Annotated in this window: 436 protein-coding genes and 2 tRNA genes (2 of these 438 only partly in view); 259 read left to right on the forward strand and 179 right to left on the reverse strand. The window is 72.0% G+C overall.

The genetic code is table 11. From position 1 onward, the window contains the following. From ACY3FI_RS00820 to ACY3FI_RS00855, 8 genes are all read left to right on the forward strand, one after another. Positions 1-19, forward strand: the end of a protein-coding gene (locus tag ACY3FI_RS00820; protein ID WP_462548822.1) for a PH domain-containing protein. 503 nt of this gene lie to the left of the window's left edge; only the last 19 of its 522 coding nucleotides appear in the window; the start codon falls outside the window, past its left edge; its stop codon occupies positions 17-19. Positions 20-27: 8 nt separating this feature from the next. Continuing rightward, entirely contained in the window at positions 28-1899 is a 1872-nt protein-coding gene (locus ACY3FI_RS00825) for a PH domain-containing protein (RefSeq protein WP_462548823.1), read from the forward strand. Beyond that, positions 1896-2588, forward strand: a complete 693-nt coding sequence (locus ACY3FI_RS00830) for a Rossmann-like and DUF2520 domain-containing protein (RefSeq protein WP_462548824.1) — start codon at positions 1896-1898, stop codon at positions 2586-2588. Before ACY3FI_RS00825 ends, ACY3FI_RS00830 begins: the two co-directional genes overlap by 4 nt. Before the next feature lie 87 nt (positions 2589-2675). Next, positions 2676-4178: a lysine--tRNA ligase gene (gene lysS / locus ACY3FI_RS00835; protein ID WP_462548825.1), complete on the forward strand. Its 1503-nt coding sequence runs from the start codon at positions 2676-2678 to the stop codon at positions 4176-4178. Between the two features lie 112 nt (positions 4179-4290). Continuing rightward, the gene (locus tag ACY3FI_RS00840) at positions 4291-4494 is read left to right on the forward strand and encodes a hypothetical protein (RefSeq protein WP_462548826.1); all 204 of its coding nucleotides are present in this window, start codon (positions 4291-4293) and stop codon (positions 4492-4494) included. A gap of 41 nt (positions 4495-4535) precedes the next feature. Further along, positions 4536-4721, forward strand: coding sequence for a hypothetical protein (locus ACY3FI_RS00845; RefSeq protein ID WP_462548827.1), 186 nt, complete (start codon positions 4536-4538; stop codon positions 4719-4721). A gap of 63 nt (positions 4722-4784) precedes the next feature. After that, on the forward strand, positions 4785-4916 hold the full coding sequence (locus ACY3FI_RS00850; protein WP_462548828.1) for a hypothetical protein: 132 nt from the start codon (positions 4785-4787) through the stop codon (positions 4914-4916). Positions 4917-5259: 343 nt separating this feature from the next. Continuing rightward, the gene (locus ACY3FI_RS00855) at positions 5260-6324 is read left to right on the forward strand and encodes a sigma-70 family RNA polymerase sigma factor (protein WP_462548829.1); all 1065 of its coding nucleotides are present in this window, start codon (positions 5260-5262) and stop codon (positions 6322-6324) included. Between the two features lie 137 nt (positions 6325-6461). Here ACY3FI_RS00855 and ACY3FI_RS00860 read toward each other — a convergent pair whose 3' ends face one another. After that, positions 6462-7394 (reverse strand): NAD(+)/NADH kinase, encoded by a 933-nt coding sequence (locus ACY3FI_RS00860; RefSeq protein ID WP_462548830.1) that lies wholly within the window; start codon positions 7392-7394, stop codon positions 6462-6464. Positions 7395-7549: 155 nt separating this feature from the next. On the opposite strand from ACY3FI_RS00860, the gene ACY3FI_RS00865 reads away from it, so the two are divergent. Further along, on the forward strand, positions 7550-10069 hold the full coding sequence (locus tag ACY3FI_RS00865) for an ATP-dependent Clp protease ATP-binding subunit (protein WP_462548831.1): 2520 nt from the start codon (positions 7550-7552) through the stop codon (positions 10067-10069). Positions 10070-10324: 255 nt separating this feature from the next. Here ACY3FI_RS00865 and ACY3FI_RS00870 read toward each other — a convergent pair whose 3' ends face one another. The 5 genes from ACY3FI_RS00870 to ACY3FI_RS00890 form a co-directional block, all read right to left on the reverse strand. Beyond that, positions 10325-11317, reverse strand: coding sequence for an alpha/beta hydrolase family protein (locus ACY3FI_RS00870; protein ID WP_462548832.1), 993 nt, complete (start codon positions 11315-11317; stop codon positions 10325-10327). Beyond that, positions 11314-12264 (reverse strand): hypothetical protein, encoded by a 951-nt coding sequence (locus ACY3FI_RS00875; RefSeq protein WP_462548833.1) that lies wholly within the window; start codon positions 12262-12264, stop codon positions 11314-11316. The genes ACY3FI_RS00870 and ACY3FI_RS00875 overlap by 4 nt, the downstream gene beginning before the upstream one ends. Beyond that, positions 12261-12734 carry a hypothetical protein gene (locus ACY3FI_RS00880; RefSeq protein WP_462548834.1) on the reverse strand — a complete coding sequence of 158 codons (474 nt, stop codon included), beginning with the start codon at positions 12732-12734 and terminating at the stop codon, positions 12261-12263. The genes ACY3FI_RS00875 and ACY3FI_RS00880 overlap by 4 nt, the downstream gene beginning before the upstream one ends. After that, positions 12731-13201 (reverse strand): hypothetical protein, encoded by a 471-nt coding sequence (locus ACY3FI_RS00885; protein WP_462548835.1) that lies wholly within the window; start codon positions 13199-13201, stop codon positions 12731-12733. Before ACY3FI_RS00885 ends, ACY3FI_RS00880 begins: the two co-directional genes overlap by 4 nt. Positions 13202-13365: 164 nt before the next feature. Beyond that, positions 13366-13818 (reverse strand): SRPBCC family protein, encoded by a 453-nt coding sequence (locus ACY3FI_RS00890; RefSeq protein WP_462548836.1) that lies wholly within the window; start codon positions 13816-13818, stop codon positions 13366-13368. Positions 13819-13969: 151 nt separating this feature from the next. Between ACY3FI_RS00890 and ACY3FI_RS00895 the strand changes: the two genes are divergently transcribed. Continuing rightward, entirely contained in the window at positions 13970-14515 is a 546-nt protein-coding gene (locus ACY3FI_RS00895) for an amino-acid N-acetyltransferase (RefSeq protein WP_462548837.1), read from the forward strand. A 64-nt stretch (positions 14516-14579) separates the two neighbouring features. After that, a complete protein-coding gene (locus ACY3FI_RS00900) occupies positions 14580-15311 on the forward strand; it encodes a hypothetical protein (protein ID WP_462548838.1) in 732 nt (243 codons plus the stop codon). Between the two features lie 215 nt (positions 15312-15526). On the opposite strand, the gene cspE is transcribed toward ACY3FI_RS00900, so the two are convergent. Beyond that, entirely contained in the window at positions 15527-15733 is a 207-nt protein-coding gene (gene cspE, locus ACY3FI_RS00905; RefSeq protein WP_462548839.1) for a transcription antiterminator/RNA stability regulator CspE, read from the reverse strand. Positions 15734-16034: 301 nt separating this feature from the next. On the opposite strand from cspE, the gene ACY3FI_RS00910 reads away from it, so the two are divergent. Beyond that, entirely contained in the window at positions 16035-16418 is a 384-nt protein-coding gene (locus ACY3FI_RS00910; RefSeq protein ID WP_462548840.1) for an SseB family protein, read from the forward strand. 151 nt (positions 16419-16569) lie between these two features. Here the strand turns inward: ACY3FI_RS00910 and radA are convergent, their stop codons facing one another. Together radA and ACY3FI_RS00920 are read right to left on the reverse strand one after the other, a co-directional pair. Then, a complete protein-coding gene (gene radA / locus ACY3FI_RS00915; RefSeq protein ID WP_462548841.1) occupies positions 16570-17931 on the reverse strand; it encodes a DNA repair protein RadA in 1362 nt (453 codons plus the stop codon). A gap of 9 nt (positions 17932-17940) precedes the next feature. Further along, on the reverse strand, positions 17941-18906 hold the full coding sequence (locus ACY3FI_RS00920) for an SGNH/GDSL hydrolase family protein (RefSeq protein WP_462548842.1): 966 nt from the start codon (positions 18904-18906) through the stop codon (positions 17941-17943). A gap of 141 nt (positions 18907-19047) precedes the next feature. On the opposite strand from ACY3FI_RS00920, the gene ACY3FI_RS00925 reads away from it, so the two are divergent. From ACY3FI_RS00925 to ACY3FI_RS00955, 7 genes are all read left to right on the forward strand, one after another. After that, positions 19048-19137, forward strand: a tRNA-Ser gene (locus ACY3FI_RS00925). A 1178-nt stretch (positions 19138-20315) separates the two neighbouring features. Next, complete coding sequence (locus ACY3FI_RS00930) at positions 20316-21236, forward strand: AAA family ATPase (protein WP_462548843.1); 921 nt, start codon at positions 20316-20318, stop codon at positions 21234-21236. A 286-nt stretch (positions 21237-21522) separates the two neighbouring features. After that, complete coding sequence (locus ACY3FI_RS00935) at positions 21523-23517, forward strand: S8 family peptidase (protein WP_462548844.1); 1995 nt, start codon at positions 21523-21525, stop codon at positions 23515-23517. Between the two features lie 40 nt (positions 23518-23557). Then, entirely contained in the window at positions 23558-24796 is a 1239-nt protein-coding gene (locus ACY3FI_RS00940; protein WP_462548845.1) for an AAA family ATPase, read from the forward strand. 206 nt (positions 24797-25002) lie between these two features. After that, entirely contained in the window at positions 25003-25281 is a 279-nt protein-coding gene (locus tag ACY3FI_RS00945) for a hypothetical protein (RefSeq protein WP_462548846.1), read from the forward strand. Positions 25282-25284: 3 nt separating this feature from the next. Next, positions 25285-26781, forward strand: a complete 1497-nt coding sequence (locus ACY3FI_RS00950; RefSeq protein ID WP_462548847.1) for a deoxyguanosinetriphosphate triphosphohydrolase family protein — start codon at positions 25285-25287, stop codon at positions 26779-26781. A 257-nt stretch (positions 26782-27038) separates the two neighbouring features. Then, on the forward strand, positions 27039-28259 hold the full coding sequence (locus ACY3FI_RS00955) for a hypothetical protein (protein ID WP_462548848.1): 1221 nt from the start codon (positions 27039-27041) through the stop codon (positions 28257-28259). A 212-nt stretch (positions 28260-28471) separates the two neighbouring features. Here ACY3FI_RS00955 and ACY3FI_RS00960 read toward each other — a convergent pair whose 3' ends face one another. The 3 genes from ACY3FI_RS00960 to ACY3FI_RS00970 all read right to left on the reverse strand — a co-directional run bounded on the left by ACY3FI_RS00960 (position 28472) and on the right by ACY3FI_RS00970 (position 30714). Next, positions 28472-28606, reverse strand: coding sequence for an Lsr2 dimerization domain-containing protein (locus ACY3FI_RS00960; protein WP_462550384.1), 135 nt, complete (start codon positions 28604-28606; stop codon positions 28472-28474). Between the two features lie 55 nt (positions 28607-28661). Further along, a complete protein-coding gene (locus tag ACY3FI_RS00965; protein WP_462548849.1) occupies positions 28662-29552 on the reverse strand; it encodes a hypothetical protein in 891 nt (296 codons plus the stop codon). Positions 29553-30246: 694 nt separating this feature from the next. Further along, positions 30247-30714, reverse strand: coding sequence for a hypothetical protein (locus tag ACY3FI_RS00970; RefSeq protein WP_462548850.1), 468 nt, complete (start codon positions 30712-30714; stop codon positions 30247-30249). A 59-nt stretch (positions 30715-30773) separates the two neighbouring features. On the opposite strand from ACY3FI_RS00970, the gene ACY3FI_RS00975 reads away from it, so the two are divergent. Then, the gene (locus ACY3FI_RS00975) at positions 30774-31484 is read left to right on the forward strand and encodes a hypothetical protein (protein WP_462548851.1); all 711 of its coding nucleotides are present in this window, start codon (positions 30774-30776) and stop codon (positions 31482-31484) included. 38 nt (positions 31485-31522) lie between these two features. Here the strand turns inward: ACY3FI_RS00975 and ACY3FI_RS00980 are convergent, their stop codons facing one another. Together ACY3FI_RS00980 and ACY3FI_RS00985 are read right to left on the reverse strand one after the other, a co-directional pair. After that, the gene (locus tag ACY3FI_RS00980) at positions 31523-32143 is read right to left on the reverse strand and encodes an Asp23/Gls24 family envelope stress response protein (RefSeq protein ID WP_462548852.1); all 621 of its coding nucleotides are present in this window, start codon (positions 32141-32143) and stop codon (positions 31523-31525) included. Continuing rightward, a complete protein-coding gene (locus ACY3FI_RS00985) occupies positions 32140-32697 on the reverse strand; it encodes an RNA polymerase sigma factor (RefSeq protein WP_462548853.1) in 558 nt (185 codons plus the stop codon). Before ACY3FI_RS00985 ends, ACY3FI_RS00980 begins: the two co-directional genes overlap by 4 nt. A gap of 138 nt (positions 32698-32835) precedes the next feature. On the opposite strand from ACY3FI_RS00985, the gene ACY3FI_RS00990 reads away from it, so the two are divergent. Continuing rightward, positions 32836-33069 carry a hypothetical protein gene (locus tag ACY3FI_RS00990; protein WP_462548854.1) on the forward strand — a complete coding sequence of 78 codons (234 nt, stop codon included), beginning with the start codon at positions 32836-32838 and terminating at the stop codon, positions 33067-33069. Beyond that, entirely contained in the window at positions 33066-33689 is a 624-nt protein-coding gene (locus ACY3FI_RS00995; RefSeq protein WP_462548855.1) for a hypothetical protein, read from the forward strand. Before ACY3FI_RS00990 ends, ACY3FI_RS00995 begins: the two co-directional genes overlap by 4 nt. Before the next feature lie 73 nt (positions 33690-33762). Here ACY3FI_RS00995 and ACY3FI_RS01000 read toward each other — a convergent pair whose 3' ends face one another. Next, entirely contained in the window at positions 33763-36564 is a 2802-nt protein-coding gene (locus tag ACY3FI_RS01000; RefSeq protein ID WP_462548856.1) for an invasin domain 3-containing protein, read from the reverse strand. 211 nt (positions 36565-36775) lie between these two features. Between ACY3FI_RS01000 and ACY3FI_RS01005 the strand changes: the two genes are divergently transcribed. From ACY3FI_RS01005 to ACY3FI_RS01040, 8 genes are all read left to right on the forward strand, one after another. Next, the gene (locus ACY3FI_RS01005; RefSeq protein ID WP_462548857.1) at positions 36776-37912 is read left to right on the forward strand and encodes a TRAFAC clade GTPase domain-containing protein; all 1137 of its coding nucleotides are present in this window, start codon (positions 36776-36778) and stop codon (positions 37910-37912) included. Next, on the forward strand, positions 37909-38253 hold the full coding sequence (locus ACY3FI_RS01010) for a hypothetical protein (RefSeq protein WP_462548858.1): 345 nt from the start codon (positions 37909-37911) through the stop codon (positions 38251-38253). Before ACY3FI_RS01005 ends, ACY3FI_RS01010 begins: the two co-directional genes overlap by 4 nt. A gap of 153 nt (positions 38254-38406) precedes the next feature. Then, positions 38407-41574 (forward strand): hypothetical protein, encoded by a 3168-nt coding sequence (locus ACY3FI_RS01015; RefSeq protein WP_462548860.1) that lies wholly within the window; start codon positions 38407-38409, stop codon positions 41572-41574. Next, the gene (locus ACY3FI_RS01020) at positions 41571-44216 is read left to right on the forward strand and encodes a hypothetical protein (protein ID WP_462548861.1); all 2646 of its coding nucleotides are present in this window, start codon (positions 41571-41573) and stop codon (positions 44214-44216) included. Before ACY3FI_RS01015 ends, ACY3FI_RS01020 begins: the two co-directional genes overlap by 4 nt. Further along, positions 44213-45088, forward strand: coding sequence for an ABC transporter ATP-binding protein (locus ACY3FI_RS01025; RefSeq protein ID WP_462548862.1), 876 nt, complete (start codon positions 44213-44215; stop codon positions 45086-45088). The genes ACY3FI_RS01020 and ACY3FI_RS01025 overlap by 4 nt, the downstream gene beginning before the upstream one ends. After that, the gene (locus tag ACY3FI_RS01030; RefSeq protein ID WP_462548863.1) at positions 45085-45753 is read left to right on the forward strand and encodes an ABC transporter ATP-binding protein; all 669 of its coding nucleotides are present in this window, start codon (positions 45085-45087) and stop codon (positions 45751-45753) included. Before ACY3FI_RS01025 ends, ACY3FI_RS01030 begins: the two co-directional genes overlap by 4 nt. Before the next feature lie 62 nt (positions 45754-45815). After that, entirely contained in the window at positions 45816-47030 is a 1215-nt protein-coding gene (locus tag ACY3FI_RS01035) for a glycoside hydrolase family 76 protein (protein ID WP_462548864.1), read from the forward strand. Between the two features lie 35 nt (positions 47031-47065). Next, positions 47066-48022, forward strand: coding sequence for an ROK family protein (locus ACY3FI_RS01040; protein WP_462548865.1), 957 nt, complete (start codon positions 47066-47068; stop codon positions 48020-48022). A gap of 77 nt (positions 48023-48099) precedes the next feature. On the opposite strand, the gene ACY3FI_RS01045 is transcribed toward ACY3FI_RS01040, so the two are convergent. Together ACY3FI_RS01045 and ACY3FI_RS01050 are read right to left on the reverse strand one after the other, a co-directional pair. Next, positions 48100-49872: a class I mannose-6-phosphate isomerase gene (locus ACY3FI_RS01045; protein ID WP_462548866.1), complete on the reverse strand. Its 1773-nt coding sequence runs from the start codon at positions 49870-49872 to the stop codon at positions 48100-48102. 67 nt (positions 49873-49939) lie between these two features. Beyond that, positions 49940-50986, reverse strand: coding sequence for a LacI family DNA-binding transcriptional regulator (locus tag ACY3FI_RS01050; RefSeq protein ID WP_462548867.1), 1047 nt, complete (start codon positions 50984-50986; stop codon positions 49940-49942). A 122-nt stretch (positions 50987-51108) separates the two neighbouring features. On the opposite strand from ACY3FI_RS01050, the gene ACY3FI_RS01055 reads away from it, so the two are divergent. The 4 genes from ACY3FI_RS01055 to ACY3FI_RS01070 all read left to right on the forward strand — a co-directional run bounded on the left by ACY3FI_RS01055 (position 51109) and on the right by ACY3FI_RS01070 (position 57408). Continuing rightward, on the forward strand, positions 51109-52380 hold the full coding sequence (locus ACY3FI_RS01055; RefSeq protein WP_462548868.1) for an ABC transporter substrate-binding protein: 1272 nt from the start codon (positions 51109-51111) through the stop codon (positions 52378-52380). After that, positions 52377-53327 (forward strand): carbohydrate ABC transporter permease, encoded by a 951-nt coding sequence (locus ACY3FI_RS01060; protein WP_462548869.1) that lies wholly within the window; start codon positions 52377-52379, stop codon positions 53325-53327. Before ACY3FI_RS01055 ends, ACY3FI_RS01060 begins: the two co-directional genes overlap by 4 nt. A gap of 12 nt (positions 53328-53339) precedes the next feature. Beyond that, the gene (locus tag ACY3FI_RS01065) at positions 53340-54158 is read left to right on the forward strand and encodes a carbohydrate ABC transporter permease (protein ID WP_462548870.1); all 819 of its coding nucleotides are present in this window, start codon (positions 53340-53342) and stop codon (positions 54156-54158) included. Positions 54159-54270: 112 nt separating this feature from the next. Next, positions 54271-57408, forward strand: a complete 3138-nt coding sequence (locus ACY3FI_RS01070) for a glycoside hydrolase family 38 N-terminal domain-containing protein (protein ID WP_462548871.1) — start codon at positions 54271-54273, stop codon at positions 57406-57408. 131 nt (positions 57409-57539) lie between these two features. On the opposite strand, the gene ACY3FI_RS01075 is transcribed toward ACY3FI_RS01070, so the two are convergent. After that, complete coding sequence (locus ACY3FI_RS01075; RefSeq protein ID WP_462548872.1) at positions 57540-57851, reverse strand: hypothetical protein; 312 nt, start codon at positions 57849-57851, stop codon at positions 57540-57542. 216 nt (positions 57852-58067) lie between these two features. On the opposite strand from ACY3FI_RS01075, the gene ACY3FI_RS01080 reads away from it, so the two are divergent. After that, positions 58068-58517: a MarR family winged helix-turn-helix transcriptional regulator gene (locus ACY3FI_RS01080; RefSeq protein WP_462548873.1), complete on the forward strand. Its 450-nt coding sequence runs from the start codon at positions 58068-58070 to the stop codon at positions 58515-58517. Between the two features lie 47 nt (positions 58518-58564). Next, on the forward strand, positions 58565-59602 hold the full coding sequence (locus ACY3FI_RS01085; protein ID WP_462548874.1) for a LacI family DNA-binding transcriptional regulator: 1038 nt from the start codon (positions 58565-58567) through the stop codon (positions 59600-59602). Between the two features lie 91 nt (positions 59603-59693). On the opposite strand, the gene ACY3FI_RS01090 is transcribed toward ACY3FI_RS01085, so the two are convergent. Genes ACY3FI_RS01090 through ACY3FI_RS01105 form a run of 4 tightly spaced genes read right to left on the reverse strand, consistent with a single transcriptional unit; the run spans position 59694 to position 65336 of the window. After that, a complete protein-coding gene (locus ACY3FI_RS01090) occupies positions 59694-62111 on the reverse strand; it encodes a glycoside hydrolase family 31 protein (protein WP_462548875.1) in 2418 nt (805 codons plus the stop codon). Further along, positions 62111-63013 carry a carbohydrate ABC transporter permease gene (locus ACY3FI_RS01095; RefSeq protein WP_462548876.1) on the reverse strand — a complete coding sequence of 301 codons (903 nt, stop codon included), beginning with the start codon at positions 63011-63013 and terminating at the stop codon, positions 62111-62113. The genes ACY3FI_RS01090 and ACY3FI_RS01095 overlap by 1 nt, the downstream gene beginning before the upstream one ends. After that, the gene (locus ACY3FI_RS01100; protein ID WP_462548877.1) at positions 63010-63993 is read right to left on the reverse strand and encodes a carbohydrate ABC transporter permease; all 984 of its coding nucleotides are present in this window, start codon (positions 63991-63993) and stop codon (positions 63010-63012) included. The genes ACY3FI_RS01095 and ACY3FI_RS01100 overlap by 4 nt, the downstream gene beginning before the upstream one ends. A 32-nt stretch (positions 63994-64025) precedes the next feature. Further along, positions 64026-65336 carry an ABC transporter substrate-binding protein gene (locus tag ACY3FI_RS01105; RefSeq protein ID WP_462548878.1) on the reverse strand — a complete coding sequence of 437 codons (1311 nt, stop codon included), beginning with the start codon at positions 65334-65336 and terminating at the stop codon, positions 64026-64028. A 246-nt stretch (positions 65337-65582) separates the two neighbouring features. Here ACY3FI_RS01105 and ACY3FI_RS01110 point away from each other — a divergent pair, with 246 nt between their 5' ends. Further along, positions 65583-65783 carry a hypothetical protein gene (locus ACY3FI_RS01110; protein WP_462548879.1) on the forward strand — a complete coding sequence of 67 codons (201 nt, stop codon included), beginning with the start codon at positions 65583-65585 and terminating at the stop codon, positions 65781-65783. Positions 65784-65850: 67 nt separating this feature from the next. Here ACY3FI_RS01110 and msrA read toward each other — a convergent pair whose 3' ends face one another. Next, positions 65851-66372, reverse strand: coding sequence for a peptide-methionine (S)-S-oxide reductase MsrA (msrA, locus tag ACY3FI_RS01115; RefSeq protein ID WP_462548880.1), 522 nt, complete (start codon positions 66370-66372; stop codon positions 65851-65853). Between the two features lie 196 nt (positions 66373-66568). Here msrA and ACY3FI_RS01120 point away from each other — a divergent pair, with 196 nt between their 5' ends. Beyond that, positions 66569-66829: a hypothetical protein gene (locus ACY3FI_RS01120; protein ID WP_462548882.1), complete on the forward strand. Its 261-nt coding sequence runs from the start codon at positions 66569-66571 to the stop codon at positions 66827-66829. A 96-nt stretch (positions 66830-66925) separates the two neighbouring features. On the opposite strand, the gene ACY3FI_RS01125 is transcribed toward ACY3FI_RS01120, so the two are convergent. Further along, positions 66926-67948, reverse strand: coding sequence for a LacI family DNA-binding transcriptional regulator (locus tag ACY3FI_RS01125; RefSeq protein ID WP_462548883.1), 1023 nt, complete (start codon positions 67946-67948; stop codon positions 66926-66928). A 351-nt stretch (positions 67949-68299) separates the two neighbouring features. On the opposite strand from ACY3FI_RS01125, the gene ACY3FI_RS01130 reads away from it, so the two are divergent. Genes ACY3FI_RS01130 through ACY3FI_RS01145 form a run of 4 tightly spaced genes read left to right on the forward strand, consistent with a single transcriptional unit; the run spans position 68300 to position 73593 of the window. Next, the gene (locus ACY3FI_RS01130) at positions 68300-70339 is read left to right on the forward strand and encodes a beta-galactosidase (protein WP_462548884.1); all 2040 of its coding nucleotides are present in this window, start codon (positions 68300-68302) and stop codon (positions 70337-70339) included. Then, a complete protein-coding gene (locus tag ACY3FI_RS01135) occupies positions 70336-71262 on the forward strand; it encodes a carbohydrate ABC transporter permease (RefSeq protein ID WP_462548885.1) in 927 nt (308 codons plus the stop codon). The genes ACY3FI_RS01130 and ACY3FI_RS01135 overlap by 4 nt, the downstream gene beginning before the upstream one ends. Then, positions 71259-72209, forward strand: coding sequence for a carbohydrate ABC transporter permease (locus ACY3FI_RS01140; RefSeq protein WP_462548886.1), 951 nt, complete (start codon positions 71259-71261; stop codon positions 72207-72209). The genes ACY3FI_RS01135 and ACY3FI_RS01140 overlap by 4 nt, the downstream gene beginning before the upstream one ends. A 46-nt stretch (positions 72210-72255) precedes the next feature. Continuing rightward, positions 72256-73593, forward strand: coding sequence for an ABC transporter substrate-binding protein (locus ACY3FI_RS01145; protein ID WP_462548887.1), 1338 nt, complete (start codon positions 72256-72258; stop codon positions 73591-73593). 196 nt (positions 73594-73789) lie between these two features. Here the strand turns inward: ACY3FI_RS01145 and ACY3FI_RS01150 are convergent, their stop codons facing one another. Then, a complete protein-coding gene (locus ACY3FI_RS01150; RefSeq protein WP_462548888.1) occupies positions 73790-74527 on the reverse strand; it encodes an SDR family NAD(P)-dependent oxidoreductase in 738 nt (245 codons plus the stop codon). A gap of 137 nt (positions 74528-74664) precedes the next feature. On the opposite strand from ACY3FI_RS01150, the gene ACY3FI_RS01155 reads away from it, so the two are divergent. Next, on the forward strand, positions 74665-75624 hold the full coding sequence (locus ACY3FI_RS01155) for an AraC family transcriptional regulator (RefSeq protein WP_462548889.1): 960 nt from the start codon (positions 74665-74667) through the stop codon (positions 75622-75624). Here ACY3FI_RS01155 and ACY3FI_RS01160 read toward each other — a convergent pair. Then, positions 75580-76116, reverse strand: coding sequence for a GNAT family N-acetyltransferase (locus ACY3FI_RS01160; protein WP_462548891.1), 537 nt, complete (start codon positions 76114-76116; stop codon positions 75580-75582). The two genes, ACY3FI_RS01155 and ACY3FI_RS01160, sit on opposite strands and share 45 nt — an antisense overlap. 150 nt (positions 76117-76266) lie before the next feature. Between ACY3FI_RS01160 and ACY3FI_RS01165 the strand changes: the two genes are divergently transcribed. The 3 genes from ACY3FI_RS01165 to ACY3FI_RS01175 all read left to right on the forward strand — a co-directional run bounded on the left by ACY3FI_RS01165 (position 76267) and on the right by ACY3FI_RS01175 (position 77998). Then, complete coding sequence (locus ACY3FI_RS01165; RefSeq protein ID WP_462548892.1) at positions 76267-76881, forward strand: GNAT family N-acetyltransferase; 615 nt, start codon at positions 76267-76269, stop codon at positions 76879-76881. Between the two features lie 84 nt (positions 76882-76965). Further along, entirely contained in the window at positions 76966-77427 is a 462-nt protein-coding gene (locus ACY3FI_RS01170; RefSeq protein ID WP_462548893.1) for a DUF4265 domain-containing protein, read from the forward strand. A gap of 157 nt (positions 77428-77584) precedes the next feature. Further along, on the forward strand, positions 77585-77998 hold the full coding sequence (locus ACY3FI_RS01175; RefSeq protein WP_462548894.1) for a hypothetical protein: 414 nt from the start codon (positions 77585-77587) through the stop codon (positions 77996-77998). A gap of 156 nt (positions 77999-78154) precedes the next feature. On the opposite strand, the gene ACY3FI_RS01180 is transcribed toward ACY3FI_RS01175, so the two are convergent. The 5 genes from ACY3FI_RS01180 to ACY3FI_RS01200 form a co-directional block, all read right to left on the reverse strand. After that, positions 78155-78976: an aldo/keto reductase gene (locus ACY3FI_RS01180; protein WP_462548896.1), complete on the reverse strand. Its 822-nt coding sequence runs from the start codon at positions 78974-78976 to the stop codon at positions 78155-78157. Between the two features lie 79 nt (positions 78977-79055). After that, positions 79056-80279, reverse strand: a complete 1224-nt coding sequence (locus tag ACY3FI_RS01185) for an MFS transporter (protein ID WP_462548897.1) — start codon at positions 80277-80279, stop codon at positions 79056-79058. Between the two features lie 61 nt (positions 80280-80340). Further along, positions 80341-81069, reverse strand: a complete 729-nt coding sequence (locus ACY3FI_RS01190) for a copper homeostasis protein CutC (protein ID WP_462548898.1) — start codon at positions 81067-81069, stop codon at positions 80341-80343. After that, complete coding sequence (locus tag ACY3FI_RS01195) at positions 81069-82586, reverse strand: M81 family metallopeptidase (protein ID WP_462548899.1); 1518 nt, start codon at positions 82584-82586, stop codon at positions 81069-81071. The genes ACY3FI_RS01190 and ACY3FI_RS01195 overlap by 1 nt, the downstream gene beginning before the upstream one ends. Then, positions 82579-83763: an ROK family protein gene (locus tag ACY3FI_RS01200; protein WP_462548900.1), complete on the reverse strand. Its 1185-nt coding sequence runs from the start codon at positions 83761-83763 to the stop codon at positions 82579-82581. Before ACY3FI_RS01200 ends, ACY3FI_RS01195 begins: the two co-directional genes overlap by 8 nt. Positions 83764-83978: 215 nt before the next feature. Between ACY3FI_RS01200 and ACY3FI_RS01205 the strand changes: the two genes are divergently transcribed. The 5 genes from ACY3FI_RS01205 (at position 83979) to ACY3FI_RS01225 (ending at position 90375) form a co-directional block, all read left to right on the forward strand. Further along, the gene (locus tag ACY3FI_RS01205; protein ID WP_462548901.1) at positions 83979-85772 is read left to right on the forward strand and encodes a peptide ABC transporter substrate-binding protein; all 1794 of its coding nucleotides are present in this window, start codon (positions 83979-83981) and stop codon (positions 85770-85772) included. A gap of 90 nt (positions 85773-85862) precedes the next feature. Next, a complete protein-coding gene (locus ACY3FI_RS01210) occupies positions 85863-86822 on the forward strand; it encodes an ABC transporter permease (RefSeq protein WP_462548902.1) in 960 nt (319 codons plus the stop codon). Then, entirely contained in the window at positions 86819-87712 is an 894-nt protein-coding gene (locus ACY3FI_RS01215; protein ID WP_462548903.1) for an ABC transporter permease, read from the forward strand. The genes ACY3FI_RS01210 and ACY3FI_RS01215 overlap by 4 nt, the downstream gene beginning before the upstream one ends. Then, complete coding sequence (locus tag ACY3FI_RS01220; RefSeq protein ID WP_462548904.1) at positions 87713-89455, forward strand: dipeptide ABC transporter ATP-binding protein; 1743 nt, start codon at positions 87713-87715, stop codon at positions 89453-89455. Then, positions 89452-90375 (forward strand): ROK family protein, encoded by a 924-nt coding sequence (locus tag ACY3FI_RS01225; RefSeq protein ID WP_462548905.1) that lies wholly within the window; start codon positions 89452-89454, stop codon positions 90373-90375. Before ACY3FI_RS01220 ends, ACY3FI_RS01225 begins: the two co-directional genes overlap by 4 nt. 156 nt (positions 90376-90531) lie before the next feature. On the opposite strand, the gene ACY3FI_RS01230 is transcribed toward ACY3FI_RS01225, so the two are convergent. Next, positions 90532-90993: a DUF4383 domain-containing protein gene (locus ACY3FI_RS01230; RefSeq protein WP_462548906.1), complete on the reverse strand. Its 462-nt coding sequence runs from the start codon at positions 90991-90993 to the stop codon at positions 90532-90534. A gap of 190 nt (positions 90994-91183) precedes the next feature. Here ACY3FI_RS01230 and ACY3FI_RS01235 point away from each other — a divergent pair, with 190 nt between their 5' ends. After that, positions 91184-92071 carry an SDR family oxidoreductase gene (locus ACY3FI_RS01235; protein ID WP_462548908.1) on the forward strand — a complete coding sequence of 296 codons (888 nt, stop codon included), beginning with the start codon at positions 91184-91186 and terminating at the stop codon, positions 92069-92071. A 73-nt stretch (positions 92072-92144) separates the two neighbouring features. Here ACY3FI_RS01235 and ACY3FI_RS01240 read toward each other — a convergent pair whose 3' ends face one another. After that, positions 92145-92501 (reverse strand): VOC family protein, encoded by a 357-nt coding sequence (locus tag ACY3FI_RS01240; RefSeq protein ID WP_462548909.1) that lies wholly within the window; start codon positions 92499-92501, stop codon positions 92145-92147. Between the two features lie 134 nt (positions 92502-92635). Here ACY3FI_RS01240 and ACY3FI_RS01245 point away from each other — a divergent pair, with 134 nt between their 5' ends. Continuing rightward, a complete protein-coding gene (locus ACY3FI_RS01245; RefSeq protein WP_462548911.1) occupies positions 92636-92932 on the forward strand; it encodes a Dabb family protein in 297 nt (98 codons plus the stop codon). Between the two features lie 2 nt (positions 92933-92934). On the opposite strand, the gene ACY3FI_RS01250 is transcribed toward ACY3FI_RS01245, so the two are convergent. After that, entirely contained in the window at positions 92935-93435 is a 501-nt protein-coding gene (locus tag ACY3FI_RS01250) for a MarR family winged helix-turn-helix transcriptional regulator (protein WP_462548912.1), read from the reverse strand. A 106-nt stretch (positions 93436-93541) separates the two neighbouring features. Between ACY3FI_RS01250 and pcp the strand changes: the two genes are divergently transcribed. Both pcp and ACY3FI_RS01260 read left to right on the forward strand, forming a co-directional pair. Then, entirely contained in the window at positions 93542-94189 is a 648-nt protein-coding gene (gene pcp, locus ACY3FI_RS01255; protein WP_462548913.1) for a pyroglutamyl-peptidase I, read from the forward strand. A 67-nt stretch (positions 94190-94256) separates the two neighbouring features. Beyond that, on the forward strand, positions 94257-94985 hold the full coding sequence (locus ACY3FI_RS01260; RefSeq protein ID WP_462548914.1) for a phosphatase PAP2 family protein: 729 nt from the start codon (positions 94257-94259) through the stop codon (positions 94983-94985). A gap of 155 nt (positions 94986-95140) precedes the next feature. Here ACY3FI_RS01260 and ACY3FI_RS01265 read toward each other — a convergent pair whose 3' ends face one another. Then, positions 95141-96379 (reverse strand): multidrug effflux MFS transporter, encoded by a 1239-nt coding sequence (locus tag ACY3FI_RS01265; protein WP_462548915.1) that lies wholly within the window; start codon positions 96377-96379, stop codon positions 95141-95143. A gap of 46 nt (positions 96380-96425) precedes the next feature. On the opposite strand from ACY3FI_RS01265, the gene ACY3FI_RS01270 reads away from it, so the two are divergent. Beyond that, complete coding sequence (locus ACY3FI_RS01270) at positions 96426-96869, forward strand: MarR family winged helix-turn-helix transcriptional regulator (protein WP_462548916.1); 444 nt, start codon at positions 96426-96428, stop codon at positions 96867-96869. Positions 96870-96980: 111 nt separating this feature from the next. On the opposite strand, the gene soxR is transcribed toward ACY3FI_RS01270, so the two are convergent. Further along, positions 96981-97448, reverse strand: coding sequence for a redox-sensitive transcriptional activator SoxR (soxR, locus tag ACY3FI_RS01275; RefSeq protein WP_462548917.1), 468 nt, complete (start codon positions 97446-97448; stop codon positions 96981-96983). A 189-nt stretch (positions 97449-97637) separates the two neighbouring features. Between soxR and ACY3FI_RS01280 the strand changes: the two genes are divergently transcribed. Then, positions 97638-98885, forward strand: coding sequence for an MFS transporter (locus ACY3FI_RS01280; protein ID WP_462548918.1), 1248 nt, complete (start codon positions 97638-97640; stop codon positions 98883-98885). A 7-nt stretch (positions 98886-98892) separates the two neighbouring features. On the opposite strand, the gene ACY3FI_RS01285 is transcribed toward ACY3FI_RS01280, so the two are convergent. The 7 genes from ACY3FI_RS01285 to ACY3FI_RS01315 form a co-directional block, all read right to left on the reverse strand. Continuing rightward, positions 98893-99249: a cation:proton antiporter gene (locus tag ACY3FI_RS01285; RefSeq protein WP_462548919.1), complete on the reverse strand. Its 357-nt coding sequence runs from the start codon at positions 99247-99249 to the stop codon at positions 98893-98895. After that, on the reverse strand, positions 99246-99587 hold the full coding sequence (locus ACY3FI_RS01290) for an MrpF/PhaF family protein (protein ID WP_462548920.1): 342 nt from the start codon (positions 99585-99587) through the stop codon (positions 99246-99248). The genes ACY3FI_RS01285 and ACY3FI_RS01290 overlap by 4 nt, the downstream gene beginning before the upstream one ends. Further along, positions 99584-100165 carry a Na+/H+ antiporter subunit E gene (locus ACY3FI_RS01295; protein WP_462548921.1) on the reverse strand — a complete coding sequence of 194 codons (582 nt, stop codon included), beginning with the start codon at positions 100163-100165 and terminating at the stop codon, positions 99584-99586. Before ACY3FI_RS01295 ends, ACY3FI_RS01290 begins: the two co-directional genes overlap by 4 nt. Continuing rightward, a complete protein-coding gene (locus tag ACY3FI_RS01300) occupies positions 100162-101880 on the reverse strand; it encodes a Na+/H+ antiporter subunit D (protein WP_462548922.1) in 1719 nt (572 codons plus the stop codon). The genes ACY3FI_RS01295 and ACY3FI_RS01300 overlap by 4 nt, the downstream gene beginning before the upstream one ends. Then, positions 101877-102347: a Na(+)/H(+) antiporter subunit C gene (locus ACY3FI_RS01305; protein WP_462548923.1), complete on the reverse strand. Its 471-nt coding sequence runs from the start codon at positions 102345-102347 to the stop codon at positions 101877-101879. Before ACY3FI_RS01305 ends, ACY3FI_RS01300 begins: the two co-directional genes overlap by 4 nt. Continuing rightward, complete coding sequence (locus ACY3FI_RS01310) at positions 102344-105256, reverse strand: Na+/H+ antiporter subunit A (RefSeq protein ID WP_462548925.1); 2913 nt, start codon at positions 105254-105256, stop codon at positions 102344-102346. Before ACY3FI_RS01310 ends, ACY3FI_RS01305 begins: the two co-directional genes overlap by 4 nt. 166 nt (positions 105257-105422) lie before the next feature. Further along, positions 105423-106178: an SDR family NAD(P)-dependent oxidoreductase gene (locus ACY3FI_RS01315; RefSeq protein ID WP_462550385.1), complete on the reverse strand. Its 756-nt coding sequence runs from the start codon at positions 106176-106178 to the stop codon at positions 105423-105425. A 59-nt stretch (positions 106179-106237) separates the two neighbouring features. Here ACY3FI_RS01315 and ACY3FI_RS01320 point away from each other — a divergent pair, with 59 nt between their 5' ends. From ACY3FI_RS01320 to ACY3FI_RS01340, 5 genes are all read left to right on the forward strand, one after another. Then, positions 106238-106957 carry an SDR family oxidoreductase gene (locus tag ACY3FI_RS01320; RefSeq protein WP_462548926.1) on the forward strand — a complete coding sequence of 240 codons (720 nt, stop codon included), beginning with the start codon at positions 106238-106240 and terminating at the stop codon, positions 106955-106957. Then, positions 106954-107622, forward strand: a complete 669-nt coding sequence (locus ACY3FI_RS01325; RefSeq protein WP_462548927.1) for a FadR/GntR family transcriptional regulator — start codon at positions 106954-106956, stop codon at positions 107620-107622. Before ACY3FI_RS01320 ends, ACY3FI_RS01325 begins: the two co-directional genes overlap by 4 nt. Positions 107623-107655: 33 nt before the next feature. After that, positions 107656-108525: an SMP-30/gluconolactonase/LRE family protein gene (locus ACY3FI_RS01330; protein ID WP_462548928.1), complete on the forward strand. Its 870-nt coding sequence runs from the start codon at positions 107656-107658 to the stop codon at positions 108523-108525. 23 nt (positions 108526-108548) lie between these two features. After that, entirely contained in the window at positions 108549-109700 is a 1152-nt protein-coding gene (gene rlmC, locus ACY3FI_RS01335) for a 23S rRNA (uracil(747)-C(5))-methyltransferase RlmC (protein WP_462548929.1), read from the forward strand. Between the two features lie 346 nt (positions 109701-110046). Next, a complete protein-coding gene (locus ACY3FI_RS01340; RefSeq protein WP_462548930.1) occupies positions 110047-110748 on the forward strand; it encodes a transglycosylase family protein in 702 nt (233 codons plus the stop codon). Between the two features lie 138 nt (positions 110749-110886). Here the strand turns inward: ACY3FI_RS01340 and ACY3FI_RS01345 are convergent, their stop codons facing one another. Together ACY3FI_RS01345 and ACY3FI_RS01350 are read right to left on the reverse strand one after the other, a co-directional pair. Further along, positions 110887-111966 (reverse strand): LCP family protein, encoded by a 1080-nt coding sequence (locus ACY3FI_RS01345; protein WP_462548931.1) that lies wholly within the window; start codon positions 111964-111966, stop codon positions 110887-110889. A gap of 63 nt (positions 111967-112029) precedes the next feature. Next, positions 112030-112455, reverse strand: coding sequence for a MarR family winged helix-turn-helix transcriptional regulator (locus ACY3FI_RS01350; RefSeq protein WP_462548932.1), 426 nt, complete (start codon positions 112453-112455; stop codon positions 112030-112032). A 77-nt stretch (positions 112456-112532) separates the two neighbouring features. On the opposite strand from ACY3FI_RS01350, the gene ACY3FI_RS01355 reads away from it, so the two are divergent. The 5 genes from ACY3FI_RS01355 to ACY3FI_RS01375 all read left to right on the forward strand — a co-directional run bounded on the left by ACY3FI_RS01355 (position 112533) and on the right by ACY3FI_RS01375 (position 118400). Then, a complete protein-coding gene (locus tag ACY3FI_RS01355) occupies positions 112533-114689 on the forward strand; it encodes an MMPL family transporter (protein ID WP_462548933.1) in 2157 nt (718 codons plus the stop codon). 12 nt (positions 114690-114701) lie between these two features. After that, positions 114702-115361 (forward strand): GntR family transcriptional regulator, encoded by a 660-nt coding sequence (locus tag ACY3FI_RS01360; protein ID WP_462548934.1) that lies wholly within the window; start codon positions 114702-114704, stop codon positions 115359-115361. Positions 115362-115425: 64 nt separating this feature from the next. Then, positions 115426-116964, forward strand: coding sequence for an LCP family protein (locus tag ACY3FI_RS01365; RefSeq protein WP_462548935.1), 1539 nt, complete (start codon positions 115426-115428; stop codon positions 116962-116964). Positions 116965-117018: 54 nt separating this feature from the next. Then, on the forward strand, positions 117019-117579 hold the full coding sequence (locus tag ACY3FI_RS01370; RefSeq protein ID WP_462548936.1) for a sigma-70 family RNA polymerase sigma factor: 561 nt from the start codon (positions 117019-117021) through the stop codon (positions 117577-117579). Positions 117580-117617: 38 nt separating this feature from the next. Continuing rightward, positions 117618-118400, forward strand: coding sequence for an endonuclease/exonuclease/phosphatase family protein (locus tag ACY3FI_RS01375; RefSeq protein WP_462548937.1), 783 nt, complete (start codon positions 117618-117620; stop codon positions 118398-118400). 24 nt (positions 118401-118424) lie between these two features. Here the strand turns inward: ACY3FI_RS01375 and ACY3FI_RS01380 are convergent, their stop codons facing one another. After that, a complete protein-coding gene (locus ACY3FI_RS01380) occupies positions 118425-119201 on the reverse strand; it encodes a hypothetical protein (RefSeq protein WP_462548938.1) in 777 nt (258 codons plus the stop codon). Between the two features lie 199 nt (positions 119202-119400). On the opposite strand from ACY3FI_RS01380, the gene ACY3FI_RS01385 reads away from it, so the two are divergent. Next, the gene (locus tag ACY3FI_RS01385; RefSeq protein ID WP_462548939.1) at positions 119401-120312 is read left to right on the forward strand and encodes an SDR family oxidoreductase; all 912 of its coding nucleotides are present in this window, start codon (positions 119401-119403) and stop codon (positions 120310-120312) included. Between the two features lie 82 nt (positions 120313-120394). Here the strand turns inward: ACY3FI_RS01385 and ACY3FI_RS01390 are convergent, their stop codons facing one another. Then, entirely contained in the window at positions 120395-120712 is a 318-nt protein-coding gene (locus tag ACY3FI_RS01390) for a hypothetical protein (RefSeq protein WP_462548940.1), read from the reverse strand. Positions 120713-120891: 179 nt separating this feature from the next. Here ACY3FI_RS01390 and ACY3FI_RS01395 point away from each other — a divergent pair, with 179 nt between their 5' ends. Continuing rightward, entirely contained in the window at positions 120892-121572 is a 681-nt protein-coding gene (locus ACY3FI_RS01395; protein WP_462548941.1) for a TetR/AcrR family transcriptional regulator, read from the forward strand. Between the two features lie 78 nt (positions 121573-121650). Next, positions 121651-121845, forward strand: a complete 195-nt coding sequence (locus tag ACY3FI_RS01400) for a DUF2795 domain-containing protein (RefSeq protein WP_462548942.1) — start codon at positions 121651-121653, stop codon at positions 121843-121845. 144 nt (positions 121846-121989) lie between these two features. Here ACY3FI_RS01400 and ACY3FI_RS01405 read toward each other — a convergent pair whose 3' ends face one another. The 4 genes from ACY3FI_RS01405 to ACY3FI_RS01420 form a co-directional block, all read right to left on the reverse strand. Then, positions 121990-123498, reverse strand: a complete 1509-nt coding sequence (locus ACY3FI_RS01405; protein ID WP_462548943.1) for a threonine/serine exporter family protein — start codon at positions 123496-123498, stop codon at positions 121990-121992. A 73-nt stretch (positions 123499-123571) separates the two neighbouring features. Then, complete coding sequence (locus ACY3FI_RS01410; protein ID WP_462548944.1) at positions 123572-123823, reverse strand: hypothetical protein; 252 nt, start codon at positions 123821-123823, stop codon at positions 123572-123574. Between the two features lie 26 nt (positions 123824-123849). Then, entirely contained in the window at positions 123850-124116 is a 267-nt protein-coding gene (locus ACY3FI_RS01415) for a hypothetical protein (protein ID WP_462548945.1), read from the reverse strand. A gap of 78 nt (positions 124117-124194) precedes the next feature. Further along, entirely contained in the window at positions 124195-124638 is a 444-nt protein-coding gene (locus ACY3FI_RS01420) for an OsmC family peroxiredoxin (protein WP_462548946.1), read from the reverse strand. A 162-nt stretch (positions 124639-124800) separates the two neighbouring features. Here ACY3FI_RS01420 and ACY3FI_RS01425 point away from each other — a divergent pair, with 162 nt between their 5' ends. Then, positions 124801-125844, forward strand: a complete 1044-nt coding sequence (locus ACY3FI_RS01425; RefSeq protein WP_462548947.1) for an NAD(P)-dependent alcohol dehydrogenase — start codon at positions 124801-124803, stop codon at positions 125842-125844. A gap of 156 nt (positions 125845-126000) precedes the next feature. Continuing rightward, the gene (locus ACY3FI_RS01430; protein ID WP_462548948.1) at positions 126001-126486 is read left to right on the forward strand and encodes a hypothetical protein; all 486 of its coding nucleotides are present in this window, start codon (positions 126001-126003) and stop codon (positions 126484-126486) included. Positions 126487-126495: 9 nt separating this feature from the next. On the opposite strand, the gene ACY3FI_RS01435 is transcribed toward ACY3FI_RS01430, so the two are convergent. Genes ACY3FI_RS01435 through ACY3FI_RS01460 form a run of 6 tightly spaced genes read right to left on the reverse strand, consistent with a single transcriptional unit; the run spans position 126496 to position 134285 of the window. Then, the gene (locus tag ACY3FI_RS01435) at positions 126496-127197 is read right to left on the reverse strand and encodes a GntR family transcriptional regulator (RefSeq protein ID WP_462548949.1); all 702 of its coding nucleotides are present in this window, start codon (positions 127195-127197) and stop codon (positions 126496-126498) included. 46 nt (positions 127198-127243) lie between these two features. After that, positions 127244-128896, reverse strand: coding sequence for a dipeptide ABC transporter ATP-binding protein (locus ACY3FI_RS01440; RefSeq protein ID WP_462548950.1), 1653 nt, complete (start codon positions 128894-128896; stop codon positions 127244-127246). Between the two features lie 10 nt (positions 128897-128906). Then, positions 128907-130802, reverse strand: a complete 1896-nt coding sequence (locus ACY3FI_RS01445) for a gamma-glutamyltransferase family protein (protein ID WP_462548951.1) — start codon at positions 130800-130802, stop codon at positions 128907-128909. Positions 130803-130804: 2 nt separating this feature from the next. Further along, on the reverse strand, positions 130805-131680 hold the full coding sequence (locus tag ACY3FI_RS01450) for an ABC transporter permease (protein WP_462548952.1): 876 nt from the start codon (positions 131678-131680) through the stop codon (positions 130805-130807). After that, positions 131677-132630 (reverse strand): ABC transporter permease, encoded by a 954-nt coding sequence (locus ACY3FI_RS01455; protein ID WP_462548953.1) that lies wholly within the window; start codon positions 132628-132630, stop codon positions 131677-131679. The genes ACY3FI_RS01450 and ACY3FI_RS01455 overlap by 4 nt, the downstream gene beginning before the upstream one ends. Further along, positions 132627-134285: an ABC transporter substrate-binding protein gene (locus ACY3FI_RS01460; RefSeq protein WP_462548954.1), complete on the reverse strand. Its 1659-nt coding sequence runs from the start codon at positions 134283-134285 to the stop codon at positions 132627-132629. Before ACY3FI_RS01460 ends, ACY3FI_RS01455 begins: the two co-directional genes overlap by 4 nt. Positions 134286-134616: 331 nt before the next feature. Here ACY3FI_RS01460 and ACY3FI_RS01465 point away from each other — a divergent pair, with 331 nt between their 5' ends. The 3 genes from ACY3FI_RS01465 (at position 134617) to ACY3FI_RS01475 (ending at position 137291) form a co-directional block, all read left to right on the forward strand. After that, on the forward strand, positions 134617-135798 hold the full coding sequence (locus tag ACY3FI_RS01465; RefSeq protein WP_462548955.1) for a peptidoglycan DD-metalloendopeptidase family protein: 1182 nt from the start codon (positions 134617-134619) through the stop codon (positions 135796-135798). 72 nt (positions 135799-135870) lie between these two features. Continuing rightward, positions 135871-136674, forward strand: a complete 804-nt coding sequence (locus ACY3FI_RS01470) for a sulfite exporter TauE/SafE family protein (RefSeq protein WP_462548956.1) — start codon at positions 135871-135873, stop codon at positions 136672-136674. Continuing rightward, complete coding sequence (locus ACY3FI_RS01475; RefSeq protein ID WP_462548957.1) at positions 136671-137291, forward strand: DNA alkylation repair protein; 621 nt, start codon at positions 136671-136673, stop codon at positions 137289-137291. Before ACY3FI_RS01470 ends, ACY3FI_RS01475 begins: the two co-directional genes overlap by 4 nt. Before the next feature lie 98 nt (positions 137292-137389). Here ACY3FI_RS01475 and ACY3FI_RS01480 read toward each other — a convergent pair whose 3' ends face one another. After that, on the reverse strand, positions 137390-137758 hold the full coding sequence (locus tag ACY3FI_RS01480; RefSeq protein ID WP_462548958.1) for a nuclear transport factor 2 family protein: 369 nt from the start codon (positions 137756-137758) through the stop codon (positions 137390-137392). Between the two features lie 22 nt (positions 137759-137780). On the opposite strand from ACY3FI_RS01480, the gene ACY3FI_RS01485 reads away from it, so the two are divergent. The 7 genes from ACY3FI_RS01485 to ACY3FI_RS01515 all read left to right on the forward strand — a co-directional run bounded on the left by ACY3FI_RS01485 (position 137781) and on the right by ACY3FI_RS01515 (position 143270). Further along, positions 137781-138674: an aminoglycoside phosphotransferase family protein gene (locus ACY3FI_RS01485; protein WP_462548959.1), complete on the forward strand. Its 894-nt coding sequence runs from the start codon at positions 137781-137783 to the stop codon at positions 138672-138674. A 101-nt stretch (positions 138675-138775) separates the two neighbouring features. After that, positions 138776-139966, forward strand: coding sequence for a zinc-dependent alcohol dehydrogenase (locus tag ACY3FI_RS01490; protein ID WP_462548960.1), 1191 nt, complete (start codon positions 138776-138778; stop codon positions 139964-139966). Between the two features lie 64 nt (positions 139967-140030). Continuing rightward, the gene (locus tag ACY3FI_RS01495) at positions 140031-141080 is read left to right on the forward strand and encodes an NAD-dependent epimerase/dehydratase family protein (protein ID WP_462548961.1); all 1050 of its coding nucleotides are present in this window, start codon (positions 140031-140033) and stop codon (positions 141078-141080) included. Positions 141081-141144: 64 nt separating this feature from the next. Further along, positions 141145-141549, forward strand: coding sequence for an SHOCT domain-containing protein (locus tag ACY3FI_RS01500; protein ID WP_462548962.1), 405 nt, complete (start codon positions 141145-141147; stop codon positions 141547-141549). Positions 141550-141611: 62 nt separating this feature from the next. Then, positions 141612-142124 carry a hypothetical protein gene (locus tag ACY3FI_RS01505; protein WP_462548963.1) on the forward strand — a complete coding sequence of 171 codons (513 nt, stop codon included), beginning with the start codon at positions 141612-141614 and terminating at the stop codon, positions 142122-142124. A 23-nt stretch (positions 142125-142147) separates the two neighbouring features. After that, entirely contained in the window at positions 142148-142588 is a 441-nt protein-coding gene (locus tag ACY3FI_RS01510) for a DUF6314 family protein (RefSeq protein WP_462550386.1), read from the forward strand. A 4-nt stretch (positions 142589-142592) separates the two neighbouring features. Then, positions 142593-143270: a pentapeptide repeat-containing protein gene (locus ACY3FI_RS01515; RefSeq protein WP_462548964.1), complete on the forward strand. Its 678-nt coding sequence runs from the start codon at positions 142593-142595 to the stop codon at positions 143268-143270. Between the two features lie 111 nt (positions 143271-143381). Here the strand turns inward: ACY3FI_RS01515 and ACY3FI_RS01520 are convergent, their stop codons facing one another. After that, entirely contained in the window at positions 143382-144353 is a 972-nt protein-coding gene (locus tag ACY3FI_RS01520; protein ID WP_462548965.1) for an NAD(P)/FAD-dependent oxidoreductase, read from the reverse strand. Between the two features lie 87 nt (positions 144354-144440). Between ACY3FI_RS01520 and ACY3FI_RS01525 the strand changes: the two genes are divergently transcribed. Beyond that, complete coding sequence (locus tag ACY3FI_RS01525) at positions 144441-145028, forward strand: helix-turn-helix domain-containing protein (RefSeq protein ID WP_462550387.1); 588 nt, start codon at positions 144441-144443, stop codon at positions 145026-145028. 12 nt (positions 145029-145040) lie between these two features. On the opposite strand, the gene ACY3FI_RS01530 is transcribed toward ACY3FI_RS01525, so the two are convergent. Further along, positions 145041-145808: a glycosyltransferase family 2 protein gene (locus tag ACY3FI_RS01530; RefSeq protein WP_462548966.1), complete on the reverse strand. Its 768-nt coding sequence runs from the start codon at positions 145806-145808 to the stop codon at positions 145041-145043. A gap of 215 nt (positions 145809-146023) precedes the next feature. Here ACY3FI_RS01530 and ACY3FI_RS01535 point away from each other — a divergent pair, with 215 nt between their 5' ends. The 9 genes from ACY3FI_RS01535 to ACY3FI_RS01575 all read left to right on the forward strand — a co-directional run bounded on the left by ACY3FI_RS01535 (position 146024) and on the right by ACY3FI_RS01575 (position 152785). Further along, the gene (locus tag ACY3FI_RS01535; protein ID WP_462548967.1) at positions 146024-147001 is read left to right on the forward strand and encodes a hypothetical protein; all 978 of its coding nucleotides are present in this window, start codon (positions 146024-146026) and stop codon (positions 146999-147001) included. Then, on the forward strand, positions 146998-147441 hold the full coding sequence (locus ACY3FI_RS01540) for a phage holin family protein (protein ID WP_462548968.1): 444 nt from the start codon (positions 146998-147000) through the stop codon (positions 147439-147441). Before ACY3FI_RS01535 ends, ACY3FI_RS01540 begins: the two co-directional genes overlap by 4 nt. Next, on the forward strand, positions 147438-148043 hold the full coding sequence (locus ACY3FI_RS01545) for a DUF3618 domain-containing protein (protein ID WP_462548969.1): 606 nt from the start codon (positions 147438-147440) through the stop codon (positions 148041-148043). The genes ACY3FI_RS01540 and ACY3FI_RS01545 overlap by 4 nt, the downstream gene beginning before the upstream one ends. 77 nt (positions 148044-148120) lie before the next feature. Continuing rightward, positions 148121-148546, forward strand: coding sequence for a MarR family winged helix-turn-helix transcriptional regulator (locus tag ACY3FI_RS01550; RefSeq protein ID WP_462548970.1), 426 nt, complete (start codon positions 148121-148123; stop codon positions 148544-148546). 28 nt (positions 148547-148574) lie between these two features. Further along, positions 148575-149216, forward strand: a complete 642-nt coding sequence (locus tag ACY3FI_RS01555) for an MBL fold metallo-hydrolase (RefSeq protein WP_462548971.1) — start codon at positions 148575-148577, stop codon at positions 149214-149216. 35 nt (positions 149217-149251) lie between these two features. Beyond that, positions 149252-149932: an HAD family hydrolase gene (locus tag ACY3FI_RS01560; protein WP_462548972.1), complete on the forward strand. Its 681-nt coding sequence runs from the start codon at positions 149252-149254 to the stop codon at positions 149930-149932. A gap of 35 nt (positions 149933-149967) precedes the next feature. Further along, entirely contained in the window at positions 149968-150450 is a 483-nt protein-coding gene (locus ACY3FI_RS01565; protein WP_462548973.1) for a GNAT family N-acetyltransferase, read from the forward strand. 47 nt (positions 150451-150497) lie between these two features. Continuing rightward, complete coding sequence (locus ACY3FI_RS01570) at positions 150498-151121, forward strand: TetR/AcrR family transcriptional regulator (RefSeq protein WP_462548974.1); 624 nt, start codon at positions 150498-150500, stop codon at positions 151119-151121. Next, entirely contained in the window at positions 151118-152785 is a 1668-nt protein-coding gene (locus tag ACY3FI_RS01575; protein WP_462548975.1) for an MDR family MFS transporter, read from the forward strand. Before ACY3FI_RS01570 ends, ACY3FI_RS01575 begins: the two co-directional genes overlap by 4 nt. A gap of 186 nt (positions 152786-152971) precedes the next feature. Here the strand turns inward: ACY3FI_RS01575 and ACY3FI_RS01580 are convergent, their stop codons facing one another. Beyond that, positions 152972-153970: a LacI family DNA-binding transcriptional regulator gene (locus ACY3FI_RS01580; protein ID WP_462548976.1), complete on the reverse strand. Its 999-nt coding sequence runs from the start codon at positions 153968-153970 to the stop codon at positions 152972-152974. A gap of 194 nt (positions 153971-154164) precedes the next feature. Here ACY3FI_RS01580 and uriH point away from each other — a divergent pair, with 194 nt between their 5' ends. The 6 genes from uriH (at position 154165) to ACY3FI_RS01610 (ending at position 159310) form a co-directional block, all read left to right on the forward strand. After that, positions 154165-155202, forward strand: a complete 1038-nt coding sequence (gene uriH / locus ACY3FI_RS01585) for a uridine-preferring nucleoside hydrolase UriH (RefSeq protein WP_462548977.1) — start codon at positions 154165-154167, stop codon at positions 155200-155202. A gap of 5 nt (positions 155203-155207) precedes the next feature. After that, positions 155208-156617 (forward strand): uridine transporter UriT, encoded by a 1410-nt coding sequence (gene uriT, locus ACY3FI_RS01590; RefSeq protein ID WP_462548978.1) that lies wholly within the window; start codon positions 155208-155210, stop codon positions 156615-156617. Next, the gene (locus ACY3FI_RS01595) at positions 156614-157471 is read left to right on the forward strand and encodes a ribokinase (protein WP_462548979.1); all 858 of its coding nucleotides are present in this window, start codon (positions 156614-156616) and stop codon (positions 157469-157471) included. Before uriT ends, ACY3FI_RS01595 begins: the two co-directional genes overlap by 4 nt. Positions 157472-157501: 30 nt before the next feature. After that, positions 157502-158437, forward strand: a complete 936-nt coding sequence (locus ACY3FI_RS01600; RefSeq protein ID WP_462548980.1) for a Ppx/GppA family phosphatase — start codon at positions 157502-157504, stop codon at positions 158435-158437. A gap of 96 nt (positions 158438-158533) precedes the next feature. Then, positions 158534-159088, forward strand: coding sequence for a hypothetical protein (locus ACY3FI_RS01605; protein ID WP_462548981.1), 555 nt, complete (start codon positions 158534-158536; stop codon positions 159086-159088). Between the two features lie 9 nt (positions 159089-159097). Next, positions 159098-159310 carry a hypothetical protein gene (locus ACY3FI_RS01610; RefSeq protein ID WP_462548982.1) on the forward strand — a complete coding sequence of 71 codons (213 nt, stop codon included), beginning with the start codon at positions 159098-159100 and terminating at the stop codon, positions 159308-159310. A gap of 96 nt (positions 159311-159406) precedes the next feature. Here ACY3FI_RS01610 and ACY3FI_RS01615 read toward each other — a convergent pair whose 3' ends face one another. Further along, positions 159407-159997 carry a putative antibiotic biosynthesis monooxygenase gene (locus ACY3FI_RS01615; RefSeq protein WP_462548983.1) on the reverse strand — a complete coding sequence of 197 codons (591 nt, stop codon included), beginning with the start codon at positions 159995-159997 and terminating at the stop codon, positions 159407-159409. Positions 159998-160073: 76 nt separating this feature from the next. On the opposite strand from ACY3FI_RS01615, the gene ACY3FI_RS01620 reads away from it, so the two are divergent. Then, complete coding sequence (locus ACY3FI_RS01620; protein WP_462548984.1) at positions 160074-160553, forward strand: DUF6328 family protein; 480 nt, start codon at positions 160074-160076, stop codon at positions 160551-160553. On the opposite strand, the gene ku is transcribed toward ACY3FI_RS01620, so the two are convergent. Next, the gene (ku, locus tag ACY3FI_RS01625) at positions 160550-161602 is read right to left on the reverse strand and encodes a non-homologous end joining protein Ku (RefSeq protein WP_462548985.1); all 1053 of its coding nucleotides are present in this window, start codon (positions 161600-161602) and stop codon (positions 160550-160552) included. The two genes, ACY3FI_RS01620 and ku, sit on opposite strands and share 4 nt — an antisense overlap. Before the next feature lie 92 nt (positions 161603-161694). On the opposite strand from ku, the gene ACY3FI_RS01630 reads away from it, so the two are divergent. The 4 genes from ACY3FI_RS01630 (at position 161695) to ACY3FI_RS01645 (ending at position 166001) form a co-directional block, all read left to right on the forward strand. After that, complete coding sequence (locus tag ACY3FI_RS01630; RefSeq protein ID WP_462548986.1) at positions 161695-162237, forward strand: hypothetical protein; 543 nt, start codon at positions 161695-161697, stop codon at positions 162235-162237. Between the two features lie 34 nt (positions 162238-162271). Beyond that, positions 162272-163162 (forward strand): SDR family oxidoreductase, encoded by an 891-nt coding sequence (locus ACY3FI_RS01635; protein WP_462548987.1) that lies wholly within the window; start codon positions 162272-162274, stop codon positions 163160-163162. A gap of 43 nt (positions 163163-163205) precedes the next feature. Continuing rightward, complete coding sequence (locus ACY3FI_RS01640) at positions 163206-165728, forward strand: ATP-dependent DNA ligase (RefSeq protein ID WP_462548988.1); 2523 nt, start codon at positions 163206-163208, stop codon at positions 165726-165728. 141 nt (positions 165729-165869) lie between these two features. Next, entirely contained in the window at positions 165870-166001 is a 132-nt protein-coding gene (locus tag ACY3FI_RS01645) for a hypothetical protein (RefSeq protein WP_462548989.1), read from the forward strand. Between the two features lie 69 nt (positions 166002-166070). Here ACY3FI_RS01645 and ACY3FI_RS01650 read toward each other — a convergent pair whose 3' ends face one another. From ACY3FI_RS01650 to ACY3FI_RS01685, 8 genes are all read right to left on the reverse strand, one after another. Beyond that, positions 166071-166247 carry a hypothetical protein gene (locus ACY3FI_RS01650; protein ID WP_462548990.1) on the reverse strand — a complete coding sequence of 59 codons (177 nt, stop codon included), beginning with the start codon at positions 166245-166247 and terminating at the stop codon, positions 166071-166073. A 10-nt stretch (positions 166248-166257) separates the two neighbouring features. Then, positions 166258-167331 carry a sugar phosphate isomerase/epimerase family protein gene (locus tag ACY3FI_RS01655; RefSeq protein WP_462548991.1) on the reverse strand — a complete coding sequence of 358 codons (1074 nt, stop codon included), beginning with the start codon at positions 167329-167331 and terminating at the stop codon, positions 166258-166260. A gap of 178 nt (positions 167332-167509) precedes the next feature. Then, on the reverse strand, positions 167510-168193 hold the full coding sequence (locus ACY3FI_RS01660; RefSeq protein WP_462548992.1) for a fumarylacetoacetate hydrolase family protein: 684 nt from the start codon (positions 168191-168193) through the stop codon (positions 167510-167512). A 46-nt stretch (positions 168194-168239) separates the two neighbouring features. Next, positions 168240-168455, reverse strand: a complete 216-nt coding sequence (locus tag ACY3FI_RS01665; RefSeq protein ID WP_462548994.1) for a hypothetical protein — start codon at positions 168453-168455, stop codon at positions 168240-168242. Further along, positions 168442-168633, reverse strand: a complete 192-nt coding sequence (locus tag ACY3FI_RS01670; protein WP_462548995.1) for a hypothetical protein — start codon at positions 168631-168633, stop codon at positions 168442-168444. The genes ACY3FI_RS01665 and ACY3FI_RS01670 overlap by 14 nt, the downstream gene beginning before the upstream one ends. A 258-nt stretch (positions 168634-168891) precedes the next feature. Further along, a complete protein-coding gene (locus tag ACY3FI_RS01675) occupies positions 168892-171363 on the reverse strand; it encodes a phosphoketolase family protein (protein ID WP_462548996.1) in 2472 nt (823 codons plus the stop codon). Positions 171364-171487: 124 nt separating this feature from the next. Continuing rightward, positions 171488-172090 carry a DnaJ family domain-containing protein gene (locus ACY3FI_RS01680; protein WP_462548997.1) on the reverse strand — a complete coding sequence of 201 codons (603 nt, stop codon included), beginning with the start codon at positions 172088-172090 and terminating at the stop codon, positions 171488-171490. A gap of 37 nt (positions 172091-172127) precedes the next feature. Beyond that, positions 172128-173945 carry a glycoside hydrolase family 15 protein gene (locus ACY3FI_RS01685; RefSeq protein WP_462548998.1) on the reverse strand — a complete coding sequence of 606 codons (1818 nt, stop codon included), beginning with the start codon at positions 173943-173945 and terminating at the stop codon, positions 172128-172130. A 514-nt stretch (positions 173946-174459) separates the two neighbouring features. Between ACY3FI_RS01685 and ACY3FI_RS01690 the strand changes: the two genes are divergently transcribed. Next, positions 174460-175587 carry an RtcB family protein gene (locus tag ACY3FI_RS01690; RefSeq protein WP_462550388.1) on the forward strand — a complete coding sequence of 376 codons (1128 nt, stop codon included), beginning with the start codon at positions 174460-174462 and terminating at the stop codon, positions 175585-175587. Positions 175588-175654: 67 nt separating this feature from the next. On the opposite strand, the gene ACY3FI_RS01695 is transcribed toward ACY3FI_RS01690, so the two are convergent. Together ACY3FI_RS01695 and ACY3FI_RS01700 are read right to left on the reverse strand one after the other, a co-directional pair. Then, positions 175655-176455, reverse strand: a complete 801-nt coding sequence (locus tag ACY3FI_RS01695) for an alpha/beta fold hydrolase (protein WP_462548999.1) — start codon at positions 176453-176455, stop codon at positions 175655-175657. Next, positions 176455-176979 (reverse strand): phenolic acid decarboxylase, encoded by a 525-nt coding sequence (locus ACY3FI_RS01700; protein WP_462549001.1) that lies wholly within the window; start codon positions 176977-176979, stop codon positions 176455-176457. The genes ACY3FI_RS01695 and ACY3FI_RS01700 overlap by 1 nt, the downstream gene beginning before the upstream one ends. Before the next feature lie 64 nt (positions 176980-177043). On the opposite strand from ACY3FI_RS01700, the gene ACY3FI_RS01705 reads away from it, so the two are divergent. From ACY3FI_RS01705 to ACY3FI_RS01720, 4 genes are all read left to right on the forward strand, one after another. Beyond that, on the forward strand, positions 177044-177517 hold the full coding sequence (locus ACY3FI_RS01705) for a MarR family winged helix-turn-helix transcriptional regulator (protein ID WP_462549002.1): 474 nt from the start codon (positions 177044-177046) through the stop codon (positions 177515-177517). Between the two features lie 147 nt (positions 177518-177664). Further along, entirely contained in the window at positions 177665-178498 is an 834-nt protein-coding gene (locus ACY3FI_RS01710; protein ID WP_462549004.1) for a DUF1206 domain-containing protein, read from the forward strand. A 171-nt stretch (positions 178499-178669) separates the two neighbouring features. Then, positions 178670-179545 (forward strand): SMP-30/gluconolactonase/LRE family protein, encoded by an 876-nt coding sequence (locus tag ACY3FI_RS01715; RefSeq protein WP_462549006.1) that lies wholly within the window; start codon positions 178670-178672, stop codon positions 179543-179545. A gap of 226 nt (positions 179546-179771) precedes the next feature. Continuing rightward, positions 179772-180857 carry an alpha/beta fold hydrolase gene (locus ACY3FI_RS01720; RefSeq protein ID WP_462549007.1) on the forward strand — a complete coding sequence of 362 codons (1086 nt, stop codon included), beginning with the start codon at positions 179772-179774 and terminating at the stop codon, positions 180855-180857. Between the two features lie 127 nt (positions 180858-180984). Here the strand turns inward: ACY3FI_RS01720 and ACY3FI_RS01725 are convergent, their stop codons facing one another. The 5 genes from ACY3FI_RS01725 to ACY3FI_RS01745 form a co-directional block, all read right to left on the reverse strand. Next, positions 180985-182178 (reverse strand): NAD(P)/FAD-dependent oxidoreductase, encoded by a 1194-nt coding sequence (locus tag ACY3FI_RS01725; RefSeq protein WP_462549008.1) that lies wholly within the window; start codon positions 182176-182178, stop codon positions 180985-180987. A gap of 8 nt (positions 182179-182186) precedes the next feature. Then, positions 182187-182987 (reverse strand): SDR family NAD(P)-dependent oxidoreductase, encoded by an 801-nt coding sequence (locus tag ACY3FI_RS01730; protein WP_462549009.1) that lies wholly within the window; start codon positions 182985-182987, stop codon positions 182187-182189. Positions 182988-182994: 7 nt separating this feature from the next. Beyond that, positions 182995-183501 carry a Dps family protein gene (locus ACY3FI_RS01735; protein WP_462549010.1) on the reverse strand — a complete coding sequence of 169 codons (507 nt, stop codon included), beginning with the start codon at positions 183499-183501 and terminating at the stop codon, positions 182995-182997. Positions 183502-183585: 84 nt separating this feature from the next. Further along, the gene (locus ACY3FI_RS01740) at positions 183586-184098 is read right to left on the reverse strand and encodes a MarR family winged helix-turn-helix transcriptional regulator (protein WP_462549011.1); all 513 of its coding nucleotides are present in this window, start codon (positions 184096-184098) and stop codon (positions 183586-183588) included. A gap of 132 nt (positions 184099-184230) precedes the next feature. After that, positions 184231-184788, reverse strand: coding sequence for an NAD(P)H-dependent oxidoreductase (locus tag ACY3FI_RS01745; protein ID WP_462549012.1), 558 nt, complete (start codon positions 184786-184788; stop codon positions 184231-184233). Between the two features lie 118 nt (positions 184789-184906). Here ACY3FI_RS01745 and ACY3FI_RS01750 point away from each other — a divergent pair, with 118 nt between their 5' ends. The 6 genes from ACY3FI_RS01750 to ACY3FI_RS01775 all read left to right on the forward strand — a co-directional run bounded on the left by ACY3FI_RS01750 (position 184907) and on the right by ACY3FI_RS01775 (position 191253). Next, the gene (locus ACY3FI_RS01750; protein ID WP_462549013.1) at positions 184907-186553 is read left to right on the forward strand and encodes a glycoside hydrolase family 13 protein; all 1647 of its coding nucleotides are present in this window, start codon (positions 184907-184909) and stop codon (positions 186551-186553) included. Between the two features lie 134 nt (positions 186554-186687). After that, positions 186688-188673, forward strand: coding sequence for a hypothetical protein (locus ACY3FI_RS01755; protein ID WP_462549014.1), 1986 nt, complete (start codon positions 186688-186690; stop codon positions 188671-188673). Positions 188674-188893: 220 nt separating this feature from the next. After that, positions 188894-189535 carry a hypothetical protein gene (locus ACY3FI_RS01760; protein ID WP_462549015.1) on the forward strand — a complete coding sequence of 214 codons (642 nt, stop codon included), beginning with the start codon at positions 188894-188896 and terminating at the stop codon, positions 189533-189535. Next, positions 189532-189795 (forward strand): hypothetical protein, encoded by a 264-nt coding sequence (locus ACY3FI_RS01765; RefSeq protein WP_462549016.1) that lies wholly within the window; start codon positions 189532-189534, stop codon positions 189793-189795. The genes ACY3FI_RS01760 and ACY3FI_RS01765 overlap by 4 nt, the downstream gene beginning before the upstream one ends. Before the next feature lie 134 nt (positions 189796-189929). Then, on the forward strand, positions 189930-190475 hold the full coding sequence (locus ACY3FI_RS01770) for an RNA polymerase sigma factor (protein WP_462549017.1): 546 nt from the start codon (positions 189930-189932) through the stop codon (positions 190473-190475). After that, the gene (locus ACY3FI_RS01775) at positions 190465-191253 is read left to right on the forward strand and encodes a hypothetical protein (protein WP_462549018.1); all 789 of its coding nucleotides are present in this window, start codon (positions 190465-190467) and stop codon (positions 191251-191253) included. Before ACY3FI_RS01770 ends, ACY3FI_RS01775 begins: the two co-directional genes overlap by 11 nt. A 56-nt stretch (positions 191254-191309) precedes the next feature. Here ACY3FI_RS01775 and ACY3FI_RS01780 read toward each other — a convergent pair whose 3' ends face one another. Further along, complete coding sequence (locus ACY3FI_RS01780) at positions 191310-192221, reverse strand: LysR family transcriptional regulator (RefSeq protein ID WP_462549019.1); 912 nt, start codon at positions 192219-192221, stop codon at positions 191310-191312. Between the two features lie 48 nt (positions 192222-192269). Here ACY3FI_RS01780 and ACY3FI_RS01785 point away from each other — a divergent pair, with 48 nt between their 5' ends. Both ACY3FI_RS01785 and ACY3FI_RS01790 read left to right on the forward strand, forming a co-directional pair. Beyond that, on the forward strand, positions 192270-193547 hold the full coding sequence (locus ACY3FI_RS01785; protein ID WP_462549020.1) for an MFS transporter: 1278 nt from the start codon (positions 192270-192272) through the stop codon (positions 193545-193547). 72 nt (positions 193548-193619) lie between these two features. Continuing rightward, on the forward strand, positions 193620-194225 hold the full coding sequence (locus tag ACY3FI_RS01790) for a hypothetical protein (RefSeq protein WP_462549021.1): 606 nt from the start codon (positions 193620-193622) through the stop codon (positions 194223-194225). A 6-nt stretch (positions 194226-194231) separates the two neighbouring features. Here the strand turns inward: ACY3FI_RS01790 and ACY3FI_RS01795 are convergent, their stop codons facing one another. After that, positions 194232-195158 carry a cation diffusion facilitator family transporter gene (locus ACY3FI_RS01795; RefSeq protein ID WP_462549022.1) on the reverse strand — a complete coding sequence of 309 codons (927 nt, stop codon included), beginning with the start codon at positions 195156-195158 and terminating at the stop codon, positions 194232-194234. Positions 195159-195381: 223 nt separating this feature from the next. On the opposite strand from ACY3FI_RS01795, the gene ACY3FI_RS01800 reads away from it, so the two are divergent. Continuing rightward, positions 195382-196374 (forward strand): epimerase, encoded by a 993-nt coding sequence (locus tag ACY3FI_RS01800; protein WP_462549023.1) that lies wholly within the window; start codon positions 195382-195384, stop codon positions 196372-196374. Here ACY3FI_RS01800 and ACY3FI_RS01805 read toward each other — a convergent pair. Beyond that, positions 196343-197401: an EamA family transporter gene (locus tag ACY3FI_RS01805; RefSeq protein ID WP_462549025.1), complete on the reverse strand. Its 1059-nt coding sequence runs from the start codon at positions 197399-197401 to the stop codon at positions 196343-196345. The genes ACY3FI_RS01800 and ACY3FI_RS01805 overlap by 32 nt on opposite strands. Positions 197402-197472: 71 nt before the next feature. Here ACY3FI_RS01805 and ACY3FI_RS01810 point away from each other — a divergent pair, with 71 nt between their 5' ends. Beyond that, entirely contained in the window at positions 197473-198387 is a 915-nt protein-coding gene (locus ACY3FI_RS01810) for a LysR family transcriptional regulator (protein ID WP_462549026.1), read from the forward strand. Between the two features lie 46 nt (positions 198388-198433). Here the strand turns inward: ACY3FI_RS01810 and purB are convergent, their stop codons facing one another. Genes purB through ACY3FI_RS01825 form a run of 3 tightly spaced genes read right to left on the reverse strand, consistent with a single transcriptional unit; the run spans position 198434 to position 200774 of the window. Next, positions 198434-199819 (reverse strand): adenylosuccinate lyase, encoded by a 1386-nt coding sequence (gene purB / locus ACY3FI_RS01815; RefSeq protein ID WP_462549027.1) that lies wholly within the window; start codon positions 199817-199819, stop codon positions 198434-198436. Beyond that, positions 199816-200328, reverse strand: a complete 513-nt coding sequence (locus ACY3FI_RS01820; RefSeq protein ID WP_462549028.1) for a low molecular weight protein-tyrosine-phosphatase — start codon at positions 200326-200328, stop codon at positions 199816-199818. Before ACY3FI_RS01820 ends, purB begins: the two co-directional genes overlap by 4 nt. 47 nt (positions 200329-200375) lie before the next feature. Further along, on the reverse strand, positions 200376-200774 hold the full coding sequence (locus ACY3FI_RS01825) for a phage holin family protein (protein ID WP_462549029.1): 399 nt from the start codon (positions 200772-200774) through the stop codon (positions 200376-200378). A 60-nt stretch (positions 200775-200834) separates the two neighbouring features. Here ACY3FI_RS01825 and ACY3FI_RS01830 point away from each other — a divergent pair, with 60 nt between their 5' ends. From ACY3FI_RS01830 to ACY3FI_RS01850, 5 genes are all read left to right on the forward strand, one after another. Further along, a complete protein-coding gene (locus ACY3FI_RS01830) occupies positions 200835-201914 on the forward strand; it encodes a histidinol-phosphate transaminase (protein WP_462549030.1) in 1080 nt (359 codons plus the stop codon). A 23-nt stretch (positions 201915-201937) separates the two neighbouring features. Beyond that, positions 201938-203071 (forward strand): thiamine pyrophosphate-dependent dehydrogenase E1 component subunit alpha, encoded by a 1134-nt coding sequence (locus ACY3FI_RS01835; RefSeq protein ID WP_462549031.1) that lies wholly within the window; start codon positions 201938-201940, stop codon positions 203069-203071. An 89-nt stretch (positions 203072-203160) separates the two neighbouring features. After that, the gene (locus ACY3FI_RS01840) at positions 203161-204120 is read left to right on the forward strand and encodes an alpha-ketoacid dehydrogenase subunit beta (protein WP_462550389.1); all 960 of its coding nucleotides are present in this window, start codon (positions 203161-203163) and stop codon (positions 204118-204120) included. Positions 204121-204183: 63 nt separating this feature from the next. Further along, positions 204184-205776, forward strand: a complete 1593-nt coding sequence (locus tag ACY3FI_RS01845; protein ID WP_462549032.1) for a dihydrolipoamide acetyltransferase family protein — start codon at positions 204184-204186, stop codon at positions 205774-205776. A 97-nt stretch (positions 205777-205873) separates the two neighbouring features. Beyond that, on the forward strand, positions 205874-206449 hold the full coding sequence (locus tag ACY3FI_RS01850) for a GNAT family N-acetyltransferase (protein ID WP_462549033.1): 576 nt from the start codon (positions 205874-205876) through the stop codon (positions 206447-206449). Positions 206450-206469: 20 nt separating this feature from the next. On the opposite strand, the gene ACY3FI_RS01855 is transcribed toward ACY3FI_RS01850, so the two are convergent. The 4 genes from ACY3FI_RS01855 to ACY3FI_RS01870 form a co-directional block, all read right to left on the reverse strand. Further along, on the reverse strand, positions 206470-207750 hold the full coding sequence (locus ACY3FI_RS01855; protein ID WP_462549034.1) for an alpha/beta hydrolase: 1281 nt from the start codon (positions 207748-207750) through the stop codon (positions 206470-206472). Further along, positions 207747-209843 carry a bifunctional lysylphosphatidylglycerol flippase/synthetase MprF gene (locus tag ACY3FI_RS01860; RefSeq protein WP_462549035.1) on the reverse strand — a complete coding sequence of 699 codons (2097 nt, stop codon included), beginning with the start codon at positions 209841-209843 and terminating at the stop codon, positions 207747-207749. Before ACY3FI_RS01860 ends, ACY3FI_RS01855 begins: the two co-directional genes overlap by 4 nt. 130 nt (positions 209844-209973) lie before the next feature. Next, positions 209974-211173 (reverse strand): sensor histidine kinase, encoded by a 1200-nt coding sequence (locus tag ACY3FI_RS01865; RefSeq protein WP_462549036.1) that lies wholly within the window; start codon positions 211171-211173, stop codon positions 209974-209976. After that, positions 211166-211798, reverse strand: a complete 633-nt coding sequence (locus ACY3FI_RS01870; protein ID WP_462549037.1) for a response regulator — start codon at positions 211796-211798, stop codon at positions 211166-211168. The genes ACY3FI_RS01865 and ACY3FI_RS01870 overlap by 8 nt, the downstream gene beginning before the upstream one ends. A 106-nt stretch (positions 211799-211904) precedes the next feature. On the opposite strand from ACY3FI_RS01870, the gene ACY3FI_RS01875 reads away from it, so the two are divergent. Further along, positions 211905-212639, forward strand: a complete 735-nt coding sequence (locus tag ACY3FI_RS01875; RefSeq protein ID WP_462549038.1) for a GntR family transcriptional regulator — start codon at positions 211905-211907, stop codon at positions 212637-212639. Between the two features lie 146 nt (positions 212640-212785). Here the strand turns inward: ACY3FI_RS01875 and ACY3FI_RS01880 are convergent, their stop codons facing one another. Further along, positions 212786-213238, reverse strand: a complete 453-nt coding sequence (locus ACY3FI_RS01880; protein WP_462549039.1) for a PTS sugar transporter subunit IIA — start codon at positions 213236-213238, stop codon at positions 212786-212788. Beyond that, on the reverse strand, positions 213235-213471 hold the full coding sequence (locus tag ACY3FI_RS01885; RefSeq protein ID WP_096900693.1) for a PTS sugar transporter subunit IIB: 237 nt from the start codon (positions 213469-213471) through the stop codon (positions 213235-213237). The genes ACY3FI_RS01880 and ACY3FI_RS01885 overlap by 4 nt, the downstream gene beginning before the upstream one ends. A gap of 176 nt (positions 213472-213647) precedes the next feature. Here ACY3FI_RS01885 and ACY3FI_RS01890 point away from each other — a divergent pair, with 176 nt between their 5' ends. The 12 genes from ACY3FI_RS01890 (at position 213648) to ACY3FI_RS01945 (ending at position 224509) form a co-directional block, all read left to right on the forward strand. Further along, a complete protein-coding gene (locus tag ACY3FI_RS01890) occupies positions 213648-214913 on the forward strand; it encodes a PTS transporter subunit EIIC (RefSeq protein ID WP_462549040.1) in 1266 nt (421 codons plus the stop codon). A gap of 180 nt (positions 214914-215093) precedes the next feature. Continuing rightward, entirely contained in the window at positions 215094-216008 is a 915-nt protein-coding gene (locus ACY3FI_RS01895; RefSeq protein ID WP_462549041.1) for a metal ABC transporter solute-binding protein, Zn/Mn family, read from the forward strand. Positions 216009-216064: 56 nt separating this feature from the next. Continuing rightward, a complete protein-coding gene (locus tag ACY3FI_RS01900; RefSeq protein WP_462549042.1) occupies positions 216065-216895 on the forward strand; it encodes a metal ABC transporter ATP-binding protein in 831 nt (276 codons plus the stop codon). Continuing rightward, entirely contained in the window at positions 216895-217839 is a 945-nt protein-coding gene (locus tag ACY3FI_RS01905; protein ID WP_462549043.1) for a metal ABC transporter permease, read from the forward strand. Before ACY3FI_RS01900 ends, ACY3FI_RS01905 begins: the two co-directional genes overlap by 1 nt. Continuing rightward, the gene (locus ACY3FI_RS01910) at positions 217836-218249 is read left to right on the forward strand and encodes a Fur family transcriptional regulator (RefSeq protein ID WP_462549044.1); all 414 of its coding nucleotides are present in this window, start codon (positions 217836-217838) and stop codon (positions 218247-218249) included. The genes ACY3FI_RS01905 and ACY3FI_RS01910 overlap by 4 nt, the downstream gene beginning before the upstream one ends. Before the next feature lie 10 nt (positions 218250-218259). Next, positions 218260-218955 (forward strand): alpha/beta fold hydrolase, encoded by a 696-nt coding sequence (locus ACY3FI_RS01915; protein ID WP_462549045.1) that lies wholly within the window; start codon positions 218260-218262, stop codon positions 218953-218955. Between the two features lie 680 nt (positions 218956-219635). After that, positions 219636-219872 carry a 50S ribosomal protein L28 gene (gene rpmB / locus ACY3FI_RS01920; RefSeq protein ID WP_022903747.1) on the forward strand — a complete coding sequence of 79 codons (237 nt, stop codon included), beginning with the start codon at positions 219636-219638 and terminating at the stop codon, positions 219870-219872. Next, positions 219872-220042, forward strand: a complete 171-nt coding sequence (gene rpmG / locus ACY3FI_RS01925; RefSeq protein WP_056123557.1) for a 50S ribosomal protein L33 — start codon at positions 219872-219874, stop codon at positions 220040-220042. The genes rpmB and rpmG overlap by 1 nt, the downstream gene beginning before the upstream one ends. Before the next feature lie 2 nt (positions 220043-220044). Then, positions 220045-220350 carry a 30S ribosomal protein S14 gene (gene rpsN / locus ACY3FI_RS01930; RefSeq protein ID WP_071293225.1) on the forward strand — a complete coding sequence of 102 codons (306 nt, stop codon included), beginning with the start codon at positions 220045-220047 and terminating at the stop codon, positions 220348-220350. 276 nt (positions 220351-220626) lie between these two features. Beyond that, a complete protein-coding gene (locus ACY3FI_RS01935) occupies positions 220627-220914 on the forward strand; it encodes an HU family DNA-binding protein (RefSeq protein WP_462549046.1) in 288 nt (95 codons plus the stop codon). Positions 220915-221108: 194 nt separating this feature from the next. Then, positions 221109-223196, forward strand: coding sequence for a bifunctional copper resistance protein CopD/cytochrome c oxidase assembly protein (locus ACY3FI_RS01940; protein ID WP_462549047.1), 2088 nt, complete (start codon positions 221109-221111; stop codon positions 223194-223196). Further along, positions 223193-224509 carry an ATP-dependent DNA helicase gene (locus tag ACY3FI_RS01945; protein ID WP_462549048.1) on the forward strand — a complete coding sequence of 439 codons (1317 nt, stop codon included), beginning with the start codon at positions 223193-223195 and terminating at the stop codon, positions 224507-224509. Before ACY3FI_RS01940 ends, ACY3FI_RS01945 begins: the two co-directional genes overlap by 4 nt. A 303-nt stretch (positions 224510-224812) precedes the next feature. On the opposite strand, the gene ACY3FI_RS01950 is transcribed toward ACY3FI_RS01945, so the two are convergent. Then, positions 224813-225334: a DUF4383 domain-containing protein gene (locus tag ACY3FI_RS01950; protein ID WP_462549049.1), complete on the reverse strand. Its 522-nt coding sequence runs from the start codon at positions 225332-225334 to the stop codon at positions 224813-224815. 169 nt (positions 225335-225503) lie between these two features. Here ACY3FI_RS01950 and ACY3FI_RS01955 point away from each other — a divergent pair, with 169 nt between their 5' ends. Then, entirely contained in the window at positions 225504-226406 is a 903-nt protein-coding gene (locus tag ACY3FI_RS01955) for a phosphatase PAP2 family protein (protein WP_462549050.1), read from the forward strand. A gap of 95 nt (positions 226407-226501) precedes the next feature. After that, entirely contained in the window at positions 226502-227641 is a 1140-nt protein-coding gene (locus ACY3FI_RS01960; protein ID WP_462549051.1) for a CE1758 family FMN-dependent luciferase-like monooxygenase, read from the forward strand. 91 nt (positions 227642-227732) lie between these two features. On the opposite strand, the gene ACY3FI_RS01965 is transcribed toward ACY3FI_RS01960, so the two are convergent. Next, complete coding sequence (locus ACY3FI_RS01965; protein ID WP_462549052.1) at positions 227733-228104, reverse strand: DMT family transporter; 372 nt, start codon at positions 228102-228104, stop codon at positions 227733-227735. Position 228105: 1 nt separating this feature from the next. After that, positions 228106-228420, reverse strand: a complete 315-nt coding sequence (locus ACY3FI_RS01970; protein ID WP_462549053.1) for a DMT family transporter — start codon at positions 228418-228420, stop codon at positions 228106-228108. Between the two features lie 97 nt (positions 228421-228517). Here ACY3FI_RS01970 and ACY3FI_RS01975 point away from each other — a divergent pair, with 97 nt between their 5' ends. From ACY3FI_RS01975 to ACY3FI_RS01990, 4 genes are all read left to right on the forward strand, one after another. Continuing rightward, positions 228518-229096, forward strand: coding sequence for a TetR/AcrR family transcriptional regulator (locus ACY3FI_RS01975; RefSeq protein ID WP_462549054.1), 579 nt, complete (start codon positions 228518-228520; stop codon positions 229094-229096). 63 nt (positions 229097-229159) lie between these two features. Then, positions 229160-230173 carry a permease gene (locus ACY3FI_RS01980; protein ID WP_462549055.1) on the forward strand — a complete coding sequence of 338 codons (1014 nt, stop codon included), beginning with the start codon at positions 229160-229162 and terminating at the stop codon, positions 230171-230173. Beyond that, positions 230160-230969, forward strand: coding sequence for a TIGR03943 family putative permease subunit (locus ACY3FI_RS01985; RefSeq protein WP_462549056.1), 810 nt, complete (start codon positions 230160-230162; stop codon positions 230967-230969). The genes ACY3FI_RS01980 and ACY3FI_RS01985 overlap by 14 nt, the downstream gene beginning before the upstream one ends. Further along, positions 230959-232371 carry a hypothetical protein gene (locus ACY3FI_RS01990; protein WP_462549057.1) on the forward strand — a complete coding sequence of 471 codons (1413 nt, stop codon included), beginning with the start codon at positions 230959-230961 and terminating at the stop codon, positions 232369-232371. The genes ACY3FI_RS01985 and ACY3FI_RS01990 overlap by 11 nt, the downstream gene beginning before the upstream one ends. Positions 232372-232393: 22 nt before the next feature. Here the strand turns inward: ACY3FI_RS01990 and ACY3FI_RS01995 are convergent, their stop codons facing one another. The 6 genes from ACY3FI_RS01995 to ACY3FI_RS02020 form a co-directional block, all read right to left on the reverse strand. After that, positions 232394-233350, reverse strand: coding sequence for a helix-turn-helix transcriptional regulator (locus tag ACY3FI_RS01995; RefSeq protein ID WP_462549058.1), 957 nt, complete (start codon positions 233348-233350; stop codon positions 232394-232396). Positions 233351-233548: 198 nt separating this feature from the next. After that, a complete protein-coding gene (locus ACY3FI_RS02000; protein ID WP_462549059.1) occupies positions 233549-234595 on the reverse strand; it encodes an NAD(P)-dependent alcohol dehydrogenase in 1047 nt (348 codons plus the stop codon). 158 nt (positions 234596-234753) lie between these two features. Continuing rightward, a complete protein-coding gene (locus ACY3FI_RS02005) occupies positions 234754-235794 on the reverse strand; it encodes a glycerate kinase (protein WP_462549060.1) in 1041 nt (346 codons plus the stop codon). Between the two features lie 77 nt (positions 235795-235871). Continuing rightward, on the reverse strand, positions 235872-237065 hold the full coding sequence (locus tag ACY3FI_RS02010; RefSeq protein ID WP_462549061.1) for an FAD-dependent oxidoreductase: 1194 nt from the start codon (positions 237063-237065) through the stop codon (positions 235872-235874). A 53-nt stretch (positions 237066-237118) separates the two neighbouring features. Next, positions 237119-238072, reverse strand: a complete 954-nt coding sequence (gene bla / locus ACY3FI_RS02015; protein ID WP_462549062.1) for a class A beta-lactamase — start codon at positions 238070-238072, stop codon at positions 237119-237121. 21 nt (positions 238073-238093) lie between these two features. Beyond that, positions 238094-238164 (reverse strand) — tRNA-Gly (locus tag ACY3FI_RS02020). Between the two features lie 168 nt (positions 238165-238332). On the opposite strand from ACY3FI_RS02020, the gene ACY3FI_RS02025 reads away from it, so the two are divergent. The 3 genes from ACY3FI_RS02025 (at position 238333) to ACY3FI_RS02035 (ending at position 242204) form a co-directional block, all read left to right on the forward strand. After that, a complete protein-coding gene (locus ACY3FI_RS02025; protein ID WP_462549063.1) occupies positions 238333-239403 on the forward strand; it encodes a DUF6177 family protein in 1071 nt (356 codons plus the stop codon). After that, the gene (locus ACY3FI_RS02030) at positions 239393-239740 is read left to right on the forward strand and encodes a hypothetical protein (protein WP_462549064.1); all 348 of its coding nucleotides are present in this window, start codon (positions 239393-239395) and stop codon (positions 239738-239740) included. Before ACY3FI_RS02025 ends, ACY3FI_RS02030 begins: the two co-directional genes overlap by 11 nt. A 181-nt stretch (positions 239741-239921) precedes the next feature. Beyond that, on the forward strand, positions 239922-242204 hold the full coding sequence (locus ACY3FI_RS02035) for an Ig-like domain repeat protein (RefSeq protein WP_462549065.1): 2283 nt from the start codon (positions 239922-239924) through the stop codon (positions 242202-242204). A gap of 81 nt (positions 242205-242285) precedes the next feature. Here ACY3FI_RS02035 and ACY3FI_RS02040 read toward each other — a convergent pair whose 3' ends face one another. Beyond that, complete coding sequence (locus ACY3FI_RS02040; protein ID WP_462549066.1) at positions 242286-244331, reverse strand: bifunctional copper resistance protein CopD/cytochrome c oxidase assembly protein; 2046 nt, start codon at positions 244329-244331, stop codon at positions 242286-242288. Positions 244332-244370: 39 nt separating this feature from the next. Continuing rightward, complete coding sequence (locus ACY3FI_RS02045; RefSeq protein WP_462549067.1) at positions 244371-245462, reverse strand: GNAT family N-acetyltransferase; 1092 nt, start codon at positions 245460-245462, stop codon at positions 244371-244373. Between the two features lie 100 nt (positions 245463-245562). On the opposite strand from ACY3FI_RS02045, the gene dcd reads away from it, so the two are divergent. From dcd to ACY3FI_RS02060, 3 genes are read left to right on the forward strand one after another with little or no spacing between them, the layout of a single operon-like run. Further along, positions 245563-246147 (forward strand): dCTP deaminase, encoded by a 585-nt coding sequence (gene dcd, locus ACY3FI_RS02050; protein WP_462549068.1) that lies wholly within the window; start codon positions 245563-245565, stop codon positions 246145-246147. A 48-nt stretch (positions 246148-246195) separates the two neighbouring features. Then, complete coding sequence (locus tag ACY3FI_RS02055) at positions 246196-246711, forward strand: helix-turn-helix domain-containing protein (RefSeq protein WP_462549069.1); 516 nt, start codon at positions 246196-246198, stop codon at positions 246709-246711. Beyond that, positions 246708-246914, forward strand: coding sequence for a ribonuclease HepT family protein (locus ACY3FI_RS02060; RefSeq protein ID WP_462549070.1), 207 nt, complete (start codon positions 246708-246710; stop codon positions 246912-246914). Before ACY3FI_RS02055 ends, ACY3FI_RS02060 begins: the two co-directional genes overlap by 4 nt. Before the next feature lie 153 nt (positions 246915-247067). On the opposite strand, the gene ACY3FI_RS02065 is transcribed toward ACY3FI_RS02060, so the two are convergent. From ACY3FI_RS02065 to idi, 6 genes are all read right to left on the reverse strand, one after another. Next, the gene (locus ACY3FI_RS02065; protein WP_462549071.1) at positions 247068-248156 is read right to left on the reverse strand and encodes a substrate-binding domain-containing protein; all 1089 of its coding nucleotides are present in this window, start codon (positions 248154-248156) and stop codon (positions 247068-247070) included. Between the two features lie 85 nt (positions 248157-248241). Beyond that, the gene (gene mmsB, locus ACY3FI_RS02070) at positions 248242-249531 is read right to left on the reverse strand and encodes a multiple monosaccharide ABC transporter permease (protein WP_462549072.1); all 1290 of its coding nucleotides are present in this window, start codon (positions 249529-249531) and stop codon (positions 248242-248244) included. Further along, positions 249528-251051 (reverse strand): multiple monosaccharide ABC transporter ATP-binding protein, encoded by a 1524-nt coding sequence (gene mmsA / locus ACY3FI_RS02075; protein WP_462549073.1) that lies wholly within the window; start codon positions 251049-251051, stop codon positions 249528-249530. The genes mmsB and mmsA overlap by 4 nt, the downstream gene beginning before the upstream one ends. A gap of 402 nt (positions 251052-251453) precedes the next feature. Beyond that, the gene (locus ACY3FI_RS02080; RefSeq protein WP_462549074.1) at positions 251454-252473 is read right to left on the reverse strand and encodes a LacI family DNA-binding transcriptional regulator; all 1020 of its coding nucleotides are present in this window, start codon (positions 252471-252473) and stop codon (positions 251454-251456) included. A 106-nt stretch (positions 252474-252579) separates the two neighbouring features. Beyond that, entirely contained in the window at positions 252580-253629 is a 1050-nt protein-coding gene (locus tag ACY3FI_RS02085) for a magnesium and cobalt transport protein CorA (RefSeq protein ID WP_462549075.1), read from the reverse strand. Between the two features lie 266 nt (positions 253630-253895). Beyond that, complete coding sequence (idi, locus tag ACY3FI_RS02090; protein WP_462549076.1) at positions 253896-254438, reverse strand: isopentenyl-diphosphate Delta-isomerase; 543 nt, start codon at positions 254436-254438, stop codon at positions 253896-253898. A gap of 21 nt (positions 254439-254459) precedes the next feature. On the opposite strand from idi, the gene ACY3FI_RS02095 reads away from it, so the two are divergent. The 7 genes from ACY3FI_RS02095 (at position 254460) to ACY3FI_RS02125 (ending at position 260865) form a co-directional block, all read left to right on the forward strand. Continuing rightward, a complete protein-coding gene (locus ACY3FI_RS02095; protein ID WP_462549077.1) occupies positions 254460-255518 on the forward strand; it encodes a polyprenyl synthetase family protein in 1059 nt (352 codons plus the stop codon). Then, positions 255515-256432, forward strand: coding sequence for a phytoene/squalene synthase family protein (locus ACY3FI_RS02100; RefSeq protein WP_462549078.1), 918 nt, complete (start codon positions 255515-255517; stop codon positions 256430-256432). The genes ACY3FI_RS02095 and ACY3FI_RS02100 overlap by 4 nt, the downstream gene beginning before the upstream one ends. Continuing rightward, entirely contained in the window at positions 256429-258087 is a 1659-nt protein-coding gene (gene crtI / locus ACY3FI_RS02105) for a phytoene desaturase family protein (protein ID WP_462549079.1), read from the forward strand. Before ACY3FI_RS02100 ends, crtI begins: the two co-directional genes overlap by 4 nt. Continuing rightward, positions 258087-258428 (forward strand): lycopene cyclase domain-containing protein, encoded by a 342-nt coding sequence (locus tag ACY3FI_RS02110; protein WP_462549080.1) that lies wholly within the window; start codon positions 258087-258089, stop codon positions 258426-258428. Before crtI ends, ACY3FI_RS02110 begins: the two co-directional genes overlap by 1 nt. Then, positions 258425-258817, forward strand: coding sequence for a lycopene cyclase domain-containing protein (locus ACY3FI_RS02115; protein WP_462549081.1), 393 nt, complete (start codon positions 258425-258427; stop codon positions 258815-258817). The genes ACY3FI_RS02110 and ACY3FI_RS02115 overlap by 4 nt, the downstream gene beginning before the upstream one ends. Further along, positions 258814-259740, forward strand: a complete 927-nt coding sequence (locus ACY3FI_RS02120) for a prenyltransferase (RefSeq protein WP_462549082.1) — start codon at positions 258814-258816, stop codon at positions 259738-259740. The genes ACY3FI_RS02115 and ACY3FI_RS02120 overlap by 4 nt, the downstream gene beginning before the upstream one ends. Positions 259741-259821: 81 nt before the next feature. Next, positions 259822-260865: a Gfo/Idh/MocA family protein gene (locus tag ACY3FI_RS02125; RefSeq protein ID WP_462549083.1), complete on the forward strand. Its 1044-nt coding sequence runs from the start codon at positions 259822-259824 to the stop codon at positions 260863-260865. 311 nt (positions 260866-261176) lie between these two features. Here ACY3FI_RS02125 and ACY3FI_RS02130 read toward each other — a convergent pair whose 3' ends face one another. After that, the gene (locus ACY3FI_RS02130; protein WP_462549084.1) at positions 261177-261917 is read right to left on the reverse strand and encodes an MBL fold metallo-hydrolase; all 741 of its coding nucleotides are present in this window, start codon (positions 261915-261917) and stop codon (positions 261177-261179) included. A gap of 63 nt (positions 261918-261980) precedes the next feature. Between ACY3FI_RS02130 and ACY3FI_RS02135 the strand changes: the two genes are divergently transcribed. The 4 genes from ACY3FI_RS02135 (at position 261981) to ACY3FI_RS02150 (ending at position 264905) form a co-directional block, all read left to right on the forward strand. Beyond that, complete coding sequence (locus ACY3FI_RS02135; protein WP_462549085.1) at positions 261981-262508, forward strand: hypothetical protein; 528 nt, start codon at positions 261981-261983, stop codon at positions 262506-262508. Positions 262509-262511: 3 nt separating this feature from the next. Next, complete coding sequence (locus ACY3FI_RS02140; RefSeq protein ID WP_462549086.1) at positions 262512-263576, forward strand: YihY/virulence factor BrkB family protein; 1065 nt, start codon at positions 262512-262514, stop codon at positions 263574-263576. Positions 263577-263618: 42 nt separating this feature from the next. Further along, positions 263619-264098 carry a DedA family protein gene (locus ACY3FI_RS02145; protein ID WP_462549087.1) on the forward strand — a complete coding sequence of 160 codons (480 nt, stop codon included), beginning with the start codon at positions 263619-263621 and terminating at the stop codon, positions 264096-264098. A 105-nt stretch (positions 264099-264203) separates the two neighbouring features. Then, positions 264204-264905, forward strand: coding sequence for an SDR family oxidoreductase (locus tag ACY3FI_RS02150; protein WP_462549088.1), 702 nt, complete (start codon positions 264204-264206; stop codon positions 264903-264905). A 23-nt stretch (positions 264906-264928) separates the two neighbouring features. Here the strand turns inward: ACY3FI_RS02150 and ACY3FI_RS02155 are convergent, their stop codons facing one another. Beyond that, entirely contained in the window at positions 264929-266503 is a 1575-nt protein-coding gene (locus ACY3FI_RS02155) for an ABC-F family ATP-binding cassette domain-containing protein (protein WP_462549089.1), read from the reverse strand. Between the two features lie 287 nt (positions 266504-266790). On the opposite strand from ACY3FI_RS02155, the gene ACY3FI_RS02160 reads away from it, so the two are divergent. Then, the gene (locus ACY3FI_RS02160) at positions 266791-267216 is read left to right on the forward strand and encodes a DUF3151 domain-containing protein (protein ID WP_462549090.1); all 426 of its coding nucleotides are present in this window, start codon (positions 266791-266793) and stop codon (positions 267214-267216) included. A 136-nt stretch (positions 267217-267352) separates the two neighbouring features. On the opposite strand, the gene ACY3FI_RS02165 is transcribed toward ACY3FI_RS02160, so the two are convergent. The 4 genes from ACY3FI_RS02165 to ACY3FI_RS02180 are packed head-to-tail and all read right to left on the reverse strand — an operon-like array spanning position 267353 to position 273784. Next, the gene (locus ACY3FI_RS02165) at positions 267353-270397 is read right to left on the reverse strand and encodes a glycoside hydrolase family 2 TIM barrel-domain containing protein (RefSeq protein ID WP_462549091.1); all 3045 of its coding nucleotides are present in this window, start codon (positions 270395-270397) and stop codon (positions 267353-267355) included. Continuing rightward, positions 270394-271329, reverse strand: coding sequence for a carbohydrate ABC transporter permease (locus ACY3FI_RS02170; RefSeq protein WP_462549092.1), 936 nt, complete (start codon positions 271327-271329; stop codon positions 270394-270396). The genes ACY3FI_RS02165 and ACY3FI_RS02170 overlap by 4 nt, the downstream gene beginning before the upstream one ends. Next, on the reverse strand, positions 271326-272423 hold the full coding sequence (locus tag ACY3FI_RS02175) for a carbohydrate ABC transporter permease (RefSeq protein ID WP_462549093.1): 1098 nt from the start codon (positions 272421-272423) through the stop codon (positions 271326-271328). The genes ACY3FI_RS02170 and ACY3FI_RS02175 overlap by 4 nt, the downstream gene beginning before the upstream one ends. Then, entirely contained in the window at positions 272420-273784 is a 1365-nt protein-coding gene (locus ACY3FI_RS02180; RefSeq protein WP_462549094.1) for an extracellular solute-binding protein, read from the reverse strand. The genes ACY3FI_RS02175 and ACY3FI_RS02180 overlap by 4 nt, the downstream gene beginning before the upstream one ends. 280 nt (positions 273785-274064) lie before the next feature. On the opposite strand from ACY3FI_RS02180, the gene ACY3FI_RS02185 reads away from it, so the two are divergent. Beyond that, positions 274065-274418: a hypothetical protein gene (locus ACY3FI_RS02185; RefSeq protein ID WP_462549095.1), complete on the forward strand. Its 354-nt coding sequence runs from the start codon at positions 274065-274067 to the stop codon at positions 274416-274418. Then, a complete protein-coding gene (locus tag ACY3FI_RS02190; RefSeq protein ID WP_462549096.1) occupies positions 274418-275584 on the forward strand; it encodes a baeRF2 domain-containing protein in 1167 nt (388 codons plus the stop codon). Before ACY3FI_RS02185 ends, ACY3FI_RS02190 begins: the two co-directional genes overlap by 1 nt. Positions 275585-275718: 134 nt before the next feature. Here ACY3FI_RS02190 and ACY3FI_RS02195 read toward each other — a convergent pair whose 3' ends face one another. Then, entirely contained in the window at positions 275719-276864 is a 1146-nt protein-coding gene (locus ACY3FI_RS02195; protein ID WP_462550390.1) for an MFS transporter, read from the reverse strand. A 111-nt stretch (positions 276865-276975) separates the two neighbouring features. Between ACY3FI_RS02195 and ACY3FI_RS02200 the strand changes: the two genes are divergently transcribed. After that, complete coding sequence (locus ACY3FI_RS02200) at positions 276976-277677, forward strand: GntR family transcriptional regulator (RefSeq protein WP_462549097.1); 702 nt, start codon at positions 276976-276978, stop codon at positions 277675-277677. Between the two features lie 249 nt (positions 277678-277926). Here ACY3FI_RS02200 and ACY3FI_RS02205 read toward each other — a convergent pair whose 3' ends face one another. Then, on the reverse strand, positions 277927-278082 hold the full coding sequence (locus ACY3FI_RS02205; RefSeq protein WP_462549098.1) for a hypothetical protein: 156 nt from the start codon (positions 278080-278082) through the stop codon (positions 277927-277929). Positions 278083-278305: 223 nt separating this feature from the next. Here ACY3FI_RS02205 and ACY3FI_RS02210 point away from each other — a divergent pair, with 223 nt between their 5' ends. The 7 genes from ACY3FI_RS02210 to ACY3FI_RS02240 all read left to right on the forward strand — a co-directional run bounded on the left by ACY3FI_RS02210 (position 278306) and on the right by ACY3FI_RS02240 (position 287258). Continuing rightward, the gene (locus tag ACY3FI_RS02210) at positions 278306-279409 is read left to right on the forward strand and encodes a LacI family DNA-binding transcriptional regulator (RefSeq protein WP_462549099.1); all 1104 of its coding nucleotides are present in this window, start codon (positions 278306-278308) and stop codon (positions 279407-279409) included. 258 nt (positions 279410-279667) lie between these two features. Further along, complete coding sequence (locus tag ACY3FI_RS02215; RefSeq protein WP_462549100.1) at positions 279668-281482, forward strand: ABC transporter substrate-binding protein; 1815 nt, start codon at positions 279668-279670, stop codon at positions 281480-281482. Next, complete coding sequence (locus tag ACY3FI_RS02220; RefSeq protein WP_462549101.1) at positions 281479-282459, forward strand: ABC transporter permease; 981 nt, start codon at positions 281479-281481, stop codon at positions 282457-282459. Before ACY3FI_RS02215 ends, ACY3FI_RS02220 begins: the two co-directional genes overlap by 4 nt. Beyond that, positions 282456-283403: an ABC transporter permease gene (locus tag ACY3FI_RS02225; protein ID WP_462549102.1), complete on the forward strand. Its 948-nt coding sequence runs from the start codon at positions 282456-282458 to the stop codon at positions 283401-283403. The genes ACY3FI_RS02220 and ACY3FI_RS02225 overlap by 4 nt, the downstream gene beginning before the upstream one ends. Further along, positions 283400-285184 carry an ABC transporter ATP-binding protein gene (locus ACY3FI_RS02230; RefSeq protein ID WP_462549103.1) on the forward strand — a complete coding sequence of 595 codons (1785 nt, stop codon included), beginning with the start codon at positions 283400-283402 and terminating at the stop codon, positions 285182-285184. The genes ACY3FI_RS02225 and ACY3FI_RS02230 overlap by 4 nt, the downstream gene beginning before the upstream one ends. Next, complete coding sequence (locus tag ACY3FI_RS02235) at positions 285181-286053, forward strand: alpha/beta fold hydrolase (RefSeq protein ID WP_462549104.1); 873 nt, start codon at positions 285181-285183, stop codon at positions 286051-286053. Before ACY3FI_RS02230 ends, ACY3FI_RS02235 begins: the two co-directional genes overlap by 4 nt. An 8-nt stretch (positions 286054-286061) precedes the next feature. After that, positions 286062-287258, forward strand: coding sequence for a glycoside hydrolase family 1 protein (locus ACY3FI_RS02240; protein WP_462550391.1), 1197 nt, complete (start codon positions 286062-286064; stop codon positions 287256-287258). 76 nt (positions 287259-287334) lie between these two features. Here the strand turns inward: ACY3FI_RS02240 and ACY3FI_RS02245 are convergent, their stop codons facing one another. Continuing rightward, positions 287335-288261: an ankyrin repeat domain-containing protein gene (locus ACY3FI_RS02245; protein WP_462549105.1), complete on the reverse strand. Its 927-nt coding sequence runs from the start codon at positions 288259-288261 to the stop codon at positions 287335-287337. A 97-nt stretch (positions 288262-288358) separates the two neighbouring features. Between ACY3FI_RS02245 and ACY3FI_RS02250 the strand changes: the two genes are divergently transcribed. Together ACY3FI_RS02250 and ACY3FI_RS02255 are read left to right on the forward strand one after the other, a co-directional pair. Further along, a complete protein-coding gene (locus ACY3FI_RS02250; RefSeq protein WP_462549106.1) occupies positions 288359-290020 on the forward strand; it encodes a hypothetical protein in 1662 nt (553 codons plus the stop codon). Continuing rightward, a complete protein-coding gene (locus ACY3FI_RS02255) occupies positions 290020-291156 on the forward strand; it encodes an acyltransferase family protein (protein WP_462549107.1) in 1137 nt (378 codons plus the stop codon). Before ACY3FI_RS02250 ends, ACY3FI_RS02255 begins: the two co-directional genes overlap by 1 nt. Here the strand turns inward: ACY3FI_RS02255 and ACY3FI_RS02260 are convergent. Genes ACY3FI_RS02260 through ACY3FI_RS02270 form a run of 3 tightly spaced genes read right to left on the reverse strand, consistent with a single transcriptional unit; the run spans position 291071 to position 294500 of the window. After that, positions 291071-291970, reverse strand: a complete 900-nt coding sequence (locus ACY3FI_RS02260) for a glycosyltransferase family 2 protein (RefSeq protein ID WP_462549108.1) — start codon at positions 291968-291970, stop codon at positions 291071-291073. The genes ACY3FI_RS02255 and ACY3FI_RS02260 overlap by 86 nt on opposite strands. Further along, the gene (locus tag ACY3FI_RS02265; protein ID WP_462549109.1) at positions 291967-293055 is read right to left on the reverse strand and encodes a polysaccharide pyruvyl transferase family protein; all 1089 of its coding nucleotides are present in this window, start codon (positions 293053-293055) and stop codon (positions 291967-291969) included. The genes ACY3FI_RS02260 and ACY3FI_RS02265 overlap by 4 nt, the downstream gene beginning before the upstream one ends. Beyond that, positions 293052-294500 (reverse strand): tyrosine-protein kinase domain-containing protein, encoded by a 1449-nt coding sequence (locus ACY3FI_RS02270; protein WP_462549110.1) that lies wholly within the window; start codon positions 294498-294500, stop codon positions 293052-293054. The genes ACY3FI_RS02265 and ACY3FI_RS02270 overlap by 4 nt, the downstream gene beginning before the upstream one ends. A gap of 75 nt (positions 294501-294575) precedes the next feature. Here ACY3FI_RS02270 and ACY3FI_RS02275 point away from each other — a divergent pair, with 75 nt between their 5' ends. From ACY3FI_RS02275 to ACY3FI_RS02285, 3 genes are read left to right on the forward strand one after another with little or no spacing between them, the layout of a single operon-like run. Beyond that, positions 294576-295958 carry a hypothetical protein gene (locus ACY3FI_RS02275; protein WP_462549111.1) on the forward strand — a complete coding sequence of 461 codons (1383 nt, stop codon included), beginning with the start codon at positions 294576-294578 and terminating at the stop codon, positions 295956-295958. Next, the gene (locus tag ACY3FI_RS02280) at positions 295943-296542 is read left to right on the forward strand and encodes an arsenate reductase/protein-tyrosine-phosphatase family protein (RefSeq protein ID WP_462549112.1); all 600 of its coding nucleotides are present in this window, start codon (positions 295943-295945) and stop codon (positions 296540-296542) included. Before ACY3FI_RS02275 ends, ACY3FI_RS02280 begins: the two co-directional genes overlap by 16 nt. Then, positions 296539-297681 carry a glycosyltransferase gene (locus ACY3FI_RS02285; RefSeq protein ID WP_462549113.1) on the forward strand — a complete coding sequence of 381 codons (1143 nt, stop codon included), beginning with the start codon at positions 296539-296541 and terminating at the stop codon, positions 297679-297681. The genes ACY3FI_RS02280 and ACY3FI_RS02285 overlap by 4 nt, the downstream gene beginning before the upstream one ends. A gap of 33 nt (positions 297682-297714) precedes the next feature. Here ACY3FI_RS02285 and ACY3FI_RS02290 read toward each other — a convergent pair whose 3' ends face one another. After that, complete coding sequence (locus tag ACY3FI_RS02290) at positions 297715-298836, reverse strand: glycosyltransferase (protein ID WP_462549114.1); 1122 nt, start codon at positions 298834-298836, stop codon at positions 297715-297717. Positions 298837-298897: 61 nt separating this feature from the next. Between ACY3FI_RS02290 and ACY3FI_RS02295 the strand changes: the two genes are divergently transcribed. From ACY3FI_RS02295 to ACY3FI_RS02305, 3 genes are read left to right on the forward strand one after another with little or no spacing between them, the layout of a single operon-like run. Further along, a complete protein-coding gene (locus ACY3FI_RS02295) occupies positions 298898-299344 on the forward strand; it encodes a DUF3060 domain-containing protein (protein WP_462549115.1) in 447 nt (148 codons plus the stop codon). A 28-nt stretch (positions 299345-299372) separates the two neighbouring features. After that, positions 299373-300896, forward strand: a complete 1524-nt coding sequence (locus ACY3FI_RS02300; protein WP_462549116.1) for an oligosaccharide flippase family protein — start codon at positions 299373-299375, stop codon at positions 300894-300896. Then, positions 300893-301762, forward strand: coding sequence for a glycosyltransferase family 2 protein (locus tag ACY3FI_RS02305; RefSeq protein ID WP_462549117.1), 870 nt, complete (start codon positions 300893-300895; stop codon positions 301760-301762). The genes ACY3FI_RS02300 and ACY3FI_RS02305 overlap by 4 nt, the downstream gene beginning before the upstream one ends. Before the next feature lie 18 nt (positions 301763-301780). Here ACY3FI_RS02305 and ACY3FI_RS02310 read toward each other — a convergent pair whose 3' ends face one another. After that, positions 301781-302926, reverse strand: coding sequence for a class I SAM-dependent methyltransferase (locus ACY3FI_RS02310; RefSeq protein WP_462549118.1), 1146 nt, complete (start codon positions 302924-302926; stop codon positions 301781-301783). A gap of 138 nt (positions 302927-303064) precedes the next feature. Between ACY3FI_RS02310 and ACY3FI_RS02315 the strand changes: the two genes are divergently transcribed. After that, positions 303065-305038, forward strand: a complete 1974-nt coding sequence (locus ACY3FI_RS02315) for an autotransporter outer membrane beta-barrel domain-containing protein (protein WP_462549119.1) — start codon at positions 303065-303067, stop codon at positions 305036-305038. Between the two features lie 64 nt (positions 305039-305102). On the opposite strand, the gene ACY3FI_RS02320 is transcribed toward ACY3FI_RS02315, so the two are convergent. From ACY3FI_RS02320 to dnaK, 4 genes are all read right to left on the reverse strand, one after another. Continuing rightward, positions 305103-305513, reverse strand: coding sequence for a heat shock protein transcriptional repressor HspR (locus ACY3FI_RS02320; protein WP_462550392.1), 411 nt, complete (start codon positions 305511-305513; stop codon positions 305103-305105). A 124-nt stretch (positions 305514-305637) separates the two neighbouring features. Beyond that, on the reverse strand, positions 305638-306639 hold the full coding sequence (locus tag ACY3FI_RS02325) for a DnaJ C-terminal domain-containing protein (RefSeq protein WP_462549120.1): 1002 nt from the start codon (positions 306637-306639) through the stop codon (positions 305638-305640). A 23-nt stretch (positions 306640-306662) separates the two neighbouring features. After that, the gene (locus tag ACY3FI_RS02330; protein ID WP_462549121.1) at positions 306663-307310 is read right to left on the reverse strand and encodes a nucleotide exchange factor GrpE; all 648 of its coding nucleotides are present in this window, start codon (positions 307308-307310) and stop codon (positions 306663-306665) included. Positions 307311-307312: 2 nt separating this feature from the next. Then, on the reverse strand, positions 307313-309175 hold the full coding sequence (gene dnaK / locus ACY3FI_RS02335) for a molecular chaperone DnaK (RefSeq protein WP_462549122.1): 1863 nt from the start codon (positions 309173-309175) through the stop codon (positions 307313-307315). Between the two features lie 247 nt (positions 309176-309422). On the opposite strand from dnaK, the gene ACY3FI_RS02340 reads away from it, so the two are divergent. Then, the gene (locus tag ACY3FI_RS02340) at positions 309423-312884 is read left to right on the forward strand and encodes an Ig-like domain-containing protein (protein ID WP_462549123.1); all 3462 of its coding nucleotides are present in this window, start codon (positions 309423-309425) and stop codon (positions 312882-312884) included. A 58-nt stretch (positions 312885-312942) separates the two neighbouring features. Here the strand turns inward: ACY3FI_RS02340 and ACY3FI_RS02345 are convergent, their stop codons facing one another. After that, positions 312943-313773 carry an aldo/keto reductase gene (locus ACY3FI_RS02345; RefSeq protein WP_462549124.1) on the reverse strand — a complete coding sequence of 277 codons (831 nt, stop codon included), beginning with the start codon at positions 313771-313773 and terminating at the stop codon, positions 312943-312945. Positions 313774-313818: 45 nt separating this feature from the next. After that, positions 313819-314217 (reverse strand): pilus assembly protein CpaE, encoded by a 399-nt coding sequence (locus ACY3FI_RS02350; RefSeq protein ID WP_462549125.1) that lies wholly within the window; start codon positions 314215-314217, stop codon positions 313819-313821. Between the two features lie 209 nt (positions 314218-314426). On the opposite strand from ACY3FI_RS02350, the gene ACY3FI_RS02355 reads away from it, so the two are divergent. From ACY3FI_RS02355 to tatA, 3 genes are all read left to right on the forward strand, one after another. Beyond that, positions 314427-317087: a glycoside hydrolase family 2 protein gene (locus ACY3FI_RS02355; protein WP_462549126.1), complete on the forward strand. Its 2661-nt coding sequence runs from the start codon at positions 314427-314429 to the stop codon at positions 317085-317087. 32 nt (positions 317088-317119) lie between these two features. Then, the gene (locus ACY3FI_RS02360) at positions 317120-318691 is read left to right on the forward strand and encodes a sugar transferase (RefSeq protein WP_462549127.1); all 1572 of its coding nucleotides are present in this window, start codon (positions 317120-317122) and stop codon (positions 318689-318691) included. 164 nt (positions 318692-318855) lie between these two features. After that, positions 318856-319134: a twin-arginine translocase TatA/TatE family subunit gene (gene tatA / locus ACY3FI_RS02365; RefSeq protein WP_462549128.1), complete on the forward strand. Its 279-nt coding sequence runs from the start codon at positions 318856-318858 to the stop codon at positions 319132-319134. 173 nt (positions 319135-319307) lie between these two features. On the opposite strand, the gene ACY3FI_RS02370 is transcribed toward tatA, so the two are convergent. Then, positions 319308-320489, reverse strand: a complete 1182-nt coding sequence (locus ACY3FI_RS02370; protein WP_462549129.1) for a heparan-alpha-glucosaminide N-acetyltransferase domain-containing protein — start codon at positions 320487-320489, stop codon at positions 319308-319310. A 96-nt stretch (positions 320490-320585) separates the two neighbouring features. Between ACY3FI_RS02370 and ACY3FI_RS02375 the strand changes: the two genes are divergently transcribed. The 16 genes from ACY3FI_RS02375 (at position 320586) to ACY3FI_RS02450 (ending at position 338552) form a co-directional block, all read left to right on the forward strand. Then, positions 320586-321980 carry an MFS transporter gene (locus ACY3FI_RS02375; RefSeq protein ID WP_462549130.1) on the forward strand — a complete coding sequence of 465 codons (1395 nt, stop codon included), beginning with the start codon at positions 320586-320588 and terminating at the stop codon, positions 321978-321980. Positions 321981-322033: 53 nt separating this feature from the next. Then, a complete protein-coding gene (locus ACY3FI_RS02380; RefSeq protein ID WP_462549131.1) occupies positions 322034-324202 on the forward strand; it encodes an ATP-dependent Clp protease ATP-binding subunit in 2169 nt (722 codons plus the stop codon). Positions 324203-324284: 82 nt separating this feature from the next. Beyond that, positions 324285-324836: a DUF2231 domain-containing protein gene (locus ACY3FI_RS02385; RefSeq protein WP_462549132.1), complete on the forward strand. Its 552-nt coding sequence runs from the start codon at positions 324285-324287 to the stop codon at positions 324834-324836. Between the two features lie 45 nt (positions 324837-324881). Then, positions 324882-325535, forward strand: a complete 654-nt coding sequence (locus ACY3FI_RS02390) for a response regulator transcription factor (RefSeq protein ID WP_462549133.1) — start codon at positions 324882-324884, stop codon at positions 325533-325535. A gap of 10 nt (positions 325536-325545) precedes the next feature. Further along, positions 325546-326763 (forward strand): sensor histidine kinase, encoded by a 1218-nt coding sequence (locus tag ACY3FI_RS02395; RefSeq protein ID WP_462549134.1) that lies wholly within the window; start codon positions 325546-325548, stop codon positions 326761-326763. A gap of 47 nt (positions 326764-326810) precedes the next feature. After that, the gene (locus ACY3FI_RS02400) at positions 326811-327317 is read left to right on the forward strand and encodes a hypothetical protein (protein ID WP_462549135.1); all 507 of its coding nucleotides are present in this window, start codon (positions 326811-326813) and stop codon (positions 327315-327317) included. 165 nt (positions 327318-327482) lie between these two features. Continuing rightward, positions 327483-327836 (forward strand): hypothetical protein, encoded by a 354-nt coding sequence (locus ACY3FI_RS02405; protein ID WP_462549137.1) that lies wholly within the window; start codon positions 327483-327485, stop codon positions 327834-327836. Continuing rightward, positions 327833-328885, forward strand: a complete 1053-nt coding sequence (locus tag ACY3FI_RS02410) for a peptidoglycan-binding protein (protein WP_462549138.1) — start codon at positions 327833-327835, stop codon at positions 328883-328885. The genes ACY3FI_RS02405 and ACY3FI_RS02410 overlap by 4 nt, the downstream gene beginning before the upstream one ends. Continuing rightward, positions 328882-329607, forward strand: coding sequence for an ABC transporter ATP-binding protein (locus tag ACY3FI_RS02415; protein WP_462549139.1), 726 nt, complete (start codon positions 328882-328884; stop codon positions 329605-329607). Before ACY3FI_RS02410 ends, ACY3FI_RS02415 begins: the two co-directional genes overlap by 4 nt. After that, on the forward strand, positions 329604-330815 hold the full coding sequence (locus ACY3FI_RS02420; protein ID WP_462549140.1) for an ABC transporter permease: 1212 nt from the start codon (positions 329604-329606) through the stop codon (positions 330813-330815). Before ACY3FI_RS02415 ends, ACY3FI_RS02420 begins: the two co-directional genes overlap by 4 nt. Positions 330816-331095: 280 nt before the next feature. Continuing rightward, positions 331096-332421, forward strand: a complete 1326-nt coding sequence (locus ACY3FI_RS02425) for a sugar ABC transporter substrate-binding protein (protein ID WP_462549141.1) — start codon at positions 331096-331098, stop codon at positions 332419-332421. A 2-nt stretch (positions 332422-332423) separates the two neighbouring features. Further along, a complete protein-coding gene (locus ACY3FI_RS02430) occupies positions 332424-333533 on the forward strand; it encodes a carbohydrate ABC transporter permease (RefSeq protein ID WP_462549142.1) in 1110 nt (369 codons plus the stop codon). Then, positions 333530-334393, forward strand: a complete 864-nt coding sequence (locus ACY3FI_RS02435) for a carbohydrate ABC transporter permease (RefSeq protein ID WP_462549143.1) — start codon at positions 333530-333532, stop codon at positions 334391-334393. Before ACY3FI_RS02430 ends, ACY3FI_RS02435 begins: the two co-directional genes overlap by 4 nt. 104 nt (positions 334394-334497) lie before the next feature. Continuing rightward, positions 334498-335286, forward strand: coding sequence for a DeoR/GlpR family DNA-binding transcription regulator (locus ACY3FI_RS02440; RefSeq protein WP_462549144.1), 789 nt, complete (start codon positions 334498-334500; stop codon positions 335284-335286). A 14-nt stretch (positions 335287-335300) separates the two neighbouring features. After that, positions 335301-336335, forward strand: a complete 1035-nt coding sequence (locus ACY3FI_RS02445; RefSeq protein ID WP_462549145.1) for a 1-phosphofructokinase family hexose kinase — start codon at positions 335301-335303, stop codon at positions 336333-336335. Between the two features lie 66 nt (positions 336336-336401). Beyond that, positions 336402-338552 (forward strand): PTS fructose transporter subunit IIABC, encoded by a 2151-nt coding sequence (locus ACY3FI_RS02450; RefSeq protein WP_462549146.1) that lies wholly within the window; start codon positions 336402-336404, stop codon positions 338550-338552. Between the two features lie 234 nt (positions 338553-338786). Here ACY3FI_RS02450 and ACY3FI_RS02455 read toward each other — a convergent pair whose 3' ends face one another. Further along, the gene (locus tag ACY3FI_RS02455) at positions 338787-340484 is read right to left on the reverse strand and encodes a beta-N-acetylhexosaminidase (RefSeq protein ID WP_462549147.1); all 1698 of its coding nucleotides are present in this window, start codon (positions 340482-340484) and stop codon (positions 338787-338789) included. 51 nt (positions 340485-340535) lie between these two features. On the opposite strand from ACY3FI_RS02455, the gene ACY3FI_RS02460 reads away from it, so the two are divergent. Beyond that, positions 340536-341678, forward strand: coding sequence for an ROK family transcriptional regulator (locus ACY3FI_RS02460; RefSeq protein ID WP_462549148.1), 1143 nt, complete (start codon positions 340536-340538; stop codon positions 341676-341678). 51 nt (positions 341679-341729) lie between these two features. Beyond that, positions 341730-342455, forward strand: a complete 726-nt coding sequence (locus tag ACY3FI_RS02465; protein WP_462549149.1) for a DedA family protein — start codon at positions 341730-341732, stop codon at positions 342453-342455. A 6-nt stretch (positions 342456-342461) separates the two neighbouring features. On the opposite strand, the gene ACY3FI_RS02470 is transcribed toward ACY3FI_RS02465, so the two are convergent. Continuing rightward, positions 342462-342665 (reverse strand): hypervirulence associated TUDOR domain-containing protein, encoded by a 204-nt coding sequence (locus ACY3FI_RS02470; protein WP_462549150.1) that lies wholly within the window; start codon positions 342663-342665, stop codon positions 342462-342464. A 221-nt stretch (positions 342666-342886) separates the two neighbouring features. Between ACY3FI_RS02470 and ACY3FI_RS02475 the strand changes: the two genes are divergently transcribed. Together ACY3FI_RS02475 and ACY3FI_RS02480 are read left to right on the forward strand one after the other, a co-directional pair. Continuing rightward, entirely contained in the window at positions 342887-343939 is a 1053-nt protein-coding gene (locus ACY3FI_RS02475; RefSeq protein ID WP_462549152.1) for a serine/threonine-protein kinase, read from the forward strand. 49 nt (positions 343940-343988) lie between these two features. Further along, positions 343989-344612, forward strand: coding sequence for a phosphoribosylanthranilate isomerase (locus ACY3FI_RS02480; RefSeq protein ID WP_462549153.1), 624 nt, complete (start codon positions 343989-343991; stop codon positions 344610-344612). A gap of 88 nt (positions 344613-344700) precedes the next feature. Here the strand turns inward: ACY3FI_RS02480 and ACY3FI_RS02485 are convergent, their stop codons facing one another. The 3 genes from ACY3FI_RS02485 to ACY3FI_RS02495 all read right to left on the reverse strand — a co-directional run bounded on the left by ACY3FI_RS02485 (position 344701) and on the right by ACY3FI_RS02495 (position 346559). Beyond that, the gene (locus tag ACY3FI_RS02485) at positions 344701-345459 is read right to left on the reverse strand and encodes an HAD-IIB family hydrolase (RefSeq protein WP_462549154.1); all 759 of its coding nucleotides are present in this window, start codon (positions 345457-345459) and stop codon (positions 344701-344703) included. 13 nt (positions 345460-345472) lie between these two features. Beyond that, positions 345473-345886, reverse strand: coding sequence for an acyl-CoA thioesterase (locus ACY3FI_RS02490; RefSeq protein ID WP_462549155.1), 414 nt, complete (start codon positions 345884-345886; stop codon positions 345473-345475). A 76-nt stretch (positions 345887-345962) separates the two neighbouring features. Further along, positions 345963-346559: a nitroreductase family protein gene (locus tag ACY3FI_RS02495; protein WP_462549156.1), complete on the reverse strand. Its 597-nt coding sequence runs from the start codon at positions 346557-346559 to the stop codon at positions 345963-345965. Positions 346560-346640: 81 nt separating this feature from the next. Between ACY3FI_RS02495 and ACY3FI_RS02500 the strand changes: the two genes are divergently transcribed. Next, a complete protein-coding gene (locus ACY3FI_RS02500) occupies positions 346641-347564 on the forward strand; it encodes an AEC family transporter (protein ID WP_462549157.1) in 924 nt (307 codons plus the stop codon). Between the two features lie 331 nt (positions 347565-347895). Here ACY3FI_RS02500 and ACY3FI_RS02505 read toward each other — a convergent pair whose 3' ends face one another. Then, positions 347896-348732, reverse strand: a complete 837-nt coding sequence (locus ACY3FI_RS02505) for an exodeoxyribonuclease III (RefSeq protein WP_462549159.1) — start codon at positions 348730-348732, stop codon at positions 347896-347898. Positions 348733-348860: 128 nt separating this feature from the next. Between ACY3FI_RS02505 and ACY3FI_RS02510 the strand changes: the two genes are divergently transcribed. Genes ACY3FI_RS02510 through ACY3FI_RS02530 form a run of 5 tightly spaced genes read left to right on the forward strand, consistent with a single transcriptional unit; the run spans position 348861 to position 351076 of the window. Then, positions 348861-349304: an Asp23/Gls24 family envelope stress response protein gene (locus tag ACY3FI_RS02510; protein ID WP_462549160.1), complete on the forward strand. Its 444-nt coding sequence runs from the start codon at positions 348861-348863 to the stop codon at positions 349302-349304. Further along, positions 349301-349492 (forward strand): DUF2273 domain-containing protein, encoded by a 192-nt coding sequence (locus tag ACY3FI_RS02515; RefSeq protein WP_462549161.1) that lies wholly within the window; start codon positions 349301-349303, stop codon positions 349490-349492. Before ACY3FI_RS02510 ends, ACY3FI_RS02515 begins: the two co-directional genes overlap by 4 nt. Further along, positions 349489-349830: a hypothetical protein gene (locus tag ACY3FI_RS02520; RefSeq protein WP_462549162.1), complete on the forward strand. Its 342-nt coding sequence runs from the start codon at positions 349489-349491 to the stop codon at positions 349828-349830. Before ACY3FI_RS02515 ends, ACY3FI_RS02520 begins: the two co-directional genes overlap by 4 nt. Then, the gene (locus ACY3FI_RS02525) at positions 349827-350486 is read left to right on the forward strand and encodes a hypothetical protein (protein ID WP_462549163.1); all 660 of its coding nucleotides are present in this window, start codon (positions 349827-349829) and stop codon (positions 350484-350486) included. Before ACY3FI_RS02520 ends, ACY3FI_RS02525 begins: the two co-directional genes overlap by 4 nt. Further along, complete coding sequence (locus ACY3FI_RS02530) at positions 350483-351076, forward strand: hypothetical protein (protein ID WP_462549164.1); 594 nt, start codon at positions 350483-350485, stop codon at positions 351074-351076. Before ACY3FI_RS02525 ends, ACY3FI_RS02530 begins: the two co-directional genes overlap by 4 nt. Positions 351077-351106: 30 nt before the next feature. Here ACY3FI_RS02530 and ACY3FI_RS02535 read toward each other — a convergent pair whose 3' ends face one another. Next, entirely contained in the window at positions 351107-352435 is a 1329-nt protein-coding gene (locus tag ACY3FI_RS02535) for a peptidoglycan DD-metalloendopeptidase family protein (RefSeq protein WP_462549165.1), read from the reverse strand. A gap of 104 nt (positions 352436-352539) precedes the next feature. Continuing rightward, positions 352540-354207: a hypothetical protein gene (locus ACY3FI_RS02540; protein ID WP_462549166.1), complete on the reverse strand. Its 1668-nt coding sequence runs from the start codon at positions 354205-354207 to the stop codon at positions 352540-352542. A gap of 86 nt (positions 354208-354293) precedes the next feature. Between ACY3FI_RS02540 and pyrE the strand changes: the two genes are divergently transcribed. Both pyrE and ACY3FI_RS02550 read left to right on the forward strand, forming a co-directional pair. Then, positions 354294-354845, forward strand: coding sequence for an orotate phosphoribosyltransferase (gene pyrE / locus ACY3FI_RS02545; protein ID WP_462549167.1), 552 nt, complete (start codon positions 354294-354296; stop codon positions 354843-354845). After that, positions 354842-357166 carry a septum formation family protein gene (locus ACY3FI_RS02550; protein ID WP_462549168.1) on the forward strand — a complete coding sequence of 775 codons (2325 nt, stop codon included), beginning with the start codon at positions 354842-354844 and terminating at the stop codon, positions 357164-357166. Before pyrE ends, ACY3FI_RS02550 begins: the two co-directional genes overlap by 4 nt. A gap of 80 nt (positions 357167-357246) precedes the next feature. Here ACY3FI_RS02550 and ACY3FI_RS02555 read toward each other — a convergent pair whose 3' ends face one another. Continuing rightward, on the reverse strand, positions 357247-358200 hold the full coding sequence (locus ACY3FI_RS02555) for an aldo/keto reductase (protein WP_462549169.1): 954 nt from the start codon (positions 358198-358200) through the stop codon (positions 357247-357249). 114 nt (positions 358201-358314) lie between these two features. On the opposite strand from ACY3FI_RS02555, the gene ACY3FI_RS02560 reads away from it, so the two are divergent. After that, positions 358315-358959 (forward strand): HEAT repeat domain-containing protein, encoded by a 645-nt coding sequence (locus tag ACY3FI_RS02560; RefSeq protein ID WP_462549170.1) that lies wholly within the window; start codon positions 358315-358317, stop codon positions 358957-358959. Positions 358960-359289: 330 nt separating this feature from the next. Beyond that, on the forward strand, positions 359290-360579 hold the full coding sequence (locus tag ACY3FI_RS02565; RefSeq protein WP_462549171.1) for a calcium:cation antiporter family protein: 1290 nt from the start codon (positions 359290-359292) through the stop codon (positions 360577-360579). Between the two features lie 172 nt (positions 360580-360751). Here the strand turns inward: ACY3FI_RS02565 and ACY3FI_RS02570 are convergent, their stop codons facing one another. Beyond that, positions 360752-361441 (reverse strand): metal-dependent transcriptional regulator, encoded by a 690-nt coding sequence (locus tag ACY3FI_RS02570; protein ID WP_462549172.1) that lies wholly within the window; start codon positions 361439-361441, stop codon positions 360752-360754. Between the two features lie 84 nt (positions 361442-361525). Here ACY3FI_RS02570 and ACY3FI_RS02575 point away from each other — a divergent pair, with 84 nt between their 5' ends. After that, positions 361526-362428, forward strand: coding sequence for a CPBP family intramembrane glutamic endopeptidase (locus ACY3FI_RS02575; protein ID WP_462549173.1), 903 nt, complete (start codon positions 361526-361528; stop codon positions 362426-362428). Here the strand turns inward: ACY3FI_RS02575 and ACY3FI_RS02580 are convergent. Continuing rightward, positions 362425-363222: an HAD-IIA family hydrolase gene (locus tag ACY3FI_RS02580; protein ID WP_462549174.1), complete on the reverse strand. Its 798-nt coding sequence runs from the start codon at positions 363220-363222 to the stop codon at positions 362425-362427. The two genes, ACY3FI_RS02575 and ACY3FI_RS02580, sit on opposite strands and share 4 nt — an antisense overlap. 102 nt (positions 363223-363324) lie before the next feature. Between ACY3FI_RS02580 and ACY3FI_RS02585 the strand changes: the two genes are divergently transcribed. From ACY3FI_RS02585 to ACY3FI_RS02595, 3 genes are all read left to right on the forward strand, one after another. Beyond that, positions 363325-363996, forward strand: coding sequence for a TetR/AcrR family transcriptional regulator C-terminal domain-containing protein (locus ACY3FI_RS02585; protein WP_462549175.1), 672 nt, complete (start codon positions 363325-363327; stop codon positions 363994-363996). 41 nt (positions 363997-364037) lie between these two features. After that, complete coding sequence (locus ACY3FI_RS02590; protein WP_462549176.1) at positions 364038-364694, forward strand: hypothetical protein; 657 nt, start codon at positions 364038-364040, stop codon at positions 364692-364694. Between the two features lie 196 nt (positions 364695-364890). Continuing rightward, positions 364891-365514, forward strand: a complete 624-nt coding sequence (locus tag ACY3FI_RS02595; protein ID WP_462550393.1) for a TrmH family RNA methyltransferase — start codon at positions 364891-364893, stop codon at positions 365512-365514. Positions 365515-365542: 28 nt separating this feature from the next. On the opposite strand, the gene ACY3FI_RS02600 is transcribed toward ACY3FI_RS02595, so the two are convergent. From ACY3FI_RS02600 to ACY3FI_RS02615, 4 genes are all read right to left on the reverse strand, one after another. Then, a complete protein-coding gene (locus tag ACY3FI_RS02600; RefSeq protein ID WP_462549177.1) occupies positions 365543-366550 on the reverse strand; it encodes a LacI family DNA-binding transcriptional regulator in 1008 nt (335 codons plus the stop codon). A gap of 86 nt (positions 366551-366636) precedes the next feature. Next, positions 366637-368871: a YhgE/Pip family protein gene (locus ACY3FI_RS02605; RefSeq protein WP_462549178.1), complete on the reverse strand. Its 2235-nt coding sequence runs from the start codon at positions 368869-368871 to the stop codon at positions 366637-366639. Then, positions 368868-369710, reverse strand: a complete 843-nt coding sequence (locus ACY3FI_RS02610; protein WP_462549179.1) for a hypothetical protein — start codon at positions 369708-369710, stop codon at positions 368868-368870. The genes ACY3FI_RS02605 and ACY3FI_RS02610 overlap by 4 nt, the downstream gene beginning before the upstream one ends. Next, complete coding sequence (locus ACY3FI_RS02615; RefSeq protein WP_462549180.1) at positions 369707-370357, reverse strand: TetR/AcrR family transcriptional regulator; 651 nt, start codon at positions 370355-370357, stop codon at positions 369707-369709. The genes ACY3FI_RS02610 and ACY3FI_RS02615 overlap by 4 nt, the downstream gene beginning before the upstream one ends. A 160-nt stretch (positions 370358-370517) precedes the next feature. On the opposite strand from ACY3FI_RS02615, the gene ACY3FI_RS02620 reads away from it, so the two are divergent. Next, positions 370518-374141, forward strand: coding sequence for a S8 family serine peptidase (locus ACY3FI_RS02620; RefSeq protein WP_462549181.1), 3624 nt, complete (start codon positions 370518-370520; stop codon positions 374139-374141). A 129-nt stretch (positions 374142-374270) separates the two neighbouring features. Further along, a complete protein-coding gene (locus ACY3FI_RS02625) occupies positions 374271-374441 on the forward strand; it encodes a hypothetical protein (RefSeq protein ID WP_462549182.1) in 171 nt (56 codons plus the stop codon). A 97-nt stretch (positions 374442-374538) separates the two neighbouring features. On the opposite strand, the gene ACY3FI_RS02630 is transcribed toward ACY3FI_RS02625, so the two are convergent. Beyond that, positions 374539-374712 carry an antitoxin gene (locus tag ACY3FI_RS02630; RefSeq protein ID WP_462549183.1) on the reverse strand — a complete coding sequence of 58 codons (174 nt, stop codon included), beginning with the start codon at positions 374710-374712 and terminating at the stop codon, positions 374539-374541. A 172-nt stretch (positions 374713-374884) separates the two neighbouring features. Here ACY3FI_RS02630 and ACY3FI_RS02635 point away from each other — a divergent pair, with 172 nt between their 5' ends. The 10 genes from ACY3FI_RS02635 (at position 374885) to ACY3FI_RS02680 (ending at position 384682) form a co-directional block, all read left to right on the forward strand. Then, complete coding sequence (locus ACY3FI_RS02635; RefSeq protein WP_462549184.1) at positions 374885-376183, forward strand: adenylosuccinate synthase; 1299 nt, start codon at positions 374885-374887, stop codon at positions 376181-376183. A 360-nt stretch (positions 376184-376543) separates the two neighbouring features. After that, positions 376544-377443, forward strand: a complete 900-nt coding sequence (locus ACY3FI_RS02640; protein ID WP_462549185.1) for an ABC transporter permease — start codon at positions 376544-376546, stop codon at positions 377441-377443. Position 377444: 1 nt separating this feature from the next. After that, a complete protein-coding gene (locus tag ACY3FI_RS02645; RefSeq protein WP_462549186.1) occupies positions 377445-378689 on the forward strand; it encodes an ABC transporter ATP-binding protein in 1245 nt (414 codons plus the stop codon). Positions 378690-378833: 144 nt separating this feature from the next. Next, positions 378834-379328 carry an acyltransferase gene (locus ACY3FI_RS02650; RefSeq protein WP_462549187.1) on the forward strand — a complete coding sequence of 165 codons (495 nt, stop codon included), beginning with the start codon at positions 378834-378836 and terminating at the stop codon, positions 379326-379328. Beyond that, positions 379325-380473: a DegT/DnrJ/EryC1/StrS family aminotransferase gene (locus ACY3FI_RS02655; protein WP_462549188.1), complete on the forward strand. Its 1149-nt coding sequence runs from the start codon at positions 379325-379327 to the stop codon at positions 380471-380473. Before ACY3FI_RS02650 ends, ACY3FI_RS02655 begins: the two co-directional genes overlap by 4 nt. After that, entirely contained in the window at positions 380470-382092 is a 1623-nt protein-coding gene (locus ACY3FI_RS02660; protein WP_462549189.1) for a glycosyltransferase family 2 protein, read from the forward strand. The genes ACY3FI_RS02655 and ACY3FI_RS02660 overlap by 4 nt, the downstream gene beginning before the upstream one ends. Then, a complete protein-coding gene (locus tag ACY3FI_RS02665; RefSeq protein ID WP_462549190.1) occupies positions 382023-382529 on the forward strand; it encodes a hypothetical protein in 507 nt (168 codons plus the stop codon). The genes ACY3FI_RS02660 and ACY3FI_RS02665 overlap by 70 nt, the downstream gene beginning before the upstream one ends. Continuing rightward, positions 382526-383656, forward strand: a complete 1131-nt coding sequence (locus ACY3FI_RS02670) for a glycosyltransferase family 4 protein (RefSeq protein WP_462549191.1) — start codon at positions 382526-382528, stop codon at positions 383654-383656. Before ACY3FI_RS02665 ends, ACY3FI_RS02670 begins: the two co-directional genes overlap by 4 nt. A 313-nt stretch (positions 383657-383969) precedes the next feature. After that, positions 383970-384299 carry a hypothetical protein gene (locus ACY3FI_RS02675; RefSeq protein ID WP_462549192.1) on the forward strand — a complete coding sequence of 110 codons (330 nt, stop codon included), beginning with the start codon at positions 383970-383972 and terminating at the stop codon, positions 384297-384299. A gap of 62 nt (positions 384300-384361) precedes the next feature. Continuing rightward, complete coding sequence (locus ACY3FI_RS02680) at positions 384362-384682, forward strand: hypothetical protein (protein WP_462549193.1); 321 nt, start codon at positions 384362-384364, stop codon at positions 384680-384682. Positions 384683-384758: 76 nt separating this feature from the next. On the opposite strand, the gene ACY3FI_RS02685 is transcribed toward ACY3FI_RS02680, so the two are convergent. From ACY3FI_RS02685 to ACY3FI_RS02695, 3 genes are read right to left on the reverse strand one after another with little or no spacing between them, the layout of a single operon-like run. After that, positions 384759-385490, reverse strand: coding sequence for an SOS response-associated peptidase (locus tag ACY3FI_RS02685; RefSeq protein WP_462549194.1), 732 nt, complete (start codon positions 385488-385490; stop codon positions 384759-384761). 39 nt (positions 385491-385529) lie between these two features. Further along, entirely contained in the window at positions 385530-386225 is a 696-nt protein-coding gene (locus ACY3FI_RS02690) for a hypothetical protein (RefSeq protein ID WP_462549195.1), read from the reverse strand. Beyond that, positions 386218-386829 carry a hypothetical protein gene (locus ACY3FI_RS02695; RefSeq protein WP_462549196.1) on the reverse strand — a complete coding sequence of 204 codons (612 nt, stop codon included), beginning with the start codon at positions 386827-386829 and terminating at the stop codon, positions 386218-386220. Before ACY3FI_RS02695 ends, ACY3FI_RS02690 begins: the two co-directional genes overlap by 8 nt. A gap of 139 nt (positions 386830-386968) precedes the next feature. Between ACY3FI_RS02695 and ACY3FI_RS02700 the strand changes: the two genes are divergently transcribed. Both ACY3FI_RS02700 and ACY3FI_RS02705 read left to right on the forward strand, forming a co-directional pair. Beyond that, a complete protein-coding gene (locus ACY3FI_RS02700; protein ID WP_462549197.1) occupies positions 386969-387394 on the forward strand; it encodes an organic hydroperoxide resistance protein in 426 nt (141 codons plus the stop codon). A 9-nt stretch (positions 387395-387403) separates the two neighbouring features. Then, complete coding sequence (locus ACY3FI_RS02705) at positions 387404-387790, forward strand: YchJ family protein (protein WP_462549198.1); 387 nt, start codon at positions 387404-387406, stop codon at positions 387788-387790. Between the two features lie 31 nt (positions 387791-387821). Here ACY3FI_RS02705 and ACY3FI_RS02710 read toward each other — a convergent pair whose 3' ends face one another. Then, on the reverse strand, positions 387822-388688 hold the full coding sequence (locus ACY3FI_RS02710; RefSeq protein WP_462549199.1) for a shikimate dehydrogenase family protein: 867 nt from the start codon (positions 388686-388688) through the stop codon (positions 387822-387824). 56 nt (positions 388689-388744) lie between these two features. On the opposite strand from ACY3FI_RS02710, the gene ACY3FI_RS02715 reads away from it, so the two are divergent. Continuing rightward, positions 388745-389755 carry an iron-siderophore ABC transporter substrate-binding protein gene (locus ACY3FI_RS02715; RefSeq protein ID WP_462549200.1) on the forward strand — a complete coding sequence of 337 codons (1011 nt, stop codon included), beginning with the start codon at positions 388745-388747 and terminating at the stop codon, positions 389753-389755. Positions 389756-389857: 102 nt separating this feature from the next. Here the strand turns inward: ACY3FI_RS02715 and ACY3FI_RS02720 are convergent, their stop codons facing one another. Next, on the reverse strand, positions 389858-390262 hold the full coding sequence (locus ACY3FI_RS02720) for a DUF1304 domain-containing protein (RefSeq protein WP_462549201.1): 405 nt from the start codon (positions 390260-390262) through the stop codon (positions 389858-389860). Between the two features lie 140 nt (positions 390263-390402). Between ACY3FI_RS02720 and ACY3FI_RS02725 the strand changes: the two genes are divergently transcribed. From ACY3FI_RS02725 to ACY3FI_RS02735, 3 genes are all read left to right on the forward strand, one after another. Then, on the forward strand, positions 390403-390726 hold the full coding sequence (locus tag ACY3FI_RS02725; RefSeq protein ID WP_462549202.1) for a chorismate mutase: 324 nt from the start codon (positions 390403-390405) through the stop codon (positions 390724-390726). Continuing rightward, a complete protein-coding gene (locus ACY3FI_RS02730) occupies positions 390723-391769 on the forward strand; it encodes a lactonase family protein (protein ID WP_462549203.1) in 1047 nt (348 codons plus the stop codon). The genes ACY3FI_RS02725 and ACY3FI_RS02730 overlap by 4 nt, the downstream gene beginning before the upstream one ends. 127 nt (positions 391770-391896) lie before the next feature. Continuing rightward, complete coding sequence (locus ACY3FI_RS02735) at positions 391897-392316, forward strand: GNAT family N-acetyltransferase (RefSeq protein WP_462549204.1); 420 nt, start codon at positions 391897-391899, stop codon at positions 392314-392316. Positions 392317-392320: 4 nt separating this feature from the next. Here the strand turns inward: ACY3FI_RS02735 and ACY3FI_RS02740 are convergent, their stop codons facing one another. The 4 genes from ACY3FI_RS02740 to purS all read right to left on the reverse strand — a co-directional run bounded on the left by ACY3FI_RS02740 (position 392321) and on the right by purS (position 396670). Then, positions 392321-393247 (reverse strand): 2-hydroxyacid dehydrogenase, encoded by a 927-nt coding sequence (locus tag ACY3FI_RS02740; RefSeq protein ID WP_462549205.1) that lies wholly within the window; start codon positions 393245-393247, stop codon positions 392321-392323. A 26-nt stretch (positions 393248-393273) separates the two neighbouring features. Next, on the reverse strand, positions 393274-395655 hold the full coding sequence (purL, locus tag ACY3FI_RS02745; RefSeq protein ID WP_462549206.1) for a phosphoribosylformylglycinamidine synthase subunit PurL: 2382 nt from the start codon (positions 395653-395655) through the stop codon (positions 393274-393276). A 62-nt stretch (positions 395656-395717) separates the two neighbouring features. Further along, positions 395718-396413, reverse strand: coding sequence for a phosphoribosylformylglycinamidine synthase subunit PurQ (gene purQ, locus ACY3FI_RS02750; protein ID WP_462550394.1), 696 nt, complete (start codon positions 396411-396413; stop codon positions 395718-395720). Between the two features lie 5 nt (positions 396414-396418). Continuing rightward, complete coding sequence (gene purS / locus ACY3FI_RS02755; protein WP_462549207.1) at positions 396419-396670, reverse strand: phosphoribosylformylglycinamidine synthase subunit PurS; 252 nt, start codon at positions 396668-396670, stop codon at positions 396419-396421. Positions 396671-396817: 147 nt separating this feature from the next. On the opposite strand from purS, the gene ACY3FI_RS02760 reads away from it, so the two are divergent. Both ACY3FI_RS02760 and ACY3FI_RS02765 read left to right on the forward strand, forming a co-directional pair. After that, complete coding sequence (locus ACY3FI_RS02760; protein WP_462549208.1) at positions 396818-397426, forward strand: PadR family transcriptional regulator; 609 nt, start codon at positions 396818-396820, stop codon at positions 397424-397426. Continuing rightward, on the forward strand, positions 397423-398958 hold the full coding sequence (locus ACY3FI_RS02765; RefSeq protein ID WP_462549209.1) for a DHA2 family efflux MFS transporter permease subunit: 1536 nt from the start codon (positions 397423-397425) through the stop codon (positions 398956-398958). Before ACY3FI_RS02760 ends, ACY3FI_RS02765 begins: the two co-directional genes overlap by 4 nt. Before the next feature lie 9 nt (positions 398959-398967). On the opposite strand, the gene ACY3FI_RS02770 is transcribed toward ACY3FI_RS02765, so the two are convergent. Beyond that, the gene (locus tag ACY3FI_RS02770; protein ID WP_462549210.1) at positions 398968-399786 is read right to left on the reverse strand and encodes a cytochrome c oxidase assembly protein; all 819 of its coding nucleotides are present in this window, start codon (positions 399784-399786) and stop codon (positions 398968-398970) included. A gap of 159 nt (positions 399787-399945) precedes the next feature. Next, entirely contained in the window at positions 399946-401241 is a 1296-nt protein-coding gene (locus ACY3FI_RS02775; RefSeq protein ID WP_462549211.1) for an acyltransferase family protein, read from the reverse strand. Between the two features lie 161 nt (positions 401242-401402). Here ACY3FI_RS02775 and ACY3FI_RS02780 point away from each other — a divergent pair, with 161 nt between their 5' ends. Further along, positions 401403-401867 (forward strand): Fur family transcriptional regulator, encoded by a 465-nt coding sequence (locus tag ACY3FI_RS02780; protein WP_462550395.1) that lies wholly within the window; start codon positions 401403-401405, stop codon positions 401865-401867. Between the two features lie 52 nt (positions 401868-401919). After that, entirely contained in the window at positions 401920-403437 is a 1518-nt protein-coding gene (locus tag ACY3FI_RS02785) for a catalase (protein ID WP_462549212.1), read from the forward strand. Positions 403438-403513: 76 nt separating this feature from the next. On the opposite strand, the gene ACY3FI_RS02790 is transcribed toward ACY3FI_RS02785, so the two are convergent. The 3 genes from ACY3FI_RS02790 to ACY3FI_RS02800 form a co-directional block, all read right to left on the reverse strand. Next, positions 403514-404080, reverse strand: coding sequence for a GNAT family N-acetyltransferase (locus ACY3FI_RS02790; RefSeq protein ID WP_462549213.1), 567 nt, complete (start codon positions 404078-404080; stop codon positions 403514-403516). A 163-nt stretch (positions 404081-404243) separates the two neighbouring features. Next, the gene (locus ACY3FI_RS02795; RefSeq protein WP_462549214.1) at positions 404244-405116 is read right to left on the reverse strand and encodes a VOC family protein; all 873 of its coding nucleotides are present in this window, start codon (positions 405114-405116) and stop codon (positions 404244-404246) included. 53 nt (positions 405117-405169) lie between these two features. Beyond that, positions 405170-405946, reverse strand: coding sequence for an SDR family oxidoreductase (locus ACY3FI_RS02800; RefSeq protein WP_462549215.1), 777 nt, complete (start codon positions 405944-405946; stop codon positions 405170-405172). A gap of 107 nt (positions 405947-406053) precedes the next feature. Here ACY3FI_RS02800 and ACY3FI_RS02805 point away from each other — a divergent pair, with 107 nt between their 5' ends. The 4 genes from ACY3FI_RS02805 (at position 406054) to ACY3FI_RS02820 (ending at position 409167) form a co-directional block, all read left to right on the forward strand. Further along, positions 406054-406617, forward strand: coding sequence for a hypothetical protein (locus tag ACY3FI_RS02805; RefSeq protein WP_462549216.1), 564 nt, complete (start codon positions 406054-406056; stop codon positions 406615-406617). Then, positions 406614-407228: a signal peptidase I gene (gene lepB, locus ACY3FI_RS02810; protein WP_462549217.1), complete on the forward strand. Its 615-nt coding sequence runs from the start codon at positions 406614-406616 to the stop codon at positions 407226-407228. Before ACY3FI_RS02805 ends, lepB begins: the two co-directional genes overlap by 4 nt. A gap of 166 nt (positions 407229-407394) precedes the next feature. Continuing rightward, positions 407395-408249: a helix-turn-helix transcriptional regulator gene (locus tag ACY3FI_RS02815; protein ID WP_462549218.1), complete on the forward strand. Its 855-nt coding sequence runs from the start codon at positions 407395-407397 to the stop codon at positions 408247-408249. 63 nt (positions 408250-408312) lie between these two features. Then, complete coding sequence (locus ACY3FI_RS02820) at positions 408313-409167, forward strand: helix-turn-helix domain-containing protein (protein ID WP_462549219.1); 855 nt, start codon at positions 408313-408315, stop codon at positions 409165-409167. 56 nt (positions 409168-409223) lie between these two features. Here ACY3FI_RS02820 and ACY3FI_RS02825 read toward each other — a convergent pair whose 3' ends face one another. Both ACY3FI_RS02825 and ACY3FI_RS02830 read right to left on the reverse strand, forming a co-directional pair. Next, positions 409224-409754, reverse strand: coding sequence for an MmyB family transcriptional regulator (locus ACY3FI_RS02825; protein ID WP_462549220.1), 531 nt, complete (start codon positions 409752-409754; stop codon positions 409224-409226). A gap of 118 nt (positions 409755-409872) precedes the next feature. Further along, a complete protein-coding gene (locus ACY3FI_RS02830; RefSeq protein WP_462549221.1) occupies positions 409873-410205 on the reverse strand; it encodes a hypothetical protein in 333 nt (110 codons plus the stop codon). 107 nt (positions 410206-410312) lie between these two features. Here ACY3FI_RS02830 and ACY3FI_RS02835 point away from each other — a divergent pair, with 107 nt between their 5' ends. Next, on the forward strand, positions 410313-411506 hold the full coding sequence (locus tag ACY3FI_RS02835) for a PP2C family protein-serine/threonine phosphatase (RefSeq protein ID WP_462549222.1): 1194 nt from the start codon (positions 410313-410315) through the stop codon (positions 411504-411506). A 5-nt stretch (positions 411507-411511) separates the two neighbouring features. Here ACY3FI_RS02835 and ACY3FI_RS02840 read toward each other — a convergent pair whose 3' ends face one another. Then, the gene (locus ACY3FI_RS02840) at positions 411512-412378 is read right to left on the reverse strand and encodes a phosphoribosylaminoimidazolesuccinocarboxamide synthase (protein WP_462549223.1); all 867 of its coding nucleotides are present in this window, start codon (positions 412376-412378) and stop codon (positions 411512-411514) included. Beyond that, positions 412375-413643, reverse strand: a complete 1269-nt coding sequence (purD, locus tag ACY3FI_RS02845; protein ID WP_462549224.1) for a phosphoribosylamine--glycine ligase — start codon at positions 413641-413643, stop codon at positions 412375-412377. The genes ACY3FI_RS02840 and purD overlap by 4 nt, the downstream gene beginning before the upstream one ends. Before the next feature lie 57 nt (positions 413644-413700). Between purD and ACY3FI_RS02850 the strand changes: the two genes are divergently transcribed. Continuing rightward, positions 413701-414063 (forward strand): sterol carrier family protein, encoded by a 363-nt coding sequence (locus ACY3FI_RS02850; RefSeq protein WP_462549225.1) that lies wholly within the window; start codon positions 413701-413703, stop codon positions 414061-414063. 267 nt (positions 414064-414330) lie between these two features. On the opposite strand, the gene ACY3FI_RS02855 is transcribed toward ACY3FI_RS02850, so the two are convergent. Further along, positions 414331-416910, reverse strand: a complete 2580-nt coding sequence (locus tag ACY3FI_RS02855; protein ID WP_462549226.1) for a helix-turn-helix transcriptional regulator — start codon at positions 416908-416910, stop codon at positions 414331-414333. Between the two features lie 106 nt (positions 416911-417016). On the opposite strand from ACY3FI_RS02855, the gene ACY3FI_RS02860 reads away from it, so the two are divergent. Continuing rightward, a complete protein-coding gene (locus tag ACY3FI_RS02860) occupies positions 417017-417406 on the forward strand; it encodes a hypothetical protein (RefSeq protein WP_462549227.1) in 390 nt (129 codons plus the stop codon). Positions 417407-417491: 85 nt separating this feature from the next. On the opposite strand, the gene purF is transcribed toward ACY3FI_RS02860, so the two are convergent. Then, positions 417492-418949, reverse strand: coding sequence for an amidophosphoribosyltransferase (purF, locus tag ACY3FI_RS02865; protein WP_462549228.1), 1458 nt, complete (start codon positions 418947-418949; stop codon positions 417492-417494). Positions 418950-419021: 72 nt separating this feature from the next. Between purF and purM the strand changes: the two genes are divergently transcribed. Next, entirely contained in the window at positions 419022-420119 is a 1098-nt protein-coding gene (gene purM / locus ACY3FI_RS02870) for a phosphoribosylformylglycinamidine cyclo-ligase (protein WP_462549229.1), read from the forward strand. A gap of 154 nt (positions 420120-420273) precedes the next feature. Here purM and ACY3FI_RS02875 read toward each other — a convergent pair whose 3' ends face one another. Beyond that, a complete protein-coding gene (locus ACY3FI_RS02875) occupies positions 420274-420486 on the reverse strand; it encodes a DUF3073 domain-containing protein (RefSeq protein WP_462549230.1) in 213 nt (70 codons plus the stop codon). A gap of 159 nt (positions 420487-420645) precedes the next feature. Between ACY3FI_RS02875 and ACY3FI_RS02880 the strand changes: the two genes are divergently transcribed. After that, positions 420646-421761 (forward strand): FAD-dependent oxidoreductase, encoded by a 1116-nt coding sequence (locus ACY3FI_RS02880; protein ID WP_462549231.1) that lies wholly within the window; start codon positions 420646-420648, stop codon positions 421759-421761. 89 nt (positions 421762-421850) lie between these two features. Here ACY3FI_RS02880 and ACY3FI_RS02885 read toward each other — a convergent pair whose 3' ends face one another. The 7 genes from ACY3FI_RS02885 to yczE all read right to left on the reverse strand — a co-directional run bounded on the left by ACY3FI_RS02885 (position 421851) and on the right by yczE (position 428023). Further along, positions 421851-422291: a DoxX family protein gene (locus tag ACY3FI_RS02885; RefSeq protein ID WP_462549232.1), complete on the reverse strand. Its 441-nt coding sequence runs from the start codon at positions 422289-422291 to the stop codon at positions 421851-421853. A gap of 119 nt (positions 422292-422410) precedes the next feature. After that, positions 422411-422677 carry a DUF3072 domain-containing protein gene (locus ACY3FI_RS02890; RefSeq protein ID WP_462549233.1) on the reverse strand — a complete coding sequence of 89 codons (267 nt, stop codon included), beginning with the start codon at positions 422675-422677 and terminating at the stop codon, positions 422411-422413. 42 nt (positions 422678-422719) lie between these two features. Next, positions 422720-423451: a hypothetical protein gene (locus tag ACY3FI_RS02895; protein WP_462549234.1), complete on the reverse strand. Its 732-nt coding sequence runs from the start codon at positions 423449-423451 to the stop codon at positions 422720-422722. A gap of 11 nt (positions 423452-423462) precedes the next feature. Further along, entirely contained in the window at positions 423463-425673 is a 2211-nt protein-coding gene (locus ACY3FI_RS02900) for an APC family permease (RefSeq protein ID WP_462549235.1), read from the reverse strand. A gap of 162 nt (positions 425674-425835) precedes the next feature. Beyond that, positions 425836-426417, reverse strand: a complete 582-nt coding sequence (locus tag ACY3FI_RS02905) for a PadR family transcriptional regulator (RefSeq protein WP_462549236.1) — start codon at positions 426415-426417, stop codon at positions 425836-425838. After that, entirely contained in the window at positions 426414-427250 is an 837-nt protein-coding gene (locus tag ACY3FI_RS02910; protein ID WP_462549237.1) for a DUF4097 family beta strand repeat-containing protein, read from the reverse strand. Before ACY3FI_RS02910 ends, ACY3FI_RS02905 begins: the two co-directional genes overlap by 4 nt. 110 nt (positions 427251-427360) lie before the next feature. Further along, positions 427361-428023 (reverse strand): membrane protein YczE, encoded by a 663-nt coding sequence (yczE, locus tag ACY3FI_RS02915; protein WP_462549238.1) that lies wholly within the window; start codon positions 428021-428023, stop codon positions 427361-427363. Between the two features lie 61 nt (positions 428024-428084). Between yczE and yczR the strand changes: the two genes are divergently transcribed. From yczR to ACY3FI_RS02930, 3 genes are all read left to right on the forward strand, one after another. Next, the gene (yczR, locus tag ACY3FI_RS02920; protein WP_462549239.1) at positions 428085-429527 is read left to right on the forward strand and encodes a MocR-like transcription factor YczR; all 1443 of its coding nucleotides are present in this window, start codon (positions 428085-428087) and stop codon (positions 429525-429527) included. Between the two features lie 80 nt (positions 429528-429607). Then, a complete protein-coding gene (locus ACY3FI_RS02925) occupies positions 429608-430264 on the forward strand; it encodes a DUF6518 family protein (RefSeq protein WP_462549240.1) in 657 nt (218 codons plus the stop codon). 64 nt (positions 430265-430328) lie between these two features. Continuing rightward, positions 430329-433856 (forward strand): efflux RND transporter permease subunit, encoded by a 3528-nt coding sequence (locus ACY3FI_RS02930; RefSeq protein ID WP_462549241.1) that lies wholly within the window; start codon positions 430329-430331, stop codon positions 433854-433856. On the opposite strand, the gene ACY3FI_RS02935 is transcribed toward ACY3FI_RS02930, so the two are convergent. Together ACY3FI_RS02935 and ACY3FI_RS02940 are read right to left on the reverse strand one after the other, a co-directional pair. Beyond that, entirely contained in the window at positions 433853-434191 is a 339-nt protein-coding gene (locus ACY3FI_RS02935; protein WP_462549242.1) for a hypothetical protein, read from the reverse strand. The two genes, ACY3FI_RS02930 and ACY3FI_RS02935, sit on opposite strands and share 4 nt — an antisense overlap. A 251-nt stretch (positions 434192-434442) precedes the next feature. Then, on the reverse strand, positions 434443-435573 hold the full coding sequence (locus ACY3FI_RS02940; RefSeq protein WP_462549243.1) for an alpha/beta hydrolase: 1131 nt from the start codon (positions 435571-435573) through the stop codon (positions 434443-434445). Positions 435574-435670: 97 nt separating this feature from the next. On the opposite strand from ACY3FI_RS02940, the gene ACY3FI_RS02945 reads away from it, so the two are divergent. Next, entirely contained in the window at positions 435671-436525 is an 855-nt protein-coding gene (locus tag ACY3FI_RS02945; protein ID WP_462549244.1) for a PPK2 family polyphosphate kinase, read from the forward strand. A 269-nt stretch (positions 436526-436794) separates the two neighbouring features. Continuing rightward, positions 436795-438912: a DEAD/DEAH box helicase gene (locus tag ACY3FI_RS02950; RefSeq protein ID WP_462549245.1), complete on the forward strand. Its 2118-nt coding sequence runs from the start codon at positions 436795-436797 to the stop codon at positions 438910-438912. 126 nt (positions 438913-439038) lie between these two features. On the opposite strand, the gene ACY3FI_RS02955 is transcribed toward ACY3FI_RS02950, so the two are convergent. Then, on the reverse strand, positions 439039-439548 hold the full coding sequence (locus ACY3FI_RS02955) for a mycothiol transferase (RefSeq protein ID WP_462549246.1): 510 nt from the start codon (positions 439546-439548) through the stop codon (positions 439039-439041). Positions 439549-439575: 27 nt separating this feature from the next. Further along, positions 439576-440109 carry a MarR family winged helix-turn-helix transcriptional regulator gene (locus ACY3FI_RS02960; protein WP_462549247.1) on the reverse strand — a complete coding sequence of 178 codons (534 nt, stop codon included), beginning with the start codon at positions 440107-440109 and terminating at the stop codon, positions 439576-439578. Between the two features lie 156 nt (positions 440110-440265). Here ACY3FI_RS02960 and ACY3FI_RS02965 point away from each other — a divergent pair, with 156 nt between their 5' ends. Together ACY3FI_RS02965 and ACY3FI_RS02970 are read left to right on the forward strand one after the other, a co-directional pair. Next, a complete protein-coding gene (locus tag ACY3FI_RS02965) occupies positions 440266-441429 on the forward strand; it encodes an exonuclease SbcCD subunit D (protein WP_462549248.1) in 1164 nt (387 codons plus the stop codon). Continuing rightward, on the forward strand, positions 441429-444404 hold the full coding sequence (locus ACY3FI_RS02970; RefSeq protein WP_462549249.1) for an AAA family ATPase: 2976 nt from the start codon (positions 441429-441431) through the stop codon (positions 444402-444404). The genes ACY3FI_RS02965 and ACY3FI_RS02970 overlap by 1 nt, the downstream gene beginning before the upstream one ends. A gap of 45 nt (positions 444405-444449) precedes the next feature. Here the strand turns inward: ACY3FI_RS02970 and ACY3FI_RS02975 are convergent, their stop codons facing one another. After that, a complete protein-coding gene (locus ACY3FI_RS02975; protein ID WP_462549250.1) occupies positions 444450-444626 on the reverse strand; it encodes a hypothetical protein in 177 nt (58 codons plus the stop codon). Further along, positions 444623-445429 (reverse strand): class E sortase, encoded by an 807-nt coding sequence (locus ACY3FI_RS02980; RefSeq protein ID WP_462549251.1) that lies wholly within the window; start codon positions 445427-445429, stop codon positions 444623-444625. Before ACY3FI_RS02980 ends, ACY3FI_RS02975 begins: the two co-directional genes overlap by 4 nt. A gap of 79 nt (positions 445430-445508) precedes the next feature. Here ACY3FI_RS02980 and ACY3FI_RS02985 point away from each other — a divergent pair, with 79 nt between their 5' ends. Beyond that, the gene (locus ACY3FI_RS02985) at positions 445509-445946 is read left to right on the forward strand and encodes a GNAT family acetyltransferase (protein WP_462549252.1); all 438 of its coding nucleotides are present in this window, start codon (positions 445509-445511) and stop codon (positions 445944-445946) included. Here the strand turns inward: ACY3FI_RS02985 and ACY3FI_RS02990 are convergent. After that, on the reverse strand, positions 445943-446917 hold the full coding sequence (locus ACY3FI_RS02990) for an EamA family transporter (RefSeq protein WP_462549254.1): 975 nt from the start codon (positions 446915-446917) through the stop codon (positions 445943-445945). The genes ACY3FI_RS02985 and ACY3FI_RS02990 overlap by 4 nt on opposite strands. Positions 446918-446953: 36 nt before the next feature. On the opposite strand from ACY3FI_RS02990, the gene ACY3FI_RS02995 reads away from it, so the two are divergent. The 3 genes from ACY3FI_RS02995 to ACY3FI_RS03005 all read left to right on the forward strand — a co-directional run. Further along, positions 446954-448084 (forward strand): CPBP family intramembrane glutamic endopeptidase, encoded by a 1131-nt coding sequence (locus ACY3FI_RS02995; protein WP_462549256.1) that lies wholly within the window; start codon positions 446954-446956, stop codon positions 448082-448084. A 9-nt stretch (positions 448085-448093) separates the two neighbouring features. Beyond that, on the forward strand, positions 448094-449941 hold the full coding sequence (gene recQ / locus ACY3FI_RS03000; protein WP_462549258.1) for a DNA helicase RecQ: 1848 nt from the start codon (positions 448094-448096) through the stop codon (positions 449939-449941). A gap of 75 nt (positions 449942-450016) precedes the next feature. Further along, a protein-coding gene (locus ACY3FI_RS03005) for a lysophospholipid acyltransferase family protein (RefSeq protein ID WP_462549260.1) crosses the window boundary here: on the forward strand, positions 450017-450107 show its beginning. It continues 653 nt past the right edge of the window; only the first 91 of its 744 coding nucleotides appear in the window; its start codon is at positions 450017-450019; its stop codon lies off the right edge, out of view.

The following is a 450107-nucleotide window of genomic DNA, read 5'->3' on the forward strand; positions in this document are numbered from 1 at the left end:
CCGGCGCGCCGGGCTCTAGGAAGCACCGTGACCTTCCGACCCGGACCGCCGCCGCCTGCACCGCCGCGGAAGGGCGACGCCGCCGCTGCCGCCCCGCTCACCGACGGCGAGTGGCACCGGCTGCACCCGCTGACGCCCCTGCTCAAGGGCGGCATCTTCCTCATCGTGGTCCTCGGCTACGTGCTGAACAGCCTGCGGGACCAGCTCGTCGAGTTCTTCATCCCGGGCAGCGGCCCGCAGGAGGACGGCGACCCGGTCCGCTACGTCTACGAACACGGCGTCGTCGGCTGGGTCCTGCTCGGCATCGTCGGGCTGCTCGTCGTGCTCATCGGCCTGTTCTGGCTGTCGTGGCGGATGCACGAGTTCCGGGTCACCGGCGAGATCGTCGAGGTCCGCTCCGGCGTGCTGTTCCGGACGAACCGGAAGGCCCGGCTCGACCGGATCCAGGGCATCAACATCTCGCGCCCGCTCGTCCCCCGCGTGTTCGGCACCGCCAAGCTCGAGATCGCGCAGGCCGGCAACGACGCGAACGTGCAGCTCGCCTACCTCGGGGTGAAGGCCGCCGACGACCTGCGGCAGCGCATCCTCGTGCTCGCCTCGGGGGCGCAGGACGACGAGCGGTCCGACCCGCGGGTCTCGCAGGGGATGCTGCAGGACCGCGTCGACGAGATCTTCTCGCCGGAGCTCGACCCGGCGGCGGTCCGGGCGACCCGCGTCGTGAAGGTGCACCCGGGGCGGCTCATCGCCTCGATGCTGCTCTCCGGCACGACCGTGTTCATCCTCGCCGCCATCGCCGCGATGGTCGTCTCCGTCGCCCTCACCGGCGAGTTCGGGATCCTGTTCGGCGTCTTCCCCGCGGTCCTCGGCGCCGGCGGGTACTACGTCCGGAAGTTCTCGCGGTCGCTGCAGTACACGATCGCCGACACCCGGGACGGCATCCGGATCGGCTTCGGCCTCGTGTCGACGTCGAACGAGACGCTGCCCCCGGGCCGTATCCACGCCGTGAGCGTCGCGCAGCCGCTGCTCTGGCGGCCGTTCGGCTGGTGGGACGTCCGCATCAACCGCGCGACGAACGCCCGCAACGGCGCCTCGAGCAACCAGCAGGTCTCGTCGATCGTGCTGCCCGTCGGCACCGCGGCCGACGTCCGCGAGGTGCTCGACATCATCCTGCCCGGCCTCGTCGGCACCGCGGTCGCCGGCCCGGCCGCGTCGGAGGAGCAGCTCCGGCAGGGCTCGGCCGAGGCGGTCGACGTCGTCGACGACAGCCTCACGACCACCGGGGACCGCGGCGGCTTCGTGCACTCGCCCGGTCGCGGCGCCTGGCTCCGACCGCTGTCGTTCCGCCGGAACGGGTACCGCTTCGTCCCCGGTGCCGTCCTGCTCCGCCTCGGTGCGGTGTGGTGGTCGCTCGTGGTCGTGCCGCTGCCGCGGGTGCAGAGCGTGAAGGTGTCGCAGGGGCCGCTGGAACGGGTGCTGCGCCTGGCGACCGTGCACGTGCAGACCGTCCAGGGTCCGGTGACGGCACGGATCGGCGCGATCGACGCGCTGGACGCGCAGCGGCTGTGGGCCGACGCGGCAGCGCGGGCGGTCGAGGCTGCCGCCGCCGACACGTCGCACCGGTGGCGCGAACGGGAGGCGCGGGGCGCGTCGGCCCCGTCGGCTCCCGTCCGGCAGACGGTCGGCGCCACCGCGTGGTCCGGGCCCGGCACCGCCAGGCCGGTCGCGACCGCGCCCGCCCCCGGCTCCTCCGCGCCGGTCGCGACGTCGTCCGCCGCCGGCGGCGACCCGGCGACCGACGGGCGCGACCGTGATCCGGGGGGTCGCACCGCGCCTCCCGGCCGACACGCGCACCGACCCGACGGCTGGACCGACGTGCCCGGCCCCGGAGCCGTCTCGTGAGGGCCGGACGACTCGGCGTCGGCGTGGTCGGCGCCGGGAAGGTCGGCCCGGTCCTCGGCGCCGCGCTCGCGAACGCCGAGCACGCCGTCGTCGGGGTGACCGCCGTGTCCGACGCTGGCCGTGACCGGGCCGAGGCGATGCTCCCCGGCGCGCCCGTCCTGGCGACCCCCGACCTCGTCGAGCGGAGCGAACTCGTGCTCCTCGCCGTGCCTGACGACCAGCTCGCCGGGCTCGTGCAGGGCCTCGCGGACGCCGGCATCTGGCAGCCCGGGCAGCTCGTCGTGCACACCAGCCCCGACCACGGCGTCGAGGTGCTCCGACCGGCCATGTCCGCCGGCGCGATCCCGCTCGCGATCCACCCCGCGATGGCCTTCACGGGTACGAGCGTCGACCTCGTCCGGCTCCGCGACGCGTACTGCGCCGTGACCGCCCCTGCGCCGGTGCTGCCCATCGCGCAGGCGCTCGTCGTCGAGATGGGGGCGGAGCCGTTCGTCGTCACCGAGCAGGACCGCCCGGCCTACGCGGACGCGGTGCGGGCGGCGGTGTCGTTCTCGACGGCCATCGTCGACCAGTCGGCGGGCACGCTGTCCGGCATCGGCGTGGAGCACCCGGGGCGGGTCCTCGGCGCGCTGGTCCGCTCCGCGGTGGACAACGCCCTCGCCGCGGCCGACGGCCAGGCCACGCTCTAGCCGGCCGTCCACAGGCGGCCCACGACGGGGTCCGGCGCCGGGTAGCATCTCCACATCCCCCACGACCCCATCGGAGCCGCACCAGCAATGAGCGAAGAGACCGCCGCCGACGTCCTGTCCGCCGAAGAGACCAGCGAGCAGCGACAGGTCCGGCTCGACAAGCGGGCGAAGCTCCTCGACGCGGGCATCGAGGCCTACCCGGCCGAGCTGCCGATCACCACGACGATCCCCGCGGTCCGCGCGCAGTACGCGCACCTCGAGACCGGCGAGGAGACGCAGGACGTCGTGGGCGTCGCGGGCCGCATCGTGTTCTCGCGCAACACCGGCAAGCTCTGCTTCGCGACCCTGCAGTCCGGCGACGGCGCACGCGTCCAGGCGATGGTCTCCCTCGCCGAGGTCGGCGACGAGTCCCTCGCGCGCTGGAAGGAGTTCGTCGACCTCGGCGACCACGTCTTCGTGCACGGCCGGGTCATCTCGTCGCGCCGCGGCGAGCTGTCGATCATGGTCGACGACTGGGCGATCGCGGCGAAGGCGATCCTGCCGCTGCCGAACCTGCACAACGAGCTGAACGAGGAGACGCGGGTCCGCCAGCGCTACCTCGACCTCATCGTGCGCGAGGAAGCGCGGGCGACCGTCCGGGCCCGCGCAGCGGTGATGTCCTCGCTCCGCCAGACCTTCACGGCGCACGAGTACCTCGAGGTCGAGACCCCGATGCTCCAGACGCAGCACGGCGGCGCCTCGGCGCGGCCCTTCGTCACGCACTCGAACGCCTTCGACACCGAGCTGTACCTCCGCATCGCGCCCGAGCTCTTCCTCAAGCGCGCGGTGGTCGGCGGCATCGACCGGGTGTTCGAGATCAACCGCAACTTCCGGAACGAGGGCGCGGACTCGTCGCACTCGCCGGAGTTCGCGATGGTCGAGGCCTACCAGGCGTACGGCAACTACGAGCAGATGGCGGACCTCACGCAGGAACTCGTGCAGAACGCCACGAAGGCCGTGACCGGCGGCTCGCTCGTCGTCACGCTGCCGGACGGGTCGGACTACGACCTCGGTGGCGACTGGGCGCGGATGGACATGTACGAGTCCCTCTCCGAGGCGTCGGGGCGCGAGATCACCCCGGAGACCCCGGTGTCCGAGCTGCAGGCGCTCGCCGAGGCCGAGGGCATCGAGGTCGCGCACGCCACCCACGGCAAGTACGTCGAGGAGCTCTGGGAGCACTTCAACTCGGACAAGCTCCACGCCCCGACGTTCGTGATGAACTTCCCGGTGGACACCTCGCCGCTCACCCGGCAGCACCGTACCCGTCCGGGCGTCGTCGAGAAGTGGGACCTCTACGTGCGGGGCTTCGAGCTCGCGACGGCGTACTCCGAGCTCGTCGACCCGGTCGTGCAGCGGGAGCGTTTCGTCGAGCAGGCCCGGCTCGCCGCGGGCGGGGACCCCGAGGCGATGCGCGTCGACGAGGAGTTCCTCCGCGCGCTCGAGCACGCGATGCCGCCGTCGGGCGGGATGGGCATGGGCGTCGACCGCCTGCTCATGGCGATCACCGGTCTCGGCATCCGCGAGACGATCCTCTTCCCCTTGGTCAAGTAGACCAACACCGCACGGGAGGCGCGGTGCCGGTCGGTCCTGCACCGCCCCTCCAGGCCGGTGCGGGTCCACCGCGCACATCCTGCCACCCGACGGCGCGGGTTAGGATGCTCCGGTGCCGCATGGAGTCGTGACCGGGATCATCTTCGCCCTGACGCCGACCGTCGTGGTCGGCCTCATCTTCTGGTTCGTGATGCGCGCCATCATGCGGGCGGACCGCACCGAGCGCTCCGCCTACGCGAAGGTCGAGGCCGAGGAGCGCGCCCGCTTCGAGCGCGAGCACGGCGTCCCCGCGCCGGCGCCGACCTCGGCGGAGTAGTCCGACACCACCCGTTCACCCGCGGCTGCCACGCTGCGGGCGTGATCCGTCCGACCGAACCAGCGGAGCCGTCGCGCGATCCGGCGGGTCCTGCCGCCGGCCCCGCCGGCGCCGACGGCCTTGCCGACCTCGACGCCGAGGACGCCTTCGGCCACCCGGCCGTCCCGGACCCGGCGCGCGACGACGCCGTGTGGCCGGACGGCGACGAGGACGACCTGGACGTCTGACCGTCCGACCACCGTCACCGCTCGTTCACCGGGGTGTCGCATCCCGCCGTCAGCATCGTCCCCATGTCCATCGCGCACATGTTCACGGGCCGCAGCCTCGTCGGCGACATCGAGAGCGAGTACGACGAGTTCGACCGTGACGCCGATCTCGAGGTCTCCAAGCGTCGCGAGGGGTGGCTCGAACCCTCCTGGTGAACCCCGTTCTCCCGTCCATCGGGGTACGGCGTCCGGATCGCACCGAACCGGAATGCCGTACCCCTTTTCGTTGTCCAGGGGGCGCGGTGACGCGGGGTACACCTTGCGACACCTGGTGGAAACACCATGGCAACACCGGAAACACGGCAGGAACCCCTTGCCTCCGGGCCTCCGGTCGCGGCAGACTGCTCCTGCGCCTGTACCCCGTGGGGGACGGTGTCGAGGGTGAATCACGGAGAAGCCTGAGAATCGATCCGATCGGTTTGTGGGGTACACCTCCGGACCGCTTTACTCGTCACCACCCCCCACCGAGGTCATCACCGTCGAACGCAGGGAGTCACCCATGACGATCACGACTGCAGCACCGAAGACGACGAGCACCACCGCCCGTCGCACCAAGAAGACCGCCGCCGCGAAGACCGCCGACGCACCCACTGCCACCACCACGCTCGACACCGAGGTCGAAGCCGACGAGCAGCTCGCCGGTGTGCGCGGCGCTTCGGTCGACCAGGTCGGCGACTACCTCCGCCACATCGGCCGGCTCGCCCTCCTCACCGCCGAGGAAGAGGCGGACATTGCCCGCCGCATCGAGGTCGGCCTCTTCGCCGAGGAGAAGCTGAACACCGAGACCGACATGCCGAAGAGCCTGCAGCGTGAACTGCGCTGGCTGGTCCGCGACGGTGAGCGCGCCAAGGAGCGCATGATCACGTCGAACCTGCGGCTCGTGGTCTCGATCGCCAAGCGCTACTCGCAGCGCGGCCTCCCCTTCATGGACGTCATCCAGGAGGGCAACCTCGGCCTCGTCCGCGCCGTCGAGAAGTTCGACTTCACGCAGGGCTACAAGTTCTCCACGTACGCCACGTGGTGGATCCGCCAGGCCATCTCGCGTGGCCTAGCCGACAAGGCACGCACGATCCGCATCCCGGTGCACACGGTCGAGCTCATCAACAAGATCTCGCGCACCGAGCGTGACCTGACGGTGGACCTCGGCCGCGCGCCGATGCCCGACGAGGTCGCCGCTGAGCTCAGCATGAGCGTCGAGGAGCTCGTCGACCTCAAGGGTCGTTCGCACGAGCCGGTGTCGATCCACACGGTCGTCGGCGACTCCGACGACAGCGAGCTCGGCGACTTCATCGAGGACGAGGACGCCGCGAGCCCCAACGAGCTCACCGAGACGACGCTCCTGCACCGCGACATCCGCTCCATCGTCGCCGAGCTGCCGAGCGACGAGGCGAACGTGATCCGCATGCGCTACGGCCTCGACGACGACAAGCCGATGACGCTCGACGAGATCTCGAAGATCGTGCACACGACCCGCCAGGCCGTCAGCCGGGTGGAGTCCCGTGCGAAGCTCCGCCTCTTCGCGAAGGCGGTCTCGCAGGACATGCAGCTGTACCTGACCGACTGACGTCGGCAGGAGACTTCGGTCGGCACGCTCGTGCCGACACGGGGAACCGGGTCGTCCTGTGGGAAGGCGGCTCGGTGGGGTGATGGGACGGCCCGTCCAGGCACTGCCTGGGCGGGCCATTCACATGCCCGGGCCCGTCACTGCTCGGCGTCGCGGTCGAGCCGCTGGCGCAGGTCCTGCGGGATGAGCTCGATCAGCTGGTCCGGCCGCACCGGCAGGTCGAGCAGGCTGAGCTTGACGCGACCCGTCCGGCCGTGCCGCTCCGCGTCGAGGCGGACCACGCTGCCGGCGTCCTTCCGGAGTCGCACGTCGATCTGCGCACCGGTGGCCACCTCGCCCACGACGAGACCGTCGACCTCGAGCGCCGCGCTCCGGGTGCCCTCGGCGATGTCGAACCGGTAGCGCTCGCGCGCTGCGAGCACCACCGAGCGGTCGATCCCGGCCATCGGCGCGACCGGCGTCACCACGGAGCCGGAGAGTGCGGGGGAGAGAACCGGGCCGCCCGCGGCGTAGTTGTACGCGGTGGACCCGGCGGGCGTCGCGGCGACGATGGCGTCCGCGCGGTAGTACCCGTACCCCAGCCCACCCACGCTGAGGTCCGCCGACACCTGCCCGGCACCGGGGCGTCGCACGACGGTGAGGTCGTTGAACGCCAGGTAGTCGGTGCGGGCGCCGCTCCAGGACAACCGGGCCTCGAGCGCGTGGTGCGGCTCCAGCTGGTAGTCGCCGGCGGACAGTCGTTCGAGCGCCGCTTCGAGTTCGGGCGGCTCGATCTCGACGAGGAACCCGACGTTGCCGTAGTTGACGCCGAGCACGGGCACCGGACGCTTCGCGACGAGCCGCATCGCGCCGAGCATGGTGCCGTCGCCGCCGAGTGCCACGACGAGGTCGACGCCGTCGATGAAGTCGTCGTCGCCGATGACGTCGATCATCCCGCCGAGGCGCTGGGCATCGGCCCGCCGGGCGACCAGCCGCCCGCGGCCGGAGGCGTTCCAGCGCTGCAGGGTCGTGACCGACTCCTGCACGTTCTTGGTGGGGTGGACGACGAGGCCGACGACGGGCTGCTCCATGTCCGGGATCGTACCGAGTCCCTCCCCAGAACCGCACTGTGCACGGGGCGCACAGGGGGTCACGCCCACGGCGAACAGGGGCAGACCACCGGGGGTGCGGTGGTTAGTCTCGATGTACGTCACCGGACTCCCACGGGTCCGGCAAGGGAGAGCACATGTTCGAGAGATTCACCGACCGAGCCCGTCGTGTTGTCGTCCTCGCTCAAGAAGAAGCGAAGATGCTCAACCACAACTACATCGGCACCGAGCACATCCTCCTCGGCCTCATCCACGAGGGCGAGGGCGTCGCCGCCAAGGCGCTGGAGTCGCTCGGCATCTCGCTCGATGCCGTCCGCGAGCAGGTCCAGGACATCATCGGGCAGGGCCAGCAGCAGCCGACCGGGCACATCCCGTTCACGCCGCGCGCCAAGAAGGTGCTCGAGCTGTCCCTGCGCGAGGCGCTGCAGCTCGGCCACAACTACATCGGGACCGAGCACATCCTGCTCGGCCTCATCCGCGAGGGCGAGGGCGTCGCCGCCCAGGTCCTCGTCAAGCTCGGCGCGGACCTGAACCGCGTCCGCCAGCAGGTCATCCAGCTCCTGTCCGGCTACCAGGGCAAGGAAGCGGTCGCCGTCGGCGGCGAGACGCAGCAGAACGCGCAGCAGGGTTCGCAGGTCCTCGACCAGTTCGGTCGCAACCTCACCCAGGCCGCCCGCGACGCCAAGCTCGACCCGGTGATCGGGCGCGAGAAGGAGATGGAGCGGGTCATGCAGATCCTCTCCCGTCGCTCCAAGAACAACCCCGTCCTGATCGGTGAGCCCGGCGTCGGCAAGACCGCCGTCGTCGAGGGCCTCGCCCAGGCGATCGTCAAGGGCGACGTGCCCGAGACGTTGAAGGACAAGCAGCTCTACTCGCTCGACCTCGGGTCGCTCATCGCCGGGTCCCGCTACCGCGGTGACTTCGAGGAGCGCCTCAAGAAGGTCACGAAGGAGATCCGCACCCGCGGCGACATCATCGTCTTCATCGACGAGATCCACACGCTCGTCGGTGCCGGTGCTGCCGAGGGCGCGATCGACGCCGCGTCGATCCTCAAGCCGCTCCTCGCCCGCGGTGAGCTCCAGACCATCGGTGCCACCACGCTCGACGAGTACCGCAAGCACTTCGAGAAGGACGCCGCACTCGAGCGTCGCTTCCAGCCGGTGCAGGTCAACGAGCCGTCGCTGCCGCACGCGATCAACATCCTCAAGGGCCTCCGCGACAAGTACGAGGCGTTCCACAAGGTGTCCATCACCGACGGTGCGATCGTCGCCGCGGCGAACCTCGCGGACCGCTACGTGCAGGACCGCTTCCTGCCCGACAAGGCCATCGACCTGATCGACGAGGCCGGCGCACGCCTCCGCCTGTCGATCCTGTCGGCACCGCCGGAGCTCCGCGAGTTCGACGAGAAGATCTCGACGGTCCGCGGGTCGAAGGAAGCCGCCATCGAGGAGCAGGACTTCGAGAAGGCCGCGAGCCTGCGCGACGAGGAGAAGAAGCTCCTCGGCGAGCGACTCCGCCTCGAGAAGCAGTGGCGTGCAGGTGACGTCGCCGCGTCCGGCACCGTCGACGAGGGCATCATCGCCGAGGTCCTGGCCCAGGCCACGGGCATCCCGGTGTTCAAGCTCACCGAAGAGGAGACCTCGCGTCTGGTCTTCATGGAGAAGGCACTGCACGAGCGCGTCATCGGTCAGGAGGAGGCCATCTCGGCCCTCTCGAAGACCATCCGCCGCACCCGTGCCGGTCTGAAGGACCCGAACCGCCCCTCGGGCTCGTTCATCTTCGCCGGCCCCACGGGCGTCGGGAAGACCGAGCTCGCCAAGGCCCTCGCCGAGTTCCTCTTCGACGACGAGGGTGCGCTGATCTCCCTCGACATGTCGGAGTTCGGTGAGAAGCACACCGTGTCGCGCCTGTTCGGTGCCCCTCCCGGGTTCGTCGGGTTCGAGGAGGGCGGCCAGCTCACCGAGAAGGTGCGCCGCAAGCCGTTCTCCGTGGTCCTGTTCGACGAGATCGAGAAGGCCCACCCGGACATCTTCAACTCGCTCCTGCAGGTCCTCGAAGAGGGTCGTCTGACCGATGGTCAGGGCCGCGTCGTCGACTTCAAGAACACCGTCATCATCATGACCACGAACCTCGGTTCGCAGGGCATCGCGGGTGGCCCGGTGGGCTTCCAGATCGAGGGTGACTCGGGCGTCGGCTACGACCGCATGCGCTCGAAGGTGAACGAGGAGCTGAAGAAGCACTTCAAGCCGGAGTTCCTGAACCGCGTCGACGACACGATCGTCTTCCCGCAGCTCTCGCAGTCCGAGCTGCTGCAGATCGTGGACCTCTTCGTGAAGCGCCTGTCGGACCGTCTGCTCGACCGCGACATGACGGTGGAGCTCACGCTCCCCGCCAAGGAGCAGCTCATCAAGGTCGGGTTCGACCCGGCACTCGGTGCGCGTCCGCTCCGCCGCGCGATGCAGCACGAGGTCGAGGACCAGCTGTCCGAGCACATCCTGCAGGGCGAGCTCAACGCCGGTGACCACGTGAAGGTCGACTTCGCCGACGGCGCGTTCCAGTTCGAGACCGGGCGTCAGCCGGGTCGCGAGGAGGTCCTCGCCGGAGCGCCGTCGCTCGAGAAGGCGCCGGAGGCGCCGACGGGCGAGATCGAGTCCTAGGACCCGACACGACACACGACGGGAGGCGCGGTGCCAGCTGGCACCGCGCCTCCCGTCCGTCGTCCACATGGATCTGCTGTGCGGCCTGTGGACACAGGACGCGCGTGGTGCACTCCGCCCCGTCCGCGGGGGTACGGTGATACGTGCGCGAGGGGTTCCCCCCAACACCTCGTGCACAGCGCTCGACCGGTTCCCCCCAACAGGTCGAGTCGCGCCGGCCCCGGTCTGCTTCGCAGCCCGGGGCCGTTGCCGTTCCTAGAGGGTGGCGGCGAAGTCGCGGACGGCCGACTCCCAGCGCTCCGGGTCCTCGTTCCACTCCAGGGTGTGCGGGGCGGTCCGGAACGTGACGACGGTCGCCGTGCTCTGCCGGGCGACCTCGGCCTCGGGCACGAGCGCGTCCGCGGTGGAGTGCACGAGCAGCACCGGAGTCGGGGACGTCCGCCACGACGTCACCGTCACGGGAGCCGGCGCGCCCGCCAGCCGGCAGAGTCCCGGGGTCGTGGCGATCCGAGCGGCGACCGAGCCGACGAACGACGGCAGGTGGGCGGCGCGGACTGCCCCGCGGAGCGCTGCCGCGACGTCGAGCAGCGGGGAGACCGCGACGATCCCGTCCACCGGGACCCGGGCAGCAGCGACCGAGCAGGCGAGCGCTCCGGCGGACCAGCCCTGCAGGACCACCCGGCGGGCACCGCGCGCCCGGGCGGCGCGGACGGCCTGCTCGATGCGGTCGACGGCGCCGGGGTCGAGCGAGCGCAGCGGCAGGTCGGTCGTGTCGAGGACCTCGGACGTCGCGCCGAGGGCACGCCAGACCCCGATGCCACGCAGCACCTGCCGCGGCCCGAGCGACTGCCCGTGCACGTGCACCACGTGCGTCTGGGCACCGGGTTCCGGTTCCGCGCCCGGGACGTCGTCGAGGCCGTCGTGCAGCAGGGCGTCCCACGTCCAGAGGCCGCTGTCCGCGCGGCGGTCGGCGCGGCGACGGACGACGTCGTCGGCGTCGGCGAGGACGTCGGTCACGCGGACGCGGGCGTCCTCTCGGCGCAGGTCGTACGTGCCCGGCAGGCGCGTGTCGCGCGTGTCGGTGAGCTCGACCTCGTCGTCCGTGGCCGATCGGACCGTGGCCGTCGCCCGGTACGGCGTCGGCATGACGAGCCGTCGTGCGACGAGGGCGCCGAGGCCGAGCGAGCCGGCCGCGCCGACCGCCGTCCCGATCGCCGTGCCGAGTCCGGTGGTGCGTGCGCCGGTCATGAGACCTCCCTGAGTCGTCCGGTGGTGAGCGTCGCGGCGGCGGGGACGTCCTGCCCGGCCTCCCGCGCGCGGTCCTCGACCTCGACGGACAGCCGGTGCAACCGGGCCCGCCACTGGCGACGCTGCCAGACGATGGTGAAGTACAGCCCCTCGTTGTGCGCGGCGGACTGCAGCCGGGCCAGTTCGGGTTCGAGGGAGCGGATGCGGCGGCGGGCGTCGCGCCACTCCCGGAGCTCGCGGACGGCGTCGGGCAGGACACCGCCGGCCGACCCGATCGCGAGCAGCGTCATCGCCGAGAGGAACACCGGGGCGTACAGGGCGCCGAGCACGCGCACGGCTCCGGTCGCGCCGGCGACGTGCACCGCGTCGAGCGCCACCGCGATGCCGGCGAGGAGCACCATCGCCGCAGCGCCCGCGACGAAGAACCAGTACATGCGGCCGAGGCCGTCGCCGCGGTGGAAGCTCCGCACTACCGCGATCGCCGAGCGGGCGATGACCAGGGCGATGTAGGTCATCTCCACCGCGGAGTAGAGCGCCGTCGGGAGCTGGTCGCCGTACTCGGCCATGAACGCCGCCGTGGGTCGGGGCGCGTCGATCAGCACGAACAGCACCACGAGGGCGACGAGCACCGCCGCGCAGCCGATGATCCGACTCGGGCGGAGCAGCCGGGCGGAGCGGGCGGCCGCCTCGACCGACTGTGCGAGCGCGAAGAGGCCGCAGACCATGAGGCACCGGCCGAGCAGGTCGGCCACGTTCGGCTCGTGCGTGACGACTGCGAGGAACCCCAGGACGGCGGGCTGGTTGATCGTCAACCCCACGGCGACGAAGGCGCAGCAAACCGTGAGCCACGCGACGCTCGACGACTGCGTCCGGACGAGCACGAGCCGGACGACGAGCACGGTCAGGAGGACCCAGACCGGCAGGGAACCCCAGACGTGCAGGGTCACCGGAAGATCCCGGACGGGCCGTCGGGATCGAGCAGGCCGATGCGCAGCGCGAGCTGGTCGGCGACGAGTTCCACCGTCTGCTCGTGCGGGGTGTCGAGCGACCGGGTGAACGCCGTCCGCCCGGTGAGCAGGCCGGTGTAGGCCTGGTGGTCGCACCCGTGGTCGTCGAGGAACACGTGCGCGACCTCGTGCAGCACACAGGCGACGCGCGAGCGCTCCGACAGGTCCGGCCGCGTCTCGAGCAGGGCGTGGTCGGTGCGTTGGATGAGCCGCGCCGACAGATCGCCGGGCAGCTCGGTGGTGCGGACCTCGATGCGCTTCCCCAGCACCGACTCCGCGCGGGCGAGCAGCTCGGGCAGCGTCAGTCGACGGGGGAGACCGAGCCGCTGCACCCGGCGTCGGGCCTCGCCCTGCCGGCGGAGGGCGCCGAACCGGTCCCGCAGGCCGCGGGGGCCGACCTCGACGGTCACCGGGTGCCGCCGTCGTCGAGCCCTCGGAGGTGCTCGGTGAAGTCGCGGATCTCAGCGGCGGAGGCGAACTCACCGAGGCGCCGGGTGGCGAACGCGACGACCTCGCGGCGCCGGAGCTCGAGGACGAGCTCGAGCTGCGCCTGCACGCGTTCCGGGACGTCGGTCGAGCCCGCTGCGTCGGTGAGGTACTCGGACGGGACGCCGAAGAACGCCGCGAGGGCCTCGAGCAAGCGCCGGTCGCGCACCGCCGGACCGTTGCCGCCGAGCATGTAGCCCCAGCGCGGACGGCTCAGCGTCGCGCCGTGTGCCTCGACCTCGGCGGCGATCTCCTTGTACGGCGGACGCTGCCCCGAGTTCGCCTCGACGACGTCCATGAGCAGCTGCAGCTTGCGCGACAGCTCCCGTCGGTGTGCGTCGTCGTCGTTGTACTCGATCACGTGGCCGCCCTTCACATCTGTCTCAGACATGGTAAAACTGAACCGGCGTCACGTCCGGTCGGAGACCACTCTGCCAGGACGAGCGCCGCGCGTCATGTCGGCATTTCGTGGGGGGATGCCGACCCGGCCGCACGACGGACGGGAGGCGCGGTGCCAGCTGGCACCGCGCCTCCCGTCCGGTCGTCGGTGGGGTCCTAGGCCTGGACCTCGCCTCGCCAACCCGGCTCGGTGGGCGCGTTCTCGACGCGCTCCTTGAAGTTCTGCAGGTCCTTCTTCACGGCGTGGCCTCCGACGCCCACGGCGGAGCCGAGCTTCTCGAGGAAGCCGGACGGCTCCCAGTCGATCTGCGCGGTGACGCGGGTCTCGGTGTCCGAGAGCTTGTGGAACGTGACGACACCGGCGTGGTCGGTCTCGCCGTCCTTGACGGTCCAGGCGACACGCTCGTCGGGGTGCTGCTCCGTGATGACGGCGCGGAACTCACGCTCCTGGCCGGCGACCTTGACGGTCCAGTCGGTGGTCTTGTCGTCCACCTGGACGATCTTCTCGACCTCGTCGAGGAAGGTCGGGAACTCCTCGAATCGGGTCCACTGGTCGTAGGCCTGGCGGACGGGGACGTTGACGTCGACGGTTTCGATGATCTGCGGCATGGGTCGGACGGTAGGCCGATGCGCCTGGACGGGTTCCAGGTGCGTGTCCCCCTGGCGCTGCGGCAGGGGGGCGTCGCCGGTGGTCGTCGGCTGCGGCAGGGGGGCGTCGCCGACGGTCATCCGCTGCGGGCGTCGCACTAGTGTGGGGACGATGACTGGACAGCACGGGAAGCACGCGTTCGACGAACGGGACGAACACGGCATCCTCGTCCGACCGGCCCTCGCCTCGGACGTGCCGCACATCCAGCGGCTCATCGCACCGTACGTCGATCGACGCATCCTGCTCGGCAAGGAGAACGTCGCGCTCTACGGCTCGATCCAGCAGTTCCGGATCGCCGAGGGGCCGGACGGCACGCCGATCGGCTGCGGCGCCCTCGCGGTCTTCTGGGACGACATCGCCGAGGTCCGCACCCTCGCGCTCGACGAACAGTGGATCCACAAGCGCGTCGGACACCGCCTGCTCGAAGGACTCGAACACGACGCTCGCGCGCTCGGGATCGCCCGGATCTTCTGCCTCACCTTCGAGGTCGACTTCTTCGCCAAGCACGGGTACCTCGAGATCGGCGAGAGCGTCGTGTCGCCCGACGTCTACGCGGAGCTCGTCCGGTCGTCCGACGAAGGGGTCGCGGAGTTCCTCGACCTCGCCCGGGTCAAGCCGAACACCCTCGGCAACACCCGCATGCTGAAGATCCTCTGACCCTTTCCGCCGGTGCTCGGCGGGGTACCCGGGTCAGGCGCGCCCCGCTGTCTACCCTGACCGCATGTCGTCGTTCCGTCACCCCGTCGGCCCCGAGCAGCCGAGCGTCTACTGGCGCCGCCGAGCGATCGTCATCGGCGTGCTGCTGCTCGTCGTCGTGGTGGTCGTGCTGATCGTCGTCGGGCGGGGGAGTGCGGCGACGCCGGGGGCTGCCGGGTCGTCGGCGCCGGCGGTTGGTGCTTCCGGGACTCCTGGCGCGTCGTCGTCCGCTGCGCCTGGTGTGTCCTCCGCCGGTGCGCCGTCGTCTGCCGCGTCGCCCCGAGCGACGCCGTCCGGCGGTGCGTCGGCCTCGGCCGGCGCCGGTGCTGGTGGGTCTGGTTCGTCCGCGGACGGTGCGACCTGCTCGAAGGACCAGATCGAACTGACTCCCGTCCTCGACAAGAGCTCCTACGGCCCCACCGAGGACCCGAAGATCGCGATGTCGATCACCAACAGCGGCTCGTCGTCGTGCCACATGGACCTCGGGTCCGCGCAGCAGGTGCTCACGATCAGCTCCGGCGAGGAGCAGTACTGGAGCTCGAAGGACTGCCAGACCGGCGGCACGAACCAGGACGTCACGATCAAGGCCGGGCAGACCCTGACCACGCCGTCGATCGAGTGGGACCGGACGCGGTCGTCGAAGGCCACGTGCGACAGCTCGCGGGCGTCGGTGACGGCCGGGGGTGCGAGCTACCACCTGTCGGTCGGGGTGGGGAACCTCGAGTCGACGAAGTCGGTGCAGTTCATCCTCGAGTAGCGGGGCTGGGGCTGGCGCTCACGGTGGCGCTGGCGTGGGGGCGGCGCTGGCGCCAGCGCTCGCGGTGCCGGAACCAGGTTCCGGACACAGCACCGCGCTTCTCCGCGGTTTTGTGTCCGTTCCACGGTGCTGGCGCGCCCTCGGACACCGGAGATCCGGAGATGCAGAACGGGCCCGCCGTCCGAAGACGACGAGCCCGTTCGAGCTGAGGGTGATCAGCCGAGGACGGTGATGTTCTCCGCCTGCGGGCCCTTACGGCCTTCGGTGATCTCGAACTCCACCTTCTGGTTCTCCTCCAGCGACTTGTAGCCGTTGCCGGCGATCGCGGAGAAGTGGGCGAAGACGTCAGCGCTGCCGTCGTCCGGCGCAATGAAGCCGAAGCCCTTTTCGTTGTTGAACCACTTGACGGTTCCAGTTGCCATGATGGCGTTCCTTGTCTTTCTTGCCAGGCGACGTACGTTGCCTGTCTTGCGAAGCGGCACTTGCTGCCGCCGATCCGCCGACGGATGCCGTCAGATCGTTGCGCGCCGCGGGCATGGGCCGGCGGAACGGGTTTCGGGGCCAGGCGGCCGGGGAAGGCCAGTGACCGATGGCGCTCGAGGTGCTGGGCACCGGAAGAACGATGGACTCCCGCCGAAGCGGTTGCCTCCAACTTACCGTGTCCTGGCCACAAGGGAAGAGCCGAGTCGCCGAACTGTGCACCGATCTGGTGAACTGGGGGTGATGGCAGACAAGGAACAGCGCTTCCGGAGCGAACAGCTCGAGGAGGCCCTCGCGCAGCAGGACGTCGCCGCGGTGGCGTTCGCGCTCCGCAACGACATCGTGATCGTCCCCCGGCTCGTGACCGGCAAGAAGGACATGCAGGTCCGGGTGTTCGGCCGCGAAGGCTCCGACAAGCGCATCCTGCTGCTGTTCTCGTCGGCGGACGCCTACACGGCGATGGTGCCGGACGAGAAGATCCGGCAGGTCATGGTCTACGACGGGCCGCGGCTCGAGGAGTTCCTCGCCGCGCACCTCGACTCGCTCGAGGGTGTGTTCTTCGACATCGCCGGCCCGCACACGATGCAGGCGACGCCGGCTGACCTGTTGGCCGCATTGCGCGCCTAGCGGACGAGCGCGTCGGTCTTCATCGGCGCGTCGGACCTTGGCGCGGTGTCGGCCTGTCTCGATCTCTCGGGCCGTCTCAGGACGTCGGCCGGCGGTGCTGCGTCGGGGCGGCGCCGGCCTGGAGGCGCGGCTCGCCTCCGGCAGGCACGCGTCAGAACGCGCGGTCCAGCTCCCGCTCGCGTTCCGACGTCGCGAGCGAGAACGCGACGCGCAACGCCTCGCGCAGATGCTCGGCATCCGCCCCGAGGACGGTCGTGAATCCGAGGCGCCCCGCTTCGGCAACCCGCTGCTTCGCACCGGTCGCGGGGCGGATCTCGCCCGCGAGGCTGATCTCACCGACGGCGGCGAGGGTGTGCGGGTACGGCCGGTCTCGTGCTGCGCTCGCCAGGGCCAGCGCGATCGCGAGGTCGGCGCCCGGTTCGGTGAGCTTCATCCCGCCCACGGTCGACACGTAGACGTCGGCATCGGAGAGCTTCAGGCCTGCTCGCCGTTCGAGGACCGCGAGCAGCATCGCGACGCGCGAGGAGTCGACGCCGTTCACGACTCGGCGCGGCTGTGGGGCCGAGCTCGGGACCACGAGGGCCTGCACCTCGACGGGGAGCGCCCGCCGTCCTTCGAGCGCGACGGTGACGCACGTGCCGGACACCGGCGCGTTGTTCTTCGACATGAACAGGCCGCTCGGGTCGGGGACCTCGTGGATGCCGTCGCCGGCCATGTCGAAGCAGCCGACCTCGTCGGTCGGACCGAAGCGGTTCTTGAGCGCTCGCACGAAGCGGAGCGCGGTCTGTCGATCGCCCTCGAAGTGGCAGACGACGTCGACCAGGTGTTCGAGCAACCGTGGACCGGCGATCGTGCCGTCCTTCGTGACGTGGCCGACGATGAGCACCGGGAGTGCGCGGTCCTTCGCGACCCGGATGAGCGTCGAGGCGACCTCGCGCACCTGGGACGTACCACCCGCGATGCCGTCGATCGAACTCGACGAGATGGTCTGGACCGAGTCGGCGATGAGGAGGTCGGGCCCGACCTGGTCGATCTGCCCGAGGATCACGCCGAGGTCGACCTCGCTCGCGAGGTAGAGGTCATCGTGCATCGCGCCGGTGCGCTCGGCGCGGAGCCGGACCTGGTCGACCGACTCTTCGGCGCTGACGTAGAGCACGCGCTTGCCCATGGCGGCTGCACGCGACGCGACCTCGAGCAGCAGGGTCGACTTGCCGACGCCGGGCTCACCGGACAGGAGCACGGCCGCGCCGGGCACGACGCCGCCGCCGAGGACGCGGTCGAACTCGCCGATGCCGGTCTGCCAGCGCTGGACCGCGGTGCCCCGGGCCTCGGTGATCGGCCGGGCGATCCGGTTGCCCGTGACCGCGACGGCCGACGTGCCCCGAGTGCTCGCCGTGGCCGCGGAGGAGTCCTCCACCGTGCCCCAGGACTGGCACTCGCCGCAGCGACCGACCCACTTGATGCTGGTCCACCCGCACTCCGTGCAGCGGAAGAGGGACTGGGTGCGCGCCATGACGTCAGGCTAGGCCGAGCGGCCGACATCACCCGCGTGATCGGTCGCGCCGTCGGGCAGCGGGACCGAGCCCGTCATCCGGTGGCGGAGTCGGTCGATCCGACCCGGGCGTGCGGCTTGGTCGAGCACCTCGGCACCCTCGAGGTCCTGCTCGGCGCGAGCACTCGCGACCGCCCCGGCGCCCGCGCCCAGCTCCTCGGCCTCGCGCTTGGACAGGTACTGGCGGATCGCGGCGACCGTGTCGACGCGGGCGTCCACAGCGGGCTCGAACGCGCTGGCCCAGATCTCGTACCCGCGGTCGTTCGGGTGGAACAGGTCGCCGTAGCTGTTGAAGAACGTGCGGCGGAGCCCGACGCGCTTCGTGATCGTGTGCAGCGGAGCGACCGTCAGGCCGAACTCGGCGGCGACGCGGTGCACGATCTCGTTCGCGACCGCCACCTTGCGCTCCCGGTCCGGCACGAACATGCACGGCAGTTCCGCGACGATCGCGTGCGAGGGCACCGCGCCGTAGATCGCGCGCAGGTTCCGCTCGAACTTGTCGGGGTGGAAGTCGGCGATGTCGTTCGCCCCGATCGACACGGTGCAGACGTCGGGTGTGTAGTGCTGCAGCCGCGGGAGCTGGTCCTTCTTCGCGCCCCACGTCGTCGAGCCGGACACGCTGAGGTTCACCACCCGGACCGACATCCGCGAGCGGTGCCGGATACGTCGCGCGAGCAGGCCGACGTAGCCGCGGTGCGGTTCCGACGCTCCGACGCCCTGCGCCGCCGAGTCGCCGATCGCGAGGTACGTGATCTGCCCCTCGTGCTGGAGCCGTTCGCGCCACCAGTCGGCATGCACGGGGAGCATGTCGACGACGCGTCTCGCCGCTGCCCGTTGACCGCGGACGCCCGCCCGGGCGCCGAAGGCCCCTCCGCCGAGGACGACGGCGCCGCCGATGACCGAGGTGAGCAGTGCGATGAGGGTGCGGGACTTCATGCCGTGCACGGTACGCGGGCTGGTGCGACGGACGGTCACCGCCTGCTGAGCTGGGGAGCGGGCAGTGGACCGGGCCGCCTGTGGAGGGGAGGCTGGTGCCGGTGGTGCGACGCGCCTCCCGGATCGTGTAAACTCTTTCCCGGTACCGTGTCCGAGCGGCCGAAGGATCATGTCTCGAAAACATGTGTGGGGGCAACTCCACCGTGGGTTCAAATCCCACCGGTACCGCCAGCGGGCCGTTTGCGAATCAGAGCAAATCTGTTTGCGAATCTCAGCCCCATAGAAGAGCCCCCAGCATCCGCTGGGGGCTCTTCTTGTTGTCACGTGTTGCCGCGGTTGGGTTACGGCTTCGGCGGGGTGCCGACGGTCGGGACCTTCTTGGCGTTGCGGCGGTAGTTGGACCAGCCGTTGCGGTCGCGGCTTCGGACCTTCTTCTCGACGGGCTTGGCCTTCTTCGGCTAGCAGCTGCACCGCACCGCCCGCAAACAGCAGATAGTCGGCGGGCCCGAACGCTGGCTCACCCGAACTGAGCTTCGCATCGAACGGAGGAGCCAGTGTCAGCAGAACAACCTCGACACCGACGAACGTCACCAGCGCCCACTTGCGCACCCAGCGCCACCCGACGTAGACCTCGCGGTACTCGCGCAACCGTCGAGCTTGGCGCTCGAGATCGGCCTCCAGCAATCGTTTCTCATCGCCTTCGGGAAGTCCGGACGCGATGGCGATATCTCCTCGGAGGCGGCGAGCCCAACGTACCGGCGGGTCGTACAGCGGCAGCACACCGAAGAGCAGCGTCGCAGCTGCCGCGGGGGTCACCAACCACCGAACTATATCCACGCAGCTCATCCTCCCCCGTCCCTCCGACTAGACCGCGAACCGGCTCGGTCAGAAGCCCGCCCTCTTCCAGCTATGTGCCGCCCCATGGCCGCCACGTCGGGGCGCCCCTCCGCGTTCCCCGCGCAGCTCTCTCGGCGGCGCTTCATCTCTGCTTCCTCGCCGATGCTCGGCCCAGCGGTGAGCGGCTCCCGCTCATCAGCAGTCGACATCACCGCAGTGGCGCTGACTTGTCGGAGGTTCGCCGCATAGTAGCCTTGCGAATCAGTACGAGCCGTTAGCGCATCACGCTCGCCTCCGAACGAGTTCGAGGGTGGCAGGAGCGCAGCAGACGTGGCAGGAGCCGTATCATCGAACATCTCTCAGAGGTCGCGAAGATCTTGGACGGCGCCGTACGTCACGACTCCGCGCAGGCCGTCAGCTACGCCACATTGCTCGTCGACAAGCTGCAAGCTGCCGGAGAGCACCGGCAGGCAAAGGTGCTGCGGAATGTCTTGAGCAAGTCCTCTGCGCGCGCTGTGGGTGGGGCTCATGCGAGCGCCCCACCATTCGACCGCGACTCCAAGCATGCGACCGTGAACGTCGAACACCCGCTCCGGTCGGATCTGCGCCCGATCATCATCGACGCCGCCGGCTCCGAGAACCTCAACGGATTCCTCAGCGCCATCCGCGAGCGGGATCGTCTGGCGGCTTATGGCATCGACATCCCAGCCCGGCTCCTCTTGCACGGCCCTCCGGGAACCGGCAAGACCTCCATGGCTCGAGCAGTAGCCGCCGAGCTCGAGCTGCCGCTGGTGACTACCCGCAGCGACGCCTTGGTGTCCTCGCTACTCGGGCAGACGGCGCGGAACATCAGAGACGTCTTCGACTACGCATCGCGTCAGCCCTGCGTGCTGTTCCTGGACGAGTTCGACGCCCTGGCGAAGAATCGGGCGGACGCGCGGGAAGTTGGGGAGCTGCAGCGCGTCGTCATCGCCTTGCTCGAGAACCTCGACGCTTTCGACACCAGCAGCGTGCTCGTCGGCGCGACCAACCACCCTCAGCTTCTCGATCCGGCAGTGTGGCGTCGATTCGCAACGACGATCGAGACGGTGTTGCCAGGCCCGGCGCAGCGTGAAGCGTTGTGGAAGCAGTCGCTGCACATGATCGCCGTCGACGAGGACGACTTTGCCGTGCTTGCGCGGCACTCGGCTGGGATGTCTGGAGCCACGATCCGCACCGTAGCAATGGACGTTGCCCGCACTGAAGTGCTCGCGATGACCCCAAAACTGAGGCTTCCACACGCCATGCGTAAGCTGGCACAATTCCAAGGACTCGGCGTCGCTGACGGAGTTGGGGATGAAGTGCGGATGCTTCGCAACCTGGACGCCGCAGTTTTCACGCACCGCAACATCAGTGACGTGCTGGGCATCAGCACCCGGCAGGTCATCAAGCATTTGAAGGAGGACGATGCCCGAGCGACGTCCAGCGCTCCTGCTGCCGTACGCGGAGCGTGAGCTTCGACCTCGACGTGTCAGCGGACGGACGGCAGACCCGCTCGTGCCAGTTGACCAAGCGCTTCGGCTTCGTCTGCAATCCGCGATTGGCGCCGCGGCGCGGGTTGCTGACGAGCAGCAGGCGAGTGCAGCATCTCCGCTCCCGATTCGACTGAGGCTCCGACCTCGCGCGCTCGCAAAGACAAAGCGGCCGTACTCGTTACTTGCCGACTTCGACCTCACTCCGATCGGTGCAACGACTCCCGGCACGCTGATCCTCCCGGGAACCGCGCGTCGACTAGAGGGATTGGCAGCGCGCATTGGACGGGCGCGCTCCCAGGTAGACATCTTCAGCATCTCCACGATTGATGAGATTGCGCCGTGGGACGTCGTTCACGATGCTTTCGGAGCCGAAACACGCGAGGACGCGGAGGAGCTTCTGCGCGTAGCGGCGCGGGATGAGCGTGCGCTTCGAGTGACGTTTTTCCCCTGGGTCGCTGACCGGTTCGCGCCCCACTCTGGCGATGCTGGGTCGGCGCGGCCGGCGCTCCCAGCGGGCGGGACAGTCGAAGAGCTTGTCGCATTCTTCCGTGAAGAGTTCGCCCTTGACGTGGTTGTCCCTCGCCTGCTGCAGGGGCAGCCCACGGTGTATCTGCGGGCTGGGCAGGCGCCTTCGCTGGAGGTGTTTGACCAGATGCGAGGCATCCGAACCGTTGCGCTTTCCCCGGAGTACTCGCCGTTCGATGATCAGACCCCGCAGATTGGCTACGCGGCGCATCACCTCGCCGACCACACCACCGTGGAGGTCCCAAGCACGGAGGACCCGGTCGTGGGCGTGCTCGACTCCGGTGTTTCAAGTCCGTGGTTAGAGCCGGGCGTTGCGGGGCGTTCCACTTCAGTCGCCGCCGCCGATGCCGATCCGTGGCACGGCACCTTCGTCGCTGGCCTGCTCATGGCCGGCGCACAGCTCAACGGTGATGCCTTGCCCTCGGATGTGGCACGTGTGTACGACGCGCATGTTCTGCCTCGCGGAACAATCGACGAAGGGGAACTGTACGAACGTGTCCGAGAGGCAGTCCTTTCCGCTGCCGACGTCAAGGTGTGGAATTGCTCGTTCGCAAGCCACGAGGAAGCGGACACCGAGTACGGCTCGTTCGCCCGGCAACTTGACGCCCTTTCGGATGAGGCCGGCGTGCTGTTCGTCCAAGCGGCCGGTAACTTCGGCGGCACAGTCCGCGAGTGGCCGCCCTGTCCGGGCAAGCAGTACCGAGACGGCCTGGCAAGCCCGGCAGAGGCGCTCCGCTCACTCACCGTGGGAGCACGCGCGCACAAGGGCGGCATCGTCCCGGAGGGTGCCCCAGCGTCCTACTCCCGCCGAGGGCCGAACTTCGCCGATCTGACGAAGCCAGAAGTGAGTCACGCCGGCGGCGATCGCGACGCCGCGGAACTCCTCGGCGGATTCGGGCTCCTGTCGCTCATCCCGACCGGGCACGTCGCGGAGTCCGTCGGTACCTCGTTCGCCGCACCAGCGGTGAGCGCCATCGCAGCGAACCTCTGGGCGCAACTCGAAGACGGTGCAGCGACGGAGCCCACCGCTGAACTCGTCAAGGGCTTGATCGTCCACTCGGCGTTCACGAACAGCTCCTCGGATCCCCTCGTCGGGCAAAGTGGCCAGTTCCGGCAGTACCACGGTTGGGGAACGCCGTCGCCGACACTCGATATCCTCGCCAACGAGCAGCACAGCCTCACCACTGTGCACCGAGTGTTGATGACGCCCGGCGTCAACTGGTACAAGCGACCCTTTCCCGTGCCGCCGCCTCTACTCGGCGCGGACGGAAAGTTCAGCGGGGAAGTGATCGTGACAATCAGTTACGCACCCCCGCTCAAGGTTGCGTTCGGCGCTGAAGCCATTCGCTACGACATCAGTGGAAGCTTTGGCGCGTTCCGCTTCGATGACGACGGAACGGAACAGTTCAAGCAACTCACGCGACCAGGACGGGCGCTCTCGAATTGGGAGGCACAGCAGAAGGCGGACGGAAAGTGGGCGCCGGTCAAGACACAGCGTGCGATCCACCCGTCCGGTGTCGCGGGTGGCGATTGGGCGCTCCGGCTTGAGATGACCGAACGCATGACGAACGAGATACAGCAGCAGCAGCAGGTATATGTCATTGTGACGTTCAAGTCCCTCGATCCGGCGGTTGATATCTACACGCCCGGCGTCGAGGCGTTCGAGCGCGTCAATATCGAGCATCGAGAACTCATCCGCAGCGCACAAATTCGGGTGGACGCCGCCTCAAGCTGACGGCACGAGGGAGCCCGCGGCCTGTGTAAGACTGAGAACCATGATCGAGGTGTCGCCAACGCAGGCGCGGCTGGTGACCCTGCACCGCATCTTCCGGCCGTCCTCACCCACCCATGACGCCAACCTCTTCCGCGGCCGTCGCCGCGAGATCGAGAAAGTCCTCGACGCGGCGTCACAAGACGGACGGCACGTCATCGTCTACGGGGAACGAGGGGTAGGAAAAACCTCCCTGTCCTACATCGTCCGCGAGATGTTCCAACAGACCCGGCCGGCAATCGCTGTCCGAGTTCAATGCTCACAGGGCGACACGTTCGGTAGCGTTTGGCGGACATTTGCTCGCGAACTTCGCCGTGCGACGCGAACCATGGATCCCGCTGCGCAGCGGTCGTTGGAAGCGGCCGTGCACGAAGTGGAACTCGCGCTGGAGTATCCGGACCCGTCAGAACCTGGACCACGGGAGGTCGCTGCGGCCGTCGAGAAGCTGTCTCAGCAGGTACCCCTGATGATCATCATCGATGAGTTCGACCGGTTGCAGGGTGGTGACCCGACGGTCCCGTTCTCGGATCTGATCAAGCAGCTCTCGGATGGGCTCGTGCCGGCGACACTCGTGCTCATCGGAGTCGCGGATGACATCACGCAACTCCTTGACGGGCATCAGTCGCTGAGTAGAAATCTCTTGCAGGTCGCAATGCCGCGAATGAGCATGGGCGAACTTGCGGCAATTGTGCTCGGCGGATATAGCGCCTATTCCGAAATCATGGGCGAAAAGCTGCAATGTGACCGTGATACGGCGCAGGCTATTGCCCGCATCTCCGATGGTTTCCCGTACTACACGCACCTGCTTGCCGGCGCGGCAGGCGCTGTCGCTATTCGCGCAGGGGACGACAGCATTACGCGGCGGACGGTTTTTGGCGCTCTGGTCCACGCTGTTGACGACGCCGATCATGCAATCCGGTCGAACTACACAGCTGCCGTCACCGGACGTGCTGACGCGCGGATCGGCCCGACGCTCCTTGCCTGCGCGCTGGCCGGCGCGGATGACCTGGGGTTGTTCTCGTCCACCGACGTCGCTCGCGCGCTGAGCGCCGTGCTCGGTGAACCGCGAAACGCTGGACACGTGAACAACCACTTACGACGGTTCGCCAGCGAGGGCATCGACGTCCTCGAGGAGCGTCGACTCGGAGAACGTCGTATCCGTTACCGGTTCCGCGACCCGATGATGAAGCCGTTCGTCGTCATCAAGGGTCTTGAAGACCAACTTATCCCGGAGACTTTTTAGGGACACGCCGCTACCCCGGTAGCGCGCCTCGCGCGCATCCCGTAGAATCTTAGAACCGCGAAGAGCGCGCGACGGCGCGCGGCGCATACAGTATTCCGACATGCAGGATGTGCTTCGCTGGCAACTGGCGGTTGTCCGCCGCATAGATTCAAAGTGTTCCGCTTTCAGGGTTCTCATCGGAGGGCTCTGCCACTAGAGGAGGGGCCATGACAGCGCTACTGACCGGACTTGCCGCAGCGGAAGTGCAGGAGCGCCTTGCCGGCGAGCAGGAGCGTCAGCAGTGGGGGAACACCGTCGAAGCTGCGCGCAAGGCGCTGCCGCAGGACGGTGAGCGTGTGCCCCTCGAGTCGTACCTTCGTACCGTCATGACCAGTGCACGCGTCGACTCGCTGACGGCAAAGCGAGCGCTCAGCCACCTGCGCGCCCGTGCGGAAGCGCAGTACACCTTCGGGCAGGGCGTATCTCGTCCGAGCTCGACGCGCTAGCGCGTGACGGAAACTGCTCCGCCGGCTGAGGCCGAGTGGGGGACGGAGCGTCCGGTACAGCTTCCGAACGATGACGAGGGCCCGACTGGGCGCTCAGCCGGGGAACGTGACGCGGACCGGGTGCTGTATGCACCGGAGTTCCGGCGTCTCGCGGGTGTCACGCAGGTGATTTCCCCGCAGGTCGACTTCGTGTTCCACGATCGGCTGACGCACTCGCTGAAGGTTGCGCAGGTGGCACTGCGTCTTTCCGAGCAGCTCCGGCAGAAGTTCCTATTGGAGCACCAGGCGTTCGACGAGAAGCAGCTGCTCCTCGACTCGTCCGTTTGCTACACGGCCGCACTCGCGCACGATCTCGGGCACCCGCCGTTCGGCCACGCTGCGGAGGTGGCGTTGCAGGAGATTCTCGAGGAGCGGCTCGGCGAGGGGAAGCACAATGGGCAACTGCTTGACGACTCGTTCGAGGGCAACGCGCAGACGTTCCGCATCGTCAGCAAGCTGAGCTTCCGCAAGGAGGGTGAGGACGGCCTGAACCTCAGCTGGCGGACCCTTGCGGCGATCAGTAAGTACCCGTGGCAGCACGGCAACGAGCGGACAACGAGCCACGGGAAGCCCAAGTGGGGTTACTACAACACCGAGGCCCCCTACGAGGCGCATCTCGCTCGGCTCGGTTACATCCGTCCCCACGGCGACGCTGAGGACATCTGGCAGTCGCTTGAGGCGCAGATCATGGACTGGGCCGACGACATCGCCTACGCGGTACATGATCTCGACGACTTTTACCGAACAGGCATGATCCCGCTCAATCTCCTCCGGCGAGCTGGCGGAGATCTCGTAACGGAACTCGACGACCTTGACGAGTCAGAAGACTGGAGAGAGGTCTACGAGAACGGCGTCGCAAGTGTCCGCAAGCACATCAAGTCGAACGAGATCAGCGATGAGCGGCTCAACGAACTGATCGAAGAACTCCGCGGATATCTTCGCGTTGGGAAGTTCGATGGGTCAGCGACCGCGCACGAGGACCTTCGTGACCTGTCAAGCGAGCTTATTCGTCAGCTCTCATCTGAATGCTCGGTGCAGATCCATCCCGTGAGTGGGAAGCCCTTCCTTCACGTCACTACCGAGGGGCGGGCAAAAGCCGCGTTCCTGAAGAGCATCACGCAGTTGTATGTGCTTGGGGACTCTTCGGTGGAATTGATGCAGGTTGGGCAGACTCGGGTCGTTCGGGAACTGTTTACAGAGCTGTGGACGATCGGCAAAAAGCACTACGCGACGCAGGGCGAGCGTCGCCGGCGACGACCGCTGCCGGCCCGTTTCCAGCACTACCTGACCAACAGCCTCCGATCCAAAGAGTTCGACGTCTACGGCGGGCAGGAGCGGAAACTTGCCCGAGCGACCGTTGACTTCATGTGCTCCCTGACCGACCGGCAAGCTTCGCTACTGCACCAGCGGCTGACTGGCGACAATGTCGGTTCCCTCCCAAATTACTGGATGCGCGTCTAGCGCATCGGTCCGACAGGCCGTTCTTCTGATAGTCGGTGCTCTTAGGGTCTGCTCACTTGGTCGGTCGAGCGGTCATCGCGGAGTTCAGTTCACTATGTCGCGACATCACTTTCTTGATTCAAGTTTTCACGGTGAAGCGCAGCCTCGAACATTCACGTGCGCTCCTATCAGTGCGTAGCTCGTCGTGAGTGCGCGGAGCAACCAATGCGGCGTCGGCGTGTAGCGCCGGTGCGAGCATGGCGCGGGCGCTTCCGACCATGGTGGAGTTCGCTCTGCTCTGGCAGTATGACGGAATGAGTTTGAGGCACTGGGTGGGCAGCGATCTGACGACGGTCTCTGCAGGCGGTGAGGCGCACTTCTGGTCTGGCTTCCTCGGGGGCGTCTGCATAGATTTGGGCTATACGAGAACCGGGGCTCAGATGGCGGCACGAGATCCGCGGGTTGTTGTCCTGACACATTCGGACGGCGATCATATCAACGGGGCGAAGCCGTTCTTCGAAGCGCAGTCGAGCGGCTCGGCTGCCGGCAGCGCGTGTGAGCTTTGGGTGCCGTACGAGTGGTCGGTACTCGTTGATGTGTTCAACAAGGTCGTGCACGACGGGGTGACAGACGAAGCAGTCCGGCGAACCGAGGCTTACGCTGAGCCGCTCGTTTCCTCGCAGAACGACGCGGGATTTGCTGAAGGGCGGAACGACCTCGACGCTTCCGACTCAAATGAGCCTGTGCCCTGGCCTGATATGAATCCATTTGTGCCAAGGACGGAAGATCCGGATGAGGAAGATGCGGCACCGGATAATGATGACGTTCGCCGCGTTGCCCTGGCGCTTGCCGCGGGGGCGGAGCTTGGTACCATCCAGGTGAGGGGCAGCCTGTCCGATATCGACGTAAGTAAGATCGCGAACGACATAGCCCGGAAGGCGATTCGACTCAGGAAGGTTCTTGGGGCTGCCGTCGACGCGAGCTGGACTATCCGCTGGTTCTCCGTTGACCACAAGCGCGCAGACAATTGGCTCAAGTCCGGAAAGCCGGGCCTGGTAACTATCAGCAACGCGCAGGAAGTTCGCGTTAGAAAAACGCAACCAAGTGCTGCCCTGTTGCTTCACGCGACGCAACTGACGATTCAAAATCGACGAGCACTCGCTCCGTACCTTTGGGCGAACGCTGGCAGGCGTGATGTCATCGTCTGGAGCGACGGCGATGGCGGAGGTGCTGAACATCTGGAGGGTTTCCCCTGGTCACGTATCGGGCTGATGACCGCGCCACATCACGGATCACATATGTCAGCGCACGACCCCATTTGGGACTCGCTCGAGGCGAGCGCCGAAGAGCCGGATATCGTCCGCACAGGTGGATTCTCATCCCAAACTATACGTGCCGTCTTACGGCCTCTGTCGCGCCGAAGAAGCCGCGCCACACACAAGGGGCCAGGGTATCAACTGGGAGACGTTGTGTGGCACGAGTGGGTCGGCTTTCGTTGAGGAGGGCCGGTCATCGGCGCGAGCGTACTCCTGGCGTTGCGCACGGACTTGTTTCGGTCACTGATCGCAAAGCTCGATGCGGGCGAACTAGTGGACAATCGTCCGGCCATTGGCTTGAAACGCGAATTGATTCAGCGAAATCAGAACCGTACCGTTCGCCGCGGCGCGTATCTGGCAGGATCGAAAACGACAGCAGCTAGCAGCACACGACGTCATCGACGATAACGGCGAAGCTCCACGATTTGGTAGCTCCTGCCATCGCGCGCGAACTGGACGGTGTGACCACCCGTTTCGATGACGTCACCGGAAAGATCGTCGACGAAGTGCGAAGTGACTGTTTGTGCTATGGACTAAGCATGACACAGCATCAAGCAGTACTGCCTGCAGCTCGGGGAGGCGCGTTCAACCTGCGCGTTCTGTCGGGGTGGTGAGGGTGGTTAGGCGCAGGACTATTGCCGCCACGACGTGTAACGCAAATTGTGCGTCGGGGCGTTGAGCTGACGCTGGCCCGTGGGCGTTCCCTCGGTTCGAGCGATCCGCTGTGATCCAGCCGCCAAGGCTCTTGAAGGCGCCGAGCAGACGTGCGTCATGCCCCTGGAGGAACCCTCGCTTGATTCCGTCAGAAAAAAGAGCACCGAGGTCGTTACCCTTCGTGCCAAGCGCCTGTAAGGCTGCTTGAAGCGCTGAACCCGCGCTGGTGATGCTTGCGCCGTAGTGGCCTGTTGAGAGCTCGGCAGACGCCTGGAGGTAGGCCTGCTCAGCCTGCTTGAAGCGCGGGTCAGCGGTCAACGCAGCCTCGAATGGTGCCACGATCGCTGTGTGAAGCGGTTCGTCGGATCGGTCGCGCAGCCGGCCGTCGACGAAAGCGTAGGCAACCCGTCCGCCGAGAAGTGCGTCGTTCGCAGCGCCGAGCACCTCAGAGGGATGGACCTGCGCGGGCGTACCCCACGGGTTCACTTCGCTTGGCTCGCTGGCGTTGACCTTTGCTAAAGCGAGTGCGGCAGCGTCCAAGACATCAGGCATCCAGTAATCGGATGCGTACGCGGTGACCGTCGAAGCGAAGGTGACAATTGCGTCGGGGTACTCGCTGTGGCGGGCAAGGACGTCGCGAACTTCCCGGCTGAAGGCGTGTCGTCGGCCGATGTCGGGGAACGCATCAGTGAAAGCTCCGGCGAGACGTTCTCGGGTGATCCTGGTGAAGGACCGCGTCCACGTCACGCCGTCACGATTCTCTTCCTCCGCCCGCTGTCGGAGAAACGCCGCTCGTGACGGAAGTGGGCTGGGTAGTTCCATGCATGTCCTGCTTTCGTTGATCGCTCGAGACTACTTGGGTCCTGGAGGACCAGGCCAAGGTCGTGCCTCGTCAAAGCCCCTCCTGCACGCTGTGCAAGCTGGCTCGAAAAAGCGAGAAGGTCGTTCGAGTCAGCGGTCCACAGCCCGCGGATAGATCCGGTTGGGCTGCCTGCAGCAGGATGCGGGCAACTAGTAGAGCTCAAGGGGCGCCGACTCCTCAGCTGAGGGAGGCGGTGGACCCCTCCGCCCAAGGATCAAGCCGCTTCGTTTCCCCCGCTAGAGGCTTCGCGTCTCCCGCGCGCGGGGTGAATCCGCTAACGCCCGCTCTCGCTAGCAGCGGCATGCGTGGTGGGCAGCTTGAACCGTATGACGCAACTAGCCGCTGACCGGGCCCTTTCGGGCCGGGGGGAACGCGAACAGTCGGCGGGGGAAACGCAGGTTGACGTTGCCGCCAGACAGCAGAAGCCGCATGGCAAGGAGTAAAAACGCAAGGAGCCCGCCAGCGCGAAGAACCCCAGATCCCCGTCATGACGGGAATCTGGGGCTCTTTCGCATTGCGGCCGTCTGTCTCGGCGACAGGCGTTGGCGGAGATTCTCGGAGCAGCTGCGGACGTGCTCAAGGACGACACCTTCGACAGGCGATCGGCCGGGACGATGACCGAGCGCCGGCTGTGAATCACCGCGTGATCGCTCGCTACGACAGGTCGAGGGAGCGCAGCACGTAGCCGTCGGGCACCGTGCCGCTGTCGCCGAAGTAGTGGAAGAAGATGTCCGCCGCCTCGTCAGCGTCGAACACCTCTGCCGGGTGCACAGGGTGGTCGGTGCCCGCGACGTGCACGATCTCGGTGAGCGGTTCGTCGACGTCGTGCGGTCGTCCGACGACGTAGTGGCGGAGCTCGCCGTTCTCGACGCGCTGGATCTCGACGCTCATGCGTTCCGCACTGCCGCCGGCCTGGATGTAGCGACTGTTCCAGTCGAGGTCCGAGTACCCGGGGGCGTCGGGCCATCCGGCCGAGTCCGGCACGAACCACAGCTGGTAGGCGAAGCGGCCTTCGCTCGTGCCGTCGAGAAGTCCGAGCATCCGGCGGATCTGGTCCCGGTAGGACCGGAACTCGTCTGTGAGCTCCGCGTTGCTGGCGCTGTTGACCGTGTTGATGAACACGCGGCCTCCTGTCTGCGGAGCGGATGAGCGGATGAGCGTCCGCATCGACGCTACGGGACTTGCTGCAGGATGACGGACGTCTTGCCGTCGAGGGTCACGTACGCCGGGTTGTCGTAGCTGACGAGCCCGTCGAAGAGTCCCTACTCCAGGCTTGGTCGAGGTCCGAGCACCCGGGGCCACCGGGCCATCCGGCCGAGTCCGGGACGAACCAGAGCTGGTACGCCCACTCCTCGTCGTTGTCGAGCTGGCCGAGGTTGAACCGGATCTGCTCGCGGAAGGTCCGGAAGCTGTCGGTCGGCCGCATGCTGCACGCGGAGTTGGTGGTCATGACGAACATCGGGGCGAGCCTCCGTTCTGCTCGATCATCCGGATGGCCTGGCACCATCGAGACCGCCCGGGTCATGCAGGCTGGCGGACGGGAGGCGCGTGGCGGGCCCGCCCCGCGCCTCCCGTCCGACCGTGGTCGCCTACAGGTCGTCGACCAGCCGCACACGCACGTCGATCAGGTCCGCACTCGCCGCGTCGACTCCGTCGACGACGTCGCGGATGCGCTCGCCCACCTCGCGGACGGTGTCGGTCGCGGGTCGCTCGTCGGAGACCGCGATGCCCGTGACGATCCGCAGTGCCGACCCGTGCCGGCCGACGTCGACGACCGCGTCCGGCTCGTGGAGCGCGAGGGCCGCGGCGGCGACCTCGGCGACGACGTGTGCGACCGGCCGCGGCCGGTAGACGGCGACGACGCCGGGGACGCCCCCGGACGGCCGTGGTGAGCGTCCGGGAGAGCTCGTCGTCGTTCACGGGGTGCTCCTCACGGCAGGAAGACGTCGTCGAAGTGGACGTCGATCGACTCGATGCGCAGGTCGGTGTGCCGTTCGAGGGCGACGCGGACGGCCTCGCGGAGCTCGTCGGCGGTCTCGTCGGCCGATGCGCCGTAGAGCAGGCTGGCGGTGAGGTCGACGCGGACGGGCGCACCCGGGGTGTCGATCTCGCCGTCGAGGACGCACCGGCCCATCACGACGGTGCGCAGGGCGTCGCCGGCCCGGCGGACGACGCCGCGGACGGCCGCCTCGGTGAGGGCGAGCCGGAGACGGGGGTCCGGGTGTGCGACGGGGACGTCGCGGCCCGACCGGACCTCGGCGCGGATCGCGTCGAGCAGCCGGTCGACCCAGGCCGTCTCGCGGCCCGCGTCGTCGTCGGCGCGCTGCTGCAGGGCGTCGGCGGAGAGTTCGCGGAGCCGCTGCATGTTCGACAGGGCGAGGCGGCATCCGGGGGACTGCTCGATGGTGGGGTCGGCGGGCGTGCGGCCGCGGTCGAGGTAGTCCGCGAGCTGCTCGATCGTGTGGCCGTCGAGGTCGTCGTCGGGCACGGAGCGGCCGTCGTCCGGCGCCGAGCGGTCGTCGTCGGGCACGGAGTGGTCGTCGATGCTCATCGCCACCCCTCCATCTCCGCCGCGAGGAACCGTCGTGCGCGGGCGAGGAGTCCCCGCACCGTCGAGGGCGGCAGTTCGAGCTCCTCGGCGATCTGCTGGTAGGACATGCCCGCGGTCTCCCGGAGGAGCCAGCACCGGCGCTGGTCGGTGGGCAGTCGGTCGAGCGCCGCCCACAGCGCGTCGTACTGCAGCCGCGTCTCGACGATACGCTCCGGCGTCCGGACGGCGTCGGCAGGATGCGCGACCTCGTCGACGTCGTCGTGGTGCCGTCGGGTGCGGAGCCGGTCGAGGGCCTTCCGCGTGGTGATCTGGAGCATCCAGGACCGGAAGCGCGCGGGTTCCTGCAGGTCGGCGAGCTTTCGCCAGGCGGTCAGGAACGACTCCTGCACGACGTCGTCCGACTCCACGTTCGACGCGAGGACCTGCTCGGCGTAGACGCGCATCAGCGGCCCGTGCCGTCGGGCGAGCACCTCGAAGGCGAGGACGTCGCCGTCCGCGGCACGGACCACGAGGGTCGCGTCGACCGCTCGTCCGAGTGGGTCGTCGTCGTCCATCCCCACCCTTCGCCCTCGGCCGTCCGACGCGGATCGGTCGGACCTCCGAGCATGCACTGCGCGGTCGGACACCGCCCGGGCGGCGTGTCGTCCGTCGTTTTGTGACGTTCTCGTCCCGATGGACGTCCACAAAGCGAGATGCACCACGACACGATCCCCGAACCCGACGGCACCACCCCCCGCCTGGAGCCCCTGGCCGACGACCCCGCGCCCAGCGCCGACACGGCAGCCCGCGACCTCTGCATGAGCGTCTTCGACCGCTGGCGCTGTGGTCGCGCCGACGGGCACGACGGACAGCACCGGGCCGAGGTCGGCGGCAGCACCGCCTCGTGGAACGACTCCGCGGCCGGGCGACGGCTGCGCGGCCGGTGAGGGTCGTCGGAACGGACGAGCGCACCGAACCGCTGTTCGTCCCGTGGAGTGCGACGAGCGTCGAGCAGGCGGCGGGGACCGCGATCCGACTCCGGCAGGACCGCGGACTCGGTGGTCTGGTCGTCGCGAACGGGAAGGCCCTCGTGCCGGAAGCACTGTCGGGGTGGCCGCACCGCACGCTCCGCACCCGGACCCCGATCCCGGCCGGCACCGTCCTCGCGGTGGTGCGGCCGAGCTACGAGCTCCTCGCCGGACTCCGCGTGCCGGTCGACTGCGTGGCAGTCGTCGCCGAGGACCCGTCCGCTCCGTTGGCCGGGTGGGCGCAGTTCGTCGGCGCCCGCGACGTGCAGAGCGGCGAGGTCCTCGGGTTCGAGATGAGCGAGGCGGTGGAGGAGGGGTTCGTCCGGCTCTTCGACGCGAGTCACGGCGGACTGCCCGACGAGCGGGCGGTGCGACGTGCGCGCACGGCCGTCGCGCACCTGCACGCCCTCGGGCTGTCGAGCGCGCAGATCATCGGGTACCCCCTGAGCGGCCGTCGGCCGTCGGGAGCGCGGGGTTACCACGGGCAGGCGCCGTTCAACACCCGGGCGATCCGGAAGCTGCGCACGCTGCTGCCCTGAGAGCCGTCACGACGCACGAGCCGGCGACGCGTTTCCCACCGGCACCGCACCTCCCGACCCGTGATCGCCCGTGTCAGACGGAGTGGCGGCGACGTGCTGCCCGCAGCACCAGACCGAGTGCGATCGCCAGGAACGCGAGGACGCCCGTCCCGGCGAGACCGCTCGCACCCGTGTAGGCAAGTCCTTCCCGCGCCGACGGCGTGGTCCGGTGCTCGACCGCGGGGGCGTCGGCGGTGCGCGGCGCTCCCGGCGTGGCGATCGGCGTGGGAGCGACGGGCTCGGTGGGCAGACCCGCGGCGGGCGGTGCGACCTCGGTCCCGGCCGGGACCTCGGTCGTCGCGTCGATCGACCCGAGGGATGCGGTCACGGTGGTGTCGACCCCGGCGGGGGCGGTCACCGAGACCTCGACCGTGCCGTCGTCGAGCTGACGGAGGGCTGAGAGCGTCGCTCGGCGGTCGGCGAGGCGGAACGTGGGCCGCTGTGCCGCGACGACGTTCCCGAACGCATCGGTGACGATGGCGGTGACCACCGTCCGGAAGGTCCCGTCACCCTGGTCGACGGGCGTGCCGACGACGAGGCGCAGGTCCGTCGGCGCACCGGCTTCCTGGTCGACCGTGACGGACCCCGATGCGTCCTCGTCGGTCACGCGGACCGTGACGGTGCCCGCGGTCGTGGACGACGTCATCGTGGAACGGTAGGTGCCCGGTCCGGTCGCTCGGACCGACGAGAAGGTCACCCGCGGGTCGGAGGCGCTGAGGGCGGGGGAGCGACCGTCGACGGGGTGGCCCCAGGCGTCGGTCACCGTCGCATCGAGGACCGTCGTGCTGGTGCCGTCGGCGTTGATGCGGTCGGGCGCGGCGGTGACGGTCACCGTGGCCGGGGCACCGACCGTCTGCTCGACGGGCTGGGTGTCGGTCGACCGGCCGCTGGCGGTCGGCGCGGTGACGCTGAGCGTGGACGTCCCGACCGTGGTGCTGGCGCGCACGACCGCCGTGTACGTGCCGTCACCGACCTCGCGTTCACCGGTGATGCGCTGCTCGCTGTCGTCGGTCGACCACGACACCGGCACATCGGCCAGGGGATGGCCGGCGGCGTCCTCCACGGTCGCCGACACCGGGGTCGAGGTGCGGCCGTCGGCGACCACGGTCACCGGCTGGCTGGTGATCCGGACCCGAGCAGGGGCACCCGGTACCTGACGGAACTTGACCGTCCCCGAAGCGGTGCCGACCGATGCGGTGAGGGTGACGGTCCCGAGGGTCCGGGACGGCGTCACGAGGGTCGTGTAGGTCCCGTCACTGTTGTCCTCGGAGCTCCCGACGACGGACTCGGGGTCACTCGAGGTGAGGGTCGGTCGGGCGCCGACGACCGGGTTACCGTTGGCGTCAACCACCGTGGTGACGACCTCGACCGGGTCGGAGGTGCCGTCGGCCGGGACTGTCTGGACGGAGACGGCGGGCGTGACGGACGTCGCCGCGCCGGCGACCTGCGTGAAGGTCGCAACGCCGGTCGCCGACGAGGCGCGATCGGTCGCGGTGATCCGCACCGGGCCCGCCGTGGTCGTCGCCCGGACGGTGGCGCGCCAGACGCCCTGCCCGGCGGCGGTCGGGGTCGAGACGGCGTTTCCGCTGTCGGACACGAGGGTCGGGATCCCGCTCGCCGAGGGGTTGCCGTACTGGTCCGTGGTCCTGACCTCGAGCACCGCGGTCGACGTGCCGTCGGCGGGGAGGGTACCGGGTGACACCGTGACCGCGAGCGCCTTCGTCGGGCCGGCGTCCTGCGAGACGTACACCGTCGCGGCGTAGCCGTACCGACCGTCGAAGACCTGCGCGGTCACGGCCACCGTGGTCGCCTTCGTCGTCGCGGTCATCGTCGCCGTGTAGAGGCCGTTCCCCCGGTCCGAGACCGGGCCGAACGAATTGCCGGCCGAGCTGGTGAACTTGACGTCCTCCCCGGTGGCCGGGGTGCCGGCGGCGTTCGTGAGCCGAGCGGTGGCGACCGTCGTGGAGGTGCCGTCAGCGGTGAGCCGCGACGGGCTGACCTGGAGGGAGATCCCGTTCAGCGGTGACCGGGTGTAGCTGATCCGGAGGTACGGGGAGGCGAGGTACGCGCCGATGCCGACGGTGGACCCGAGTGCCGTCGGGGTCACGAAGCTCGATCCGCCGGCGCCGGAACCCCAGGGGCTCCCGCCCCCGCCGCCGTAAAGGCCGCCGCCGCCGCCGGCCCCGGTCGCACCGGCACCGGCGTCCGTCCCGCCGTCACCGCCCTGCCCGAGCGTCCCGTCGGTGCCTCGCCCGTAGCCACCGCAGACGCCGCCGGCGCCACCTGCCGAGTCAGTACCCGGTCGGGCCATCGTGTCGATGTCGCAGCCCCGGGAGTTGCCCGGTGCTCCAGCGTCGCCACCGAGCGCCTCGCTCTGCCCGCCGCCGCCGCCCGCAGCGACCAGCACGCGCGAGGCGAGGTCGTCCGGCGCGCTGCGGAGATCGGTCGCGCCGCCGCCGCCGGCACCGTTGCTGTACTCGATCACGCCGCCGGCTCCACCGCCGTTGTAGCCGCCCGTCGCGCCCGATCCGTTCCCGCCGACCACCGCGGTGAAGGCCTGGCCGCCGGTGACGGGCAGGTCGGCCGTCACGAACCCACCTGCGCCGCCCCGGTTCTCCGCGAAGTAGTACTGGGCGCCGCTGCCGCCGAGCGCCTCGACGTGGATCGACTGCACGCCGGCGGGGACGACGAACTGGTGTGCGCCCGCAGTCGTGAACTCGACGGAAGCAGTGGTCGCGGATGCCGGTGCGGCGAGTCCGACGACCGCGGCTCCGGCGACGATCGTGACGGCGGTCGCGGCGGCGACGCCACGACGGAGGAGGTGCGGACGGGGCAACGGGGGCCTCTCGACGGACGCGGGCGAGCGGCGATCAGGGGGACCGGGCAAGGCGTCGAGTACTCGTGAGGATCCTAGGTGCGCTCGGACTCGACCATCGCTCGGTTCCCCCGAACTGGGTGGGTCCACCGTCCCTCCCGGACAGCCCGTCCCGCGCCTCCGGTCCGTCTCCGGGCAGCCCCTCTAAGTTCGAGGGATGAAGCAGTCGAGAGTGGCTCGGGAACAGTCGATCGCCGTGTTCGGTGAGGCCGGCAGCGGGAAGACGGTGTTGCTCTCGTCCTTCTACGGGTCGGCCCAGGAGGGCGCCTTCCGCGCGACGAGCCCGTACGACGTCGTCGCAGAGGACACCGCGCAGGGACGGCGCCTGCACCAGAACTTCCTCGGCATGAAGAACGCGGCGAAGACGCCGATCACCGACCGGTTCCGCGCGTCGCGGTACGTCTTCTCGATCAAGCGTCGCCCGTCCGCACCGGTGAAGGGGAAGCAGCAGAAGCGCGCCGCCGAGGAGCTCCGGCTGGTGTGGCACGACTACCCCGGCGAGTGGTTCGAGGAGGACCCCGCGAGCCAGGAGGAGCAGGACCGACGCACCGAGACGTTCCGGTCGCTGCTGGGGGCGGACGTGGCCGTCCTCCTGGTCGATGCGCAGCGGCTCATCGACAACGTCGGCGAGGAGGAGCGGTACCTCAAGGCGCTGCTTACGAACTACAGCACGCACCTCTCCCGACTCCGCGACGACATCGCAGAGGACGGCGGCCGGTTGGTCCGCTTCCCGCGCATCTGGCTCTTCGGCCTCTCGAAGGCGGACCTGTTGCCGGACCTCGACGTCGTCGCATTCCGGGACCTGATGGTCGAGAAGGTCGGTGCAGAGATGAACCGTCTGCAGGACGAACTGTCCGCCTTCGTCGAGGAGCCCGAGGCGTTCTCGCTCGGTGAGGACTTCGTGCTGCTCTCCTCCGCCCGCTTCGAACCCGGCCGGATCGACGTCGACCAGCAGATCGGGGTGCGGCTCGTGCTGCCCATCGCGGCGATGCTGCCGTTCTCACGGCACGTCCGGTGGGCCGGAGCACTGCACAAGGGCAGCAAGGTCGCGGACGAGCTCATGAAGCACGCGGGGCCCGTCCTCCTGCTGGTCATGCGCAAGGTGAAGCTCCCCGGACCGCTCAGGCTCGTCTCGATGTTCCTCCCGATGGTCGCCGACTCCGCGGTCCGGCGCGCGCGGACCGCGATCCACGACGTGCACGAGTCGGCGAAGGACCGGCACGACTTCCTCACCACGGTGCTCTCCGGCTTCCGCCTCGACCTCGACCGGGCGGTCGAGGAGCGCATCCTGCAGGAGAGCCCGAAGTGACGTTCGTCTGGGCGACGCGAGGACGGACCTGGGGGTTCCGCATCCTCCGGACGGGCGGGGTGCCGGATCCACTCGCCGTCTACGAGCGGGCCTTCGTCGGAGTCGGTGGGGACGCCGAGGCGTTCCATGCTGAGCCGACGACGATCGCCGTCCGATTCCCCGATCCGGAGGGGCGAACGGACCGCGCAGGCCGCGTCATCCCGCACGAGTTCGTCGTCCTCGATGCGGGACCGACGCGTCCGCGGACGCTGCTGGAGGCGCGGGACGTGCTGTGGGCCGCGGTCGCCGACGTCTACACCGCGAGCTGGGAGGCGCCGGCCGCCCCTCCGTCGTCGGAGTGACGCGAAGCCCGGGAGCGGGCCCGCCGCGCGGAGCCGCACCGGCCTGATCTCCGGCAGGTGTCGGCAACTGCAACACGATCGACACCGGCGCGCGCCCGTCGCCCACTACTGTCGGAACGTCGACGGAGAGCGGGGGGCGCAGGTGCGACGACGGTGAGGCCGCCACGACCACTCGCGCTCCGACGTGCCCTCGCCCGGCGCGCGCTCCTGAGCACCCTGGCCCTCGTGGTCGCCGCCGCGGTCGCCCTGCCGCTCCTCCTCCTCGGACTCGCCGACACCGCCGCAGCACGCGGCGCCGCCGCGGTCCTCGCCGCACAGCCCGCTCGCGCAGCCTCGCTCGTGGTCGCGCAGCAGCTCGACGACGACCCGGCCGCGCAGCGACGCAGCGTGGACGCGGCGCTCGCCACGCGCCTCCCGGCCGACAGCACCATGGTGACGTGGGCCGCCTCGGCGACCACGGCGGTGGAGGTGCGTGGCACCGCACGGGAGGCGCGGATCGCTGCCGCCCCGGACCTCCCGTCGGTCGCCCGGACCGTCCAGGGCACGTGGCCCGACCTGCGGACCGGCGCCGGTTCCGACCCCGTGCCGGCCGCGGTGCAGGCGGACGCCGCCCGGCGGCTCGGCCTGGCCGTCGGCGACACCGTCGTCGTGCCGGACACGCACGGCGGTACGACGCTCCGCGTGGTGGCGACGTGGCGCGCGACCGACCCGGGTGCCGCACGGTGGGCGGGTGCGTCGGACGTCGGCTCCGGTGTCGACGCCGGTGTCGCCGGTCCGGTCGTGGTGCCGGCCGACGCGATCGGCGAGGTCGTGGGGTCGGCGCGCGCGACGTGGACGATCGTGCCGCGCACCACGGGCGGCGCGTCGTCCGACCCCGACGGCCTCCGGGCAGGGCTCCGTGCGGTCGACGCGGCCACCGGGGCGGACTCGGGTGCGCTCGCCGGCGCGGACGTGACCGGGACGCTCGACGACACGCTCGTCCGGCTCGGATCCGCGGTCGCGACCGCCCGGGCGCTCGTCGGCATCGCGGTCGCCCTCGGCGCGGTGCTGGCGCTCGTCGCCGTCGGCGTGCTGCTCGGCAGGCTCCGCGACGCCCGCGCAGGCGAGACGACCCTGCTCACCGCACGTGGTGCGAGCAGGTCGCAACTCGTCCGGTGGGCCGCCGCGGAGGCGGGCGTCGTCGCCTGCGGCGCGGCACTCGTCGGCTGCGCGCTCGCGGTCGTGGGGTCGATGGTCGGTGGAGTCGTCCCCGGTGTGCTCGCGTGTGTGGTCGCGGTGCTCGGTGCGGTGGTGGTGACGGTCGGCGCCTCGATCCTGACGACCCTGCGTGGGACGACGTCCGCGGCGCCTGCCGGAGCCTGGACGACCGTCGTGTCGACCGGGCTGCTCGTCGCAGGCGCGGTGGTCGCGACGAGCAGGCTGTTCACGGTGGGGATCCTCGGCCGGGCGGCTGCCGGGCGACTCGTGGTCGACGTGGTCGCCGCCGTGTCCCCGGTCCTGACGGTGCTGGCAGCGGGACTCGTGACCGTGCTGCTGGTCGGGGCGCTCGCCGGTGTGGCGGCACGGGGAGTGGGGCGTCGGCGAGGGCTGGTCGGTGCGCTCGTCGTGCGGACGCTCGCCCGGGGCTGGGCGTCGACCGCGCCGGTGGTGGTGCTCGTGGCGACCGCGGTGGCGGTGGGCGGACTCGTCGTCGGCCTGCAGGACACGACCGCACGCACGGACCGGGCGACGGCGGACGTCCTCGTCGGTCCGGACGTGCGAGTGGTGACGGACGGCGACGACGCGGTCGGCACGGGGACCCGCGAGGGGTTGCCCGGCGTCGGCGGTGCGGCGACGGCTCGCGAAGCGCTGCCCGGTGCCGGCCGTGCGGCGACGGCCGCGGTGCCGGTGCTCGTGGACGAGGCGACGGCGGGGGACCAGCGTGTCCCCGTCGTCGCCCTGCCGGCCGGTGCCGCCGGTGGCCTGCTCGGGTCGTCGGGCACGGCGGTCGCCCGACCGACCGCGGGGTCCGCACGAGCGGGGACGGCGTTGCCGGACGGGACGACGCGCGTCGAGGTGTCGGTCGCCGTGGGGTCGGCGACCCTCGCCGGGTCCGCGGCGCCGCAGGCCGTGGGGGTGGTCCGGTCGGTGCTCTGGGTGTCGGATGCGGACGGGGTCGCGGTGCAGCTGCCGTTGGTCCGAGACGGGGCGGCGCCGTCTTCGTCTTCGTCCTCGTCTCCGTCCTCGTCCTCGCCGGACGGTGCGGGTGCGGGTGTGGGGCTCGGGGAGTCGGCGACGCTCGTCGCCACGCTGCCGGACGGTGATTCCGGCTGGCGGGTCCTCGCGGTCGAGCCCGCGCTGTCGTTCAGCGCCCGACCGCCGGAGGCCGACGCCGTGTTCGGCTCCGACCGCCTGCGGGTCCCGGTCTCCGTCTCGGTCCCGGGGCTCGACGGGGCTCCGGGACGGGCCGACCTCGAGGACCTCCGCGCCGCGCCCCGGATCCCGCTCGGCCCGACCACCGACGGGGACCGGCTGCCCGTCGTGCTCACGACCGCGCTGGCCGAGCGACTCGGCGTGCGGACGGGTTCGCCGGTCGACCTCGACCTCGCCTCGGTCTCCCGCACGCTCCACGTCCGCGTCGCCGGGACCGTCCCGCAGGTCGACGGCAGCGGCTCGACCTTCGCGGTGGCGACGGACCTGCCGACGTTGACCGACCTCATGGTCCTCGGCGGCCCGGCCGTGACCGACACCGCCGGCAGCGTGCCACGGGTCGACGAGGTATGGATCGCGACGTCCGATCCGGCGGCCACGCGAGCCGTCGTCGAGCGGAGCCTGCCGGTCTCCGGGAGCGTCCGCACCGCGGCGTCGGTCTCCTCGGCACCGGTGCTCGGTCCGGCGATCGGGGCGCTCGCCGTGGTCGCAGGTGCCGGTGCGCTCCTCGCCCTCGTGGTGTTCGCCGGTGCCACGGCCGGCGGCGGGACCGGTGCGTCCGGGTCGTCGCCCGCGCGCGGCCCGGCCCGCGGTGTCTCCGCGTTCCGGGCGCTCGGCGTCACACCGGGGCAGGCGGCGGCGGTCCGGACGGCGGAGCTCGCCGTCCCGGTGGTCGCCGCGGTGCTCGGCGGCGTGGTCGGCGGCATCGTCACCGTCGCCACGACCGCAGCCCCCTTCGCCATCGCCGCGGTCCCCGGGTCCGCCGGCCTCGTCACCGCACAGCCCGTGCCGATCGCGCTCGGGACCGCCGTCCTGCCGGTCGTGATGGTCGCCGGGAGCGCCGTCGTGGTCGCCCTCGCTGCGGCCCGAGCAGCACGCACGGTCCGAGCCGAGCCGGTGGTGGACCGGTGAGCGCCCTCGTGCGGGTGCTCCGCGCCCACGCCGCACCGCTGCTCGCCATCGCGGTGGTGACCCTGGTCGCCGCGCTGCTCGCCGGCGCCGTCCTCCCGCTGCTCGGTGCGCTCGGCACCGCCGGTACCCGTGCCGACCTCGACCGTGCCACCGCCCGCGAGCGAGACCTCGAGGCGACCTTCTCGGTCGTCGCCCAGGACGCCTTCACCTCCCCGGAGGACGGCCAGCAGACGTTCGCCGGCGTGCAGCCGAGCCTCGTCGCGATCCAGCGGTCGATGCCCACCGCCCTCCGCGCGGCCACCGGACGACCGGGTTGGGTGGCGACGACCCGGCCGCTGTCCCTCGACGGGCTGCCGTCGAAGGTCCCGGCGTCCGTCGCGCTCGCCACCGACCCGGGCTTCACCGAGCGGGTCCGGTTCACCACGGGTTGCGCGCCGCGGGCGTCGACCGGCGACGGCTCGCTCGAGGTCGCGCTCTCGCCCGCCGTCGCCCGTGCGATCGGCTGGCGGGTCGGCGAGGTCCGCACGACCGACGGCGCGTCCCTCCGCCTGGCCGGCATCTGGGAGCCCCGCGACCGCGACGACCCGGCGTGGGCGCACACCCCGACGACGCTCCGCCCGGCGACCACGGCGAACTCGGCCGGCGGCGTCGACGTCACCGGCACGGCCTACACCGCGGTCGACGACTTCGGCGTCCTCGCCGCGAGCGGCCGACCGCTCCAGGGCCGGGCGTGGATCCCGGTCCGGTCCGACGCCGTGACGGTCGCGAACCGCACCGCCGTCGTGGACGACACCCGCCGGTTCCTCAGCACCCGTGCCCCCGTCCCCTCGACGCCGTCCCGCGTGACCACGTTCTCCACCGACCTGCCCGAGCTGCTCACCGCAGCGGCGGCCCGGGACACCACGGTCGCCACGCTCGCCGCGGCGCTCGGGTCCGGGCCCGCCGGCGCGCTCGTCGCCCTCGGTGTGCTGCTCGCCCGGCTCGTGCTCGACCGTGCGGGCCCGCGACTCCGGCTGCTCGCCGCGCGCGGGGCCTCCGGGACGACGACGCGCGGGCTCGCTGCCGCCCTGGTCGCCGTCGCCGCAGTGCCGGGAGCGGTCGTCGGCGCGGTGCTCGCCGCGGTGGTGCAACGGCTGCCGCTCGGGCCGGTGACCCCGTCGACACTCGACGTCCTCGTCGGTGCCGCCCTGGCCGCAGCCGTCCCGTGCGTCGCGGCGGCCGTGCAGGCGCCGTCCGGCCTCGTGCACGACGACGCCGGCGGAGCCGCACGGCGGGTGCGTCCCGTGCGGCTGGTCGTCGAGGGGGTCGTGGTCGTCGCAGCCCTCGCCGCCGCCGTCGTCACGGTCCGGAACGGCGTCACGACGAGCGCGCCCGGCGGCAGCGTCGACCCGCTCGCCGCGGTGCTGCCGCTCCTGCTCGCCGCCGTCGGGGTCCTGGTCGTCCTCCGGGTCCTGCCCCTCGTCCTCCGTCGCCTCCTCGTCCGTGGGCGTCGGCGACGCGGGAGCGCCCGGCTCGTCGGCGGTGCCACGGCCGCGCGCGACACCGCCGGACAGGCCGTCCCGCTCGTGGTCGCCGTGATCGGCATCGCGGTGGCGCTCTTCTCGACCGTGGTCGGCAGCACGCTCGAGGGCGGCGTCGCCGAGGCCGCCCGCCGCAGCGTCGCAGCGGACCTCTCCGTCAGCGCGCCGGCGCTCGACGCCGACCAGGTCGCCCGCATCGCTCGGGTGGCCGGGGTCGACGAGGCAGTCGGCGTCTCCACCACCGGGCAGCTCGACCTCGACACCCCGCAGGGCAGCGTGTCCGTGGTAGTCCTCGTCGCGGACACCCGCGCGCTCGCCGCGGTGCAGCGCGGCGTCCCGGGGGCGCTGCCGTCACCGCGGTCGCTGCGCGAGGAGGTCGGTGGACGGGTGCCGGTGCTCGCGTCGGGAGCGGTCGCAGCCGTCGCCGGGCGCGACCCGAGCGCGCTGTCCACCGACGTCCGGATCGTCGGCTCGGTCGACACCCCCGTGCCGTTCACGAGCGCCGAGCGGTGGGTGCTCCTCGACGACCGGTTCGCCGACGAGCTCACCGACTCCGGCAGCGTCGACCGCGTGCTCGTCCGCACCGACGCCGGGGCCCGTCCGGAACCCGTTGCTGCAGCGATCCGGCAGGCGGTCCAGGTGGACTCCGTCACGACCGCCGTCGGGACCGAGCGGCAGCTCGACGCGGACCCGCGCATCCCCGGGACCCGCCTGGTCGCCCTCGTGTCGGCCCTGCTCGGCGGTGTGCTCGGGATCGGTGCGCTCGTCGTCGCCACCCTGCTCGCCGGACGTCGGCGGCGGGAGCGCGCACGGCTGCTCGACGTGTTCGGGCTCGACCCCGCCGGTGCCCGCGCGATCGTCGTCGTGGAGACGCTGCCGCTGCTGCTCGCCTCCCTCGCCACCGGCGTCGTCGTCGCCGTGGGGACGGTCGCGCTCACCCTGTTGTCCGCCGACCTCCGCTCGTTCACGGGCTCGACCGTGCGACCGGTCGTCGTCGTCGACCCGGTCCTGCTCGGGGTCGTCGTCCTCGGGGTGCTGCTCGCGCTCGCCGGGGTGCTCGCCCTCGCCGTGCGGACCGGCACCCCGCCGTCCCACCACCGCCGATCCAGGAGGAGCGCATGAGCGCCACCGCCACCCCGGACATCGTCTGCCGGGACCTCGTCCGGATCTTCCGCTCGCGTGACGTCGAGGTCCAGGCGCTGCAGGGCCTCAACCTCGTCGTCCGCGCCGGTGAGATGGTCGCCGTGGTCGGGGCGTCCGGCAGCGGCAAGTCCACGCTGCTCGGCATCCTGTCCGGACTCGACGTGCCCTCGGCCGGGCAGGCGGTCGTCGCGGACGTCGACCTCGGTGCGCTCACCCGTGCCGGTCGTACACGCCTCCACCGATCGGGCGTCGGGTTCGTGTGGCAGCAGACGGCGCGCAACCTCGTGCCGTACCTGACGGTCGCCGAGAACGTCGCCGCGGTGCTCGCCGTCGCCGGGGTCCGCGGAGCGGCACGTGCATCGCGCGTCCGTGAGGTCCTGGCCCTCGTCGGCCTCGCCGACCACGCCGACCGGCTGCCCGCCGACCTGCCCGGCGGACCGCAGCAGCTCGCGGCCGTCGCCGTCGCGCTCGCGAACCGGCCCCGTGTGCTGCTCGCCGACGAGCCGACCGGTGCACTCGACCGGGAGGCCGCGCGGGCCGTCCTCGCGACGATGCGGGCCGTGAACGAGCACGAGGGCGTCACCGTCCTCATCGTCACGCACGACCAGGCCGTCGCCGAGCAGGTCCGCCGCACGGTCCGGATCCGCGACGGGCGGACCTCGACCGAGACCATCCGCGACGACCTCGGCGGCAGCCCCGGCGAGGAGTTCGCGGTGATCGACGACGCCGGACGCCTGCAACTGCCGGAGTCGTTCCAGCAGGCGCTCGGCATCCGTGACCGGGTGCGGCTCAGCCTGCGCGACGACCACGTGGTGGTCCGTCGCGGTGACGACGAGGAGGACGTCCGATGACCACCACCGCAGCGGTGCTCGAGGCGGTGGGCCTCGGCCTCGAGCACGACACCCCGGCCGGACCGCTCACGGTCCTGCACGACGTCGACCTCCGTGCCGACCGCGGCGAGCTCGTCGTCGTCCGCGGCGCCTCCGGATCGGGGAAGTCCTCGCTGCTCCGGCTGCTCGGCGGCCTCGACCGACCGACGCGCGGAACCGTCGCCGTCGACGGCGTCCTGCTCGCGGACCGCGACGCCGACGGCCTCCGGGCGCTCCGCCGCGACCGGCTGGCGTTCGTCTTCCAGGACTTCGCGCTCCTGCCGGTGCTCACCGCCGCCGAGAACGTCGAGGTGCCGCTCCGCATCCGACGCACCTCGCCCGGAGCTCGCGACCGCGCGGTGGCCGAGGCGCTCGCGCTCGTCGGACTCGAGGGACACGGGCAGCAGCGCCCGGACGAACTCTCCGGCGGCCAGCAGCAGCGCGTGGGCATCGCGCGGGCGATCGTCGGGCGGCCGGCGCTCCTGCTCGCCGACGAGCCGACCGCGCAGCTCGACAGCGCGACGGCGGCCGAGATCGTCGACCTCGTCGCGGGGCTCGTCGAGCGGTCGGGGACCGCCGCCGTGGTCACGACGTCGGACGACGCCTTCCTGGACCGGGCGACGCGGGTGGTCGACCTCGTGCGCTGACTCATGCTTGTGACCGGCTTGGTGCCGCCGTATGGTAACGATACCAACAGAGGGGAGCAACGATGCTCAGCATCACACGGAAGCGGTCGACACGAGCGGCGCAGGTCCTGGCTGCGACGGTCGTCCTCGGAGTCGTCGTCGCCGGCGCGCCCGAGAGCGCGAGCGCCGCGGCGCCGAGCGGCGACGTCTGGCAGCAGCGCGCGAGCGCCACCTACGACGCGATGCAGGACCACCTGTACACCGGCGCCGACGGTCACGGGCTCTACCGAGAGAACACGGACACCACCACCGGCAACCCGTACTCCTTCCTCTGGGAGTACCGCGAGGCCACGCAGGCGGCGATCGACCTGCAGGGCATGGCGGACGTCGGGCCGGCGTACCGTTCCGCCGCGGCTGCCCGCTCGGCCGGGTTCGAGCACTACTTCGCGGACCCCACCGGGAAGCGTCCGGGCTACGAGTCGTACCTGCCGGCACCGCTCGGGACCGGTGGTGACGTCTACTACGACGACAACGCTGTCGTCGGCTTGTCGTCGGTGTCGCAGTACCGCGCAACCGGCGCCCGGGCCGACCTGGCGCGAGCCCGTGCCGCGTTCCGCATCGCCGTCCGCGGCTGGAACACCGACGCGACCCTCGCCTGCCCTGGCGGGTCCGACTGGATCGACCGCCCGGACAACACCACGCGCGGTGCCAACGTCACCGGCCTGACGGCACAGCTCGCCGCCCACCTGTACGAGGAGACGCACGACACCTCGTACCTCACCTGGAGCACGCGGCTCTTCGACTGGAACGACCGCTGCCTCCGTCAGTCGACGGGTCTCTACGAGAACAGCCTGGCCGACGACGGCGCGGTCGACCGGACGCTCTGGACGTACAACTCCGGCGCGATGATCGGCACCGCCACGATCCTCTACCGGGCGACGGGTGACGCCGCATGGCTCCGGGAAGCCTCCGCGGCTGCTCGCGCCTCGCTGCGGTACTGGAAGGCGGACGACCGACTCCAGCAGCAGCCGGCGATCTTCAACGCGTTCTACTTCAAGGACCTCCTGTTGCTCGACTCGGTCCAGCACGACCCCTCCTACCGGGCAACTGCGGAGCGCTGGGCGAACACGACCTGGCGGGACAACCGCGACGCCACCACCGGCTTGTTCCACTTCCAGCCGAGCGGCGGCGGTGACCCGGACCTCGACCGCCCGGCAGCGACGCTCGACCAGGCTGCGGTGGTCCAGGTGTTCGCAGCCCTCGCCTGGCCGACCGACCGACTCGGCGACGTCAGTTGAGCGGAGGTGAGACGAGCGCGGCTCCCGTCGGCGTCATGGACGTCGGCGGGAGCCACGTCACGGCGGCGCTCGTGGACACCGCTGCACCGGCCGACGTCCGCGCCGAGCGCGACGGCACCGTCGACCCGCACGCACCGCTCGATGCCCTGCTCGACCAGCTGGTCGGACCCGCACGAGCACTCGCCGCGAGGGTGCCGGTGCGCGGATGGTGCATCGCCATGCCCGGGCCGTTCGACACCGCCGCAGGCAGGGGAACCTTCACCGGGGTCGAGAAGTTCGCCTCGCTCGCCGGGGTGGACCTCCGTGCCGCACTCGCCGACCGGCTCGGTGTGGCGCCCCGGTCGGTGCGGTTCGTCAACGACGCGGTCGCCTACGGCATCGGCGAGTGGGCGGCGGGAGCAGGCGCGGGGGCTGCCCGGATCGTCTGCATCACCCTCGGCACCGGTGTCGGTTCGGCCTTCCTCCGCGACGGCGCGGAGGTCGACGAAGGGGATTCGGTACCCGAGGCCGGCGAAGTGCACCGACTCGTGATCGACGGCCGGCCGCTCGAGGACACCGTGTCGACGCGAGCGCTCCGTGCCGCGTACGCCGCCCGCACCGGGCGATCGTGCTCGGTCGAGGAACTGTGCATGCTGGCTCGTGCGGGAGACGACGTCGCGGCGGACGTCGTGGCAGCGGCGATGCTGGCACTCGGCCGCGCGGTCGGTCCGTGGGTGGCGCAGTTCGCCGCGACCCGGGTGGTGGTCGGTGGTTCGGTCGCGCGGTCCTGGGACGTGATCGGGGCGCCGCTCCAGAGGGGAGTCACGGCCGGTACGGCCGGTGCGTCCGGCGCTGCTGATGCGGCCGGCGCGACCGTCCCGTCCGGCGCTGCTGCAGGCCCTCCCGGCGCGATGGCCGTCGACGGTCCGGTGATCGTGCCTGCTGCCCTCGGAGCGCGCGCGCCGCTCGTCGGGGCATCCGTCACGTGGACGCGGTTCGACCGTTCCGTCTGATCGCTCCGCCGGGGCCGACGGACGGACACGGCGGGCGGACCCCACCGCCGGGGCCGCCCGCCGTGTCCGTCGTTCGGTCAGTCGCTCAGACCAGTACCCCGTACCGACGCCTTGACCGTCCCCAGGCGCTGCCCCACCCCGCGACCCCACGGTCGGATCGTGTAGCGCCCGACGCTCGCCGGCACGATGAACGTCTCCGCGTAGTGCACCACGAACGGTTCGAAGCTTCCGTCGGGGCTCTCGACGACGGCCTCGGCGCCCTCGACGAGGTTGAGCACGTTCACGGTGCCGTCGGTGTCGTGCGGGACGACGCCGTCGAACCAGTGCCGTCGCACCTCGATGAACTCGAGGGAGTGCAGCCCCGTCCGCTCCTCGACCCAGCCGTCGCCGCGGGCGACCTCGGTCACCTGGTTCACGAGTTCGTCGCGGGCGAAGTCGGTCCGCCGCTCCCACTGGATGTTCGCGAACGCGTGGTCCAGGTGCACCGGTCGCGGAACGCCGTCGAGCCCCACCCGACCCCAGTCCCACATCTTGAACGTGAAGATGTACGGCGTCGCCGAGATCTCGAGGACCATCGAATCAGCACCGGAGCAGTGCACGGTGCCGGCGGGGATGAGGAAGTGGTCGTGCTTCTTCGCGGGGAAGGTGTTGACGTACCGGTCGGCGGGGAAGGGGTCCGATCCGTCGGCAGCCGCCCGGAGCGCCGCCCGCATGGCCTCCGGGTCCGCGTCGTCACGCACCCCGAGGTAGACGACTGCGTCGTCTGTCGCGTCGAGCAGGTAGTAGCTCTCGTCCTGTGTGTACGGCATACCGAAGGTCTGCTGCATGTAGTCGGTGAGCGGGTGCACCTGCAAGGAGAGGTTCCCGCCGGACATCGTGTCCAGGAAGTCGAAGCGGATCGGGAACTCTGCGCCGAAGCGTGCGTGGGTCTTCGCGCCGAGGAGCTCGCGGGGGTGCCGGAAGACCAGGTCGAGCGCGGGGACCTCGACCACGGTGTCGCCCGACCGGAGCAGCAGGCTGTTCTCCTCGGGCACGCAGTCGAAGCACCAGGCGTAGTTGTCGGCGTCCCCGACGTCGAGGACCTCCTTCATCCACTGCCCACCCCACACCCCGGGGTCGAAGAAGGGCACCACGCGGAACGGCCGTCGGCTCGCGAGTTCGAGCCCGGCGAGGAACCCGGCGGCCTCGAGCAGCTTCGCCTCGGCCATCGAGCCGTTCGCGTCGAGCAACAGGTCGATCCGGTCGAACAGGGTCCGCTTGTGCCGATCGGCGACCCGCCACTCGACGAAGTACCCGCGCTTGACCTTCCGGAGCTGGTCCTCGTCGCCGTTGTCGGCGCGCCAGTTCGGAGCGCCGGCGCGTTGGCGACGCTGGATCTCCCAGCGTGCGAGGTCGGCGAGCACGACCGTGTCGAACCGCGTCGGGACGAGGGTCGCACCCCAGCCGTAGACCACGACGGGCCCCTCGGCGTCACGGACCTGCTCGGCGACGGCCGTCAACCGGTCGGCGTCGTAGAAGTCCGCGAGCACCTGGTGGCCGAGCACGCCGAAGACGCGGTCGTCGGTGAGGTTCGCGGCGATGCGCTCCTCGATCACGGCGTTCGGCAGCGCTGCCGCTGCTTCGACGTCGACGAGGACCGCGTCCGGCGCAGCGTCCGCGAGGGCGCGTCGGAGTCCGTCGAGGTCGCTGCCGGGGTAGGTGTCCACGGCCGTGACCGTGCCGACGGTGAGCAGCGACGCGAGGTGCTGCCAGGCATCGTCGCCGGACCAGACCCGGTGGCCCCCGGGCAGGTCGATGGTGGGGCTCTTGTCGTACTGACTGGTCACTCCGGAGGGCATGGAGGCGGACATGGATCCCCTTTCGCTTGATAACGTTACCAATCTAGCCCGACGACCGACAGCGAGCGCAAGGGGGCGCTCAGTGGTGGACGAGCTGCACCGGGAGCTCGACCAGGCGGGGGGATGCACCGTCCGCGCTGCCGTCGAGGCGCGAGAGGAGCATGCCGGCGGCCACCCTCCCGAGCTCGAGCGGGTCGTGGTCGACCACCGACAGCGGGATCGGCACCATGTCGGCGAGGTCGAACGAGTCGAAGGCGAGGAGCCGCGGCGGGGTCGTGATCGTCCCCTCGGCGAGGGCGGTCGCGATCGCCCGGATCGCGCCGACGCTGATCCGGTTGTTCGCCGCGAAGACCGCCGTCGGGGGCGCAGGGGTGTCGAGCAGCTCGCGCATCGCCCGTCCGGCCGACGCGGTGTCCTGTAGACCGAGGACGACGAGGTCCTCGGCTGTGTCGACGTCGTGCTCGGCGAAGGCGTTCCGGAACCCGGTGAGTCGGCGCTGCCCGGTCGAGACCGTCACCTTGTTGCCGAGGAAGGCGATCCGACGGTGCCCCTCGTCGAGCATCAGCGCGGTCGCGTCGTGGGCTCCGGTGACGTCGTCGATGAGCACCGCGTCCGCCGCCGCAGCGTCGATGGTCCGCGACGCGAGCACGAGCGGGACGTCGTGCAGCCGGGCGGCCGAGAACCGTTCGGCGTCCTGGCCGACCGGCACGACGACGAGCCCCTCGACCTGGCGCCCGAGGAAGTCGGAGAGCAGCTGCCGTTCGAGGTCGTCGTCCTCGTTGGTCGTGCCGACGAGGATCCTGCGCCCGGTTGCCGCGACGACCTGCTCGATGCCCTGCACGACCCCTGCGTAGTACGGGTTCCCGATGTTCGTGATGAGGACGCCGACCAGACCGGAGCGCTGCCCGGGGCGCAGGCTGCGAGCGTTCTCGTTGCGGTGGTAGCCGACCTCGGCGATCACCCGCTCGACGTGTTCGCGCAGCGCCGGACGCACGTTCTTGCCGCCTGAGAGCACGCGCGAGACGGTCATCGGGCTGACCTCGGCGACGCGCGCGATGTCCTTGACGGTCATCGTCGCGCGGCGGGGCGGGGTCGTCCCGGGTGCCTGGTCCGCCGTCGACTCCATGCGACATTTCTACCGGACGGACCCTTGCCCCCGGAGTCCTGCCGTGTAAGCTCGGCTTGGTAACGTTATCAATTCACTGGCGAATGGAACGAACGATGCCCGATCCGACACGAGGGCCCGCCGTGACCCGCCGCTCTGCGCTCGCTCTCGGCGGCGGTGGGCTGCTCGCCCTTGCGCTCGCGGCCTGTGCCCGCGGGACCGACACCCGGCCGTCCGCTGCGGGGACGGTGACCCTGAACAGCGACAACCCCACCTGGGGTCCCGGCTACCTCGCCGCTTCGGCCGTCCTCGACCAACGGATCGGGTACCGCATCACCTCACGGTCGGTGTCGAGCGTCGCGAACTACGGCCAGATCGTCCGCATGACGGCGCAGACCGACAGCACGACGGACCTCATCAAGTGGACGAACGGCTACCGGCTGCAGGACATCGCCCGGGCGGACATCCTCACCGACCTCGACCGGGTCTGGGACCGCGTCATCGAACGCGGGTGGGTCGACCCCGCCCAGCGCGAGTCCTTCAGCTACCGCGGCAAGACCTACGGCGTCCCGCTCTACAAGAGCTACTACGCGGTCTTCTACAGCAAGAAGGCGTTCGCGGAACACGGCATCGCGGTCCCGACCACGTTCGACGGGGTGATGGACGCCGCGCAGGCCCTCAAGGACGCGGGGATCACGCCCTTCCTCTCACCCGGCGCCACCACGTGGGAGGCCGAGATCTGGTTCATGCAGCTCCTCGCCTCGAGCGACCCGGACTACTACAAGGCCGTCACGACGAACAAGGCGAGCTACGCCGACGAGCCGGCCGCACGCGCGATGGACACCTGGTCCGACATGTACGCGAACGGCTTCTTCTCCGCGCCGGACGTCACCTCGAACGACCTGCCGGGCCTCGTGGCCAAGGGCAGGTTCGGCATGATGCTCTACGGCACCTGGTTCGCCAACACGCTCCTCGCCGCCGGACTCACCGATGACGACATCGGCTTCTTCCGCGTCCCGCCGCGGAGCGGCACGGATCCGGCGGTCGTCGTCGAGAGCGGTTCGCTCTCGGTCCCGATCAAGGCCCACCGCCGCGCCGCTGCCGTGGACGTCGCTGAGAACTGGCTGGCGACCGATGTGCAGACGGCGTGGGTCGGCTTCCTCGGCGACACGAGTCCGAACCCGAAGGCCTTGCCGGAGTCCGACCTCGTCCAGGACCTGGCGAAGGACATCGCGTCCACGCGTCCGATCGAGTTGACGCGCTACTGGGAGGCGTCGCCCACCCCGCTGGTCGAGGGCAACGTCGCCGACCTGGGCGCCTTCATGGTCAACCCGTCGAAGGCCAACGGGCAGGCGACCCTGCGCTCGATGGAGCACCGCGCACGCACCGAGTGGAAGATCTGGAACGCCGCATGACCCTCACCCAGCCGCCCGTCCCGGAGACGGCCGTCGCCCAGGAGGCGCGCCCCACCGCCCGACGTCGGCCTGCGTCGACCAGGCGGGCACCGCTCCGGGCACGCCTCACCGGCGGCGCGTTCCTCGCCCCCGCCGTCGTGCTCGTGGTGGTGCTCCTCGTCCTCCCGTTCCTGTCCACGATCTTCCGGAGCTTCTTCGACGACAACGGCTTCACGCGGCGGTGGGTCGGGCTCGAGAACTACCGGGCGATGTTCGCCGATCCGGCCTTCGGGCAGTCGGTGCTGAACACCTTCCTGTGGGTCGTCGGCACGCTGCTGCTGCCCGTCGGGATCGGCCTCGCCATCGCGGTCGGCACGTGGAAGCTCCGGTTCGGCGGTCTCGCGCGCTTCGCCATCGTGCTGCCCTACGCCATCTCCGGGTCGGCGACGGCAGTCGTGTGGACGTTCATGCTGACGACCGACGGCGGCCTCGACACCCTCCTGCGCGCCTTCGGGCTCGACGGACTGGTGTCCCAGTGGCTGCTGCAGTGGCCGCTCAACACCGTGATGATGATCGTCGCCACGACCTGGCAGGCCACCGGCGCGTGCGTGATCCTGTTCCTCGTCGGGCTGCAGTCGATCCCGCCGAACACGCTCGAGGCGGCGCAGATCGACGGCGCATCGGGGTGGCGTCTGTTCTGGGCGGTCACCTTCCCGCAGCTCCGACCGATGACCGTGGTCGTCGTCGGGATCTCGATCGTGGGCAGCCTGAAGGTGTTCGACCAGGTGCTGCTGCTCACGAACGGCGGACCGGGAACCGCCTCCGAGACCCTCGCGCTGACGATGTACCGCGAGACCTTCACCCTCTCCCGGTACGGCTCGGGCGCCGCCGTCGCGGTGTTCCTCACCGTCGTGGTCGTCGTGGCCTCGTGGGCGTACCTCCGCCGGCAACTCCGCCCGACCGACTAGCAGGAGTCCCCGATGTCCAAGACCTCCCGTCGCGTCCTCACCGTCGTCCTGACGCTGGTGTCGCTGATCTGGCTGATCCCCTCGTACCTCCTCGTCGTCAACGCCTTCACGAAGGGCTCCGACTACTCCGGGACGCCCTCGTGGTGGCCCACCTCGTGGTCGTTCCTCGACAACGTCGCCACCGCGTTCCAGAACGCGAACGTCGGCCAGGGCATGCTCAACAGCCTGCTGTACTCCGTGGTGGGGGCCGGGGCCGCGGTGCTCATCGCGGCGCTCGCGTCCTTCGCGGTCACGATCATGCCGGTGCAGCGCCCGACCCTGTGGTTCTGGGTGATCTACATCGGCACGATCCTGCCGCTGCAGGCCTTCCTCTCGCCGCTCTTCACCGGTTACGCATCCACGTCGCTGTTCGACACCCAGTACGGCATGCTCCTCGTCTACGTCGCACTGACGATCCCGTTCGCGTTCTTCGTGGTGCGTGGGCACATGTCCGGCCTGCCGAACGAGGTGCGTGAGGCAGCCTCGCTCGACGGTGCCGGATGGGTGCGGATGTTCTTCCAGGTGCACCTGCCGCTGTCCACCAGCGCGCTCCTGGCCGCCTTCGTCTTCCAGTTCACCTGGATCTGGAACGACCTGCTGTTCGGGCTGACCCTGTCGTCGAGTCCGAACATCCGTCCGGTCATGGCGACGCTCGCCGACCTCACCGGGAACTACTCCACGTACGGCCCGCCGGTCGCGCTCGCCGGCGCACTGGTCGCGTCCCTCCCCACCATCGCCGTCTTCTTCGCGTTCCAACGGTTCTTCGCCCGCGGGCTGAACCCGACCGCCTGACACGGGGCGCCGTTCGCCCGCCACCCGATCAGCACCGCCGGCCGGGGGACCGAGCCGAGCCGCGCCTCCAGACCGCCGACCGACCATCTCCGATCGAAGGAACACCGCTCCGATGACCGCACCAGCCCTCGTCTCCGCGCAGCCCTGGTCCCACCTCGAGGCGCGCGCCGGACTCCTCGACCGCGCCACGGCCGCCACCGGGTCCGCCCGCGGCTCCCGCGTCCGCATCGTGCCCGAACCGCTCCGTACGGAACGCGACGGCGTCGCCGTGCAGAGCGTCCGACTCTTGTTCGACACCGTCGACGCGGTGCCCGACGCAGCATCGGTCACCGTCACGGGTCCGGACGGCCAGGCGCGCGCGCTCGACGTCGCGCCGGCACCGGACGCCACCTCGCTGCGGCTGCTCGTCCGGGCCGTCGACGGCCCGATGCCCGTGACGGTCGACCTGCCCGGCGTGGCGGAGCCGATCACGTTCGAACTCCTGCCGCAGCGCGAGTGGTCCGTGCACGTGGTGCACCACTCGCACTTCGACTTCGGGTACACCGATCCGCAGACCACGGTGATCTCGTCCCAGCGGTCGTACCTCGACTCCGCCGTCGAGCTGGCGGCGGCGACCGAGGAGTGGCCCGACGCCGCGCGCTTCCGGTGGAACGTCGAGGCGCTGTGGGCGTTCGCGGACTGGGAGCGCCACCGTCCGGCGGCCAAGGTGGCCGAGTTCGTCCGACTCGTCCAGGCCGGGGTGATCGGGCTCAGCGCCATGCCGTACAACCTGCACACGGACACGTGCTCGACCGAGGAGCTGCACGAGCTGCTCCGCGAGGCGCGACGGATCCGCGAGCAGTACGGGATCGACTTCACCACCGCCATGCAGACCGACGTCCCGGGGCAGGTCGCGGGGTTGCCCGACGCGCTGCAGGAGGTCGGCGTCCGCTACCTGGCCGTCGCGCACAACTGGGCGGGGCGGTCGATGCCGCACCAGAACGGTGCGCTCGACCTGCCTCGTATGTTCCGCTGGCGGACGCCGGCCGGGAACTCCGTGGTCGTGTGGATGACGGACAGCCCGCACGGCCTCGCCTACATGGAGGGGCCGATGGTCGGGCTCACCGAGTCGTACGAGGTGGCAGAGACCTACCTGCCGGCCTACCTGACCGCCCTCGCGACCCGCGGATACCCCTTCCCGCCCGGGGTCTTCGGTGCACACGGGGAAGCGGCGGAGGGGCGCCCGGGCTACCCGTGGGACGTGCTGCTCCTGCGCACCCAGGGCTTCATGGGCGACAACGGGCCGGCGCGCCTGCACCTGTCCGAGATCGTCCGCCGCTGGAACGACACGTGGACCTCGCCGCGTCTCCGGGTCTCGACGAACGAGGACTTCTTCGCCGAGGCCGAGGCGCGCCACGGTGACGAGCTCGTCACCGTGGCGGGCGACTGGGGAGACTGGTGGGTCGAGGGTGTCGGCTCCGCCGCGGTCCCGCTCGCCCTCACCCGTGAGGCCCAGGCCACCGTCAGCGACGCACGGTCGTTCTCGCAGGCCGCCGCGTGGCTCGACGGGGCACCCGTCCCCTCCGAACGTGCTGACGCCGACGCGGCATGGGACGCGATTTCGATGTTCAACGAGCACACCTGGGGTGCGAGCAACTCGTGGACCCACGGCGACGAGGGCTACGACTCCGGGGAACGACAGTGGCAGTGGAAGGTCGCCCAGGCGCTCGCGGGTCACCAGCGCGGACGCGACCTCGAAGAACACGCACTCGTCTACCTGGCGGACACCGTCGCGACGCCCGAGCACGCGCTGGCGTCGGTGGTGGTGGCGAATGCCTCGGGCATGCGACGCACCGGAGCGGTCCGGTTCCTCCTCAAGGAGTCGACCGTGCCGCTCCACGCGACCGTCATCATCCGAGACGGCCGGTCCGGGCAGGACCTGCCGCAGGCCATCGAGCAGCAGTCGAACGCCCTGCACCGCGAGTCCGGTCGATGGATCACCGTGCAGGTCACGGACGCCCCGGCCTTCGGGTTCGTCCGCCTCGACGTGCTCCCTGCTGCCGCCGAGCCGGAAGCGCCGCGCGTCCACGATCCGGTGGCGACGAGCGCCGCAGAGCTCTTCACGCTCGAGAACGAGTACCTCCGTGTCGTCGTGGACCCGCGGACGTCCACGATCCGGTCGATCCTCGAACGCGCGACCGGCCGCGAGCTCGTCGAGCCGGACGCGCCAGCGGGTTTCAACGGCTACGTGTACGACGAGTACGGCTCGTCCGGAGCCGGAGTGAACCACCTGTCGAACAAACTGTGGAGCTCCGAGCGCCTCGAGCTCCTGGCCTCCCGCACCACGAGCGGCCCCGCGGTCCTGGTCGAGCGGGTCTCCGACGCGGTCGAGGAGCGGCTGGTCTACCGCTTCGCCGCCGCCGGGGTGGACAGCGTCACGGTGACCCTCCGCCTCCGGCACGGTGAGCCGCGCCTGCTGATCGCAGACCGGCTGGCCAAGCCGGTGACCCGGACGAAGGAGAGTGCGTTCTTCGCCTTCCCCTTCGCCGCGCAGGACCCGGTGGTCCGGTACGAGGTGTCCGGCGGCGTCACCGGCGACGGTCTCGCGCACGTCCCCGGCGCCCCCCAGCACATGCGCGCGATCCGCAACTGGGTGAGCGTGCAGGACGGCGACGACGCGGCGGTGTGGGTGACCAAGGACGCGCCGCTCGTGCACCCCGGCACGATCGCCTTGCCCTACGCGCCGTTCCCCGCGAGCACGACGCCTGCCCGTCCCGCGACGGTCTACTCCTGGCTGCACAACAACGTGTGGGACACGAACTTCCCCATCGAGCAGGGGTTCACGGCGACCTTCGAGTACGCGGTCGGTGTGCGGTCTGCGCCCGATCAAGCCGTCGAGGCAGTCGCCGTGCAGACGACGGCGGACCTCGTCCGGCCGATGGCGGCGGTCCCTGCGAGTGGCGGCACCGGAGGGCGCTCCGACGCGACGACCGAACTCCTCGTGATCAGTGATCCACGTGTCCGGCTCGTCTCGGTGGTCGCCACGGACGACGAACTGACCTCGCTCGTCCGGCTGCAGTCCTTCGCGGACGAGCCCGTGACGGTCGATCTCGGGTTCGGTGTCGACCTCGACGCGGCAGCACGGTCGACGTACCTCGGCGATGACGCTCCTGGCGGGGCGGAGCTCCACGGCCGGATCGTCCGATCGACACTCGCTCCGTACGAGGCGGCCGCAGTCCGGGTGCGCCGGTCCGGGCCAGGCGTGCGCTGACGGCTGCACGGACGGAGCGCGGGCCGCCCCGGATGGAATCGGGGCGGCCCGCTGCCGGGTGCCAGACCGGCGCTTCGCGGCCAGGGACCGCGGGCGACCCGCCGGGGATCAGACCCGGCGGGAGTCCAGCGTCAGCGCACCTGGCCGTGCGCGTCGCGGGCGGGTTCGTCGTCGTGGTCGGGCTTGCGGACACCGGCCTTCGCGATGCCGCGGCTGAGGATGTAGGCCATCGTCACGAGGGCGACGTAGAACCAGGCCCGGTCGGCACCGAAGCCGGTCTGTCCCTCGCCGTGGTCGTCCACCACCGCCGAGGCGATGAGGATCGCGACGGAGACGACGAGCCAGACGTAGAACTCGGTCGTCTTGACGGCGGACTTGGTCTCGGCCCATGTGCGGCGGACGACGGAGTCGTGCCGTGCGGGGGTGTGTGCCGTGTTCGACATGGTCACTCCTGATCCGGGACCGCTGGGTGCGCTCCCTCTCCGGAGGACAGTTGTCGTCCTCGGTTGACTACGTCCTCAGTCAATCCACAAGACGCGGAATAGCATCGACGCAGGGTGGACGGAGGCGGTCGCATGGGGCAGGACGAGCAACCCGCGCAGGGTGGGCGACACGGCGCCGGACGGCTGTTCGCGCAGGGTCCGCGTACCGCAGCGGGTGTGAGCGCGCTCGCCGGGCTCCAGGCCCTCAGTGACAGCGTGCACGAGTCCGACGAGGTCGCGCTCCAGGCACTGCAGATGCGATCGATCGAGGCGTTGGCGCTGCAGCAGCTCGTGCAGGCGGAACGCGAGGGCCGGGTCCTCAACCCGACGCAGCTCTCCGCGCTCCTGCGGCTCACGACGGCCGGGGTGACGAAGCTCGTCGACCGGCTGGTCCGTGCCGGCCGGGCGGAGCGGCGACGCAACCCGGACGACCGCCGCGGCATCGTGGTGGTGCCGACAGAGACCGCCCGGACCGATCTCACCCGGGCGTACGGGCACGTGCACGGGTCGGTGGTCCGCGTCATCGACGGCCTGACGGACGACGAGGCGGCGACGGTCGGTCGGTTCGCGGCGCTGCTGGCGGCGGCGCTCGAGGCCGAACGGCTGGCCGGGGCCGCCCCCGCCTGAGCCGACGCGCGCCGCTCCCGCCGCCGCCACCACGCTACGGTTGGCCCGTGGGCAAGGTCACGCTGCAGGACGTCGCGGACCTCGCCGGTGTGTCCATGAAGACCGTGTCGAACGTGGTCCGGGGCTACCGGCACGTCAGCCCGACGATGCGCGAGCGCGTGCAGGCCGCCGTCGACGAGCTCGGCTACCGCCCGAACGCCTCCGGGCGCCGACTCGCGACCGGCCGCTCGGACATGCTCGCCTTCGCGTTCCCGGACCTCCGTCGCCCGTACTTCGCCGAGCTCGCGCACGTGTTCTCCCGCGTCTGCGCCGACCGCGGGTACCGGTTGCTGCTCGAGGAGACCGGCGGCACCGCGGACGGCGAACGCTCGGCGGTCCGCGGGCGCGAGGCGGGGCTGGTGGACGGCGTGGTGCTGCACCCGCAGGTGCTCACCCCGGAGCACATCGACGGCATCCGCGGGGACACCCTGGTGGTCTTCCTCGGCGAGGACGTCCGCCCGGAGCACTCCGACCAGGTCGTCATCGACAACGTCGGTGCGGCTGCGGACGCCGTGGCGCACCTCGTCGCCCTCGGCCGACGGCGGATCGGGTTCCTCGGGCACGAGACCGGCCCGGCGTCGCGCACCTCGTCGTTCCGGTTGGAGGGGTACCGAGCGGGCCTCCGCGCCGCCGGACTGCCGGTCGACGACGGACTGCTCGTCCCGCGCGAGGTCGGCGACGCCGCGGGCGCGGAGGACGCGTTCGGTCGCGCGCTCGACGCCGGCCTGCGTGTGGACGGGCTGCTGTGTCGAGACGACCTCTCCGCCGTCGGCGCGCTCCGCGCCATGCGGCTGCGCGGCATAGAGGCACCCGACGACGTCGCCGTGGTCGGGTGGGACGGCATCGGCCTCGGGGCGGTCCTCGCCCCGAGCCTCACCTCGGTCGCGCCGGACACCGTGGCGCTCGCCGAGGCGGCGCTCGACCTGCTGCTCGCCCGCATCGACGGCGACGACGCGGCGGGCCGCCTCGTCGTCGTGGGGCACCGGCTCGTGGTGGGGGAGAGCGCACCGCGCGCCGACGGGTCGGTGGACCCGAGCCGGGACTGACGGGAGGCACGCCGACGGGTCGGTGGACCCGCACCGGGACTGACGGGAGGCACGGTGCGGGCCCGCACCGTGCCTCCAGACCGTCCTGGACTCAGTCCAGAGCCGGGTGCACGCTCCCGAGCAGCTCCACCACCGCGGCGCGCAGCGCCGCCGGCAGCTCGACGCTGTCGAGCTCCGCCATCCGCTCCGCGAGCGGCGCGTCGCGTGACACCACGGACCAGGCCTCGAGCTTCTCCGGGTTGCCGGCCTGCGCCCGCTCGAGGAGGCGGCGGACGCCCTCCCGGGCGTCCAGCCCGACCCGGGGCGGACCGGCGAGGACGAGCGTGGCGCCCTCGGCGGTGTCGGTCTCGACGTCGACGGAGAACCGGTCGTCGGCGGACGCGGCGACCTGCTGACCGGGGGCGGGCGCGGCGAGGAAGGTGACGCGCCACCGTCGCCGCTCGGCGACGGCGGTGCGGTCGCCTTCGGCCGCCCCGATCCGGAACACCGCCTGCTCTGCGTCCCAGTCGAGCCGGGTGCGGCAGACCGAGTCCGGCTCGCCCTCGCGGTCCTCGACGAGCGTGAAGGAGCCGGAGGCGCCTGGCGCGACGAGCACCTCGAACGCCGTCGGGTTGGTCGTGGCGTCCGGTTCGTCCTCGGTCGCGAGCGGCAGGACGCCGCCGGCGCGGAGGAGGACGGGGATGCCCTCGATGCCGCGGTGCAGCTCGACCCAGCGGTCCCCGCGGTACGTGGTCCCGGTGAAGACGTCGGTCCAGGACCCCGGCGGGAGCCACGCGCGGGAGCGGCCGAGCAGCGAGGCGGTGTCCCGCGGCTCGACGATCGGCGCGACGACGAGTTCGCTGCCGAAGGCGTACACGTCCGGGGCCCGGTACGCCTCGTCCCGGTGCGGTTCCAGGTGGTAGAGCGGGCGGACGAGCGCGGTGCCCGCCGCGGCACGGTGGTTCATCGTGTGGAGGTAGGGCACGAGTCGGTGCCGGAAGCGCAGCGCCTCGCCCATGGCCTGCCGGGCCTCGGCGGGGAACTGCCACGGCTCCTTGCGGATGAACGGGTTGTTCGCCGAGTGCAGGCGCATGATCGGCGAGAAGACACCGAACTGCACCCAGCGGGTGGCGAGCTCGTCGTCGCGGACGCCGCGCGTGTGCCCGCCGATGTCGTGGCTCCACCAGGGGTAGCCGATGTTCGCCGCGGTCGCGGTGAACTCGGGCTGGAACGCCAGTGACGCCCAGGACACCACGGCGTCGCCGGAGAACCCCACCGCGTACCGGTGGCTGCCCGGGCCGGCGTACCGCGAGAACGTCATGCCGGCGCCGCCGCCCCGCGCCGAGTCGAGGAGGTGGAAGTGGTTGAGCAGCCAGAGCGGGTCGACGCCGGGCAGGCTCGTGGTGCGCCCCTGCTGCCAGTCGATCCACCAGAAGTCGACGCCCTGTTCCTCGAGCGGACGGTGCAGTTCGGCGAAGTACGCCTCGAGGAACCGTCGGTCGGTCGGGTCGAACGGCACCGGGTCCTCGGTCGCGGGGTCGATGCCCGTCGCCGCCGCCATCGCCGGGTAGGCGTCCTCGAACGCGCGGACGCCGTCGGCGGGGTGCAGGTTGAGCGTGGTCCGCATGCCGCGGCGGTGCAGCTCGGCGAGGAACGCCGTCGGGTCGGGGAACAGCGACGGCTCCCAGGAGTAGCCCGTCCACCCGTTGCCGAAGCGCTCCGGCACGGAGTCGACGCGGTGCCAGTCCATGTCGATGACCGCGACCGACAACGGCACCCGCTCCTCGGCGAACCGGTCCATGAGCTCCAGGTAGGACGCGTCGCTGTACGGGTGGTACCGCGACCACCAGTTGCCGAGCGCCCAGCGCGGCAGGAGCGTGGGTGCTCCGGACACGGCGTGGTAGGCGCGGAGGGCGGCGTCGTAGTCGCGGCCGTAGGCGAAGACCGTGACGTCACGGCGACCGGGGACCCTGGTGCCGATCCAGCCGTCGTCGGTGAACAGGAACGACTCCGAGTCATCGATGACGGTGATGCCGTCCCGCGCCAGGACGCCGGACTCCAGCGGCATGCGGCCGTCGACGTCGTCGAGCGTGCGTCCGGTGCCGCCGAGGTCGCGCGGCTCCTGGCCCCAGCGCCAGCGGTTCGCGTCGGCGCCGATGGTCTCGACGGTGAAGCCGCCGGGCGAGAACGGTCGGCCGTCGTACCGCAGGCGGGCGCGGGCCGTCGTGACCTCGACGCCGCCGTCGCCCGTGCGGACCGTCCGGTACTCCGGCACCGGGAGCCTGCGGCGGATCGCGAAGGTGGAGGTGCGGTCTTCGAAGCGGCCGTCGTGGCCGTCGCCGCCGCGGCCGCCGTCGTCGCGGTGGCCGCCGTCGTCGCGGTGGCCGTCGTCGTCGCTGCGTTCGTCGCTCCACTCGACCCGGAAGGTGCCCGCGTCGAGCACGGTCACGCGCCAGTGCTCGCCGCTGACGACCGCAGCCGGGTCGGCGACCGGGTCGGAACCCGGGAAGGGGCGGATCGTCTCCCGCATCAGTTCTTCACCGCACCCTGGGTCACACCGCTGATCACCCAGCGTTGGGCGAACAGGTAGACGATGATCGTCGGTGCCATCGCCATCAGGTACGAGGCGAACGCCACGTTGTAGTTCGTGCCGAACTTGCTCTGGAAGATGTTCTGCACGACCGGCAGCGTCTGCAGCATCGGGTCCGCGGTGATCAGCGACGGCAGCATGAAGTCGTTCCACGAGGCGAGGAACGCGAAGATCCCCACGGTGGCGTTCATCGGGGCGAGCAGCGGCAGGATGATGCGCCAGAAGATCTGCCACGTGCTCGCACCGTCGATGCGCGCACTCTCCTCGAGCTCGACCGGGATCGACCGCAGGTACGCCGAGTAGAGCAGCACGCTGAACGACAGTTGGAACATGGCGTGCAGGATGCCGACGCCGATCGGGTTGTCGAGGCCGAGCTGTGCGGTGAGCTTGATCTGCGGCAGCGCGATGACCGGGAACGGCAGGAACATCGCGGCGAGCAGGTAGACGAACGACCATCGGAAGAACCGCTTGTGCCAGTTCCGCACGATCGCGTACGAGGCGAACGAGCTGAGCAGCAGCGTCGCGACGACGGTGAGCACGGCGACGCCGAGCGACACCGAGAACGACACCGGGAAGCGCGTGAGCTGCCACGCCTCGGCGAAGCTCGCGGGGTTGAACGGTGCCGGCAGGGACAGGGCGTTGCCGTCGACGGACTGCGCGCTCGTCTTGAACGCCATCGCGACGGTGACGTAGAGCGGGACGAGCACGGTCAGCGACGCGACCGCGAGCAGGATCGTCAGCGGCCAGTTCGGCCGGCCGAGCCGGTGCCGGCGGGCGCGGCGGTCGTCGGGGGAGCCGCCGGCGGGGACGGTGGTCGTGGTGCGGGTGTCGAGGGCGGTCATGCGAGTCGCAGGGTCCTTCCGCGGGTCGCCGCGAGCTGCAGCAGGGAGATGAGGAGGGTGATGACGAAGAAGACCGTCGCGTTCGCCATCTGGTACGCGTAGTCGCCCCCGGTGAAGCCGCCGAAGATCGTCATCGCGACACTGCTCGTGGCGCTGCCCGGGCCGCCGTTCGTCAGACCGACGATGACGTCGTACGCGCCGAGGTAGCCCTTCACGCCCAGCACCGTGTTGATCACGATGAACCCGCTGATGAGCGGGAGCGTGATCGACCGGAGCTGCTTCCAGGCGCCGGCGCCGTCGAGCGCGCTCGCCTCGTACAGGTCACCGGGGATGGACGTCAGCCCGGCGGTGTACACGAGGAGCGCCCCGGGCACGGTCTGCCAGGCGGAGACGATCACGATCGCCAGCCAGGCCAGGTCCGGGTCGCCGAGGATGCTCTGCTCGAGCGGACCGAACCCGACCGAGGTGGCCAGGGCCGGCAGGGTGTTCGAGAACAGGTAGTTGAACACGTAGGCGACGATGATGCCGGACACCACCATCGGGATGACGAACACCGAGCGGAGTCCGGCGGCCCACCGGACGCGCTTCGTCAGGGCGATCGCCAGGGCGAGCGCGATGACCTGCGTGACCACGACGGTCACGAGCGCGAACCCGAGCGTGAAGCCGTAGGACGCGAGGATCGACGGGTCGGACACCAGCGCCGTGTAGTTGTCGATGCCGAGGAACCGCCACGAGCCGAAGCCGAGGTAGTCGGTGAAGCTGTAGAAGACGCCGACGCACGCCGGGGCGACGACGAACGCGGTGAACAGCACGAGGGCCGGCACGACGAACGCGTAGTACATCGGCTCCGTGCGGCGGAGGGAGCCCGCGCGGCGGTGCACGCGGGACGCGGCCGTCGCCGGGCCGGGCGTGCCCGGCGTTCGCGACCCGTCGGGGTCGGTCGGGTCGGTGTCGCGGCTGAGGGGGGTCTGCATGGTCATGGTCGCTCCTGGGAGGTCCTGGTCGCCGGGGCTCAGACAGTCGCCGAGCGGCCGGCGAGCCGTCGCCAGTCCGCGTCGAGCCGCCGGAGCATCGAGTCGAAGTCGCCGCTCCGGATCGCGGTCTGCAGGTAGTTGCCGAGCGGGATCGAGGTCGGGATGAAGGTGCCGGCGCCCTGGTAGAAGGCGGCGTCGTCGACGTACTGCTGCAGTCCGGCGACGCGTTCGTCCTGCTGTGGCGGCGCGTCCTTCCGGGTGGAGTACGCCAGGTTGTCGCGGTTGTACGCGTCCATGACCTCGTCCTGCATGAGGAACTCGACGAGGTCCCCGGCCTCGTCGACGTGCGTGCTCGCCTGCGGGATGTACAGGCCGAGGTCGACGTTCACGCGGGCCTTCCGGTCGCCGGCGTCGTTCGTGACCGGCAGCGCGAAGGTCCCCACCTCGAGCTTCGGGTCGACGAGGGCGATCTGACTGAGCGCCCACGGGCCCTGCAGGTACATCGCGACCTTCCCCTGCCCGAACGCCAGGTTGCCGTCGGCGTAGGACTTCGTGGCGTGGTCGGGGTTGAAGAACGTGGAGATCGTCTTCGCGCGTTCCATCGGCACCGCGAAGTCCTTCTCGAAGGAGACCTCGGCGTCCGGCCCGACGTCGGCGCCGATCGCGTTCATCTTCCGGAAGAACGACCCCGTGTCGACGAGGCTGCCGACCGAGTAGTCGAAGAGCCCCTGCCAGAGCGTCCACGTGTCCCGGTCGGTCGCGTAGACCGGCGTGATCCCGGCCTTCTGCACCGCCGTGCACACGGCGACGAACTCGTCCCAGGTCGTCGGCACCGGCAGCCCGAGGTCCGCGAAGACCTTCTTGTTGTAGATCACCCCGGCGGCGGCCAGCGAGTACGGCAGCACGCTCACCCGGCCCGGGTAGGTGGCGTACTGGTCGCCGAGCTCGGCGATGCTCGGACGGATGCGGTCCGCCGACGGCAGGTGGCGCAGATCGCGCATGACCCCGCGACGGACGTACCGCGCGAGTTCGAGGTTGTCGTTGAAGCACCCCACGTCGGCCGGCTCGCCGCGGACGAACTGCGGGGCGATCGCCGCCGTGCTGTCGTGCACCACGGAGATGCCGGCGTGCTGCTGCTCGAACGTCCGCAGGAGGTCGTCGAAGTAGGCGATCACCTCCTGCTTCTGCTCGTAGAAGCGGATCGTGGTGGTCCCGCCGGCGGCCGCTCGACCCGGCGTCGCGCACCCCGCGAGGGAGAGCGCGCCGAGGGCGAGGCCACCCGCGGCCCCGGCGAGGAACCCCCGCCGTCCGAGCATCGTGCCTGTGGATCCCGTCGTGCTGCCGACCATTGCTGCTCCCTCGTGCGCCTCGTCGCGCATGTCTTGTTTACAGCGCTGGAAACGCTACGTCAACGTTGTAATGGACGATCCGGACGTCCCGCCGGGCAGTCGTCGTGGTTGCACGGGGCCGTCTCCGGTGCGACGATCGAGGACGCCGGGGGGCGTCGGCGGCGCAGCAGGGTTCGCACCTCTGCCAGTGTGTGGGGCACCTCGGTGCAGTGGTGAACGCTGTCGTCCGGACCGGAAGGAGCTCCCGTGCAGCCCACCATCACCAACCAGAACATCGTCCTCGTCTGCGCCCTCGTGTGCATCGTCCTCGGTGCCGTGGTCGGACCACTCCTGTCGACCGTGCCGGTCGCGACCTGGATCCCCGTCGGCATCGGCGTCCTCCTGCTCGGCCAGTGGCTGCTCATGCGCCGCGCCGCCGCGCAGCGTCGCGACCGCACCGACGGCTGACGCGACGAACGGGAGGCGCGGTGCCAGCCGGCACCGCGCCTCCCGTCAGATGGGTGGTCGCGTCAGGTCAGACGGTCGCCTCCGCCGCGCGCTCCGGCAGTCGCCACCCCGGCCGCACGAAGTGGCAGGTGTAGCCGTGCGGGTGCTTCTCGAGGTAGTCCTGGTGCTCGTCCTCGGCCTCCCAGAACGGGCCGGCCGCGGTGACCTCGGTGACGACCTTGCCCGGCCAGATGCCCGAGGCGTCGACGTCCGCGATCGTGTCGAGCGCGACCTGTCGCTGCTCGTCGGTCGTGAAGAAGACCGCCGAGCGGTAGCTGCGACCGATGTCGTTGCCCTGCCGGTCCTTCGTCGACGGGTCGTGGATCTGGAAGAAGAACTCGAGCAGCTCGCGGTAGGAGATCTGCGACGGGTCGAACACGATCTCGACCGACTCGGCGTGGTCGCCGTGGTTGCGGTAGGTCGCGTTCGGGGTGTCGCCGCCGGAGTACCCGACGCGCGTGCTGATCACGCCCGGACGGCGGCGGAGGAGCTGCTGGGCGCCCCAGAAGCAGCCGCCGGCGAGGATCGCGGTCTCGGTGGTGGTCGTCATGTTCCCTCCAAGGGATCTGTGCCGCTGGCTGCGGTACCAGGGGGTGCAACCGGCGGGGCGTCGTTTTCGTTCCACGCCCGGCTCATCGTGCCACCGGAGGCTCGATGTCCGGTCCGTGCGTCGTCCGGTGTCCGCCGCGTGACGATGTCCGCCCGGTCACGTACCATTCGAACACACGTTCGAACGGGAGGTCGGGATGATGTTGACGCACGAGGTCGCCACGGTGTGGTGGGAGCGTGGTGTGCCGGACCGGATGGTGTGGCGCGAGCGGCGGTGGCGGGTGAGCGACTCCCCGACCCGGCTCACGGCGACGGCGGAGTTCCTGCCGACGGCGATGACGCATGCGCCGGAGCGGACCGTGGGGTGGCGCTTCCAGGTGAGCGCGGACGACGAGGCCGTCGTGGTGGACATCGTGCCGGACGGCGACGGGTGGGTCGTGGCGCGGACCTGGCGCTGACGGGCCGGCGCGGCGGGGACGGGCGCCGTGATGCGGCGGGGGTCCGGTCGCGCGGATCAGGCGTTGCTGCGCGCGGTGGGGGCGTGGCGGCGCGGATCAGGCGCTGCCGCGCCAGACCACCTCGGTCGGCAGCACGAGCCCGCGCGGGCCCTCGTCGGTGCCCGCGATCTGCGCCAGCACCTGCTGTGCCGCGTGCTCGCCGAGTGTGCGCGCCGGCTGCCGGACGGTCGACAGCGGCGGGTCGCAGCGTAGCGCCCACGCGCTGTCGTCGAACCCCACGACGCCGACGTCCCGCGGCACCGACCGGCCCGCTCGGTGCAGCACGTCCATCGCCCCCGCCGCCACCGCGTCCGAGGCGGCGAACACCCCGTCGACGTCCGGCGCCCGGTCGAGCAGCTCGCGCATGCCCTCGACGCCGGCCGTGTAGCTGAACAGGGGGTTCGGGGCGACGAGGTCGGGGTCGAAGCGGTCGCCGAGCGCCGCGGTGAACCCCTCGAGGCGGTCCTGCCCCGAGTCGCGGTCGAGCCCGGACGCGAGCATGCCGATCCGTCGCCGACCGGTCGCGACGAGCCGGCGCGTGATGCTCTCGGCGGCGGCGCGGTTGTCGATGCCGATCCACGACGTGTTCGCGGCGTCCGACGGGTGTCCGACGAAGCACGCGGGCAGCCCGATCTCCTCGATCGCCCGGGTCACCGGGTCCCCGTCGCGGGCGGACAGCACGATCGCGCCGTCCACGAACCCGCCGCGCAGGTACTCGACCACCCGCTCGTTGTCCCGCGCGGAGTCGACCATGATCGTCACGAGCTGCTGGTCCGCCTCGGACAGCACGGCGTTCGTGCCGATGAGGATGTTGCCGATGTTGGGGTCGTCGAGGACCTGCACGCTGGGCTCGTGCACGATGAGCGCGACGGCGCCCGAGCGGCGGGTGACGAGGCTCCGGGCGGCGGCGCTGCGCACGTAGCCCACGCGGCGGACGGCGTCCTGCACGGCCTCGCGGGCCGAGGACGACACGTACGGTTCGTCGTTGAGCACCCGGGAGACGGTGCCGCGCGAGAGGCCGGCGGCGTCCGCGACGTCCTGGATCGTCGCACGGGCACGCGCGGCTCGGACGTCGGTCATGCCGCAACCCTAGCCGGACGACGCGGGTCGCCCGGGGTGCCCCGTCCCGTGCTCGCGGCGCTGCCGGCTGCTCGTTCGTGGCGACCTCACGCGCCCAGCGACACCCCACGGGCTCGAGCGGCCGTGAGGTGTCGCTCAGCCCGTGAAGTAGCCCCCGCCCCCGGGCGAGCGGCCCTCGCGTTTGACACTGAGCGCGATCTCGTGTTTGCTCTGGGAGCGCTCCCAGAACTCGAACGGCCGACACCTCGGTCGCAACTGGGAGCGCTCCCAGAACCTGGGTGACCTTCGCCGTCGAAGGGGTCGTGCACGCGACCGGGACGGCTCCGGCCACCCCGACCAGCGAGGACCACCGTGACCACCACCCTCCCGGCACCCGCCACGACGGCGCTCGGGCTCGGCTCCACCGGGCTCGCGTTCGGGTGCGACTACAACCCCGAGCAGTGGGACCCCGAGGTCTGGGTCGAGGACGTCCGGCTCATGCGCGAGGCCGGCGTGAACCTCGTCGCGATCAACGTCTTCGGCTGGTCACACGTCGAGCCGCGCCGGGGCGAGTACGACTTCACCGCCCTCGACCGCGTCATCGAGCTGCTGCACGGCGCGGGCATCGGTGTCGACCTCGGCACCGGCACGGCGTCCACCCCGCCGTGGCTGACCACCGCGCACCCCGAGGTCCTGCCGGTCGTCGCCGACGGCACCACCCGCTGGCCCGGCGGCCGCCAGGCGTTCTGCCCGAGCTCCCCGGTCTACCGCGAGCATGCCCTCGCCCTCGTCCGCGCCACCGCCGAGCGCTACGGCGACCACCCCGCGGTCAAGCTCTGGCACGTCTCGAACGAGCTCGGCTGCCACAACGCGCACTGCTTCTGCGACGTCTCGGCCGATGCCTTCCGGGGCTGGCTCCGTGCCCGGTACGGCACCGTCGAGGCGCTCAACGTCGCGTGGGGCACCTCGTTCTGGAGCCAGCGGTACAGCGACTTCGAGCAGGTCCTTCCGCCCCGCGCCACGCTCTCGTTCACGAACCCGGCACAGACGATCGACTTCGACCGGTTCTCGTCCGACGAGCTCCTCGGCCACCACCGCGCCGAGGCCGCCGTCCTCCGCGAGCTGAGCGACAAGCCCGTCACGACGAACTTCATGGTCGCCGCGCACATCACGGCGCTCGACTACTGGTCGTGGGCCGACGACATGGACGTCATCGCGAACGACCACTACCTCGACCACCGCCTGCCCCGCCCGCACACCGAGCTCGCCTTCGCCGCCGACACCACCCGCGGCCTGGCGAAGGGCGCCCCGTGGCTGCTCATGGAGCACTCGACCGGTGCCGTGAACTGGCAGCCGCACAACGTGACGAAGGACCCGGGGCAGATGCTCCGCGACACCGCGACGCACATCGCCCGTGGTGCCGACGGCGTGTGCTTCTTCCAGTGGCGCGCGTCCGTGCAGGGCAGCGAGAAGTTCCACTCCGCGCTGCTGCCGCACGCCGGCACCGACTCCCGCACCTGGCGCGAGGTCGTCGAGCTGGGCGCGGTCGTCGAGCGTCTCGGCGAGCTCCGCGGGTCCCGCGTCGTCGCCGACGTCGCGCTCGTCTTCAGCTGGGAGGTCCAGTGGGCCGCCGACCTGGAGGCGCACCCCACCTCCACGCTCCGCTACCTGGAACAGGTCCACGCCTTCCACGCCGCGCTGTGGGACCTCGGCGTGACGGTCGACGTCGTCGCCCCCGGCGCCCCGCTCGACGGGTACGCGGTCGTCGTCGTCCCCGAGCTCTACCTGGTCCGTGACGAGCACGCGGCGGTCGTCGCCGAGCACGTCGCGCGCGGCGGCCACGCGGTCGTCACGTTCTTCAGCGGCATCGTCGACGAGACCGACCGGGTCCGCACCGGCGGCTACCCCGGTGCCTTCCGCGACCTCCTCGGCGTGCGCGTCGACGAGTTCCGTCCGCTCGCGGCCGGCCAGACCCTCGCACTGTCCGACGGCAGCCGGGCGCACACCTGGTCCGAGCCGGTCGAGCTGCACGGTGCCGAACCGGTCACGACCTACGCCGAGGGTCCGCTCGCGGGCGAACCCGCCGTCACCCGGAACGCGCACGGCACCGGCAGCGCCTGGTACGTGTCGACCGTCCTCGAGGACGCCGCGCGCCGCGACCTGCTCAGCCGGGTCCTCGACGAGGCCGGGGTCCGTCCCGACCCCGCCGCCGCGCCGGGCCTCGAGGTCGTCCGGCGCCGCGACGAGCAGCACGAGTGGGTCTTCCTGCTCAACCACACCGACCACGAGGTCACGCACACCGTGGCGGGCCACGAGCTCGTCGCCGACCGACCCGTCGACGGCGTCACCGTCCTCGGCGCCGGCGGCACCCAGATCATCCGCACCGACCGCATCGACGGAGCCCGCCCATGACCACCACCGCCCAGTCGCGCCGCGCGACCCGGCCGACCACGCCCCGGCGTCGCACCGGCGGCACCCGCTACCGGCGCGCGATCGCGTTCTTCGTGCTCCCGTTCGCGGTGCTGTTCGCCGCGTTCTACCTCGCGCCGATCCTCTACGCCGTGTGGGAGTCGCTGCAGAAGATCGAGCGACAGGGCACGTTCGGCGCCCCCACGCAGGTGTTCGGCGGCCTGAGCCAGTACGCACTCGTGTTCCAGGACGGCGAGTTCTGGGGCTCGGTGCTCCGCGTGCTGCTGTTCGGCATCGTGCAGGTCCCGGTGATGCTCGGGCTCGCGCTCGTCTTCGCGCTCCTGCTCGACTCCCCGCTGCTGCGCGGCAAGCGCTTCTTCCGCCTGGCGTTCTTCGCGCCGTACGCGGTGCCGGGCGTCATCGCCGCGATCATGTGGGGCTACCTCTACGCCCCCGACCTGTCGCCGTTCTCGTTCCTGACGTCGAGCGTCGACCTGCTCTCGGCGAGCACGGTGCTCTGGGCCGTCGCCAACGTCGTGACCTGGGTCTACGTCGGCTACAACATGCTCATCATCTACTCGTCGCTCCTCGCGATCCCGACCGAGATCTACGAGGCGGCGAAGCTCGACGGGGCCTCGCAGCTGCGGATCGCGCTGTCGATCAAGATCCCGATGGTGGTGCCGGCGATCATCCTCACCGCGGTGTTCTCTGTCATCGGCACCCTGCAGCTCCTCACCGAGCCGACCGTGTTCCGCCAGTTCACCTCGACGATCACGTCGACCTTCACGCCGAACATGCTCGTCTACTCGACCTCGTCTGTGCCGAACTTCAACCTCGCGGCGGCCTTCTCGGTCGTGCTCGCCCTCGCCACGTTCGTCCTGTCGATCGGGTTCCTCCGATTGACCCAGCGGAAGGCCGCCCAGTGACCGTCAACGCACCCTCCCGACGCGACCTCGTCGCCGACGCGGGCCGACCGCTCGAGCCGAACCGCGCCTCCCGTCCGCACCAGCGCGGAGCGCGCGGTCCCCGCGAGAGCGTGATCTCGCGCAGCGCCGCGATGATCGTGATGGGCGTCTTCACGATCTACTTCCTGCTGCCGATCTTCTGGCTGCTCGTCTCGTCCACCAAGACGGCGTCGAACTTCAACACGACGTTCTCGCTGTGGTTCAGCGCGACGAGCGTGCAGGACTTCTTCGGCAACCTCGTCGAGCTGTTCACCCGCCAGGACGGCATCTACCTGCGCTGGCTGCTGAACAGCATCGCCTACGCGGGCGTCGCCGGACTCCTCGGCACCGTGCTCTCCGCGATGTGCGGGTACGCACTGGCGAAGTACCGGTTCCGCGGTCGCGAGGCGCTGTTCAACGTGTTCCTCGGCGGCGTGCTCGTGCCGGCGACCGCGCTCGCCCTGCCGCTGTTCCTCATCTTCAGCCAGGTCGACATGACGGACACCTTCTGGTCGGTGTTCCTGCCGAGCATCGTCAGCCCGTTCGGCGTGTACCTGTCGCGGCTCTTCGCGGCGTCGAGCGTGCCGGACGAGATCATCGAGGCCGCCCGCATCGACGGCTCCGGCGAGGTGCGGACGTTCTTCACCGTGGCCGTCCGGCTGATGTCCCCGGCGCTCGTGACGATCTTCCTGTTCCAGTTCGTCGCCGTGTGGAACAACTTCTTCCTGCCGCTCGTGATGCTCCGCGACTCGACGCTCTTCCCCGTCACCCTCGGCCTCTACACGTGGAACTCGAGCGTGAACCAGTACCCGGACCTGCGCACCCTCGTGCTCATCGGGTCGTTCGTCTCGATCATCCCGCTGCTCGTCGCCTTCCTCTCCCTGCAGCGCTTCTGGCGGTCCGGCCTCGGTGCCGGCGGCCTGAAGTAGCCCCAGACCAGCACCTCCTCCTCCCTCACATCCGAACGGAAACAGCATGAAGACAACGAAGTTCCTCAGTGCAGCCGCGATCGCCGTCGCGGCGACCGTCGCCCTGTCCGCCTGCAGCGCCGGTGGCAGCGACTCCGGCAGCGGTGGCTCCGGCTCCGCCGCGAGCTGCAAGCCGTCGAGCGGCAAGGTGACGCTCGACTTCACCACCTGGGTGCCCAACATGGACAAGGTCGTCGACATCTGGAACAAGGAGAACCCCGACATCCAGGTCAAGGTCTCCATCGTCGCGAACGGCAACAGCGGCACCTACCAGAACTTCTTCAACCAGCTGAAGGCGAAGCAGGCGCCGGACATCGGCCAGGTCGAGTACGACACCCTGCCGGCGTTCCGCGTGCAGGGCGGCCTCGAGGACATCGGTGCCTGCGCCGGCATCGCGGACGCGAAGCAGGACTTCTCCGACGGTGTCTGGAACCAGGTGACCTTCGGCGAGTCGAAGTCCGTCTACGCGGTGCCGCAGGACTCCGGCCCGATGGCGCTGTACTACCGCAAGGACCTGTTCGAGACGGCCGGAATCCCCGTGCCGAAGACCTGGGAGGAGTACGCCCAGGCCGCCGAGAAGATCAAGGCCCAGGGCGGCAACATCACGAACTTCGCCAAGGGCGACGTGAACCAGTTCGCCGGGCTCGTCTCGCAGGCCGGCGGCCAGTGGTTCTCGAACTCTGGCGACTCGTGGAAGGTGGACCTGACCGACAGTGCGTCGAAGAAGGTCGCCGACTACTGGCAGGACCTGATCGACAAGAAGCTCGTGAACACCGTCCCGAGCTTCACCGACCAGTGGAACGCCGCGTACGACAAGGGCCAGGACTGGACCTGGGTCTCGGCCGTCTGGGGTGCGAACACCATCTCGAGCGGTGCGCCGTCCACCTCGGGCAAGTGGGCCGTCGCCCCGATGCCGCAGTGGAAGTCCGGTGAGAGCAAGTCGGCCGCCTGGGGCGGATCGTCGAACGTCGTCTTCGCGGGGAGCAAGCACCCGGCCGAGGCGTCGAAGTTCCTCGTGTGGCTGAACACCTCGAAGGACGCCCTCGCCGCCCTCAACAAGGAGGCGAACCTCTACCCGGCATCGTCGACCGGTGCCGACCTGCCGGCGCTGACCGAGGGCCTGCCCTTCTACGGCAACCAGAAGATCTACGAGGAGTTCGCGTCCGCGGCGAAGGACATCCAGCCGTTCACCTGGGGTCCGACGATGACGCAGACCTATGCGGACGTGTCGGACGGCTTCGGCCAGGCTGCCTCCGGCCAGGGGACGCTCGAGGAGGCGCTGCAGAGCGGGCAGTCCAAGACGATCGCGGCACTCAAGGCGCAGTCCATCCCGGTGAAGGGCTGACGCCCGTCCGCTGACGCGGTCTCGGACTGGAGGCGCGGTGCCGGCTGGCACCGCGCCTCCAGCGTGTGTGGGGGCACCCCCACGGCGCGTGGTGCGGTCGCCCAGTGGCCCGCGCGCGGCCGCAGCCAGTCGCTTCGAACGGCGTCCGAGATGACTGCCGACTCCTACCTCCGGTCTGGTCACACCCCTCGTGACGTCACCAGGCCACGGGTCCGTCGACGTCGGTGAACGTGCCCGTCGGCCCGTCAGCGGCGATGGTCGCCATGGCCACGGAGGAACGGGCACCCTCCGCCGGGGTGAGCAGTCCGCGGTGGCCGTTGAGATCGGTGGCGACGAAGCCCGGGCAGACAGCGTTGACGAGGATGTTCTCGGACGCGAGGTCGCGGGCGTACATCATCGTGACCGCCGTGAGCGCGGTCTTCGACGGCACGTACCCGAGGGCGATCGGGTCGGTGTTGCCGAAGTCCGAGATGGCCGCCAGCGATCCGGCGCTGCTGGAGACGTTGACGATCCGGGGCGATGCCGAGCGCCGGAGCAAGGGCAGGAACGCGCTGGTCACGGTGATGACGCCGAAGACGTTCGTCTCGAAGACGGCGCGGACGTGGTCGACGTCGGCCGACCGGGGCAGCTGACCGGCGAAGTCGGCTCCCGGCTGGTGGCTGATGCCGGCGTTGTTGATCAGCGCATCGATCCGACCGTGCTCCGAGGCGACCCGATCTGCTGCTGCTGCAACCGACGCGGCGTCCGTGACGTCGAGCGCGACAGCTGTCACGGCCCCACCCGCGGCTCGGAGCTCTGCCGCTGTCTCCTCCCCCCGCTCCAGGCTTCGTGCGCCGATGACGACGATGTGGCCGAGGTCTGCGAGCTGCGCGGCGATCTCGCGGCCGATGCCCTTGTTGCCGCCGGTGACGAGGGCGATCAGGGGAACTGTCATGGTGAGGTCCTTCCATGCCGCGACGCGGCGGGGGCGATGACGTGCTCCGGAGCGCCGGAACCGTTCCACCAGCGTGGCGGGCTCGCGTGGGACTGGGAATGCTGAGGAGTCGCGTTCTCATGTCGTAGAGTCCACGGGTGCCCGTCGACCGGTTGTCCGAGGTGCTCGATCTCATCGAGGTGCAGGGCGTCGTGTCCGGTGGTACTGCCCTGCGCGGACGCTGGCGAACCCACAGCGAGATCGATGACGATCTCAAGTTCATCGCCGTGGTGCGAGGGCGGGCAGTCCTCACCACCGAGGGCGTGGCGACGCCGATCCCCCTCGGCGCAGGCGACGTCGCCGTGCTGAACGGGCGGTCGTGGTTGACCCTCGACGGCGGGGAGGGCACGGCAGACCCGGTCATCGTCGAGCCTCCTTCCACCGGAGCGGCGATCTCGGACGCCGACGTCGCCGCGGCTGACGTCGACATCGTCATCGGCGGCCGGATCGAGCTGAACTCCACCGGGAGGGAACTCCTGCTGCGGGTCCTGCCACCCCTGATGCACATCGGTCCGGACAGCGTCGTCGGCCCGCAGGTCCGGGGACACGTGCAACGGCTCTTCAGCGAGATCACCGCAGGGGAGATGGGCGCGGAGTTCGCCATGCGACAGTACGGCCAGCTGCTCGTGCTGGACGTCGTCCGCGGCTTCGCCACCTCCGCCGACACACCGGCAGGCTGGCTCAAGGTCCTCGCCGACGAACAGCTCCGCCCAGCCCTGGCCCTGATCCACGAGGGGCCTGCGAAGCGGTGGAGCCTGGAGGACCTGGCCAGCGCATCGTCGATGTCGCGCAGCACGTTCGCGAAGCGGTTCCGCGACGCTGCCGGGACACCTCCCTTGTCGTACCTGATCGCCTGGCGGATGCTGCTGGCCCAGCGGGAACTCCGCTCGAGCGACACCCGTGTCGGCTCGCTGGCCGTCAAGCTCGGCTACGGCTCCGAGAGCGCCTTCAGCGCCGCGTTCAAGACGCGTACTGGTGAGTCGCCCGCAGCGTTCCGCTCTCGACACGCAGCCTCAACGGCGCCCGTCCGTTCGCCGATCGTCGAGCGCGACGGGTGATCGGGTCCCCATCTGCCGGACCCAGCGCTCTTCGTACAGCCCGGTCCCCGGATCGACCTGCCGATCTCCTCGACGATCGAAGCCGTGTCTGGCGTAGAAGCGCTGGGCCCGCTCGTTGCACGAGAAGACGAGGAGATGCGCATCAGCCTCGTTGAGCGCAGCGCCGAGGAGGCGTGAGGCAAGCCCGGTTCCGTGGGCCTCTCGATCGACGTACAGAGTAGCGAGCTCGAGGTCCGGCAGGTTGCCCGGGTCGTCCGAGCTGCGGCTCGTGCTCGCGACGCCGATGATCTGTCCCTCGAGCGACTCCGCAACGAGCACGAGTCGAGCGCCAGTGCCGATGCGCTCGGCCCACCGGTCCGCCGCTGAACCGACCGTCCGGGAGTCCAGGAAGGCGTCAGGGACGATTCCTCGATACGTCTGCTCCCACGCCAGCGTCTGGAACTGCCCGATCGCCGAGGCGTCGTCGACACGTGCCCGCCGGATGCTCGCCATCAGATCAGTGTGCAGGACGCTCGCTCGAGCGTTGCGGTCGGGTCCGAGGCTGACGGCACCGGGCTGCTCCCTCGCAGCGAACGCGAACTGGATCGTCAGGACCGCGCGGGAAGCTGATCTGGCCAGTTGGCCGAATGTCGAGGAGTCCCGATGTCGATCACCGTCCGTCCCGCGTCCGCGCCCGAGGTCCCCGCAGCCGCAGCCGTGCTCGCCGAGGCGTTCGCGGCCGACCCGGTCCTCGACGAGATCCGTCCGCCCCGCCCGGGAGAGGACCGCGTCAGCGTCCTCGCCGCCCTGTTCACCGCGCTCGTCCGTGCCGTGCCCGAGCACGCGCGCGCCCTCGACGTCGCGGTCGACGACGGTCGGATCGTCGGCGCCGCGTTCTGGGAGGCACCGCGCCCGCACGCCGGCGCTGCGCGGGCATTCCTCGCCCAGGTGCCCGCGCTGCTCGGCGTGCTCGGACTCCCCGGTGGGCTCCGGGCACTCCGACACCTGCGCCGGATGGACCGCGCGCGACCGGACGCGCCGCACTGGTACCTCGCGGAGATCGGGGTCTCCGCGGGAGCCCGCGGGCAGGGTGTCGGTGGGCTGCTCCTCGGACACGCACTCGCGCGGGTCGACGGGCGCGGCGAGCACGCCTACCTCGAGTCCTCGACCCCGCAGAACCGCCGGCTCTACCGGCGGCACGGCTTCGGTGACGGCGCACCGCTCACGGGATTCCGGTCCGCCGCGCCGATCTCGATGTGGCGCCCGGCGACGGCCTGACCAGCCCCGCGCCCGGAGCCAGGACTGGCCTCCGCACCTGCGTCGCCGACGCGACGCCCCGTTCTTGTGGCAGTGTCCAGAGGGATGTCCGAACCGATCGTCGTCACGCACGACCGCCCCGTCCTCGGAGTCGACCGGGTCGTCCGCGTCGACCTCGACCCGTCGTGGGACCCGATCCGCCACGAAGACCTGACGATCATCGTCCTCGACGACGGCCGCACCGTCGTGAGTTGTGTCCCATTGTTCGCGAAGGACGTGCACCTCGGCGACGTCATAGCCACCGTCGAGGACCCGGCGACCGGCCGGCTGGAGTACGGCGGGCGTCTCGACCGGGGACAGTCGTGGGTGTTCCGGCTCCGTCCTCGCGACGAGGACGCGCGCCGTGTCGCGCACGACCTCATCCACGAGTTCGAGGGCGCCGTCGAGTCCTGGGGGGCCATCACGGGTGTCGCCGTCCGTGGTGACGAGACCGCGGACCGGTTCGCCGCCCGCCTGCAACAGCTCGAAGACCAGGGCCTCCTCGAGTACGACACCGCGGAGAACTGACCGCGGGGACGCAGCGCCATCCGGGACCGCGGCCTCCCGTCTCGCCCGTCTCGACGAGTCTGTTGTTCCGCTCAGACTGCTTGCGCACGATGCGACGAGGGCGGAACCATCGAGCAACACCGACGTCGGTGTCACAGACGAAGAGTCAGGGGAACTCATGCGCAAGCACGTCATCGGGGCGGCAGCCGCCCTCATGTCCATCGGGATGATCGCGGGGACCGCTTCGGCGGCGCACGCAGAGATCAACGATCCGAGCATCAACCAGGGGAAGCCGACCGGCAACGCCTCCGTCTACTACACGACGAACGGGCCGCTGAAGGGGACGAAGCTGCCCGTCTACGCCGGTCACATGGCGAGCTTCCCGGCGGGCAAGCAGTTCGCCGGCATCGAGAACACCACGGGCGTCAAGCGGTTCATCGCCCAGGAGTACCGGGGCGTCAGCGGGGGCACGGTGACCTGCGTCGCGGCCGGCAAGATCCTGTGGCTGGACTCCTCCGCGACGAAGGCGTGGATCGTCCAGAGCCCGGTGAACTACGCGTGCACCGTCGGGAAGGGGTACCGCGTTCCCTGACCGGCGGAACCCGGCACGACGGACGAACGCCCCTGCTGACCGCGGGGGCGTTCGTCCGTCACAGCGCCGCGCGCCGATGCATCTGCTGGTCGTGGGCGTCCCAGCGGGAGGCGCGGTACCCGCCGGCACCGCGCCGCCCGTCGGTCTCGTCCCGCGTCAGCTCGCGGTGTCGCGCAGCCCGTCGAGCGTCGCGACGTCCTCGGCGGACAGCACGAAGTCGACGTCCGCGTTCTCGGCGATGCGCGACGGCGTCGTCGACTTCGGCAGCGGCAGGACGTCCTGCTCGAGCAGGTACCGGATCGCGACCTGCGCGACGGACTTGTCGTACTTGTCGGCGATCTCGCGGATGGTGCTGTTCTCCAGCAGCCCGCCGGTCGCCAGCGGCGAGTACCCCTCGGTGAGGATGTCGTGCTCACGGTCGAACGCGGTGGTCTCGTCCTGCGTGTTCCCGATGAACCAGCGGATCTGGTTGGCGTGCGGGACGACGTCGGTGCGGCCGAGCAGGTCCTCGAGGTCGGCGACGTCGAAGTTCGAGACGCCGATGCTCTTGGTGCGACCAGCGTCGTAGAGCTCCTCGAACACCTTCCACACCTCGACGTTGCCGTCCCGGTGGTCAGAGCCCATGTCGCTCCACGGCCACGGTGCGTGGATCAGGTACAGGTCGACGTGACCGAGGTCGAGGTTGCGGGACGACTCCTCGAACGCGCTGCGGGCGCCGTCGGCGGTCTTCACCTCGGCGGGGAGCTTCGTGGTGACGAAGACCTCCTCGCGCGGGATGCCGCTGTCGCGGATCGCCTTGCCGACACTGGCCTCGTTGCCGTACGCGAGCGCGGTGTCGATGTGCCGGTACCCGGCGTCGAGGGCGGCCTTCGTGGCGTCGTAGGCCTCGCCGCCGGAGGGGATCTGCCACGTGCCGAAGCCGATCTTCGGGATGTGCAGACCGTTGGACAGGGTGAACGTGTCGGTGAGAACGGGCATGTCCCGGACAGTACGCCGACCCCGGTGCGGACGGGAGGCGCGTGGCGGGCCCGTCACGCGCCTCCCGTCTCGGGGACCGCTAGGGGCAGGCGACCGCGACCGAGCCGGTCGCGGTGGGTTCCGCGGCCGGCGCGGCCGGAGCCGCGCTCGACCGCCGCACCCCGAGCGACACGAGCACCACCGCGCCGATCACCGCGACCGCTCCGGCGAACCAGAAGTCCGCGGCGAGGCCGAACGACGAGACCGCGACGCCGCCCAGCACGGACCCGGCCGCGATCGCGAGCTGGATCGTCGTGACGAACAGCGCGAGGCCGGTCTCCGAGCCGGCCGGCGAGGCGGTCGACATCCACGTCTGCATGCCGAGGGGCAGTGCTCCCCAGACGAAGCCCCAGACCACGAGCAGCACGAACACCCCGACGACGGACTGGGCGAGGAACGGCAGCAGGACGACCGACACGGCGAGGACGACCTTCGCGACGCCGATCGTGCCGAGGACGCTGCGGCCGAGGGTGACGCCCGCGACGAAGTTCCCGACGATGCCCGCGACGCCGAACACCAGGAGCGCGAGGGTCACCGTGTCGGCGCCGACGTGCACGAGCTCCTGCAGGTACGGCGCGATGTAGGTGTACGCGGCGAACTGTGCCGAGAAGAGGAACGCCGCGGCGATCAGGCCGACCCGCGCTCGCGGCACCCGGAGCAGCGAACCGAGGGTGCCGAACCGGACGCGTTGCTGCGCCGGGATCCGCGGGAGCATGGCGAGCTGTAGCCCGAGCGCGACGAGCCCGAGCGCCCCGCCGATCACGAAGGCCAGCCGCCAGGTCGCGAGGGACGACACCAGGGCGCCGAGCGGCAGGCTGACGACCGTCGCGACCGAGACCCCGGCGGTGATCAGCGACGTCGCCCGGATCACGACCTCGGGACGGACGAGCCGACCGGCGATGCCCGCGCCGATCGCCCAGAAGCCGCCGATGCCGACGCCGAGCAGCATCCGCGCGACGAGGAGCACCCAGAAGTCCGGCGCGATCGCGGCCAGACCGTCCGCCACCACGAGCAGGACGGTCAGCGCGACGAGGACCACCCGACGGTCGAGCCGGGAGGTCGCGACCGTCACGACGGGGGCGGCGACGGCGCCGACCAGACCGGTCGCGACGACCATCAGGCCGGCGGTGCCGATCCCGACGTCGAGGTCGTCGGCGATCGCGGGGAGGAGTCCGATCGGCAGGAACTCGGACAGCACGAGGACGAACGATCCCAGTGCGACGGACAGGACGCTGAGCCACCCACGGCGCTCCGACGAGGTCATGCGGGCGTCAAGCAGGGCGGTGCGCGCGCCATTCCCGTGTGACGGGGGCGGGGGCGTGCGGTCAGCCGCCCAGCGCTGCCCGGGCCGCCGCGACGACCGAGCCGTCCGTCACGAAGTGCGCGTCGCCGCGGTCCCCGGCGCCCATCGGGACGCCCGCGTGCCCCGATCCGGACGACCGCTTGGCCGACAGGTGCACGGCGGCGACCCCGGCCCCGACGAGTGTCGGGACGTCGGCGGGGGTGACGCCCGCGCCCGCCATCACCTGCACGGGCCCGGCGGCCTCGACCATCCGGGCGATCGTCGCCGTGCCGGCCGCCGCGGTGGGCGCGCCGCCGGAGGACAGGACCCGGGTGAACCCGAGGTCGGCGAGGAGCGCCACCGCCGCGACGGGATCGGCGGCGTGGTCCACCGCGCGGTGCAGGGTGACCTCGGCGACGGCGCTCACGGCTCGTGCGGCGTCCACGAAGCGACGGAGGGCGTCCACGTCGAGGGTGCGGTCCGGGCGCAGGGCTCCGACCACGACACCGGCAGCCCCGGAGCGCAGCACCGTGCGGACCTCCCGCTCCATGAGCTCGACCTCGTCGCGGTCGTGCACGAAGCCGCCGGGCCGGCAGCGGACGAGGGCGTGCGCCGGGATGCCGGTCTCGTGCGTGGTCTCGACGAGCGCCTGGGACGGGGTGAGCCCGCCGAGCTCGAGGCCGACGCAGAGCTCGACCCGGTCCGCCCCGCCGTCACGGGCCGTGACCGCTCCGGCGGGGGAGGTGACGGCGATCTCGAGGGCGACGGTCATCAGGCGGCTCCGAGGGGTTCGTTCGACGGCGGCACGATGCGCGCGGACAGGTCCGGCGGCGTCGCGAACTCCCGATCGTAGGGGAACATCGGCCGCTCGATCCGGTGGTGCCCGAGCCGCAGCAGGTCCTGGTCGACACCGCCGGGGGTGAGGGCGAGCATCCAGTCGGCGGCCATGTCGAACAGCTCCGGCTCGAGGTAGCCGATCTTCACGACGACGACGTCCGCCTCGCGCGGTGCGAGGTCGAGGTCGGTGAAGTCGTGTTCGTGGTGGTACGGCTTGCGGAGCTCCGTCAGGATCGCGAACACGCTGCCGACCTGCAGGACCACCTCGGTCCGGGCGTCCCGGTCGCCGTGCTTGACCGCGTGCACACGTCCGGTCATCGTGATCGGTCCGGCGTGGACGTCGTCGACCGCGGCACCGGCGGTCACGGTGACGGTCGCCCCGACCCCGGCGGCGACGGCGGTGGCGACGGCGGCCGGTCCGGGGACGCTCGCGTAGATCACGGTCGGCCCGTCGGGCGAGGTGAACGCCGGGTGGGCGAGCAGCTGCGTGAGCCCCCAGGTCATGTCGCCGGAGCCGCCGGCGGTCGGGTTGTCGCCGGAGTCGGAGACGAAGTACGGGCGTGCGGCACCGGGTGCGAGCGCGGCGGCGAGGCACTCGTCGAAGGAGCCGGTCGGGGCGACGAAGGCGAAGTCCTCGCGGGCGTCCCAGAACGCGCGGGCGAGCCGTTCGGCCCCGGCCGCGACGGCCTCGCGGTCCCAGCCGGTGACGACCGTCACGGCCCGGTCACGCGGCTGGTCGGCCCAGGCGTACCCGACCCAGATCGCGGCGTCGAGGACGCCGTCCTGCTGCTCGACGAGCGGGACCTGCGCGTAGATCGACGCGGCGGGCTCGATGCGCGTGGAGGTCTGCTCGCCGGGCAGGAGCACCGGGATCGGCACCCACGCCTTGACCGGACGCTGCTGCCCGACGGGCCGGGTCGTGAGCACGTCGACCAGGTTTCGGACGGCGCGTTCCTTCGTGTCGAGGGCGTCCTCGTGCGGGGCCATCCGGTAGCAGGTGACGAGGTCGACCTGGTGCGCGAGCTCGCGGGTGACGTTGCCGTGCAGGTCCATCGACGCCGAAACGACCACCTCGGGGCCGATCACTGCGCGGATACGGCCGAGCAGGTCGGTCTCGGCGTCGTCGAGCCCCTCGACCACCATGGCGCCGTGGATGTCGTACCAGAGGCCGTCGACCGGGCCGATCTCGGTCAGCCGCGCGACGATCTCGTCGGCGAGCTCCTCGTAGGCGTCACGGGCGACCATGCCGCCGGGCAGCGCGTGCCCGATCAACGCGCCCCGGAACTCGGCGGCGTGGGCGTACGACGCCAGGAACGGGTACCGCGCCACGACCTCGTCCCCGCGGTCCGGGTGGAACGCGGGCGCGAGCGTCCGGGTCGGCGTGAAGGTCGAGGTCTCGATGGCGAGCCCGGCGATCGCGACGACGGGACGACGGGTGGGGGTGTCAGACACGGACGCTCCTGTTCCTGGTGGTGGACTGCGGGATCGGTGCGGAGAGCTCCTCGAGCGACGCGGCGAGCCCCCGTTGCAGGGCGAACTGGCCCGCTCCGACGAGCCCGGCGTCGGCCCCGAGGGACACCGGCTCGATGGCGAGGTGCTGCGTCATGAGGGGGTGGCAGCTCTCGTACAGCTGGCTCCGCACGGCGGCGATGAACGGGTCGAGCGTGGAGAGGATCCCGCCGAGGTAGACCGCGTCCGGGTTGAAGAAGTTCACGTTGGCGGCGAGCACCTCGCCGAGGTACCGGCCGGCCAGCCGGACGGCGCGGGTCGTCTCCGGGTGGGCGTCGGAGGCGAGCCGGACGACGTCGGCGGTCGAGGTGACGTCGACCCCGGCGGACGACAGGATCCGCACGAGGGCGGCACCAGACGCCACGGTCTCCAGGCACCCGGTGTTCCCGCACGAGCACGGGGTGTCACCGGCCGCGTCGATCCGGACGTGCGTGATGTCCCCGGCGGCTCCGGTCGAGCCGCGGTAGAGCCGGCCGTCGATGACGATGCCGGCACCGATCGCCGACCCGGCCTTGATCGTGATGGTCTGCCGACGCCGAGGGTCCTGCACGGTCTGCTCGCCGGCGGCCATGCAGTTCGCGTCGTTGTCGACGATCGCGGGCAGCCCGAACCGCTCGCTCAGCCACGACGCGACGGGGAATCCGTTCCAGCCGGGCATCCGGCTCGGCAGGTCGACCACACCGGCCTCGACGTCGACCGGCCCGGGCAGGCTCAGACCGACGCCGCGCAGCCCCTCGCGCCCCCGATCGTCGGCGAGGCGCTCGAGCAGGCCGGCGAGGCGGGCGAGGCCGGCGGTGGGACCGTCGGCGAGCGCGAACGGGACGTTCGCGACGGACTCGAGCGCGCCTCCGGGCAGGACCACGCCGATGCGCGCATGGCCGCCGCCGACGTCCGCGGCGACCGCGTACTCGTCGACGCCGCCGATCCGGAGCACCTTCCGGGGGCGACCTCCCGTCGAGACGTCCGTGCCCTCCTCGGCGAGCAGGCCGTGCCGGAGGAGCTGTCCGACGACGTGCGACACCGTCGACGGCGCGGCCCCGAGCAGCGCGGCGATCTCGGTCCGGCTCGACGCCTGACCGGTCGCGACGAGCTCGAGGACCCGGGCGCTGATGTCCGGCACGACTTTCTCCAATCCGAGCAGAAGTCCCCACGACGGGGTCGGTACGCCCGAGCCTACGGGCCTCCGCCAGCCGATCGACTTTCGACCGAACGGCAGAAACACACTATTTACACAGACATGTTTGTTTTTCCAATGCCCTTGGTCCTTGACTGTGTCCGTGCCACCAGGCACCCGTGCACCACCTCCCCGACGTCCCACGCACAAGGAGACACCGCATGTCCAAGCCCCGTCGCTGGGCGCTCCTCACCGGAGCCGCGATCGCCGTGAGCGCGCTGCTCGCCGGCTGCTCCGGGGGCGGCAACGCCTCGCCCGGATCGACCGACGAGATCGACTACGCGCTCCCCGCCAACTTCACGCCGAACTGGATCCTCCCGATCGGCACGGCGGCACACCTCAACACGAACAACGGCTCGATCGCGCAGTCGCTCTGGGAGCCGCTCGTCGCCTACGACGGCTCGACCGGCAAGATCGCCTGGAACAAGGCGGGTTCCGTGGCGACGGCGGCGGACTTCGCGAAGGACGGCACGAGCGTCACGGTCACCCTCGGTGACCGCCACTGGTCGGACGGCAAGCCGATCACGAGCCGTGACGTCGCGTTCTGGTTCAACCTCATCAAGGCGAACAAGGACCAGTGGGGCTCGTACTCCGAGGGCAAGGCGCCGGACAACTGGACGTCGTTCAAGACCGTCGACGACACCCACTTCACGATCACGTTCGACAAGTCGTACAACCCGGACTGGATGCTCGCGAACCAGCTGAGCCACATCATCCCGCTGCCGCAGCACGCCTGGGACAAGACGAGCGCCTCGGCGAAGGTGAGCGACGCCGACGAGACCACCGCCGGTGCGAAGCAGGTCTGGAAGTACCTCAACACCGCCGCGGGCAAGATCGCCGACTACGCGACCGACGACCTGTGGAAGACCATCTCCGGCCCGTACGGTGTGCAGGCCTTCACGACCGCCGGCAAGGTCACCCTCAAGGCCAACGAGAAGTACGACGGTGGCGAGGAGGCGCAGATCACGACCGTCAACCTGCTGCCCTTCACCACGGCCGACGCCGAGGTCAACGCGGTCCGCTCGGGCGAGGTCGACTACGGCTACATCAACGCCACGGACATGGACCAGAAGGACTCGTTCACCGGCAAGGGCTACGAGGTCGAGCCGTGGACCGGCTGGGCGATCACCTACATGCCGTACAACTTCAACAACCCGACCATGGGTGCGGTCTTCAAGCAGCTCTACGCGCGCCAGGCCGTGCAGATGTCGATCGACCAGACCTCGCTGTCGAAGGTCGTCTTCAACGGCACCGCCACCCCGACCTACGGCCCGGTGCCGCAGGCGCAGGCGTCCGACTACGTCTCCGACGTGCAGAAGGACAACCCGTACCCGTTCAGCACGTCGAAGGCCAAGGCGCTCCTGACCAGCCACGGCTGGCAGGAGCAGGGCGGCACGATGGTCTGCACCGACCCGGGTACCTCGGACAGCCAGTGCGGCGAGGGGGTCGCGGCGGGCACGAAGTTCGCCATGCAGGTGCTGTCGCAGTCCGGCTCGACCGTGACGGACAACATGATGAGCGCGATCCAGTCCTCGCTCGCGAAGACCGGCATCGACTTCACCATCAAGACCGCGCCCGTCTCGAGCGTGCTGTCGCAGACCCCGACGTGCACGAGCGACGAGGCGTCCTGCACCTGGGACCTGTCGTTCTTCGGCACCGCGGGCAGCTGGTACTTCCCGGCCTACCCGACCGGCGAGTCCCTGTTCTCCACCGCAGGCTCGGCGAACTTCGGCTCGTACTCGAACAAGGAGGTCGACTCCCTGATCGACGCGACCACCACCTCGACCGACCCGACCAAGGTGCAGGACTACAGCGCCGCGGTCGCGAAGGACCTGCCCGTCATCTGGCTGCCGAGCCCGGACTACCAGATCTCGGTCGTCAAGAAGGGCCTCACCGGGTTCGACCAGGACTCGCTCGCCAACTTCCACCCGGCCCAGTGGAAGTGGTCGAAGTAGCGAGGTGACCAGCTCTGGAGGCGCGGTGCGCGTCCGACGCGCACCGCGCCTCCCGGGACACACAGCAAGCATCCGAACGACGGAAGCCGCATGACCACAGCTCTGTACCTCCTCCGACGCGTCCTGCAGGCGCTCGCGGTGATCCTGATCGTCACGATCGTCGTGTTCTGCCTCCTCCACGCACTGCCGGGCGGACCCGCCCGCGGCGTCCTCGGCGTCTCCGCCACCCCCGCGCAGATCGCCGCCTTCAACCAGGCGCAGGGCCTCGACCAGCCGCTGCCCCTGCAGTACGTCCGGTTCCTCGGACGGCTGCTGACGGGTGACCTCGGCACCTCGTACACGCTCAACGAACCGGTCGGGCAGCTCATCGTCGAGCGCCTGCCGAAGACCCTCGTCCTGACCGGCATGTCCGCCGTGCTCGGACTCCTCGTCGCGATCCCGGTCGGCATGTGGCAGGCGGTGCGCCGCAACGGTGCGGTCGACTACGCGGCGACCGCCCTGGCGTTCGTGTTCTACTCGACGCCCGCGTTCGTCCTCGGGCTCGTCCTCATCATCGTGTTCAGCCAGCAGCTCCCGTGGCTGCCGTCGCAGGCACCGAGCGGGAGCACCCTGGCCGAGGTCTTCCAGGACCCTGCCGGGCTCGTCCTCCCCGTCGTGACCGGGGCGCTCGCGATGATCGCCGTGTTCAGCCGGTACATGCGGGCGTCGACGCTCGAGAACCTGCAGGAGGACTACGTCCGCACGGCCCGCGCCGGCGGTGCCTCGACCGTGACGATCCTGCGGCGGCACGTGTTCCGGAACTCGCTCACCCCGGTGGTCGCGATGCTCGGGTACTACCTGCCGGTGCTGTTCGGCGGCGCACTCGTCACCGAGCAGCTGTTCAACTACCCGGGCATGGGCCTGCTGTTCTGGAACGCGGCGCAGTCGTCCGACTACCCGACGCTGCTCGGCTGCGTGCTCGTCATCTCCATCGCGACGGTGGTGGGCACGCTGCTCGCCGACGTCGCGCAGTCCCTGATCGATCCGAGAGTGAAGGCGAGCCGCGCATGACCGCCGTCCAGATCGCGCCGGAAGCCCCCGGCGCCCCCGTGACCGTCGCCGCGACCGGCTGGCGCCTCGCCGTCCGCCGCTTCCGCCGCAACACCCTCGCGGTGATCGGCCTCGTGGTGATCGTCGCCGTCGTCCTGTTCTGCTTCGTCGGCCCGTTCCTGTACCCGACCGACCAGACGCACACCCTCCTCGAGCAGGCGAACCAGGGCCCGAGCGGCACCCACCTGCTCGGCACCGACGCCGTCGGACACGACGTCCTCGGCCGCCTGATGTACGGCGGCAAGGTCTCGCTGCTCGTGGGCATCGCCGCCGGGGTCCTGGCCACCGTGGTCGGTACGCTCTGGGGCTCGATCGCCGGGTACGCGGGCGGCTGGGTCGACGCCGTGATGATGCGCGTGGTCGACGCCGGCATCGCGATCCCGGCCCTCTTCATCCTGCTCGTGATCTCCGCCATCACGACGCCGGGTGTGGCCGGACTCATCGTGATCCTCGGACTCGTGTCGTGGCTCGTGCCCTCCCGGCTCATCCGCGCCGAGACCCTCACGCTGAAGAACCGCGACTACGTGCTCACGCTCCGCGCGATCGGCGGCTCGCACGCCCGGGCCATCGGGAAGCACCTGCTGCCGAACTCGGTGTCCACGATCGTCGTCGCCGCCACGTTCCAGGTCGCCGACGCGATCCTGCTCGTCGCCTACGTGTCCTACCTCGGCCTCGGGGTGCAGGCGCCTGCGACGGACTGGGGTGGCATGCTGTCGGCGGGGCTCACCGCCGCCTACTCGGGCCGCTGGTGGTTGATCGTGCCACCGGGGCTCGCCGTCATCCTCGTCGTCTGCGCGTTCAACGCGGTGGGCGACGGACTCCGGGACGCCTTCGACGTGAGGGGACGCTAGATGTCCATCCTGACCACCACCGACCTCGGCATCGCGTTCGCGACCGAGTCCGGCACCGTCGACGCCGTCCGCGGGGTCTCGCTGCACGTCGAACCGGGGGAGACCCTGGCGCTCGTCGGCGAGTCCGGTTCGGGCAAGTCCACCGTCGCGCTCGCCGCGATGGGTCTGCTCTCCGGCAACGCGACCGTCTCGGGCAGCGCCGTGGTCGACGGGCACGAGGTCGTCGGCGCCGCCGAACCCGCGCTCCGCTCGCTGCGCGGCTCGACCGTCTCGATGGTCTTCCAGGAGCCCGCGACCGCCCTCGACCCGCTCACCCGGGTCGGCGCGCAGATCGCCGAGGTCATCCGCAACCACCGGCAGGTCTCCGCCGCTTCGGCAGCTGCGGCGGCCGTCGAGTTGCTCGACCGCGTCGGCATCCCGTCGCCGGAGTCCCGCGCGAAGGCGTTCCCGTTCCAGCTCTCCGGCGGCCAGCGGCAGCGCGTGGTCATCGCGATGGCGATCGCGAACGAGCCGCGGCTCCTCATCGCCGACGAGCCGACGACGGCGCTCGACGTCACCGTGCAGGCCGAGATCCTCGAGCTCCTGCGTCGCCTCGCGGCGGACACCGGTACGGGGGTCCTGCTCGTGACGCACAACATGGGCGTCGTCGCGGACTTCGCCGACCGGGTCGCGGTCATGCTGCAGGGCCAGATCGTCGAGACGGGCGGGGTCGAGGACGTGCTCCTCCGGCCGCAGCACGAGTACACGAAGCGGCTGCTCGCGGCGGTGCCGCGGCTCGCGGTCGCGCCGGTCGGGTCAGTGGCAACCGTCGAGCACGCTGCGCCGGTCGGGTCCGGTGCACCGGTCCCTCCGGGCGCGACGGCGGTGTCGGGTGCTCCGGCCGCGTCCGATGCTCCGGACGGGAGGCACGGTGCGGCCCCGGTGGTCGACCTGCGGGACGTCTCGGTGACCTTCGGGCGCGGGGCGCGCGCGGTGCACGCCCTCCGCGGCGTCGACGTGACCGTGCACGCCGGCGAGACCGTCGGCCTCGTCGGCGAGTCCGGCTCCGGCAAGTCGACCGCCGCCCGGGTCGCCCTCGGCCTCGTCACCCCGACCTCGGGCAGCGTCCACCTGTTCGGCAGCGACCTCGCCCGCACCCGTCGCCGTGACCGCCGCTCGCTGCGGGCCGGCATCGGCGTCGTGCTGCAGGACCCGGTGGCCTCGCTCGACGCCCGGATGTCCGTCGCGGAGTGCATCGCCGAGCCCCTCGCCGTGCACCGCCGTGGCACGTCCGGTGCCGATCGACGGAAGCGCGTCGACGAGGTGCTCGACGCCGTCCGGCTGCCGCGGTCCCTGGCGTCGCGCGCACCCCGGGAGCTCTCCGGCGGGCAGCGGCAACGCGTCTCGCTCGCCCGCGCACTCGTGCTCTCCCCGCGGCTCCTCGTCGCCGACGAACCCACGAGCGCGCTCGACGTCAGCGTGCAGGAGACCGTGCTCGACGTCCTCCGCGAGCTGCAGGACGAGTTCGGCTTCGCGTGCCTGTTCGTGTCGCACGACCTCGCCGTCGTGCAGCAGTTCGCCGAGCGAGTCGTCGTGATGCGGCAGGGTGTCGTCGAGGAGCAGGGCAGCACGGCGGCGACGCTCGTGCACCCGACGACCGACTACACGCGCCGGCTGCTCGCGGCGGTGCCCGTGCCGGACCCGGTGCTGCAACGGCAGCGGCGTGCGGACCGGCTCGCCACCCTGACGGGAGCGACCGCGTGACCGAGGTGGTGGCCGGCGTCGACGTCGGCGGGACGAACACGAAGGTCCTGCTCGCGACCCCCGCCCTCGAGGTCCTCGACCGCGTCGACCTCCCGACGCCGGCGCATGCGGGCGGAGCGGCGATCGTGACGGCCGCGCTCGGGGCCGTGACCGGACTGCTCGACCGGCACCGCGCCTCCTTGACGGGTGTCGGAGTGGGCGCCGCCGGCGTGGTCGACGCCGCGAGCGGGACGGTGCTCGTGACGGGCAACTCGTTCACCGGCTGGGCTGGTTACGGCGTGACCCGGGCGGTGCAGGAAGCCCTCGACGTGCCCGCGACGCTCGACAACGACGTCAACGCGTTCCTCCTCGGCGAGGTCGCCACGGGTGCGGTCGCGGGGGAGACCGACGTGCTCGGGATGACCCTCGGCACCGGGGTCGGCGGCGCGCTCGTCCTGGGCGGCGCGCTGTTCGCCGGACCGCGGGGAGCGGCCGGCGAGATCGGCCACGTGCCGGGATTCGGCGATGCGCCGTGCACCTGCGGCCAGGTCGGGCACCTCGAGACCATCGCGGGGGCACGGGGCATCGCCGACCGCTACACCGAGCGGTCCGGGCGGCGCCTGTCGGTGCAGGACGTGGCCGGGGCCGCACGTGCGGGGGACACCGACGCGCAGGCCGTCTTCGCGACCGCGGGCTGGGGGTTGGCGCGCGCGGCGCTCCTCACGGCCGGGATCCTCGACGTGACCACGGTCGTGGTCGGCGGTGGGATCGCCCGCTCGTGGGACCTGCTCGAGCCCGCGGCCGCCGCGGCGATCGCCGCCGAGCCGCCGGTCAGCGGCGCCCCGATCCGCCTCGCGCAGTCCACGCTGGGGTCGGACGCGGTCGCCCTCGGCGCCGCCGCACAGGTGCGTGACCTCGTGCACGGCGCCGCCGTCGTCTGACGCCGACCGGCGCCGCACAGCCCGCTGCGCTCACCGCGCGGCGCGGCCCGCGCCGCGCGCCGCACAACGAGAACCGGCCCGCACCACGTGATTCCGTGGTGCGGGCCGGTTCTGGTTGTGCGGCGGCAGGAACACCCCTGCCGCCGGACGCGCGTGTCAGGCGCGGCGGGCGGTGCCGATCCGCGGGAGGACGAGGCCGAGGACGACCATCGCGACCGCGAGGATGAGGTGCAGCACGTTGTCGGCGCTGTTCAGCGGCACGAAGTTCGCCGGGTCGGCCTTGCCTGCGGTGAACAGGCCGTAGATGAACAGGACGAAGTAGATGATGCCGCCGTACAGCAGGTACGAACGAGCACCACCGGCGGTGCGGGCGAGGAGCAGCCCGACGATGCCGAAGAGCAGGTGCACGATGTTGTGCAGGACGGACACCTGGAAGGCGCCGAGGAGCAGGGCCATCGAGCCGTGTCCGGCCATCGACATCGTGCCCATGTCCATCGTCAGGCCGGGGATGAAGCCGGCGATGCCGACGATGAGGAAGACGGCCCCGAAGACGAAAGCACCCTTCTGGACCCAGGTCGAGCCGTACCCGATGCGGCTGCTGGCTGCGTTGCTGGTCATGATGTGACCCTTTCTGTTCGACGAGATCGCCGTGTTGCCACGCCCGATCCGGACGCTCCGGGCGCCCACAGTACGTTCGGAGCGCCTGCCCTGCCGGTTTGCAGCGCTTTTTGATGTCCCCAGTGCAGGGGTCACGATCGCGGCGCCGGACGCTGGATCGGCGCGGAGGCCTCGCGAGCACAGTGGGTCCATGAGCCAGTACGACAAGCGCGACCCGAACAGCCTCTACCCGAAGCCTCCGTTCCCGGAGCAGGAGCAGTCGCTGCCGGGTGCTGCCTGGAAGATGGACCCGAAGCCCGACCACGGCGAGCAGAGCTACGTCGGCAAGGAGCGTCTGACCGGCTACCGCGGCATCGTCACCGGCGCCGACTCGGGCATCGGCCGAGCGGCCGCGATCGCGCTCTCCCGCGAGGGCGCCGACCTCGTCCTGTCGTACCTCCCCGACGAGCAGCAGGACGCCGAGGAGGTGCGCGACCTCCTCGAGTCGGAGGGTCGCCGTGCCGTCCTCGTTCCCGGTGACCTCTCCGACGAGCAGTACTGCAAGGACCTCGTCCAGAAGGCGGTCGACGAGCTCGGTGGCCTGGACACCCTCGTGATGGTCGCCGGCCGCATGGACAGCAACGACGACATCCTCACGTTGACGACGGAGCACTTCGACTCGACGTTCAAGACGAACATCTACTCGCTGTTCTGGCTGACGCAGGCCGCCGTGCCGCACCTCGAGCCCGGTTCGACGATCGTCACGACCGGCTCGATCCAGGCATCGACGCCGTCGCCGGACAAGATCGACTACGCGATCTCGAAGAGCGCCGTGAAGACCTTCACCGAAGCCGTCGCACAGCAGCTCGCGCCGAAGGGCATCCGCGTGAACTCGGTCGCCCCGGGCCCGGTGTGGACGCCGCTGCAGCCTGGGTCGGACGACGCCGAGACCGTCGCGCACTTCGGTGAGCAGTCGCCGTTCGGCCGCCCCGGTCAGCCCGCCGAGCTCGGTGCCGCCTACGTGCACCTGGTCAGCCCGGAGTCGAGCTACCAGTCCGGCTCGACGATCACGATCGCGGGTGGGACGCCCGCGTTCTAGACGGGCCACGTGACGGACGGGAGGCGCGTGGCGGGTCCGCCACGCGCCTCCCGTCTGTCGGTCGGTCCGCCCCTCAGTCCTGCGGCGGCGAGTAGAGCTGCAGGTCGTTCCCCTCGCTGTCCTGGAAGGGGACGATCTTGCCCCACGGGTGCTCGCTGATCTCGCCCGCGAACTCGACGCCCTTGGACCGCAGGTCCGCGACCTCGTCCTCGATGCTGCCGTCCGGCTGGAACGACACCACGGCGCCGCCGCCGCTCGACGCCGTCGCGCTCTCGCGCCCGTTCAGTCCGAGGCGCAGCCCGTTCGCGTCGATCTCGCTCCAGTCGTCGTCCTCACTCGCGACCGTGAGGCCGAGCGCGTCCCGGTAGAACGCGACCGCGCGCCGCATGTCGCTGACCGGTACCCAGACCGCTGCCACTCCGCTTGCCATGGTGATCCCTCTCGTCGTCCGTCGTGTGTCGTCGTGCCCCGGCGACGCTAGGACGGGGAGGTGGGTGCGGTCCCAGCCGGGAGGGTGTCTCAGCGTCGGCCTGGCACGATCGGCATCGACGACAGGAGCAGGACATGGCAGGCGTGACGCACGTGGTGTTGGTGGAGTGGGACGGCGACGAGGGGCAGGCTGCCCGGGCGGACGAGCTGTGTGCCGAGCACCTCGTCCGGATCGACGGGGTCGAGTCGGTGCGCTCCGGGCCGAGCATCAGCACGGAGGGCCTCGAGGGCGGCTTCGACTGGATGCTCGTCGTGCGCTTCCGCGACCGCGACGCGCTGCAGGCCTACCTGCCCCACGCCGAGCACAAGCCCGTCGCCGAGTTCATCGGTGCGGGCAGTGCGCGCGTCGTGGTCTTCGACGTCGAGGACTGACCTCAGGCCCGCTTCCGCCGCGGCCGTGCCGACCGTGGCGGGATCGCGCGCATGTGCTCGCGCACCCGACCCAGCACGTCGGCGAGCGTCGCGACGTCGTCGTGCGAGAGCGGCTCGAGGAAGAGCTGTCGCAGCACCTCGACGTGACCCGGGAACACCGCCCCGAGCACGTCCCGCCCGGCGTCCGTGAGCGTGACGGTGACGCTCCGCTCGTCCTCCGCCGAGGGCGAGCGCCGGACGAGGCCGTCGCGTTCGAGCAGCCCCACCTGGTACGTCAGCCCGCTGCGGCTGTAGACGACCCCGTCCGCGAGGTCCGTCATCCGCGCGCTCTGGCCGGGAGCATCACCGAGGGTCGCGAGGAGCTGGAACTGCACGTAGCTCAGGCCGCCAGTGTCCTTGAGCTGCTGCTCGACGGTGTGCCGCAGCAGGCTACTCACCTCGATGAGCGCGAAGTACGCGCCGAGCTCGGCGGGGTCGAGGGGTGGTGCGGTCTCCGGGGCCATCCTCCGATGATAGTTGCTGCGGATTCGAAGCAGCGCGGCGCGGGACGGGAGGCGCGGGGCGGGCCAGCCACGTGCCTCCAGGTCGTCTCCTGCGTACGCTGGCGACGTGTCCGACGCGACCCGGCCGACCGTCCTCCTGACCGCCTTCGAACCGTTCGGCGGCGACCCGCGCAACCCGTCCTGGGAGGCGGCGCAGCGGCTCGCCGCGACGTGGGACGGACCCGCGACGCTCGTCGTCGAGCAGCTGCCGGTCGTGTTCGCCGAGAGCCGGGCACGCCTCGCGGCCGCCGTCACCGAGCACCGCCCGGACGTCGTGATCGCCACGGGCGTCGCGACCGGGCGTGCTGCTGTCACCCCGGAGCGCGTCGCGATCAACGTCGTCGACGCTCGGATCCCGGACAACGCCGGGATGCAGCCGGTCGACCAGCCGATCGACCCGAACGGTCCGCCCGCCGCGTTCAGCAGCCTGCCGATCAAGCGCATCGTGCGGGACCTCCGTGCGGTCGGGGTGCCGGCGGCGGTCTCGAACACGGCCGGGACGTTCACCTGCAACCAGGTCTTCTACGAGCTGATGTCGTTCGCCGCACGCGAGGGGTTCCGCGCCGGGTTCGTGCACGTCCCCGCGACGCCGGACCTCGCCGGGGCAGGCCCGTCGCTCGAGCTCGACCGGATCGTGGTCGCCCTCGACGCCGTGCTGCGCGCTGCCCTCGACCCGGCGCCCGACCTCGTGGAGCAGGGCGGCGCCGAGTCCTGAGTGCTCTCCGAGGCTCGCGGGGGTGCTGCACCGGCCGTCGCCACCTCGGCCCTGTCACGATGGGGGGATGACCGACGACCCTGAGCTCCGTCGCGACCGGCGGACGGCCGACGTCGTCGGCATCCTCGAACCGAGCCCGTACCCGCTCGCGACCGTGGCCATCGCCGTGGTGAGCGTCATCGTGATCACCGTCGTCGGGTCCTTCCTCGACAGTGTCGACATCGGGTTGTCCCAGGCGTTGAACACCCTGCACGTCGGGGCCCTCGGCGCCTTCACGACGGCGGTGTACCACGTGATCAGCCCCGTGCCGGCGATCGGGATCACGTTCGTCGTGGCCGGGGTCATCTGGTGGCGCGGTCGCGACGTCCGGCCGGCGCTGGCGTTCGGCATGACGATCGCGATCACGTGGCTGCCGTCCGCGGTCGCGAAGGAGATCGTGCACCGGGCCCGGCCGGACGTGGCGCTCCTGTCGCACCCGTTCCCGGTGCAGCCCGACCCCGGCTACCCGAGTGGACACACGGTCTACATCACGGCGTTCGTCATCGCGCTGATCTGGGTCGTCCGCGAGACCCGGTGGCACCGGCTCGCGCTCGGCCTCGGGGTCGTGGCCATCGTCGTCGTGTTCTTCTCGGTGTCGATCGACGCCGTGCACTACCCGACGGACGCGGCCGCCTCGATCCTGTGGGCCCTCGCGGTGGCACCGGCGGCGCGGGTCGTCTGGGTCGACTGGATCACCCGGCGCATCCGGTTCCTCCGGCCGCCGGGCGCCGCGGTGCCCTTGCGCGTGCGGCGCTGACACGGGCCCGGCGGCGGTGCGGCGGGCCTGGAGGCGCGGTGCGGCCCCGGCGCGCCGGTGATCTCACGCGCTGAGCGACAGTTCACGGCCGCGCGGACCCGTGACGTGTCGCTCACGCCGTGAAGTCGGGCCGCGCCGCGCGCGCGGCCATGCGCTCAGCCGCGCGGCCGCCGCCGCGCCGCCCCGAGCGCGACGACGGCCACCACGGCCGCCACGAGCATCACGACCGCCAGCGGCGCCGCGGTGCCCTCGCCGCCGATGCTCACGAGCGGCGACACCAGCGCCGCGAGCCCGAACTGCAGCGCCCCGAGCACGGCCGACGCGCTGCCGGCCACCCCGGGCACCGCGCCGAGCGCCAGCGCCGTCGCGTTGCCGAGCACGAGGCCGAGCGAGCCCACGGCGGTGAAGAGCGGCACGGCCAGCCAGGACACCGGGGCGCCGAGCACGACGAGCAGCGCGAACGCGACGGTCGACGCCACCACGAGGGCGATCCCGACGGTCAGCACGCCCTCGACCGACCGCGTCGCCGTGAGCTTGGCGGACAGGATGCTCACGCCCATGAGTGCCAGCGCGTTCAGGCCGAACGCGAGCCCGTACCCGACCGTGCCGAGGCCGAGCATGTCCTGGTACAGGAACGGTGACGCGGAGATGTACGCCATCATCACTGCGAACGCGAAGCCGAACACCGCCGTGTAGCCGACGAAGGTCCGGGAGCGCAGTGCACGCAGCGGCGACCCCGCCGCGACCCGTTCGGCGCGGAGGGCGTCCCGGCGGGACCGGAGGTGGGTCTCGCGCACGACGGCCAGCACGGCGACGAGCATCACCACGGACAGGCCGAGCACGATGCCGAGCAGGCCGCGCCAGCCGATCGGGCCGGTGAGCAGCCCACCGAGCAGCGGGGCGACGACCGGAGCGACACCGCCGACGATCATCATGAGCGAGAACGCGCGGGCTGCGGGCTTGCCGGTCGCGAGGTCGGAGATGACCGCGCGCCCGATCACCATGCCGGCCGCACCGCCGAGTCCCTGCAGCAGCCGGGCGACGACGAGCACGCCGACGTTCGGCGCGAGCACGGCCGCGGCGCTCGCGAGCACGCAGAGCACCGCCCCGGCGAGCAGCGGAGGGACGCGGCCGAACCGGTCGGAGAGCGGCCCGAACACGAGCTGCCCCGCGGTCACCCCGACCAGGAAGGCGGTGAGCGTGAGCTGCACGGTCGTCGCCGAGGCCGCGAGTTCGGTCGTCATCGCGGGGAAGGCCGGCAGGTAGAGGTCCGTCGCGAAGGGCGCGACCGCACTGAGCAGGCCGAGCACGAGCAGCAGGGGCGTGGTGATGCCCTGCGGTCGGGTCGAGGGTGTCGCCGTCGAGGCGCGGATGGAACCGGTGTCCGTCGTCATGGTTATGAAAGCATAACTCATACATCCGACGAGGTACAGTGACGGCATGGCTCCAGCGGTCTCCGACGACGCCCTCGCCGAGTTCGCCGACGTCGTCCTGCGCATCGGGCGCGAGGTCGACCCGAACGGCCCGCACGCCATCGACATCGTGCCCCTCACCGGCACCGAGGCCCTCGTCATGCGCTGGGTGCACCGCAACCCCGGCGCCTCGCCGAGCACCGTCGCCGAGGCCACCGCCCTGCAACGGAGCAACTGCAGCGTCGCCCTCCGCTCCCTCGTCGCCAAGGGCATGGTCGAGCGACGGACCGACCCGGGAGACGCCCGGACGGTGCACCTGCACCCCACGGCGCTCGCCGCCGAGAGCATCGAGCGGCTGCACGCCTGGTGGGCGGGTCGCCTCCGCGCGGCCCTCGGGGACGACGAGCGCGGTGTCGAGGCGGCGGCGGACCTGCTCGCGCGGATCGACCACGGCCTCCGTCACCAGCACTGACGACGGACGGGAGGCGCGGGGCGGGCCCGCACCGCGCCTCCCGTCCGCCGCGACGCGACCCCACCGACCGGTGCCGGTCTGGCGGACCGGTGCCGGTCTGGCGGACCGGCGTCAGTCCCCGATCGGCAGGAGCCGGCGCGCGCCGGCCCCGTCGTCGCCGAGCGCGTCACCCGGGTTCATCACCAGGCAGGCGTTCAGCGACATGCAGCCGCAGCTGATGCACTGCGTCATCTCCTGCTGCAGCCGCTCGAGCTCGAGCTGCCGGGCGCGCAGCCGGGCCCGCCACCGTTCGTTGAGCCGGTTCCAGTCCCGCAGCGACGGCATCCGGTCGGTCGGTAGGGCCTCGAACTGCTCCGCGACCTCGCCGAGCGGGATGCCGAGACGCTTGGCGACCTGGATGATCGCGATGCGTCGCTCGACGTGCCGCGGGTACATCCGTGTGCCACCGGCGGTCCGCTCCGGGTGGATGAGGCCCTTGCGCTCGTAGAAGTGCAGGGCGGACGCCGGGACGCCCGTTCGTCGCACGACCTCGCCGATCGTCAGGAGGTCGGTCGGGCGGGGCTGCGGGATCTCCACCATGGTCGAGATCCTACGACCGCGCGGGCCGACGCTCCGCTCCGGCCGTGCTGCTCGGATGCGGCGCTGGTACCCTCGACGGCGAACAAGACACGATGTGTGTATCTACCGGCCGTCGGCACCCCGGCGGACAACGGCGGCACCCGATGGGCCCGCCGCCGAACCAGGCCGGGCCGAGAAGGCACACCCCACATGCTCCACCCGCAGTCCAGCACCACCACGCTCCCCACGGCGACCGACGACCGGTCCCTCGTCTCCCTCGCCGGGCGGTGGTACTTCCCGGTCGCGTTCGTCGCGCGGCTCCCCTTCGCGATGATGGTCGTCGGCGTCCTGACGCTCGTCGTCGCCTCGCGTGACTCGGTCGCCCTCGGCGGCATCAACTCCGCCTCGGTCGGCATCGGCTCCGCGGTCTTCGGGCCGATGGTCGGCGCAGCGGCGGACCGGCTCGGGCAGCGGAAGGTCCTCGTGCCCGTCGGCCTCGCGAACGCCGTCCTGCTCGGCGTCCTGCCCCTGGTCGTCACGAGCGCCGCCCCCGACCTCGCCGTCCTCGCGATGTCGTTCCTGATCGGTGCCACGGCGCCGCAGGTCGCCCCGATGTCCCGGACCCGGCTCGTCGCCATCATCCGGCAGCGGATGCGCCCGGGCCGTCGCGAGAAGGTCCTCAGCGGCACGATGGCCTACGAGTCCGCCGCCGACGAGACGGTCTTCATCATCGGACCGTTCCTGGTCGGCCTGCTCGCGAGCGCGATCGCTCCGTGGGTCGCGGTCGCGGGAGCCTCTGCGCTGACCTTCGTGTTCGTCACGGCGTTCGCCCTGCACCCGACCGGGCGGCTCGTGCTCGGGCAGCACGAGGAGCTCGTGCAGGCGCCCGCCCGCGAGCTCCTGCGCCCGCGGCTCGTGGTCGTCGTCGTGGGGATCCTCGGCGTCGGTCTGTTCTTCGGCTCGACCCTCACCTCGCTGACCGCCTTCATGGAGACGCACGGCGAGGCGTCCCAGGCGGGGCTGCTCTACGGTCTGATGGGGATCGGCTCCGCGGGCCTGGCGCTCGGATCGGCTGCGTTCCCCGCCGCCTTCCGGCTCGGCTGGCGCTGGCTCGTGTTCGGCGCCGTGCTGCTCGCCGGCGCCGTGGCGTTCTCGCAGGCGCAGTCGGTCCTCGCGGTCGGCGTCGTGCTCGCGGTCCTCGGCATCGGGATCGGCCCGACCCTCGTGGCGCAGTACAGCCTCGGGTCGGAGCGGTCGCCGGTCGGGCGGTCCGCGACGACCATGACGATCCTCGGGTCCGCGGTCATCGTGGGGCAGTCCGTGGCGTCGGCCATCGTGGGCGAGGTCGCGGAGCGCCACGGGACCTCGGCTGCGATGCTGCTGCCCGCGGCATCCGCTGCCGTGGTGGTGCTCGCCGCCGTGGCCGACCTGTTGCTCGGTCGTCGCGCGCGACCCTGACGCAGCGCTAGTCCTCGGTGTCGTCGACCAGCAGGTCCTCGTGCCGGTGGTCGTCCGCGCGCAGCCCCGCACGGGCGATCATGTGCGTCGACACCGGCACCAGGAACAGCTGGAACACCATCACCGGCAGCACCAGCCACAGCGCCGTCCACGTCCCCACCGCGACGACGACCGCCGCGAGGGCGAGTGCCAGCCCGAGCACCTGCGGCTTCGCCATCGCGTGCAGTCGGACGAGCGGGTCCGGGAAGCGCACCACGCCGACGGCCGCACCGAGCGACAGCACCGCGGCGACGAGCAGGAGCGCCAGGGCGATCCACGCGCGCATGCCGGCCCCGTCGAGGTAGGTCTGGATGATCTCGGTCACGACTGCTCCTCCTCCACCGCGTGCTCGGGCGTGGTCGCGGTCAGTCCGTCGTCCGACGGGTCCGACGACGGGGTGACGGCACGGGCGACGGCGATGGTGGCGAACACGCTCGTCGCCCCGATCACCACGAGCACGGGCACGCCGGTCAGGTCGCGCCGGACGACCATCGCAGCGGCGATCACCACGAGCACGGTCGTCAGGACGAGGTCGGACCCGATCATCCGGTCGAGGATCGTCGGACCTCGGACGATCCGGATGACCGCGAGGAGCAGGGTCACCCCGAGCAGGGCGAGCACGAGGGCGATGCCGATGCCCATCACGACCACGGCGGCGCTCATCGGACGACCTCCGGTCGCGGCCCGGACAGCTCGGACACGTCCTGCTTCGAGCCGAGGGCACGGATGACCATCGCCTCGACCCGCAGCGCCAGCGCGCGTTCCTGCTCGACCTGCTCGACCCGTTCGGTGTCGAGCACGTGCAGGAGCAGGCGTCGACGGCGCAGGTCCACGTCGGCCACGTAGGACCCCGGCACGAGCGAGATCGCGAGCGTCGCCAGGGTGAAGGTCATCTCGGACGTGGTGTGCAGCTGCACGAGGGTGATCGAGCTGCGCCGGACGCCGCGCGGCCGGAAGGCGACCCAGGCGACCTTGAACGAGGCGGCGACCACGTACCCGGACCAGACCACGAGGAACCGCAGTGCGTGCCACACCGAGAACCGCGCGGACAGCGGCACGGGCGGCAGGGGCAACAACTGCGTGACGAGCAGTGCGACCACGATGCCGCACAGCAGCGTGAGGGGTGTCCAGGAGCCCCAGAGCAGTGCCCAGAGCACGGTCAACCCGGCGACGAGCGGCACGTCGTAGCGCCACGCGACGGCGATCCGCCGGGCGTTGGTGAAGCGTCGGGTGTCGCTCATCGAGCACCCCCGAGGACGGCCTGCACGTAGCGGTCGGGTGACTCGAGCCCCTCGGCGGCGCGCGTCGCGTACCCGTAGAGCGGCCCGGCGACGACGGTCAGGGCGACGGAGCCGAGGACCGCCGCGGTGGTGACGCCGACGAGCATCCGCGGCAGACGGACGCGCTCCGGCGCGTCGCCGACACCGGGAGCGTCGGCGGGTGCGGTGTGCGTCGGGGTCGACCCGGTGGTCGGACGGGAGGCGCTCCTCGCGTGCGCCTCGTCGGTGACGCTGGGTGCGCCTCCCGGGTGGTACGCCTCGCCGGTCGCCTCCGACACGGTGAGGGGCGTCGGCTCCGGAGCACGCAGGTGGGCGTGCGGTTCCGCGACGGCCGCGTGCGGCGCGGCGGCCTCGGCGGCCGGCTTCGGCCGCCAGAAGGCGGCGTCCCAGACGCGCATGAGCGCGTACAGGGTCAGGAGGCTCGTGACGACCCCGGCTGCGACGGTCGCCCAGGCGAGCGGTGACCCGTCGACCGCGGCGGCGCGGAACAGCCCGAGCTTCCCGATGAAGCCGGAGAACGGCGGGATGCCACCGAGGTTGAACGCCGGCACGAGGTAGAGCGCAGCGAGCAGCGGTGCGGCCTTGAGCAGGCCGCCGAGTGACCTCGTCGACGTGGTCCCGCCGACCCGTTCCATCAGGCCGGAGACCAGGAACAGCGTGGTCTGCACGACGATGTGGTGCACCGTGTAGAACACCGCCGCGGCGGTGCCGACGACCGAGCCGAGACCGATGCCCATCACCATGAAGCCGATGTGGCTGATCAGCGTGAAGGACAGCAGCCGCTTGACGTCGGTCTGTGACACCGCGCCGAGCACCCCGACGACCATGGTCAGGATCGCCACGACCAGGAGCACACCGTTGAGCTGAGGGCCGGGGAAGATGATCGTCTCGAGCCGGATGATCGCGTAGATGCCGACCTTCGTGAGCAGGCCCGCGAACACCGCCGTGACCGGGGCCGGAGCGGTCGGGTACGAGTCGGGCAGCCAGAACGCCAGGGGGAACACCGCCGCCTTGATGCCGAACCCGATGAGCAGCATCGTGTGCAGCAGCAGCTGGACGTGCTCGGGCAGCAGGGCGACGCGCTCGGAGATCTGCGCGATGTTCACCGTGCCCACCGCGCCGTAGACCAGCCCGATGGCGGCGAGGAAGATCGCCGACGCGATGAGGCTCGTCACGATGTAGGTGGTGCCGGCACGGACCCGCTGCACGCTGCCGCCGAGGGTGATCAGCACGTAGCTCGCCACCAGCAGCATCTCGAACGCGACGTAGAGGTTGAACAGGTCGCCCGCGATGAACGCGTCGAGCACGCCCGCGGCGAGGACGAGGTACGTCGGGTAGAAGATCGTGACCGGGGCGTCCTCGTCGTCCGCGGCGAGGCCCTGCCCGATCGAGAAGAGCAGGACGACGAGCAGGACGCTGGCGCTCACGGTGAGGAGCAGCGCGCTCAACCGGTCGACGACGAGCGAGATGCCGTACGGGGCGTCCCAGCCGCCGACCTGCACGACGATGGTGCCGTGCTGGTCGACGAGCACCATCAGGGTCGCCGCGACCGCGACGGCCACCGCGAGCACGGCGACGGTGATCGCGCGCTGCAGCCGCTGGTGCCGGAGCAGTCCGAGGGCGACTGCCGCGCCGAGCAACGGGACGAGGACGAGCAGCGGGACGAGCCAGGTCATCGGGAGGCCTCCTGGCCGGTGCGGGCACCGTCGTGCGGGTCGTCCGGGTGCGGGTCGTCGGCGTCTTCGGGGGAGCGCGGGTCGAAGTCGGCCTCCGGATCGTCGTCGTCGCTGTCCTCGCGGTCGCGGCCGATCGCGGCGTCGGCCTCGTCGACCTCGACCTCGTCGGCGCGGGACAGCTTCCAGGACCGGTGGATGAGCGCGAGCAGGAAGGCGCTGACCGCGAAGGTGATGACGATCGCGGTGAGGGCGAACGCCTGGGGCAGCGGATCGGTGATGCCCTCGGCGGACTTCCCGATCGGCGGCTTCCCGGCCGCGCCCGACATCGTGAGCAGCAGCAGGTTGAGCGCGTTGCCGAGCAGCAGGAAGCCGAGGAGCATCCGGGTGAGGCTGCGTTCGAGCAGCAGGTAGACCCCGCAGGCGAAGAGCACCGCCATCGCGATGACGAGGACGAGGGTGACGGTCACACTGCGCTCCCTTCCGGGGTGGCGGCTGCGGCGTTGTGGGCCGGATCGGACTCGGTGGTGTCGGCGACCGGGACGCGGGAGTCCTCGAGCCGCTGCCGGTCGACCTCGGCCCCGAGGCTGCGGAGGACGTCGAGCACGAGGCCGACGACGACCAGGTACACGCCGATGTCGAAGAACGTCGCCGTGACGAACTCGACGTGGCCGAGCACCGGCAGGGTGGCCTCGAAGAACTCGGAGTACAGCGCCTCCTTGCCGAAGAACAGCGGCGTGATCGCGGTGATCGCCGCCGTCGCGACGCCGAGGCCGAGCAGACGCCCGGCCCGCACCGGGGCGGCCGCGCCGAGCTCGGCGGGTCCGCCGGCCAGGTAGCGTCCGGCGAGGGCGATGCCCGCGACCAGGCCGCCGGCGAAGCCGCCGCCGGCCGCGTTGTGGCCCGCGAACAGCAGGTAGAGCGACAGCACGACGAGGCCGTGGAAGAGCAGGCGGACCACGACGTCGAGCAGTGCCGAGCGCCCGGTCGGGATCACGGCGCTGGTCGGCAGGAACGCCCGCGGCTCGCCGTCCCGTCGCTGCCCGTCGTTCGTCATCGACGCCGGCAGGTCCCGCAGGCGGGGGAGCGTGTCCTCGCGGGAGTTCACGAAGATGAGGCTCGCGACGCCGGTGGCCGCCGCGACCACGACGGTCAGCTCGCCGAGCGTGTCCCAGCCGCGCAGGTCGACGAGCGCCACGTTCACGACGTTCAGGCCGTGCCCGAACGAGCTCGTCAGCGCCGGCAGGTCGGGCCAGATCGGGTCCGCGGTCCGGGCGGACGCCGCCACGATCACGACGATCGCCAGGGTCAGCCCGGCGAGCGCGGCGAAGAGCGCGCGGACGATCCGGAACCGTGACGGGTTGGCGGTCGCGATGCGCGGCGGGAGGCGGCGGAGCACGAGCACGAAGGCGATGAGGGTGACGGTCTCGACCACGAGCTGCGTCAGGGCGAGGTCGACCGCCCCGTGCAGCACGAAGAGCACGGACATGCCGTAGCCCGTGACGCCGACCAGGACGGCGGCGGCGAACCGGGTCTTCGCGGTGAGGACGGCGATCGCGGCGACGGCCATGACGACGACCACGGGGACCTGGCCCCACGAGTCGGCGAACCGCACGTGGAAGGCCCACGGACCCCCGACGACGAGGTTCACGAGCGCCCCGGCGACGAACACCGACAGGATCACGGTCAGGTAGTAGGGGAGCGAGCCGCGCTGGACGGTCGCGGTGAGCCCGGTCGCCACCCGGTCGAGGCCGCGCATCAGCCGGCGGTAGGTGCCCGAGGCGCTCGGGGAGCCGGCGAGCCGGTGCTGCAGCGCCTCGACCGGACGGCGCAGGGCGAACAGCGCCAGACCGCCGACGAGCGTCAGGGCGGACAGGCCGAGCGCCGGCTCGAGGCCGTGCCAGAGGGCGAGGTGCGGGACCGGTGCGGACCCGGACGCCGCAGCGTGCGCCGCGGGTTCGATGCCCTTCGCGACGAGCGGCGTGGCGAGGCCGAGCGCCACGCCGGCCACGGCGAGGACGCCGGGGACGACGCCGAGCCCGTGCAGCCCGTGCGGCTGGGTGTCCGGCGCGCCGGGCTTCCGGGCGAAGGTGCCCCAGAGGAAGCGGAGGGAGTACGCCACCGTGAGCAGCGAGCCGAGGGTCACACCGACGAGCGCGAACCACGCCCACCCGGCGTCCGGGCCGTGCAGGTCCTCGAGGAACCCGGTGAGCACGGCCTCCTTCGCGACGAAGCCGATCGTCGGGGGCAGGCCCGCCATCGACAGGAGCGCGAGCGCGGCGGTCGCGGCGAGCCACGGCATCCGGCGCCCGAGGCCGCTCAGCTTGGTGAGGTCGCGCGTGCCGGTGGCGTGGTCGACCGCGCCGACGACGAGGAAGAGTGTGGACTTGAACGTGGCGTGCGCGACGAGCAGCGCGATGCCGCCCAGCGCGACCGCGGGACCACCCCAGCCGACGGCGAGCACGAGGAACCCGAGCTGCGCGACCGTGCCGTACGCGAGGAGGAGCTTCACGTCGGTCTGACGCAGCGCGCGGTACCCGCCGACGAGCATGCCGAGGACGCCGAGCACGGTGATCGTCTCGCGCCACCCGTCGAGCAGTGCGAACGCGGGCGCGAGGCGGGCGACGAGGTAGATCCCGGCCTTCACCATCGCGGCGGCGTGCAGGTAGGCGCTGACCGGGGTCGGCGCGGCCATCGCGGCCGGCAGCCAGAAGTGGAACGGCACGATCGCGGACTTCGTCAGCGCGCCGAGCAGGACGAGCAGGACGGCGGCGGGGATGCCCGGGCCGGTCGGCGGGTCGGCGACGATCGCGGAGAGGGACGTCGTACCGGCCGCGACGGACAGCCCGACGAGCCCCGCGAGCATCGCGAGTCCGCCGGCCGTGGTGACGACGAGGGCCTGCATGGCCGCGGCCCGGCTCGCCCGCTTCACCGCGTCGTGGCCGATGAGCAGGTAGGAGAAGACCGTGGTGGCTTCCCACAGGACGAACAGCACGATGACGTCGTCCGCGATCACCAGGCCGTACATCGACCCGGCGAAGGCGGTCAGCACGCCGGCGAAGCGGCCGAGCCCGACCTCGCGCTCCTCGAAGTACGACGCGCAGTAGACGAGCACGAGCGCGCCGACCACGGAGACCACGAGCGCGAGCACCCACGACAGGGCGTCGACCCGGAGCGCGATCGCCAGGTCGAGCTGCGGGATCCACTCGATCCGCTCGGAGACCCCGGCTCCGAGCGCGGTCGGGGTCTGCGCGATCGTCAGGACCGCGGCGGCGGCGGGCGCGAGTGCGGCGAGGTGGAAGACGCGGCGTCCGAGGACGGGGGTCAGGGCTGGGACGATCAGGGCGACGATCGCGAACGCGACGAGGACGGAGACCATCGGGCACCTCCTCGGGGTCGGGCTGCAGTCCGGCTCACTGGGCCCTCACAGCCTACGGAGTACCGGATGGCAGCTTCCTGTGCGCCCGGACAGGCAGCGCATCCCGGATCGCGTCCGCCTCCCACTGTGCTCCGCGCGACCGGTCGTCGCCCGGCAGCGCGACGGATCAGCGCCCGTGCGCCCGTGCGGGGATCTGTGTCGCGAGCTTGCCGCCGGAGACGTCGACGAGCGTGCCGGTGATGTAGCCCGAGGCGTCGCTCGCCAGGAACACGAGCAGGTCCGCCACGTCGTCGGCGGTCTCCCACCGGCGGAGCGAGAGCGTGTCGAGCAGCCGGTCCTGCTGGTCGGTCGGCATCGTCGCGAAGCCGTTCATCGCCGTCGGCACCATGCCCGGGGCGTAGGCGTTCACGGTGACGTCCCACGGCCCGAGCTCCGAGGCGAGCACCCGGGTGAACGCGACGACGGCGGACTTCGACGCCGCGTACGCCGCGCTGCCGACGCTCGGCACGATCGCTGCGAAGGACGCCGCGTTGATGATGCGACCCCGGCGGGCGGCCTGCATCACGGGCGCGACCGCCTGGCTCATCAGGAAGGTGCCGCCGAGGTTGACGTCCATGCAGCGGCGCCAGTCGTCCCACGTCAGGTCGGCCACGGCGCCGTCGACGTTCACGCCCGCGTTGTTCACGAGGACGTCGATCGTGCCGTACCGCTCGACGACGGTGTCCACGGCGCCGCGCACCGAGGCCGGGTCCGCGACGTCGCAGACGAGCTCGTCGACACCGCCGTCGGATGCGTCGTCGAAGGCCCGGTCGAGGGCGACCACCCGGCACCCCTCGGCGACGAAGCGGGCGGCGATCGTGCGGCCGATTCCCCGTGCGGCACCGGTCACGAGGACCACGCGGTCGGTCAGGTCGAGGTGCATCGTCGCTCCCGTCGTCGGCGGGGCGACGTCGCCCCGGTGAATCGGCATACTATTCGACCATGACGGCGAAGGTGCTCTGGATCACGGGTGGCGGCAGCGGCATGGGGGCGGCGAGCGCGACGGCCGCCGCACGCAACGGCTGGACGGTGGTGCTGAGCGGTCGCCGGACGGACCGGCTCGACGAGGTCGCCGCGGTGATCCGTACGGCCGGCGGCGCCGCGGACGTGCTCCCGCTGGACGTCGCCGACCCGGCGGCCGTCGCGGCGGCACGCGACGAGGTGCTCGCCCGGCACGGCCGGCTCGACGCGCTCGTCCTCGCGGCCGGGCTGAACGCGCCGCAGCGCCGGTGGGACGACCAGTCGCTCGCTGACTTCCGGTCGATCGTGGACACGAACCTCACCGCCGTCGTCACCGTGGTCGACGCGGCGCTCCCCGCCCTCCGCGCCGCCGCCGGCGTCGTGGTCGTCGTGTCGTCCTACGCCGGCTGGTCCTTCCAGCCCGGTGCCGGAGTCGCCTACTCGGCGAGCAAGACGGCGCTCGCGTCGATCGTCCGGACGCTCAACCAGCAGGAGGCCGAGCACGGCGTGCGGGCCACGCACCTCTGCCCGGGCGACGTCGCGACGGACTTCCTCGACCGGCGCCCGGTGGTGCCGGACGCGGACGCGCGGGCGCGGATGCTCCAGCCCGAGGACGTCGCCCGGACGGTGTCGTTCGTGCTCGACGCCCCCGCGCACGTCCGCATCGACGAGCTCGTGGTCTCCCCGGTCTCCCAGCGGTGAGCGAGCCCGCCGGTGCGACCCGGTTCGACCGCGTCCTCGACGAGGTCGGTCTCGCCGTGGTGTCCGGTGCCGAGGTGCCGGGGAGCCGTCGCAGCATCGACGACCTCGTCGCCCGCACCGGAGCGAGCCGGAGCATCGTGCGCGAGGCCGTCCGGGTCCTCGTCGCGCTCGGTCTCGTCCGTGCCGGACGACGGGTCGGTGTGGTCGTGCAGCCGGCGGACCGCTGGGACGTGCTCGATCCCCGCGTGGTCGGCTGGCGCCTCCGTGGTCCCGGCGCGGCGGTCGCCGCCGCCGAGCTGCGGGCGCTCCGCCGCGCGGTGGAACCGGCGGCAGCGGCGGCAGCGGCGGGCCGCGCCGCCGGTCACCCCGACGACCGGGAGGCGCTGCTCACGGCGGCGGACGAGCTCGCCTCCGCCGCGGCGCAGGACGACCGCGCCGCCTTCGCCGCGGCGGACGTCGCGCTGCACGAGCGCCTCCTCCGGCTCTCCGGGAACGCCCTGTACGCGCGGCTGCACCTCGTCGTCGGCGCGGTGCTCCGCGACCGCGGGGGCCGCCGCCCCGACGGCGACGACGTGGACCTGCACGTCGCCCTCGCCCGCGCCGTCGCCGACGGACACGAGGACGCCGCCGCCGTGGCCATGCGCGCGATCGTGGAGCGCACGTAGCCTGACACCAGCCCGCCGTTCGAAGGAGAACCCGTGGAACTCACCGACCTCGTCCCCGACCCCACCGCGCTCGAGCGGATCGCGACGGGCAGCACCTGGGCCGAGGGGCCGGTGTGGATCGCCGCGACCCGGACCCTGCGCTGGTCCGACATCCCGGGCGACCGGATCCTGCAGTGGCACGAGGACACCGGCGAGACGTCGGAGTACGCCACCGGCGTCGAGTTCACGAACGGTCGGACGCTCGACCTCGACGGCTCCGTGGTGCAGTGCTCGCACGGCCTGCGCCGGGTCGAGCGCGACCGGGACGGCGTCGTCGAGACGATCGTCGACCGCTGGGACGGCGTCCGCTTCAACTCGCCGAACGACGTCGTCGTGGCGCGGGACGGCGCGGTGTGGTTCACCGACCCGGCCTACGGCATCACCCAGCCGCGCGAGGGGCACCCCGGCGAGCGGGAGTACGGCGACCACTGGGTGTTCCGCTGCGGCCCGCACGGCGAGGACCTGCGGCCGGTCGTGCTCGACGCCGAGGAGCCGAACGGCCTCGCCTTCAGCCCGGACGAGCGCGTGCTCTACGTCGCGAGCTCCTCGACGGACCGCCCGGTCGTCCGCGCCTACGACGTCGACGGCGTGCGCGTGAAGAACGGCCGGGTGTTCGCGCAGCTCGATCCCGGCGAGGGCGTGCCCGACGGCATCCGCGTGGACGAGCACGGCAACCTCTGGTCGTCGAGCCACCGCGGGATCACGGTCTTCGCACCGGACGGCCGGCGGATCGGGGACGTCCCGGTCCCCGAGGTCGTCGCGAACCTCTGCTTCGGCGGTGCGGACGGCCGGACGCTGTTCATCGCGTCGACGACCTCGGTGCACCGCCTCGCGACGACCACCCGCGACGCCGCACGGCACTGACGCTGCCGTAGGCTGACCCGGCCATGCAGTGCGACTACTTCGACCGCGGGGTGTGCCGTTCCTGCACCCTCATGGGCCAGCCCTACGCCGACCAGGTCCTCGACAAGGAGATCCGCACCCGCGAGCTCCTGCACGACGCGGTCGAGGCGGCCGGTGGCCCGGGGGCGGTCGAGTGGCTGCCCGCTGTCACGAGTCCGGAGTCCGGCTACCGCAACAAGGCGAAGATGGTCGTCGGGGGCACGGTGCAGGAGCCGACCATCGGCATCCTCGACCACCGGCAGCGCGGGGTCGACCTGCGGCACTGCGGCATCTGCACGCCCGGTGTGCAACGGGCGCTGCCGATCCTGGCCGACTTCGTCCGGAACGCCGGGCTGATCCCGTACGACGTCGCCGCACGCCGCGGGGAACTGAAGTACGTCCTGGTCACTGAGTCGCCCGACGGGCAGCTCATGGTGCGCTTCGTGCTGCGCTCCGAAGGGCAGCTGCCGCGCCTGCGCGAGCACCTCGACGACCTGCGCGCCGTGCTGCCGGAGGCCGTCGTGGTCACCGCGAACCTGTTGCCGGAGCACAAGGCTGTGACCGAGGGCGAGCGCGAGGTCGTGCTCACCGGCCAGGAGACGCTGCCGATGCGCTTCGGCGACGTCACGATGCACCTCCGCCCGCAGAGCTTCTTCCAGACGAACACCGCGGTGGCCGCGCAGCTCTACGCCCAGGCGTCGACGTGGATCGACGAGGTGGCGCCCGCGTCGATGTGGGACCTGTACTGCGGAGTCGGCGGGTTCGCCCTGCACGCCGCCCGTCCCGGTCGCGCCGTGACGGGCATCGAGACGAGCCGCGAGGCGATCCGTTCCGCGAAGCAGTCCGCGCGCGAGGCCGGCCTGACCGACGTCCGGTTCGCCGCCGACGACGCCACCGAGCACGCGCTCCGTTCCCGCCCCGGATCGACCCCGGAGCTCGTCGTCGTGAACCCGCCGCGGCGTGGGATCGGCGAGGCGCTCGCGGACTGGATCGAGGCCGCGGACGTCGACCACGTCGTCTACTCGAGCTGCAACCCGGTGACGCTCGCGAAGGACCTCGCCCGGATGCCGTCGCTCCGCCTCCGGCGGGCGCGCGTCCTCGACATGTTCCCGCAGACCGGACACCTCGAAGCGGTCACCCTGCTGTCCAGGCGCTGATCAGGCGGCGACCAGCCGCCGGACGGGAGGCACGGAGCCAGCCCGCCCCGCGCCTCCAGTCCGTCGCATTGCCAGCCAACTGCCAAGGTTGCGTACCCGGGTACGCGTCGATCCCCGCGCCCATGGTGATCGTTGCTCTCAGGAACAGGGGTGGGGTACATAGCATCGTCGGGTAGAACTGTTGGTCTCGGTTTGATAACGACCACGAGTTTCCTATGGTTGCCGACCAGGCGACGCCGGCACGAGACCACTGCCCCCGGCGGAGCACCCCCACAACGTGACCGCGACCGGTCGGGACGGGCAGTGGCGACCGGCTCTCGGTGCGTGGTCCCGGTGGAGCAACGACATGAAGAAGCTTTCTCGTACCCGCACCATCGTCGGCGGTCTGGCCTTCGCCGGCATCGCGGCGACCGGTGTCGGCCTCGCGGCGGCACCCGCGAACGCGGCCTCCGGTTCGACCTGGGACGCCCTCGCGCAGTGCGAGTCCGGCGGCAACTGGGCCATCAACACCGGCAACGGCTACTACGGCGGCCTGCAGTTCACCCTCGGCACCTGGCAGGCGCACGGGGGCTCCGGCAACCCGGCGTCCGCGAGCCGTGCGACGCAGATCTCCGTCGCCGAGCGTGTCCTGGCGTCCCAGGGCTGGGGTGCCTGGCCGGCCTGCTCCGCGAAGCTCGGCCTGAGCGGCACCGCCGGTGCCGCCCCGCAGGCCGCAGCACCGCAGGCCGCTGCACCGCAGCAGGCCGCACCGCAGCAGGCCGCACCGCAGCAGGCCGCGCCCCAGCGGACCGCACCGCAGCAGGCCGCTCCCGCGCAGTCGGCCCCGGCGGCGAAGGCCGCACCCGCAGCCCCGGCCGGTCCCGCCAAGCCGGCGGCCGTCGCGACGAGCGGCAAGACCTACACGATCGCCTCGGGCGACACGCTCGACAGCATCGCGACCAAGCTCGGCATCGACGGCGGCTACATGAAGTTGTGGGCCGCGAACACGTCGACGATCGACGACGCCAACCTCATCTACGCGGGGCAGACGCTGCAGCTCCCCGCCTGAGCCACCGCACCACGACGACGCCCCGCGACCATCGGTCGTGGGGCGTCCTCGCGTCCGGCGACGGCCGGTCGTCGCCGGTGCGCTCGGGGCGGGGGCGGGGGCGGGGGCGGGGGCGGGGCCGGGGTCGGGGCCGCGGTGTCAGTCGTCGGCCGTGTGCTCGCGCAGCCAGCCGGCGACGTCGTCGGACCGGAGGGCCCGCGAGAGTTCTTGGACCTCGAGACCGTTCAGCGTCACGTAGGACTGCCCGTCCGCGCTCGTCCCCGCCCCCGCGGTCGGCACCGTGAAGGTGTGCAGGTCGTCCGCTCGGACGCCGCGGAGCGACCAGCCGAGCGCGGCCACCGTCCGGACGTCGAGGCCCGCGTCGGTCGCCAGGTGCGAGCTCGTGGCGCCCACGAAGGCCTGCAAGCGGCCCGGGTTCGTCAGGGTGCCTTCCGACAGGACGCCGTCCAGCACCCCGCGCATGAACGCCTGCTGGTTCCGGACCCGGGTGTGGTCGGCGTCGGCGAAGGCGTACCGCTCGCGGACGAACACGAGCGCGGCGGCGCCGTCGAGCCGGTTCGGGCCGGCGGTGAAGTGGTGCCCACGGGTGTCGAAGGTCGCGGGGGAGTCGACGGTCACGCCACCGAGTGCGTCGGTCATCGCCGCGAAGCCGCGGAAGTCGATCTCGGCGACGTGGTCGATGCGGACGTCGAGGAGCTGCTCCACGGTCTGCACGGTCAGGGGCACCCCGCCCCAGGAGTACGCCGCGTTGATCTTCGCCTGCCCGTGGCCGGGGACGTCGACCCACGAGTCACGCATGACCGACATGAGGTACACGGCGCTGCGGTCCGCCGGGACGTGCGCGAGCATCAGGGTGTCCGAGCGCCCGCCGGGGCCGGGGGACCCGTCCGGTGCGGTCTCCGAACGGGAGTCGGAGCCGATGAGCAGGATGTTCTGGGCGTTCCCCGAGGCCGCGGGGCGGACGCCGCTCGGGAACGCGTCGGCGATGACGTCACGGCCGTCGTCGTAGCGGCTGGCGAGTCCGCCGACGAAGACGCTGGCGACGACTGCGAGCACCGTGGCGAGGCCGACGAGGGTGCCGAGCGTGGCGACGACCGCGGTGAGCACCGGGCGCTTCCGACGGGGTCGCCCGCGTCGGGCCCGGGCGCGGCGGGGCCTGCTGCGGCCGGTGCTCAGTGTGGCTTCCTCGGCGAGGCGGGCGGCACGGCGCTCGGACAACGGGACTCCTGCGGGTCGGGTCGGCCCTGGTACCGACCGGCCCATGCTACAGGATCTGGTATGTCACACGCTGGTGTCGTGCGCGGGAGGACCAGGACGTCGCAGCACCGCGGTCAGGGCCCGCCGGAGGTCTGCGTCGTCGGGCAGGACTTCCTGCTCGATGTGTCGCGCGGTCTCCCAGGCGGTCCGGCCGTGCGCCGTGACGTCGACGACGCGACGACGGCCGTCGTCCGGGTGGGCGGAGCGCACCACGAGGCCGTCCCGCTCCATGCGTTCGAGCGTCCGCGACATCGTCTGCGGCTGCACCCGTGCCGTCCGCGCGAGGGTGTCCGCCCCGGTCGGGCCGGTGCGCAGCAGGATGTCCACCACCACGACCGCCGCGTGCTGCAGGCCGATCGCCCGGAGTCGCTCGTCCCAGTCCCGTTCGACGGAGCGTGCCGCCGCCGAGAGCAGGCGTCCCAGCGGCCACTCGGTCGGCGCCTCGTCCATGCACCGATCCTACGGCGGCGCGACCGACCGTCCGGCGAGGTCATCAGCATGCTGACGACCGGTGTACGCTCGGCGCCGTGTCCCGCTTCCTCCGCATCGTGCTCCCCGCGCTCGTCATCGTCGTCTGGCTCGCCGTCGCCTCCGTCGGCGGCCCGTACTTCGGCAAGATCTCCGAGGTCTCCACGAACGACCAGACCTCGTTCCTGCCGGCATCCGCCGACGCCACGAAGGTGCAGGAACGGGCGTCGGAGTTCCGGCAGGAGTCGGGGGCGCCGGCGATCGTCGTCCTCGAACGCGACGGTGGCCTGACCGCCGCCGACCGTGCCGTCGCCGCGCGGCTCGCCACCACCCTGGGCGACCGCGACGACGTGCAGGGCGTCAGCCCCGTGATCCCCAGCGAGGACGGGGACGCAGCGGAGATCGTCGCCACCCTGACCCCGGACGCCGAGACGGGCGACACGGTCGAGGCGGTCCGGGCCGACGTGGACGACGCGCTGCCGTCCGGACTCCGCGGCTTCGTCACCGGACCGGCCGGGTTCACCGCCGACCTAACCGAGGCGTTCGCGGGCATCGACGGGCTGCTGCTGGGGGTCGCCCTCGCCGCGGTGTTCGTCATCCTCATCGTGGTCTACCGGTCCCCGCTCCTGCCGGTCCTGGTGCTCGGCACGGCGACCTTCGCCCTGTGCGCATCGATCCTCGTCGTCTGGTGGCTCGCGAAGGCCGACCTCGTCACGGTGAACGGGCAGGTGCAGGGCATCCTCTCGATCCTCGTGATCGGTGCGGCGACCGACTACGCGCTCCTCTACACGGCGCGCTACCGCGAGGTCCTGCGCGACCACCGCACCGGCTGGGACGCGACGAAGGCAGCCCTCCGCGGCAGCCTCGAGCCGATCCTCGCCTCGGGTGGCACCGTCATCGTCGGCGTGCTCTGCCTGCTGTTGTCCGACCTCAACTCGAACAAGGCGCTCGGGCCCGTCGCGGCGATCGGCATCGCGTTCAGCCTGCTCGCGGCCCTCACCCTGCTGCCCGCACTGCTCCTGGCGTTCCGCCGTGCAGCGTTCTGGCCGCTCCGGCCGGCGTACGGCAGCGCCCACCCCGTGCTCACCGGACCCGACGCCCGCGGGCTGTGGGCCCGGGTCGGACGACTCGTCGCTCGGCGGTCGCGAACGGTCTGGGTCGTCTGCACGGTGGCGCTCTTCGCGATGGGCACGGGGCTGATCGGGCTCCGTGCCGACGGGGTGCCGCAGAGCGACCTCGTGATCGGGGCCTCGCAGGCGCGCGACGGGCAGGACGTGCTCGCCGACCACTTCCCCGGGGGCTCCGGCAGCCCCGCGCAGGTGATCGGCTCGGCGGACGACCTCGAGCGACTCGTCGAGGCCGTGTCGGGCGTGGACGGCGTCGACGGTGTGGTCGCGGCCGCGAAGGACGCGCCGTCGGGCACCGTGTCGGTCACCGGCGGCGCGAGCGGGGCTGCCGGCGCGAGCGGGGCCGGCGGTCCGGTCGGCGCGGAGCCGACGGTGTCGCGCGGCGACGTGCTCCTCGAGGCGACGCTCGCCGACCCGGCCGACTCCACGGCCGCCGAACACACCGTGCGCGAGCTCCGGACCGCCGTCGAGGGCGTCGACCCGGACGCGATCGTGGGCGGGGTCACCGCGACCGCCGTCGACACGAACGACACCGGCATCCGCGACCGCTCGGTCATCATCCCGGTGGTGCTCGTCGTGATCCTGCTCATCCTGATGCTCCTGCTCCGCAGCATCGTGGCGCCGCTCGTGCTCATCGGCAGCGTGATCGTGTCGTTCGCGGCGGCGCTCGGCGTCGGGGCGCTCGTGTTCGACGGGGTGTTCCGGTCCCCCGGGGCCGATCCGTCCGTCCCGCTCTACTCGTTCGTGTTCCTGGTGGCGCTCGGCGTCGACTACAACATCTTCCTGATGACGCGGGTCCGCGAGGAGGCCCTGCGGCACGGGCCGCGCGAGGGCGTCCTGCGCGGGCTCGGGGCCACCGGCGGGGTGATCACCTCGGCCGGGATCGTGCTCGCGGCGACCTTCGCGGCGCTCGGGGTGATCCCGATCCTGTTCCTCGTGCAGATCGCCTTCGTGGTGGCGTTCGGCGTCCTGCTCGACACGATCGTGGTCCGCTCCCTGCTCGTCCCGGCGCTGGCGTACGACCTCGGGCACCGTGCCTGGTGGCCGTCACGGCTCGGGAGGCGCTCGCGCCCGACCCATGACATGTGACACGCTGGTGTCATGCCAGTCCCCTCGACGCAGCCCGCCGCGGAGCGCAAGCTCCTCCGTGACACGGTGCAGGACAAGATCCGCGACGCGATCATGGACGGCACGCTCGAACCCGGTGAGCGGCTGAACGACGACGACCTCATCGGCTGGCTCGGCGTCTCCCGGACCCCGATCCGTGAAGCCCTCGCCGAGCTGGCGCGCGCCGGCCTGATCGAGATGGCACCGAACCGCTACACCCGCGTGGCGACCCCGACGCGGGACGAACTGCTCGACGCGTACCGCACGCTCGGGGTGATCTACGGCGGCGTGGTGCGGCTGGCCGTGCCGCGGCTCACGGACGCCGAGCGCGATCGGATCGTCGCCACGATCGACGCCGCCGCCGCGGGACTCGACGCCGACCAGCAGGCCGAGATCGCCCGGGGCGGCGCCGACATCTACGCGCAGTGGGCGGAGCACTGCGGGAACGCCTCCCTCGCCGCCCTGTGCCGGGCGACGACGGACGGGCTGGCCTACCGGCTCCGGGTCCCCGAGCTCGCCGAGCTGATCCCGGTCGAGGCGGTCCGTCCGGAGTTGACGAAGCTGCGTGACGCGGTCGTCGCGGTGGACCCGATCGCCGCCGAACTGGCGATGGAGGCGATCCACCTCCTGCCCGCACGCGGCGAGCAGGTCTAGGCACGACCGCACGACGCTCAGCGGATTCCCTGTCCGTTCCACGGCGTCCGGTTATGGTTTCCGGGTGAGCATCGCACCCGAGGAGACGACGCGCCGCGCCCGCCGTGGCTACGCACCGCCGCGCCACGGGCGCCAGAAGCGCCGCGGCGGGGTGGTCCTGCCCGCCGTCGCCGGCGTGCTGACCATGGGACTCCTGCTCAGCGGCGGCTACGCGGCCTACGCCTACGGCAAGCTCTCGAACGGCATCACGAAGATCGACGCGATCGGCGGCGGGACGAAGGCCGACGCCGACGACGTCGACGGCCAGGCACAGAACATCCTGCTCGTCGGCGACGACCACCGCCCGGACAACGCGACGCCCGAGCAGATGGCCGAGCTCAGCACCGAGAGCGACGGCGGAGCCACGAACACCGACACGATGATCGTGCTGCACATCAACGCCGACGGCACGCAGGCGACGATGATCTCGTTCCCGCGCGACTCGTACGTCCCGATCCCGGGCGTCGGCAAGGGCAAGCTGAACAGCGCCTTCTACTACGGCACGCTCAACGGCGGTGGCGACACCGGCGGTGCGAAGCTGCTCATCCAGACCATCCAGGACCTCAGCGGTCTCACCATCGACCACTACGTGCGCGTCTCGCTGCTGGGCTTCTACCAGGTCGTCAAGGAACTCGGGCCCGTCGACGTCTGCCTGAACCAGGCCGTCAACGACCCCTACTCCGGCGTGGACCTGCCGAAGGGCAAGTCGACACTCGACGCCAAGCAGGCGCTGTCCTTCGTGCGCCAGCGCCACGGGCTGCCCAACGGCGACCTCGACCGCAACGTCCGGCAGCAGTACTTCCTGTCGCAGGAAGCACGCAAGGTCCTGTCCGCGGGCACGCTGCTCAACCCGATCAAGATGGGCAACATCCTGGGGGCGGTCGGCGGGTCCATCCAGACCGACACCGACCTGGTGTCCCTGGCGGGTCAGATGCGCAACCTGCGTCCGGGCAACATCCAGTCCGCGACCATCCCGACCCTCGGCACGCCGACCATCTACGTCGGCGGGTCGGCGCTCTCCATCGTCGAGATCGACACCGTCGGCCTGCCCGCCTTCGTGCAGGGACTCGTCGGCCAGCCCGACGAGTACACGAAGGCACGCCCGTGGCGGCCCGCGAACGTCCCGGTCACCGTGCTGAACGGCAGCGGCGTCACCGGCGCCGCCTCGGCCGCTGGTCAGGTCCTCACGGCCCGTGGCTTCCCCGTCGGTACCCCCGGCTCCTCGGACACCACCAAGGCCACACAGATCCAGTACCCGAGGGGCATGGAGGGGCAGGCGAAGGCGCTCGCCGCCGTCGTGCCGGGCGCCGTCGCGGTGCGGTCGAACAGTGTCTCCGGCGTCACGCTCGTGCTCGGGACCGACGGCAAGACCGTCACGCCGGTGCCCGTCGCGGCGGCCCCGACCGACGGCGGTTCGGCCGCTGCCGGTGACGCCACGGCCGGAACGGGCTCGGCGCCGTCGACGCCGGCAGCTCCGTCGACGCCCGCGAAGCCCTCGAGCGAGCCGAAGCCCACCTCGACCGACGTGAAGACCTACGGCACCGAGGGCGCCTGCATCAACTGACCGCCGCCCGTCCGCACGGCTGACACGGAGCAACCGGTACGTAGTATTCCAGTCATGCACGACGAGCTGGAACAGCGGCGCGACGACGAGCGCGGGCTCCTGCTCGCGGTGGCTGCCGGGGACGACGCCGCGTTCACCCGGCTGCACGCCCGGTTCCGCCCGCTCGTCGACCGCTGGGTGCGCGCGCAGCTCGCCGACGCCGCGCAGGCGGAAGAGGTCGTGCAGGACGTCTTCCTCGAGGTCTGGCAGCTCGCGCACCGCTTCGACCCCGCGCACACCGCGATCGCGTTCATCCGCACCGTCGCCCAGAGGCGCGCGATCGACCGGGTCCGCAAGGCCCGTGCTGACCGCGAGCGGGACCTCCGCGTCGGCGCGCGCGACCACGAGCCCGTCGACCACGCGGCGACCGAGCGCGCCGAGAGCGTCCTCGAGCGGGGCGATCTGCACCGGGCGGTCCGGGCGCTGCCGCACCGGCAGCGCGAGGCCGTCGTGCTCCGACACCTCGTCGGCCTGAGCGGGCCGGAGCTCGCCGTCACGCTCGACGTCCCGCTCGGCACCGCGAAGACCCGTGCCCGCGACGGCGTCCTCGCGCTCCGGCGGATCATGACCGGCTGACTGGGCGGGACCGAGGAGCGCTTCAGTAGGTTCGACGGGTGAGCCCCGCTGCGCGTCCGATCACCCTGATGACCTACAACGTGAAGAACCCCGATCCGGCGCACGACTGGCCGGCCCGACTCCCGCTCCTGCTCGACGTCATCCGTCGCCACGACCCCGACCTGCTCTGCGTGCAGGAGGCGTTCGACCACCAGATGGACGAACTCCGGGCCGGGCTCCCCGAGCACGGCGACGTCGGTCAGGGGCGCGAGGGCGGCACGGCGGGGGAGCACGCCGCGGTGTTCTTCCGGCGCAGCCGCTTCCGCCCGGTCGACCAGGGCACGTTCTGGCTCTCCGACACCCCGGAGGAGCCGGCCTCGAACACGTGGGGCAGCCTCTACCCCCGGGTCGCGAACCACGCGCGCTTCCTCGACGCCGAGGGTGACGCGTTCACGCTCCTGACCACCCACCTCGACCACGAGCAGGGACCACACGGCGACGAGGTGCGCGGACGGAGTGCCGCCCTCGTGGTCGAGCGCCTCAGCGTCGTCGACGGCCCCGTGGTGTTCGCCGGCGACTGCAACGAGCCCGCGGGCTCCGGGGCGGCATCACGTGTCTTCGCCGAGGCCGGGTTCGAAGACGCCTGGTCGGCCGGCGGCTCGACCGACGACCGGACGGCGTCGTACAACGGCTGGCAGCCGCCGGTCGACTCGGGTGAGCGCATCGACTGGGTGCTCACGCGCGGGATCGCCGGGGTCGACCGGGTCGTCATCGACCACGACGGTCCGGAGACGTGGGCCGCCAGCGACCACTTCCCGGTGGTGGCGACGCTCCGGGTCTGATCCGGGCGTCCCGCCCGGCGGGTGTCAGCAGCCGCGCTGGGCGTGGACCGGCATCGGGGAACCGAGGACCGTGACGGTGGTGCGGTCGGTCAGCGCCGAGACGCCGTTCGTGCCGAGTGCGGCATCGCCGGCGGAGTCGTCTCCGTCGGCGGCGTCGCCCGCATCAGCGGAGTCGTCCGCCGGCTGCCAGCCCTGCTGTAGGACGACCTGCCACGCGGCGTCGTCCCCGGCGCCGAAGGCCATGCGGTCCGACCGCGGCGTGTCGTCGATGACGTCCTGCAGGTCGTCGCCGACCTGGACGCCGTCCGGGCCGGTGAGCTCGACCGGGTCGCCGAACCGGGAGCGCACGACGTCGCGGAGCACCCGGACCTCGACCGCGTTGCCGATCTCGGCCGGGCTGCTCAGTGCGGCCACGCGGACGGCACCACCCCACGTGTAGGTCGTCCCGGAGGGGAAGCACGCGCCGCCGTCGCCCTCGGGGGTCTTCGTCCGCGAGGGTGTGCCGAGCAGCCGGTTGAGCACCCCGACGGTGCCGCGCGAGTCGCGCATCGACGTCTCGACGACGGTCTTGCCGTCGCGCCGGAACACGATCGACTCGGCGTCGAGCTCGATGGTGTCGACGCGCTTGAGCTTGGCGGTCGAGACCTTCACGGGCTGCAGGTGCACCGCGGGGGTGTCGCCACCGGTCGCCGCGGTCGGGGTCGATGCGGACGCCGCGGTGGCGCCACCGCCCAGCGCGAACGTGCATGCCGTGATGGCGATCACGGCAGCGCTCAGCGCACGACGGGTCCGGGAGGTCACCCGTCGACGCTACGACCTCGGTCCGAGCAGGACGACAGGTGTTACCGAATCGGAGCCTCCCCGTCACCTGACCGTGACAAACGACGACGGCTCGACGACGTGGTGCCCGTCGTTCGGCGGACCGGCCGGGGGACGACGGTGACGACGGGGGACAGGCGCCTGGACGGACACGGGTGGCCGGGTGCGTACCGTCTGCGCCATGACGGACCAGCGGATCGACCAGTACACGATGCAGGACCCGACGAAGCTCTACGCCGACAAGAAGCCGGACGAGCAGTACCTCGAGGGTGCCGGGACCGACGAGGAGATGGCGGAGAACGTCCCCGCCGACCACGGCGAGGAGACCTACCGCGGCTCGGGTCGACTCGAGGGTCGCAAGGCGCTCATCACGGGCGGCGACTCGGGCATCGGCGCCGCCGTCGCCATCGCCTACGCCCGTGAGGGTGCCGACGTCGCGATCGGCTACCTCCCCGAGGAGCAGGAGGACGCGGACCGCATCGTCGCCCTCATCGAGGCCGCCGGTCGCAAGGCCGTCGCGCTGCCGGGTGACATCACGTCGCTCGAGTTCTGCGAACAGCTCGTCGCCGACGCTGTCGAGCAGCTCGGTGGCCTCGACATCCTCGTGAACAACGCGGGCAAGCAGCAGAACGTCGACGACATCACGAAGATCTCCGACGAGGAGTTCGACGAGACCTTCAAGACGAACGCCTACGCCACCTTCCGGATCACGAAGGCCGCGGTGCCGCACCTGCAGCCCGGTTCGACGATCATCAACACGACCTCGATCCAGGCGTACGCGCCGTCGCCGCACCTCGTGCACTACGCCGCGACCAAGGCCACGGTGAACAACCTCGCGAAGGGCCTCGCCGCCCAGCTCGCGCCGAAGGGCATCCGCGTCAACGCCGTCGCCCCCGGCCCGATCTGGACGCCGCTGCAGCCGGCCGGCGGCCAGCCGCCGGAGGCGCTGCCCTCCGCCGGTGAGCAGACGTACCTCGGCCGCTGGGGCCAGCCCGCCGAGCTCGCGCCCGCCTACGTGTTCCTCGCCAGCGGCGAGTCGTCCTACGTGGTGGGCGAGACGCTGCACGTCGACGGCGGCATGCCGACGCCGTAGACAGGACGGTCCACGGACTGGAGGCGCGGTGCCGGCTGGCACCGCGCCTCCAGTCCGTCCACGGTGAGGTCCACCGCGCGCATCAGCAGCTGACGGACCGCGCCATCCGCTCGAGCAGCTCGCGCGCCGACAGCGCGGCGGCGAGCTCGACCTCCACCGGGTTGATCCCGACCGCGCGTTCGAACGCCCGGCGGCGCGACTGGTCGGCGATGGGCACCTCCGGGCGCTGCGGCAACACGGCGATCGCCTGTGCGGCGGCCTCGAAGGCGCCCGCGGGCCGGCCGAGCTGCTCCCACATCGTGCGGACGTCGTGCACGACCTGCTCCGGGTCGCCGCCGAACTCGAAGCCGGCCGACGCCATCGTGGCGAGTCCCTGGGCGATGGGGTCCTGCGGGGTCATGACGGCATGGTCACACGGATGCCGCGGAACCGGCTGGACACGCCGTGCCAGTGGCGGTTTGTCCCCCGACATGCCGACACCCGGACCGGGGGATTCTGTTGTCCCCCGTTCTCGGATTGGATGGTCATGTCCCGGTTCCGGGACCGACACGGACAGGACGTCCGGGGACGACGGAGGGCATGATGCTCGAACACGCCAGTGCGGACACGCAGGCGGCGGCTGCTGCGGCAGCCACCCTGCACCTGCGGATCACGATCGTCGGCGCGACCGTCGACCTGCTCCGGGACGTCCCCTTCCACGAGGCATCGCCCGCGCAGGTCGCGGAGCGGCTCGGCATCGGCGTGGACGAGCTGCACAAGCACTTCCCGTCGTGGGACGGCCTCGTGCTCGCGGCGGTGGACCGCTGGAACGGCGGCCGCATGGACGAGGTGACGCGCGAGGTCGGGGACGGGTCGACCGTCGAACTCCTCCGCGCGATCGTCGCCTCGAACGCCGAGGACCCCGCACTGATGCGCCTGCTCGTCGCGCTGCTCGCCGTCGCGGGCAACCCGGAGCACCCGATGGCGCCGTACCTCCGATCGCGCTACCAGCTCTTCTACGCGCAGATCAAGCGCGGCCTCGAGCACGACGTCGCCGTCGGTCGGGCGCCGCACACGATGGACCCGCGCCGCGGTGCCGAGCAGCTCATCGCGCTGTACGAGGGCCTGCAGCTCCAGGCCCTGCTCCGGTCGGAGCTCGACCTCGTGCCGGCGTTCGACCGGGCGGTGACGCGCCTCGAGCGCGGCTGGATGGAGCGGTACGAACCGCAGGCCGCGCGACGCTTCGCGACGTGGGGCGACACCGGGAGCTGGGAGATCTGAGCCGCTCGGCGCACTGACCTGACCGGTGTGCAGGGACGTCGGCGTAGTCGTGGTGGCTCCGACGGAAGGAAGCCGACCATGGCAGCACCGAACCCGATCCAGGTCCAGAAGTACCTCAGCGGCATCGACTACCCGGCGTCGAAGGACGACATCGTCGCGACCGCCGAGAAGGAAGGTGCGGACGGGGACGTCCTCGACGCGCTGAAGAACATCCCAGACGGCGACTACGACGCGCCCACGGCGGTCTCGAAGGCCGTCTCCGACGCGGGCTGACCCGCGCGGACGGGGCCGTTCGGCCTCGCTGGGCCGCGCGGCCGTGCGGCCACGCCGGGCGCCTGACAGTTCACGCGCTGAGCGACAGTTCACGGGCTCCTGGAGCCGTGAGGAGTCGCTCAGCGCGTGAAGTCGTCGGCGCGGTCAGCGTGCCCGCGACCCCCGCGGCACCGAGCCGTTGCCGGGGTCGTACCCGGTGTCCCGCAGCACGGGGATCGCCGTCGTGTCGTTGTGCACCGAGTGCACCGTGACACGTCGGGCTCGGCGCAGCGCACGCCGCGCACCCGGAGTCGCCACGAGGCCACCGAGCACGAGACCCGCGCCGATCCCCAGTGCGACGGACACCGCCGCCACGAAGTCGAGTGCCGCGCCGGACGAGCCCGACATGAAGTGCAGCAGCGCGTTCGACACCGCGACACCGGGCAGCAGCGCACCGCAGAACGCCGGGACCGCGATCGCCGCGACCGCCGTCCGCATCCGGGCAGCCGCGATCGTCGACAGGACGCCGAGCAGCACCGACGCGATGAACGTCGCTCCGAGCAGCGGCATGCCGAGGTGCCGCAGCTCCCAGAGGAACGCGCCAGCGGCGACGGAGAACAGCACCGCGAGCGGGATCACCCGTGCGCTGGCCTGCTGCACGAAGCAGTTTGCGGCGGCGGACACCACGGTCAGGGACAGCGACGCCCAGAGCGGGAGCGGCTGCAGGACGATGCCCGACGGGTCGACCTCGATCCGGAGCCACTGCAGCACCGCGATGCCGGCCGGCACCCCCACGACGATCGCGGCGATCACGAGCACGATGTAGAACGCCCGGGCGACGGCCATCGCCCGGAACCCGGAGATCGCGTCCTGCGCCCACGTGACGAGCGAGACGTGCGGCAGCAGCAGGACCACCAGCGCCGCCACCATCGTGGCCGCACCCGTCGCCGTGAGCACACCGCCCCAGATCGCCAGGGTGCCGAGCGCCGAGGCGACCGCCGCCTGTGCTCCGGAGACGAAGAACTGCGGGAAGCCCCGGCCGGTCAGCCACCGCCCGGACAGGATGATCCCGAACATCAGGACGAACGCACCGATGCCGGCGCGCCAACCGCCGCCGGCCTGCATCGCGATCGAGGTCCCCAGCACGGAGAGCCCGACGTCGGCGAGCCAGGTCGGCCAGCGGCTCGGCAGCCGCAGCACGGCGACGAGGGCGTTCACCGCACCGGTCATGTCCCGCGCCCCGTGCACGAGGTCGTCGACGATCTGGTTCGCCCGAGCGAGCCGGTCGAGGTCGGAGCCGTCGGACTGCACCGTGCGGACCTTCACGAGCGGCGGGTGGTCGGCCGGCGCGTACTGGATCGTCACCGAGCTGCCGGAGAAGTCGAGGTCGAGCGGCGCGAGGTTCCACTTCGTGGACACGGCGACGACCGCGGTCTCGACGCTGCGGGTGTCGGCACCGGAGGCGAGCATCACCTCGGCGAGGTCGAGGCAGAAGTCGACGATCTGCACCGGCGAGTACTGCTCACGCGACCGGGTGTCCGGCGTCACGTCCTCGTAGATCGTGCCGCGCAGCCGGGCGCGGGCGTCGCGGATGTCGTGCTGTGCGAGGTTGCGGACGCGCGGCCGGGGTGGGCGCCCCGGCCGTGGTGCACCGGGGAGGAACTGCTCGGCCATCCGTCAATGGTGCCAGCCGCTCGCGCCCGAGTCCGGACGTCGGCTGGACGCGGTCAGTGGCGGCGCCGTGTGGTCAGCGGCGACGCACCGAGATGCGGCCGAGTGCGAAGGCGACAGCGACCGCGCCCGCGAGGACGAGCACCTCGCCGGTGCGTTCCTGCCAGGTGTGCGCGGTCGGCAACATCGCCGTGTGGCTCGAGGGGAAGTAGGCGAAGTACTCGAACGCCTGGTGCGGGGCGATGACGAGGACGACGGCCCCGGCGATCAGCAGGACTGCGCCCGCCAGCAGCAGGCGGTGGGTCCAGGTCGACAGGAAGTGGCGCACGTCGCCACCGTACCGACGAAGCGTGGTCAGCGGCGACGCCGAGCGCTGAGTCGTCCGCCGGCGAAGGCCGCGACCACTGCCCCGATCAGCACGAGGGCCGGGCCGACGACGAGCTGCCAGGGCCGGACGCCGACGACGTAGGCGTACTTCGTCGGTTCCGACGAGAACGACGCGAACCCGAACGAACCGAACGAGGACGGCGGCGCCGTGACGACGAGCGCCACGCCGACGACGAGCGCGACGAGTCCCAGCCAGAGGGCGGCGTGGGTCGGTCTGCGGAAGAGGCGGGCCATGCGGTCGACGGTACCGGTGGACGGACGGGAGGCGCGGTGCCAGCTGGCACCGCGCCTCCAGTCCGTGCAGGGTCGCGACTAGTTCTCGAAGGTCGCCTTGAGCTCGATGTCGACGCCGGTGAGCGCCTTGGAGACCGGGCAGGTCGCCTTGGCCTCGTCCGCCGCCTTGAGGAAGGCGGCCTCGTCGATGCCGGAGACCTCGCCGTTCACGGTGAGGACGATGCCGGTGAGCTTGAAGCCACCGTTGTCCTTGTCCGGGCCGAGCGAGACGTCGGCCTTGACGTCGAGGGCCTCGACGGTGCCGCCGGCCTCGCCGAGGATCGCGGAGAACTGCATCGCGTAGCAGGCGGAGTGCGCCGCGGCGATGAGCTCCTCGGGGCTCGTGGTGCCGTCGGCGTCCTCGGCGGCGCGCTTCGGGAAGGACACGTCGTAGGTGCCGACCTTCGAGCTGGAGAGCTCGACCTGACCGGAACCGTCGTTGAGGCCGCCGTTCCAGGCGGTGCGTGCGGTGCGCGTTGGCATGGCCGCTCCTTTCGTGTGGGGGTTCGGTCCGCTGCGGGCCGACGTGTCCGAGTCAATCGGAGAACGATCGTTCTCGCAACCGGCTCACGGTGAAGACGCAGGATGTCCGCTGTGCGAATTGAACGACAGGTGTAGTTTTGATGGCGATCGAAGGAGAACCACATGCGCGCCGTCGTGTTCGAGCAGTACCAGACCTTCCCGTCATTGCGGGAGGTGCCGAAGCCCACGCCCGGCCCGGGTGAGGTGCTCCTGAAGGTCGCCGGTGCGGGCGCGTGCCACTCCGACGTCGCCGTGTACCGCGAGTTCCAGGAGGGACAGCCGGGCGCCCAGACACCGGGCTTCGTCCTGGGCCACGAGAACTCCGGCTGGGTCGAGGCGGTCGGCGAGGGCGTCACCGGCTTCACCGAGGGGGACGCGTACCTGGTCTACGGCCCGGTCGGCTGCGGGCACTGCTCGTACTGCTCCAAGGGGCAGGACACCTACTGCGAGAACGCCGCCACCAACCCGTACGCGGGCATCGGTCTCGGGCGCGACGGTGGCATGGCGGAGTACGTCACCGTGCCGGCGCGCAACCTCGTGCCCCTCGGTGACGCCGACCCGATCGCCGCGGCACCGCTCAGCGACGCCGCCCTCACGCCGTACCACGCGATCAAGGCCGCGATGCCGGCGCTCGCGGGCGGCGGGAAGTACGCGCTCGTCGTCGGACTCGGCGGGCTCGGGCAGATCGCCGTGCAGATCCTCACCGCGCTCACCGGCGCCACGGTCATCGCGACGGACACCAAGCCGGAGGCCATGGAGCGTGCCGCGGCCCGCGGTGCGGTCACCGTGCCCGCCGGACCCGACCAGGCCGCCGCGATCCGTGAGCTGACCGGCGGCAAGGGCGTCGACGCGGCGTTCGACTTCGTCGGGGCCGGGCCGACGATCGCGACGGCGAAGGCCTCGATGGCGATCGGTGGGCGGCTCACCGTCGTCGGCATCGCCGGTGGGACGGTGGAGTGGAACTTCTTCACGACGCCGTACGAGTCGACGATCACGAACACGTACTGGGGCACGATCGAGGACCTGCACGAGGTCGTCGCGATGTACCGCGCGGGGCAGATCGAGCCCGACGTCGAGCGGTACGCACTGTCCGACGCACTCGAGGCGTACCGGAAGCTCGAGGCCGGCGAGCTGTCCGGGCGCGCGGTGGTGGTCCCGACGCTCTAGCGCGGTGACCGCGTCGCCGGGCGGCCCCGAGACCCGGGCTGCGCGACGGTCCTCGGGCCGGTCGGCGCGAGATCGGTCGCTGGGCGCGAGTCTCGCGCGGCATCCGGCGCCCGGCGGCCCGCCAGCGCGCTGTCGCCGTGCCCTACCATCGGGCGCATGGACGAGGACGGCGTGCTTCGCGGCCCGCTGCTCGAGCGGACGCCGACGAGACCCAGGTGGTCGCCACTGCGCGGCGCAGCCGTGTGGCGGGGAGCGATCGGCGGTTGCGTCATCGGCGTCGTCCTGCTCGGCGGGCTGTCGCTCAACAGCCTGGGCAGCGGTAAGGACCTCGACTACCTGCTCGTGCTGGAGGCCCTCTTCATGGTGTTCGCGGCAGCGTTCGGGGCGGTCGGTGGAGCGGTGGTGGCCGGCGTCGGACTCCTGCTCCACCGGGTCGTGCTGCGTCGCGTCCGGGTGCGGCTCCTGTGGGAGGTCGTGACGGACGTGGCGTTGGCCGCCGCGGCGGCCTTCGGCACCGTTGCGGGGACGACGGCGGACCTGTTCGACGGCACGGTGTTCGGAGGTGCGCTCGGAGCCGGGGCAGTGGCAGGCCTCATCGGCGCCCTCACCGCCGTGAGCTGTCACGTCGCCCGCTGGCGCTGACCGGACGGGTCAGACGGCAGGGCCGACCTCGCGCAGGGCGTCGGCCTGCTCCGTGGAGGAACGCGCCGCGTACCCGATCCGGCTCTCCCGCACGTGCCACGCCATCCGCTCGGCGGCCCCGTCGACGTCGCCGGCGTCGATCGCCGCGAGGATGCGCCGGTGGTCGGGCCACAGCCGCTTGCCGCGGGAGAACGTGTCGAGCGCGTAGAGCCACTCGATCTTCCGCGACAGCTGCCGGAGCAGGGTCGCGAGCGTCGTGCTGCCGGACAGTTCGGCGACGAGCAGGTGGAAGCGTTCGTTGAGGTCGACGAGCTGGTCGAGCTCGTCGCGGGCCACGGCCGCGTCGCCCGCGTCGAGCACGGCGCCGAGTTCGCGGCGGAGCCGCCACCAGTCCTCGGGCGGGGCGGGCGCGTCGAACAGGGTCCGCGCCCGGGTGGCGGCGCGGCGGGCGGTGGCGATCTCGAGCGACTCCCGGACCGCGAACAGGTCGTCGGCCTCGTCGAACGGGATGTCGGCGATGCGGGACCCGGCGTTCGGCCGCGAGACGACGAAGCCCTCGCCCTCGAGCCCGCGCAGCGCCTCGCGCACCGGGACCCGGGAGACCCCGTAGCGCTCCGCGAGGAACGCCTCGGTCACCCGGGTGCCGGGCTGCAGTCCGCCGGCCACTATGTCGTGGCGGATGGCGTCGATGACGCTCGTCCCGTTCAGCACGGTGCCGATCGTGCCACACCCGGCCAGGCGGCACACCGGTCGTCGCTCACGCGGCTGCCTCGGCGAGCCGCTTCCCCGGGATGGCGTCGAGCAGGTCCCGCGTGTACTGCTCCTGCGGGTCGTCGAACACCGCCGCCACCGAGCCCCGCTCGACGACCTGTCCGCGGCGCATCACGACGACGTCGTCGGCGATCCGCCGGACCACCCCGAGGTCGTGCGTGATGAACAGGTAGCTCAGCCCGAGCCGGTCCTGCAGGTCGTCGAGCAGCGTGAGGATCTGCTCCTGCACGAGCACGTCGAGCGCGGAGACCGCCTCGTCGAGGATGATCAGCTCCGGTTCGAGTGCCAGCGCGCGGGCGATCGCGACGCGCTGCCGCTGCCCACCCGAGAGCTCGTTCGGGCGGAGCTGCGCGACCTCGCGGGGGAGGGCGACCTGGTCGAGGAGCGTCGCGACCCGTTCGGTGCGCGCGGCCCCGTCCCCGATGCCGAACACCCGGAGGGGCTCGTCGATGATCCGCTCGATCGTCGAGGTCGGGTCGAGCGAGCCGTACGGGTCCTGGAACACCGGCTGCACCCGGCGGCGGACCTCGCGCCGTTCGGCCCCGCGCGCCGTGCCGATGGACTTCCCGTCGACGAGCGCCGTGCCGGAGGTCGGCGTCTCGAGGCCGAGCACGATCCGCGCGACCGTCGTCTTGCCCGAGCCGGACTCACCGACCACAGCGGTGGTGGTGCCGCGGCGGACGGTGAACGAGACGCCGTCCGCGGCCTTGAGGGTGCCCGCACCGCGACCGCGGAGCTTGTACTCCTTCACCAGGTCGGAGACGACGAGGATCGGCTCGCCGGCCGCGACGGGCTCCGGTGCGATGCCGGAAAGCGCCGGGGCCGCCGCGATGAGCCGCTTCGTGTACTCGTGCTGCGGGTCGCGGAGGATCGCCTCCGGGGCGCCCTGCTCGACGATCGCCCCGTCGAGCATCACGACGACGCGGTCGGTCCGGTCCGCCGCGACGCCGAGGTCGTGCGTCACGAACAGCAGCGTCGTGCCGTGCTGGTCCACCAGCGTCTGCAGGTGGTCGAGGATCTGCCGCTGCACCGTCACGTCGAGTGCGCTCGTCGGCTCGTCGGCGATGAGCAGCTCGGGCTGGCGGGCGAGCGCCACCGCGATGAGGATGCGCTGCCGCATCCCGCCGGAGAACTCGTGCGGGTACTGGTCGGCGCGGCGAGCGGCCTCCGGGATGCCGGCCTCGGTCATGAGCGCGACGACCCGCTGCCGGATCGCCCCCCGGCCCCGCATCCCGCCCGCCTGCAGCGCGTCCGCGATCTGTGCACCGACCCGCATCGAGGGGTTGAGGTTCGTCGACGGGTCCTGTGGCACGAGCCCGATCCGCCCGCCCCGCACCCGACGCATGAGCGCCTCGCCCGCGTGCGCGAGGTCGTCGTCGCCGAGGCGGATCTCCCCGCCCGTGATGTGTCCGGCGCCCGGCAGGAGCCGCAGCAGCGCGGCGATGAGCGTCGACTTGCCCGACCCGGACTGCCCGACGATCGCGACGCGCTCGCCGCGGCGGACGTCGAGGTCGATGCCGTGCAGCACCTCGCGATCACCGAACGCGACCCGCAGGTCGCGCACGGAGAGCAGGTGGTCGGCTGCGCTGTCGGCCGGGGGGCCCGTGGTGCGTCCGGTGGTCGTGTTGCGTTCCTGCATGGTCCGGTCCTCAGCGTCCTGCGGCATAGCCCTGTGCTCCTCGCGGGTTGGCGGCGGCACCCATGACGCCGGTGTCGGGGTCTCGGGTCACGCACGACAGCCGGCCGAGCGACCAGTCGCCGGCGCGGGTGACGACGTGGCCGAGCTCCTCGAGCCCGGCGATGACGTCGTCACCGAGGCGGTCCTCGACGACGAGGCCGCCCGGTGTCCAGGTGCGGGGCCAGAACGACCCCGGGAACGACGTCGTGTGCAGCGCGGGGGCGTCGATCGCCTGCTGCGGCGACCACCCGCCGACGATCGTGCGGAGCAGGAAGAGCAGCTGCCACTGGTCCTGCTGGTCGCCGCCCGGTGACCCCATCGCCACGACCGGTTCGCCGTCCTTGAGCACGAGCGTCGGGGTGAGTGTCGTCCGGGGGCGGGCACCCGGGGTCAGCGTCGACGCCGTGTCCGGCTCGAGCCAGGTCATCTGCATCCGCGTGCCGAGGCAGAAGCCGAGCTCGGGGATCGTCGGGGACGACTGCAGCCACCCACCGGACGGGGTCGCGCTGATGATGTTGCCCCACCGGTCGACGACGTCGATGTGGCACGTGTCGCCGCGGGTCTCGCCGGTCTCCATGACGATCGGTTCGCCGCGGTCCTCGTGCACCGGGTCGTCCTCGGCGGGCGTCGCCACCGCGTCGCCTCGGGCACCGGGGACGGTGGGCTCACCGACGCCCGCGATCGGCTCGCCACCCGGCGTGTAGGTGACACGGAGCGGGGGCAGCGCGCCGGCGGGCACCGAGACCGACCCGGGGCGCAGCTCGTGCGAGGCACGATCGCCGATCAGTGCACGACGCTCGTCGGAGTACGCGTCCGACAGCAGCTCCGTCATCGGGACGTCGCGCTCGCCGTAGTGCACCTCGCGGTCGGCGAGGGCGAGCTTCTGCGCCTCGACGATCGTGTGGGCGCCGAGGACGGTGGACGGGTCGAGGCGTTCGTCGTCGAGCGGGTCGAGCAGGCGGAGGGTCTGCAGGAGCGCCGGCCCCTGGCCCCACGGTCCGGTCTTCGCGATCGTGTGTCCGCGGAACTCGGCCGTGGTCGCGGGCTCGGTCGAGGCGCGGAAGGCGGCGAGGTCCTCCGCTCGGATCACGCCGGCGTGGTCGGTGCCCGACGCGTGGCGGTGGGGTGTGCGGATGAAGGCGTCGACCGCGTCGGCCACGAAGCCCTCGGCCCACTCGGTCCGGGCGGCCTCGATGCGCGCGATGCGCGCGTCGTCGGCCACGTCGAGACCGGCACCGGCCTGCACGAGTCGGTCGAGCACTGCAGCCCACGGCTCGTTGCGCACGACGGTCCCGGGTTCCGGCACCGCGCCTCCCGGCAGCCACCGCTCGGCGGAGGACGGCCAGTGGTCGCGGAACAGGTGCTGCACCGTCGCGATCGTGGCGACCACGCGCGGAGCCACCGGGTGTCCGTCACGGGCGTACCCGATCGCCGGGGCGAGCACGTCGGCGAGCTCCCACGTGCCGTGCTCCGCGAGGAGCAGCAGCCAGGCGTCGACGGCGCCGGGCACAGCGGCCGCGAGCGCACCCGCTCCCGGGACCAGGTCGAGTCCTTCTGACCGGAAGTACTCCGGCGTCGCCCCGGCCGGGGCCGGGCCCTGCCCCATGAGGACGGTCGGGGTCTTGTCGTCGGCGGTGGCGAAGACGGCGGTCACGTCGCCGCCGGGACCGTTCAGGTGCGGCTCGACGACGTGCAGGACGAACGCACCGGCGACGGCGGCGTCGAAGGCGTTGCCACCGCGCTCCAGCACCGACTGGGCCACGGCGGTCGCGATCCAGTGCGTCGAGGCGGCCATGCCGAAGGTGCCCCGTAGGTCCGGCCGGGTCGTCTCGGCGGGCGGTGCGGTGAAGGCGGGGTTGGTGGTCATGGTCACTTCCGGTCCGAGGCGGTGGGGTCGAGGGCGTCGCGCAGCGCGTCGCCGAACAGGTTGAAGCCGAGGCAGATCACGGCGATCGCGACTCCGGGCACGACCGCGGCCCACGGCGCCTGGCCGAGGTACTGCTGCGCGTCCGAGAGCATGATCCCGAGGCTCGGGGTGGGTGGCTGGATGCCGAGGCCGAGGAAGGACAGCAGCGCCTCGCCGATCACCGCGACCGGCATGATCACGGTGGCCTGCACGATGATCGCGGAGACGCAGTTCGGCAGGACGTGCTGCGCGATGATCCGGGCGCCACCGGCGTCGAGGGTCTTCGCGCTCGTCACGAAGTCGGCGCTCGTGATCCGGAGCGTCTCCCCACGGACGATCCGGATCATCGCCGGGACGTGCGAGATGCCGATCGCGATCACCGCGTTCGACAGGCTCGGACCGCTGATCGCCGCGAGGCCCACCGCGATGATGAGGAAGGGGAAGGCGAGGGCGACGTCGGTGAGGCGCGAGATGATCCCGTCGAGCCATCGCCAGTAGCCCGCGAGCAGGCCGAGCGGCGTACCGACCACGACCGCCAGCAGCACGGACAGCACACCCACGACCAGGGACACCCGGATCCCGTACACCGTGCGGGACAGGACGTCGCGGCCGAGGTCGTCGGTGCCGAGCCCGAACCCGACGGTGAACGGCACCTGGAACGGCAGGTCGAAGTGCGTCGCCGTGGGGTCGTGCGGCGCGATGAGCGGTGCGGCGATGCCGGCGAGCACGACCACGGCGAGCATGATGCCGCCCGCCATGCCGAGCCGGTTCGTCCGGACCTGCTTCCAGACGCGGCCACGGCTCGAGCCGAGGTCGAAGGGGGCGGTGATGGTGGTCATGCGGTTCCTCCGACGCGGATCTTCGGGTTGATGACCGAGTACAGGACGTCCACGGCGAAGTTGATGAGCACGTAGCCGAGCGTGATCACGAGCACCACGGCCTGGATCACCGGGTAGTCGCGGGTGAACACGGCATCGAGCGTGAGCTTGCCGAACCCCGGCAGCGCGAAGATGCGCTCGGTGACCACGGCGCCCGAGATGAGACCGCCGAGCTGCAGTCCGACGATCGTCACGACGACGATCATCGAGTTCCGCAGGCCGTACCGGAACAGCACCCGCGGCCGGCTGAGGCCCTTCGCGCGGGCGGTCCGGACGAAGTCCGTCTTCATCGTCTCGATCATCGACGCCCGCGTCTGTCGCATGATCACGGCGGCGAGGGAGGTGCCGAGGATGAGGGCCGGCAGTGTCAGGTGGTGCAGGGCACCGAGGGGGTCGCGCGTCATCGGGACGTAACCGGAGGCCGGGAACCAGCCGAGGCCGGCGGCGAGCCACACGATCGCGAGGATGCCGAGCCAGAAGTTCGGAACGCTCAGTCCGACGAGTGCCGCGGCGTTCGCCATCCACTCCGGCCACTGCCCCCGGTAGCGCTCCGCGAGGGTGCCGAGCGCGACCCCGACGACGACCGCCACGACGATGGCGTAGAGCGCGAGCCACAGCGTCACCGGCAGGGTCGCGCCGAGCAGCTCGGTCACGGGCGTGCCCGTCCGGGTCGACTGGCCGAAGTCGCCCTGCAGCGCGTTGACGACGAAGCGCCAGTACTGCACGACGAGGGAGTCGTCGAGGCCGAGGTCCGCACGGACCGCGGCGAGGCGCTCCGGGCTCGCCTCCTCGCCCGCGAGGGCCAGAGCCGGGTCGCCCGGCAGCTGCCGAACCCCGAAGAACACCACGATCGAGGCCAGGACGAGCGTGAGCGCCGCCTGCCAGAGTCGGGTCACCACGTACCGGGTCACTTGCTGCTGCCTTCCACGAACGCCGCCTGGCTGAGTCGGACCACGCCGTCGGCGTAGGTGGAGACGCCGGCAACGGCCTTGCTGACGCCGGTGATGCTCCGGGTCCGGTAGAGGTAGACGATCGGGTCGTCCTCCTGCACCTTCGTCACGAGCTGGCCGTAGAGGGCCGCGCGCTCCTGCTGGTCGGTGGCCTGCGCCGCGCGGCTGATCAGGTCGTCCACCTCGGGGTCGCTGTAGCCGGGGTAGTTGTTGCCGCCACCGGTGCCGAGGAACGAGCCGATGTTGCCGTGCGGGTCGACGCGGCCCGACCAGCCGAGCTGCAGGGCCTGGAAGTCGCCGCGGGTCTGGTCGTCGAGCAGGGTCGTGTACTCGACCGGGGTGATCGTGATCGCGAAGCCACCGGCGCGTGCCTGGGACTGCAGGGCCTGGGCGAACCGGACGGTGTCGGGGGTGTTCGTCACCTCCATGTCGATCGGGAACGGCTGCTCGACGCCGGCCTGCTCGAGGAGCTCCTTGGACCGCTCGGGGTCGTACTCCGGGCAGGCCTTGCTCGCCTCGGTCGCGTAGACGCTCGTGTCCGGGATCGGCGAGCACGCCACGTCGGCCCAGCCGCCGAACACGCTCTGCACGAGCTCGGCTCGGTTGATCGACATCGAGAGGGCCTGCCGGACCTTGCGGGAGGTCGCGAGCGGGGTGTCGAGCGGCTTCGGGTCGGTGCCGACGCCGTCCTGGTTCGCGAGGTTGATCGTGATGCCCTGGTAGCCGAGCGATCCGGTGCGCAGGACGCTGAGGTCCTTCCGCTTCCGCAGCTCGTCGACGTCCTGGGTGGAGATCGTGTCGGCGACCTGCACGTCCCCGGACTTCAGGTTCTGCGCCCGGATGCTGGCGTCCGTGATGATCCGGTACGTGATCCGGTCGAAGTGCGCGCTCGCGGGGTCGTGGTACTGCGGGTCGCGCTCGACCGTGATCGAGGTCTGCGGGACGCGCTCGACGAACTTGTACGGGCCGACGCAGACCGGGTGGTCGCCGAAGCCGTCGCCCTCCTCCGCGAGCGCGGTGGGCGACATGACCATGCCGGCGCGGTCGGCGAGCGCGGCGGTGATCGGGGCGAAGGGGGTGTCGTAACGGATCCGGACGGTGTGGTCGTCCACCGCGTCGATGCCGGCCACCGGGCCCATCTCGCTCTTCCGGCTGGAGTCGTCCTTCGTCAGGTTCCGCTCGAGGGTCGTGACGACGGCGTCCGCGTCGAAGGGGGTGCCGTCGGCGAACCGGTAGCCGGTGTGGACCGGGAACGTCACGGTCTTCCCGGCGTCGGAGACCGTCGGCAGCGCGGTCGCGAGCATCGGGACGACGGTGCCCTCCGCGTCGATGTCGTAGAGCTTCTGGCACATCGTCTCCATGACGTACCGGGTGTACAGCGACGACGACGTGGTCGGGTCGAGCCGGTCCGGTTCTGCGGAGAGCGCCATGACCAGGTCACCGCCCTCGCGGACCCGCTGGTCGCCGATCGCGACGGTAGTGACGGTGCCGGCGGTCGCGCCGCCGGCCTTCGAACGTTGGACGGGCACGCACGCCGTGAGGGCGAGCGCGGCGGCCAGGGCGACGGCGGGCACGGCGAGGAGTGTCCGGCGGCGTCGAGCGAGGGTCTGGGACATCGTGTTCCTGGAGCTGCGGGTGTGCGTGGCGGCCCTTGTGGAGTCGCGCTCAGGAGTGCGGTGATTGCATACAATCACGATCGAGTGTCTGCTTTTGTACACATCTCGTTTCCATCGTGTAACACCTGTCGCGGAGCGCGCCGCGCCCCCGGTCTGCCCCGGCCGTCGTCGACGACGCTCGATGCTTGCCCCTCGCACTGGGGCAGGGCAACAGTGTCAGGGGGGTTGTGTGGCCTGACCCGAGAAGCGACGATCATTCGTCGGCGTGTTCAGGGCGCGCCGCGGACCGAACGGCGCAGGGGCGCCGCCCGCATCCAGATCAGGGGTTCTCTTGACCAGCTCACCGTCCGTCGCGCGCGCAGGGCGACTCCCACGCATCGCCGCGGCACTCGTCGCGCTCGCCGTCGCCGCCGGGGCCGTCGTCAGTCTCGCCGAACCGGCCTCCGCAGCCGTCGTCTGGAAGGGGTCCGTGCCCGCCGGCACCACCCTCGCCCCGGGTGACTCCGTCACCTCGCCGAACGGCCAGTACCGCCTCGTCATGCAGGGCGACGGCAACCTCGTCGAGTACGGCATCGGCAACGCCGTCCTCTGGTCGTCCGGCACCTCGAACCAGCCCGGCGCGGTCGCCGTCGTCGGCAAGAACCGCGCGTTCGACATCGTCCGGAACGGGCAGCGCGTCGCCCGCTGGGCCACCGCGGGGACCGCGCAGTCGACCTCGTTCGAGGTCCGCGGCGACGGCACGATGGTGCTCTGGGCCGGCACCTCGGCCGTCGTGAACTGGAAGGGCTACCAGGACCGCGTGCCCGCCGGGAACACGATCCTGCCGGGCACCACGCTGCGCGCCGACCAGTCCGGCAACCGGACCCTCACCATGATGACCAACGGCATGCTCGTGCAGCGCGTCAACGGCGCCGTCGTCTGGACCACCGCGAGCACCATCCGCAACTTCAACGCGTACGCGGCCGTGCAGGCGGACGGCAACCTCGTCATCTACACCGTCGACGGCAAGCCGATCTGGGCCTCGAACACCAGCCGGGCCGGCGGTGGGGCGCTCCTCGTGCAGGTCGACAACAACGTCGTCCTCTACGGCAAGACCGACACCCGTTCGTGGTCGACCCGACCCGTCACCGGGCTGCTCTGGCCGGTCGCGAGCACCAAGATCAGCGGCAAGTACGGCGACGACCGCGGCGCCGGGCACGTCCCGCGCTACCACCAGGGCACCGACGCCGCCGTCGGCACCGGCACGCCGGTGTACGCATCGGCGACCGGCACCGTCACGGCCGCGACGAGCTCGGCGTCCTACGGCAACTACGTCGTGGTGACCTACGGCATGACGACGGTCCTCACCGCGCACATGAGCGTGATCGCGGTCAAGAAGGGGCAGATCGTCTCGGTCCGGCAGCAGCTCGGCAAGTCGGGCAACACCGGCCAGTCCACCGGCCCGCACGTGCACGTCGAGGTGCGGCGCAACGGGACGCTCGTCGACCCGCTGCAGAACCTGCACTTCCGCTGATCCACACCGCGGCCCCGTGCCCGCCCCACCGGCGGACACGGGGCCGCACCCGTCACGGCTAGCCTGGACCCGATGGCAACGCGCGGCGGACGGGTGATCGTGCTGGTGGCGATCGGCGTCGTCGCCGGCGTCCTCTCCGGCCTGTTCGGTGTCGGCGGCGGCGTGGTCGTCGTCCCCGCGCTCATGGCCTTCCTGCACCTCGACCAGCGCCGGGCCTCCGCGACGTCCCTCGTCGCGATCGCCCCCGCTGCCGTCGTCGGCGCCGTCACCTACGCCGTCCAGGGCGAGGTGCACTGGCTCGCGGCCCTGACCCTCGCGGTCGGCAGCGTCGTCGGCGCCCCGATCGGCGCCCGCCTGCTCCGGGCCCTGCCGCTGCGGGTGCTGCCGTGGGTCTTCGTCGGGTTCATCGCGGTCGTGCTCGTGTCGCTCTTCACGACGGTCCCGACGCGGGGCGGTGCCGTGCACTTCGGCGTCCTCGAGGCGATCGTCCTGCTGCTGCTCGGCCTGCTGTCGGGCGTGCTGTCCGGGCTGGTGGGCGTCGGCGGCGGGGTCGTCATCGTGCCGGGGCTCGAGGTGGTGCTCGGCGCGGGGGACCTGCTCGCGAAGGGCACGTCCTTGGCGACGATGGTGCCGACCTCGGTCTCCGGGACGGTCGCGAACCTGCGGCGGCGCTCGGTCGACCTGCGGGTGGGGCTGACCGTCGGCGTCACGGCGGCGGTCTGCTCGCCGCTCGGTGCGTGGTTCGCCCGGCTCGTCGACCCGCAGGTGGGCACGTGGTTGTTCGCCGCGTTCCTGGTCGTCGTCGCGGTCATCGTGCTGCGTCGTGGGCGTCGGACCGTGCCGGCCGCCGACGCGACGACCGGGGAGACCGCATGAGCGCCGACGCCGAGGCCGTCCTCGCCGCGTTCGCGCGCACCCCCGGTGACGTCGCGGCAGCACGACGGGTCGCGCGGCAGTTCGCGGACCTCGACGAGGGGGAGCGCTCGTCGCTGCTCTGGAGCGAGGACCCGGGCGCGCGCCTGGTCGCCGTGCTGCTGCTCGTGCAGGCCATGCGTCGGGACCCGGACCCCGAGCTCACCGACGAGTACCTGTCTGCGGCGAAGGCGGAGCGGTTCGAGGACCCCGCCCTCGTCGACCTCGGCGCCGAGGAGCTCGTCGGTGCCCCGCTCGTCGGCGGTGCCACCGGTCCGCTCTTCGCGCTCGCGAAGTCGGACGTCGCGATGGTGCGGCGCATCGCGGTCGTCGCGACCCTGGCCTTCGTCAAGCAGGGCGACGCGGAGGTCCCGCTCGCGATCGCCGGTCGGCTCGTCCGGGAGCGCAGCGAGACCGTGCAGTCGGCCCTCGGCTGGGTGCTCCGCGAGACCGGCAAGCGCGCGTCCGAACCCGCGTTGGTCGCGTTCCTCGAACGGAACGCTCGCTTCCTCACCTCGGCTGCGCGGGCGACCGCGACCGAGCACCTCCCCGACGCGGAGCGGGACCGCCTGCGCGGTTGACCCCGGTCTGGAGGCGCGGTGCGGCTCCGGCGGACCGGTGCAGTCGGACCGCCTGCGGTCTGGAGGCGCGGTGCGGCTCCGCCCCGCGGCCGCCGCCCTCAGGCGGTGGCGTCCGCCTCCGCGAACACGGTCGTCAGCGCGACGATCAGCCCGTCGCGGACCTCGACGACGTCGACGCCACGCACGGCCGGTGCGCCGACCGGGCCGAACCCCCACGCGAGCACGCCGTGGGTCTCGGAGACGTAGCGACGACCCTCCTCGACGAACTGGAACGCGCCGGGCACCTGGTCGAGGAGCGCAGCGGCCTTGGCGTCGAGGGCGTCGCGGCCGGTGACCGTGCCCTCCGGGTCGGTGAAGGTCACGTCGGCGGCGTACGTCCGCTCGATCGCGGCCCGTCGGGCATCGGCGTCGCGGTTGCCGAAGACGTCGTGCAGGTTCGTGGTGAGCAGCTCGGACACGGTGGCCATGCGCGGAGCCTAGCCTGGCGGCATGACGTCCGAGGAGGTCCGTCCCCACATCGACGTGGCACTGGTCGAACGGCTCGTCGCCGCGCAGTTCCCGGCGTGGGCGGGCCTGCCCGTACGCGAGGTCGCGCACCAGGGGTGGGACAACCGGACGTACCGCCTCGGGAGCGGCCTGTCGGTCCGGCTGCCGAGCGCCACCGGGTACGTGCCCGCGGTCGAGAAGGAGCAGGCCGTGCTGCCGCTGCTGGCCCGCTCGCTCGACGTCGCCGTGCCGGAGCCGGTCGGGCTCGGCGTCCCCGGCGAGGGCTACCCGTTCCTGTGGTCGGTGCGCCGGTGGATCGACGGCGAGGTGGCGGTCGCCGTGCCGGACCTCGACCACGAGCGGTTCGCGCGCGAGGTCGGCGCGGTACTGCGGGCGCTCCGGTCCACACCGACGACGGGCGGACCGGCGGCTGGAGCACACTCGTTCCACCGCGGGGAGCACCCGTTTGTGTACGGCGACCAGGTCCGTGCGGCGCTCGACACCCTCGGCGACGCAGTCGACCGGACGGCGTGCGAGCGGGTGTGGGCCGAGGCGACCGCGACTTCGTGGGACGGACCGGGCGTCTGGTTCCACGGGGACGTCGCGCCCGGGAACCTGCTCGTCGACGGCGGCGGTCGGCTCTCGGCGGTCATCGACTTCGGCACGTGCGGCGTGGGCGATCCGGCGTGCGACCTCGTGCTCGCGTGGACGTTCCTCCGGCCGGAGGCGCGTCCGGCGTTCCGCGACGCCGTGGGCCTCGACGTCGACGCATGGGCGCGGGCACGCGGCTGGGCGCTGTGGAAGGCCCTCGTCGTGCTCGCCGGCAGCGCCGCACCCGGCGGTCGTGCAGAGCACGAGCGCACGCTCGCGACGGTGCTCGCCGACCCCGTCCGGTGACCGCACGGCTGTGAACGCACCACGGGGCGGGCGCGTACCGAGGGGTGCACGCGAGTCGTGCCTCCCGGCCGGCCGCGAAGCGACGACGAGAGGAACGCGACGTGCGCGCACTGACCTGGCAAGGCACCGAGAAGGTGTCCGTCGAGACCGTCCCCGACCCGACCATCCAGGAGCCGACCGACGCGATCGTGCGGATCACCTCCACGGCGATCTGCGGCTCCGACCTGCACCTGTACCGGGTCCTCGGCCCGTACATCGACAAGGGCGACGTCCTCGGACACGAGCCGATGGGCATCGTCGAGGAGGTCGGCTCCGCCGTCACCAACCTCAAGGTGGGCGACCGCGTCGTCATCCCCTTCAACATCTCCTGCGGACACTGCTGGATGTGCCAGCACGGCTTCCAGTCGCAGTGCGAGACCACCCAGGTGAAGGAGTACGGCACCGGCGCCTCGCTCTTCGGGTACACGAAGATGTACGGCCAGGTCCCCGGCGGCCAGGCCGAGTACCTGCGCGTGCCGCACGCCGACTACGGGCCCATCAAGGTGCCGGACACCGGCGCCGACGACCAGTGGCTCTTCATGAGCGACATCATCCCGACCGCGTGGCAGGCCGTGCAGTACGCGGACGTGCCCGAGGGCGGGACGCTCGCGGTGCTCGGCCTCGGCCCCGTCGGGCAGTTCACCGCCCGCATCGGCAAGCACCTCGGCTACCGCGTGCTCGCGGTCGACCCGGAACAGGTCCGCCGCGACCTCGGGGCCAAGCACGGCATCGAGGTGTTCGACCTCTCCGACGACGTCGTGCCGCAGCTGGTCGACCTGACCGACGGCCGCGGGCCGGACGGCGTGGTCGACGCGGTCGGCATGGAGGCGCACGGCAACCCCGTCGCCGGGTTCGCCCAGCGTGCGGCCGGCCTGCTGCCCGACAAGCTCGCGCAGAAGGCGATCGAGACCGCCGGTGTCGACCGGCTCGCCGCGGTGCACGCCGCGATCGACCTCGTCCGCCGCGGTGGCACGGTGTCGCTGTCCGGTGTGTACGGCGGCATGGCCGACCCGATGCCGATGATGACCCTGTTCGACAAGCAGATCACGATCCGCGAGGGACAGTGCAACGTCCGCCGCTGGGTCGACGACCTCATGCCGCTCGTGTCCGACCCGTCGGACCCGCTCGGCACGCTCGACCTCACCACGCACCGGGTGTCGCTCGAGGACGCCCCGCACATGTACTCGGTGTTCCAGAAGAAGCAGGACGGCTGCATCAAGGTCGTGCTCGACCCGGCGATGGCCGCCGCCTGATGGGCGTGCGTCCGGTGGCCGTGCGGAGCGCCGGCACGCGGCTGCTGCCGGTGCGGGGTCGCTGATGCGGATCGTCGTGGTCGGAGCGACCGGGAACGTCGGCACCGGCGTCCTGCGTCGGCTGGCCGCCGCCCGACTCGAGGGGTCGGGCGACGGGAGCCCGCTCCAGGTCGTCGGGGTCGCCCGACGGCTCCCGGACGCCCGCGTCGCGCCCTACGACGTCGCGCTCTGGCACGCGGTCGACATCGGTGGCCCGCGCGCCGTTGACGAGCTCACGGCGGTGTTCCAGGGCGCCGACGCCGTCGTGCACCTGGCGTGGGCGTTGCAGCCGACGCACGACATCCCCGCCCAGCACCGGACGAACGTCACCGGGACGGCGAACGTGCTCGAGGCCGTCGCACGCGCCGGTGTCGGACAGGTCGTCGTGTCGTCGAGTGTCGGCGCCTACCGCGGGGTCGACGTCGACGGCAAGCGCACCCCCGTCGACGAGTCCTTCCCCGCGACGGGGATCCCGACCGCGACCTACTCGATCCACAAGGCGGCGAACGAGGCCGCGATGGACGCCTTCGAGGCCGAGCACCCGGACGTCGTCGTGACCCGGCTCCGGCCCGGGCTCGTGTTCCAGCGCGGCGCGGCGGCCGAGCTCCGCGGGCTGTTCCTCGGACGCCTCGTGCCGATGTCGATCGTGCGCGCGCTGCGGTTCGCGGTCCTGCCGCTGCCGTTGCCGTTCGTGTTCCAGGCCGTGCACGCCGACGACCTCGCCGACGCGTTCTGGCGCGCGATCGACCGGCGGGCCGGCGGCGCCTTCAACATCGCCGCGGCACCGGTGCTCAACCCGCCACGGATGGCACGGGCGTTCGGCATGCTCGGTGCTGTCCGGGTACCGCTCCGGCTGATCCGCGGCATCGTCACGCTGACCTGGCGCCTGCGGTTGCAGCCGACGGACGCGGGGTGGGTGGACATCGCAGCGGGCGTGCCGATCATGCGCGTCGACCGCGCGCGTGCGGAGCTCGGGTGGGTGCCGCGCCACACCGCCGAGGAGGCGCTGCGGGAGCTCGTGTCCGGGTTCGCCGACGGGGCGGCCGTGTCGGCGTCGGAACCGCTCCGGGGGTAGCCCGCGGCGACGACCGTTCTGGGGCCTCCGCCGCCGGCACTCCGCGCGCTACGCTCGCGAGGAGATGCCGGCGATCCGTGCGGCGCTGACCGAACGGGGGACCAGGATGGCGATCGGGGACGACTTCTCGGAGATGGGCAACCCGCTCATCCCGCAGGCGTTCGACGTCGTGGGGACGATCATCGCGATCGGCGGGGTCGTCGTGGTGCTCGGCATCATCGCGTCCATCGCCGTAGCCGTCTACCGGGCCCAGCGCATGGCGAAGCGCGGACAGAACCCGTTGACGCTGCAGGAGGACCTGGCGTACCAGGCGTCCCGGAGCGCCACCCTGGCACCGGTCGCGCCCGCGTCCGAGCCGGCGACGGCGTCGCTCGAGCAGCGGCTCACCGAGCTCGACGACCTGCACCGCCGCGGGGTCATCTCCGACGAGGAGCACCGGACGGCGCGGGCCGGCGTCCTGCGCGGGTGAGCATCTCCGACTTCGACGTCGAGCCGGCCGTCGGATAGCGCTGGTGGGCGTGGGTCCTCGGCGTGCTCGGGGCCGTCACCGGTGTCCTCGCGGTGATCGGGTGGCCGGTGCCGCACGTCCCCGGGCGGTACGTGGACAACCACTCCTGGTCGATGACGGTGCACGACGCCCGCGCCTGGCTCGCGCACGACGGCTGGCGGATGTCCGGCGACTCCTGGGTGTGGGGAGCGCTGGCGATCGCTGCGACCTGCGGAGCCGTCGCACTGCTGCTCCCGACCTGGAGTGAGACCCGTCGGTGGGCGATCGTCGCCGTGCCCGCCGGGGTCCTGCTCGTGGTCGGTCCGGTGGTGCAGTGGGCGCTCGGACTGCCGTGGTCGAACTACGACGGTGGCTCGACGAGCGACCGTGCACTGGCCATCGTGGTCGTGGTCGCCCTGGCAGGCGTGGCCCTCGTCCTGCGGCGGGTCGTCCGTCGGGTCGGCCGGAGGGTGGACCGCCGAGCCGTGCGCCGGTCCGGCCAGCGGGACCCCTCGCCGGACGAGGGCGACGCACTGCCGCGCCACCGGCTCCGCTGACCGGCGGTTACCCTGGCCGGGTGATGCCGACGGACCTGCTCGGGGTGTGGGACCTCCACCGCACCGTGCAGGACCACCGCGCCGGCACGTCCGGCACCGTCACCGGGACGACGACGCTGACCGCGACCGCTCCGGACGAGGTCCGCTGGGACGAGTCCGGCACGATGCACCTCGGGGACCTGGTCACGCCCGTCTCCCGGACCCTGTCCGCCCGGCGCGTGGACGGCCGGTGGACCGTGCACTTCGCCGACGGCCGGGTCTTCCACGACTGGGTGTGGGGCGCGAGCGTCGAACACGCCTGCGCACCGGACGACTACACGGGCACGCTCGCCGGCGACGCACGACGGTGGACGGTCGAGTGGCGCGCGGTCGGTCCGGCGAAGGACTACCGGCTGTCCAGCGTGCTGACCCCGGTCGAGGTCGGTGCCACGGCAGGCGTCGCGCCGGACGTCACGGCAGACTGAGGGCATGGCTCGCAGGACCGGATCCCCCGACGGCGTGGACGCACCACGCATCAGCTTCACCCCGCCGACGGACCTCGAGGCGTGGACGCCCGGGCCGGGGGACCTCCTGACCGGCGACCGCATCGAGGGCAAGGACGTCGACGTGCTCGACATCGCGGGGGAGCGGCTGCCCGACCTCGAGGTCGAGGAGTGCGTCGTCGGCACGCTCCGCGCGGACGGCACGGACCTGCGGGGACTGCGGATCCGCGACTCGGTCGTCGAGACGCTCGACGCACCGGTGCTCCGCGCATCGAGCAGCACCTGGCGCGAGGTCCGGGTCGCCGCCGGCCGGGTGGGCTCGGCGGAGCTGTACGACGCGACGCTCAACGGGGTCGAGTTCGTCGGCCTGAAGCTCGGGTTCGTGAACCTCCGCGGGTCGGCGGTCACCGACGTGATGTTCCGCGACTGCGTGATCGACGAGCTCGACGTGGCGGACGCCCGACTCCTGCGCGTGTCGTTCACGGGCACCCGGATCCGCTCGGCCGAGGGCACGAACACCCGGATCGAGCACGTGGACCTGCGCGACGCGGACCTCGACCGGGTGGAGCGGCTCGAGGGGTTCCGCGGGGCGACGATCGGCAGCGAGCAGCTGTACGCGCTCGCGCCGCTGCTGGCCGCGCAGGCCGGCTACCGCGTGGCCTGAGCGCGCACCGAGTCTCGGGACGGCCCGCGCGAGTCTCGGCCCCAGCGACACATCATGCGCGCGCGGACCCGTGACGTGTCGCTCCGTGCGAGACTCGCGCGGACGGCAGCGTCAGCCCACCGGCACCGCGGCCAGCGCCGCCGCGAGGTCGGCCTGCACGAGGTCCCCGTGCACCGCCGCCCCGACCTGCGTCCCCGCCGCCGCCGACGCGATCACGGTCGCCATCGGGGTCGTCACGTTCCCCGCGGCGTACACCCCGCGTACGGTCGTCTGCCCGGCGGCGTCCACCGTCAACGCACTGCCCACGCGGAAGTCGTTCACCAGGACGTCCGACGCCACGAGCCCCAGACCCTCGAGGAACCCGACCCGGGCCTCCGCCGTGCTCGCCGCCGCGAGGGCATCGAGCGCCACGGCCTCCCCGGACCCGAGCTGGACGCCCGTGAGCCGACCGTCGACGGACTCGACCCGCGTGACCCGTTCGTCCACCACCGTGATGCCCCGCGCCGCGAGGCCCGCCCGCCCGTCGGCGTCGACGAGCGCCGGGTCCGTGACGAACGCCGTCACCCGGTCGCTCAGCGCGCGGAACATGAGCGCCTGGTGTGCACCGAACGGCGTCGACACGAGCACGCCGATGCGCTGGTCGCGGACCTCCCATCCGTGGCAGAACGGGCAGTGCACGACGCCGCGCCCCCACTGCTCGGCGAGGCCCGGGACCTCCGGCAGGACGTCCACGGCGCCGGAGGCGACGACCAGCCTGCGGGCGGTGACGACCGTGCCGGAGTCCAGCGTGACCGAGAAGGCGACCGGGTCGGGTCCGTCGGTCGGCAGCGGCGACGCGGCCACGATCCTCCCGTGCGTCACCTCGACGCCGTAGCGCGAGACCTCCTCGCGCCCGATCCCGGCGAGTTCCGCCGGGGCGACGCCCTCGCGGCCGAGGTAGTTGTGCGCGCCCTCGGCGGGCGCGTTCCGCGGTTCCCCGGAGTCGACGACGAGGACGGACCGGCGGGACCGGCCGAGGATGAGGGCGGCTGACAGGCCGGCGGCGGCGCCGCCGACGACGATGACGTCGTGGTGTTCTCGCATGCCGCGATCCTGCGGCTCGGCCGCGCCGTCTGGCAACGTTCGTTGCCGCTCTGGCAACATGGCCGGGTGCACGCCCGGGAGGAACGGATCACCACACGGACGACGGCCGAGGTCGTCGACGCGGTCGGCCCGCGCCTGCGCGCCCTCCGCGCCCGACGCGACGTCACCCTCGGCGCGCTCTCCGAGCGCACCGGCATCTCGGTCTCGACGCTCTCCCGGCTGGAGTCGGGGCAGCGGAAGCCGACGCTCGAACTCCTGCTCCCGCTCGCGAAGGCGTACCAGGTGCCGCTCGACGACCTCGTCGGGGCGCCGCAGACGGGCGACCCCCGTGTGCACCTCAAGCCGGAGCGGCACGGCGGCCGCATCGTGATCCCGCTGACGAAGCGCACCGGGGGTGTGCGGTCCTTCAAGCAGCTCATCCCGCCCGAGCCCGCGAACGGCGACCGGACGCTCAAGACGCACGAGGGCTACGAGTGGCTCTACGTGCTGTCCGGGCGACTCCGGCTGCTGCTCGGCGAGCGGGACTTCGACCTCGGGCCGGGCGAGGTCGTGGAGTTCGACACGCACACGCCGCACTGGGTGGGCAACACGACGGACGAGGTGACCGAGGTGCTGTGCCTGTACGGGCCGCAGGGCGAGCGGGCGCACGTCCGGTCGCGGCCGACGGGGGCCTAGCGGGAGCACCCGTCAGCGCGTGTGCCACCACGCCGTCTCGGCACGGGCCGCGTGCCCTGCCGTTCGGAGTCGTCGGGCCCATCGCCGGACCGGGTTCGCCCGTCGGCCGTTCACGCGGAAGGTGTGGAACGCCCGCCGGGTCCTGACCACCACGGACCCGAGGTCGGAGAGCGGTCGCGCGGACACCTGCACCGTGAGCGAGCGGTCCACGACGACACGCCAGGCGGGGTCGAGCTGCATGCTGAGGTCGACGTCGTCGTGCACCTCGGGGTCCTCGCGGTGCACCCTTGCCCGGACGGACTCCCACGTCGAACGGCGCATGGCCAGCGCCGACCCGAACAGCGGCGGGCGGCCGAGCGCGGCACGGACGAGGACGAAGTACGGGCCCATGTAGACCGCGTCCCAGACGCGGCGGAGCACCGGTCCGCCCTCGAGCGGACGCCCGGGGCCGGTGACGGCGACGGTCGTCGGGTCGTCGAGCAGGCGGAGCGCGGCGGCGATCCAGCCAGGCGGCGGCACGGAGTCGGCGTCAAGCCGGACCAGCACGTCCCCGGTCGCCACGTCGTACCCGCGAGCGGAGGCCCGGGCGATCCCGCGCACCGGCTCGGTCACGACCACGGCCCCGGCGGCGCGGGCCACCGCGGCACCGTCGTCGGAGCTGCCGTTGTCGACGACCACCACCTCGTCGGCCGGACGGGTCTGGTCGGCGAGCGCCGCGAGGCACCGACGCAGGTGGTCGGCGTCGTCCCGCACCGGGACCACCACGGAGACGCGGGTCATCGTTCGATCCTGCCGGAGCGGGGCTGGGCGGCCGACCGGGCTGCGTCGAACGGACCGTCGACCGCGTTTTCCGACGTTCCTGGGTCGCACACCAGAGAGGACGGCGCATCGTCGGCCTCCACACCGCGGGGCGACCCCGGTGGACGCCGTGGGCACAGCTCGCGGCGACGACCACGGGCACCCGGCCCGTGGCGACGAAGGACCGGAAGGCCACCATGACCACGAACCCACCCGGGAACGAATCCGGGACGCCCATCCACGACCGCACCGCCGCCTCGGAGGGCCACGAGGTCCGCCCCGGCGTGACCGTCCCCTCGTACGCGAACCCGACGCCGGCCGGCCCGGGCGACCCCGACCTGGCGCAGCCCTACGAGCCGTTCGACGACGACGCTCCGCTCGACGCCCTCCCGGGCTCCGAGCCGCTGACCCCCGTCACCTCGGGCAGCACGCTCCCCGGCGGCGCCAGCGCAGGCGGTACCGCCTCCGGCAGCACGCTCGGCCCGGACGGCACGCTCGGCGCCCACTCCGCCGCCGGTGGCTCCGGCGCGAGCGGCAGCGGCTCCGGCAGCAGCAACGGCAAGGCCGACGCGGCCAAGGGTGCGGCGAAGGACGTCGCCGGTGACGCCAAGGCGAAGGCCTCGGACGTCGCGGGCACCGCCAAGGAGCAGGTGTCGAACGTCGCATCCGAAGCGACCGAACACGCCAAGCAGCTCTACTCGCAGGCGACGGACACCCTCAAGGAGCAGGCGGCCGGGCAGCAGCAGCGCGCCGCCGGCGGTCTCCGCAGCATCGGCGAGCAGCTCGGCCGGATGGCCGAGAAGGACGACGAGCAGGGCGTCGCGGCGAAGGTCGTCCGCGACCTCTCGCACCGTGCCGGTTCGGCCGCCGGGTACCTCGAGGGTCGCGACCCCGGCTCGCTCCTCGACGAGGTGAAGTCGTTCGCCGCCAAGCGCCCGGGCACCTTCATCGCGATCGCCGCCGGCGCGGGCATCCTCGCCGGTCGTCTCGCGAAGGCGCTCGCGACCGAGGTGAAGCACGAGAAGGAAGCCGAGGCCAGCACGAGCACGAGCACCGGCACCACCACCGGCACCGGCTACAGCACCAGCTCGGTCACCGACGCGTTCCCCGCGACGGGGACCGGCTACGACGCAGGCACCACCCCGGGCACCGACCGGACGGTGGGCGGCGTATGAGTCACACGACCCCGGGTGCGTTCCCGGTGGGTGAACCGTCACCCGAGGAGCGCGCCGCCACGACACCGCTCGGCGAGCTGCTGTCCGACGTGTCCCGCGACCTGTCGAACCTCTTCCGGCAGGAGGTCGCGCTCGCCAAGGCCGAGCTGACCGACTCCGCGAAGAAGGCGGGCAAGGCCGGCGGCATGTTCGGCGGCGCGGGCCTCACCGCCCTGTTCGCCCTGCTGTTCCTGTCGATCGCCGCATGGTGGGGTCTCGGCTACCTCATCGGCAACGCGTGGTCGGCCGTCGTCATCGCCGTGATCTACGCGATCGTCGCTGCGATCCTCGCCGTGCGCGGTCGCAAGGAGATCAAGGAGATCAAGGGCGCCCCGCAGACGGTCGAGACCGTCAAGGAAGTCCCCGAGACCCTCAAGCCCAACACCGGGAGGAAGCCATGAGCACCCCAGACGAGATCCGCGCCGACATCGAACGCACCCGCGGCGAGCTCGGCTCCGACGTCGACGCCCTCGCCGACAAGGTGAGCCCGTCGTCGATCGCGCACCGGCAGACCGAGAAGGTCAAGGGCAAGTTCCAGGACGTCCGTGAGTCGGTCATGGGTGCTGCCGGCAGTGCTCGCGACTCCGTGATGGGCGCCGCCGACTCGGCCCGCTCCAGCGTCGCGGGCTCCGGCTCGGACGCCGCGGGGTCCGTGAAGGACACCGCGTCGCGCGGCGTCCAGAAGGCCAAGGGCAACCCGCTCGCGGTCGGACTCATCGCCTTCGGCGCCGGCTGGCTCGTGTCGTCGCTCATCCCCACCTCGGACAAGGAGGAGGAGCTGGCCGGCGAGCTGAAGGACAAGGCGGCGCCGCTCGTCGACAAGGCGAAGGAGCAGGCCAAGGACGCCAGCGCCCCGCTCGTCGACGCGGCGAAGGAGCACGCGCAGGACCTCAAGGGGACCGCGCAGGACGCCGCGCAGACCGTGAAGGACGAGGCGCAGGGCGCCGCGTCCGACGTGCAGGACCACGCGAAGAGCGCTGCGGACGACGTGCGCAGCAACTGACGCGACCAGGTGACGGTCTGGAGGCGCGGTGCCAGCTGGCACCGCGCCTCCAGTCCGTCCCGCGGTACCGTCGTGAGGTGGACCCCACCGACGAGCTCGCTGCCGATCTGCGGCACGCCATCGGGCGCCTCGTGCGCGCAGCGCGCCGCGAGGCGGACGCGCTGCCCGCGACGCACACCACCACGCTCGGCTTCCTCAGTCGCGAGGGCTCCATGACGATCGCCGAGCTCGCGCGGCGTCGCGGGGTGAAGCACCAGGGGCAGTCCCGCACCGTCGGGGAGCTCGCGGAACTCGGCCACGTGGAGCGGACCGCCTCCGAGGCAGACCGTCGGGTCGCGGTCATCGCGATCACACCGACGGGTGCCGCAGCGCTCCAGCGGGACATGGACGCACGCGCTGACTGGCTCGCGACCGCGCTCCGCGAGGAGCTCGACGACGAGGAGCGGGCACTGCTGCGGCGGCTGCCGGACCTGCTCGACCGTCTCGCCGGGCACGCGGACTGATCTACAACACTGTTGTACAGTTGGCGCCATGGAGTTGACGAAGTACAACCACGCCACCGTCGTCCTCGAGCAGGGCGACACCACCATCGTCATCGACCCGGGCGTCTTCACGCCCGAGGCCGCAGACCTCGCCCGCAGCGCCACCGGGGTCCTCGTCACGCACGAGCACCCGGACCACGTCGACGTCGATGCCCTGCGCGCCGCCCTCGACGCGAACACCGACCTCGTGGTCCGTGCGCCGCAGGCCGTGGTCGACCAGCTCGGCGAGCACGACGGCCGCGTCGTGGCCGTCGCCGACGGGGACTCCTTCTCCGTCGGGTCGCTCCCCGTCCGGGTGTTCGGCGAGCACCACGCCGTGATCCACCCCGACCTGCCGACCATCGCGAACGTCGGCTACCTCGTCGACGACGCCGTGTTCCACCCCGGCGACGCGTACCTCGTGCCGGGCGTCGCCGTGCGGCTGCTCCTCGTGCCGACGAGCGGGCCGTGGGCGAAGACGGGCGAGGCCATCGACTACGTCCGCGCCGTCGCACCGGAGCGTGCCGTGCAGATCCACGAGCTGCTCCTGAGCGACGTCGGGCAGCAGTCGAACGTGCGGATGCTCGGCGAGGACGGCCTCGGCGGGGTGCCGACGTCGATCCTGCCGGCCGGGGAGTCGATCACGGTCTGAGTCGACGCACGCGGTCGGGGGAGCAGGCTGGACCGATGGCTGACGCTCCCTCGACCGCTGTCCTCTTCGACATCGACGGCACCCTCGCCGACTCGAACTACGCGCACGTCGACGCATGGTGGCGGGCCTTCCGGGCTGCCGGCCAGTCCGTCGACGGCTGGCGCATCCACCGTGCGATCGGCATGGACTCGGCGAAGCTGCTCGAGGAGCTGCTGCCGGACGCCTCCGACGAGGAGCGCGACCAGGCCAAGCAGTTCCACACCGCGTACTACCGCGAGCACATGCCGCAGCTGCGCCTCCTGCCGGGCGCCCGCGAGCTGCTCGAGGCCGTCGCGGAGGCCGGGCACGCGGTCGTCCTGGCGACGAGTGCCCCGGCCGACGAACTCGCACGACTGCAGGAGCTGCTCGACGCCTCGGCGTGGGTGACGGCCGTGACGAGCTCGGAGGACGTGGAGCAGGCCAAGCCCGACCCGGGCATCATCCAGGTCGCGCTCGACAAGGCCGGGGTGTCGGCCGAGCACGCCGTGATGGTCGGCGACGCGATGTGGGACGTGGAGTCGTCGGGGAAGGTCGGGGTGTCCTGCATCGGCGTGATGACCGGCGGGATCGGTGGCGACGAACTCCGCGGGGCGGGGGCTGCCGCCGTCTACGACGACGCCGCGGCCGTGCTGGCGGCGTTCCGCGCCGGCGAGGGGCCCATCGCCGAACTGGCCTGACCGGCACGCCGGCGGCCGTGCCAGGATGGTCGATCGTGATCACGATCGAACGCGTCGCCTGGGACGACCCCCGGGGCGTGGTGCTGCGGGCCACCATGGACGAGGAGATGCACGAGCGCTACGGCGACGGGCACGCGGACGAGGACCCGGCGGTCACCGCCGAGCGGACCCGCGCGCTGTCGGTCGACCCGGCGCAGGTCATCACCTCGGTGCTCGCGCTCGACGAGGACGGCACGCCCCTCGGGCACATCGCCGTCCGTCGGCTCGGCGACGAGGTCGAGCTCAAGCGCCTCATCGTCCTCGCGGCCGCCCGGGGGAAGGGCGTCGCCACCGCACTGCTGACCGAGGGTGAGCAGGTCGCCCGCGAGGCCGGTGCCGAGCGCGTCATCCTGCAGACCGGGGACAAGCAGCCCGACGCGGTGGCGCTCTACCGCAAGACCGGGTGGCAGCAGATCGACGTGTACGAGCCGTACGCCGAGACCATGCCCTGGTCGTTCTGCTTCGCGAAGGCGCTGTAGCCCTCGCAGTCGTTGCACTTTCAGGTTGAGAGTGCAATTCTTACCCGGTGAGCACCACCGAACGCACCCGCGCGCTGCGCCGACGCATGGTCGTCGAAGCGCGCCGTGCGACGATCGAACACGGCCTGCACGGCTTCACGATCGAACAGCTCTGTGCGACCGTCGGCGTCTCGCGCCGGACCTTCTTCAACCACTTCGCCTCGAAGGACGACGCCGTGCTCGGCATCGAGCAGGGCGCGATGGAGGAGGCCCTGCAGGCGTACGCCGCGGGTGACCTCGTGCCGGGCGACCTCGACCCGCTCGGGTCGGTCGTCGCGCTCGCGATCGAGCAGATGCACGTCGTCGGGCTCGACCGCGCGGACGAGGCCCTCGTCCGTCGGGTCTTCGAGGCCGAGCCGGTCATGGTCGCGAAGTTCCTCGCCGCCGCCGAGGTCCAGCTCGCGGCCGTCGGGCGGGCCGTCCGGCAGCGCTTCGGCTGGACCGACCCGGACGACCGGCGTGGCCAGCTGGTGGCCGAGGCTGCAGCGGGCCTGCTCAAGGTCACCGCGGGCACCTACTTCGACGACGCCTTCGACGAGGCGACGGGCCCGACGTTCGACGCGTTGCTCACCGACGACCTCCGCCAGCTCAGGGCGGCCATCACCACCACCGGACAGGACACCACGGCATGAGCGCCACCACGCAGGGCACCAAGCGCGCCCGACCCGGATCCGACGGGCCGCTGCTCCTGACGCAGCGCCGCATCTGGATCATCTTCTCCGCCCTGATCGCGGGCATGCTGCTCTCCAGCCTCGACCAGACGATCGTCTCCACCGCGATGCCGACCATCGTCGGGGAGCTCGGCGGCGTCGCACACCAGGCGTGGCTCACCACCGGGTACCTGCTCGCGTCCACGATCGTGATGCCGATCTACGGCAAGTTCGGTGACGTCCTCGGGCGCCGGAACCTGTTCCTCGTCGCGATCGCCCTGTTCACGATCGCGTCCGCCGGGTGCGCCTTCGCCGGGGACTTCACGCAGCTCGTGGTCTTCCGCGCGATGCAGGGCCTCGGCGGCGGCGGCCTGATGATCCTGTCGCAGGCGATCATCGCCGACATCGTGCCCGCCTCCGAGCGCGGCAAGTACCTCGGCCCGCTCGGCGCGGTCTTCGGCCTCTCGGCGATCGGCGGCCCGCTGCTCGGCGGCTTCTTCGTCGACCACCTCACCTGGAACTGGGCCTTCTACATCAACATCCCGGTCGGCATCGCAGCGTTCTTCGTCGCCTGGTTCGCCCTGACCCTGCCGACCAAGAAGGCCGAGAAGAAGATCGACGTGCTCGGCGTCGTGCTCATGTCGATCGCGACGACGTGCCTGGTCTTCTTCTCGGAGTTCGGCGGCAGCAAGGACCACGGCTGGGACGCCCTCGAGACCTGGGCCTGGTTCGCCGGGCTGGTCGTCGCCGCGGCCCTGCTCGTGCTCGTCGAGTCCCGAGTCGAGGACCCGGTGCTCCCGATGTCGTTCTTCCGCAACCGCACGTTCCTGCTCGCCACCGGCATCGGTCTCGTGCTCGGGATCGGCATGTTCGCGGCGATCGGCTTCGTCCCGACGTTCCTGCAGATGGCGTCCGGCACCTCGGCGGCCGTGTCGGGCCTGCTCATGCTCCCGATGATGGTCGGCCTCATCGGCACCTCGATCGCGTCCGGCAACCTGATCACGAAGACCGGCCGCTACCGGGTGTTCCCGATCGTCGGCACGGTGCTGGTCGCCCTCGCCATGCTCGCCATGACGCAGCTCGCCGCCGACACCCCGATCTGGCTCATCTGCGCCTACCTCTTCGTGTTCGGCGCGGGCCTCGGCCTCATCATGCAGGTGGTCGTCCTCGTCGCGCAGAACGCCGTGCCCGCCGAGCAGGTGGGTACCGCCACGTCGACGAACAACTACTTCCGCGAGGTCGGCGCCTCCCTCGGTACCGCCGTCTTCGGCGCCCTGTTCACCGCGCGGCTCACCACGTCGCTCACCGACGTCTTCCGGGGTGCCGGTGGCTCGGCGACCGACGCCGCGTCCTCAGCGGGCAGCATCGATCCGGCCACGGTCGCGAAGCTGCCGGAGGCGGTGCAGGACGGCATCGTGAACGCGTACGCCGACTCGCTGGCACCGGTCTTCTGGTACCTCCTGCCGTTCATCGCGGTCGCCTTCCTGCTCGCCCTGTTCCTGCCGCAGATCCGACTGTCCGACACGGCCGGCATGGTCGCCCGCGGCGAGGCCGTCGGCGGCGCCGAGGCCGACGAGCTCGAGCGGGCGCAGCGCGCCGAGCGTGCCGCGGCCGAGTCCGACGCGAAGGCGACAGACCGCGCCTGACCGACCGCGCCGATCTGTCGCTCTCGCGACCACGGACGGACTGGAGGCGCGGTGCGGGCCCGCCCCGCGCCTCCAGTCCGGCCCCGGTGCCGGCCGCAGAGCCAGCGCCGGTCGGTCCGCGGAAGCGACAGGTCGTGCCGGACGGTCCGCGGCGGTCTGTTGCTCTGGCGGACGAGACGGTGCGGGTCAGGTGCCGGTGCTCGCGCGGGGGACGAGTCGGGCGGGCAGCACGGCCGGCTCGACCTCGGTGCCGTCGATCTCCGCCAGCAGGCGGAGGGCCGCCGCGCGGCCGAGCGCCGCTCCCGGCAGTGCGACGCTCGTCAGGGCGGGCGCGGTGACCGACGAGGACGGCAGGTCGTCGAAGCCCGCCACCGCGAGCTCGCCGGGGACCGCGATGCCGAGCGCGCCCGCGACGCGGAGCACCCCGTACGCCAGGGTGTCGGCCGCCGCGACGACCGCCGTGACACCGTCCTCCTGCCAGGCCTCGACGACGTGTTCGGTCGCGGCGGCAGCGGCGTCCACGGTGAGGTCCGCGCGGGCGGTGACCTCGGAGACGGTGATGCCGGCGGCGGCGCAGGCCTCCTCGAAGAGCTCCCGGCGGACGCCGAACGTCGCTGCGCGCGAGGTCCCGTCGAGGTACCCGACCCGGCGGTGGCCGCGCTCCCGGAGGTGCGCCACGAGGTCGTGCACGCCGGGGGAGAGGTCGTAGTTCACCGCGTCCGTGCCGTCCGGGGCGTCGAGGAGCACGACGGGCACCGACGCCGACGTGGTCTCGTGCGAGGCGGGTGCGTCGACGAGGATGCCGGCCGGACGGAGCCGTTCGAAGCGTCGGACGTCGGCCGCCACGGGCTGGGCACCGCGCTCGGTGACGGAGAGCACCAGCTGGTACCGGTCGCCGACGGTGTCGCGGACGCCGCGGATGACCTCGGCGAAGAAGGGGTTCGACAGGTCGGGTGCGATGAGCACCACGAGGTCGCCACTGCCCCGGGCCAGGGAGCTCGCCGCGTGGTCGACCACGTAGCCGAGTTCCTCGACGGCGTCCCGCACCCGAGCTGCGATCGGATCGGAGACCCGGCCTCGCTCCTTGCCGTTCACGACGAGCGACACCGTGGCGATGCTCGTGCCCGCGCGGTCCGCGACCATCGCGGCGGTGACGCGGCGGCCGGAGGCGGCGGAGGATGGCACCCGGCGAGCCTACCGAGGGCGGTGCGGGTGGGGCCTGAGGGACGCTCGCCGAGTTGACGTCAAGCGTTTGACGTGGTCTGATGTCAAACGCTTGACGTGCCGCGCCGGAGTTGGTTCCTCCACGACGCGGACCCCACCACGTCAGCACCGACTTCCCGGTCGACCAGTACCCCCCAACGAAGTGGAGCCCCAAGGTGTCCGACGCGACGACGCGCAAGATCATCCTCGACTGCGACCCCGGCCACGACGACGCCGTGGCCATGCTGCTGGCACACGGCAACCCGGACATCGAGCTCCTCGCCGTGACCACCGTCGTCGGCAACCAGACGCTCGAGAAGGTCACGCGCAACGCCCTCGCCGTCGCCCGGATCGCCGGCATCACGGGCATCCCGTTCGCCGCCGGCTCCCCGCGGCCGCTGCTGCGCGAGATCGAGGTCGCGCCGGAGATCCACGGCGAGAGCGGCCTCGACGGGCCGATGCTCCCCGAGCCGTCCTTCGAGCTGGACGAGCGGCACGCGGTGGACCTCATCATCGACACCGTGATGGCGCACGAGCCCGGCACGGTCACGATCGTGCCGACCGCGGGCCTGACGAACATCGCCCTCGCGGTGCGCAAGGAGCCCCGGATCGTCGAGCGCGTCAAGGAGGTCGTCCTGATGGGCGGCGGCGTGCACGTCGGCAACTGGAGCCCCGTCGCCGAGTTCAACATCGTCATCGACCCCGAGGCCGCCTCGATCGTGTTCGAGGCCGGCTGGGACGTCGTGATGGTCGGCCTCGACCTGACGCACCAGGCGCTCGCGACGCCCGAGGTCGCCGCGCGCATCGCCGCCGTCGGCACCGGTCCCGCCGCCTTCGTCGGTGAGCTCCTCGAGTTCTTCGGCAAGGCCTACGAAGACGCCCAGGGCTTCGACGCGCCGCCCGTGCACGACCCCTGCGCCGTCGCGTACGTCATCGACCCCACGATCGTCCGGGCCGTCAAGGTGCCGATCCACGTCGAGACGCAGGGCACCCTCACGCTCGGCATGACCGTCGCCGACTTCCGTTCGCCCGCGCCGGAGGACTGCCGCACGAGCGCCGCGATGGAGCTCGACCACGGCCGGTTCTGGGACCTCGTGGTCGACGCGCTCGAGCGGATCGGCGAGACGCCCGACACCGGCTGGTCCCCGCGCGCCGCCGCGGCCGCGGTCGAGGACGCCGACGCCACCGTGACCGTCACTGCGCAGGAGCGCTGAGCGGCATGACCACCACCTCGACGACGAAGTCGACCGCTGCCCTCACCGCCGCCCTGCTCGCGGCGTGCGTCGCGTTCCAGCTCAACGCGAGCATGCTCAACCCCGCGCTCGCGACGATGGCGGAGGAGCTCCGCACCGACGACGCGACCATCGGGCTCTCCCAGACGCTGTTCTTCACGATCGCCGCGCTGTTCTCGCTGTTCCTCCCGCGCCTGTCCGACATCGTCGGCCGCAAGCGGGTCCTGGTCGGCATGCTCCTCGTGATGCTCGTCGGCAGCGTCGTCGCGGCCCTCGCCGTGAACGTCCCGATGCTCTTCGTCGGCCGCATGATCCAGGGGGTGACCGGACCCGTCGTGCCGATCGGCCTGCTCGTCCTCCGCAACGAGATCGCCGACCCGAAGCGTTACGGCGCGGCACTCGGCCTGCTCACCGCGGTGAACGGCGGCATCGCGGGTGTCGACGCCCTCGCCGGCGGCTGGATCGCGACGAACTTCGGCTTCCGCGGCATCTTCTGGGTGATCGCCGTCGTCACGGTGATCGCGGCGCTCATGGTCGCGGCGTGGGGCGTCGAGTCGAAGCCCTCAGCCGGGACCCGGATGGACTGGTGGGGCGTGCTGCCCCTGGTCGTCAGCGTCGGGGCACTGCTCACGGCGTTCAACGAGGCCGGCAAGCTCGGCGCCGCGAACTGGGCGCACGTGGTCGGCGGGATCGTCGTCGCGCTGGTCGCGTTCGCGGTCTTCTGGGCGGTCGAGTCCCGCGTCCGGGAACCGCTCGTCGAGACGCGGTTCCTCACGCGCCGTGGCACGTGGGCGCTCCTCGTCACGACGCTGCTCACGATGACCGGCGTGTTCGCGGTCGTGAACGGCCTCGTCACGAGCCTCGCGCAGAACGGCGACGTCGGCTTCGGCATGGAGCCGGACCTGGCCTCGCTCGCCTTCCTCACCCCGTACGCACTGGTCGGGTGGATCGTCGGCCCCTTCGCCGGTCGCCTGGCCCCGTCGCTCGGGTACCGGGCCGTCCTGCGCGTCGGACTCGTCGGCAGCATCGTCGCGACCCTCGTGATGGCCCTCGTCGGCGTGCACTCGTTGCCCGTGCTCGTCGCCGCGACGGTGCTCATCGGCATCACGTACGCGGGCATCGCGAACATCATCCTGAACGGGCTCGGCATCGTGCTCTCCCCCGCGTCGAACCCCGGGTTCCTCCCCGGGCTCAACGCCGGTGCGTTCAACCTCGGCGCAGGCATCAGCTTCGCGGTCCTGCCGGCCCTGCAGACCGCGCTCGGCACCGGCGGGTCCGCCGGCACCGCCGGGTACTCCGGTGGCATGCTGCTCGGTGCCGCGATCACCTGCGCGGCCCTCGCCACGTCCTTCCTCATCCCGCGCCCGGCCTCGGCCGAGACAGGAGCAGCCGCATGACCGGCATCGTCGTCGTGGGCAGCCTCAACGCGGACCTCGTGGTCCGCACGGAGCGCTTCCCGCAGCCCGGGGAGACCCTGCACGGGTCCGACCTCGCGATCCTCCCGGGGGGCAAGTCCGCCAACCAGGCGGTGGCAGCCGGGAGGCTCGGGGGCACCGTGCACATGATCGGTGCGGTCGGCGACGACGGGAACGGCGCGCTGCTCCGCGACTCCGTCGCGGCCGCCGGCGTCGACACCACGCACGTCGCCTTCCGCGAGGGGGTCCCCACCGGCACCGCCGTGATCACGGTCGACCGCGCCGGCGAGAACACCATCGTGATCTCCGGCGGCGCGAACGCCACGCTCACGCCCGAGGACGTGCCGGCCGACGCCTTCGCGGGTGCCGGGGTGCTCGGGCTCTGCCTCGAGGTCTCGATCGACGTCGTCCTCGCCGCCGCGCGTGCCGGTCGTGCCGCCGGCGTCACGGTGCTGACGAACCTGTCGCCGTTCGGAGCGGTGCCGCAGGAACTCCTCGACCTGACCGACGTCCTGCTCGTCAACGAGCACGAGGCCGCGGAACTCGGGGACCACGGCGTCGCCCGGTCGATCGTCACCCGGGGCGGCGCTGGGTGCACCGTGCACGACGGGGACGCCGAGCCGGTCGAGGTCGCGGCCGTCCGGGTGGAGGCCGTCGACACCACGGGCTGCGGTGACGCGTTCATGGGAGCGGTGGCGCTCCGCCTCGACGCGGGGGACTCCCTGGTCGACGCCGCGCGGTACGCCGTCGGGGTCGGGGCGTACGCCGCGACGAAGGCGGGCGCGCAGGCGTCCTACCCGACCCCTGCGGAACTGGAGCAGTTCCTGCGGGCCTGACCCGCGCCTCCAGGCCGCTAGCGTGGTGGCATGCGCGTGGGAGTCCTCGACATCGGGTCCAACACCGGCCACCTCCTCGTGGTGGACGCGCACGGCGGGGCAGCTCCGCTCCCGGCGTCGTCGTTCAAGCAGCCGCTCCGCCTGGCCGAGCACCTCGATGACTCCGGTGCCGTGACGCAGGCAGGGGTCGACGCCCTCACCGCGTTCGTCGCCGAGTCCGTCCGGGTCGCCGAGGACCGCGGGTGCGAGGACATGCTCGCGTTCGCGACCTCGGCGGTCCGCGACGCGGTGAACTCCGAACAGGTGCTCGCGCACGTCGAGGCCGAGACGGGCGTCGAGCTCGCCGTCCTCGCGGGGGAGGACGAGGCGCGTCTGACCTTCCTCGCCGTCCGGCGGTGGTTCGGCTGGTCGGCCGGACGCCTGGCGGTGTTCGACATCGGCGGCGGCTCGCTCGAGATCGCCGGCGGCGCGGACGAGGCCCCCGACGTGGCGTGGTCGATGCCGATCGGCGCCGCCCGGCTCGCCCGCACCCACTTCGCCGACGGCACCCCCAGCGAGGACGACGTGCGCCGCATCCGGCACGAGATCCGCGTCGCGATCGCGCGGGACGCGGGGCTGCTCCTCCGGGCCGGGCGCCCGGACCGTGCCGTCGCGACCTCCAAGACCTTCCGGTCCGTCGCCCGGATCACCGGGGCGGCGCCGTCCGGAGCCGGCCCCCTCGTGCCCCGTGTCCTCGATGGCGCCGAACTCCGTCGCCTGCTGCCGTCGCTGCTGACGAAGTCCCTCGACGAGCTCGCGACGCTCCCGGGCGTCTCGCCGAGCCGCGCGCACCAGGTCGTCCCCGGCGCGCTGGTCGCCGAGGCGTGCCTCGACATCTTCGACCTGCCCGCGTTGGAGATCTGCCCGTGGGCGCTCCGCGAGGGCGTCATCCTCGAGCGGCTCGACCAGCTCTCGGTGCTCGGCTGATACTCACATTCTGGATCTTGACGGTCAGCGGACAACATCGCTAGCTTGTCAGAACCGGCGCGACGATGCGTCGGCAACGACTCGCAAGGAGCGAACATGCCCAAGTTCCGCACGACGCTGACCGGTGCTGCGATCAGCACAGTGCTCATCGCAGGGAGTCTGATCGCGGCGCCAGCTGCTCGGGCGACCGAGGCGCCCGCGATCCCGACCAGCGTCGTCGGCCGAGCAGGGACGGGGCAGGGCATCTCGCCCGCTGTCTTCGACCAGGCGATCGCCGAAGCGCGAGCGGCCGGAGCGATCACCGCCGAGACGCTGCAGGCGGACGGTACCCGCACCGTCACGATCGACGCAGGCGGTGATGCCTCGCTCGAGCTGAGCGCCCCCGGTGCCGGCCAACGACTCTCGGCGGGGTCCGACAGCTACGGGGGCGTGTTCGTCGGGTTCAATGCGTTCGACCAGAACATCATCATCAGCGGAGCGGCAGCGGGCCTGACGGCCGGGATCTGCCTCCTCGGCCCCGCCGTGTGCGCGGTCGCCACGATCGCGATCACGGTCGCCACGGTGGTGGTGTCCATGAACGGCGGCGTCAGGTGTGGCACCAAGTCGCTGCGTGTCTACCCGATCAGCAACAAGAAGCCGCGCTGCGCGTAGGAGGCCACCGTGTCCAAGATCCTCCGTGACCCCAGGTTCGCCGCCGTCGTCGCCGTTGCAGCACTCGTCGCTGGCGCTTCCATCGCGTCCGTCGGCGACGGCAACGGAACCTCCAATCAGTTCCTCGGGTCCGTCGTCATGGGCCTCGCGGCCGGAGGTGGCGGATGTTACGTCGGCACCACGATCCGCCACCGCCGTCGTCGGAGGGATCAGGACGGCTGACCGGCCGCCTCCACACACCGAGCGCCGCGTGACGCAGTCGTCGGTGCGGCGCTCAGGACGGGTACCGGCCAGCGGGTCGCCGTGAGGACGAAGGTGCTACGGGGACGATCGACGGCGAGGGGGTGCGAGCAGCCACGGGCGGATCAGGCCCGTCACGAAGGGGAGCACCCAGAAGGTCATGATCGGTGTGAGCACGAGCGTCGTGATCAGCACGCGGGGCAGCACGGGCAGGTGTCCGAACGCCGGGACGAGCCAGCCGACCAGGAACGTGAACGCCAGGTTGACCGGGAAGAACCCGAGCCAGATGCTCACCGCCTGCTTCCACCGCGGCGGAGCGCTCGACGACGGGGTGTCCTGCGGCGCATCGAACCAGCCCTCGATGCCGGTGCGCTTCTCGACGCGGGACTCCACCACGAGGTCGCGCCCCTGGTCGAGCCACCGGAGCCGGTCGTCGGAGTTCTCCCACGTGGCGAGCTGCTCGTGGTCGGCGAACCGGTAGAGCATGTGCCACTCGCGGCTGGTGGCGTGGGACCGGACCCAGCCCGAGCCGAGGAAGCCCGGGTAGCGGTTCGCCAGGTTGACGCCGGACTGCACCCAGGCGGTGGCGTCGGGGATGCGGTCGGGTTCGACGAGGCGGGTGATGGACACGGTGACGGGCGGGCCGGCGGTCACGGATGACGACTGCATGGACCCTGGCTCTTGTGGAGTCATGACACCAGTGTCGCCGAGTCGTGTTTCGGGCTCGTGTCACTACCTTCACGGTATGAGCGAGACGGAGCGTGGTCGGCACGAGACCCCGACCGAGCGGTGGGACCGGAACTGGTCGGACATCCAGCAGGAGCTGCGCATCGTGCAGACCGGCACGCAGATCCTCGCCGGCTTCCTCCTGACCCTGCCCTTCCAGCAGCGGTTCAGCACGCTGAGCCCGGGTGAGGAGACGATCTACCTCGTCCTGGTGGTCCTGGCCGTGGCGATCACCGTCGTGGCGCTGTCGGCCGTGTCGGCGCACCGGCTCGTGTTCCGGCAGCGGCAGAAGCACGACCTCGTCCGGGCCGGGAACGTCCTGCTCATCGCGGCGCTCGCGGCGAGTGCGCTGCTGTTCTCGGGGACGGTGCTGTTCGTGTTCGACGTGGTGATCGGGGACGTCGGTGGGCTCGTCGGCGGGATCACGGTGTTCGTGGGCACCGCGGTGCTCTGGGTGTCGATCCCGCTGGCGCTGCGGCGGACGCGGCGGGACGGCTAGCTCGCGCGCTTCCTCGCAGCCGGCTTCTTCGCGGGAGCCTCGTCCGCAGTGGCCTTCTTCGCAGCCGGCTTCTTCGCCGGGGCCTCCTTCGCGGGAGCCTTCTTCGCCGGGGCCTTCTCCGCCGTCGTCTTCCTCGCCGGAGCCTTCTCCGCCGGGGTCTCATCGTCGTCCGCAGCATCGTGACCCGCCGAGGATCGCGAGCCGGACGTCGATCGTGACCCCGCGCCTCCAGACCGGGACGAGGACCCCGACCCGGACCCGGACCGCTTCTTGTCGACGGACGCCCGGAGGGCCGCCATCAGGTCGATGACGTCCCCGCCCTCGTCGTCCTCGTCCTCGGCGCGCTCGCCGAACGTCTCCGCCGTGTCGACGTCGTCGCCAGCCTCGAGCTTGGCGTCGATGAGCTGCTGCAGCTCCTCCTGGTATGCGTCCGTGTAGCGGTCCGGGTCGAAGTCGGTCGACATGCTCTCGACGAGGGACGACGACATCTTCAGCTCGTTCGCGCTGACCTTCACCGACGTGTCGAGGGTCTTGAAGTCGGCTGCCCGGACCTCGTCTCCCCAGAGGAGCCCCTGCAGCAGGATGACGTCGTCGTTCACCCGCAGCACGCCGAGTCGGGTCTTCTGCCGGAGCGTGAACTGCACGATCGCGAGTCGGTCGGTCTTCGCCAGGGTCTCGCGGAGCAGCACGTACGCCTTGGGGGAGCGGGAGTCCGGCTCGAGGTAGTACGACTTCTCGAACATCATCGGGTCGACCTGCTCGACGGGCACGAACTCGAGGACCTCGATCTCGTGGGACTGCTCCTCGGGGAGCTGCTTGAAGTCGTCGGCGGTGAGCACGACGGTCTTGTCGCCGTCGTCGTAGGCGCGTTGGATGTCGGCGTACTCGACCTCGTGGCCGAACTCGCACACGCGCTTGTACTTGATGCGGCCCTTGTCCTCGTCGTGGACCTGGTGCAGGGAGACGTCGTGGGTCTCGGTCGCCGCGTACACCTTGATGGGCACGTTGACGAGCCCGAACGCGATGGAGCCCTTCCAGATCGACCTCATGCGCTCATGATGCCCGCCGTGGCGCGGACCCGCCCGCAGTTCTGAGCGATCCGGCAGGTGTGGGGCGACGGCGGAGGGCGTAGCCTGCGGGCATGACGGGGGACCAGGGGACAGCGACGCAGCTTCCCGACGTGACGCAGCAGCCGGACGACGACCACATGGACGCCGCGGGGTGGTGGCAGCTGGCGGGACTGACGGTGCTCGGCGCCGCGATCCCGCTCGTCCTGCTCACCCTCGGCGCGGCCCACGCGCCCTGGGTGATGGTGGTCGCCCTGTCGGTGGCGCTCGCCGTGGTGATGCCGGTGTCCCAGCTGCGGGACTGGTGGCGACGAGGTGGTCGGCGTGCGGTGCTCGCGACCAGACGGTGGGTCCGTGCGGGGCGCGTCCCTGCGGACGTCCCGACGGCCGTGTGGCGGCCGCGGGTGCAGCGCTGCGTCGACGACGCCCTGCGGCGTTCGGTCGTCGTGTGGGTCGCCGGGGGTCTCGCGGTCGTCTGGGCGGTCCTCGCCGCGACCGGGCAACCGTCCGACTGGTGGTTCGCGCTCGTGTGGGCGGTCCTGGCGGTGACCCGCGCGGTGCAGGTCCGGGGCGAGCGAGCGGCGGGACGGCGGCTCCTGGACACCTCGGCGGCCTGAGACCCTCCCGGTCGCCCGCGAGCAGCATGGGCGCATGAGCCAGCTCGACAAGCAGGACCCGCGCTCCCAGTTCCCGCGACCACCGTTCCCGGCGCAGACCCAGCAGGGGTCCGGCCTGGCGAGCGCGATGGACCCGCAGCCCGACCACGGCGAGACGAGCTACCTCGGCACGGGGCGGATGCCCGGCTACCGGGTGCTCGTCACCGGCGCAGACTCGGGCATCGGCCGTGCTGCGGCGATCGCGATGGCGAAGGAGGGCGCCGACGTCGCACTGACCGCCCTGCCCGAGGAGCGCGAGGACCTGGAGCAGGTGCGCGACGTGATCGGTGACCTCGGGCGCAAGGCGGTCCTGCTGCCGGGCGACCTGACCGACGAGGCGTTCTGCGACGTCCTCGTGCAGGACGCCGTCAGCGAGCTCGGCGGGCTCGACGCCCTCGTCCTCGTCGCCGGCCACCAGCAGGTGCACGAGGACGTCACCGCGCAGTCGACCGAGGACTTCGACCGCACGATGAAGGTGAACCTGTACTCGCTGTTCTGGCTCGTCCGCGCCGCCGTGCCGCACATGGCGCCGGGCAGCGCGATCGTCACGACGAGCTCCATCTCGGCCTACCAACCGCAGGACCGGATGATCGACTACGCGGCGACCAAGGCCGCGATCATCACGTACACGAACGGGCTCGCGCGGCAGCTGGCGGCGAAGGGCATCCGGGCCAACACCGTCGTGCCGGGACCGGTGTGGACACCGCTGCAGCCGATCAGCTACCCCGGCGACGAGATCGCGGCCTACGGGCAGGACACCCCGTTCGGCCGGCCGGCACAGCCGGTCGAGCTCGGCAGCGCGTACGTGTACCTCGCCGGACCGGAGTCGTCGTACACCTCCGGCACGACCCTCACGGTGGCGGGAGCGACCGGGGCCGCCCTGTGAACGCGACGGCGCGGTCGGCGCAGCGTGGACCGGCGGTCGCGCGGTGAGCCCCGCGACCCGGAAGACCACGGTGCTCGTCGGGGACCGCACGCTCGCCCTGACCAACACCGACAAGGTCCTCTACCCCGCGACCGGCACCACCAAGGGCCGCGTCATCGAGTACTACGAGCGGGTCGCGCCGTGGATGATCCCGCACGTGAAGGACCGCCCGGTGACCCGGAAGCGCTGGGCGAACGGCGTCGACGGGAAGGTCTTCTTCGAGAAGAACCTGCCCGACTCCGCCCCGGAGTGGGTGCGCCACCACACCATCGCGCACAAGGAGCACGACACCGAGTACCCGATCGTCGACGACCTGCCGACCCTGGTCTGGATGGCGCAGCAGGCGGCGCTCGAGCTGCACGTCCCGCAGTGGCGGTTCGGCCCACGCGGGGCGCAGCAGAACCCGGACCGGCTCGTCCTCGACCTGGACCCCGGCGAGGGCGTCGGCCTCCGCGAGTGCGTCGAGGTCGCCGTCGCTGCACGCGAGGTCCTGCAGGGCATGGGCCTCGACCCGTACCCGGTGACGAGCGGGTCGAAGGGCATCCACCTGTACGCGGGACTCGACGGCCGCGCGACGACCGCGCACGTCTCGGAGGTCGCGCACGAGCTCGCGCGGGCGCTCGAGCAGGACATGCCGGACCTCGTGCTGTCCTCGATGAGCCGCGCCGAGCGCACCGGCAAGGTGTTCGTCGACTGGTCCCAGAACAACGGCAACAAGACGACGATCGCGCCGTACTCGCTGCGCGGCCGTGACCGGCCGACGGCCGCGGCGCCACGCACCTGGCGGGAACTCCAGGAGCGCGGGCTCGACCAGCTGGAACTGGACGAGGTCCTCGACCGCCTGGAGGCGCACGGCGACCTCCTGCACCCGGTCGCCTCCGCGGCGCTGTCGGTCGGGAGGCGCGACTCCGGTCACTGGGACAGCGACCGGACCCAGCGTGCGAACGACGCCCAGCAGCCGGGTCGCGACCGACTCGCGGCCTACCGCGCGAAGCGCGACGCGTCCAGGACGCCGGAGCCCGTGCCCGAGGACGCACCGACGGTGCGGGAGGACGGGACCCCGACGTTCGTGATCCAGGAGCACCACGCCACCCGCGACCACTACGACTTCCGGCTGGAGCACGACGGCGTGCTGGTGAGCTGGGCGCTGCCGAAGGGCGAACCGAGCGACCCGGGGAAGAACCACCTCGCGGTGATGACCGAGGACCACCCGCTCGAGTACGGCGGCTTCGAGGGGACGATCCCGGCGGGCGAGTACGGCGGCGGGACCGTCACGATCTGGGACGACGGCACCTACGAGCTCGAGAAGTGGCGCGAGGGCGAGGAGGTCATCGTCACGCTGCACGGTCGCACGAACGGCGTCCGCCGCCTGGCGCTCCTGCACACCCGTGGCCGCGGCCGCGGTGGGGACGGCGACGAGAAGAACTGGCTCATCCACCGCACCAAGGACCAACCCGACCGCCTCGCCGGCGGTGGCGGCGGGACGGACGGCAGCAGCGCCTCCCGACCGGCGACGCGGCCGCCCACGGACCGCAGGCGGATCGACCGGGCCGCACCGTCGTCGACGCCGCCGTCGGAACGGCGGGCGATGCTCGCGAGCCCGGTCCGGGGCGAGCCGCACCTCGACCCGGCGGAGTGGGCGTTCGAGATGAAGTGGGACGGCGTCCGCGCCCTCGCGACGGTCCGCGACGGCCGGGTCGCCCTGCGGAGCCGGAACGACAACGACCTGACCGACCAGTACCCGGAGCTGCAGGAGCTCGGGGAACGGGCCGGTGTCGACGGGGTGTACGACGGCGAGATCGTCGCGCTCGACGAGCACGGGCGCCCCTCGTTCCAGCTGCTGCAGAACCGGATGGGGCTCACGCGGAAGCGCGAGGTGGCGGCCGCGCAGGAGACGACCCCCGTGCGGCTGTTCCTGTTCGACGTGCTCGAGGCCGACGGGCACGACCTGACCCGCCTCGGCTACGACGCCCGGCGGCAGGCCCTGGAGACCGTGGTGCAACCGGGCGGGGCGATCGAGGTGCCGGCCGCCGCGGACGGTGACCTCGACGCTGCCGTCCGGGCGTCGCGGGAACGCGGTCTCGAGGGCGTCGTCGCGAAGAAGCGGTCCTCCCGGTACGCCGAGGGGCGGCGCTCGGAGGCGTGGGTGAAACGCAAGCACCACGCCGCGCAGGAGGTGGTCGTCGGCGGGTGGAAGCCCGGTGCAGGGCGACGGGCAGGCGGTGTCGGCTCGTTGCTGCTCGGCGTGCCCGGGCCGGACGGACTCGAGTACGTCGGCAAGGTCGGCACGGGGTTCCGTGACCGCGACCTCGACGAGATCGGTCGTGTGCTCGGACGTCTGGAGCGGAAGACCTCGCCCTTCGTGGACGTCCCTCGGCCGGACGCCAAGGACGCGCACTGGGTGACTCCCCAGCGCGTCGGTGAGGTCGAGTTCACCGAGTGGACCGGCGACGGTCGGCTGCGGCACCCGTCCTGGCGGGGCTGGCGGCCGGACAAGGGCCCCGAGGACGTCGTCCGCGAGGCGTGAGCATGCAGGTGCATGTTGTCCGTGGACCGCGTTCGGAGGCGTTCGTCCGTCCCCCGTTGCGTCGTCGCGGGGGACGATCCGCACCGGCCGGGACGCCCGGCGACGTGCGGCTGTTACGGTCGCCGGGACGGGAGGTCGGACATGAGCACGAGCAACTACCTACCGCCCTACGAGGCGGACGAACGCGGCTCCGAGCCGCCCACGGGGCACGAGGTGACGTACGCCGACTTCCTCGGCGACCAGGTGGACGACGACGAGGTCGACGCCGGCTGAGCCTCCGCACGTGGCGGTCGACCGGCCGGGTCGGCACCGATCGGCGCCCGGCCCGACCGGTCGAGCTGCTCAGGCGGCGGGCGCGGGCCCGTCGGCGGGCTCGGCGTGGTCGGCGACCGGGAGGTCCTCCTCGACGAGCTCGTCCTCCTCGGGCTCGACCACCTCGGCCGCGGCGGCCTTCGCCTCGTCGATGCTCTCCTGGGAGCGGCGGAGCAGGTCGTCGTCGTGCGGTGCGTGATCGGTCATGGCTCCGAGGTTACGCGGGCGCGCCTGTGTCGGCCTCGCGGTGGCTCCGCTGGGACGCGGGTGCGCCGGTGCTGGCGTCGGCTCCGCGCTGGCCGACGGCAGTGACCGCGTCGACGACACCCGGCAGCGCCGCGCCGCGATCGCGCGGGAGCACCGGGTGCGCGGCGCGGGTGTCGGCCGGTTCGTAGTCCACGGCCGAGGTGGGTGCCGGGCTCGACGGCATCGCCGGAGCCGGCGGGGCGCCGAACGCATCAGCGGCGTCGAGCACCGCCCGGGTGGCGGCCGCGGCCGTCCGGAGCGCATCGGCGATCGGCAGGGCACGGTGTGCGGGGGTGCGGACCTCCACGCCCCACGGCTCGTCGAACCCGAGGTCACGGACGGTACGGATCAGACCGGGGAGGTCCCAGGCGCCGGCACCCGGCAGGTGTCGGGCCTCGCGGGACTCCTCGGCGAGGGTCATGCCGGCCGGGGTGTGCAGGAGTCCGTCGCTCAGCTCGACGGCGGCGAGCGTGGCGGGCACGACGCCCTCGTGGATGGACGCGAAGGTCGATCCGCCACGGAGGGCGTGCATCGTGTCGAGCAGCAGCCCGCCGTTCGGGTGCCCGGCGGCTGCCACGAAGCGGGACGCCCGCTCGATCGTGGGCAGGTTCGACCACGGCTCCGGTTCGAGCACGAGCTGCGCGCCGACCTTCGCCGCCTGACCGGCGAGGTCGTTCCAGTCGTCGAGCATCCGCGGTGGCGTGACCCCGGGGACGGTCGTGTCCGCACGGGCGACGACCTGCCAGGCGCCGAGCATCGCGGCGGCCTCGAGCAGCACACCGCGGTCGGCGGACGCACCGTCGCCGCTCGTCGTGTCCGCGGCCCACCAGTGGTCGAGCGGACCGAGCTGCACCCAGACGATGCCGGCGCGGTCGAGCATCCGACGGAGCGCGGCGAAGCCGATGGTGGCCCGCACCTCGTGCAGGTCCTCGAGTCCCAGCGACAGTCCTGCGAAGCCCGCCGCTCCGACGGCGCCCACGCGCTCGTCGATCGGTTCGTCTCCGGCCCACGTCCAGGACGTGGCGAGCAGGTCGTGTTCCTGCACGGCGTCACCTCCGATGCCCGGTCGGGGACGATGACCCGCACGGGCGGCCGCGGCCCGTGGTCCGAGACGTCGCGGTCCCCGGTGCGACGTCACGACCGTTCTACGCGCTCGGACTGCGAACGCTCCCAGTCCGACCGAACCCGCGCACAACGGCTCGGCGCCGGTGCGGTGTCGGCGGTCAGACGATCCGCGTGCGCACCGACCCGACACCTGCGATCGTCCCCTCGACCACGTCCCCACGGTCGAGCGGGCCGACACCCTCGGGCGTCCCCGTCATGAGCAGGTCACCCGGCGCGAGGGCGACGAACCGCGAGAGCTCCGCGACCGTCTCGGCCACCGACCAGATCTGGTCCGCGAGGTCCCCGGACTGCCGGAGCACCCCGCCGACCCGGAGTTCCACCGCGCCTCGCGTGGGATCGACCTCGGAGGCGGGCACGAGCGTGCCGATGGGCGCCGACGCGTCGAACCCCTTCGCGGTGTCCCACGGACGGCCGAGTCGCTTGGCCTCGGCCTGGAGGTCGCGTCGCGTGAGGTCGATGCCGACGCCGTACCCCCACACCAGGTCGAGCGCTCGTGCCGGATCGACGTCGGCGCCCGCCGTGCCGATGGCCACGACGAGCTCGACCTCGTGCTCGAGCCGCGCCGTCGCCGGCGGGTAAGGCGTGTCCGCGCCGTCCGCCACCACCGCGTCCGCCGGCTTCGTGAAGAAGAACGGCGGCTCGCGGTCGGGATCGTGGCCCATCTCGCGGGCGTGGGCCGCGTAGTTCCGGCCGACGCAGAAGACACGGCGGACGGGGAAGCGACCGCCCGTCGTCGTGGGGACGGTCGGGAGGGTCGGGGCCGGGATGACGAGGGCGTGCACGTCTCCAGGGTGGCAGGACGACGGACGGCCCGCTCGCTGCTGGCGTTCAGCCCTCGCTGACGGAGGCCTCCCACCGCAGGCGCCGGGCACGGGCACGCTCCTGCCGTTCCCGCCACTCGATCCGCGCTGCGGCCAGGCGTTCCTCAGCACGCTTCTCGCGCATCAGCGGGCCGTAGTGCGGGTCGGCCAGGAGGACCGGCCAGCTCCGCTCCATGTGATCGAGCCGTCGCTTGAAGCTGGCGTCGTCCTCACGCGAGATCATCGTCAGGTCCTTCCTCGTCGTCGCGTTCGTCCCGGGTGTTCCTCGCCGCGTGCTCGACGAGGGCGTCCTGCACCCAGTGGTCGTCCGCTGTCGCCCATGCCCGCGTCAGCACGGCGTGTGCCATGAGCGACGCGGCGTCGCGTTGCCGATCGTCGTCCGACAGCGCGCGTTCGACCACCCACGATCAACGCTGCCACCACGTGTCGCGGTGTCCCAAGAACTCTGTGTTCTGCCGCCCCCGGCGGCCCTCAGCGATCGTGACGGCCACGCTCATGACCGCCACGGCAGCACTCGACAACGACACCACCGCACTCGCCCACCCCGTTCCCATGCCCGCAGCCTGACGCACGAGGACCGGCCACGCGTCGGGCGTGACCGGTCCTGTGGGTGGTGCGCCGCGCCTCCCGGCTGTGCAGGGCGGACCGCGGCTGCGACGCTAGTTGCCCGGCGCCGATCCTTCGCTCTCGCCCGCACCCGGGTCCCCGCCGGTCCCGCCGGACGTCGGCTCGTCCTGCGGCCATCCGGAGAACCGCCACTCGCCGACCGACGGGTGGTCCTCGCCCCGCGAGTACGCGAAGTCGCGGGCCGCCTCCCGCGCCTCCGACAGCTTGGCGAGCAGGCCCTCGTGCGCAGTCGCGTCGACCCGGGTCAGGGCGTCGTGCGCGAGCGCGAACCGGTCCATCTCGTTGCGCATCAGCATGTCGAAGGGCGAGGTCGTCGTGCCCTGCTCGAGGAAGCCGTGCACGTGCAGGTCGTCGTGCCCGTTCCGACGGTAGGTCAGCTGGTGCACGAGCGACGGGTAGCCGTGGAAGGCGAACACCGCCGGGGTGCCGGGCAGGAAGACCTCGTCGTACCGCTCGTCGGAGACCGGGTGCTCGTGCTTCCGCGGGTCGCCGAGCGCGAGCAGGTCGACCACGTTGACGACCCGGACACCGACCCCGTGGGCGTGCTGCCGGATGATGTCCGCGGCGGCGACCGTCTCGACCGTGGGGACGTCCCCCGCGGAGACGAGCACGACGTCGACGCGGCCGACCTCGGACTCCGTTCCAGCCCAGTCCCAGACACCCAGACCGGCGTCCGCGTGGGCGATCGCGTCGGGCAGCGACAGGAACACGGGTTCGGGGTGCTTCCCGGCGACGATCACCTCGATGCGGTCGGTCGTCTCGAACGCGTGCGCGGCGACCGCGAGCAGGGTGTTCGCGTCGGCCGGCAGCTTGATCCGGACGAGGTCCTGCTGCTTCGACGCCACGACGTCGAGGAAGCCCGGGTCCTGGTGCGAGAAGCCGTTGTGGTCCTGCCGCCAGACGTGCGACGACAGCAGGATCGACAGGTTCGACACCGGTGCCCGCCAGTCGATGTCGGTCGACGACTCGAGCCACTTCGCGTACTGACCGACCATCGAGTCGATGATGTGCGCGAAGGCCTCGTACGTGTTCAGCACGCCGTGTCGGCCGGAGAGCACGTAGCCCTCGAGCAGCCCCTCGAGCAGGTGCTCGGACAGCACCTCGGTCACGCGGCCGTGTGCGCCGAGGTGCTCGTCGCCGGGGCCACGACGGGCACGCCACACGCGCTGCGTCACGTCGAACACCGCGTCGAGCTTGTTCGAGATCGTCTCGTCCGGGCCGAACAGCCGGAACGTCGACGGGTTGCGCTGCATCAGCGCGGCGATCCACGGACCGAGCGTCGCGGTGGCGCTCGCCGTTGCGCCGGCCTCGACCCCGAAGTCGTCGAGCGCGGGCCGGTCGAGCGCGGTGCGGATCCGGCCGCCGTTCGCGTGCGGCGTGGCACTCATCCGGTGCTCGCCCTGCGGACGGATCGTCGTCTGGATGCCGATGGGCAGCCCGTCCTCGTCGAAGAGCTCCTCCGGCCGGTACGACCGCATCCACTCCTCGAGCTGGCGTCGGTGCTCGTCGTTCTCGCGCACGGCGGGCAGCGGCACCTGGTGGGCGCGGAACGTCCCCTCGACCTGCTCCCCGTCGACCTCCTTCGGCCCGGTCCAGCCCTTCGGCGTCCGGAGCACGATCATCGGCCACCGAGGCCGCAGGTCGGCGGCACCGGCCGGCTGCCCGGTGGCGGCGCGCTGCGCCTGGGCGCGGGCGGCCGCCTGGATGTCGTCGATGGTCGCGAAGGCCCGGCGGAGGGCGCCGTCGAACAGTGCGTGCACGGCGAACGGGTCGTGGTCGACCCGCGCGGAGTCGACGACGATCGGCTCGTACCCGAGGCCCCGGAAGTAGGCGGTGAGGTCCTCCTCCGGGATGCGGGCGAGGACCGTCGGGTTCGCGATCTTCCAGCCGTTGAGGTTGAGGATCGGCAGCACCGCACCGTCGGACACCGGGTCGAGGAAGGTGTGCGCCTGCCACGAACCGGACAGCGGACCGGTCTCGGCCTCACCGTCGCCGACCACGCAGGCGACGACGAGGTCGGGGTTGTCGAGTGCCGCGCCGTACGCGTGGGCGAGCGAGTAGCCGAGCTCACCGCCCTCGTTGATCGAACCGGGCGTCTCCGGGGCGGCGTGCGAGGGGATGCCGCCGGGGAACGAGAACTGCCGGAAGAACTTCCGGAGGCCCTCCGGGTCGGGCGTGATGTCGGGGTAGAGCTCGCCCCACGTGCCCTCGAGCCAGGCGTTCGCGTTCATCGCGGGTCCGCCGTGTCCGGGGCCGCAGATGTAGAGCAGGTCGCGGTCGGTCTCAGCGATGAGCGCGTTGCAGTGCGCGTACACGAGGTTGAGCGCCGGCGAGGTGCCCCAGTGGCCGAGGAGTCGTGGCTTCACGTCGTCCGGCTCGATCGGCCGGGTGAGGAGCGGGTTGTCGAGCAGGTAGATCTGCCCGACCGTCAGGTAGTTCGCGGCGCGCCACCAGGCGTCGATCGCCCGGATGCGGTCGGTGGTCGCGATGTGTGCGGGGGCCATGCCCCCACGGTACGGTCCGACCCCCTCCGGTGTTCCAGGAAGAGCGCGGGTGACGCCGTCGGTCCGGTCGGGAGGCGCGGCTCGGCCCCGCCGCGCGCCGCGGTTCCGGCGGATGGCGGGCCGATCAGGACCGACGCCACCAGCGCCGCGGGCGCGCCGCCTGGTCGGCTGCGGCACGGTCCGCCGCCGCACGCTCGTCCGCCGAGCGCTGGGCTGCGCGGCGGTCGTGCCACCGGTGCACCTCGGCGTCGACGTCACGCATCGGCGTCACCACCGGCGGGCCGCCGAGCAGCTGCCGCCGCGCCTCCTTCACCCGTGCGTTGAAGTCGACGAGGACCGCGCGCACGTCGTCCTCGGCGTGCAGCGCGTCCAGGTGGTCGTCGAGCTCGGCGTCCTCGGTCCGCAGCGCCAGGGCGGGCGGGGCGATGCCCCGGATCTCCTCGCGCTCGATCTTCGCCTTGATCCACCAGTCCGGGTCGTGCGTGCCGTCGTTCCCGGGCAGCGGCTTGCCGTGGTACGGGTTCCCCTCGAAGACCCCGCGCCGTTCGGCTTCCTCGATGCGGGCGCGGGCATGGCGTTCCACGTCCTGGGCCCGGAGCAACCGACGTTCCTCTCGGACCTCGTCGGGGTCGAGCGAACCGCGCTCGACCTCGCTGTCCACGAGCTGCTGGTAGCGGTACCGGGCAGCTCGTCGGAGTCGGTCCATGCGTGCGTCGACGTCGTTCATCGCGCTTCCATCATGCAACGCACCACCGGCAACCGGTTCAGGACCCGGTCGCGACCTCCTCGATCGTCAGCGCGGCCTGGATCAGCGCGAGGTGGGAGAGGCCCTGCGGGATGTTCCCCATGAAGGCGCCGTCGTCCGCGCTGAGCATCTCGCTGAACAGCCCGACGTCGTTCGCCTGCTCGACCATCTCGTCCATGAGCTCGCGGGCGTCGTCCACCCGCCCCACACACGCCATCGCGGCGGCGAGCCAGAACGAGCACGCGACGAACGGCGACTCCTCTTCGTCCATGCCGGAGTACCGGTAGACGAGCGGGCCGCGCTGGAGCTGGTCCTCGATCGCGCGGATCGTCGACTCCATGCGCGGTCCGCGGTCGAAGGCCGACATGGCGTGCAGCAGGATCGAGGTGTCGAGTGCGTCCGACCCCGGGTACATGACGTAGTGCCCGCGTTCCTCGTCCCACCCGTGCTCGGCCACCCACTGCTCGATGAGCTCGCGGTTCTCGATCCACTTCTCGCGCGGACCGTCGATCATGCCGGCGTCGTGCAGCTCGACCGCGGCGTCGAGCGCCTGCCAGCAGCCGATCTTGCTCGTCACGTAGTGCTGCGCCTCCTGTAGCTCCCACATGCCGGAGTCCTGCTCGGGCCACCGGTGGCAGGCGTCGTCGGCCAGCCGCTGCAGCACCCCCGCGGTCGCGCGGTCGAGCACGTTGCCCGCTCGGACGTACTGCCGCATGATCTCGAAGACGTCGCCCCACACACCGAGCTGCAGCTGGTTCCCCGCGCGGTTGCCGACCGTCACCGGCCCGATCCCGTTCCAACCGGGGACGTCACGTTCCTCGACGCTGTCCGTCTTCGAGCCGTCGAGCTCGTAGAAGATGGGCATGGTCTCGTCGTGCTCGGCGATCGTCCGCATCACCCACGAGACCGCGGCGTGGGTCTCCTCGCGCAGCCCGAAGCGGGTGAGCGCGTGCACGGTGTACGACAGGTCGCGCACCCAGGCGAACCGGTAGTCCCAGTTCTTCCCACCGGTGCGGTCCTCGGGGAGGCTCGTCGTCGGCGCTGCCGCGATCGCTCCGGTGGGGGAGTAGATGAGCAGCTTGAGGGCGAGGGCGCTCCGCTGCACGGCGTCCGACCAGGGGCCGTCGTAGTGGAACTCCTCGGACCAGGTCGACCAGTTCGCGATCGTCCGGTCCACCGCGTCGAGCGTGCGCTCCGGCTCGGGCAGGAAGATCGGCTCGTCATGGGTGCCGACGACCGTCAGGATCGACTTCGACCCCTCGGACGTCGAGAAGCGGCCGGAGAACCGCGGACCGTCGTCGTGCACCGGTTCGAAGCCCTGCTGGACGATGCCGATGGTGATGCCGTCGATGCCGATCACGGTGCCGTTGGCCGTGTCGAGGCGCTCCGGTTCCGCGGTGTTCAGCAGCGTGCCGGGGACCACGGCCCACTCCATCTCGACGGTGCCCTCGACGCCCTGCACGCAGCGCCCGATCTCGGCCCAGGGCAGGCGTCCGGCGACCCCGGTGACCATCGCGTCGGTGACGGTGCACGACCCGGAGTCGGTCGTCCACGTCGTGACGAGCACGTTCGTGCCGGGCAGGTACGCACGCTCGACCGCGGCGTCACCGGTGGGACGGAGCGCGATGTGGCCGCCGTGCTCGGCGTCGAGGATGCTCGCGAAGACGGGCGGGGAGTCCATCGCCGGGATCGGCAGCCAGTCGATCCGGCCGTCGCGGGCGATGAGCGCGACGGTCCGGCCGTCGCCGATCGCACCGTAGGAGCGCAGGGGCACGTAGCCGTCGGTGCGTTCCTCGTTGTCGTGTGCGTCGGGGGTGTCGCGGGTCCGCTCGGTCATGCCTCCACCCTGCCCGGTGCACGGGGGTGACCATCAGCCGGGCGTACCCCGCTGTGGAGGAGCCGCACCGCGCCTCCAGGCTGTGGACAGACGGCGACACGCCCGGGCCCACTTGTGCATCCCGGGCGTGTCGCACTAGGGTCGGTCCTCCTGCCCGACGGGCGGGGACCGCCCGCCCCGGGCATGCCGGAAGGACCGCGATGCACACCGTGCAGCACCGCGAACGCCGCGTCGAGCGCCAGCTCGAAGCGCTCGTCGTGCTGCCCGCGATGCAGTACGCGAGCCAGTCCCTCCGCGAACCCGCGTAGGCACGCGCCGTCACCCGACGTCCCGTGCCCACCCGGCCCGGGGCGTCCATCCCGTCGTTCCTCCGCGCGCTCCGTGCGCGGGAGGGCACGGAGGAACCGCTCGCCCCGGACCGTCACCACCGACGACCGTCCGGTCGTCGCACCGTCACGACGAAAGGCGAGACACCGTGGAGAAGATCGACGACAAGCTGCTCAGCTGGGCCTCGATGCTCGAGGAGAACACCGAGCAGCAGGCCCGCACGACCGCGCGGATGCCGTTCGTGTTCCCGCACCTGGCGCTCATGCCCGACGCCCACCTGGGGCTCGGGGCCACCGTGGGCTCGGTGATCCCGACCCTCGGCGCCGTGATGCCCGCAGCCGTCGGCGTGGACATCGGCTGCGGCATGATCGCGGTCCGCACGCAGTTCACCGCGGGCGACCTGCCGAGCGACCTGCAGCCCCTCCGGGAGCAGATCGAGCGGGCGGTCCCGCTGTCGGCCGGCGCGTCCAACCGGAAGATCGTCGCGACCGCGGCGCCGCGGATCGCGGAGCTCGAGACGATGGCCGCCGCGGCCGGGTTCGATCCGGCAGGAGCGCACGGCGGGTGGCGGAACCAGCTCGGCACGCTCGGCTCCGGCAACCACTTCATCGAGGTCTCCCTCGACGAGGAGGACCGGGTCTGGCTGTTCCTGCACTCCGGGTCGCGGGGCGTCGGCAACAAGATCGCGCAGCGGCACATCAAGGTCGCCAAGCGGATGATGCAGCGCTGGTGGATCGAGCTGGCGGACCCCGACCTGGCCTACCTGGTCGAGGGCACGCCGGAGTTCGACCGGTACGTCGCCGAGCTCCGGTGGGCGCAGCACTTCGCCCTGCTCAACCGCGAGGAGATGATGGACCGGGTCGTGCGGCAGCTGTCCGAGGTCACGGGCACCGCCGTCGACGAGCAGGAGCGGATCAACTGCCACCACAACTTCACGCAGCGTGAGACGCACTGGGGCAAGAGCGTGTGGGTCTCGCGGAAGGGTGCGATCCAGGCGACGGCCGGGCAGCCCGGGCTGATCCCCGGCTCGATGGGCACGGCGTCGTACGTCGTCGAGGGCGTCGGGAACAAGCCGTCGCTCGAGTCGTCGCCGCACGGTGCCGGCCGGCTGTTCTCGCGGTCGGCAGCGCGGCGGACCTTCACGCACGACGAGCTGCGGGCGGCGATGGTCGGGATCGAGTACCGCGACACCGACGCGTTCCTCGACGAGATCCCCGCTGCCTACAAGCCGATCGATCAGGTGATGGCGGACGCCGCGGACCTCGTCCGGGTCCGGCACACGCTGCGACAGGTCGTGAACGTCAAGGGCGACTGACGCCGGACGGGAGGCGCGGGGCGGGCCCGCCCCGCGCCTCCCGTCCGCGCCGACGCGCGTCCACTGCTCAAGGGCTCGTCACCGGGGCCACCTGCGTGAGCAGGTGGTCGAGCAGCACCTGCCGGAACGGCACCGACGACCAACCGTGGTCGGCGCCGTCGACGGGCGTGAACGTCGCGCCGGGCAGCACGTCGCCGTACCGCTGCCCGTAGGACACCGGCACGATCTCGTCCGCCGTGCCGTGCAACACCTCGGCGGGGCCGGTGTACTCAGCGGCCGGGCCGTGGACGTCGAGCCCGGCGCGCACCTCGTCGAGGAACGCGGTGCCGAGGGCCATCCCGCCGAAGTCGAAGTACCCCTGCGCCCGGACCGGAGCGAGCGGTCGCCCCTGGATCGCGTCGTGCCGGGCGATGTCGTCGACCACGACGCCGGCGGGCGACCAGAGCGTGAGCGTGGCGACGAGGTCCGGCACGCGGGCGGCGGCGAGGGCCGACTCGACCGCGCCGAGGCTGTGCGCCACGACGTGCACCGCGGCACCGGTGTCGGCCGCCAGCGTGCGGATCATCCGGGCGACCTGGTCGACCTCGTCCGAGATCGTGACGTCCGCGAAGTCGCCGTCGCTCGTGCCGTGACCCAGGCGGCTGTACGAGCGGACCACGGCGCCGCGCTGCTCGTGCAGCGCGCGGGCGGTCTGCACGAGGAGCTGCTGCCCGCCGGTGTCCGTGCTGCCGAAGCCGTGCACGAGCAGGACCGCCGGTGCACCCGCTGTCGCGTTGTCGGCGTGCGTGCTCGACCGCGCTCCGGTGCCGAGCTGCCAGCCGCGCAGGGTCTGCCCGCGGTGCTCGAGCGTGATCGGGGCGAGGTCCATCAGCCGCGCCGGTCCGCGAAGCCGGCCGGGAGGTCGCCGGGTGCGGTGTCGATCACGGTCTCGTCGTCCTCGCCGACGTGCTCGAACAGCGTGATGTGGGCGAACTCCGGCACGACGTAGATCGGGTAGGTCGGACCCTGGTCGCGGTACTCGCGCATCCGGTCGAGGTGGTCGTTCTGGAACAGGACGGTCTTGCTGCCGTCCTCCTCCACCCAGTGCGGGAAGAAGATCGTGCCGTGCAGGACGCGCTCGCCGGGGACGACGTTCACGACGACGCTCGTGCCGGTCGGTTCGTTCCACGACACCTTGTAGACCCCCTCGGTGAGCACGACGAGGTCGACCGTCTGGTCCTTCACCCATCGCCCACCGACCATGCCGGAGTGGATGCGGTAGTCGATCGTCGTCGCGTTCTTGACGTACATCTCGTACTGCCATCCGTTGGCGTACGTGTAGATGAAGCGGTGTCCGACGATGCCGGAGAGGTCCTGCGGGGGAACGGGGTGCTCGATGCTCGTGGTGGTCATGCATACGAGTTTGCTCCGGTAATGCGTTTGTTGCAAGCGCATTTCCCGTGAGTACCCTGGATCCGTGGAGCACGACCGGAACGACCTCGACCTGGCCCGGGTGGCGCGGGTGCTCAGCGCCGAGGTCGGCCCCTTCCGACGCGCCCTGCTCGGCACCGCCCGCCGGTCGGTGGCGCTGCCGGACCTTCCGGACGCCCAGATCGAGGTGCTCCGACGGCTCGACGAGGACGGCTGGTCCAGCCCGACCACGCTCGGCCGGGCGCTCGGCCTCGCTCGTTCGACCGTGAGCAACCTCGTCACCGCGATGGAGCGCGACGGGCTCGTCGAACGGCGGCTCGCCCGCGGTGACGCCCGCAGCACCGAGGTCGGGTTGACCGATCTCGCGCGGACGCGGCTCGCCTCGTACGACGCGTCGGCCGAGCGCGTCCTCGTGGCGGCGCTCGGCGACCTGCCCGAGGACGACCGGCGTGCACTCGCCGCCGCGCTCCCGGTGCTCGGGCGACTGCGCGCACGACTCGACCCCGCCGCTCGGCCCTGACGCCGAGGGGCTCACCACGCAGGCGCGACGGCGCAGGCGGACACGCCTGACGCCGTGGGCCCGACGCCGCCGGCCCGACGCCGTGGCCAGGACGCGCCCGGCGGCCGCTTCCGGACACGGACCCCGCCGACGGGCACGCTCGGAGTGGTGAGTGGACAGGCGGAACAGGCGGCCCGGGCGACGGGTCGCGGAGCGAAGCGGATCGCCGACAGCCGGTGGTTCGAGACGACGGCGCGGGCCGGGTTCGTCGGCAGCGGCATCGTCCACCTGCTCATCGGGTACCTCGCCGTCCTGCTCGCGGTCGGCAACGGCTCCGGCGGGAGTGAGACCGACCAGTCCGGCGCCCTCGAGCAGATCGCGGCCGTCCCCGGCGGGGTGTTCCTGCTGTGGGTCGTCGCCGTCGGGACCGCCGCGCTGACGATCCGCCTCGCGCTCGAGGCCGTGGTCGGCGGTCGGACGGACAGCGCCCGCGCCTGGGCGGCCCGTGCCAAGAACGCCGGGAAGGCGATCGTCTACGGCGTCGTCTGCTGGTCCGCGGCGTCCTACGCGGTCGGCGCCGGCAAGAGCTCGAGCGGCTCCTCGCGCAGTGCGGCCGCGAAGGCCCTGGCCACCCCCGGCGGCGTGTTCGTGCTGCTCCTCGCCGCCGCCGTCGCGCTCGTGATCGGCGTCGCCCTCGTCGTCATCGGGTGCCGTCGGTCGTTCCGCAAGCAGCTCGTCACCCCGCCGCGACGGTACGACCGGGTCGTCACGGTGCTCGGCGTCGTCGGGTACGTCGGCAAGGGCATCGCGATCGCGGTGGTCGGGGTGCTCATCGCCGTCGCTGCCTTCCGCAGCGATCCGGACCAGGCGACAGGGCTGGACGGCGCGTTCGACGCGCTGCACCGGATGCCGGGCGGCAGCGTCGTGCTCGCGGCGGTCGGCATCGGGTTCCTGGCGTACGGCGTCTACAGCTTCTTCCGCGCCCGCTACGCCCGCCTCTGATGTGTTGCAGGCTGCTCGCCCCCTGCTGGGGGAGGAGAAGTCGGAGCCGGTGCAGCTGGGGTGGAAGACAGATCGCGCGTGCCCGCTCCTCGCGTCGGACCGCCGCCGCGGACAGAGCACTCTGCATGTCGCTGGCAGGACGTGGGGGCGACGACCGGTAGACCCGAGCCCATGACCACCGACGCCGTGACCGGACCCGTGACCGTCTTCTGCGACGAGCAGGCCGTGCTCGCGGAGAGCATCGTGTGGGACCCGCGGACGCAGCGGCTCCGCTGGACCGACATCACGCTCGGCCTCCTCACCACCGCCACCGCCGCCGGCGTGGTGGAGTCGAGCGTCGCGCTGCCGCCGCCCCTGGCGAGCTTCCAGCCGCGCGCGCAGGGCGGCTTCGTCGCGGCGCTCGGCGACCGGGTCGTGCTCACCGACGAGCAGGGCGTCGTCGAGCGGGAGTTCGTCCGCGTGCACCACGCGACCACCGAGATGCGCTTCAACGAGGGCAAGTGCGACCCCTTCGGGCGGTTCCTCGTCGGGAGCATGGACCTCTCCGACACCGATCCGGCCGGCGCCCTGTACGCGGTCGAGCCGGACGGCCGGGTCCGGGTGCTCCGCGGCGGCTTCGGGGTGACGAACGGCATCGAGTGGTCGGCCGACGGCAGCGTCATGTACGTGACCGACACGAGCACGTCGACGATCTACCGCGCGCCCTACGGTCCGGACGGGGTGCTCGGCGAGCTCGAACCGTTCGTCAGCGGGGCGGCGCACGACGGGCTCGTCCGTGACGACGAGGGGTGCTTCTGGACGGCCGTGTACGGCAGCGGTCGGGTCGAGCGCTGGGACGAGGCGGGCGCCCACCTGGAGACGGTCGAGGTCCCGGCGCCGAACGTGACGAGCGTGGCGTTCGGGGGACCGGACATGTCGACGCTGTTCGTGGGGACCGCCCGCGAGAACCTGACCGAGGAGCAGCTCGAGGCGCACCCGCACTCCGGCGCGGTCTTCCAGGTCCCGACCCGCGTGCACGGCATCGCAGCGTACGAGTTCGCCGCCTGAGCCGGCCGACGGCCCGACTCGGCGAACCGCCTGGGCCGGCCGACGGCCCGGGTCGGCGAACCGCCTGGGCCGGCCGACGGCCCGGGTCGGCGAACCGCCTGAGCCGGCCGACGGCCTGAGCCAGCGAACGGCCTGAGCCGGCGAACGGCCGCACCTGGCCGCGTCGTCCCGGCGCGACGGAGCGCGGCGGGTATCGTGGACGCTCCTCGACACCAGGGAGGCCGACGTGCACGACGACACCGGCGAGGTCCCGCCGCGTCCGGACCCGGCGGGCGAACTCGCGGAGGCCGACGACGCCGACGTCACCGTCGAGATCGACCGGATCGCCGTCGACGGCACCTACGTCCGGGTCAGCTCGATCGGGCAGCCCGGCGACCGGGCGTTCGTCCTCGTCGCCGGTCTCGGCATCTCGTCGACCTACTACGAGCGACTCGCCCCGCACCTCAACGAGAACGGCCCGGTGCACGCGCTCGACCTCCCCGGGTTCGCCGGCGTCCCCCGGTTCCGCGGCCGGGTCTCGATCGAGCGCTACGCCGACGCGGTCGAGCGGGTGCTCACGGAGCTGCGGCTCGAGGACCCGGTGCTGATCGGTCACTCAATGGGCACGCAGGTCGTCACCGAGGTCGCCGCACGGCATCCGGAGATCTCCGACCTCGTGCTCATCAGCCCCGTGCTCGACTCCCGGGCGCGCACGGTGCGGCAGTCGGCCTTCCGGTTCCTCCGCTCGGCGTTCCACGAGCCCGCCGCGGTGCGCTGGCACGGCATCACGGCCTACGTGCTGTGCGGATGGCACTGGTTCTCGAAGGTGTTGCCCCGGATGGTCGCGTTCCCGATCGAGGAGCGCGCACCGCACGTGCAGGCCCGGACGCTCATCGTCCGCGGCGAGCACGACGCCCTCGTGCCGCGCGACTGGGTGCGGCGCCTGGCCCGGGTGTTCCCGTACGCCGTCCTCCGCGAGGTCGTCGACGGCGCGCACTCCGTCATGCACGCGCAGGCGGACGCCGTCGCGAAGCTCGCCGTCGAACACGTCGGGCGACGCATCCCGGACCGCGGTGTCGCGTCGCTGCAGCGCGTGCGGGACGACTCCACGTCGTCCGACCTGGCGCGTCTCGGCCCGGCCGACGCCTGGCTGCTGGTGAAGTCGCGCTTCATCGAGCTGGTCGGCATGGCACGGAACGACGACGACGCGCTCGAGGCGGCCAAGTCCGCTCACGCGGTCGCGATGGCGGACGGCGACGACCTGCCGGTGGACCCGGCCGACCGCGAGGCGGTCGTCGACGCGGTCGCGCCCGAGGAGCGCGGCCACCGCTGACGACACCGCGGGAGCAACCGACAGGAGGCGCGACCCGCCCACCGGGGCCGAGTCGCGCCTCCAGGCGCAACCGACCGGAGGCGCGACCCGCCCACCGGCGGCGAGCCGCGCCTCCAGGACGGCCGGGTCAGGCCGCGATGCGGCCCGGCAGCATGTCGGGCGTGATCGCGTGCGCCTCGGCGAGGACCTTCCGGGCCTCGTCGGTCTTGTCCCACACGTTCCAGAGCAGCACGCCACGCACGGTGTCGTCCTCGTCGACGTAGTAGACGACGCCCGTGACGTTCGGTTCCTGCCAGTCCGCGAACGTCCGGAGCTCCGTGGACACCCGGCCGACGGCCTCGTACCCGAGGTCGAAGACGTCCGAGTAGAACATCGGGGTGTGGTCGTAGGTCTCGTCGGCGTCGGCGAGGTTGCGTCCCGCCTGGCGGCCCTGCTGCTGGGCGTTGTCGACGTGCTCGACACGGCGGGTGCCGAGGATCCGGTCCGGGTACTCGGCGACGTCGCCGGCGGCGAAGATCGAGTCGTCGTCGGTGCGCAGCGTGGAGGACACGACGATGCCGTCCCGCACGGTGAGGCCGGCGTCCGCGGCGAGCTGCGTCTGCGGCTCGATGCCGAGGCCCACCACGACCGCGTCGGCCTCGACGGTCGATCCGTCGTCGAGGGTGAGCGTCACGCCGCCCTCGTGCTCGGTGCCCGACTCCACCCGGCGTCCGAGTCGGAGTTCGACCCCGTGGTCGACGAAGCGCTGCTGGAACGCCCGGGCGAGGCCCGCGGGGAACATGCGGGCGCCGACGACGTCGTCCGGGTCGACGAACGTGACGCGGGCGCCGTTCTGCACGATGCCCGCTGCGATCTCCGTCCCGATGTACCCGCCGCCGACGACGGCGACGTGCGCCCCGGCGTCGGCGAGCGCCCGGAGGCGACGGTAGTCGGCGGCGCTGCGGTAGTCGAGCACCCGCGACGACGGCGCGAGCCCGGGCAGGCTGCGCGGCTTGCCGCCCGTGGCGATGAGCAGGCGCTCGTAGCCGTGGGTGGCGCCGTCCGCGGTCGTGACGGTCTTCGCCGCGGGGTCGATCGCCGTCACCGCGGTGCCGAGCACGAACGTCGCGCCGGTCTCCTCGGTGTGCAGGTCGACCTTCTCGTCCCAGCTGAAGTCCGGGTCGGTCCAGAGCTTCTTGGAGAGGGCCGGCCGGGCGTAGGGCGGGTCGACGTCCTCGCTGAGGATGCCGATCGTGCCCTCGGTGTCGATCTCGCGGATGCCGCGGGCAGCCGAGTCGGCGACCATCCCGCCGCCGACGACGAGGTAGCGGAAGTCGGTCATCGTTCCCCCTAGACGGTGGCGACCGAGCCGGAGTCGACCCGGTAGTTCGAGCCGTTGACGAAGCTGGCGAGGTCCGAGCAGAGGAACGTCACCACGTTCGCGACCTCCTCGGGCTCGCCGCGACGGCCGAGTTCCATGTACGGGCGTTCTTCGTCGAGGAAGCTCGTGATCGCCTCGTCGAACGAGGTGCCGTTCTGCTTCGCGCGCTTGTCCATCATCGCGTCGGTCATCGGCGTGTGGATGAACGCGGGACTGACGGTGTTCACGAGCAGTCCCTCGGACGCGTAGGAGCGGGAGAGCCCCTTCGCGAAGGAGAGCACGCCGGCCTTCGCCGCGCAGTACGGCAGTTCGTCGTCGTACGGCTGTGACGCGTCCTCCGAGACGAGGTACACGATGCGTCCCCAGCCGCCCTGCCGCAGGTCGGCGATAAACTCGCGCGTGATGCGGACCGGTCCCATCAGGTCGACGTCGATGGTGTCGAGCCACCCCTGCTCGTCGATCTCGTGGAACATGCCCTGGGCGCCGGTGACGCCCGAGGACTGCACCAGGATGTCGATCGTGCCGACCGCGTCGCGCACCCGGTCGTGCAGCGCGGCGAGGCTGTCCGCCTCCGTCACGTCGGCGGCGAAGGCGAACAGCTTGCCCGGCGGGGCCTCGAGCTGGTCGGCGCTGGTGTCGAGCCGGCTCTGGTCGATGTCGGTGACGACGACCGTCGCACCCTCGGCGAGGAGGATGCGCGCGGTGTTCCAGCCGATGCCGGAGTCGCCGCCGAAGACGAGCGCGGTCTTGCCCTGGATCCCGAGGTCCATGCGCTGCTTACTCGTGGTCGGACGCGCTCGCGACCGCCGGCGTGGTGGCCGAGGCGAGCGGCGTGCCGGGGGAGCGGTTCTCGGCGGAGACCATCCAGGCCAGCTGCTCGAGACGCTCGATGAACCCGTGCAGCAGGTCCGCGGTCGTCGGGTCTTCCTCGTCGACCTCGTCGTGCACGTCGCGCATCGTGCCGGTCGCCTGGTAGAGGCGCAGCGTGATCTCGTCGATCGCGTCGTGGGTCAGGATCTCGCCGTCCGGGAAGGCGTCGAGGTGGGTGGATGCGGCGACGGTGGCCGAACGGCCGTCCGGCACGACGTACAGCGCGCGCATGCGCTCTGCCATGTCGTCGGCGAACTCACGTGCCGCCTCGACGATCTCGTCGAGCTGGAGGTGGAGGTCCCGGAAGTTCGTTCCGAGGATGTTCCAGTGCGCCTGCTTGCCCTGGAGGTGCAGGTCGATGAGGTCCACGAGGACCGCCTGGAGGTTCTTGGCGAGCTTGTCCGATGCGTGCATGATCGGCTCCTTCCGCGTCGGTGACACATCCGGTCTACGCGGTCGAGCAGGAGATGTCCTCAGCGGGGTGTCCCCCTCGTGGGGTCAGTGCGGGGGAGTCGGGTCGACCTCGTCGACGGCGGACCGCATGCTGTCGAGGAACACGGCGACCGCGCGGGCGTCCTCGGCGGAGAGGCCCTCGGCGACGGACATCATCCGGCGGTGCATGATGCCGAGCGTGGCGCGGACCTCGTCGTCGGTCTCGGTGGTGGGGGTGATCACGAGCGCGCGACGGTCGGTCGGGTGCTTGTCACGCCGGACGTGGTTCGACTTCACGAGGCGGTCGATGAGGATCGTCGTCGACGCGGACGAGATCTTCAGGTAGGCGGCGAGGTCCTTGGGGCTGACGATCCGCCCGGCGCGCTGCGCCTGCAGGAGGTACCGGACCGCGAGCAGGTCCGTCTCGCCCATCCCCATGGAGTCGCGGGTGCGACGCCGCATGGCCGACTCGGCAGCTCGGTAGCGACGCAGGGCGTTCAGCACGGCGACGCCGCGCTGGGTGGCGTCGTCGTCCGGGAACCAGTACCCGGACGCCTCCGTGATCTCCTGCGTGGACATGCCGCAAGGGTAACCCGTCTCGTATCCAGGCTGTCTAGCGATCCGGACGGACGTCGAGACGGACTGGAGGCGCGGTGCGGGCCCGCACCGCGCCTCCAGTCCGGCGTCGGGCCGTCGACGGCCCCGCTCGCCCTAGGCGGCGACGCGCTCGTCCGCAGCGTCGGCCAGCGCGCTGAGCGCGCCGCGCACGAGCTCGGTGACCTCGGCGTCCTCGCGCGGGTGCGTCTCGGCGAACCGGACGACCGACTGCGGGATCGCGACCTTGACGTCCTCGAGCACCTTCGCGCCCGCGATGCCGGCCGCCTTGCGGGCGTCGTCGTGCGCCCACACGCCGCCGTACTGGCCGAACGCCGAGCCGATCACGGCCAGCGGCTTGCCGGACAGCGGCGAGGCGCCGAACGGACGCGAGCCCCAGTCGAGCGCGTTCTTGAGCACGGCCGGGATCGTGCCGTTGTACTCGGGCGTGACGAGCAGCACGGCGTCGGCGGCGGCGACCGCGTCCCGGAACGCGACGGCCGCGGCGGGCGGGGTGTCGCCGTCGATGTCCTCGTTGTAGAAGGGCAGGTCGACGATGCCGTCGTACATGGCCAGCTCGATGCCCTCCGGCGCGTGGTGCGCGGCGGCCTCGGCGAGCTTGCGGTTGATGGAGTCGGCGCGGAGGCTGCCGACGAGCACGAGCACGTTCGTCATTGGGGGTCCCTCTGTTCGGTGACGGTCACGGTGCGTGACGCAAAGGTGTCACCGACAACCAATGCATCGTGCGCGGAAGCCATTCCCGACCCCGGGAGCCGTCGCTAGCGTGGGCGACGTGACCACGCCCAGGACGCCAGCCAGCACGCCCCGCACGACCGACCCGGACTGGTGGCGCCAGGCCGTCGTCTACCAGGTGTACCCGCGCAGCTTCGCGGACACCGACGGCGACGGGCTCGGTGACGTCGCCGGCATCACGAGCCGCGTGCCCTACCTGGCGTCCCTCGGGGTCAACGCCGTCTGGCTCTCGCCGTTCTACCCGTCCCCGCTCGCCGACGGCGGGTACGACGTGGCCGACTACCGCGACGTGGACCCGCGCCTCGGCACGCTCGGCGACCTCGACGCCTTCGTCCGGGCCGCCCACGAGCACGACGTCCGGGTGATCGTCGACGTCGTCCCCAACCACACGTCCGACCAGCACGAGTGGTTCCGGGCAGCGCTCGCCGCCGCGCCCGGGTCGCCTGAGCGGGCCCGCTACGTCTTCCGCGACGGCGCCGGCGTGGACGGGGCGCTCCCGCCGAGCGACTGGGTGTCGAACTTCGGCGGCAGCGCCTGGACTCGCGTGCCGGACGGTCAGTGGTACCTGCACCTCTTCGCCCCCGAGCAGCCGGACCTCGACTGGTCGAACCCCGAGGTGCGCGAGGACTTCGAGCACACGCTGCGGTTCTGGTCGGACCGCGGTGTGGACGGCTTCCGCGTCGACGTCGCGCACGGGCTGGCGAAGGACCTGTCCACCCCGTACCGACCGTCGAACGAGCAGGCGCTGCCGCTCGACGGCTCCGACCCGCTGTACGACCGCGACGAGGTGCACGAGGTCTTCGCGGGCTGGCGGCAGGTCCTCGACGAGTACGACCCGCCGCGCGCAGCGGTCGCCGAGGCCTGGGCGCCCGCACCCCGCCGGGTCCTCTACGCCCGGCCGACCGAGCTCGGGCAGGCGTTCAACTTCGACCTGCTCGAGTCGCCGTTCGACGCGACCTCGTTCCGGACGATCATCGAGCGGAACCTGTCCGCCTCGGTCGAGTCTGGGGCGTCGAGCACCTGGGTCCTGTCGAACCACGACGTCGTCCGGCACGCGACCCGGTACGGCCTGCCGGAGGGCACCGACACCGACGCCTGGCTGATGACCGACGGCACCGAGCCCGTGCTGGACCGCGACCGCGGCCTGCGCCGGGCCCGTGCGGCGACGCTCCTGATGCTCGCGCTGCCCGGCTCGTCGTACGTCTACCAGGGCGAGGAGCTCGGGCTGCACGAGGCCGCGGCGATCCCGCGCGACCTGCTGCAGGACCCGAAGTGGCTGCGCACGGGGCACACCGTGAAGGGGCGGGACGGCTGCCGCGTCCCCATCCCGTGGACCGAGTCGGGGCCGTCGTTCGGCTTCGGCGCGGTGGCACCGCACCTCCCGCAGCCCGCCGACTTCGGGGCTTCGTCGGTCGAGGCGGAGGACGGCGACCCCGACTCGACGCTGTCGCTCTACCGGTCGGCGCTCGCCGCCCGGCGGGACCTCCAGCGCGGCGAGGACCTGACGTGGGTGGACGCCGGCCCGCAGGATGCGGACGTCGTCGCGTTCGCCCGGCACGACGGCTGGCGCTCGGTGACGAACTTCGGCACGGCGCCGGTCCCGCTGCCGTCGGGTCGGGTGCTGCTCGCGTCGGGGCCGCTCGGCAACGGGGAGCTGCCCGGGGAGACGACGGTCTGGCTGGCCTGACGCGGTTGCGGTCGCGACTCGAGTCGCGGCCGCGGCTCCGGCTCCTTCCTCCACAGCCTGGAGGCGCGGGGCCGCGATCCACAGACCGGCTCCGGCCCGCCTGACGGGGACCTCCCGATCGCGACGATCGGGCCATGACAGCGACCAGCACCCCTCGTCCACGGCCGACGCCACGGCGCCGGCTCCGGCTGGGGACCGCGGTGGCGAGCGCCCTCACGGCGCTCGGCGTCCTCGCGGCCCCGGCCCTCGTCCCGGCACCGTCCTCGGCGGACCGCCTGACCTTCCCGTACGTCCAGCACTTCGACACGGCGGGCGGCGGCAGCCTGCACGGCGACGCCACCGTCACCGGCGGTCGACTGCGGCTCACCGACCAGGTCGCGGGCCAGGCCGGCGCGTGGTCGACGGACGACACCTTCCCGTCCGACGTCGGCCTCGAGATCGAGTTCCGCTACGCGATGCACAACGGCGTCGGGGACGTCGGCGCGGACGGTCTCCTGCTGTTCCTCGCCGACGGAGCCGCACCGCAGGGCGTCGGCGCGTACGGCGCCGCACTCGGGTACGCCTGCCGGTCGAGCCTGACCCAGGGCGGCGACCTGCCGTGCGACCTGCCCGGTGTGCCCGGAGGGTTCGCCGCCGTCGCCCTCGACCGCTACGGCAACTTCTCGCGGTCCATCAACCAGTCCGGACCCGGAGCCACCCCGGACGCCGTCGTGGTGCGGGGGTCCGGCGACGGCACGGTCGGCTACCGCTACGTCGACGGGGCGACCCTGCCCGGCGGGGTGGCGACCGACGGCGCCACGACCCGGAAGGTCCGCGTCTCGCTGCTGCCCGGAGCCGCCGGGGAGCTCGCGATGACCGTCCGGGTGGAGACCGACGGTGTGCTGCGGACCGTGCTCGACCGGGTGCCGCTGCACGGCGGCGGGCAGTCCCCGCTGCCGGACACCCTCCGCCTGGGCTTCTCGGCGGCCACCGGCTCGCACGTCGACGTGCACGAGGTCGACGAACTCGCGGTCTGGCAGCCGGCCGACCTCGCCGTCGACCACGACCTGCCGCCGACGGTGGCCGCGGGCGGCGAGGTCACGTACAGCGTGACGGCGCACAACGTCGGCCCGAACGGCTCCGATCCCAGCCGCCTCACGGTGGCGGTGCCCGACGCCCTGCAGGACGTCACGTGGAGCTGCACGGCACCGACCGGGTCCTCGTGCGCTTCCGGCTCGGGTACCGGGGACGTGGACGTACCGGTCGCCCTGCCCCGGGACGGTTCGGCGACCGTGGCGATCACCGGACGGCTGCCGGAGGGGACGACCGGAGCGCTGGAGAGCGTCGCGACCATCGTGCCCGCGCCGACCCTCGCCGACGTCGACGAGTCCGACAACGTCTCCCGCGCGACCGCCGAGGTGACCGACGCCCCCGCACCCGTCGCGCGGATCACCACGGAGAAGTCCGTCGACCCGGTCCAGGTCCGGCCGGGCGACGAGGTCGAGTACACGATCACGGTGCACAACGCGGGACCGGCGGTCGCGCAGGACGTCGGCGCGGTGGACGACCTGCCGGACGCGATGCGCTTCGTCCGGTCGGACGACGGGTGCGCGGCCGAGGGGCAGCGGGTGACGTGCTCGTCCGGGGAGCCCTCGGAACCGGACGGTGTGCGGACGTTCCGCTTCCGTGCGGTGCTGGACCCGACGTACACCGGTGACGGGTCGGACGTCGAGAACGTGGCCACGGGGACCTCACCGACCGATCCGGACGGGGGCGATCCGTCCCCGGGGGTGGTCGTCGACGTGACCGGCCCGGGTGGCGGGGACCACGGCGGCGGCGACGGCGGCGACGACGACGACGACGGTGACCAGGGTGGCGGTGACGGCGACCAGGACGGCGGCGACCACGGGGGTGGTGGCGACGACGACCACGGCACCGGCGGGCCCGGCGGCGGTGCCGGGGACACCGGTCGGTCGGGCGCCGCCGGGGGCCCACGACCGGGCTCCCTCGCGTACACCGGCGCGGAGGGGCTCGGAGCGCTCGCCGCAGTGGCCGCGGGTGCGATCGGGGTCGGCGCCGCCGGCTGGTGGGTCCTCCGGCGGCGGGCACGACGGCGCGGCCCGGAGCTCCCCGTCGACTGAGCGGACCCGCCGGGTGCGGGTGCGGCGGGGACACGGCTCCGAGCGGGGCGGGCGACGGCGGGGGTCGCTGTCGTCCCGCCCGCTCGCCCCTCCGGGCTCGGTCCCGTCACCGACGACCGCGGGTTCGAGCATCCTCAGTGCTCCGACAGCCCGCCCGGTCAGGCGCTCGACGGCACGGCGGTAGGATCGAACCACGATCCGCATGCCCGAAAGAGGTCTCGTGTCCGACACCGTGGACGACGCCGGCCAGCGCGCGCGGTACTGGCCGATCCCCGTCCTCCGGGCGATCCCAGCCGCGATCGTGGCCCTCGTCATCACCTTCTCGTCCAACCACGCGGCGGGCTACGGCCTGCTGCTGTTCGGCGGGTTCGCGGTGGTCGAGGGGCTCGCACTCGTCCTCGCCGGCACGATCCGCCTCGTCGGCGACGCACGGTCCCGCCGGACCACCCTCGTGCAGGCCGTCGTCACGCTGTTCGCCGCGGGGGCAGCCATCGCGACGAACGGCCTCGGCCTCCCGGCGTTCATCGCGGTCGTCGTCACCTGGGCCGTGCTGACCGGCGCGCTCGAACTGACCCAGGGCCTGCGTGCCCGCGGCCGGTCGCCGTTCGCCCGCGACTGGACCACGATCGGCGGCCTGACGCTGCTGCTCGCGATCGCGTTCCTCGTGACACCCCCGGACTACTCGCAGCAGCTCGGCGGTGTCGAGCGCGTCACCGGCACCCTGGACGCCTCGATCGTCCTCGTCGGCCTGCTCGGCGCCTACCTCGCCATCGCGGCGGTCTTCCACGTGATCGCCGGACTCTCGCACAAGTGGGGCACGGCCACTCCGGCCGCCGCCCCGGACGGAGCACCACACGCATGACCACCCCCAGCCGCCGTGACCGCCTGCGCCCCGCGGAGCTCCTCGGCATCTCCGCCGTCGTCGCGGTCTTCACCGGGCTCGTCGTGCTGTTCTCGACGCGGGAGCTCCAGCTCGCGCTGGTCTTCCTCGGCATCGCGTTCATCGTCGTGGTCGTCGTGTTGGCGATGCTCCAGCTGGCGTCGTCGAGCGACCAGGACGACAACGACATGCTCGGCGGCCACAAGACGCCCGGCGAGGGCGACGGCGACGACTTCCACTGAGGCCGAGGCGCACGCGCAGGCATCGGTCACCTGAGCCGTCCTCGGCTGATCCGACACGCCCGGGCGGACCGATCCGGCGTCCCGCTGTCAGGATCGCGCCACCTGCCGACACCTCTGGGTGAAGGAGGTGGGACGTGGACGTGACGACGGGCACCGAGACGGACGAGGCGATCGTCCGGGCGATGGCCGCGGGTGACACCGCCGCGCTCGCCCGTGCCTTCGACCGGTACGCGCCGACACTGACCCGCTACGCCTGGGCCCTCGCCGAGGACCGGCAGGACGTCGAGGAGATCGTGCAGGACGCGTTCCTGACCCTCTGGCAGCGTGCGTCGACCCTCGAACTCCCCGCAGACACCATGCTGCCGTGGTTGCTGGTCGTCTGCCGGAACCACGCGTTCAACACGGGTCGCAAGCAGGCCCGCCGTCGCACCGACGAACTCCCCGAACAGCTCGCCGCACCCGAGGACCACGTCGAGGCCCGTGAGCGCCTCCGCTGGGTCCGCGACGAGATCGCCGCACTGCCCGAGACCGACCGACGCATCTGCGAGCTCTGCCTCCTCGAGGGGCACTCCTACGCGGAGGCCGCCGAGATCCTCGGCCTCAGCGTGGGGGCGGTCACCCAGCGGGTCTCCCGCAGCCGACGCCGACTCAAGAAGGTGGTGATGCACGATGAACACTGAGCCTCCCGAGGGAGACGACCTGCAGCGCATGCTCGTCTCGATGAAGCAGAACGTCCTCGAACGCGCCGCCCCGCGCCCGAGGCGTCGACCGGGACGGGCCGGCATCGCCTTCGGCATCGTGGCGCTCCTCGCCGTGGGCACGGCGACCGGCGCGGTCGCGCTGTCGCTCTCGCAGCAGGACCGTCCGGTCGCGGCCCCGGTCGAGACCCGGACGCCCGAACCGACCCAGGCTGCCTCGGAGCCGAGTTCGGCTCCGATCACGGCGACGCCGAAGCCGACGCCCTCGGCGACGTCGCGTTCGACGACGGCCACGATCCCGACCGACTGCCGAGCCCTGGTGCCCGCGTCCGACTACGACCGGTTGTTCGGCACGACCCCGCCCAAGCGGATCGTCCCGGTCGAGGAAGGCCTGCCGCCGGAGTACACGCCAGCTCCGGGGACGACTCCCGACGTCGACCCGAGCACGCCCACGACGGACCTGTACTGCCTGTGGATGGACCCGAGCGCGGACATCACCGGGCTCGCGATCACGGCCGGCACCGGCACGCCGGACCAGCTCGCGAAGGGCAAGGCCGCCTTCTACGAGGGCTGGACACCGACCTGCGACGAGGAGGACGGCATCGAGACCTGTCGTGCGACGCGGAAGGACCCGCAGTACGGCACCGACTGGGCGCGGACGTTCTACACCCGAGGGGGCACCTGGGTGGAGATCGACCAGTCCAACTTCCCGACGAACGGGCTCCTGCCCGCCGTCGTCGGGGAGATCTGGGGGGACTGACGGCCTGGAGGCGCGTGGCGGCGACGACCCGCGCCTCCAGTCCGTCGGTGGGGACCTCACCCCACGCGGGCCGCCAGGATCGCGTGCGCCAGCGCCCGGACGGCGCGCGTCGGCTCGGGCTGCGCGCGGAGCGCGAGCCCGATCCGCAGCGGCTCGACAGCGTCGTCCAACTCGAGGACCGCACCCTCGTACCGTGCGCCGGAGTCGGGGACGACCCCGACGCCGAGGCCGGCCGACGCGAACCGCACCACCGCCGGCATGTCGTTCATCTCCGCGACGATGCGCCGCCGCATCCCGAGGCGTTCGAACGCGGCGTCGAGCAACATCCGGTTGCCGAAGCCGTGGGTGGTGTCCACGAAGGGCTCGTCCGCGAGGTCACGCAGCCCCACCGACGAGCGCCCTGCAAGCGGGTGGTCGGCGGCGAGGAACACCCGGAACGGCAGTTCGACCAGCGGTTCCACGACGACCCCGGCGGGCACGGCGGGCAGGCCCGTGTACGCGAGGTCGAGTCGTCCGGCGACGAGGTCCTGCACGAGGCCGGTCGTCCCGCTCGGTGAGGTCATCAGCTCGACGGTGACGAGCGGGTGCCGCTGGCGGAAGGTCCGCAGCACGCCCGTCAGGTCGACGACGTCCATGCTCGTGAAGATGCCGAGCCGGACCTTCCCGCGCAGGTCGGCGTCGTCCGCGGTCGCGAGGTCCCGCATCCGGTCGAGGGCCTCGAGCACGGTGCGGGCGTGGGGGAGCAGGTCCTCGCCGACGGCGGTCAGGACGAGCCGGCGTCCGCTCCGGTCGAACAGCCGCGCGCCGAGCGACCGCTCGAGGGACGCGATGCCCGCGGACACCGTGGACTGCGCGGCCCAGAGCCGTTCCGCAGCGCGGGTCACGCTCCCCTCGGCCGCGACGGTGACGAACTGTTCGAGCAGCCGGGTCTCCATGTACTCATCATCGATCCCGTCGATGGTGTCCATCAAGAGCATCCGTTGGACTCGATGCTCCGGAGTGGGCACCATCGGAGCATGGCAACCGTCACCGAGCACCCCGCTTCCGCCCCCTCGAGCTCCGCGGACGTCCGCGTCCGGGCTCCCCGCGGACGTCGGGCGCACACCCGCCGTCGTCACGGCCTCGGCTTCTGGGCCGTCGCCTCCGCCTTCCTCGCGGTGATGGCCTTCGCGACCGTCCCCGCTCCGCTCTACGTCATCTACCAGGCGCGCGACGGCTTCCCGACCTTCACGACGACGATCGTCTTCGCGGCGTACGGCGTCGGTGTCGTCGGATCGCTGTTCCTCGCGGGTCACCTCAGCGACGTGCACGGTAGGCGACCGCTCATCCTCGTGTCGGTCGCACTCGAACTCGTCGCGGCCGTGCTGTTCCTGGTCTGGAACGACGTCACCGGGCTGATCGTCGCCCGGCTCGTGACCGGCCTCGGCGTCGGTCTGCTCACGGCGACGGCCACCGCGCACCTCGGCGAGCTCCGCGTCCGGGCGACCGGTTCGGAGTCCTCGGCGAAGGGCGCGAGCGTCGCCGCAGGTGCGGTGAACCTCGGCGGTCTGTCGCTCGGCGCCCTCGTCGGCGGCGCCCTCGCGGAGTACGTCGGACAGCCGCTCATGGTGCCGTACGTCGTCTTCGTCGTCGCACTCGCCGTGGCGTTCGTGGTCGTCCTCGCCGCGCCGGAGACCGTCGACCGACCCGAGTCGCCCGTGCCGTACCGCCCGCAGCGCATGCAGGCCCCGGAGGGCAAGGCGGGAGCGTTCTGGGCGGCCGGCACCGCCGCGTTCGCCGCGCTCGCGGTGCAGGGCCTCTTCACGTCGGTGGCGCCGACCTTCCTCGGCACCACGTTCCACGTCACCGACCGGCTCGCCGCCGGTGCCACCACGTTCGGGGTCTTCGCCGCGAGCGCGGTGTCGCAGATCGTCTTCGCGAAGCTCTCGCAGCGGACGCAGATCCGGCTCGGGCTCGTGCTGCTGGTCGGCGGCCTCGCGGTCCTCGGGGCGGCCGCCGTGCTGCTGCAGGTCGCGGGCTTCATCGGCGGCGGTGTGGTCGCGGGTGCCGGGGTGGGGCTGCTCTTCCGAGCGGCGATCGGCAGCGCGGGGGCGCTCGTCGGGCCGTCGGAGCGCGGCGGCGTCCTCGCTGCGACGTTCCTGATCGCCTACGCGGGGCTGACCGTCCCCGTGGTCGCGGTGGGTGCGGCGCTGCTCGTCCTGCCGACGCTCCCGGTGCTGCTCGGGTACGTGGTGTTCGTGGTGGTGCTCGCCCTCGTGGCGGGGCTCCGGCTGGCGGCGCGCGCCGAGGACTGAGCGCCCACCGCCCGGACCCGGGTCGCGTCGTCCCGTCCGGGAGGCGCGGCGCACCTCCGGCATACTGGGCGCGTGTCCCGCAGGTCTCGCCGTTCCGCCCTCACCAGCGTCGCGGCCCTCATCGCCGTCGGCCTCGTCGCCGGCGGCGTCGCGCTGAGCGCCCAGCGCAGCAACGACGACCCCGTCCTCGACGGGGGCGCCGACGTCGTCGCGCCGACCTCGTCCCCGGGTGCGGCCGGAGCCGGCTCCGTGACCATCACCACCACGGGCGAGGACCTGCCCGGCGACGACGTGCTCGCCCGCTGCGCCACGAGCAGCCGCAACGTGGTCGCCCGCTACGAGACGCCGTCGCTCGGCGAGGTCGTCCTGCAGTGCGGCACGTCCGGGCAGGGCTACGAGCACATCCGCGTCCGCCACACCCGTGACTGGCAGGACGTCGTCGCGGGGCACGGCTCCCGGGACTGGGACGACGCCATGCTCACGGCCGTGCGGACCGTGCTCGAGCGGCCGGCCGACGGCTACCCGGAGGACGCCGGCGACGGCAAGGTGTGCTTCGCGGCGCCCGTGCGGTTCGACGACGGATCCCGTCCGGACGCGGAGCCGTTCGTCCGCGTGATCGTGTCCGAGACCACCTCGCGCGTCATCACCGCGTTCCCCACCGACGACGGCGGCTGCTGACCCGCGCTACGCGTGCACCTCGTGCTCGTGCCGCTGGTGCGACGCGGGCTCGAGCTGGAACGTCGAGTGCTCCACCGGCACGTCGAAGTGCTCCGCGACGCACTGCTGCAGCTCGTCGAGGATCCGGGGTGCGTGCGCCGTCGAGAAGCAGTGGTCGTCCACCACGACGTGCGCCGTCAGGTTCGGCACCCCGGTGGCGACGAGCGTGGCGTGCAGGTCGTGCACGGCGATGACGTGGTCGAGCTCGAGGATGTGCGACCGCACGTCGTCGAGGTCGAGCCCGGGCGGGGTGGCCTCGAGCAACACGTTCGCGGTCTCGCGCAGCAGCCGAACCGCCCGCGGCAGGATGAGCAGCCCGATCAGGATCGCGGCGATCGAGTCGGCCCGCTCCCAACCGGTCAGCATGAGCACGACGGCCGCGGCGATCACCGCGACCGACCCGAGCGCGTCGTTGAGCACCTCGAGCCGGGCTGCGCGCGAGGTGAAGCCCTCGCCGGAGGCCCGCGCCAGCACGGCGTACGCCACGAGGTTGCCCACGAGCCCGATCACGCCGAACACGAGCAGCGGCCCGGCGTGGATCTCGGCGGGCACGAACAGGCGCTGCACCGCCGAGATGACGACGTAGACCCCGACCGCGAGCAGGATCGCCGCCTGCGCCGTGGCGCCGAGCACCTCCGCGCGCTGGAACCCCCACGTCCGCTGCGCCGTCGGGCTCCGCCGTGCCAGGCGCGTCGCGACGAGCCCGATGCCGAGGCCCCCGGTGTCGACCACCATGTGCCCGGCGTCGACGAGCAGCGCGAGCGACCCGGTGACGACCGCGCCGACGACCTCGGCCAGCAGGATGCCGGCGGAGATGCAGAACGCGACGAGCAGCGCGCGCTCGGGTGCACTCGCGTGCGAGTGCCCGTGCCCGGCGCCGTGGTCGTGTCCCATGCCTCGATCGTAGGGAACCGCACCGACGACCTGCCAGTACCGGCGAGGTGACCTGGTCGACGTAGGAGCTGGCACCGCGTGTGACGCATGTGGAACGATTCGATGACGATGCCGACGTGCAGCGCGTGTCCCTGGTGCTGACCGCTCCGCTGCTCGGCACGCTGTACCGGTACGAGGGCTCCTTCCGCTACCGGATCGCGCCCGACGCCGGACGGGGGAGACGATGAGTGACGAGACCACCGACGCGCCGCTGGGCCGCGTCGTGCTCGCGGGGGCGAGTGGCTTCGTGGGGCGGTACCTCCAGGACGCCTTCCGCGACGAGGGCTACCAGGTCGTCACGGTGGGCCGGACCGGCGACGCCGTGTGGGGGAACACCATGCGCGTCCGCGAGCTCGTGGACGGCGCCGCGCTCGTCGTGAACATGGCGGGCAAGAGCGTGAACTGCCGGTACGGGCGCCGCAACCGTGCGGAGATCATGCGCTCCCGGGTGGAGACGACGCTCGAGCTCGCCGAGGCGATCCGGACGGCCGAGCACCCGCCGCCGCTGTGGGTCAACGCATCGACGGCGACGATCTACCGGCACGCCGACGACCGACCGCAGGACGAGGTGAGCGGTGACCTCGGCGAGGGCTTCTCGGTCTCGGTGGCGAAGGCGTGGGAGGACGCCCTGTTCTCGGCCGACCTCCCGCACACCCGGCGCGTGGCGCTCCGCATGGCGATCGTGTTCGGCGACGGCAGCGCCCTCGTCCCGCTGCTCCGGTTGGCCCAGGTCGGCCTCGGCGGCCCGCAGTACGACGGGCCGTGGTTCCCGACGCGCTCCCGACTCCGCGCGGGCACGTACCACCACGACCGGCACACCCGCGGGCGGCAGAAGTTCAGCTGGGTGCACATCGCGGACGTCCTCGGGGTGATCCGGTTCGTCCGCGACCACGGCGACCTCGAGGGTCCGGTGAACGTGTCGAGTCCGGAGCCCTCGGACAACCGCACCGTGATGGCGACGATCCGCGACGCCGTCGGTCGGCGGTTCGGACTGCCGACGTGGCGGTGGATGCTCGAGCTCGGGTCGTTCGTGATCCGGACCGAGTCCGAGCTGGTGTTGAAGAGCCGCTGGGTGGTGCCGACCCGGTTGACCGAGGCCGGCTACGAGTTCCGCCACCGCGACCTGCGCGGTGCGCTCGCCGGGATCATCGCCGAACGGCGTCAGCACCGGGGCTGACGGACGCCGGCCCGCCCGGAGCGGCCGGCGCCCCGCCCGCACCGGCCGCGAGCGCGTCCGGACCGGCCGGTGCCCCGCCCGCGCCGGCTGCGAGCGCGTCCGGACCGGCCGGCAGCCCACCCGTGCCCGGAACCCCCGCGTGCGGTGCCGGCACCGGCAGCGCCCGCACTGACCGCGACGACCACAGCACCGCCCCGACGACGACCGCGCCCGCGATGACCTCGACCAGGTCCGGCACCTCGCCGAACACCACCCACGACGCGAGCACCCCGACCACCGGGACGAGCATCGAGAACGGCGCCACCGTGCTCGAGGGGTACTTGCCCATCAGCCGCGACCAGATGCCGTACCCGACGAGGCTCCCCGCGACCACGATGTAGAGCAGGCCGAGGTCGGCCGGGACCGCCGACGCCGTGAACGCCGTGCCGAACGCCCGACCCACGCGCGCCGGACCCTCGACGAGCAGCGACAGCGCGAACATCGGCACCGGCGGCACGACCGCCCACCACAGGGTGAGGTGCAGCGGGTTGACCGGCCCGGTGCGCCGTGTCGCGACGTTGCCGAGCGCCCAACCGAGCGCGCCGCAGAGCACGAGCACGAACGGCAGCAGCGCCGCGGTCTGCGCCCGGTGCACCGCGATGACGCCGAGGGCCGCGACGGCGACGGCCACACCGACGACCTGGCGTGCGGTCAGCCGCTCGCGCAGCAGGAACCCGGCGAGCACGACCGTGAACGGCGCCGACGCCTGGATGACGAGCGACGCGAGCCCCGTCGGCATCCCGGCGGCCATGCCGAGGTAGAGGAACGCGAACTGCAGCACGCCGAGCGTCGCCCCGACCAGGACGATCCACCGGAACGGCACCTTCGGGCGCGGGACGAACAGGATCGTGGGCACGGCCAGGAGCGTGAACCGCACGGCGGCGAGCAGGAACGGCGGCCAGTGGTCGAGCGCGATCGCGGTGGCGGGGAAGTTCAGCCCCCAGGCCACGGCGACGACGAGGGCGAGGATGCGATCGCGGAAGAGCACCCTCCGATCGTGCCGCAGTCGATCCGGTAGCACCAGCGCACGGTGCGACACCATTGTTGTAGGGTCCCTGCATGGTCGGCTTCGACATCGCGCTGCTCCCGGTGCTCCGCGAACTCGCCGAGCGGGGGAGCGTGACCGCGGTCGCCGTCGCCACGCACCGGACGCCGAGCGCCGTCTCGCAGCAGCTCCGCACCCTGCAGCGCCAAGCCGGCGTCCCGCTCGTCGAACGGATCGGGCGTGGGGTCCGGCTCACCGAGCACGGCCGGGCGCTCGCGGGAATGGCGACCGGCGTCGCGACCGCCCTCGCGAGCGTCGAGTCGGCGTGGGCGGAGCACCTCGCCGGGGTCACCGGCACGGTCGACCTCGCGGTGTTCCCGTCGGCGGCGGAACTGCTGCTGCCCGGGCTCCTGACGCGGATGCGCGCGCACCCGGGCGTCGTGCTCGCGCTCTCCGACGTCGACGTGCTCGAGGGCGAGTTCGCCCCGCTCGCCGCCGACCACGACGTCGTGATCGGGCACCGTCCCGACGGGGCGAAGCGTGCGGACGGCGCGGTGGTCGAGACCGTGCCGCTCCTGCGCGAGCCGCTCGACGTGGCGCTGCCGCTCGACCACCCGCTCGCGGGCAGGGAGCGGGTCGGCATCGAGGACGTCGTCGACGAGACCTGGATCGGCGTGCCGGAGGACTACCCGATCGACCGCGTGCTCACCGCGATGGCCGCCGCCTCGGACACACCGCCCTCGGTCGCGTTCCGCACGATCCACCTCCCGGTGATCGAGAACCTCGTCGCCGCGGGGCACGGCATCGCGCTCGTGCCCCGGTACACCTCGTGGACACGGGCGGCGGGTCGGTTCCGGCTCGCGACGCTCGCCGACGTGCGGGCGGGGCGCCGGATCGAGGCGCTCGTCCGGCCGGACCGTGCGGTCCGTCCCGCGGTCCGCACCGTCCTGGAGGCGCTGGTCGCCGAAGCCCTGGACGTCACCACCTGAGGTGGTGCCGTCCGCGGCGGGGCCGACTGCGCGCCTCCGGTCCGGACTAGACGTCCAGGTGGTCGACCAGCTCGTCGGCGAGGCCCGTGTAGGTCGCCGGCGTCAGGTTGGTGAGCCGCGCCTTCGCGCCGTCCGGGATGTCGAGGCCGTTCACGAACGCGACCAGCTCGGCCTGCCCGATGCGCTTCCCGCGCGTGAGCTCCTTGAGCATCGCGTACGGGTCCTCGATGTTCGACTGCCCCGCGGTGACCTCGGCGCGGATGACCGTCTGGATCGCCTCGCCGAGCACCTCCCAGTTGTGGTCGAGGTCCTCGGCGAGCCGGCTCTCGTTGACGGCGATCTCGCCCAGCCCACGACGCAGGTTGTCGAGCGCCAGCAGCGAGTGTCCGAACGCGACCCCGATGTTCCGCTGGGTGGTGGAGTCGGTGAGGTCGCGCTGCAGTCGGCTCGTCACGAGGGTCTCCGACAGCGTCGAGAACAGCGCCGACGAGATCTCGAGGTTCGCCTCGGCGTTCTCGAAGCGGATCGGGTTGATCTTGTGCGGCATCGTCGACGACCCCGTGGCACCCGCCACCGGGATCTGCGTGAAGTACCCCATCGAGATGTAGGTCCACACGTCCGTGGCGAGGTTGTGCAGGATGCGGTTCGCGTGCCGGACGCGGTCGTAGAGCTCAGCCTGCCAGTCGTGCGACTCGATCTGCGTCGTCAGCGGGTTCCACGTCAGGCCGAGGCCCTCGACGAACTCCTTCGACAGTGCGGGCCAGTCGGCCTCGGGGTCGGCGGCGAGGTGCGCCGAGAAGGTGCCCGTCGCGCCGGAGAACTTGCCGAGGTACTCGCCGTGCTCGATCTGGGAGAGGACGCGCTCGAGGCGGTAGACGACGACGGCGATCTCCTTGCCGAGGGTCGTCGGGGTCGCGGGCTGCCCGTGGGTGTGCGACAGCATCGGGACGGCGCGGAGCTCCTCGGCCATCGCCCGGAGGACGGCGACGACGGCGCGGTACGCCGGAAGCCAGACCTGCTCGACGGTGTCCCGCACGGTGAGCGCGTAGGAGAGGTTGTTGACGTCCTCGCTCGTGCAGGCGAAGTGCGTGAGCTCGGCGATGGCGTCGAGGCCCAGCTCGGACAGCCGGCGGCGGACGAAGTACTCGACGGCCTTGACGTCGTGCCGGGTGGTGGCCTCGATCTCACCGAGCTCGGCGATCTGGTCCTGCCCGAAGGTCTCGACGACCCGGCGGAGCGCGGCCTTGTCATCGACGCTGAGCGGCGAGGTGGTGAACATGGCGTGGTCGGTCAGGAAGATCAGCCACTCCACCTCGACCACGATGCGTGCACGGTTGAGGCCGGCCTCGGAGAGGTGCTCGCCCACCGTGTGCACGACCGGGTAGTACCGCCCGTCGAGCGGGCTGATCGGCTGCGGGGGAAGGGGGGTCATGGGGCTCCCTGACGGACGGCCGGTTCGAGTTGGCGGAAGAGCGCCCGGCAGGCCCGCTCGACGGTCGAGAGCACTCGGTCGAACTCGTGCCGGTCCGCGTAGTACGGATCCGGCACGTCGGTCTGCTGGGGCCAGGCGTCGTCGTACCGCAGCAGGAGCGTCACCTTGGCGGCGTCGTCCATGGTCGGGGCCCACGAGCGCAGGACGCGTTCGTGGGAGCGGTCGAGTGCGACCACCAGGTCGAGGTCCGGGAACCGGTCCGGGTCGAACTGACGGGCGCGATGCCTGCTGCCATCGTATCCGCGTGCTGCGAGCGCTGCGATCGTGCGCTCGTCGGCGGGCTCGCCGACGTGCCAGTCCCCGGTGCCGGCCGACTCGACGACGAAGCGGTCGCCCATCCCGGCGTCGGCGGCGAGCTGCGCGAACACGATGCCGGCCATGGGGGAGCGGCAGATGTTGCCGCTGCAGACGAACGAGACGCGGAACGGGGCGTCGGCGTCCGGGCTCATGTGCACATCATGACGTACCGCGGTGACGTCCGCGACGACGGCCGCCGTCACGGACGCGGACGGTGCAGCACCGGTCGCACCACGAGCCCGATCAGCCAGGAGCACACGGCGAGCACGAACGCGCCGACGATGCCCCAGCCGAAGGAGTCCACCTCGAGCCCGAAGCCGATCGCGTCCGAGATGCCGGCGACGATGAGCAGCAGCACGGCGTTCACGATCAGCGAGATGAGGCCGAGCGTGAGGACGTAGAGCGGGAACGCCACGACCCGGATGAGCGTGCCGATCACGGCGTTCACGAGGCCGAACACGAACGCCACGAGCAGGAAGGTCAGTACGGTGGCCGTGGTGTCGCCGCTGCCGAAGGGCGTGACGGAGACGCCGCTGACGATGAGTGTGGTGAGCCAGAGCGCGACGGCGTTGACGATGAGGCGGACGAGGAATCGCATGGGCCCATGGTGCCCGTCGTCCCCGCCGTCCCGCTGGATCCCGGCCGTTACGCTGGGCCCGTGACTGACGAGCGCGTGCACATCCGACCCGAGATCGCGGTCCTCCCCGCCTACAAGCAGGGCCGTCAGGCCGCCGCGGACGCCTTCAAGCTGTCGAGCAACGAGAACCCGTTCCCGCCGCTGCCCGGCGTCGTCGAGGCCGTGCAGGCGCAGACGGCGTTCAACCGCTACCCGGACGCCACCGCCCTCGCCGTGCGCGCCGTGCTCGCGAACCGCTCGGGCCTCACCGTCGACGAGGTCCACGTCGCCCCCGGCAGCGTCGCGATCCTGCACGAGCTCGCGAAGGCGACGAGCGGCCCCGGCGACGAGATCGTCTACGCGTGGCGCTCCTTCGAGGCCTACCCGGGCGTCGTCACGGTCGCCGGTGCGACGAGCGTGCAGGTGCCGAACCGTCCGGACGGCGGTCACGACCTCGACGCGATGGCCGACGCCGTGACCGATCGGACGCGCCTCGTGATCGTGTGCACGCCGAACAACCCGACGGGGCCGGTCGTCACCGCGGCGGAGTTCGACGCCTTCATGGCCCGCGTCCCGGCGACCGTGCTCGTGGTGCTCGACGAGGCCTACGCCGAGTTCGTCACCGAGCCGACCGCGGTCCGGGGTGCCCCGCTCCTCGAGCGGTACCCGAACCTCGTCGTCCTCCGCACGTTCTCGAAGGCGTACGGACTCGCGGGCCTCCGCGTGGGCTACGCCCTCGGCCCGGCGTACGTGCTCGACGCCGTCCGCGCGTGTGCCATCCCGCTGTCCGTCACGGCGCAGGGGCAGGCGGCCGCGCTCGCCAGCCTCGAGCGCGAGGACGAGCTGCTCGAGCGGGTCGCGGAACTCGCGGCCAGCCGGGACCGCATCGTCGCCGCGCTGCGGGAGCAGGGCTGGGCCGTGCCGGACGCGCAGGGCAACTTCGTCTGGCTGCCGACCGGCGACCTGACGGCGCACGCGGCGGAGCGGTTCGAGCGTGCCGGGATCATCGTCCGGGCCTTCGCGAACGAGGGTGTGCGTGTCTCGATCGGCGAGCACGAGGCTGTGGAAACGCTCCTCGAAACGGCCCGGTCGCTTGTGGCGGACCTCCAGGCGGCGGGCTAGGGGCTGCCGCTACGCTGGCCCGCATGTCATTCCACGCCGCGGACCCCGCGACGACCACCGTCCGGCTCCTCGACACCGAGGGCCGGTTCGTGGAGACCGACGAGAACGCCGAGTACGCGGCCGTCGCCCGGGCGATCCCCGACGAGACCCTGCTCGCGATGCACCGCCGCATGGTGCTCACGCGTCGGTTCGACCACGCCGGTCACAACCTGCAGCGCACCGGTCAGCTCGGCCTCTGGGTGCCGAGCCACGGACAGGAGGCGGCGCAGGTCGGCTCCGTGTTCGCGCTCCGTGCGCAGGACCACGTCTTCCCCTCCTACCGCGAGCACGCGGTCACGACGCACCGCGGCGTCGAGCCGATGGAGATCATCGCGATGTACCGCGGCCAGACGCACGGCGGCTGGGACCCGGACGAGCGCGGCAACACCCACATCTCGACGCTCGTGATCGGCTCGCAGACCCTGCACGCCACCGGGTACGCGCTCGGCCAGAAGCTCGACGGCGACGTCGGCACGGGTGACCCGGACCGCGACGCCTGCACGATCGTGTACTTCGGCGACGGTGCGACGAGCCAGGGCGACGTGAACGAGGCGTTCGTGTTCGCCGCCTCGACCCAGGCCCCGGTCGTGTTCTTCCTGCAGAACAACCACTGGGCGATCTCGGTCCCGGTGTCGGTGCAGTCGCCGACCCCGCTCGTGCACCGCCCGCGGGGCTTCGGCATCCCGAGCATCCACGTCGACGGCAACGACGTCCTGGCCTCGTACACGGCCTCCCTCGTGGCGACCGACCACGCCCGCAGCGGCAAGGGGCCCGCGTTCGTCGAGGCCGACACCTACCGCATCGGCGCGCACACCAGCTCCGACGACCCGACCCGGTACCGCGAGGACGACGAGCTCGCCGAGTGGGTCCGCCGCGACCCGATCGCCCGCTCCGCCGCGTACCTGAAGAGCCGGGGCGTCACCGAGGAGCAGCTCGCGGCGTTCGACGCCGAGGGCGAGGACATCGCCGCGGACGTCCGCCGTCGCACGGTCGCCCTGACGCCGCCGTCCGTCGACGTCATGTTCGACAACGTGTACCGCGAGCCGCATCCGTCGATCGTCGAGCAGAAGGCCTGGCTGCAGCAGTACGAGGCCGGCTTCGAAGGGAGCGCCCACTGATGAGCACCACCGAGCAGCTCTTCGACTACACGCTGCGCGCCCACCCGGGTGCCGGCGAGGTGCCGAGCGACCCCACGCCGACGCTGCCGATGGCCAAGGCGCTCAACGCCGGCCTCGCGGCGGCCATGCAGGCGGACGACAAGGTCCTGCTGATGGGCGAGGACATCGGCCAGCTCGGCGGTGTGTTCCGCATCACGGAGGGCCTGCAGGAGCGTTTCGGCGCGGAGCGCGTCCGGGACACCCCGCTCGCCGAGGCCGGGATCATCGGCACCGCGATCGGCCTCGCCCTGCGCGGCTACCGTCCGGTCGTCGAGATCCAGTTCGACGGCTTCGTCTGGCCGGGCTTCGACCAGATCACCTCGCAGCTCGCGAAGATGCAGAACCGGCTCCCGGCGCACATGTCGCTGCCGGTCGTCATCCGCATCCCCTACGGCGGTCACATCGGCGCCGTGGAGCACCACCAGGAGTCCCCGGAGGCGTACTTCGCGCACACGCCGGGCCTGCGCGTGGTGAGCCCGAGCACCCCGAACGACGCCTACTGGATGATCCAGGAGGCCATCGCGTCGAAGGACCCGGTGGTCTTCCTCGAGCCGAAGTCGCGCTACTGGCCCAAGGGCCAGGTCGACCTCGTCGACGGCCACGTGCCCATGCACACCACGCGGGTCGCCCGCACCGGCACCGAGGTCACCCTCGTCGGCCACGGTGCGATGGTCGCCACGCTGATGCAGGCCGCCGAGCTCGCCGAGTCCGAGGGCACCAGCTGCGAGGTCATCGACCTCCGCTCGATCTCCCCGATCGACTGGGAGCCGCTGTTCGCCTCGGTCCGGAAGACCGGTCGGCTCGTCATCGCCCAAGAGGCCTCCGGCTTCGTGAGTGTCGGCAGCGAGATCGCCGCGACCGTCGCCGAGCACTGCTTCTACACGATGCAGGCGCCGCCGCTGCGGGTCTCCGGCTTCGACGTGCCGTTCCCGGTGTCGAAGCTCGAACACCTGCACCTCCCGGACGCGGACCGCGTCCTCGAGGCAGTCGACCGCGCGCTCGCCTACTGACCGCGAACCGACCAGACCCGTCCTGACCGCCCTCACCACCGTCCGATCGTCGAAGGAGCCGTAGTGGCCGCCGCCGAATTCCCCCTGCCCGACGTGGGCGAAGGCCTCACCGAGGCCGAGATCGTGCAGTGGCGCGTCGCGATCGGGGACGAGATCGCCGTCGATCAGGTCCTCGTCGAGATCGAGACGGCGAAGTCGCTCGTCGAGCTGCCGTCGCCGTTCGCGGGCACCGTCACCGGGCTGCTCGTCTCCGAGGGCGACACGGTCGAGGTCGGCAAGCCGATCATCCGGGTCGACTCCGAGGCCGCGGTCGCGTCCGGCGCGCCGGTCGCGGCACAGCCGGGAGGCGCGGCACCCGCCGTCGACGCCGCTCCGAGCTCGCCGGTGGTCGCCCCCACCGCTCCGGTCGCCCCCGCCCCGTCGGCACCCGTCGTGCAGACGCCGCCGGCCCCGGCCGCGGCTCCCGCGCCGGCTCCGGCCGCTGCTGCTCCGGCGCCCACCGCTGCTCCGGCCGCCGCGGTGGCGGCCCCGACCCGGCCCGTCGCCGACGGCGCAGCCGTCGTCGGCACCGACGAGACGTCCGGCGCCGTCCTGGTCGGCTACGGCTCCGCGACCACGTCCCCGTCCCGCCGCAAGCCGGGCGCCCGCCGGGCCGCGGCCCTCGCGGCGGAGGCGAGCCGCGCCTCCAGTGCGGACGCCCAGGCAGCGGTCGAGGCCGCGTCGGACCCGGGTGAGGACTCCACCGCGCAGGCCGTGGCTGCTCAGGGCAGCCGGCCGCGCAAGGCGACCACCGCGACGAACGTGCTCGCGAAGCCGCCGATCCGGAAGCTCGCGAAGGACCTCGACGTCGAGCTGACCGAGGTCGTGCCGACCGGGCTCGCCGGCGAGGTGACGCGCGACGACGTCATCCGGCACGCCAAGCAGGCCAGCGTCTTCCGCAACATCGAGACGCCGGAGTGGGGCGACGTCCGCCGCGAGACGATCCCGGTCAAGGGCGTCCGCAAGGCCATCGCGACCGCGATGACCACCTCGGCGTTCACGGCACCGCACGTGTCCCTGTTCGTCGACGTCGACGCGACCCGCACGATGGAGTTCGTCAAGCGCCTGAAGGCCTCGCCGACGTTCGCCGGCGTGAAGGTGTCGCCGCTGCTCGTCTTCGCGAAGGCCGTGATCTGGGCCGTCCGCCGGAACCGCTCGGTGAACTCGACCTGGACCGACCAGGAGATCATCGTCCACCACTTCGTCAACCTGGGCATCGCCGCGGCGACCCCGCGTGGCCTCATCGTGCCGAACATCAAGGACGCGCAAGACATGTCCCTGCTCGAGCTCGCGAAGGCCCTCGAGGACCTCACGATCACGGCGCGCGACGGCAAGACCACCCCGAAGCAGATGGCCGACGGCACCGTGACGATCACCAACATCGGTGTCTTCGGCATGGACTCCGGCACGCCGATCCTCAACCCGGGCGAGGTCGCGATCGTGGCGATGGGCACGATCAAGCCGAAGCCGTGGGTCGTCGACGGCGAGGTCCGCTCGCGCATGGTGACGACCATCGGCGCCTCGTTCGACCACCGTGTCGTCGACGGCGACGTGGCCTCGCGCTTCGTGCACGACATCGCGTCGATCATCGAGGAGCCCGCGCTCCTGCTCGACTGAGCCGGGCCCCTGCGGGTTCACGCACGTCCGGTGCCGAGTTGCGCGGATGTCGCGTGGTGTTCACCGCGATGTCGGCGGTCGGCGTGATGATCGGGGCATGGTCCACCAGCTCCTGATGCCGTCGCAGGAGATCCGAACGGATCGCCTCCTGCTCCGTCCGGTCACGCCGGCGGACATCGACGACGTGCACGCGCTCTTCTCGGACGCCCGCACGTGGACCCACCTGCCGTCCGGTCGCCACGTCGCACGGACCACCACGGTGGACATGGTGCAGCGGAAGATCGGCGGTCGCGCGCGGCACGGCATCGGCTCGTGGGTCGTGCGGTCGGCCGAGGACTCCTCGTTCCTCGGGCTCGGCGGTGTCGACATGACCGGTGCGGGCGTCTGGAACCTCGGCTACCGGCTCGTCCCCGCGGCGTGGGGGCACGGCTACGGCTCGGAGCTCGCGCGGGCCGCGGTGGACGCTGCTGCCCGGGTGGCTCCCGGCGTCGCGGTCACTGGCCGGGTGCTCACGAACAACCCGGCGTCGGCGGCCGTGCTCGCCAAGGCCGGGCTGTCCCTCGTGTGGCAGGGGCCGGCGTCGATCCCGACGCCCGACGGCGTGCTCGGACAGGTGTGGAGCGACCGCGGCCTCTCGGCGACCGAGCGGGCCTGGCTGATCGCGAACGCCTGAGCGCGCCGCGGGAGGGTCGGTCAGCCCAGGGCGCGGAACAGCGCGTCGGCCTCGTGCGGCAGCTCGTGCCGGAACGCCCACTGCACGGTGTTCCAGTCGTGCCCGCTCTTCGGTGCCGCGACGACGGAGACCTCCGCCCCGGCGGCACGTGCGGCCTTCGCGAGCGCGTGGGCGTTCGTCGTGAACTCCCGGTCCGACGACCCCGCGGTGAACCAGACCGCGTGGCCGTCGAGGCCGTTCGCCCGCATCTGCGCGATCGGCGCGGCGGCACGCCACTTCGCGAGCGAGCCCCCGAACGCCCGGTCGGCGCTGTGCTGCGGGTTCTGGTCGATCGGCTGCCGCTCGCTCGACACGGCGAGCGCGGCACCGAACTCGTCCGGGTGCCCGGTGAGGAACTGCACGGCGCAGGTCGCCCCCTGCGAGAAGCCGGTGAGCCCCCACGCCCGGCGGTCGCTCGTCACGGGGAGGTGCGCGCGGAGCCAGTCGGGGACGTCCCGCGTCACGTAGGTCGCGGCGTTGCCGAGCCGCGAGTCGACGCACATCGTGTTCAACCCGGGCGCGGAGAGCTGGTCGACCGACACGACGATCGGCGCGCGACCCTGGTGACGGGCGGCGTACGCATCGAGCGGAGTGGCGAGCTGCCCGGCGGTGAAGAGGTCGCTCGGGGCGCCGGGCTGCCCGGAGAACGCGAGCACGACTGGCAGCGGCTGCGGATCGCGGACGAGTGCCGCGGGCGGCAGGTAGACGACGGCGGGCCGTGCGGGGAAGCCCGACCGGGTGCCGGGGATGTCGACGGTGCGGACGACGCCGGCGGTCGGCATCGTCGCGGCGGGGGCCGCGTCGAGGTCCAGCTCCGGGTACGGGTTGCTCTGCACGACGGTGCCGAGCGTCGGGTACTTGGCGAACTCGACGTTGACGCCGAGCGCCGGCACGAGCAGCGCCGCGGGGACGAGCAGCACGGCGAGCACGCGACGCCACCGGCCGCCCTGCACCACCGCGGTCACGGCGAGCCCGAGCCCGGCCGAGGCGATCGCGACCCACATCCGCGTCACCGGGCTGAGTGCGACGCCGAAGGCGTTCATCAGGTCGCTGACCACCCAGCACACCACGAGCACGACCGCGGCGGCACCGAGCGCGACCGCCGCCCGGACACCGACCGCGTGCCACGCCCGGCGCTCGCGGCGCTGTCGGACGGCCGGCAGCAGCACGACGACGGCGAGCAGGGCGAACGCGACGTCGGCGGGGACGAGCTTCGACGGCGCCTGCAGCTGGGTCGCCAGCAGCCACGCGGTCGGACTCACCCGCGGGTCCCGGCGGCGGCCCCGCTGGTGCCCGCCGCGGAGCGGTTGCCGGAGGCCGCGGTGCGGTGCGCCTGCCGGAGCGCCCAGAGGTGCTTCGGACGGAGCCCGGGCACGTAGGCGCGGGCGAGCGCACGCATCACCCGGGGCACGTGCAGGGGCGTGGGGACGACCAGCCAGAGCGGTTCGTGGCGGGCGCCGAACTTCTCCTTGAAGCGCTGCAGCGACCGGAACCCGTACACGGGCTCGAGCACGCGGGCGAGCAGGAGCGACCCGCGGGTGACGAGCGCCCCGGCCCCGGCGTGTGCGGCGAGCGGCGTGCCGGAGAGGCTGATCGTGGTGAGCCCCGCCTCGCGGGCACGGAGGGCGGTGCGGGCGATCAGGAACTCCATCACGCCGGGCATGCCGTCCTCGCCGCGGCGCATCACGTCGAGCGTCCAGCCGGTGAGCACGCCGCGCTCGTGCACGGGCAGCCAGCTCGTGACGGCGGTGACGTGGCCGTCCGCGGCGACGGCGAGCATGAGGCGTACGGCGGGGTCGTCGAGCTCCCGGAGCCCACCGAGCGTGAACCCCATCTCCGGCAGTCGGCGGTCGGCGGCCCACCGGGTGCAGATCGCCTCGACCTCGGCCCGGCGTTCGGGGCTGAGTGCGCAGAAGGTGGTCCACTCGTCGACGACGCCCTCGCGGTCCGCGCGGTTCGAGGCCGTGCGGAGGTCCTGGCGCTTCTTCCCGCGGAGGTCGAACGTCGCCACGTCGAGCACGCACTCGACCCCCACGGGCACCGCGGTCCACCCCTCGGCGGCGAGGAGCTCGCGCACCGGCTCGTGCACGGTCGTGAACGCCGGCACCCATCCGCTCCGGTCGCAGAAGGCCGTGAACGCGGCGAGGACCTCGGCGCGGTCGGTGGCCGCGCACGCCGGGTCGGACACGGTGAGCGCGACGTCGCCGCACACCCGGTAGGCGACGGCGCCGATGCCGCGCGGGTGCGTCCAGGTGGCGTTGCCGGACCAGGTCCCCATGTGCCCGAGCGTGCCGGCGTCGCCGTCGCGCAGGAGCTCGGCGAGCGTGCCGTCGACCGTGGCGGCGGCGCGGAAGCGGGACCGGACGAGGCGACCGCGGAGCGCGAGCAGGCCGACGAGCACCGCCGCGGGCACGAGCCACGCGCCGAGCAGCGTCACCTGCCACTCGACGGCGTCGAGGCCGAGTCCCTGCCACTGCACGGCGTCGTCGGTCATCGGCTGGACGAGGAACACGTCGGCGAGCAGGACGGTGACGGCGACGAGCACCCCGGAGGCGAGCAGGACGCCCATCCGGCGCCCGCGGTGCACGAGCCACGCGGAGCAGAGCAGGAGCACACCGACGAGGACGACCGCCCGGTCGCTCATCGCGTCGGCGAAGGGCGAGAGCACGCCGTCCGGGTCGGGCACGACGAGCGTCACGAGGGTGCCGGCGCCGAGGGCGACGAGGATCGCGACGACGAGGGCGCGCGGGCTCCGGCCCGCACGGTGCGGGCGCGGGTCGCGTCCGTCGTGCTGGTCGCGGTCGATCCCGTGGTCGCGCACGGCCGGACGGGAGGCGCGGCGCACCATGACGATGCCGGCGGCGGTCCCGAACAGGGTCGCCAGGGCACGGGCCAGGTCCGAGCCGTGGCCGGCGAACAGGACGAGGGTGAGCACCACGGTCCAGAGCGCCGCGCGCACCCGCCAGCGTCGCTGCTCGGGCATCGTCGCCGTGGTCGCGCCGAGCAGGGCCGCGGCGACGACGGACGGGGCAACGAGCGGCTGCCCCGCGGCGAACTCGGCGTGCGCCTCGCCGAGCGCGCTCCCGACGGCGACGGTCAGCAGGGTCACGAGCACGGCGACGAGCGGTGCGCCCAGGCCGACGAGCAGCGTCCGGAGCGACCCCAGGGCCCGCTCGGCGGCGACGGTCGCGGCCACGACGGCGAGGAGTGCGAGGCACGCGACGGGCGGGTGGTGCGGGAAGTCCGGCTCGGTGTGCGCCACGCGGACGGTGGCGACGACGGCGAGCACGGCCACGGTCGCGGCCACGGAGACCGGGAAGCGACGGAGCCGCAGGAGCAGGGACGAAGGTGCCACGGTGACATCGAAGCGGACCGGGGTGCCGTCCGGCATCGCTCCGCGGCGTGAACCGTGATGGCCGATCGGCCACCCGGGGTCCACCCCGGGTCTGGGTCGCCGCGTCCGCTCCGCGCGGTCCCGGTCCCGGTCAGGCGACGGGCGCACCGACGTGTTCGACCGGCAGGCGGAGGTGCAGGGCGAACCCGTCGTCCGGCTGCGGGCCGGCCTCCATCGCGCCGCCGAGCAGCGAGGCCCGTTCGCCGAGGCCGATCAGTCCGAGACCGGAGCCGGGCAGCTCGAGCCGGGGGGAGCGCGCGGGCCCGTTCACGACGTCGACGAGCACGCTGTCCCCGCGGATCCGGCCGCTCACCCGCACGGTGGCGTCCGGCGCGTGCTTCCGGACGTTCGTCAGGCCCTCCTGCACGAACCGGTACACGGCGCGCTGCACGGGCTGCGCGAGGGTGTCCGGCAGATCGACGGTGCTGCTCGTCTCGAGCCCGCTCTCGGCGATCAGGCGCGGCAGGTCGGCGAGCACGGGCTGCGGGGCGATCTCACGGTCGGTGCCGCCCGAGGCGCGGAGCACCTGGACCATCTCACGCAGCTCCTGCAGCGTCACGACGCAGAGCTGCCGGATCGTCCGGGCGAAGCCGCGTTCGGCCTCGTCGCGTCCGGCGACCTGCATCGCCCCGGCCTGCACCGCGATCAGGGTGACCTGGTGCGAGACGACGTCGTGCATCTCGCGGGCGAGGAGCGCGCGCTCGCGGGACAGCGCGACCGCGGCGGCCTGCAGACGCTCGTCCTCGCGGGCACGGTGCAGCTCGACCAGTCGCTCGGTCAGACGGGCCCTGGTCTGCACGAGCAGCCCGATCGCCAGCGGCCCGAGGGCGAAGATGAGCGCGTAGACGACCGACACGACGATCTCGTCGAACGTCTGGGGCGGCCCGACGAACCCGCTGAACCCGACGAACTGCACGACCGCGGCCAGCAGCATGAGCCAGCGGCGGTCGGTGCGCTCGCCGAGCGTGAAGAGGGCGACGCTCGCGGCGACCACGGCGGAGCCGACGAACAACCCGGGCATGGTGAGGGCGAACGCGAGCACCGGGAAGCGTCGGCGGAGCAGCAGTGCAGCCGCGGCGACGAGCGAGAGCCACGTCTCGAGCGGCGTCGCCCCCGAGATGTCGAGCACGGCGTCGGCGACGGCGGCGGCGACGAACAGCACGTCGACCAGCCACCAGGGTGCGCGGTGGGCGCGCACCCAGCGCAGGCCGGCGTCGACGAGGCGGTCGAGCCTCCCGTCGGTCGCGGTGAGCACCCGGCCGAGGCGGGCGGCGCGCGTCCGGTCAGCCATCCAGCAGGCCGGCCTGGGCGGCGCGCAACGCGAGCTGGACACGGGTCGGGACGCCGAACGCTGCGAGCAGCGCGCGGACGTCCTCCTTGACGGTGCCGGTGCTCACGCCGAGTCGCTGGCCGATGTCGGGGTTGCTCGCACCGTCGGCGACGAGCCGGAGGACGGCGTGCTCTCGGTCCGACATCGGCGGGACCTCGACCGGCGGGCGTGCGGCGAAGAGCCGCGTGCGGTCGACGCCGGGGGCGAGGACCACGCCGCCTCGGGCCAGGACGCGGACGTACTCGGCGAGCGCCTCGGGGTCGGTGTCCTTGAGCAGGAAGCCAGCGGCGCCGAGCTCCATCGCGCGCCCGACGTACTCGTCCGTGTCGAACGTCGTCAGCATCGCGACCGCGGGCTGCACGGGGAGCGACCGGAGCTCGCTCAGCACGTCGAGCCCGTTCACGCGGGGCATGCGGACGTCGAGCAGCACGACGTCGGGGGCGTGCTCGCGGATCACCCGCACGGCGTCGACGTCCCCCGTCGTCGCGACGACCTCGATGTCCGGTGCCGCGCCGAGGATGAGCTCGAAGCCGTACCGGACGAGAGTCTCGTCGTCGACGATCACCACCGTTGTCACGGGCGTCATCTTGTCATGCACGTTGGTGATCCGAGGGGACATCGCTACTGTGAGGGCAACTGGTCATGTCCGCGCATGACCAGCCGCACGACCAGCGACGGAGCACGAGGAGCCCATGACGAGCCGCATCACCGAGGGTGCCGAACCGAAGCACCAGCAGTTGCGGCGCATCCTGCTCGACCTCGTCACCTCGCGCCTGACCCCGGGGGCGGCGATCCCCTCGGAGCGGCAGCTCATCGCCGAGTACGGCGTCTCCCGGATCACCGTGCGCGAGGCCCTCGGACAGCTCGTCAACGAGGGCTACCTCGAGCGTGTCCGCGGCAAGGGCACGTTCGTCGCGCACCGTCCGGTGCAGTCGACGCTGCACCTCGCGTCGTTCACCGAGGAGATGCGCGCGCTCGGACACGTGCCGACGACCGTGGTGCTCGTCCGTGAGGAACGCGTGCCCCCGGCGGACACCGTGGCGGCGCTCCGGCTCGGCGAGGACGAGCGCGCGTACCACCTCAAGCGCCTGCGGATGGCGGACGGGGCACCGGTGTCGATCGACGACGCGTGGCTGTCGGCGTCCGCGTTCCCGGGGCTCCTCGACCACGACCTGTCCGGGTCGGTGTACTCGCTCGCCGCGACCGTGTACGGGCTGCCGATCGACCGGGCGCAGCAGACCGTCGCCGCGAAGTCCGCCGCCGACGACGTCGCGACCCTGCTCGGCACGAAGACGGGCGCCCCCGTCCTGGAGTTCGACCGGGTGTCGTACGCGGCCGACCGGCCCGTCGAGCACGCGCGCTCGTGGTACCGCTCGGACCGGTACCGCGTGCAGATGGAGGTCACCGCGACCCAGGCGGTCGCGTAGCGGCGCGTCTCCGGCGCCGACGCGCAGCCGGACCCGGCGTCCTCACGCGCTGAGCGACACCTCACGCGCTCGTGCGCCCGTGAGGTGTCGCTCAGTCCGTGCGGTGGTGGGCCCGCCGCGGGCCGGGACGCGGCGGGCCCGACGGGTCAGACCGAGTAGAGCGCGTCGCCCTCGCGGACCGTGGTGCCGACCCTGCCCTGGTCGATCGAGTCCGGCGCGCTGCCGAGCACCACGACCGGGCACACGGGGGAGTAGCCGGCGGCCGAGATCACCGACGGGGTGAACCGCACGACGGGGTCGCCGGCGCCGACCGTGTCGCCCTCGGCGGCGAGCAGCTCGAAGCCCTCGCCCTTGAGCTTCACGGTGTCGATGCCCACGTGCACGAGGACGTCGGTGCCCGCTGCGCCCTGCAGTGCGAAGGCGTGCGGGTGCAGCTTGACGATCGTCCCGTCCACCGGGGCGACGGCCGTGACCGTGCCGTCGACGCCCGTCGGGTCGACCGCGACGCCGGCGCCGACGAGCTGCCCGGCGAACACCGGGTCCGGGACGTCGGCGAGTGCGACGACCGGGCCCGCGAACGGGGTCCGGACGTCCGTCACAGCTCGTCCTGGATGTCCTGCGCGAGGTTGTCGGCGATCGGGCCGACGATGACCTGCCAGCCGGTGCCCCCGCCGACGACGGCCTGGGCGCCCGCTGCCTGGAGTGCGGCCTTGTCCACGAGGTCACCGTCCTCGACCTCGACGCGGAGGCGCGTGATGCAGCCCTCGACCTCTTCGATGTTGTCGGCGCCACCGAGCGCGGCGATGATGTCGGCTGCCTTGATGTCGGCCATCGTTTCCTCCTCGTTAAGGGTTGTCGTACCAGGTTGACATGCGTTCGGCCACGGTTCAGACTACGGAACTGGTCATGACCGGACAGGACCGGCACGGCGTCACGCCGAGCGTACCCGGGCGGTCAGCACGACTCAACTCACCCCGACAGCTCCACCCAACGACGAGAGGATGTCCGATGAGCACCGCTGCTGCCACGGATGTGCCGGAGAAGAAGACCCCCAAGAAGCAGTCGCGCCTGTTCGCGAACGCCCAGCGCCTCGGCCGGAGCCTCCTGCTCCCGATCGCGGTCATGCCGGCCGCCGGCATCCTGCTCCGCCTCGGCCAGTCCGACATGCTCGGCGCGATCCCCGGCTTCGGCCCCGGCGCTTCGATCATCGCGGCCGCCGGCAACGGCGTGTTCACCTGGCTGCCGCTGCTCTTCGCAGTCGGCATCGCGATCGGCTGGGCGAAGAAGTCCGACGGCACCACCGCGCTCGCCGCGGTCGTCGGCTACATGGTCATGTACCAGGTCTTCGCGGCCATGTCGCCGATCGTGCTCGCCGGCGTGAAGGACGCGAACGGCGACCAGGCGACGATCAACTTCGGTGTCCTCGGCGGCATCGTGATGGGCCTCGTGTCGGCCGTGCTCTGGCAGCGGTTCCACCGTACGAAGATGCCCGACTTCCTCGGCTTCTTCTCCGGGCGTCGTCTCGTGCCGATCCTCACCGCGGTCGCGGGCCTCGTGATCGCCGTGCTCATGTCGTTCGTCTACCGCTACTTCGACATCGCCCTGAGCGCTGCCGGTCAGGCCGTCGCGGACAACGCGGTGCTCGGTGGCGGCGTGTTCGGCTTCGTCAACCGCATGCTCATCCCGATCGGGCTCCACCAGCTGCTGAACTTCTTCCCGTGGTTCCAGCTCGGCAGCTTCACGTCGGGCGGCGTGACCTACCACGGCGACATCGCGCGCTTCCTCGCCGGCGACCCGACGGCGGGCATCTTCCAGACCGGGTTCTTCCCGATCATGATGTTCGCGCTCCCCGCCGGTGCCCTCGCGATCTGGCGCAACGCCAAGCCGCAGAACCGCAAGCTCGTGGGCGGCATCATGATCTCGGCCGCGCTGACCTCGTTCGTCACCGGCATCACCGAGCCGCTCGAGTACTCGTTCATGTTCGTGGCGTTCCCGCTGTACATCATCCACGCGTTCCTCACCGGCACGTCGCTGGCGCTCGTCAACGCGCTCGGCATCCGCGACGGCTTCTCGTTCTCGGCCGGCGCGATCGACTACTTCCTGAACTTCGGCAAGGCCGAGGGGGCGATCTGGCTCATCCCGATCGGCCTGGCGTACGCGGTCGTCTACTACTTCCTGTTCTCGTTCGTGATCAAGAAGTGGAACCTGCGGACGCCCGGCCGCGAGGAGGACACCATCGCGGAGAACACGATCGACGCGGCCACCAAGCCCTGATCGCTCGCGTGACCGGATGACGGACGGGCGCGCCCCGCTCAGCGGCAACGCGAAGCGTTGCGCGGGGCGCGCCGGCCGAGCCTGCGAGGGAGGACGGTGCCAGCTGGCACCGCGCCTCCAGTCGTTCTGTGCGTGATACTGGTTTTGACAACCGTTATCAACAAGTCCTAGGCTCGCCTCATGCAGAACCGTCGCCTCCTCGCCCTGCCGCTCGTCGCCGGTGCCGCCGCCCTCACCCTGACGGGCTGTGCGACCTCGTCCGGTTCGGACGGCGCCAGCGGTGACGGCACCGTGCGGGTCGTCGCGTCCACGAACGTCTACGGCTCGATCGTCCGCTCGATCGGCGGCGACCAGGTCGAGGTCACGAGCATCCTCGACGACCCGTCGCAGGACCCGCACTCCTTCGAGTCGAGCGCCAAGACCCAGCTCGCGGTGTCGAAGGCCGACCTGCTCGTCGAGAACGGTGGCGGGTACGACGACTTCATGACCACGCTGGCGAAGGCCTCGGGCACAAAGGCCGACACGATCAACGTCGTGCAGCTCTCCGGGCTGCAGAAGAGCGGTGACTCGGAGTTCAACGAGCACGTCTTCTACGACTACCCGACGATGGTGAAGCTCGTGGCCGACGTCGAGCAGCGTCTGACGAAGCTCGATTCGGCTCACGCCGACACCTTCGAACAGAACGCGAAGGCGCTCACCACGAAGCTCGAGGACCTCGAGTCGCAGACCGCCGCGGCCAAGACGAAGGTCGACGGCGACGAGGTGTCCTACACCGAGCCCGTCCCCGGGTACCTCTTCGACGCGATGGGCCTCGACAACGTCACGCCCGAGGCCTTCTCCGAGGCGATCGAGGAGGGTGACGACGTCCCGCCGGCCGCGCTCAACGACACCCTCAAGCTGTTCAGTGGCGGGAAGGTGAAGCTGCTCGCCGTGAACGAGCAGACCTCCAGCCCCGAGACCGAGCAGGTGCAGCGGGCCGCCGAGAAGGCGGGCGTCCCGGTCGTCGGTGTCACGGAGACGCTCCCGAAGGGGGAGGATTACGTCTCGTGGCAGCAGGCGAACATCGACGCGATCACGGCGGCCCTGGCGAAGTGACCGCGGTCCAGACCCCCTCGCGAACCGCTGCGGCCCCCGGCCGTGGCGGTTCCGCCGTGCTCGCACTCCGCGACGCGGCGCTGTCGTACGGTGCGCGACCGCTCTGGTCGCACCTCGACCTCGACCTCGCGCCGGGGGAGTTCGTCGCCGTGCTCGGGCCGAACGGTGCCGGCAAGACCTCGCTGCTCCGGACCGTCCTCGGCCAGCAGCGGCTCACGAGCGGCACGATGTCGTTCCTCGGACGGCCCGTCCGTCGGGGGCACCGGAGGATCGGGTACATCCCGCAACAGCGCCTGATGGAGTCCGGCACGCCCCTGCGCGCCCGCGACATGATCGCCCAGGGCGTCACCGGCTCCCGGTGGGGCGTGCTGCCCGCCGGTCGAGAGGAGCGTGCGCGCATCGACCGCATCCTCGACGAGGTCGGAGCGACGGCGTTCGCGGACGCCCCCGTCGCCGAGCTGTCCGGTGGCGAGCAGCAGCGCACCCGCGTCGGCCAGGCCATCGCCGCCGACCCCGCGCTGCTCCTGTGTGACGAACCGCTCATCTCGCTCGACCTCCGGCACCAGCGCGGCGTCACCGAGCTCATCGACCGGCAGCGTCGGCAGCAGGACGCCGCCGTGCTGTTCGTCACGCACGACGTGAACCCGATCCTCGACGTGGTCGACCGCGTCCTCTACATCGCTGGCGGGCGCTTCCGGATCGGCGCCCCCGACGAGGTCCTCCGCGCCGACGTCCTGACCGACCTGTACGGCACCCCGGTCGACGTCGTCCGCACGATGGGGCGCATCGTCATCGTCGGCGGCAACGACGCGCACGCCCACATGGACGAGCACCACCACTGCGAGCCCGACCCGCACGCCGACACGACCCACGAAGGGCGGATCTGATGGACCTCTGGTCGACGGTCTTCTCGTTCCAGGACTACGGCGAGCTGCTCGCGCTCGTGCAGAACTCGATCTGGGCCGGCGCCGTGCTCGGCATCGTCGGCGGGCTCATCGGCCCGTTCGTCGTCGCCCGGAACATGCCCTTCGCGGTGCACGGCATCTCCGAGCTGTCCTTCGCCGGTGCCAGTGCATCGCTGCTGCTCGGCGTGAACGTCGTCACCGGCTCGCTCGTCGGTTCGGTCGTCGCGGCGCTGCTCATCGGCGTGCTCGGCTCTCGGGCCCGTGACCGGAACTCGATCATCGCCGTGCTCATGCCCTTCGGGCTCGGGCTCGGCATCCTCTGCCTGGCGCTGTACAAGGGGCGTGCCGCCAACAAGTTCGGGCTGCTGACCGGGCAGATCGTCTCGGTCGACAACCCGCAGCTGACGTCGCTCGTCGTGATCAGCGCGATCGTCGTCGTGACGCTGCTGCTCATCTGGCGCCCGCTGATGTTCTCGTCGGTGGACCCGGACGTCGCCGCGGCCGCCGGCGTGCCCGTGCGGACGCTCGCGATCGTGTTCATGCTCGCGCTCGGCCTCGCCACCGCCGTCTCCGTGCAGATCGTCGGAGCGCTCCTCGTGCTCTCCCTGCTCGTCACCCCGGCTGCCGCCGCGCTCCGGCTGACCTCACACCCGGTCGTCGTGCCGGTGCTGTCGACCGTGTTCGCCGTGGTGTCGGTGGTCGGCGGCATCCTGCTGGCCATCGGCGGCGGGCTGCCGATCAGCCCCTACGTGACGACCATCTCGTTCCTCATCTGGGTCGTGTGCCGCATCGTCGGGGCCCGGAAGGACCGCCGCGGACGCGACCGCATCGCGGACCGCGAGCAGACCGGCGGAGGCGAGCCGCGCCTCCAGACCGGGCCGGACGCGTCGACCGACGCGAGCCGCAAGGAAGGAGTCACCGCGTGAACGCCGTGCAGAAGCCGAAGCGGAACACCTGGCAGCGCGAAGCCGTCCGCACCGCGCTGTCCAGCACCGAGGGGTTCGTCAGCGCGCAGGCGCTGCACCAGCACCTGCGGGACGACGGCTCGACCATCGGACTGGCGACGGTGTACCGGGCGCTCGCCGACCTCGCGACCGAGGGCGACGCCGACTCGCTGCAGCAGGACGGTGAGTCGCTGTACCGTGCGTGCACGACCGACGCCCACCACCACCACCTCATCTGCCGGAACTGCGGACGGACCGTCGAGATCGAGGCCGACCCCGTGGAACGCTGGGCGCAGGACGTCGCGGCGGCGAACGGCTTCACGAACGCCAGCCACGTCGTCGACATCTTCGGCGAGTGCGCGGTGTGCACGGCCTCGCGGGACGGCGCGTAGTCTCCGGCGCATGCACGTCATCCTGGTCCCGGGGTTCTGGCTCGACGCGAGCGCGTGGGACGACGTCGCCCCGGTGCTGCGCGAGGCCGGACACTCGGTCGAGGCCGTCACCCGCGAGGGCGACACCCTGGACGAACAGGTCGCCTGGCTCGTCGGCCGGCTCGAGCGCGTCGCGACGCCGTCCGAGCCGGTCGTGCTCGCGGGACACTCCGGTGCCGGACCCATCGCGTACATGGCTGCGGACCGACGACCGGACCTCGTCGCGCACCTGCTCTACGTCGACACGTTCCCCGGACCCGAGGGCGGCTGCGTCAACGACGAGCTGCCCGTCGTCGACGGGGTCGTGCCGCTGCCGTCGTGGGACGTCTGGGAGGCATCGACCCTGCGGGGGATGACGCCGGCGCTCCGCGAGGACTTCGAGCGTCGCGCGATCCCGGAGCCGGCGGCGCTGCCGGTGGACCGGTTCCACTACGACGACCCGGCGCGGCACACGATCCCGGCGACGGTGATCACGTGCGAGCTGCCCGCTGCGGACCTGGCCGGCATGGTCGCGGAGCACCAGGCGTGGGCGGCGGAGCTCGTGGCGACGGAGGAGTTGGCGATCCTCGGGCTCGAGACGGGGCACTGGCCGATGTTCAGCGCGCCGCGGGAGCTCGGCGAGCTCATGGTGCAGGCGCTGGCGCCGCGGCCGACCGGCGCGCCGTAGGCGCTGCCGCCGCTGCTGCTCCGCGCGCGGGTGCGGGTGCGGGTGCCCGCCTGTTCCGGTCGCACGACGTGCCGCTCGCGCCCGTTCCCGGCGGCGTTTTCCGCGATCGGGACGACCCGGGGCGGCGTGTTGTGCGACCGGAACGCGGCGCCGAGACCAGGCGAGCAGGCGAGGCGGGCTCGCACCGTCCCTCCCGGCCGGCGGTGGCGGTGACGGTGCCCTCTCCCGCGCTGCCGCGCTGCCGCACTTCTCGAACGTGCACGACATGCCGCACGCCATCCGCCGGGCGGGCACATCCCGTGGAGCGGTGCGCCCGAGCGTGACGGAGAAGGCCCACTCGGTGGGCGGCAGCCGGCGGGCGGTGGGCGGCGGCAGGCGGCCGGCAGCCGGCGGGCCGCCGCGCAGAGGCAGTCCGGCTTGCGACACGCCCGGTCCTCGCGTAACGTTGTCCCCTGGTCCGCCGCGTCCGCGTGGCAGACCCAGTTGTTCCAAGCCCTCCGACCGTCGCGTACGCCGCGGTCGCGCGGAGCTCACGGTCTCTTCGACAGGGATCGCGGGCCTGGGCGGCACGTACAACCCCCTCGCTCGACTCCCGGTCGCAGACCGGGTGCCAGCGCGTGCGTGCCAGGCAAGTGAACTTGGGAGCGGCCGTCCGGTCGCTCGGTACTCAGGAGGAAACCATGGCAGCAGTGTGCCAGGTGACCGGCGCCACTCCCGGCTTCGGTCACAACATCTCGCACTCGCACCGCCGGACGAAGCGTCGCTTCGACCCGAACGTGCAGAAGAAGACGTACTACGTGCCCTCGCTTCGTCGTAACGTCACGCTCACGCTCAGCGCAAAGGGCATCAAGGTGATCGACGCGCGCGGCATCGAGTCCGTCGTCAAGGATCTCCTCGCCCGTGGGGAGAAGATCTGATGGCCAAGAAGGGTCAGGACGTTCGTCCGATCATCAAGCTCCGCTCGACGGCGGGCACCGGGTTCACCTACGTGACCAAGAAGAACCGTCGCAACAACCCGGACCGTCTCGTGCTGAAGAAGTACGACCCGGTGGTCCGCAAGCACGTCGACTTCCGTGAGGAGCGCTAAGCATGGCGAAGAAGAGCAAGATCGCGAAGAACAACCAGCGTGCGGTCATCATCGCGCGCTACGCCGAGCGTCGTCTCGAGCTGAAGAAGGCCCTCGTGGACCCGAACGGCACCGACGAGTCGCGTGAGGCCGCCCGTGTCGGTCTGCAGAAGCTCCCGCGCGACGCGTCGCCGGTCCGCTACCGCAACCGCGACGCCATCGACGGCCGCCCCCGTGGCCACCTCGGTGAGTTCGGCATCAGCCGTGTCCGCTTCCGCGACATGGCCCACCGTGGCGAGCTGCCGGGCATCACGAAGAGCTCCTGGTAAGCAACCGCTTCCCCGAACGCCCCGTCACCGCATGGTGACGGGGCGTCCGTCGTTTCGGGGGACATCGGTGTCACATCGGTCACATCTGCCCCGCTGATACCCCGACAACCCCGGAAATCCGGGCGAGTCGGTCCGGTTCGTCCCCTGTGGCTGGTACGTTCGTGTCCGGTTCCGCCGGGCTGACCGCCCACCGGCACCAGGCACGGGGCATCCGCTCCGGGCGCCGGGCGAGAAGTCGTCCGACCGATACTGCAACCCAGTCCGAGGAGGACATCCATGGCTGACAAGTCCCTGAACCGCACCGAGCTCGTCGCTGCCGTCGCCGCTGAGTCCGGCCAGAGCCAGGCCACCGTCAACGGCGTCGTCGACGCGCTCTTCTCCGTCGTCTCGAACTCCGTGTCGGACGGCACCAAGGTCACCATCCCCGGCTGGATCGCCTTCGAGAAGACCCACCGCGCCGCCCGCACCGGCCGCAACCCGCAGACGGGTGAGGCCATCGAGATCGCCGCGAGCGACTCGGTCAAGGTCAGCGCCGGCTCCAAGCTGAAGGCTGCCGTCAAGTAAGACGGTCTCCGCACGACGAGAGGGACGGCTCCGGCCGTCCCTCTCGTCGTTCCGCCGGCGTCCGTCCGGTACACGGCAGCGGTCTGGAGGCGCGGATCACCGCCGCCTCGACCGCCCACCCCACACAGGCGCCGGCCTCTCCACAGGCTCGGCTCGATTCCCGCACGGCACCGGGCAGCGCCTAGGCTTGACGGGTGAACCGGATCGCGCGCATCGCCGGCCCCGCCGTGCTGCTGCTCGCCGGGTTCGTGTCGCTCCTGGTCGCGCTCGTCGTCGGTGGTGGCGCGGACGCGGCGCTGATCGCCGACCCGGGCGCGGTCGTGCGCTTCGGGCTGCCGATCGCGCGTCTCGTCGTCGACCTCGCGGCCTCGGCCACCATCGGCGGGCTCGCCCTCGCGACCGTCGGGCTGTCGCGCAGCAGACCCGAGTGGAACCGCGCGATCGACATCGCCGCAGGCGCGGCCGGTGTCTGGACCGTCGCGGCCGCCGTGTCCACGTTCTTCACGTTCCTCAGCGTCGCCGGGTCCCGGATCAGCATCGACGAGCAGTTCGGCCAGTCGATGGGGGTCTTCCTGACCGGCACGGACCTCGGGCTCGCCTGGCTCGTGACGGTGCTCGTCGCCGCGGCGGTCACGGTGCTCTGCTTCGCGGTGCGGGGGCGCGGCATGGTCGCGGTCACCACCGGGGTCGCGCTCATCGGGCTGCTCCCGCTCGCGCAGCAGGGGCACGCCGCCGGGACGGCCAGCCACGACGCCGCCGTGACCGCACTCGGCCTGCACCTGGTCGGCGCGGCGCTGTGGGTCGGCGGGCTCGTCGTGCTCGTGCTCCTGCGGCCCGTCCTCCGCGGGGACCGCCTCGCGGTCGTCGTCGGACGGTACTCGAGCGTGGCGCTCGGCTGCTTCGTGCTCGTGTCCGTCTCGGGCATCGCCTCCGCCCAGGTCCGGGTCGGCGCACTGTCGAACCTCTTCACGCCGTACGGTGTGCTCGTCCTCGTGAAGATCGCGGCGATCGTCGCGATCGGCGTCATCGGCGTGGTCCACCGGCGGACGGCGATCGCCGCGCTCCGCACCGCTCCCGAGCGCCGGCGACCGTTCTGGCTGCTCGTGCTGGTGGAGCTCGCCGTGATGGGCGTGGCGAGCGGCTTCGCGGCGGCTCTCGGTCGGACAGCGACCCCGGTCGACCAGGTCGCGCTGAGCAAGACCACCTCGCCGTCCCCGGCGGAGCTCCTCACCGACGACCGCCTGCCGCGCGACCCGGGCGCCTGGGGCTGGCTGACGCAGTGGAACATCGATCTGTTCTGGCTCATGGCGGTCGTGCTGTTCGCCGCCGCGTACGCCGCCGGGGTCGTGCGACTCCGACGTCGGGGCGAGTCGTGGCCGGTGCGCCGCAGCATCGCCGCCGTGCTGGCGCTGGCCACGCTCGTCGTGGTGACCTCGGGTTCGCTGCACACCTACGACCGCTTCCTCGTCTCGGCGAACGTCGGCGCGCACGTGCTGCTCGGCCTCGTCGTGCCCGCACTCGTGTGGGCGGCGGCTCCGGTGCAGCTCGTCCTCCGGGCCGTGCACCGGCGCGACGACGACAGCACCGGCGTCCGCGAGTGGACGGCGATCCTCGTCGGCAACCCCGTCACGCGGTACCTCGCGCAGCCCTTCCCCGCGTTCGTGCTCCTCGCCGCGATCTGGTGGGCGTTCTTCGTGACCGACGCCGTGCGCTGGTCGATCAGCGACCCGATCGGCCGCACGGTGCTCGACGCGGTGTTCCTGCTCGTCGGGCTCCTGGCGCTGCCGACGCTCCTGACACCGGTGGCTGCCGGAGCGCGCCGGGCCTCGTCGGCGGCCGCGCTCGTCCGGGTCGCGGGTGCGGTCGTGGTGGCCGCAGGAGCGCTGTCGCTCGGCATCGCGATGCAGGGGCCGCTCGGGTTGCTGCAGGCCTCGTGGTACGGCGCGATGGGGCGGACGTGGGGACCGGACCCGCTCGTCGACCAGGGCCGCGCGGGCATCGTGCTGATCGTGGCCGGGGTGGCGTTGCTCGCGACCGTCGTCGTGGTCGTGCTGGTCCGGCTGCGCCGCGACGCCGACGACGGCCGCGCTCCCCAACCCGCTGACCGCGCGGCGTCGCACCCCGCTGGAGACGTCGCACCCGCGCACACCGGGGTGCGGCGTCCGGAACGGGGTGCGACCACGACGGCCGGCGGTGGCGACGCGGTGTCCGGCGGCGACGCGGCGGAGGCGATCCGCGCCTCCGGGCCGACCGGGCCCGACCACGGGGCGGGCGCGCGATGAGCGTCGAGCTGAGCGCCGAGCAGCGTGCGGTCTTCGAGTACATCGAGCACACCCGTGACCACGTGTTCATCACCGGTCGGGCCGGCACGGGCAAGTCGACCCTGCTCAACCACCTGTCGTGGAACACTGAGAAGCAGGTCGTCATCTGCGCGCCCACCGGTGTCGCCGCGCTGAACGTCGGCGGGCAGACGATCCACTCGTTGTTCCGGCTGCCGATCGGCCTCATCGCCGATGCCGAGTTGCGGCAGGGTCCGGAGACCCGGAAGCTCCTCAACACGATCGACACCCTCGTGATCGACGAGGTCTCGATGGTGAACGCCGACCTCCTCGACGCGATGGACCGCTCGCTCCGGAAGGCCCGCGGACGGCAGTTCGAGGCGTTCGGTGGCGTGCAGGTCGTCATGTTCGGTGACCCGTACCAGCTGCCGCCGGTGCCGGGCGACGGGGACGAGCGCGCGTACTTCACCGACCACTACCGCTCGATGTGGTTCTTCGACGCGAAGGTCTGGCTCGATGCCGAGCTGCACATCATCGAGCTCGCGAAGGTGCACCGGCAGCGTGACGACGCCTTCGCCGCCATGCTCACCGCGGTGCGGCACGGCCGGGTGACGGCGGACGTCGCCGGTCAGCTCAACGCCGCCGGTGCCCGACCGGCGCCCGACGACGCCATCACCCTCGCCACCCGGAACGACACCGTGGCGCGGATCAACAAGGCGGCGCTCGAGCGGCTGCCCGGCAAGGTGAAGACCGCACGGGCAGACGTCAACGGTGACTTCGGTGGGCGGAACTTCCCCGCCGACGAGGCCCTCGAACTGAAGCCGGGCGCGCACGTGATGTTCCTCCGCAACGACCCGGACCAGCGATGGGTGAACGGCACGCTCGGCATCGTGACGACCATCCGCGACACCGTGTGGGTCGACGTCGACGGGGAGTCCTTCGAGGTGCAGCCGTCGGTGTGGGAGAAGTTCAAGTACTCCTACGACCCCGACAAGAAGGAGCTCAAGAAGGACACCGTCGGGGAGTTCCAGCAGTTCCCGCTGCGCCTCGCCTGGGCGGTCACGATCCACAAGTCGCAGGGCAGCACGTACGACCGAGCCGTCGTGGACCTCGGCAACCGGGTGTTCAGCGCCGGGCAGACGTACGTGGCGCTCTCGCGGCTGACCTCGCTCGAGGGGCTGTACCTGACCCGGCCGCTGCGGCCGCAGGACATCATCGTGGACCTCGACGTGCGGCGGTTCATGTCCGAGGCGCCCCGGATCGTGGCGACCGAGCTCGAGGCAGCGCGGGGCGACGGGGCGTCCGCGGAGGACTGACCCTCTGGCGCGACGGACGGATCCGGTTGGCTGGCTGCCGCGTGCCCCCGAGCGTGCACGATCTGTCACGCTCGCCGCGCTCCTGCGACGGATCCTGCCCGCGCCCGACACGTGAGCGGCATGTCTCGCCCGCTCGACGCGGCCCCGCGGCCGGCGGCCCTCCGCCCCGCGGCCCGCGGCCCGCGCCCCTCCGCCCGCGCCCCGCGACGCCGCGGTGCCCGGCTCCGCCGCATGGCACCCCGGACACGACGATGCCCCGCCGGCCGGGGCCGACGGGGCATCGTGGACGCGTGAGCGCGCAGGTCAGACGTGCAGCGACTGCGCCCGGATCGCGCGGATGTTCTCCTTGTCGGCACCGAGCGCCGTCAGGAGCAGCAGCACGCCGACGATCGCGTGGAAGACGTTGTCCGTCGTGTTGAGCGCGAAGACGTTCGCCGAGGTGTCCACGAACACGAAGCCGTACACCGCGAACACCACGAGCGCGGCGCCCACGAGCAGGTTCACGTTGCGCGAGCCGATGGTGTTGCCGAGCCCGACGAGGAGCAGGGCGGCGGCGAGCAGCACCCAGAGGAGCGAGAGCGCCGGGTTCACGCCGAACGCGTTCCACAGCATGCCGCCACGGCGGTTGAAGAAGCCGGGGTCGCCGTCGGCGGCGAGGAAGAAGCCGAGGAAGCCCCAGATGACCAGCACGGTCCCCGCGGTCAGCGCGAGGCCGCGGTTCGGGGAACGGGTGATGCTCGGTTCCTTGATGGCCACTTCGGTCTCCTCCTCGTACGCTGTCGACGCGCCGTGCGTCGACTCGGCGATGTGCGCGGGTGTGGTCACCCGTGCGAGGCCGGTCGACCCAGCGGACCCGAAGGCCGCGGTCCCGCGGTTCACAGGCTGCGACCGGCGGTCCAACGGTATCGTGTCGGACCCCGAGCGTCCGAATCGTCCGCGCGTGACGAAGGCGACGACGGACCCGACGACCAGCAGCCCGAGGAGGACCAGTCCGGTGATCCGCACACCCGACCGCACGCCGCCGGACTCGCGTGGTCCGAGCGTCTCGAGTCGGTTGCGGTGGGCGCTGTTGGCGGCTCTGGGGTTCGTGATCGTGCCTCTCGTCTACGCGGCGGCGGTGCTGACGCCGATGGGACAGCGGGTGGAGGACGCCGCGCTCGGCGGTGTCCGCGAGTCCGACCTGTTCGGGTCGGACACCGCGCTCAACGTCATCTCGGTGCCGGTGATCCTGTTGCTCGTGGTCGTGATCGTCGCCGTGGCGTTCGCCAGACGACGGCTCGCGGTGGGGCTCGGTGCGGGTGTCGTGGTGCTCGCGTCGGCGGCCACCTCGACGCTAGTCAAGCGTATCGCCGAGCGCCCGGAGATCGCCCAGTCGACGACGCCGAACTCCTTCCCGTCGGGGCACGCGACGATCGCCCTCGCCGCGCTGTTCGCCGTCCTGCTCGTGACCCCGCGTCGATGGCGGCCGGTCGTGACGCTCGTCGGCGCCGCCTACGCGGTGTTCGTGGCGAACCAGACCGTCGTGTACGGATGGCACCGGGTGAGCGACATCGTCGGGGCGTGTGCGATCGCGCTGTTCTGGCTCGGGCTCGTCCGCGCCGTGGGGCCGCGGGTCGACCGGGGTGAGCGCGGCGACCGTGACGGCCGACGCGGACCGCGGCGGGTGGTCACGGCCGTGCTGGTCGTCGCGACGGGTGTGACGTTCCTGGTGGGGGTGGCCGCGCTGGTGTACGGCATGGCGGACGGGTCGCAGGACCACGGCGCGATCCTCGTGGCGGGTCGGATGGCGTCGAGCGCGAGCGTCCTCGCCGTGGTCACCGTGGTGTGGATCGCGGACGGCATGCACCACGCCCCGCGGACCGATCCCCAGGCGATCCCGGCACACGACCGCCCCTGATCCGTCAGCGCCACTGGTGGGAATACCGCCGTCTGCGCTACGTTGTACCGAGCAAGTCGATGCAAACGCATCGAAATGGCGAAGGGCAGCACACCATGCAGTTCGGGATCTTCACCGTCAGTGACGTCACGACGGACCCCACGACCGGGACCACCCCGGACGACACGACACGCGTGAAGGACATCCTCACGATCGCCGAGCACGCCGACCAGGCCGGACTCGACGTCTTCGCCACGGGTGAGCACCACAACCCGCCGTTCGTGGCGTCCAGCCCGACGACGATGCTCGCGTACCTCGCAGCGCGGACGAAGCACATCACCCTGTCCACGAGCACCACCCTGATCACCACGAACGACCCGGTCCGGATCGCCGAGGAGTACGCGATGCTCCAGGTGGTCAGCGACGGCCGCATGGACCTCATGATGGGTCGCGGCAACACGGGCCCGGTGTACCCGTGGTTCGGGCAGGACATCCGCCAGGGGGTGAACCTGGCCATCGAGAACTACGCGCTCGTCCGCCAGCTCTGGGAGAACGACGTCGTGAACTGGCAGGGCAAGTTCCGCACGCCGCTGCAGGGCTTCACCTCGACCCCGCGTCCGCTCGACGGGGTGCCCCCGTTCGTCTGGCACGGTTCGATCCGCACGCCGGAGATCGCCGAGCAGGCCGCGTACTACGGCGACGGCTTCCTGCACAACAACATCTTCTGGCCGATCCAGCACACCGAGCAGATGGTCGGGCTGTACCGCCAGCGCTTCGAGCACTACGGACACGGCCGCGCCGACCAGGCCATCGTCGGCCTCGGTGGCCAGTTCTTCGCGCGGAAGAACTCGCAGGACGCCTGGAACGAGTTCCGCCCGTACTTCGACAACGCCCCGGTCTACGGCCACGGCCCGTCGATGGAGGACTTCACGCAGCAGACCCCGCTGACGGTCGGCTCGCCCCAGCAGGTCATCGACCGGTACGGCGCGATGAAGGACCACGTTGGCCACTACCAGCGCCAGCTATTCCTGGTCGACCACGCGGGTCTCCCGCTGAAGACGGTCCTCGAGCAGATCGACATCCTCGCCGAGGACATCGTCCCCGAGCTGCGCCGCATCAACGAGGAGGGCCGCCCGGCCGACGTGCCGTCGGACCCGCCGTCGCACGCCGACCGCGTGGCCGCCGCGATGGCCGCGGGGACCGCGGGCAGCGACCACGTCGCTGCCGAGGACGAGTGGACCGGCGCGTCTGTCTGAGTCGGTGACCAGGTGACGGACGGGAGGCGCGGTGCCAGCTGGCACCGCGCCTCCCGTCCGTCGTCAGTGCGGCCACCCCGCGACGTATCGCTCAGGCCGAGTCTCGGGAAGCCCTGGCCGAGCCTCGCGCGCTCGCGGCCACCGGCCGCGCCGGCACGAGCTTGAGGCCGACCACGCAGCCGACGATGCCCGCGATGAACAGCACGCGCAGCACGGTGACCGGCTCGGCCCCGGTGGCCATGCCCCAGAGCACGGTGAGCGCGGCGCCGGTACCGGTCCACACGGCGTAGGCCGTGCTGATCGGGATGTGCTTGAGGACGTACCCGAACGCTCCGAGGCTCACGACGATGGTGACCGCGAACACCAGGGTCGGTCCGGGCCGGGTGAACCCGTCGCTCGCGCCGAGGGCGGTCGCCCACACGGTCTCGAGCGCGGCACTGACGAACAACACGACCCAGGGCACGTCAGCTCACCACCTTGAGGCCGACGACGCAGGCCACGAGCCCGAACACGAGGGCGAGGCGAGTGGCCGACGCCGCCTCCTGTCGACGGAGCACCGCGACGACGACCGTCAGCGAGGCGCCGATCCCGACCCACACCGCGTACGCCGTCCCGACCGGGATCTCGCGCATCGCCATGGCGAGCCCGACCATGCTGAGGACCATGCCGGCGACGAACACGACCGTCGGCACCACCTTCTTGAAGCCGTCCGAGGCGCCCAGCGCGGTGGCCCACACCGCTTCGAGGACGCCGGACAGCACGAGGACCACCCAGGCCATCAGGTTCTCCCACCGTTCCGATCAGCAAGTCGCACGACTGTGCGACAACGCCGTCCACGGTAGCACGGCAGTCGCACGGTCGTGCGAGTATGGGGGCATGACCAGGAGCATCGACCTCGAGGGACGGCGTCGGGCGGTGTCCGAGGCGGCCATGCGGGTCCTCGTGCGTGACGGCCTCGCGGCGCTCTCGGTGCGGAACGTGGCGGCCGAGGCAGCGCTGCCCCCGAGCACGGTGCGGTACGTCTTCCCGACGCAGGCGAGCCTCCGCGAGCACACCATCGGGATCGTGTTCGACCGCACGGACGAGCGCATCCGGGCGATCCCGGACGGCCTCGACGCTCGGGAGCGCGCGCACCGGATCGTCCTCGAGCTGCTGCCCCTCGACCACGAGCGCGTCGTCGAGCTCGAGGTGTACCTCGCCCTCGGGACCGCCGCGCTCACCGACCCCGCGCTCCGCCCCGCGGTCGACCGGACCGTCGACGAGATGCGCCGGTGGAGCGAGGAGGTCCTCGACCTGCTCGGCGTGCCGTCGTCCGACCGTGCGTACGAGGCCACGCGGCTGCACGCGCTCGTGGACGGACTCGCGCTGCACGTCGTCCGGCTCGCTCCGGGGGAGTCCGGCGAGTGGGCGACCGCGGTGCTCGACCGGCACCTCGACGGGCTCGCTCGCCGCTGACGCAGTTCGTCGGCACCGGGGCCCACTGCCTGGTTCCGCGCGCGTGTCGCCTATCCTGTCCCGGTGACGAGCGCTCCCACTCGCCCCGTCGCGACGCGCACCCGCACCGGCCCCGGCCTCGTGCTGCTCGCCGTCGCGGCCCTCCTCGCCGTGCGCGTGCTGTCGCCGGCGGTCGGGACGGCGGGGCTGCCGGACGTCGTGCAGGACTTCACCACGCTGGCGATCAGCGTCGTGGTCGAGTCGCTGCCGTTCGTCGTGCTCGGCATCCTGCTGTCGATCGTCGTCGAGGTGTGGGTGCCCGTCGGCGTGCTCGAGAGGGTCCTGCCGCAGCGGCCGGTACCGCGCCGCGCCGTGATCTCCCTCATCGGCATGCTCTTCCCGGTGTGCGAGTGCGGCAACGTCCCGCTCGCCCGAGGTCTCATGCTCCGCGGGTTCACGCCCGCGGAGGCCGTGACCTTCCTCGTCGCCGCCCCGATCCTCAACCCGCTGGTGATCATCAGCACCGCGCAGGCGTTCGGCTGGTCCGGGTGGATCCTGCCGGTCCGGATCGTCGGGGGCTTCGTCGTCGCGAACCTCGTCGGATGGGTCGTCGCCGCGCACCGCCGACCCGCGGAGCTGCTGCTGCCGGCCTTCGAGGCCCGCTGCCGCACGGCCGCCGGGGCACCGCCGGTCCGTGACCGCTGGCGGGAGAGCGCCGCCCAGTTCGGCGGCGAGACCGCGACGATGATGCCCGCGCTCTTCGTCGGTGCCGGACTCGCCGCGGCCATCCAGGTCGCGGTGCCCCGGTCGGCGCTCGTGTCCGTCGGGGCGAACCCGGTGCTGTCCGTCGCGGCGATGATGCTGCTCGCGATGACGATCTCGCTGTGCTCGAACGTCGACGCGTTCTTCGCGCTGTCGTTCGCGTCGACGTTCCTGCCGGGGTCGATCACCGCCTTCCTGATCATCGGGCCGATCATCGACGTCAAGATGATCGCCCTGCTCCGGACGACGTTCCGCGCCCGGTTCCTGGTGCTCCTCGCCGTCGTCTGCGTCCTGTTCGCCGCCACCGTGGGACTGGTGATGAATGTCCTCGTCTGAATCGCGCGCCGCGTCGTACCTCGGCCTCGGGTCGGTGCTCGCGGTCGCGCTGTGCACCCTGTGGCTCGCGGTGGTCGGGCACCTCGACCTCTACATCAACCCGCGCTACGCGGTGTTCACGATCGTGCTGGCGGCGCTCGCCGTACCCGCCGCGCTCGCCGGCCTGGTGGTCCTCGGTGGGGGTCACGCGCACACGCACGACCACGCCGGGCCGGACGACGGGCCGGACCACGCCGGGCTGGACCGCGCCGGGCGGGCGCGGACCCGGCGCGTCGCGCGGACCACGCTCGCCAGCGCCGCGGCACTGGTCACGGTCGGTGTCACCGTCGCCATGCTCGTCCTGCCCCCGACCACGCTCTCCGCCCGCACCGCCCAGCAGCGCAGCGTGGACTCACCGACGCTGTCGAACGCCACGGGGTCCGGCCCGGTGGCGCTGCTCGGCGGTGCGGACGTCGACACGTCCGAGTACGGCGTGAAGGACTGGGCGGCGCTCATCCGGCAGACCACCGACACGTCGGCCCTGGTGGGGGAGCGCGTGCGCTTGACCGGGTTCGTCGTGCCGGGGTCGGACGGCACCTTCACCCTCACCAGGTTCGTCATCAGCTGCTGCGCCGTCGACGCGCAGCCGGTGGGCCTCGGCGTGGTCACCGACGGAACGGTGCCGGACGAGGGGCGGTGGGTCCGTGTCACCGGCGCCGTCGCGGCGAACCCGGACCAGACCGCGAGTGCCCGGCTCGTGGTCCGCGCGGCCACCGTCCGGACCATCGAGCAGCCGAGCGACCCGTATGAGTACTGAGCCCGAGCAGCAGCAGCGTCGACGGCGACCGGACCGGTTCCGCCGCCGGTTCACCGCGACCGTCCTCGTCCTGGTGCTCGTCGGCGCGGTCGCCGCGGTCGTGGGCTCCGGGCAGGGGCCCCGGCTGCGGGACGTGTCGTACGACGCCACCGGTCTGGTGTCGCGGCCGGCGCAGCGCGTCGTCCTCACCGCGAACCAGGCCCTCGACCGGGTCTCGGCCGAGGACGTCCGGGTCACCCCCGCCGCCGCCCACACGGTCACGGCGAGCGGCAACACCATCGCCGTCGAGTTCGCCGGACCGCTGGCGTACGACCGGGCGTACGAGATCACCGTGTCCGACGTCCGGGCCCCGGGGCAGCGGGCGACCTCGCAGCTGCGCGCAGCGATCCGCACCGGCAGCACGGACGTCCTCGCCCTCGTCCCGGGCGCCGGCGGTGCGGCGGACCGGATCGTCCGCCGCTCGCTCGACGCCGGTGGGGTCCGCACCGTGTACTCGGCGCGCGGCATCACCGAGTACGCACCGCTCGGTCGGTCCCTCGTCGTGGTGAGCGGCTCGGACGGACGATCAGCGGTCGACATCGTGCCCCTCGCCGGCGGTGTGCAGGACGACGGCGTCGAGGTCGAGCACCTCACCCTGCCGACCGCCGCCGGCCGGGTCACGGCGCTGCACACCGCCGACGACGGGTCGTCGTTCGGGTTCGAGTACGCGGACACCGCCACCGGGCAGTCGCGGAACGTCGGGCTGTACGTCGTGGACATGACGGGCACGCACATGCCGACGGCCATCGACGCGCAGGGGAAGCCGGAGATCGGCGCCGAACCGCTGTCCGTCGGGCAGTGGGCGTACGTCCCCCGCACCGAGCGCGCCCTCGTCCGGACCGGCACGGACGACCTCGTGCTCGTCGACATGAGCGGTCGGACCGACGCGGTGCGGCTCGGCAGCGCCACCTTCCTGCACGGGTTCGTCGGCACCGGCACGACCGCGGTCGTGGAGTCCGGCACCGGCATCGTGCAGCTCGACCTCACCGACGGCCGGCGGACCCCGATCGTCGCCCCGCCGGGCAGCACCGAGGCGCCGTACCTCGGGCGGATCGCCCAGTTGACGGCGGACAGCTACCTGCGTGTGGTGGGGGAGGTGCGGTCGGACGGCACCCTCGCCCAACGCATCGTGCGTGTGCAGGGGAGTCGCGCCTCCCGGCTGTCGGTCGCGGTGCCGTCGGACGCCAGTGTGACCGCGGTCTGCCCCTCGCCGAACGGTGAGTTCGCCGCCGTCACGACGACCTCGGGCAGCTCGACGCTCGTCAGCATCGTCGACGCGACCTCCGGGGCGCTCGAAGCGAGCGTCGACGCGGTCGGCGTCGACTGGTGCGGGGCCCTGCCGTCCGGCGACGAGATCGGCTGACGGCCGGCGGCGGCGGGGTCCGTCAGCGTCGCAGCGTCTGCTTCGGGTACTCGCCGAACCGCCGCAGGTACTCGCCGGAGAACCGACCCATGTGGGTGAAGCCCCACCGCGCGGCGACGTCCGCCACCGTGACGCTGCCGGGCTCGGCGCGACGGAGGTCCTCGTGCGCGCGCCGCAACCGGACCTCGCGCAGGTACTGCATCGGCGTCCGGTCGAGGGAGCGCTGGAACGCCTCCTGCAGCCCGCGCACGCTGAGGTCGGCCGCACGCGCGACGTCGGACACGGTGACCGGCTCGTGCGCGTGCGCGTGGATGTACTCCACGGCGCCGCGGACGCGGGCGTTGCGGTGCTCGCCCCATCCGGCGGGGGCCGCCTCGGAGCGGAACCGGTAGAGGTCGAGGAGCGCCCGTGCCGTCTCGCGCTGGGCCTCGTGCCACGCCAACGACTCGACGCCGTCGGTGCGCAGGGCACGGACGGCGTCGACGACGGCCCCCCGCCACCGCACGACGGCATCGGCGCTCGGCGGCGTGAACCGGTCGAAGGCCACCGAGCCGTCCACGATGTACCGCTCGGAGGCGACGTCGAGCACCAGGTCGCGGTCCAGGTGCACGAGCCGCTGGTCCCAGTCGCGGTAGTCCATGTCGAACCGCTGCTCGATCGGGAACAGCGTCGGGACGCCCGGCTGCATGCGGATCGCGTCACGTCCGACGTCGACCGTCGCGGTTCCGGAGTCGATCCACTGGACGACGACCTCGCCCTCGACGGCGACGTCGCCGCGGAGCGTGCCGTGCATCTGGGAGCGGCGGATGCTCATGCCCTGGTCGCCGATCCCGACGTAGCGGTACCAGAAGTCGTCGTCGGAGCGTGCCGAGTGCCACGTACGGCCGGCGTACATCCCGGCGAGGTCGGTGATCGCGGCATCCGTGTCGGTGCCGGACACCGACACGAGGGCGGATCCCTCGGCGGGTGTGTTGCTCATCCACCAAGCCTCTCGCGTCGGGTCGGCGGGCGACAGGCGGCTGCGCGCGTCGGATCGCCGCGTCGCGTTCCGGGGACAAGGGGAGACGGACGGGAGGCGCGGGGCGGGGCCGCTCCGCGCCTCCAGTGCGTCAGGTGCGCGCGCTGGTGCTCGCGCTGGTGCGCGAGCATGAGCGGCTCGCGCTGGTGCGCGAGCCGCTCAGGCGAACGTCGCCGCGTCGATGACGAAGCGGTACCGGACGTCCGAGGCGAGCACGCGCTCGTACGCCTCGTTGATCCGGTCGGCGCTGATGAGCTCGGTCTCCGGCAGGATGCCGTGCTCGGCGCAGAAGTCCAGCATCTCCTGCGTCTCCGCGATGCCGCCGATGGCCGAACCGGCCCAGCTGAGCCGACGCGGGATCAGCGCGAACGCGGGGACCTCGAGCGGCTCGGACGGGGCACCGACGTTGACGAGCGTGCCGTCGACCTTGAGCAGGCCGAGGTAGGACGCCATCGGGATCTTCGCCGAGACCGTGTTGATGATGAGCTCGAACGAGTTCGCGAGCTGCTCGAACGTCGCCGGGTCCTTCGTCGCGTGGTGGGCCTTCGCGCCGTAGCGGAGCGAGTCCTCCTGCTTCGAGGTGGTCTGCGACAGCACCGTGACCTCGGCGCCGAGCGCGACGGCGATCTTCACCGCCATGTGACCGAGACCGCCCATGCCGATGACGGCGACCTTCGAGCCGGGGCCGACCTTCCAGTGGTGCAGCGGCGAGTAGGTGGTGATGCCGGCGCAGAGCAGCGGCGCGACCTTCTCGATGTCGAGCGACTCCGGCACGCGGAGCACGAAGTCCTCGTTCACGACGACGGCCTCGGAGTAGCCGCCCTGGGTGACGGACCCGTCGGCGGGGTCGATGCCCGCGTAGGTCTGGATGTTGCCCTTCAGGCAGTACTGCTCCTGGCCGGCGAGGCACTGCTCGCACTCGCCGCAGGAGTTGACCATGCAGCCGACGCCGACCCGGTCGCCGACCTGGTGCTTGGTGACGTCGCTGCCGACGGCGGAGACGTGTCCGACGATCTCGTGGCCGACGACCTGGGGGTACTGGATCGGGCCCCACTCACCGCGGACGGTGTGGATGTCGGAGTGGCAGATGCCGGCGTATGCGATGTCGATCTCGACGTCGTTCGGGCCGAGGTCGCGGCGGGTGATGGTGGTCTTGACGAGCGGCTCGGTGGCGGACGGTGCCGCGTACGCGTTGACGGTGCGCAAGGGTCTCCTCGGGGTCGGTGCTCGGGCCGGGTGCGGCCCGCATTCGATGATGGACGCCCGGTCGGCCCGGTGGGAGGTTGCGATGGTGCTCCCCTCGACTTGCGGGGAGCGCGACCGTCGTTCCGGTCGCCGTCCGGTCTCGTCCGGGACCCAGCCGCTCAGGCCAGGCGCGCCAACCGCTCCCCGGCGATGCGCGCGAACCGCAGCGGGTCCCGGAGCGCGTCGTCCGGCTCGCCCGTCGTCTGCGTCGCGATCACCGTGAGTGACGCCGCCGCCGCGAAGTCGTCGAGCGGCGCGGCCACCTCGCCGGCGACCAACACCGAGCGGGCGTCCGGTGCGTGTCGACGCACGAGCTCCCGGACGACGACCGGCACCTTGCCCGCCGCCGACTGCCCGTCGAACCGCCCCTCGCCCGTGACCACGACGTCCGCAGCCGCGAGGACGGCCGGCAGCCCGAGCAGGTCGGCGAGTGCCGTGGCTCCCGGCACGAGCGTCGCACCCCAGGCGAGGAGCCCGAACCCGACCCCGCCGGCGGCCCCCGCCCCCGGTGTCGCCGGGTCCACCCCGGGGAACCGTGCGGCCCACTCGGTCAGGCGGGCGTCGACGTCGGCGACGCGGTCGGCGGTGATGCCCTTCTGCGGCCCGAACACCGCGGCGGCGCCCGCCGGCCCGGTCAGCGGCGCCGTGACGTCCGTGAGCACGGTCACCCCGAGGAGCGGCAGCGGACGGAGGTGCCCCGCGTCGCCGTCGTACCCGAGCGCCTCGAGCACCGGCCGCCCGCCGTCCGTGGAGGCACTCTCGCCGATGCCGAGGACGAGCCCGGTGGCCCCCGCGTCGAGCGCAGCGGCGATCGCCTCGCCGAAGCCCCTGCTCGTCGCCGTGTCCGGCAGCAATTCGCCGTCGAGCAGCGGGAGGCCGCTCGTCGCCGCGAGCTCGACGACCGCTCGGCCGTCGGGCAGCCGGAGCCACGTGGTCTCGACGGGCCTACCAGCGGGACCCGTCACGGTGACCGGCACCCGTTCTGCGTCGGGGAACACCGTCGCGACGACGTCGAGCGTGCCCTCGCCGCCGTCCGCCATCGGCACGAGGGTCAGGTCGTCCTCGGGGCGCTCGGCGCGCCAGCCCTCGGCGACGGCGGTGGCGACGGCGGCCGCGCTCGCGGTGCCCTTGAACGAGTCGGGAGCGATGACGACGTGCACCCGACCACCGTAACGGGGTGCCGACGACTGCTTCCGCGCGCGCCCGCGCCCGCTGCCGCGCCCGCGCCTGCTCCCGCTCAGGCGGGCGAGGGCGAGGACGAGGACAAGGGCGAGGGCGTGAGCGCGAACCGTGGCACGGGGTCGCCCCCGGTCGCGAGGTCCGCCAGCATCTCCCCGAGCAGCGGCGCGAACTTGAACCCGTGCCCGGAGAACCCGGTCGCGACGGTCAGCGGCCCGCGCCGGTCGAGCACGAAGTCCTCGTCCGGCGTCGTGTCGTAGAGGCAGCTGATGAAGGCCGGTCGTGCGGCGTCGACCCCCGGCACGTACCGCGCGACGTACGCCTGCAGTCGCTCGGCCTCGGCGGGGACCGGCGTGAAGTCGCGCTCGTCCGGGTCGACGACGGGGCCGGTGCCGTGGAAGCCGACCTTCACGCCCTCGCCCGGGGTGAGCAGCCCGTACACGTCGTCGCCGTCGGCCCAGTGCACGAAGCTCGGCCAGGCCTCGTCCGGCAGGTGGCTGGGGAAGTGGGCGGGCTGCTCCTGGGTGACGCGGACGGCCGGGAGGCGCGCCCCGCGTCGCGCGAGCAGCTCGCCCACCAGCGTGGGCGCCCACGACCCCGTGGCCGCCACCACGGACGAGGTGCGGTACGCCGTCGTCGTCCCGTCCGGCCCCGTGGTGCTGACGGTCACCTCCTCGCCGTGGTCGTCGACGGTGGTGACCCTGGTGTCGAAGCGGAGGTCCGCGAGCCCGGTCCGCTCCGCGAGGGACAGGAACACCTCGATCGCCTCGGCGGACCGGATGCGCCCCGCGCTCGCGTGCACCAGGACGTGCCCCTCGAAGGCGATGCCGGGCCAACGGCGCGCAGCGTCGTCCGGCGACGGGGTCTCGAACGGGATGCCCGCGTCGGCGAGGGCCGCAGCGATGGCGTCGACGGCCTCAGGCCGGCCGTGGTCGACGGCACCCGTCCGGTCGATCAGCTGCCGTCCACTCGCCGCCTCGAGCGCCTCCCACAGCGCGAGTGCCCGCGAGGTCAGCGCGACGTACTCGGCGTCCGCGTAGCCCTGCCGGAAGATCCGCGTCGCGCCGTGCGAAGACCCGAGCGCGTGCCCGCGACCGTGTTGCTCGAGCAGCAGGACGCGCTCGCCGCGGGCGGTCAGGGCGTACGCGGTGGCTGCACCGACCACCCCGCCACCGATGACGACGTGCCGGTGGCCCTGCTCACGCTCGCGCTCCTGCTCGCGCGGATGCTCCTGCCCCTGCTCCGGCTCCATCGGACGAGCGTACGGCCTCGAGCGGATCCGACCGGCCCGGGTGACGAACGGAGTCAGTCGGCGAGTGCGTCGAACGCCGCTGCGGCGACCCGGGCCACCAGCGCGTCGTCGTAGGGCACGCCGTCGGCGTTCCTTGTCGTCAGCACCACCAGCACGATCGGGTCGCCGTCCGGTCGGGTGACCCACGCGACGTCGTTCCGGATCCCGCCTGCCCCGCCGGACTTGTCCGCGACCGTCCACCCGGTGGGCGCTCCGGCGCGGACGAGCGCGTCACCGGTGGCGTTCCCGCGCATCCAGTCGAGCAGCGTCGCACGGTCCGCGGCGTCGAGGCCGACGGCTCGTCCGCCGAGCACCGCGCGCAGGTCGGCCGCGAACGCCGCAGCCGTCGTGGTGTCCTCGGTGCTGCCCGCTCGGACGGCGTTCAACGACGGCTCGGTGTGCACCACCTCGGTCGTGGTGTCCCCGAGCCGGGCGAGCCCGGCCTGCAGCGCCGACGGCCCGCCGATGCGGTCGAGCACGAGGTTCATCGCCGTGTTGTCGCTCTCCCGCACGGCCGCCTCCGCGAGCTGCGCCCAGGTCAGGCCGTCTCCCACGTGCCGACTCGTCACGGGGGAGTGGCCGGCGGCGGCGACGTCCTCGGCGGTCCACCGCGCGACCTCGTCCCGCTGCGTGCCCCGCACGGTCCAGAGGAACTCGGCCGCCGCGAACGCCTTGAGCGTCGAGGCGTACCCGAAGCGCCGATCCGCGCGGTACGAGACGGCCCGGCCGGTCCCGGTGTCGATCCCGACCACGCCGATCGTCGCGTCGTACCGCCGTTCGAGCGAGGCCGAGGCAGCGTCGAACGCGGACCGGTCGGCAGCGCTGGTCGTCGGTGTCGACGTCGCGGTCGGAGTCGCGCTGCGGCCCCCGGACGTGCTGTCCGCCTGCCCTGTCGAGCAGCCTGCGAGCGCGAGCACGGCGACGGCACCGACCAGGATCCGCGCGGAGGCGGGACGGAGACGAGGCATGACAGCGACCTGTCGTGAGAGAGCGAGTGACGGGAATCGAACCCGCGCTATCAGCTTGGGAAGCTGAAGTTCTACCATTGAACTACACTCGCGCATCCCGCTCAGCGGGACGGATCAAGCCTAGCGGATTCTCTGCTGGACGCCAGCCGAGTGCCTCCCCGTGTCTCCGCTGTGAGCACGCGACGCTGACGGACAGGTGTCGCCCTCGTGTGTACCGTCCAGGGGGATCCAGCGCCGAAGAACCCCCGAGGAGGACCCGGATGGTCAGGCATCCCCTCATCGATGACGTGATCGGCTCCGCCGTCGTGGTGGACTCCTCCGCGCCGGTGGTGTGGCTGACGGACGCGCTCGCCTCGCTCCTCCGCCGTGCTTCCGAGTCGGGTCGCACCGTCGTGCTCCGCACCGGCCGGGAGGCGGCTCTCACCCCCGCCCTGCGGCACGCGTTGAGTGCACACGCGGCCGCATGGGCCGTGGTTGACCACGACGGCAGCCTGCGCGACGGGCGGACGGGGGTCGCTGCCTCCGGCATCGAGGACTTCGTCCACCGCGGCCCCGAGCTCGTCGGCATGCCGTCGCCCGAGCACGCGGTGTCGAGCGACTCGGTCCGGCAGATCAGCATCGACCTCACCCTCCGGCACCACGCGGCCCGCGCCGTCGACATCGGCTCCGCGATCGAGGCCCTGTGCGACACCGTCGGCACGTGTCCGACGCGCTGGGGCACCGCCGAGCCGCTGACCGTGCCGTGGGACCGCTGGGTCGTGACGCAGTACGCCAAGCACGAGGCGCCCGGCGTCTCCACGTCCTACGCCGTCGGCGAGGGGTTCTCGGCGACCATGACCGCGCACCTGCTCGACGGGGTCGTCGTCGAGACCATGTCGGCCGTGCTGACGGTGCCCGAGGACGGTGCGGACCCGGAGCTCGCGGCACGGCTCCTCGACGCCGTGCACCGCGTGGCCGAGGACGTCGAGCCGGTGTTCGGCGTCGTCATGCAGCGCCGCGGCGACGCAGACCACCTGGTCCGTGCCGTCGCGCACGGCGAGCCGTCCCCGCTCGCGGTCGTCGTCGGCCCGGAGGCATCGACCTTCCTCGACCGCGACGGTGTCTGGCCGCCGCCGCGCACCGCGACGTCGTCCTTCGGCGGCGGCGGACTCGTCGTCCGATTCGAGGACGGCTGGGAGGCGCTCGAGGCCTTCCTCGACCGCATCGACGAGGACCGCTTCCTGCAGCTCGTCGGCGGCGCGCCGCTCGACCCCGCGCACGACGAAGGAGCCCTCGACGGCCACGTCGGCGGTGCCGGCTCCCGCGCGTACGGCGGTCCCGGTGCCCCGTGACGTGACCCTCCTCTGCCGCGGGCCGGTCGAGACGCGGGAGGTCGCCGAGGCGCTGCTCCTGCACGACGAGACCTGGGGTGTGCGGGCGCTCGACGACGGCCCGATGATCCAGGTGTGCCGCGACAGTACGCACCCGGTGATCACCGTGCTCGGCGTCCGCCGCGTGGACTCCCTCGACGAGGTCGAGCGGATCCTGCCGGACGCCCCCCGGGTGCCGACGCCGCTGTGGTGGGTGGACACGGTCACCCCGGCCGGGGCGGACGGCGAGTCCGGGATCTCCGCCGCGCTCAGTGCCGCGATGGACCTCGACGCCGTCTGCATCGTCCACGGCGACTGACACCGCGCGCCCGGTCGTGGCGCTTCCCGGCGAGCGACCCGTGTCGCGTGTCCCCAGTACGGGGGCCATCGGAGAGCACCGAGGCCCCGGGGAGACCGGGTCGTTCTACGGTGTACGGACCCGAGCCGACGAGCCGGGCCGTTGCTCCTCGTCGGCGTCCTCCTCACCGAACAGGGCTCCAGTGCCTCCTCGATCCCCGCAGCGCGCCCGCACGCGCGTCCGCAGCATCTTCGCCGGCCTCGCCGTGGCCGGTCTCGCCGGCCTCGCGCTCGTCGGCGCCGACGTCACCTCGGCGGTCGGCGCCGCTCCGGCCCAGACGACCTTCGTCGCGCAGTCCTTCTCGGGCTCGGACGTCGGCGACGGCTTCGTCCTGCCGTCGACCACGGCGACCTCGGGCAACGTCGCGTGCCTCACCGCGCGGCCGACCGCCGGCACGAACACGGGCAGCATCCCGACCTGCGCCTTCCCGACCGATGTCGACGGCAGCGGGGCCCTCCGCCTCACCAGTGCGGGCCAGTCCCAGGCGGGCGGGGTCGGTGCCAGGCAGTCGGTCCCGATGAGCAAGGGCCTCGACGCGTCCTTCACGAGCTACCAGTACAACGGCAACGGCGCGGACGGCATCGTCTTCTACCTCGCTGCGACCGATCCGTACAACCCCGCCGTGCCCGAGCGGCTCGGCTACCTCGGCGGCGCACTCGGCTACGCGTCATGGGCCCAGGGCGGGGTCGAGGGTCTCCCGCACGCGTACCTCGGCATCGGCCTCGACACGTACGGCAGCTTCTCGGCCGGCACCGACGGGTGTCCTGGTGCCGTCGACCAGGGGCAGCACCCGAACTCGCTCACCGTCCGCGGTCCGGGTGACGGGTACTCCGGGTACTGCGTCCGGTCGACCACGGACATGACCGGTCCGCTCCGCGGCGACGGGATCAGCAACCGTGCCGCCGTGGCGGTCCCGGTCGAGGTGGTCGTGAACCCGACCGCCTCGGCCATCACCGCGCGGCAGAACACGAGCGTGTCGGTCCCGGCAGGGGAGTACGCGGTCGTGGTGACCGGCATCGGCTCGACGCCGCAGGTCATCCGAGGAGCGCTGCCGACGCTGAGCGGGGCCAACGCGGCGGGAATCGACCCCTCGTGGATCGACCCTGCGACCGGGTACCCCTACAAGCTCACCTACGGCTGGACCGCCGGGACCGGCGGGGCGTACGACATCCACGAGGTCTCGGACCTGCTGGCGACCACCGCGGCCGGACCGGTCCCGGTCCTCACGGCCGAGACGGGAGGCGCGACCCGCGTCGCGCACGCTGGTGCGGGGACCTACACGGTCACCCCGACCGTCTCCGCCGACGGCGGTTCCGAGGCGCAGCCCGTCCGCACGACGACCACGTTCCCCGCGGACGTGACCCCGTCCGCGGTCGGCGCGTCCGGCACCGGCTGGACCTGCACCGTCTCCGGCCAGGTCGTCTCCTGCGAGCAGGCTGCGGCCGTCCGGGCACCGGGGACCGCCCTGCCGACGCTGAGCATCCCCTACACCGTGGCCGGATCGGCCCGCACGACGAGCATCTCGACGATCGTCTCCTCGACAGACGCCGAGGCGGTCACCGCAACGCGGCAGATCGTCGTCGCACCGCAGGCGACCGCGGTCGCCGCGCCGGACGTCGACGTCACCGTCGGCTCGGACGCGACGCTCAGCGCCACGGTCACCTCGTCCGAGACGACCGGCGCGACCGAGCCGACCGGTACCGTGCGGTTCACCGACACCGCAACGGGCGCGGAGCTCTGCACCGCGGCCCTGCGCGACGGCACGGCCACCTGCACGCTGCCGACGTCCGCGGCCGGGCGGACGGCGTTCACGGCGTCCTACCTCGGCGACGCGGACCACGCCGCGTCGCAGGGCGCGGGCGTCCTCGTCGTGTCGAAGGTGGCGACCCCGATCACGTTGACGTCCTCGGTGGCGGCCCCGGACTCCTCGGTCGCCGGCCAGCCGGTGACGCTCAGCGTCGGTGGTCTCGGGCAGCCGGTGGGCTCCGAGCCCGCGCCGACCGGCACCGTCGAGTTCCGCGAGGCCGGGAGGGTCCTCTGCACCGTGACGCTCCCGACGACGAGCTGTGCCGTCACGACCCTGACGGTCGGGACCCACGGCATCACCGCCCGCTACTCGGGTGACGACCGGCACGCCGCCGCGACGTCGGACGCGGTCGTCGTGACCGTCCGCGCGGCGGCGGTGGCACCCTCGCCGGGCGCGGACCCGTCGACGCCGACCACGCCGAGCGCGACCCCCGTCGCTCCGGGCGCAGCGCCGTCCACGCCGGCCGCGACCGCTCCCGCGGCGAGCGGGGGACTGGCGTTCACCGGGTCGACGATCGCCGTCAGCACCGGACTCGCCCTCGCAGCAGCGTTGCTCCTCGCCGGGCTCGTCCTGCTCCTCGTCCGTCGGACTCGAGCAGCCCGCGGCACGGGCGAGTAGACGCCGGCCGCACAGGACCGCCCACCGTACGGACCGTACGGTGGGCGGTTCTGTGTCCGGGTCCGGACGGCTGCGGGCCGGTCAGTCGCGGTCGTGCATGGCGGCGAGCCGCTCGTTGTACGCCTTGAGGTCGGCGTCCCCGTCGCGCTCGGCCTTGCGGTCGAGGCGCTTCGCGTCGCGACTGTCCGACCGGACCCAGTTGCGGACGACGAGCAGCGCGACGAAGACCATCGGCAGCTCGGACGCACCCCAGGCGATCCCGCCGCCGGTGTGCTGGTCGTCGAGCAGGGCGGCGTCGTTCGTCTGGCCGAGCGCGTGGAACCAGTCGAGCGCGAAGACGGACTGCGAGGTCATCACCGCGACGCCGAAGAAGGCGTGGAACGCCAGGGTCGCGAGCAGGGCGATGATCAGGATCGGGTACTGCGGGCGGGCCGGCCCCGGGTCGACGCCGACGAAGACCCAGAAGAACAGGTACCCGCTGAACACGAAGTGCACGACCATCGCGACGTGCCACTCGTGAGACTGCATGGCGTACTGGTACGCGGGCGTGAAGTAGAACACCACGAGCGACCCGGCGAAGATCACCCCCGCGACGGCGGGCCGTGCGAGGAACTGCATGTACCGCGAGTGCGTGAAGAGCATGAGCCACTCGCGGGCGCCGCGGGAGCCGTCGTTCCGCACCGGCAGGGTCCGCAGTGCGAGCAGCACCGGACCGCCGAGCACGAGCGGCAACGGCACGAACATCATCAGCAGCATGTGCTGCACCATGTGCGACGAGAAGTGGATCATGCCGTAGACGGCGGGACCGGCCGACGTCGTCCAGAGGAACAGCGCACAGCCGAGCACCCAGGCGATCGTGCGCCCGACCGGCCAGGAGTCCCCGCGCTGTCGGAGCTTGCGGACCGCGAGCAGGTACCAGCCGGCGCCGACGACGGCGAGGCCTGCCCACACCCAGTCGACGTGCCACTGCGTCAGGTACGTCTGCAGCGTCTGTGCGGGCGGGTACGGGAAGCCGATCAGGCCGGAGCGGGTGTCCTCGCCGGTCTCGGGCGTCTGCGGGATCGGCGGCTGCGAGCGCGACACCGCGACCGAGACGCCGATCGCGACGGCCATGAACACGACCTCGGCGAGGGCGAACCGCACGAAGAGCCGGCGGTCGAGCGGGGCGCGGAGCAGCCCGGGCACGAGCCTGCGGCGCTGCACGACGCCGGCGAGCCCGAGCAGGACGAGCAGCACGGCCTTGACCGTGATGAGCCAGCCGTAGGTCGTCGTGACGAGGTCGAGCGGTCCGGTCAGCCGGAGCGAGGCGTTCACGATGCCCGAGAACGCGACGGCCGCGAAGGCCCAGCCCGCGAGCGTCGAGTAGCGTGCGACGACCCGGCCGGTGGCACCCTTCGTGCGGGTCCGGAGCACGAGCACGGCGACGAGGCCGCCCGCCCAGACGCAGACCGCGACGAGGTGCACCGCGAGGGAGTTCACCGCGTTGGCGTGCTCGAGGCTGCCCGCGGCGTGCCCGGACAGGGCGAGCGGGAGCAGGGCGAAGAGCCCCGCGACGGTGGACACGGCGAGCGTGGTCACCCGGGTCGCGAACGCGGCCACGAGCGTCGCCACCAGGACGGCCGCGGCGGACACCACGAGCGACTGGCCGATCTCGACCTGGAACGCGAAGAGCACGAAGTTCCGGGCGAACACCGGGTCCGTGAGCGGGACGCCGAGGGTGTTCGCGCCGGTGAAGACGATGCCGACGACCGCGGCGAGGAACCACACGGCGCCCGCGGCGGCTGCCCAGCGCGCGGCACGGTGCTGCACGCTCGACATCCGCCGGTGGTCCTGCTTCTGCGCCGGCAGCGCGAACGCGGCGACCACGAGCAGGCCGATGGTGAGCGCAGCGGTCGTGTCGTGCACGACCCGCGCGACGGGCAGGCCGTACTCGACGAGGTCACCGGCCGAGACGAGCTGCTGACCCGCGGTGAAGGCGCCGGTCAGGGTCAACCCGAGGACCGCGCAGGCGACCGCCAGCGGGATCGCGATGACGAGGACCGTCGCGACGGTGGACGTGCGCGAGGTGACGGGCGCTGGTTCGTGCGCCGTGCCTCCCGGCTGGGTGCTTGCAGACGTGACGGTCATGACCGTCCAATGGTAGGTCCGTCGCCTGACACCCCGGTCTCAGTCCCGGTGCTCCCAGATCCCCTCGCTGCCGACGCCGACGAACCCGACCGCCTCGTTCACGTCGAGCATCGGCCGGTTCTCCTCGGCGTTGAACGTGATGATCGACGGGCGGCCCGGCAGGTCCCGCTCGACGGTCTCGATCCCGACCACCTTGAGCAGCCAGCCGAGCCGGTGCCCGCGGTGCTCGCGGAGGACGAGCGTGTCCCACTGCATGACGGCGCGACCCGGGTCGTCCGGTACCTTGAGCTGGCTGAAACCGGCCAGGGTGGTGCTCGGGACGTGTTCGACGGCGATGGTCAGCATGGTGTGCGGTGCACGCGCCAGCTCCTCCTCGGACTCGCGGACCCGGCTGGCGGTCCAGGCGTCCTCGGGCTCGGCCATGTCGCCGGACGGGGCGTCGGTGCTCATCCTGGTGTGCAGGAGCGCGATGTCGTCGAGCCACCGGTCCGGGGTCCGGTCCGTCCAGGTGTGCACGCGGTACGCGTCACCGGCGGCCGCCGCTGCGCGGTCGTGCAGCTCGCGCACGACGGATGCGTCGCCAGGCAGCGGGAGGCGGCTGATCCGGTTCACCTGACCGAACCGCCAGCCGCGACCGGTGAGGAAGCGCACGCTGGCTTCGTCCGACGGGACCGCGCCGGAACCCGTCGGCGCCTGGACGAACCCGGGGCCGGTCGCGGGCCCGACCTGCCGGGACACCGCGTACGCCTTCCACTGCGACCGACCCTCGGACCGGGCCAGCGCCTCGAGGTGGTCCGCGAGCAGCGTCCCGATCCCACGGCGCTGGTGCTCGGGGTGGACGCCGAGCGAGAGCCAGCAGTTCGTCGTCCCCGGCTCGGTCTTCGAGTCGTACGAACCGGACGCCACGATCGTCCCCCGATCGTCGCGGACCACGAACAGGCGGCTCGGTGCCCCTGGCTCGTGGCACAGCGGCAGGTACTCGGCGGGTGTCCACGGCAGTTCCGGCAACCCATGCACGGCGACCTCGGCGGCGTCGATCACCGCCAGCCAGTCGCGGAACGGCTGGACCAGTGCCGGGTCGTCGTCCATCGTCGCCGGGACGACGAGCTCCTCGACGGTGTACGCGGTCACGGTGCCTCCCGTGTCGGCCGGTCGGACGGCCGTTGTCCGCCGCCCGGAGGGCAGCCTCGCAGCATATCGGCCGGCCTCCGCTGCCGCTAGGCTGCTCGGCGTGCTGCTCTCCGACCGCGACATCACCGCCCAGCTCGCCGATGGCCGGATCGGCCTCGACCCGTACGACGCCTCGCTCGTCCAGCCGTCGAGCATCGACGTCCGGCTCGACAAGTTCTTCCGGCTGTTCGACAACCACAAGTACCCGCACATCGACCCCGCGGTCGACCAGCCGGACCTCACCCGGCTCGTGGAGACCGACCCGGACGAGGCGTTCGTGCTGCACCCCGGCGAGTTCGTGCTCGGTTCGACGTACGAGGTCGTGACGCTGCCGGACGACATCGCCGCCCGACTCGAGGGCAAGAGCTCGCTCGGTCGCCTCGGCCTCCTCACGCACTCCACGGCGGGCTTCATCGACCCGGGCTTCTCCGGGCACGTCACCCTCGAGCTGTCGAACGTGGCGACCCTGCCGATCAAGCTCTGGCCGGGCATGAAGATCGGGCAGCTCTGCTTCTTCCAGCTCTCCAGCCCCGCCGAGAAGCCGTACGGGTCGGCCGAGTACCAGTCGCGCTACCAGGGGCAGCGCGGTCCGACGCCGTCGCGGTCGGCGCTGAACTTCCACCGGGCGGACGTCTCGCAGCGCTGAGGTCTTTCTCGTGCGTACGGAATGTCGCATGCTGTGTATCGTTGCAGCATGGCCGACGTCGTTCCGCGTGCTCCCCGGCCCCTGGTCGCCGCCGACCTGATCCGGGGCGCTCGTCTGCGTGCGGGACTCACCCAGGTCCAGCTCGCCGAGCGGGCCGGCGTGACGCAGAGCGTCATCAGCACCTACGAGAACGGCCGTCGCGAGCCCTCGCTCGCGGCCCTGCAACGGCTCGTGCTGGCCGCGGGTTTCGAGACCGCGGTCGACCTCCGGCCCGTCGCCGATCCGCCGCCCCTCCGAGAGCGTGTCGCGGCTGCGCGCGGCGACCTCCTCGCGATCGTCGAGCGGTACGGCGGACGGAACCCGCGCCTCTCCGGCAGCGTGGCCCACGGTGACGACGGACCGACGAGCGACGTCGACCTCATGGTCGATCTCCGCCCCGGGCTCGGCATCTCCACGCTCATGCGGATCCAGGACGAAGCGGAGCAGCTCCTCGGCGTCCGGGTCGACGTGACCGACGCCGCCGGCATGGGGGCGGACGCGCTCCGGGACGCGGTGCCACTGTGAGCCGCGCGGTCACCGACCGGCTCGGGGACGTCATCGCCGCGTGCGACGTCATCGAACGCTCCGTTGAGGACGACGCCCTTCCGGAGGACGTCGCGTACGACGCGATCCGGATGCGCCTCGTCGAGATCGGCGAGGCCGTCCGGACCGACGTGCCGTACCTGCGCGCGGCGGCGCTGCGGATGCGCGACGCACACGGGTGCTGACCGGGCCCGAGACCGCACGAGCCGGCGGACGGGAGGCGCGGGGCGGGGCCGCCACGCGCCTCCCGTCCGCCCCGTGGGCACCACGTCGAACGCGGGACGGCCCCGTCTCGCTGGTGCGAGACGGGGCCGTCCGGGTGGTGCTGGTGGAGCGTGTTACTTGGTGAGCGCCTCGAGGGTGTCGTTGCCCTTGTAGGCCTCCGCCGCGTTCTCCTTGGTGACGAGGATCGGCGTGAGCTCGACGGCCGGGACGACCTTCGCACCGTTGTCGTTGTTCTTGTCCTTCGTCGTCTTCGGGGTCTTGCCGTCGGCGAGGTCGGACACGAGGTCGATGGCCGCCTGGGCCTCTTCCGTGGTGTTCTTGTAGATCGTCGAGTACTGCGTGCCGTTCATGATGAGCGGGATCGACGCGGTCTCCGAGTCCTGACCGGTGACGATGGGGTTCGGCTTGCCGGCCGCCTTCGTCGCGGTGAGGATCGCACGGGCGAGCGTGTCGTTCGGGGACAGGACGCCGTCGAGCTCGGCGCTCGTGTACGACTTCGTCAGGATGTCGGTCATGCGCGACTGGGCGTTCTGCGCGAGCCAGCCCTGCGTGTTCGTCTGCGAGAACGAGGTCTGACCCGAGACGACCTTGACCGTGCCGTCGTCGATCTTCGGCTGGAGGACGTCCATCGCGCCGTTGAAGAAGACCTTCGCGTTGGCGTCGTCGGGCGAGCCGGAGAAGAGCTCGATGTTGTACGGGCCGCTCGACTTCTTGGCCTTCATGCCGTCGAGGAGGGCCTGGGCCTGCAGCTGGCCGACCTTGAAGTTGTTGAACGCGACGTAGTAGTCGACGTTCTTGGTGTTCAGGATGTTGCGGTCCCAGGCGATGACGGTCGCGCCGGACTTCTTCGCCGCGGCGACCTGCGTGCCGAGCTGCGAACCGTCGGCAGCACCGATGATGATCGCCTTCGCGCCCTTGGTGACCATGCCCTGGATCTGGCCCTGCTGGTCCGGGACCGGGTTGCCGGCGTTGGCGTACTGGATGTCGGCCTTGAAGCCGGCGTCCTCGATCGACTTCTTGAACGCGGCGCCCGCGAGCACCCAGTTCTGCGAGGTCTTCGCCGGGAGCGCGACGCCGATGGTGTCGCCCTTCTTGATCTCCGAGCCCGAGTCCGAGCCGGAGGTGCCGCGAGCCGAGCAGCCGCTGAGGGCGAGGCCCGCGACGAGTGCCAGACCGATGCCGGCGATGAGCTTCTTGCGCATGAGATTGCTTTCTCTTCGTTGAGGGGTGGTGCTGTGGGTGAGGGGATCGTGCGGCCGGCGGGACGGGCCCGCCGGCCGCCACGTGCTAGGAGTTGACCTTCTCCGGCTGGTCCTGGATGGACTGCGGCTGTTGGGCGGCCACCGTGTTCTGCTCGGTGTCCTTCCGCTGGAACTGCTTGAGCATGCCGCCGATGAGGGAGGGTCGGCCCTGCGACTTCGAGTAGACGTCGAAGGCGACGGCGACGAGCAGGACGAGACCGCGGATGATCTGCACCTTGTTGGACTCGAGGCCCACCAGGGAGAGGCCGTTGGAGAGGAGCGCCATGACGAGACCACCGATGATGGAGCCCGAGATGGTGCCGATGCCACCGGCGACCGCGGCGCCACCGACGAACACGGCGGCGATCGCGTCGAGCTCCCAGCCGGTGCCGTCAGCGGGGCCCGAGGCGCCGGAGTAGGCGACGAAGACCATGCCGGCGACAGCGGCGAGGACCGACATGTTCATCATCACGAAGAAGTTGACCTTGCGGGCGCTGACGCCGGAGAGCACCGCGGCGTTCGCGTTGCCGCCGACCGCGTAGACCTGGCGGCCGAAGATCGTGTTCTTGGTGAGGAAGCCGTAGACGATGGTGAGGACGCCGAGGATGATCGCGACGATCGGGATCGACGTGCCGACCGGGCCGGCGGCGAACAGGTAGGTGGCGACGAGGGTGACCGCGACCAGGATGCCCGTGCGGACGAAGGAGACCCAGAGCGGGACGAGCTCGGCCTGCATCTTCTTGCGACGCTGCCGGCCGCGCACCTCCATGAAGACCAGCACGAGGCAGGTCACGAGGCCGAGGAGGACGGTGCCGTTCGAGAACGGCGTCGCCGGACCGAAGTCGGGCAGGAAGCCCGCTCCGATCGGGGTGAAGGACTCCGGCACCGGCTGCGAGGTCGAGTTGCCGATGATCTGGTTCGCACCGCGGAAGATGAGCTGACCGGCGAGCGTCACGATGAAGGCCGGGACCTTCACGAACGCCACCCAGAAGCCCTGCCACGCGCCGACGGCCGCACCCACTGCGAGGCCGAGGAGGATCGCGGCCCAGGCCGGGAAGTTCCACTGGGCCATCGACTGCGCCACGATGATGCCCGTGAACGCGGCCACGGAGCCGACCGACAGGTCGATGTGGCCAGCGATGATCACCATGACCATCCCCAGCGCGAGGATGAGGATGTAGGAGTACTGCAGGAACACGTTGATGATGTTCGTGGGCTCGAGGATGAGCCCGTTCGTGGCGATCGAGAAGATGATCAGGATCGCGATCAACGCGATGATCATGCCGTACTGGCCGATGCTGTTGCCCTTGCCGAAGAGCAGTTTCAGGTTCTTCATGAGACGAGTGCGCCCTTCCGCGCCGAGGTCATGCTGCGCATGAGGGATTCGGGATCGGCCTGGTCCGCGGGGAGGTCGGCCGTGATCTGGCCCTCGAAGATCGTGTAGATGCGATCCGAGAGGCCGAGGAGTTCGGGGAGCTCGGAGGAGATGAGGATGATGCCCTTCCCCTGTGCTGCGAGCTGCTGGATGATGCCGTAGATCTCGAACTTGGCGCCCACGTCGATGCCGCGGGTCGGCTCGTCGAGGATCAGCAGGTCCGGGTCGGTGAACATCCACTTGGAGAGGACGACCTTCTGCTGGTTCCCGCCGGACAGCTTGCCGACGTTGTCCTCGACGGACGGCACCTTCGTGCGGAGCATCTTGCGGTACTTCTCGGCGACGTCGTACTCCTCGAGGGAGTCGACGACGCCGGCCTTCGAGATCTTCGGCAGGTCGGCGGAGACGGTGCTGCGCTTGACCGTGTCGAGGAGGTTGAGGCCGAGCGCCTTGCGGTCCTCTGACACGTAGCCGAGGCCGTTCGCGATCGCCTGCTGGACGTTCGTGATCTTGACCTCGCGGCCGTCCTTGATGATCTGGCCGTCGATGAAGTTGCCGTAGGAGCGGCCGAAGATGCTCATCGCGAGCTCGGTGCGGCCGGCGCCCATGAGGCCCGCGAAGCCGACGATCTCGCCGCGGCGGACGTGGAAGTTCGACCCCTTCGCGACCAGGCGCGACGAGTCCTGCGGGTGCTGCACGGTCCAGTTCTTGACCTCGAAGAACACCTCGCCGATCTTCGGCGTGCGGTCCGGGAACCGGCTCTCGAGCGAGCGGCCGACCATGCCGCGGATGATGCGGTCCTCGTCGACGCCGTCGCCCTTCACGTTGAGGGTCTCGATCGCCTTGCCGTCGCGGATGATCGTGATCTCGTCGGCGATCTGCTCGATCTCGTTCAGCTTGTGGCTGATGATGATGCTCGCGATGCCCTTGGACTTCAGGCCGACGATGAGGTCGAGCAGGTGCTGCGAGTCGTTCTCGTTGAGGGCCGCGGTGGGCTCGTCGAGGATGAGGAGCTTGACGTCCTTGTGCAGGGCCTTCGCGATCTCCACGAGCTGCTGCTTGCCGACGCCGAGGTTCTTGATCTGCGTGTCCGGGTCCTCGTCGAGGCCGACACGGGCGAGCAGGTCCTGGGCACGGAGCTGGGCGGCGGTCCAGTCGATGACGCCGAACCGGCCCGGCTCGTTGCCGAGGAACAGGTTCTCGGTGATTGACAGCTCCGGGATGAGCGCGAGCTCCTGGTGGATGATGACGATGCCGGCCTGCTCGGACTGCTTGATGTCCTTGAACCGGACCTCTTCGCCCTCGTAGACGATCTCGCCGCTGTAGGTGCCGTACGGGTACACGCCCGACAGCACCTTCATGAGGGTCGACTTGCCGGCGCCGTTCTCGCCGCAGATCGCGTGGATCTCGCCGGCGCGGACGCTGAGCGACACGTCCGAGAGCGCCTTGACACCAGGGAACTCCTTGGTGATCGAGCGCATCTCGAGGATGGTCTCGGCGCTGGTGACGGACCTGGTTGCCAGGTCCGGTCCCTGTGGGGTTGACGCCACGGTGCATCTCCTTCTGCCGCTGCGATGCGGCAGTCCTTCGGGTGGTTCTGCTGGCGGCAGCGAAGGGCGCAGGAGACCTGCGTGGACCTCGTTGTCGCGTCCGGTGTCCCTCGGTGTGACGGTCATGTGACCGTTCACATCGGCGGAACGGAGGTAATACTACGCACGGGATCGGCGCCGCTGTCAATTCGGTTCGGTCGCGTTTTCGTAACGGCCCGCGCGATCCGGCCGAACGCGCCCCGGCACGCCCCCCGCCTTGGGGTGGTGCGGACTTCCGCACGGTTCCTCCGGCCCGGCCGTTCCGGTCGCACGACGCGCCGCGCGCGGCGGAGGTCAGCGCTTGCGCGGGGCGCCCGTGGAGCCGCGCACGACGAGCTGGGGCACCAGGTCCACCGGTCGGAGCGGCTGCTCCGCCGACGGCAGCAGCATCTCCACGCAGCGCCGCCCGAGCTCGAGGAAGTCGATCTGCACGGTGGTCAGCGGCGGCCAGAGGTGCTTCGCCTCGGGGATGTCGTCGTACCCGACCACGGACAGGTCGCCCGGGACGTCGAGGCCGTACGACCGTGCCGCGTGCATGACCCCGAGGGCCATCGCGTCGTTCGAGCAGAAGATCGCCGTGCAGTCGCGGTACCGCAGGAGCTCCCGGCCGGCGTGGTAGCCGAAGTCCGCCGTCCAGTCGCCGAGCACCGGCGGGCTGACGGGCATGTCCCGGTCGCTCATCTCACGCAGGAAGCCCTGCATCCGGGCCTCCGCCTCGATCCAGTCGCGCGGCCCGGCGATGTGCCGGACGTACTCGTGGCCGAGGTCGAGCAGGTGCGCGGTGGCGAGCCGGGCGCCCTCCATCTGGTCGACGAAGAGCGACGTCGGCTCGTCCCCGAGACTCGTGCGCAGCGCCACGTAGGGCGTCCGCATGCCGAGTTCCTCGATGAGGTCGAACACGCGCTGCTGCGGGGCGATGACGATGATCCCCTCGACGTCCTGGTCGAGCAGGTGCCCCAGTCCGTCCCGCACCGCTTCGTCGGTCGCGTCGGCGATGTTCGCGGTCGTCACCGAGTAGCCGCGGCTCACGGCGGCGTCCTCGATCGCCTGCATCGTCACGGCGGGCCCGTAGTGCGAGCGTTGGGCCGTGAGCACGCCGATCGTGCGCGTACGACTGGTCACGAGTGCCCGAGCGGCCCGGTTCGGCCGGTACTGCAGCTGTTCCATGGCCGCGAGGACCTTGTCGCGCGTCTCGGCCCGGATGGCGTCAGAGTTGTTGAGCACGCGCGAGACGGTCTGGTGTGACACGCCTGCGACCCGCGCGACGTCGCGGATGCTGGGCGACCGCGGCTGCTGTTCCCGCGTCGACGCCATCGCTACTCGTTTCCTGCCCGGCGCCGCGACACCTCGATGTGCACGTTCACATTCCGAGCCAGATCATTATGCACGCCCGGCGGCTCCGTGCCAGCCCGGAGGCTCGTCAGAGCCAGTTGCGCTTCCGGAAGACGACCCACAGGACCCCCGCGAGGACGAGCATCGCGAGGATCGCCACCGGGTAGCCGTAGCGCCAGTGCAGCTCCGGCATGTGGTCGAAGTTCATGCCGTAGACGCCGGCGATGAGCCCCGGGGCGAACAGGATCGCGGCCCACGACGAGATCTTCTTGACCTCCTCGCCCTGCCGGTGCGCCGCCCGCGCGAGCTGGCGGCTCTCCTCGCCCTGCGCGAGGCTGGCACTCGTCATCCGTCGCATGGCCTCGTTCTGCTCCTGGGACACGAGCGTGGCGTGCAGGGTGAGGGCGTTCTCGAGCAGCGCGCGGAACGAGTCGACGCGCTCGGTCACGCGCAGGGCGTGGTCGAGGACGTTGCGCAGCCGGTGCTGCACCTCGTCGTCGACGCCGTACTTGTCGGCACCGCGGAGGAGCCCCTCGACCATCGCGGGCACCGGGGTCGTCGCCCGCTGGAAGCCGAGCACCTCGCTGAGGAGCTGGTAGATGCGCTTCGAGACGCCGGGGTCGACGCGGCCGGCGAAGAGCTGGTCCTCGATCGCGTCGATCTCGTCCTGCAGCACCTCGACGACGGGGGCGTAGCCGTCCACGACCTCGTCGAGCACCGCCGCCGTGACCGCCTCCGAGCCCTTCGCGAGGAACTCCGGGTCCGCCTCGACGCGGGAGCGGAGCGCGGCGAGGTCCGGGCGCTCCGCGTGCCGGACGCTGACGACGAAGCGGTCGCCGACGAACAGGTGCACCTCGCCGAAGGCCACCTCGCCGACGTCGGACCGGTACCAGGCCGGACGGAGCACGAGGAAGAGCGTGTCGCCGTACCGCTCGAGCTTGGCGCGCTGGTGGCCCTTCCTGGCGTCCTCGACCGCGTTCTCGTGCAGGTCGAACTCGGCCGCGACGGCGTCGAGCTCCGCCGGGTCGGGGCGGAGCAGGCCGATCCAGGCGAGGTCGCCACGGGTCGCGGGCGCGATGGCGGTCGGTGTCTCGACGCGACGTCCCTCGACGTAGACCGCGTTGTCGATCAGTGCCATGTGCGTGCTCCTCTCACCGGGAGCAGGCAGGCGCGTGTCCCCGGGCAGGCCGGGGCGGGGCGTGGTTCAGCGAACGGGCGCGGGGACGACCGGGGCGGTCGCTCGGCCCGATCGAGGATGGTCACCCGACATCGCGCCTCACCTGCCCTTCTGCGTCGTCCTCGGCAGCACTGACGCGCCACCATGGCCGCGCGGACGCGACGGCCGAACGTCGACGCTACTCCTCGCACGCGGCGCGGTCGAGTGAGCGGAGGCTCAGGGAGCGGTCAGCGCGTGACGTGCAGCCCGGCGCGCTCGAGCTCGGCGAGCTGCCACCCGAGCCACGGGCTCCAGGCGAACGGCGCGCCCGCGACCGACGCGCGGAGCGACTCCTCGGACACCCAGGCGTACTCGGCGACCTCGTCGTCCGCGGGGGCCGGCACGTCGTCGGTCACGGCGCGGAACACCGGGCAGACCTCGTTCTCGACGATGCCGGAGGCGTCCACGGCGCGGTACCGGAAGTCGGGCAGCACGAGCTCGACGTCGCGGACGGTGATCCCGAGTTCACGGGAGGCCCGTCGGGCGATGGCGTCCTCGAACGCCTCGTCCGGACCGGGGTGTCCGCAGAACGTGTTCGTCCACACGCCGGGCCACGTCTTCTTCGACAGCGCGCGCCGGGTCACCAGGACGTCGCCGTCGGTGTTCCGGACGTGGCACGAGAAGGCCAGGTGGAGGGGCGTCTGGTCGGTGTGGACCGTGAACTTGTCCGCCGTGCCGATCGGGGTACGGTCGTCGGCGAGGAGCACCACGGATTCAGGGAAAGTCGTCATCTGTCTCGATAGGTTAGGCCAATGAGCGAGGAAGCGGCCACCGCGGTCCAGAACGACCTCGCGCTCGTCGACGACTGTCTCGAGCGCTTCTTCGCCGTGTCGTCCGCGCGCGCCGAGCGGTACGGGCGTCCCTCCGAGGAGCTCTGGCGCGTGCTCCGCAAGGCGAGCATGGGCGGCAAGCGCTTCCGGCCCCGCATGGTGCTCACCGCGTACGCCGGCCTCGGCGGGTCGGACCTGCACGCTGCCGCCCACGTCGGCGCGGCCTACGAGCTGCTGCACACCGCGCTGGTGGTGCACGACGACGTCATCGACCGCGACTGGTCCCGCCGCGGGCAGCCGAACGTCGCCGGGTCCTTCCGCGACACCGGCACGACGGGCGGACTGCCGCTGCCGACCGCCGAGCACCGGGGGATGAGCGCCGCGGTGATCGCGGGCGACCTCGCCCTCGCGGCCGCCCCGCGGTTCATCGAGTCCGCCGGGGTCGACGGCGACCGACGGGGCCGCCTGCTCGAGATCCTCGACGAGGCCGTCTTCGCGAGCGCGGCCGGCGAGATGACCGACGTCGACCTGGCGCTCGGCGTGATGCCGACCGTCGACGAGGTCCTCGCGATGGAGCGGGCGAAGACGAGCGTCTACTCGTTCGAGGCGCCGTTGCAGTCCGGAGCGGTGCTCGCCGGCGCGGCCGAGCCGGTCGTCGCGGCGCTCGGGGCCTTCGGGCGCGAGATCGGCATCGCCTACCAGATCGTCGACGACCTGCTCGGGGTCTTCGGGAACGAGCAGTCGACCGGCAAGACCGTGCTGGGGGACCTGCGCGAAGGCAAGCGCACCATGCTCATCGCGTACGCCGCGACCACCGACTGCTGGCCGGAGCTCGCGCCGTACCTCGGCGACCCGGAGCTCACCGAGGAGCAGGCCATCGGGCTCCGCGCGACGCTGGAGACCTGCGGCGCCCGTGTCGCGGCCGAGTCCCGGATCGCCGAGCACGTCGCCCTCGCCCGTGCCGAGCTCGCCGGACTGCCCTACGACCTCGCCGACCGCCTGGAGGCACTCGTGACCGAACTCGTGGAGCGCGTCCGGTGACCCAGACCGCACCATCGCGTCTGCCCCTGTACGACGCGACGGCCGAGGCCGCCTCCGGCGTGGTCATCGACCGCTACTCGACGTCGTTCGGGCTCGCCAGCCGCCTGCTCGCGAAGGACACCCGCGAGCACATCCGCAACGTCTACGCGCTCGTCCGGGTCGCGGACGAGGTCGTCGACGGTCCCGCCACCGAGGCCGGACTCGACCACGAGCTCGCCCGCACGGTGCTCGACGAGCTCGAGGCCGACACCGAACGCGCGATGGCGTTCGGCTTCTCGGTGAACCCGGTCGTGCACGCCTTCGCCCGCACCGCCCGCACGACGGGTTTCGGGGCCGAACTCACGGCGCCGTTCTTCGCGTCGATGCGGATGGACCTCGAGCGGACCGAGCACGACCAGGAGTCCTTCGACCGCTACGTGTACGGGTCGGCGGAGGTCGTCGGTCTGATGTGCCTCCGTGCCTTCGTGTACCGCGCCGGTCGGCCGACCTTCGACGAGGCCGTCCTGGTCGACGGTGCCCGTGCGCTCGGGGCCGCCTTCCAGAAGGTGAACTTCCTCCGCGACCTGCACGCCGACTTCGAGGTCCTCGGCCGCTCGTACTTCCCGGGCGTCGACATCCGCTCGTTCGACGAGCCGACGAAGCGCCGCCTCGTCGCCGACGTGCAGGACGACCTCGACCGAGCCGCGCGCACCGTCCGGCTGCTGCCGGCGGACGCGCAGAAGGCCGTCGGACTCGCGCACGCGCTGTTCCAGGAGCTCAACGACCGCATCGCCGCCTGCCCGGCGGACCGGCTGGTCACCACGCGTGTCCGGGTGCCGAACCCGGTGAAGGCGCGGCTCGCCGCGCAGGTGCTCGCCGGCCGCGCGCCGCTGCGGTCCCGAGCCGCACACCACCGGACTGGAGGCACACCGTGACCCCGCCCCGCGCCTCCCGTGCGTCCGCCCCCACCTCGCACCGCACGGTGCCGGCCCGACGTGCCGTGATCGTCGGCGGCGGCATCAGCGGACTCGCGTCCGCCGCGCTCCTCGCCCGTGACGGCTACGCCGTCACGGTGCTCGAGCAGCGCGACCAGCTCGGCGGCCGCGCCGGCTCGTGGGAGCGGGACGGCTTCCGGTTCGACACCGGCCCGTCCTGGTACCTCATGCCCGAGGTCTTCGACCACTTCTTCCAGCTGCTCGGCACCACCGCCGACGCCGAGATGGACCTCGTGCAGCTCGACCCGGGCTACCGCGTCTACAGCGAGGGGCACGACGAGCCGATCGACCTGCTCGCCGACCGCGAGGCGAACATCGCGCTCTTCGAGTCGATCGAACCCGGAGCCGGCGACCGCATCCGGGCGTACCTCGACTCGGCCGAGGACACCTACGCGATGGCCGTGCGGCGCTTCCTCTACACGACCTTCCAGGACCTCACGAAGCTCGCCGCTCCCGACGTCCTGCGTCGCCTGCCGAAGCTCGCCCGACTGCTGCTCCAGCCGCTGTCGACGTTCGCCTCGAAGGCCGTGCGGGACCGCCGGCTCTGGCAGGTCCTCGGGTACCCGGCGGTGTTCCTCGGCACGAGCCCGTACGCGGCGCCGAGCATGTACCACCTGATGAGCCACCTCGACCTCGCCGACGGGGTGCTCTACCCGAAGGGCGGCATCACCGAGGTCATCGCCGCCGTCGAACGGGTGGCCCGGCGTGAGGGTGCCACGATCACGACCGGCGCGACCGTGGACCGGATCGTCGTCGAGGACGGTCACGTCACCGGCGTCGTGCACCACGACGGGTCCGGTGCCGTGCACACGACCCCGGCGGACCTGGTGGTCAGCGCCGCCGACCTGCACCACACCGAGCTGCACCTGCTCGACGCGGAGCACCGCACGTACCCGGAGCGCCACTGGCAGAAGCGCGACCCGGGGCCGAGCGCCGTGCTCGCGTACCTCGGCGTCGACGGTCCCGTGCCCGGGCTGCTGCACCACACCCTGGTGTTCACCGCCGACTGGGAGGCCAACTTCGGCGCGATCTTCGGCAAGGACCGGCACGTGCCGGACCCGGCGTCGATCTACGTCTGCGCCCCGTCACTCACCGACGACTCCGTCGCTCCCGATGGGTCGAGCAACCTCTTCGTCCTCGTGCCGCTGCCCGCCGACCTGTCGATCGGCAAGGGTGGGATCGACGGCGCCGGCGACGCCGAGGTCGAGCGCATCGCCGACCGTGCGATCGACGTCATCGCCGAGCGTGCCGGCGTGCCCGACCTCCGCGACCGCATCCGCGTCCGCCGGACCATCGGCCCGCAGGACTTCGCCGACGACTACAACGCGTGGAGCGGCTCGATGCTCGGGCCGGCGCACACCCTGGCGCAGAGCGCGTTCTTCCGCGAGAAGAACGTGTCGGGCAAGGTCGAGGGCCTCTACTACGCGGGCGCGTCGACCACACCGGGCATCGGGCTGCCGATGTGCCTGATCAGTGCCGAGGTGCTGCTCAAGCGGATCCACGGTGACACGAGCACCGAACCGCTGCCGACCCCGCTGCCGTCCCCGTCGGGCTCCCCGGTATCCGGAGCGACCGCGGCGCGGACCGCGGGCTGATGCCGGGCGTCTACCTCGCCGGACTCGTCGTGTCGCTCGTCGGCATGACGGTGCTCGACGCCCGCTTCCGGCTGTTCTTCTGGCGGGCGCCGTTGCGGGCGGCCGCGGTGATGGTCGTCGGTGTGGCGTTCTTCATGGTGTGGGACGTCGCCGGCGTCGCGCTCGGCATCTTCTTCATCGGGCAGCAGGACGTGCTCACCGGGATCCTGCTCGCGCCGGACGTGCCGCTCGAGGAGCTCTTCTTCCTGCTGCTGCTCTGCTACACGACGATGGACCTCGTCGGGTTCGTCCGACCGGTCGTCGAGCGACGGCAGCGCGCGGCGGAACGGCGGCGTCCGTGAGCTCCACCTACGCGCTGCTCGCACTGCCCTTCTTCGCCGTCGTCGCCGTGGTGGCGGTCGCGGCCGACGTCGTGGCCGCCCGTCGTGCCCGCGCCGGGGGCCGACGGCCGTCGGTCGGTCGCCGCGTGGCGCTCGTGACGTCGCTCGTCGCCGGGGTCGCGCTGCTCGTGATGACGATGGTCTTCGACAACGTCATCGTCACGCTCCGGGTCGTGGCGTACGACCCGGCGCTCATCTGGGGTGCGAAGATCGGGGCGATCCCGGTCGAGGACCTCGCGTACTCGATCGCCGCGGTCGTGCTGCTGCCGAGCCTGTGGGTGCTGTTCGACCGCACGGCCACGCGCCCCGCGCCCGACCCGACCACCCACCGACCGGAGGACACCCCGTGACCGCCAGCACCGCCTCCAGGCCGTCCACCCTGCGCGCGCTGTTCGTGTCGTCGCGTCCGATCAGCTGGGTGAACACCGCCTACCCGTTCGGTGCCGCGTACCTGCTCGGCAGCGGGGTCGGCGTCGACGGCGGCGGCGGGTTCTCGCTCGCCGCGTTCCTGGTCGGGGTCGTGTACTTCCTCGTGCCGTACAACCTCGCGATGTACGGCATCAACGACGTCTTCGACTACGAGTCCGACCTCCGCAACCCGCGGAAGGGCGGGGTCGAGGGCGCGCTGCTCGACAAGAGCGTGCACCGCACCACCCTGTGGGCGGTCGTCGTCACGAACGTGCCGTTCCTCGTCGCGCTCGTCGTGCTCGGCGCCCGGAGCGGCAACGGCCCGTGGTCGTGGCTCGTGCTCGCGGTCAGCGTCTTCGCGGTCATCGCGTACTCCGCGCCCGGGCTGCGCTTCAAGGAGAAGCCGTTCCTCGACTCGCTCACCTCGTCGACCCACTTCGTGTCGCCGGCGGTCTACGGCCTCGCGCTCGCCGGCCCGCAGTGGACCGGAGCGCTCGTCGCCGTGTGCGTGGCGTTCTTCCTGTGGGGCGTCGCCTCGCACGCCTTCGGCGCCGTGCAGGACGTGCTCGCCGACCGGGCGGGCGGCATCGGTTCGGTCGCGACCGTGATCGGTGCCCGAGCGACCGTGCGCCTGGCGTTCGTCGCGTACCTCGTGGCCGGCGTCGCGCTGCTGTTCTCGGACTTCCCGGGGCCGATCGCTGCCGTCGTCGTCGTGCCGTACGCCCTCAACGTGCTGCCGTGGTGGAACGTCACGGACGCGGGGGCCGAGGCGGCGAACGCGGGGTGGAAGCGGTTCCTCTGGATCAACTACCTGGCGGGGTTCATCGTCACGATGGCGCTCATCGCCTACGCCTTCACGCACTGACGGTCCGTCACCGGCACCTGACAGACTGGTCGGACGCGCCGCGGGAGTCGTGGCGCGACGCAGCCACGAAGGAGTGCCCGCATGACGGTCCGGATCATCCACGTCGGTCTCGGAGGGTGGGGCGGCAACTGGGCCCGCACCGCCATCCCTGAGGTCACCGAAGTGGAGGTGGTCGGGATCGTCGACCCGGTCCCGGCGACCCTCGACGCCGTGCGGACGGACCTCGGGCTGCCGGCGGCGGCGGCGTTCGCGTCGCTCACCGAGGCGCTCGCCGGGGTCGAGGCGGACGCCGTCGTGATCACGGCGCCGGCGGTCACGCACGTGCCGCTCGCGCTCGAGGCGCTCGACGCTGGCAAGCACGTCCTCGTCGAGAAGCCGTTCGCGAACTCCACGGACGAGGCGCTGCAGGCCGTGCGTCGTGCCGAGGAGCTCGGGCTCGTGCTGCAGGTCAGCCAGAACTACCGCTGGTACCCGGCGCCCGTCGTGGTGCAGGAGCTGCTCGAGGCGGACGCCGTGGGCGAGGTGTCCGCGATCAGCATCGACTTCCGGCAGTGGGACAACGACCAGCCGGTCGAGACGTACCCGCACTACCGGTTCCCGCACGCGATGATCAACGACATGGCCATCCACCACTTCGACCTGCTCCGGATGGTCACCGGCCGCGAGGCCGTCCGCGTCTACGCCCGCGCGTCGTACCCGGAGTACAGCAAGTACCAGGACGAGGCCGTCGCGTCGATGATCATCGAGCTCGAGGGCGGCCTCGTGGTGAGCTACCGCGGCAGCTGGCTCTCGCGGGCACCGCGGACCGCCTGGGCGGGGGAGTGGAGCATCCAGGGCGAGGACGGCGAGCTGTGGTTCACGAGCCGTTCCGGGGAGCCGAACGCCGTCGCGGGGGACCGCGTCACGCTGCGCCGCACCCAGGACGACGAGGCCGAGGCCGTCGAGCTGCCGACCCTGCCGCACACCGACCGGCAGGGCGGGCTGCAGGCGTTCGCGCGATCGGTGTCCGGCGGTCCGGCCCCGGCGACGAGCGGCCGCGACAACCTGCGGAGCCTCGCGCTCATGGAGGCGGCGGGTCGCTCCGCGGCCTCCGGCCGCCCCGAGGACGTCGTCGTCCCGTCCTGACGCGCGCCGCGCGCCGCGCGCGGGGCGGGCGCGCCGCGCGCTTCCGGGCGTACTCGGTCGGAACGGGCGTACCTGGTCGGCAGTTCCGACCAGGTACGCCCGTTCTCGCTCGCCATCGCGCGCGTTCTGGGAAGGACCGTGCGCCGGACGGGAGGCGCTGTGCCCGGCCGCCCCGCGCCTCCCGTCCGTCGGTGGCCGGCCCCAAGGCCGCGGGAGCGACAGGATCGCGCGGACCGTCCGCCGCGATCCGTCGCCCGCGCGACAGGACGCCGCGATCTGTCGCCCGCGCGACAGGACCCGGTGCGCTCGCGCTACGCGGCACCCGCCGCGCGGCGCGCCTGCGCGACCGCGCCGCGCACCCCGAGCGACCACGCGGGTCCGTGCCCGGGCAGGACGTGCCGCGCCTCGGTGTCCTCGAGCCGTGACAGCGACGCCACCGCCGTGTCCATGTCCGACGTCGCCGCCGGAGCCACCACGCGCGGCCCGATCCCGCCGGTGTACGGGTCGAAGGTCACCAGGGCGTCGCCCACGATCACGGCGGCCCGGTCGGCGAAGTGCAGCGCCACGTGCCCGTCCGTGTGCCCGGGCGTCTCGATGATCCACGGCGACCCCGGGACCTCCGCACGCGACTCCAGCGGGCGGGTGTCCGCGATGCCCGACACGGTCGCCGCCCCGGCGAGGAGCATCCGGCCGAGCGGCGCGAGCCCTCCCGGGTGCACGGCGACGAACCCGAACCGGTTCGTCTGGGGCCGGTACGAGTAGGGGTGCGCGGCGAGGTGCGCGTCGCCCGGGTGGACGAACACGGGCGTCCCCCACTCCCGGAGCATGCGCGCCGCGGTGCCGACGTGGTCGAAGTGGCCGTGCGTCAGCAGCAGCGCCTCGACCCGCGCGGGACCGTAGCCGAGGTCGTGCACGGCGAGCATGAGGTGCGGCCACGCGGCGGGGAGCCCGGCGTCGACCACGAGCAGCTGGTCGCCGGTCTCGACGAGGTAGGTGTTGGTGTGTGCGATCTCGAGGCGGTGGATCCCCTCGGCGACGTCCCGGATGAGCATGGCCCGCACGCTAGACCGCACCGGCTGGAGGCGGTGCCGGACCGCGACTGGTAGGCACGATGCATGGCCAAGGACAGTCTTCCCGAGCTCGAGCTCGCCAACGTGCGTACCCGTGAGCGTCTGACGGACAGCGTGACGGAGATCCGTCGGCGCTCCGACGTCCCCGCTCGCACCCGGCTCGCGATCGCCAAGACGAAGCAGCGCTGGCACCGTGACCCCACACCGCTCGTCGCGATGGGCATCACCGCCCTGACCGGCGTCACCGCGATCGTGCTCGGCTTCGCGATCCGCAGGAGTCCGGCGGGGCACCTCGACACCCCACCGGCGTCCACGGCGTTCACCGCCCTGCTGCCCTTCGGCGCCCGGGGCGACGGCCCGTCCGCCGCCGAGCAGGCCCAGGGTGGACGCAAGGGTCGCAAGGCCCGGAAGAAGGCCGCCGAGGAGGCACTCGAGCGCGACCCGATGCACAAGAACCGTGTGAAGCAGCGCGCCGGCATCGCCGCCGTGCAGCGTCGTGCGACGAAGAACCGGAAGCAGGCCGCGAAGCGGTCCAAGAACGCGGCGAAGGCCGCCGCGAAGGCGAAGGGCTAGACCATGGCGGACGACCAGGACAACCAGGGCAAGCCCGCACCGGACGACTCCCGGAAGCCGGACAGCCCCACCGACCTCACGAAGCCCACCTTCTTCTACACGCTGAAGAAGACGCTGCGCGAGTTCTCGGCCGACCAGTGCACCGACCTCGCTGCGGCGCTGACCTACTACTCCGTGCTGGCCCTGTTCCCCGGCCTGCTGGCGGTCGTGTCGATCCTCGGACTCGTGAGCGACCCGAAGGCGACCATCGACACGCTCCTGCAGATCATCGGGAACATCGGGTCGCAGCAGGTCGTCGACCTGATCCGCAAGCCGGTCGAGGGGCTCGTCCGGTCGCCCGCGGCGCCCGTCACCTTCATCGTCGGTGTCCTCGGCGCGCTCTGGTCGGCCTCCGGGTACGTCGGTGCCTTCGGCCGTGCCATGAACCGCATCTACAACGTGCGTGAGGGGCGTCCGATCTGGAAGCTCCGCCCGACGATGCTCGGCGTCACGCTGGCGACCGTGGTGCTGCTCGTCATCGGCCTGCTCGCCCTCGTCTCCGGGCCGCTCGCCCGCAGCTTCGGCGACGTCATCGGCCTCGGGGACGTCGCGGCGACCGTGCTGAGCATCGTGCAGTGGCCGATCCTGCTCGTGATCGCCATCGTCGTGATCGCGGTCCTGTACTACTGGTCGCCCAACGTCCGGCAGCCGAAGTTCACCTGGGTGAGCGGCGGGTCGATCCTGGCGCTCGTCATCTGGATCATCGCGAGCGTCGGCTTCGGGTTCTACGTCGGCAACTTCTCGAACTACAACGCCACGTACGGCTCCCTCGGTGGTGTCATCGTCTTCCTGCTGTGGATCTGGATCACGAACAACGCGCTGCTGTTCGGTGCGGAGTTCGACGCCGAGATCGAGCGCGGCCGCGAGCTGCAGGCCGGCATCCGCGCCGAGGAGGACATCCAGCTCCCCGAGCGCGACACCCGCCAGATCGAGAAGCAGGACGAGAAGCGCGCGCAGGACGTCCTCGACGGCATCCGCATCCGGCAGAGCGCCGGTGCCGACTCGGACGGGGACTCCGCGAAGCGCTGACCCGGACGGGTGCCTCCCGGGGAGGGGCGGTACGGTGCCGCCGTGCCGTCCTTCCTCGCGGGGCTCCCGTTCTGGTGGCTCGTCGTCGCCCTGTTCGTCGTGGTGTGGTGCCGCGCGCAGGCGACCTACTGGCTCGCCCGCGGGGCCGTCGCGGGCGCGGCGCGCTCCCGTCGGGGTCGATGGCTGGACTCGGCCGCGGTCCGTCGCGGATCCGCGGTGCTCGACCGATGGGGGCTGTCGGTCGTCACGCTCAGCTTCCTGACGGTCGGTCTGCAGACGGTGATGAACGCAGCCGCCGGCCTCGCCCGGATCCCGTGGTGGCGCTACACGCTGGCGATGCTGCCCGGGTGCGTCGCGTGGGCCTTCGTCTCCGCGACGATCGGCATCGCCCTGTTCTGGACGGTCGTCGCTGCGCTCGCCGGGTCGACGTGGGGGATCGTCGCGCTGGTCGCGCTCGTGGTCGGTGCGATCGCGGTCGTGTGGGTGGTCCGGCGTCGACGCACCCCCGCGTCCGTCGACTGACGCTCTGGAGGCGCGGCTCCTGCACAGCACGCCCGACCCGCCCGGCACTCCACAGGTCCAGGGCCCGTCTCGGCCCCGCCCTGCGCCGTCCGTATGGTGGAGCGCATGACCGACACCGCGCCTCCCGTCAGCCCCCGCCCGACCGCTCTCGTGACGGGTGCCACCCGTGGGATCGGCCGGGCGATCGCCGTCGACCTCGGCCGGACCCACCACGTGTTCGTCGGTGGCCGCAGCGGGGCCGCCGTCGACGCCCTGGTCGCCGAGCTGCCGAGCGCGTCCCTGTTCGTCGGCGACCTCGGCGCGGGTGAGGTCCCTGCGCTGCCGGACCGGCTCGACGTCCTCGTGCACTCCGCCGGGGTCGAAGAGGGCACCCGCATCGCGGACACTCCGCGCTCGGTGTGGGAGCACGTCTTCGCCACGAACGTGTTCGCCGTCGCGGAACTCACCCGGCTCGCACTGCCGGCGCTCCGCGCGGCGCGGGGGATCGTCGTGCCGATCAACAGCGGGTCCGGGTTCGTCGCCGGTCCCGGCGGTGGCGTGTACGCCGCGTCGAAGTTCGCGCTCCGAGCCTTCGCCGACGCCCTGCGCGAGGAGGAGCGGGCGAACGGCGTGCGGGTGTCGAGCGTGCATCCGGGCCGGACGGACTCGGACATGCAGCGTGCCCTCACCGAGAAGCTCGGCGAGGACTACGACACCGCGTTCTACCTCGCGCCCGAGGACGTCGCCGCCGCGGTCCGCACCGTCGTCGACCTGCCGGAGCGCGGCACGGTCGAGTCCATCGCGATCCGGCCGACCCGGAAGCGGTAGGCGCTCCCGGACCGACCGGCCGGTCACGCCAACTCGATCCGCCCGGTCAGATCGAGCCGGTCGAGGAACGCGTCGTCGTGACTCACGACGACCAGGGCCCCGCGGTACGCCAGCAGTGCGTCCACCAGCTGGTCGACGCTCGTCAGGTCGAGGTCGTTCGTCGGCTCGTCGAGCACCAGGAGCTGCGGCGGCGGGTCGGCGAGCACGAGGCTCGCCAGTGCCACCCGGAAGCGCTCCCCGCCCGACAGCGACCGCACCGGCCGGTCCACCGTGTCCCCGCGGACGAGCAGCCTGCCCAGCCGGTTCCGCAGTTCGCCGTCGGACACGTGCGGTGCGTCCCGCCGCACGTTGGCGAGGACCGTGGCGTCCTCGTCGAGCCCGTCCCGGCGCTGTGCCAGGTACCCGATCCGGTCGACGTGCGGCACCGCGGAGGTCTCCGGAAGCGGGTGTTCGCGGGCGTCCGGACTCCCGACGAGCTGGTCGAGCAGCGTCGTCTTGCCGACGCCGTTGTCACCGGTGACGGCGAGCCGCTCCGGACCCTGCACGATCGTGTCCCGCCCGCGCACCGTGACGGTCGCGATCCGCCGTGAGGCCGGGACGTCCGGGTCGGGCAGTGCGACGTGCAGGGACTCGTCGTCCCGGAGACGGAGCTCGGCCTCCCGGACCGCGGACAGCGCCTGTTCCTCCGCCGAGCCGTGCGCCGTCCGGAGTCGCCCGGCGGTCTCCTGCGCCTTCTTCCGCTGTTCGTTCGCCAGGATCTTCGGCATCGACCGCCCCGCCACCTCGCCGGCGCGGGCACGACGGGCGATCTTCGTCTCGGCCTCGATGCGCTGCCGCTTCTCGGCGCGGTGCCGCTGCTCGGCGACCCGGACCTCGCGGGCGACGGCCGCCTGCTGCACGGCGAGGTGCTCCTCGTACGCGCTGAACGTCCCGCCGAACACCGTCGCCGAGCCGCTGCGGAGCTCGACCGTCTCGTCGACGTGTTCGAGCAGCTCCCGGTCGTGGCTGACCACGACCAGGGTGCCGCGCCAGGCGTCCACGAGGTCGAGCAGGGCGCCGCGGGCCCGCCGGTCGAGGTTGTTGGTCGGCTCGTCGAGCAGCGCGACGGGCCGGCCGCGCAGCCGGATGCCGGCGACGGCGGTCAGGACGGCCTGCCCGCCGGAGAGCGTCGCCACGGGGCGGTCCAGGTCGGCGCCGTCGAGCCCCGGGACGTCGGCGAGTGCCGCGGCGGCGCGCTCCTCGACGTCCCACTCGTCGCCGATCGCGTCGAAGTGCTCCGGCGAGGCGTCGCCGCCGAGCACCGCCCGGAGCGCGGTCAGCGCCGGACGCACACCGAGGAGGTCCGCCACGGTGTGGTCGGGGCGGGCATGCAGCCGCTGGGGCAGGTGGTCCACCGGGCCCGACGTGCTGACGGAGCCGGCGGTGGGGTGGAGCTGGCCCGTGACGAGCCGGACCAGCGTCGACTTGCCGGCCCCGTTCCTCCCGACCAGGCCGGTGCGGCCGCGGCCGAAGGCGGTGGTGAGGTGGTCGAGCGCGACGGAGCCGTCGGGCCAGGTGAAGGTGAGGTCGTGCAGGACGACGGACGGTGCTGCGGGCATGGGTGTGCCTCCGGGATCGTGAGCTGGGCGCACGACACCGTTCCCGCCTCGGCGTGCTGCGGTGCACGCGGGGGGAGCGCCCGACGGGGCGCGACGATCACGGTGTCAGCGCGAGGACTGCGCGGTACCGGTGATCGACTGCACGGCTGCTCTTCTCGTCGGGGACCCCCGTGTCCGTCACCCGTGCCGCCCGTCGGTCTCCCGCCCCGGCTGCCCCGCGATGACGACGAGGTGCCTCCACCGTAGGCCTGGTGCGGCACGACGGCAAGAGGTGACAGGCTGGAGGCATGCCGGAGAACCTGCTGCCCGACCCGACCGCGAACCCCGCGACCCTGCTGCCCGAGGAGCCGGAGGTGACCGCCGCCCTCGCCGCCGACACCCCGGTGTCGAGCGTCGTCGTGTCGCACCCCGCGTCGAGCCTGGCGTGGGCACTGCTCGCCGACGAGGCGTGGGAGCGCGGCGCGACGCTGGAGTCCTACGCCTACGCCCGCGTCGGGTACCACCGCGGCCTCGACGCCCTGCGGAAGGCGGGGTGGCGCGGCGCCGGGCCCGTGCCGTGGTCGCACGAGCCGAACCGTGGGGTGCTCCGTGCCCTGTTCGCGCTCCGCCGTGCCGCGTCCGCGATCGAGGAGCCGGGCGAGCCCGAGCGCCTCACCGCGTTCCTCGACTCGTCGGACCCGGAGGCGCTGCGCGCGCTCGCCGCGGGCGAGTAGCGGGCGCCGGGCGCCCGGGTGCCGCGCGCCGCGCCCCTGCGACGGAACCAGGTTCCGGACACAACACCACGGAGAACCGCGGTGCCGAGTCCGGACCCTGGTTCCGCAGCGCCCGCCCCGCGCCCGCGCCCGCGCGCTACCCGAGCACCACGCTCCACGAGTACGCCGCCGGCCACAGCTGGTGCTCCGGCAGCACGTCGAGCCCGCACGCCCGTGACCCCAGCCCGTGCTGCGCCGCGTCGAGGTACAGGTACGCGTGGTCCGGCGTCGGCAGCTCGACCGGGTGCGTCGCCCGCGTCACCTGTTGCGCGGTCCACGGCGTGAGCGTGAAGCCCGCCCGGTGCGCCCCGACCGTCGTCACCGTGAACGGCCCCACCGACAGCGAGCGCAGCGCCGGCCGGTGCCCGCTCTCCTGCGGCATCGAGTAGTCCACCGTCAGCGCGCGGACCGGCGCCGTGAACCGTCCGACCCGAGCCGCGTGCGACGAGTCCGCGTAGGACTCCGCCGGCCCGGTCCCGAACCACGTCGCCTCGTCGTCGAGCAGCGACGCGGGCAGGTCGAACCGGACGCCGATCCGCGGCCACGTGACGTCCCAGGCGCCGAAGGGCACGGCGTCGGTCTGCAGCAGCAGCCCGGAGTCGGTCAGGGTCCAGCGGTGCGTGACGTCCACGCCCCACGCGCTGTTCGCGGCCGCGATGCGCACGCGCTGCTCCAGCCCGGAGGTGGTCCGGTCGACCGAGACCAGCCGGTGCGTGAGCCGGTCCAACCCGCGAGCGCGCCACCGCACCGCCGATGCCGGCGCATCCGGGTCGCCGACGCCGCCGGTGAGCACCGGGTCGGCGGTCTCGTAGCCGCCCTGCGAGGCGAGGCTGTCGTTGTCCGTCGGCGCGCGCCACAGCTCCAGGCGCGGGCCCGCGACCTCGTGTCCCTTCCAGGACACCAGGTCGCCACGGGCGCTGAACGTCCCGTCGCCGAGACGGTCGTCGTCCCAGCCCGACCTGGAGGCGCGGGGCACGTCCGCCTCGCGCGACGCGACGAGCCGCTGGGCACGTGCGACGACGTGGCCGGTGTCCGCCCACGAGGTCGGGCCCGCCAGCTCCGCGGTGATCTCGAACCACAGTTCGTCGCCCGCGGCGAGCGCGTCCGTTGCGAGCGCGGCCGCGGCGAGCACCTCGTCGGGCACCGGCACCGTGGCCGACTCCCGCGCCGCAACGACGCCGGGTGCGAGGCGACCCGACGCCTCGACGATCCCGTTCCGCGACAGCGTCCAGCAGAACCGCAGGCCCGCCGTCGAGGCCGAGTGGTACCGGTTCTCGACGAGCACCGTCCGGTCCGACAGCGAGATCCGGATCGGTGCGACGACGGCCGCGAACTCCGCCAGGCCCGGGGTGGGGGTGTCGTCCGGCAGCACGAGGCCGTCCATCACGAAGTTGCCGTCGTGCACGACCTCGCCGAAGTCGCCGCCGTACGCGTGGTAGTCCTGCCCGTCGGCGGTCCGGGCGAGCAGCCCGTGGTCCCGCCACTCCCACACGAACCCGCCGTGCAGCCGCGGGTAGGTGTCGACCAGGTCCTCGTACTCCTTGATCTGTCCGGGGCCGTTGCCCATCGCGTGCACGTACTCGCAGTGCAGGAACGGCTTCGACCGCTGCCGAGCGGCCTCGGCGGGACCGCAGCCCAGCAGGGGAGTGGCCGGTCCGCCGCCGATCGACGCGGTCTCCTGCAGCGTCGGGTACATGCGCGAGTAGACGTCGGTGTACGCGCCGGTGTAGTCGCCCTCGTAGTGCACCGGACGCTCGTCGTCACGGTCGTGCACCCACTGCGACATCGCCGCGAGGTTCCGGCCGGTGCCGGACTCGTTGCCGAGGGACCACATCACGATGGACGCGTGGTTCTTGTCCCGTTCGACGGTGCGCGCGATCCGGTCGAGGTAGGCGTCGCGCCAGGCCGGGTCGTCCGAGGGGTTGCCGACCCAGTCGGTGAAGATGAACCCGTGCGTCTCGAGGTCGCACTCCAGGACCACCCAGAAGCCCAGCTCGTCCGCGAGGTCGAGCACGCGCGGGTGCGGCGGGTAGTGCGAGGTCCGGATGGCGTTGACGTTGTTCCGCTTCATCAGCGACATGTCCGCGCGGGCGTGCTCCTCGTCGAAGACCCGGCCCCGGACCGGGTGCGTCTCGTGCCGGTTGACGCCGTGGAACACCACCCGCTCGCCGTTCACCAGGAACCGGTCCCCGACGATCGACACCGTCCGGAAGCCGAGCCGCAGCGAGACGGTCTCGCCCCCGGCGGACGTGGTCGACACCGTCGCGTCGTACAGCGTCGGCAGCTCGGCGCTCCACGGTTCGACGCCCTCGACGGTGATCGGCGCGACGTCCTCCGCCGACTGCCAGGTGACGTCGACACCCAGGTCGGGGACGGCGAACCGCACCGGGAACACCGCGTCGAGGGTCGGGAACGTGATCGTGCCCGTCCCCGTGGCCGGTCGCCCGGACGCGGCGGTGCCGGCGGTCGCGGCGTCACCCAGCGTGGCGGTCCACCCGGCCCGGACGAACACGTCGTCGACCGGCGCCGTCGGACGGGCGAGCAGCGTGACGTCGCGGAAGATGCCCGGCAGCCACCACTGGTCCTGGTCCTCCAGGTACGAGGCGGCGCTCCACTGGTGCACGCGGACGAGCAGCTCGTTCGTGCCCGCCACGAGCAGCGACGTCACGTCGAACTCCGTGGCGAGCCGAGACCCGGTCGACCAGCCGACCTCCGTGCCGTTCAGCCACACCCGGAAGTGCGACTCGACGCCGTCGAACCGCAGCAGCACCCGGGCGGCTCCGTCGAAGGACGACGGCAGCGTGAAGGTGCGTCGGTGGTCGCCGGTGGGGTTCTCCTCCGGCGGGTGCGGCGGGTCGATCGGGAACGGGTACTGCAGGTTCGTGTAGCTCGGCGCACCGTGCCCGTGCAGGACCCAGTGCGACGGCACCGGCAGTGTGCCCCACTCGTCCGAGACCCCCGGCAGCGGCACGTCCGCGACGGGCGACCACCGGAAGTCCCACTCCCCGGCCAGTGACAGCGACGGCGCGTCGGTGTGCAACCAGGCCCGCGGTGCCAGCCGGGTCTCCGAGCCCGGTGCCGTCGAGGAGAGCGCCGCGAGTGCGGCTGCGGTGGTGGTGGACGAGTGCGCAGCGATGGTCAACCCTTGACCGATCCTTCCGTGAGGCCCCCGCGCCAGAAGCGCTGCAGGACGATGATGGCGATGACGAGCGGGATGACCGAGACGAGCACCCCGCCGGTGGTGAGCTGGTAGAACTCGGGCAGCCGGTCCACCTGGGCACGCCAGTTGTTCAGTCCCAGTGTGATCGGGTACAGCTTCTGGTCTGCCAGCATGATCAGCGGCAGGAAGAAGTTGTTCCAGATCCCGACCACCTGGAACAGGAACACGGTGACGAGCGCTGGTGTGAGCTGCCGGAGCACGATGGTGTGGAAGATCCGCATTTCGCCCGCTCCGTCGATCCGGGCCTGTTCCAGGAGCGCGGTGTCGACCGAGGCCGCCGCGTAGACCCGGCAGAGGAACAGCCCGAACGGGGACACGAGGCTCGGGATGAGCACGCTCCAGTACGTGTCGGTCAGTCCCATCGTCGAGAACAGCAGGAAGAGCGGCAGGGCGGTCGCGGTACCCGGCACGAGCACGCCGCCGAGGATGGTCCCGAACACGAGCTGCCGTCCGCGGAACTCGTACTTCGCGAGCGCGTAGCCGCCGGCCGCCGCGAAGTACGTCGCGAGGACCGCGCCGACGCCGGAGTACAGGATGCTGTTCGCGATCCACCGGACGAAGATCCCGCCGTCGTACGAGAACACCTGCTGGATGTTGCTGAACAGCGCGAACTCGCCGCCGAACCAGAACCCGCTCGTGCTGAACAGCGCCCCGGTGGTCTTCGTCGCTGCGATCACGACCCAGTACAGCGGCACGAGGAAGTAGATCGCGACGAGGACGAGGATGCCCGTCACGACGATCTGCGACCCGGCGGAGCGGTCGAGCTTCCGGCGCTGGTGCGCGGTGATCGAGGTGGTGTCGACGGGCTCCCCGGCCCGCTCGGTCGCCGGCGCCTGGATGGCTTCGCTGGTCATGCGTCTGCTCCCGTCGTTCCGTTCGTGTCGTGCTGCGGACCGGTGCCGGACTGGAGGCGCGGTGCGGCCTGGGTGGTGACCACCGGTCGGGCGGATGCGCGCGTCTGGAGCGCGCGCCGCGCCTCCAGACCGTCTCGCCTCGCCCGCTTCCGGCGGTCCCGCTCGTCTCGCGGCGGGCGGTTCGTGAGCGCGAGGAACGCGAAGGACAGGACGAACGCGGCCAGCGCGATGATCACGGCCTGGGCACTGGCGACGCCGTACTCGTTGAACGCGAACGCGTTCGTGTACGCGGCGTAGTTCGGGGTGTACTCGGTGTCGATGGCCGGCGCGACCGTGGACAGGATCTGCGGCTCCGCGAAGAGCTGCAGCGTCCCGATGATCGAGAACACCGTCGTGAGCACCAGGGCCGGGGCGATGAGCGGGATCTGGATCCGCCAGGCGACCTGGAAGGGGCCGGCGCCGTCCACCTTGGCGGCCTCGTAGACCTCGCCGGGGATCGACTTGAGCTGCGCCACGATGATGAGCATGTTGTAGCCGGTGTAGGTCCACGTGACGATGTTCGCGATCGACCACAGCACGCTGTTCGCGCCGAGGAAGTCCGGCTGCAGCCCCATCGACTGCAGGAGCGACACGATCGGCGAGAGTCCGGGGACGTAGAGGAACGACCAGAGGATCGTCGCGATGACCCCGGGGACGCCGTACGGCATGAAGTAGACCGCCCGGAAGAACGCCGGCCAGCGGGCGCTCGCCGACTCCAGCAGCAGCGCCAGGATCGTGCACGCGATGATCATCACGGGCACCTGCACGATGCCGAACAGCAACATCCGGCCGATCGAGGCGACGAACCCGAAGTCCTGCAGGGCGATCGCGTAGTTGTCGAACCCGGCGAAGCGGCCGACGACCCCGTCCTCGCCGAACAGGCCCTCGCGGTCGACGGTGGTGAAGCTCTGGAACAGCGCGCTGATGATCGGGATGACGAACGTCAGGACGAAGAGCGCCAGGAACGGGGCCAGGAGCACCCACGGGGCACGCTTCTGCGCACTCGTGGCCTTGGTGCTCGTGCGGAAGCCGGAGCGCGGCTGCGTGGCGGTCATCGTGCGGTCCTGACGCTGAGGCCCTTGTCCTTGAAGGACTGGACGATCTCGGCCTGGGCGCGCTCGACGGCGTCGGCGAGCCTGAGGTTGCCGGTGATCTTCCGACGGAACTGGTTCTGCAGCGACGTGAAGGCCGACTGCGTCACCGGCGACCACGACCAGTCGACGTTCTGCTCCTTGGCGGCGGGGACGAAGACGTCCTCGTTGTAGTTCTGCCCGGAGAACCACGCCGACGGCTTCTCGCGCTGCGCGCCGATGTAGTCCTTCGCCGGGGACCAGCCGATCCCGCAGTACTTGATCATCGCGTCGATGCCCTCCCGCGACGTGGTCATCCACGTGATGAACTCGAGCGCTTCCTTCGGGTGCTTCGCGTTCGCCAGGACGGCCGCGCTCGAGCCGCCGATCGCGCTCGACCCGAAGCCGGATGCGTCCCACTTCTGCATGGGGGCGACCTTCCACTTCCCCTTGCTGCCCTGGATCGACTCGATGAGGGCGTCGCCCCAGCTCGCGCTCGTGACGGCGGCGATCCGGCCGCTGGCGCACGCGGCGTACCACCCGGGGGAGTAGGCGCCGGCGCTCGTGTCGACCAGGTCGTCGTCGATGCAGCCGTCGAAGAAGTCGGCCACCTTCATCGTGGCGTCGTCGGTCATGTCCACGACCCACTCGTCACCGTCGACCTTGAACCAGCGGGCGCCCGCCTGCTGGGCGTACGCGGCGAACGGCGAGGCGTCGGCGACCGGGAACACCTCGAGGTAGTTCTGCTTCCCGGTCTTCCGGACCCGGTCGGCGAGCACCTTCCACTCGTCCCACGTCGTCGGGGGTTCGCCGCCGGCCCGCTCGAGGATCGCGGTCTGGTAGTAGAAGCCCATGGGCCCGGTGTCCTGGGGGATGCCGTAGACCCCGTCGACGAAGGAGACCTGCGCCCACGCGGCGTCGTCGTACTGCGACGCGAAGTCCTTCGCCCCGTACCGGGCGAGGTCGACCAGCCCGTTCGCGAGCATGAACTCCGGGATCTGCCGGAGCTCGACCTGCCCGATGTCCGGACCGCCACCGGCCGCGAGCGCGGAGTACATCTTCTGGTACCCGCCGGAGTTGCCGCCGGGGATCCAGTTTGCGGTGACCTGGATGTGCGGGTTCTGCGCGTTCCAGACGTCGCAGACCTTCTGCAGGTCCTTGAGCCACGCCCAGTAGGTGAGCTGGACGGTCTCACCGCCCGCTGCGGCGGGGATGAGCGCCGCCTTGTTGACGTTGGTCGAGCCGGGGACGGCGCACCCGGCGAGGAGGCCGGTCGCAGCCGCGCCGAGGCCGAAGCCCAACAGCTGTCGTCTCGAGATGGACGGTCGGTCAGGTGATGGCGCCATTGCCTGCACTCCGGTTCGTCGTCGGACTGGGGTTCCCCTCACCCTGACACGGAACCGAGTGGTGCTGTGCTTTCACGAGGCATTCACGGCCGGGTGTGACCTCCGCGTGACCCGGGGTCCGCCGAACGGCCGACCGGCCCGATGCTGCGCGTTCGCTCCGACCTCCGAACGCGCCCGGCCACGAGCGCGCACGGTGGGGCACCAGAGCAACCAGATCGCCGTGACGGCGACGGCCGCACCGCGGTCGGGCACGCCGGCGGCACGAACGGGAGGACAGGCGATGACCGATCGCGGGAACACCACCCACCGGCCGGAGCTCGACGAGCAGCTCGCGCACGAGGCGCAGAGCATCGTCCAGGGTCACGGCAGCAACGCCCACGTCGAGGAGTTCCGGCAGTCCGAGCCGGTGCCCGACGACACCGACAGCCCGGAGACCGTCGCCGCCTCCGGCTACGCGGGCGAGGGCGAGGGGACGCTCGTCGACGACACGACGGACACCACCGCCGTCAGCGATCCGGACGTGCCCGAGGCCGCGGCGGACGGGACGGTCTTCACGACGGAGACGGACTCCGGGTCGGGCTCCGGCTCCGGCTCGGTCGCGGACGCGGACGCGGACGCGGGGGAGGAGTCCTGATGGCCCAGACCACGCGCGAGCGGACCGCCCTGCAGCCCGACCTCGTCCAGGCCCTGCAGACGCCGGGCACCTGGACGTGGGCGTACGTCGACGCCTCGGGCAACCGCGAGGACCCGCGACGCCTGGCCGCCCTGCAGCGCCGCACGGTCTCGGATGCCCTGAAGGGACAGCAGTGTTCGGAGCGGGCCGCGCAGCTCATCGAGGAGGAACTCGTCGAGCAGCCCGGCGTGCCCGCGCCCGTGGCCCGCTACGTGCTCGTCCGCGACGACGAGCTCGTGCTCAGCGAGGTCCTGCCCGGGCACCTGCACGGCCAGGAGTCGATCGGCACCGGCGCCGTCCCCGACCTGCTGCCCCTGCTCGCCCACCGTCCGTTCGACCTGCCGTTCCTGGTCGTCACCGTCGGCCGCGAGGGCGGCGGGTTCCGCGGCTACCGCCTCGGGCACGCGCCGAGCGGTGCTGCCGAGGACGAACAGCGCGTGCAGGGCCGCACGGACACGCTGCACTACGCGAAGGCCGGCACCGGGTGGAAGCAGCCGCACTGGCAGGCGCACACGGAGGAGATCTGGAAGCAGACCGCCGGAGAGGTCGCGGCAGCGATCGACGAGGCGGTGCGGACGACCTCTGCGCGTCTGGTCGTCGTCGCCGGGGACGTCCGCGCCCGCGAACTGCTGCGTGGTGAGCTCTCGTCGTCGACCAGGGCGCTCGTCACCGAGGTGGCCGTCGACCCCCGGGCTGACGACGCCTCCGAGAAGGCGCTCGTGCAGCACGTCGACCTCGCGCTCGCCCGGATCCTGGCGTCGCGGCGGCACGACGTGCAGGACCTCCTCCGCACGCACGAGGGCCGAGGCGACCACGAGAGCGTCACCGGCGTCGGGTCGGTGGTGTCGGCGCTGCAGCAGGCGCAGGCCGCCGTCGTCGCCCTCGACGCCGGGGCACTGGGCGACCGGACGCTCTACGCGCTCGACGCCGCGCCGTGGGTCGCCACCGCACCCGAGCAGGCAGCGGGGGCGGGGGTGCTCGGGCAGGTGCCCGCGGCGTGCGCGCTCGTCCGCGCGGTCGTGCTCACCGATGCCGAGCTCGTCCTGGTGAACGCGGCGTCGCTGCCGAGCGGTGCCCCGGCATCGGCGCTCCTGCGCTGGCCCGCCGGTCCCGCCGTCCCCGCCTGACCCGCGGGGCACCGGCGCCGGGCGCTTCCGGGCGTACCTGGTGTTCCCGGGCGTACCTGGTGGTCCCGGACGACCAGGTACGCCCGTTCCCGCCTTCCGTCGCAGACGTCGTGGAAGGAACGGGCGCGCCGGAGTCAGTCGTGTGAACGGTCCCGCCGTGGGACGAGCGGCAGCGCGAGCAGCGGCAGGACCCCGACGATCGAGAACGACGCGGCGAAGCCGACCGCCCCGACGAGGGCACCGACACCCGGACCGACGGCGCTCGCCGCGATGAACTGCCCGGTGTTCTGCGCCCCGAGGGCCCGGCCCGACCAGAAGGGCCCCGCCGCCTCGGCCACCGATGTGTACGCCAGACCGTTGTCCGCGACCGTCACGCTCGTCGCGATCACGAGGAACACCGCCGCGGCCGCGAGGTGCGTGACGTCGACGAGCGCGAGCAGCCCCATCACCGCTGCGGCGCTCACGGCCACGACCCGGAGCGGCCCGACGCGGGAGCCGGCCCGGTCGCTCCACACGCCGACGAGGATCCGCCCGACCGCACCGACGAACTGCGACCCGCCGACGAGCAGCCCGGCCGCGGGCGTCGACCACCCGAGCCCGACGAGCCAGACCAGCCCGTAGGTCGAGAGCGTGAACTGCGGGACCACGAGCAGCACGGACACCGCGTGGATCCGCCAGAGGAACCCGGTCGTCCGGTACGGGTTCGCGACGTGCTCGACCGGGGCGTCGCCGCGTGCCGGTCGCGGCGGGTTCCGGATCCCGAGGGCGCAGAGCACCGCGAGCACGGCACAGAGCGCCACCGGCAGGACCAGCGCTGCGCGGATGCCCGACGCGTCGGCGAGCTGGGGCACCGTGACGGCCGCGAGGGTCACCCCGAGCGGCTGGGACATCTGCCGGATGCCCATCGCCAGCCCGCGACGCTTTTTCGGGAACCAGCCGACCACCACCCGCCCGCTCGCCGCGTTCGTCGAGGCGCTCGTCATCCCGCCCGCGAGGAACGCCAGACCGAGCAGCACCGGGTCGCCAGCGGCTGCCCAGGCCCCGAGGGCAGCGGCGGTGGTCAGCACGAGCCCGCCCGCGATCACGACCCGCTCGCCGAACCGGTCGGTGACGGCGCCCCAGGCGATCAGCGTGAGGACCATCCCGAACGTCGGGGCGGCGGCGAGCAGCCCGGCGACGGGCAGCGTCGTTCCGTGCGCGTGCAGGTACGGGATGAGGAGCGCTGGCGCCGAGACCACGAGCGTCCCGGCGGCCTGCGCGGCGACGCCGAGCGCGAGCATCGTCCATGCTGAGCGGGGGGTGGGCACGGTGGCACTCGTCTCGTCGTGGAACCAATTGGTATACCAAAACGGTATACCATCCTCGCTCCTCCGGCACTAGGCTGGTGCGCCGTGACCGAGACGACCGAAGCCACGCCCGTGTCGCAGACGAGTCAGCTCTACGACAACCTCCGTTCCGCGATCCTGACGCTCGAGATCGCACCCGGGGAGCGGATCTCGGAGCGGGGCCTCGAGGCGCGGTTCCACGCCTCACGGACCCCCGTGCGCGCGGCGCTCTCGCGGCTCGAACGCGAGGGGCTCATCCTGCACGAAGGACGCTCGTGGACGGTCACCCCGATCGACCTCGACGAGATCGCGTCGCTGGCCGAACTCCGCGGCATCCTCGAACCCGCTGCTGCACGGCTCGCGGTCGACCGCGCCAGCCACGAGCAGCTCGACGAGGTCCGCGCGCACCTCGACGACCTGCGCCGTACCCCCGACCGCGAGGCCGGCATCCGGATGGGATCGACCTTCCACCTCGACCTGGCGGAGCTCGGCGGCAACCGCTTCGTCACCGACGCCATCGCCGACGCCCTGACCCGCCTGGAACGCACCCGGTGGATCGAGGTCCGCACGCCCGAGGCCCGCGAGGCCGCGTGGGAGGAGCACAGTGCGATCCTCGATGCCCTCCGAGCCGGGGACGGCGACCGCGCTGCCGACCTGCTCGCGGCGCACGTGGCGGGCACGAACGAGCGGCTCCTGTCGTGGATCGCGCAGGAGCGTCGGCGGCTGCGGGGCGCAGGGATGGCGATCGTGGGCAGCACCGACCGCTGACGAGCGGATCGGGCCGCCCGGCACCGAGCGCCAGCGCGCGGGTCGGGCCGCGCAGCACCGAGCGCTGAAGCGCGGGTCAGGTCGCGCCGGACCGGACCACGCGGCGCGATGGGCCGCAGACAGGACCGGCGCCCCTCGACCCGGCCCCCGACCGCGACGCGACCACCCGCGGAGGCGCCGCGCGGAACCAGCCCGCACCGCGCCTCCCGGGCGGACCGCGACCGGGACCGGCGCCGCGTCAGCGGCGGATCAGGGTCTCGTGGTCGGGTCCTCGGACCCGTCGATCCCCTCGGACAGCGTCGATGCGCCGTGCTCCGTGTGCTCGAGCAGCGCGTCGCGCACCTCGGCCTCGTCGGTGGTGAGCCGGATGGCGTGCTTGCTGCCGGACCGTGTCGACTGTGACATGTCGTTCCTCCTGTGTGCGTGGGCATCGGGTGGTGCAGGCCGCCGGCCTGCGGATGCGCTTCCTCACGGGACGTACTGAGGTCGGACCAGTGTGCCGCTCCTCGTCCGCGCCCCGCAAGGCTGCCCGGCAACCTGTGGAGGAGTCGGCTGCGGGGCCGTGCCTAGGATGGTCCGGCCGCACGGACGCGGCTCGCGGGACGCGACACCGGACGGGAGGCACGGCATGGGCGCGCAGCGCACCGCACCTCCCACGGTCTACGACGTCGCCTCCGAGGCGGGCGTGTCGATCGCCACCGTCTCGCGCGTGCTCCGCACGCCCGACGCCGTCCGCGAGGGCACCCGCGACCGGGTGCAGGCCGCGATCCGCAGCCTCGGCTACGTGCCGTCCGGCAATGCGCGGGCACTGGCCGGCAAGCGGACCGGCGTGGTCGGACTCCTGCTGCCGGGGTTCGACGTCGTGCCGGACGAACGGCCCGACCTCGTGACCGACGGCGGCGTCCGGGTGGTCGACGACCGGCGACACGTGACGCAGCCGTTCTCGTCCAACCTGTACTTCGACGAGGTCCTCCGCGGCGCGGAGACCGAGGCATGGCAGCGCGGACTGGCGCTGATGGTCGCGGCCGGACGAGGGTCCTCGCGGGACGTCATCGTGAACGACGTCGCCGGGCGGGTGGACGGCCTCGCGGTGCTGGCACAGACCGTGCCTGACGACCTGCTCGAGCACGTCGCCCGGCGCATCCCGGTCGTGGTGCTCGCCGACGACCGGCGATCGCACGGCTTCGACTCGGTGAGCGTCGACAACGCCGCGGGGATGCGGACGCTGGCGTCGCACGTGATCGGCCGGCTCGGCATCCGCTCGCTCGTCTACCTCGCCGGGCCGATCGACTCGCCCGACGACATGGAACGGTCGGCGGGCTTCCGGCAGGCGCTCGCCGACCACGGTCTGCCGGCCGGCGCCGTCCGGGTCGTGCACGGCGACTTCGGGCGGGTGCGGGCTCGGGAACTCGCCGCCGGGCTGCTCGACGGTGCCGAGGTGCCCCGGGCGATCGTCTGCTCGAACGACCAGTCCGCGCTCGGGGTGCTCGACGCCGCGGCAGCGCGGGGGATCCGGGTGCCGGAGGACCTCGTCGTCACGGGTTTCGACGGCATCGACGCCGGTCGGTTCTCGACACCGCGCCTCACGACCGTGCACCAGCCGATGGGGGAGCTCGGGCGTGCAGCCGTGCGGGCGATCGTCGACCGGACCGAGCGCCGGGAGGGGCCGCCCCGGGCCGTGCGTCTGCCGGTCGAGGTGCTGCTGCGCGAGAGCTGCCCGCCGTCGCTGTAGCGCCGCCGGAACCGCCGGGCCATCGCCGGACGCCGGTGCCGACCGCGGCCGCCGCGGCGAACGCGCAACATCTGTCACGCTCGGGCCGGCCGCTGACGATTTGTGCACTCGCCCCGCAGGTGAGCGGCATGTCGTGCACGCTCGGTCGCGGGAGCTCGGCCACGCGTGCCGCCCCTGCACGGAATCCTCGGGTTGCACCCGGTGATGTAAGCGCATACATTAGCCGGGTACCCACTCGACACGGAGGTCGACCGAGCAATGACGCTTCCCCCACAGCGCACGCCGGAGCGCACCGCGCGCGGCACTGCACGCGGTGACGCACCAGGCGCAACGCCAGGCACCGCACGCGGCACCGCACACCCCGCCGCGCAGCGCGCCCGGCGCCGCGGCCGCCTCGCGGCCGCGCTCGCCGGCATCGCCGTCGTGGCCCTCGCCGCCACCGGCTGCAGCATCCAGGTCCGCTCCCAGCCGGACCCGAGCATCGGCAAGGACACGATGCTCATCAACGCGGACCGCGGCAACCCGCTGTTCGACCGCAACTTCAACCCGTACATCCCGAACGCCCGCACCGCGAGCAAGTGGATGTACGAGCCCCTCATCGAGATCAACCCGCTCGACGGCAAGGGCACCCCGTGGCTCGCGAGCGCGTGGACGCAGCCGGACGCGAAGACGATCGACATGACGATCCGCACGGGCGTCGTGTGGTCGGACGGCACCCGGTTCACCCCGGAGGACGTCCTCTTCACGTTCGACCTGCTCAAGAAGTTCCCCGCGATGGACGTCAAGGGCGCCTGGCAGCACATCGACCGCATCGAGCGGGACGGCGACCACGTCGTGTTCCACCTCAAGGGCGAGGACGTCCCGAGCCTCAACATCATCGGCGCGACGTACGTCCTGCCCGAGCACCACTACGGCAAGGTGAAGGACCCCGTCACGTGGCGCGACCCGGACCCGGTCGGGACCGGCCCCTTCGTGCTCGGCAACTACTCCGACCAGCAGTACTCGATGGACAAGAACCCGACGTACTGGCAGGCCGACGAGATCGCGATCAAGCACCTCGTCCTCCCCGCGACGAACACGCAGCTCGACACCGTCACCCGCGGGTACGACTGGGCGTACTCGTTCATCTCCGACGTCAAGGGCACCTGGGGTGCGGCGTCGCCGGACAACAAGTGGTGGTTCCCGGCGGGCGGCGTCACCGGCCTCATCCCGAACCTGACCAAGGCGCCGTACAACGACGTCAACGTCCGCAAGGGGATTTCGTACGCGCTCGACCGTGACGGCATCGCCGAGACCGCGTCCGAGGGCAACCTCAGCGCCGCGGGCCAGACCGGTCTGATCCTGCCGAACCAGGAGCAGTACCTCGACCCGTCGATCCCGGACCAGGGGATGATCACGCAGGACACCGACCGCGCGCTGGCCGAGTTCGCCAAGTCCGGCTACGTCCAGCAGGGCGGCAAGCTCGTCAAGGACGGCAAGCAGCTCGAGATCGACCTGATGACGGCGAACGGCTACTCCGACTGGCTCCGGGCCGCACAGCAGGTGCAGCGTGACCTCGGGAAGATCGGTGTGAAGGTGCAGATCCAGGCGCCGCAGCCCGCCGGCTACCAGCAGAACATCAACAACGGCAAGTTCGACATGGCGATGGGCGGCATGGGGAACGGCGACGTCTTCCAGGCCTACAACTCCCTGCTGTCGAGCGACTTCTACCAGCCGGTCGGCACGTCGACGGTGAACAACTTCGAGCGGTACCGCAACGCGGACACCCAGAAGCTCCTCGACGAGTACCGCGGCACGACCGACACGGCCGAGCAGCAGCAGATCCTGAACCAGCTGCAGAAGGTCGTGTACGACGACCTGCCCGTGATCGGCATGTACTACGGCGGGCTCTGGGGTCTGTTCAACACCGGCAAGTTCGTCGGGTGGCCGAGCGCGGAGGACCCCTACATGGCGCCGCAGAACTACGACTCGGCACCGCTGCTCATCTTCACCAAGCTCCGTCTCCGTGACAGCGCCGCGGGCCGGGCGATCCTCGAAGGAACGAAGAACCAGACGAAGGAGGCAGGCAAGTGAAGTACATCCTCCAGAAACTCGTCCTCTTCGTCCTGACCCTCTGGGCCGCGGTCACGCTCAACTTCGTGCTCCCGCGCCTGATGCCGGGCAGCCCGTCCGACGCAGCACTCGCGAAGCTCAGCCAGAACGGACCCGTCACCGACGCCACGAAGAAGGCCATCGAGGCCCAGCTCGGCGTCCCCAGCGGCAACCTCTGGGACCAGTACGTCAGCTACCTGCACCAGGTCGTCACCCTCGACTTCGGCACGAGCTACACGTTCTACCCGCAGCCCGTCGGCGACCTGGTCGGCCGTGCCCTGCCGTACACGCTCGTGCTCGTCGGCACGGTCACGGTCCTCGCGTTCGTGATCGGCACGTTGATCGGCGTCGCGGCGGCCTGGAAGCGCGGCACCTGGCTCGACTCGCTCCCGACCCTGTCCGGCTCGTTCATGTCGACGTTCCCGTACTTCTGGACCGCACTCCTGCTGCTGTTCTTCCTCGGCTACGTCCTGCACTGGTTCCCGACCACCGGGGCCTCCTCGGCGACGAGCGTGCCGGGCTGGAACGGCGAGTACGTCGGCGACGTCCTGCGGCACGCGATCCTGCCGGCCGTGACGATCCTCGTGACGAGCCTCGGCGGCTGGATCATCGGCATGCGCAACGCGATGATCAACACCCTCGGCGACGACTACGTCACCTTCGCCGAGGCGAACGGCCTCCGCGGCCGGACGGTCGCCGTCCGGTACGCCGCACGGAACGCGATCCTGCCGAACCTGACCGGCTTCGGCCTGGCGCTCGGCGGCGTGGTCGGTGGCTCGGTGCTGGTCGAGCAGGTGTTCGGCTACCCGGGCATCGGCTACCTGCTGTTCAACGCCGTGATCGGGCAGGACTACCCGCTCATGCAGGCCCTCTTCCTGATGATCACCGTGTCGGTGCTCATCGCCAACTTCATCGTGGACGTCCTCTACGGCGTCCTGGACCCGAGGACGCGCCGATGACCACCACGAAAGCACCGGACAGCACGGTCGCCGTACGCACCCAAGACGGCCAGCACGCCCCATCCAAGCTCAAGGCCGCCGCCCGCCAGTTCGGTGTCGTCTGGAGCAACACCAAGGCCCGCGTCGGCCTCTGCATCCTCGGCTTCTTCGTCCTGGTCGCGATCGCCGCACCGCTCCTCGCCCCCTACGGCGCGAGCCAGAACGGCTTCGCCCGCAACGCCGACGCCACCTGGGCGCACTGGATGGGCACCACCGCCGCCGGCGAGGACGTGCTGAGCCAGCTCATCTACGGCGCCCGGGTCTCCGTGCTCGTCGGCGCGGTCGCGGGCTTCCTGTCCACCCTCGTCGCCGTCGCGATCGGTCTCAGCTGGGGCTACATCCGCGGCTGGGTCGCCGAGGTCATCGGGTTCATCGTGAACCTGTTCCTCGTCATCCCGGGCCTTCCCCTGATGATCGTCATCGCGGCGTACCTGCAGAACGGCGGCATCACGGTCATCATCGCCGTGATCGTCGTCACCGGCTGGGCCTGGGGCGCCCGCGTCCTGCGCAGCCAGACGCAGTCCCTCCGCAGCCGGGACTTCGTGACCGCGGCACAGTTCTCCGGGGACGGCGCGACCCGCATCGTCTTCCGCGAGATCCTGCCGAACATGACGAGCCTCATCGTCGGCAGCTTCTTCGGTGCCGCGACGAGCGCGATCCTCGCCGAGGCGGGCCTCGAGTTCCTCGGTCTCGGTGACTCGTCGATCGTCAGCTGGGGCACGATCCTCTACTGGGCGCAGAACTCGAACGCGCTGCTCACCGGCCAGTGGATCCTGCTGTTCGCCCCCGGCCTCTGCATCGCCCTCCTGGCGATGAGCCTCACCCTCATCAACTTCGGCGTCGACGCCGTGTCCAACCCGCGGCTGCGCGACGGCGCGCGTCGCAAGAAGGAGGTCACCGCATGAGCGGCGCAAGCAGCGACGGCCTGGAGGCACGGGGCGGCGCCGCCACGCGCCTCCAGTCCGGAACGACCCAGGCCCAGGGCCGGACCGACGTCCTCCTCGACGTCCGCGACCTGTCCGTCGTCTACGAGTCGGCCGGCCAGACGGCCGTCCAGGCCGTCGACCACGTCTCCTTCAGCCTGCGCAAGGGGGAGTTCGTCGGCCTGGTCGGCGAGTCCGGCTCCGGCAAGTCGACGCTCGGCTACGCGCTCACCCGGCTGCAGAAGCCGCCGGCGAGGACGAACGGCGGCAGCATCGTCTTCGGTGGTGCGGACATCCGCGACCTCGACGACGAAGCACTCCGGCAGCAGCGTCAGGGCGGCTTCGCGATGGTGCTGCAGTCCGGCATGAACGCGCTCAACCCGGTGCGGACCGTCCGCAACCACTTCGTCGACGTCTTCAAGGCGCACGGACACGTGCCCCGCGAGCGGTGGGACGCCCGGATGCGGGAGCTGATCGGCAAGGTGAAGCTGCCCGAGACCATGCTGGCGCGGTACCCGGGGGAGCTGTCCGGCGGCATGCGGCAGCGCGTGTCGATCGCCCTCGCCCTGTCGCTCGAGCCGCAGCTCATGGTGTTCGACGAACCGACCACGGCCCTCGACGTCCTCGTGCAGCACGCGGTGATGGACACGATCATCGAGCTGCAGCGCTCCGAGGGGTTCACCGCGATCCTGATCAGCCACGACCTCGGCATCGTGCTCGAGGCGACCGAGCGCGTGCTCGTCATGCACGAGGGACGGATCGTCGAGGACGGTCGTTCGCTCGAGGTGCTCCGTGACCCGCAGGACGACTACACGAAGATGCTGCTGTCGCACTACGCGGACCCGCGCGCGGAGGTCGTTTCGCTCCCGGGGTTCCCGGACCGGTCGCTGCGCTCGTCCGAGGGCACGACGCGACAGGAGACGACGTCGTCGTTCAGCACCGTCGGCTCCCGCGAGCGCAGCGCCGCCCGCAACCCGATCGTCGTCGACCACCTCGTGAAGACCTACCCCGCGCCTCGCCGGGGCGAGCAGCCCGTGCAGGCGGTCCGCGACGTGTCGTTCACCCTCGAGCCCGGGCAGTCGCTCGCCCTCGTCGGGCAGTCCGGCTCGGGCAAGTCGACCATCGCGAAGATGCTGACCGGCGTCGAGCAGCCGACCAGTGGCACGGTGCGCTTCGGCGACACGGACGTGGCTCGTCTGGGCAGACGCGGGCTGAAGGACCTGCGCTCCGAGGTGCAGATGGTCTTCCAGGACCCGTACGCGGCGCTCAACCCGCTGCACACCGTGGAGTACATCCTGTCCCGGCCGATCGCGAACTACACCGGCCTGCGCGGGCGTGATGCCCGGCGCCGGATGCTCGAGATCCTCGAGACCGTGGGCCTGACGCCCGTCGAGCAGTTCGCGCAGAAGCTGCCGCACCAGCTCTCCGGCGGGCAGCGGCAGCGCGTGGTCATCGCCCGAGCGCTCGCGAGCGACCCGCAGGTGATCATCGCCGACGAGCCCGTCTCGATGCTCGACGTCACCCTGCGCGCCGGCGTGCTCGCGCTGCTCGAGGACCTGCGGGAGCAGTGGGGCGTGTCGCTCCTCTACATCACGCACGACCTGCTCAGCGCCCGGCTGATCACCGACGACATCATGGTGCTGCACGACGGTGCCGTGGTGGAGCGGGGCCGCACGGCCGAGGTGCTGCAGCACCCGCAGGACGACTACACGGTCGCGCTGCTGGACGCGGTGCCGAACCCGCGGCGGACACTGCTCGCATGAGCACCCTCCACGCGTTCCCGCCCGTCCCGGCCTTCGGCCACCTGCCCACGCCCGAGGGGGTCGACGTCGTCGGCATCGACCTGCCCGTCGGCCGGCTCACCGCCTACCGGGTCGTGCCGACGGGGGAGTCGAAGGGCACGGTCCTGATCGTCCCGGGGTACACCGGCTCGAAGGAGGACTGGCGCACCTTCATGCCGCTCCTCCGCGACGCCGGCTGGACCGCGGTCGCGATCAGCCGCCGTGGCCAGGCCGACTCGGCCGCGCCGACGTCGCCGTCCGACTACACGCTCGACGAAGAGGCCGCCGACGTCGTCCGGGTGGCCGCGCTGCTCGACGACGGCGCGCCCGTGCACCTCGTCGGGCACTCGCTCGGAGGGGTCATCGCCCGCGAGGCGGCCATCGCCTCCCCGCGCTCGTTCCGCAGCCTCGTGCAGTTCTGCTCCGGCCCGTACGGCTGGCCCTACCGCAAGGTCGCCGAGCTGACGATCCTGCACGACACCGGCGGCAACAACCGCCAGCTGTTCGACTCGACGAACCCGCTCTGGGCGTACCGGCCCGACGAGGAGCTCCCCGACGACGTCCGGATGGTCCGCGACCGTTTCGACGCCACGAGCCCGCTCAGCGTCATCGCCGGCGGCCACGTCCTCGAGGACCACACCGACTCGTCCGCCGAGCTCCGCGCGACCGGGCTCCCCGTCCTCGTGGCGCACGGGGAGTGGGACGGCGCCTGGCCGATCCCGTGGCAGCGGCAGATGGCGGCGGACACCGGCGCACGGTACGAGGTCGTCCCCACGAGCTACCACGGCCCCCACGTCGAGAACCCAGCGGCGACGCTCGCCGTCTTCGATCGGTTCTTCTCCACTCTCTGAAAGGCTCCATCATCACCACGCTCCAGTTCCCCGACGGCTTCCTCTGGGGTGCCGCCACCGCCGCCCACCAGATCGAGGGCAACAACGTAGGCAGCAACTGGTGGGTGCACGAGCACGAGCCCGACACCACCATCGTCGAACCCTCCGGAGACGCCGCGGACAGCTACCACCGCTACCGCGAGGACATCCGCATCGCCGCCGACCTCGGGCTGAACTCCTACCGGTTCAGCATCGAGTGGGCCCGCATCGAGCCGGAGCGCGGGCACGTCTCCCGTGCCGAGATCGACCACTACCGCCGCATGGTCGAGGCCTGTCATGACGCCGGCATCGAACCGATCGTCACCCTCATGCACTTCACCGTGCCGCGGTGGTTCGAGCGCGACGGCTTCTGGCGCGCCGACGACGCGGCCGACCTGTTCGCCCGGTACACCGAGGCCGCCCTGCCCGTCGTGCAGGACGGCGTCCGCTACGTCTGCACGATCAACGAGCCGAACATCGCGGCGATGCTCGCCGGGGGAGAGGACGCCGCGAACCTGGTCGCCTACGGCCTGCCGAACCCCGACCTCGGTGTCGCCGACGCTCTGCTCGCGTCGCACAAGCGCTCCCGCGAGGTCCTGTCGCAGGTACCCGGCATCCAGTCCGGCTGGACGATCGCGACGCAGGCGTTCCGGGCGAACGGCGAGCCCGGCTCCGAGGAGATGCTCCGCGAGTACGGCTACCCGCGCGACGACTGGTACCTCGAGCAGGCCGCCGGCGACGACTTCCTCGGCGTGCAGGCCTACACGCGCACCTTCATCGGTGCCACGGGCCCGGTGCCGGTCGCGGACGACGTCGAGACCACCCTCACCGGCTGGGAGTTCTACCCCGAGGCCTCCGCCGACGGGCTCCGCAGCGCGTGGGAGCTGTCCGGCCACGTCCCGCTCATGATCACCGAGAACGGCATCGCCACCGCGGACGACTCTCGCCGCGTGGCCTACACGCAGGGCGCCCTCGAGGGCATCCACCGATGCATCGAGGACGGCATCGAGGTGTTGGGCTACCAGCACTGGTCCCTCCTCGACAACTACGAGTGGGCGTCGGGCTACCGCCCGACCTTCGGGCTCGTCGCCTGGGACCGCGAGACCTTCGCGCGCACGCCGAAGGACTCGGCGCGGTGGTACGGGCGGGTCGCGCAGGCGAACGCGCTCGAGACGCGTCGCGACTGACGCGACCCGGTGACGGTCTGGAGGCGCGTGGCGGCATCGCCGCGCGCCTCCAGACCGGCAGCCGGTCACCCCGCGATCAGCGGGTCGCCTCGTCGCTGGAGGGGTCGTCCGCCACGTGGGCCTCGCCCACGCCGTGCGCGTCGAACCAGGCGAGGAGCGCCTCCTCCGCCTTCCGCGACCCGCGCTCGCGCGCGAGGTCCAGCGCACTCCGCCCCTCAGCGTCCGCCACGGCCACGTCAGCGCCGCGTTCCAGCAGCGCCTCCGTCGTCCCGCGGCGGTCGAACCAGGCGGCCGCGTGCAGCGGCGCGAAGCCCCAGCGCGGATCGACCTCGTCGATCCCGCTCGGCTCCGCACCGAACCCGTCCAACTCGAGCGAGAGCCCGCCGACGTCGCCGTGGGCGGCAGCACGGACGGCCGGCATCGCCCACTCCACCCAGCCGTCCGGCACCGGTCCGTGCCAGCCGTGCGCAGGGCGGGACTCCAGGTCGCTCCACTGCTCCTCGCCGACCGGTCGCACCTCGACCACGACGTCGCGGAAGTGCACCGCGAGCTCGCCCGTGGGGGAGACGAGCAGCCGGAGTTCCCAGACGTCGGCGTCGACGTGCTCCAGTTCGCCACGGGAGACGTGCACGTCGCCGGCGAGCAGGTCGAGCGGGCCCGTGTCCGCCGGATCGAGCACGACACGATCGAAGCGGAGTCCGACGCGGGCGTGGTTCCACCGGCGCCAGAGGCCGTCCGGGGTGTCGAGCACCTCGTCGGTCCGGACCACGAACGCGGCGTGCACGGTGTGCAGCGGGGCCGCGTCGATGCCCGCGCTGTCGTGTCGGCCGGACTCCTCGACGCGCCAGTCGGCGATGCGGGCCTCGTTCCACGTGACGCTCGCGAGGGCCGCCACGGAGGGTGGGGCGTCGGTGACGAGTCTGGCGAGGTGCTCGGGGTAGCCCTCGACGTCCTCGAGGGAGACGTACCCGACCGCGGGCCAGCCCACTCGACTCCATCGCACGGTTCGACCCTACCGGCGGGGCGCGGGGGAACGGATCGCAGCTGTCAGACATTCGAACGTCTCCCGCAGGGCGCGCGCGGGACGCCACGATCGTGGGATGACCAAGCCTCGTCTCGCGGTTCCACCCGTCCGGCCGTCCAGGAGCCATTCCCGCCCGACGGGCCGCACGAGCCGCTGCGGGCGGCGCGCGGCAGAGATCACGCTCGCGCTCGGCATCGCCGCCGTCTCGCTGGCCGACGCGCCGCCCTCACGCGCGATCGGGGAGCTGTCCGTCCGGGTCGCCGGCGCGACGTCGTTCGTCGGGCCCGGGCAGCCGGTCGAACTCTCGGTCGTCGGTTGCCCGGCGGGCGGACGCTCCTGGACCGTCACGGACGCGGAGGGGCGGACGACCGCCGACGGGGAGGGACCCGCGTCGGATCCGCTCCGGGTCCCGGGCACCGCGGCCGCGGGCCCGGGGATCTACCGCGCGACCGTCAGGTGCGGAGACCGCTCCGGTTCGATCCGCTTCGTCCGTGCCTCCGAGGCGCCGACGACACGCGATCCGCGGTTCTCGCTCGCCGTCAGCGGGAGCCCGGGGCCGGCCGCTTCCGCGCGCGCGACCTTCGACGTCCTCGGGGCCGGCGGGCACCGGCAGGACCTGCAGTGGGGCACGGTCGAGAAGCGCCCGGGGGTCTTCGACTTCACGCCGGTCGATGCTCGCGTGGACCAGTGGGTCGATGCTCCGGGAGCGGCGCCGCTCTTCGTGCTCGACTACGGGAACGTCGCGCACACCGGGGGACCGTCGAACCCGCCCGACGTCACCATCCCCGCGCAGCGCGCCGCGTGGGAGCGTTTCGTGCAGCGGACGGTCGCCCACATGCGGGACCGCCATCCCGATGCCGATCTCTCCTACGAGGTGTGGAACGAGTGGACGAACACGCACGGCACGCTCCCCGCCACACCGGAGGCCTACGTCGCACTCGCCGCGGTGACCTTCGATGCCATCCGCGGTGCCGACCCGCGTGCCCGGGTCGTCGGGCCGGCGGCGAACGCGGTCTCCGCGCGGGAGCGTGCATGGTTGCAAGGGTGGTTCGATGCCGGGGGCGCTCGCTTCGTCGACGCGATGAGCATCCATCCGTACGACGAGCCCTGGTCTCCGGACGGATGCCCGGCGACCACTCCGTGCATCGAACGTGCCCTCGACTGGATCCGTACCGCCGCCTCGGAGAACCCAGGGCCGGACGGCCGACCCGTCCCGATCTGGATCAGCGAGGTCGGGTGGCCCACCGCCAACCGCAACAGCGTGCCCGAGCTCGACCTCGCGGCGTTCCTCGTGCGGACCAACGTCCTCGCGGCCCAGGCCGGTGTCGACCGCGTGTACACCTTCGAGATGTCGACACCGGACGGCCCTGAGCCCGACGGCTCCCGGCGCGCGTTCGCACTCGTCGAGGGAGTGGAGACCGGGTACGAGCCCAAACCCGCAGCCGCCGCATGGCTCACCATGCAGCGGCACCTCGCCGGGATGCGCTTCGCTGCGGCGTACTCCAGCAGCGGCGGAGCGATCCGCCAGGTCCGGTTCGATTCGCCGGACGGACGGCGGCACGTGCGCGTCGTCTGGCAGACCGAGGACCGCTACACGACGCGGCAGGCCGTGGTGGCCCTGCCGTCGAGTGGCACACTCGTCGAGCCCTACGGGGCGACGAAGACGGTGACCGCGCGGAACGGGCGGCTGACGATGACCGCGACCTGGGCGCCGCGCTACGTCGTGTGGGAGGACTGATGCGCCTGGTGCAGCTCGACGGACTGCGCGGCCTCGCGGTGTTGCTCGTCGTCGCCGGTCACGTCGCCGAGTCCGTCGTGCCGTACGGCGGGGTGGTCGGCGTGACCACGTTCTTCGTGCTGTCGGGGTTCGTCATCACGCGGGCGCTGCTCGACGAGGCAGAGAGCAACGGGCGGATCGCGCTCGGCGCCTTCTGGATCCGGCGTGCAGCACGACTCCTCCCGGCGTGGATCGCGATGACGACGGTGACCGTCGCGGCGGTCCTGGTCCTCCACGACCCGATCGCAGACGACCTCGGGCGGGTCCTGGCGTACGTGACGACCTACACGGGCAACGTCGCCCGGGTCATCGGTGTCGATGCCGGTCCGTTCGAGCACACCTGGTCCCTCGCGGTCGAGGAACAGTTCTACCTCGTCTGGCCGCTGCTGCTCGCCGGAGTCCTCGTGCTGTCGCGGCGTCGCACACGTTCCGCCGTCGGGCTCCTCGTCGCCCTGATCGGCGGCGCGCTCGTGTGGCGCGCCCTGGCGACGGTCATCGCGCCGTACGACCACCTCGCCTACTCGCTCGACACCTGTGCTGCTGCGCTGCTCCTCGGAGCGGCCACCGCCATCGCGCGGCGGACCGGCTACCTGGAGCACCTGTCGCCGAAGCAACACGTCCGCCCGTCGCTCGACTGGCGCCGATGGGTCGGGGCCGGCGCGGTGGCCGGTCTCGTCGTCCTCGCCACCTGCACGCTGCTCGTGGGTCCGGGGTCGCTGCCCGGAGCAGCGCGCTGGGTCGAGAGTGCGGCGGTCCCGGTCGCCGCAGCGGCGATCGCCTGCGCGGCTGCCGGCAGGGTCCGCGTCCTCGAGGTCGGGCTCGCGCGGTGGTTCGGTACGGTCTCGTACGGACTGTACCTGTGGCACTACCCGCTGCTGCGTCTCCGCCCGTGGGGGGTCGAGACGACGGGCCCGATGCGGCTCGGGTTGGCGGTCGTCGCCATCGCGGTGGCTGCGGCTTCGTGGTACCTCCTCGAACGCCCTGTGCTCCGCGCCGTCCGGCGGCGCATGGTCAGGGCTGGTGGTCCCAACCCCACGACCACCCCTCGACCCGTCCCCGCAACTGCGTCCACTGGAACACCGCCTCCGCGGGCTTGAGCTGTGCGGCGCGGACCACGACGCCGCCGGCCGAGCGGAGGGTCCACCGCAGCATCTCGCCGCGCAGACGGTGCTTCCGGAGGGCTCTGCCGAACCCGCGGTTGTACCGGAGGGCCTTGGCGAGCGCATCGCGGCGTTCCATGCCGGTCCGCCAGTCCTCGTGCTCGACGAGCAGCTGCGGCTCGTACCGGATCGTCGCGCCGGCCGCGATGGCCCGGACCACGAAGTCGTACTCCTCCGCGGAACCGAACGGGGTCGGAGCGCCGGTACCGAGTCTGGTGTCGAAGAGCCCGACCTGCCGGACCGTCGCTGCTCGGAAGAAGAGGCCGGAGCTGCTGACCGTGTACGGGAGGAGGGCCGGGGTCAACGTCGCGGGGACGCGTGACCAACGGAGCATCGTGTCGCCGCCGTCCCCGGTGACGAGGCGCGCGGCGACGCCGTCCGGGCCGTTCGGCTCGCTCAGCATGCGGTCGACCTCGACGAGCACTCCCGGCGTGTAGGCGCAGTCGTCGTCCGGGAACGCGACGATCGCTCCTCTGATCCGCCGCAGTCCGACGTTGCGCCCCGTGCTGACCCCTCGTCCGACCGGATCGTGCACGTGCTCGGCACGGCCGGCGGCCACGAGCCCGGAGACCACGGCTGCGCAACGGGGTACCGGATGCTGTTCGACCACCGTGACGAAGCAGTCGGCCCCGTTCGCGACGACCGCGTCGATGCAACGAGACAGGTGGTCGGGCGACCGGTTCGTGCTGATGACCAGGTGGAAGCGGTGGGGCCGTTCATCCGGCGTGGTCGCTGCTCCGTCGAGCGTCACGCTGCGGCTCCTTCTGCGGACGGTGCCTGCGAGGGTGGGAGCATTGCCGCGTTGAGGTCGGCGGTGCCGCGCAGCCAGGCGCGGAGTCTCGCCGACACGTCCGCGAGGACCGTCTGGAGCTCGTCGACCCGCCGCGCGACCGGCGCCGTCTGCTCCGCCTGTCGCAGGGCGGCAGCGAGGTCGCTCGTGTCACTGTCGACACCGACCGGGCACGTCGTCCCGGTCACGCTCATCCAGAAGTCGTCGCACTTCGATGCGTAGGACAACGGGACCGTCGGGAGGCCGAGCGCCACCGATGGCACCACGCCGTGCAACCGTTCGGACACCACCATGCTGCAGCCGGCGAGCTCCTCCATGGTTGCGTGCACAGCGCCCGGGACGTACTCGTGCACGCGCGCCTCGACCCCCACCCGCGCGGCGAACTCGCGCGCGGTGGTGCGATCGGCCGAGGACAACGCGAAGGCGACGACCTGGTCCGCCCCGGACGCCTCGGCGTGACCTCGTACCGCGGCCGCGACGGTGTTGAGGTCGAACCGAGAACGAGGGTCGCTGCCGAGCGCCACGCCGATGCGTCGCGGTCCGGTCGCGGGTTGCACCGGTCGGAGTCGCGGGTAGAGCAGCGCGGGATCACCGATCACGCCGGTGGGTGCGAGGTGCTCGCTGACCTCCCGCGCGGTTGCCGGGCCCCGGACCCCGAGCAGTCGGAAGTCGCGCAGTGCTCGCCATGCGGCCCAGTCCTGCGGCTGATGGTTCGTCGAGTAGGTGTCACTCGCGACCGCGGCTCCGAGGCCCGTCCCGACCACTGCCCGCGCACCGAAGGCGCGGTGTGCGCGTGCCGCGTGCTGGGACCAGGACCGGAAGCCGACCGTCGTGCCGCCGCCGAGCAGGACGATGCGTTCGGTGCCGGCGACGCGGGCCCGGTGCCGGAGGAAGGTCCCGAACCGACGTCCGTAGTCGCGGCGTTCGAGCGGCGCCTGCACGTCGAGCGGGTCGTCCAGCGCCGCGCTCCACGTCGCGTGGAGCAGGTCGTCGCCGAAGTTGCCCTGGCCCTGCCAGCCGAGGTAGACGATCGAGCGGTCGGTCATGCTGCGGTTCCTCCGGTCGGGGCGGTGCCGGGCGAGCCGGGCGGGAACCGGCGCGCGCGGGAGACGCGGCGCGGACTCTCGCTCACCGGCGTGGTGGCTTCGTAGTTGTAGTAGCTGGTGCCTCGGCGCTTCGCCGGGACACGGTTGAGCGCGATCCCGAGGAGCCGGACGCCGACCTGGTCCAGCCGTCCGATCGCCTCCTCGATCTCGGACCTGCGCACCCGGCCGTCCACCGCGGCGACGAGCACGACGCCGGACGACATCGCACCGAGTACCGCCGGGTCCGTGACCGGCAGCAGCGGCGGTGCGTCGACCACGATGTGGTCGTACCGCTGTCGCAGTTCGGTGAGCAGCGCCGCCATGCCGCCCGACCCGAGGAGCTCGCTCGGGTTCGGCGGTACGCGACCAGCGGCGAGGACGTCGAACGGGGCGTCGCCGCCGAGGGGCTGGATCGCGTCGTCGAGTTCCACCTGGCGGGACAGGACGGTCGAGAGGCCCACCCGGCTCTCGATGCCGAGCACCGTCGCCACGGTCGGACGGCGCATGTCCGCGTCGACGAGGACGACCCGTGAGCCGTTCTGCGCCAGGACCAACGCGAGGTTGACCGCCGTCGAGGACTTCCCCTCTCCCGGGGTCGCACTCGTGATCACGATGCTCTGGGACGTCTCACCGTCGAGGTTCGTGAACGACAGGTGCGTCCGGAGCTGTCGGAACGCCTCCGCGCGCGTGCTGTACCGGTTGCCGCTGTCGACGAGGGGGTGGTCCTGCGGGTCCGCCACCGGCAGCTCCGTGAGGATGCTCGCATCCGTGATCTGGCGGAGCTGCTCGACGGTCCGGAGACGGTTGTCGAGGACGGTCCGCAGCAGCGCCTGTGCGAGACCGAGCGCGAGTCCACCGAGCGCCCCGATCGCGAGGTTGACGGTCGTCCGCGGCGTGTAGGGCAGCGCGGGCGGGATGGCTTCCTGGAAGACCGACAGGTGCACGATGCCGGCCGCGTCCTCCTTCGTCCGTTCGACCTCGTCGATGCTCGCGATGAGTTCGTCGGTGACGGCGTTGGCGATCGCGGCGGAGCGCTCGGGGGCGGGGTCGGTCGCCGTGATGGTGATGAGGACCGTGTCGGGGGTCGACTCTGCCTGCACCCGTGAGGCCAGCTCGCCCACGTCGGCCGGGTCCATCCCGAGCGCCTCGGCGGCTCGTCCGAGCACGCGCGGAGTCGACGCCAGCTCGGTGTACGACTTCACGCGCGCCGCGGAGAAGGTGTTGCCCTGCGAGAGGTCCGCGGCACTGTCCCCACCGGCGACGGACACGAACACGGCGCTCGAGGAACGGTACTGCGGTGTCTGTGCGGACGTGACGCCGGCGGCGGTCACCACCCCGAGGAACAGCACGAGTGCGATGGACCTCCACCGGCGACGCACCACTTCGAGGAACTGCGACAAGGTCATGGGCTTCCGATCGGGTCGAGGGTGTGTGATACTCATATTACCCAATATGAAATTCCAGGACAACCCGGAGACGCCGTGACCATCCTCGGAGCCGTGCTCGCAGCCGTGCTCGTCGTCGCTCTCGTCAGGCGGCGAGACGCCACCGGCTGGGTGCTCGGAGTCACGGCAGCGCTGCCGTACTCGACCGCTGCCGTGGTCGCGGGGAACGGCATCCCGCTCTTCAGCGCTGCGGGCCTCGTGGCTGCCGTGCAACTGCTCCGCGCTCCACCGGTGGGCACGCGCCACTGGTCGGCCAACGCGTTCGCCGTGTTCCTCGTGTGGTCGGTCGTCATCACGGCCGTCGGGCCCTGGTGGTTCGACGGGACCCGCGTGCTCTCGTCCCGAGGCGGTCTCGACCAGCAGATCCTCGACCCAGACCGACTGGCCTACACCACGAGCACCGTCGCGCAGCTCGCCTACCTCGGGGTGTCGGCCTGTGTCGTCGTGCTGCTGGTGCGCCGCCGGACGGGCCCGGGGGTGCTCGACGTCGCGTTCTCCGTCGGGACGGTGACGAGCGCGGTCCGTGGGCTCGTCGCGCTGGCCGGAGGGGACCGTCTCGGGTTCCTCTTCGACACCAACCCTGGCGTCGCGTACAGCTTCCTGGTCGACGGTGCGCGGCTCCGTGGGGTGTTCAGCGAACCGAGTGAACTCGCGGCCTTCGCGCTCCCGGCACTCGTGTGGTTCACGGTGTCCGCGACCCGTTCGTCGGGACGGGAGGCTGCTCTCCGCTGGATCGCCGCGGTGATCGCCGCGGTCGATCTCGCCCAGGCGTCGTCGGGCACCGCAGTCGTCGCGTCCGCCCTGGTCGTCGGGGGCGGCGCGGTGGTGCTGTTGGTCCGCTACGTCCTCCGGGGTGGCCGTGGCACGCCGTGGATCGTGCTCGGTGCCCTCGTCGTGGCCGTCGTCGTGCTCTGGGCGGGCGACGCGCTGGCCCAGCCCGTGGCCGCGATCGTCCACGAGAAGATCGGGAGCCAGTCGTACGACAGCAGGACCGGCGGCGACCGGTTCTCGTGGGGCGTCCTCGTACAGTCCTGGGGGCTCGGGGTGGGGGTCGGAGGCAACCGTCCGTCCTCGTTCGGGCTCTCCTTGCTCTCCTGTGTGGGCGTCCCCGGGACCATCGCGTTCGCCGCACTGCTCGGTGGGGTCCTCGTCGCCGCGTTGCGGAACCCCTCGACGGTCGCCGCAGGCTCGGCGCTCGTGGCGCTCCTCGTCGCGAAGGTCGTCGGGACCCCGGACCTGTCGACGCCCGTCCTCTGGCTCCTCATCGCGGCCTGCGCGGTCCCGGCATGGCAGTCGGCCACCGACCCGCGCCAGAGGAAGCCGGCACGGCTCGCGCCCCTGCGCCTCGATCCCATCCGGTCCGACCGGAACGGTCCGACCCTCACGAACCGAACGGAGCTCGCATGCCCTCCATCCTGATCGTCTGCGAAGGCAACGTCTGTCGATCGCCGTACGTCGAGGGCGTCCTCCGCGATCGGTTGCACGCCGCTGGCGTCCAGGACCTCGTCGTCCGCAGCGCCGGTACACGTGCACGGCCCGGGCTGCCCATGGCCGAACGATCGGCCTCGGCACTGGTCCGCGCGGGCATCCGGCCGGCAGCCTTCGCCTCCTCTCCGCTCGACGCCCGACAGATCCGGTCGTCCGATCTCGTACTCACGCTCGAGCGTGCGCACCGGGCCGACCTCCTCGACCTCGTGCCGTCCGCGTTGCGCAAGACCTTCACGATCCGTGAGTTCCACCGACTGGTCGGACCGCTCGTGACCGCGGGCCGGCAGACGCGACCCGACCGGGGCCGGGAGGAAGCTTGGCGGCAGCTGCCCGCGCTCCTCACCGAGAACCGCCGCGCCACGGTCGACGATCCCGCAGACGACGACGTCGCTGACCCCGTGCGTGGGGCCAGCGAGGAGTACGCCGAGTTCGTCGACCGCGTGACGCCCGGGATCGAGTCCGTCGTCCGGTTCGCGCTCGTCGCGGCGGCGTCGCAGCGGGGACCTGCCGCATGAGCGGGCGGGGACTGCTCGTCCACGAGTGGATCGAGCCGCGTGGCGGAGCCGAACGGGTCCTCGACGCCCTCGCTGACTCGTACCCCCAGGCCGACATCGCGTGCCTCTGGAACGACGCGCCAGACCGCTACCCTGACCGGCCCGTACTCGAGAGCGTCATGGCGAAGACGACCCTGCGCAACCGGAAGGCACTCGCGCTCCCGGCCCTCCCGTTGGTCTGGCGGGCGGCGACGCCCGCGCGTGGCGACTACGACTGGGCGATCGTCGGTTCACACCTGTTCGCGCACCACGCTCGTGTGCCTGGTGTGACCGCACAACGGCAATTCACCTACGTGCACACGCCCGCGCGGTACCTCTGGGATCGCGAACTCGACCAGCGTGGCTCGCACCCGCTGGTCCGCACGGTGGCTCCGGTGTTCCGTGCAATGGACCGCCGTCACGGTGCCACGCTCGAACACGTCGCCGCGAACAGTGCGTTCGTCCGTGACCGCATCCGAGCCGCCTGGGGAGTGGACGCCCGGGTCATCCACCCCCCGGTCGGCGTCGAACGACTCCAGGCGGTTCCCGACTGGGCCTCGGTGCTCGCTCCAGCGGACGAGGCGACGCTGGAGGCCCTGCCGGACGGGTTCGTGCTCGGCGCATCGCGCTTCGTCGGGTACAAGCGGTTGGACGTGGTCATCGCGACGGGGCGCGCGACCGGGCGGCCCGTCGTCCTCGCCGGCGGCGGCCCGGCCGAGTCCGCCCTCCGCGCGCTCGCCGCCGAGGCGCACGTTCCGGTCCACTTCGTCATCGACCCCTCCGACGCGCTGATGGCAGCACTGATGCAGCGTGCTGCCGTCTACGTCTTCCCACCCGTCGAGGACTTCGGCATCATGCCCGTCGAGGCGATGGCGCTCGGCACGCCCGTCGTGGTCAACGGGACGGGAGGCGCGGCGGAGAGCGTCGGCGACGGTCGCTGGGGCGGAGTGCTCCGCGATGAGGACCCGGCATCCCTCCGCGCAGCCGTCGACGCGGCATCGGCGGTCGACCGGGATGCCCGGGTCGCACGTGCCGCAGCGTTCTCGACGGCCGCGTTCCAGGAACGGATCGCCGCGTGGACGGGGTTGAGCGGCTCCACTCGGAGGCGGACGGGCCCCTGAGCCCTGCGCCGTTCCCGGGGCCGGAAGGGCCGGTCAGGCGTGACGACGCAGCTGGCGCTCGACGGCCTCGACGATCTCCGGGAGCGCGTACTTCCGTGCGGCCCGCCGTGCGGCCGCCGCCATGGGGACCCGGACGTGGGTGTCCTGCAGCTTCACCATGGCGTCGGCCAGCGCATCGACGTCGCCCGGGCGGACGAGCAGGCCGGTGCGGCCGTGGTCGAGGATCTCGGCCGGTCCGCCGGCGTCGGATGCGATCACAGCGCGTCCGGCGGCCATGGCTTCGACGACCACCTGCCCGAACGGCTCAGGACGGATGCTTGCGTGCACGACGACGTCGACGGCTGCCAACTCGTTCGCGATCTCGGACCGATGTCCGCGGAAGTGCACCCGTCCCTCCAGGTCGAGGTCCGCGACGACCTGACGAAGGGCCCGTTCGTAGGCGCGGTCACCGTCGAAGAGCGCTCCGCCGACGATCCGCAGGGTCGCGTCCTCCGGTAGACCCCGTTGCGCTGCCGCCGAGAAGGCGCGGATGACGGCTTCCTGCCCCTTCCACTCGGAGAGGCGGCCGATCATGCCGAAGGTGAGTGGTCCCTGGTGGGTGTCGACCGGTCCGATCGCGGCCGGGCACCCGATCACCGTCGCTCGTCGACCGGTCCGGCCGAGCGACATCCGGGTCGTCTCGGAGTTGGCGACGAGTCCGCGCGGGAGCATCGCGAGCGCCGCACGGAGGGTCAGGGTGTCGGACCACCGACCGCTGGCGCCCACGAGGTCGTGCACGTGGGCGACGGACGGCACGCCGGCCATCCGTGCCGCGAGGCCGCCGTAGACGTGCGCCTTCGCAGAATGGGTGACGGCGACGTCGATCCGGCGCTCACGGAGCACGCCGGCGAGCCGCTGGGCGGCCGTCGCGGTACCTCTGAGCTTCGCGGGGAGTCCCCGACGATGGCTGGCGCCGTGTGCGCGGAGCGCTTCGCCGACCGGGACCACGAGCCACGGGACCCCTGCTGTCTCCAGCATCTCCCGCAGCGGCCCGTCCTCACCGAGGACCACCAGGGGCGACGTGGCCATCGATGCGGCCGCGACACGGAGCACGAACAGCTCTGCTCCGGACGGTGCAGCGCTGTGGCTGAGATGAGCGACTCGCAAGGATGACACCCTGCTCATGGTAGCATTTGAAATACAGAACGGGATATCTTCCACGAGAAAGCTGGTCATCATGTTCACCCCCACCCCTCTCTCCCGCATGCTCGCCGTCGCGCTCGGCGTCGTCGCCCTCGCCGCGTCGCTCTCGGGGTGCAGAACGGGCAACGACGGTCCGGAGCCGTCGCGCAGTCCCTCTCCGACCGCGAGGGACGACCGCTTCGTCGCCCCGCCGGCCGACATCGCGAAGGTCGACGCGAAGTGCGTCGACGGCTCGGCGACCGTCAACGCGAGCAACGTCGACGTCACGCTCGGTGACTGTGCCAAGGTCCGCATCACCGCGAGCAACAGCGTGGTGCACCTCGGCAACGTCGAGGACCTCGTCGTCGCCGGGTCGATCAACGACGTCGTCGCCGACGAGGTCGCGAGTGTCCACGTCACGGGGAACGGCAACCGGATCACCACCGACGGCGCGGCCGAGCACTCGGGCAAGGGCACCGACAACGTGTTCCGGACCCGCTGACCGGCTGCGTACGACGATCCGATCGGGGATGGACGTGCAACGAACCGGGTCCGCCGACTGGGCGGGTGAGGTCGCGCTCGGGTCTGCTGCCGCACGGAGCGGGGTGACAGCGGCCGTCGGATCCGGTGTCCGCTTCGTCGTCCAGTTCGGCGGGGCGGTGGTCATCGCTCGTCTGCTGGGGCCGGCCGAGTACGGGTTCGCGGTCGTCACCGTCGTGGTGGTCGGTCTCGCCGAGCTGCTCCGGATGGGCGGCGTCGCGACGGTCATCACCCGTGACCGGACGCTCTCCGACGGAGCGGTCGCCGGACTCCACCGGGTCTCGATCGTCGTCGGCGCGCTGCTGTCGACGGTCGCCGTTCTCCTGGCCGCGGTCGTCACCCGCTCCACGGGCTTCCCGAGCGCGACGATCCCGCTCGCCGTGCTCGGGCTCGTGTTCGTGATCGCTGGCGTGTCCGCCGTCCCCGGCGCACTCCTCGCACGCAACCTTCGCTTCCGCGCGTTGGTGCTGATCGAGGCATCCGGGATGGCGCTCGGTGTCCTGGCGGGGTCGGCGACCGCGCTCAACGGCGGGGGCGCACGAGCCCTCGTCGTCCAGGCGGTCGTCGCTGCCGCAGCCACCGGTGTGGGGATCGTGGCGGTGTGCCCGTGGCGTCCGGGACGACCGGAGTCCCTCCGCGCGGTGCGGGGTGCCCTCGGGTTCTCGGCGAGCACGTCCTTCGTCCAGGTGGTCACGTTCTGCTCGCGCAACGTCGACCGTGTGCTCGCGGGGATCGCCGGCGGGCCGATGGTCGCCGGGCTCTACACGCAGGCGTCACAGCTGCTCGTCCTGCCGCTCGACCAGTTCGGCGGCGCACTCCAGCGGGTGGCGGTCCCCGTACTCGCTCGAGTCGTCGACGACGTCGGTCGGTTCCGGCGTCTCTACCGGAAGCTGGTCATGTTGCTCTGCGCTGTCCTGTGGCCGGTGTTCGCCTCGCTCGCTGTCCTCGCACCCGACCTCCTCGAGGTCGTGGTCGGTGCCGAGTGGGTACCCGCGGCGATGATCTTCCGGATCCTCGCGGTCGCAGGTCTGGCCCAGGCCGCCGGGTACGTCTCGACTTGGATCTTCACGGCGTCCGGCCAGGCAGCCAAGCATCTCGCCTGGACGCTCATCAGCCGGCCGGTGGTCGTCGTCGCCTGCGCGATCGGAGCGTCGTGGGGGGCCCAGGGTGTCGCGCTGGCTGGGGCGCTGTCAGCTGTCGCGTTGGTCGTCCCCGGGTTCCTGGCCGCCGGGCGGGGAGTGGGGCTCGGCATCCGTGACCTCCTCCTGCCGCTCGCCGTCCCGTCGGTGCTCATGGTCGCGGTCGGGTCGGCCGCGTCGGTCGTCACGGCGATGCTCGGTGACGCACCCGCCGTGGTCACGGTGGTGCTCGGCGCGGTCGTGTCAGTCGTCGTGTGGGGCGCCGTCACGGCCGTCGTTCCCGTCACACGCCGCGAGTTCCGCCTCGTCGTCGCGCTGCTGCGTGAGCGTCAGACGGATGTACGGGTGGCCGAGACGACAGCGGCCGTGCGATGAGCGGCACTCCACGCGTCTCGGTCGTCATCCCGGTCGGTCGGCCAGTTCCGGCGCTCGTCGAGCAGCTGACCGCACTGGCCGGCTCCCGCGCCCTCGGACCCGCCGAGCTCGTCCTCGCTGCGAACCACGCCGTCGAACCGGTGCGGGGGGCGTGCGCCCGCGTGGAATGGCCCCTCGGCTGGACGACACGGGTCGTGGACGCGACGCACCGTCGTGGTCCGAGCTACGCGCGCAACGTCGGCTGGCGGAGCGCAACCGGGAACGTCGTCCTGTTCTGCGATGCAGACGATCGCGTCGAGCCGGACTGGGCCGCTGCCATGGTGCGCGCCGTCACGGAGCACGGGATCGCGGGGGGCCGGCTCGCGTACGACCTGCTGAACCCGCCCGCGCTCGGACGCCGTGTCACTGCTTCGACCGACGCGCTCCCCGTGAAGTTCCACCACCTCCCGTACACGCCGAGCTGCAACCTCGGGATGAGTCGGGCGCTGCTCGAGGCAACCGGTGGATTCGACGAATCCCTCCGGTGCGGAGAGGACATCGATCTGTGTTGGCGTGCGCGGGAGCGGGGTGTGGAACTCGTCTTCGTGCCGGAGGCGGTGGTCCAGTATCGTCTCCGCGCGTCCCCCCGAGACACGTTCCTGCAGGCGGTCCGCTACTCCTCGGACGACGCGGCGCTGCTCCGGCGGCACCGTGCCGTGGGCGCGCGCTGGGGCATCGACGACACCGTGCGCGAGGCGGCAGCTCTGGCCAAGGCGCTCGCCCTGGTCGGTGGTGCGCCGCAGCGGAGGATCACCGCAGCGGCGAGGACGGGGGCGTTCTGTGGTCGTCTGCACGGGTCGGTCCGGTATCGGGTGTTCGCGCTCTGAGCAAGAGCGTTCGCGCGGTCAGACTGCGCGGGAAGCGGTCACCGTGAACTTCGGGGTCCGCACGACCTCGCGGGTCGTGCCGACCACGCGTTCCAACGTGGGCCGGTACCGCAGGTGCGAGTTCCAGACGCACCACAGTTCTCCTCCGGACTGGAGGATCGTGGCGGCGTTCCGGAACATCGCCTCGGCGGTGTCCGTGGTCACCGTGGTGTCCGCGTGGAACGGCGGGTTGCACAGCACGAGTTGCGCAGAGCCCTCGGCGAGTTCATCGCCGGCGTCGGTGCGGACGACCTGGACGCGGTCCGCCACTCCGTTCGCCACGGCAGTCGCCCGTGTCGATGCAACGGCCATGGCCGACACATCCGTCGCGACGACCTTGATCCTTGGTCGACGTCTCGCGATCGCAGTTGCGATGACCCCGTTGCCGCAGCCGAGGTCCACCGCCGTCCGAGCCGTCGGGACGGCGAGGTCCATCGCCTCGAGCAGCACCCGCGTGCCCTGGTCGAGCGAGGTGCCAGCGAACACCCCGCCGTGCGCGACGAGGGTCATCCCGAGCTCGTCGACGTGCACGGATCGCGGCCACGGGTTCATGGTGTCTGCCCGTACGGCTGCCGCCCGATGTGGATCCTGGGCGATGAGCAGACGTGACTTGCCGCGCCCGCGCGACGCCGTGACCTCGCCGAAGTACCGCCGGAGCACGTCGTTCTGCGACAGGTTCATGTGCTTCGACACCCCGCCGCAGAGCAGCACCACGTCCGGAGCGGCCCATCGTGCGATGGCACGTGCGACCTCGTCGAGTCGGTCGTTCGACTTCGAGAGCCGCAGCAGCACGAGGCGGACGTCGCGGAAAGCGCCCTCGAACGAGTCCGGGTGGTGGAAGCCACGTCGCCCGAAGGTCCCGGCGTTGGCCTCGAGCGCACGCACGCCGACGAGGGAATCCTGCACGACTCGCACGTCCGACGCCCCGTGCACCGTGATCGCGCCGAGGGTGAGGACGCCGTACCGGTCGTCGACCACCGCGACGTCACCTGGCTGCCGGAGCGCGTCCCCGTGGACGTGCGGCGCCTCGTCGAGGATGAAGCGGTCGGTGCCGTCGATCGCGATCAAGTCCGGCGCGTCGGCGACGCGGCGCCGGAAGAGATCGGCGAAGTCGATGGCGGGCATCCGCTCAGGCTAGCCGCTCGTACTCGGACCGTCGTAGGCATCGCGTTCGGAAGCGTCTCAGGCGTTCCTGGCGAGTATTTCAGATGTGAGCGCAGGGGAATCGAGCGCTCCACTCCGCACACATCGAAGGAACCCCGTATGAAACGACCCACTCGTGTCCTGACCGCATCCGGCGTGGCCGCCGCGACGTTCATCGCCGGCCTCGGACTCACCGGGGGAAGCGCCTTCGCCAGCCCGTCGGCGGCAGCGCCGCATGCCTCCGCTCCCACCGCATCGACCTCGACGGCCTCCACGATCACGACGACCGTGCCGGACACGATCGCTGGCACGACCTCCGGCTGGTCCACCTTCACCCTCGGCGTCAACACCCGCGGCAGGGCCACCGTCACCGCCCCGACCGTTACCCGCATCGCCGAGGTGAAGGTCGCCGGCACTGGCGCGCCGGTCCCGTTCACGATCTCCGACGACGGCCGCACCGCCGTCAACGACGACGACAACGCCTTCAACTCGTCCTGGCGCCGCATCCTCGTCCGGCTCGCCGTCGACGCCACCGCCACCGCCGGCACCACCCTCGACGACGGGTCGATCGCCATCGCGAAGAACGGCGCAACCCTCGCCGAGGGCACCCTCGCCGTCCACGTCGGCGCGCCGTCCGCGATCACGACGAGCGTGCCCGACACCGACGCCGGCACCACGTCCGGCTGGTCCACCTTCATCCTCGGCCAGAACGTCCGCGGCAAGGCCACCGTCACCGCCCCGACCGGTACCCGCATCGCCGAGGTGAAGGTCGCCGGCACTGGCGCGACGGTCCCGTTCACGATCTCCGACGACGGCCGCACCGCCGTCAACGACGACGACAACGCCTTCAACTCGTCCTGGCGCCGCATCCTCGTCCGGCTCGCCGTCGACGCCACCGCCACCGCCGGCACCACCCTCGACGACGGCTCCATCACCATCACCAAGAACGGCGCCGTCCTCGCCGAGGGCACCCTCGCCGTCCGCGTCACCGGCTCTGCCGTCGTCCCGGTGACGGCGACCGCCGCGTTCGACCAGGGCGACCCGCTTGCGCCGGCGACCGTCCGCGGCACCGGCACCGACGGCGCCGAGGTCGTCGTCCGCAACGGCGCCGGGGACGAGGTCGGGCGCGCTGAGGTGCATGACGGCGTCTACAGTGTGCCCGTGGCGCCGGAGCACGCGACCCCGGGTGTGAACACGTTCACCGTGGAGCAGGCCGTCGCGGGCGGTGCGACAACGACGGCGTCCACGACGCTCGACTACGGTGCGGCTGCGGCCCCGGCGATCACCTCCCCGGCGGACGGCGCAGAGTCGAAGGACCGGACGATCACGTTCACCGGTACCGGCGCCGCCGGCGCCCGCGTGCAGCTCGGCGACGACGACGGAGCGCTCTCCGAGGTCGCCACGGTGAACGGGGAGGGCCGCTGGACCCTCGAGACGAACCGCATGCTCCTTCCCGCGGAACACCGTGTCCGTGCCGTCCAGACCAGCAAGGGCGGCCTCACCACCGACACCGACGTGACCGTCGATCAGAAGCTCCTCTGGGGCGGCATCCTCTCGCCGAACACCGTGCACGAGGCACGTCCGGAGGTCCACGGCATCGCCACGGCCGGCGCCACGGTGGAGTTCCGGGACGACCAGGGCAACGTCTACGGCACCACGACGGTCGGCCAGGACTACGAGTTCCGGCTGCGCTTCACCCGCGACCTCAAGGTCGGATTCACGCAGCTGGTCCTCGTGCAGCACCTCAACGGTGCGTCGACCTTCGACCTCGTCTCCATGACGTACGAGCCGGGCGCTGAGCCCGGTCCTGGCGACGCACCCGCCGAGAGCGAGATCGTGGCGACCTCCCCGATGAGCGGGTCGACGGTGCCGAGCACGCCCCGATCGATCGCCGGCACAGCGCCGGCAGGTTCGACCGTTGCCCTGGTGCGCGGTCCGGAGCTCCTCGGCACCGGTCTCACGAACGCCGAAGACTGCTTCAAGATCTACGTGTTCGGCGACCTCCAGGAAGGTCGCAACGACATGCAGCTCGTTGTCACGACCCCCGACGGTGAGACGTTCCGGCAGGACTACACACTCACCCTCGATCGCTGACCAGCAGCGGACACGACGAAGCCCCCACGACTCCGTGAGTCGTGGGGGCTTCGTCGCTCGCGGCTCAGCGGGGGCCGCGGTAGAGCACGATCTGCGTGTTCCGCTGCGGCCGCGACCCCGCCTTGAGCGAGATGGCCGCACCGGTCGTCGTGGCGGCGAACACGCGCGCGCCCGGACGGTTGATGAGCTGATCGGCCAGCGCGGTCTCGAGCTCGCTCACCCGGGAGCGCAGCGCGCGGTTCTCGTTCTCGAGTTCCAGCACACGCCGGACGCCCTCGAGCGACACACCCTCGCTGCCGAGGCGCGCGATCTCACGCAGCTGCGCGACGTCGCGCATGGAGTAGCGGCGCGAACCGCCGCGGGTGCGCCCAGGCACGACCAGGCCGAGCCGGTCGTACTGCCGCAGTGTCTGCGGGTGCATCTCGGCGAGCTCAGCCGCCATCGCGATCGCGAAGACGGGCGAGTTCTCGTCCATGTCGGTCATCGAGCGCTCCTTCCGTCGTCCGCGTGGTCCTGGAACCAGTCTGGAGGAACGGTGCGGCTTCCTGACGGAGCCGCACCGTTCCTCCAGGCCGGTGTTGTTGCTGCAGCACGCGCAGCTAGCTGCGCGCCTTTGCGAGGAGGTCCTCGCGCGGGTCCTCGTCCGGAAGTGCGTCGCGCAGGGCCTCGACGGCCTCGCGCTGCTTGTCGGTGAGGTGTGACGGCACCGCGACCTGCACGGTCGCGAGCAGGTCGCCCGTCCCCGTCTTGGTGGTGACGCCACGGCCCTTGACGCGGAGGACGCGACCGGACGGCGTTCCCGGCGCGACCTTCAGCTTGACGGGCTCGCCGCCGAGGGTCGGCACCTGGATCGTCGCACCGAGCGCAGCCTCGACGAACGTCACGGGGACGTCCACACGGAGGTTCTGCCCGTCGCGTTCGAACACGGGGTGTTTCCGAACGGTGACCGTGACGACCAGGTCGCCCGCGTCGCCGCCGTCGGGCGAGGGCTCGCCGCGACCGCGCAGCCGGATCTTCTGCCCGTCTGCGACGCCCGCCGGGATCCGGACGTTGACCGGACGACCGTTGCCCTGCGACAGCTTCACGGTGTCGCCGGTGATGGCCGTGGTGAAGTCGAGGGTCGTCGATGCCGTGACGTCGCGACCCTTGGTCGGACCGCCGAAGCCGCGGAAGCCACCGGAGGGCTGGCCGAAGCCGCCACCAGCGCCCCCGCCGAACATGCCGCCGAGGATGTCCTCGAACCCGCCGCCACCACCCTGGCCGAAGCGGACGCGCTGTCCGCCACCGCCCTGATTGAACATGCCCCCGAAGACGTCCTCGAAGCCGCCCTGGGCACCCGGGCCACCCGCGGTGAAGCGGGCGCCCGAGCCCATGGCGCGGACCTGGTCGTACTCCTGGCGCTGTTCCTTGTCGGAAAGCACCGAGTACGCCTCGCTGATCTCCTTGAAGCGGGCCTCGGCGGCAGCGTCGCCCGGGTTGGAGTCCGGGTGGAACTGCCGCGCGAGCTTCCGGTAGGTCTTCTTCAGCTCAGCGTCGCTCGCCGTCTTGTCGACGCCGAGGACCTTGTAGAAGTCCTTGTCGAACCAGTCCTGACTGGCCATGAATCCCTACCTCCTCCCCGCGATCAGGCCGGGACCGCCACGGCGACCTTGGCCGCACGGAGCACGCGGTCACCGAGCTTGTAGCCCGGCTCGACGACGTCCGCCACGGTCTGGCCGGTGGCACCCGGGGTGGGCAGCTGCACGATCGCCTCGTGCACGTTCGGGTCGAAGGGCTCGCCCTTCTCGCCGATCTGCACGAGCTTGAACTTCTCGAAGCCGCCGCGGATCTTCTGCCCGATGACCTGCATGGGACCCTCGGCGAGGTCGCCGTGGGCCTCGGCACGGGTGAGGTCGTCGAGCGCCGGGAGCAGTGCCCGGACGACCTCGGCGATGACGGCGTCGCGATTCGCCTCACGGTCGCGCTCGACGCGCTTCCGGAAGTTCACCAGCTCGGCCTGCGCGCGGAGCATGTCGGCACGCATCTCGGCGACGAGGTCGCGGTCCGCGGTGGACAGCTTGTCCTCCTGGATGCCGCGAGCGGCGTCGGCGAGGAGCGCTTCGTCCTCCGGTGAGAGGTCGTTCGCTGCGTCGGCCGCGGCGGGGCCGTCCGTCGGGACTTCGACGTCCGGTCCCTCCGCTTCGATGAGGTCCTCGGGCTCGGCTGCGTTCGTGGCGTCACCCTCGACCTGGGGTTCGTCCTCGTTCGGCACGTTGTCCTTGGGGTCCGTCATCGTTACTTCTTGTCCTTGTCGTCCTCGTCGTCCACGACCTCGGCGTCGACGATGTCCTCGTCGTCCGCCGGCTGCTCACCGGCAGGCTGCTCGCCACCGGCCGCGGCGCCCGCGTCCTGCTGCGAGTAGATCGCCTGGCCGAGCTTGCCCTGCGACTCGTTGAGCTTGTCGAAGGCCGCCTTCACGGCGTCCTCGTCCTCGCCCGCGAGCGCCGACTTGAGGGAGTCGACGTCACCCTGCACCTCGGACTTGACGTCCGCGGGCAGCTTGTCGTCGTTCTCCTTGATGAGCTTCTCGATCGAGTAGACGAGCTGCTCGGCCTGGTTGCGACGCTCGTTGGCTTCGCGACGGGCCTTGTCCTCGGCCGCGTGCTCCTCGGCTTCGCGGACCATGCGCTCGATGTCCTCCTTCGGCAGCGAGGAGCCGCCGGAGATGACCATCGACTGCTCCTTGCCGGTGCCCTTGTCCTTGGCGGACACGTGCACGATGCCGTTGGCGTCGATGTCGAAGGTGACCTCGACCTGCGGAACGCCACGGGGAGCCGGGGCGATGCCGGTCAGCTCGAAGGTGCCGAGCGGCTTGTTGTCGCGGGTGAACTCACGCTCGCCCTGGAAGACCTGGATCGCGACCGACGGCTGGTTGTCGTCGGCGGTCGTGAAGGTCTCACTGCGCTTGGTCGGGATCGCGGTGTTGCGGTCGATGAGCTTCGTCATCAGGCCGCCCTTGGTCTCGATGCCGAGCGGCAGCGGGGTGACGTCGATGAGCAGGACGTCCTTGCGCTCGCCCTTCAGCACGCCGGCCTGGAGCGCGGCGCCGACGGCGACGACCTCGTCCGGGTTGACGCCCTGGTTCGGCGACTTGCCCCCGGTCAGCGACTTGACGACCTCGGCCACGGCGGGCATGCGGGTCGAGCCGCCGACGAGCACAACGTGGGCGATGTCGTTGACGCTGACACCGGCCTCCTTGATGACGTCGTTGAAGGGCTTCTTCGTGCGGTCGAGCAGGTCGGAGGTCATCTGCTCGAACTGTGCGCGCGAGATGGTCTCGTCGAGGTTGAGCGGGCCGTCGGCGGTCAGCGTCAGGTAGGGGAGCTGGATGCTCGCCGACATCTGCGACGAGAGCTCCTTCTTGGCCTGCTCAGCAGCTTCCTTGAGGCGCTGCTTCGCGATCTTGTCGGTCGACAGGTCGACGCCGTGCTCGTCCTTGAACTTCTTGACGAGGTGGTCGACGATGCGCTGGTCCCAGTCATCGCCGCCGAGGCGGTTGTCGCCGGAGGTCGCGCGGACCTGGATCGTGGAGAAGTCGTCGTCCTTGCCCACCTCGAGCAGGGAGACGTCGAACGTGCCGCCACCGAGGTCGAAGACCAGGATGAGCTCGTCTTCCTTGCCCTTGTCGAGGCCGTAGGCCAGCGCGGCGGCGGTCGGCTCGTTGATGATGCGGAGGACGTTGAGGCCGGCGATCTCACCGGCGTCCTTCGTCGCCTGGCGCTCGGCGTCGTTGAAGTACGCCGGGACGGTGATCACCGCGTCGGTGACGTCCTCGCCGAGGTACTGCTCGGCGTCGCGCTTGAGCTTGCCGAGGGTACGGGCCGAGATCTCCTGCGGCGTGTACTGCTTGCCGTCGATCTCGACCTTCCAGTCGGTGCCGATGTGGCGCTTGACGGAGGCGATGGTGCGGTCGACGTTCGTGACCGCCTGGCGCTTCGCGGTCTCGCCGACGAGGACCTCGCCGTCCTTCGTGAACGCGACGATCGACGGCGTGGTGCGGAGGCCCTCTGCGTTCGCGATGACGGTGGGCTCACCGCCCTCGAGAACGCTGACGACCGAGTTCGTGGTGCCGAGGTCGATGCCTACTGCACGTCCCATGTGTTGGTGCTCCTTCGGTTGGGGTGCTGTCTTGCTAAAGCCTACGCGGAGTTGCGTCCGCTGCACTCAAGTTTACGCTTCAGCTCACGGGTGTCAAGGCGCGGCGAGGCGAAGTTGCGTCGGAGCGACGCAATTCCAGCGAGAGTACACATCGCACTCATGAGGAAATCAGACTGCTCATGCAGAATTCTGGATATCAGTCCCTCGTCGCAATCAGCGACCCGTATCCGAAAGACCTTGCACCCCCATGAAGTCATTCATCCGAGCATCGGCCGCGGCCGGGCTCGCTGCCGCGACCATCGTCTCCGGCATCTCTGTCGGTTCAGCGGCGTCCGCTTCACAGACGGTCAGCGAAGCACGAGCCCCCTCGCTTCCCTCGGCGGAGATCCCGCTCTCCGCCTACGACGACGACGGCCACTTCGCCTACAGCCTGCTGGACGGGTACTTCGGCAGCGCGAACTCGTTGGCAGAAGCAACTGCGAAGGCTCGCCGGTTCCAGATCCTCCCGAAGCCCGATGGCCGCTTCGACCTGCTTGACGTCGTCAGTCGTCGCTGCTTGACGGTCAGTGCATTCGGGCCCGCGCCGTACAGGCCCTACCTGGCAGCTCGGGCGAACGTTTGCACGCAGACAACGGGCGAGTTCACCGTCGACGACGAGTACCACCTGATCGACGCAGATGGTTATTACATCTCGGGGACGCTCCGGGAAGGTGCCACCTACTTCGGAGCGAGGAAGTCCGCGGAGAACGCGTGGCACTTCGATGCGCTGAAGGACCTGATCTTCTCGGCTCAGGTGAAGTCCGTCAACATCGCAGACCGCTCGGCAGTGATCGAGGGTCGCGGTAAGCCTGGCGCGTCGATCGTCGTTGCAGATGGTGCAGACATCATCGTCGGCGAGGACGGAAGTTGGGAAGCCGACGTCAGCGCCCTCACGCTCGGCGAGAACACCCTGCACATCGAGCAGTGGGAGACCGGCGAGAAGACCAACGAGACCGACCTGGCCGTGACACTGTCCGTGCACCAGCTCACCGCGGAGGCATCGTTCGGAGCCACGGTCGACGACCGCGTGACCGTGCATGGCGAAGCCGAACCCGGCGCCGATGTCGAGGTGTACGACGAGGCCGGCACGCGGATCGGCAGCGGGATGGTGAACAACAGCGGTGAGTACAGCATCCCGCTCGACGCACCGGACAAGGCCGGGAAGTACTCGATCTCGGTGTCCCAGAAGGTCGGGAACGACGTCGTCGACGACGGAGTCGACCTCGATGTCGACTACGGCGACGGTGTCGCGATCACGGCACCGGCGGACGGCGCGGAGCACGCCGCCGGCGAACTCGTCGTCCGTGGCACGGGCCAGGGCGGTGCGAACGTGACCGTGCGAGAGAAGGGCACCGCACAGTTCCTCGACAACGGAACCGTCGGCGTCAACACGAATCGCTACACGCTGACCGTTCCGCAGGTCGATGACCGAGAGCACACCTTCGAGGTGATCCAGACCTCCAAGGGCAACAACCGCACGATCGCCGAGGTGACCGTCAACCCCGGGGCCGGTGACGTCGTCGAGCCGGTTTCGGTCGATGCTGCGTTCGACACCGAGGACGAGTACGCGCCGGCGAAGGTACAGCTCTCTGGCGAGCCGGGCGCGCAGGTGAGCGTGGTGAACACGACCACGAACCAGCAGCTCGGGACGGTCACCTTGGATGATTCCGGCAAGGCGACGGTGGCCGTCGACCCGAGCAAGGCCCAGACCGGGGTGAACTCGTTCACCGCGACCCAGGTCGTCGATGGTGCCACCACGACGGCGTCCGACACGCTCGACTACGGGCAGAACACGGGGCTCGACGTCACCGCACCGGTGAACGGCTCCACCGTCGAGGGTCCGCGGCCGACGTTCACCGGCACCGGGCAGACCGGCGCGAAGATCACCGTCCGCGGGACCACCCGGACGGTTGGTTCCGGCGTCGTCGCCAACGGGCAGTGGTCCTTCCCCGCTGCGATGGATCTGAACCCGAACTTCTACGCCCTCAAGGCCACCCAGACCACCAAGGGTGGGCTGACGACCACGAAGGACGTGTCCTTCACGATCGCGGCGGCCAGTTCCGTGATCGATCTCACCGCGACGGCCGCGTTCGACCAGAGCGACGCGACCAAGCCGGCGATCGTGTCGGGCAAGGCCACCGCTGGCTCGACGGTCGTGCTGAAGGACGCGCTCGGGAACGTGATCGCGTCGACCACGGCGAAGAGCGGCAACGTGTACTCGATGACGATCCCGCCGGCCTCGGCGAAGGTCGGCGTGAACGACTTCACGGTCACGCAGCGCATCGACGGGAAGGACATCGACTCGAAGTCGGTCTCGCTGGACTACGGGCAGCCGGCCCCGATCGTGATCACGTCACCGGCGAACGGGGCGACGGTCGCGAAGGACGGGCTGACCTTCACCGGCACCGGGCAGGACGGCGCGAAGATCGCTGTGAAGGGGATGGTGAACACGATCGCCACCGGCACCGTGTCCGGCTCCACCTGGTCCGCTCCGGTCGCGTTCCCGTTGACGAGCAACGTCTACCAGTTGTGGGCGGTGCAGACCACGAAGGGTGGTCTGCGTACCCAGCAGCCGATCACGATCACCGTCGCGGACACGGTGACGACCCCGCTGACGGCGACCGCGCAGTTCGACCCCGCGGACGTGAACCTGCCGGCGCAGGTCGTCGGCTCCGCGCAGCTCGACGCGACCGTCATCGTCCGTGACAGCAACGGTGACGAGATCGGCCGCAAGCAGGCCACGGGCGGGAACTACACGATCCCGATCCCGGCCGCGAAGGCGCACTTCGGTGTGAACACCTTCACCGTGACCCAGGTCGTCTCGGGCATCGAGTCCGCACCGGTCACCCGCACCCTGGACTACGGCACCCCCGCGGCGCCGACGATCACCTCGCCGGTGCAGAACGCCACGATCGAGAACGGATCGCTGCACTTCACCGGCACCGGCGCAACGGGCGCGAAGCTCACGCTCCGCGGTATGGTCAACCCCCTCGGCGCCACCATGATCGACAACGGCGCATGGACGGTCGACATCGCCCAGAACCTGACGCCGAACGTCTATCGACTCTTCGCGGTCCAGACCAGCAAGGGCGGCCTGACCAAGCAGGCCGAGGTCACCGTCACCATCAAGGACAAGACCGTCACCGCGCTGACCGCGACGGGAGCGTTCGACCAGGACGTCACCAAGCTGGCCGCGATCTCGGGAACCGCGCAGACGGGCGGCACCGTCGTGATCACGGAGGGCGCCACCACGGTCGCGACGATCCCGGTCACGGGCAGCGCCTACACGGCCGACATCCCCGCAACTGTCGCCGGGGTGCGCACCTTCACCGTCACCCAGACCGTCGACGGTGTCACGTCCGCACCGAAGACCGTGACGCTCGACTACGGCACCGTCGCACCGCTGGACATCCTCACGCCGACCGAGGGACAGAACGTCCCCAACGGGCAGCTGACCTTCACCGGCACCGCTACGCCTGGCTCGCAGGTCAAGGTCGGGGGTACCACCAGCACGCTCGGGACGGCGACGGCGAACAACACGACAGGTGCGTTCACGATCCCCGTCACTCGCACGCTCACCCCCCAGGTCTACGTCCTCTACGTGAAGCAGACCACCAAGGGTGGCCTCGTCAGCGACGCCACCGTCCGCACCATCACCATCACCCAGTAACCCCGAGACACGAAGGGCCCAACACCGCCAGGTGTCGGGCCCTTCGCCATGCCATCGGTCAGGCCGGGACGTAGTCGAACGTGTCGGGGTCCGGGCCGGTGCGGTGCCCCTTGTCGAGCGACGTGATCGCCGTCATGTCCTCGTCGGAGAGCTCGAAGTCGAAGATCGCGAAGTTCTCCTCGACGCGCGAGCGGGTGACCGACTTCGGGAACACGATGTCGCCGCGCTGGATGTGCCAGCGGAGGACGACCTGCGCCGGGGACTTGCCCGTGGCGCCGGCGATCCGGGTGATGGTCTCGTCGTCGAGCACGAGGCCCTGGGCGATCGGCGACCAGGCCTCGGTCGCGATGCCGTGCTCGCGGTCGTACGCGCGGAGCTCCTCCTGCACGAGGTACGGGTGCACCTCGATCTGGTTCACGGCCGGCGTGATGGTGGTCTCGGCGGCGAGGCGGTTGAGGTGGTGGACCTGGAAGTTCGAGACGCCGATCGAGCGAGCGGTGCCGTCGCGGTACAGCTCCTCCATCGCCTTCCACGTCGGCACGAAGTCCGAGACGGTGGGCAGCGGCCAGTGGATGAGGAACAGGTCGGTGTAGCCGCCAAGCAGGTCGGCCGACTTCTTGCCGTTCTCGCGAGCGGCGTCGGGGTCGTGGAACCCGTTGTTGAGCTTCGAGGTGACGAAGATCTCCTCACGCGGGATGCCGGAGGCCTCGATGGCCTCGCCGACCTCCTTCTCGTTGCCGTACATCTCGGCCGTGTCGATGTGGCGGTAGCCGACCTCGAGGGCGGTGAGGGTCGCCTCCTTCGTGTCCGAAGGGTCGATCTGGAAGACACCGAAGCCGAGCTGCGGGATGGTCTTGCCGTCGTTCAGGGTGATGTTCGGAACGGTCATGACCCCATGCAACCAAAACCTCCCCAGGAGGCATTCCGGCAACACTCAGTCGAGCGCCGCCCGAACGTACGCGAGCAGGGCGTCCGCGTAGGCCACGGCCGCGTCGTCCGAGCTGAACGTCCTCGGTGCTCCGTCGATCGTCGCGGTCACGGTGAAGCCCGCCGTCAGCGAGACGAACGCCGGGCCGAGCAGCCCGCGCAGCTGGTCCTCGCGCGGCAGCCACAGCGACTCGGACGCCGCCACGGAGTCCAGCGCCCACTCGGTCGTGCCGTTGAAGCCGAGGACCGTGCCGCTCGGGTAGTCGTGCCGCTCCACGGTCATCTCGGACACCGTGTAGACGTCGTCGTCGACCCCCGGCTTGTCGATGACGAAGCGGTCGCCGGTGGCCGGGTGCCAGCGGAGTCCGGCGTCGCGGAGGGCGCGGGCGAGTTCGACGGTGATCACGGTCCCCACGATGCCATGGGGGTGCGTGTTCCTGCCGGGTTCCGCAGATTGCGCTTCGCAGTGTGGGTCGTGGCAAGGCTGCCGTACTAGCATCGCCGAGCACCCCCACGCGCGTTCGCCTGAGCGTCCGCGCGCGGACGCGACGTTGTCCGGTCACCGGCACCGCGCCTCCAGTCCGCACCGACCTGTCCGCCCAGAGAAGGACCCGCATGACCCTCGAGCGCGAGGAACTCCGCGACGACTGGACCGTGACGATCGCCGGGGAGGCGCTCCCCGCCGGAGCTCCCGGTGGCATCGCCGGACGCGCGCTCCGCGCGACCGTCCCGGGGCAGGTGCACACCGACCTGCAGCGCGAGGGGGTCATCGCCGACCCGACGCTCGACCGCAACGAGGACGCCGCGAAGTGGGTGGGTCGCGCCGACTGGGCCTACCGGCGCTGCGTCGACGTCGACGCCCGCGGGCACGAGCGCGTGGACCTCGTGTGCGACGGACTCGACACCGTCACCGAGCTGAGCCTCGACGGTGTCGTGATCGGCACCACCCGGAACATGCACCGGCGCTACCGGTTCGACCTCAGCGAGGTGCCCGGCGGCTCTGGGGAACGCGACCTCGAGATCCTCTTCGAGTCGGTCTACCGCGAAGCCGGACGTGTCGCCAGCCGAGCGGGTGCGATGCCCGGGCCGTACGACGAACCCTTCCCGTACGTGCGCAAGACGGCGTCGAACTTCGGTTGGGACTGGGGGCTGACCGCGGTGACGGCCGGCCCGTGGCGTCCGGTCGCGATCGAGCGCTGGTCGACGGCCCGCCTGGCGCAGGTGAAGCCGCTCGTCGACGTGGACGCCGGTGACGGCGTGCTCGACGCGCACATCGCGGTCGAGCGCTCGGGCATGAACGACCTCGACCAGGACGGCGAGGACGACGACCTCGTGCTCGTGGTGACGGTGAGCGGGTTGACGGCGGAGGGCACGACGACGCGCCAGCGCTCCCGTGCGCAGCTGACGCCGAAGGACGACGAGACGGTCGTCACGGTGCGCGTGCCGGACGTGCGGCGCTGGTGGCCGCGCGGGTACGGCGAGCAGCCGCTCTACGACGTGACGGTCGAGCTGCAGACGGTCGACGGCGAGGTCCTCGACCGGCAGACGTCGCGCGCCGGATTCCGCTCCTGCCGCATCGACACGACCGCGGACGCCGCGGGCAAGCCGTTCGACGTCGTCGTCAACGGCACCGTGATCGACGTCCGAGGCGTGAACTGGATCCCGGACGACGTCATCGTGTCGCGGGTCGACCGGGCGCGGATCGAGGACCGGCTGCGGGTCGCGGCCGACCTGCACACGAACCTCGTGCGGGTCTGGGGCGGTGGCGTCTACGAGTCGCACGACTTCTACGACGTGTGCGACGAACTCGGCCTGCTCGTCTGGCAGGACTTCCTCTTCGCCTGTGCCGCCTACCCGGAGACCGAGCCGATCCGGAGCGAGGTCGTGGCCGAGGCACGCGACAACGTCGCCCGGTTGGCCCGGCACCCCTCCCTCGTGGTGTGGAACGGCAACAACGAGAACATCTGGCTGCACGACGTCGACGGCTGGGCTGCGACGCTCGGTGAGCGCGGCTGGGGTCTCGACTACTACCTCGACCTGCTGCCGACGATCGTCGACGCGGTCGACCCGTCCCGCTTCTACACGGTCGCCTCGCCGTGGTCCGGCTCGGAGAGCCTGCCCGCGAACGACGTCGACCACGAGACGCACCACTCGTGGGACGTCTGGAACCGCCTGTCCGACGAGCACTACCGCGACTCCGTGCCCCGCTTCGTCTCCGAGTTCGGCTGGCAGGCGCCGCCGGCCTGGCGGACCCTGCGCGAGGCAGTCTCCGACGAGCCCTTCCGTGTCGACTCGCCCGGCGTCGTGCACCACCAGAAGGCAGAGGACGGCATGGGCAAGCTGGCGCGCGGCATCGCGCCGCGCTTCGGCTCGGTCGACCCGGCCGACCTGGACCGCTGGCACTTCCTGACGCAGCTGCAGCAGGCACGCGCCATCGCGACCGGCGTGGAGCACTGGCGCACGCACTGGCCGCGCAACACCGGGGTCGTCGTCTGGCAGCTCAACGACCTGTGGCCGGTGTCCTCGTGGTCGGCGATCGACTCGGCCGGCCGGCTCAAGCCGCTCGCGCACGAGCTGCGTCGCCTCTACGACGACGTCCTCCTCACCATCCGTCCGGTGTCCACGGTCACCGCCGACAGGTCGGCCCGGACTGGAGGCGCGGATCACCCTGACCGCGCGGCCGGCGGCACCGACACGGCCGAGTTGGGCGGGCTCGCGGACACGCTGTCCCTCGGGGTCTCGCCCGGTGCCTTCGGGTCGTCGCCGATCGAGGTCGCGGTGCGGTCCTCCCGTGCGGGTCTCGACACCACGGTGCGGGTGCGTCGCATCGCGGTCTCGGGTGCGATCCTCGCCGAGGTGACGCTGCCGGTGCGGTCGTCGACGTCCGGTGTGGTCGTCCTGCCGCTGCCCGAATCGGTCGGCGTGGTGGACAACCCGAGCCGCGAGCTCGTCGTCGCGGACATGGACTGGCGTCGTGCGGTGTGGACCGCGGGACCGGACCGCGACGTGCAGTGGGAGCCCGCGCGGTACCGCACGACCGTGGCGCCCGCCGCGGACGGCGACGGCCACGACCTGGTGGTCGAGGCGGACTCGCTCGTGCGCGACCTGCTCGTCCAACCGGACCGCATCGCACCGACCGGCACGGTCGACCGCGGGTTCATGACCCTGCTGCCGGGAGAACGGGTGGTCTTCCGGGTGCGGGGGCTGTCGGATGCCGAGGTCCGACGGATCGTGGAGGAGCCCGTGCTCTGGAGCCTGGACCGGGTCCTCGACTGAAATCCCGAGTTCCCATGTGATATTCTGGCGCGGTGCTGTTGCCGGTCGTCTCGACCGCCGGCACCCGGGCGTCCTCCGTCGACCCGGTTCCCGACCGGCTCGGAGGTCCCACGGTGTCCATCGCGATGCGCCCCACCAGATCGTCCTCCGGCACCGTGCAGTCCTCGGGTCGCAAGCGCGTCGTCGCACCGGCTGGTGCGCGCCGGTCGTACGTGCCGATGGTCGCCCTCCTCGACCTCGTCCTGCTCGTCGCGGCGTTCGCGGTGGCACACGTGCTGCGGTTTCCGTTCGGCATCCGGCCGGGCCGCGTCGACCGCGGGTGGATCGAGTTCCTCGTCGCCCCGGCGATCGTCCTGCTCTGGACGGCGCTGCTCACGGCGTTCCGGACGCGTGACCCGCGCATCGCGGGCGTCGGCAGCGACGAGTACCGGCGGCTCCTCACCGCGAGCCTGATCACCGGCGCGATCGTCGCCGTCGTGGCGTACGCCGTGCAGCTCGACCTCGCGCGCGGGTACGTCGCCGTGGCCTTCCCGCTCGGGCTCGCGTTCCTCGCCCTCGGTCGGAAGGGCGTCCGGAGCGTGCTCGCGCGACACCGAGCCCGCGGCGAACGGTTGCAGGACGTCCTGCTCGTCGGCGACCTCGACGACGTCCGGTACGTCGGGCGGCGCATCGCGGCGACCCCCGCCGCCGGCTACCGCGTGGCCGCTGTCGTGACCGACTGTGCCGAGCGCGGGGCTCTGGTCTCCCTCGGCGACGTCACGACCGACGTGCTCGGCGGGCTCGACGACGTGCTCGACCTTGCGGCTCACTCCGGGGTGTCCGCGGTCGTCGTGGCCGGTGCCGTGCGCGGCGGGCACGAGCGACTCCGCCGGCTCGGGTGGGAGCTCGAGGCGATCGGGGTCGAGCTCGTCGTGTCCTCACCCCTCGCCGACATCGCCTCGGGCAGGGTGCACGAGCGCCCCGTCGACGGACTCCCGCTCATGCACGTCGAGACCCCCGAGTACCGCCGTCGCCTCGGCAAGCGTCTGCTCGACGTCGTCGGGGCCGGCATCGGCCTGGTGCTGCTGGCACCGGTGTTCGCGGTCATCGCGGTCGCCGTCCGGCTCGACGACGGCGGTCCGGTGTTCTTCCGGCAGATTCGGGTCGGCCGGGGCGGGCAGGAGTTCGCCATCCTCAAGTTCCGCACGATGTGCGTCGATGCCGAAGCGCGGACGGCGGCGCTCCAGCAGGCCAACGAGGGTGCCGGGCCGCTGTTCAAGATGAAGCACGATCCCCGGGTGACGAAGGTCGGGGCCTTCCTCCGCCGGACGTCCCTCGACGAGCTGCCGCAGCTGTGGAACGTCCTCACGGGGACGATGAGCCTCGTCGGCCCGCGTCCGGCGCTCCCGCGCGAGGTCGCCGTGTACGAGGACTTCGCTGACCGTCGGCTCCTCGTCACGCCGGGCATCACGGGTCTCTGGCAGGTCAGCGGTCGCTCCGACCTCGACTGGGCCGAAGGGGTCCGCCTCGACCTGCACTACGTCGAGAACTGGTCGTTCCTGCACGACGTCGTGATCCTCGCCCGCACGGTGCCGTCGGTGCTCCGCTCACGCGGTGCGTACTGAGGCAGGGCGTCGCACCTGAGTGAACGGTGTCCGTCCGCGACCCGGCCTGGGTTCGACAGCGCGCGCGGGTTACGATGGGGGGACGACGGACTTCCGCCGCACGCGTCGACGACGACTCGGAGACGGCGACTCGGAGACGGCGACCAGTTCCAGATCAAGGAGTCATGATGCTCGGAAACCTCGGCGGCGTACACCTGCTGATCATCCTCGGGATCGTCATCCTGCTGTTCGGTGCGACCAAGCTCCCGGCGCTCGCCAAGGGCCTCGGCCAGTCGATCAACATCTTCAAGAAGGAGATGGGGAACGACGACAAGAAGGCCACCGGTGGTGACGCCGCGCAGAACGCCACCGTGCAGCACACCGCGGGCGACCCCGCGCAGCCGGTCGTCAACCCCGGCCCGTCCGTGCAGCCGAACGTCGACACGAAGCACGACGTCCGCTAGCCGGACCACAGACCAGGACACCCAGCCCCGTCCTGTCGGCAGCCCCCGCGACCGTCTCGGTCGCGGGGGCTTCGACGTGTCCGGGGTGCGCTGCCGGTCGGGTGCTGCGTTCCCGGGCCGGACGCTCGCCGCGGGTCGGGTGCGCCGTCGGGCTGCCGGCGGTGCGCAGTGGATCAGGAAGCGGTCGGGCTCTGTTCGTCGAGCGAACGCTCCGTCCGCCGTGTCAGTGCCTCGAGCGGGCCGCGGCGCCCGGACCGGTGCAGGAGCACCGCGACCGTGACGGCCACCGCGGTGAGGGCCAGGAACGGGAACCACCCGCCCAGCGCCGGCAGCGGGTCCGGGTCGTGCGCGACGGACCACGCGCCGATCGCCAGGATGTGCCCGCAGTAGAGGGTCAGCGCGAGCCGACCGACGGCCCGGAGGGGCAGGAGCAGCCCGGGGAGGCGGCGTGCGACGAGACAGGAGGCGGCGAGCAGTGCGAGTGCGACGCCCAGCGATCCGACGAGCTCGGGCGTCGATCCGGCGTGCGGCGTGACGTCGAGCAGCCGCGCCCACTCGATCGCGGGGAAGGAGGGGAACTCCGGCCGGAGCTGCAGCCCGTCCGGAACGCCGCCCGGGAGACTCGTCGGGACCGGCCCGGCCGTGCCCGCACCGGAGGAGACGGGGATGGTCGTCCCGACGGGACCCTCGACCCCCGCGGCCGCTCCGAGCAGGGCACCGCCCCCGCAGCCGATGACGACCAGCGCGACGCCGACGAGGAACGTCCGGCGCAGGATCGCGACGCGGTCGAGACCGAGTCTCGCCACGAGGACGCCCGCGAGCACGATGCCGAACCACGACACCGCCGGGTACCCGGTGAACAGGAGTCCCGCGACGCTGTCACCGCCGGTCATCTCGACGAGCGCCTGGCCGACGAGCGCGAGCACCGGCCCGACGCCGAGGGACAGCACGGCGGCGAGCACGACCCAGCGGAGGCGGAGCCGCGCGAACGGCAGCGCGGCGACGAACAGCACGGCGTACGTCGGCAGGATCACGAGCACCCCGCCCGGTACCAGGGTGAGGAGGCTCCCGATGGCCAGCAACGTCGCGGCCCGGGCGAGCACGTGCCGTCGGTCGCGGATCCGTCCCGACGGATCCGGGCCGCTGGTGAGCAAGACCAGGGAGACGCCGGCGCAGAGGGCGAACAGGATCGCGGAGCGGCCGTTCACCAGGTCCGGCCAGCTCGTCGGGTCCGACCAGTCGAAGGGGGTGTCGGCCGCTCCGACGTGCGCGGCGAACATGCCGAGGACGGCGAGACCGCGCGCTGCGTCGAGGCCGGTGAGTCGAGGACGTGGGACAAGTCTCGGTCGGTACATGCGGACGATGGTCGCGGAGGCGGTGTTTCGTCGGCGCAACCGACCGTCGGTCGGTGCGACCGGCCGTCCGTCGGCGACGACGAGGATGATGGCGGCATGACCGCACCCGCCCCCACGGCTCCGCTCCGCGACGACCGTCGGGTGGTGCTCGTCGTCGCGATCCTGGCCTCGTTCGTGGTCGGGTTGGACGCGAGCGTCGTGAACGTGGCGCTGCCGGCCGTGCGCCAGGAGCTCGGCGGCGGGCTGGTCGTGCAGCAGTGGGTGGTCGACGCCTACCTCGTGACCCTGGGCTCGCTCATCCTCGTCGCCGGGTCGCTGTCCGACGTGTTCGGCCGGGTCCGGATCATCACGTGGGGGTTGGTCGTCTTCGGCGTGGCCTCGGTCGTGTGCGCGATCGCCCCCACCGGTGAGGTGCTCATCGTCGCGCGGGCGCTGCAGGGCGTGGGTGGGGCGCTCGTCATGCCGAGCTCGCTCGCACTGATCATCGCCGCGTACCGGGGCGCGGCACAGACGAAGGCGATCGGCTCGTGGACGGCCTGGTCGAGCGCCGCGGTGATCGTCGGGCCGGTCGTCGGCGGGCTCGTGGTCGACGGCATCGGCTGGCGGTGGATCTTCGTGCTCACGGCGGTCCCGATCGCCGTGACGATCCCGCTCGTGCTCCGCATCACGGGTGAGGTGCACCCCGAGCAGCGCTCGCGCGTCGACGTCACGGGTGCGGTCCTCGCCGTGGTCGGCGTCGGCGGCGTCGTGCTCGGGCTGATCGAGCAGGAGCGACTCGGGTGGGGCGCACCGGTGGTCGTCGCCGCGCTCGTCGCCGGTGCGGTGGCGCTCGCGGCGTTCGTGCCGTGGGAGCAGCGGGTCGCGAGGTCGAACGGTGCGCCGCTCGTACCGCTCGCGCTGTTCCGTGCCCGCAACTTCGCGGTCGGCAACCTGGCAACACTGTCGATCTACGGCGCGCTCGGCATGGTCGGCTTCGTGGTGACGCTGTTCCTGCAGGAGGTGTGGCGGCTCCCGGCGTCCCTCGCGGGCGTCGCCTCGCTGCCGCCGACGCTGCTCCTGCTGCTCCTCTCGACGAGCGTCGGTTCGTTCGCCGGACGGTACGGGCCCCGGTGGTTCATGGCAGCCGGTCCCGCGGTCGCGGCCGTCGGCGCGCTCGTGATGGTGCTCGCGGACGATGAGCCCACGTCCTACTGGTGGTCGGTCCTGCCCGGGCTGGTGCTGGTCGGCATCGGCATCTCGCTCATGGTGACCCCGCTGACGAGTGCGGTGCTCGGCTCGGTGCCGGAGTCGGAGGCGGGCGTCGGGTCGGCGGTCAACAACGCGGTCGCCCGGGTCGCGGGTCTCGTCGTGGTGGCGCTCGCGGGGGTCGTGCTCGGCGGCGGCATGAGCGTGTCGGGGTTCCACCGGGCCATGGTGGTGATGGCGCTGCTGCTGCTCGCCGGCGCGGTCGTGAGTGCGGCCGGGATCAGGAATGCACCGTCGCGTTCGTAAGTTGAGTGCAGTAGACTCAAGTACGAGACCACCGCAACGAAAGGACGGAACGCATGGCGAACCTCCAGGGTGCTCCTGACTCGCAGGAGCGGCAGAAGACCGCCCTCGAGCAGTACGGCGTCGACCTCACCGCGATCGCCCGGAGCGGCAAGCTCGACCCGGTGATCGGCCGCGACGCCGAGATCCGCCGCGTGTCCCAGGTGCTCACACGCCGCACCAAGAACAACCCCGTGCTCATCGGTGAGCCCGGCGTCGGCAAGACCGCCGTCGTCGAGGGGCTCGCCCAGCGCATCGTCGCAGGGGACGTGGCCGACTCCCTCAAGGACAAGCGCCTCGTGTCGCTCGACATCTCCGCCCTCATCGCCGGCGCGAAGTACCGCGGCGAGTTCGAGGAGCGGCTCAAGGCCGTGCTCAAGGAGATCAACGACTCCGACGGGCAGGTCATCACCTTCATCGACGAGCTGCACACCCTGATGGGCGCTGGCGGCGGCGAGGGCTCGGTCGCGGCGTCGAACATGCTCAAGCCGATGCTGGCCCGCGGCGAACTGCGGCTCATCGGCGCGACGACCCTCGACGAGTACCGCGAGTACATCGAGAAGGACGCGGCGCTCGAACGGCGCTTCCAGCAGGTGTACGTGGGAGAGCCAAGTGTCGAGGACGCCGTGGCGATCCTCCGTGGGCTCAAGGAGCGGTACGAGGCGCACCACAAGGTGACGATCAACGACTCGGCACTCGTCGCCGCGGCGAGCCTGTCGAACCGGTACATCTCCGGTCGCCAGCTGCCGGACAAGGCCATCGACCTCATCGACGAGGCGGCATCGCGGCTCCGGATGGAGATCGACTCCTCGCCGGTCGAGATCGACGAGCTCAAGCGCACGGTCGACCGGCTCCGCGTCGAGGAGTTCGCGCTCAAGCAGGAGAAGGACGACGCCTCGAAGGCCCGGCTCGCCACCCTGCGTGCCGAGCTCGCCGGGCGCGAGGAACTGCTCGGGCAGCTCGAGCAGCGCTGGCAGGCCGAGCGGGCGAACCTCAACCGCATCGGCGAGCTGAAGCAGCAGCTCGACGACCTCAACATGCGGTCGCAGCGCGCGCAACGCGAGGCGGACTACGAGCTCGTCTCCCGCATCGAGTACAGCGAGAAGCCCCGGATCGAGGCCGAGCTCGCCGCCGCCGAGCAGGCGGAGAGCGCCGACCGGATGGTGAACGACAGCGTCACCGACGAGGACATCGCGGCCGTGATCGCGCAGTGGACCGGCATCCCGATGGGGCGGTTGCTGCAGGGCGAGACCGAGAAGCTCCTGCACCTCGAGAACGAACTGGGTCGACGGATCATCGGGCAGCGCAGCGCCGTCAGCACCGTGTCCGAGGCGGTCCGGCGCACCCGCGCGGGCATCTCGGACCCGGACCGTCCGACGGGGTCGTTCCTGTTCCTCGGTCCCACCGGCGTCGGCAAGACCGAGCTGGCGAAGGCGCTCGCAGCGTTCCTGTTCGACGACGAGAAGGCCCTCGTCCGCATCGACATGAGCGAGTACGGCGAGAAGCACTCGGTGGCGCGGCTGATCGGCGCACCGCCCGGGTACGTCGGGTACGAGGCCGGCGGCCAGCTCACCGAGACCGTCCGCCGTCGTCCGTACTCGGTGGTGCTGCTCGACGAGGTCGAGAAGGCGCACCCCGAGGTGTTCGACGTGCTGCTCCAGGTCCTCGACGACGGGCGACTCACCGACGGACAGGGCCGGACGGTCGACTTCCGGAACACGATCCTGATCCTGACGTCGAACCTCGGCTCGCAGTTCCTGACGGACCAGTCCCTCGACACCGTCCAGCGCGAGGAGGCCGTGCGCGAACTCGTGCAGCAGGCCTTCCGGCCGGAATTCATCAACCGACTCGACGACATCGTGGTGTTCCAGGCGTTGACGGAGGAGGACCTCGGGCAGATCGTGTCGCTCTACGTGGACCGGCTCGCCCGACGCCTGACCGATCGTCGGCTCGAACTGGCCGTCACGCCGGATGCACGCAGTTGGCTCGCGGAGCGCGGCTACGACCCGGTGTACGGCGCGCGCCCGCTGCGCCGGCTCATGCAGCGACAGATCGACGACCGGTTGGCGCGGGCCATCCTGTCCGGCGACGTGCGCGACGGTGACACCGTCCGTGTGGACGTCGCCCCCGGCGGCGAGGAACTCGTCGTCGAGCCGTTCGAACTGGCGGAGATCGTCGAGGAGTAGCGGGGCGGTCGACGCGACCGCCTGGAGGCGCAGTGCCGGTCCCTGGGACCGGCACTGCGCCTCCAGGCCTACATTCCAGAGCATGCCTGAGCTGCCAGTGATCCGTCGCCTCACCGACGCCGTCGAGCACGCGAGCGTGCTCGACAAGGCGGTCGACCTCGACCGCAAGGTCGTCCTCGCCATCCTGCCGAAGCGGGTGCGGACCCTCCTGCACGGCGTGCCGTTCGGGCACCCGCTGCACCCGCTCATGGTCCAGGTGCCCCTCGGGGCCTGGATCTCCGCGGCGGTGCTGGACGTGGTCGGCGGCAAGGGCAACGAGCGTGCCGCGAAGACGCTGATCGGTACGGGGGTCGTGTCGGCCGGGAGCGCGAGCGTCGCGGGGTACGCCGACTGGTCGGAGCTGAACCGTGAGCAGCTCCGCACCGGCTGGGTGCACCAGGCGGTCAACTGGGTCGGACTGTCGCTGTACGGACTCTCGTACCTCCAGCGGAAGCGGGGCAACCACGGGAAGGGGAAGCTCCTGTCGTTCGCGGGTCTCGCGGTCGTCAGCGTCGGTGGCTACCTGGGCGGACACCTGGCCTACCGGCAGCGTGCCGGGGTCAGCCGCTCCGGCGAGGTGCCGTTCGACTCCTGACCCGGCACCCAGCCCGTTCTCTGGTACGTGACATTCCATGGGGGGATGCGCGTACTGGTGGTGGACGACGAGACCGCACTGGCCGACCTCGTCGCCAGAGGACTGACCCGTCAGGACATGGCCGTCGACGTCGCCTACCGCGGCGACCAGGCGGACGAACTGCTCGCCGTGAACGACTACGACGTCGTCGTGCTCGACCGGGACGTCCCGGGCGTGCACGGAGACGAGGTCGCGCGCCGGCTCGCCGCGCGGGGGAGCCTGACCCGCATCTTGATGCTCACCGCGGCGACTTCGCTCGCCGACCGGGTGCACGGACTCGAACTCGGCGCGGACGACTACCTCACGAAGCCGTTCGAGTACCCCGAGCTCGTCGCGCGCGTGCGTGCCCTGGGCCGACGCAGCGTCGCACCGGTGGCCCCGGTGCTCGAGCGAGGCGGGCTGGTCGTGGACACGAACCGGCGGATGGCGACCCGCGACGGTCGGCCGCTCGACCTCACCTCGAAGGAACTCGGCGTGCTCGAGACGCTGCTCCGCGCCGACGGCCGGGTCGTCTCGGCCGAGGAGCTGCTCGAGAAGGTGTGGGACATGAACGTCGACCCCTTCACGGCGGCCGTGCGGGTGACGATGTCGAAGCTCCGGCGGAAGCTCGGGCAGCCGGACCCCGTCCGGACCGTGCCAGGCCAGGGGTACGCCCTGTGACGGCACGACGATGACCAGGGCCTGGAGCATCCGGGTCCGGACGGCGCTGGTCTTCGCGGTCGCTGCCATGGTGCTCGCCGCGGGTGTCGTGGTGTTCTCGAACCTGATGTCGCAGGCCGGTGTCGGGCAGGCCTACGCGGCCACCGGCCTCGACCGGAGCGCGACCGTCGACGACGGGGCGTCGTTCGCCACCGTCGTGCCGGCGACTCCCGCGCCCGGAACGGCCGCGAGTCCCGGCCCGGGAGCCGCTGCGAGGCCACTGCCCCACCTGCCGGACGGTGCGCGGGCGGACAGCTCCGTCGCCGTCGTCCGCCTCGTCGCCGACCAGCAGTGGCAGTGGTCCGCCGTCGGGATCGCCGGGGCGGGCGTCGTCGCCGGTGGCCTCGGCTGGTTCGTCAGCCGACGCATGCTGCGACCGATCGATCGGATCACCGCCACGGCGAACCGGATCACCGCCTCGAACCTGCACGAGCGCATCGCCCTGGACGGCCCGGACGACGAGCTCCGTCGCCTGTCGGGGACCATCGACGACCTGCTGGACCGGCTGCACACCGCGTTCGAGAGCCAACGACGGTTCGTCGCACAGGCGTCCCACGAACTGCGCACACCCCTCGCCGTGCAGCGCGCCGCGGTGCAGATCGGGCTGCACGACACCGCCGGCCCGGACGAGATCCGGTCGACCCGCGACGAACTCCTCGAGCAGAACCGGCGCACCGAACACCTGGTCGAGTCGCTCCTGGTGCTCGCCGAGGCCGACCGGGGTCTGGCTGGCGACGGGGAGGAGATCGACCTCGCGGCCCTGGCCGAGGAGGTCCTGGCGGGAGCCGCAGGAGCCGCCCACGCAGCGGACGTGCAGCTGGTCCACGAGCGGCGAGCCGCGCCTCCCGGCCTGCCGCCCCTGCGCGGCGAGCCGACGCTCGTGCGGCAGCTCCTCGTCAACCTGATCGGCAACGCCGTCGAGTACAACGTGCCCGGCGGCGCGGTCCGGGTCCGGACCCGCGGTGACGGGTTGGCCGTCGAGAACAGCGGGCCGGTCGTCCCCGAGGAGGTCGCCCCGCTGCTCGTCGAGCCGTTCCGACGCTGCCCGTCCGCGGCGACCGCTCCTGGGGCCCGGCACAGCGGCCTCGGCCTGTCGATCGTCGCGTCGATCGTGCACGCCCACGGGTGGCGGCTCACGGTGACCGCACGCGCCGAGGGCGGTCTGCTGGTCGACGTTTCGTCGATGTGACGCCCCGGGTACGCGGGCCGAAACAGCCGGTCCGGTGTGCTGGGGACATGAACCACACGACATCCCACACCACGCGGACCGGCCTCGTCGGCGTCCTCCTCGTCAGTGCAGCGATCGCCCTGTCGGCGTGCTCCGCCGACCCTGGGCCGCCGACCGCGTCGGAGGTCGCCGACGGCATCGGGCCGAAGTGGGGCGCCTGCATGCGCGACGCTGGCTTCGACGTGCAGGACCCCTCGGACGAGGCCGTCACCTCCGGCGTGATGCAGCCGCCGCAGGGCGCAGACCAGCAGGCCTTCACGGACGCCGGCTCCAGCTGCGCCCGGAAGCTCGGGGTGAAGGGCTCGAGTTCGGCCGACCAGCAGAAGTGGGACCGGCAGTACGCGCAGGTCGCCGGCTGCATCCAGGACCGCGGGTACCCGGACTTCCCGGCGCCGCGCAACGGCGTGCTCACCACGGAGGGCTTCGCGCAGGCGGAGGACCCGGAGTTCCAGGAGGTGTGGTCGAAGTGCCTGCAGGAGTTCGCCCCGGACACGAAGACGCAGCAGGCCGGTTGACGGACCACACCGTGGAGGAGACGAAGGACATGACGAAGAACACCACCGCGAGGACCACCACGATCGCCGTCGCCGCTGCGCTCGCGCTGCTGCCGGGCCTGCTCGAGCACTGCGCCGGACGACGACGCGGCATCGGGTGGCAGCGCGGCCGGGTCGGACCACGGCATGGGGTACGCCGAGTGTCTGCGGGACAAGGGCTACGACGTCCCGGACCCGTCCGGCGATCGGCAGACGCAGTCGTTCTCCGCGCCCGACGGCGTCGACGAGGAGCAGTGGCGCGCCGACGTGCAGACGTGCCTGGGGGACGTCGGCGCCGGTGAAGGGATCGAGCAGGCGAAGCCAGCCGGATCGCCCGGACAGCTGCGAGCGCTGACGCAGTGCATCCGCGAGCACGGGTTCGCGGACTACCCCGACGACGCGGACGCGCAGTCGAGCTACGAGGCCTCCGATCCGGATACGTTCACCGACGTCTCGGACGACTGCTACCGCGAGGCCTTCGCCGACGGAGCCACCAAGTGACGCGCGCGTCCACCCGGCGACGCGCCGTCCTCGCCGGGACCGCCGTGGCGGCCCTGCTCGTCGCCGGGACCGGGACGTGGGCGCTGATCGACCTGCAGAACCCGTCGTCGTCCTCGGCCGCGCCCGAGACGAAGCGGCACCACGCCACCGCGGCGGTGGAGCGGGGTGACCTCACGGACTCGAAGGTCTTCGCCGGGACACTCGGGTACGGCATCCCCACCGGGGTGCTCGGCGCGGCACCGGGCACGCTGACCTGGCTGCCGGAGCCCGGGCAGGTCGTCCACCGGGACGAGTACCTGTACGCCGTCGACGAGCGCGGTGTGCGCGCCATGCACGGAACGGTCCCGCTCTGGCGGTCCCTCGAGCGCGGACGGAAGGGCACCGACGTGCGGCAGCTCAACGAGAACCTCGCCGCCCTCGGCTACGACGTCGCGCAGGACGACGTGTTCGGCCCACGGACCCAGCGCGCCGTGCGCCAGTGGCAGCGGGACCGCGGGCACCGGGTCACCGGCGTGCTGACCGCTGCGGACATCGCCTTCGTGGACGGGGACGTGCGGGTCGCGACGGTGGACGGCAGGCTCGGGCAGCGCGCCGGTGGTGACGTCCTCACCGTGACGAGCACGCGGCGCATCGTCACCGCGACGGTGTCGCAGCGTGACGCGGAACGCCTCGCGGTCGGGACGGAGGTGCGGGTCCGTGTCAACGGCGTCGGTGCTCCACTGCCGGGTGAGGTGACCGACCTGCAACCGGCCGCCGGCGAGGACTCCGGCACGAAGGTCGACGTCTCGGTGTCGTTCGAGGCCGGTGCCCGGAAGCTCCCGGCGGCGGCATCGGCGCAGGTGGACGCCGCCGGCGCGACCGAGAAGGGGGTGCTGTCCGTCCCGGTGGCCGCACTCGTGACCACCGGCAACGGGGAGTACGCCGTCGACGTCGTCCGGCGCGACGGGACGACGAAGCGGGTCGCGGTCCGGCCGGGCTTCGTCGCCGAGGGACGCATCGCCGTCACCGGCGACGTCGCCGAGGGCGACCAGGTCGTGGTGCCGGGATGAGCGGGGCGCCCGGAGTGGTCCTGTCGCTCGCCGACGTGACCAAGACCTACGGCGACGTCGGCGCGCTCCGCGGGGTGTCGCTCGACGTCGCGGCCGGCGAGCTCGTCGCGGTGGTCGGCCCGTCCGGGTCCGGCAAGTCCACGATGCTCAACGTCGTGGGCACGCTCGATCGGCCGACGACGGGATCCGTGACCATCGCCGGCAACGACGTCGCCCGGATGTCCGACGACGCCCTCTCGCGGTTGCGTGCAGAGCACGTCGGTTTCGTCTTCCAGCACTTCCACCTGCAGGCCGGGGCCACCGCCGCCGAGAACGTCGCGGACGGCCTCCTCTACACGGGGACCGCCCGGCGGGAACGGCACCGGCGGGCGATCGACGCGCTCGGTCGTGTGGGACTCGCCCACCGCGTCGACCACCGGCCGAACCAGCTGTCCGGCGGCGAGAAACAGCGTGTCGCCATCGCGCGGGCGATCGTCGGCGAGCCGACCATCCTGCTCGCCGACGAGCCGACCGGAGCCCTCGACACCGCCTCCGGCGCCGCGATCCTGGCGCTCCTGCGCGAGCTCAACGATTCTGGGACGACCGTGTTGGTCATCACGCACGACCTCGCCCTGGCTGCGTCGCTCCCTCGGCAGGTCAGGATGCGCGACGGGCGCGTGCAGGACGACTCCGGCGGCGGCTCGGCGGTGGAACTCGCGCTGGCGATCGGAGGTGCCCGGTGACCGCCACAGCCGCATCGCGACCCGGCGCCCGGATGCGGCTGGGTGGCGGCGACCTGCTCCGGCTCGGGGTGTTCGGACTCCGCACCCGACCGGGGCGGGTGGTGCTCTCGGCACTCGGGATCGCGATCGGCATCGCCGCGATGATCGCCGTCGTCGGCATCTCGTCGTCGAGCAAGGCGGAGCTCGACCAGGTCCTCGACCAGCTCGGCACGAACGTGCTCACCGCGACACGGCCCCAGGGCTTCGGGGACACGCCACCGTTGCCGACGACCGCCCTCGAGTCGGCGGAGCGACAGGACGACGTCGAAGCGGCCGCGGCCGTCGGCTCCGTGCCCGACGCGGCGGTGTACCGGAACGAGTTCATCCCCGCACCGCAGACCAAGGGGATCGGGATGATGGCCGCGTGGGGCGACGTGCCCGGGGTGCTCGGTGGCGAGTTGGCGCACGGCCGGTGGATCGACGACGCGGCTGACGCGCCACCGCAGGTCGTGCTCGGCGCTGCCGCGGCCGACGCGCTCGGGATCGACCGTGTCGACGCCGAGACCCGCGTGTGGACCGGTGACACCTGGGTGCAGGTCGTCGGCGTCCTCCGCCCGGTCCAGCTCGCCGAGGACCTCGACAACCAGGTGTTCGTGCCGCGCTCCCTGGCGGAGCAGTTCGGCTTCGACGGGGCACCGACCGCGGTCTACACCCGCGTGGACCCGGAGCGTGTGTCGGCAGCCCGGCAGACCCTCGCAGAGGCGATCCGACCGGGTGCGCCGCAGGACGTCGGCGTCACCCGGCCGTCCGACGCGCTCGCCGCCAAGAACGCCACGGACGACTCCTTCACCGGGCTGCTCGTCGGCATCGGCGGCGTCGCCCTCCTGGTCGGCGGCATCGGTGTCGCCAACACGATGGTCATCACCGTCCTCGAACGGCGTGCCGAGGTCGGGGTGCGCCGGGCGCTCGGGGCCCGGCGTCGGCACATCCGCGACCAGTTCCTGGTCGAGTCGCTGCTGCTGTCGTTCCTGGGCGGGATCGCGGGGGTGGTCATCGGGCTCGGCGTCACGGTGGTGTTCGCCCTCGCGCAGGGGTGGCCGGTCGCCGTGCCGCTCTGGGCGGTCGCCGGTGGGCTCGGCGCGACGGTCGTGATCGGCGGCGTCTCGGGGCTGTACCCGGCCGCGCGCGCGGCGCGCATCCCGCCCACGTCGGCGCTCGCCGCGGTCTGACGACACCGGGGGTGGAGGCGACCACCCGCCAGGCCCGGTGCCGGTCCGCGTGACCGGCGCCGGGCCTCCAGACCGTCGTCCGGAGAGGAGCTGATGATGCCTGGTCATGACCAGTTCGTCAAGCGCGAGGAGCGATCCGTTCCACGACCGTGATCCCGCGGAAACATGCGGATCACGCGCCTCCACGACCTCTCCACAGACCATTGACAACCTGCCTCCCAGGGTCTTCACTTGCGAATACGCAACGTCCTTTCATAAAGGTCGGACCAGAGGAGTCAACGTGACACGCACGCGTTTCGCCGCACTCGGTGCGCTCGCCCTCGCAGGCGCGCTCGCCCTCACCGGGTGCTCCGCCGGAGGCAACGCCGCCTCCGACGGCGGCACGAAGTCCATCGGCACCCCCGATGGCAAGGGCAAGACCATCACCGTCTGGATGATGAACGGCGACCTGAGCGACAAGGTGCTCCAGGCGGCCGAGCAGGAGTTCACCGAGAAGACCGGGGCGAAGGTGAAGCTGCAGACCCAGCAGTGGGACGGCATCACCACGAAGCTCACCACCGCGCTCGCGCAGTCCGACGCCCCCGACGTCGTGGACCTCGGCAACACGCAGGTGCCGGTGTACGCGGCGACCGGCGGGCTGCAGGACCTGACGCCGTACGCCGACGAGCTCAAGGACGGGCAGACCTGGCTCGACGGGCTGGCCGGCCCGGCAACGGTCGACGGCAAGCTCTACGGGGCGCCGCTGTTCGCCGGCAACCGCGCGGTGATCTACGACAAGGAGGTCTGGGCGAAGGCCGGCGTCACCGGCGTGCCGGAGACCTACGACGAGCTCACCGCCGACCTCGACAAGGTGAAGGCCGCGAACCCGCGCAGCGACTTCTCCGCCTTCTACATGCCCGGCCAGTACTGGTACGGCGGTCTCCAGTGGGTGTGGGACGCCGGCGGTCAGATCGCGAAGGAGAAGGGCGGCAAGTGGACGGGCACGCTCGACTCCTCTGACGCCGTCGCGGGCCTGACGAAGTGGAAGGACTTCCAGAACGCCTACTCGGCGAAGTCGACGCAGGACATCAACACCGACAAGCCCTCGCAGAGCGACGTCTTCGCGCAGGGGAACACCTCGGCGTTCCTCGGGTCGGCCTGGGAGATCGGGTCGATCACCACGGCGAAGCCCGCACTGAAGGACCGCATCGGCACGTTCCCGATGCCGTCGCAGACGTCCGGCAAGACCCAGCCGGTGTTCCTCGGCGGCTCCGACCTCGGCATCCCCGCCAAGGCGCAGCACCCCGAACTGGCCCGGTACTACCTGAAGATCCTGACCTCGAAGGAGTTCCAGAAGGACCAGGTGTTCGGGGTCGACGGCTGGGAACCGAACTCGACCGAGCTGCTGTCGGCGGTGTCCGGTGACGTGGACGAACTCCACAAGCCGTACTTCGCGGCGGCCTCGACGAGCCGGCCGACCCCGGCGACGCCGGGCTGGGCGACCATCGAGGGCGACGCGAGCTTCCAGACGATGTTCGCCGACGTCGCCACGGGTCGGAAGGACCCGAAGGCAGCGGCGGAGGACTTCTCGAAGCACCTCACCTCGGCGCTCAACGCGGAACAGTAGGCATGTCCTCGACCACGTCGACGGAGACCGGCTCGGCGGACCTCGCCGGGCCGGTCTCCGGCACCACGGGCACCGCCGGCGGCGTCGCCGCCGCGCCGGTCGGTCGGAGCGGGCGGCTCGGGTCGCGCGGTCCCCGCGGCCGCGCCGGTCGCGATGGCCGTCCTGGAGGCGCGGGTCGGCTCGGCCCCGCCGGTCCCGCCGGGCGGGGGCGCCGGTCCGTCACCGGCTCTCGCGCGCCGCTGGTGCTGCTCGCCCCGGCGGCCCTGCTGCTCCTCGCCCTCGTCGTGTACCCGCTCGTCCGGCTCGTCGTCATCTCGTTCCAGGACTACGGCCTGCGGGCGATCTTCACCGGGCAGGCCGGGTTCGCCGGGCTGACGAACTACACGAACGTCCTCGGCGACGCGAGCTTCTGGCCGGTCATCCTGCGCACGGTGGTGGTCACCGGCTCGATGGTCGTCGGCACGCTCGTGATCGGCATGGCGGTCTCGCAGCTGCTCACCCGGCTCGGCACGGTGATGCGGACCGTCGTCAGCGTCGTGCTCGTGCTGGCGTGGGCGATGCCGAACGTCGCCTCGAGCCTCGTCTGGCAGTGGCTCTTCCAGCCGTTCTACGGCGTGGTCAACTGGCTGGTCACCCGGCTCGGGGTCTTCGGCGACCACACGCAGGACAACTGGGCGTCGCACCCGGCGCAGGCGTACACGATCGTGCTGACGCTGGTGATCTGGCAGGCCGTGCCCTTCGTCGCGCTGACGCTCTACGCCGCCCAGTCCCAGATCGCGCCCGAGTACTACGAGGCCGGGGCGCTCGACGGGGCCTCGGCGTGGGCGATGTACCGGGCGATCACGCTGCCGGCCCTCGCGCCGACGCTGCTCCTCGTGACGATCCTCTCGGTGATCTGGGACTTCAACGTCTTCAACCAGATCTGGCTGCTCACCAAGGGCGGGCCGGAGGACGCCACCCTCACGCTCGGCATCTGGACCTTCGTGAAGTCGTTCGTCTCGAACGCCTACGGCCAGGGCGCGGCGATCGCCGTGATCTCGACGCTCATCCTCGGTGCGCTCACCAGCTACTACATCCGGCGGCTCGTCCGCAGCGGGGAGGAAGACCTGTGACCACCACCACACGGACGACGGCCACCGCCCCCCGTCGTCGCCGGAAGCCCCGGGTCTGGGCGAACACCCTCGCGGTGCTGTTCTGCCTGGTCTGGGTGTTCCCGATCTACTGGATGGTGAACACCGCGTTCAAGCCGTCCGACGAGGTCACCACCCTCACGCCGATCTGGGTACCGCTGCGCCCGACCTTCGACAACTTCGCCCGGGCGCTCACGCAGGAGGGCTTCCTCGTCTACCTGCGGAACTCCGCGATCGTCGTGGTCGCGGCCGTGCTGCTCTCGATCGTCGTGGGCTTCCTCGCCTCGGCGGCGCTGTCCCGCTTCCGGTTCCGCGGGCGGCGGGCGATCCTCGTCGCGATCCTCTTCGTGCAGATGATCCCGTCCGGGGCGCTGCTCATCCCGCTGTTCCTGTCGTTCCAGTCCCTCGGGCTGCTGAACAGCTACCTCGGGCTGATCCTGGCGTACGTCGCGAGCACCCTGCCGTTCTCGATCTGGGTCATGCGCGGCTTCTTCGTCGCGGTGCCGATCGAGATCGAGGAGGCCGCGAAGACCGACGGCGCGGGGACCTTCCGGATCCTGTGGAGCGTGCTCTTCCCGCTCGTCATGCCGGGCGTCATCGCCACGAGCGTGTTCGCGTTCATCGCGGCGTGGAACGACTACCTGACGGCGTACGTGATGCTCAAGGACCAGGGGATGTACACGCTGCCGGTGTGGCTCGCGGGCTTCTCGACGAACAAGGGCACCGACTACGGCGGACTGATGGCGGCGAGCGTGCTGTTCTCGCTGCCGGTCGTGGTGTTCTTCCTCATCGTGCAGCGGCGGCTCGTGAGCGGGATGACGGCGGGCGCGGTCAAGGGGTAGCGCTCGACACCTTCGTTCCTGTTGGTTCTGGAACGGAACAGTTGCGTTCGTGTGACTTTCGGACGTACAGTTCCTGAAACCAACGGGAACGAAGGAGTTCGGGCATGTACGCAACCGAGCGGCACGACGCCATCGCCGCCGCGCTGCAGTCGGCCGGGCGGGTCTCCGTCGCCGACCTGGCCGAACACTTCGACGTCACCACCGAGACCGTCCGCCGCGACCTCGATGCCCTCGAATCCGCCGGGGTCCTCCGCCGCGTGCACGGGGGAGCGGTCCCCGTCGGCCGTTCGAGCGTCGTCGAGCTCACCGTCGCCGAGCGCGAGGGGCAGCACGGCTCCGCGAAGACCGCGATCGCCCGGGCCGCGATGCGCCTGGTCCCGCCGACCTTCACCGGCTCGATCGCCCTCGACGCCGGCACCACCTGTGCCGCCGTCGCCGCCGAACTCGCCCGCTGGACGCCGGCTGTCGACGGCGCGACCATCACGGTCGTCACGAACTCGGTGCCGATCGCCGCGACCCTGCAGCACAGCGCCCACGTCGAACTGCACCTGCTCGGCGGTCGGGTCCGCGGGGTCACGAGTGCCGCGGTCGGCACCGCCACCGTCGAGCAGATCGGTGCGCTCCGTCCCGACATCGCCTTCGTGGGCACGAACGGCCTGTCTGCAGGGTTCGGGCTGAGCACACCGGACGAGTACGAGGCTGCCGTCAAGGGCGCCTACGTCCTGGCCGCGCGTCGGAGCGTCGTGCTCGCGGACGCCGCCAAGCACGGGGTCGAGGCGCTCATGCGCTTCGCCCGGCTCGACGAGGTGGACACGATCGTCACCGACGAACAGCCCCCGGCGGACCTCGCCGGCGCGCTCGCCGAAGCGGACGTGGAGGTCGTCGTCGCATGAGCACCAGCACGAGCATGAGCACCAGCACCAGCACCAGCACCAGCACGCGCTCGAGCAGCACCCGCATCGTCACCGTCACGCCGAACCCCAGCCTCGACCGCACCATCGAGCTCGCGGGCGAGCTGCAGCGCGGCGCCGTCCAGCGCGCCACCCGGTCGACCGCCGAGCCCGGCGGCAAGGGCGTCAACGTCTCCCGTGTCGTCGTCGCGAGCGGCGGCGACACCGTGGCGGTGCTGCCCGGCGACGAGCTCGACCCCGTCCTGTTCGGCCTCGCGACCCGGGGCATCCCGACCGCGGCCCTGCCGATCGGCGCGCCGCTGCGGTCGAACGTGACCGTGACCGAGCCCACCGGCACCACCACGAAGCTCAACGAGCCCGGGCCGTCCCTCGCCGGGCGCCTCGACGAACTCGCCGAGCTCGTCGCGCGCGCCGCCGGACCGACCGCCACCGGCCCCGCCGCCGGGTGGGTCGTCCTCGCCGGCTCGCTGCCCCCGGGGCTCCCGGACGACGCGCTCGCCGTCCTCGTGCGCGCTGTCCGCGCCCGACACGGCGACGCGGTCCGGATCGCCGTCGACTCGTCCGGCCTGCCGTTCACCGCGCTGCTGCAGTCGGGCGAGCACATCGACCTGGTGAAGCCGAACGCCGAGGAGCTCGCCGAGGTCGTGGGCGGCGACCCCGAGGTGTACGAGCAGGACCTCGACGCCGCCGCTGACGCCGCCCAGCGCCTCCGCGAGCGCAACGTCGGCACCGTCCTCCTGACCCTCGGCAGCGCGGGCGCGGTCCTCGTCTCCGAGCACGGCAGCCACGCCGCCGCCGCGCCCCGGATCGTCGCCCGCTCGACCGTCGGCGCGGGCGACTCCGCTCTCGCGGGGTACCTGCTCGCCGAGGTCGCCGGCCGCTCGCCCGAGGACTGCCTCGCGCAGGCCGTCGCCACCGGAGCCGCGGCGGCGGCCCTGCCCGGCAGCGACGTCCCCGCCCTCGACCACACCGACCCCGGTGCGGTCACGGTCCGGCCGCTCACACGGCGCACCGCCCCCGAACCCGCCTGACCCGCACACCTCCCCGAACCCCGCACGACCCGCGCCCCGCGGCGCCCTTGCAAAGGAGCAACCCCCATGTCCGTCAACACGAGTCCACGCCTCATCAGCGTCCAGCTCGTCGGTCTCGACGAGGACCTCGGCGCCACCTCGAGCGACGTCATCCGCGTGCTCGCGGACCGCGTCGCGGCGACCGGTCGCGCGGCCGACGGTGCAGCGCTCGCCGAGGACGCCATCACGCGTGAGGCCAGCGTCGGCACCGGCGTCCCCGGCGGCATCGCCATCCCGCACGCCCGCTCGGCGTCGGTGTCCGAGCCGACCCTGGCGTTCTCGCGTCTCGCCCGGAAGGTGCCCTTCGGTGCTCCGGACGGCGACGCCGACATCGTCTTCATGATCGCCGTGCCGGAGGGGGCCGACAAGGACCACCTCACCGTCCTGTCGACGCTCGCCCGTGCCCTCATCCGCGAGGACTTCACGTCCGCGCTCCGCGCCGCATCGACCCCGCAGGAGATCGTCGACCTGGTGCAGCGTGAGGTGGGCGGCGAGGTCGCCGACGCCGGCGTCGGGAACGCGAGCCGCGCCTCCAGTGCGACGCCGGGGGCGACCACGACGGCCGCGACCGCCGCTGCCGGCGCGACCACGGCAGCCGGTGCCGGCTCGACGACCGGCGGCGCCCGCAAGGTCATCGTCGGCGTCACCGCCTGCCCGACCGGCATCGCGCACACCTACATGGCCGCCGACGCCCTCGTCGCCGCCGCCCAGCGTGCAGGTGCCGAGATGCACGTCGAGACGCAGGGGTCATCGCAGGTCGAGCCCCTCGACCCCGCGCTCATCGCCCGCGCCGACGCCGTCGTGTTCGCGGTCGACGTCGACGTCCGCGACCGCGGCCGCTTCGCCGGCAAGCCGCTCGTCTCCGGCCCGGTCAAGCGCGGCGTCGACGAGCCCGACAAGATGATCGCCGAGGCGCTCCGCGCTGCCGACGACCCGCACGCAGCGCGCGTGCAGGGCGGCGCAGCCGTCGCCGGCGAGACGACCAAGCAGGACGAGCACTTCGGCCAGGCGCTCAAGCGCTGGCTGCTCACCGGTGTCAGCTACATGATCCCGTTCGTCGCCGGCGGTGGCCTCCTCATCGCGCTCGGCTTCCTGCTCTCGGGCTACGGCATCGCGCTGCAGCACGGTGACTCCGGCCAGAACAACGCCGTCTACGCGCTGACGCACTACACGCTGCTCAACCTGCCGCCGGAGGGCCTCGGCTACTACCTCGGAGCCGCCGCGTTCCAGATCGGTGGAGTGTCGCTCGGCTTCCTCGTCGCCGCGCTGGCCGGGTACATCGCCTACGCCATCGCCGACCGACCGGGCATCGCGCCCGGCTTCGTCGCCGGATCCATCGCGGTCTTCATGAACGCCGGGTTCCTCGGCGGCCTCGTCGGCGGTCTCATCGCCGGTGGCGCCGCGTACTGGATCGGACGGATCCCGACCTGGCGCTGGCTCCGCGGCCTCATGCCGGTCGTGATCATCCCGCTGTTCGCGTCGATCATCGCCTCGGGCCTCATGCTCCTCGTGCTCGGCGGTCCGATCGCCTGGCTGATGACGCAGCTCACGGCATGGCTCAACTCGCTCAACGGCGCCTCGGTGATCCTGCTCGGCATCATCCTCGGCCTCATGATGGCGTTCGACCTCGGTGGGCCGGTCAACAAGGTCGCGTACTCGTTCGCCGTCGCCGGGCTCGGTGCGGGCACCGCGAGCAACGTCGTGCCGTTCGAGATCATGGCGGCCGTGATGGCTGCGGGCATGGTCCCGCCGCTGGCCCTCGCGCTGGCGTCCACCGTGCTCTACCGCAAGGGCTTCACCAAGCCGGAGCGTGAGAACGGCAAGGCCGCGTGGCTGCTCGGGGCGTCGTTCATCTCCGAGGGCGCGATCCCGTTCGCCGCGGCCGACCCCCTGCGGGTGATCCCGGCGTCGATGGTCGGTGCCGCGATCACGGGTGCGATCTCGATGGCGGCCGGGGTGACCTCGCGCGCGCCGCACGGTGGTGTCTTCGTGTTCTTCGCGATCGACTCGTTCATCGTCTGGGTGCTGGCGATCCTGGCCGGCACGGTGGTCTCCGCGTTCGTCCTGGTCGCACTGAAGAAGTGGGTGCGTCGGACTCCGGCCGCGGACGCCGCCGCGGCCTCCGAGGCCGCGGTCGCCGGCGAGACGGTCGGGCAGCGCGCGCCGGCTGCGGTGTGACGCGGGTCGACTGACCGACGGACGGGAGGCGCGGTGCCAGCTGGCACCGCGCCTCCCGTCCGTTGCGGTGTGGGTCGGCGGCGGTGCCGCACGCAATGGCGGGCGGGGCTCGTCGAGTGGGCACGACACGCCGCGTGCTCGACGCCGTGGGTGCACGATCCGTCGCCGCGAGGTGCCGAGGGTGACAGAACGTGCACGCTCGGGGGAGGGGCGGCCGCCGCCAACCGGCGCCGGTCAGTCGGCGATGTTGGCGGTCACGGCGTCGATGTACGCGGCACGTTCCTCGCGCGAGTGCGGCCGACCGGGCACCCCGGGCCGCTGCTCCCACGGGAACGGCCCCGCCTCGTGCCGGTACTCGATCCCCATCGCCTCGAGGCGGGCGAGATGCTCGGACAACCGCCCGCGGAACTCGGCCACGTCGCGCGGCCCCGCGGCGTCGGCAGACCACAGTGCCTCGGCGAGGGCGGCCACACGGGGGAACAGCTGGTAGTCGAGCTTCCGCGCGCTGTCGACGTGTTCGGTCCACATGTTGCCCTGGCCGCCGATGACGTGCGCGCGCTCGGCCTCGGTCAGGTCGTCCGGCACGGGGTCGAAGGCGAACACGTCGTCGACGGTCAGCACGATCGACACCGGGATCGGCTCGGTGGGCAGGTCGCTCTGCCGGTAGTCGAGGTACACCTGGTCGTCAGGCGCCGAGATGACGTCGTGGCCGCGTCGAGCCGCCGTCCGTGCGCCGGTGAGCCCGCGCCAGGACACCACGGTGGCCGACGGGGAGAGCGTGCCGCCCTCGAGGATCTCGTCCCAGCCGAACGCGCGACGGCCGGCGGACTCGAGGTGGGACGCGAGTCGTCCGATGATCCACGCCTGCAGCTGTTCCTCGTCGGCGAGGCCGAGCTCACGGATGCGCTCCTGCGTCCGCGGGTCCTGCTCCCACTGCACCTTCGGGCACTCGTCGCCCCCGATGCCGATGTACTCGCTCGGGAACAGGGCCAGGACCTCGTCGAGGACGTCCTGGAAGAACGCGATCGTCGACTCCTCGGCGTTGAGGACGTCGTCCGCGATGCCCCACTCGGTCCACACGTCGACCGGGCGCCCGGTGACGCCGAGCTCCGGGTAGGCGGCGAGCGCGGCGCGGACGTGCCCGGGCGTCTCGATCTCCGGCACGACCGTGACGAACCGGTCCGCGGCGTACGCCACGATCTCGCGGACGTCGTCCTGCGTGTAGAAGCCGCCGTGCGGGCGGCCGTCGAAGCCCGCGGGCCGGAGCACACCGTCGACGTCGGGGACGTGCGCGCCGACCTGGGACTCGGCGCGCCACGCGCCGACCTCGGTGAGCCGGGGGTACTTGCGGATCTCGATCCGCCAGCCCTGGTCCTCGGTGAGGTGGAAGTGCAGCCGGTTCAACCGGTGCGCCGCGAGCTGGTCGACGACGCGCATGACCTCGTGCTTGGTGCGGAAGTGGCGGGCCACGTCGAGCATGACGCCGCGCCATGCGAAGGCCGGGGCGTCCTCGACCACGGTCGACGGCACGGACCACGGGCCGTCGCCGACCCGGCCGCGGCGGTACACGTCCGCCGGCAGGGACTGCAGGAGCGCCTGCACGCCGTAGAACACCCCGGCGGCCGAACCGCCGACGACCTCGACGTGTTCGGGCGTCACGGTCAGCCGGAAGGCCTCGGAGCGGTCGCCGCCGGGTCCCTCGGGGAGCGAGGCGTCGTCCGCCACGCGCAGGGTGATCGTGCCGGACGCGAGCGCGGTCGGGTCGGTGTCGTCCGGGGCGTCGCGCAGCGGCAGGCCGGTCGATCCGCGGAGGGTCTGCTGCAGGTACAGTCGGACCGACTCGCTCGCGTCGTCGGCGGCGATCCGCGTCGCTGCGGTGATCGCGAAGGCGCCGACGCCCGGTTCGGCACGGCGCGGTCGTGGGATGAGCATGACGCAGTCCACCATTCCTCAATGATCTTTCGTAATGTGGAGGCTATGGCCGTGGACGAGACCGTGTCAACGCTCACCGCGGGGGCCGTGGGGAGCACGCCGGGCATGCTGCGCCTGCTGAACTCCCGCGCGATCCTCGCCGAGCTCCTCCGCGACGACTCCTCGCAGACCGTCACCGAGCTGAGCCGCGGCGTCGGGTTGTCCCGGCCGACCGTCGAGGCGGCGCTCGCGGACCTCGTCGACGAGGGCTGGGTCACCGAGGCCGAGGCGATCGCCACCCCGAACAAGGCCGGACGGCGGGCGAAGCGCTTCCGGGCGGACGCCCGAGCCGGATCCGTGCTCGGCGTCGACCTCGGCCTGCACGGCATCGTCGGGCTGCTGTCGGACCTGCGTGGCGAACCGCTCGCCCGGGTCGAGGAGACCTACGCCGACCTCGCCTCCGCCGAACAGGCGTGGGAGAGCGTGCAGGACGTCGTCCGACGGCTCGTCGAGGGCACCGACCCCTCGCGCCTGCTCGCCGCGACCTTCGGCGTCCCCGCGGTCGTCGACCGTTCCGGAGCGATCGACTACACGGTCGCCGTGCCGCAGTGGGTCGAGCGTCGGGTGCCCGGCCGCATCGAGGACCTCTTCCCGGACGCGACGACCTCCTTCGACAACGACGCCAAGCTCGCGGCGACCGCCGAGGCGATGTGGGGCCGCTTCCGGGGTGTCCGCGACGGCCTCTACCTCGTCATGGGGCGCCAGATCGGTGCGTCCTTCCTCGTCGACGGCGCGCTCGCGCGTGGTGCGCGCGGTGCAGCCGGCGAGATGGGCGGCCTGGCTGCCACCGGCTGGCCGAGCGCACCTGGCCGACTGGAGGCGCGCCTGCCGCCCGGCGCGGACCTCGAGTCCGTCCTGGCGTCGGCGCGGGCAGGGGACGCGGACGCCGTCGCGGTGGTCCGCGCCTTCGCCGCGGACGTCGCACCCGGGGTGGTGCAGCTCATCGCGACGCTCGACCCCGAGGTGGTCGTCGTCGGCGGCGAGGTCCTCCCCGCCGCGGCCGTCTTCGCCGAAGCGCTGGTCGCGATCGTGACGCCGCAGCTCCGGCACCCGGTGGAGATCGTGCCGTCGACGGTCGGCCGCGACGCCGTCGCCCGTGGTGCACTCGCCCGGTCGCTGACGCACGTCCGGACGGAGCACATGGGTCTCGGCTGACGCCCAGGCTGCGTGCCGGTTCCTGGCAGGCCGCTCAGCCATGATCGACGGATGACGACTGCCCTGGCCGTTCCCGCCCGGACCACGACCGTCGCCGCGAGCGACCCCGACATGGGCGGGCTGTCGGGGCTCGTCCTGCAGCTCATCGACGCCCTGGGGGAGTGGGGTGTCGCGCTCATGCTGTTCGTCGAGACCGTCTTCCCGCCGATCCCCTCCGAGGTGATCCTGCCGCTGGCCGGCTTCCTCGCCGGTGCCGGGCGGATGAACCTGGTGCTCGTCCTGCTGCTCGCGACGCTCGGGTCGTACCTCGGGGCGCTCGTGCTCTACTGGCTCGGGGCGGTGATCGGCTTCGAGCGCACGACCCGCTGGCTCGGCAAGCTGCCCCTGGTCGACGAGGACGACTTCCGGAAGGCCGCGGCCTGGTTCCACCGGCACGGCAAGAGCGCGGTGTTCTTCGGCCGCTTCGTGCCGATCGTCCGCAGCCTGATCTCCCTGCCGGCCGGCGCCGACCGGATGCACCTCGGCACGTTCTCGGTCTTCACGATCATCGCGAGCGGGATCTGGAACAGTGCGCTCGTGCTCCTCGGGGCGGCCTTCGGCACGCAGTACGACAAGGTCGAGCAGTACACGGAGTGGATCGACCGGGTGCTCTACGTCGCGATCGCGGTGGTCGTCGTGACGTTCGTGGTCCGACGCGTCCGCCGGGCCCGGGCACAGAAGGCGGAGCGGACGGCACCAGCCCGCGGGCGCCGTCGCGCGACGCCCGCGAACGACTGACTGCCGTCAGGCCTTGGTCAGCGCCGACTCCTTGTGCGCGGCCTTGTTGCCCGACTTCTCCGACTCGACGATCCAGTACGGGTCGTCGTCCGTCGGCTTGAAGTCCTGACCGTCGAACGTGAAGTCCTTCGTCTTCTTCTCGACCGTCTTGCCCGTCGTCTTCCCCTGCGAGGTGTTCCAGTGGACCTTCTCGCCCTTCGACAGTGCCATGTCATCCTCCTTGCGCAGTTCTGCGTGTGAACGCTCACACCTGGAACCGCCGACCGTACCCCGATGCATCCGCATGAACTCGGGGAAGGAGCGGGAAGATGTCCCCCATCACGATGTCATAACGCGCGCCCGATCCGGTCATGGGACGCGTACCGTACGAGGTGAGTCATCACGCCGGCATTCGCCGTGCTGCACCAGGCTCCAGACGGATCGACACCACCATGACCCTGCTCGACGGCGCACGGACGGAGACCGTCCTCTCGGGCCGGTACCGCCTCGTCAAGCTCATCGGGACGGGTGGGATGGGGTCCGTCTACGAGGCCCGCGACGAGCACACCTACCGCGCCGTCGCCGTCAAGCTCTTCGCGACGCCGGACTCGATGACCACCGCCGACCGGGTCCGCCAGGAGCGCGAGATCCGGCTGCTCAGCATGCTGTCGCACCCGGGCCTCGTGCCGCTGTACGACGCCGGCACCCACGAGTTCGACGACGGTCCGCACCGGTTCATCGTGATGGAGCTGATCGCTGACACGACGCTGCTCCGCCGACTGGCCGAGGGCGCGATGCACAACTACGAGGTCGCGGACCTCGGTGCCCAGCTGGCCGACGCCCTCGGCTACGTGCACTCGCGCGGGATCGTGCACCGCGACGTGAAGCCCGCGAACATCCTGATGGGCGACGAGGGCTCCGCCGGCTTCGCCCGGACGGTCAAGCTCACCGACTTCGGTGTCGCACACTTCGTGGACGGCTCCCGGTTGACGAACGACGGCACGATCATCGGCACGGCGGCGTACCTCAGCCCGGAGCAGGTCGCCGGGGAACCGATCGGCTTCGCCACCGACGTCTACTCGCTCGGCCTCGTGCTGCTCGAGGCGATCACCGGCAAGCAGGAGTACTCCGGCACCCTGATCGAGGCCGCCCTCGCCCGGCTCCGCCGCGACCCGGAGATCCCCGACGACATCGCTCCGGAGTGGCGTGCGCTGCTCGCGGACATGACCGCGCGCGACCCCGCCCGTCGACCGACCGCCGTCGCCATCGCGAGCGCCCTGCGCGGCGGTTCGACCCAGATCACCGGGCCGGTGCCGCTCGGCCCCGCGCGCGAGGAGCACAAGCGGGCGCACCGGATGCACCGCGCGGCGCACCGGCACGCGAAGCGCGGCACGTTCGTCGTCGCGACCCGCTGGCGCCGCCGGAACGTGCTCGTCGGTACGTTCGCGACCGTCGGCGTGCTGCTGGCCTGCACGGCGTCGTACGTCGCAGGCACGCTCCACTGATCCGCGCCGAGACAGCACGCGCCCCGGGGTCCCTGGCAGGATGGACGGCATGACCGACCAGCGATGGATCAAGATCTGCGGCCTGTCGACCCCGGAGACGGTGGACGTCGCCGTCGACGCGGGAGCCGACGCGGTCGGGTTCGTCTTCGCGGCCGGCAGCCCCCGCACGGTGACGGCCGACCTGGCGAAGGAGCTCGTCGAACGGCTGCCCGACGGCATCGACGCCGTCGGGGTCTTCCGCGACCAGCCGATCGACGAGGTCGTGGGCATCGCGTCCGCGGTCGGACTCACGACGCTCCAGCTCCACGGCGGCGAGGCCGCGACCGACTTCGCCCGTGCCCGTGACGCCGGGTTCTTCACCATCCGCGCCGTCGCGGCCGAGGACTACCTGCGCGAGACCCCCGAGCAGCGCGCCGCGTACGACCACGACCTGCTCCTGCTCGACGCCGCGGTGCCGGGCAGCGGTCGGCTCGTCGAGCCGTCGACGCTCGCCGGACGCGTGGACGAGGCGTGGATCCTCGCCGGTGGGCTCACCCCCGCCAACGTCGTCGCGGCGATCGAGGCGCTCGACCCCGACGGCGTGGACGTGTCGAGCGGTGTCGAGTCCGAGCGCGGCGTCAAGGACGTCGCGAAGGTCCGCGCGTTCATCGAGGCGGTCCGCAGCATCCCCTGAGCCGTTCCGGAGGCCCTGTGGGCGACCAGACGGCGGTCTGGAGGCGCGGGGCGGGCCCGCCCCGCGCCTCCTGACCGGTGGGTGCGCGTCAGCGCAGGGTCGGGATCAGCTCCGCCAGGAACGCGTCGGTGTCCTCCCAGCCCTCCACCGCGTGGCAGGGGACGCCGAGCGCCTTGACCGGGTAGTCGTTGCCCTCGGGGTCGAGCCGGTCGCCGACGAAGAGCATGTCGTCGAGCGCGATGCCGGTGATCTCGGCGAGGCGCTGCATGCCGTAGGCCTTGTCGATGCCCTTGCGGGTGATGTCGACGCTCGTCGAGCCGCCGGAGCGGACCTCGAGGTCGGGGAGCTCGGCCTGCACGCGCCGGCGGAGGTCGTCCTTCTTCGCGCCGGTCGGGTCCCACTGCTTCTTGACGTCCACCGGTGCGGCCTGGCCGAGCGCGGAGAAGGTGATCTGCGAGCCGCGGTCCTCGAGGATGTCGCCCCAGGTCTCCGACTCCCAGTACCCGGCGTCCTTCGCCTGCGCCTCGACCGCGGACAGGGCGCGAGCCTTCTGGTCGTCCGTGAGGTCCTCGGCGTACTGCAGGGCCCAGTCGTCGCCGGCCCAGCGGTAGTACGCGGTGCCGCAGGTCGGGAGGAGGTGGAGGTCGTCGAGGACGAGGTCCGCCCGGCGGCGGAGCGGCGTCACGAGCTGCTGTTCGAACTGCTGGAAGTTGCCGCCGGAGATGACCGCCACGGGGACGACCTCGAGCAGGGACGCGAAGGTCTCGAGCATGCGGGGGTCGAGTGCGGACTTCGAGGGGGCGAGCGTGTCGTCCAGGTCGAAGGCGACGAGGCGGGGCGTGGTCATGCCCCCGATTCTGTCAGGCCCGGTGGGTGGTCGGCACCCGGTCGCGCGCATACGTGATGTCGGTGTACCCGTGCGGTGCCGGGTTGCCGTCCTCGTCGAGGTTCACGAACACGACCTCGTCGATCGTCAGGATGCTCTGGTGCGTGAACAGGTTCCGGGCCTCGGCGCGCATCGTGAGCGACGTCCGGCCGAACCGGGTGGCGACGAGCCCGATCTCGACGATGTCGCCCTCCTTCGCGGAGGAGACGAACTCGATCTCGGACATGTACTTCGTGACGACCTTGCCGTTGCCGAGCTGGATGATCGCGTACACGGCAGCTTCCTCGTCGATCCAGCGGAGGAGGCTGCCACCGAAGAGCGTGCCGTTGGCGTTGAGGTCCTCGGGGCGGACCCACTTGCGGGTGTAGAAGTTCATCTCGTGTTGCATGTTGCACCAGGATACGCCGACGGCCGGACCCGAGGGCCCGGCCGTCGATCGGCGCGCGGTCCGCCGCGTGCCTCGGCTACTCCTTGACCAGGACGACCTCGTCGAGGGGGAGGCGGGTGCGCGGTGCCACCTCGCGCTCGGCGGCCTTGTCGTCGAGCTGCGACGGGTCCGCGACCGTGCCGATCGCCGTGACCGTGAACGGCAGGAGGCGCTCCGGCAGGTCGAACGCCGCGCGCAGGCCCTCGGCGTCGATGCCCGCCATCTGGTGCACGTGCAGCCCCTCGGCGTGCGCCTGGACGGTCAGCGCGGCGAGCGACTGGCCGAGGTCGTACTGCGCGAACGGACGGGCCTCGCCGTCCTCCGTCACGGTCTCGAGGATGCCGACGACGAGCGCGCTCGCCCGGAACGCCCACGCGGCGTTGAAGCCGAGCAGGTTGTCGGTGATCTTGCGGAACGTCTCGGTGCCACGGCGGCCGGCGACGAAGCGGCGCGGCTGGTGGTTCATCGCGGACGCGGCCCAGCGTGCGGCCTCGAGGACGGCGTCGAGCTGCTGGTCCGAGACGGTCGCGGTCTCGTCGTAGGAGCGCGGGCTCCAGCGCTCCTCGAGGAGCGGGACCAGGGGCTGGCTGGAGTCGGTCGATCGCGAGAGCGTGGTGGAGGGCGTCGAGGTCATGGTGCGTGCAACGGTACGCAGGGCGCAGGCATTTCCGGCCTGTACGACGTCACATGTCGTGCGGGTGCGAGGATGGGGGCGATGGGTGGCGTGTTGACCGGGTTCGCGATCATCGGCGCGATCATCGCTGCCGGGTACGTCGTGGGGCGCACCGGGCTGCTCGGACCGCACGCGCAGTTCGTGATGAGTCGGCTCGCGTTCTTCGTGCTCATGCCGTGCCTGCTCTTCCACACGATCGCCACGGCGCACATCGCCTCGCTGCTGTCGCCGATGCTCTGGGTGTCGCTGGTCAGCGCGGTCGCCGTCGCCGCGGTCGCCGCCCTCGTCTTCCGCGTGGTGCTCCGCCGGTCGGCAGCGACCACCACGATCGGTGCGCTGGCGTCGTCGTACGTGAACGCGAACAACATCGGGCTGCCGGTCGCGGTCTACGTGCTCGGGCAGGCCACCGCGGTCGTTCCGGTCATCCTGCTGCAGCTGGTCGTCCTCGCACCGATCGCGCTCACCGTGCTCGACACCGCGACCGCGGCGGGCGGCAGCCGCTGGCGTCGGATCTCCGGGCCGTTCCGGAACCCGATCATCATCGCATCGCTGCTCGGACTCGTCTGCTCGGCCACCGGGCTGCGACTGCCCGATCCCGTGCTCGAGCCGTTCTCCCTCGTCGGGGCAGCCGCTGTACCGGTCGTGCTGCTGTCGTTCGGCATGGGCCTGCACGGCTCCGCTCCGCTGCGGGACCCGGCGATCCGTGCGGACGTCGTCGTCGCGTCGGCGTTCAAGCTCGTGGTGATGCCGGTCGTCGCGTTCGTGGTCGCCCGGTACCTGTTCGGGCTCGGCGACCAGGACGTCTTCGTGCTGACGACCCTCGGGGCGCTGCCGGCGGCGCAGAACGTGTTCAACTACGCGCAGCGGTACGGAGCGGCGGTGCCGGTGGCGCGGGACGTGGTGCTCGTGACGACGATCGGGGCCGTGCCGGTGCTCGTCGTGGTGGCGGCGCTGTTGCACCCGTAGGGGCGGGCGGGTGGGCGGGCTGGCTGGCTCGCTCCGCGAGCGGGCCTCTTCTGTCACGTTCGGCGGTCAGGGGCGACGGGTTCTGCCCGCTCGGCGGACCGCCGGCGGCGTGTCTTGCCCGCTCGCAGCGGGGTGGCGGCGCGGCAGGCGTCGGAGGGGAGGCACGGGGCGGGCGGGCACCGTGCCTCCCGCCCGGTGGGTGGTCGGACGGGAGGCGCGGGGCGGGCGGGCACCGCGCCTCCCGTCCGGTGGGTCGTCACGTGGACGGCGGGGCGTGCTCCACCCGCCCGCGCGCGTGGGCAGTGCCCCTGGTCCGCACGCCGTGCGCGCGTCAGAAGATCATCGGGCGGTCGTCGTCGAGGGACGTCTCGAGGTCGAGGTCGACCGACACCGGCACGTGGTCGCTCGGCGCATCGCCCTTCCGCTCGTCACGGTGGATGCGCGCGTCCGACACGACGTCGGCGAACGCCTCGGAGCCGAGCACGAAGTCGATCCGCATGCCCTCGTTCCGTGGGAAGCGGAGCGACTTGTAGTCCCAGTAGGTGTACCCGTCCGGCACGATCGGCCGCACGACGTCCTGCAGCCCGCGGGCCTCGAACTCGCGGAAGGCGGCACGCTCCGGCTCGCTGACGTGCGTGGCGCCCTCGAAGACCGCCATGTCCCACACGTCGGCGTCGAGCGGGGCCACGTTCCAGTCGCCCATGAGCGCGAGCGGCGTCTCCGGCGAGGCCGCGATCCACTCGGCGGTGCGGTCCGCGAGCTGGGCGAGCCAGTCGAGCTTGTACGTGTAGTGCGGGTCGCCGAGCTCGCGGCCGTTCGGCACGTAGAGGCTCCAGAGGCGCACACCGTCCACGGTGACGCCCATCGCCCGGGCCTCGACCGGCAGGTCCGGTCCCTCGTGTCCCTTGAGGAAGCCCGGTTGCCCGGGGAAGTCCCGCGTGACGTCCTCCATGGGCAGACGGCTGGCGAACGCGACGCCGTTCCACTGGTTCAGGCCGTGCGCCTCCACCTGGTAGCCCGCCGCCTCGAACGCCTCGACCGGGAACTGCTCCGGCTTGCACTTGATCTCCTGCATGCCGAGGACGTCGACGTCCTCGCGCACCAGCCAGTCGACGATCCGCCCCACTCGGGTGCGGACGGAGTTCACGTTCCAGGTCGCCACGCGCATGGCATCGAACCTACCCGGCGCCACTCGGACGCCGCGCCGCGTGCACGTTCCGAGCACCCACCCGCACCGTGGTGTTCCCTGGAGGCGGACCACCGGTCCAGCGAACGACGACGGCAACGGAGGCAGTGATGACGACGACGAACCCGGTCGACGGACCGGACACCACCGGGACCACGACGATGCAGGTCACCGCGGCGGGCCGCACGATCATCGACGACGCCGTCGTGGCGAAGGTCGCCGGCATCGCCGCACGTGCCGTGCCGGGCGTGCACGCACTCGGCGGCAACGCCGCCCGCGCGTTCGGCGCCATCCGCGACGCGGTCGGCTCGACCGCCCTCGGCCAGGGCATCCGCGTCGAGGTCGGCCAGACGCAGGCCGCGGTCGACGTCACGATCGTGGTCGACTACCCCGTGCCGATGCAGACCGTGGCGGACGCTGTACGCGCGGCCGTGGCGGACGCCGTCACCGACCTCGTCGGCCTCGAGGTCACCGAGGTGAACGTCGCGATCGTCGACGTCGACGTCCCAGTGCCCGACGCGCCGGCGACCGAGTCGGATCGCCGCGTCCGATGAGCGCCACCGTCGTCGGCACGCTCGTCGGGGCGGTCCTCGGGATCGTCGCCGTCACGCTCGGCTTCTGGGCGTTCGTCGTGGTCGCGGTGTTCATGCTCGTGGGCGGTCTGGTCGGCCGGATCGTGTCGGGCGACCTCGACCTGCGTCGACTCGCGGACGTGCTGCGCGGACGCCGGAGCTCGTCGTGAGCGCGGCCGTCGTGGCCGGGTCCGACCGCATCGCGCCGGCGGCCCTCACCCACACCGCGCAAGCAGTCGCAGCCGAGGCGCTCCGGGTGCCCGTCCGCCATGCGCGTGCCCGGGTCGCCGACGACGGTCACGGTGCGCTGGCGGTCGAGATCACCGCCCCGCTCACCCTGCCCGTGCTCGGCACCCACGCACTCCCCGACGAGCCCGTGCTCGTGACGGCGCACCGGGCGCGGGCGGTGATCGCCGAGCGGCTCAGGGTCATCACCGGCCGACAGGTGCAGCGCGTCACCGTCACCTTCTCGTCGTCGGTCGTCGCTGCGCCGGGTCGGCTGCGGTGAGCGGCGTCGACCGGGCACGGCAGACCGTGGCCGAGGGGTTCCCCGGACACCGTGACCCCGCGGCGCCGACGACGCCCGTGCACGCCAGGGTGTACCGGCGGGTGCTCCGCCGCGCCACCCACCGGTCCCGGTCCGGCACGGTGGTCCTCGCGGTGCTGCTGCTCCTCGTCGTCGCCGCGGCCGCGATCACCGCTGCCGCCCTCGTCCTGCTCGACCAGCGCCTGCTCGGGGTCGACCCGCGCGGCGTGGTGGACGCGGCGGTCCGGGCCCCGCGCGACCTCGACACGACCGCCGTCGTCGGTGTCGCCGCCGTCGTGGCGGTCCTCGGGCTGTTCCTGGTGCTCCGCGGCCTCCTGCCGCAGCGCCGACCCCGTCACACGATGACGTCGGACCGGCTCGCCGTGGTCGTCGACGACGAGGTGCTCGCCTCCGCCGCCGCACGCGCAGCCCGCTCCGTCACGCGCCTCGGCCCGGACGCGGTCGTCGGTTCCGTCGGGCGCCGCACGGTCGAGGTGGTGCTCCGCCCGGCCGCCGGGGTCGACGTCCCCGCGGTCGCCGCCGCCGACGCCGTCGCGACCGAACTCGACGCGGTCGACGCGCGACCGCCGCTCACCTCGCGGGTGCGGGTGCAGCCGAGCGGGCGGGTGGACGGGTGAACGCCACGAACCGGGTGCTCGGCCGGACGGTCCTCGTGCTCGTCGGTCTGGTGCTGCTCGTCGCCGGGGTCGCAGCCGTCCTCGTGGAGACGGTGCCCACGGCGTCGTCCGCGTGGATGCACCACGCGTCGGCAGCCGGCGTCCTCGGAACCGACGCCGACCGGGCCTCGTCGGTGTCGGCCTGGACGTGGGTACTCGGCAGCGGGGTCGTCCTCGCCGTCCTCGCGCTGGTCGTGCTCACCACGATCGGCGGTGGGCGGACCGGGACTGTGGTCGAGGACGACGGGTCGGCGTCGGGCGTCGCGGGCTCGGTCCGGATCGAGGCCGCCGCGCTCCAGCAGGCGCTGTCGTCGGCGGTCGGGGCGCTGCCGGCGGTGGCGTCGCTCGCCGTCGACGTGTACCGGGTGCAGGGTGTCCGCGCGGTCCGCATCCGCGTGCACCCTCGGCGTGGGGCGGCACCGCGAGACCTGGTGACGGCGGTGGAGGGGATCGTCACGGACCTCGACGGCCTGCTCGGGGACCGGCTGCCGGTGCTGCTCGAGATCGCCCGCGGCGGTGCCGGCTCCGGCCGTGAGGTCCGCGTGCGCTGACCCGCGCCCGCGAACGCCCCGCGGAGTGGGTCAGAAGCGCACGCCGCGGTTCGCCATGAACGGTGCCGGGTCGATCGTCACGCCGCCGGTGTGCACCTCGAAGTGCGTGTGGCACCCGGTGGAGGCGCCCGTCGAACCCACGAGGGCGATGAGCTGCCCGGCGGACACGCGCTGCCCCGGGGACACCCGGAAACCTCCGTTGACGATGTGGCCGTACGCGGTCTGCACGCCGCCGGCGTGGCTGATCCGCACGTAGTTGCCGTACCCGCCGTACCAACCGACGTAGTCGACCGTGCCCGAGGCCGCCGCCACGATCGGTGTCGAGCAGCCGCTCGTCAGGTCGAGTCCGTCGTGCTTCGTGACCACGCCGGTGATCGGGTGGACCCGGTACCCGTACGGGCTGATGACGTAGCCGCCCGCGGGTCGGACCCAACCGGACCCCGACCCGGAGCCGACCGAGCCGCCGCCCCCGGCGCCGCCGGACGAACCGCCACCGACCGAGCCGCCGCCCGACGCCGGGGCTGCCTGCGCCGCCGCCAGCGCCCGGAGGTACGCGTCGCGAGCGGCCTTCTCCTCCGCCGCCTTGCGGATCGCCTCGCCCTTGGCGAACTCCGCCTCGGTCCGGACACGGCCGGACGTCAGGGTCGCGAGCTGGGCGTCGAGCCGGGCCTTGTTGCTCTGCTGTTCGTCGTAGGCGGCCTGCACCTTGTCCGCCGCCGCCTGGGACTCCTGCATCTTGCGCTCGGCCTCGGCCGCGAGGTCGTCGAGCGCCTCGGCCGCGCGGTCCGCCTGCGCCGTGAGGGAGCTCGCCACCGCGGCGTCGTTCGTCGCCGCGGCCTCGACGCGCTCGGCCTGCTCGGACAGCTTGCTCAGCGCACCGAGGTCGTAGAGGAGGTCGCGGGCGTCCTCGCCCCCGGTGATGACCGAGGCGGTGACGTCTGCACCGCCGGAGCGGGCCATCTGCGCGGCGAACTGACCGGCCTGCGCCGCGCTCTGCGCCGCGACCTCGGCGTGCTCGTCAGCGTCGGCGCGGAGTCGCTGCTCACGCTCGGCCGCGTCCTGCGCGTCCTTCTGCGCCGCGAAGAACACGGTGCCGAGTCGCTCGGCCTCGGCCTCGGCCGCGCGCACCTTCTGGGAGAGCCCGTCGATGATGCCGCGGATCTCGGTGATCTGGCTCTGCTTGGCGGACTCCTGGCCCCGGGCGGCCATCACCTCGTCCCACGAGGGGTACGTCGCAGCGCTCGCGGTGGGCGCGTCGAGCACCACCGTGCCGAGCAGGCCCGACAGCGCGAGGGCGGTGGCGGCGAGACGGAGACGGACGGTGGCACGCGTGGCGCGGTGGCTGGTGGGGCGAGTCACGGGGTCGAGCCTATACATCCGTACAGGCCTGTCAGACCGTCGGCGCGCCGCTGTGGAGAACCGAGACGACCGATCGTCGTCTGGGCGCGGGTCGGGAGCAGTGGTCAGAAGCCCCGCTCGCGGAGGATGCGGTCCGCGCTCTGGACCACGTCCCGCTGCAGCACCGCGGCGCCCGGCGTGCCCGCGTAGTCGTGGATGTCGAAGCCCCGACAGTGCGTGATGGTGGCCGGGCGGCCGAGGGAGTCCTCCACCGCCGTCGTCCACAGGTCGTTCGCGCCGATCACGACGAACGTGGGCCGGGCGTCGCGGTAGGCGCCGAGGTCCACCAGCCACGGGTAGGTGTCGAACGTGTCCCGGACCTGCAGCAGCTCGACGTCGTCGGCGGCGTACGCGGCGAGGGGACGCACGGTCCAGAACTGTCCGACGCCGGTGACCTGTCGGCCGTCCGCCCACCGGTCGAGGCACGCGGCACCGGACGAGCGGGCGTCGACCACGGTCCGGACCGTGCCCGGTGCGGTGGCGGCACCGGCGACCAGGACGAGGGCGCCCGCGACCGCGAGCACCACGCGGAGCCCACGGCGCGGACGGTGGACGCGGGTGCCGTGCACCGCGGTGCGGACGAGCTCGCCGACCGCGACGACCGCGAGCAACGGTGCCGTGACGACCGGCTCGAGGTAGCGGGGCGTGTCCGACCCGGCGAGGACCACGCCGACGCTGACCGCGACGACGGTGACCACGGGCAGCGCGGTCGCGACGAGCACCGTGCGCGAGGTCCGCACCCGCCACGCCCAGACCGTGCCGCCGACCGCGACGAGCACCCCGCCGAACACGAGCAGCAGCCCGGCGTCGCCGAGCCCCGACGCCGCGCGGTCGTCGGTGAGGGCGGCGAAGAACCGGAGGGTGTCGGCGGCCCGTTCCGGGTGCACGTAGGACGACGGGTCGAGGGACACGAACGGCCGCAGCGGGATCCGGAGCAGGTACCCGATGGTGGACCCGGCGGCGAGCGTCACGCCGAGCACGACGGCGACGCGGCGCGGCACCCGGCGCGCGAGCACGAGGAGCAGGAGCGTGGCGACAACCGGACCGGCGGACCACGGCACGTAGAGCGGGTTCGAGGCCGTCGTGCACGCGGCGACGAGGCCGAGCACCACGACGACCGTCGGCGAGGCCCGGTCGACCCGGACGGCCCGCAGCACGAGCACCGCGGTGCCGAGCATCGCGAGCACCACCCCGTAGTAGTACGTGGTCGTGAGCAGCAGGGACGCGAGTTCGAGCGAGGTCGCCGTCCCGCTCGACTCGGTGAGGACCGTCAGCGTCAGCAGTCCCACCGCCAGCGCGCTCACCGCGATGCGCGCCGATCGCCGGGCCGCTGGCATCAGCTCGTTCGCCGCAGCCCGGAGCAGGGCGTACACGGCGAGCAGCACGAGGACGCCGTTCAGCGCGAGGGCCTGCTGCGGTGTGGCGGTGACCAGCGAGCAGAGCAGGTAGACGGGCAGTTCCGGGAAGAAGAACAACGCGGGGGACATCGCCCACTCGAACGGCTGCCCGAGCCGGATCGAGCGTTCGACGAGCGGCAGCAGGACGGAGTCGCCGTCGTACCAGAGCAGGGCGACCCGGTCGGTCCCCAGGAGGTGGCGGAGGGCGATGACGGACAGGGCCAGCGCGACCAGGGCGCCCAGCGCCTCCCGTCCGACGGCGGCGAGCCGTCCGCGCCGACGGAGGCGGCTGTCGTCCGGCGCCACCTCGGTTCCGGGGCGGACGGCGGTGGGCATGCTGCGGAGCGTACCCAGCGCGGCTCGGTGCCGACCCCACGCGAGGGGCAGCGCCCCGAGGGCCCGAGCGACTACCCTGGTGGGCTGTGACCGACGCGCGCGACCAGCTGATCCAGTTCATCACCGACGAGGCGGTGTTCCACGGGGACTTCACGCTCACGAGCGGGAAGCAGGCGACCTACTACATCGACCTCCGCAAGGTGAGCCTCGACCACCGGGTCGCGCCGCTCATCGGGCAGGTGATGACCGACCTCATCGCCGAGGTGCCGGACGTCTCGGCCGTCGGCGGACTCACGATGGGGGCCGACCCGATCGCCAGCGCCGTGCTGCACCAGGCGGCGCAGCGCGGACTCACCTACGATGCCTTCGTCGTGCGCAAGGAGCCGAAGGACCACGGCCGCGGCAAGCAGGTCGAGGGTCCGGACGTCCGCGGCAAGCGGGTCGTCGTGCTCGAGGACACCTCCACCACGGGCGGTTCGCCGCTCAAGGCCGCCGAGGCGCTCGAGCGTGAGGGCGCGATCATCGCCGCAGTGGCCGTGGTGGTGGACCGCGACACCGGGGCGAAGGAGAAGATCGAGGCCGCCGGGTACCCGTACCTCGCGGCGATCGGGCTGGCCGACCTGGGGCTGAGCGCGTGAGCGGGGAGCGTCCGGACGACGCGCGCGAGCCCGACGGCACCGCGGCTCCCGGAGACGGGGACGACGGTCTGGAGGCACGGCGCGCGTCCGACACGGACGCTCCCTTCCACGGTCTCCGCAGTGCCGCCGACATCTTCGGCGCTCCCCGCTCGGCCGACGAGTGGCCGTCCCGACGCGAGCGTCGCGAGGCCGAGAAGGCCGCTCGGGAGACTGGCGAACCGCTCCCGGAGCCGTTCGAGCCCGAACAACCGGTGGACGACGCCGGCGCCACGCAGGCCATCTCGATGCCCGAGCAGCTGGCCGCGCCGACCGAGAACCCGCAGGCCGCGATCGAGCACGAGCGCGAGACCCTCTCCGACCGCATCCCGAAGGCTGCCCCGGTCCCGCCGACCAGCACGGCGCAACACCCGTCGTCGATCGCGCTCCCGACCGCGCAGACCCACCGCGACCAGCGCGCAGCCGAGAACCGCGCCGTCGACGACGAGCGCCGTCGCGTCGACCCGTTCGGCCAGGGCCGCAGCGACGTGGACTGGCTCGGCCGGGCGACCGGCTCGCAGCCGGCACCGGCACCGGCCCCGACCGGACCGATCGCCCAGCAGGTCGAGGCTGCCGCGCAGCAGCCGCTCGGCGTCGAGAGCGTGCTGCCCACTGCCGACGAGCCGCCGAGCTTCACCGAACTCCTGCGCATCGGCGACGGCGGCGTCGAGGCCGCTGTCGGCGGTGCGGAGCGGCCCTTCGACTGGGCGATCCGCGACGACGAGGCCGGCGAGGTCCCGGCGACGCTGACCTCCGACCCGTTCGACACGACCACGCTCGGGACGGGGTCGTGGTCGCTCGCGGCCGAGGACGACGACGACGTGGTCTCGGGCGAGGTTCCCACGCCCGGGTACGGGCTGCCGGCCGCCGGTGCCACGGCGGCGGCGCTCGGCGTCGCCGGTACCGGTGCTGCCGCTGGTGCGGGTGCCGGTGACGACGGTGCTCGTGCTGCCGGAGCCGCTGTGCCCGGTGCCGACGCTGCCCCGGCGGGCGACGCCCCTGCGGCGGCACCCGGCGTCGAGGCGGGCGACGGCGCGGACGCGACCCCGCGCCTCCAGTCCGACGCACCGACCACCGCGATGCCGGTCACCGGGTCGTCCGACGAGACGTCGCAGTGGTGGGCCGAGCCCGAGGCGACCGTCCCGCCGACCGCGGCACCGCCGCTCGTGGAGCCCGCTGCCGCTGTCGCTGCGGACGCGCAGTACCCGGCGCAGCTGCCGCCCGCGGTGGGACAGGACCTCGACGCCGTGACGGGCCTGCGCGGACCGGACGAGCACGTCGGTCGTGCGGAGGACGCTCCCGAGCGCCTGCCCGCCAACGCTCCCGATGACCTCGACCAGTCCGAGTGGGACGGCCGTGAGACGAGTGACACGAGTGCCATCAAGGACCTGTTCGGCACCGAGGCCGTCGGACAGCTCGGCGACACCGGCTACGACCCGGGGGACACTGGCACACGGATGATGCCCGCCGCGGGGGCCGCGGGGGCCGCGAGTGCCGCGGGCGCGGCGGGACCTGTGGGTGCGGCGGGTGCTGCGCGCCCTGCCGTCGGTGCGACCCCCGCGGTCGCGGCGCAGTCGTCCGCGCCCCGTGCGTCGGGCTCCGGCGCCGGGGACGACGACGGGCGTGACAACTTCATCAACGAGGGCTTCGCCCGACTCCGGAACGAGGGACGACGGGGCAAGCTCCTGCTGATCTGGGGCGCGGTCGCCCTGATCGTCGTGCTGCTCGTCGCCGTCTTCGCGCTGACCAGGTGGATCCTCGGCAACACCATCGAGGAGCACACCCCGGCACCGACGAAGACCGCGGCAGCCTCGGTGCAGCCCTCGTCGACGCCGACCACCAGCGCCGAGCCCGAGGCCGCGACGTCCGCCGCTCCCGCGGAGCAGCGGACGCTGACCTTCGCGACGACGCCCGCCGCGCCCGGCGAGCACGCGTGGAACGAGCTCGCCGGTGGCGAGTGCCTCTCGCCGTTCAGCAACGCCTGGGCGGAGACCTACACGGTCGTAGACTGCGCGGCCGCGCACCTCGCGCAACTCACCGCGCGTCTCGAGGTCGCGTCGCAGCGGTGGCCCGGTGCCGAGGCCCTGGCGACGCAGGCGGCGTCGCGCTGCCAGGCCACCGAGGCGCTCGACACCACCGCGGCTGCGGCGTACGGGGACGTCCAGGTGCAGGGGTCGTACGCCCCGGACCAGGCGACGTGGGACCAGGGGAACCGGTTCCTGTCGTGCTTCGTCACGCGGTCCTCGGGGCGGACGCTGACCGGGTCGCTCGCCCCGGACGCCTGACCCGCGCGGTCCGGACGCCTGGCCCGAGCGGTCCGGACGCCTGACCCGCGCGGTCCGGACGCCTGGCCCGAGCTGACCGCCTAGCCGGCAGCGGGCACGCGCGCCGACACCTCGTCGAGGGTGCGGAGCTCCTCGGCGTCGAGCTGCAGGTCGGCCGACGCGAGGAGGGCCGGCAGCTGCTCGGTGTTCCGCGCGCTCGCGATCGGTGCGACGACGTCCGGCTGTGCCTGCAGCCACGCCAGTGCCACGGTCGCGATCTCCGCGTCGTGCGCCTCGGCGATCCCGGCGAGGGCGTCCACGACCGCGAGACCCGCGTCCGAGAAGTAGCCCTTGACCTGGCCCTCGCGGTCCTTCCCGGCGAAGTCCTCGGCAGTGCGGTACTTGCCGGTCAGGAAGCCCGCGGCGAGGGCGAAGTACGGTACGACGCCGAGGTGCTCCGCAGCGGCGAGCGGTGCGATCTCCGACTCGTACGGCTCGCGGGTGACGAGGTTGTAGTGCGGCTGGATCGCGACGGGCTTCGCGAGACCGTGCTCCTCCGCGATGCGGATCCACTCCGCCGCACGCTCCCGCGAGTAGTTCGAGATCGCGGTGTGACGGACCAGGCCCTCGCGGACGAGCTGGTCGAACGCGCGGACCGTCTCCTCGAGCGGGGTGTCCTGGTCGTCGAAGTGCGCGTAGTAGAGGTCGATCCGGTCCGTGCCCAGACGGTCGAGGCTGGCGCGGGCCGCCGCGGCGACGTTCGATGCGGACAGTCCGCTGTACTGCGGGTGCTGCGAGACCTTCGTCGCGATCACGACGTCGTCCCGCTTCCCCGAGGCCCGCAGCCACGAACCGATGACCCGCTCGGACTCGCCGCCCTCGTTGCCCGGCGCCCACGCGGAGTAGACGTCGGCCGAGTCGACGAAGTCGCCGCCGGCGCCGGTGAAGGCGTCGAGCACCCGGTGCGAGGTCTGCTCGTCGGCGGTCCAGCCGAAGACGTTGCCGCCGAGGGCGAGGGGGAACACGGTGAGGTCGCTCGTTCCGATGCGGGGCATGGCGATTCCTTTCGTCGCGGTACTGGTCTCGTCCACGCTATGCCCGCGCCCTCCGTCGCGGTCAGGACCGGGCGTCTCCTGGTGTCATGCAGGCTGAGGGGTTTCGATGGACGGATGACCGTGCTCACCGACGCCCTCGCCGACCCGCGCCCCGCCGTCCGTCTCCGTGCCGTGATGGCCGCGGGCACCGAGCCGACGACGGACGACCTCGAGGCCCTCGTCGAGCGCTGCGCGGTCGAACCCGACCTCCAGGTGCGGGAGATGCTGACCTGGGCGCCCGTCCGGCTGCCCGCCGCCGAGGTCGTGCCCCGCGTGGTCCGCGAGCTCGACCGCCCCGAGCCGCAGGCCCGCTCCCAGGCCCTCCACACGCTGTCGAAGGTCCTCGACCCGTCGGTGTTCGACCTCGTCGAGGAGCGCCTCGGGGACGTCGACCCCGGTGTCGTTCGAACCGCGTGGCGCGCTGCCGTCCGGCTCGCAACCGTCGAGGCCCGTCCCGCACTCGCCCGGCGGCTCGCTCGTGAGCTCGGACACGGTGACCAGGACACCCGCCTCGCGTTGAGCCGTGCCCTCGTCGGGCTCGGGGAGGAGGTCGTCCGGCCGGTCCTCGCCGACGCCGGCGAGCGCCGCGACCCCGCCGTCCGCGAGCACGCGGCGGAGACCGAACGGCTCCTCGACGACCCCGACGCCGGGTCCGCGCTCGCGCTGCAGCGCGCCCGTCGCGAGATGGCGCTGGGGCGCAGCAAGCGCGCCTCCGGCTGAGACGCGACCCGTCCTGCGGCCTGGAGGCGCGGGGCGGGCCCGCACCGTGCCTCCAGGCCGGGACGGGGCGGGTCGGGGAAGATCCGGATTCGGCGCGACGAACAGGCACGATCCGCTTGCGTGAGCCGATCGGAGCGCGCCAAGGTGGGTGTCGAAGGGGAGTAGCTCCCAGCGCGTGCATCGACACACTGGCCATCACGAAGATCGGCCCGGTGCACCACCCGGCGGTCCCACCCGGCGGGCGAGCGAGACCTTCGGCCGTTCCGCCGTGGCCGAAGCGCATCCTCATCCCGCGTCTTTCGGTGCGGCCCCGACCAAGGGACCACCCCCGTGATCGACACCTCACCCTCGCGCGTCGTTGACGCCGTCGCGCTGCCCGCGCGGATGGGCCGCACCGCCTGGGCCCGCATCGCGCTCTGCATCGTGCTCGCGCTGCCCGCCGTGGTCTTCCGCATCGGCGGCCTCGCTCCGGACCCGCTCGTCGACCTGCTCGTCTTCGGCGGCGCGGTCGTCGCGGCCTCGTTCCTGCTCGCCTGGGCGGCGGAGGCGGCGCAGAAGGACATCGCCGGCGCGCTCGCCATCGCGATCCTCGCGCTCATCGCCGTGCTGCCCGAGTACGCGGTCGACCTGTACTACGCGTTCCGATCCGGGTCGGACGCGGCGTACGAGCAGTTCGCCGCCGCCAACATGACCGGCTCGAACCGACTGCTGCTCGGGTTCGGCTGGCCGCTCGTCGTCGTGATCTCGCTGCTCGTGGCCCGCCGGTACGTCCGGTCGGGCGCGTTGCCGCCCGTCGCCACGAAGGTGCTCGAGCTCGAGCGGTCCTCGCGGCTGGACATCGGCTTCCTCGCGTTGCTCGCCCTCGTGGCGTTCCTCATCCCGCTGATGGGCTCGATCCCGCTCTGGTTCGGGTTCGTGCTGCTCGCCGCGTTCGTCGCCTACCTCTGGCGGGCGTCGAAGGTGTCGGACGACGGCGACGAGAACGAGGAACTTGTCGGCATGGCGGGCAACATCGCCTCGATGCGGCAGCGCCCGCGCCGGTGGACGATCGTCGCGCTGTTCGTCGTGGCCGCCGCGGTGATCCTCGCGTCCGCCGAGCCGTTCGCCGACGCCCTGGTGCAGTCCGGCAGCACCCTCGGCATCGACAGCTACTTCCTCGTGCAGTGGCTCGCGCCGCTCGCGACCGAGGCGCCCGAGTTCATCGTCGCTGCGCTCTTCGCCCTGCGGGGGATGGGCGGCGCCGCGATCGGGACGCTCATCGCCTCGAAGGTCAACCAGTGGTCGCTGCTCGTCGGCTCGCTGCCGATCGCGCACGTGCTCGGCGGAGGCACCACGGGCGGGTTGCCGCTCGACGGCCGGCAGGTCGAGGAGTTCATGCTGACCGCGTCGCAGACCCTGCTCGGGGTGGCGATCATCATCGCGCTGCGGTTCCACCGGTGGTCGGCGATCGCCCTGGTCGCGCTGTTCGCGGTGCAGTTCGTCGTGACGGACACCACCGGGCGCTGGGTGCTCAGCGGGGTGCACGTGGTGCTGGCGCTCGTCGTGTTCTGGGTCAACCGGCGGGACGTCCTGCCGGCGCTGCGGGCGCCGTTCCGGCGGGCGGGCGCACCTTCGGCGTAGCGCCTGGTCGGCGGGCGCACGGCGGGCGTCGGGTCGTCGTTCGCCGAGCGTGCAGAACACGCCGCGTGCGTTCCGTCGCGCGGGCAGGATCCGCCGCGTGGCGCCGCCGAGCGTGACAGAAATGGCCCGCTCGGCGCAGGAGGAGCGACGCCGGGGAGCGGGGAGGGCCGGGTCAGTCGCCGTCGGGGGCGAGCCAGATGGCGGCGGCAGCGGCGGCCGGCAGGTCGACGAGGGACTCCTCGCCGTCGGGGGACCGGCGGGCGACGGTGATCACGCCCGCGTAGTCCCGCACCCGCTCCACACGCAGGTGCGTGCCGAGCCCCACCCCGAGTTCGTCGAAGTAGCGCAGCAGGGACGGGTCGTCGTCGGAGACCCGGTCGACGGTGCCGCACGTGCCGGGCTCCACGTCGCCGAGGAGCGTGCCCGGGGAGTCCGGCACCGAGCCGTCCGCGCGCGGGATCGGATCGCCGTGCGGGTCGTGCGTCGGATGCCCGAGGTCGGCGTCCACGCGGTCGAGGAAGGTCTCCGAGACGGCGTGCTCGAGCGCCTCGGCCTCGGTGTGCACCTCGTCCCAGGAGTACCCGAGCCGCTGCACGAGGTAGGTCTCGATGAGGCGGTGCCGCCGGACCATCGCCACGGCGACCTGCTGCCCGAGCGGGGTGAGCACGACGCCGTGGTAGGGGGTGTGCTCGATGAGGCCGTCACGGTCGAGCTTCCGGAGGTTGCCCGAGACGGTGGACGCCGAGACCCTGAGCGCTGCGGCGATGTCCCGGGTCGCCAGCCCGGAACCGCCGCGCTCCGTGGACTTCCACACGAGCTTGACGTAGTCCTCCGCCATCACGGACAGGGAGGGCAGACGCATCAGACCACCGCCGTAGTGCAGTGTCCACTCCGGGCCATCACGGACAGGGAGGGCAGACGCATGCCCCAATGGTACAAACGGCGGGTGACCACAGCTGCCCGCACCCGCCGACGCCGCTGGCCGGTCCCGCCCTCGCTCCTGCTCGGCCTCGCCCCGCTCGTGGCCTTCGCCGCGGTGAGCGCCTGGCGAGCCCGACCGAGCGACGACTACCCGTCCCTCGGGCAGACGGTGGACAGCGTCGTCCGGGCGCTCGTGCTCCCGGAGGGCATCGCGGTCGCCGTGCTCTGCGTCTTCGTGACGGCCCTCGGCTGGTGGCGGATCGCCGTCCTCGACCAGGACCGCTCCCGCCTGCGCTGGACGATGGTCGCGCCGGTGCTCGTCGGCGTGGTGTGTGCGGCCCGGCTCCCGCTCGTGGACTGGGGAGCGCTGCCGCCGCGGTACTTCCTGCTGCTGGGCCTCGGCGTGCTGTTCGTCGGCCTCTTCGAGGAGCTGCTCACCCGCGGGGTGCTGCTCGTCGGCCTGCGGCGGCGCCTGCCGGAGTTCGGCGTGTGGATCGCGTCGTGCGTGCTCTTCGGGCTGCTGCACCTGCTCAACGCGCTCGCCGGGGCCACCCTCGGGGCGACGCTCGTGCAGGTCGTGTTCGCGGCGTCGTTCGGCTCGACGCTGTACGTCGCCCGTCGGCTGACCGGGAGCCTGCTCGCCCCCGTGCTGCTGCACGCCGCGTGGGACTTCGGTTCCATCGCGCTGTCGGCGACGACCGACGTCACGGACCCCTCCCGGATCGTGCTGGTGGGCGGCCTCGGGCTGCTCTCGTTCGCGGTGCTCGCGTGCGGCGTCGTCGCGGGCGGGGTGATCGCGTGGCGGGACGACCGGCCGCGCCGCCTCCGGCGCCGGTGGCGGACGGTACCGGCCCGCGAGGTCCTCGGGGTGCAGGCGGGCGAGCCGCGCCTCCAGACCGTCGGCGGGGCCGAGACGACGACCGACTAGAGCTCGACCTCGACGGGCTCGGTCCGGACCAGCTCGTGCACGCCCTGGATGACCTCGCTCGGGCGGAACGGGTAGCGGTCGATCTCGGCCTGGTCGCTGATGCCGGTCATCACGAGGACGGTGTGGAGCCCGGCCTCGATGCCGGCCTGCACGTCGGTGTCCATCCGGTCGCCGATCATGCCGGTGTTCTCGGAGTGTGCGCCGATCCGGTTCATCGCCGAGCGGAACATCATCGGGTTCGGCTTGCCGACGACGTACGGCTGCTTGCCGGTGGCCTTCTCGATCATGGCTGCGATCGCTCCCGTGGCGGGCAGGACGCCCTCCGCCGAGGGGCCGGTGGCGTCCGGGTTCGTCACGATGAACCGTGCGCCGTCGCGGATGAGCCGGACGGCCTTCGTGATCGCCTCGAACGAGTAGTTCCGCGTCTCGCCGACCACCACGTAGTCGGGCGCGGTCTCGGTCATGATGAAGCCGGCCTCGTGCAGCGCCGTGGTCATGCCGGCCTCGCCGATGACGAACGCCGAGCCGCCGGGCATCTGGGAGCGGCAGAAGTCGGCCGTCGCGAGCGCGCTCGTCCAGATACGTTCCTCGGGGACGTGCAGCCCGGAGCTCCGCAGTCGTGCGCTGAGGTCGCGCGGCGTGAAGATCGAGTTGTTCGTCAGGACGAGGAACTCGGTGCCCTCGTCGAGCCACTGCTGGATGAGCTCGGGAGCCCCCGGCAGCGCCTGGTTCTCGTGCACGAGCACGCCGTCCATGTCGGTCAGCCAGCACTCGACGTCGTCGCGGGTCGCCATGTGCCCAGCCTACCGGCCACCGGTCTCCGGCCACCCGGACACCGAGTGACGTTCGGTGTTGGCGTAGGCTTTTCGGGACACGTACCGGATCAAGGAGGCCACGTGCTCGTCGACCCAGGGACCCCGACCACACCCCGATCCGCTGCCTCGACAGCGTCGCAGCCCGAGCGACGACGCCGCGGCCGTCCGAACGTGCTCAGCCGCGACCAGGTGATCGACGCCGCGACCGCCATCGCCAACGAGGACGGCCTCGAGCGGTTGTCCTTCCGTGCGCTCGGCTCGCGGCTCGGGGTCGCGCCGATGACCGTGCACCGCACGATCGGCGGTCTCGACGACCTGCACGCCGAGCTCGTGCGTCGCACCGTCGACGAGTTCACCGCCACCTTCGTCTGGCCGTCGGAGTGGCACGAGGTCGTCCGGACCTTCGCCCGCACGTTCCGGGACCTCATGCGGACCCACCCGCTCGTGCTCGAGTCGCACAGCCAGCGCGCGCCGCTGGTCTCGTCGGAGTCGGACGCCGTGGTCGCGAAGGTCGTCGCGGCCCTGTGCGAGGCCGGACTGTCCGAGCAGGACGCGATGTACGCGTTCTTCGTCGTCTACGACTTCGTGGTGGGGCACGCGGGCGTCCTCGTCGGCCGGGGCGACTCCGACGCCGGGCGCCCGGAGCGGCACCGGCTGGTGGGGGAGATCCTCGGCGAGCACTCGTACGACGTGCGGTTCGAGCTCGGCCTCGACGTCCTGATCGCGGGCATCGAGGTGCGGGCCGCCCGCTGACGGTCGCCGCGCCCGCCCGGACTGCTGCCATGATCGGACGCGTGGGTCGCGCTCCGGAACAGGTCGTCGCCGACGCCCGGACGGCGTTCGACCGCGGGGACCGTCGCGCCGCGTGGGACTCGCTGCGCGCCCACGCCGTGCGGACCCCGTCCGAGCACGCGTACCGGATCGCGCTCGTCGAGACCTACCGTGCCGCGGGACACCCGGACCAGGCTGCCCGGTGGGGTGCGTCCGTACCGGGGGTCCTGACCGACCGCGAGCGTGTCATGCTCGCCCGCATCGCACGCCGCAGCGACGACGGGCGCGCGCTCCGGACGTACCTCGCGCTGCCGACCCTCCCCGACGAAGTCGCCGCGCTCCTGCCGTCGGCCCGAGAGCAGGCGCGCCGTCGTGCGGAGCGTGTGGCGTCGGAGCTCTGGCTGACGATCGGGGTCGTCGGGTCCCTCGCCGCCGCGGGCCTCGGGATCGGTGTCGTCGTGACGATGGTCCAGGCGTTCGTCGGCGGTCGCGCCCGCGAGGCCGCGCAGATCACGGTGACCGGGGCGCTCGGTGCCGTGGTGTTCCTCGGCGTGCTCGCAGTCGTCCCCACGGTGCTCTGCAGACGGTGGGTCACCGCGGGGCTGATCGCGGTCGCCGTGGCCGCCGCGGTCGTCGTGCTCGCGCACGCCGACCCGCGCTCCGCCCTGCCCTTCGGCTGACCGACCTGCAGGCCACGGTCGCCGGACGGGAGGCGCGCAGCACGCGGCCTACGCTGGTCACGTGACCGAGCGCCTCCCGTCCGACCCCGTGGCCGAGCCGTCCGGACCGGATGCGTCGGCCAGCGGGTCACCGGCAGCCCCGGCGGCCGGCGCAGCACCAGCGGCCGTCGCTGCGGACAGCGCCGCGCAGCCCGTCCTGCCACTCACGCACGAGGCGACCACCCACGGCGTCGGCCCGCACCCCCAGCCGTGGCCCGACGACCCGCGGCTCGACCCCGAGCTCCTCGCGACGGGGGACACCCGGAACGTCGTCGACCACTACCGGTACTGGTCGATGGACGCGATCGTGGCCGACCTCGACACCCGCCGGCACGCGTTCGACGTGGCGATCGAGAACTGGCAGCACGACCTCAACATCGGGTCGATCGTCCGGAGCGCCAACGCGTTCCTCGCCGGCACGGTGCACATCGTCGGGCGACGGCGCTGGAACAAGCGCGGTGCGATGGTGACCGACCGGTACCAGCACGTCCGGTACCACCCGGACGTGCAGACGTTCCTCGCAGCCATGCGGGACGAGGGCCGTCCGGTGGTCGCGATCGACAACACGTCGGGCGCCGAGCGCATCGAGACGGCGGCGATCCCCGAGCGGTGCGTGTTCCTGTTCGGGCAGGAGGGTCCCGGGCTCACCGACGAGGCCGTCGCGGGTGCGGACGCCCACCTCGAGATCACGCAGTTCGGGTCCACCAGGAGCATCAACGCCTCGGCGGCCGCCGCGATCGTCATGCACGCGTGGGTCGCGCAGCACGCCGACCTCGGCTGAGGGACGCGCAGCGGAGGGAGCGCCGCGCTCAGCGCGCGGCGGTGGTCCGCCGGGCCACGAGCCGGGGCTCGACGAGCACCTCGGTGGCCGGCGCACCCGGGTCCGCGATGCGCGCGAGCAGCCGCTCGCCCGCGCCCCGGCCGATGTCGACGCTCCGGTCGTCGATGCTCGTCAGCCCGACGTAGCGCGAGGCCGCGACCGGGGTGTCGTCGTACCCGATGACCGACACGTCCTCGGGGACCCGGAGCCCGCGCGAGGCGAGCTCGGACAGCGCGCCGAGGGCCATCACGTCGTTCGCGGCGAACACCGCTGTGACGTCGGGGTGGGCGTCGACCAGCGCGGCGACGCCGCGGGCCCCGGCGTCCTCGGTGGGCTCCTCGGGGAGGACCGACACCGCGACGGACGCACCGGTCGTGTCGGCGGCGATCCGTTCCTCCAGACCGGCCCGACGTTCGTCCGAGGCGGCGGACCTGGCCCCGACGAACCCGATCCGTCGGTGTCCGAGGGCCAGCAGGTGGTCGGCCGCCATGCGGCCGCCGGCGCGGTCGTCGTTCGCGACCGTGTCCGCGCGGGGGATCGAGACCCGGCCGCCGGCGATGACGAGCGGCGTCGAGGCGGGGATCGCGAGGTCCGTGTCGGGTTCGCCGGCGATCACGATGCCCTCGACGCGCATCGAGAGGAAACCCTCGACGGGGGAGACGTCGAGACCCGTGTTGAGGAACCGGTCGGCGACGACGAGGCGGTGTCCCTGGTCCTGCAGCGACTCGCGCAGGCCGGTGAGCAGGTCGACGAACCACTGGTTCCGGAAGTCGTCGAGCACGACGCCGATCGTGCGGCTGCGAGTGCCGGCGAGGGACACGGCCGCCGTCGACGGGCGGTAGTCGAGGTCCTGGATCGCCTGCAGCACGGCCGCCCGGCGCTGCTCGCTCACCCGGGGCGAGCGCTGCAGCACGAGGGAGACGAGGGACTTCGAGACGCCGGCGCGCGCGGCGACGTCGTAGATGGTCGCGGGCCTGCCTGCTCCCATGATCTGCATCGACCTCCGTGGCTCTGGCAGCGATGCTACCGGGGCCGGCCCGTGCAGCCGCGCGGTGGCGGAGCCCGGGCCGGCCGTGGGCGGCGCTACCCGATCAGGCTCGGGCGCAGGTCACGCAGCGTCCGCGAGCGCGTCTGCCGCGCGGTGACGACGTACGACACGAGCAGTGCGCCGAGCAGCCAGCACGCCAGCACCCCGGCATCCGACCAGGCGGCCCCGGCACTCCCGCCGTACATCGTCTGCCGGATGGCGTCGACCGAGTACGTCATCGGCAGCGCGAAGTGCAGGGCCGCCAACGGACCCGGCAGCGTCTGCCACGGGAACGTCCCGCCGGCGGTGACGAGCTGGACGAGCATGAGCACGAGGCCGAGGAACTGCCCCACCGAGCCGAGCAGCACGTTGAGCGCCATGATGATCGCGGCGAAGGTGGCCGAGGCGAGCACCATGATGCCGATCGTCGGACCGGCCTGCACCACGTTCAGGTCGAGGGCGAACCGGACGATCAGGAAGAGCGCCACCATCTGCACGACGCCGAGCAGCGCCGGGGTGAGCCAGCCGCCGAGCACGACCCGGAGCGGCTTCCGCACCGCCGTGATCGCTCGCTTCGAGATCGGCTTGAGGATGAGGAACAGCGCGTACATGCCGATCCAAGCGGCGAGGGATATGAAGAACGGCGCGAGTCCGGCGCCGTAGTTCGACGCCGAGGCGATGTCGTCCTTGCCGACCTTCACCGGGTCGGAGATGACCGACGCCTGGTCGTTGCGCTGCGACGCCGTCGACGCCGGGATCTTCGTCCGGCCCTGGTCGAGCTTCGTCGCGAGCTCGGACGAGCCGCTCTGCAGCTTCGTCAGGCCCGAGGCGAGGGAGTTCGCGCCGTCGTCGGCCGTCGCCGCGCCGGTGGCGAGCTCGGACGCGCCGGACGAGAGCGTCGGCGCGGCCTGCGCGAGCTGCGCGGTGCCCGCGGCGACCTTCGACGACCCGGATGCGAGCCTCGAGGCGCCGTCGGCGGCGGTGGCGATGCCGTTCGACAGCGTCGGTGCGGCCTGCGCGAGCTTCGCCGTACCGGCCGCGAGGGTGTCCGACCCGTCCGAGAGCTGCTGGATGCCCGACGTCAGCTGCGGAGCCTTCGTGGCCAGCTGCGACGCTCCGGCCGACACCTGGGCGCTCCCGGTCGCGAGGCGACCGACCGCGTCGGAGACGTCCGCGGCCCCGGTCCCGAGTGCCGCGCTGTTCGTCTGCAGGTCGTCCAACGTCGTGAGCAGCTGCGCCTTCTGTGCCGGCGACAGCACGGTCGACGTCTGCACCACCGGCTTGAGGGTCGTCACCAGCTGCGGTGCTCCCGCGGCCAGCTGCTCCACGCCCGCGATGAACGGCGCCGAGTCCTCCGCGAGCTTCGCGTTCCCGGCCGCGACGTCGCCGGCCCCCGTGGCGAGTCGTCGCGAGTCCGCGGGGAGGCTGGCGGTCTGGTCACGAGCGTCGTGCAGGCCGGCCTGGAGCTTCCCGGCACCGGTGTTCAGCTGCGCGGTCTGCGCCGGCAGGGACGCCGTCTGCTGGCGGGCGTCCTGCAGGCCGTCCGCGAGCGTGGCGGCACCGGATGCGACCTGCTGCGCGCCGTCGTTCAGCTTCGTGGTCTGGGACGGCAGGTCGGCGGTCCCGGCAGCGAGCTTCGACGCCCCGGCGGAGAGCTTCCCCGTGCCGTCGGCGAGCTGGTGGGCCCCGTCGTCGGCCTCCGCCGCCCCCGAGGCGAGCTGGCCTGCGCCGTCGACCGCGTCGCCGAGGCTGTCGCGCACGTCGGCGAGACCGACGAGCAGGGTCTTCGCCGCCTCCTTGCCGACGCGCTCGGCGACCGCGGTCCGCATGGTCTTGCCGGCCTGCTCGGCGATGGTCGACGCCAGGTAGGAGTTCGTGTCGGCCGTGGTCATCACGAGCTGCGCGCGCTTCGGGTCGTCGGACTGCGCCGACACCAGGGACTCGGAGAAGTCGTGCGGGATCGTCACGACGAAGTCGTAGGTGCCGTTGCGCACGCCGCTGCGGGCGTCAGCAGCCGAGGTCTCCGTCCACTTGAACTTGGCCCCGTCGATCGCCTCCTTCGTGACGTCCTTGCCGTAGTCGACACGGTTGCCGTCGAGGGTCGCCCCCGCGTCCTGGTCGACGATCGCGGCGGGGACCTGGTCGAGCTTGGCGTACGGGTCGCGGTTGGCCCAGAGGTAGGCGCCGCCGTAGAGGAGCGGCACGACCATGAGCGCGATGAACGCGAGTCGGGCGAGCGGGGTCGCGGTGAGCCGCGCCAGTTCGGCGCGGACGAGCGAGGTGGTGGTCACGCGGGTGCCTCCGTCGGGACGGTTGCTGGTGCTTCGGGGTCGGTCGGGAGGCGCGGGTCGGCGCCGTCCGTCCGGGTCGCGTCGTCGGGACCCTCGGTCTGGGTGGTGTCGGGTCGGCTCGCCGGTGCGGGTTCGCCGGAGCGGGCGGTGCTGTCCGGGGCGGGTTCGCCGGTGCGGGCGGTGCTGTCCGGAGCGGGTTCGCCGGTGCGGGCGGTGCTGTCCGGTGCGGGCTCGTCGATCGTGTCGAGGAGGGACTCGACGGTGGCTGCCGCTGCCTTCGAGGTCACGACCACGACGGTCACCCCTCGGCGAGCGACGTCGCGCACGACGGCGAACCAGTCCTCGACCGCGCCGCCGTGTCGCTCCGGCGAGGTGACGACGAGACCGGTGACACCGTCGCGCAGCAGGGCGAGCTCGACGAGCAGCCGGATGCGGACGTCCGTCGGCACGCGCTGCACGTGTGTGTCGGCCCAGGTGGCGAGGCCGAGCTCGTCGAGCACGGTGTCGACGTGGTCGCGGGAGGGACGCTGCCCGGCGAACGCGAGCTCTTCGCGCACGATGCGGCGGAGGGTCATCACGGGGAACGGCTCGGCGACGCCCGGGGTGTCGACGAGCGCGAACGCCCGTCGAATCACCGCGGGGTCCTCGTGCCCGTCGAGCAGCACGCGGCCGGTGTCGACCTGCATGCGGCCTCCGGCGACGAGCGAGGCGAGCACAGGGGCCTGCTCGGTCTCGACGGCGACGACGCCCGGGCGGCCGGGTGCGGCGACGGCGGAGACGACGGGCAGTGCGGCACCGGGTTCCTCGCCGATGCCGACGTGGTCGAGTTCGAGCGTCATGCGCGGTCCTTCGTGGTCGGGGTGGTGGCGACCGGCTCGGAGAGCATCGCGGTGCGCCAGTCGATGCCGGCCATGCCGAGCGCGGACAGGACGACCATGCGCCGTCCGTCCTCGTCGCTGGTGCCGGAGCGGGTGGCCTCGTCGAGCACGGCGATGCACGCGCCCTCGACGAGTCGCCCGAGGGTCGCCGGGTCGACGTCGTCGCGCATGGCACCCTCGGCGATCCCGAGCGCGCACGCGTCTCGGACCTGGGCCCGCAGGGGTGCGAAGACCTCGGCGACGGCCTCGCTGAACGGGCTGCGCAGGGCGACGCGGGCCATCGAGCGGACGTGCGAGACCTCGGCCCAGAGCGTCACCGCGATGGCCGCGAGGCGCGCGGCGGGCGGGAGGGCGGCGAGGTCCGGGGTGCTCGGGACGGCCGCGGCGATCCGGGCGGCACCGGCGGTCACGACCTCGCGCACGAGGTCGTCCCGCGAGGGGAAGTGTCCGTAGACCGCACGCCGGGAGAGTCCAGCGGCGGCGGCGATCGTCTCGAGCGACGCGTCCGGGTCGCCCTGCAGGACGGTCTTGGCGGCCTCGATCAGGGCGGCACGGTTCTCGGCTGCGTCGCGGCGGGGCGCGCGTGCAGGCTGGTCGGTCGTGGTCACGGAGGCCATCGTAATAACTTGCACAAAGGTGTGCAAGTTGCCAGATCGGCGTCCCGCGAACGGGGGAGGTCCCCAGAAGTGAGGACTGTCCGGGCTGAGAGCCAACGCATAACTTCACAGCAATCTCATGCGAACCACGGACGAACCGGGAGTGCGCCCTTTGAACCGTGCAACACCGAACCCGAACCCCTCACCCCACCGCGTCACACGCGTCCTGACCGCCGGCATCGCTGCCGTGGCCCTGACGTGCGGCGGGCTCGCGATCGGCGGGGCGGCCCACGCGGCCCCGACCGGCACGAGCGCCGCGGAGCTCAAGCTCGCGGCGCCCCTGCGCGACGCGAAGCCCTCGAAGACGATCGCCGCGTTCGTGCGGACGACCGGGCAGGGCGCGCTCGAGGTCGACGCGGCGGCGAAGGGCGGCGACCTCACGAAGTCGAAGTCCCCGTCCGCTGCGGCGAAGCAGCGCGTCCGGGCGATCACCTCGACGGTGAACGCGGTCCGCGCCGCCGTCGAGCGTTCCGACGCCGACGCGACCGAGCTGTACTCGACCCAGTACACCGTCCCCGGTGTCGCGGTCGTCGCCGACGTCGACGCCCTGCGTGCCGTCGCGGCGCGCTCGGACGTCGAGAGCATCATCCCGCTCACGCCGAAGAAGATCGTCGACCCGACCCCGGGCGACGCGTCGAAGGCCCCGAGCGGCGTCGACCCCGACCTGCTCCGTCCCGGCGCGGACGGCGTGAGCCCGAAGAACGCCGCGAGCGACGTCTACACCCGGGCGCTCGACGCCTGGCAGCAGACCGGCCACACCGGCAAGGGCGTGAACATCGCCGTGCTCGACACCGGCCTCGACTACACGCAGGCGGACTTCGGCGGCCCCGGCACCACCGCGGCCTACCAGACCGCCCTCGCGAGCACGAGCGCGCCGGACCCGAGCTGGTACGACGGCTCGAAGTACCTCGGCGGCTACGACTTCGCCGGTCCGACCTACAACGCGGACCCGAGCAGCACGGCCTACGACCCGACGCCGAAGCCGGACGAGAACCCGATCGACGGCAAGGGCGGCGACCACGGCACGCACGTGTCCGGCACGGCCGCGGGCTTCGGTCTCGACGCGGACAAGAAGACCTTCCGCGGGAACTACCAGGACCTCACGAAGCAGCAGGTCCAGGACATGTGGATCGGCCCGGGCACCGCGCCCGACGCCGGCCTCTACGCACTCAAGGTGTTCGGCGACGGGGGCGGCTCGACCGACCTCACCGGTGCCGCGCTCGACTGGGTCGGCCAGGCCCTGACCGAGGGCAAGGACATCAACGTCCTCAACCTCTCGCTCGGCTCCGACTACGGCGCGCCGGACGACCCCGACAACGCGAAGATCGACGCGCTCACCGCCCGCGGTGTCCTGCCCGTGATCGCCTCGGGCAACGCCGACGACTTCACCGACATCGGCGGTTCGCCGGGCAACGCCGAGGGGGCCCTGACGGTCGCCGCGAGCGCCACAGGCCAGTCGCTCTACGACGGCGTCGAGGCCACCGCGCCCGCCGACGTCGCGAAGACCTACCGTGCGCAGTACTCGCAGAACTACCAGGGCGCGCTGCCCGTCGAGGGTGACGTCGTCGTCCCGACCACGAACGTCGACGGCTGCGCGGCGTTCAGCGCCGACGAGGCCGCGAAGATCGCGGGCAAGGTCGTCTGGCTCAAGTGGACCGACGGTGCACTCGAGTGCGGGTCCGGCGTCCGGTTCGGCAACGTCGAGGCCGCAGGTGGCGTCGGGGTCCTCCTCGCCGGCACCGTCAACACGTTCGACTCGGGCATCGCGGGCAACGCGACCATCCCGGGCGCCGAGCTCACCGCCGACAGCGTGACGGCCCTCCGGGCATCGGCCACCGCCGGCACCCTGCACGTCCGCTTCGCGGACGAGCTCAAGGGCTTCCAGCTCGCGACCGACGCGGCGAACGTGAACACCCTCGCGTCGTTCACCAGCCGCGGCGTGCACGGTTCGTACGACGACATCGTCAAGCCGGACGTCGCCGGCCCCGGGGTCAACGTGATCTCCGCGGCCAACGGCACCGGGAACGACCGCATGTCGATGAGCGGCACCTCGATGGCGACCCCGCACGTGGCCGGCATCGTCGCCCTGACCTTCGAGTCGCACCCGTCGTGGACGGCCCCGCAGGTGAAGGCCGCCGTGATGAACACCGCGACGCACGACGTGAAGCAGGGCGACCGCACGGCCACGCTGCTCCGCCAGGGCACCGGCCGGGTCGACGCGCTCCAGGCCGTCACCGCGGGCACCACGGTCCGCAGCGTCGAGAACGACCAGCTCGTCACCGCCTCGTTCGGTGTCGTCGAGGTCGCCGGGAAGACCAGCCAGTCCCGCACGCTGCAGATCGAGAACACCGACGGCACCGCGCACACCTACGACGTGGCCTACCAGCCGCAGGTGACGCAGCCCGGCGTCGCGTTCTCGCTGAGCACGAAGCGGGTCACGGTCCAGCCGCACGGCACCGCGACCGTGAAGCTCACCTTCACGATCGCCGACCCGACGCAGCTCCGTCGCGTCATCGACCCCACCCAGGAGCCGGTGCAGCAGGGCTACCAGCGCGAGTTCGTCACCGCCGCCTCGGGCGTCGTGGCCTTCACGCCGACCGACTCCTCGCTCAACCCGCTGCGGCTCGGCGTCTACGTCGCGCCGAAGCCGGTCAGCGCGGTGCACGGTTCCGGTGTCACCTTCACGGGCCAGCAGCAGACCGCCGCGCTCCAGCTGAAGGGCCGCACGGTCGACCAGGGCGGACTGACGACGGGCTACCACGCCGCGGTCGCCCCGTTCGTCCTCGGCGGCACCGACGGGCAGGAGTCGTTCCCCGACGGTTCGGCGAAGCAGTCGCTCCAGGCCGCTGACGTCCGTGCCTTCGGTGCGAACTACGACAAGGCCTCGGACACGCTGGCCTTCGGCGTGCAGACCGCCGGACCCGACGCGAACCCCGGTGCGGTCAACAACGTCGAGGTGCTCATCGACACGGACCGTGACGGCACGGCGGACTACCTCGTCTACGACGCCAAGTCGGCCGCGGTCGACGCGACGCTCGCGACGACGGTCGACATCGCCACCGGCAAGACCGTGGACGCGCAGCCCCTCAACGGCGGCGCCCCCGGCCAGGACGTCAACACGTTCGACAGCGCGGTGAAGGTCCTGACGGTCGACGCGTCCACCATCGGCGCGACGAAGGCGTTCAGCTACTCGGTGGTGACCGAGTCGTCCTACGCCCCGGCACTCGCCACGAGCGGTTCGTACATCGTCGACGAGACGTCCTCGGCCACCTTCGACCCGTCGAAGCCCGCCCTCACCTTCGCGCAGGGTCGCAGCACCGGCGTCCTCTTCGCCGACCGCGGCGCCCTGCAGGTGACCCGCGGCTCGGCGACGAACGCGCAGGTCCTGCTCCTCCACCTCAGCAACGCGGTGGGCGACCAGGCCGACGTGCTGGCGGCGAAGACGGTGACCCCGCGTCTGGCGCTCGTGAAGGGCAGCGCGGTGACCATCGACGGCAAGGCGAAGGTCGGCTCCACGCTCACGGCCCGGCACGGCACCTGGACCGGCACGAACGTCCGGTTCTCGTACCAGTGGCTCCGCGACGGCAAGGTCGTCACGAACGCCACCGGCGCGAACTACAAGCTGGGCAAGGGGGACGTCGGACACCGCTACTCGGTGACCGTCACGGCCAAGGCGAAGGGGTGGACGGACGGCAAGTCCACCTCGAAGCAGACCGCGAAGGTGGCGCGTCGCTGAGTCGTCGCACCACCCTGCACCGGGGCCCCGTCGCACGTCGCGGCGGGGCCTCGGTCCGTCCGGCCCCCGCAGTGCGGCAACCGGACATGTAGTTAGACAAACTAGTTACTGCGGTGCGAGGCTTGCACCATGCAGACGCACACCTCCCTGAACCAGCTCCGGGCCAACCCGATGGAGTGGCGTCGCCGTGGGCTCACCCCGCCGGACGTCATCCAGTCCATGATCGAGCAGCGGCTCGCCGAGCCGGGTCACTCGCAGCCGATCGGGGACCCGTCGTACCAGGACTTCTTCCGCAGCTGACGCTGCTCCCGTGGGCGCGATCCGGTCGCGATCACGCAACGGACGGGAGGCGCGGTGCCAGCTGGCACCGCGCCTCCCGTCCGTTGCGTCGGCCGGTCTACTGACCGATCTTGCCGTCGACGGCGTCCGTCGCCTTGTCGATCTGGTCGCCGTGGCCACCTCCGGTGGCCTTGTCCGCGGCGTCGCCCGCCTTGTCGAGGCCGGCGTCCGTCGCCTGCTCGCCCTTGTCGCTGTCCGCGAAGTCCTTCGCCTTGTCGCCGAGGTCGCTCATGTCGTGCTTCCTTCCATCGGGGTCGATCGGTGCGTCCGAGCGTGCGCCGGTGGCCGTGCACGGGCTCCCAGGCGCGGGCGGCAGGTAGCGCGGAGGTGACCGTCCGATAGACTCGGGTGGACCACCGGCCCGACGGTCGCGTGAGGTCCTCCGCCAACGTGAGGAGAACCAGATGCCCGCAGCAGTCATCATCGGCGCCCAGTGGGGTGACGAGGGCAAGGGGAAGGCCACCGACCTCCTCGGCTCCCGCATCGACTACGTCGTCAAGTTCAACGGCGGCAACAACGCCGGGCACACGGTCGTCGTCGGCGGCGAGAAGTACGCCCTGCACCTCCTGCCGTCCGGCATCCTGACGCCCGGCGTCACCCCGATCATCGGCAACGGCGTCGTCGTCGACCTCGAGGTCCTGTTCCAGGAGCTCGACGCACTCCGCGCCCGCGGTGTCGACGTCTCGAAGCTCCTGGTGTCCGCGAACGCGCACGTCATCACGCACTACCACCGCACGATCGACAAGGTGACCGAGCGCTTCCTCGGCAAGCGCCAGATCGGCACGACCGGCCGCGGCATCGGACCGACCTACGCCGACAAGATCAACCGCGTCGGCATCCGGATCCAGGACATCTTCGACGAGAACATCCTGCGGCAGAAGGTCGAAGCCGCCCTCGACCAGAAGAACCACCTGCTGGTCAAGGTGTTCAACCGCCGCGCGATCGACGCAGACGAGGTCGTCGAGTCGCTGCTCTCCTTCGCCGACCGCCTGCGTCCGATGGTCGCCGACACCGGGCTCGAGATCCACCGCGCGCTCGAGCGCGGTGACACCGTGCTGTTCGAGGCCGGCCAGGCCACCATGCTCGACGTCGACCACGGCACCTACCCCTTCGTGACCTCGTCGTCCGCGACCGCCGGCGGCGCCGCGACCGGTTCCGGCATCGGCCCGGGCAAGCTCGAGCGCATCATCGGCATCGTCAAGGCGTACACGACGCGCGTCGGCGCCGGGCCGTTCCCGACCGAGCTCTTCGACGAGTCGGGCGAGTTCCTCCGCGCCAACGGCTTCGAGTTCGGCACCACCACGGGCCGTCCGCGCCGCTGCGGCTGGTACGACGCCCCGATCGCCCGGTACACGGCACGCGTCAACGGCGTGACGGACTTCGTGCTCACGAAGCTCGACGTGCTCACCGGTCTCGAGACGATCCCGGTGTGCATCGCGTACGAGGTCGACGGCGAGCGCGTGGACGAGGTCCCCGTCAACCAGTCCGACTTCCACCACGCGAAGCCGGTCTACGAGGAGTTCCCCGGTTGGACCGAGGACATCACCGGTGCCCGCTCGTTCGACGACCTGCCCGCGAACGCGCAGGCGTACGTCCTCGCGGTCGAGGCGATGTCCGGGGCCCGGATCTCCGCGATCGGGGTCGGCCCCGGCCGCGACGCGATCGTCGTCCGGCACGACCTGCTCGGCACCGACGCGCGCTGACCGTGCGGGTCCTGCTCGTCCGCAGCGGCAACCGCAGCCGGTCGCCCCTCGGCGCGCAGCTCCTCACCGCCCGGCTCGGCCGTGACGCCTCCGCGTCCACGGTCGAGTCGGCGGGCACCATCGCCGAGGACGGTCGGCCGACGGACCCCGGCGCCGCCGCACGTGGACGACCCCCACCGTCGCTCCGAGGCCGTCCACCGGCGGGTGGCCGACGAGGACGACGCGGCGCTCGCGCTCGTCGCGGACCCACTGCGCGCCACGCGTTGACACCCCCCGACGCTCGCCGCCGGGTGTCCGGGTCCTGAGCAGCCGTCGCGTTGCCTATGATCGACGAGGCACACGCGCAGGAAGGACACCGGCATGATGGTGCAAGAGCGGTTCGAACGGCTGCGGACGGAGCCCATGGTGCCCGCAGGACGTCCTGCCGGCGGCAGCGTCGGCGCGGTCCGGAGCATCCTCGAGCAGCGCAACCTGCTCGACCTCCTGATCCGGCGTGACCTGAAGTCCCGGTACAAGGACAGCGTGCTCGGCTTCGCCTGGACGCTCATCCGGCCGCTCGTGCAGCTCGCCATCTACTGGTTGATCCTCGGCCAGATCCTCGGGTCCGCCGCGGTGATCCCGGACTTCGCGCTCTACGTCTTCTCCGGCCTGACCCTGTACGGGCTGTTCAGCGAGATCGTCGCGGGGTCGACGGTCTCCATCATCCAGAACGCCGGGTTGATCAAGAAGGTCTACGTCCCGCGCGAGATCTACCCGCTGTCGGCAGCCGGCGGTGCGCTGTTCACGTTCGCCGTGCAGGTCGTGATCCTCGTGGTGGCGGCCCTCGCCTTCGGTGCCTTCCCCGGCCCGGGCGCGCTCCTCAACGCGGTACCGGCGGTCCTCATCGTGCTGACGTGGGGGATCGCGATCGGGTTGCTCTTCTCGGCGATGAACGTCTACCTCCGCGACATGGGGTACCTCGTCGAGGTGCTGCTGATGCTGCTCATGTGGGCGTCACCGATCGTCTACTCCTGGCAGATGGTCCACGACCGGGCGATCGACGGTGCGTGGGCGTGGGTGCTCCCGTTCTACGAGAACAACCCGATCACCCTCGCCGTGCTCGGGTTCCACCGGGCGTTCTGGATCGCGGGGGGATCCGAGCAGTACCCCGAGGGGATGATGCTGCACATGTGGATCGCGGTCCTCGTCGGTCTGGTCGCCGTGTTCATCGCGCAGCGCGTCTTCGCGCGGCTGCAGGGCAACTTCGCGCAGGAGATGTGACGTGACGATCGAATCCATCCGGAGCCCGTTCGCCGACGAGGTCTCCGACGAGGTGCCCGAGGTCGTGCGGGTGCGTGACGCGTCGAAGCGTTTCGTCGTGCGGCGGGACAACTCGCTCAAGGAGCGCATCGTCACGCTCGGCCGTGCCGGTCGCCGGCACAGCGAGGACTTCTGGGCGCTCCGCGACGTCGACCTGTCGATCCCGGCCGGGTCCACGGTCGGTCTGCTCGGGTCGAACGGCTCCGGGAAGTCGACGCTCCTCAAGCTCATCGGCGGGATCATCGAACCGACCACCGGCGAGGTCGTCCGGCGTGGGAGGCTCGCTGCGCTCATCGAGCTGGGGGCGGGCTTCCACCCCGACCTCACCGGCCGCGAGAACGTCTTCCTCAACGCAGCCATCCTCGGCCTGACCCCGAGCGAGGCGACGGAGCGGTTCGACGACATCCTGGCGTTCAGCGGCATCGGCGACTTCGTGGACACGCAGGTGAAGTTCTACAGCTCGGGCATGTACGTCCGGCTCGCGTTCGCGGTGGCCGTCCACACCGACCCCGACGTGCTCCTCGTCGACGAGGTCCTCGCGGTCGGTGACGAGCAGTTCCAGCGGAAGTGCCTCGACAAGATCCGGCAGTTCCAGCAGGAGGGTCGCACCATCATCCTGGTCAGCCACGCGCTGAACCAGGTGCAGGAGCTCTGCGACAGCGCGGTCGTGCTCGACCACGGCCACGTCAAGTTCGTCGGACCGGCGCGGGAGGCGGTCCAGGAGTTCCGCGAGATCATGGAGGAGCACCGGCTGGAGGACATCGCCGCGACGCCGGAGGAAGAACCGACCGCCCGCGCCGACGTCGTCGTCGAGTCGGTCACCGTCGCTCCGCGGTCCGGCGGCGACGGTGTCGCGGTCTGGCGGGACGACATCGACATCACGGTCGAGGTCTCCGCGAAGCTGCCGGTCGACGGGTGGACGACGTCCGTCGCGATCGAGAACACGGCCGGACACCTCGCCTTCGGGACGGACACCCGCCTGCTGGGCGTGGAGCTGCCCCGACTCGACGGGACCGCGTCGGTGCGGTTGACGCTCGAGGACGTCCGGTTCGGGCCCGGCCCGTACTTCGTGCACGTCGAGATCACGACGCCGGACGGACGACAGCTCGCGGTCCGACGCGACGCTGCGCGCTTCTCGATGGTCGACGACGCGCGCTGGACCGGCCTGCACGCCATCGCGACCTACGTGGACGTCGCCGCCGACTGAGGACCCCGTCGCGCCGTGATCGGCGGCGACCACAACGATGGAATAAGATCTCTGAGGCTCGCTCAGCGGCAGCCGAGGAGCGATGGACGGCCCGGGACGGCCTCCATCGCCAAAGGACCCAAGGGGGGACACATGCTTCGTGTCATGGACGGAGCCAGGATCGGCGGACGCGAGAACATCACGTTCGGCGACCCGGTGCTCATCGACGACTTCGTGCTGATCGTCGCACGCGACCCCATGGTGATCGGCAACCACGTGCACATCGCCTGCTTCGCGTCGATCACCGGCGGTGCCGCGGTCACCATCGGCGACTTCAGCGCGGTGTCGCAGGGTGCCCGCGTCCTCACCGGCACGGACGACTTCACCGACTGGGGCTTCGGCAACTCCACGGTCCCCGAGGAGTACCGGAACACCCGTCGGCAGCCCGTGGACATCGGCCGCTTCTGCATCGTCGGTGCGAACGCCGTGGTCCTGCCCGGCGTCACGATCGGCGAGGGCGCCGTCGTCGGTGCGGGGAGCGTGGTCACCCGCGACCTCGACCCCTGGGGTGTCTACATCGGCAACCGGCGGCTCCGCGACCGCGACCGCGAGGGCGTGCTCGCGAACCACCAGCGATTCCAGGAGGAGAACGCTCGATGAAGGCCCCGCTCCCGTTCCTCGAGCCGCAGTACGTCAGCAAGCCCATGCTGCCGCCCATCGACGACTTCCTGTCCGACGTCCGGCTGATGTGGTCGAGCCAGGTCCTGACGAACATGGGCCCGTACCACCAGTCGCTCGAGTTCGCGCTGCAGGCACGAGTCGGTACCGGGCGGCTGTCCGTCTGGAACAACGGCACGAACGCCCTGATCGGCGGCCTGGCGGCGCTCGACCTGACGGACGAGGTGATCGTCACGCCCTTCACCTTCCCGGCGACCGTGCACGCGATCGCGTCCCTCGGCCTGACCCCGGTGTTCGCGGACATCGACCCGGTCACGATGACCCTCGACCCGTCGAGCGTCGCCGACCGGATCACGGACCGCACCTCGGGCATCGTCGGGACGCACATCTACGGGACCTCCTGCGACACCGCCGCGATCGCTGCCGTCGCCGCACCCCGCGGCCTCCGGGTCATGTACGACGGGGCGCACTCCTTCGGCCGGAAGGCACCGGTCTTCCCGGACGGCCCGGACTCGCTCGGTGACGTGACGATGTTGAGCTTCCACGCGACGAAGCTGTTCCACGCCGTCGAGGGCGGAGCGCTCATCACGGCCGACCCGGAGCTCGACGAGCGCATCCGGTACTCGCGGAACTTCGGCATCCGGTCGGAGGACAGCGTCCCCACCATCGGCCTGAACGGCAAGATGAGCGAGCTGCACGCCGCCATGGGCGTCCGGGTCCTCCAGATGCTCGACGACGAGATCGATCGACGGCACGCGCTCGGCCGGGTGTACGAGGAGATGCTCGGCGGCGTCGAGGGCATCACGATCGCCGCGGGGCTCGGTGAGTCCGCGCAGTACCTGGTGCTCCGCATCGACGAGCAGGCCGCGGGGTTCAGCCGGGACCGGCTGCACGACCTGCTCCGTCCGCGGAACATCATCTGCCGGAAGTACTTCCACCCGCTCTGCAGCGCGATCCCCGCGTACGCCGGGCACCCCTCGGCGCGCGACCTCCCGCACGCCGAGCGGGCCGCGACCGAGTGCCTCGCGATGCCGTACCACGGCGGGCTCAGCGAGGACGACGTGCGACAGATCTGTGAGACCGTGCTCTGGGCACGCGCCGAAGTCCTGGAAGGGAAAGCCGCATGACCGCGCCCGTCGTGAGTGTCCTGTTGGTCACCTACAACCACGAGCAGTACATCGACCGGGCGCTCGCGTCCATCGCCGCACAGCGTCTCGACGTGCCGTTCGAGGTGGTCGTCGCGGACGACTCGTCGTCGGACCGCACGCTCGAGCACGTCGAGGCGTGGTCCGAGACCGTGCCGTTCCCGGTCCGGGTCCTGGCGAAGCAGTCGCGCCTCGGCATCACGAAGAACTACCACCGCGGGTTCACCTCCTGCGACGGCGAGTACATCGCAGTGCTCGAGGGCGACGACGAGTGGATCTCGAGCGAGAAGCTGGCCGTCGGGGTGGAGACGTTCCGGACGCGCGCCGACGTCACGATGGTCGCCAACCGTGCCCTCCTCTACGACGACCGCACCGGCGGGTCGAGCGTGATCCCGCTCATCGGCATGGAGTCGCTGTCGATCGAGGTGTCGAACCGGCAGCTCGTCGAGAGCAACTGGTTCGCGACGTTCTCCGCCTGCATGTACCGCGCGGAGGTGCTCGAACGGCTCGCCCCGGCCATCTTCGAGACGACGTCCTACGACTGGATGATCAACATGGCCGTCACGACCTACGGGCCGGCCATGCTCGCCCCGCAGGTCGCCACGCTCTACCGCGTGCACGACGGTGGCCAGTGGTCGAGTTCGGCACAGCGCGAGCGGGACGAGCAGATCCGTGCCCTGCTCCCGCGCTACATCGAGCTCCTCCAGGACTCCGTCGGCACGGACCTGACCCGGTTCATGCACGAGCTCGACGTCCGAGCGAGCGCGGTCCCGGACCTCGTCGAGGCCGAGGAGTCCATCACCGAGCGCGACGTCGTCGACGTGCCCGTCCCGCGCGTCAGCGGTCCGGTGCCCAAGGTCTCCGTGGTCATGACGTGCTACAACCACGAGCCCTGGGTGCGCGAGGCGATCCACAGCGTCCTCGACCAGACGATGCCCGACCTCGAGCTCATCGTGGTCGACGACGACTCGCGTGACGACTCGGTCCGGGTCATCGCCGAGTTCGACGACCCGCGCATGCGGGTGTACCGCTTCGCGCAGAACCAGGGAGCGGCATCGGCGCTGAACTTCGCCATCCAGCAGACGCGCGCCCCGTTCGTGGCGGTCCTCAACTCCGACGACCTCTGGGAGAAGCACAAGCTCGCCCGTCAGCTCGAGGTGATCGAGGCGAAGCCGGAGCTCGGCGCGGTCTTCACCGGCGCCCGCTTCATCGACGAGGCCGGGCGTCCGCTGCCCGCCGACCGGATCCCGCGATGGAGCAGTGTCTTCCGCCAGCCGAACCGCACCCAGGCGCCTGGCTCCGCTACTTCCTGGAGTTCGGCAACGCCCTCTGCCACCCGAGCGTGCTGGTCCGCCGCGCCTTCTACGAGCAGCACGGCCTCTACGACAACCGGCTCCGGCAGCTCCCCGACTTCGAGCGCTGGATCACGCTCGTCAAGCACTGGCCGATCGAGGTGCTCGGCGGCGAGGACCTCGTCAAGTTCCGGCTGCTGCCGGCCGAGCAGAACGCGAGCTCGGTCACGCGCGCGAACGTGGTGCGCGGCCTGCACGAGCACGGGTGGATCAACGAGCACTTCTTCGACGGCGCGTCGAACGAGCTGATCTCCGAGGCCTTCCTCGACGTCCTGCAGAACCCGCAGATCCGGTGGGAGGACGAGCGGCTCTGCGAGATCGCGTTCCTGCTCTGGAACGTCGCCTGCCCGATGCAGGAGGTCAACCGGGTGCACTCGCTCCGGATGTTCCACGCCCTGCTCGGACGCCAGGACACGACGCTGCTGCTCCGGACCCGGTACAACTTCACCGACCTGACCCTGCACCACTACGCCACCCACGAGGACCCCGGGCTGCCCGTCGGCGCTCCCGAGTGGATCGCGCGGACGCAGGAGATGACCTACTTCCCGGTCGTCCAGGAGGTCGGCGTGCAGTCCGCCGGGACGCTCGCGCGCGTCATCCTGCAGCGTGCGCGTGCCGCGAAGGCGACGACGCTCCCGCACCGGATCGGGCACCACCTCCGCGCCGCGCTGCGGGTCGGGCGATGACGCGGAGCGGGATCGTCGTCGTCGACGACTACTTCCCCAGCGTCGGCACCGGGTTCCGGATCGCCGAGTTCAGCTGGCTCCTCCGCCGGGGTGTCGTCGACGAGGTGCTCACCACGATCACGCCGCTCGACGAGGTCATCGCGTGGTACTCCGCGGCGCACCCGCTGGTGTGGGAGCGCGTGCGCCGGTTCGACGTCGAGGCACTGGCGCAGCACGAGCTCGCCTACGTCCTCTTCCTCAACAACGCGCACCACCACCTGGAGGACTTCGAGCGCGCCGAGACCCCCTTCGTCGTGACGCTCTACCCCGGCGGCGGTCTCAACCTGGGGGAGCCCGAGGCCGAGCGGAAGCTCGAGCGCGTCCTCGCCTCGCCGATGCTCCGCCACGTCATCACCACACAGCCGATCGTCACCGACCGTGTCCGCGGCAGCCTGCGGGCGGGCGTCGAGCTGACGGAGATCCCCGGTGTCGTCGTCGACCCCGAGTACCTCGCGCCGGGTCCGGGCCACCGCCAGGACTACCACGACCCGGCCGACGCGGACTCCGTCCTCCGGATCTGCTTCGTGGCACACCGGTACACCCGCCACGGTGCCGACAAGGGCTTCCCCGAGTTCGTCGAGGTCGCCGCCCGGCTGGCCGCCGACGGGCGCCGGGTGCGCGCGAGCGTCGTCGGCGACTTCACTGCGGACGACCTGCCCGAGGCCCTGCGCGACGTGCCCGTCGACTTCCTCGGCGTGCTCCCCACGGTGGAGCTGCGTCGGTTCTTCGCCGAGCAGGACGTCATCCTGTCCCCGACGCGACCCGACGTGCTCGCTCCCGGTGCGTTCGACGGCTTCCCGACGGGCGCCTCCATCGAGGCCGCGCTGTCCGGCGTCGCGGTCGCCGCCTCCGACGTCCGCGGTCAGAACCGTGCCTTCAACGACCGGCGCGACATCGTCATCACCGCGCCCGACGCCGCAGCGATCGTCGAGCGCCTCCGTGCGGTGCTGGACCGGCCCGGCGAGCTCCGACGGCTCGCGCAGGCCGGCCTCGCGACGGCACGCGCCGAGTACTCGGTCGACCGCCAGCTCTGGTCCCGCCGCGGCGTGCTCGAGGAGACCCTCGAGACGGTCCGCCGCGCCGACTGACCCGGGAGCACCGCGCGCGGTGGCTGCAGGCGTAGTGGCCTGCGGCGTCCGCGCGCCTGCCCGCAGGCACGCGCAACGATCGTCGCGCCCTGCGCGTGCGCTCGGGATACCCCCGCGAATGGCCAGCAAACGAGTACCCCGATCCGTACCCTGTACCCCGAACTCCGGTCGCTACGCCCCGCGAATCCGGGGCTCGTCCCCCTCGCTCCCTGATGAAACCCGGGAATCGACGGGGCCGGATGGCGCGGAGACCGTTGGTTCTCGTAGCGTTCTGGTGTCAGCAGATGTACCCCGGATCGCGAAGGAGAACGAGATGAGCATCGCCGCCACCACCGCCAGCCGAGCCGAGGTCACGCTCGACACGGAGACCGTCGACACGATCGCCGTCCTCGAGGCACAGGCCGCCACGCACGCCCGCCCCGCCCGCGCCAAGCTCACCTGGACCCAGGAGGACCAGGGCGAGTGGATCGCCAACTACGGGGGACACTTCGGCGGCTCGGTCGACAAGCGCGACGGGCGTTTCGTCGCCTCGGACACCTTCGGCCTCGTCGTCGGCGACTTCGACTCGCTCGAGCAGGCCCAGACCAAGCTCGCGGACCAGCTGCACGTGATGCTGCCGTCCGTCATCCGCCCGGTCGCCTGATCCACCTGCACGACCACCAGCACCGCCGCACCACCAGCACCACAGCACCGAGGAGCAGCACCATGAGCACGATCGTCGCCGACCGCCACCAGGCCGAGGTGACCCTCGACACCGCCACCATCGAGGTCATCGCGGAGATCGAGGCCGGGGTCGTCGCTCCCGCTCACGTGCTCATCGAGTGGTCGGAGGCCGACACCGGTCTCTGGGCCGCGAACTACGGTGGGTACTACGGCGGCACCGTCGACCTGCAGGGCACCCACTACTTCGTCTCGGACACCTTCGGAGCGTACGTCGGCGACTTCCGCTCCCTGGAGGAGGCGCAGGCGCGCCTCGCCGAGCGGCTGGACGACGTCCTGCCGGACGTGCGCCGCCAGGGTCGCTAGACCGCGGGTCACCCGCCTGGAGGCGCGGATCACCGCAGCATGCGTGCTGCGGTGATCCGCGCCTCCAGTCCGTTGATCAGGCGACCGGCTCGATGAGGTGCGGTCCGTCGTTCCGCACGCTGTTGACGGCGCGGGAGACCTCGTACTGCTCGAGGCCGGCGGCGACCGCGAGCGACTCGTGGTCGAGCAGCGCGAGCAGGTCGCCCGTGTCGAGACCGCCGTCGAGCCAGTCGTCGTAGCCCTCGGGAGTCAGGAAGGCGGGCATCCGGTCGTGCACCTCACCCGGTGCGACGTGCGCGTCCCGCGTGATGATGGCGAGCGAGAGGCGCCACTTGTCCGGGTCGTCCTCGGGCTTGGTCGGGTCCGGCCAGGCGCTCACGACGCCGGCCATCGCCAGGGCGCCCCCGGGTTCGTGGACGAAGTGCGGTTCTTTGCCGTCCTCGCGGACGACCCACTCGTAGTAGCCCTGGGCCGGGACGATGCAACGGTTCGTCGCGAACGCCCGCCTGAACATGCCGCTCGTGGCCACCGTCTCGATGCGGGCGTTGATCGGCTTCGGGCGCTGCTTCCGGAAGTCCTTCGCCCAGCTCGGCACGAAGCCCCAGCTGATCCGGGGGAGTTCCCGCTCGCCGTGCCGCTGGCGGACGGCGAAGACCTCGTCCGTGGGCGCGACGTTCCAGCTCGGCACGAGGCCGGTACCGACGACGCCGGTGTCCTCGTCCACGTGCTCGGTTCGGTCCGCGAGCTCACCGATGAGCTCGGGCAGGAGATCGGCCGTGGTGTCGGAGACGACGAACCTTCCACACATGCGACCAGTGTGCCCGGTCCGGCCGACACCGGTGCGGGATCACTCGTCGGGAAGCGCAAGCTTCGTGCCCGTCGGTCGGGGTGTCCGGTCGTTGCGGCGCGGTCGGCCCGGTGACTGAGCGGCTTCTGCCGGCGGCAGGGACCGTGCCAGGTCGTGCGCCCGCTCCACCCGGCCGAGACGACCGAGCGAGACCGCCGCGCGCGCGAGGGCGACGAGGGTCGCGACGCCCGCGACTCCGAGCGCTGTGCCGAGGAGCCCAGCGCCGACGACCGAGAGGAAGGTCGCCGACGCGATCGCCAGCGCACGGAAGACGTCCTGGACGAGTCCGGTCCTGAGCAGGACCGTCTCCCGCAGGACGGCGTCCCGGTCGTGAGGACCGATCGTCGGGGCGGCCCCGCGACGGAGGTACCGCTCGACCTGCTCGGGCGCCTGCACGACCGACCCCCGCGAGGAGCGCCTCGACCCGTCGGCCGCGTGGCGCGACAGCGGCGTGTAGGCGACCGCGAAGGTGCCGACAGCGGCGGCGAGCAGGGTCGTGCCGAGCCAGCCCGCAGCCGAATCGAGTCCGGGCCAGGGGAGCACGGCGCTCAGGACGACGAGCAGGACGAGCGCCGCCGCACCGGAGGCGGCGCCGACCGCGGCCACCCGGCGTCGTGTGGTCCGGGGCACGTCCTCGGCGAGCCTCGTCCGGAAGACGCTCCAGCCGAGGGCCGATGAACGGCGCTGATCAGGCACGGGGAGCTCCTTCCTGGACGTCGAGGGCGGCGAGGCGTGCCCGTTCGGCGCGACCGAGCCGCACCACGAGCTCCGGGGGCACCACGAGGTACACGACCAACGCGAGGGGGAACGGGGCTGAAGTGTCGCCCGTGAACACGGCGAGCCCGATCAGCGCGACGCCGGTGCACGACGCCGCCGTCCGGACGGCCTGCCGGATCAGCCCGCGCTGCAACAGTGGCACGTCGTTCAGGACGGCCTGGCGGTCCTCGGGCCGAACCGGCCGGGGACGCCGCTGGACGTACAGCTGGACGGCTCCGCGGGCCATCGTGTGGGCGTCCGGGCGCACGGCGCGACCGTTGATCGTCGCTGCCGGGTCGACACGCGAGGCCCACGGCATGCACGCGAACACGAGGACTCCGGCTGCGGCAGATCCGGCCACGATCGTCACACCGACTGCGACCGGACCGCTCCCGAGCCGGTGCGTCGTCACCTGGAGGACGACCAGTCCGGCCGCGACCAGCGTCGTGGCGACGGCCGCAACGGTGGCGGCGCGTCGGAGCCGGGCCTGGTCGATGGCATCGTCCCAGCGGTCGCGGAGCACCTGCCATCCGAGTCGGAACACGAGATTCCTTCTACTCGGTCCGGCTGCGTGGCCGGTCGCAGGGGGGACACGCCCGGCTGGACCGGGCGTCCGGGCTGCGGTGACCCGTCGTTCCGCTGCGGTCCAGCGTCCGCCCAGGAAGGCACGATGCGCTCGGTGCATGAGCCTCGACATCGTCTACACCGCCGCCGCCCACGCCACCGGAGGCGGACGTGACGGGCACGTCCGCACCGAGGACGATCGCCTCGACCTCGACACCCGCCCGCCGAAGGAGATGGGTGGCAGCGGTGAGGGCACGAACCCCGAGCAGCTGTTCGCCGCCGGGTACGCGGCGTGCTTCCTCGGCGCGCTGCACGCGGCCGGTCGTGAGCTCGGCGTCGGCACCACCGACGCCGAGGTGTCCGCCGAGGTGTCGATCGGCGGCGACGGGCAGGGTGGCTTCGGCCTCGCGGTCGAGCTCGACGTCTACGCGCCCGGGGCGGAGCCGTCCCAGCGGCAGCGCCTCGTCGAGCGCGCACACCAGATCTGCCCGTACTCGAACGCCACCCGCGGGAACATCACCGTGGCGCTGTCGATCGTCGACTAGCCTCCGGTCGTGACGAGCGACGAGTCCCGCTGCCCCTGTCTGAGCGGCAACCCCTACGGCGAGTGCTGCGGTCCGCTGCACCGCGGGGCGGCGGCGCCGACGGCCGAGCGGCTCATGCGCTCCCGGTTCAGCGCGTTCGCCCTCGGGCTGCCGGAGTACCTGCTGCTGACGTGGCACCCGAGGACCAGGCCGTCGACGCTCGACCTCGACGCCGCGCAACGATGGACGCGGCTGGACGTGCTCGCGACCCGGTCAGGAGGCCCGTTCGACTCTCGAGGTACTGTCGCCTTCCGCGCGTGGTGGCGCACGGACGACGAACGCGGCACCCTCGAGGAGACGAGCGAGTTCGTCCGCGAGGGTGGGCGCTGGTACTACGTCGACGGCGTGGTGGCCTGACCCGACCGGTGCGGCCGGGAACGCACCGCCGTCATGCGCTGATGACCTCGGGAAGCCCGACCGCCGACCGCATCGCCCGGCGCACCCGGGCCTCGTCCGGCAGTAGCTCGTCGAGGTCCCCGGAGACGAAGAACCGGATCTGCCCGATGGCCTGCTCGGTGAGCATGTCGAGGCCGTTCAGCACCCGGCCGCCGTCGTCCGCCCACCGCGTCGCCGCCGCGGTCGGCCACGGCTCGTAGGCCACGTCGAACAGCACCGCGTCCGGCCCCGACGGCACGAGGTCGAGCTCGTCTGCGGCGCCACCGGGCAGCGTCGACACCGCGAAGCCGTGCCGGGTGCCGGGGAGTTCCGACAGGGGCAGGACCTCGAGCGTCACGCCGAGCCGCACGGCGAGGTCGACGAGGTGCCGGGCCTTGCCGGTGTCACGGAGGAACACCCGCACGACGGAGGCGCCGAGTCGGACCGCCGCGGTGACGGCGCTCGCCGCCGTCGCGCCGCCGCCGAGCACGGTCGCCTCGCCGGGGAGGTGCCCGAGTGCCTCGACGGGCCGCACGAGCCCCTCGACGTCGGTGTTCGCCCCCGACCGGAGCAGGGTGTTCCCCGCGGTGTGGAACACGACCGTGTTGGCGACCCCGAGCTCGTCGACGAGCGGGGTGGTGCGGTCGAGGAGCGGCAGCACCTCGCGCTTCAACGGCATCGTCAGGCTGAGTCCACGCCAGTCGGGACCCAGCCCCGTCAGGAACGCGTCGAGCCCGCCGGACGCGACCTCGTGCCTCCCGTACGACCAGTCCAGCCCGAGCGCGTCGTAGGCCGCTGCGTGGAGCGCGGGCGAGAGCGAGTGGGCGATGGGGGAGCCGAGCACCGCGAGGCGGGTACGGCCGTCGTCGATGGGGGCCACAGGCGCAGCCTATCCGGCCGACCTGCTGATCAGTCGCTGAGGTTAGGCTACCCTTCGTGAACCGTACTCCCCACCGTCTCCGCCGCGTGCTCGCCGCAGCAGGCGCCGTCGTCGCAGCGTCCCTCGTCCTCGCCGGGTGCGCCTCCGGCTCCGGCACCTCCTCGGACGACGCCTCGTCCTCCGCGAAGGCAGACGGACAGTTCCCCGTCTCCATCACGACCGGTCTCGGCACCACGACCATCGACGCCAAGCCGAAGCGGGTCGTCGCCCTCGGCTGGGGCGACGCCGAGACGGCGCTCGAACTCGGCGTTCAGCCCGTCGGCGCGAGCGACTGGCTGGCGTTCGGCGGCGACGGCGTCGGACCGTGGCTGAAGGGGAAGTACACCAAGTCGCCGAAGATCATCCAGACCCTCGAGCCGAGCTACGAGGAGATCCTCAAGCTCAAGCCGGACGTCATCCTCGACGTGAAGTCCTCGGGGGACGAGGACCGCTACGCGAAGCTCTCCGCGATCGCCCCGACGGTCGCGATCCCGAAGGGCGGCGAGAACTACCTCGCGACCACCGAGCAGCAGACCACGATGATCGCCGAGGCGCTCGGCAAGGAGTCCGAGGGCAAGCAGCTGCTCAGCGACCTCGACGACGCCTACGCCGCCGCACGCAAGGCGCACCCGGAGTTCGCGGGCAAGACCGCCGTCGTCGGCTCGTACACGGCCGACGGCTTCGGTGCCTACGCATCGAGCGACAGCCGCTCGACCTTCATGCGGAACCTCGGCTTCACGATCCCGAAGGCCATCGACCAGCAGGCCGGCAAGGCGTTCTCCGTCAGCCTGTCCGACGAGAACCTCGACCTGCTGAACGCCGACCTCACCACGATCCTGCCGATCTACGTGGACGCCTCGAAGGCCGAATCGGACCCGCTGTTCAAGAAGGTGCCGTCGGTCGAGGCCGGGCACGCGATCGTGTTCGACGACCCGGACGTCTCGGCGGCCTTCTCGATGGGGACCACCGCGGCGATCGAGTGGGCGCTGCAGAAGCTGCCGGACGAGTTCGCGGCGAAGCTGGGCTGATCGGCCGGGTCGCGTCGCGACGTGACCCGGTGACGGACGGGAGGCGCGGTGCCAGCTGGCACCGCGCCTCCCGTGCGTGACGGGGTCGCCCCCGGAGCCGGGTCAGCCGCCGAAGGTCGAGGCGAGGAACGCGAAGAGCAGCGCGATGAGCGGCAGCGTGCCCTGCTTGAACGCGGAGTTGAGGTACTTGCGGCCGGTGCCGGCGAGGACCACCGCCGCACCGAGCATGCTCGCGCACGAGAACACCACGAGGGTCCAGCCGGTGGCGCCGCTGCCCGTCGCCGCGAGTACGACGCCGAGGATCGCGCCGATCGCCAGGAACAGGTTGTAGAAGCCCTGGTTGAACGCCATCGCGCGGGTGCTCTGCGCCTCGGCCTCGCTCGAGATCCCGAACACCTGACGGGCGCGCGGACTCGTCCACGCGACGGACTCGAGGAAGAAGATGAAGACGTGCACGAGGCCGGCGAGGACTGCGGACACGGCCGAGATCACGAGCAGGACGGACATGACCGCCATTCTCGCAGCATCGGAGCCCGCCCGCTGCCGTGGGCGCCTGCGCGGGCGCCGGTGCCGCGGTGCGGGTGCCGGGGGTTGCGAGCCGACGTGATCGACACCTGCCGAGCACCGCCGGCCGTTAGGCTCGCCCCATGAGCGACGACGACCAGACGCCCCGCTACGACGAGGCGGCCGTGGCCGAACTCCGGAGCATCCGGCAGAGCATCGACAACATCGACGCCGCCGTGATCCACATGCTCGCCGAGCGGTTCAAGTACACGCAGCGCGTCGGCCACCTCAAGGCCGCGTCGGGCATGCCGGCGGCGGACCCCGGTCGTGAGCAGGTGCAGGTCGCACGACTCCGGTCGCTCGCCGCCGAGTCGCACCTCGACCCCGCATTCGCAGAGAAGTTCCTCAACTTCATCGTCGCCGAGGTCATCCACCACCACGAGCAGATCGCCGGCGGCGACGAGTGAGCCCCGCGCTCCCGACCCTCCTGGTCGGGTCCTACACGGCCACCGGCGGCGGCAACGCCACCGGGATCTCGGCCGTGACGACCGGAGCCGACGGCATGCCCGAGGTCCGGACCGTCGCCGTCGTCGACGATCCGTCCTTCCTCGCGGTCGACGGCGACCACGTGTACGCCGTGTCGGAGACCGCGGACGGCGGCGTCGTCGCGTTCCGTCGCGACGGCACCTCCCTCCGCCAGCTCTGGCAGGCACCTGCCGGCGGCGACGCACCGTGCCACGTGCGGGTCGATCCGTCCGGCGCGCTCGTCGTCACGAACTACACCTCCGGCACGGTCACCGCGGTGGGGCTGCCCGCGGTGGCGTCCCTCGACGCCGGCGTGGTGCCCGACACCGCACGCACCACCGTGGTGCTGCCCGACGTCACCGGCCCGGTGGAGGACCGCCAGGAGGGGCCGCACGCCCACCAGTCAACCGTGACGCCCGACGGCACCGTCCTCGTCGCGGACCTCGGCGGCGATGCCCTGCACGAGTTCCGCGTGACCGACGCCCCCACGCTCGAGCCGGTCCGCGTCCACCACGTCGCGCCGGGCACCGGGCCGCGGCACATGGCGTGGTGGAACGGCGACCTCGTCCTCGCCGGTGAGCTCGACGGCGCCGTGCACCGGCTCCGGCGGGACGGCTCCGGCGCGTTCGTCACCGTCGCGGTGGCGTCGACGGTGCCCGGGCCCTCGTCCGACGGGCCCTCGTCCGACGGGCTCTCCCAGCTCAGCCACCTCGAGGTCGACGAGCGTGGGCTCGTCTACGTCGCGGTCCGCGGGCGGGACGTCGTGGCCGTGCTCGACGCGTCCGGTGACGGGCTGACCCTCGTCGGGACGGCGGCGTGCGGAGGGACCTGGCCTCGGCACTTCGCGCTCGTGGCGGGGCACCTGCTGGTCGCGAACCAGATGTCGGACGCGATCGCGGTACTGCCGCTCGGAACGGACGGGCTCCCGGGCGCGGCGGTCGCGCAGATCCCGGTGGGGTCGCCCGCCTGCATCGTCGCGGTCTGACGACCGGTCGCGGCGGTTGCGGCTGCCGGTCGTGTCGGCGTGCCGCCACGCCGGCAGCGGGTCCGCCGGATGCGTCGGCCGGGCTGGAGGCGCGGTGCCCGTCGGACCGAGCGGTCAGACTGGGTGCATGGTCGCCTCGTACACCCTCGTCACCGGTCCGCCACCCCTCGACGACTACCTGCGGCTCCGCCGGGCGTCCGGCCTGACCCCACGGAACGCCGAGCAGGGCGCGGGCGCGATCGCCGGCAGCTGGGCCGCGTGTCACGTCGTCGACGAGCACGGCGTCCCCGTGGCGATGGGCCGGACCATCGGCGACGGCGGCTGGTACTTCCACATCGCCGACATCGCCACCGATCCCGCGCACCAGCGGCAGGGACTCGGGCGCCGCGTGGTCGAGTGGCTCGTGGCCGACGTCCGTGCCCGAGCGCCCGAGGGCGCGTACGTGTCGCTCATCGGCGACCCGCCCGGACAGCGGCTCTACCGGTCGCTCGGGTTCGAGGACGTCTCGCCGAGCCTCGGGATGGCGCTCGTGCTCGGCGACGACTGAGGCGTCAGCGGTCGACGTCGATCAGGTTCTCGAAGGGACGCCGCTCGACGAGCGCGCTGACCTGTCGACGCATCAGCTCGAGCGTGCGCGGCACGCTGAGGTCCGTGTTGCCACCGACGTGCGGGGTGAGCACGGTGTTCGGCGTCGTCCAGAGCGGGTGCCCCGCGGGGAGCGGCTCGGGATCGGTGACGTCGAGCGCCGCGGACAGCCGGCCGGTGCGGAGTTCCGCGACGAGGGCGTCCGTGTCGACCACCCGCCCCCGTGCGACGTTCACGACCAGGGCCCCGTCGGGCAGGGCTGCGAGCAGCCCGGCGTCGACGAGGTGTTCGGTCTCGTCGGTCAGCGGGGTGATGAGCACGAGGACGTCCGTCGTCCGCGCGAGCGCGGGGAGCTCGGCGAACGCGTGCACGTGGCGGCCGTCCTGCTCCCGTGCGGTGCGCGCCACCACGGTGACGTCCGTCCGGAACGCCTCGAACCGTGCAGCGATCGCGGACCCGATCGCCCCGTACCCGACGACCGTGACCCGGCGGTCGGCGAGGGAGCGGGTCGTGCGGGCGTCCCACACACCGTTCGTCCGGTCGACTTGGAACGCACCGAGGTCGCGGAGCGAGGTGAGCGCCAGCCCGACGGCGAGCTCGGCCGTCTCGTCGTCGTGGATGCCGCGACCGTTCGCCAGCCGAGCATGACCGGGCACGTACGGCAGCGCGTGCTCGTACCCGGCGCTCGGCAGCTGCAGCAGCTCGAGCTCCGGCAGGTCGTGCACGAACTGCCAGCGGTGCCGTCCGCCGAAGTAGAACGGCAGCAGCGTGATCGCCACCTCGTCCGGGCGGTCGTACGGTCCTTCGACGTCCCAGACGTCGAGCTCGACGCCCTCCGGCACGGGGCCGAAGCGGTCGACGAGCTCGACGAAGGGCAGGGTGACGACGGGCATGCGCGGCGGGTCCGTGGACGCCGGCGTCAGCTGTCGGTGCGGGGCGAGAAGGAGCCGTGGTCGTCCAGCGGACCGCGGCCGACGTAGCCCTCGGTGACGTCCTCGACGATGACGGCGCCGAAGCGCGTCGGCAGCGTCGCGCCGTGCGTGCCCCGGAGCTCGTCGAGCGTCGCCTCGAACGCGCCCTGGACCTCGAGCGAGCCGGACGTGGCGTCCGTCACGCCGATGCGGAGCACCGGGAAGCCCCGGCCGTCGCAGAGGCCCTGGAACCGGACGTCGTCCTCGCGCCGCACGGTCACGATGACGCGGCCGGTCGACTCGGAGAACAGCGCGGTCGCCGTGTCGACGCCGTCGCGGGACTCGAGCTCGTCGAGGACCACGCGGGCGCCGAGCCCGAAGCGGAGCACCGACTCGGCGAGGGACTGACCGAGGCCGCCGTCCGCCAGGTCGTGTGCGCTCGTGAGCAGCTGCTCGCCCGCCGCGGCGTGCAGCAGGTCCGCGAGGGCCTTCTCCTGCGCCAGGTCGACCGCCGGCGGACGTCCGCCGAGGTGGCCGTGCACGGTTCCCGCCCACGCCGATCCGTCGAGCTCGAGGCTCGTGGTGCCGAGCAGGTAGATGTTGTGGCCGTCGTCCTGCCAGCCCGAGGGCACGCGCAGGGCGACGTCCTCGATCACGCCGAGCACACCGACGACCGGGGTCGGGTGGATCGGGGTGGTGCCGGTCTGGTTGTAGAACGACACGTTGCCGCCGGTCACGGGGATGCCGAGCTCCATGCAGCCGTCCGCCAGGCCCTCGACGGCCTCGGAGAACTGCCACATCACCTCGGGGTTCTCCGGCGAGCCGAAGTTGAGGCAGTCGGTGACCGCCGCGGGGACCGCACCGGTCACGGCGACGTTGCGATACGCCTCGGCGAGGGCCAGCCGTGCGCCCTGCTTCGGGTCGAGCTGGCAGTACCGGCCGTTCGCGTCGGTCGCGACGGTGACACCGAGCCCGGTCTCCTCGTCGACGCGGATCATGCCGCCGTCGTCGGGGAAGGACAGCGCGGTGTTGCCGAGCACGTAGGTGTCGTACTGGTTCGTGACCCAGTTCTTCGACGCGAGGTTCGGCGAGCCGAGCAGGCTGAGGAACTGCGCCTTGAGCGCCGGACCGTCGGTCGGACGGTCGAGGGCGGCGGCCGTGTCGGCCTGCAGCGCGTCGATCCAGGTCGGGTACGCGACGGGGCGGTCGTAGACCGGGCCGTCGACGGCGACGGTGCGCGGGTCGACGTTCACGATCTCCTGGCCCTGCCAGTCGATGACGAGGCGGCCGGTGCCGGTGACCTCGCCGAGGACGCTCGTCTCGACCTCCCACTTGCCGACCACCGCGAGGAACTCGTCGAGCTTCTCGGGACGGACGACCGCCATCATGCGCTCCTGGCTCTCCGACATGAGGATCTCCTCTGCCGTGAGCGAGGGGTCGCGGAGCAGGACGTCGTCGAGCGAGATGTGCATCCCGCCGTCGCCGTTGCTCGCGAGCTCGCTCGTCGCGCAGGAGATGCCGGCGGCGCCGAGGTCCTGGATGCCCTCGACCAGTTCCTCCTTGAACAGCTCGAGGCAGCACTCGATGAGGACCTTCTCGGCGAAGGGATCACCGACCTGCACGGCCGGACGCTTCGTCGGACCGCCCTCGGTGAAGGTGTCCGACGCGAGGATCGACGCGCCGCCGATGCCGTCGCCACCGGTGCGCGCACCGAAGAGCACGACCTTGTTGCCCGCGCCCGAGGCGTTCGCCAGGTGCAGGTCCTCGTGCCGGAGGACGCCCACCGCGAGGGCGTTGACGAGCGGGTTGCCCTGGTAGACGGAGTCGAAGTAGGTCTCGCCACCGATGTTCGGCAGGCCGAGGCAGTTGCCGTAGAACGAGATGCCGCCGACGACGCCGTGCACGACGCGCTGCGTGTCCTCGTGGTCGATCGCGCCGAAGCGGAGCTGGTCCATCACGGCGACCGGCCGGGCACCCATCGAGATGATGTCGCGGACGATGCCGCCGACACCGGTCGCGGCGCCCTGGTACGGCTCGACGTAGGACGGGTGGTTGTGCGACTCGACCTTGAAGGTCACCGCCCAGCCGTTGCCGACGTCGACGACGCCGGCGTTCTCGCCCATGCCGACCATGAGGTTCTTCGTCATCTCCGGCGTGACCTTCTTGCCGAACTGACGCAGGTAGTTCTTGCTCGACTTGTACGAGCAGTGCTCCGACCACATCACGGAGTACATCGCGAGCTCACCCGAGGTGGGGCGGCGGCCGAGGATCTCCTTGATGCGGGCGTACTCGTCGGCCTTGAGCCCGAGCGCCTCGTACGGCTGCTCCTTGTCGGGGGTCGCAGCGGCGTCCTGGACGGTGTCGGGCTTCGGGCGCACGGAGGTCGTCACGGTGTGGTCGTTCCCTGTCACTGAGTTCGTCGGCTCTGGAGTCGTGGTCGTCGGCGTCGCGGTCACTTGACGAGCGTCGACTCGATCACGGAGGTGAAGAAGGTGAGGCCGTCCGTGCCGGAGGCCATCGCCGCGGGGGTGTCCGGGCCGAACCCGGGCTCCGTCGCGTGCTCGGGGTGTGGCATCAGGCCGACGACGTTGCCGCGCTCGTTCGAGACGCCCGCGATGTCGTCGATGGATCCGTTCGGGTTCACACCCACGTAGCGGAAGACGACCTGGCCGTTGTCCTCGATGCGCTTGATCTCGTCGGCGTCGGCGACGAAGCGGCCGTCGGCGTTCTTGAGCGGGATCGTGATCTCCTGCCCGGCGCTGAACCCGGAGGTCCAGGCGGTGCCGGTGGTCTCGACACGGAGCTTCTGGTCGCGGCGGATGAACTGCTGGTGGGCGTTCCGCGTGTGCGCGCCCGGGACCAGCCGGGCCTCGGCGAGCATCTGGAAGCCGTTGCAGATGCCCAGCACGGGCGTGCCCTTGCCTGCGGCGTCGATGACCTCGGCCATGATCGGGGCCTTCGCGGCGATCGCGCCGGCGCGCAGGTAGTCGCCGTAGGAGAAGCCGCCGGGCAGCACGATCGCGTCGACGCCCTGGAGGTCGTGGTCGCCGTGCCAGAGCGCGACGGGCTCGGCACCGGCGAGACGCACGGCGCGCTGCGCGTCGCGGTCGTCGAGCGAGCCGGGGAAGGTGATGACGCCGATCCGCATCCGCGTCACGCGTCCTGGACGGTGACGGAGACGACGTCCTCGATGACCGCGTTCGAGAAGACGTCGGCGGCGATGTCGCGGACCTCGGCGAGCTTGGCGTCGTCGACGGGGCCGTCGACGGTCACCTCGAAGCGCTTGCCGATGCGGACGTTGGTCAGGTCGGCCTTGCCGAGACGGGCGAGGGCGTTGCCCACCGCCTTGCCCTGGGGGTCGAGGATCTCGGCCTTCGGCATGACCTCGACGACGATGGTTGGCACGTGTTCACTCCAGCGCTTGGGTGGGTTGGGTGGGACCGCACCAGTCTACGGTCCGCGTGCGCCGCGCCGGGACGGTTGTGGAGAAGTCATCGAAGGCGTATGTTCCAAGTCGAATAATCACGTTGGAACGCCGGTCGGGAGGCACGGATGGCGTCGCTCACACCGCTCGCGTTCGCCGCGCTCGGCCTGCTCGCCGAGGCGCCCATGCACCCCTACGAGATGTTCCAGACGATGCTCCACCGGCACGAGGACCAGAACGTCAAGGTCCGGCCGAGCACGCTCTACCACCAGATCGGGCGGCTCGTGGACCTCGGCTACGCCGAGGCACTCGGGACCGCGCGCGCAGGCAACCGGCCCGAGCGCACCACCTACGCCATCACCGACCACGGACGCGCGGAGCTCGAGTCCGGGCTGCGCCGCATGATCGCCCAGCCCGCCGACGAGTACCCCGAGTTCCAGCTCGCGGTCTCCCACGTCGACAACCTGCCCGCCCCGGACGCGGTGACCGCCCTGCGTGCACGCGCCGACGTGCTCCGCGCGGAACGCGCGGGGTACGACGAAGCCGCCACGGGCCTCCAGGCCAAGCAGCTCGCCGAGCGGTACTGGCTGGACGTGTCGTACGTGCGTGGCATGCTCACGGCGCAGATCGAGTGGCTCACCGCCACGGCCGACCGCATCGCGAGCGGCGACATCCCCTGGGACGGCCCGGCCGTCCCCGACACCGAACACCAGAAGGACCAGGACCCCACTCGATGACCAGCACCACATCCGCCGACCTGCAGCACGGGAAGAAGCCCTGGCCCGCGCTCTGGGCCCTCGTCGTCGGCTTCTTCATGATCCTCGTCGACTCGACCATCGTGTCGGTCGCCACCCCCACCATCGCGCAGGAGCTCGACGCCGACATCACCGCGGTGATCTGGGTGACGAGCGCGTACCTGCTCGCCTACGCCGTGCCGCTGCTCATCACCGGACGCCTCGGGGACCGCTTCGGCCCGAAGGTGCTCTACCAGTCCGGTCTCGTCGTGTTCACCCTCGCCAGCCTCTGGTGCGGCCTCGCCGGCTCGATCGAGGTGCTCATCCTCGCCCGCGTCGTGCAGGGCCTCGGCGCCGCGATGATGACGCCGCAGACGATGGCCGTCATCACCCGCATCTTCCCGCCGCAGAACCGCGGCGCGGCGATGGGACTCTGGGGAGCCGTCGCCGGTGTCGCCTCGCTCGTCGGCCCGATCGTCGGCGGTCTCCTCGTCGACGGCTTCGGCTGGGAGTGGATCTTCTTCGTGAACGTCCCCGTCGGCGTCGTCGCCTTCGTGCTCGCGCAGCGCTTCGTGCCCCGCTTCGAGCGGCACGGACACCGCTTCGACTACCTCGGCATCGTGCTGAGCGCCGTCGGCATGTTCCTGCTCGTCTTCGGCATCCAGGAGGGCGAGACCTACGACTGGGGCACCATCACCGGCCCGATCACCGTCTGGTCGCTCATCATCACCGGGCTCGTGGTGCTCGCCGCCTTCGTCGTCTGGCAGGGCGTGCAGAAGGGCGAGCCGCTGCTGCCGCTCGGCCTCTTCAAGGACCGCAACTTCACCCTCGCCAACATCGCCATCACCGCGGTCGGCGTCGCGATCTCGACCTTCGCGCTGCCGATCATGCTCTGGGCGCAGGACGTCCTCCGCTTCACCCCGACCGAGGCCGCGCTCCTGCTCGTGCCGCAGGCCGTCATCTCCGCAGCGCTCGCGCCGCTCGTCGGCAAGAACCTGAACAAGTGGAACCCGCGCTGGGTCGGCTCGTTCGGGCTCGCCTGCTTCTCCGGCGCGCTGTTCTGGTTCGGCGCGCTGCTCTGGTCCGGTGCGGACTGGGGCTGGACGCTCCTGCCGAGTGCGCTGCTCGGTCTCGCGAACGCCTGCATGTGGGGCCCGCTGTCGGTCTCCGCGACCCGCAACCTGCCGCCGGCGCTCGCCGGTGCCGGCTCGGGCGTCTACAACACCACGCGGCAGATCGGCGCCGTGCTCGGCTCCGCGGCCATCGCGGCGCTGATCGAGGCACGCATCACCGCGAACTTCCCGTCCGGCTCGGGTGCGGGCGGCGGCGCGGAGCAGGTCGGGGCACTGCCCGAGTTCCTCCAGCAGCCGTTCGCCACGGCGATGGGGCAGTCGCTCGTGCTGCCGGCCGTGGTGCTCGTCGTGGCGATCGTGGCGGCGCTGTTCCTGGCGAAGCCGAAGCCGGCCGCCTGGCAGCAGGCCGGCGCACCCACGGCGCAGTCCGACGTCACCGCCGAGGCGCGCGCGGACGCCTGACGGCCGGGCTCACCCGCGGCGCTGCAGGTGCGCCCGGGTGAGCTCGTCCATCTCCTCGTCCGACAGGGCGTCGACGGAGCGGGCCTCGCGGCGGTCGGTCCGCTGCCACCGGACGAACAGCATGATCAGCACGGGGACGTCGGCGACCTCGGCGATGAACCACAGCAGGTCCCCGGCGAGGTGCTGGTCGCGCAAGGGGGAGGGGAACCACGGCTGTCCGACGGCGTGCACGAGGGAGCCGTCGAGGACGTGATTCGTCACCCGCAGCACGATCCCGGGCACCGCGTCGAGCAGCAGCTCCACGAAGGCCAGCAGGAACTCGACGGTCACGAACGTCGAGCTCCGCAGCACCCCGGGCTCGGACAGCGGGGCGAGCAGCCCGAAGCCGAGCACCGGCACGAGGACAGTGATCGCGGTCGCCCAGGCCCCGGACTCCCGGATCGTGGCCGCGAGCGGCGTGAGGAGCACGGCGAACAGGACGAGGCCGACCACGGGCGCCACGATCGCGTTGCCCATGACCCGGACGGGCCGTGAGCGCATCACCGTGTCGGCGGCGCGGGCCGGGCGAGCCGGGCCACCGATCCGGAGGAGCGAGACCGGGGCGGCGAGTGCCGCGAAGGTCGGGACCGCGAAGAACAGGAGCGCCAGGCGCAGGACGAAGGCCCACCGGAGCTCCTGGTCGTACCGCCCGACGATGCCGAACTGCAGGACTGCGAAGAGCGCCAGCGCGGCGACGAAGGACAGGGACCGCCAGACCGGCCACCGTGCTCCCCGCCGGCGGGCACCGATCACCCACCAGCCGTAGGCGGCCGCGGCGACGACGAGCATCGCGGCGGCGAGCGGGTCGCCGTGCCAGGTGGTCCAGAACTCGGCGGGTTCGGGCGTGGGGTGCCTCCAGGACGACAGGACGGGCGAGGGCGCAGAGCGCGCCCTCTCATCCTCGGTCCGTCAACCCGTCCGCACCCGCGCGCCCCGGTGAGGATCGGTTCAGCCGCGCGCGGGGACGGTCCGGCCGAGCAACCACACCCCGACCGGGACCGCGACCGCCCCGAGGAGCGCCACCCGGAACGACAGGTGCGCCTGCATCACGACGAACGCCGGGCCGATCGTGCAGAGCGCCGCGACGGCGAGCACCGGCCAGCCCGGACGGTCGACGCCGGGGGTCAGTCGGGGGAGCGGGCGGTCGGAGCGGCGCAGGCCCCGCGCGACGCCGATCGCCGCCGCGAGGACCACCACGAGGGCGACGGGCCGGGTCGCCCACCACGTGCCGGAACCCGGGTCCGGGAAGGGGACGCCGACGAGCAGTGCCACCCCGGTGAGCGCGATGTACAGCGGCAGGTGCCAGAGGTAGACGACCATCCCGTCACGCCCCAGGACGAACACCGTCGCCTGCGCGCCGCGGGTCCGCATCAGCCGGGTGAGCGGGCGGTGCACGAGCTGCACGATGCACGCCTGCGCGACCGCGAGCAGCGCCAGGGGCAGCATCGGCGGGTTGAGGTCCTGCAGCATGTCCGGTGCCCAGAGGCCGATCGAGGTCAGCGGGACCAGGACCGTGTAGACGACGACGGCGGTCGCGCCGAGCAGCACCCGCGACCGCCGCGCGAACCAGCCGTCCGCCCAGAGGAAGCCGAGCTGCTGCGCGAACAGCCACACCGGGCCGAGGTTGAGGAGTCCGACCTCGGCGGTCCCGGTGCCGAGCCGCACGCCGTCGACGGCGAGCGCGAGGAGGAGCAGGGCACCGAGTGTCGACCACGGTGCCCGCTCGTGCAGCCGGGACATGAGCGGGACGCAGCACTGGGTGATCCCGTAGGCGGCGAGGAACCAGAGTGGGGAGCCGATGCCGAACGCGACCTCGGCGAGCAGGTCGGCGGGTGTCCCGAACGCCGTGGCGATGCCGAGCCCGACGGCGAGCACCGCGAAGAGCGGGATCGCGGGCCGGAAGAGCCGCACCAGGCGGGTCGCCACGAAGTCCCTGGCGTCCCCGCCCCGAGCGACCGTGCTCCGCCACCCGACCGCGCTGGCGAACCCGCCGACGACGAAGAACAGCGGCATCACCTGCCCGGCCCAGGTCGCCGGGACGTACCAGGATGCCTCCTGCAGCGGACTCGTGACCGCCACCCCGCCGGGGCCGACCGACACGCCGACCATGGTGATGTGCACCACGACGACGAGGACGACGCAGGCCGTCCTGATGAGGTCGACGACCAGGTCCCGCTGTGCGATGGTCCCCCGGACGTCCTGAGCGTCGATCGCCTGCTGCGGCAGGCCCTGCTGCGTGGACATGGTCGGACGCTACCGATCTCCTGCCTGCCCCCGCAGGTCGGTGCGCTGATCGGGACCGGATCGTGACACATCGTATTCCGGTACCGGCATGGATGCGGCCGCCCTCCTGCGCCGTGTAGGGTTCTCCTTGTCTTGACCGGTGCAAAAGAATGGCGGGTGTGATGCAGACGGACGTCGAACTGCTCCGTGGTGCTGGGCTGCGCGTCACGTCCCCGCGCCTCGCGGTGCTCAGGGCCGCAGGTGCGATGCCCCACGCGACCGCCGACGACATCCTGACCGTCGTCGCCGCCGAGCTCCCGACGACGAGCCACCAGGCGGTCTACGGCGTGCTCAACGCGCTGACCGGCGCCGGGCTCGTCCGCCGGATCGAACCCGCCGGCAGCCCAGCCCGCTTCGAGCGCCGGACCGGTGACAACCACCACCACGTCGTCTGCACCCTCTGCGGCGCCGTGGAGGACGTCGACTGCGCCGTCGGCCACGCGCCGTGCCTCACGCCCTCCGCGACGCACGGCTTCGCGGTGACGACGGCCGAGGTGACCTACTGGGGCATCTGCGCGGAGTGCGCCGCGGCCGAACGTGCCGCGGACGCGCCTCCGGGCGACGACGCACCCCCGGCGCCCGCCTGAGACCGACCCGAGCATCCCTGACCGCACCAACCGTTCCACCTGAGGAGGAACCGTGTCCGACCAGACCACGCCCAACGGCACCCCGACCACCACGACCAACAGCGGGGCCCCGGTCTCCAGCGACCAGCACTCCATGGGGGTCGGCGCCGACGGGCCCCTCGCCCTCCACGACCACTACCTGGTCGAGAAGCTCGCCCAGTTCAACCGCGAGCGGGTCCCGGAGCGCGTCGTGCACGCCAAGGGCGGCGGTGCCTTCGGTACCTTCACCGTCACGCAGGACGTGTCGAAGTACACCCGCGCGGCCTTCCTGCAGCCGGGCAAGCAGACCGAGATGCTCGCACGCTTCTCGAGCGTCGCCGGCGAGCAGGGGTCCCCGGACACCTGGCGCGACCCCCGCGGCTTCGCGCTGAAGTTCTACACCGAAGAGGGCAACTACGACCTCGTCGGCAACAACACCCCCGTCTTCTTCATCCGCGACGGCATCAAGTTCCCGGACTTCATCCGCTCGCAGAAGCGTCTGCCGGGTTCGCACCTGCGCAACCACGACATGCAGTGGGACTTCTGGACGCTCTCCCCGGAGTCGGCGCACCAGGTGACGTGGCTCATGGGCGACCGTGGCCTCCCGTCGTCCTGGCGCCACATGGACGGCTTCAGCTCGCACACGTACCAGTGGATCAACGCCGAGGGCGAGCGCTTCTGGGTGAAGTACCACTTCGAGACGCAGCAGGGCCACAAGACCCTGACCCAGGAGGACGCCGACCGCATCGCCGGCGAGGACGCCGACTTCCACATCCGCGACCTGTACGAGGCGATCGAGCGCCAGGACTTCCCGCAGTGGGTCCTCAAGGTGCAGGTCATGCCGTACGCCGACGCCGAGAGCTACCGGTTCAACCCGTTCGACCTGACGAAGGTGTGGCCGCACGCCGACTACCCGCTCATCGAGGTCGGCACGATGGAGCTCAACCGCAACCCGGAGAACTACTTCGCGCAGATCGAGCAGGCCGCGTTCGCGCCGTCGAACTTCGTGCCCGGCATCGCGGCGAGCCCGGACAAGATGCTCCTCGCGCGCATCTTCAGCTACGCGGACGCCCAGCGCTACCGCGTCGGCACGAACCACGCGCAGCTCCCGGTGAACGCGCCGAAGAACGAGGTCCACTCGTACTCGAAGGACGGCGCCATGCGCTTCGACTTCCAGAAGGCCGAGGTGCCGGTGTACGCGCCGAACACCCAGGGCGGCGCGCACGCCGACCCGAACGCCACCGACGACGTGCCGGGCTGGGAGTCGGACGGCGCGCTGCAGCGCTCCGCCGCGACGCTGCACCCGGAGGACGACGACTTCGGCCAGGCGGGCACGCTCTACCGCGAGGTCCTCGACGACGCCGCTCGCGAGCGCCTGGTCGGCAACATCGCCGGGCACGTCTCGAAGGTGACGCGCGACGACCTGCGCGAGCGCGTCGTCGCCTACTGGACGAACGTCGACGCCGACCTCGGGGCGCGCGTGCGCGCCGCGGTCGCGCCGAGTGCGCCGGGCTCGAACGAGGACCCGGAGAAGGTGGCGGTCGAGGCGTAAGCCCCGCCCGTTCCGCGACGGACGGGAGGCACGGTGCCAGCTGGCACCGTGCCTCCCGTCCGTTGCGTGGTCCTGGCTAGACCTGCTGACCGTTCAGCAGGAGCGGACCGGCCGGCCAGTCCTCGAGCCGGGCCTCGACCGGGCGGACCATCCAACCGCCCTGCTCGGTCTCGGTGACCCCGGCGCCGTCCGCGGTGAACGCGGAGAAGGTGCCCACGGCACCGTCGAGCTCGTGCCACCCCAGGTGCGCGTAGAACGGCACGCGGTCCTCGCCGGTGCTGAGCAGCCCGAACGGCACGCGGAGGCCCTCGAGGACAGCGTCCGCGCGGTCGAGCAGCTCGCGGCCGACGCCGGTGCCCTGCAGGCGGGGTGCGACGGCGACGAGGCCGGTGTCGCCGACGAGCACGTCCTGCCCGCCCACGGTGATGAACATGCGTCGGATGCCGACGTGCGCGAGGACGACGTCGTCAGCACCGCGGGCGAGGATGCGGCGCTCGGGTTGCATGCCGGCCCAGCTGCGACCGCCCACGTACCAGTGCGACCAGTCCGGGAACGCCTGTCCCAGCATGGCCGCGATCGCCTCGTGGTCGGGGAGCGACAGTGCGCTCTCCTCGACCACCTCCCACCGGATGTCTTCGCTCACCCGCCCATCCTGCCCGGCGTGCCTGGTCAGGGTGCAGCGGCACGTGCGACGCCGCCACCCGTGTCTCGGGCTGAGCGACAGTCCTCGTGCGCGGGAGGCCGAGAGGTGTCGCTGAGCGCGAGACTCGGGTGCGCCCGCGCGAGACTCGGGTTCGCCCACCCCGTCACCCCCGACCGGGCGCACCGACCTCGATGCGGTTGGCCCACGGGTCCTCGAACGCCACCGTCTGCCCGTCGTCGGCGGTCTGCACGCCGGCGTCGTTCATCCGCTCGACGAGTGCGCCGAGGTCGTCCGCGCCCGGGACCTCGATCCGGACGAGACCGAGCCCGAGCGCCTGCTGCCGCCGCCCGGCTCCGCGCGAGTTCCAGGTGTTCATCGCCATGTGGTGGTGGTAGCCGCCCGCGCTGACGAACAGCGCCTGGTCACCCATCGCCGCTGTGGTCGCGAAGCCGAGCCGGTCGACGTAGAACGCCTTCGCGGTGGCGACGTCCCCGACGGACAGGTGCACGTGGCCGACCCGGCCGGGTCGGGACGGCGCGAGCGACAGGGCGGGCTGCGTCAGGTGTTCCTGCACGAACGCGTTCGGATCGACGTAGATCGTGGCCATGTCCACCATGCCGTGGGTCCAGGACCACTCGGTGCGGTCTCGGTCCCAGTACAGCTCGACGCCGTTGCCCTCTGGGTCCTGGAAGTAGAAGGCGTTGCTCACGAGGTGGTCGGCGCTGCCGGTGAAGGTCTGCGGGTACTTCGTGGCGACGGAGTACAGCGTTGCGGCGAGGTCGGCCTGCGTGTCGAACAGGATCGCGGTGTGGAAGAGGCCTGCCTCGTGCGGCGCTGCGTGGCGCATCGCGGGGGCGTGCTCGAGGACGACGATCGGCGTCGTGCCGCGGCCGAGGACCGCGGTCCCACCGGCGTTCGCGAGCACCGCCAGCCCGACGCCGTCCCGGTAGTACTCGACCATGGCGTCGAGGTCGGCGACCCGGAGGGTGACGGCGCCCATCCCGGTGTCCGCGGCGAGGAGGTCCTGCGTGTGCATGGCCCCAGTGTGCGCCGGTTTGGTTGACGCGTCAACCAAACCGGCGTGTGGGCTCACTTCGCGCTGAACCCGCCGTCGGTCTTCAGGAGCTGCCCGTTCACCCATCCGCCGTCCGGGCCGAGCAGGAACCCGACCAGCGCCGCCGTGTCGGCCGGCATCGACGGGCGTCCGAGCGGCGTCTGCGCCACGGCGGCCTCGCGGATCTCGTCGGTCATCCACCCGGTGTCGTTCGGCCCGGGGTTGACGACGTTCGCGCTCACGGCGACGTCACCGAGCTCGATCGCGGCCCCGATCACGAGGCGGTCGAGTGCCCCCTTGCTCGTGCCGTACGGCAGGTTGAAGCCGACGTGGTCGCTCGTCAGGGCGACGACCCGCCGTCGGTCGACCGGAGCCGGTGCTCCCTCGCGCAAGCGCTTCGCGTACGCCTGCACGAGCAGGAACGGCGCCCGGGCGTTCACCGCGAGGTGCCGGTCGAAGGACTCCAGCGTGGTCGTCGCGAAGTCGGAGTCCACCGACTCGCAGTGCGACAGGACGAGGGCCGTGACGGGGACGCCCGCCGCCGCCTCGGCGCGGCCGACGAGCGCGGCCGCCTGTTCCGGATCGGCCAGGTCGACCGGGAGGCGCGACACACGTGCACCCACGTGCTCGCAGGCGGCGACCACGTCGTCGATCCCTCCCGGATCGGCGGCGCCGTGCACCCGCTCGTCGTACGGGCCCCACCACGACAGGGCCAGGTCCCAGCCGTCCGTCGCGAGCCGCGATGCGATCGCGGCACCGATGCCGGCCTTGCGGCCGACCCCGGTCACCAGGGCGAGGGGTCTGTCGGACATGCTGCGTTCCTCCCGTCGGCGGCGCCGCCGTGCGCCGTCCGGCCAGCTTGTCATCGCACCCGGTGTCCTGACGGCGGAGCGCGCCGTGGACGGGCCAGGATGGGGGGATGCCCCGTCCTCGCCGTCTGCTGGAGTGGCCGCGCGGCCGCCGTGGCGGACGCCCCCATCCGTCCGAGCTGCCCGTCGACCAGCTCCGTGACCGCCTGTCGTCGTACGTCTACGGCAACATCACGGTGCTCGCTGCTGCCATCGCCGTCGACCCGGAAGCGATCCGGCACGGTGCGGCGGTCTGGGCGGTCCTCGCGACCGCGGTCCTGACCTACGTCGCACACGTGCTCGCGCACCTCGTGGCACACGGCATCGGAGACGACGGCGCGTCCGACGACGAGCGCCGGGAGTCCGCCGTGACCATCGTGCGCGGCGCGAACCCGATCGCGACCTCGGGGCTCATCCCGGCCGTGCTCTACGCGGCGGCGTGGATCGGGTGGCTGCCGGCACCGTGGGCACAGACGGCCGCGCTCGTGATCCTCGCGGTGCGCCTCGGCCTCGTGGGGGTCGTCATGCAGCGGTTCAGCGGGCGTCGTCCCACCTTCGCCGGCCTCTACGGCGGCATCGCGCTCGCCGTGGTCGCCTTCGTGATCGGGGCCGTGAAGGTGGTGCTGACGCATTGAGTGAGACACAGCGGTCCGACCGGCGTCCGGGGTGGAAGTTCCTCCGCGACGTCGTGGTCATCGTGGTGGTGGCGCTGCTGGCGTCGTTCCTGGTGAAGACGTACCTGGTGCGGTCCTTCTACATCCCCTCGGCGTCGATGGAGCGCACGCTGCTCGTCGGGGACCGGGTCCTCGTGAACGAGCTCGTGCCGGGTGCCGTGCCGCTGCGCCGCGGGGACGTCGTGGTGTTCCGCGACCCGGGCGGCTGGCTCGGCCCGGGGCAGGGCGAGGACCTCATCAAGCGCGTGATCGGCCTGCCCGGCGACCGGGTGTCCTGCTGCGACGCCGACGGTCGGCTCTCGGTGAACGGGCACCCGGTCGACGAGCCGTACGTCCAGCTCCGTGCCGGGTCCGACCGGGTCGCGGAGCTCGACTTCTCGGTCACCGTGCCCGCCGGGCAGCTCTGGGTGATGGGTGACAACCGGTACGAGTCCGCCGACTCGCGCATGCACGGCACCGTCCCGGAGTCCGACGTGGTCGGGCGCGCCTTCGTCATCACGTGGCCGACGTCACGGTGGGGCGTGCTGTCCCGCCACGGTGACGAGTGGGACGCGGTCCCGGACCGGCCGTGACGTGCCGGAGTCCCGTGACGGTGCGTCGCGGGCGTCGGGTGGCGCGCGGTGCGCGTGTCGGACAGTGCGGGCCGGTGCGGTGCGGGCGACCGGCACCGCGGGGGGTCGGCGGTAGCGTTCTCGGACCGTCCCACGGGCGGTCCGACCCTGTGAGCCGAGGTGCGCCGTGACGTCAGCCGACGAGGTGTTCGACTACCGGACCGGTGGTGACGACGCCGTCACCCTCCGGGAGATCCGGACGTCGGGTGCGCCCCGCTCCGGCACGATCGGTCCTCGTCCGGACCACGTCGTCTTCGTCCTGTGGGACGGCGGCGCCACCCTGACCTCCGACGGCGGCGACCGGTGGGAGGTCGCACCGGGTCGACCGATGATGCTCTCGGCGCCCGTCGCCTACGGCTTCGAGACGGACGCCGCGGGCATGACGCTGCTGCACGTGGCGCCGGCAGCGCTCGGTGAGGCGGGGGACCCGTCCGAGTTCGTGCAGCCCGAGCCGGGCGACCCCACGGTGGAGCCACTGCTCACCCTGCTCCGCGAGGTCACCGAGCGGCTCCTCGACCCGGCCCTGCCGACGGCCGAGCGGACCGAGCTCGACCAGCGCGTCGCCACGGTGGTCGCGTCGACCTTCACCCGCTCGCGGCAGGACGTCGAGGACCGGCTGCGTCGTGCGATCCGCTTCGTGCACGACCACGCAGCCGACCCCGTCGACGTGGCCGACATCGCCAACGGGGCAGGCCTCAGTGAGCGCGGGCTGCAGGACCTGTTCCGTCGGCGCCTGGCCGTGACGCCGATGCGGTACCTCCGCGAGGTGCGGCTCGACCGGGTGCACCTCGAGTTCCAGGGGCGGCGATCGACCTTCGTCACGGTGGCCGAGGTCGCCCGGCGGTGGCAGTTCACGCACCTCGGCCGCTTCGCCGCGCACTACCGGGAGCGTTTCGGCGAGAGCCCGCGAGAGACCGTCGCGCGGACGGCGCGCACCGGGGCGGACGTGGTCGCCCGGACCGAGGCGATCGCGCGGCGATGACCTGACGCGCCCGGGAGAACGATGGTTCTCGCGCGGACTGCGGATTCCGGCTATCCTTCCCCCGTGGATGCGCGTCGATCCGGACTGGGGCAGTACCTCCGCGCGCGGCGCGCGCTCGTGCAGCCCGAGGACGTCGGACTCCCGCGCGAGCCGGGGCGCCGGGTCGACGGGCTGCGCCGCGAGGAGGTCGCACGCCTCGCGGACATCAGCGCGGAGTACTACCTGCGCCTCGAGCGGGGCCGCGACCACCAGCCGTCCGACCAGGTGCTGGCCGCACTCGCCCGGGCGCTGCGGCTCGACGACGAGGCCGCGGGCTACATGCGCCGACTCGCGCACCCGCGGTCGACCCCACCGACCGTGACCGCCCCCGGCGTGGACGACTCGGTCCGGGCACTGCTGGGGCAGTGGGCGCACACCCCGGCGTTCGTCATGGACCGGAACCAGGACATCGTCCTGTCGAACGCCCTCGCGAGCGCGCTCGGACCCGGCTACATGGAGCCCGGCGCGAACCTCGTGCTGCAGGTGTTCTCCGACGCGTCCCGACAGCACGCCGCCGACTGGGCGGCGACGGCGCACCGCACCGTCGCCGCGCTGCGGATGCACGCCGAGCCCGAGGACCCGCGGCTGCAGGAGATCGTCGGCACCCTGACACTGCAGGTGCCCGAGTTCGCCGCGATCTGGGCCAGACACGACGTGGCGGTCCAGCGGGCCGGGGCGTCCCGGCACTGGATCCACCCGATCGGCTGGGTGGACTTCCGGTGGCAGAACCTCGCGATCCCGGGCAGCTCACACGTGCTCGTGACCTTCTGGGCAGACCCGGGCACGCCCGCCGCAGCGGCGGTCGCCTACCTCGCGGCGCAGGTGCAGCAGGGCATCGCGCGGACGGACAGCGTGCCGGGGGAGACGCGCATCAGCTGACCCGCACGGGTGCGTCCGGTCGCGACGCCGCGTGCCGTGCCGTGGACGGCCTCGCGTCAGCCTGCTCGGGCGACGACCGCACGGAGCTCGTCCAGCCGTGCGCTCGCGTCCGCGTCCACCGGCGCCCACAGCACGAGCACGTGCTCGAAGTCGTCCCGCCGGCGCAGCTGTTCCCACCGCAGCGGCAGGCGCCCGACGAGCGGGTGCCGGAACACCGTCGTGCCCCGGACCGCCGGACGACGGTCGGCGGCCGCCCACTCCGTCGCGAAGGCCGGGCTGCGCGCCATGAGTTCGCCGACGAGCGTCCGGAACCGGGCGTCCTCCTCGTGCTGTTCGAGGGAGTCCCGCAGCATCGCTGCCGTCCGGCGGACCTCGACGTCCCAGGCATCGGACGCGTCCTCGACCGCCGGGTCGAGGAACGTCGAGCGCGCGAGGTTCGAACCGACCGTCAGCGATGCGGACACCGCACCGGCGATGCGGTTCGCAGCGACGACGTCGAGGTGGCGGTCGAAGACGACGGCGGGTTCGGCCAGGGCGTCCACGAACCCCTGCACCGACGCCGTCGTCGGCGGTTCCAGGTGTTCCATGCCGGCCACGCTAGTCGGGCGTCCGATCGCGAGGGTGGCCCCGGGGAGGTCCCCCAGGCCGGCCGGGGTCGCGGCCCTGCGTCGCCAGCGGCCCGTCGCGTTCAGCAGCTGGTCGTGCTCAGCAGCCCGTCGTGCTCAGCGTCACCGCGGCGATCGACCCGTTCGTCACCGTCGTGTGTTGCGCGCAGAGGTCCCGCGCCCGGACGGTGACCTCGCCGAGGGGCACCCCGGCGAAGTCCGCGGTCCCGCCGGGGAACACACGCTGGTGCTCCGAGAGCTTCCCGGTGGCGGCGTACACCTCGACCTCGTAGGGGTGGTCGGCAGCGTTCGCCGACACCGTCACGGCGACCTGCCCGGTGGAGTCGTGCGCCCCGCACCCGGTGAGGACGAGGGCCGCGACCGTCGCGGTGAGGACGACCGGCAACGCACGGCGGAGGATGGGGCGGAACACGCTGGAAGGGTATCCCTGCTGCGTCCGCCACCTCCCACCGGATGCACGGCTCCGCGTCCTCCGTACTGGGGACTGGGACTGTCCGGTTCCCGCGTTAGCGTTGAGGCATGCACCACGAGTCGGCCGTCTCCGCTCCCACCGCCCCGGACGCCGTCCGCCGTGCAGCGCTCCTCGCGGCGCTCGACGTCGTCGAGGGCGGGGCCGAGGAACGGTTCGACCGCATCACCCGCATCGCACGCGAGGCCTTCGGCGTGAGCGGCTCGTTCATCAACCTGGCCGGCACCGAGACCCTGACGCTGAAGTCGCAGCAGAGCGACCAGCGGTTCGACCCGGTCATCCCGCTGCAGGACACCTTCTGCGGCCGGACCCTCGCCGCCCCCGGCGCGGTGCTCGTGCCGGACGCCCTCGCCGACCCGCGGTTCGCCGACCTCCCGATGGTGACCGACGACCCGAACGTCCGCTTCTACGCGGGCGTCCCGCTCCGCCTCGGCGACGACGACGTGAAGGTCGGCACGCTCTGCCTGGTCGACCAGCAGCCGCGCACGCTCGACCCGGACGACCTCGCCCTGCTCGAGGAGCTCGGTGTCTGGGCGGAGCGCGAACTCTCGGCCGGCGCCGACGAGGACCGACTCCGCCGGGTGCTCGCCGGGCTCGAGCCCGCGCCCGTCGACGTGCCGGGCTACCGGATCGGTGGCATGTCCGTGCCGCACGGCGTCGTCTCGGGGGACTTCCACGACTGGCACGTCGCCGGCGGCGCGCTGCACCTCAGCGTCGCGGACGTGATGGGCAAGGGCATGTCGGCGGGGCTGCTCGCCGCGACGATCCGCGGCGCACTGCTCGCGCGCGACGACGAGCACCCGGACACCGCGGTCGCCGCTCTCGACGCGCAGGTCGGCGCCGACCTGGGCCGTGCCGAGTCCTTCGCCACGATGTTCCACGGGCGCCTCGAGCCGGCGTCGGGCCGCATGGCGTTCGCCGACGCCGGGCACGGCCTCGTCCTGCACCTGCACGCCGACGGCTCCGAGACCGTGCTGCGCTCCTCCGACCTGCCGATCGGCCTGCACCCGGCCGCACTCCCGCGGGCGTCGGGTTCGCTCGTGCTCGAGCCCGGGGACTCGCTGCTCGTGGTGAGCGACGGTGCCCTCGAGCTCTGGGACTCGACGCTCGACTCGCTGTCCTGGCTCGGTGCCGGCTACCGGGGATCGGCGGACATCGACGCCTTCCTGCAGCGCGTCCGGAAGCGCGCGACGACGCACGACCCGGGCGACGACCTCACCGTGGTGGTCGTCGCGCGCGACTGAGGCCGCTACGCCCCGAGTCGCTCGATCAGCTCGCGGTAGCGCTCGGCCGTCCGCGTCACGATCGCCTCGGGCAGCACCGGTGGGGTTCCCTGCCGGTCCCAGTTGGCGCTGAGCCAGTCGCGCACGATCTGCTTGTCGAACGACTCGGTCCGGTTGCCCGAGCGGGCGTCCCAGTACCGGCTGGAGTCGCTCGTCAGGACCTCGTCCGCGATCCGGACGATGCCGTCGGCGTCGCGCCCGAACTCGAACTTCGTGTCCGCGATCACGACGCCGCGCTCGAGGGCGATCGCGGCGGCCTCGGAGTACACGCGCAAGGAGAGGTCCCGCAGCTGTGCCGCGACGTCCGCGCCCACGAGCTCGACGGTCTGCTCGTAGGAGATGTTCTCGTCGTGCTCGCCCTGCGGTGCCTTGTAGGCGGGCGTGTAGATCGGCTCGGGCAGGCGGTCGCCGTTCGACAGCCCCGCGGGCAGTGCGACGCCACAGACGCTGCCGGTCTCCTGGTACTCGGCCCAGCCGCTGCCGACGAGGTACCCGCGGACGACGCACTCGACCGGGAACATCTCGAGCGGCATCACGTGCATCGACCGCGCGGCGACGGACGCCGGCACCGGGGTCCCACCGGCGGAGGGTGCGATGAGGTGGTTCGGCACGTCCGCGAGGCGCGTGAACCAGAACCGGGACAGACGGGTGAGGAGCTCGCCCTTGCCCGGGATCGGCGGCTCGAGCGCGAAGTCGTAGGCGCTGACCCGGTCGGAGGCGACGAGGAGCAGTTCGCTGGCGGCCGCGACGTCGGGCGTGCCGACGGGGACGTAGAGCTCGCGGACCTTGCCGGAGGAGACGTGCTGCCAGCCGTCGAGCACCGGCGCGCTCACCGCGCGACCTTCGCGGCGATGTCGGTACGGTACTGCCCACCGTCGAGCGTGATGTCGCCGAGCCCGGCGTAGGCGCGGTCGCGAGCCTCGGCGAAGGTGGTGCCGGTGCCGACGACGCTGAGCACACGGCCCCCGGTCGCGACGAGCTCGCCGTCGAGCAGGCCGGTCGCCGCGTGCGCGACCGAGACACCGTCGCGCGCGTTCGCCCGGTCCACGCCGGTGATCACCCGACCGGTGTGCGGGTTCTCCGGGTACCCCTCGCTCGCCAGGACGACGGTCACGGCGACCTCGTCGTGGAACTCCGGGTCCGGGGTGCCCGTGAGCTGCCCGGTCGCCGCGGCGGTCAACAGCGTGCTGAGCGGCGTCGCGAGCCGGGGGAGCACCACCTGTGTCTCCGGGTCGCCGAAGCGGGCGTTGAACTCGATGACCCGCACGCCCTGCTCGGTGACGATGAGCCCGCAGTAGAGCAGCCCGACGAAGGGGGTGCCCTCGTGCTCGAGCCGACGGACGGTGGGGAGCGCGACGAGGTCGGTCACCTCGTCGACGAAGGCCCGCTCGGACGGCCACCGGTCGGCGAGCCAGGGCAGCGGCGAGTAGGCGCCCATGCCACCGGTGTTCGGGCCGGTGTCGCCGTCGCCGAGCCGCTTGGCGTCCTGCGCCGGGCTGAGTGCGCGGACGTCGTGCCCGTCGCTCAGGAAGAACAGCGAGACCTCTTCGCCGTCGAGGAACTCCTCGACCACGACGTGCCCGTGCTGCAGCCAGTACGTGGCGTGGTCGATCGCGGCCTGCCGGTCGTCGGTCACGAGGACGCCCTTGCCCGCTGCCAGTCCGTCGGCCTTCACGACGTAGGGAGCGCCGAGCTCGTCGATCGCGGCGACGGCCTCGTCCACCGTGCCCGCGGAGACCGGGCGTCCGGTCGGCACACCGGCCTCGGCCATGATGCGCTTCGCGAACGCCTTCGACCCCTCGAGCTGCGCGGCGGCCTTGCTCGGCCCGAACACCGGGATGCCGCGGGTGCGCAGCGGGTCGGCCACGCCGGCGATGAGCGGCGCCTCGGGACCCACGACGACGAGGTCGACGCCGTTCTCGAGCGCGTACTCGGCGACGAGCGCGCCGTTCGTCGGGTCGAGGGAGACCGTCTCGACGTCGGCGGCGATGCCGGCGTTGCCGGGCGCGACCGTGATGACGTGTCCCGCCTGCTCGGCGAGGAGGGCCGTGATGATGGCGTGCTCGCGGGCACCGGAACCGAGGACGAGGATTCGCACCCGATCACCCTACCGATCCCGACTCGTCGCCCGCGATGCCGGGGCTAGCCTGTGGACATGCCACCGAGGAGGATCGAGGACGCCGAGGGGCGTGCCGCCCTGACCGCCGTGCTCGCCGGCGAGACCGCTCGACCGACGCTCGCCACCGCGGTCCGCTGGTCGCTGCAGCGGCTGGCCGACGACGTGCCGGGCAACAGCGTCGAGGTCCGCGTGCCGCCGTTCGCGGCCGTGCAGGCGGTGTCCGGTCCGCGGCACACCCGGGGCACGCCGCCGAACGTCGTCGAGACGGACGCGGCGACGTGGCTCGCCCTGGCGACGGGGGAGCTGTCCTGGGACGCGGCGGTCGCCGCGTCGCGCGTCAGCGCGTCCGGATCGCGAGCTGACCTGACGGCGTTCCTGCCGGTCCGCCTCGACGCCTGAGCCGACGGAGCTGCGGTCTGGAGGCACGCGGCGGGCCCGCCCCGTTCCTCCAGACCGAGGACGGCCGGGGAACGAATTAGGTAGGTCCTACCGATGCGACGGACGCAACCGGTTGTCTAGCGTGGAAGTCGCCGGGATTCGGACCCGACCCGAACGGGTCCGAACCCGGCGACGCAGACCACCGTACGCGACTTTCGTCGCACCGTGTCAAGCGCACCGGCGCGTCGCGCTGCAATCCGCAACGTTTCTGCAGATCCGGCCGCCGGATCACAACAGTTCGCCGAGCTCCGTCCGCGAGTGCAGGTCCCACTTCGCGAACACCCGCGACAGGTGCGCGTCGATCGTCCGGACCGACAGCCCCAGCGTCTCGGCGATCCGTCGGTTGCTCAGGCCCTGGGCCGCGAGCACCGCGACCTCGTACTCACGGTTCGTCAGCGGTGGCTTCGGCCGTCCCGCCGTCACGGCCATCCCGCACGTCGCCAGGGCCCCCTGCGCCGCGACGGTGCGCGTGCGGTCCTTGCCGCGGACCGCGTCGGCGTACTCGACGATCGCGGCGGCGAGCGGGCCGTCCACCCGGGTGGCTGCGCGGCGCATCCGTCGGAGCGACGCGGCGGTGTCGCGGCCGTGCAGCATGTCGTTCGAGTAGTGCAGCGTCTCGGCGTACATGACGTGCGTCCACGCGCCGTCCGCCGTCGCGCGCTCGATGATCTCGTCCGCGTGCCGGAGGCCCGCCGGGTTGCCGAGCAGGGCCTCGGTCCAGGCGATCGACACCGCGACCTGTTCGCCGGTGATCCGCATCGCGCGCAGCGGTCGCGACCGGGCACGGTCGAGCGCCGCGGCGGCCTCCTCGGCCTTCCCGGCGTAGGCGTACGACAGCGCCAGCCGTGCCCAGGGGTAGGCCGCGAAGCCGCCGTGGTCGGCGACGTCGTACCGCTCGCACGCGGCCGAGAACGCGGCCACGGCGTCGTCCCACCGACGCTGTCCGATCGCCAGGTTGCCGTCGCCGATGAGCTCCAGCGTGAAGTCGTACTTCAGGTACGGACTCGACCGGCGCACCGGGACCTCGGTGAGCAGCTCGGCGATGTCCCCGCGCCAGACCTGCACCTGGTGGAGCACGGAGACGATCTCGCCGACGCTCCACGGTGCGTCCTCGAGGTGCTCGACCGCGGTCGCGAGCGCCCGACGGCCGAGGGACGCCGCGTCGTCGAGCCGCCCGGCGGTCGCGAGGGCCATCACGGCACAGGGCGCGACCATGAGGAAGGCGAACGGCACGGTCGGTGCGTGCACGATGCCCGACCGTTCGACCTCGTCGCGGACCTCGGCGAAGCGACCGCCCCAGCCGAGGTGCGCCAGGCGCAGCAACCGGAGCCGCTCGGCGTCCTCGCCCGTGACGAACGCGGCCGCGGCGTCGGTCAGTGCGACCGCCGCGGTGACGTCGTCGTCGTGGAACTGCCGGATGTTCGCCAGGGTCTCGCACGCCTCGATGACCGCTGCAGGGGTGATCTCGTGCCCAGCGGCGCGGACGGTGGCCCACGCGGCCTCCGCGTCGGCCCGGCCGGCCTCGCGCCCGGTGCTGTACGAGTGCGCCAGCGAACGCAGGCAGAGCGCGGCGACCCGCTCGTCCGGACCGAGCGTCGTCCGGAGGGCGGCCGACGCCAGGGCCACGGCGCTCTCGTGCTCCTGCAGCCGCACCGCGACCTGGGTGGCGTCGAGCAGCCGGTCCACCGGGGGCAGCACACCGCAGTCGAGCGACCAGAGCGCCGCACGGAGCCGGGCGGCGGGCGGCGCACCCTCGGGGCGGTCGGTGCGGAACGCGTTGGCCCGCGCGAAGAGCGCCGTCCGACGGGCGACGGGGACGAGGCCGCGGACGACCTCGCCGACGAGCGGGTGCGACGGTCGGACCACCGGGGCGCCGTCGTCGAGCGCGTCGATCCGGACGAGGCCGAGCGCGACGACGCGGTCGACGTCCCCACCACCGACGAGGGCGAGGAGCCGGGCGAGCGGGATCGGGTCGGCGAGGGCCACGATGTCGACGACGTCGCGGAGGTCCTCCGGCAGCGCCCCGAGCTCCGTCCGGTACATGTCGGCGAGGCTGTTCGACGCCGTGACCCGGCCACGCCAGTACCAGCCCGAGGCCGTCTGCTCGAGTGCGCCGGACGCCAGGGCCGCCCGCACCACCTCGCGCAGGTACAGCGGGTTGCCGGCCGTCGCCCGGTGCACCCGCTCCGTCGAGGCCGTCTCCAGCTGCGCCCCGAGCGCGGACGCGACGAGCGCGGCGGTCTCGTGCAGGTCGAGCGGGGCGAGGTCGATGCGTTCGAGCAGGTCGTCCTGCCACAGCGCCCGGAGCGGCTCCGGGAGCGCGGTGAAGTCGCGGCAGGTGAGCACGAGCCGGGCGCCCTGCTCGCGGACGAGCCAGGCGACGTACCGGGCGGAGATGGCGTCGAGGTGGTCCGCGTCGTCGACCCGGAGCAGCACGTCGTGCTCCGTGGTGTCCGCGATGCTGCGCAGACGCTCCTCGGCCCCGGCGTCGCCGAGCAGCTCGGCGAACGAGGACGGCAGCTCGCCGAAGCGCTCGACGACCGCTCCGAAGGGCATCGTCCGGCCGCCGGGGACCGCGGTGATCGGCACGACGAGCGTCCGGGCGTCCGCCGCGGCGACCCGCTCGGCCACCCGGACAGCGGACGAGCTCTTGCCGAGACCCGGGGCGCCGACCAGGGCGACGCTCCACCGGTGCTCGGCGACGACGGCCACGGCGCGGTCGTCCTCGCGTCGCTGCAGCACCGGCCAGGCGACACGGGCGGGCACGCGGGGTGCGCCGCCGTGTCCGGCTGTGGCCCGTCCGGGCATGCGTCTCACCTCCGCCCCTGGGGCTCCGATCGGTCGGACCATCCTCTCCCGGAACGCGGGCGGCGGACAGGGCGGAGCACGTCCCACAGTGGGGGACAATGGACGCGTGAGCGACACCGACCGACCCGACGACCGCCCGGCCCCCGCGCCGAACGCGGTCTCATCCTCCGACCAGGTGACGATCCGCCGCGCCCCGAAGTTCGGCGTGTTCATCCTCGGCGGTGCGCTCCTCGGCTTCCTCGCGACCGTGCTGCTGGTCACGCTGACCACGGGCCTCGAGGGGCAGCAGGAGGACGCCAGCTTCGGCCAGCTCGTCGGCTACTTCAGCCTCGCCGGCGTCTCGATCGGCGCCTTCCTCGGCGCGGTCGTCGCGGTCGTGCTCGACCGCGTCCTCGCGCGTCGCGCCGCGGCGCTCACGGCGGAGCGCGTCGAGGTCGAGCCGGCACCCGAGACGGTCGAGGGCGAGATCGAGGACCACGGCGACCAGTCGCGGTAGACGCGACCAGATCGACGGACTGGAGGCGCGGTGCCGGCTGGCACCGCGCCTCCAGTCGGTTCGGTGGTCGCGTCGAGGACGCGGCTCAGCTGAGCTGGTTCGCCTCCACCCAGGCGAGGTACTCGGGCGTCACGGTGCCCGTGACGTAGTCGCCCGTGAAGCAGCTCATCTCGAGCTCGGTGACGTCCGAGCCCTCGATGATAGCGTCCCGCATGTCGGCGACCTCCTGGTAGATGAGGTGGTCGCTGCCGAGCACGCGGTTGATCTCCGGGATCTTCCGGTCGTGCGCGATGAGCTCCGCGCGGGTCGGCATGTTGATGCCGTACACGTGCGGGTACCGGACCGGGGGAGCGGCGGAGGTGAAGGTGACCTCGTTCGCGCCGGCGGCACGGGCCATCTCGACGATCTCGCGGCTCGTCGTGCCGCGCACGATCGAGTCGTCGACGATCAGGATGTTCTTGCCCTTGAACTCGGACGACATCGCGTTGAGCTTCTGGCGCACCGACCGCTTGCGCTCCGCCTGCCCGGGCATGATGAACGTCCGGCCGACGTAGCGGTTCTTGAAGAAGCCCTCGCGGTAGTCGATGCCGAGCTTCTGCGCGACCTGCATGGCCGCCGGTCGGCTCGAGTCCGGGATCGGCATGACGACGTCGATGTCCCCGGTCGGGGCGTACTGCGCGATGGTGTCGGCGAGCCGGTTGCCGAGGCGCAGGCGTGCCTCGTACACCGAGATGCCGTTCATCACGGAGTCGGGCCGGGCGAGGTAGACGTACTCGAACGAGCAGGGGACCAGGCGCGGGTTCTTCGCACACTGGCGGGCGTGCATCTGCCCGTCCATCTCGATGAACACGGCCTCGCCGGGGGCGATGTCGCGGACGATCTCGTAGCCGCCGGACTCGAGCACCAGCGACTCGCTCGCGACGACCCACTCCGGGCTGCCGGCCTCGTCGAACTTGTGGCCGAGGATGAGCGGGCGGATGCCGAACGGGTCGCGGAACGCGAGCAGGCCGTGCCCGGCGATGGTCGCGATCGCGGCGTACGAGCCCTCGACCCGCTCGTGCACGCGCTCGACGGCGTCGAAGACCTGGCCGGGGTCGAGGTCCTTGCCGCGCACCTGGCCCTGCAGCTCGTGCGCGAGGACGTTCACGAGCAGCTCGGTGTCCGAGCTGGTGTTGAGGTGGCGGCGGTCGATGTCGAACAGCTCGCGGGTGAGCTCGCGCGTGTTCGTCAGGTTGCCGTTGTGCACGAGGACGATGCCGTACGGCGCGTTCACGTAGAACGGCTGGGCCTCCTCCTCGTTGCTCGCGGCGCCCTTTGTGGCGTACCGGACGTGGCCGAGGCCCATCGTCCCGAGGAGTGCGCGCATGTCACGGGTGCGGAACGACTCCCGCACGTGTCCACGCGTCTTGTGCATGTGGTGGATGTGACCCTCGACGGTGGCGATGCCCGTCGAGTCCTGTCCCCGGTGCTGCAGGAGGAGCAGTGCGTCGTAGATGGACTGGTTGGCTGGGCCCTGTGACACGAGGCCGACGATGCCGCACATTCGCGGGGGTGCTCCAGATCGGTAGAATCGGGGGGACCGAACAAGTCTGCCATGCCCAGCGGAGGACGACACATGCCCAACCCGTACGCAGAGGCCGGTGTCGACACCGCCGCCGGTGACCTGGCCGTCGAGCTCATGAAGTCCGCCGTCTCGGCCACCCACAGCGCATCGGTGCTCGGCGGGGTCGGCGGCTTCGCGGGGCTCTTCGACGTCTCGGCCCTGAAGGAACTCGAACGTCCGCTGCTCGCGACCTCGACCGACGGCGTCGGCACGAAGGTCGCCATCGCGCAGGCGATCGACAAGCACGACACGATCGGCCTCGACCTCGTCGGCATGGTCGTCGACGACATCGTGGTGGTCGGCGCGAAGCCGCTCTTCATGACCGACTACATCGCGTGCGGCCGCGTCGTGCCGAACCGGATCGCGGACATCGTCGCCGGCATCGCCCGCGGCTGCTCCGAGACGGGCACCGCCCTCGTCGGAGGCGAGACCGCGGAGCACCCGGGGCTGCTCGGCCCGGACGACTACGACGTCGCGGGTGCCGCGACCGGTGTGGTCGACGCCGGCGCCGTGCTCGGTGCCGACCGGGTCGAGGACGGCGACGTCGTCGTGGCGATCGCGTCCTCCGGCCTGCACTCGAACGGCTACTCGCTCGTCCGGCACGTCCTCGCCGGGCGGGGCGTCGCCTTCACCGACCAGCTGCCCGAGTTCGGCTCGGTCTCCGTCGGCGAGGCCCTGCTCGAGCCGACGCGCCTCTACACGACGCCGCTGCTCGACCTGCTCGGCGCGCACCCCGGTGCCGTCCACTCGCTCTCGCACGTGACCGGCGGCGGCATCGCGGCGAACCTCGCGCGGGTGCTGCCCGTCGGGTCCTGGGTCGAGGTCGACCGCTCGACGTGGCAGCCTCTGCCGGTGTTCCGCGTGCTCGCCGACATGGCGGGGACCCGGATCGAGGAGACCGAGGGCACCTGGAACCTCGGCGTCGGCATGTTCGCGGTCGTCGCGGCGTCGGCGGCGGCGGACGTCATCGCCTCGCTCGGGGCGGCCGGGCTGCCGTCGTGGAGCGTCGGCACGGTGTCGATGTCGGCGCGCGACCTCGCCGGGTTCGAGCAGGGCGCGAAGGGCGTGGACGGCGGGGCCGTGCGGCTCGTGGGGGCGTACGCGGGCTGAGGCCCCGCGGCCCTGCGGCGCGCCGGCGCCGGCGCGTGCATGCGCGTGACCGTCGGTGCGCGTGCATCGTTCGACACGAACCGACGCGCACTCCGCCCGCACACGACAGAACGCCGCGCTGCCCGAGGGCTGCGCGGCGTCGACGATGAGTCGGTCAGGCGGACTTGTTCTGGTCCTGCTGGGTCTCGAGCTCGTCCTCGTCCTCGTCGCCGTACTGGTCTGCCCAGCGGTCGACGTAGGAGTTCTCGTCCGAGTGTTGCCCGGCGGAGAGCTCGCGTTCGAGTGCACCGTAGTTCGTCTCCGGGCTGAAGTACTTCAGCTCCCGAGCCACCTTGGTGTGCTTTGCCTTCTGACGGCCGCGCCCCATGCGTGACCCCCTCGTGATCGGCTCTGGTCCGGTCCTGGCGGGTACTGAGCGCACCCGGGGAACCGAACGGTTCTTGGTTGGAAATCTGCCGATCACTCTACCATGTACCCCGATCCGGACGACGCCGCGACGTCCCCCGCTCTCAGTAGGATCGGAGGGATGACCGACGACGCCACGCCCCCGGTCGCGCAGCGCGCCCGCGTGGTCGTGATCGGCGCGGGACAGGCCGGCCTGTCGGTGGCGTACCACCTGAGCAGACTCGGAGTGACGCCGGGCGAGGACATGGTCGTCCTCGACCGTGCGAGCGGCACGGGAGGCGCGTGGCAGTTCCGGTGGGAAGCGCTGCGGTTGGGCTGGGCGCACCGGGTGCACGACCTGCCCGGCATGCCCGAGATGGGGCTGCGGTTCGAGGACGCGGACCGGTCGCGACCCGCGCGCGACGTGGTCGCCGAGTACTACCGGCGCTTCGAGGAGCGCTACGACCTGCGCGTCCGCCGCCCCGTGGCCGTCGTCGCGGTCGAGCGCACCGAGGACGGCCTCGCGGTGACGACCCGCGCGCCGGACGGTCGCACGGGCACCCTCGTGGCCGACGTCGTCGTGAACGCCTCGGGCACGTGGGGCACGCCGTTCGTCCCCTGGTACCCGGGGCGCGACGTCTTCCGCGGGCGCCAGCTCGACACGACCGGGTACCGCGCGGCGAGCGAGTTCCGCGGGCAGGACGTCGTCGTGGTCGGCGGCGGGACGAGCGCGATCGGCTTCCTCCTCGAGCTCGACGGCGTGGCGGCCCGGACGCGGTGGTTCGCGCGCCGTCCGGTCGTCTGGTCCGAGACCTCGGCGCTCGACGTGGAGTCGGCCGTCGCGGCCGTGCAGGAGCAGGACCGTGCCGCGCGTGCGGGACGGCCCCTGCCGAGCATCGTCGGCGGGACGGGCATCCCGGTCTCGCGACGGATCAGGGCCGGGCTCGACAGCGGTGTCCTCCGCGACGAACCGATGTTCACCCGGCTGGACGAGGACGGCGTCGTCACCGTCGAGGGCGAGCACGTGCACGCGGACGCGGTGATCTGGGCGACCGGGTTCCGGGCCGACCTCCGGCACCTCGCTCCGCTGCACCTCCGGACCGAGGCCGGCGGGGTGGTCGTGGAGGACGGGCGATCGTCGGCCGAGCCGCGGCTGTTCCTGGCCGGCTACGGGCCGCAGGCGTCGACGATCGGGGCGAACCGCGCCGGACGTCGGATCGCCCGCCAGGTGCTCGCCGCACTCGGCGAGGGGTCCTGACGGGCGATCGGACGGCGACGGGCGGGGCCGGCGTCAGTGGATGATCCACCGACGGGCCGGGGCACGCGCACCGGGCCGGCACGAACGCGTCAGGCCGGCAGCGGTTCCTCGATGCCGCGACGGCGTCGAGCACGGCGCAGCACGAGCGCGTCGAACGAGAAGCGCCCCGGCCCGGTCAGTGCCACGGCGAGCGAGGCCACGGCCAGGACGAGCACGTACTCGAACCCGCCGTCCTGCGAGAAGAACCCGGCGGTGGCGTGGGCGAGCAGCCCTGCGACGACCATGTCGACCGCGAGCAGCAGTCCGACGATCCGGGTGGCGACGCCGAGCACGAGCAGCGCCCCGCCGACGAGTTCGAGCCCCGCGACGAGCGGAGCGGCGATCTCGGCGAGCGGGACGCCCATGCCCGCGAATCCCTGGGTCACGGCCGGGATGCCCTGCCCGAACTTCTGGGCGCCGTGCGCGATGAACACCACGCCGAGGACGATGCGGAGCGCGGTCAGGCCGATGGAGGTCGATGTCGTTCGCATGGCGCCGACGCTACCGATGACACGTCACCGGAGCCCCTCCGTCGGAGGGCCGCTCGGGGACCTCTGCGGGCTTCGCCAGGCATCGCCCAGCCCCGGGTCCACCGAACGGCGGACCGGACTCAGGAAGCGCCGCGGCCGGTCTCCTGCTGCAGGCGGTCGATGTTCTCGGACGCCTCCGCCTTCGTGAGGTCGGCGGGGAGCTCCTCGCCGGCCTCGCGGGCGAGGGTGTCGAGGTAGCTGCGCTGCGGGCCGGTCATCGGCTCGTCACCGGTGACCCACTGCTCGGGGTCCTTGCTCGCGGTGGTCGAGGGGTCGGGGCGCTCGCCGCCCAGGGTCTCGCCCTGGTGGCCGGCGTCGGGGGTCTGCTGCTGGTCTGCGTCACTCATGGCGCCGAAGGTACGCGCGGGTCGACGGCCGACACGCAGCGATCACGTCCCCCGGACGACCGTGTACCGCACCAGGTCCGGGCCGACCCCGCTCGCGGCGATCGGCACCGAGCGGCCGTCGCGGCGGATCCAGATCGTCGCCGCGCGCTCGTCGATGCGCTCGACCTCGTGCAGGGACCCGTCGAGCAGCACGGCCGCGGTCACGGTCACCTCGCCGGTGGCCGGCCGCGGCGGGAGACCCACGACGTCGTCGTCGTGGGTCGTCACGACGCCCGGCGAGAGGAACGGGGACACCGGCGTGGTGACGATCTCGAGTCCCTCGGCGACGGCACGAACGGCGACGAGCCGGACCGCCTGGTCGGTGGGGAGGGGCACGTCGACGACCGGGGCGTCGGTGGGGCCGGCCAGTGCGCGGAAGGCGGGTCGACCGTCGGGGCCGAGCCGCGCCTCCAGACCGTCGACGCGGACGCGACCGCGTCCACGGGAGTCGGCGTACGTGCCCGGTTCGATGCCGGATCGACGCGCCTCGAGCCGGGTGACGACGACGCGGTCCGGCCGGTACCAGTCGCGCAGCGTGGCGGGGTCGACCCAGCCGATCACGGCGCTGCCGGCGGGGCGTTCGTCGACCGCGCCGAGCGGGTGCTGCCCGCGGACGGCGACCATGCCCTCGTACGGGCTGCCTGCCGTCGGTTCGTGGTCGAGCACCTCGACGCGCTTCGACACCTTGCCGCCGTGCCCGTCGAACGTCGCGAAGGTGCGCAGGTCGCTGGTCATGACGTCAGATGCTACGACGACCGACCGTCACGGCGCGGAGGTGCCGGCACGAGCACGCGCATCTCGCCCGTGCACTGGGTCTGGTCGACGCCCTCGGCGGGACCGGCCGGTCGCGTCGCGCGTCGTGGCTGCAGGCTGTTGCGCTCCTCCGATCGGAGGATGCGGTCCGCCTCCTCGGAGCGGAACACGCCGTGCGGGGATCGTCGGAGCGGAGGGCGGACGGGCTCGCCCCGGCGCTCCTGGCCGGGCAGCGGCCGCGACCGCTTGCCGTAGAGCAACTCGGAGGAGTCCAGCAGCCACGGGACGAGCGCGACGGTCACGCCGTGCACGAGCAGCAGCTTCCTCCGGATGCGACGGCCCCGGTGGTTGTGGAGCAGCCCCTCCCACCAGTGCCCGACCACGAAGACCGGCGTGTAGACGGTGACGACCTCGGAGCCGTGCTCGAGCCGGTGCGCCTTGATGTACTTGATGAGCGGCATCGAGATGTCGCGGTAGGGGCTCGGCACGACGGTCAACGGTATCTCGATGCCGTGCTCGGCCCACTGCTGGGTCAGCCGCGCTGCCTCGGCGTCGTCGATGGCGACGTGCACCGCCTCGAGGCCGGCGTGCTTGGCGGCGATGGCGTAGTCGATCGCCTTGAGCACGGGCTTCTGCAGCTTGTTCACGAGCACGATCGCGTGGTCTCCGGTCGCACCGAACTCGGTGTCGACGTCGGCCTCGATCTCGTGGGACACGTCGCGGTAGTACCGGTTCACACCGAGCATGAGGACGAACAGCACCGGCATGATCACGAACACGAGCCAGGCGCCGTGGGTGAACTTCGTGATGGTGACGATCACGAGCACCACGAAGGTGAAGGTCGCGCCGATCGAGTTGATCGTGAGCGAACGCCAGACCTGCCCGCGGTCGACGGGGCCGTCCGCGGTGCCCTCGCGGTCCGCCCGGAGCAGCCGGGTCCAGTGCCGCACCATGCCGGTCTGCCCGAGCGTGAACGAGACGAACACGCCGATGATGTAGAGCTGGATGAGGCTCGTGACGTTCGCGCGGTAGACCACGAGCAGCGCGGCCGCGACGAGCGCGAGGACGATGACGCCGTTCGAGTAGATGAGCCGGTCGCCGCGGGTGGACAGCGCTTTGGGGGCGTAGGAGTCGCGGGCGAGGATCGACCCGAGCAGCGGGAACCCGTTGAACGCCGTGTTCGCGGCGAGGAGGAGCACGGCCGCCGTCGTCGCCTGGATCACGAAGAACAGGACGGAGCCGTTGCCGAACGTCGCCGCCGCGATCTGGGCGATGAGGGACCGCTGCGGCGTCATGGCGCAGGCAGTGAAGCCCTGCAGGTCGCAGGCCCGCTCGGCGTAGTGCACGCGGGAGACGAGCGCCAGCGTGATCAACCCGATGAACAGGACGATGGCGATCGCCCCCATCAGCACGAGCGTCTTCTGCGCGTTCTGGATCTTCGGGCGGCGGAAGGCCTGCACGCCGTTCGCGATCGCCTCGACGCCGGTCAGCGCGGAGCAGCCGGACGCGAAGGCACGCAGGAGCAGCAGGACGAACGCCGCCTGTGTGGTGTGCTCGACGTTCTGCACGGTGTACGCGGCGGACTCGGCGACCGGTGCGTTGCCCAGCGCCGTGCGGACCAGGCCGGTGACGACCATGACGAACACCGAGCCGACGAACAGGTAGGTCGGGACGGCGAAGGCCTTGCTCGACTCACGGACGCCACGCAGGTTCGCCGCGGCGAGGAGCACGACGAAGCACAGCGCGATCTCGACGCGGAACGGATCGAGGCCGGGCAGCGCAGAGATGATGTTGTCGACACCAGAGGCCACCGACACCGCGACGGTCATCACGTAGTCGACGAGCAGCGCGCTCGCCACGACGAGGCCGGCCTTCTCGCCGAGGTTCCGGTGTGCGACCTCGTAGTCGCCGCCGCCGGACGGGTAGGCCTTGATGAGCTGCCGGTAGGACGCGACGACCACGACGAGCAGCAGCACGACGAGGGCGGCGACCCACGGGGCGAAGGTCAGGAAGGCCATGCCGCCGAGCAGCAGGATCATCAGGAGTTCCTGCGGCGCGTACGCCACGGAGGACAGCGGGTCGCTCGCGAAGATCGGCAGGGCCAGGTGCTTCGGGAGGAGCTGTCCTTCGAGCTTCTCGGAGGGGAGCGGATCCCCGATCAGTCGCGCTTTCAACGACCGGATCTCGTTGGTCACGAGCGGCAAACCTACTCAGTTCCGGGCGCGAGTCAACACGAGACCGGTCCGCGGCATTCCGATCCCGTCCGACGACCGACCGACGGACCGGCCGGACGGTCGTCCGACGACCGGCCGGCGGAGCGGCCGGACGGGAGGCGCGGATCGCCACCACCCGCCGGCCGCGGCCCGTCAGAGGGACCGGCGCAGGGCCTCCAGCCCCTCGCGCAGACGCGTCACGGTCTCCGGACCGAGCGTCCCGCGCGTCGCGCGGCGACGCAGGTCCGCGCGGACCTGCTGCCGGAACGCCGCGACCGCCATCTCGACCTCGCGCAGTGCACTGGCGCCCTCGGTCGGCACGTCGACGGGCTCGTCGGCGGTCTGTCCCTTCGGGGCCTGGGCGCTGGCGGCGAGATCGGCGCGGAGCGACCGCATCGCCTCGCCGACCGAGGCACGGACCCCGTCGGCCAGGGACTTCACCGAGTCGTTCACGCCGTTCTCGACCGCGGCGATCTCGTCCGCGCGGGCGTCGAGCTCGGCACGACCGGCGTCGGTGATCGCGTAGACGGTCTTGCGCCCGTCGGCGGTCTTCGTGACGAGGCCTTCGTCCTCGAGCTTCGCCAGGCGTGGGTAGACCGTGCCGGCGCTCGGGACGTACGTGCCGCCGAAGCGGTCCCCGAGGGCCTGGATGACCTCGTACCCGTGCATCGGGTGGTCGGCGAGCAGGACGAGCAGGTACAGGCGCAGGTGGCCGTGGGCGAAGACGGGGCTCATTCGACGACCTCCGAGTCGGTCACGGTGTCGGTGGGGGTGGGGGCCGCGTGCAGGACCGCGATGTCGCCGGACACCGAGTTCACCTTGAGGTCGAGCCACTGCCCGGAGAGCTCGCCGCCCTGCTTGACGTAGGAGCCGCGAACGCCACGGATCTCCGAGTCGTCGAACTGCAGCTTGCCGGTGGCGGTGCTGACGGTGCAGCGGTAGGCCACGCCGTCCTCGAGGCGGACGCTCACCGCGCCGGACACCGTGTTCACCCGGGCCGAGTCGGGGGTGCCGCGCAGGTCGAGCACCACGTCGGCCGAGACGCCGTCCGCCGAGAAGCGGGGGATGTCGCCGGTCGCGACGACGTCGCCGGACACGGTGTGCACCGTGAGGGCTCCCTCGAGCTCGCGCACGGTGGTGGTGCCGTTCACCGCGTTGACCGTGAGGTCGCCGGCCACCCCGTCGACGACGACGTCGCCGGACACGGTGTTCAGCGTCGCGCCGCGGTTCGTGCCGGCAAGCAGTGCGCCGGCGGACACGACGCCGACGTTCACCGCGGCGTCGCGGGGCACGAGGACGCTGACGTCGGCGTGGGCCTTGCCGCGGAACGACTTCAGGAAGCCGAGCGGGTCGTCCCAGCGGATCTGGGGGTGGTCGATCGTCAGGGTGTCACCCTCGAGCTCGATCTTGAGCGGCTTGCCGGACACGCCGTGCACCTCGACGCGGGCGGTCGGTTCGTCGTGTGCGACGACGTCGACCTGTCCGGCGGCGAGACCGACGCGCAGGCGGCGGACGATCCCGGTGTCGATCACCTTGGGCTCTTCGACGAGCCACTTCTCCTGGGCCATGTTGCCTCCTCCAACTCGCGATGTATCGCGTTGTGCGAGTCACGATACATCGCGTCTCGGCAGCCGGGCAAGCCTTCGCAGCCATCTCCGAGCCCGGAGCCGGGGAGTCGTCAGGCGGGGTCCGTGGCAGGGGTGGGGCGCGCCTCCAGGTCGGCGACCGGCGTCGTCCGGTCCGGGCTCCACGGGAAGCGGCCGAACACCGGCATCAGGGGTTGCACCAACGGGCCGATCGCGAAGGCGGCGACGACCGTGCCGGCACCGACGTCCCCGCCCAGGAGCCATCCGACGACCACCACGGAGACCTCGATCACCGTCCGCGCGACCCAGACCGGCCATCCCAGTCGCTGGTGCAGGCCGACCATCAGACCGTCACGCGCCCCCGTGCCGAAGCCGGCGCCGATGTAGCAGGCCGTCGCCAGGGCCAGCAGGGCGAGGCCGGCGACGAAGAGCCCGATCCGGGCTGCGAGCGCGTCCGGAGCGGGCACCAGCCAGAGCACCAGGTCCGCCGACGGCCCGATGGTGAGGGCGTTGAGCAGGGTGCCGATCCCGGGCTTCTGCCGCAGCGGGATCCAGAACAGCAGGATGACGACGCTCGACACCACGGTGATGACGCCGAACGACCACGGGACGACGTGCTCGAGTCCCTCGGTGAGCACCGTCCACGAGGAGACGCCCACCACCGCGCGGACCTGCAACGCGGTCGAGGCGCCGTAGAGGAACAGGCCGACGAGGAGCTGCACGGAGCGGAGGGACAGGGCGGTGCTGCGGGACATGCGCCGATCGTGCCGCGAGATTGGACTGCCCGTCGAGAGCCAATTCCGCTACCGTGGATCCATGACGCCGGTCCTCCTCAGCGCCCGATCCGCCGCACTGCTCCTCACCGACTGGCGGGACGGGTCCGACGCCCCCGCGTACGAGGCGCTGTCCGACGCGCTGCGGGTGCTCGTCATCGACGGGCGGGTGCCGCAGGGCGTCCGGCTGCCCGCCGAACGCGGACTCGCCACCGCCCTCGGGGTGTCCCGGACCACGGTGGCGAACGCGTACGCGCGGCTCCGGAGCGACGGGTTCCTCGTGTCGTTGCGTGGCTCGGGCAGCGTGGTGCGGCTGCCGGCCGGGCTCGTCGGTCGCCCCGACCCGGAACGCCTCGGTGGTGTGGTCGGCGGCGACCTGCTCGACCTCCGGAAGGCCGCGCTGCACGCCGCCCCGGGGCTGTCCGACGCCGTCGAGCGTGCGATGCGCCACGTGCCGGCGGCGCTCGCCGGCATCGGGTACGACACCGTCGGCGACCCCGGACTCCGCGCGGCCATCGCCGACCGCTACACCGAACGGGGGCTCCCGACGGACCCTTCGCAGGTCGTCGTCACCGTCGGCGCGCAGCACGCCATCGCCCTCCTCGCCCGCGTGCTCGTCCGCCGCGGTGACGCCGTGCTCGTCGAGTCGCCCACCTACCCGCACGCGCACGAGGCGTTCCGCGAGGCCGGCGGACGGCTCGTCGGGGTCCCCGTCGACGCACACACGGGATGGGACGAGGCGGCGCTCGAGGCGACCCTGCGCCGCACCGCGCCCGCCGTCGCCTACGTCATGCCCGAGCTGCACAACCCGACCGGCGCGACCATGACGGCCGGCACCCGTGACCGCCTGCTGACCGTCGCGGCGTCCGTCGGCACGACCGTCATCGCCGACGAGACGATGGGCGAGCTCCGGATCGACGGCGCTGCGTCCGCGCCGCTCGCCGCGGCCGATCCGGCCGTCGTCATGATCGGCTCGGCCGCGAAGGTGTTCTGGGGCGGCCTGCGGATCGGGTGGATCCGAGCGTCGCCGGAACTGCTGCACCGTCTGCTCCTCGCCCGCCCGACGGGCGACCTCGGCACGCCGGTCCTGGACCAGCTCGTCGTGCGCGAGCTCGTCCCGCGCACGGCGGCCGTCCTGGAGGCGCGGCGCACCGCCCTGCGCACCGGTCGCGACGACGTCGTGGCCGCCCTGCGCGCGCGGCTCCCGGAATGGGACGTCCCGTCCCCGGCGGGCGGGTTGACGACGTGGGTCGGGCTCGGCCGCCCGGTGTCGAGCGCGCTCGTGCTCGCCGCGCGGGCCGAGGGCGTGGTGCTGGCGTCCGGCGGGGTGTTCGGGCCGGACGGCGGGTTCGAGCGGTTCCTCCGGGTGCCGTTCACGATGGCACCGGCGGACCGGACGCGGCTGGTCGACGTGCTGGAGCGGGCGTGGGCTCGGGTCGGCGGCGAGGGCACGGGCGCCCGGGGGACCTTGGCGGCCGTGGTGTGAGGACGGGTCATCCTGCAGGGGGACCCCGTCTTCGCCCTGCGGGTGATGTGCGCCCGCACCCGCATCGGGATGCTGGTGCCATGAGCGCATCGACCGCCCCCGCCCGCCCCTCGTCCGTCGACCGGTCGGGCGGCGTCCCTGCGGCCGCCCGGGTCTCGATGGCGCTCACGGGCGCGCTGCTCGCGGGTGTCCTGACCTCGTTCGGGCAGGCGGTCCCCGCGCTGTCCACGGTCTCGAACGCCGCCGGTCCCTGGTTCGTCGTCGCCGTCGCCCTCTGCCTGCTGGCGCGGGTCCGGGCCGGCCGGGTCGCGCTGCCGCTCGCGATGCTCCTCGGCGTCGTGCTGCTCGAACTCATGCACGTCGGGTACTGGGCGGCCACCGTCCTCCGCGGGTACCCGGACGTCCTGTCGTGGACGAACTTCTGGGTGCTCGTCGGGGTCCCCGCCGGGCTGCTCGCCGGGGCCGTCGCGGTCGCCGTCCGGAGCGGCGACGAGCGGTGGCGTGCTGCTGCCCTCGGCGCCACGGCGGCGATCCTCGTGGGCGAGGGCATCCGGGCCCTCCTCCGGGTGGCAGCCACGACGGGCGTCACGATGTGGGTCGTGGAGATCGTCGTGGGCGTGGCGGCGCTGGTGTTCGCGGTCGTCACCGCCCGGACCCCGCTCGGCCGCGTGATCGCGCTCGCGACCGGCGTGCTCGGTACGGTCGGCGTCCTCGCCGCCTACCTGTCCGTGGGCTGACGCTGCAGTCCACAGATCGCGACCGGCAGCCCACGCACGGCCGCCTCCTGGGAGGATCGAGCACGTGCACTTCCTCTCGGTCTTCAGCCTCCGCAACCGTGCGCTCATCGCGCTGGTCACCATCGTCGTGGCCGTGTTCGGCGGCATCGCGCTGACGAGCCTCAAGCAGGAGCTCATCCCGAGCGTCCAGTTCCCGCAGGTCGCGATCGTGAGCGCCTACCCCGGGGCCACGCCGGAGGTCGTGTCGGCGGACGTCTCGACGAAGATCGAGCAGGGCATCCAGGCGGTGCCCGACCTCAAGTCGACGACGGCGACCTCGTCCACCGGGCAGAGCGTGGTCTCGGCGGAGTTCGCGTACGGCTCGAACCTCGCCAGCGCCGAGGACAAGATCCAGACGGTCGTCAACGCGCTCGCGCTGCCGGACTCCGTGAACACGCAGATCGTGACGGGGTCGTTCGACGACCTGCCGGTGATCCAGCTCGCGGTCACGGCGAAGGGTGACCAGGAACAGCTCGTCGACCGTTTGAACGCGACGGCGATCCCCGACCTCGAGAAGCTCGACGGGGTGCGGGCGGCCGACGTGTACGGCAACCCCGGACGCCGGGTCGTCATCACGCCCGACCGCTCGGAACTCGCTGCGCGGGGCCTCTCGCAGACCGCGATCTCCGACGCGCTGCAGGACAACGGCTCGCTCATCCCCGGCGGCACCATCACCCAGGACGGCTCGACGCTCTCGGTGCAGACCGGTGAACGGATCGGGTCCCTCGCCGACATCGAGGCGCTGCCGCTCACCGGTGGGTCGTCGTCCGGCGGCTCCGGAGCGGCGGGGGCCTCGTCCGCGAACACCGGGTCGTCGGCGGGCGGGTCGTCGGCCGGCGCAGCTGCCGGCGCCGCAGGGGCGACGGGCGTCGGCGGCGCTGCCGGCGCGGCCGGGGGTACCGCGTCCGGTTCCTCGGGCACGACCGGCGCGACGGGGGCGACCGGCTCGACCGGGGCGACCGCCGCGGGCACCTCGGCAGCTGCCACCGACACGACGATCGGCGACGTGGCGAAGGTCGCGATCGAGGAGTCCCCGCGCACGTCGATCAGCCGGGTCGACGGCGAGCAGGCCCTCACCATCGCGATCACCAAGACGCAGGATGCGAACACCGTCGACGTCTCCGAGACCGTGCGTGACGCCCTTCCCGGCATCGAGAAGAAGATCACCGGCGACCCGCGCTTCACGGTCGTCTTCGACCAGGCGCCCTACATCCAGCAGTCGATCGACTCCCTCGCCGAGGAGGGCCTGCTCGGCCTCGGGTTCGCGGTCGTCGTGATCCTGCTTTTCCTGCTGTCCGTCCGGTCGACGATCGTCACGGCGATCTCGATCCCGACCTCCGTGCTCCTCGCCGCGATCGGCATGCGAGCGGCGGACTACACGCTGAACATCATCACGCTCGCCGGCCTCACCATCGCCATCGGCCGCGTCGTCGACGACTCCATCGTCGTCATCGAGAACATCAAACGGCACCTGCAGCCCGGGGTCGACCGGCGCCAGGCGGTGCTCGACGGTGTGCGCGAGGTCGCCGGTGCCGTCACGGCGTCCACCCTGACGACCGTCGTGGTGTTCCTGCCGGTGGCGTTCGTGGCGGAGCTCGTCGGTGAGCTCTTCCGGCCGTTCGCGCTCACGGTCACGATGGCGCTCGTGGCGTCGCTGCTCGTCGCGCTGACGATCGTGCCGGTGCTGGCGTACTGGTTCCTCCGTGCGCCGAAGCCGCGCAGGCACGCGGGGGCGGGCGTGGGCGACCCTGCCGACGCGACCGGCGAGACCGGGGCGACCGCGGCGGTGGGGGCGACCAGCGCTGTCGGCGCGACCGGAGCGCCTGCGGGCACCGTGCCTCCCGGCCGGACCACGCCGAACGGTTCCGCGACCGAGGGTGCCCTGGCGTCGGCCGCCGACCTGCACGACGCGTCCGCGCCGGACCGACTGCGGCGCGGTTACCAGCCAGTGCTCGGCTGGGTGCTCCGCGCGCCGTGGGTCGTGCTCGCGCTGGCCGTCCTCGTGCTCGGCGGCACGGCGGCCGCGCTGCCCTTCGTGAAGACGAACTACCTCGGCGACTCCGGGCAGAACACCTTCACCGTGACGCAGGACCTCGAACCGGGCACGAGCCTCGACGTGCAGTCGGACGCGGCGGCGGAGGTCGAGCGTCAGCTCCGCGACGTCGACGGGGTGCAGACGATCCAGACGACGATCGGTACGAGCGGTCAGTCGATCCAGGCGGCGTTCGGCGGCGGGGCGACCGCTTCGATCCAGTACGCCGTGACGACGGACGCGGACGCCGACCAGGCACGCATCCAGTCCGACACCCGCAAGCGGTTGGACCGCCTCGACGACGCCGGACAGCTCACGCTGTCCTCGTCGGGCGGCGGGTTCGGCGGCAGCAGCGACATCGAGGTCGACGTCACCGCACCGACGCAGGCCGAACTCCGGACCGCGGCGGACCAGGTCCTCACCGAGATGCGGAAGGTGCCGAACACCACCGCGGCATCGAGCAACCTGTCGGCCGCGGAGCCCTACCTCGCGGTGAAGGTCGACCGGCAGGAGGCTGCCGAGCGCGGACTCACCGAGACGCAGATCGGCGGGATCGTCGCCGCGGCCGTGTCGCCGCTCGACACCGGCACGGTCGAGATCGACGACGCGTCGCTCGACGTCTACATCGCCGACCCGCAGCCGCCGACCACCATCGCGGCGCTCAGGGCGTTGTCCGTGCCGACGGCCACCGGCAGCGTGCCGCTGTCCGACGTGGCGAGCATCGAGCGCGCCGAGGGCCCGACCTCCGTCACCACCGCCGACGCCGTCCGCACCGCGACGATCACGGTCACGCCGGACGCCACCAACCTCGGCGCGGCCGTGCAGTCCGTCACCAGCGCGGTCGACCAGCTCGACCTGCCGCGCGGTGCCTCGGCCTCGATCGGTGGTGTGGCGTCGAGCCAGACGTCGGCGTTCAGCCAGCTGCTCCTCGCGGCGCTCGTGGCGATCCTCATCGTCTACGTCGTCATGGTCGCCACGTTCCGGAGCCTGCTGCAGCCGCTGCTCCTGCTCGTGTCCGTGCCGTTCGCGGCGACGGGCGCGATCCTGCTGCAGATCGCCTCGGGCATCCCGATCGGTGTCGCGTCGCTCATCGGCGTGCTCATGCTCGTCGGCATCGTCGTCACGAACGCGATCGTCCTCATCGACCTCGTGAACCAGTACCGCCGGAGGGGGCTCCGTGTCCGCGAGGCCCTCGTCGAGGGCGCCACCCGACGCCTGCGGCCGATCCTCATGACGGCGCTCGCGACGATCTTCGCGCTCGTGCCGATGGCGGTCGGGTTGACCGGGCGGTCGGGGTTCATCTCGCAGCCGCTCGCGCTCGTCGTCATCGGCGGCCTGGTGTCCTCGACGCTGCTGACCCTCGTGGTGCTGCCGGCGCTGTACTTCGTGGTGGAGCGAGCGCGGGAGCGGCGGGCCGATCGGCGCGCTGCCGCGGGCGGGGCGCCGGCGTCGGGCGGTGCTGATGCTGGTGCTGCTGGGGGCGCTGCTCCGCAGCCGTCGGGTCCGGTGGCGGAGGGCTAGCGGCGGTACTCGGCGTCGATCGCGGAGAGCGGGTCCGCGGCGGGGGTCCGGACGGTCGTCACGGGCGCACGGCGCGTGCCCCGGGCGTCCGCCGACTCCTCGCGCTCCACGGCCCGGAACCAGGAAACGAGCACGCACGTCAGCGTGACCAGGAACGCGATCCCGGCGACCTGCGAGACCACGCCGAGGTGCCCGGTCGCAGCGGAGTAGCCACCGAACGCCGTCGTGACCGCGAACGACAGGCCCAGCGAGAGCTCGGCCGCGGTCCGCAGCGGGGAGCGGTGCTCCCAGCGGGTGGCGGTGCCGGGCGCGGGGCGGGTCGAGGTGTCGGTCACCCTGCGAGTCTGGGTGGCGGGGGCGTTCCGCGGCAGTCCCGACTCCGGGTGCCACCCGCCCGGGGCGCACGCCGCGACGAGTCTCGCACCGCTGACCGCACGCCCGGTCCTGCGCGAGTCTCGCCCTCAGCGACACATCTCGGCCGCGGGAGCGCGTGAACCGTCGCTCAGCGCGAGACTCGGGGCCCGGGGTCCGAGACTCGGCACCGTCGCGGCCGAGCGGCCGGCCGCGTGCCCGGCACTGCGACACCTCAGTCCAGGTGTGCCCGGAGGAACGCCACCACACGCCTGCTCATCGCCTCGTCGAGCTGCGCGATCGAGTGCGCCGTCCCCTCCACCTGCACGAACGTGACCGGCACGTCGTGCGCCCGGAGCGTCGCGGTGAACTCCTGCGACTCCCAGAGCGGGATGAACTCGTCGGTGGAGTGCCCGATGAAGAACGGCGCTGTGTCCGACGTGACGTGGAACCCGGGGGAGGCCCGTTCCGCCGCCGGACAGCCCGCGGAGGTCCGGCACCCGAGGTAGAGCAGCTGCTTCCGCTGGAACGCCGCGGACACCCCGTCCGCCTCGGTCGACCGATCCGTCAGGTCCGTCGGGCCGCTGAGGTCGACCACCGCCCGGATCCGGTCGCCCTCGGCGAAGGCGGGGGACTCGTGGTCGGTGACGGCCAGGAGCGCCGCGAGGTTCCCGCCCGCACTCCCGCCGAACACGCCGACCCGGGTGCGGTCCACGCCGTAGGTCGTGAGGGTCGTCGGGCGGAAGACGAAGTCGAGGGCACGCCGGACGTCGTCGTAGCCCGCGGGGAAGGGGTCGGTCGGGGCGAGGCGGTAGTCGACGTTGAAGGTGACGAAGCCCTCGGACGCGAGGTACTTGCACACGGAGCGGTAGGCGGCGGTCGCCTTGTCGCCGTGAGACCAACTGCCGCCGTGGATCATCATCACGGCGGGCCGGCCGGACCCCCGGACCGCCTCGGCCACCGCGGACGGTGAGGCACTCGCAGGCGCCGAGGCACTCGCGAGCGCCGGGGCATTCGCGGTCGCCGGGGCACCCGCGGGCGCCGGGGCACCCGCGGACGGCGTGGCACTCACAGGCGCCGAGGCACTCGCGGACGGCGAGGCACCAGACGGCGTCGCGTCCGGCGGCGCATCGACCGACGCCCCCGCCGGCAGGCACACGTCGAGCCGCTGCAGCGGGTCGGCCCCGTACGGCACGTCTGCCACCACGTCGATCCCGTGGTACCGCAGTGACAGCGGGTAGATGACCGGCCCCGCCGTCACCGCACGGTTCTCGTCGCCGACCGGTTCCGCGCTGCACGAGCTCACGACGCCGAGCGCCACGACCGCGGCGGTGACCGCGAGCAGCATGCGACGTCCGGACCTCATCGCTGCCACGCTAACCCGACCCCGGGCGCAGCACGTCCTCCGACCGGACGAACCCGCTCCGCGGTGACAGGATCGTGATGAGACCGCAGGAGGACCCGTGAGCCGTCGCAAGGCCTGGAACGCCGATCCCGAACCGCTGCTCCGCGTCGAGGAGGGCTTCCGACTCGACCGGGTCGACCCCGACGGCACGCCGGGGTTCCCCGGGCGCAAGATCGACGGGCTCGAGGCGCTCGCCGCCGGGGCCGATCGGCTGGCCGCCCTGCAGGAGCGACTCCACGCGGTGAGCACGGCGGGCGACGAGCGTCGGGTGCTCCTCGTCCTCCAGGCGATGGACACCGCCGGCAAAGGCGGCATCGTGTCGCACGTCGTCGGAGCGGTCGACCCGAACGGCGTGCACTACGCCGGCTTCAAGGCGCCGACGGCCGAAGAGCGCGAGCACGACTTCCTCTGGCGGATCGAGCGCGAGCTGCCGCAGGCCGGCCAGCTCGGCGTCTTCGACCGGTCGCACTACGAGGACGTCCTCATCCAGAAGGTCCGCTCGTTCGCCCCGCCCGAGGAGATCGAGCGACGCTACGGCGCCATCGTCGACTTCGAGGACCGACTGGTGGACGCCGGGACGACGATCGTCAAGGTGATGCTCCACATCTCGAAGGACGAGCAGCGCGAACGCCTGGGCGACCGCCTCGACCGGCCGGACAAGCACTGGAAGTTCAACCCCGGCGACATCGACGAGCGCCTGCGCTGGGACGACTACCAGGCCGCGTACCAGACCGTGTTCGAGCGCACGTCGACCGAGCGGGCGCCGTGGTACGTGGTGCCGGCGAACCGCAAGTGGTACGCCCGCCTCGCGGTGCAGCAGCTCCTGCTCCGTGCGCTCGAGGACATGCAGCTCACCTGGCCCGCCGCCGACTTCGACGTGGCCGAGCAGCGGCAGCGGCTGGCAGATTCCTGACCCGGGCACGGGCGGTCTGGAGGCGCGTGGCGGCGCCGCCACGCGCCTCCAGACCGATCGGGGCTGGCCCCGGCGACCGATCTCACGTAGACTCGATCGGTCGGCCTTCGGCACCGCGGCATCATGACCGCGGGTTTCGTTTGGGTGTGTGTGCGCTCGAGGGCTGGATTCACGTCGAACCGCGACGGGAAGAACCCCCTCCCCGCTGAAGAGCCCCCGCCGATGTCGCTGCCGGGCGCTGTGGGACGTCTGCACCCCGGAAAGTAGCAATGGCCCCGTACGACAAGGGCGCGCGTCAGCGTGCCGACGACCGAGTCCGCCACGCGAACGGCACTCCTGCCGCGCGCAGCAGCAAGCACCGCGGTTTCCGCGCCGCCGACCCGGCGCAGCCGCGGCAGAAGCAGCGCTGGGACGCCGAGGAGCGCCGCGGCCGCGCGGCGCAGGGCGAGCGTCCGGCCCGCCCCAACTGGGAGCCGCGCGACGGCGGCCAGCGCCGTGACGACCGCGGCGGGCGTGGCTTCGACCGCGACCGCGGCGGCCGTGGGTACGACCGTGACGACCGCGCGCCGCGTCGCTCCGAGCGTGACGACCGGACGCCCCGCCGTGACGACGACCGTGGTGCTCGCCGGTTCGACCGTGACGACCGTGCCCCGCGTCGGTTCGACCGTGACGACCGTGCGCCGCGCCGCGACCAGGACGACCGTGCCCCGCGTCGGTTCGACCGTGACGACCGTGCGCCGCGCCGGTTCGATCGTGACGACCGTGCCCCGCGTCGTGATGACGACCGTGGTGCCCGTCGGTTCGATCGTGACGACCGTGCGCCGCGTCGTGACGACGACCGAGGTGCCCGTCGCTTCGACCGTGACGACCGTGCCCCGCGCCGGTTCGACCGTGACGACCGTGCCCCCCGCCGGTTCGACCGTGACGACCGCGCGCCGCGCCGCGACCAGGACGACCGTCCCCGCCGTTCCTCCGACCGCGACGACCGTGCCCCGCGCCGGTTCGACCGCGACGACCGTGCCCCGCGGCGGTTCGACCGCGACGACCGTGCCCCGCGCCGGTTCGACCGCGACGACCGCAGCGACCGCGCACCGCGCCGCTCGTTCGACGACGACCGCACCACCGACCGCAAGCCGTTCGTCCCCGCGGACGACGTGAAGCTCGAGAAGCTCCAGGCGGAGGCGACCGTCGCGGCCGATGTCGAGGGCGTGTCCTTCGGCGACCTCGGCATCGGCGGCAACATCTCCCGTGCCCTCGCAGAGCTCGGTGCGAGCAGCCCGTTCCCGATCCAGGCGGCGACGATCCCCGACGTGCTCGCAGGCAAGGACGTGCTCGGCCGCGGCCGTACCGGCTCCGGCAAGACGATCGCGTTCGGTGCGCCCCTCGTCGAGAAGCTCATGGAGCACGGCGGTGGCACCAAGCGCAAGATGGGCCGTGCCCCGCGTGCGCTGATCCTCGCGCCGACCCGTGAGCTCGCGCTGCAGATCGACCGCACCGTGCAGCCGATCGCCCGCTCGGTCGGCCTCTTCACGACGCAGATCTACGGCGGTGTGCCGTACGGCCGCCAGGAGGGCGCCCTCGAGCGCGGCGTCGACATCATCGTCGGGACGCCCGGCCGCGTGCAGGACCTCATGAACAAGGGGAAGCTCGACCTCAGCGAGGTCATCGTCTCCGTCCTCGACGAGGCCGACCACATGTGCGACCTCGGGTTCCTCGAGCCGGTGCGCGAGATCCTCTCCGCGACGGCCGAGGTCACCCCGCAGGGCAACCGCGCCCAGAAGCTGCTGTTCAGCGCGACGCTCGACGCCCAGGTGGCATCGCTCGTGTCGGAGTTCCTGCACGAGCCGAGCGTCCACGAGGTCGCTGGCGAGGACCAGGCCTCCTCGACCATCGACCACCGCGTGCTCGTGGTGGAGCAGCGCCAGAAGGACCAGGTGCTCGAGGAGCTCGTCGCCGGCGACGGCAAGACCATCGTCTTCGCCCGCACCCGCGCCTACGCCGAGCGTCTGGCCGACCAGTTCGAGGACGCCGGCATCCGTGCGACCTCGCTGCACGGCGACCTCAACCAGTCCCGCCGGACGCGGAACCTGCAGCTGCTCACGAGCGGCCGGGTGAACGTGCTCGTCGCGACGGACGTCGCGGCCCGCGGCATCCACGTCGACGACGTCTCGCTCGTCGTGCAGGCGGACGCCCCGGACGACTACAAGGCGTACATGCACCGCTCCGGCCGCACCGGTCGTGCCGGCAAGGAGGGCACGGTCGTGACGATCGTCCCGCGCGGCCGCATCCGGAAGATCGAGGGCATCCTCGAGAACGCCGAGATCGAGGCCGACCTCGTCCAGGCGGCTCCTGGTGACGGCATCGTCGCGGAGCTCGCCGCGCGGTAGACGCGACCACGCACACACGGGAGGCGCGGTGCCAGCTGGCACTCCTCCCTCGCAGGCTCGGTCGGCGTGCCCCGCGCAACGCTTCGCGTTGCCGCTGAGCGGGGCACGCTCCCGTCCGTCACGGGGTCAGTGGGTGAAGAACAGCAGGCCGCGCACGTAGCCGGCCTGACCGGCGTGCTGGGTGCAGTCATCCAGGATGCTCACGAGACGCGCGCCGCGCGTGACGGGCGGGTCCCAGGCGTCGTCGACGACCGGGTCGAGGTCCTCCGGGGCGAGCGTGCCGAGGTACGCGACGGTGCGCTCGTGCACCGCCCGCAGGTACCCGTTCAGCAGCTCCGCCGAGGCGCGCACGCGCCCGACGTCGTCGCGGGACATGCCGTACCCGAGCGCCTCCGCCGGGAAGGGCAGCCCGAACCGCTCGACCCAGCCGTCCGCGGTCCAGACCTGCTCGGTGTCGGCGAGGTCGGCGATCTGCGCGTCCTGCCCACGGGCGGTGTGCCACGCGAGCCACGCGAGCGTGTTCGCGCCCGTTGCGGGGCGTGCCGCCAGCTGGTCCTCGGACAGGCCGTCGAGGGCCCGGCCGACCGTCTCGGGCACGCGGGAGAACGCTTCGACGAGGAGTTCGGAAGGGGTCATGCGCGCCACGCTACGCGCGGCGACCGGCTACGCGCGGGCCGAGCGGACCTGTCGTTCCAGGGCGCTGCCGAGCGCCGCGAGGTCCGCGGCCAGTCCCGCGCGGTCCACGGGGGCGACCGCCTCGCCGAAGGCCGCGGCGTAGACCTCGCCGAACGAGCGCGCGACAGCGGCGCCGGCAGGGGTGAGGTGCACGATGACGCTCCGGCGGTCGAGCGGGTTCGGGTGCCGTTCGATGTGCCCACGCCGCTCGAGTCGGTCGACGAGCGAGGTCATGGCACCCGTCGAGAGCTCGAGGTCCTCGGTGGCCTGCTTCGGGGTGACGCCCTCGCCGTCGGCGGCTGCCAGGAGGAACAGGAACCGCGCGTCCGACGGGTGCATGCCGTGCGCGGCAGTCTCCTGGTGGAGGACACGGGTGTGCTGCACCTGCAGGGCGCGGAACGCCGTGAGGAGCTGGACCACGGCGGGGTCCGGTCCGGGCGCGACGGCGTCGACGGTCGGGGAGACGGGTGCTGGCGGCAGACCGGTCGTGGTGCGGGGGAGCACGGGGGTACGGTCCGTCATCGGGTGGTCTCCTCGGGCGGGGTGGGATCGGCTGTGCGGTCCATTGAACAGGTGTCTCAACGATTGAACAACCCCCGGAAGGTGGGGAGGCGGTCGGCGTCCACAGGTCGCCGCGGGGCGTCCGACGATGTCCCCGGCCGCCGCTAGCGTGACCGCATGCGGATCCTGCACACCGGCGACTGGCACCTCGGCCGCACGCTGCTCGGAGCCGACCTGCTCGGGCACCAGGCGGCGTTCGCGGACTGGCTCGTCGAGACCGTCCGCGACCGTGCGGTGGACCTCGTGGTCGTCGCCGGTGACGTCTACGACCGTGCGATCCCGCCGGTCGACGCCGTGCGGATCCTCTCGCACGTGCTCGAGCGGCTCGCGACCACCGCCACCGTGGTCCTCACGCCCGGCAACCACGACTCCGCACCGCGGCTCGGGTTCGGCGCGGGGGTGATGGGGGAGCGGGTGCGCATCCTCGCCGAACCCGCCGGCATCGCGAACCCGGTCCTGCTCGACGACCCGGACGGCCCCGTCGCGGTCTACGGCATCCCCTACCTGCACCCGGACCTCACGCGCTACGCCCTCGCCGACCTCCCCGACGAGCCCCTCGCGCGGTCCCACCACGCCGTCCTCGGTGCCGCCATGCACCGCGTCCGTGCCGACCTCGCCGGACGCCCGGGCACGCGCAGCGTCGTCGTCGCGCACGCCTTCGTCGGCGGTGCCGCACCGAGCGACAGCGAACAGGACATCCGCGTCGGCGGCGTCGACCAGGCACCGGCGTCGGTCTTCGACGGCGTCGACTACGTCGCCCTCGGGCACCTGCACGGTCCGCAGCGGGTCGGCGACGGGGACCGCGTCCGCTACGCGGGGTCGCCGCTCGCGTTCTCGTTCGGGGAGCGGCACCAGCGCAAGTCCGTCACCGTGGTCGAGCTCGACGCTGCCGGAGCCGTCACCGTCGAACTCGTCCCGGCACCCGTGCCGCGGCGACTCGTGGACGTCCGGGGCACGATCGACGCGATCGAGTCCGGGGCGTTCGCGGCGGACGCCGACGCCTGGGTCCGGGTCGCGGTCACCGACACCGTGCACCCGGAGCGGATGTACGCGCGGGTGAAGGACCACTTCCCGCACGCGCTCGCCGTCACCCACGAACCCGCAGACCGGCCCGAGCGGGCCGCTGCCCGCCCGGTGTCGGCGACCTCCGACCCGGTCGAGGTCGCGTCCGACTTCGTCGCCTTCGCCACCGGCGCGGCACCGGACGACGACGACCGCGCGATCCTCACCGAGGCGTACGAGGCGGCGGCCCTCGCGCTCCAGCAGGCGGGGGACCGCTGATGTACCTGCACCGGCTCGACCTCCGCGCGATCGGCCCCTACCCGGACCTCGTGTCGATCGACTTCGCGGCACTCGCCGCGTCCGGCGTGTTCCTGCTCGAGGGACCGACCGGCTCCGGCAAGTCGACGATCATCGACGCCGTGGTGTTCGCCCTCTACGGTGACGTCGCCGGCGGTGACTCCTCGAAGGAGCGGCTGCACAGCCACCACGCCGACCCCGCGGTCGAGCCGTTCGTCGAGCTGGTGTTCGAGACGACCGCCGGCGTGTACCGGGTCCGTCGTACCCCGCAGTACGACCGCCCGAAGCAGCGCGGCACCGGCACCGTGCGGCAGCAGGCGTCGGCGCAGCTCGTGCGGCTCGCCGGCCCCACCGACCTCGTCGGCGAGCCGGTGTCCGCCCGCATCCCCGAGGTCGGGCTCGAGATCGGCCGGATCGTCGGGCTCGACCGTGCACAGTTCCTGCAGACCGTGGTGCTGCCCCAGGGTGAGTTCGCCCGGTTCCTGCGCTCGCCCGGCGAGGACCGCCGCAGGCTCCTGCAGTCGCTGTTCGGCACGCAGGTCTACGACCGCACCGCCGACGAGCTCGCCGCCCGCCGTCGGGTCGTCCAGGCCGAGGTCGAGGGAGCCGACGCCCGCGTCCGCGACGCCCTCGCGCGGTTCGCCCAGGCCGCGGCGACGGACGAGGTCGACGAGGCCGCCGTCCGTGACACGGTCGCCGCACTCCGCGCCACGGCAGACGTGGCCGAGGCGGCCCGGATCGCCGCCGTCACCGCGGCCGAGGCCTCGGCTGCACACGAGCAGGCGCTCCGGGCCCGCTCGGTCGCCCGCGAGCGCCGGACGGTCCTCCTCCGTCGCCGAGCCGACCTCGACGCCGCCGTTCCGTCGATCGCTGCCGCTCGTGAGCGCCTCGTGGTCGGGGAGCGCGCCGCACGCGTGACGGTGCTCGCCGACGGCCACGACGCCGCACGGGCCCGAGCGGCGGAGGCCACGGCCACCGCCGACCGGCTGCGCGCAACGCACGACGTCACCGACACGGGCGCCGACCTCGACGCACGCCGGCGCTCCCTCACCGACGTCCTCGCCGGGGTCCGCCACCTCGTGCCCGTCGAGGACGGCTCCGCCGCGCGACGCCGGTCCGTCGCTGACGCAGCAGCCCGCGGCGACCAGGCCGCGGCCCGACTGGTCGACCTCGACGCGGCGCTCACCGCCCGGCCGGCCGAACGTGCCGTCGTCGTCGAGGACGCCCGTGCCGCCGCTGTGCTCGCCGCCGGCGCCGAGGCCGCGCGGCACGAGGTCGAGCGGGTCCGTCGGCTCCGGACCGAGCTCGATGCGCAGGCTGCGGTCGGCCGCCGGGTGCTGGACGGCGAGCAGCGGGTCGCCGCCGCCCGTGCCCGCGCGACCGAGGCGGTCCGCACCGAGCAGGACCTCCGCGAGCGCCGGATCGCCGGGCTCGCGGGTGAACTCGGCGACGCCCTGGTGCCCGGTGACCCGTGCCCGGTGTGCGGTGCCACCGAGCACCCCGTCGTCGCCCGACCCCAGGACGACCACCCGACCACCGCCGCGATCGCCGAGGCGGCACGGGTCGCCCGGGCGGCGGAGGAGACGCTCGCCGACGCGGCCACCGCGCTGGCGCTCGACCGGGCCGAGCAGCAGCGACTCGCAGCGGTCCTCGGCGACACGGACGCCGCCGCGGTGGACGCACTGGCCGACGCCGCCGACGCCGCGGTGGCCGCCGCGCACGACGCCGCGACCCGGGTGGCCGTGCTCGAACGACAGCGCGCCGCGCACGACGAACGCACCCGGGCCCTCGAACGCGAGCGCAACGACGTCGACGCCGAGCGGTCCGTGCTCGTCGCGACCGTCGCGACCGAGTCCGAGCGGCTCGAGCAGGACGAGCAGGCCGTCCTCGCCGCGGTCGACCGTGTCGCCGCGCTCCTCGACGAGCGACCCACGACGCTGCGGCAGGGCGTCTCGACGCTGGACGACCTCGTCGCGCGGGTCGAGGCGGTCGTCCGCGCCGAGGAGCACGTCGTCGCCACCCACCGGGCCGTCGCCGAGCGTGCACAGGACCTCGATCGGGTCCTCGCCGAGCAGGGCTTCGCCGACGCCGCCGCGGCTCGTGCTGCCGTCCTCGCGCACACCGAGGCCGACCGTCTGCGTGCCGAGATCGAGGCGGCGGACCGGGAGCGCGCCGTGGTGGACGCCGGGCTCGCCGACCCCGCGGTGGTGGCCGCCGCCGCGGACACCGACGTCGAACTCGACCTCGACGGTGCCCGGACGGCGCACGGGCAGGCCGTCGCCCTGGCCGACGAGGCGACCCGCGCGGCCGTCTCCGCGGGTGACCGAGCCGATGCGGCGCGGACGTGTGCGGCCGACGTCGCGTCGGCGGTCCGGGCGCGCGAGGACACCTCGGCGCGCAGCCGGGCGATCGTCCGGCTCGCGGACGTCGCTGCCGGGGTCGCCGCCGTCAACCCGACCGGCATCACGCTGGGCACCTACGTGCTGATGCGCCGTTTCGAGGACGTCGTCGCCGCGGCGAACGATCGGTTGCGCGGCATGCTGGCGGGCCGGTTCACACTCGAGACCTCCGACGAGCGCGAGAGCGGTTCGCGGTCGCGGCGGACGGGTCTGGCGCTGGCCGTCCACGACCACACCACCGACACCCTGCGGGGGCCGAGCAGCCTGTCCGGTGGCGAGACCTTCACGGTGTCGCTGTGCCTGGCGCTCGGCCTCGCGGACGTCGTGCAGGCCGAGGCCGGTGGGGTCTCCCTCGGCACGCTGTTCGTCGACGAGGGCTTCGGCACGCTCGACCCGGAGACGCTCGACGACGTGATCGGGCAGCTCGGACGGCTGACTGCGGGCGGTCGTCAGGTGGGCATCGTCAGCCACGTCGAGGAGCTCAAGCAGCGGATCCCGGAGCGGATCGCGGTGCGACGGACGGCCGAGGGCGGCTCCCGGGTCACGACGACGGTCTGACCGCTCCGCGCCCGAGGGCACGAGCGGTGCCGGCCGGTGCCGGTGTCAGGGCGTCGGGGAGACGTCCACCGTGCCGTCCGGCGGCGGCAGGATGTCGGCCGCGACCCAGGGGAACACCCACGTGAAGAGCACGAAGACGATCACCGCGAGCAGCACGAGGAGCTCGAACACCTTGAGGGCGGCGGGCCCCGGCAGGATCCGCCAGACGAACGGGAAGATCACTTCGGCGTCTCCGAGAGTTCGGTCGGGGTGCCCTCCGACGCGGGCATCCAGTAGTCGAGCTTCGCGTGCGTCACGAACCGTTCCTTCGCGGACCACATCGGGTGGCACGCCGTCAGGGTCAGCCAGCGGTCCGCGGCGGTCGGCTCGACACCCGGCTTGTTCGGCACGGCCGCGATGGTCTCGACGTGGTCCGGCGTCACGATCTGCGAGTCGGTGACCCGGTAGACGTACCAGACGTCGAACTTCGTCTTCGCGTCGGTCACCCGGACGACGACCGCGTCGCCGGTCTTCAGGTCGGCGATCTGGTTGAGCGGCTTGCCGTAGGTGACGCGGTGCCCGGCGACGGCGAAGTTGCCCTCGGCGCCCGGCATCGCGGTGTCCTGGTAGTGGCCGAGGCCGATCGTGTTGAGCACCCGCTCGCGGTCGGTGCCCTCGCCGATGGGGCGCTCGTAGTCCTTGCCGAAGCGGGGGATCTGCATCGTGCCGAAGACATCGGTGACCGCCGGGGGCTCCGCCAGCACGGGCGCGGGGCCGCGGTGCTCGGTGCCGACGCCGGTCACGTCGTGCTGCTGGAGGTCCTGGACGAGCTTCGTCTGCTCGTTCACCGCGACCACGTCGGTCCACCAGGCCGTCCAGGCGACGTAGAGGCCGGTGCCGGCGCCCGCGATGATGAGCAGCTCGGCGACCAGGGAGACGATCGCTCCGCCGACGGTCTGCCGCGGGCGGGACGTCCGGCGCGGGGCCCGACGAGCACCGTCGGCGCGAGCGTCGCGCCGGGACGGCATGGTCTCGTGTGCGGTCACGCGGGCTCCAGGGATCGGTGTGGTCCGTATCGTACGACGGCGGCGGGCTGCGTCGTGGTCGGGACACTAGCGTGTGGACGTGACCGCTTCACTGCGCCCCTTCGTCCAGGCCGACACCGAGGCCGTCGTCGCCCTGTGGGAGACCTGCGGCCTCGTGCGTCCGTGGAACGCCCCCCGTCGGGACATCGCCCGCAAGGCGACGGTGCAGCCCGAGCTCTTCCTGGTGGCGGAGGACGCAGCGGGCGAGGTCGTCGGCGCGGGCATGGCCGGCTACGACGGCCACCGTGGGTGGGTGAACTACCTCGCCGTCCGGCCCGACCTGCAGGGCGGGGGCATCGGCCGGACCATGATGGCGGAGTTCGAGCGGCTGCTCACGGCGATGGGCTGTCCGAAGCTGAACCTGCAGGTCCGTGCGGGCAACGAGCGGGTGATCGCGTTCTACGAGGCCCTCGGGTACGCCGACGACCGGACGGTGTCGATGGGCAAGCGGTTGATCCCGGACGGACCGGCCGCCTAGGCGAGGGCGAGCCCGACGGAGGCCACGAACGCGAGGACGATGCCGGCCCACTGCACCCCGGTGAGCCGCTCCCGCAGGACGACGCCGGCCAGCACGACGGTGCCGATCGGGTAGAGGGCGTTGAGGACGCTCACGACCGGCAGCGTCGCCGGGTCGTCGCTGGCGTGCAGCGCGGCCTGGATGCAGACGTTCGCCAGGGCGTCGAGCACCCCGCACGCGGCCACGGTGACCACGACGCCACGCGTCCACCCGGCGCGCACCGCGGCGGCCCCGGGCCCCGGCCGGACGGACGCGCCCACAGCGGAGGCCTCCGGCCCCGACCCGGCCGTCCCACCGCCGTCAGCCGATCCGTCCGGGCGATCCGCGCCTCCAGACCGCAGCATCCGCCCCGACACCACGGCTGCCCCACCCAGCAGCACCGCCTGCAGGACCCGCGCGACCAGCAGGGGAACGATGCCCGAGTCCGAAGGCGTCATGTCGTAGGCCAGCACGATCCCGCCGAACCCGCACCCCGCGACCGCCGCGGTGACCAGTCCGGCCACCGTGACCCGCGCGCCCGTGGTGTCGCGGACCGCGGCCACGAGCACGACCGCGACCACCGCGACCACGAGGGCGACCACGGCGACCGCCGACAGCTCCGTGCCACGCACCACCGCGACGACCACGGGCACGACCGCCGCGAACACGGCCGTCAACGGCGAGAGCACGCTCATCGGGCCGATCGCGAGCGCGCGGTAGAGCAGCAGGACCCCGACCCCGCCGGAGACCCCGGCCACCAGCCCCCACACGGTCGCCTGCCACGTGGCGACGCCGCCGACCAGCGCCAGGCCGAGCAGCAGTGGCGCGATCCCGACGGCCGCGGCGACCGCCGAGACGACCACGGCGCGCAGGCGTCGCGACGCGAGGCCGCCGAGGAAGTCCGCCGCCCCGTAGACGACGGCTCCGGTCAGGCCGAGGACGACGGTGAGCACGGCTCCCATCCTGCCCGGTTCGGTAGCCTGCACGGCGTGAGCGTTCCCTACCACCGCCTTCCCCGCGTCGACGCACGCTGGAGGTGGTGGCGACCGCTGGTGGCCCTCGCCGTCCTGGCCGGGTGGTACGTGGTGTCGCAGATCCTGCTGACCGTCGCGTACTTCGTGCCGCTCGCCGCCTTCGGAGGTGTCGGCAGCGTGACCGGCCTCCTGAACGACCTGCAGCGCGGCTCACTCGACCCGACCGACCCGCTCGTGCTGTCGCTGACGCTCGTCTCGCTCGTCGTGCTGCTGCCGGGCGTCCTGCTCGCGGTGAAGATCGCGCGGATCGGTCCGGCGGGCATCCTGTCGTCGACGCGCTTCCGGGTCCGCTGGGGCTGGACGGCCTGGTGCGTGCTGCCGACGCTCATCATCGCGGCGATCATGTTCGTCGCGCAGACCTGGGGGATGTTCTCGTTCGACGGCGGCTTCGGGTGGGACCACGCCGCGATCGGCCAGTCCACCGTGTCGCTGGGCACCCTGACCCTGACGTTGGTGCTCGTGCTGCTGCTCGTGCCGTTCCAGGGTGCGGCGGAGGAGTACATCTTCCGCGGGTTCCTCATGCAGACCATCGGCTCGTGGATCCCGGTCCGCGTGTTCGGCACGGTCGTGGCGGTGCTCGTGTCGACCGTCGTGTTCGCCCTGCTGCACATCCCGAACGGCTACAACGTGTGGGGCATCCTCGACGTCGGCTCGTTCGGGCTGATCGCCGCGATCATCGTGCTCCGGACCGGCGGCCTCGAAGCGACGGTCCTGCAGCACGCCTTCAACAACATCATGATCTTCGTGCTGCAGGCCCCGGGCTGGTCGCGGATCGACCTCGACTCGTCCAACGGGTCACCGTGGGGCTGGTTGCTCACGCTGGGCACGTCGCTGCTCTACTGGGGCATGGTCGAGGTCCTGGCGCGCTGGCGCGGGCTGGACCGGCGCTTCGCCGGTCACGAGGCGCCCCGGTTCCGGGGGACGCCGCCGGTGTGGGCGGGCGGTCGCGTCTGGACCCGGCCTGGAGGCATCGGTTGGGCAGGTGCGCCGGCCCGCGTCGACGACGGGGCCGGTCCCACCGCCGCCGTCGCGGCCGACGACGAGCGCCCTGTGGAGAAGCGTCTGGGTGTCGCCCGTCGGCCGTAGGCTCGTGGCATGAGCACCGTCCACGCGCCCGCCGACGTGTCCGCCTCGCGCGCCGCGGCGCTCGACGTGCTGCACCGGGTGTGGGGGTACGACGCGTTCCGCGGCGAGCAGGCGGCGATCATCGACCAGGTCGTGACCGGCGGCGACGCGCTCGTCCTGATGCCCACCGGCGGCGGCAAGTCGCTGTGCTACCAGGTGCCGGCACTCGTCCGCGACGGCGTCGGGGTCGTCGTCTCACCGCTCATCGCCCTGATGCAGGACCAGGTCGACGCCCTCGCCGCCAACGGCGTGCGTGCCGCGTTCCTCAACTCGACGCAGGGCCCCGACGAGCGCGCCCGGGTCGAGCGTGCGGTCGTCTCGGGCGAGGTCGACATGCTCTACCTCGCGCCGGAACGGCTCCGGCTCGAATCCACCCGCGCCCTGCTCGACCGTGCCCGCATCGCGCTGTTCGCCATCGACGAGGCACACTGTGTCGCCCAGTGGGGCCACGACTTCCGGCCGGACTACCTCGAGCTCAGCGTCCTGCACGAGCGCTGGCCGACCGTGCCGCGGATCGCCCTCACCGCGACGGCCACGCCGCAGACCCACCGCGAGATCTCCGCGCGACTCGGCCTCGACGACGCCGCGCACTTCGTCGCCGACTTCGACCGGCCGAACATCCAGTACCGCATCGAGCCGAAGACCGGCGCGCTGCAGCAGCTGCTCACCTTCATCCGCACCGAGCACAGCGGCGACGCCGGCATCGTCTACTGCCTGTCGCGCAACTCGGTCGAGCGCACCGCGGCCGCGCTGGCCGACCAGGGGATCCCGGCGCTGCCCTACCACGCCGGCCTCGACGCCAAGGTGCGCGAGCGGAACCAGTCGACCTTCCTGCGCGAGGACGGCGTGGTCATGGTCGCCACCATCGCGTTCGGCATGGGCATCGACAAGCCCGACGTCCGGTTCGTGGCACACCTCGACCTACCGAAGTCGGTGGAGGGCTACTACCAGGAGACCGGCCGTGCCGGGCGCGACGGGCTGCCGTCGACCGCCTGGTTGGCGTACGGGCTGAACGACGTCGTGCAGCAGCGCCGGATGATCGACCAGTCCGAGGGCGACGCCGCGCACCGTCGACAGCTCAGCGCCCACCTCGACGCCATGCTCGCCCTCTGCGAGACCATCGAGTGCCGTCGGGTCCGCCTGCTCGCGTACTTCGGGCAGGAGTCCACCGCGTGCGGCAACTGCGACACGTGCATCGCCCCGCCGGAGTCGTGGGACGGCACGGTCCCGGCGCAGAAGCTGCTCTCCACGGTGGTCCGGCTCGAGCGCGAGCGCGGCCAGCGGTACGGCGTCGCGCACCTCGTCGACATCCTCGTCGGCAAGCAGTCGCCGCGCGTGCAGGAGCTCCGGCACGACTCGCTCGCGACCTTCGGCATCGGCAACGACCTGAGCGAGGGGGAGTGGCGCACGGTCGCGCGGCAGGTCCTCGCCCAGGGCTACGCCGCGGTCTCGGGCGACGGGTTCGGCACGGTCGTGCTCAGCCCGACGAGCGCCGACGTGCTGAGTGGACGGGTCACCGTACTGATGCGGCGCGACCCGGTGAAGTCGTCGCGGGCGTCGCGCTCCCGGCGGAGCGTCGTCACGGACATGCCGCAGGAGGCCCTCGGCCTGTTCGAGGCGCTGCGTGCCTGGCGTGCCGCACAGGCTCGCGAGCAAGGTGTCCCCGCCTACGTGGTGTTCAACGACGCGACGCTGCGCGGCATCGCCGCCGTGAAGCCCGCCGACGAGGACCAGCTCGCCGAGATCTCCGGCGTCGGTGGTGCGAAGCTCGAGCGCTACGGCCGGGCGGTGCTCGACGTCGTCGCCGCGCACGACTGAGGACGCATTCCGCACGGGGCATGCTGCTCCTGGGCGCCTCACTACACTCGGTACCCCCGCCACGAGGAGGTCCGGTTGTCCGGTACGACCAAGTTCACCACCACGCTGAGCCGCGCCGTCGTGACGCCGCTCGCCCGGATGATGTGGCGTCCACGGATCATCGGCC

Source organism: Curtobacterium sp. RM9 (assembly GCF_054956955.1).

Excerpts from the sequence above, each read along its gene's own strand:
- ACY3FI_RS02040 (WP_462549066.1), bottom strand. The coding sequence starts at position 244,331 with ATGACCGTCACGTCTGCAAGCACCCAGCCGGGAGGCACGGCGCACGAA.
- ACY3FI_RS01120 (WP_462548882.1), top strand. The coding sequence starts at position 66,569 with ATGATGTTGACGCACGAGGTCGCCACGGTGTGGTGGGAGCGTGGTGTG.
- ACY3FI_RS01405 (WP_462548943.1), bottom strand. The coding sequence starts at position 123,498 with ATGGCCGAGCAGTTCCTCCCCGGTGCACCACGGCCGGGGCGCCCACCC.
- ACY3FI_RS01895 (WP_462549041.1), top strand. The coding sequence starts at position 215,094 with ATGCAGAACCGTCGCCTCCTCGCCCTGCCGCTCGTCGCCGGTGCCGCC.
- ACY3FI_RS01700 (WP_462549001.1), bottom strand. The coding sequence starts at position 176,979 with ATGACCACCACGAGCATCGAGCACCCCGTTCCCCCGCAGGACCTCTCC.
- ACY3FI_RS02125 (WP_462549083.1), top strand. The coding sequence starts at position 259,822 with ATGACGGTCCGGATCATCCACGTCGGTCTCGGAGGGTGGGGCGGCAAC.
- ACY3FI_RS02395 (WP_462549134.1), top strand. The coding sequence starts at position 325,546 with ATGACCAGGGCCTGGAGCATCCGGGTCCGGACGGCGCTGGTCTTCGCG.
- ACY3FI_RS02700 (WP_462549197.1), top strand. The coding sequence starts at position 386,969 with ATGAGCCTCGACATCGTCTACACCGCCGCCGCCCACGCCACCGGAGGC.
- ACY3FI_RS01035 (WP_462548864.1), top strand. The coding sequence starts at position 45,816 with ATGCTCAGCATCACACGGAAGCGGTCGACACGAGCGGCGCAGGTCCTG.
- ACY3FI_RS01545 (WP_462548969.1), top strand. The coding sequence starts at position 147,438 with ATGAGCACCCCAGACGAGATCCGCGCCGACATCGAACGCACCCGCGGC.
- ACY3FI_RS02480 (WP_462549153.1), top strand. The coding sequence starts at position 343,989 with ATGACCGACCAGCGATGGATCAAGATCTGCGGCCTGTCGACCCCGGAG.
- ACY3FI_RS01645 (WP_462548989.1), top strand. The coding sequence starts at position 165,870 with ATGAGCACGAGCAACTACCTACCGCCCTACGAGGCGGACGAACGCGGC.
- ACY3FI_RS01985 (WP_462549056.1), top strand. The coding sequence starts at position 230,160 with ATGTCCTCGTCTGAATCGCGCGCCGCGTCGTACCTCGGCCTCGGGTCG.
- ACY3FI_RS00885 (WP_462548835.1), bottom strand. The coding sequence starts at position 13,201 with ATGTCTGAGACAGATGTGAAGGGCGGCCACGTGATCGAGTACAACGAC.
- recQ (WP_462549258.1), top strand. The coding sequence starts at position 448,094 with ATGAGCACCGTCCACGCGCCCGCCGACGTGTCCGCCTCGCGCGCCGCG.
- ACY3FI_RS01180 (WP_462548896.1), bottom strand. The coding sequence starts at position 78,976 with ATGCCCGTTCTCACCGACACGTTCACCCTGTCCAACGGTCTGCACATC.
- ACY3FI_RS01295 (WP_462548921.1), bottom strand. The coding sequence starts at position 100,165 with ATGAGCGACACCCGACGCTTCACCAACGCCCGGCGGATCGCCGTCGCG.
- ACY3FI_RS01240 (WP_462548909.1), bottom strand. The coding sequence starts at position 92,501 with ATGGCAAGCGGAGTGGCAGCGGTCTGGGTACCGGTCAGCGACATGCGG.
- ACY3FI_RS02905 (WP_462549236.1), bottom strand. The coding sequence starts at position 426,417 with ATGAGCCCCGTCTTCGCCCACGGCCACCTGCGCCTGTACCTGCTCGTC.
- ACY3FI_RS01245 (WP_462548911.1), top strand. The coding sequence starts at position 92,636 with ATGGCAGGCGTGACGCACGTGGTGTTGGTGGAGTGGGACGGCGACGAG.
- ACY3FI_RS01685 (WP_462548998.1), bottom strand. The coding sequence starts at position 173,945 with ATGACCGAGCGGACCCGCGACACCCCCGACGCACACGACAACGAGGAA.
- ACY3FI_RS01885 (WP_096900693.1), bottom strand. The coding sequence starts at position 213,471 with ATGGCCGACATCAAGGCAGCCGACATCATCGCCGCGCTCGGTGGCGCC.
- yczR (WP_462549239.1), top strand. The coding sequence starts at position 428,085 with ATGACGCCGGTCCTCCTCAGCGCCCGATCCGCCGCACTGCTCCTCACC.
- ACY3FI_RS00990 (WP_462548854.1), top strand. The coding sequence starts at position 32,836 with ATGCACCACGACACGATCCCCGAACCCGACGGCACCACCCCCCGCCTG.
- ACY3FI_RS01320 (WP_462548926.1), top strand. The coding sequence starts at position 106,238 with ATGACGGCGAAGGTGCTCTGGATCACGGGTGGCGGCAGCGGCATGGGG.
- ACY3FI_RS02025 (WP_462549063.1), top strand. The coding sequence starts at position 238,333 with ATGGTCAGGCATCCCCTCATCGATGACGTGATCGGCTCCGCCGTCGTG.
- ACY3FI_RS01060 (WP_462548869.1), top strand. The coding sequence starts at position 52,377 with ATGACCCTCACCCAGCCGCCCGTCCCGGAGACGGCCGTCGCCCAGGAG.
- purM (WP_462549229.1), top strand. The coding sequence starts at position 419,022 with ATGCCCAACCCGTACGCAGAGGCCGGTGTCGACACCGCCGCCGGTGAC.
- ACY3FI_RS01780 (WP_462549019.1), bottom strand. The coding sequence starts at position 192,221 with ATGGACACCATCGACGGGATCGATGATGAGTACATGGAGACCCGGCTG.
- ACY3FI_RS01635 (WP_462548987.1), top strand. The coding sequence starts at position 162,272 with ATGAGCCAGCTCGACAAGCAGGACCCGCGCTCCCAGTTCCCGCGACCA.
- ACY3FI_RS00985 (WP_462548853.1), bottom strand. The coding sequence starts at position 32,697 with ATGGACGACGACGACCCACTCGGACGAGCGGTCGACGCGACCCTCGTG.
- ACY3FI_RS02855 (WP_462549226.1), bottom strand. The coding sequence starts at position 416,910 with ATGCCCGGACGGGCCACAGCCGGACACGGCGGCGCACCCCGCGTGCCC.
- ACY3FI_RS01875 (WP_462549038.1), top strand. The coding sequence starts at position 211,905 with ATGACGAGCCGCATCACCGAGGGTGCCGAACCGAAGCACCAGCAGTTG.
- ACY3FI_RS01905 (WP_462549043.1), top strand. The coding sequence starts at position 216,895 with ATGGACCTCTGGTCGACGGTCTTCTCGTTCCAGGACTACGGCGAGCTG.
- ACY3FI_RS01290 (WP_462548920.1), bottom strand. The coding sequence starts at position 99,587 with ATGAGCGCCGCCGTGGTCGTGATGGGCATCGGCATCGCCCTCGTGCTC.
- ACY3FI_RS01420 (WP_462548946.1), bottom strand. The coding sequence starts at position 124,638 with ATGCCAACGCGCACCGCACGCACCGCCTGGAACGGCGGCCTCAACGAC.
- ACY3FI_RS02010 (WP_462549061.1), bottom strand. The coding sequence starts at position 237,065 with ATGGAGCCGGAGCAGGGGCAGGAGCATCCGCGCGAGCAGGAGCGCGAG.
- ACY3FI_RS01220 (WP_462548904.1), top strand. The coding sequence starts at position 87,713 with ATGTCCATCCTGACCACCACCGACCTCGGCATCGCGTTCGCGACCGAG.
- ACY3FI_RS02330 (WP_462549121.1), bottom strand. The coding sequence starts at position 307,310 with ATGACGGACCCCAAGGACAACGTGCCGAACGAGGACGAACCCCAGGTC.
- ACY3FI_RS02210 (WP_462549099.1), top strand. The coding sequence starts at position 278,306 with ATGGGCGCGCAGCGCACCGCACCTCCCACGGTCTACGACGTCGCCTCC.
- ACY3FI_RS02340 (WP_462549123.1), top strand. The coding sequence starts at position 309,423 with ATGAAGTCATTCATCCGAGCATCGGCCGCGGCCGGGCTCGCTGCCGCG.
- ACY3FI_RS01515 (WP_462548964.1), top strand. The coding sequence starts at position 142,593 with ATGGCTCGCAGGACCGGATCCCCCGACGGCGTGGACGCACCACGCATC.
- ACY3FI_RS01990 (WP_462549057.1), top strand. The coding sequence starts at position 230,959 with ATGAGTACTGAGCCCGAGCAGCAGCAGCGTCGACGGCGACCGGACCGG.
- ACY3FI_RS02255 (WP_462549107.1), top strand. The coding sequence starts at position 290,020 with ATGCGCCTGGTGCAGCTCGACGGACTGCGCGGCCTCGCGGTGTTGCTC.
- ACY3FI_RS02505 (WP_462549159.1), bottom strand. The coding sequence starts at position 348,732 with ATGCGCGTGGCGACCTGGAACGTGAACTCCGTCCGCACCCGAGTGGGG.
- ACY3FI_RS02970 (WP_462549249.1), top strand. The coding sequence starts at position 441,429 with ATGTACCTGCACCGGCTCGACCTCCGCGCGATCGGCCCCTACCCGGAC.
- ACY3FI_RS01340 (WP_462548930.1), top strand. The coding sequence starts at position 110,047 with ATGAAGAAGCTTTCTCGTACCCGCACCATCGTCGGCGGTCTGGCCTTC.
- ACY3FI_RS02635 (WP_462549184.1), top strand. The coding sequence starts at position 374,885 with ATGCCCGCAGCAGTCATCATCGGCGCCCAGTGGGGTGACGAGGGCAAG.
- ACY3FI_RS01735 (WP_462549010.1), bottom strand. The coding sequence starts at position 183,501 with ATGCACGCATCGGACAAGCTCGCCAAGAACCTCCAGGCGGTCCTCGTG.
- ACY3FI_RS00910 (WP_462548840.1), top strand. The coding sequence starts at position 16,035 with ATGGCAGACAAGGAACAGCGCTTCCGGAGCGAACAGCTCGAGGAGGCC.
- ACY3FI_RS02345 (WP_462549124.1), bottom strand. The coding sequence starts at position 313,773 with ATGACCGTTCCGAACATCACCCTGAACGACGGCAAGACCATCCCGCAG.
- ACY3FI_RS01460 (WP_462548954.1), bottom strand. The coding sequence starts at position 134,285 with ATGTCCCAGACCCTCGCTCGACGCCGCCGGACACTCCTCGCCGTGCCC.
- ACY3FI_RS02925 (WP_462549240.1), top strand. The coding sequence starts at position 429,608 with ATGAGCGCATCGACCGCCCCCGCCCGCCCCTCGTCCGTCGACCGGTCG.
- ACY3FI_RS02470 (WP_462549150.1), bottom strand. The coding sequence starts at position 342,665 with ATGGCACTGTCGAAGGGCGAGAAGGTCCACTGGAACACCTCGCAGGGG.
- ACY3FI_RS02660 (WP_462549189.1), top strand. The coding sequence starts at position 380,470 with ATGACCGCGCCCGTCGTGAGTGTCCTGTTGGTCACCTACAACCACGAG.
- ACY3FI_RS02960 (WP_462549247.1), bottom strand. The coding sequence starts at position 440,109 with ATGACGGACCGTACCCCCGTGCTCCCCCGCACCACGACCGGTCTGCCG.
- ACY3FI_RS02500 (WP_462549157.1), top strand. The coding sequence starts at position 346,641 with ATGGGTGGCGTGTTGACCGGGTTCGCGATCATCGGCGCGATCATCGCT.
- ACY3FI_RS01495 (WP_462548961.1), top strand. The coding sequence starts at position 140,031 with ATGCGGATCGTCGTGGTCGGAGCGACCGGGAACGTCGGCACCGGCGTC.
- rpmG (WP_056123557.1), top strand. The coding sequence starts at position 219,872 with ATGGCCAAGAAGGGTCAGGACGTTCGTCCGATCATCAAGCTCCGCTCG.
- ACY3FI_RS02735 (WP_462549204.1), top strand. The coding sequence starts at position 391,897 with ATGGTCGCCTCGTACACCCTCGTCACCGGTCCGCCACCCCTCGACGAC.
- ACY3FI_RS01070 (WP_462548871.1), top strand. The coding sequence starts at position 54,271 with ATGACCGCACCAGCCCTCGTCTCCGCGCAGCCCTGGTCCCACCTCGAG.
- ACY3FI_RS01425 (WP_462548947.1), top strand. The coding sequence starts at position 124,801 with ATGCGCGCCGTCGTGTTCGAGCAGTACCAGACCTTCCCGTCATTGCGG.
- ACY3FI_RS01795 (WP_462549022.1), bottom strand. The coding sequence starts at position 195,158 with ATGGGACACGACCACGGCGCCGGGCACGGGCACTCGCACGCGAGTGCA.
- purF (WP_462549228.1), bottom strand. The coding sequence starts at position 418,949 with ATGTGCGGCATCGTCGGCCTCGTGTCACAGGGCCCAGCCAACCAGTCC.
- ACY3FI_RS01615 (WP_462548983.1), bottom strand. The coding sequence starts at position 159,997 with ATGCAGTCGTCATCCGTGACCGCCGGCCCGCCCGTCACCGTGTCCATC.
- bla (WP_462549062.1), bottom strand. The coding sequence starts at position 238,072 with ATGCCTCGTCTCCGTCCCGCCTCCGCGCGGATCCTGGTCGGTGCCGTC.
- ACY3FI_RS02670 (WP_462549191.1), top strand. The coding sequence starts at position 382,526 with ATGACGCGGAGCGGGATCGTCGTCGTCGACGACTACTTCCCCAGCGTC.
- ACY3FI_RS01575 (WP_462548975.1), top strand. The coding sequence starts at position 151,118 with ATGAGCGCCACCACGCAGGGCACCAAGCGCGCCCGACCCGGATCCGAC.
- ACY3FI_RS02415 (WP_462549139.1), top strand. The coding sequence starts at position 328,882 with ATGAGCGGGGCGCCCGGAGTGGTCCTGTCGCTCGCCGACGTGACCAAG.
- ACY3FI_RS02465 (WP_462549149.1), top strand. The coding sequence starts at position 341,730 with ATGACGACTGCCCTGGCCGTTCCCGCCCGGACCACGACCGTCGCCGCG.
- ACY3FI_RS01600 (WP_462548980.1), top strand. The coding sequence starts at position 157,502 with ATGCGCGTGGGAGTCCTCGACATCGGGTCCAACACCGGCCACCTCCTC.
- ACY3FI_RS02445 (WP_462549145.1), top strand. The coding sequence starts at position 335,301 with ATGAGCACCAGCACCAGCACCAGCACCAGCACGCGCTCGAGCAGCACC.
- ACY3FI_RS02155 (WP_462549089.1), bottom strand. The coding sequence starts at position 266,503 with ATGCCCGCAGCACCGTCCGTCGTCCTGCACGACCTCACCTTCACCTGG.
- ACY3FI_RS01075 (WP_462548872.1), bottom strand. The coding sequence starts at position 57,851 with ATGTCGAACACGGCACACACCCCCGCACGGCACGACTCCGTCGTCCGC.
- ACY3FI_RS02680 (WP_462549193.1), top strand. The coding sequence starts at position 384,362 with ATGAGCACGATCGTCGCCGACCGCCACCAGGCCGAGGTGACCCTCGAC.
- ACY3FI_RS01485 (WP_462548959.1), top strand. The coding sequence starts at position 137,781 with ATGACGTCCGAGGAGGTCCGTCCCCACATCGACGTGGCACTGGTCGAA.
- ACY3FI_RS01975 (WP_462549054.1), top strand. The coding sequence starts at position 228,518 with ATGACCAGGAGCATCGACCTCGAGGGACGGCGTCGGGCGGTGTCCGAG.
- ACY3FI_RS01945 (WP_462549048.1), top strand. The coding sequence starts at position 223,193 with ATGAGCGTCGAGCTGAGCGCCGAGCAGCGTGCGGTCTTCGAGTACATC.
- radA (WP_462548841.1), bottom strand. The coding sequence starts at position 17,931 with ATGGCGCGCACCCAGTCCCTCTTCCGCTGCACGGAGTGCGGGTGGACC.
- ACY3FI_RS02230 (WP_462549103.1), top strand. The coding sequence starts at position 283,400 with ATGAGCGGCGCAAGCAGCGACGGCCTGGAGGCACGGGGCGGCGCCGCC.
- ACY3FI_RS01960 (WP_462549051.1), top strand. The coding sequence starts at position 226,502 with ATGCAGTTCGGGATCTTCACCGTCAGTGACGTCACGACGGACCCCACG.
- ACY3FI_RS02160 (WP_462549090.1), top strand. The coding sequence starts at position 266,791 with ATGCCGGAGAACCTGCTGCCCGACCCGACCGCGAACCCCGCGACCCTG.
- ACY3FI_RS02910 (WP_462549237.1), bottom strand. The coding sequence starts at position 427,250 with ATGGCCCAGGAGAAGTGGCTCGTCGAAGAGCCCAAGGTGATCGACACC.
- ACY3FI_RS01095 (WP_462548876.1), bottom strand. The coding sequence starts at position 63,013 with ATGACCGCCCTCGACACCCGCACCACGACCACCGTCCCCGCCGGCGGC.
- ACY3FI_RS00945 (WP_462548846.1), top strand. The coding sequence starts at position 25,003 with ATGACAGCGCTACTGACCGGACTTGCCGCAGCGGAAGTGCAGGAGCGC.
- ACY3FI_RS02770 (WP_462549210.1), bottom strand. The coding sequence starts at position 399,786 with ATGCTCGTCGTCGCCGCGGCCGCCTACGGCTGGTGGGTGATCGGTGCC.
- ACY3FI_RS02130 (WP_462549084.1), bottom strand. The coding sequence starts at position 261,917 with ATGCTCATCCGGGACGTCGCCGAGGGGATCCACCGCCTCGAGATCGCA.
- ACY3FI_RS01395 (WP_462548941.1), top strand. The coding sequence starts at position 120,892 with ATGATGCTCGAACACGCCAGTGCGGACACGCAGGCGGCGGCTGCTGCG.
- ACY3FI_RS00865 (WP_462548831.1), top strand. The coding sequence starts at position 7,550 with ATGTTCGAGAGATTCACCGACCGAGCCCGTCGTGTTGTCGTCCTCGCT.
- ACY3FI_RS01445 (WP_462548951.1), bottom strand. The coding sequence starts at position 130,802 with ATGACCACCAACCCCGCCTTCACCGCACCGCCCGCCGAGACGACCCGG.
- ACY3FI_RS02650 (WP_462549187.1), top strand. The coding sequence starts at position 378,834 with ATGGACGGAGCCAGGATCGGCGGACGCGAGAACATCACGTTCGGCGAC.
- ACY3FI_RS02225 (WP_462549102.1), top strand. The coding sequence starts at position 282,456 with ATGACCACCACGAAAGCACCGGACAGCACGGTCGCCGTACGCACCCAA.
- ACY3FI_RS02380 (WP_462549131.1), top strand. The coding sequence starts at position 322,034 with ATGGCGAACCTCCAGGGTGCTCCTGACTCGCAGGAGCGGCAGAAGACC.
- ACY3FI_RS02195 (WP_462550390.1), bottom strand. The coding sequence starts at position 276,864 with ATGCTCGCGCTCGGCGTCGCCGCGCAGGCCGCCGGGACGCTCGTGGTC.
- ACY3FI_RS02800 (WP_462549215.1), bottom strand. The coding sequence starts at position 405,946 with ATGTCCGACAGACCCCTCGCCCTGGTGACCGGGGTCGGCCGCAAGGCC.
- ACY3FI_RS02175 (WP_462549093.1), bottom strand. The coding sequence starts at position 272,423 with ATGACCGCCACGCAGCCGCGCTCCGGCTTCCGCACGAGCACCAAGGCC.
- ACY3FI_RS01755 (WP_462549014.1), top strand. The coding sequence starts at position 186,688 with ATGACAGCGACCAGCACCCCTCGTCCACGGCCGACGCCACGGCGCCGG.
- ACY3FI_RS01665 (WP_462548994.1), bottom strand. The coding sequence starts at position 168,455 with ATGATCTCGCGTGAGGACGACGCCAGCTTCAAGCGACGGCTCGATCAC.
- ACY3FI_RS01725 (WP_462549008.1), bottom strand. The coding sequence starts at position 182,178 with ATGACCGACTTCCGCTACCTCGTCGTCGGCGGCGGGATGGTCGCCGAC.
- ACY3FI_RS01250 (WP_462548912.1), bottom strand. The coding sequence starts at position 93,435 with ATGGCCCCGGAGACCGCACCACCCCTCGACCCCGCCGAGCTCGGCGCG.
- ACY3FI_RS02940 (WP_462549243.1), bottom strand. The coding sequence starts at position 435,573 with ATGAGGTCCGGACGTCGCATGCTGCTCGCGGTCACCGCCGCGGTCGTG.
- ACY3FI_RS00920 (WP_462548842.1), bottom strand. The coding sequence starts at position 18,906 with ATGAAGTCCCGCACCCTCATCGCACTGCTCACCTCGGTCATCGGCGGC.
- ACY3FI_RS01450 (WP_462548952.1), bottom strand. The coding sequence starts at position 131,680 with ATGACCACCATCACCGCCCCCTTCGACCTCGGCTCGAGCCGTGGCCGC.
- ACY3FI_RS01090 (WP_462548875.1), bottom strand. The coding sequence starts at position 62,111 with ATGCGGGAGACGATCCGCCCCTTCCCGGGTTCCGACCCGGTCGCCGAC.
- ACY3FI_RS02095 (WP_462549077.1), top strand. The coding sequence starts at position 254,460 with ATGAGCGAGGAAGCGGCCACCGCGGTCCAGAACGACCTCGCGCTCGTC.
- ACY3FI_RS02495 (WP_462549156.1), bottom strand. The coding sequence starts at position 346,559 with ATGACCTCGACGCCCTCCACCACGCTCTCGCGATCGACCGACTCCAGC.
- ACY3FI_RS01680 (WP_462548997.1), bottom strand. The coding sequence starts at position 172,090 with ATGAACGACGTCGACGCACGCATGGACCGACTCCGACGAGCTGCCCGG.
- ACY3FI_RS02215 (WP_462549100.1), top strand. The coding sequence starts at position 279,668 with ATGACGCTTCCCCCACAGCGCACGCCGGAGCGCACCGCGCGCGGCACT.
- ACY3FI_RS01135 (WP_462548885.1), top strand. The coding sequence starts at position 70,336 with ATGACCACCACCGCCCAGTCGCGCCGCGCGACCCGGCCGACCACGCCC.
- ACY3FI_RS01050 (WP_462548867.1), bottom strand. The coding sequence starts at position 50,986 with ATGGAGTCGACGGCGGACCAGGCACCCGGGACGACCCCGCCCCGCCGC.
- ACY3FI_RS01030 (WP_462548863.1), top strand. The coding sequence starts at position 45,085 with ATGACCACCACCGCAGCGGTGCTCGAGGCGGTGGGCCTCGGCCTCGAG.
- ACY3FI_RS00855 (WP_462548829.1), top strand. The coding sequence starts at position 5,260 with ATGACGATCACGACTGCAGCACCGAAGACGACGAGCACCACCGCCCGT.
- ACY3FI_RS02310 (WP_462549118.1), bottom strand. The coding sequence starts at position 302,926 with ATGCCCGCCATCGACTTCGCCGATCTCTTCCGGCGCCGCGTCGCCGAC.
- ACY3FI_RS02055 (WP_462549069.1), top strand. The coding sequence starts at position 246,196 with ATGGCCGACGTCGTTCCGCGTGCTCCCCGGCCCCTGGTCGCCGCCGAC.
- ACY3FI_RS02515 (WP_462549161.1), top strand. The coding sequence starts at position 349,301 with ATGAGCGCCACCGTCGTCGGCACGCTCGTCGGGGCGGTCCTCGGGATC.
- ACY3FI_RS02285 (WP_462549113.1), top strand. The coding sequence starts at position 296,539 with ATGAGCGGGCGGGGACTGCTCGTCCACGAGTGGATCGAGCCGCGTGGC.
- ACY3FI_RS01210 (WP_462548902.1), top strand. The coding sequence starts at position 85,863 with ATGACCACAGCTCTGTACCTCCTCCGACGCGTCCTGCAGGCGCTCGCG.
- purQ (WP_462550394.1), bottom strand. The coding sequence starts at position 396,413 with ATGCGGATCGGCGTCATCACCTTCCCCGGCTCGCTCGACGACCGCGAC.
- ACY3FI_RS01480 (WP_462548958.1), bottom strand. The coding sequence starts at position 137,758 with ATGGCCACCGTGTCCGAGCTGCTCACCACGAACCTGCACGACGTCTTC.
- ACY3FI_RS01555 (WP_462548971.1), top strand. The coding sequence starts at position 148,575 with ATGGAGTTGACGAAGTACAACCACGCCACCGTCGTCCTCGAGCAGGGC.
- ACY3FI_RS02390 (WP_462549133.1), top strand. The coding sequence starts at position 324,882 with ATGCGCGTACTGGTGGTGGACGACGAGACCGCACTGGCCGACCTCGTC.
- mmsA (WP_462549073.1), bottom strand. The coding sequence starts at position 251,051 with ATGCGCTCGATCACCAAGGAGTTCCCTGGTGTCAAGGCGCTCTCGGAC.
- ACY3FI_RS02655 (WP_462549188.1), top strand. The coding sequence starts at position 379,325 with ATGAAGGCCCCGCTCCCGTTCCTCGAGCCGCAGTACGTCAGCAAGCCC.
- ACY3FI_RS02625 (WP_462549182.1), top strand. The coding sequence starts at position 374,271 with ATGCAGACGCACACCTCCCTGAACCAGCTCCGGGCCAACCCGATGGAG.
- ACY3FI_RS01500 (WP_462548962.1), top strand. The coding sequence starts at position 141,145 with ATGCCGGCGATCCGTGCGGCGCTGACCGAACGGGGGACCAGGATGGCG.
- ACY3FI_RS02405 (WP_462549137.1), top strand. The coding sequence starts at position 327,483 with ATGGGGTACGCCGAGTGTCTGCGGGACAAGGGCTACGACGTCCCGGAC.
- ACY3FI_RS02955 (WP_462549246.1), bottom strand. The coding sequence starts at position 439,548 with ATGACCCCTTCCGAACTCCTCGTCGAAGCGTTCTCCCGCGTGCCCGAG.
- ACY3FI_RS02305 (WP_462549117.1), top strand. The coding sequence starts at position 300,893 with ATGAGCGGCACTCCACGCGTCTCGGTCGTCATCCCGGTCGGTCGGCCA.
- ACY3FI_RS02805 (WP_462549216.1), top strand. The coding sequence starts at position 406,054 with ATGCCCCGTCCTCGCCGTCTGCTGGAGTGGCCGCGCGGCCGCCGTGGC.
- ACY3FI_RS01650 (WP_462548990.1), bottom strand. The coding sequence starts at position 166,247 with ATGACCGATCACGCACCGCACGACGACGACCTGCTCCGCCGCTCCCAG.
- ACY3FI_RS01695 (WP_462548999.1), bottom strand. The coding sequence starts at position 176,455 with ATGGACCTCGCCCCGATCACGCTCGAGCACCGCGGGCAGACCCTGCGC.
- ACY3FI_RS02185 (WP_462549095.1), top strand. The coding sequence starts at position 274,065 with ATGACCGATCGCGGGAACACCACCCACCGGCCGGAGCTCGACGAGCAG.
- ACY3FI_RS02325 (WP_462549120.1), bottom strand. The coding sequence starts at position 306,639 with ATGGCCAGTCAGGACTGGTTCGACAAGGACTTCTACAAGGTCCTCGGC.
- soxR (WP_462548917.1), bottom strand. The coding sequence starts at position 97,448 with ATGGTGGAGATCCCGCAGCCCCGCCCGACCGACCTCCTGACGATCGGC.
- ACY3FI_RS01630 (WP_462548986.1), top strand. The coding sequence starts at position 161,695 with ATGACGGGGGACCAGGGGACAGCGACGCAGCTTCCCGACGTGACGCAG.
- ACY3FI_RS02890 (WP_462549233.1), bottom strand. The coding sequence starts at position 422,677 with ATGAGTGACGCAGACCAGCAGCAGACCCCCGACGCCGGCCACCAGGGC.
- ACY3FI_RS01260 (WP_462548914.1), top strand. The coding sequence starts at position 94,257 with ATGACCGACGACCCTGAGCTCCGTCGCGACCGGCGGACGGCCGACGTC.
- ACY3FI_RS02610 (WP_462549179.1), bottom strand. The coding sequence starts at position 369,710 with ATGACGCTCGAACTCGACCACGTCGGCATCGGCGAGGAACCCGGTGCC.
- ACY3FI_RS02895 (WP_462549234.1), bottom strand. The coding sequence starts at position 423,451 with ATGACCAGCGACCTGCGCACCTTCGCGACGTTCGACGGGCACGGCGGC.
- ACY3FI_RS00900 (WP_462548838.1), top strand. The coding sequence starts at position 14,580 with ATGTCGTCGTTCCGTCACCCCGTCGGCCCCGAGCAGCCGAGCGTCTAC.
- ACY3FI_RS01520 (WP_462548965.1), bottom strand. The coding sequence starts at position 144,353 with ATGCGAGAACACCACGACGTCATCGTCGTCGGCGGCGCCGCCGCCGGC.
- ACY3FI_RS02740 (WP_462549205.1), bottom strand. The coding sequence starts at position 393,247 with ATGCCCGTCGTCACCCTGCCCTTCGTCGAGCTCGTCGACCGCTTCGGC.
- ACY3FI_RS01185 (WP_462548897.1), bottom strand. The coding sequence starts at position 80,279 with ATGACCTCGTCGGAGCGCCGTGGGTGGCTCAGCGTCCTGTCCGTCGCA.
- ACY3FI_RS02640 (WP_462549185.1), top strand. The coding sequence starts at position 376,544 with ATGATGGTGCAAGAGCGGTTCGAACGGCTGCGGACGGAGCCCATGGTG.
- ACY3FI_RS01350 (WP_462548932.1), bottom strand. The coding sequence starts at position 112,455 with ATGGACGAGGCGCCGACCGAGTGGCCGCTGGGACGCCTGCTCTCGGCG.
- ACY3FI_RS01785 (WP_462549020.1), top strand. The coding sequence starts at position 192,270 with ATGGCAACCGTCACCGAGCACCCCGCTTCCGCCCCCTCGAGCTCCGCG.
- ACY3FI_RS02180 (WP_462549094.1), bottom strand. The coding sequence starts at position 273,784 with ATGGCGCCATCACCTGACCGACCGTCCATCTCGAGACGACAGCTGTTG.
- ACY3FI_RS02135 (WP_462549085.1), top strand. The coding sequence starts at position 261,981 with ATGGCCAAGGACAGTCTTCCCGAGCTCGAGCTCGCCAACGTGCGTACC.
- ACY3FI_RS01415 (WP_462548945.1), bottom strand. The coding sequence starts at position 124,116 with ATGGCCCGCCTCTTCCGCAGACCGACCCACGCCGCCCTCTGGCTGGGA.
- ACY3FI_RS01605 (WP_462548981.1), top strand. The coding sequence starts at position 158,534 with ATGCCCAAGTTCCGCACGACGCTGACCGGTGCTGCGATCAGCACAGTG.
- ACY3FI_RS00965 (WP_462548849.1), bottom strand. The coding sequence starts at position 29,552 with ATGGAACTACCCAGCCCACTTCCGTCACGAGCGGCGTTTCTCCGACAG.
- ACY3FI_RS02760 (WP_462549208.1), top strand. The coding sequence starts at position 396,818 with ATGGCGTCGCTCACACCGCTCGCGTTCGCCGCGCTCGGCCTGCTCGCC.
- ACY3FI_RS01810 (WP_462549026.1), top strand. The coding sequence starts at position 197,473 with ATGGTCGGCTTCGACATCGCGCTGCTCCCGGTGCTCCGCGAACTCGCC.
- ACY3FI_RS01835 (WP_462549031.1), top strand. The coding sequence starts at position 201,938 with ATGTCATTCCACGCCGCGGACCCCGCGACGACCACCGTCCGGCTCCTC.
- ACY3FI_RS02560 (WP_462549170.1), top strand. The coding sequence starts at position 358,315 with ATGACCGTGCTCACCGACGCCCTCGCCGACCCGCGCCCCGCCGTCCGT.
- ACY3FI_RS02375 (WP_462549130.1), top strand. The coding sequence starts at position 320,586 with ATGACCGCACCCGCCCCCACGGCTCCGCTCCGCGACGACCGTCGGGTG.
- ACY3FI_RS02370 (WP_462549129.1), bottom strand. The coding sequence starts at position 320,489 with ATGTACCGACCGAGACTTGTCCCACGTCCTCGACTCACCGGCCTCGAC.
- ACY3FI_RS01385 (WP_462548939.1), top strand. The coding sequence starts at position 119,401 with ATGACGGACCAGCGGATCGACCAGTACACGATGCAGGACCCGACGAAG.
- ACY3FI_RS01315 (WP_462550385.1), bottom strand. The coding sequence starts at position 106,178 with ATGCACCTCGACCTGACCGACCGCGTGGTCCTCGTGACCGGTGCCGCA.
- ACY3FI_RS02825 (WP_462549220.1), bottom strand. The coding sequence starts at position 409,754 with ATGGAACACCTGGAACCGCCGACGACGGCGTCGGTGCAGGGGTTCGTG.
- ACY3FI_RS00980 (WP_462548852.1), bottom strand. The coding sequence starts at position 32,143 with ATGAGCATCGACGACCACTCCGTGCCCGACGACGACCGCTCGGCGCCG.
- ACY3FI_RS02065 (WP_462549071.1), bottom strand. The coding sequence starts at position 248,156 with ATGCGCAAGAAGCTCATCGCCGGCATCGGTCTGGCACTCGTCGCGGGC.
- ACY3FI_RS00860 (WP_462548830.1), bottom strand. The coding sequence starts at position 7,394 with ATGGAGCAGCCCGTCGTCGGCCTCGTCGTCCACCCCACCAAGAACGTG.
- dnaK (WP_462549122.1), bottom strand. The coding sequence starts at position 309,175 with ATGGGACGTGCAGTAGGCATCGACCTCGGCACCACGAACTCGGTCGTC.
- ACY3FI_RS01890 (WP_462549040.1), top strand. The coding sequence starts at position 213,648 with ATGAGCACCGCTGCTGCCACGGATGTGCCGGAGAAGAAGACCCCCAAG.
- uriT (WP_462548978.1), top strand. The coding sequence starts at position 155,208 with ATGACCACCACCTCGACGACGAAGTCGACCGCTGCCCTCACCGCCGCC.
- ACY3FI_RS01025 (WP_462548862.1), top strand. The coding sequence starts at position 44,213 with ATGAGCGCCACCGCCACCCCGGACATCGTCTGCCGGGACCTCGTCCGG.
- ACY3FI_RS00890 (WP_462548836.1), bottom strand. The coding sequence starts at position 13,818 with ATGCCGCAGATCATCGAAACCGTCGACGTCAACGTCCCCGTCCGCCAG.
- yczE (WP_462549238.1), bottom strand. The coding sequence starts at position 428,023 with ATGTCCCGCAGCACCGCCCTGTCCCTCCGCTCCGTGCAGCTCCTCGTC.
- ACY3FI_RS02400 (WP_462549135.1), top strand. The coding sequence starts at position 326,811 with ATGAACCACACGACATCCCACACCACGCGGACCGGCCTCGTCGGCGTC.
- ACY3FI_RS01205 (WP_462548901.1), top strand. The coding sequence starts at position 83,979 with ATGTCCAAGCCCCGTCGCTGGGCGCTCCTCACCGGAGCCGCGATCGCC.
- rlmC (WP_462548929.1), top strand. The coding sequence starts at position 108,549 with ATGCAGTGCGACTACTTCGACCGCGGGGTGTGCCGTTCCTGCACCCTC.
- ACY3FI_RS01100 (WP_462548877.1), bottom strand. The coding sequence starts at position 63,993 with ATGACCATGCAGACCCCCCTCAGCCGCGACACCGACCCGACCGACCCC.
- ACY3FI_RS01715 (WP_462549006.1), top strand. The coding sequence starts at position 178,670 with ATGACCACCGACGCCGTGACCGGACCCGTGACCGTCTTCTGCGACGAG.
- ACY3FI_RS02885 (WP_462549232.1), bottom strand. The coding sequence starts at position 422,291 with ATGCGAACGACATCGACCTCCATCGGCCTGACCGCGCTCCGCATCGTC.
- ACY3FI_RS02300 (WP_462549116.1), top strand. The coding sequence starts at position 299,373 with ATGGACGTGCAACGAACCGGGTCCGCCGACTGGGCGGGTGAGGTCGCG.
- ACY3FI_RS02140 (WP_462549086.1), top strand. The coding sequence starts at position 262,512 with ATGGCGGACGACCAGGACAACCAGGGCAAGCCCGCACCGGACGACTCC.
- ACY3FI_RS01540 (WP_462548968.1), top strand. The coding sequence starts at position 146,998 with ATGAGTCACACGACCCCGGGTGCGTTCCCGGTGGGTGAACCGTCACCC.
- ACY3FI_RS02580 (WP_462549174.1), bottom strand. The coding sequence starts at position 363,222 with ATGGCGACCCGCGACGACGTCGAGTGCTGGCTGACCGACATGGACGGC.
- ACY3FI_RS02430 (WP_462549142.1), top strand. The coding sequence starts at position 332,424 with ATGTCCTCGACCACGTCGACGGAGACCGGCTCGGCGGACCTCGCCGGG.
- ACY3FI_RS01190 (WP_462548898.1), bottom strand. The coding sequence starts at position 81,069 with ATGACCGTCGCCCTCGAGATCGCCGTCACCTCCCCCGCCGGAGCGGTC.
- ACY3FI_RS01145 (WP_462548887.1), top strand. The coding sequence starts at position 72,256 with ATGAAGACAACGAAGTTCCTCAGTGCAGCCGCGATCGCCGTCGCGGCG.
- ACY3FI_RS02490 (WP_462549155.1), bottom strand. The coding sequence starts at position 345,886 with ATGCAACACGAGATGAACTTCTACACCCGCAAGTGGGTCCGCCCCGAG.
- ACY3FI_RS02875 (WP_462549230.1), bottom strand. The coding sequence starts at position 420,486 with ATGGGGCGCGGCCGTCAGAAGGCAAAGCACACCAAGGTGGCTCGGGAG.
- ACY3FI_RS02440 (WP_462549144.1), top strand. The coding sequence starts at position 334,498 with ATGTACGCAACCGAGCGGCACGACGCCATCGCCGCCGCGCTGCAGTCG.
- ACY3FI_RS02190 (WP_462549096.1), top strand. The coding sequence starts at position 274,418 with ATGGCCCAGACCACGCGCGAGCGGACCGCCCTGCAGCCCGACCTCGTC.
- tatA (WP_462549128.1), top strand. The coding sequence starts at position 318,856 with ATGATGCTCGGAAACCTCGGCGGCGTACACCTGCTGATCATCCTCGGG.
- ACY3FI_RS02775 (WP_462549211.1), bottom strand. The coding sequence starts at position 401,241 with ATGTCCACGCAGCAGGGCCTGCCGCAGCAGGCGATCGACGCTCAGGAC.
- ACY3FI_RS01775 (WP_462549018.1), top strand. The coding sequence starts at position 190,465 with ATGAACACTGAGCCTCCCGAGGGAGACGACCTGCAGCGCATGCTCGTC.
- ACY3FI_RS01300 (WP_462548922.1), bottom strand. The coding sequence starts at position 101,880 with ATGACCTGGCTCGTCCCGCTGCTCGTCCTCGTCCCGTTGCTCGGCGCG.
- ACY3FI_RS02170 (WP_462549092.1), bottom strand. The coding sequence starts at position 271,329 with ATGACCAGCGAAGCCATCCAGGCGCCGGCGACCGAGCGGGCCGGGGAG.
- ku (WP_462548985.1), bottom strand. The coding sequence starts at position 161,602 with ATGAGGTCGATCTGGAAGGGCTCCATCGCGTTCGGGCTCGTCAACGTG.
- ACY3FI_RS02765 (WP_462549209.1), top strand. The coding sequence starts at position 397,423 with ATGACCAGCACCACATCCGCCGACCTGCAGCACGGGAAGAAGCCCTGG.
- ACY3FI_RS01475 (WP_462548957.1), top strand. The coding sequence starts at position 136,671 with ATGAGCGCCGACGCCGAGGCCGTCCTCGCCGCGTTCGCGCGCACCCCC.
- ACY3FI_RS02250 (WP_462549106.1), top strand. The coding sequence starts at position 288,359 with ATGACCAAGCCTCGTCTCGCGGTTCCACCCGTCCGGCCGTCCAGGAGC.
- ACY3FI_RS00955 (WP_462548848.1), top strand. The coding sequence starts at position 27,039 with ATGGTGGAGTTCGCTCTGCTCTGGCAGTATGACGGAATGAGTTTGAGG.
- ACY3FI_RS02235 (WP_462549104.1), top strand. The coding sequence starts at position 285,181 with ATGAGCACCCTCCACGCGTTCCCGCCCGTCCCGGCCTTCGGCCACCTG.
- ACY3FI_RS01825 (WP_462549029.1), bottom strand. The coding sequence starts at position 200,774 with ATGCGATTCCTCGTCCGCCTCATCGTCAACGCCGTCGCGCTCTGGCTC.
- ACY3FI_RS02385 (WP_462549132.1), top strand. The coding sequence starts at position 324,285 with ATGCCTGAGCTGCCAGTGATCCGTCGCCTCACCGACGCCGTCGAGCAC.
- ACY3FI_RS01230 (WP_462548906.1), bottom strand. The coding sequence starts at position 90,993 with ATGACCAGCAACGCAGCCAGCAGCCGCATCGGGTACGGCTCGACCTGG.
- ACY3FI_RS02675 (WP_462549192.1), top strand. The coding sequence starts at position 383,970 with ATGAGCATCGCCGCCACCACCGCCAGCCGAGCCGAGGTCACGCTCGAC.
- msrA (WP_462548880.1), bottom strand. The coding sequence starts at position 66,372 with ATGACGACCACCACCGAGACCGCGATCCTCGCCGGCGGCTGCTTCTGG.
- ACY3FI_RS01165 (WP_462548892.1), top strand. The coding sequence starts at position 76,267 with ATGTCGATCACCGTCCGTCCCGCGTCCGCGCCCGAGGTCCCCGCAGCC.
- ACY3FI_RS01430 (WP_462548948.1), top strand. The coding sequence starts at position 126,001 with ATGGACGAGGACGGCGTGCTTCGCGGCCCGCTGCTCGAGCGGACGCCG.
- cspE (WP_462548839.1), bottom strand. The coding sequence starts at position 15,733 with ATGGCAACTGGAACCGTCAAGTGGTTCAACAACGAAAAGGGCTTCGGC.
- ACY3FI_RS01360 (WP_462548934.1), top strand. The coding sequence starts at position 114,702 with ATGCCAGTCCCCTCGACGCAGCCCGCCGCGGAGCGCAAGCTCCTCCGT.
- ACY3FI_RS01675 (WP_462548996.1), bottom strand. The coding sequence starts at position 171,363 with ATGGCCCCCGCACACATCGCGACCACCGACCGCATCCGGGCGATCGAC.
- ACY3FI_RS01170 (WP_462548893.1), top strand. The coding sequence starts at position 76,966 with ATGTCCGAACCGATCGTCGTCACGCACGACCGCCCCGTCCTCGGAGTC.
- lysS (WP_462548825.1), top strand. The coding sequence starts at position 2,676 with ATGAGCGAAGAGACCGCCGCCGACGTCCTGTCCGCCGAAGAGACCAGC.
- ACY3FI_RS02150 (WP_462549088.1), top strand. The coding sequence starts at position 264,204 with ATGACCGACACCGCGCCTCCCGTCAGCCCCCGCCCGACCGCTCTCGTG.
- ACY3FI_RS01620 (WP_462548984.1), top strand. The coding sequence starts at position 160,074 with ATGAGCGAGACGGAGCGTGGTCGGCACGAGACCCCGACCGAGCGGTGG.
- ACY3FI_RS00850 (WP_462548828.1), top strand. The coding sequence starts at position 4,785 with ATGTCCATCGCGCACATGTTCACGGGCCGCAGCCTCGTCGGCGACATC.
- ACY3FI_RS02965 (WP_462549248.1), top strand. The coding sequence starts at position 440,266 with ATGCGGATCCTGCACACCGGCGACTGGCACCTCGGCCGCACGCTGCTC.
- ACY3FI_RS01870 (WP_462549037.1), bottom strand. The coding sequence starts at position 211,798 with ATGACGCCCGTGACAACGGTGGTGATCGTCGACGACGAGACTCTCGTC.
- ACY3FI_RS01065 (WP_462548870.1), top strand. The coding sequence starts at position 53,340 with ATGTCCAAGACCTCCCGTCGCGTCCTCACCGTCGTCCTGACGCTGGTG.
- ACY3FI_RS02455 (WP_462549147.1), bottom strand. The coding sequence starts at position 340,484 with ATGCTCATCCCACGACCGCGCCGTGCCGAACCGGGCGTCGGCGCCTTC.
- ACY3FI_RS01745 (WP_462549012.1), bottom strand. The coding sequence starts at position 184,788 with ATGACGAACGTGCTCGTGCTCGTCGGCAGCCTCCGCGCCGACTCCATC.
- ACY3FI_RS01530 (WP_462548966.1), bottom strand. The coding sequence starts at position 145,808 with ATGACCCGCGTCTCCGTGGTGGTCCCGGTGCGGGACGACGCCGACCAC.
- ACY3FI_RS01820 (WP_462549028.1), bottom strand. The coding sequence starts at position 200,328 with ATGAGCCCGGACGCCGACGCCCCGTTCCGCGTCTCGTTCGTCTGCAGC.
- ACY3FI_RS01840 (WP_462550389.1), top strand. The coding sequence starts at position 203,161 with ATGGCCAAGGCGCTCAACGCCGGCCTCGCGGCGGCCATGCAGGCGGAC.
- ACY3FI_RS02540 (WP_462549166.1), bottom strand. The coding sequence starts at position 354,207 with ATGCCCACCGCCGTCCGCCCCGGAACCGAGGTGGCGCCGGACGACAGC.
- ACY3FI_RS02570 (WP_462549172.1), bottom strand. The coding sequence starts at position 361,441 with ATGCGTCTGCCCTCCCTGTCCGTGATGGCGGAGGACTACGTCAAGCTC.
- ACY3FI_RS01995 (WP_462549058.1), bottom strand. The coding sequence starts at position 233,350 with ATGAGCAACACACCCGCCGAGGGATCCGCCCTCGTGTCGGTGTCCGGC.
- ACY3FI_RS01730 (WP_462549009.1), bottom strand. The coding sequence starts at position 182,987 with ATGGACCTCGGGATCCAGGGCAAGACCGCGCTCGTCTTCGGCGGCGAC.
- ACY3FI_RS01765 (WP_462549016.1), top strand. The coding sequence starts at position 189,532 with ATGACCACCCCCAGCCGCCGTGACCGCCTGCGCCCCGCGGAGCTCCTC.
- ACY3FI_RS01105 (WP_462548878.1), bottom strand. The coding sequence starts at position 65,336 with ATGGTCGGCAGCACGACGGGATCCACAGGCACGATGCTCGGACGGCGG.
- purB (WP_462549027.1), bottom strand. The coding sequence starts at position 199,819 with ATGACCCCCCTTCCCCCGCAGCCGATCAGCCCGCTCGACGGGCGGTAC.
- ACY3FI_RS02485 (WP_462549154.1), bottom strand. The coding sequence starts at position 345,459 with ATGACCACGCCCCGCCTCGTCGCCTTCGACCTGGACGACACGCTCGCC.
- ACY3FI_RS01535 (WP_462548967.1), top strand. The coding sequence starts at position 146,024 with ATGACCACGAACCCACCCGGGAACGAATCCGGGACGCCCATCCACGAC.
- ACY3FI_RS01800 (WP_462549023.1), top strand. The coding sequence starts at position 195,382 with ATGAGTGACGAGACCACCGACGCGCCGCTGGGCCGCGTCGTGCTCGCG.
- ACY3FI_RS02555 (WP_462549169.1), bottom strand. The coding sequence starts at position 358,200 with ATGCCCCGCATCGGAACGAGCGACCTCACCGTGTTCCCCCTCGCCCTC.
- ACY3FI_RS02265 (WP_462549109.1), bottom strand. The coding sequence starts at position 293,055 with ATGACCGACCGCTCGATCGTCTACCTCGGCTGGCAGGGCCAGGGCAAC.
- ACY3FI_RS01265 (WP_462548915.1), bottom strand. The coding sequence starts at position 96,379 with ATGACGACGGACACCGGTTCCATCCGCGCCTCGACGGCGACACCCTCG.
- mmsB (WP_462549072.1), bottom strand. The coding sequence starts at position 249,531 with ATGAAGAACCTGAAACTGCTCTTCGGCAAGGGCAACAGCATCGGCCAG.
- ACY3FI_RS01740 (WP_462549011.1), bottom strand. The coding sequence starts at position 184,098 with ATGTCCACGCAGGAGATCACGGAGGCGTCCGGGTACTGGTTCCCGGAC.
- ACY3FI_RS01440 (WP_462548950.1), bottom strand. The coding sequence starts at position 128,896 with ATGCAGGAACGCAACACGACCACCGGACGCACCACGGGCCCCCCGGCC.
- ACY3FI_RS01915 (WP_462549045.1), top strand. The coding sequence starts at position 218,260 with ATGCACGTCATCCTGGTCCCGGGGTTCTGGCTCGACGCGAGCGCGTGG.
- ACY3FI_RS02320 (WP_462550392.1), bottom strand. The coding sequence starts at position 305,513 with ATGGACGAGAACTCGCCCGTCTTCGCGATCGCGATGGCGGCTGAGCTC.
- ACY3FI_RS01470 (WP_462548956.1), top strand. The coding sequence starts at position 135,871 with ATGGCAACGCGCGGCGGACGGGTGATCGTGCTGGTGGCGATCGGCGTC.
- ACY3FI_RS02475 (WP_462549152.1), top strand. The coding sequence starts at position 342,887 with ATGACCCTGCTCGACGGCGCACGGACGGAGACCGTCCTCTCGGGCCGG.
- ACY3FI_RS02280 (WP_462549112.1), top strand. The coding sequence starts at position 295,943 with ATGCCCTCCATCCTGATCGTCTGCGAAGGCAACGTCTGTCGATCGCCG.
- ACY3FI_RS02600 (WP_462549177.1), bottom strand. The coding sequence starts at position 366,550 with ATGCAGATCATGGGAGCAGGCAGGCCCGCGACCATCTACGACGTCGCC.
- ACY3FI_RS02085 (WP_462549075.1), bottom strand. The coding sequence starts at position 253,629 with ATGGCACTGATCGACAACGCGGTCTACGTCGAGGGACGTCGCGTCGAG.
- ACY3FI_RS01850 (WP_462549033.1), top strand. The coding sequence starts at position 205,874 with ATGGTCCACCAGCTCCTGATGCCGTCGCAGGAGATCCGAACGGATCGC.
- ACY3FI_RS02110 (WP_462549080.1), top strand. The coding sequence starts at position 258,087 with ATGCCGGGCGTCTACCTCGCCGGACTCGTCGTGTCGCTCGTCGGCATG.
- ACY3FI_RS01215 (WP_462548903.1), top strand. The coding sequence starts at position 86,819 with ATGACCGCCGTCCAGATCGCGCCGGAAGCCCCCGGCGCCCCCGTGACC.
- ACY3FI_RS01270 (WP_462548916.1), top strand. The coding sequence starts at position 96,426 with ATGGCTCCAGCGGTCTCCGACGACGCCCTCGCCGAGTTCGCCGACGTC.
- ACY3FI_RS01865 (WP_462549036.1), bottom strand. The coding sequence starts at position 211,173 with ATGGCTGACCGGACGCGCGCCGCCCGCCTCGGCCGGGTGCTCACCGCG.
- ACY3FI_RS02720 (WP_462549201.1), bottom strand. The coding sequence starts at position 390,262 with ATGTCCGTCCTGCTCGTGATCTCGGCCGTGTCCGCAGTCCTCGCCGGC.
- ACY3FI_RS02950 (WP_462549245.1), top strand. The coding sequence starts at position 436,795 with ATGGCCCCGTACGACAAGGGCGCGCGTCAGCGTGCCGACGACCGAGTC.
- ACY3FI_RS01150 (WP_462548888.1), bottom strand. The coding sequence starts at position 74,527 with ATGACAGTTCCCCTGATCGCCCTCGTCACCGGCGGCAACAAGGGCATC.
- ACY3FI_RS02270 (WP_462549110.1), bottom strand. The coding sequence starts at position 294,500 with ATGACCTTGTCGCAGTTCCTCGAAGTGGTGCGTCGCCGGTGGAGGTCC.
- ACY3FI_RS02295 (WP_462549115.1), top strand. The coding sequence starts at position 298,898 with ATGTTCACCCCCACCCCTCTCTCCCGCATGCTCGCCGTCGCGCTCGGC.
- rpsN (WP_071293225.1), top strand. The coding sequence starts at position 220,045 with ATGGCGAAGAAGAGCAAGATCGCGAAGAACAACCAGCGTGCGGTCATC.
- ACY3FI_RS02835 (WP_462549222.1), top strand. The coding sequence starts at position 410,313 with ATGCACCACGAGTCGGCCGTCTCCGCTCCCACCGCCCCGGACGCCGTC.
- ACY3FI_RS01175 (WP_462548894.1), top strand. The coding sequence starts at position 77,585 with ATGCGCAAGCACGTCATCGGGGCGGCAGCCGCCCTCATGTCCATCGGG.
- ACY3FI_RS01595 (WP_462548979.1), top strand. The coding sequence starts at position 156,614 with ATGACCGGCATCGTCGTCGTGGGCAGCCTCAACGCGGACCTCGTGGTC.
- ACY3FI_RS01310 (WP_462548925.1), bottom strand. The coding sequence starts at position 105,256 with ATGGTCTCCGTCCTCGTCGCGTTCGCGATCGTCGCCCTGATCGTCCCA.
- ACY3FI_RS01160 (WP_462548891.1), bottom strand. The coding sequence starts at position 76,116 with ATGGCGAGCATCCGGCGGGCACGTGTCGACGACGCCTCGGCGATCGGG.
- ACY3FI_RS01510 (WP_462550386.1), top strand. The coding sequence starts at position 142,148 with ATGCCGACGGACCTGCTCGGGGTGTGGGACCTCCACCGCACCGTGCAG.
- ACY3FI_RS01400 (WP_462548942.1), top strand. The coding sequence starts at position 121,651 with ATGGCAGCACCGAACCCGATCCAGGTCCAGAAGTACCTCAGCGGCATC.
- ACY3FI_RS01370 (WP_462548936.1), top strand. The coding sequence starts at position 117,019 with ATGCACGACGAGCTGGAACAGCGGCGCGACGACGAGCGCGGGCTCCTG.
- ACY3FI_RS01040 (WP_462548865.1), top strand. The coding sequence starts at position 47,066 with ATGGACGTCGGCGGGAGCCACGTCACGGCGGCGCTCGTGGACACCGCT.
- idi (WP_462549076.1), bottom strand. The coding sequence starts at position 254,438 with ATGACGACTTTCCCTGAATCCGTGGTGCTCCTCGCCGACGACCGTACC.
- ACY3FI_RS01390 (WP_462548940.1), bottom strand. The coding sequence starts at position 120,712 with ATGACCCCGCAGGACCCCATCGCCCAGGGACTCGCCACGATGGCGTCG.
- ACY3FI_RS02510 (WP_462549160.1), top strand. The coding sequence starts at position 348,861 with ATGACGACGACGAACCCGGTCGACGGACCGGACACCACCGGGACCACG.
- ACY3FI_RS01970 (WP_462549053.1), bottom strand. The coding sequence starts at position 228,420 with ATGGCCTGGGTGGTCCTCGTGCTGTCCGGCGTCCTCGAAGCGGTGTGG.
- ACY3FI_RS00940 (WP_462548845.1), top strand. The coding sequence starts at position 23,558 with ATGATCGAGGTGTCGCCAACGCAGGCGCGGCTGGTGACCCTGCACCGC.
- ACY3FI_RS01045 (WP_462548866.1), bottom strand. The coding sequence starts at position 49,872 with ATGTCCGCCTCCATGCCCTCCGGAGTGACCAGTCAGTACGACAAGAGC.
- ACY3FI_RS01235 (WP_462548908.1), top strand. The coding sequence starts at position 91,184 with ATGAGCCAGTACGACAAGCGCGACCCGAACAGCCTCTACCCGAAGCCT.
- ACY3FI_RS02780 (WP_462550395.1), top strand. The coding sequence starts at position 401,403 with ATGCAGACGGACGTCGAACTGCTCCGTGGTGCTGGGCTGCGCGTCACG.
- ACY3FI_RS02355 (WP_462549126.1), top strand. The coding sequence starts at position 314,427 with ATGACCCTCGAGCGCGAGGAACTCCGCGACGACTGGACCGTGACGATC.
- ACY3FI_RS01935 (WP_462549046.1), top strand. The coding sequence starts at position 220,627 with ATGGCTGACAAGTCCCTGAACCGCACCGAGCTCGTCGCTGCCGTCGCC.
- ACY3FI_RS02630 (WP_462549183.1), bottom strand. The coding sequence starts at position 374,712 with ATGAGCGACCTCGGCGACAAGGCGAAGGACTTCGCGGACAGCGACAAG.
- ACY3FI_RS02850 (WP_462549225.1), top strand. The coding sequence starts at position 413,701 with ATGCCACCGAGGAGGATCGAGGACGCCGAGGGGCGTGCCGCCCTGACC.
- ACY3FI_RS02725 (WP_462549202.1), top strand. The coding sequence starts at position 390,403 with ATGAGCGACGACGACCAGACGCCCCGCTACGACGAGGCGGCCGTGGCC.
- ACY3FI_RS02685 (WP_462549194.1), bottom strand. The coding sequence starts at position 385,490 with ATGTGTGGAAGGTTCGTCGTCTCCGACACCACGGCCGATCTCCTGCCC.
- ACY3FI_RS02450 (WP_462549146.1), top strand. The coding sequence starts at position 336,402 with ATGTCCGTCAACACGAGTCCACGCCTCATCAGCGTCCAGCTCGTCGGT.
- ACY3FI_RS01560 (WP_462548972.1), top strand. The coding sequence starts at position 149,252 with ATGGCTGACGCTCCCTCGACCGCTGTCCTCTTCGACATCGACGGCACC.
- ACY3FI_RS02205 (WP_462549098.1), bottom strand. The coding sequence starts at position 278,082 with ATGTCACAGTCGACACGGTCCGGCAGCAAGCACGCCATCCGGCTCACC.
- rpmB (WP_022903747.1), top strand. The coding sequence starts at position 219,636 with ATGGCAGCAGTGTGCCAGGTGACCGGCGCCACTCCCGGCTTCGGTCAC.
- ACY3FI_RS02315 (WP_462549119.1), top strand. The coding sequence starts at position 303,065 with ATGAAACGACCCACTCGTGTCCTGACCGCATCCGGCGTGGCCGCCGCG.
- ACY3FI_RS01280 (WP_462548918.1), top strand. The coding sequence starts at position 97,638 with ATGCTCCACCCGCAGTCCAGCACCACCACGCTCCCCACGGCGACCGAC.
- ACY3FI_RS02795 (WP_462549214.1), bottom strand. The coding sequence starts at position 405,116 with ATGCACACGCAGGACCTCCTCGCCGCGGACACCGGGATGGGCGCCGTC.
- ACY3FI_RS01125 (WP_462548883.1), bottom strand. The coding sequence starts at position 67,948 with ATGACCGACGTCCGAGCCGCGCGTGCCCGTGCGACGATCCAGGACGTC.
- ACY3FI_RS00870 (WP_462548832.1), bottom strand. The coding sequence starts at position 11,317 with ATGACCGGCGCACGCACCACCGGACTCGGCACGGCGATCGGGACGGCG.
- ACY3FI_RS02080 (WP_462549074.1), bottom strand. The coding sequence starts at position 252,473 with ATGGCGTCGACGCGGGAACAGCAGCCGCGGTCGCCCAGCATCCGCGAC.
- ACY3FI_RS01690 (WP_462550388.1), top strand. The coding sequence starts at position 174,460 with ATGCTCGAGGAGAACACCGAGCAGCAGGCCCGCACGACCGCGCGGATG.
- ACY3FI_RS00895 (WP_462548837.1), top strand. The coding sequence starts at position 13,970 with ATGACTGGACAGCACGGGAAGCACGCGTTCGACGAACGGGACGAACAC.
- ACY3FI_RS02880 (WP_462549231.1), top strand. The coding sequence starts at position 420,646 with ATGACCGACGACGCCACGCCCCCGGTCGCGCAGCGCGCCCGCGTGGTC.